At 61.8% G+C, this 380,540-nt stretch carries 322 protein-coding genes, 1 tRNA gene and 9 pseudogenes (1 of these 332 cut by a window edge); 123 read left to right on the top strand and 209 right to left on the bottom strand.

Annotation, left to right across the window (positions count from 1 at the left end):
• A pseudogene (locus YY7_RS60055) lies at positions 1 to 159 on the top strand (IS5/IS1182 family transposase); the annotation flags it as partial.
• Positions 160 to 282: 123 nt separating this feature from the next.
• Here YY7_RS60055 and YY7_RS0104020 read toward each other — a convergent pair.
• From YY7_RS0104020 to YY7_RS0104005, 4 genes are all read right to left on the bottom strand, one after another.
• The gene (locus YY7_RS0104020; RefSeq protein ID WP_028162098.1) at positions 283 to 3,396 is read right to left on the bottom strand and encodes an autotransporter outer membrane beta-barrel domain-containing protein; all 3,114 of its coding nucleotides are present in this window, start codon (positions 3,394 to 3,396) and stop codon (positions 283 to 285) included.
• A gap of 178 nt (positions 3,397 to 3,574) precedes the next feature.
• Complete coding sequence (locus YY7_RS0104015) at positions 3,575 to 4,531, bottom strand: DMT family transporter (protein WP_433994487.1); 957 nt, start codon at positions 4,529 to 4,531, stop codon at positions 3,575 to 3,577.
• Between the two features lie 234 nt (positions 4,532 to 4,765).
• Positions 4,766 to 5,605 (bottom strand): aldo/keto reductase, encoded by an 840-nt coding sequence (locus YY7_RS0104010; RefSeq protein WP_028162096.1) that lies wholly within the window; start codon positions 5,603 to 5,605, stop codon positions 4,766 to 4,768.
• Between the two features lie 227 nt (positions 5,606 to 5,832).
• Complete coding sequence (locus tag YY7_RS0104005; protein ID WP_028162095.1) at positions 5,833 to 7,317, bottom strand: aldehyde dehydrogenase family protein; 1,485 nt, start codon at positions 7,315 to 7,317, stop codon at positions 5,833 to 5,835.
• 119 nt (positions 7,318 to 7,436) lie between these two features.
• Between YY7_RS0104005 and YY7_RS0104000 the strand changes: the two genes are divergently transcribed.
• The 6 genes from YY7_RS0104000 to YY7_RS60050 all read left to right on the top strand — a co-directional run bounded on the left by YY7_RS0104000 (position 7,437) and on the right by YY7_RS60050 (position 11,318).
• Positions 7,437 to 8,522, top strand: a complete 1,086-nt coding sequence (locus YY7_RS0104000) for a substrate-binding domain-containing protein (protein ID WP_028162094.1) — start codon at positions 7,437 to 7,439, stop codon at positions 8,520 to 8,522.
• A 59-nt stretch (positions 8,523 to 8,581) separates the two neighbouring features.
• Positions 8,582 to 8,815 carry a hypothetical protein gene (locus YY7_RS0103995; protein ID WP_028162093.1) on the top strand — a complete coding sequence of 78 codons (234 nt, stop codon included), beginning with the start codon at positions 8,582 to 8,584 and terminating at the stop codon, positions 8,813 to 8,815.
• Positions 8,816 to 8,923: 108 nt separating this feature from the next.
• Positions 8,924 to 9,361, top strand: coding sequence for a VOC family protein (locus YY7_RS0103990; protein ID WP_028162092.1), 438 nt, complete (start codon positions 8,924 to 8,926; stop codon positions 9,359 to 9,361).
• Between the two features lie 256 nt (positions 9,362 to 9,617).
• Positions 9,618 to 10,049, top strand: a complete 432-nt coding sequence (locus YY7_RS0103985) for a CBS domain-containing protein (protein WP_028162091.1) — start codon at positions 9,618 to 9,620, stop codon at positions 10,047 to 10,049.
• A gap of 259 nt (positions 10,050 to 10,308) precedes the next feature.
• Positions 10,309 to 10,515 carry a hypothetical protein gene (locus tag YY7_RS0103980; RefSeq protein ID WP_028162090.1) on the top strand — a complete coding sequence of 69 codons (207 nt, stop codon included), beginning with the start codon at positions 10,309 to 10,311 and terminating at the stop codon, positions 10,513 to 10,515.
• A 32-nt stretch (positions 10,516 to 10,547) separates the two neighbouring features.
• Positions 10,548 to 11,318, top strand: a complete 771-nt coding sequence (locus YY7_RS60050) for a hypothetical protein (protein WP_155255023.1) — start codon at positions 10,548 to 10,550, stop codon at positions 11,316 to 11,318.
• Between the two features lie 64 nt (positions 11,319 to 11,382).
• Here YY7_RS60050 and YY7_RS0103970 read toward each other — a convergent pair whose 3' ends face one another.
• Genes YY7_RS0103970 through YY7_RS0103960 form a run of 3 tightly spaced genes read right to left on the bottom strand, consistent with a single transcriptional unit; the run spans position 11,383 to position 16,013 of the window.
• Positions 11,383 to 11,574, bottom strand: coding sequence for a hypothetical protein (locus YY7_RS0103970; RefSeq protein WP_028162088.1), 192 nt, complete (start codon positions 11,572 to 11,574; stop codon positions 11,383 to 11,385).
• A 60-nt stretch (positions 11,575 to 11,634) separates the two neighbouring features.
• Complete coding sequence (locus tag YY7_RS0103965) at positions 11,635 to 14,784, bottom strand: efflux RND transporter permease subunit (protein ID WP_028162087.1); 3,150 nt, start codon at positions 14,782 to 14,784, stop codon at positions 11,635 to 11,637.
• Complete coding sequence (locus YY7_RS0103960; RefSeq protein ID WP_080663565.1) at positions 14,781 to 16,013, bottom strand: efflux RND transporter periplasmic adaptor subunit; 1,233 nt, start codon at positions 16,011 to 16,013, stop codon at positions 14,781 to 14,783. The genes YY7_RS0103965 and YY7_RS0103960 overlap by 4 nt, the downstream gene beginning before the upstream one ends.
• A gap of 334 nt (positions 16,014 to 16,347) precedes the next feature.
• Here YY7_RS0103960 and YY7_RS50675 point away from each other — a divergent pair, with 334 nt between their 5' ends.
• Positions 16,348 to 17,844: a porin gene (locus YY7_RS50675; protein ID WP_051396501.1), complete on the top strand. Its 1,497-nt coding sequence runs from the start codon at positions 16,348 to 16,350 to the stop codon at positions 17,842 to 17,844.
• A gap of 10 nt (positions 17,845 to 17,854) precedes the next feature.
• Here YY7_RS50675 and YY7_RS0103950 read toward each other — a convergent pair whose 3' ends face one another.
• The 5 genes from YY7_RS0103950 to YY7_RS0103930 form a co-directional block, all read right to left on the bottom strand.
• Entirely contained in the window at positions 17,855 to 18,610 is a 756-nt protein-coding gene (locus YY7_RS0103950) for a FadR/GntR family transcriptional regulator (RefSeq protein WP_028162085.1), read from the bottom strand.
• On the bottom strand, positions 18,610 to 20,250 hold the full coding sequence (locus YY7_RS0103945) for an acyl-CoA synthetase (RefSeq protein ID WP_080663575.1): 1,641 nt from the start codon (positions 20,248 to 20,250) through the stop codon (positions 18,610 to 18,612). Before YY7_RS0103945 ends, YY7_RS0103950 begins: the two co-directional genes overlap by 1 nt.
• A gap of 65 nt (positions 20,251 to 20,315) precedes the next feature.
• Positions 20,316 to 21,509: an acyl-CoA dehydrogenase family protein gene (locus YY7_RS0103940; protein ID WP_245287185.1), complete on the bottom strand. Its 1,194-nt coding sequence runs from the start codon at positions 21,507 to 21,509 to the stop codon at positions 20,316 to 20,318.
• Between the two features lie 2 nt (positions 21,510 to 21,511).
• Entirely contained in the window at positions 21,512 to 22,606 is a 1,095-nt protein-coding gene (locus tag YY7_RS50670; protein ID WP_051396500.1) for a phosphotransferase family protein, read from the bottom strand.
• Between the two features lie 243 nt (positions 22,607 to 22,849).
• Complete coding sequence (locus tag YY7_RS0103930) at positions 22,850 to 23,830, bottom strand: GlxA family transcriptional regulator (protein WP_245287184.1); 981 nt, start codon at positions 23,828 to 23,830, stop codon at positions 22,850 to 22,852.
• A 111-nt stretch (positions 23,831 to 23,941) separates the two neighbouring features.
• Between YY7_RS0103930 and YY7_RS0103925 the strand changes: the two genes are divergently transcribed.
• Complete coding sequence (locus YY7_RS0103925) at positions 23,942 to 24,271, top strand: DUF3817 domain-containing protein (protein WP_245287183.1); 330 nt, start codon at positions 23,942 to 23,944, stop codon at positions 24,269 to 24,271.
• Positions 24,272 to 24,303: 32 nt separating this feature from the next.
• Entirely contained in the window at positions 24,304 to 24,681 is a 378-nt protein-coding gene (locus tag YY7_RS0103920; RefSeq protein ID WP_196237218.1) for a CopD family protein, read from the top strand.
• Here YY7_RS0103920 and YY7_RS0103915 read toward each other — a convergent pair.
• A complete protein-coding gene (locus tag YY7_RS0103915; RefSeq protein ID WP_028162079.1) occupies positions 24,671 to 26,005 on the bottom strand; it encodes a nucleotide disphospho-sugar-binding domain-containing protein in 1,335 nt (444 codons plus the stop codon). The genes YY7_RS0103920 and YY7_RS0103915 overlap by 11 nt on opposite strands.
• A 288-nt stretch (positions 26,006 to 26,293) precedes the next feature.
• Between YY7_RS0103915 and YY7_RS0103910 the strand changes: the two genes are divergently transcribed.
• On the top strand, positions 26,294 to 27,532 hold the full coding sequence (locus tag YY7_RS0103910) for a multidrug effflux MFS transporter (RefSeq protein WP_028162078.1): 1,239 nt from the start codon (positions 26,294 to 26,296) through the stop codon (positions 27,530 to 27,532).
• A 193-nt stretch (positions 27,533 to 27,725) separates the two neighbouring features.
• Here YY7_RS0103910 and YY7_RS0103905 read toward each other — a convergent pair whose 3' ends face one another.
• Positions 27,726 to 28,841: a branched-chain amino acid ABC transporter substrate-binding protein gene (locus YY7_RS0103905; protein WP_028162077.1), complete on the bottom strand. Its 1,116-nt coding sequence runs from the start codon at positions 28,839 to 28,841 to the stop codon at positions 27,726 to 27,728.
• Positions 28,842 to 29,113: 272 nt separating this feature from the next.
• On the opposite strand from YY7_RS0103905, the gene YY7_RS61760 reads away from it, so the two are divergent.
• Together YY7_RS61760 and YY7_RS0103895 are read left to right on the top strand one after the other, a co-directional pair.
• A complete protein-coding gene (locus tag YY7_RS61760) occupies positions 29,114 to 29,356 on the top strand; it encodes a DUF1127 domain-containing protein (protein WP_028162076.1) in 243 nt (80 codons plus the stop codon).
• A gap of 108 nt (positions 29,357 to 29,464) precedes the next feature.
• A complete protein-coding gene (locus tag YY7_RS0103895) occupies positions 29,465 to 29,701 on the top strand; it encodes a hypothetical protein (protein WP_028162075.1) in 237 nt (78 codons plus the stop codon).
• 5 nt (positions 29,702 to 29,706) lie between these two features.
• On the opposite strand, the gene YY7_RS56365 is transcribed toward YY7_RS0103895, so the two are convergent.
• Complete coding sequence (locus tag YY7_RS56365) at positions 29,707 to 30,684, bottom strand: helix-turn-helix transcriptional regulator (protein ID WP_051396499.1); 978 nt, start codon at positions 30,682 to 30,684, stop codon at positions 29,707 to 29,709.
• 349 nt (positions 30,685 to 31,033) lie between these two features.
• Here YY7_RS56365 and YY7_RS0103885 point away from each other — a divergent pair, with 349 nt between their 5' ends.
• The 3 genes from YY7_RS0103885 to YY7_RS57765 all read left to right on the top strand — a co-directional run bounded on the left by YY7_RS0103885 (position 31,034) and on the right by YY7_RS57765 (position 34,258).
• Complete coding sequence (locus tag YY7_RS0103885; protein WP_028162074.1) at positions 31,034 to 31,843, top strand: outer membrane protein; 810 nt, start codon at positions 31,034 to 31,036, stop codon at positions 31,841 to 31,843.
• A 142-nt stretch (positions 31,844 to 31,985) separates the two neighbouring features.
• A complete protein-coding gene (locus YY7_RS0103880; RefSeq protein WP_155255022.1) occupies positions 31,986 to 33,203 on the top strand; it encodes a GGDEF domain-containing protein in 1,218 nt (405 codons plus the stop codon).
• Positions 33,204 to 33,309: 106 nt separating this feature from the next.
• A protein-coding gene (locus YY7_RS57765; protein WP_155255021.1) for an IS630 family transposase occupies positions 33,310 to 34,258 on the top strand; the annotation gives its coding sequence in 2 pieces (ribosomal slippage) (positions 33,310 to 33,645 and positions 33,647 to 34,258; 948 coding nt in all).
• Positions 34,259 to 34,264: 6 nt separating this feature from the next.
• Here the strand turns inward: YY7_RS57765 and YY7_RS0103865 are convergent.
• Positions 34,265 to 35,062 (bottom strand): MetQ/NlpA family ABC transporter substrate-binding protein, encoded by a 798-nt coding sequence (locus YY7_RS0103865; RefSeq protein ID WP_028162070.1) that lies wholly within the window; start codon positions 35,060 to 35,062, stop codon positions 34,265 to 34,267.
• Positions 35,063 to 35,124: 62 nt separating this feature from the next.
• Between YY7_RS0103865 and YY7_RS64335 the strand changes: the two genes are divergently transcribed.
• Together YY7_RS64335 and YY7_RS0103855 are read left to right on the top strand one after the other, a co-directional pair.
• Complete coding sequence (locus tag YY7_RS64335) at positions 35,125 to 35,259, top strand: hypothetical protein (RefSeq protein WP_283806987.1); 135 nt, start codon at positions 35,125 to 35,127, stop codon at positions 35,257 to 35,259.
• Between the two features lie 40 nt (positions 35,260 to 35,299).
• Entirely contained in the window at positions 35,300 to 36,703 is a 1,404-nt protein-coding gene (locus YY7_RS0103855) for an LLM class flavin-dependent oxidoreductase (protein WP_028162069.1), read from the top strand.
• Between the two features lie 138 nt (positions 36,704 to 36,841).
• Here YY7_RS0103855 and YY7_RS0103850 read toward each other — a convergent pair whose 3' ends face one another.
• Positions 36,842 to 37,618 carry a MetQ/NlpA family ABC transporter substrate-binding protein gene (locus tag YY7_RS0103850; protein WP_028162068.1) on the bottom strand — a complete coding sequence of 259 codons (777 nt, stop codon included), beginning with the start codon at positions 37,616 to 37,618 and terminating at the stop codon, positions 36,842 to 36,844.
• A 432-nt stretch (positions 37,619 to 38,050) separates the two neighbouring features.
• Between YY7_RS0103850 and YY7_RS0103845 the strand changes: the two genes are divergently transcribed.
• On the top strand, positions 38,051 to 38,983 hold the full coding sequence (locus YY7_RS0103845; RefSeq protein WP_196237217.1) for an aliphatic sulfonate ABC transporter substrate-binding protein: 933 nt from the start codon (positions 38,051 to 38,053) through the stop codon (positions 38,981 to 38,983).
• 16 nt (positions 38,984 to 38,999) lie between these two features.
• On the opposite strand, the gene YY7_RS0103840 is transcribed toward YY7_RS0103845, so the two are convergent.
• The 3 genes from YY7_RS0103840 to YY7_RS0103830 form a co-directional block, all read right to left on the bottom strand.
• A complete protein-coding gene (locus YY7_RS0103840; protein WP_028162066.1) occupies positions 39,000 to 39,665 on the bottom strand; it encodes a methionine ABC transporter permease in 666 nt (221 codons plus the stop codon).
• Positions 39,655 to 40,776 (bottom strand): methionine ABC transporter ATP-binding protein, encoded by a 1,122-nt coding sequence (locus YY7_RS0103835; protein WP_028162065.1) that lies wholly within the window; start codon positions 40,774 to 40,776, stop codon positions 39,655 to 39,657. Before YY7_RS0103835 ends, YY7_RS0103840 begins: the two co-directional genes overlap by 11 nt.
• A gap of 171 nt (positions 40,777 to 40,947) precedes the next feature.
• Complete coding sequence (locus YY7_RS0103830; protein WP_028162064.1) at positions 40,948 to 42,042, bottom strand: LLM class flavin-dependent oxidoreductase; 1,095 nt, start codon at positions 42,040 to 42,042, stop codon at positions 40,948 to 40,950.
• A 451-nt stretch (positions 42,043 to 42,493) separates the two neighbouring features.
• On the opposite strand from YY7_RS0103830, the gene YY7_RS0103825 reads away from it, so the two are divergent.
• The 5 genes from YY7_RS0103825 (at position 42,494) to YY7_RS50660 (ending at position 46,617) form a co-directional block, all read left to right on the top strand.
• Positions 42,494 to 43,249 carry an ABC transporter permease subunit gene (locus tag YY7_RS0103825; RefSeq protein WP_245287192.1) on the top strand — a complete coding sequence of 252 codons (756 nt, stop codon included), beginning with the start codon at positions 42,494 to 42,496 and terminating at the stop codon, positions 43,247 to 43,249.
• Positions 43,246 to 43,965: an ABC transporter ATP-binding protein gene (locus YY7_RS0103820; protein WP_028162062.1), complete on the top strand. Its 720-nt coding sequence runs from the start codon at positions 43,246 to 43,248 to the stop codon at positions 43,963 to 43,965. Before YY7_RS0103825 ends, YY7_RS0103820 begins: the two co-directional genes overlap by 4 nt.
• 24 nt (positions 43,966 to 43,989) lie before the next feature.
• Positions 43,990 to 44,994: an NrtA/SsuA/CpmA family ABC transporter substrate-binding protein gene (locus YY7_RS0103815; RefSeq protein ID WP_028162061.1), complete on the top strand. Its 1,005-nt coding sequence runs from the start codon at positions 43,990 to 43,992 to the stop codon at positions 44,992 to 44,994.
• 31 nt (positions 44,995 to 45,025) lie between these two features.
• The gene (locus YY7_RS0103810; protein ID WP_028162060.1) at positions 45,026 to 46,258 is read left to right on the top strand and encodes an acyl-CoA dehydrogenase family protein; all 1,233 of its coding nucleotides are present in this window, start codon (positions 45,026 to 45,028) and stop codon (positions 46,256 to 46,258) included.
• 155 nt (positions 46,259 to 46,413) lie between these two features.
• Positions 46,414 to 46,617 carry a hypothetical protein gene (locus tag YY7_RS50660; protein ID WP_035689043.1) on the top strand — a complete coding sequence of 68 codons (204 nt, stop codon included), beginning with the start codon at positions 46,414 to 46,416 and terminating at the stop codon, positions 46,615 to 46,617.
• Here the strand turns inward: YY7_RS50660 and YY7_RS0103800 are convergent.
• From YY7_RS0103800 to YY7_RS0103750, 11 genes are all read right to left on the bottom strand, one after another.
• Positions 46,614 to 47,303, bottom strand: coding sequence for a DUF2848 domain-containing protein (locus YY7_RS0103800; protein ID WP_028162059.1), 690 nt, complete (start codon positions 47,301 to 47,303; stop codon positions 46,614 to 46,616). The two genes, YY7_RS50660 and YY7_RS0103800, sit on opposite strands and share 4 nt — an antisense overlap.
• 41 nt (positions 47,304 to 47,344) lie before the next feature.
• Positions 47,345 to 49,015, bottom strand: coding sequence for a thiamine pyrophosphate-binding protein (locus tag YY7_RS0103795; RefSeq protein ID WP_051396498.1), 1,671 nt, complete (start codon positions 49,013 to 49,015; stop codon positions 47,345 to 47,347).
• A 40-nt stretch (positions 49,016 to 49,055) separates the two neighbouring features.
• Positions 49,056 to 50,558, bottom strand: a complete 1,503-nt coding sequence (locus YY7_RS0103790; protein ID WP_028162057.1) for a tripartite tricarboxylate transporter permease — start codon at positions 50,556 to 50,558, stop codon at positions 49,056 to 49,058.
• Complete coding sequence (locus YY7_RS0103785) at positions 50,555 to 51,007, bottom strand: tripartite tricarboxylate transporter TctB family protein (protein ID WP_028162056.1); 453 nt, start codon at positions 51,005 to 51,007, stop codon at positions 50,555 to 50,557. The genes YY7_RS0103790 and YY7_RS0103785 overlap by 4 nt, the downstream gene beginning before the upstream one ends.
• 37 nt (positions 51,008 to 51,044) lie before the next feature.
• On the bottom strand, positions 51,045 to 52,010 hold the full coding sequence (locus YY7_RS0103780; RefSeq protein ID WP_051396497.1) for a Bug family tripartite tricarboxylate transporter substrate binding protein: 966 nt from the start codon (positions 52,008 to 52,010) through the stop codon (positions 51,045 to 51,047).
• Positions 52,011 to 52,050: 40 nt separating this feature from the next.
• Positions 52,051 to 53,472: a UbiD family decarboxylase gene (locus YY7_RS50655; protein ID WP_196237216.1), complete on the bottom strand. Its 1,422-nt coding sequence runs from the start codon at positions 53,470 to 53,472 to the stop codon at positions 52,051 to 52,053.
• Between the two features lie 107 nt (positions 53,473 to 53,579).
• On the bottom strand, positions 53,580 to 54,146 hold the full coding sequence (locus YY7_RS50650; protein ID WP_051396495.1) for a TIGR02444 family protein: 567 nt from the start codon (positions 54,144 to 54,146) through the stop codon (positions 53,580 to 53,582).
• A complete protein-coding gene (locus YY7_RS50645) occupies positions 54,143 to 54,748 on the bottom strand; it encodes a UbiX family flavin prenyltransferase (protein WP_063623347.1) in 606 nt (201 codons plus the stop codon). The genes YY7_RS50650 and YY7_RS50645 overlap by 4 nt, the downstream gene beginning before the upstream one ends.
• Positions 54,738 to 55,118, bottom strand: a complete 381-nt coding sequence (locus YY7_RS0103760; RefSeq protein ID WP_028162054.1) for a cupin domain-containing protein — start codon at positions 55,116 to 55,118, stop codon at positions 54,738 to 54,740. Before YY7_RS0103760 ends, YY7_RS50645 begins: the two co-directional genes overlap by 11 nt.
• A 19-nt stretch (positions 55,119 to 55,137) precedes the next feature.
• Positions 55,138 to 56,637, bottom strand: coding sequence for a 4-hydroxyphenylacetate 3-hydroxylase family protein (locus tag YY7_RS0103755; protein ID WP_028162053.1), 1,500 nt, complete (start codon positions 56,635 to 56,637; stop codon positions 55,138 to 55,140).
• A gap of 30 nt (positions 56,638 to 56,667) precedes the next feature.
• On the bottom strand, positions 56,668 to 57,198 hold the full coding sequence (locus YY7_RS0103750) for a flavin reductase family protein (protein ID WP_028162052.1): 531 nt from the start codon (positions 57,196 to 57,198) through the stop codon (positions 56,668 to 56,670).
• 77 nt (positions 57,199 to 57,275) lie between these two features.
• Between YY7_RS0103750 and YY7_RS0103745 the strand changes: the two genes are divergently transcribed.
• The 3 genes from YY7_RS0103745 (at position 57,276) to YY7_RS0103735 (ending at position 59,897) form a co-directional block, all read left to right on the top strand.
• A complete protein-coding gene (locus YY7_RS0103745) occupies positions 57,276 to 57,932 on the top strand; it encodes a MarR family winged helix-turn-helix transcriptional regulator (protein ID WP_051396493.1) in 657 nt (218 codons plus the stop codon).
• A gap of 166 nt (positions 57,933 to 58,098) precedes the next feature.
• Entirely contained in the window at positions 58,099 to 58,680 is a 582-nt protein-coding gene (locus YY7_RS0103740; protein WP_035689036.1) for an amino acid synthesis family protein, read from the top strand.
• Between the two features lie 20 nt (positions 58,681 to 58,700).
• The gene (locus tag YY7_RS0103735) at positions 58,701 to 59,897 is read left to right on the top strand and encodes an amidohydrolase family protein (RefSeq protein WP_028162049.1); all 1,197 of its coding nucleotides are present in this window, start codon (positions 58,701 to 58,703) and stop codon (positions 59,895 to 59,897) included.
• A gap of 116 nt (positions 59,898 to 60,013) precedes the next feature.
• Here YY7_RS0103735 and YY7_RS0103730 read toward each other — a convergent pair whose 3' ends face one another.
• Positions 60,014 to 61,516: a 4-hydroxyphenylacetate 3-hydroxylase family protein gene (locus YY7_RS0103730; RefSeq protein ID WP_210164679.1), complete on the bottom strand. Its 1,503-nt coding sequence runs from the start codon at positions 61,514 to 61,516 to the stop codon at positions 60,014 to 60,016.
• A 209-nt stretch (positions 61,517 to 61,725) separates the two neighbouring features.
• On the opposite strand from YY7_RS0103730, the gene YY7_RS0103725 reads away from it, so the two are divergent.
• The 8 genes from YY7_RS0103725 (at position 61,726) to YY7_RS0103690 (ending at position 69,073) form a co-directional block, all read left to right on the top strand.
• Positions 61,726 to 62,364: a MarR family winged helix-turn-helix transcriptional regulator gene (locus YY7_RS0103725; RefSeq protein ID WP_051396492.1), complete on the top strand. Its 639-nt coding sequence runs from the start codon at positions 61,726 to 61,728 to the stop codon at positions 62,362 to 62,364.
• 206 nt (positions 62,365 to 62,570) lie between these two features.
• A complete protein-coding gene (locus tag YY7_RS0103720; RefSeq protein WP_196237215.1) occupies positions 62,571 to 63,794 on the top strand; it encodes an ABC transporter substrate-binding protein in 1,224 nt (407 codons plus the stop codon).
• A gap of 76 nt (positions 63,795 to 63,870) precedes the next feature.
• Positions 63,871 to 64,749: a branched-chain amino acid ABC transporter permease gene (locus tag YY7_RS0103715; RefSeq protein WP_028162045.1), complete on the top strand. Its 879-nt coding sequence runs from the start codon at positions 63,871 to 63,873 to the stop codon at positions 64,747 to 64,749.
• Positions 64,749 to 65,585 carry a branched-chain amino acid ABC transporter permease gene (locus YY7_RS0103710; RefSeq protein WP_035689033.1) on the top strand — a complete coding sequence of 279 codons (837 nt, stop codon included), beginning with the start codon at positions 64,749 to 64,751 and terminating at the stop codon, positions 65,583 to 65,585. Before YY7_RS0103715 ends, YY7_RS0103710 begins: the two co-directional genes overlap by 1 nt.
• Complete coding sequence (locus tag YY7_RS0103705) at positions 65,582 to 66,334, top strand: ABC transporter ATP-binding protein (protein ID WP_028162043.1); 753 nt, start codon at positions 65,582 to 65,584, stop codon at positions 66,332 to 66,334. Before YY7_RS0103710 ends, YY7_RS0103705 begins: the two co-directional genes overlap by 4 nt.
• Positions 66,331 to 67,041 carry an ABC transporter ATP-binding protein gene (locus tag YY7_RS0103700; RefSeq protein WP_028162042.1) on the top strand — a complete coding sequence of 237 codons (711 nt, stop codon included), beginning with the start codon at positions 66,331 to 66,333 and terminating at the stop codon, positions 67,039 to 67,041. The genes YY7_RS0103705 and YY7_RS0103700 overlap by 4 nt, the downstream gene beginning before the upstream one ends.
• Positions 67,038 to 68,753 (top strand): FAD-binding protein, encoded by a 1,716-nt coding sequence (locus YY7_RS0103695; RefSeq protein WP_080663560.1) that lies wholly within the window; start codon positions 67,038 to 67,040, stop codon positions 68,751 to 68,753. The genes YY7_RS0103700 and YY7_RS0103695 overlap by 4 nt, the downstream gene beginning before the upstream one ends.
• The gene (locus YY7_RS0103690; protein ID WP_028162040.1) at positions 68,750 to 69,073 is read left to right on the top strand and encodes a 2Fe-2S iron-sulfur cluster-binding protein; all 324 of its coding nucleotides are present in this window, start codon (positions 68,750 to 68,752) and stop codon (positions 69,071 to 69,073) included. Before YY7_RS0103695 ends, YY7_RS0103690 begins: the two co-directional genes overlap by 4 nt.
• A 45-nt stretch (positions 69,074 to 69,118) precedes the next feature.
• Here YY7_RS0103690 and YY7_RS0103685 read toward each other — a convergent pair whose 3' ends face one another.
• The 10 genes from YY7_RS0103685 to YY7_RS0103640 all read right to left on the bottom strand — a co-directional run bounded on the left by YY7_RS0103685 (position 69,119) and on the right by YY7_RS0103640 (position 82,995).
• Entirely contained in the window at positions 69,119 to 71,449 is a 2,331-nt protein-coding gene (locus YY7_RS0103685; RefSeq protein WP_028162039.1) for a molybdopterin guanine dinucleotide-containing S/N-oxide reductase, read from the bottom strand.
• 34 nt (positions 71,450 to 71,483) lie between these two features.
• Complete coding sequence (locus YY7_RS0103680; protein WP_028162038.1) at positions 71,484 to 73,043, bottom strand: acetolactate synthase large subunit; 1,560 nt, start codon at positions 73,041 to 73,043, stop codon at positions 71,484 to 71,486.
• 34 nt (positions 73,044 to 73,077) lie between these two features.
• Positions 73,078 to 74,733 carry an ABC transporter ATP-binding protein gene (locus tag YY7_RS0103675; protein ID WP_028162037.1) on the bottom strand — a complete coding sequence of 552 codons (1,656 nt, stop codon included), beginning with the start codon at positions 74,731 to 74,733 and terminating at the stop codon, positions 73,078 to 73,080.
• A complete protein-coding gene (locus YY7_RS0103670) occupies positions 74,730 to 75,569 on the bottom strand; it encodes an ABC transporter permease (RefSeq protein WP_028162036.1) in 840 nt (279 codons plus the stop codon). Before YY7_RS0103670 ends, YY7_RS0103675 begins: the two co-directional genes overlap by 4 nt.
• A 7-nt stretch (positions 75,570 to 75,576) precedes the next feature.
• Positions 75,577 to 76,599, bottom strand: coding sequence for an ABC transporter permease (locus tag YY7_RS0103665; protein ID WP_028162035.1), 1,023 nt, complete (start codon positions 76,597 to 76,599; stop codon positions 75,577 to 75,579).
• Positions 76,596 to 78,185 carry an ABC transporter substrate-binding protein gene (locus YY7_RS0103660; RefSeq protein WP_028162034.1) on the bottom strand — a complete coding sequence of 530 codons (1,590 nt, stop codon included), beginning with the start codon at positions 78,183 to 78,185 and terminating at the stop codon, positions 76,596 to 76,598. Before YY7_RS0103660 ends, YY7_RS0103665 begins: the two co-directional genes overlap by 4 nt.
• A 75-nt stretch (positions 78,186 to 78,260) precedes the next feature.
• Entirely contained in the window at positions 78,261 to 79,556 is a 1,296-nt protein-coding gene (locus YY7_RS0103655) for an ArgE/DapE family deacylase (RefSeq protein WP_028162033.1), read from the bottom strand.
• A 76-nt stretch (positions 79,557 to 79,632) separates the two neighbouring features.
• Positions 79,633 to 80,910: a 4-aminobutyrate--2-oxoglutarate transaminase gene (gene gabT, locus YY7_RS0103650; protein WP_028162032.1), complete on the bottom strand. Its 1,278-nt coding sequence runs from the start codon at positions 80,908 to 80,910 to the stop codon at positions 79,633 to 79,635.
• A 69-nt stretch (positions 80,911 to 80,979) separates the two neighbouring features.
• Positions 80,980 to 81,903 (bottom strand): LysR substrate-binding domain-containing protein, encoded by a 924-nt coding sequence (locus YY7_RS50640; protein ID WP_051396491.1) that lies wholly within the window; start codon positions 81,901 to 81,903, stop codon positions 80,980 to 80,982.
• 150 nt (positions 81,904 to 82,053) lie between these two features.
• Entirely contained in the window at positions 82,054 to 82,995 is a 942-nt protein-coding gene (locus tag YY7_RS0103640) for an alpha/beta fold hydrolase (RefSeq protein ID WP_035689029.1), read from the bottom strand.
• Between the two features lie 358 nt (positions 82,996 to 83,353).
• Between YY7_RS0103640 and sdhA the strand changes: the two genes are divergently transcribed.
• Together sdhA and YY7_RS56360 are read left to right on the top strand one after the other, a co-directional pair.
• Complete coding sequence (gene sdhA / locus YY7_RS0103630; protein WP_028162029.1) at positions 83,354 to 85,150, top strand: succinate dehydrogenase flavoprotein subunit; 1,797 nt, start codon at positions 83,354 to 83,356, stop codon at positions 85,148 to 85,150.
• Between the two features lie 49 nt (positions 85,151 to 85,199).
• Positions 85,200 to 86,039, top strand: coding sequence for a 4'-phosphopantetheinyl transferase family protein (locus YY7_RS56360; protein ID WP_155255020.1), 840 nt, complete (start codon positions 85,200 to 85,202; stop codon positions 86,037 to 86,039).
• Positions 86,040 to 86,144: 105 nt separating this feature from the next.
• Here YY7_RS56360 and YY7_RS0103620 read toward each other — a convergent pair whose 3' ends face one another.
• The 6 genes from YY7_RS0103620 to YY7_RS0103595 all read right to left on the bottom strand — a co-directional run bounded on the left by YY7_RS0103620 (position 86,145) and on the right by YY7_RS0103595 (position 93,638).
• A complete protein-coding gene (locus YY7_RS0103620) occupies positions 86,145 to 87,554 on the bottom strand; it encodes an FAD-binding oxidoreductase (RefSeq protein WP_028162028.1) in 1,410 nt (469 codons plus the stop codon).
• Positions 87,555 to 87,657: 103 nt separating this feature from the next.
• Positions 87,658 to 89,154, bottom strand: coding sequence for an ATP-binding cassette domain-containing protein (locus YY7_RS0103615; protein ID WP_028162027.1), 1,497 nt, complete (start codon positions 89,152 to 89,154; stop codon positions 87,658 to 87,660).
• Positions 89,138 to 90,136 carry a branched-chain amino acid ABC transporter permease gene (locus YY7_RS0103610; protein ID WP_028162026.1) on the bottom strand — a complete coding sequence of 333 codons (999 nt, stop codon included), beginning with the start codon at positions 90,134 to 90,136 and terminating at the stop codon, positions 89,138 to 89,140. Before YY7_RS0103610 ends, YY7_RS0103615 begins: the two co-directional genes overlap by 17 nt.
• Positions 90,137 to 91,018 (bottom strand): branched-chain amino acid ABC transporter permease, encoded by an 882-nt coding sequence (locus tag YY7_RS0103605; RefSeq protein WP_028162025.1) that lies wholly within the window; start codon positions 91,016 to 91,018, stop codon positions 90,137 to 90,139.
• Between the two features lie 55 nt (positions 91,019 to 91,073).
• On the bottom strand, positions 91,074 to 92,231 hold the full coding sequence (locus YY7_RS0103600; RefSeq protein ID WP_028162024.1) for an ABC transporter substrate-binding protein: 1,158 nt from the start codon (positions 92,229 to 92,231) through the stop codon (positions 91,074 to 91,076).
• Between the two features lie 69 nt (positions 92,232 to 92,300).
• Positions 92,301 to 93,638, bottom strand: a complete 1,338-nt coding sequence (locus YY7_RS0103595) for an MFS transporter (RefSeq protein ID WP_245287182.1) — start codon at positions 93,636 to 93,638, stop codon at positions 92,301 to 92,303.
• Between the two features lie 230 nt (positions 93,639 to 93,868).
• On the opposite strand from YY7_RS0103595, the gene YY7_RS0103590 reads away from it, so the two are divergent.
• Together YY7_RS0103590 and YY7_RS50625 are read left to right on the top strand one after the other, a co-directional pair.
• On the top strand, positions 93,869 to 94,783 hold the full coding sequence (locus YY7_RS0103590; RefSeq protein WP_028162022.1) for a dihydrodipicolinate synthase family protein: 915 nt from the start codon (positions 93,869 to 93,871) through the stop codon (positions 94,781 to 94,783).
• A gap of 105 nt (positions 94,784 to 94,888) precedes the next feature.
• On the top strand, positions 94,889 to 95,767 hold the full coding sequence (locus tag YY7_RS50625; protein ID WP_063623346.1) for an IclR family transcriptional regulator: 879 nt from the start codon (positions 94,889 to 94,891) through the stop codon (positions 95,765 to 95,767).
• Positions 95,768 to 95,859: 92 nt separating this feature from the next.
• On the opposite strand, the gene YY7_RS50620 is transcribed toward YY7_RS50625, so the two are convergent.
• On the bottom strand, positions 95,860 to 96,597 hold the full coding sequence (locus YY7_RS50620; RefSeq protein ID WP_155255019.1) for a GntR family transcriptional regulator: 738 nt from the start codon (positions 96,595 to 96,597) through the stop codon (positions 95,860 to 95,862).
• Between the two features lie 78 nt (positions 96,598 to 96,675).
• On the opposite strand from YY7_RS50620, the gene YY7_RS0103575 reads away from it, so the two are divergent.
• The 6 genes from YY7_RS0103575 to YY7_RS50610 are packed head-to-tail and all read left to right on the top strand — an operon-like array spanning position 96,676 to position 102,887.
• Positions 96,676 to 97,644 carry a Bug family tripartite tricarboxylate transporter substrate binding protein gene (locus YY7_RS0103575; RefSeq protein WP_028162021.1) on the top strand — a complete coding sequence of 323 codons (969 nt, stop codon included), beginning with the start codon at positions 96,676 to 96,678 and terminating at the stop codon, positions 97,642 to 97,644.
• A gap of 60 nt (positions 97,645 to 97,704) precedes the next feature.
• Positions 97,705 to 98,844: a mandelate racemase/muconate lactonizing enzyme family protein gene (locus YY7_RS0103570; protein ID WP_028162020.1), complete on the top strand. Its 1,140-nt coding sequence runs from the start codon at positions 97,705 to 97,707 to the stop codon at positions 98,842 to 98,844.
• 15 nt (positions 98,845 to 98,859) lie between these two features.
• Positions 98,860 to 99,756, top strand: a complete 897-nt coding sequence (locus tag YY7_RS50615) for a fumarylacetoacetate hydrolase family protein (RefSeq protein ID WP_035689022.1) — start codon at positions 98,860 to 98,862, stop codon at positions 99,754 to 99,756.
• Entirely contained in the window at positions 99,749 to 100,711 is a 963-nt protein-coding gene (locus tag YY7_RS60045; RefSeq protein ID WP_028162019.1) for a hydroxyacid dehydrogenase, read from the top strand. The genes YY7_RS50615 and YY7_RS60045 overlap by 8 nt, the downstream gene beginning before the upstream one ends.
• A 9-nt stretch (positions 100,712 to 100,720) precedes the next feature.
• Positions 100,721 to 101,860, top strand: coding sequence for a mandelate racemase/muconate lactonizing enzyme family protein (locus tag YY7_RS60040; protein ID WP_028162018.1), 1,140 nt, complete (start codon positions 100,721 to 100,723; stop codon positions 101,858 to 101,860).
• The gene (locus YY7_RS50610; protein WP_051396489.1) at positions 101,853 to 102,887 is read left to right on the top strand and encodes a Bug family tripartite tricarboxylate transporter substrate binding protein; all 1,035 of its coding nucleotides are present in this window, start codon (positions 101,853 to 101,855) and stop codon (positions 102,885 to 102,887) included. Before YY7_RS60040 ends, YY7_RS50610 begins: the two co-directional genes overlap by 8 nt.
• A 14-nt stretch (positions 102,888 to 102,901) precedes the next feature.
• Here YY7_RS50610 and YY7_RS0103545 read toward each other — a convergent pair whose 3' ends face one another.
• The 15 genes from YY7_RS0103545 to dinB form a co-directional block, all read right to left on the bottom strand.
• Positions 102,902 to 103,084, bottom strand: a complete 183-nt coding sequence (locus YY7_RS0103545) for a hypothetical protein (protein ID WP_028162017.1) — start codon at positions 103,082 to 103,084, stop codon at positions 102,902 to 102,904.
• A gap of 71 nt (positions 103,085 to 103,155) precedes the next feature.
• Entirely contained in the window at positions 103,156 to 104,271 is a 1,116-nt protein-coding gene (locus YY7_RS0103540) for a WD40 repeat domain-containing protein (protein WP_028162016.1), read from the bottom strand.
• Positions 104,272 to 104,279: 8 nt separating this feature from the next.
• Positions 104,280 to 104,573: a hypothetical protein gene (locus YY7_RS0103535; RefSeq protein ID WP_155255018.1), complete on the bottom strand. Its 294-nt coding sequence runs from the start codon at positions 104,571 to 104,573 to the stop codon at positions 104,280 to 104,282.
• A gap of 26 nt (positions 104,574 to 104,599) precedes the next feature.
• Positions 104,600 to 105,049, bottom strand: coding sequence for a hypothetical protein (locus tag YY7_RS0103530; RefSeq protein ID WP_028162014.1), 450 nt, complete (start codon positions 105,047 to 105,049; stop codon positions 104,600 to 104,602).
• A gap of 13 nt (positions 105,050 to 105,062) precedes the next feature.
• On the bottom strand, positions 105,063 to 107,105 hold the full coding sequence (locus YY7_RS0103525; protein ID WP_245287181.1) for a sigma-54-dependent Fis family transcriptional regulator: 2,043 nt from the start codon (positions 107,103 to 107,105) through the stop codon (positions 105,063 to 105,065).
• 121 nt (positions 107,106 to 107,226) lie between these two features.
• Positions 107,227 to 107,721, bottom strand: coding sequence for a hypothetical protein (locus tag YY7_RS0103515; RefSeq protein ID WP_028162012.1), 495 nt, complete (start codon positions 107,719 to 107,721; stop codon positions 107,227 to 107,229).
• A 179-nt stretch (positions 107,722 to 107,900) separates the two neighbouring features.
• Positions 107,901 to 109,532, bottom strand: a complete 1,632-nt coding sequence (locus YY7_RS0103510; RefSeq protein WP_028162011.1) for a molecular chaperone GroEL — start codon at positions 109,530 to 109,532, stop codon at positions 107,901 to 107,903.
• Positions 109,533 to 109,629: 97 nt separating this feature from the next.
• Positions 109,630 to 110,466, bottom strand: coding sequence for a metal-sulfur cluster assembly factor (locus YY7_RS0103505; protein ID WP_028162010.1), 837 nt, complete (start codon positions 110,464 to 110,466; stop codon positions 109,630 to 109,632).
• Positions 110,467 to 110,471: 5 nt separating this feature from the next.
• Complete coding sequence (locus tag YY7_RS0103500) at positions 110,472 to 111,494, bottom strand: amidohydrolase family protein (RefSeq protein ID WP_028162009.1); 1,023 nt, start codon at positions 111,492 to 111,494, stop codon at positions 110,472 to 110,474.
• 137 nt (positions 111,495 to 111,631) lie between these two features.
• Positions 111,632 to 112,003 (bottom strand): MmoB/DmpM family protein, encoded by a 372-nt coding sequence (locus YY7_RS0103495; RefSeq protein ID WP_028162008.1) that lies wholly within the window; start codon positions 112,001 to 112,003, stop codon positions 111,632 to 111,634.
• Between the two features lie 6 nt (positions 112,004 to 112,009).
• A complete protein-coding gene (locus YY7_RS0103490; protein ID WP_028162007.1) occupies positions 112,010 to 113,080 on the bottom strand; it encodes an aromatic/alkene monooxygenase hydroxylase subunit beta in 1,071 nt (356 codons plus the stop codon).
• 55 nt (positions 113,081 to 113,135) lie between these two features.
• On the bottom strand, positions 113,136 to 114,176 hold the full coding sequence (locus tag YY7_RS0103485; RefSeq protein ID WP_028162006.1) for a 2Fe-2S iron-sulfur cluster-binding protein: 1,041 nt from the start codon (positions 114,174 to 114,176) through the stop codon (positions 113,136 to 113,138).
• An 81-nt stretch (positions 114,177 to 114,257) separates the two neighbouring features.
• Positions 114,258 to 115,928 carry an aromatic/alkene/methane monooxygenase hydroxylase/oxygenase subunit alpha gene (locus tag YY7_RS0103480; RefSeq protein ID WP_028162005.1) on the bottom strand — a complete coding sequence of 557 codons (1,671 nt, stop codon included), beginning with the start codon at positions 115,926 to 115,928 and terminating at the stop codon, positions 114,258 to 114,260.
• A 614-nt stretch (positions 115,929 to 116,542) separates the two neighbouring features.
• Positions 116,543 to 117,595 carry an NAD(P)-dependent alcohol dehydrogenase gene (locus YY7_RS0103475; RefSeq protein ID WP_028162004.1) on the bottom strand — a complete coding sequence of 351 codons (1,053 nt, stop codon included), beginning with the start codon at positions 117,593 to 117,595 and terminating at the stop codon, positions 116,543 to 116,545.
• 198 nt (positions 117,596 to 117,793) lie between these two features.
• The gene (dinB, locus tag YY7_RS0103470) at positions 117,794 to 119,041 is read right to left on the bottom strand and encodes a DNA polymerase IV (protein ID WP_028162003.1); all 1,248 of its coding nucleotides are present in this window, start codon (positions 119,039 to 119,041) and stop codon (positions 117,794 to 117,796) included.
• A gap of 406 nt (positions 119,042 to 119,447) precedes the next feature.
• On the opposite strand from dinB, the gene YY7_RS0103460 reads away from it, so the two are divergent.
• Genes YY7_RS0103460 through YY7_RS0103450 form a run of 3 tightly spaced genes read left to right on the top strand, consistent with a single transcriptional unit; the run spans position 119,448 to position 123,785 of the window.
• A complete protein-coding gene (locus tag YY7_RS0103460) occupies positions 119,448 to 120,500 on the top strand; it encodes an HlyD family secretion protein (protein WP_051396488.1) in 1,053 nt (350 codons plus the stop codon).
• The gene (locus YY7_RS0103455) at positions 120,497 to 122,827 is read left to right on the top strand and encodes an ABC transporter permease (protein WP_035689018.1); all 2,331 of its coding nucleotides are present in this window, start codon (positions 120,497 to 120,499) and stop codon (positions 122,825 to 122,827) included. The genes YY7_RS0103460 and YY7_RS0103455 overlap by 4 nt, the downstream gene beginning before the upstream one ends.
• Positions 122,814 to 123,785, top strand: a complete 972-nt coding sequence (locus YY7_RS0103450; RefSeq protein WP_028162000.1) for an HlyD family secretion protein — start codon at positions 122,814 to 122,816, stop codon at positions 123,783 to 123,785. Before YY7_RS0103455 ends, YY7_RS0103450 begins: the two co-directional genes overlap by 14 nt.
• Before the next feature lie 78 nt (positions 123,786 to 123,863).
• On the opposite strand, the gene YY7_RS50605 is transcribed toward YY7_RS0103450, so the two are convergent.
• The 18 genes from YY7_RS50605 to YY7_RS56355 all read right to left on the bottom strand — a co-directional run bounded on the left by YY7_RS50605 (position 123,864) and on the right by YY7_RS56355 (position 152,209).
• Positions 123,864 to 135,944 carry a filamentous haemagglutinin family protein gene (locus YY7_RS50605; RefSeq protein WP_155255017.1) on the bottom strand — a complete coding sequence of 4,027 codons (12,081 nt, stop codon included), beginning with the start codon at positions 135,942 to 135,944 and terminating at the stop codon, positions 123,864 to 123,866.
• Between the two features lie 164 nt (positions 135,945 to 136,108).
• On the bottom strand, positions 136,109 to 137,107 hold the full coding sequence (locus YY7_RS0103440; RefSeq protein WP_028161999.1) for a FecR family protein: 999 nt from the start codon (positions 137,105 to 137,107) through the stop codon (positions 136,109 to 136,111).
• A 100-nt stretch (positions 137,108 to 137,207) separates the two neighbouring features.
• On the bottom strand, positions 137,208 to 137,708 hold the full coding sequence (locus YY7_RS0103435) for an RNA polymerase sigma factor (protein ID WP_245287178.1): 501 nt from the start codon (positions 137,706 to 137,708) through the stop codon (positions 137,208 to 137,210).
• A gap of 11 nt (positions 137,709 to 137,719) precedes the next feature.
• On the bottom strand, positions 137,720 to 138,370 hold the full coding sequence (locus YY7_RS50600; RefSeq protein WP_051396486.1) for an STN domain-containing protein: 651 nt from the start codon (positions 138,368 to 138,370) through the stop codon (positions 137,720 to 137,722).
• Positions 138,371 to 138,693: 323 nt separating this feature from the next.
• A complete protein-coding gene (locus YY7_RS0103425; RefSeq protein WP_028161997.1) occupies positions 138,694 to 139,158 on the bottom strand; it encodes an Lrp/AsnC family transcriptional regulator in 465 nt (154 codons plus the stop codon).
• Between the two features lie 252 nt (positions 139,159 to 139,410).
• Positions 139,411 to 140,172, bottom strand: coding sequence for an SDR family NAD(P)-dependent oxidoreductase (locus tag YY7_RS0103420; protein WP_155255016.1), 762 nt, complete (start codon positions 140,170 to 140,172; stop codon positions 139,411 to 139,413).
• Positions 140,169 to 141,680 carry a class I adenylate-forming enzyme family protein gene (locus tag YY7_RS0103415; RefSeq protein WP_028161995.1) on the bottom strand — a complete coding sequence of 504 codons (1,512 nt, stop codon included), beginning with the start codon at positions 141,678 to 141,680 and terminating at the stop codon, positions 140,169 to 140,171. Before YY7_RS0103415 ends, YY7_RS0103420 begins: the two co-directional genes overlap by 4 nt.
• Before the next feature lie 26 nt (positions 141,681 to 141,706).
• Positions 141,707 to 142,696 (bottom strand): ABC transporter ATP-binding protein, encoded by a 990-nt coding sequence (locus YY7_RS0103410; protein ID WP_028161994.1) that lies wholly within the window; start codon positions 142,694 to 142,696, stop codon positions 141,707 to 141,709.
• Positions 142,674 to 143,690 carry an ABC transporter ATP-binding protein gene (locus tag YY7_RS0103405; protein WP_028161993.1) on the bottom strand — a complete coding sequence of 339 codons (1,017 nt, stop codon included), beginning with the start codon at positions 143,688 to 143,690 and terminating at the stop codon, positions 142,674 to 142,676. The genes YY7_RS0103410 and YY7_RS0103405 overlap by 23 nt, the downstream gene beginning before the upstream one ends.
• Position 143,691: 1 nt before the next feature.
• Complete coding sequence (locus YY7_RS0103400; RefSeq protein ID WP_080663558.1) at positions 143,692 to 144,537, bottom strand: ABC transporter permease; 846 nt, start codon at positions 144,535 to 144,537, stop codon at positions 143,692 to 143,694.
• 4 nt (positions 144,538 to 144,541) lie between these two features.
• A complete protein-coding gene (locus YY7_RS0103395) occupies positions 144,542 to 145,510 on the bottom strand; it encodes an ABC transporter permease (protein WP_028161991.1) in 969 nt (322 codons plus the stop codon).
• 16 nt (positions 145,511 to 145,526) lie between these two features.
• Positions 145,527 to 147,131: an ABC transporter substrate-binding protein gene (locus YY7_RS0103390; protein WP_028161990.1), complete on the bottom strand. Its 1,605-nt coding sequence runs from the start codon at positions 147,129 to 147,131 to the stop codon at positions 145,527 to 145,529.
• 68 nt (positions 147,132 to 147,199) lie between these two features.
• Positions 147,200 to 147,634 (bottom strand): PaaI family thioesterase, encoded by a 435-nt coding sequence (locus tag YY7_RS0103385; protein WP_028161989.1) that lies wholly within the window; start codon positions 147,632 to 147,634, stop codon positions 147,200 to 147,202.
• A complete protein-coding gene (locus tag YY7_RS0103380; protein WP_028161988.1) occupies positions 147,631 to 148,644 on the bottom strand; it encodes a quinone oxidoreductase family protein in 1,014 nt (337 codons plus the stop codon). Before YY7_RS0103380 ends, YY7_RS0103385 begins: the two co-directional genes overlap by 4 nt.
• Before the next feature lie 19 nt (positions 148,645 to 148,663).
• Entirely contained in the window at positions 148,664 to 149,776 is a 1,113-nt protein-coding gene (locus YY7_RS0103375; protein WP_028161987.1) for a M14 family metallopeptidase, read from the bottom strand.
• Positions 149,773 to 150,627: a VOC family protein gene (locus tag YY7_RS0103370; RefSeq protein WP_035689015.1), complete on the bottom strand. Its 855-nt coding sequence runs from the start codon at positions 150,625 to 150,627 to the stop codon at positions 149,773 to 149,775. Before YY7_RS0103370 ends, YY7_RS0103375 begins: the two co-directional genes overlap by 4 nt.
• Positions 150,628 to 150,690: 63 nt before the next feature.
• On the bottom strand, positions 150,691 to 151,425 hold the full coding sequence (locus YY7_RS0103365; protein WP_028161985.1) for an aspartate/glutamate racemase family protein: 735 nt from the start codon (positions 151,423 to 151,425) through the stop codon (positions 150,691 to 150,693).
• Between the two features lie 310 nt (positions 151,426 to 151,735).
• Positions 151,736 to 152,209 (bottom strand): FMN-binding negative transcriptional regulator, encoded by a 474-nt coding sequence (locus tag YY7_RS56355; protein WP_433994486.1) that lies wholly within the window; start codon positions 152,207 to 152,209, stop codon positions 151,736 to 151,738.
• On the opposite strand from YY7_RS56355, the pseudogene YY7_RS64975 reads away from it, so the two are divergent.
• From YY7_RS64975 to YY7_RS0103330, 8 genes and pseudogenes are all read left to right on the top strand, one after another.
• A pseudogene (locus tag YY7_RS64975) lies at positions 152,165 to 152,266 on the top strand (hypothetical protein); the annotation flags it as partial. The gene YY7_RS56355 and the pseudogene YY7_RS64975 overlap by 45 nt on opposite strands.
• A 42-nt stretch (positions 152,267 to 152,308) precedes the next feature.
• A complete protein-coding gene (locus YY7_RS50590; protein ID WP_051396484.1) occupies positions 152,309 to 153,043 on the top strand; it encodes a LysR substrate-binding domain-containing protein in 735 nt (244 codons plus the stop codon).
• 187 nt (positions 153,044 to 153,230) lie between these two features.
• The gene (locus YY7_RS60035; protein WP_130222768.1) at positions 153,231 to 153,413 is read left to right on the top strand and encodes a hypothetical protein; all 183 of its coding nucleotides are present in this window, start codon (positions 153,231 to 153,233) and stop codon (positions 153,411 to 153,413) included.
• Positions 153,410 to 154,690, top strand: a complete 1,281-nt coding sequence (locus YY7_RS0103350; protein ID WP_028161983.1) for an alkaline phosphatase family protein — start codon at positions 153,410 to 153,412, stop codon at positions 154,688 to 154,690. The genes YY7_RS60035 and YY7_RS0103350 overlap by 4 nt, the downstream gene beginning before the upstream one ends.
• The gene (locus YY7_RS0103345; protein WP_028161982.1) at positions 154,683 to 155,798 is read left to right on the top strand and encodes an ABC transporter ATP-binding protein; all 1,116 of its coding nucleotides are present in this window, start codon (positions 154,683 to 154,685) and stop codon (positions 155,796 to 155,798) included. The genes YY7_RS0103350 and YY7_RS0103345 overlap by 8 nt, the downstream gene beginning before the upstream one ends.
• Positions 155,795 to 156,727 (top strand): carbohydrate ABC transporter permease, encoded by a 933-nt coding sequence (locus YY7_RS0103340; protein WP_028161981.1) that lies wholly within the window; start codon positions 155,795 to 155,797, stop codon positions 156,725 to 156,727. Before YY7_RS0103345 ends, YY7_RS0103340 begins: the two co-directional genes overlap by 4 nt.
• The gene (locus YY7_RS0103335) at positions 156,724 to 157,566 is read left to right on the top strand and encodes a carbohydrate ABC transporter permease (RefSeq protein ID WP_028161980.1); all 843 of its coding nucleotides are present in this window, start codon (positions 156,724 to 156,726) and stop codon (positions 157,564 to 157,566) included. Before YY7_RS0103340 ends, YY7_RS0103335 begins: the two co-directional genes overlap by 4 nt.
• 15 nt (positions 157,567 to 157,581) lie before the next feature.
• Positions 157,582 to 158,871, top strand: coding sequence for an ABC transporter substrate-binding protein (locus YY7_RS0103330; RefSeq protein WP_051396483.1), 1,290 nt, complete (start codon positions 157,582 to 157,584; stop codon positions 158,869 to 158,871).
• A gap of 493 nt (positions 158,872 to 159,364) precedes the next feature.
• Here the strand turns inward: YY7_RS0103330 and YY7_RS0103320 are convergent, their stop codons facing one another.
• From YY7_RS0103320 to YY7_RS0103300, 5 genes are all read right to left on the bottom strand, one after another.
• Positions 159,365 to 160,435, bottom strand: coding sequence for a dipeptidase (locus tag YY7_RS0103320; RefSeq protein ID WP_245287177.1), 1,071 nt, complete (start codon positions 160,433 to 160,435; stop codon positions 159,365 to 159,367).
• On the bottom strand, positions 160,425 to 161,468 hold the full coding sequence (locus tag YY7_RS50585) for an ABC transporter ATP-binding protein (RefSeq protein ID WP_245287191.1): 1,044 nt from the start codon (positions 161,466 to 161,468) through the stop codon (positions 160,425 to 160,427). The genes YY7_RS0103320 and YY7_RS50585 overlap by 11 nt, the downstream gene beginning before the upstream one ends.
• A gap of 72 nt (positions 161,469 to 161,540) precedes the next feature.
• Entirely contained in the window at positions 161,541 to 162,359 is an 819-nt protein-coding gene (locus YY7_RS0103310; protein WP_028161976.1) for an ABC transporter permease, read from the bottom strand.
• Positions 162,356 to 163,234 (bottom strand): ABC transporter permease, encoded by an 879-nt coding sequence (locus YY7_RS0103305; RefSeq protein WP_028161975.1) that lies wholly within the window; start codon positions 163,232 to 163,234, stop codon positions 162,356 to 162,358. Before YY7_RS0103305 ends, YY7_RS0103310 begins: the two co-directional genes overlap by 4 nt.
• A 46-nt stretch (positions 163,235 to 163,280) precedes the next feature.
• Positions 163,281 to 164,330, bottom strand: coding sequence for an ABC transporter substrate-binding protein (locus tag YY7_RS0103300; RefSeq protein WP_028161974.1), 1,050 nt, complete (start codon positions 164,328 to 164,330; stop codon positions 163,281 to 163,283).
• A 483-nt stretch (positions 164,331 to 164,813) separates the two neighbouring features.
• Here YY7_RS0103300 and YY7_RS0103295 point away from each other — a divergent pair, with 483 nt between their 5' ends.
• Positions 164,814 to 165,302 carry a GNAT family N-acetyltransferase gene (locus tag YY7_RS0103295; protein WP_028161973.1) on the top strand — a complete coding sequence of 163 codons (489 nt, stop codon included), beginning with the start codon at positions 164,814 to 164,816 and terminating at the stop codon, positions 165,300 to 165,302.
• A 57-nt stretch (positions 165,303 to 165,359) separates the two neighbouring features.
• Here the strand turns inward: YY7_RS0103295 and YY7_RS0103290 are convergent, their stop codons facing one another.
• Complete coding sequence (locus tag YY7_RS0103290) at positions 165,360 to 166,082, bottom strand: isochorismatase family protein (protein ID WP_028161972.1); 723 nt, start codon at positions 166,080 to 166,082, stop codon at positions 165,360 to 165,362.
• Positions 166,083 to 166,243: 161 nt separating this feature from the next.
• Between YY7_RS0103290 and YY7_RS62945 the strand changes: the two are divergent.
• Both YY7_RS62945 and YY7_RS0103285 read left to right on the top strand, forming a co-directional pair.
• Positions 166,244 to 166,381: pseudogene (locus tag YY7_RS62945) on the top strand (helix-turn-helix domain-containing protein); the annotation flags it as partial.
• A gap of 165 nt (positions 166,382 to 166,546) precedes the next feature.
• A complete protein-coding gene (locus YY7_RS0103285) occupies positions 166,547 to 167,146 on the top strand; it encodes a LysR family substrate-binding domain-containing protein (RefSeq protein ID WP_245287190.1) in 600 nt (199 codons plus the stop codon).
• 19 nt (positions 167,147 to 167,165) lie between these two features.
• On the opposite strand, the gene YY7_RS0103280 is transcribed toward YY7_RS0103285, so the two are convergent.
• The 9 genes from YY7_RS0103280 to YY7_RS0103240 all read right to left on the bottom strand — a co-directional run bounded on the left by YY7_RS0103280 (position 167,166) and on the right by YY7_RS0103240 (position 179,800).
• A complete protein-coding gene (locus tag YY7_RS0103280; RefSeq protein WP_035689013.1) occupies positions 167,166 to 169,037 on the bottom strand; it encodes a gamma-glutamyltransferase family protein in 1,872 nt (623 codons plus the stop codon).
• Between the two features lie 12 nt (positions 169,038 to 169,049).
• A complete protein-coding gene (gene glyA, locus YY7_RS0103275) occupies positions 169,050 to 170,342 on the bottom strand; it encodes a serine hydroxymethyltransferase (protein ID WP_028161969.1) in 1,293 nt (430 codons plus the stop codon).
• A gap of 10 nt (positions 170,343 to 170,352) precedes the next feature.
• On the bottom strand, positions 170,353 to 171,726 hold the full coding sequence (locus tag YY7_RS0103270) for an L-serine ammonia-lyase (RefSeq protein ID WP_028161968.1): 1,374 nt from the start codon (positions 171,724 to 171,726) through the stop codon (positions 170,353 to 170,355).
• Positions 171,727 to 171,730: 4 nt separating this feature from the next.
• Complete coding sequence (locus YY7_RS50580) at positions 171,731 to 172,303, bottom strand: sarcosine oxidase subunit gamma (protein WP_245287176.1); 573 nt, start codon at positions 172,301 to 172,303, stop codon at positions 171,731 to 171,733.
• 16 nt (positions 172,304 to 172,319) lie between these two features.
• Complete coding sequence (locus tag YY7_RS0103260; protein WP_028161967.1) at positions 172,320 to 175,316, bottom strand: sarcosine oxidase subunit alpha; 2,997 nt, start codon at positions 175,314 to 175,316, stop codon at positions 172,320 to 172,322.
• The gene (locus YY7_RS0103255) at positions 175,313 to 175,636 is read right to left on the bottom strand and encodes a sarcosine oxidase subunit delta (RefSeq protein ID WP_028161966.1); all 324 of its coding nucleotides are present in this window, start codon (positions 175,634 to 175,636) and stop codon (positions 175,313 to 175,315) included. The genes YY7_RS0103260 and YY7_RS0103255 overlap by 4 nt, the downstream gene beginning before the upstream one ends.
• An 18-nt stretch (positions 175,637 to 175,654) precedes the next feature.
• A complete protein-coding gene (locus tag YY7_RS0103250) occupies positions 175,655 to 176,908 on the bottom strand; it encodes a sarcosine oxidase subunit beta family protein (protein ID WP_028161965.1) in 1,254 nt (417 codons plus the stop codon).
• Positions 176,909 to 177,104: 196 nt separating this feature from the next.
• Positions 177,105 to 178,145 carry a CobW family GTP-binding protein gene (locus tag YY7_RS56350; RefSeq protein ID WP_051396479.1) on the bottom strand — a complete coding sequence of 347 codons (1,041 nt, stop codon included), beginning with the start codon at positions 178,143 to 178,145 and terminating at the stop codon, positions 177,105 to 177,107.
• Positions 178,142 to 179,800 (bottom strand): amidohydrolase, encoded by a 1,659-nt coding sequence (locus YY7_RS0103240; protein ID WP_035689010.1) that lies wholly within the window; start codon positions 179,798 to 179,800, stop codon positions 178,142 to 178,144. The genes YY7_RS56350 and YY7_RS0103240 overlap by 4 nt, the downstream gene beginning before the upstream one ends.
• A 240-nt stretch (positions 179,801 to 180,040) precedes the next feature.
• On the opposite strand from YY7_RS0103240, the gene YY7_RS0103235 reads away from it, so the two are divergent.
• The 3 genes from YY7_RS0103235 (at position 180,041) to YY7_RS50570 (ending at position 183,628) form a co-directional block, all read left to right on the top strand.
• Entirely contained in the window at positions 180,041 to 181,867 is a 1,827-nt protein-coding gene (locus YY7_RS0103235; protein ID WP_028161963.1) for a CocE/NonD family hydrolase, read from the top strand.
• Between the two features lie 36 nt (positions 181,868 to 181,903).
• On the top strand, positions 181,904 to 182,410 hold the full coding sequence (locus YY7_RS0103230) for a prolyl-tRNA synthetase associated domain-containing protein (RefSeq protein WP_028161962.1): 507 nt from the start codon (positions 181,904 to 181,906) through the stop codon (positions 182,408 to 182,410).
• Between the two features lie 192 nt (positions 182,411 to 182,602).
• Positions 182,603 to 183,628, top strand: coding sequence for a GlxA family transcriptional regulator (locus YY7_RS50570; RefSeq protein WP_063623350.1), 1,026 nt, complete (start codon positions 182,603 to 182,605; stop codon positions 183,626 to 183,628).
• A 127-nt stretch (positions 183,629 to 183,755) separates the two neighbouring features.
• Here the strand turns inward: YY7_RS50570 and YY7_RS0103220 are convergent, their stop codons facing one another.
• From YY7_RS0103220 to YY7_RS0103115, 20 genes are all read right to left on the bottom strand, one after another.
• Positions 183,756 to 194,801 carry a filamentous haemagglutinin family protein gene (locus tag YY7_RS0103220; RefSeq protein WP_028161961.1) on the bottom strand — a complete coding sequence of 3,682 codons (11,046 nt, stop codon included), beginning with the start codon at positions 194,799 to 194,801 and terminating at the stop codon, positions 183,756 to 183,758.
• 162 nt (positions 194,802 to 194,963) lie between these two features.
• Positions 194,964 to 195,935 (bottom strand): FecR family protein, encoded by a 972-nt coding sequence (locus YY7_RS0103215; protein ID WP_028161960.1) that lies wholly within the window; start codon positions 195,933 to 195,935, stop codon positions 194,964 to 194,966.
• Positions 195,925 to 196,515 (bottom strand): RNA polymerase sigma factor, encoded by a 591-nt coding sequence (locus tag YY7_RS50565; RefSeq protein ID WP_035689007.1) that lies wholly within the window; start codon positions 196,513 to 196,515, stop codon positions 195,925 to 195,927. The genes YY7_RS0103215 and YY7_RS50565 overlap by 11 nt, the downstream gene beginning before the upstream one ends.
• A 69-nt stretch (positions 196,516 to 196,584) precedes the next feature.
• On the bottom strand, positions 196,585 to 197,322 hold the full coding sequence (locus YY7_RS50560; RefSeq protein ID WP_051396478.1) for an STN domain-containing protein: 738 nt from the start codon (positions 197,320 to 197,322) through the stop codon (positions 196,585 to 196,587).
• A gap of 844 nt (positions 197,323 to 198,166) precedes the next feature.
• On the bottom strand, positions 198,167 to 198,634 hold the full coding sequence (locus tag YY7_RS0103200; protein ID WP_028161959.1) for a RidA family protein: 468 nt from the start codon (positions 198,632 to 198,634) through the stop codon (positions 198,167 to 198,169).
• 68 nt (positions 198,635 to 198,702) lie between these two features.
• Positions 198,703 to 199,797, bottom strand: coding sequence for an NAD(P)/FAD-dependent oxidoreductase (locus YY7_RS0103195; RefSeq protein WP_028161958.1), 1,095 nt, complete (start codon positions 199,795 to 199,797; stop codon positions 198,703 to 198,705).
• Entirely contained in the window at positions 199,797 to 201,761 is a 1,965-nt protein-coding gene (gene goxA, locus YY7_RS0103190) for a CTQ-dependent glycine oxidase GoxA (RefSeq protein ID WP_028161957.1), read from the bottom strand. Before goxA ends, YY7_RS0103195 begins: the two co-directional genes overlap by 1 nt.
• Positions 201,762 to 202,370: 609 nt before the next feature.
• Positions 202,371 to 202,814: a class I SAM-dependent methyltransferase gene (locus tag YY7_RS64970; protein ID WP_433994485.1), complete on the bottom strand. Its 444-nt coding sequence runs from the start codon at positions 202,812 to 202,814 to the stop codon at positions 202,371 to 202,373.
• Between the two features lie 423 nt (positions 202,815 to 203,237).
• Positions 203,238 to 203,885: an energy transducer TonB family protein gene (locus YY7_RS0103175; RefSeq protein WP_245287175.1), complete on the bottom strand. Its 648-nt coding sequence runs from the start codon at positions 203,883 to 203,885 to the stop codon at positions 203,238 to 203,240.
• Between the two features lie 161 nt (positions 203,886 to 204,046).
• On the bottom strand, positions 204,047 to 204,538 hold the full coding sequence (exbD, locus tag YY7_RS0103170) for a TonB system transport protein ExbD (RefSeq protein WP_028161954.1): 492 nt from the start codon (positions 204,536 to 204,538) through the stop codon (positions 204,047 to 204,049).
• A 6-nt stretch (positions 204,539 to 204,544) separates the two neighbouring features.
• Complete coding sequence (gene exbB, locus YY7_RS50555; RefSeq protein ID WP_080663572.1) at positions 204,545 to 205,528, bottom strand: tonB-system energizer ExbB; 984 nt, start codon at positions 205,526 to 205,528, stop codon at positions 204,545 to 204,547.
• Positions 205,528 to 206,106, bottom strand: a complete 579-nt coding sequence (locus tag YY7_RS50550; RefSeq protein WP_051396477.1) for an invasion associated locus B family protein — start codon at positions 206,104 to 206,106, stop codon at positions 205,528 to 205,530. Before YY7_RS50550 ends, exbB begins: the two co-directional genes overlap by 1 nt.
• 120 nt (positions 206,107 to 206,226) lie before the next feature.
• Entirely contained in the window at positions 206,227 to 207,537 is a 1,311-nt protein-coding gene (locus tag YY7_RS0103155) for an HlyD family type I secretion periplasmic adaptor subunit (RefSeq protein ID WP_028161953.1), read from the bottom strand.
• A 56-nt stretch (positions 207,538 to 207,593) separates the two neighbouring features.
• Complete coding sequence (locus tag YY7_RS0103150) at positions 207,594 to 210,782, bottom strand: autotransporter domain-containing protein (protein WP_196237213.1); 3,189 nt, start codon at positions 210,780 to 210,782, stop codon at positions 207,594 to 207,596.
• Between the two features lie 420 nt (positions 210,783 to 211,202).
• On the bottom strand, positions 211,203 to 213,011 hold the full coding sequence (locus YY7_RS0103145; protein WP_080663571.1) for a type I secretion system permease/ATPase: 1,809 nt from the start codon (positions 213,009 to 213,011) through the stop codon (positions 211,203 to 211,205).
• 48 nt (positions 213,012 to 213,059) lie between these two features.
• On the bottom strand, positions 213,060 to 213,938 hold the full coding sequence (locus tag YY7_RS64330) for a calcium-binding protein (protein WP_283806985.1): 879 nt from the start codon (positions 213,936 to 213,938) through the stop codon (positions 213,060 to 213,062).
• 105 nt (positions 213,939 to 214,043) lie between these two features.
• A complete protein-coding gene (locus YY7_RS0103135) occupies positions 214,044 to 216,545 on the bottom strand; it encodes a TonB-dependent receptor (RefSeq protein ID WP_028161950.1) in 2,502 nt (833 codons plus the stop codon).
• A gap of 177 nt (positions 216,546 to 216,722) precedes the next feature.
• The gene (locus YY7_RS0103130) at positions 216,723 to 217,700 is read right to left on the bottom strand and encodes a FecR family protein (protein WP_028161949.1); all 978 of its coding nucleotides are present in this window, start codon (positions 217,698 to 217,700) and stop codon (positions 216,723 to 216,725) included.
• 116 nt (positions 217,701 to 217,816) lie between these two features.
• The gene (locus tag YY7_RS57750; protein WP_155255013.1) at positions 217,817 to 218,365 is read right to left on the bottom strand and encodes a sigma-70 family RNA polymerase sigma factor; all 549 of its coding nucleotides are present in this window, start codon (positions 218,363 to 218,365) and stop codon (positions 217,817 to 217,819) included.
• Between the two features lie 632 nt (positions 218,366 to 218,997).
• Positions 218,998 to 219,216, bottom strand: a complete 219-nt coding sequence (locus tag YY7_RS0103115; protein WP_028161946.1) for a hypothetical protein — start codon at positions 219,214 to 219,216, stop codon at positions 218,998 to 219,000.
• A gap of 206 nt (positions 219,217 to 219,422) precedes the next feature.
• Here YY7_RS0103115 and YY7_RS50540 point away from each other — a divergent pair, with 206 nt between their 5' ends.
• Both YY7_RS50540 and YY7_RS50535 read left to right on the top strand, forming a co-directional pair.
• Entirely contained in the window at positions 219,423 to 220,088 is a 666-nt protein-coding gene (locus YY7_RS50540) for a sensor histidine kinase (RefSeq protein ID WP_051396475.1), read from the top strand.
• Positions 220,070 to 220,846 carry a Crp/Fnr family transcriptional regulator gene (locus YY7_RS50535; protein WP_063623345.1) on the top strand — a complete coding sequence of 259 codons (777 nt, stop codon included), beginning with the start codon at positions 220,070 to 220,072 and terminating at the stop codon, positions 220,844 to 220,846. The genes YY7_RS50540 and YY7_RS50535 overlap by 19 nt, the downstream gene beginning before the upstream one ends.
• Before the next feature lie 529 nt (positions 220,847 to 221,375).
• On the opposite strand, the gene YY7_RS0103100 is transcribed toward YY7_RS50535, so the two are convergent.
• Complete coding sequence (locus YY7_RS0103100) at positions 221,376 to 222,233, bottom strand: glucose 1-dehydrogenase (protein WP_028161945.1); 858 nt, start codon at positions 222,231 to 222,233, stop codon at positions 221,376 to 221,378.
• Between the two features lie 96 nt (positions 222,234 to 222,329).
• Positions 222,330 to 223,111, bottom strand: a pseudogene (locus tag YY7_RS50525) (SDR family NAD(P)-dependent oxidoreductase).
• A 166-nt stretch (positions 223,112 to 223,277) separates the two neighbouring features.
• Here YY7_RS50525 and YY7_RS0103090 point away from each other — a divergent pair.
• The 3 genes from YY7_RS0103090 to YY7_RS50520 are packed head-to-tail and all read left to right on the top strand — an operon-like array spanning position 223,278 to position 226,072.
• Positions 223,278 to 224,453 carry a zinc-dependent alcohol dehydrogenase gene (locus YY7_RS0103090; RefSeq protein ID WP_028161944.1) on the top strand — a complete coding sequence of 392 codons (1,176 nt, stop codon included), beginning with the start codon at positions 223,278 to 223,280 and terminating at the stop codon, positions 224,451 to 224,453.
• 18 nt (positions 224,454 to 224,471) lie between these two features.
• On the top strand, positions 224,472 to 225,014 hold the full coding sequence (locus YY7_RS0103085; protein ID WP_028161943.1) for a hypothetical protein: 543 nt from the start codon (positions 224,472 to 224,474) through the stop codon (positions 225,012 to 225,014).
• Positions 225,015 to 225,019: 5 nt separating this feature from the next.
• Positions 225,020 to 226,072: a DUF305 domain-containing protein gene (locus YY7_RS50520; RefSeq protein ID WP_245287173.1), complete on the top strand. Its 1,053-nt coding sequence runs from the start codon at positions 225,020 to 225,022 to the stop codon at positions 226,070 to 226,072.
• A gap of 67 nt (positions 226,073 to 226,139) precedes the next feature.
• Here YY7_RS50520 and YY7_RS0103075 read toward each other — a convergent pair whose 3' ends face one another.
• Both YY7_RS0103075 and YY7_RS0103070 read right to left on the bottom strand, forming a co-directional pair.
• The gene (locus YY7_RS0103075) at positions 226,140 to 226,397 is read right to left on the bottom strand and encodes a hypothetical protein (protein ID WP_155255012.1); all 258 of its coding nucleotides are present in this window, start codon (positions 226,395 to 226,397) and stop codon (positions 226,140 to 226,142) included.
• Between the two features lie 11 nt (positions 226,398 to 226,408).
• The gene (locus tag YY7_RS0103070) at positions 226,409 to 228,718 is read right to left on the bottom strand and encodes an FdhF/YdeP family oxidoreductase (protein ID WP_028161941.1); all 2,310 of its coding nucleotides are present in this window, start codon (positions 228,716 to 228,718) and stop codon (positions 226,409 to 226,411) included.
• A gap of 173 nt (positions 228,719 to 228,891) precedes the next feature.
• On the opposite strand from YY7_RS0103070, the gene YY7_RS0103065 reads away from it, so the two are divergent.
• The 7 genes from YY7_RS0103065 to YY7_RS0103035 are packed head-to-tail and all read left to right on the top strand — an operon-like array spanning position 228,892 to position 234,587.
• Positions 228,892 to 229,455 (top strand): c-type cytochrome, encoded by a 564-nt coding sequence (locus YY7_RS0103065; protein ID WP_028161940.1) that lies wholly within the window; start codon positions 228,892 to 228,894, stop codon positions 229,453 to 229,455.
• The gene (gene coxB, locus YY7_RS0103060) at positions 229,452 to 230,465 is read left to right on the top strand and encodes a cytochrome c oxidase subunit II (protein WP_028161939.1); all 1,014 of its coding nucleotides are present in this window, start codon (positions 229,452 to 229,454) and stop codon (positions 230,463 to 230,465) included. Before YY7_RS0103065 ends, coxB begins: the two co-directional genes overlap by 4 nt.
• A complete protein-coding gene (gene ctaD / locus YY7_RS0103055; protein WP_028161938.1) occupies positions 230,462 to 232,375 on the top strand; it encodes a cytochrome c oxidase subunit I in 1,914 nt (637 codons plus the stop codon). The genes coxB and ctaD overlap by 4 nt, the downstream gene beginning before the upstream one ends.
• Positions 232,372 to 232,974: a cytochrome c oxidase subunit 3 gene (locus tag YY7_RS0103050; RefSeq protein WP_028161937.1), complete on the top strand. Its 603-nt coding sequence runs from the start codon at positions 232,372 to 232,374 to the stop codon at positions 232,972 to 232,974. The genes ctaD and YY7_RS0103050 overlap by 4 nt, the downstream gene beginning before the upstream one ends.
• Positions 232,971 to 233,315 carry a hypothetical protein gene (locus tag YY7_RS0103045; RefSeq protein WP_028161936.1) on the top strand — a complete coding sequence of 115 codons (345 nt, stop codon included), beginning with the start codon at positions 232,971 to 232,973 and terminating at the stop codon, positions 233,313 to 233,315. Before YY7_RS0103050 ends, YY7_RS0103045 begins: the two co-directional genes overlap by 4 nt.
• Entirely contained in the window at positions 233,303 to 234,196 is an 894-nt protein-coding gene (locus tag YY7_RS0103040; RefSeq protein WP_028161935.1) for a cytochrome c oxidase assembly protein, read from the top strand. Before YY7_RS0103045 ends, YY7_RS0103040 begins: the two co-directional genes overlap by 13 nt.
• Positions 234,180 to 234,587 carry a c-type cytochrome gene (locus tag YY7_RS0103035; RefSeq protein WP_028161934.1) on the top strand — a complete coding sequence of 136 codons (408 nt, stop codon included), beginning with the start codon at positions 234,180 to 234,182 and terminating at the stop codon, positions 234,585 to 234,587. Before YY7_RS0103040 ends, YY7_RS0103035 begins: the two co-directional genes overlap by 17 nt.
• Before the next feature lie 14 nt (positions 234,588 to 234,601).
• On the opposite strand, the gene YY7_RS0103030 is transcribed toward YY7_RS0103035, so the two are convergent.
• On the bottom strand, positions 234,602 to 235,519 hold the full coding sequence (locus tag YY7_RS0103030; protein ID WP_051396474.1) for a c-type cytochrome: 918 nt from the start codon (positions 235,517 to 235,519) through the stop codon (positions 234,602 to 234,604).
• Between the two features lie 190 nt (positions 235,520 to 235,709).
• Between YY7_RS0103030 and YY7_RS0103025 the strand changes: the two genes are divergently transcribed.
• Positions 235,710 to 235,943, top strand: coding sequence for a DUF6894 family protein (locus tag YY7_RS0103025; protein ID WP_028161932.1), 234 nt, complete (start codon positions 235,710 to 235,712; stop codon positions 235,941 to 235,943).
• Here YY7_RS0103025 and YY7_RS0103020 read toward each other — a convergent pair.
• From YY7_RS0103020 to YY7_RS60030, 3 genes are all read right to left on the bottom strand, one after another.
• On the bottom strand, positions 235,940 to 236,668 hold the full coding sequence (locus YY7_RS0103020; RefSeq protein ID WP_028161931.1) for a Crp/Fnr family transcriptional regulator: 729 nt from the start codon (positions 236,666 to 236,668) through the stop codon (positions 235,940 to 235,942). The genes YY7_RS0103025 and YY7_RS0103020 overlap by 4 nt on opposite strands.
• A 281-nt stretch (positions 236,669 to 236,949) precedes the next feature.
• Entirely contained in the window at positions 236,950 to 237,336 is a 387-nt protein-coding gene (locus YY7_RS0103015) for an NUDIX hydrolase (RefSeq protein ID WP_028161930.1), read from the bottom strand.
• A gap of 181 nt (positions 237,337 to 237,517) precedes the next feature.
• Positions 237,518 to 238,033: a hypothetical protein gene (locus tag YY7_RS60030; RefSeq protein ID WP_155255011.1), complete on the bottom strand. Its 516-nt coding sequence runs from the start codon at positions 238,031 to 238,033 to the stop codon at positions 237,518 to 237,520.
• 443 nt (positions 238,034 to 238,476) lie between these two features.
• Between YY7_RS60030 and YY7_RS0103010 the strand changes: the two genes are divergently transcribed.
• Positions 238,477 to 239,373 carry a Crp/Fnr family transcriptional regulator gene (locus YY7_RS0103010; protein WP_245287172.1) on the top strand — a complete coding sequence of 299 codons (897 nt, stop codon included), beginning with the start codon at positions 238,477 to 238,479 and terminating at the stop codon, positions 239,371 to 239,373.
• On the opposite strand, the gene YY7_RS50515 is transcribed toward YY7_RS0103010, so the two are convergent.
• Both YY7_RS50515 and YY7_RS0103000 read right to left on the bottom strand, forming a co-directional pair.
• Positions 239,370 to 240,293 (bottom strand): hypothetical protein, encoded by a 924-nt coding sequence (locus tag YY7_RS50515; RefSeq protein ID WP_035689120.1) that lies wholly within the window; start codon positions 240,291 to 240,293, stop codon positions 239,370 to 239,372. The genes YY7_RS0103010 and YY7_RS50515 overlap by 4 nt on opposite strands.
• Positions 240,294 to 240,370: 77 nt before the next feature.
• Positions 240,371 to 240,679, bottom strand: a complete 309-nt coding sequence (locus tag YY7_RS0103000; RefSeq protein ID WP_028161928.1) for a hypothetical protein — start codon at positions 240,677 to 240,679, stop codon at positions 240,371 to 240,373.
• A 339-nt stretch (positions 240,680 to 241,018) separates the two neighbouring features.
• Between YY7_RS0103000 and YY7_RS0102995 the strand changes: the two genes are divergently transcribed.
• The 16 genes from YY7_RS0102995 (at position 241,019) to YY7_RS50510 (ending at position 258,069) form a co-directional block, all read left to right on the top strand.
• Positions 241,019 to 242,113 carry an inositol-3-phosphate synthase gene (locus YY7_RS0102995; RefSeq protein ID WP_028161927.1) on the top strand — a complete coding sequence of 365 codons (1,095 nt, stop codon included), beginning with the start codon at positions 241,019 to 241,021 and terminating at the stop codon, positions 242,111 to 242,113.
• A 4-nt stretch (positions 242,114 to 242,117) separates the two neighbouring features.
• Positions 242,118 to 242,714 (top strand): histidine phosphatase family protein, encoded by a 597-nt coding sequence (locus YY7_RS0102990; RefSeq protein WP_028161926.1) that lies wholly within the window; start codon positions 242,118 to 242,120, stop codon positions 242,712 to 242,714.
• Entirely contained in the window at positions 242,711 to 243,814 is a 1,104-nt protein-coding gene (locus YY7_RS0102985; protein ID WP_028161925.1) for a CgeB family protein, read from the top strand. Before YY7_RS0102990 ends, YY7_RS0102985 begins: the two co-directional genes overlap by 4 nt.
• Before the next feature lies 1 nt (position 243,815).
• Positions 243,816 to 244,625: a nucleotidyltransferase family protein gene (locus tag YY7_RS0102980; protein ID WP_028161924.1), complete on the top strand. Its 810-nt coding sequence runs from the start codon at positions 243,816 to 243,818 to the stop codon at positions 244,623 to 244,625.
• Complete coding sequence (locus tag YY7_RS0102975; protein WP_028161923.1) at positions 244,622 to 245,389, top strand: TIGR04290 family methyltransferase; 768 nt, start codon at positions 244,622 to 244,624, stop codon at positions 245,387 to 245,389. The genes YY7_RS0102980 and YY7_RS0102975 overlap by 4 nt, the downstream gene beginning before the upstream one ends.
• Entirely contained in the window at positions 245,386 to 246,345 is a 960-nt protein-coding gene (locus YY7_RS0102970) for a beta-xylosidase (RefSeq protein ID WP_028161922.1), read from the top strand. The genes YY7_RS0102975 and YY7_RS0102970 overlap by 4 nt, the downstream gene beginning before the upstream one ends.
• Positions 246,333 to 247,541: a phosphopentomutase gene (locus YY7_RS0102965; protein WP_028161921.1), complete on the top strand. Its 1,209-nt coding sequence runs from the start codon at positions 246,333 to 246,335 to the stop codon at positions 247,539 to 247,541. The genes YY7_RS0102970 and YY7_RS0102965 overlap by 13 nt, the downstream gene beginning before the upstream one ends.
• Before the next feature lie 209 nt (positions 247,542 to 247,750).
• Complete coding sequence (locus YY7_RS0102960) at positions 247,751 to 248,866, top strand: NAD-dependent epimerase/dehydratase family protein (RefSeq protein ID WP_028161920.1); 1,116 nt, start codon at positions 247,751 to 247,753, stop codon at positions 248,864 to 248,866.
• Positions 248,863 to 249,927 (top strand): NAD-dependent epimerase/dehydratase family protein, encoded by a 1,065-nt coding sequence (locus YY7_RS0102955; protein WP_028161919.1) that lies wholly within the window; start codon positions 248,863 to 248,865, stop codon positions 249,925 to 249,927. Before YY7_RS0102960 ends, YY7_RS0102955 begins: the two co-directional genes overlap by 4 nt.
• On the top strand, positions 249,924 to 251,210 hold the full coding sequence (locus tag YY7_RS0102950; protein ID WP_028161918.1) for a TIGR04295 family B12-binding domain-containing radical SAM protein: 1,287 nt from the start codon (positions 249,924 to 249,926) through the stop codon (positions 251,208 to 251,210). Before YY7_RS0102955 ends, YY7_RS0102950 begins: the two co-directional genes overlap by 4 nt.
• On the top strand, positions 251,207 to 252,319 hold the full coding sequence (locus tag YY7_RS0102945) for a glycosyltransferase family 4 protein (RefSeq protein WP_028161917.1): 1,113 nt from the start codon (positions 251,207 to 251,209) through the stop codon (positions 252,317 to 252,319). Before YY7_RS0102950 ends, YY7_RS0102945 begins: the two co-directional genes overlap by 4 nt.
• Positions 252,316 to 253,446 carry a CgeB family protein gene (locus YY7_RS0102940; protein ID WP_028161916.1) on the top strand — a complete coding sequence of 377 codons (1,131 nt, stop codon included), beginning with the start codon at positions 252,316 to 252,318 and terminating at the stop codon, positions 253,444 to 253,446. The genes YY7_RS0102945 and YY7_RS0102940 overlap by 4 nt, the downstream gene beginning before the upstream one ends.
• Positions 253,443 to 254,531 (top strand): CgeB family protein, encoded by a 1,089-nt coding sequence (locus YY7_RS0102935; RefSeq protein WP_028161915.1) that lies wholly within the window; start codon positions 253,443 to 253,445, stop codon positions 254,529 to 254,531. The genes YY7_RS0102940 and YY7_RS0102935 overlap by 4 nt, the downstream gene beginning before the upstream one ends.
• On the top strand, positions 254,528 to 255,652 hold the full coding sequence (locus tag YY7_RS0102930; protein ID WP_028161914.1) for a CgeB family protein: 1,125 nt from the start codon (positions 254,528 to 254,530) through the stop codon (positions 255,650 to 255,652). The genes YY7_RS0102935 and YY7_RS0102930 overlap by 4 nt, the downstream gene beginning before the upstream one ends.
• 13 nt (positions 255,653 to 255,665) lie before the next feature.
• The gene (locus YY7_RS0102925) at positions 255,666 to 256,730 is read left to right on the top strand and encodes a UDP-glucuronic acid decarboxylase family protein (RefSeq protein ID WP_028161913.1); all 1,065 of its coding nucleotides are present in this window, start codon (positions 255,666 to 255,668) and stop codon (positions 256,728 to 256,730) included.
• 298 nt (positions 256,731 to 257,028) lie between these two features.
• Entirely contained in the window at positions 257,029 to 258,069 is a 1,041-nt protein-coding gene (locus tag YY7_RS50510; protein ID WP_051396472.1) for a YihY/virulence factor BrkB family protein, read from the top strand.
• 66 nt (positions 258,070 to 258,135) lie between these two features.
• Here YY7_RS50510 and YY7_RS50505 read toward each other — a convergent pair whose 3' ends face one another.
• The 23 genes from YY7_RS50505 to hutI form a co-directional block, all read right to left on the bottom strand.
• Entirely contained in the window at positions 258,136 to 258,927 is a 792-nt protein-coding gene (locus YY7_RS50505) for a hypothetical protein (RefSeq protein WP_051396471.1), read from the bottom strand.
• Positions 258,924 to 259,316, bottom strand: a complete 393-nt coding sequence (locus YY7_RS0102910; protein ID WP_028161912.1) for a phage holin family protein — start codon at positions 259,314 to 259,316, stop codon at positions 258,924 to 258,926. The genes YY7_RS50505 and YY7_RS0102910 overlap by 4 nt, the downstream gene beginning before the upstream one ends.
• Positions 259,300 to 259,923, bottom strand: coding sequence for a YtxH domain-containing protein (locus tag YY7_RS50500; protein WP_051396470.1), 624 nt, complete (start codon positions 259,921 to 259,923; stop codon positions 259,300 to 259,302). The genes YY7_RS0102910 and YY7_RS50500 overlap by 17 nt, the downstream gene beginning before the upstream one ends.
• Complete coding sequence (locus YY7_RS50495; RefSeq protein ID WP_196237212.1) at positions 259,916 to 260,860, bottom strand: hypothetical protein; 945 nt, start codon at positions 260,858 to 260,860, stop codon at positions 259,916 to 259,918. Before YY7_RS50495 ends, YY7_RS50500 begins: the two co-directional genes overlap by 8 nt.
• Positions 260,861 to 261,584: 724 nt before the next feature.
• The gene (locus YY7_RS0102895) at positions 261,585 to 262,052 is read right to left on the bottom strand and encodes a metallophosphoesterase family protein (protein ID WP_028161911.1); all 468 of its coding nucleotides are present in this window, start codon (positions 262,050 to 262,052) and stop codon (positions 261,585 to 261,587) included.
• A gap of 171 nt (positions 262,053 to 262,223) precedes the next feature.
• Entirely contained in the window at positions 262,224 to 264,230 is a 2,007-nt protein-coding gene (locus YY7_RS50490) for an APC family permease (protein WP_245287171.1), read from the bottom strand.
• A gap of 254 nt (positions 264,231 to 264,484) precedes the next feature.
• A complete protein-coding gene (locus YY7_RS50485) occupies positions 264,485 to 264,763 on the bottom strand; it encodes a hypothetical protein (RefSeq protein WP_155255009.1) in 279 nt (92 codons plus the stop codon).
• A gap of 847 nt (positions 264,764 to 265,610) precedes the next feature.
• On the bottom strand, positions 265,611 to 266,318 hold the full coding sequence (locus YY7_RS0102875; RefSeq protein ID WP_028161909.1) for a filamentous haemagglutinin family protein: 708 nt from the start codon (positions 266,316 to 266,318) through the stop codon (positions 265,611 to 265,613).
• On the bottom strand, positions 266,261 to 267,139 hold the full coding sequence (locus YY7_RS0102870; RefSeq protein ID WP_028161908.1) for a hypothetical protein: 879 nt from the start codon (positions 267,137 to 267,139) through the stop codon (positions 266,261 to 266,263). Before YY7_RS0102870 ends, YY7_RS0102875 begins: the two co-directional genes overlap by 58 nt.
• Before the next feature lie 233 nt (positions 267,140 to 267,372).
• The gene (eutC, locus tag YY7_RS0102865) at positions 267,373 to 268,131 is read right to left on the bottom strand and encodes an ethanolamine ammonia-lyase subunit EutC (RefSeq protein ID WP_051396506.1); all 759 of its coding nucleotides are present in this window, start codon (positions 268,129 to 268,131) and stop codon (positions 267,373 to 267,375) included.
• Between the two features lies 1 nt (position 268,132).
• On the bottom strand, positions 268,133 to 269,524 hold the full coding sequence (locus YY7_RS0102860) for an ethanolamine ammonia-lyase subunit EutB (protein ID WP_028161906.1): 1,392 nt from the start codon (positions 269,522 to 269,524) through the stop codon (positions 268,133 to 268,135).
• Complete coding sequence (gene hisN / locus YY7_RS50480; RefSeq protein WP_080663550.1) at positions 269,478 to 270,320, bottom strand: histidinol-phosphatase; 843 nt, start codon at positions 270,318 to 270,320, stop codon at positions 269,478 to 269,480. The genes YY7_RS0102860 and hisN overlap by 47 nt, the downstream gene beginning before the upstream one ends.
• Entirely contained in the window at positions 270,320 to 271,255 is a 936-nt protein-coding gene (locus YY7_RS0102850; protein ID WP_028161905.1) for a choline/ethanolamine kinase family protein, read from the bottom strand. Before YY7_RS0102850 ends, hisN begins: the two co-directional genes overlap by 1 nt.
• Positions 271,256 to 271,289: 34 nt before the next feature.
• Positions 271,290 to 272,255, bottom strand: coding sequence for a phosphotransferase family protein (locus YY7_RS0102845; protein ID WP_028161904.1), 966 nt, complete (start codon positions 272,253 to 272,255; stop codon positions 271,290 to 271,292).
• The gene (locus tag YY7_RS0102840; protein ID WP_028161903.1) at positions 272,252 to 273,541 is read right to left on the bottom strand and encodes a Zn-dependent hydrolase; all 1,290 of its coding nucleotides are present in this window, start codon (positions 273,539 to 273,541) and stop codon (positions 272,252 to 272,254) included. The genes YY7_RS0102845 and YY7_RS0102840 overlap by 4 nt, the downstream gene beginning before the upstream one ends.
• A complete protein-coding gene (locus YY7_RS0102835; protein WP_028161902.1) occupies positions 273,534 to 274,295 on the bottom strand; it encodes a DeoR/GlpR family DNA-binding transcription regulator in 762 nt (253 codons plus the stop codon). The genes YY7_RS0102840 and YY7_RS0102835 overlap by 8 nt, the downstream gene beginning before the upstream one ends.
• 69 nt (positions 274,296 to 274,364) lie before the next feature.
• Positions 274,365 to 276,206: an ABC transporter ATP-binding protein gene (locus tag YY7_RS0102830; RefSeq protein WP_028161901.1), complete on the bottom strand. Its 1,842-nt coding sequence runs from the start codon at positions 276,204 to 276,206 to the stop codon at positions 274,365 to 274,367.
• Positions 276,203 to 277,123 (bottom strand): ABC transporter permease, encoded by a 921-nt coding sequence (locus YY7_RS0102825; protein ID WP_028161900.1) that lies wholly within the window; start codon positions 277,121 to 277,123, stop codon positions 276,203 to 276,205. Before YY7_RS0102825 ends, YY7_RS0102830 begins: the two co-directional genes overlap by 4 nt.
• Positions 277,123 to 278,103 (bottom strand): ABC transporter permease, encoded by a 981-nt coding sequence (locus YY7_RS0102820; RefSeq protein ID WP_028161899.1) that lies wholly within the window; start codon positions 278,101 to 278,103, stop codon positions 277,123 to 277,125. The genes YY7_RS0102825 and YY7_RS0102820 overlap by 1 nt, the downstream gene beginning before the upstream one ends.
• A 72-nt stretch (positions 278,104 to 278,175) precedes the next feature.
• The gene (locus tag YY7_RS0102815; protein WP_028161898.1) at positions 278,176 to 279,759 is read right to left on the bottom strand and encodes an ABC transporter substrate-binding protein; all 1,584 of its coding nucleotides are present in this window, start codon (positions 279,757 to 279,759) and stop codon (positions 278,176 to 278,178) included.
• A 269-nt stretch (positions 279,760 to 280,028) separates the two neighbouring features.
• On the bottom strand, positions 280,029 to 281,699 hold the full coding sequence (gene hutU / locus YY7_RS0102810) for a urocanate hydratase (RefSeq protein ID WP_028161897.1): 1,671 nt from the start codon (positions 281,697 to 281,699) through the stop codon (positions 280,029 to 280,031).
• Positions 281,696 to 283,285 carry a histidine ammonia-lyase gene (hutH, locus tag YY7_RS50475; protein ID WP_051396504.1) on the bottom strand — a complete coding sequence of 530 codons (1,590 nt, stop codon included), beginning with the start codon at positions 283,283 to 283,285 and terminating at the stop codon, positions 281,696 to 281,698. Before hutH ends, hutU begins: the two co-directional genes overlap by 4 nt.
• Complete coding sequence (gene hutI / locus YY7_RS0102800; protein ID WP_028161896.1) at positions 283,282 to 284,496, bottom strand: imidazolonepropionase; 1,215 nt, start codon at positions 284,494 to 284,496, stop codon at positions 283,282 to 283,284. The genes hutH and hutI overlap by 4 nt, the downstream gene beginning before the upstream one ends.
• Positions 284,497 to 284,579: 83 nt before the next feature.
• Between hutI and YY7_RS0102795 the strand changes: the two genes are divergently transcribed.
• From YY7_RS0102795 to YY7_RS0102775, 5 genes are all read left to right on the top strand, one after another.
• Entirely contained in the window at positions 284,580 to 285,938 is a 1,359-nt protein-coding gene (locus YY7_RS0102795; RefSeq protein ID WP_028161895.1) for a formimidoylglutamate deiminase, read from the top strand.
• Positions 285,935 to 286,678 carry a histidine utilization repressor gene (hutC, locus tag YY7_RS0102790; protein ID WP_028161894.1) on the top strand — a complete coding sequence of 248 codons (744 nt, stop codon included), beginning with the start codon at positions 285,935 to 285,937 and terminating at the stop codon, positions 286,676 to 286,678. The genes YY7_RS0102795 and hutC overlap by 4 nt, the downstream gene beginning before the upstream one ends.
• Positions 286,679 to 286,804: 126 nt before the next feature.
• Complete coding sequence (locus tag YY7_RS0102785; RefSeq protein ID WP_028161893.1) at positions 286,805 to 287,749, top strand: ABC transporter substrate-binding protein; 945 nt, start codon at positions 286,805 to 286,807, stop codon at positions 287,747 to 287,749.
• An 89-nt stretch (positions 287,750 to 287,838) separates the two neighbouring features.
• Positions 287,839 to 288,612 (top strand): ABC transporter permease, encoded by a 774-nt coding sequence (locus YY7_RS0102780; protein ID WP_028161892.1) that lies wholly within the window; start codon positions 287,839 to 287,841, stop codon positions 288,610 to 288,612.
• Positions 288,609 to 289,394, top strand: a complete 786-nt coding sequence (locus tag YY7_RS0102775) for an ABC transporter ATP-binding protein (protein WP_028161891.1) — start codon at positions 288,609 to 288,611, stop codon at positions 289,392 to 289,394. Before YY7_RS0102780 ends, YY7_RS0102775 begins: the two co-directional genes overlap by 4 nt.
• Positions 289,395 to 289,499: 105 nt before the next feature.
• Here the strand turns inward: YY7_RS0102775 and YY7_RS0102770 are convergent, their stop codons facing one another.
• From YY7_RS0102770 to YY7_RS0102750, 5 genes are read right to left on the bottom strand one after another with little or no spacing between them, the layout of a single operon-like run.
• A complete protein-coding gene (locus YY7_RS0102770) occupies positions 289,500 to 290,525 on the bottom strand; it encodes an aromatic ring-hydroxylating oxygenase subunit alpha (protein ID WP_028161890.1) in 1,026 nt (341 codons plus the stop codon).
• 14 nt (positions 290,526 to 290,539) lie between these two features.
• Positions 290,540 to 291,901 (bottom strand): amidohydrolase family protein, encoded by a 1,362-nt coding sequence (locus tag YY7_RS0102765; protein WP_028161889.1) that lies wholly within the window; start codon positions 291,899 to 291,901, stop codon positions 290,540 to 290,542.
• Complete coding sequence (locus YY7_RS0102760) at positions 291,898 to 292,698, bottom strand: ABC transporter permease (protein WP_035688993.1); 801 nt, start codon at positions 292,696 to 292,698, stop codon at positions 291,898 to 291,900. Before YY7_RS0102760 ends, YY7_RS0102765 begins: the two co-directional genes overlap by 4 nt.
• Positions 292,695 to 293,501, bottom strand: coding sequence for an ABC transporter ATP-binding protein (locus YY7_RS0102755; protein WP_245287189.1), 807 nt, complete (start codon positions 293,499 to 293,501; stop codon positions 292,695 to 292,697). Before YY7_RS0102755 ends, YY7_RS0102760 begins: the two co-directional genes overlap by 4 nt.
• A gap of 55 nt (positions 293,502 to 293,556) precedes the next feature.
• Positions 293,557 to 294,552: an ABC transporter substrate-binding protein gene (locus tag YY7_RS0102750; protein ID WP_028161886.1), complete on the bottom strand. Its 996-nt coding sequence runs from the start codon at positions 294,550 to 294,552 to the stop codon at positions 293,557 to 293,559.
• Between the two features lie 249 nt (positions 294,553 to 294,801).
• On the opposite strand from YY7_RS0102750, the gene YY7_RS0102745 reads away from it, so the two are divergent.
• On the top strand, positions 294,802 to 295,194 hold the full coding sequence (locus tag YY7_RS0102745) for a RidA family protein (RefSeq protein ID WP_028161885.1): 393 nt from the start codon (positions 294,802 to 294,804) through the stop codon (positions 295,192 to 295,194).
• On the opposite strand, the gene YY7_RS0102740 is transcribed toward YY7_RS0102745, so the two are convergent.
• The 5 genes from YY7_RS0102740 to YY7_RS0102720 are packed head-to-tail and all read right to left on the bottom strand — an operon-like array spanning position 295,191 to position 299,229.
• On the bottom strand, positions 295,191 to 295,775 hold the full coding sequence (locus YY7_RS0102740) for an NAD(P)H-dependent oxidoreductase (protein ID WP_028161884.1): 585 nt from the start codon (positions 295,773 to 295,775) through the stop codon (positions 295,191 to 295,193). The two genes, YY7_RS0102745 and YY7_RS0102740, sit on opposite strands and share 4 nt — an antisense overlap.
• A 1-nt stretch (position 295,776) precedes the next feature.
• Positions 295,777 to 297,132 (bottom strand): FAD-binding oxidoreductase, encoded by a 1,356-nt coding sequence (locus YY7_RS0102735; RefSeq protein WP_028161883.1) that lies wholly within the window; start codon positions 297,130 to 297,132, stop codon positions 295,777 to 295,779.
• A complete protein-coding gene (locus tag YY7_RS0102730; protein WP_028161882.1) occupies positions 297,129 to 297,959 on the bottom strand; it encodes a cysteine hydrolase family protein in 831 nt (276 codons plus the stop codon). Before YY7_RS0102730 ends, YY7_RS0102735 begins: the two co-directional genes overlap by 4 nt.
• Positions 297,960 to 297,962: 3 nt before the next feature.
• On the bottom strand, positions 297,963 to 298,382 hold the full coding sequence (locus YY7_RS0102725; RefSeq protein WP_028161881.1) for a cupin domain-containing protein: 420 nt from the start codon (positions 298,380 to 298,382) through the stop codon (positions 297,963 to 297,965).
• 19 nt (positions 298,383 to 298,401) lie between these two features.
• Entirely contained in the window at positions 298,402 to 299,229 is an 828-nt protein-coding gene (locus tag YY7_RS0102720) for a creatininase family protein (protein ID WP_028161880.1), read from the bottom strand.
• A gap of 189 nt (positions 299,230 to 299,418) precedes the next feature.
• On the opposite strand from YY7_RS0102720, the gene YY7_RS0102715 reads away from it, so the two are divergent.
• Positions 299,419 to 300,321 (top strand): LysR family transcriptional regulator, encoded by a 903-nt coding sequence (locus YY7_RS0102715; protein WP_028161879.1) that lies wholly within the window; start codon positions 299,419 to 299,421, stop codon positions 300,319 to 300,321.
• A gap of 133 nt (positions 300,322 to 300,454) precedes the next feature.
• Here the strand turns inward: YY7_RS0102715 and YY7_RS0102710 are convergent, their stop codons facing one another.
• The 4 genes from YY7_RS0102710 to YY7_RS50465 all read right to left on the bottom strand — a co-directional run bounded on the left by YY7_RS0102710 (position 300,455) and on the right by YY7_RS50465 (position 305,193).
• A complete protein-coding gene (locus YY7_RS0102710; protein WP_433994484.1) occupies positions 300,455 to 301,528 on the bottom strand; it encodes a BMP family ABC transporter substrate-binding protein in 1,074 nt (357 codons plus the stop codon).
• Positions 301,529 to 301,602: 74 nt separating this feature from the next.
• Positions 301,603 to 302,523, bottom strand: a complete 921-nt coding sequence (locus YY7_RS0102705) for an ABC transporter permease (protein WP_028161877.1) — start codon at positions 302,521 to 302,523, stop codon at positions 301,603 to 301,605.
• Positions 302,520 to 303,626 (bottom strand): ABC transporter permease, encoded by a 1,107-nt coding sequence (locus tag YY7_RS50470; protein ID WP_051396468.1) that lies wholly within the window; start codon positions 303,624 to 303,626, stop codon positions 302,520 to 302,522. Before YY7_RS50470 ends, YY7_RS0102705 begins: the two co-directional genes overlap by 4 nt.
• On the bottom strand, positions 303,613 to 305,193 hold the full coding sequence (locus YY7_RS50465) for an ABC transporter ATP-binding protein (protein WP_035688990.1): 1,581 nt from the start codon (positions 305,191 to 305,193) through the stop codon (positions 303,613 to 303,615). Before YY7_RS50465 ends, YY7_RS50470 begins: the two co-directional genes overlap by 14 nt.
• Positions 305,194 to 305,558: 365 nt before the next feature.
• Here YY7_RS50465 and YY7_RS0102690 point away from each other — a divergent pair, with 365 nt between their 5' ends.
• The 8 genes from YY7_RS0102690 to YY7_RS0102655 all read left to right on the top strand — a co-directional run bounded on the left by YY7_RS0102690 (position 305,559) and on the right by YY7_RS0102655 (position 315,777).
• Positions 305,559 to 306,899 (top strand): 8-oxoguanine deaminase, encoded by a 1,341-nt coding sequence (locus YY7_RS0102690; RefSeq protein WP_028161876.1) that lies wholly within the window; start codon positions 305,559 to 305,561, stop codon positions 306,897 to 306,899.
• Positions 306,900 to 307,144: 245 nt separating this feature from the next.
• Complete coding sequence (locus tag YY7_RS0102685) at positions 307,145 to 308,629, top strand: 4-hydroxyphenylacetate 3-hydroxylase family protein (protein ID WP_028161875.1); 1,485 nt, start codon at positions 307,145 to 307,147, stop codon at positions 308,627 to 308,629.
• A gap of 25 nt (positions 308,630 to 308,654) precedes the next feature.
• Positions 308,655 to 309,839, top strand: a complete 1,185-nt coding sequence (locus YY7_RS0102680; RefSeq protein ID WP_196237211.1) for an amidase — start codon at positions 308,655 to 308,657, stop codon at positions 309,837 to 309,839.
• Positions 309,836 to 310,753, top strand: coding sequence for a polysaccharide deacetylase family protein (locus tag YY7_RS0102675; protein ID WP_028161873.1), 918 nt, complete (start codon positions 309,836 to 309,838; stop codon positions 310,751 to 310,753). Before YY7_RS0102680 ends, YY7_RS0102675 begins: the two co-directional genes overlap by 4 nt.
• Positions 310,750 to 312,255, top strand: a complete 1,506-nt coding sequence (locus YY7_RS0102670) for an amidohydrolase family protein (RefSeq protein ID WP_028161872.1) — start codon at positions 310,750 to 310,752, stop codon at positions 312,253 to 312,255. Before YY7_RS0102675 ends, YY7_RS0102670 begins: the two co-directional genes overlap by 4 nt.
• A gap of 4 nt (positions 312,256 to 312,259) precedes the next feature.
• Positions 312,260 to 313,717 carry an FAD/NAD(P)-binding protein gene (locus YY7_RS50460; protein ID WP_051396467.1) on the top strand — a complete coding sequence of 486 codons (1,458 nt, stop codon included), beginning with the start codon at positions 312,260 to 312,262 and terminating at the stop codon, positions 313,715 to 313,717.
• Positions 313,718 to 313,757: 40 nt separating this feature from the next.
• The gene (locus YY7_RS0102660) at positions 313,758 to 314,819 is read left to right on the top strand and encodes a hypothetical protein (protein ID WP_028161871.1); all 1,062 of its coding nucleotides are present in this window, start codon (positions 313,758 to 313,760) and stop codon (positions 314,817 to 314,819) included.
• Complete coding sequence (locus YY7_RS0102655) at positions 314,800 to 315,777, top strand: hypothetical protein (protein WP_028161870.1); 978 nt, start codon at positions 314,800 to 314,802, stop codon at positions 315,775 to 315,777. The genes YY7_RS0102660 and YY7_RS0102655 overlap by 20 nt, the downstream gene beginning before the upstream one ends.
• A 502-nt stretch (positions 315,778 to 316,279) precedes the next feature.
• Here YY7_RS0102655 and YY7_RS0102650 read toward each other — a convergent pair.
• Positions 316,280 to 316,663 carry a winged helix-turn-helix transcriptional regulator gene (locus tag YY7_RS0102650; RefSeq protein WP_028161869.1) on the bottom strand — a complete coding sequence of 128 codons (384 nt, stop codon included), beginning with the start codon at positions 316,661 to 316,663 and terminating at the stop codon, positions 316,280 to 316,282.
• A gap of 103 nt (positions 316,664 to 316,766) precedes the next feature.
• Here YY7_RS0102650 and YY7_RS0102645 point away from each other — a divergent pair, with 103 nt between their 5' ends.
• Positions 316,767 to 317,789: a zinc-binding alcohol dehydrogenase family protein gene (locus YY7_RS0102645; RefSeq protein WP_028161868.1), complete on the top strand. Its 1,023-nt coding sequence runs from the start codon at positions 316,767 to 316,769 to the stop codon at positions 317,787 to 317,789.
• 565 nt (positions 317,790 to 318,354) lie between these two features.
• Here YY7_RS0102645 and YY7_RS57740 read toward each other — a convergent pair.
• The 10 genes and pseudogenes from YY7_RS57740 to YY7_RS0102600 all read right to left on the bottom strand — a co-directional run bounded on the left by YY7_RS57740 (position 318,355) and on the right by YY7_RS0102600 (position 325,405).
• Positions 318,355 to 318,768, bottom strand: a complete 414-nt coding sequence (locus YY7_RS57740) for a GFA family protein (protein ID WP_080663549.1) — start codon at positions 318,766 to 318,768, stop codon at positions 318,355 to 318,357.
• Positions 318,769 to 318,872: 104 nt separating this feature from the next.
• A complete protein-coding gene (locus tag YY7_RS0102635) occupies positions 318,873 to 319,337 on the bottom strand; it encodes an SRPBCC family protein (RefSeq protein WP_028161867.1) in 465 nt (154 codons plus the stop codon).
• A complete protein-coding gene (locus YY7_RS50455; RefSeq protein WP_035689091.1) occupies positions 319,334 to 319,663 on the bottom strand; it encodes an ArsR/SmtB family transcription factor in 330 nt (109 codons plus the stop codon). Before YY7_RS50455 ends, YY7_RS0102635 begins: the two co-directional genes overlap by 4 nt.
• Positions 319,664 to 319,747: 84 nt before the next feature.
• Positions 319,748 to 319,974 (bottom strand): annotated as a pseudogene (locus tag YY7_RS64965) (aldehyde dehydrogenase family protein); the annotation flags it as partial.
• A gap of 171 nt (positions 319,975 to 320,145) precedes the next feature.
• A complete protein-coding gene (locus tag YY7_RS50450; protein WP_245287169.1) occupies positions 320,146 to 321,246 on the bottom strand; it encodes a sigma-70 family RNA polymerase sigma factor in 1,101 nt (366 codons plus the stop codon).
• A gap of 81 nt (positions 321,247 to 321,327) precedes the next feature.
• Entirely contained in the window at positions 321,328 to 322,077 is a 750-nt protein-coding gene (locus YY7_RS0102615) for an SDR family NAD(P)-dependent oxidoreductase (RefSeq protein ID WP_028161864.1), read from the bottom strand.
• Between the two features lie 217 nt (positions 322,078 to 322,294).
• Entirely contained in the window at positions 322,295 to 322,927 is a 633-nt protein-coding gene (locus YY7_RS50445) for an SDR family NAD(P)-dependent oxidoreductase (protein WP_283806984.1), read from the bottom strand.
• Positions 322,860 to 323,099 (bottom strand): SDR family NAD(P)-dependent oxidoreductase, encoded by a 240-nt coding sequence (locus YY7_RS64325; RefSeq protein WP_283806983.1) that lies wholly within the window; start codon positions 323,097 to 323,099, stop codon positions 322,860 to 322,862. The genes YY7_RS50445 and YY7_RS64325 overlap by 68 nt, the downstream gene beginning before the upstream one ends.
• A 143-nt stretch (positions 323,100 to 323,242) precedes the next feature.
• Positions 323,243 to 324,034, bottom strand: a complete 792-nt coding sequence (locus tag YY7_RS0102605; protein ID WP_028161863.1) for an SDR family NAD(P)-dependent oxidoreductase — start codon at positions 324,032 to 324,034, stop codon at positions 323,243 to 323,245.
• Positions 324,035 to 324,397: 363 nt separating this feature from the next.
• The gene (locus YY7_RS0102600) at positions 324,398 to 325,405 is read right to left on the bottom strand and encodes a zinc-dependent alcohol dehydrogenase family protein (RefSeq protein ID WP_028161862.1); all 1,008 of its coding nucleotides are present in this window, start codon (positions 325,403 to 325,405) and stop codon (positions 324,398 to 324,400) included.
• Positions 325,406 to 325,515: 110 nt separating this feature from the next.
• Here YY7_RS0102600 and YY7_RS50440 point away from each other — a divergent pair, with 110 nt between their 5' ends.
• Both YY7_RS50440 and YY7_RS50435 read left to right on the top strand, forming a co-directional pair.
• The gene (locus YY7_RS50440; protein WP_051396465.1) at positions 325,516 to 326,403 is read left to right on the top strand and encodes a LysR family transcriptional regulator; all 888 of its coding nucleotides are present in this window, start codon (positions 325,516 to 325,518) and stop codon (positions 326,401 to 326,403) included.
• Positions 326,404 to 326,442: 39 nt separating this feature from the next.
• Positions 326,443 to 327,375: a LysR family transcriptional regulator gene (locus tag YY7_RS50435; protein WP_051396464.1), complete on the top strand. Its 933-nt coding sequence runs from the start codon at positions 326,443 to 326,445 to the stop codon at positions 327,373 to 327,375.
• 319 nt (positions 327,376 to 327,694) lie between these two features.
• Here the strand turns inward: YY7_RS50435 and YY7_RS0102585 are convergent, their stop codons facing one another.
• Both YY7_RS0102585 and YY7_RS0102580 read right to left on the bottom strand, forming a co-directional pair.
• Positions 327,695 to 328,573: an MBL fold metallo-hydrolase gene (locus YY7_RS0102585; RefSeq protein ID WP_035688987.1), complete on the bottom strand. Its 879-nt coding sequence runs from the start codon at positions 328,571 to 328,573 to the stop codon at positions 327,695 to 327,697.
• Between the two features lie 236 nt (positions 328,574 to 328,809).
• Positions 328,810 to 329,622, bottom strand: a complete 813-nt coding sequence (locus YY7_RS0102580; RefSeq protein ID WP_028161860.1) for a helix-turn-helix transcriptional regulator — start codon at positions 329,620 to 329,622, stop codon at positions 328,810 to 328,812.
• A 114-nt stretch (positions 329,623 to 329,736) separates the two neighbouring features.
• Between YY7_RS0102580 and YY7_RS0102575 the strand changes: the two genes are divergently transcribed.
• Entirely contained in the window at positions 329,737 to 330,627 is an 891-nt protein-coding gene (locus YY7_RS0102575) for an NAD(P)H-binding protein (RefSeq protein ID WP_028161859.1), read from the top strand.
• Positions 330,628 to 330,676: 49 nt separating this feature from the next.
• Here the strand turns inward: YY7_RS0102575 and YY7_RS0102570 are convergent, their stop codons facing one another.
• Positions 330,677 to 331,477, bottom strand: coding sequence for an NAD(P)H-dependent oxidoreductase (locus YY7_RS0102570; protein ID WP_028161858.1), 801 nt, complete (start codon positions 331,475 to 331,477; stop codon positions 330,677 to 330,679).
• Between the two features lie 101 nt (positions 331,478 to 331,578).
• Between YY7_RS0102570 and YY7_RS0102565 the strand changes: the two genes are divergently transcribed.
• Positions 331,579 to 332,547, top strand: coding sequence for a LysR family transcriptional regulator (locus tag YY7_RS0102565; RefSeq protein ID WP_028161857.1), 969 nt, complete (start codon positions 331,579 to 331,581; stop codon positions 332,545 to 332,547).
• A gap of 103 nt (positions 332,548 to 332,650) precedes the next feature.
• Here the strand turns inward: YY7_RS0102565 and YY7_RS0102560 are convergent, their stop codons facing one another.
• On the bottom strand, positions 332,651 to 333,640 hold the full coding sequence (locus YY7_RS0102560; RefSeq protein WP_028161856.1) for a zinc-dependent alcohol dehydrogenase family protein: 990 nt from the start codon (positions 333,638 to 333,640) through the stop codon (positions 332,651 to 332,653).
• Positions 333,641 to 333,742: 102 nt separating this feature from the next.
• On the opposite strand from YY7_RS0102560, the gene YY7_RS0102555 reads away from it, so the two are divergent.
• Complete coding sequence (locus tag YY7_RS0102555; protein WP_028161855.1) at positions 333,743 to 334,642, top strand: LysR family transcriptional regulator; 900 nt, start codon at positions 333,743 to 333,745, stop codon at positions 334,640 to 334,642.
• A gap of 1,364 nt (positions 334,643 to 336,006) precedes the next feature.
• Here YY7_RS0102555 and YY7_RS50430 read toward each other — a convergent pair.
• Together YY7_RS50430 and YY7_RS0102540 are read right to left on the bottom strand one after the other, a co-directional pair.
• A complete protein-coding gene (locus YY7_RS50430; RefSeq protein ID WP_080663547.1) occupies positions 336,007 to 336,693 on the bottom strand; it encodes a PepSY domain-containing protein in 687 nt (228 codons plus the stop codon).
• Between the two features lie 16 nt (positions 336,694 to 336,709).
• A complete protein-coding gene (locus YY7_RS0102540) occupies positions 336,710 to 336,964 on the bottom strand; it encodes a hypothetical protein (RefSeq protein ID WP_051396462.1) in 255 nt (84 codons plus the stop codon).
• Positions 336,965 to 337,210: 246 nt separating this feature from the next.
• Between YY7_RS0102540 and YY7_RS0102535 the strand changes: the two genes are divergently transcribed.
• Positions 337,211 to 337,648: a hypothetical protein gene (locus YY7_RS0102535; RefSeq protein ID WP_028161852.1), complete on the top strand. Its 438-nt coding sequence runs from the start codon at positions 337,211 to 337,213 to the stop codon at positions 337,646 to 337,648.
• 115 nt (positions 337,649 to 337,763) lie between these two features.
• Entirely contained in the window at positions 337,764 to 340,643 is a 2,880-nt protein-coding gene (locus YY7_RS0102530) for an ATP-binding protein (protein ID WP_196237210.1), read from the top strand.
• Between the two features lie 3 nt (positions 340,644 to 340,646).
• Here YY7_RS0102530 and YY7_RS0102525 read toward each other — a convergent pair whose 3' ends face one another.
• The 4 genes from YY7_RS0102525 to YY7_RS0102510 all read right to left on the bottom strand — a co-directional run bounded on the left by YY7_RS0102525 (position 340,647) and on the right by YY7_RS0102510 (position 345,760).
• On the bottom strand, positions 340,647 to 341,801 hold the full coding sequence (locus tag YY7_RS0102525) for an OpgC domain-containing protein (RefSeq protein ID WP_028161850.1): 1,155 nt from the start codon (positions 341,799 to 341,801) through the stop codon (positions 340,647 to 340,649).
• Positions 341,801 to 342,415, bottom strand: coding sequence for an HdeD family acid-resistance protein (locus YY7_RS50425; protein ID WP_051396461.1), 615 nt, complete (start codon positions 342,413 to 342,415; stop codon positions 341,801 to 341,803). Before YY7_RS50425 ends, YY7_RS0102525 begins: the two co-directional genes overlap by 1 nt.
• Positions 342,416 to 342,434: 19 nt before the next feature.
• Entirely contained in the window at positions 342,435 to 344,033 is a 1,599-nt protein-coding gene (locus tag YY7_RS0102515) for a carbohydrate porin (protein ID WP_028161849.1), read from the bottom strand.
• Positions 344,034 to 344,173: 140 nt separating this feature from the next.
• A complete protein-coding gene (locus YY7_RS0102510; protein ID WP_028161848.1) occupies positions 344,174 to 345,760 on the bottom strand; it encodes a CoA transferase in 1,587 nt (528 codons plus the stop codon).
• A gap of 315 nt (positions 345,761 to 346,075) precedes the next feature.
• Between YY7_RS0102510 and YY7_RS0102505 the strand changes: the two genes are divergently transcribed.
• From YY7_RS0102505 to YY7_RS0102485, 4 genes and pseudogenes are all read left to right on the top strand, one after another.
• Positions 346,076 to 347,467 (top strand): patatin-like phospholipase family protein, encoded by a 1,392-nt coding sequence (locus YY7_RS0102505; RefSeq protein ID WP_080663546.1) that lies wholly within the window; start codon positions 346,076 to 346,078, stop codon positions 347,465 to 347,467.
• A gap of 209 nt (positions 347,468 to 347,676) precedes the next feature.
• Positions 347,677 to 348,102 carry a hypothetical protein gene (locus YY7_RS0102500; RefSeq protein ID WP_155255006.1) on the top strand — a complete coding sequence of 142 codons (426 nt, stop codon included), beginning with the start codon at positions 347,677 to 347,679 and terminating at the stop codon, positions 348,100 to 348,102.
• Positions 348,103 to 348,318: 216 nt separating this feature from the next.
• A pseudogene (locus tag YY7_RS64960) lies at positions 348,319 to 348,555 on the top strand (PRC-barrel domain-containing protein); the annotation flags it as partial.
• A gap of 71 nt (positions 348,556 to 348,626) precedes the next feature.
• On the top strand, positions 348,627 to 349,427 hold the full coding sequence (locus YY7_RS0102485; RefSeq protein WP_210164678.1) for a hypothetical protein: 801 nt from the start codon (positions 348,627 to 348,629) through the stop codon (positions 349,425 to 349,427).
• A gap of 740 nt (positions 349,428 to 350,167) precedes the next feature.
• Here YY7_RS0102485 and YY7_RS0102480 read toward each other — a convergent pair.
• From YY7_RS0102480 to YY7_RS0102415, 13 genes and pseudogenes are all read right to left on the bottom strand, one after another.
• Positions 350,168 to 351,910 carry a nitrilase-related carbon-nitrogen hydrolase gene (locus YY7_RS0102480; RefSeq protein WP_028161844.1) on the bottom strand — a complete coding sequence of 581 codons (1,743 nt, stop codon included), beginning with the start codon at positions 351,908 to 351,910 and terminating at the stop codon, positions 350,168 to 350,170.
• Positions 351,911 to 351,932: 22 nt separating this feature from the next.
• Positions 351,933 to 352,631, bottom strand: coding sequence for an urea ABC transporter ATP-binding subunit UrtE (gene urtE, locus YY7_RS0102475; protein ID WP_028161843.1), 699 nt, complete (start codon positions 352,629 to 352,631; stop codon positions 351,933 to 351,935).
• Positions 352,628 to 353,376: pseudogene (urtD, locus tag YY7_RS50415) on the bottom strand (urea ABC transporter ATP-binding protein UrtD). The gene urtE and the pseudogene urtD overlap by 4 nt, the downstream one beginning before the upstream one ends.
• Before the next feature lie 2 nt (positions 353,377 to 353,378).
• A complete protein-coding gene (gene urtC / locus YY7_RS0102460) occupies positions 353,379 to 354,536 on the bottom strand; it encodes an urea ABC transporter permease subunit UrtC (RefSeq protein ID WP_028161841.1) in 1,158 nt (385 codons plus the stop codon).
• 5 nt (positions 354,537 to 354,541) lie between these two features.
• The gene (gene urtB / locus YY7_RS0102455; RefSeq protein ID WP_028161840.1) at positions 354,542 to 355,435 is read right to left on the bottom strand and encodes an urea ABC transporter permease subunit UrtB; all 894 of its coding nucleotides are present in this window, start codon (positions 355,433 to 355,435) and stop codon (positions 354,542 to 354,544) included.
• Between the two features lie 78 nt (positions 355,436 to 355,513).
• Positions 355,514 to 356,764 carry a transporter substrate-binding domain-containing protein gene (locus tag YY7_RS0102450; protein ID WP_028161839.1) on the bottom strand — a complete coding sequence of 417 codons (1,251 nt, stop codon included), beginning with the start codon at positions 356,762 to 356,764 and terminating at the stop codon, positions 355,514 to 355,516.
• Between the two features lie 342 nt (positions 356,765 to 357,106).
• Complete coding sequence (locus tag YY7_RS0102445; RefSeq protein WP_028161838.1) at positions 357,107 to 357,697, bottom strand: ANTAR domain-containing response regulator; 591 nt, start codon at positions 357,695 to 357,697, stop codon at positions 357,107 to 357,109.
• A gap of 14 nt (positions 357,698 to 357,711) precedes the next feature.
• A complete protein-coding gene (locus YY7_RS50410) occupies positions 357,712 to 358,863 on the bottom strand; it encodes a transporter substrate-binding domain-containing protein (RefSeq protein ID WP_080663543.1) in 1,152 nt (383 codons plus the stop codon).
• Positions 358,864 to 359,059: 196 nt separating this feature from the next.
• Positions 359,060 to 359,653 (bottom strand): annotated as a pseudogene (locus tag YY7_RS50405) (LysR substrate-binding domain-containing protein); the annotation flags it as partial.
• 148 nt (positions 359,654 to 359,801) lie between these two features.
• Positions 359,802 to 360,260, bottom strand: a complete 459-nt coding sequence (locus tag YY7_RS50400; protein ID WP_051396457.1) for a winged helix DNA-binding protein — start codon at positions 360,258 to 360,260, stop codon at positions 359,802 to 359,804.
• A gap of 203 nt (positions 360,261 to 360,463) precedes the next feature.
• Positions 360,464 to 360,966, bottom strand: a pseudogene (locus YY7_RS62920) (M24 family metallopeptidase).
• The gene (locus YY7_RS50395; protein WP_035688982.1) at positions 360,914 to 361,699 is read right to left on the bottom strand and encodes an SDR family NAD(P)-dependent oxidoreductase; all 786 of its coding nucleotides are present in this window, start codon (positions 361,697 to 361,699) and stop codon (positions 360,914 to 360,916) included. Before YY7_RS50395 ends, YY7_RS62920 begins: the two are co-directional and overlap by 53 nt.
• Positions 361,700 to 361,853: 154 nt before the next feature.
• The gene (locus tag YY7_RS0102415) at positions 361,854 to 363,404 is read right to left on the bottom strand and encodes a 3,4-dehydroadipyl-CoA semialdehyde dehydrogenase (RefSeq protein ID WP_028161836.1); all 1,551 of its coding nucleotides are present in this window, start codon (positions 363,402 to 363,404) and stop codon (positions 361,854 to 361,856) included.
• Positions 363,405 to 363,687: 283 nt separating this feature from the next.
• Here YY7_RS0102415 and YY7_RS50390 point away from each other — a divergent pair, with 283 nt between their 5' ends.
• Complete coding sequence (locus tag YY7_RS50390; protein WP_210164677.1) at positions 363,688 to 363,942, top strand: nuclear transport factor 2 family protein; 255 nt, start codon at positions 363,688 to 363,690, stop codon at positions 363,940 to 363,942.
• Complete coding sequence (locus YY7_RS64320; RefSeq protein ID WP_283806981.1) at positions 363,939 to 364,067, top strand: hypothetical protein; 129 nt, start codon at positions 363,939 to 363,941, stop codon at positions 364,065 to 364,067. The genes YY7_RS50390 and YY7_RS64320 overlap by 4 nt, the downstream gene beginning before the upstream one ends.
• Positions 364,068 to 364,294: 227 nt before the next feature.
• Here YY7_RS64320 and YY7_RS56345 read toward each other — a convergent pair whose 3' ends face one another.
• Complete coding sequence (locus YY7_RS56345; protein WP_196237208.1) at positions 364,295 to 365,119, bottom strand: helix-turn-helix domain-containing protein; 825 nt, start codon at positions 365,117 to 365,119, stop codon at positions 364,295 to 364,297.
• A 246-nt stretch (positions 365,120 to 365,365) separates the two neighbouring features.
• A complete protein-coding gene (locus YY7_RS0102400; protein WP_349642648.1) occupies positions 365,366 to 367,915 on the bottom strand; it encodes a 2Fe-2S iron-sulfur cluster-binding protein in 2,550 nt (849 codons plus the stop codon).
• A gap of 524 nt (positions 367,916 to 368,439) precedes the next feature.
• Between YY7_RS0102400 and YY7_RS0102390 the strand changes: the two genes are divergently transcribed.
• Positions 368,440 to 369,063 carry a hypothetical protein gene (locus YY7_RS0102390; RefSeq protein ID WP_028161833.1) on the top strand — a complete coding sequence of 208 codons (624 nt, stop codon included), beginning with the start codon at positions 368,440 to 368,442 and terminating at the stop codon, positions 369,061 to 369,063.
• A gap of 565 nt (positions 369,064 to 369,628) precedes the next feature.
• Positions 369,629 to 370,380, top strand: a protein-coding gene (locus YY7_RS57715; RefSeq protein ID WP_155255002.1) for an IS5 family transposase whose coding sequence is annotated in 2 segments (ribosomal slippage) — positions 369,629 to 369,959 and positions 369,959 to 370,380 — 753 coding nt in all. Because the reading frame shifts where the segments join, the coding sequence is not laid out codon by codon here.
• Between the two features lie 307 nt (positions 370,381 to 370,687).
• Here the strand turns inward: YY7_RS57715 and YY7_RS0102360 are convergent.
• The 9 genes from YY7_RS0102360 to YY7_RS0102310 all read right to left on the bottom strand — a co-directional run.
• A tRNA-Lys gene (locus tag YY7_RS0102360) sits at positions 370,688 to 370,763 on the bottom strand.
• A gap of 169 nt (positions 370,764 to 370,932) precedes the next feature.
• Complete coding sequence (locus YY7_RS0102355; protein ID WP_035688979.1) at positions 370,933 to 371,469, bottom strand: Spy/CpxP family protein refolding chaperone; 537 nt, start codon at positions 371,467 to 371,469, stop codon at positions 370,933 to 370,935.
• A 113-nt stretch (positions 371,470 to 371,582) separates the two neighbouring features.
• Complete coding sequence (locus YY7_RS0102350) at positions 371,583 to 372,908, bottom strand: TRAP transporter large permease (protein ID WP_028161828.1); 1,326 nt, start codon at positions 372,906 to 372,908, stop codon at positions 371,583 to 371,585.
• The gene (locus YY7_RS50380) at positions 372,905 to 373,480 is read right to left on the bottom strand and encodes a TRAP transporter small permease (protein WP_035689066.1); all 576 of its coding nucleotides are present in this window, start codon (positions 373,478 to 373,480) and stop codon (positions 372,905 to 372,907) included. The genes YY7_RS0102350 and YY7_RS50380 overlap by 4 nt, the downstream gene beginning before the upstream one ends.
• A gap of 146 nt (positions 373,481 to 373,626) precedes the next feature.
• Complete coding sequence (locus tag YY7_RS0102335) at positions 373,627 to 374,628, bottom strand: TRAP transporter substrate-binding protein (protein WP_028161827.1); 1,002 nt, start codon at positions 374,626 to 374,628, stop codon at positions 373,627 to 373,629.
• Positions 374,629 to 375,936: 1,308 nt separating this feature from the next.
• Entirely contained in the window at positions 375,937 to 376,710 is a 774-nt protein-coding gene (locus tag YY7_RS0102325; RefSeq protein ID WP_245287168.1) for a lytic transglycosylase domain-containing protein, read from the bottom strand.
• Positions 376,711 to 376,736: 26 nt separating this feature from the next.
• Positions 376,737 to 377,213: a hypothetical protein gene (locus YY7_RS0102320; protein WP_245287167.1), complete on the bottom strand. Its 477-nt coding sequence runs from the start codon at positions 377,211 to 377,213 to the stop codon at positions 376,737 to 376,739.
• A gap of 305 nt (positions 377,214 to 377,518) precedes the next feature.
• Complete coding sequence (locus YY7_RS0102315) at positions 377,519 to 379,456, bottom strand: adenylate/guanylate cyclase domain-containing protein (RefSeq protein WP_028161823.1); 1,938 nt, start codon at positions 379,454 to 379,456, stop codon at positions 377,519 to 377,521.
• 350 nt (positions 379,457 to 379,806) lie between these two features.
• Positions 379,807 to 380,540, bottom strand: partial view of a 2-isopropylmalate synthase gene (locus YY7_RS0102310; protein WP_028161822.1) — the 3' end only. The gene runs 826 nt beyond the window's last position; 734 of the gene's 1,560 nt are visible here — the last part of the coding sequence; its start codon lies beyond the right edge, outside the window; the stop codon is at positions 379,807 to 379,809.

The following is a 380,540-nucleotide window of genomic DNA, read 5'->3' as shown; positions in this document are numbered from 1 at the left end:
TACCAGGCCCGCTCGATCTGCGAATGCATCCATGCCCGCTGGCGCAACTGGGACCTCAGGCAATTGACGGTGCGCGGCATCGAAAAGGTCCGAGCCGTCGTGCTCTGGTACGCCCTCACCAACAACATCCTGCAGGGACATCGCCTCGCCAACCCATAGCTGCGCCAAACCATAGCGGCGCGCAAATCCCGCCCCGCTCCACCGTCGAGGTCTTCAACATCCGCTACTTCGGATGCCGTCTACCCGAAAACCGAATTGGTTCTCAGGCTCTACGCTTTCTGGCTACCAGGAAAAGCGCACCACGCCCTTGCCGGCGTAGGATTGGCTGATGCCGGAGAATTCGCCTTCGAAGGTGCCGGCCGCGGACCAGCCGTTCAGCCACTTCATCTCCAGCGACGCCGTGGTGAGCGCGGAATCGGGCGCCTGCGCCGCGCCGTTGACGACGAAGGCTGCGCCCGGCAGCGTTTGGAACACGGCGCTCGCGGCGCGGTCCGGATTGAAGTCATGCGCCCAGGCGGCGCGGCCGCGCAGCGTCACTATTCCGTCCTCGACGGCGAACGACTTGTCCGCGCGCAGGCCGAGCTCGGTGCGCGTGTCGGTGACGCTCTTGACGGTGTAGTTCAGTGCGAAGGTGTTGGCTCCGGACACCACGGCCTCGGCATAGTTCGGCAGCTCGAAGGTCGTCACCTGCGCCGCAGCGTAAGGCGTGAGGCCCAGCCACGGCGTGGCGTAGCGATAGCCACCCTCGAGTCGGCCGGAATAGGTGTTGGCGTTGAACTCCGCGCGGAGATGGTCGACACCTGCGATGGTGACGAAGCGGTCCGTGGTGACATCCTGCCAGCCATAGGCGAATGCGGCGGAGAGATAGGCCGGGCCTGTGGTAGTGCGCGCGAATGCGCCGGCCTGGAACAGGTCGGAGCGGCCCCAGCCGAAGCCGTTGACGCTGAAATTGGTGCCGCCACCAGCAAGCGCAAACCCTGCGAGCAGCGACGGCGAGACGCGATAGTCGAAACCGACGGCGGTGCCATAGATGTTGCTGCTGGCGTTATTCGAGCCGAGCACGGCGTTGCCGTCCGTGGTCTGCGAACCGCCAAAGCCTGCGGCCCACACGCTCCAGCGCGGATCGAAGCCCGGCGGCGCGGCAGGCACCTTCCGATAGACCGCCGCATAGGCATCGCGTTCGCGCTTGCTCCGGGCCGTGCGGGTCGAAGCGTAGGCGTTGGCGCCGTCAACATCGGCAAAGGGCGTTGCGCCCGCGCCGTCACTGAGGCCGCCGTCGCGGCCGGCGATGAACGGATCGGTCAGCAATCCCAGGAACAGGTTCATCGCGTTGAAGGTCGCCTGCTGCGATCCCGTCGCCACCTCGCCGGAGGCTTGCGTCAAGCCGGCCGGCGTCAGCGACGCGAACGGCAAGGGAATGCTGCCATTGGCATTGAAGAAGTTGGTCAGCGCGCCAGCGACGTTCTGCTGATTGACGTTGAGATTGGATTTGGCGCCGAAGTCGAGGCCGAACGTCAGGTACGCATTGGTCGCGTCATAGCTTAGCGCGGCCGTGAGTGCGCCGGGCAGACCGGACACGTTGAGGCCACTGAATGTCGTCCCGCCAAGGCCGCCATCCGCGGTCAGGATCGTATACGGCCGCTTCGAGATCGAGCTGCCGGGCGAGAGGCTGGCGGCAACGGAGCCGCCGAGCGTTGCGGTGCCGGTCACGTGGGCGAAGGAGGATGCGGTAGAGCTGAGCTGCACCAGATAGAGCGCGCCGGACTGCAGCGCGAGATTGCCGGCGACGGTGGTGGACGCGCCCGGCACCGCATTGCCCGGCATGAACGCGCCGCCGCTTGCGATCGCGGTGTTGCCGACCGTGCCGATGCCCGAGAGCACACCGCCGGCGCTGACCGCCACGCTGCCGTTGATGACGCCATCGACCGCGAGCGTGCCGCCGAGCACGTTCCAGTCCTGGGCACCGGTGCCGGTCACGGTCCATTTCGAGCTGTCGACCTTGTTGAAGGTCAAGAAGCCATCATACTGATTGCCGGGTCCGATCAGGCTGAGGTCGAACGTGCCTGTGCCGGTGCCGCCGAGCTGGAAGGTGTCGCTGCCGTTGGCAAGCACCAGGCCGTGGATGACGCTACCCGGGCCGAGCGTCAGCACACTGGCGGAGCCGGGGGCGCAGCCGCAGAATTCGATTGCAGCGAAACCGGCGGCGGCGTTGATGGTGCCCGAGTTGAAGACAGAGCCGCCACCGTTGACCACGATGCCGACGGCGTCGCTGCCGACATTGATGGTCCCGGTGTTGATGACCTGGTTGGCGCCGGCAGGTCCGGCAGTCGAGACGTTGATGCCGGCGGCCGGCGCGCCGTTTCCGACGGTGATCGTGCCTGCGTTTGTGACGGTGAGGGAATCGCCGACCGCGAAGACGCCTGTGGTGCTGTCGCCGCCGACAATGCTGCCTGTGTTGGTGATCGTGCCGGACCCGCTGAGCGAGAGGGGGAACGAGATGATGCCGTAGCCCAACATGCCGACGTTGATCGTACCGCTGTTGGTGATCTTCGTGTTGTCGCCGGCTGCGATGATAGCCATGCCGAAATCGTCCGATGTGATCGAGCCGGCGTTGCTGATCACCGCGTTGTTGCCCTGCACGGAAATGCCTGCGGCTCCTTGACCAGCGATGATGCTGGCGCCTGCGGTGTTGGTGATCGTGTTGTTGTCGTTGATCGCGAAGATGCCGGCCGCGGGCGAAGAGGTGAAGCCTGTCGTGATCGTGCCGGCGTTGGTCACCGTGCTGTTGCCGGCGACGAAGATGCCGTTGCCGGAGTTGCCGACCGTGATGGAGCCCGCAGCGGTGTTGGCGATCGTGTTGTTCTGGCCCCCCAAGATGCCGGTGCCTCGGTTTCCGGCAGACAGCGCGCCGCTGTTGGTGACGACGTTGCCGTCCCCGACCGAGATCGCGAAACCGTCCGAGCCGGCGGAGATGGTCCCGTTGTTGGCGATGCTGTTGTTGTTGAGAGCGCCGATGCCGATCGCGCTTTCGCCGACCGAGATGATGTCGTTGTTGGTGACAGTGTTCGAATTGCCGACGTTCAGGCCGGTCAGGAAAGCATCCGCGTTCAAGGTGCCGTTATTGATGACGGTGTTGGAATCGTTGAGGCCGATCGCCGCCGTGCCGTTGTCGCCAACGGTCGCTCCCGACTGCACATTGACGGTGAGGTTGTTGACGCCGGCGCCGGCCACAAAACCGCCGGGGACGAGGCCGCTGCAGGTGACGCTCGCCCCGCTCGTTGCCGGATCGGGCACGCATTGCGCATTCGCCGCCACTGTGGACAGACACAGGCCAGCCAGGATCGCCGCCACGGCGGCCGTGTGCGCGCCGAGACCAGCAGGCAACCGAAACCACACGCCAACGCCCCCTCATTCCCCCGCGCCTCACGGCGCTTCCCTGGAACTCAGGTAGCATGCGGTTTCCCGACCGATGGCAAGAATCCGGCCGAATGCGGCTGATCGCTCAGTTTTCGCGGCGACACTGTGGCGCGGTCGCAACGATTGCGCGGCGATACGTCTCACTCCGCGCACGAAGTCAGGCGTTCGGCGAGGGCTCGCCGGGCACGGTCAGGAGCTGCGAGCGACGGATTCGCTCGCGGTGGGCGGTGTAGAGGCCGGACGCGACGATGAAGGCGGCGCCGATCACGGTCCAGATGCTCGGCACCTCGCCGAAGATGAAGAAGCCGAGCAGGCTGACCCACAGCAATTGCGTGTAGGAGAACGGCGCCAGCACCGAGGCATCGGCATAGCGGAAAGCCAGCACCACGATCCACTGGCCCGCGGTCGAGGCCACGCCGACCAGGATGCCGAGAAGAATGTCGTGCCAGCTCGGCGTCACCCAAGCGAACGGCACCATGACGCTCATGATCGCGAAGCCCACGATGGCGGAATAGGTCATGGTGGTGATGGCGGCATCGCGGCCGCTGATCATGCGCGTCATGATCAAGGTCGAAGCCCAGCAGAAAGCCGACAGCAGCGGGAAGAAGGCGGCGACGTGGAACGCGCTGGTGCCGGGCCGCAGGATGATGAGGACGCCGATGAGGCCGAGCGCGGTCGCGATCCAGCGCCGCAGGCCGACCTTCTCGCCTAGGAAAACGATCGACAGCGCCGTGACGTACAGTGGCGCCACGAAGCCGGTGGCGGAGGCTTCCGCGATCGGGAGGAAGGCTAAGCCGGAGATGAAGAACAGCGACGAGCCGAGCAGCGTCGCGCCGCGAAGGAACTGTAAGCCGACCCGGCCGGTGCGCAGCGCAAAGAGCGGCGAGCCCGGCAGCATCGCAGGCGACATGATCAGCGCGAACACCAAGAAGCGGATCCAGGTGATCTCGATCGATGGCAGCGTCGCCGACAGATATTTCGAGGTGACGTCGGACGTGCCGAGAAAAATCGTCGACAGCAGGATCAGCGCGATGCCCTTGAACGGCCGATCGGCGCGCGCGGGGGCTTTGCGGGAGACGGATTTCTTCGCAGGCGAAGATTTCTTTGCAGGCAATGGCAAAGGTGCGCTGTCCAGCCTGGCGGCTGCGGCGGGGGGCGGTGTCACGGCAATCTCGGAGGCACAAATAAGCGAATCTGCGAGCCTGTAAAAAACGCCAAATGGCGGCGCACGACAAGGTCCGAAAACAGGACGCCGATATGCGCGAATGTGCGCGGCAGCACGCTACGCCCAGCGCGGCAACTCGCCGTCGCCGTTGCAACACTTTGTTAAGAATCGTGTTCGCTATCGCTAGAGCATCGGCAAACTTCGCGGCTTGGGACCGCGCGGAAAAGCCTTGTCCAAAGCTTCGATCTCGCTGGCGCTGAGCACGAGATCGCCGGCCGCCGCATTCTCAGCGGCGTGCTCCGCGCTCGACGCTTTCGGGATCGCGAACACGGACGCCGCGCGCGTGAGAAAAGCCAGCGCGATCTGGCGTGGCGCGGCGTTGTGCGCCTTCGCGACCTCCTGCAGCACCTCCCCGCCCTTGCTCCGTGGCGAAGGAAAATCATTGTGGCCGAACGGCGAGTAGGCGACCACGGCGACGCCATGCTTCTCGCACCACGGGATCACAGCATGCTCGATCGCGCGCTCCTGCAGATGATAGAGCACCTGGTTGCAGGCGATCCTGCCCTTGCCTGAGACTTCCAGGATTTCGCCGAGATCATCGGCATCGAAATTGCTGACGCCCCAGGACCGTATTTTTCCGGAGGCAACCAGTTCCTCGAACGCCGCGACGGTGTCCTCCAGCGGATAGGATCCGCGCCAGTGCAACAGATAGCAGTCGAGGTGGTCGGTCTTCAGCCGCTTCAGCGAGCGCTCGCAGGCGGTGATGGTGCCGCGGCGCGAGGCGTTGCTGGGCAGGACTTTCGAGACCAGGAACAATTCGTCGCGCCGGCCTTGAATCGCATCCGCGATCACGAGCTCGGCATCGCCATACATCTCCGCAGTGTCGATATGGGTCATGCCAAGCTCGATGCCACGGCGCAGCGCCGCCACCGCCGCCTTGCGGTCGCCGCGGTCGAGATACCAGGTGCCCTGCCCGATCACGGAGACATTGGGGCCATGGTGGCCGAATTTTTTGGTGCGCATGATCGCCTCGCTCATCGGGGAGAGACCAACCCTAGACGATTGGTGAGGCGATGTCGCGGCAATACGCCCCTGTCGTTCCTGCGAAAGCAGGGACCCACAACCACAGGAAGATGTTGTGGCGCGAGCAAGCAGTTACAGCCACGCATCTCATCAAGTCCTGTGGTTATGGGTCCCGGGTCAAGCCCGGGACGACAGCGGAGTTTGTGGCGCGCGCATGCATGTCGCCGTCAGACGTTGAGGTTCGTCCAGACCGCCTTTGGCTCGGTGAAATTGTCGATCGCGGCGGTGCCGTGCTCGCGGCCGAGGCCTGAATCGCGCTCGCCGCCCCAGGGCAACCGCACATCGGTGTAGCCATAGGTGTTGATCCACACCGTGCCGGCCCGCGCGCGCTTGGCAAAGCGCTGCACGCGGCCGATGTCGCTGCTCCAGACGCCGGCGGCGAGGCTGTAGGCGGTGCCGTTGGCGATCCGAAGCGCATCGGCCTCGTCCTTGAACTTGATCACGCTGACGACGGGCCCAAAGATCTCCTCCTGCGAGATCCGCATCTCGTGCTTCACATTGGCGAACACAGCCGGGCTGATGAAATAGCCGCGATCGCCGACGCGCTCGCCACCGGTCACAAGCAACGCGCCCTCGTTCTTGCCGATGTCGACGTAATCGAGAATGGTCTTCATCTGCTTGTCGGAAATCACCGGTCCGAGCGCCGTGGCGCGATCCTGGGGATCGCCGATACGCAATGCGCTGGCGCGTGCGGCCAAGCGTTCGACCACCTCGTCATAGACGCTCTCCTGTACAAGGACACGCGAGCCGGCCGAGCAGACCTGCCCGGCGTTGAAGAAGATGCCGGCGGCCGCAGCCTTCGCCGCGGCATCGAGGTTCGCGTCCTCGAAGATGACGTTGGCCGACTTGCCACCGAGCTCCAGCGACACGCGTTTGAAATTGCCGGCTGCGCCGCGCATGATTCCGCGACCCACACCGGGCGAGCCGGTGAACGTGACCTTGTCGACGTCGGGGTGATTGACCAGCGCCTCGCCGGCGATGCGGCCGGGGCCGGTGACGATGTTGAGCACGCCGCGCGGCAGGCCGGCTTCAAGGGCGAGCTCGCCGATCCGGAGCGCTGACAGCGAGGTCAGTTCGGCCGGCTTCATCACGATCGTGCAGCCGCACGCCAGTGCCGGCGCGAGCTTCCACATGCCGATCATCAGCGGAAAATTCCAGGGCACGATCGCGGCGACCACGCCGACCGGCTCGCGGACCGTGTAGGTGAGCGCATCGTCGCGGGTGCTCACGACATCGCCGCCGATCTTGTCGGCCCAGCCGGCGTAATAGGTCAGCGTGTCGATTGCCGCCGGAAAGTCCTGCCGCAGCACCGCCGCGATCGGCTTGCCGGCATCGAGGCTTTCGAGCTCGACGATCTCGTCGGCATGCTGCTTCAAGAGCTCTGCCCATTTCAGAAGGATGTGCCCACGTTCGGCGGCGCGCATGGTGCGCCATGGTCCCTCAAAAGCGCGGCGCGCGGCAGCGACAGCGCGATCGACGTCCGCGGCTCCGCCTTCCGCGATCGTCGCGATCACGTCCTCGGTCGCGGGGTTGAGGGACTTGAATGTGCGTCCGGAGATGGCCGGGACGCGGGCGCCGTCGATCAGCAGCAACTCTTCCGGGGCGGCGGAACGGCCGAGGGCCTCCTGCGCATAGTCATATGCAATTGACATCATATTTCCTCCTGGTTGGTATACCAAACCTAGGAGCATATACCCCGCCGTAAATATGATATGTTCTGCCTATGGCTCGCGAAAATATGAAGTCTATTTCATAATGAGAAGCTACGACGATGCTGCACATCGAGATTGAAACCATCTGGCGATTTCACCGCGAAGGCAGCCCGCAGACGGCTGTGGTGATCCTCGGCATCCTCAACGAGATCCGCAAAACCGGGAAAATCTCCAGCGCGGCCACTGACGCGCACTTGTCCTATCGCCACGTCTGGAACCTGATCGACCAATGGTCGGAGTTCTTCGGCGTGCCGCTGGTGGAGACCCAGCGCGGCAAGGGCTCGAAGCTGACGTCGTTCGGCGAGAAACTGGTCTGGGCCGGCGAGCGCATGCAGGCTCGCCTTGGCCCGCAACTCGAAAACCTCGCGCAGGAGCTGGTCACGGAGATCAAGCCGTTCCTGCACCAGCGTCCCTCGGTGATCCGCGTTCATGCGAGCCACGGTTTTGCGGTGTCAAAGCTGCGTGAATTCCTCGACCGCGAGCCCGGCATGGGCGTCGACCTCCGCTATGTCAGCAACCAGAACTCGCTGGTGTCGCTGGCGCAGGGCGCCTGCGACCTCTCCGGCGTGCACCTGCCACGCGGCGAATTGCGCGCGCAGGGCATCAAGGCGTGCCGCGACTGGCTCGATCCGCGCGAGGACCGCGTGATCAGTTTCGTCACGCGCGAAATGGGCCTGATGGTCAAGCGCGGCAATCCGCTCAAGATCAGCTCACTGAAGGATCTGGTCGATCGCAAGGCGCGCTTCGTCAACCGCGATCACGATTCGGGCACAAGGCAGCTTTTCGACCAGCTGCTGGCACTGCACCGGATTGCCGAGAGCAGGATCAATGGTGCACAGCAGATGGAATTCACCCATGCCGCCGTTGCCGCCTATGTAGCCAGCGGCATGGCGGATGCGAGCTTCGGCGTCGAGGCGGCCGCCCGTCAATTCGGGCTCGACTTCATCCGGCTGCTCACGGAAGACTATTTCTTCGTCTGCAAGAAGACGTTCCTCGAGACCGAACCGATGCGGCGCGTGCTCGAGATCATGAAGAGCGGCGCTTTCCACAAGGCCATCGACGCCCTTCCCGGCTACGTTGCCTCCGAAACCGGCAAGGTCAGCGGCGTGAAGGATTTCCTGGAACGCATGCACTCTGATCGCTGAGGCTGCGCCGGCCGTTCGCTGGCCGAAATTGCGCAGCTCGAGAACCGGCTGGGCCGACCGTGCTGCACTGGCACGGCGACACTTTCGATCTTCCGCAGCAAGCTGTGCGGCTCGCTTCAAATGCCAATTACGAGAACCAGGCCTTCGCCTATCGGCGGCACGCGCTTGCGCTCCAGTTCCATCTCGAGGCCGACCCGCGTCAGCTGGAAGAGTGGTATGTCGGCCACGCGGCCGAATTGTCGGCGTTGAAAACGGGGTGGGGGTTTGAGGCGGTCCATGATTCAAGCTTCTGATGTGGACAGCATGAATCGGACCCGGACGGCCGCCGGTGTTGGGGGCACCTCAAGCGTCCGTTGTTGGACTCGGCGACACCTTGGAACGACACCTTGGAGATTGGACACATGGCGCTCAAGCGGATGGACAACGTAGGAATCGTCGTCGAAGACCTCGGAGGGACGATTGATTTCTTTCGCGAACTCGGCCTCGAGCTCGAAGGGCGTGCCACGATCGAAGGAGAATGGGCCGGACGTGTCACCGGACTGGGCGATCAGCGTGTCGAGATTGCCATGATGCGCACACCAGACGGCCACAGCCGGCTCGAGCTCTCCCGCTTCCTCACGCCGCCTGTCGTCGCAGATCACCGGAACGCCCCGGTCAATGCCCTAGGCTACCTCCGCGTGATGTTCGCCGTGGACGACATCGACGAGACGCTTGAAAGGCTCCGCACGCGCGGCGCGCAGCCCGTAGGCGACGTAGTCCAGTATAAAGACGCGTATCGGCTCTGCTACATCCGTGGGCCTGAAGGGCTTCTGATCGGACTCGCCCAAGAACTCGGCTGAGCGCAATACGAAGACAAACGGCGAAGAGTGACCAATTTCGGCGAGCGCGCGCGAGGCCGCCCCGCCTGTTCGAGGTCCATCCCTCCAACCGACGGCCTCTGCCGTCGTTACACCGCGGCCCCGATACTCGCTGACTGCTTGCTGCCAATATGATAGGCTGATGCTCCTAATCGAGGAGAATGGATGCCATGGTACGTGGCCCCTGTTGCGGGGGCGGGATGAAATAGGCGGCGAGGCCGCACGATGGGAGGAAACTATGACCATCGAAAGCATTCTGAGGCGGAAGGGCACCGAGGTTACGACAATAGCTCCGGACGCCAGCATCAAGAGGGCGGCAGACTGGCTCCGCGCAAAGAATATTGGCGCTCTCGTGGTGACAAGTGAGGACTCTGTTCTCGGCCTGATTTCCGAACGTGAAATCGTTCATGCATTTTCTCGCTATGGCGCGACAGCCGGGTCGATGCTTGTGAAGGAAATCATGCAATGCGGTGTGACTACGGTGTCTCCGGACGAGAGTGTCAATCGCGCGATGAAATTGATGACGCACCATCGCGTGCGCCACATGCCGGTACTGCGCGGCGGCAAGCTAGTCGGTATCGTCAGCATCGGCGACGTCGTCAAGGATCGACTTGAGAATCTGGAGCTTGAGGCGAACATCCTTCGTGACGTCTACAAGGCCGCGCGTTGACGGCCCGGGCGCTGGCTCCTAGGCGCGCTGTCAATCCTCGTGCTCGCGTTCACATGGACTCGGTTGCACCCTAGAAAGGCTGCGTGGGGACGCCCGCGCCGACAAAGCTGCGGAAAGCGTCGCATCCAATAAAAACGTTGTGGCTGTGAACGAGCTCACAACGCAACCAGCGCGATCATGTTTTGATCGGGCTGCATCAAACATTGATAGAATGGGATGCGACGGTCGCCGGAGGGCTTCCCCAGGAAAGGGGTAAGACATGAACAGCAAACCTCCCACTCCGAAGCGGGGTGCTTTCCCTACGCCGAAAGAGGTGCGCGACAAAGCACCAAAGTACAACCCTGACGCATCCGACACAGCCGACGATCAGGAAGGCAAGGAGACAGACTCTTCGCCGGACCAGCAGCGGCACGAGGATGCTCAGCGTGAACCGAAAGACGAAGCGATGGACCCTAAGCGGAAATAATCGAAGTTCATTTCAGCAAACGGAGACATACCATGGCAATCCAGCTTGGAGGAAGCGGACAAGGTAGATATCCCAAACGCGGAGCGACTCCCACGCCGAGGAGCGTTTTGGCAGCCGCCACTCCACATAGTGTCGTTGGCCTTGCGGCGACACCTCCCCATTTCATCACGATCCCTCATAGGCTGTCCTCTTGGGGCAATTTCGATCACGGTGATTGCGTCACTGCCGAAGAAGCGTTCGCGAAGGCGTGTCACAATCCGGAAATCTTCATTTCGGACAACGAAGTGATACGATGGGCGACGAAACATGGGGTGCTGGAGGGGGCCTATCTGCATCAGGTGATGCTTTGGATGCAGGAAAACGGCTTCCATCAGAACCGGCACATCTATGATGACGGCCAGATCTATTCGGTCGACTGGACGAATCCCTCCACGTTAAACAGCGCAATTGCGACAGGTCCGGTCAAGATTGGCGTTGCCGCAACCCAAATCCAGACCGCATGGAACTCAACGAACGGCAAGACCGGATGGTTTGCCCTTGGATTCAACAAGGACACCAACGAGGACCATTGCGTCAGCCTTTGCGGATACGGCTCGCTCAACTGGCTCGCACAGCAGCTTCAGGTCACCGTGCCGGCCGGTGTCGACGGTACAAAGCTTGGCTATGCGATGTTCACATGGGACTCGATCGGTATCATCGATCAGCCTTCTATGATCGCCGTTACCGAAGAGGCATGGCTCAGAACCCCGACGACGATCGTCAAGCCCGCAAAGACGCCCGCGCGGGAAAGCGTCACGGCGTAGCACGCTTCAGTGGAATGACTGCACCGGCGCGGAGCCCGCTTCACCGGCAGAGCTTCGCGCCGCCCTACAAATCCGCGGGGCGTCTCTTGCAGGCGAAGAACGCGGTGACGGCGAGCGGGATTGCGAGCGCGATCCATGAGGTCGTGTCCCAGATGCCATCGCCGAGCAAGGCGGACACAAGGCCGAAAGCGACGATCACCGCGATGATCGCCGGCAACAGAAAGATCTGGGTGAGCGAACGACGGGCGTTGATCATCAGAGGTGCTCCGGAACTTGCACGGCGGGATATCGGGATTCGGCCAATTCACCCACCACTCTACTCCGCGGGCGGCGCATGCGGTGTTTCGGCTGGTTTGCCGAAACGGCGTTTCGCCTCTTCGCGCCAGCGCTGGAAGGTGACGTAGAGCATCGGCACCAGGAAAATGCCGATCGAGCTTGCGGCGAGCATGCCGCCGAACACCGCCGTGCCGACCGCCCTGCGGCTGATCTCGGCGGCACCGGTCGCGACCACCAGCGGCACCAGGCCGAGGATGAAAGCGATCGAGGTCATCATGACCGCGCGGAACCGCATCTGGGCGCCGAGCTCGGCGGCCTGCGCGATCGGCAATCCGCCCTCGCGCTGCTCCTTGGCAAACTCGACGATCAGGATGCCGTTCTTGGCAGCGAGCGCGATCAGCACCACGAGGCCGATCTGGCCGTAGAGATCGAGGTTCAAGCCGGCGACCTTGATCGCCGTGTACGAGCCGAGCACGCCGACCGTGACCGACAACAGGACCGGGATCGGAATGGTCCAGCTCTCGTACAGCGCAACCAGGAACAGATAGGCGAACAGCACCGCGAGCGCGAGAATGATGCCGGTCTGCCCCGAGGCCGCCTGCTCCTGATAGGCGGTGCCGGTCCATTCGTAGGAATAGCCGGCCGGCAGCGTCGCCCGCGAAATCTCCTCCATCGCGGCGATCGCGGTGCCTGACGAGACGCCCGGCGCCGGACTGCCGTTGATGGTGACCGAGCGGTAGTTGTTGTAGCGGGTGATGACCTGCGGTCCGGTGACGATCCTCACGCTCGCGATGGAGCGCATCGGCACCATCTCGCCGCCGCTGTTGCGGACATAGATCTGCCAGATGTCGGAGACGTCGCCGCGATTGGCGGCCTCGCCCTCCACATTGACCTGCCAGGTGCGGCCGAACAGGTTGAAGTTGTTGACGTAGATGCCGCCCAGCGTCGCCTGGAGCGCGGTGAACACGTCGGCCATGTTTAGCCCGAGCGCCTGCGCCTTGGCGCGGTCGATGTCGAGATAGATCGACGGATTGGTCGCGGTGAAGGTCGAGAACACGCGCGCCAGTCGCGGATCGCGGTTCGCCGCATTGATCAGGCCGGTCATCGTGCTGCCGAGCGCGGCCGGATCCTGCCCCTCAAGCGCATCGAGCTGATATTCGAAGCCGCCGGAGGTCGAAAGCCCGATGATCGGCGGCAGGTTGAACGGCAGGATATTGGCCTGCCGGATCTGCGCGCCCTCACCAAACATCCGCCGGATCGTCGCCTGCACCGAATCCGCGGCGGCCTGCCGATCGGCGAACGGTTTCATGCGCGCCACCATGAAGGCCGAGTTCGGCTCGCTCGCGCCGTCGAGCAGCGAGAAGCCGATGATCGAGAGCACGTGCTCGACCTGCGGCATCTTCTTCAAGAGCGCCTCGACCTGCTTGGTCACCTCGCTGGTGCGCGACACCGACGCACCGTCAGGCAATTGCACCGAGATGAAGAAGGCGCCCTGATCCTCCTCGGGCAGGAAGCCCGTCGGAGTTATGCGCGACACGCCGAAAACGCCGCCGGCAAACACCAGCACCGCGACCAGCGACAATATCGCCACCCGCAGCAGCCGGCGCACCATGCCGGCATAACGGTCGCGCACCCAATCGATGCCGCCGAGCACGCGCCCCATGATGCCGCGGCGCGGCCCGGTATGCCGCAGGAACACGGCGCAAAGTGCCGGCGACAGCGTCAGCGCGTTCAGCGCCGAGATCACCATAGCCGCGCTGATCGTCACCGCGAACTGGCGAAACAGGGTTCCGGAGATGCCGGGGATGAACGCGATCGGCACGAACACCGACAACAGCACCAGCGAAATCGCGATGATCGGCGCGGTGATCTGCGCCATCGCCTTTTTGGTGGCCTCCGCCGGCGACAGCTCGGGCTCGCTCTCCATCACGCGTTCGACGTTCTCGACCACGACGATGGCGTCGTCGACCACGATGCCGATGGCAAGCACCATCGCAAGCAGCGACACGGTGTTGGCGGAATAGCCGAGGATCAGGAGAACCGCAAAGGTGCCGATCAGGCTGACCGGCACCGCGACCGCCGGGATCACCGTGGCGCGCAAATTGCCGAGGAACAGGAACACGACGATCACGACCAGCACGAAGGCTTCGCCGAGCGTCTTCAGCACTTCCTTGATGGTATCGGAGACGAAGGTCGTGGAGTCGTACTGCACCAGATAGGTCAGGCCCGGGGGAAACCGTTCCGACAATCTGGTGAGCGTCGACTGCACCGCGGCGGCGGTGGTCACCGCATTGGCGCCCGGCGCAAGATAGATGCCGATCGGTACGCCGGGCTGACCGTCGATCCGGGACTCGCTGTCCATGTTCTGGGCGCCGATCTCGACCCGGGCGACGTCGCTGACCCGGAGCACCGAGCCGTCCGGATTGGCGCGCAGCACGATATTGCCGAACTGGGCCGCCGTCGTGAGCCGCCCTTGCGTCTGCACGTTGAACTGGAACTGCTGGTCCTCGGCGATCGGACGGGCGCCGATGCGGCCGACCGGCGCCTGCACGCTCTGCGCCCGGATCGCCGCGATCACATCCGAGGGCGCCAGATTGAGGCTGGTGAGCCGCTGCGTATCGAACCAGATCCGCATCGAGTAGTTCAGCTTCGCGAACAGCGAGGCCTGGCCGACGCCCGGCGTGCGCGAGATCGCATCGAGCACGTTGATGATCGCGTAGTTGGTGATGAACAGCGGATCCTGCTGGCCGCTCTTGCTGTACAGCACGATGAACTGCAGCACGGCCGAGGATTTCTTCTGCACGACCAGGCCTTGCGCCTGCACCTCGGTCGGCAGTTGCGCGAGCGCGCTCTGGACGCGGTTGTTGACGTTGACGGTGTTGATATCAGGATTGGTGCCGAGCGCGAACGAGACGGTCAGCGTGTAGCTGCCGTCATTACCGCTGGTCGACTTCATGTAGAGCATCTTGTCGACGCCGACGACCTGGGCTTCGAGCGGCTGCGCGACGCTCGATTCCACCACTTCGGCGGAGGCGCCCGGGAAATTGGCGGTTACGGTGACCTGTGGCGGCACGATGTCCGGAAACTGCGCCACCGGAATTTGCAATAGCGCCAGCGCGCCCGCGATGGTGATGACCAGCGCGATGACGATGGCAAGCCGCGGACGATCGACGAAGACGGCGGAAATCATGGGCTGGTGCCCGCAGGCTTCGGACCGATCGCGCCGCCGCTCCGGGGCGAGCCCGTGTTTTCCGCCGTTTCCTTCAGGCTCGACTGGATCAGCGCGCTCGCCGGTGCCGGCGCCACCGGCTGGCCGGGCCGCACCCGCTGCATTCCTTCAGCGATCACCTTCTCTCCGACCGAAAGCCCAGAGGTCACCGAAGCGATGGTCGCCGTCGACTGTCCAAGGACGATCCGCCGCTGCTCCGCCTTGTTGTCGGCCCCGAGCACGAAGACATAGTCGCCCTGCTGGTCCGACAGCACGGCCGAGCGCGGGATCGCCACCACGTCGACCGGCTGCGCGCCCTCGAGCAGGACGGTGACGAACTCGTTGTCGGTGAGCTGGCGCACCGTGACGTTGTCCGCCGACGACAGACGAGGCAGTATGGGATTGGGGATAATGCCGCGCAGCGTGATGGTATCGGTGTTCTGCGCGATCGTGTTGTTGACGAAGTTGAGCTCGCCGACCTGGTCATAGAGCTTGCCGTCGGGCAGACGGATCCTGATCACCACCGCCTTGAACCCGCCCAGCGTCGCGTAACGGTCGCGCAGCACGAGGCCTTCGCGCACCGACACCGGGAAGGTCACGTACATCGGGTCCTGGCTCACGATGGTCGTGAGCACGCCCGAGCTTGGGCTGACAACGTTGCCTTCGGTCACCGCGGTGCGGCCGATCTTGCCGTCGATCGGCGAGCGGATCTGGGTGTAGTCCAGATTGATCTTTGAGAGGTCGACTTGTGCCTGGGCAGCCTGCACCTGCGCTTCCAGGCTCTGCTCGTTGGCGAGCGCAGCATCATAGGTGGACTGCTGGCCGGCCGGCCCGCCGAGCAAGGCCTTGGCGCGGCCGGTCGTCAGCTTGGCGTTGACGAGGGTGGCCTGCAATTGCGCGACCTGCGCCTTCTTGGACTCAAGGTCCGCCTCGAACGGGCCGCGCTCGAGCTCGTAGAGCATATCGCCGGTCTTGACCTCGGCGCCTTCGACGAAGTTCCGCTTTTCCAGGAAGGCGGTGACGCGGGCGACCACGTTGACCCGGTTGGTGGCCTCGATCCGCCCCAGAAACTCGTTGGATTGCGTCACGGGCCGCTTGACCGCCTCGATGATACCGACCGCGGGAGGTCCCGCGGCCTGCTGGGCCTCGGCGGCGGCCAGCGCGCCGAACATGGCGCTGCCCAACGCGACGACCCCGGCGAGCCGGGCCATTGTTATCCCTGCAAGATTCACTGTTCGCGCCTTTGTCCCGTTTGACCCGGATCAATAGCATCCGCATCGGGAAAGCCAACGGTATGAACGTATGGCAGCGGTCAATCGATGCTCTCTCGATGGCCAGATCGCCGTGTCGCACCAAAATGTGATGGCGGAGGAAGGGATCAGGTCCGCAGGCCTCCGCTGGTAGCGCTGTGTGGCCCCGCCGCTACTGGAACGAACTTTTTTGGCCAGGCGCTGCACAACCTGTTGAATGTTGCTTGCTGCATGATCGGCCAGCAAGCCAAGCTTGGCTAGGCGCCGTGGGGCCGGTCGCCGGGGGAGCTTTTCGGTGCCAAAGCTCGGGATTTGCGCGGCAGTCCTTCTTGCGATTGTCGGCGGATCGGAGACAAGGGCAGCCGACGTCGCGCCGACCAAGGCGCCGCCGGCAGCGTCCACGACGCCGCGCCCCTGCACCGACCCGTCGGACTTCGTCACGACCAACTGCCAGCTCACCTGGGAAGGCATCACGGTCTTCGGCATCATCGACACCGGCTTCGGCTGGCAAAGCCACGGTGCCTCGTTTGATCCGCGATCTGCAGTCGCAGCGTCCTACCTGGTCCAGAAACAGAACCGCTTGGCGACATGGACGCTCGCACCCAATGCCTTGAGCAATTCGACCATTGGCATCAAGGGAACCAGGCCAATCGGCGAGGACTTTTCTTTCGTCTTTGACCTCGATGCCGGCTTCGACCCCTATTCGCTGCGATTCTCGAATGGACCCGGAGCTATCGCCGCGAATGCCGGCCTGCCGCAAAACCTGCAAACCGCCTATTCGGATTCAAGCCGAGCGGGTCAGTGGTACAACGGTCAGGGTTACGTCGGCGTCAGCTCCCCCACCTATGGCACGCTGACGGTTTTCCGACAGAACTCGCTGACGCTGGACGCCGTGTTCGATTACGATCCGTTCGGCGCCTCCTACGGTTTCTCGGCGATCGGCTTTCAGGGAATCACCTGCGGCGGCGGCAACACCGAAAATTGCAGACACTCGACGTCGGTGAAGTACCGGTACAACTTCAACCATTTCCGGGCGGCGGCGCTGTGGCAGTTCGGCGGCTATGACGAGAACAATGCGTCCAGTGGCGCCTATCAATTCCAGCTCGGCGGCGACATTCCGATCCGCGGCAACGACGTGCTCTCGGTCGATGCGATCTACAGCCACGTCAAGGATTCCGTGTCGCTCGCGCTTGCACCGGGAGCCAACAACGCGTTCGGGACGCCGATCGCCCCGTTCCTGCCGCAGACGCTGACGGCGACGATCTCCGACAACACCGCCGCGATGTTCGTGGCGAGATACACGACCAAGTCGCTGAAGCTGTACGCCGGTTACGAATACATCCGATACGAGCCGCCGAGCAATCCGCAGGCCGCCTTCACCGACATCGCCGGAAACTTCCTTTGCCAGGGCTGCGACGCCTTCAACGGCACGAACATCAATAATGCGGCGTTCGGCGTGAACGGGCTCGGCAACAAGACCTTTCAGGTCATGTGGGCCGGCATGAAATACTCCGTGAACGACGATCTGGATGTGATCGCCGCCTATTATCACTACATCCAGAATTCCTTCTTCGGCACCGCCGCCGGAGGCGCCTCCTTCTGCTCCTCCAGCGCGCACGCGCAATGCGCCGGCACGTTCGACGCAATCTCTGCCGCGGTCGATTGGAGATTTGCGCCGAAGTGGGATACCTATTTCGGCGTGATGTTCACGCAGGTCAATGGCGGATTGGCGTCCGGCTTTTTCCAGCACAGCAACGTCGCGCCCACCGCCGGATTGCGCTTCCGCTTTTGAGACGGCGGATCTACGCTGACCGTTGCGACCAGCCTACCGGCGCCTCGATATCGAAATTGGCAAGCTCATAGCCGCGCCGGAAATCGACGATGTGCTTGTCCATCCAGGACCGCGCCTCGGCGGGATTACGCATCGAGAGCGCCTGCAGGATCTTCTCATGGGCGAAGACCAGGCGTTCGCCGGCATTCAGGCGGGAGAACACCCGCAAGAAAGCCGGATAGAATAGCTGGCTCATCGGCTCGCGGCTGAGCTGCAGGGCACGATTGCGCGAGGCTCGCGCGATGATCTGATGAAACTCGATGTCGAGCGCAACGAGGCTCTGCTTGTCCTCGAGCGCGGCCTTGGTGTTCTCGACATTGGCGCGCAGCGCGGCCAGCAGGTCCTCGTCGATCCGCATCGCGGCGCATTCCGCCAGCACCGGCTCGAAACAGCGCATGCTTTCCCAGAGTTCGAAGAAGCTGATCTCCTGCAGTACGATCGCGGCCGTTACCTTCTGCGAAATGTCGGCCTCGCGCGGCGCGGTGACATAGAGCAATTTGCCGCCGTCGTGACGGCGGACGATGCCGTTCTGCTCCAGCACCCGGATCGCTTCCCGGACCGTCGAGCGGTGGACACCAAAGCTTGCCGCCAGCGCGATCTCCGCCGGCACCCGGTCGCCGACCGCCCACTCGCCCGACATGATCTTGGCCTCGATGCTGCGCACCACCAGCCGGTAGACCGGCTCGTTGCGCTCCTGGGCGTTGTTGCTGAGATCCGCTACAGACATCAGGCGACGCCTCGCACGAACTCGCGGTCGCGCAATTCGCGGCGACGGATCTTGCCGGTGATCGTCATCGGAAGCTCGGCGATGTACGCGATCGCGCGCGGATATTTGTAAGGCGCGGTGACCGACTTGACGTGGTCCTGCAGTTCGCGCGTCAGCTCCGGCGACGGCGCATGGCCTTGCCGCAGCACGACGAACGCCTTCACGATCTCCCCACGCTCGGCATCGGGGCTGCCGACCACCGCACACATCTGCACCGCCGGATGCTCGGCCAGCGCGTTCTCGACCTCGATCGGACCGATGCGGTATCCGGCTGAATTGATGACATCGTCCGAGCGCCCGCGATACCAGAGATAGCCATCGGCATCCTTCTCCGCGCGATCGCTGGTCAGAAACCAGCGTCCGTCCGGACCATCGACAAAGCAGGCCGCGGTGCGCTCCGCATCCTTCCAGTAGCCGAGCATCAATTGCGGGTGTGGCACTTTCAGCGCGAGGTCGCCCTCCTGCCCCGGCGGCAAGCGGTTGCCCTTGGCGTCGATCACATCAAGGTCGGAGCCCGGCGATGGGCGCCCCATCGAGCCGTAACGGACCGGCTCGGTTGGATAGTTCAGCGCGACCATCAGGGCTTCGGTCTGCCCATAGGCTTCATCGATGCGGATGCCGGTCGCCGCCTCCCAGCGCTCGGCGACGACGGGGTTCATGGCTTCGCCCGCAGTGACGACGCGGCGCAGCCGGCCGAGATCATCGCGCGCGCGGACTTCGCCGACGACGCGCGACAACTCCGTGCCGGGCGCGCAGTAGACGGTGACCTGGTGCTTGCGCAGGAGTTCGAGCCGGTCCTTCGGCACGAACGGGCCGTCGAAGAAGAACGAGCAGGCGCCGCAGCTCAGCGGCCCGAAGATGATGCTCGTACCCGCCTTGCTCCAGCCGGTATCTGCCGTGCACCAGATCACCTCGCCGGGACGCAGATCGAGCCAGTAGATCGCGGAGACCCGCCACGCATAGATCGCGCGCGCCGCATGGACGACGGCCTTCGGATGGCCGGTCGAGCCTGACGTATAATACATGATCGCGGGATCTTCGGCCCGGACGATCGCCGGCTCGATCGTCTCGGAAGCGCGCGCCACTTCGCTGTTCCAATCGAGCCAGCCTGAGGTCTGGCCGAGCGCGATCCGCACCGGGATCAGCTCCTCCACGGATGCGAATTTGCCGGTCTGCTCGGGACGGCAGATCGCCGCCTTGGCCTCGGCATTGGCGACGCGATATTCGATATCGCGCGCCGTCAGCATCTCGATGCACGGGATCGGCACCGCGCCGATCTTCATCGCCGCAATCAGCGCGACGAACCATTCGGATAGCCGCGGCAGCATGATGATGACGCGGTCGCCCTTTGCGACGCCGTTCGCCCGCAACACATTCGCGAGCCGGTTCGATAGCAATGACAGATCGGAATAGCTGTAGCGTCGCGTCTCGCCTGCGGCATTCTCCCAGATCAGCGCCGGCCCATCCTGCTCGCGGGCGCGCCGGTCGATGATGTCAGTGCCGAAATTGAAGGTCTCCGGCACCTGCCAGCGGAAATTGGCGCACAGGCTTTCATAGCCTTCGACCGCAGGCTCTTTGGGCGGTGACCAGACATCTCGCATCATTTCCTCCTGCTCGCGCGTTTTGGGCTTGTTGTTCTGCTTCTGCGGCGGGCTCTTACCGCCGCCTATCTCGCGCCGTGAGTCACGATCCGCCGTCCGATCGCCCAGCGGTGCACTTCGGACGGGCCGTCATAGATGCGGAAGGCGCGGACGTCGCGATAGAACCGCTCCACCACCGTGTCGCGGGTGGTGCCGAGCCCGCCGAGGATCTGCAGCGAACGGTCGGCGACGCGCGCGATCGCTTCCGAGCAGATCACCTTGGCCATCGAGCTCTCGGTCGAGGCCCGCTCGCCTTTGTCGAGCAGCCAGGCCGTATGCCAGATCGTCAGTTGCGCCTGGTGGATATCCATCGCGTTGTCCGCCAGCATGAAGGAGACGCCCTCGTGCTCGCCGAGCGGCTTGCCGAACGCCGTGCGACGCCGCGCGTACTCGGTCGCGATTTCCTGGGCGCGGATCGCTGCGCCGAGCCAGCGCATGCAGTGCGTGAGCCGCGCCGGCGCGAGGCGAACCTGGGCGTGACGAAAGCCCTGTCCGATCTCGCCGAGCACGGCGTCGGACGGCACGCGAAGTCCATTGAAGCGGACCACCGCATGCCCGCCGACAAAGCTGGAATCGATAGTGTCGAGCGTGCGCTCGATCGTGATAGCGGGATCGGACATGTCGGCGAGGAACATGGTCGCAGCCCCCTCCATTCCCGCGCCGCTCGTCTTCGCCATGATGATCGCAAAGGCCGCGCCTTCGGCGCCGGTGATCAGCCATTTCTCGCCGTCGATGACCCAGTCATTGCCATCGCGCCGCGCCGTGGTCTGCAACTGGCCGGGATCGGAGCCTGCGCCGGGAGCGGGCTCCGTCATGCAGAAGCAGGAGCGGATATCTCCGGTCGCGAGCGGCTTCAAATAGCGCTCGCGCTGATCCGGCCGCGCCACGACATCGAGGAGATGGATGTTGCCCTCATCAGGCGCGGCGCAATGCAGCGCCACGGGACCGAGCATGGAATAGCCGGCGGCGGTGAACACGGCGGAGCGGCCGATATGCGACAGATGCTGGCCGCCATATTCCGCCGGCGCATGCGGTGCGAATACGCCGGTCTTGCGCGCGAGCGCGTTGAGCTCGCGCCGTAGCTCATCGGTCGGCCCATGGGAGGTCCAGCGCTTGTCCTTCTCGAACGGGACGACCGTGTCCTTGACGAAGGCTTTCACGCGATCGGCCAGTTCGGACACGCGCGGCGGCAGCGAAAAGTTCATGTCGAGTTGATGCATCGTCAGTTTCCTCGCTCAGTTCCGGTCGCGGCGTCGCGCGCGACCAGAAGAATGTCTTCGCCAAGACGGGCGAAGTCGGCATAGCGACTGTCGTTCACCGCGCCGTTGACCCATTGCCGGTGCAGTTGCAGGAATACGATCCCGAGCTTGAACAGCGCGAGCACGCGCATCGCCGGCAGGTCATCGATATCCAGTCCGGTCAGATCGGCATAGCGCCGCGCGACCTCGGCACGCCGCCAGAATCCAGCATGGGTCGTCGGCATCTGCTGCAGGCGCTGCAACGCCGGCGGATCATCCGGCTGCGCCCAGTAGCTCAAGAGCGTCGCCAGATCGAACAGCGGATCGCCTCGCGTGCCCATGTCCCAATCGACCAGCGCGACCGGCGAAAGCGTCTGCGGATTCAGGATCAGATTGTCGAGCTTGAAATCGCAGTGCAGCAGCGTCGGCGTCCGCTCACGGAATGTCTGCCGGGACAGCCACTGCGAAATGTCCTGCAGCAGACCTCGCAACGCGCCGTCCTCGGCAACCAGCGCCCCGCGTTTCGACCAGCCGGCAATCGCGCGGGCGATGAACCCCTCGGGGCGGCCAAGATCCTCGAGTCCGACCGCGCGCGCATCGACCCCGTGCAACGCGGCCAATGTTGCAACCATCATCTCCGAGAGAACCCCGGGTGCATCGTCGCGCCCTTGCAGCGGCGGCGACAGATCCGCGCCGCGGATGACGAGCCCTGCGCGATACTCAATGAGTTGGAAGGGAACGCCGATGACGCCGCGGTCGCCGCAATAATGCAGCCCCCTCGCGATGAACGGCAGCGCGTCGGCAAGGCGCGACAGGATGCGATGCTCGCGCGCCATGTCGTGGGCGCCCGGCGGCAGATCGCCGTCGGGCGGACGGCGCAGGACCGCCGGCGCGCCGTTGACGTTCAGGAGATAGTTGCGATTGGCGAGGCCACCGGCGAACTGCCGGATCGGCCGCGCCAGATCGACATTCATGCCGTGGGCTTCCAGATAGCGCGCAAGGCGATCCCAATCCGCCGGCGCGGTTTCCGCGGCCGACAGCAGTCCCGGATTTCCTGATAGCGACGGATCAGCAATCACGCGCGCCTCGACCTCCCTGTTCCGAATATCAAGGTTGGAGCCCTCGCCTCCCGCCGCTTCGACGGGCCGGGAGCCATTATTGTCGGACCAAAAATTAGCGCCAGGACAGCCGAACTTGCAACTGGCATTAGCAAAATCGACACTCCGCGTCAGGCCATCTCATAAACTTTTGTGATTTATCGATATTTTTCGATACGGCTTCTGAGAGCCAGATCCACCGGAACGCATATGTCGGACAATAAATTAGTGCTCCCGGGCACCGAAGCGATGACGGTAGGCGGTCGGGCTGATGCCGGCGACTTTCCGGAAGCGCGATCGGAAGGTAACCGCGGATTCGAATCCGACCGAGCTTGCAATCTGATCGACCGAAGCCACGCTGGTTTCGAGCAGTTCCTGCGCCCGGCGAATGCGCATCTTGAGCAGCCATTGCAGCGGCGTCGTTCCGGTCTGCTCCTGGAAGCGTCGCGCCAGTGTCCTCGGACTCATGCGCGCCCGGTCGGCCAGCGACCGAACCGTGAGCGTGCGGTCGAGATTGGCGCTCATCCAGTCGAGCAGCGAGGCCAGGCTGGCGGCGGATTTCGGCGGTTCGTGCCTGATGAACTGGGACTGGCCGCCGTCCCTGACCAGGGGAGCAACGGCGAGCCGCGCCGCGTCGGCCGCAACCGCCTGACCGTAATCGCGTCGTAGCAGATGCAGGCACATGTCCACTCCCGCTGAGGCTCCGGCGGAGGTGATCAGGCGCCCCTCGTCGACGAACAGCACGTTTGGATCGACCTGGATGCGCGGATAGCGCCGTGCGAACTCGTCTGCGCAGATCCAGTGCGTCGTGGCCCGGCGTCCATCCAGGAGGCCAGTTGCCGCCAGAACGAAGGCTCCCGAACAGATCGACGCCAGTCTGGCGCCGCGCTCCCAGGCAGATTGAAGCGCCCCAAGCACGGCCGGGGAGACCGGAGCGGTCGGATCTTCCACTCCCGGCACCAGGACCGTATCGGCCGACGCGAGCTCCTCAAGGCCCCACTCTGTTTGTAACGTGAAATTCCTCGACCGAACTTCGGTCGCTTCGCTGCACACGCGGACACTATAGCTGGCGACGCCCGCCGCTCCACTCGCGCGCCCGAACACCTCGCACGGGACCGACAGGTCGAACGGCACGAACCCGTCCATCGCGAGAACTGAAACTTTATGCATGACCACCTCGGAGCGAGCATTTTCCAGGGCGAACATAGCCGAAACGCGGTTTGGCAGGAAATGATCGCAGGTTGTCATTTCGGTCACTCACCGAATGCGCGAGGCATTGTCTATGCATGCCGCCGGTCTTGAAGCGGGAAGGTGCGCGTGTCCGACGATTACGAATCGACACAGTTGCGGTGGCTTGGAATGCTGTCGGTCCTCGAGGCGACAACGCTGGTCCTGCTTGTCGCAGTCGCCGTGCCACTGAAGCATATCGCCGGCTGGAACGTCGCCGTCCATGTCATGGGGCCGGTCCACGGCCTTGCGTTTCTCGGCTATTGCTGGGCTGCGATCCAGGCGATCGCGGAAGGCGGCTGGAGCCGATCGGAGGCGGTGCGGCTGTTCGCGGTCGCGTTCATCCCGTTCGCGGGCTTTGCCAATGCGCGGCTCATTGCACGAAAGTCCGCGGCCTTGCGCACCGGTGTGGTCCAGTGAGCCTTGCTACGCTTTACCCATGGCTGAAGGCGTTGCATGTCGTCAGCGCCTTCTTTTTTGTAGCCGGTACCGTCACCACGTCGATGGTGCTGGCAGCGGAGCGCGCGAATCCGGGATCGGTCGAGCCCGTTGCGGGTTTTCTGGCCAAATCGGAACGCTGGCTGACCACGCCGGCCATGCTGCTGGTCTGGGCTTTCGGCTTGACGTTGGCGGTCACGGCCGGGTGGTTCTCAAGCACCTGGCTGCAAATCAAGTTTGCCTTTGTCGTTGTGCTCTCGGCCGTACATGGAATCCAGTCAGGCCAGCTCCGGCGCCTTGTCAGGAATAAGGCGCTAAAACCCCGGACAACGCTGCCCTTGATCCTCGTCTGCGTGATGGCGGTGCTCGTGCTGGTCGTGGTCAAGCCTTAGCCGCGCCCGCCTTGGGGCGCAGGCCATCCTGAGAGTGGAGCGAGATCTGCTGCCGAAGCAGCCAGCGGATCTCCGAAGGGGTATCGATCTCGCGAATGTCCTCCGCCAGCGACGCTGCGCGCTGGCGATATCTCGGATCATCCAGCACCGAGCGTACAGCGGGACGCAATTGCTCTGCGGTGGGTGCGTTGGTCGCCAGATTGACGCCGACCCCGGACCAGGCGACGCGGACGCCGACATCGCCGCGGTCGGCTGCCGTTCCCGCTGCGACGATGGGAACGCCGTAACTCAAGGCTTGATTGACACTGCCGTAACCGCCGTTCGTCACGAATGCATCGGCTTTCGACAACGCCCACTCAAACGGAAGATACTGGGCGACCCGCACATTTTGAGGCAAGCGGCCACCGAGCGCGTCGATCGGACGCCCGCCGGTCGTCACCATGACGAGAACATCCCGCTCGTTCGCCAGCGCCTCCAGCGTCGGCAGGGTCAGCTCGCTGAAATCGTTGTTGGTCAACGTGCCCTGGGTCACAAGGACGACCTTGCGTGAACCGTCCAACTCGTAGGCCCACGACGGCACTGGCGCCTGGTTCGGCGTAATCGGCAGCGGGCCGACGAAGTGCACCGAACTTGGCAGCCGGCGGCGCGGCAGTTCGAACCGCGGCACCGTGAGCTGCAGATAGATATCGGGCAGCTCCACCATCGCGTCATAAAGATTCAAACGCAGCGGCCTGCTCCCGATCTGGGCCAGGTACTCGTTCACGCATCGTCCGGCCGGGCCAAAGACGGATTGTTCGTAGGTTTGAAAGAGCGAGGCATACTCCCTTAGTTGCTGGTCGTTGCGCGCGGGCCGAATGCCTGCATCGTTCGGGGCGCCGTCGTCTCGACGTGACAGGAGGTAGGTGGTTCCAAGCAGGGCCACGGACGGCCGCTGCGCACGAGGACCAAGCAGCATCGGCAACACACCCAGCATGAGATGATCGCCGATGATGATGTCGGGAGGAAACTCCTGCATGACGATTTTGATGCTCTCGTACTGAGCCAGCATGAAATTGGCGAAACCCTGCTCCAGGATCAGCCGCAACTGCTGTGCGCCCGGCGCCGCTGTCATGATTTCCGGAAACAGTTTGGCGGCGTCTCGCGTATCGATGTCGGCCGCCGGCACGAAACTGCGGAATTGAGCGCCGATCTTTTCGACACGGTCTCGCAGATAGCTCGATGTCAGGCCCATGACCTTCCAGCCGTCGGCGATCAATATCCGCCCGACTCCTAATACTGGATGGAGATGTCCCATCATCGGGGACGAGACGAGAAGCGCCTTCATGCACGGTCTCCGTTGAGCTGAGCAGTTGAGCCGCGGTCATTGACGGCTCGTCGGCTGCGACGGGCCAAGCACGGCGTCTCATTATTGTTCGGTCGCTGTTACGGCAAAGTCACCGGAATGGACGAACGCGCTACAGCCGCAACAATCGGTCGAATCAGCTTCGCGTTACGGAAGTAACAGAGCGCGTGCGGACTGAAATCAACGCGCAATATTGCGCTGACAGTGTTGGGCGAGGTCCTTCGATCCGGCGCTCAGTTGACTGACAGAACTTCGACAAGCTCAATCCAAATGACGGCGCTTCCAGGCAAGACGGACTCGCTCGCGTTCACGTGCCTGCTCGGTTTGATGGCCACCCTTCCGGGCTTCGGCACCGACATGGCACTGCCGGCCCTCGCGGACACAGCCACGTCTCTTGCAGTTCCGGTACATAGTGCCGGCCTGACGATCAGCAGTTACATGATCAGCTTCGGCCTTGCGCCGCTGCTGTTCGGGCCGCTGTCGGATCGATACGGTCGCAAACCGATGGTCACGCTTGGCACCATCATCTTCATCATGGCATCGGTCGGATGCGCGCTGGCACCATCGCTGCCGGTGTTGATTGCATGCCGCGTCATCCAGGGCATCGGCGCGGCGGCCATGACCCTTGCCATCGCGATCGCCCGTGACGCGTTCGACGATACTGTCGTGCGCCAAAAACTGTCGAATATCGTGATGGCGATCTACGTCTCCCCGATCGCCGCGCCGATGGCCGGAGCGGCTTTGCTCGACCTTGCGGGCTGGCGCGCGATCTATGCAAGTCTTGCAGCGCTCGGAATTGTCTTGCTGGTAGGCCAGCGCTTTGGCCCCGACTATGACCTGAAGCCGCGATCGGCGACCCGCTTGAGCCTTCTGGCGCTTATCGGAGATTATCGCTGCGTCCTGTCGCATCCGACCTGCCGCGCATATCTCTTTGCCGCCGCGGCATCCTTCGGAGTTCTCGCCGCCTATGCGACCGGATCGGCCCTTTTCCTTGTCCAGGTCGCCGGGATGAGCTCAAGTCAATATGGAATCATATTCGGCCTGACTGCATTCGCCGGAATGGCTGGAGCGTTCGTCGACGGCCGGCTCAACGCGCGCGGAGTTCCATCGCATTATTCGTTGTCGATCGGATTTGCCATCCAGGTTCTTACATCGTCGATCCTGCTGGCCATGACGCTGCTGAGCTGGACGCCGACCACCGTCGTCATCCTGCTATTCGTCACGCTCACATTCAGCGGAGGGATCGCGGCGCCGGGCCTCATGCAGGGAGCGCTGCAAGCGCTGCCGGACATGGCGGGCACCGTCAGCGCCGCAACCAACAGTCTTGTGATGATATCAGGCTCATTGACCAGCGCGCTCACGGCCGTTCTCTTCGACGGCCGGACTGCACTGTCGATGGCCGGCGTGATGGAATTCTGCGCTCTCGTTGCGCTGCTATTCTTGGGAATGGCAGTCGGGCGAGCCAGGCAACAGGCCGTGATACACATACCGCCGTCGTCCCGGGCTTGACGCGGGACGCATAACCACAGGCCTTTGTTGTTGTGCTCCGCGGCAACCCACTTGCTTGCGCCACAACCACTCCCTGTGGTTATGGGTCCCTGCTTTCGCAGGGACGACGGCGCGGCTGAGGTCTGCGCCTTATACCACCAACATAGGCCAACGAGCGAACCTCGCTCGTTGGCCCTGGACATCACGCTATCTCTCACAGCGCCTTGTCGACCTGGGCGTAGCCGCCCTTGCCGTCCCACTTATAGACGACATAATCGATGGCCTTGATGTCACCCTTTGCATCGAACGCCAACTTGCCGATCACAGTGTCCCATTCGCCGGCCTTTATGGTATCGACCACCTTCTTCGGGTCGGTCGTACCGGCCTTCGCCACCGCCTGCGACCACACCTGGAACGCCGCATAGGTGTAGAGCGTGTAACCCTCGGGATCGATGTTCTTGGCCTTGAACTTCTCGACGATGGCCTTTGCGGTCGGCTTTTCGCGAGGATCGGGACCGAAGGTGAACAATGTGCCCTCCGCAATAGGCCCGGTGATCGAGGCGAACTCGCGGTCGTTGATCGCATCGCCCGCCATCAGCACCGTCTTGAGCCCTTGATCGCGCATCTGGCGCAGGATCAGGCCCGCTTCCTGATGATAGCCGCCGACATAGACCAGATCGATGTTCTCGCGCTTGAGCCGAGACACGATGGAATTGAAATCCTTGTCGCCCTTGTTGAAGGATTCGAACATCTTCTCGGTGACGCCGGCCTTGTTGAGCGCCTTCTTGGTTTCGTCGGCAAGTCCCTTGCCGTAGGTGGTCTTGTCGTTGAGGATCGCGATGTTCTTGCCGGCGAAGTTCTTGGCGATATAGCCGGCGGCAACCAGACCCTGCTGGTCGTCGCGGCCGCAGACCCTCAGCACGTTCCACAGCTTGCGCTCGGTAAGCAGCGGATTGGTCGAGCCCGGCGAAATCTGCAGCACGTTGCCGTCCGCATAGGCTTCCGAGGCCGGGATCGACGACGAAGAACAATAGTGGCCGGCGACGAACGGAATTCTCGCGCTGGCGATCTTCTCGGCGATCGAGCGCGCCTGCTTCGGATCGCAGGCATCGTCGTTGACATCAAGCACCAGCTTCCTGTTGAGGAGACCGCCGGCGGCATTGATATCGGCCACCGCCTGCTCGGCGCCGTTCTGGAACTGGCGGCCGAACGCGGCTTCGCCGCCAGTGATCGAAGAGGCAACCGCCACCCTGATGTCCTGGGCCAGCGCTGCAGAGGACAGCACAAGTGACACACCTAGTGTTAGACCGAAGAGCTTGACCACTTTCATACGAAAGTCCTTGGGGTTGTTTTAGAGAGACGGCGACTGCGCCGGTCCCTTCATAGCATGGCCGGCTGACATCGGCGCGATGTCAGCGTATTTTTTTACCAATGGTGCTGGCTCCATCGAGGGCGAGGTGGCGTGAGCTCTGTTATGCGTTATCGCCAGGAAGGCGGCCGCGGCCCCGCGTTACGGCCGTAGCCGTATTTTCCCGCGCCGGAATGTTCCGGAAACATGGCCGCGCCAGAGTCTCGGCGACTGATATTTGCCGGGAGATATCGATGTCGCACATCGACCAACTGTTCTACACCCGCCCATATCCGAAACAGACCCGACAGGCGCCGAACGCTCCGCGATGGTATGTCTCGATTAGCGCGATGGTGATGTTCCTGCTGTCGAAGATGAGGGAAGAACTGGCGATACGCCAGGCCATGGCAGAGCTGCGGGATCTCGACGACCGAATGCTGCGCGACGTCGGATTATCCCGCTACGATATCGCATCCATCCGCAGGCGCGAAACCTAGCCCGTTACACAGCGCGCAAGGACCTCGATCGCTGATGATCAACGGCGCGCGCCGCGCGCCCGTCGAATTCGCGCGCCGACACGGTTTGCAGTTCGATAGGACAGCATCATGAAGCACGAAACTGTGTTGCAGACATCGGCTGCGACCTCGGGCCTGGTCAGAAGGTTGGTTCGAGCCCAGGGTGATCCGGCGAAGCAACGTATACGCGCATGGCTTGGCAATATCTGTGACGAGAAACTCTTGAACTTCGGACTCTCGGTGGCCGACATCGCGCTCTTGCGGGCGCGTTGCCCTGAGAACTCTGATGCATCGGGTCGCAAATTGGAGGCCCGACGAATCGCGTGAGAGCTTCAGCGAGACGAATCGCGCCGGCACTCTGTCGGCGTGACTCCGAAACGGCGGCGGAACCGCTGGTTGAAGTAGGAGACCTCGCCGAAGCCGCATGCGAGCGCGATCTCGCTGATCTTGAGACGATCTCCCTGCTCGCTCGTAAGCATCTGCCGCGCCTGCTGCAGGCGACGCTCCAGCAGACGCTCCGTGAAGCTCCGGCCCGTCTCGTGCAAGAGATCCTGCACATATCTGGTCGAGAGACCGAGATGGCGGGCAACGTTCGCTGCCGAGAAACCGGCACTCATGAAGCTTCGATCGATCTCGGCAATAATGTCGTGAATGCGCGATGCCCGCAGGCCACGCGTCGTGGCAATCTGCGCGGCATCACCGCGCGCGCCGAGCACCAGCGCGATCAGGTCGAGAAGAGTGGTGCGAATATGCGCGTCGAGCTGCGGATCGTGGGGCGCACGCGACAGCTTCACGACGCTTTCGATATAGCGCCGCAAGTGCGCAACAGCCGGCTGCTGCGGATCGAGCGGCCGCGCCAACAGGTCGTCCGCCTGGCTGACCAGCGCAGTCAGTTGGTCCCGGCTGACCGTCAACGTCGTCCAGGCAAAGGGCGTATCGGACGCCATGTCCGTCGGCACGCCATTTGTCCCGAGAAATACGCCGCCGGAAGGGAGAGTCGCTTCGCGATTTGACTGATCCACCCGCAGCGTGCCGGTTCCGCGGTGGAAGACAAGGCAGAAATCGTCATCGGGGCCGCGAGAAATGGCGCTTCTCGATCGCTTCACCCTGCCGAAGGCGCCCCCGAATCGGGTGACGTGAATGTCCTGAAAGCCGGACCAGCGAAGGAACCCGGAAAACGGTCGATCCTCGAACCTCGTGATGTCGACACAACAGGTGAGCGCCTCCACCTTCTCATACCAGAGAGAAAACCTTCGATCGTCTTCAAGCGTGGGATCGAGATTGTCGGAGTGGAAGCTTGTTTGATGCATTGTTCTTGAAATTGCACTTACACAACCATGTTACCGGCGCCGCTCCGTGCGAGCCATGAGTGACTCTGCCGCAGCGCGCCGCGAATCGCTGATGCCGCTTCGGGTTGTTGCACAACAGCCACATGGACGAACGGTTTAGCGGGAGCGCGCTCGGGCTAAAATCCGGTGCGGGCGAGAACAAGACCATCGGTGCAACCCCTGCCATGTTGCGACACGGCTGCTGCGAGGAACTGCGTCGAGCTCACCCCCTGCGAGGTCGCGACGCGCTCGCCCAGCCTTCACATGTCGCCGTTCCATGACGGCGATGCATTGGAAAACCCGTTCTCCAGGGAAATTTAGGGGCGTGGTAATGAAGACGTTTCTACTCGGCACTGTCTTTGGTCTTGGCCTGGCGGCGGGCCCGACCTTTGCCGCCGATCTGTCCTATCCGGTCAAGGCGCCGCCCATCGCGGCCGTCCCAGTGTTCTCCTGGACCGGCTTCTATATCGGCGCCAATGTCGGCTTTGGCGGCGACAAGTTCAACTATCCGTTCCAGGCATTCCAGCGGCAGCTTCAGGCGGAAGCGCCTGCGCTCGAATCGAGCATCGCCGGCAATCTCAACCTGAACTCGAGCGGTTTCTTCGGCGGTGGCCAGATCGGCTACAATTATCAGTTCGCCAACAATGTGGTCGCCGGCATCGAAGCCGATTTCGAATGGTCGGGTATCGAGGGCAAGCTCGCGGGCGCCGCGCTCTTCACCGCTCCGGGCGTTGTCGGCAACGCAAGCTTCGACATCGGATCCGAGATCGAATGGTTCGGCACCGTTCGCGGTCGCCTCGGCTACACCTGGGACAGGGTCCTTCTCTACGCGACCGGCGGCGCGGCTTACGGCAAGGTCAAATCGCACGCCAGCTTCAACGCCAATGGACTTGTCGGTCCGCTGCCGGCCGTGATCTCGGCGGGCGACACGCAATGGGGCTGGACCGCGGGCGCCGGTCTCGAATACGCCCTCGCGCCGAACTGGTCCTTCAAGACCGAATATCTCTACGTCGACCTTGGCAGCCACACCGTGTTCAACAGCGCCGTCGATGACGTCGCCAACGGCTTCTTCTCGAGCGCCAGCATGGACGTCAGCACCAAGCTTCACACGGTCAAGGCCGGCGTCAATTACAGGTTCTGAGCGAATCCACGATCTTCAATGACCTTAGGGCTGCGGCATCGCCGCAGCCCTCGCCGTTTCCGGCTCTGCTCAACCGCCACCGAATCGATCGAATTGTAGTGAATTCGCTCCCGTTCCTTTAAGGTCGGGCGGATAGCTGGTCGTGCTGGGGAAAGGTCCGGAGTTGTGGTCCTTGTTCGATATGTTCACCGTCGGGCTGTTGGCCGAGGCCGCATGCGCGATTGGCTGCTTGATCGTTGTGATCACATGGGTGCGGGATCGCTCCACTAAGTCCTATTCCTGGTGGATCCTCGGGTTCCTGCTGTCCTTTCTTGGCGTCATTCTTGCGGCACAGCGCCAGACGCTGCCCCAGCTCTCGGCGTTCGGCGTTCCCGGCTTTTTCGCCCTGTTTGGCGCGGGCGCGCTCTGGTGCGGTGTGCGTGTTTTCGACCAACGACCGCTACCTGTATTGGCCTTGCTGCCGCCGCTGATATGGGCAGTGGGCCTGCCGTTCGCGTATCCGAGCTACGCGCTTCGCCAGATCGATTACAATCTCGCGATCGGCACGATGACGCTGCTGATCGGCCTCGATCTCTGGCGTTCATCGTCCCGGGAACTTTCGCCGCGGCTCTGCATCGCGCTGATCTGCCTGTTTGAGACGGTGGTCAGTTACAGCCAGGCCATTGCCATCTTCGTCATGCGCGACGAAATCGGCGCGGGCCCGCTCCGGGGGTGGCTCACCTTTGCGCCGTTCCAATCCGCCGTCGCGATGGTGGCGATCGTCGTCCTCGGCATTCTGATGATCGGCGAGCGTTCCGAACGCCGGCTCCGCGATCTCGCAATGAACGATCAGTTGACCGGCGTCCTCAATCGACGCGGCTTCTTCGAGACCTGCGCAGCCCGGCTTGCCAAACTATCCGGCAAGTCGTGCGAGATCGCGATTGCCCTCTTTGACATCGACTACTTCAAGGCCATCAACGACAAGCATGGCCATCCTGCCGGAGACGAGGTCATCGCCGAGTTCGCCAGGCGCGCCGCGCGCGCGATCCGCCAGGGCGACGTCTTCGGCAGGATCGGCGGGGAAGAGTTCGCGCTGCTGCTGCCGAACACCACGATCAACGATGCAAGGCTCGTCGTCGATCGAGTTCGCGCCACGTTCAGCGATGCGCCGATCCTTCATGACAACATTCAAATCATGGCCACCGCGAGCGCGGGGATATCGATCACCGACGCTCGAGACATCGTCCTGGATCGGCTGATGTCGGCAGCCGATTCCGCCCTGTACGCGGCGAAGAAGGCGGGACGCAATCGGACCAGCATCCTGCACCCGGTGACGCCGACCGATCGCGACGCTGCGCCGATCGTCCGCAGCTCGTCCTGACTTGCCTGGAGCCTAGAGCGGTTCACGGATTTATTGAATCGGAAGGGATTCCGGATCTGGGGCGAATATGATTCAAGATGCTGGCTGGGCTGGAGGCCAGCATCCGATGGTGCGACCAATTTCCAATGATCTGCGCAAGCGTGCGGTAGCGGCTGTTGCGAAGGGTGAGAGCTGCCGCTCGGTGGCAGTGCGGTTTGGGGTTGCGGTGTCGTCAGTGGTGAAGTGGTCGCAACGTTATCGAGCGACCGGCTCGGTGGCGCCCGGCAAGATGGGCGGTCATCGCAAGCCCGTCCTCGAGCCGCATCGCGCCTTCATCAAGGAACGGATCAGCCAGACGCCGCATTTGACGCTTCACGCCCTCAAGGACGAACTCGCCGCGCGCGGGGTCAAGGTCTCCCACAATGCCGTTTGGCTGTTTCTACGCCGCGAAGGGCTGAGGTTCAAAAAAAACGCTGCTCGCTCTCGAGCGAGCCCGCTCCGACATCGCGCGTAGACGCCAGCGCTGGCGTTCATGGCAGGCCAAGCTCGATCCCCGACGCCTGGTCTTTATCGACGAGACCTGGATCAAGACCAACATGGCCCCACTGCGCGGATGGGGGCCAAAAGGCCAGCGGGTGCGGAGTTTCACGCCACACGGTCATTGGAAGACGTTGACATTCCTTGGCGCCTTGCGCTGCGACCGCCTCACTGCACCTTGCCTGTTCGACGGCCCAATCAACGGAGAATGCTTCCGCGCCTATGTTCAGCAGGTTCTCGTCCCGCAGCTTCAGCCCGGCGATATCGTCATCATGGACAATCTCGGCAGCCACAAGTCTGCTGCCCTGCGCAGCTTGATTAAAGCCGCCGGCGCAAGGCTCTGGTACCTGCCGCCATATTCCCCCGACCTCAATCCGATCGAACAGACCTTCGCCAAGATCAAGCACTGGATGCGCTCCGCCCAGAAGCGCACCATCGACGACATTTGCCGCCATATCGGCGACCTCGTTACAACCATCCACCCCAACGAATGCAGCAACTACTTCGGAAACGCCGGATACGCTTCTATCAAAACGTGAAACGCTCTAGCCGTCGAACCCCGCCGGGATGAAGGCCGGCAGCTTCTCCTCGATGAACTGCTTCACCTGCGGCGAATTGAAGACCTGGATGAACGCCTTCAGGCGCGGATCGTCCTTCTTGTCGGCACGTGCGGTGAAGCGCAGGACCAGGCCGTCATCGAGGGTGCGGTCGATGATCAGCGCCGATTTCGGATCGCCGCCGGCCGAGATCAGATAGGTGACGTTGACGAGCGCCAGCGTGACGTCATCGAGCGAACGGTAGGTCTGCGCGGGATCGAGCTCGACGACCTTCAAATTCTTGGGATTTTCGATGATGTCGAACTTGCTCACCGAAAAACCCTTGCCCGGCGTCAGCTTGATCAGGCCGGCGCGTTCGAGCAGGATCAATCCGCGCGCCCCGTTCAAGGGCTCGTTGGGAATCGCGACGCTGTCGCCGGACTTGATCTCGTCGAGGCTCTTGATCTTCTTTGAGAACAATCCGACCGGCGCAATCACGCCCACCTTGTCGACCTGAACGAGATTGAAGCCGCGCTGCTTGTTCTGCAGCGCCAGGTAAGTCCCGTGCTGGAACAGGTTCGCATCGACATCGCCGCTGTTGACCACTTCGTTCAGCGCCACCCAGTCGCTGAGCTCGACAATCCTGACGTCCTGCCCCTTCTCCTTGGCGAGCTTGGCCGCATAGCCAGCCAACTGCCCGACCGGGCCGGCACTGGTCGCGATCTTCAGCGGCTCGTCGGCAACCGCGGCTGTGGTGAGGGCAAGCAACAGGCCGGCGGCCTGCGCCATACGCATGAACGTCTTCATCTTGTCAGGTCCATCTCTTCTCGAAGGATCGTATGAGGCGGCCTCGCGAGCGCCGTTGACGAATGATGCTTGCCGGTCTCTGCGCTGTCGAGGCGTCGGAGAAAATAGCGATGCGCGTGCTGCGGCTTTGGCCTGACGCGGCGGTAATCTTTCATCCGCCGCGGCAAATTGAAAACAACGTCGTCCGGCTGGCGTGATAGTTTCCGCGAAACACGAACCCGTTGCGGAGAACGGCTGATGACGAGACCGCGAGAACTTCGCTTCAACGCGTTCAACATGACCGCGCCGAGCCACAACTGGGCCGGCCTGTGGTCGCATCCGCGCGATGCGTCGATCGACTACAACACGCTTGATTACTGGGTCGACTATGCCAGGACCGCGGAGCGGGGCCTGCTCGACGGCATCTTCCTTGCCGACGTATTCGGCGTCTACGACGTCTATGGCGGCAATCCGGATGCGGCGATCAGCCATGCCGTCCAACTGCCCAACGCCGAGCCGACGCTGCTGGTCTCCGCGATGGCGCTGGTCACCAAGCATCTCGGCTTCGGCATCACGTCGAACCTGACATTCGAGCATCCCTATCAGTTCGCGCGCCGCTTCTCGACGCTCGATCATCTCACCAAAGGACGGATCGGCTGGAACATCGTGACCGGCTATCTCGAAAGTGGCGCGCGCGGGATGGGCCTGCCCACCGCCCGCGCCCATGACGAACGCTACGACGCGGCGGAGGATTTTCTCGCCGCCGTCTACAAGCTCTGGGAAGGCAGTTGGGAGGATGACGCCGTCCGCCGCGACCGCGGCACGCGCCTGTTCGCCGATCCGGCGAAGGTCCATCGTGTCAGGCACGAAGGCTCGCATTATCGCGTCGACGGCATCCATCTCGCCGAACCGTCGCCGCAGCGCACGCCATTGTTGTATCAGGCGGGAACGTCACGGCGCGGCCGCGCCTTCGCCGCGAGGCATGCGGAAGCGATCTTCCTCAACGGCCAGACCAGGCCGATCCTCGCGCGAGCCGTCCGCGAGATCAGGGAAGCCGCAAAGGAATTCGGGCGCGATCCCTATGACATCAGGCTGTTTGCCGGCGCCACCGTTATCGTCGCGCCGACTCGCGCCGAAGCCAACGATCTGCTCGCGGACTATGCCCGCCATGTCGACCAAGCCGGGCAGCTCGCGCTGCTCTCGGGATGGACCGGCATCGACTTCTCGACCTACCGTCCCGAAGAGGCCGTGCAATACGTCGAGAGCAATGCGATCCAGTCGATGGTCGAGAATTTTACGCTGCGCAGCGAGCGGCCGGTGAAGATCGGCGACCTTGCCAGCTTGAGCCACCTCGGCGCACGCTCACCCTTCGTGGTGGGCTCGCCGCAGGACGTGGCCGACGAACTGATCGCCTGGGCGGAAGAGACCGACGTGGACGGATTCAACCTGTTCCGTCTTGTCGTGCCGGAATCGCTGAACGCGTTCGTCGATCTGGTGGTGCCCGAACTGCAATCCCGCGGCGTCTACAAGACCGCCTATCGCGACGGCACCTTACGGGAGAAGCTGTTTCCGGGACGCGGACCGCGCCTGCATGCGACCCATCCGGGCGCGGGATTTCGCCGCCTGCCGACCGATGCCGTTCGATCCAACGCCGCCGAATAGTGTATTAGCCGTTCGGCAGCGCGAAGCGAACAAACGCCGCGTAGGTGGGCAAAGGCGCTCTTTGCGCCGTGCCCACCATCAAGCACTCCGCTCGCAATGGTGGGCACGCTTCGCTTTGCCCGCCCTACGTCAGGTCTATCACCACGTCGCGATATAGGTCCCCTTGAAGCGCTTATCGAGGAACTCCTTCACCTGTTGCGAGTGATAGGCGTCGACGAGTTGCTTGACCCAGGGCTTGTCCTTATCTTCCTCGCGTACAGCGATGATGTTGACCCACGGGCCATCTTTCGACTCATGCGCGATCGCGTCGGTCGCGGGATTGAGGCCGGCCTGCACCGCGTAATTGTTGTTGATCGAGACGAGGTCGACATCCTGCAGCGAGCGCGGGAGCTGTGCCGCGTCGAGCTCGACGAAGCGCAATTTCTTCGGATTTTCGGTGATGTCGGCAATCGTCGAGGCGACGTTGTTCGAGTCCTTCAGCTTGATCACGCCGTGGAGGGCGAGGATCATCAGTCCACGCGCGCCGTTCGAGGGATCGTTGGCGATCGCCACCCGCGCGCCCTCCGGCAGATCCGACAGCTTCTTGTATTTCAGCGAGTAGACGCCCTGCGGCGAAGCGATGCTGGTGGCGACCTTCACGATCTTCCAGCCGGTCTTGGAGATCTGGTTCTTCAGATAGGGCTCATGCTGGAACGAGTTCGCTTCCAGATCCTTCAGCGCCAGCGCCTGGTTGGGAATGACGTAATCAGTGAATTCGACAACCTTGATGTCAAGGCCACGCTCGGCGGCCACCTTCTTCACCACCTCGAGGATCTCGGCGTGCGGCCCGGCGGTCACGCCAACCCGGATGGTTTCGGCCCGTGCGGCGCCGGCAAACAATGCGGCTGCCGCAACGATCGCGGTAAAGATTCGCATAAAGCTCTCCAAAGATCACACAAACGTAACTCGGCTGGCACTAGCGCCGATCATTGGTGGCTTCAACCGCCTGCGCGACAAAACGACGAAACGGCTGCGATCATTCAACGTGGGGCACAAAACATTTGCTCTACATGGTGCAGCGCGATGCTTCTGTTCTCCGCAGCCGATCGGTCCTCCGTACGAACGGATGATGCAGCACGGTGACAGCATGTCACGCGAAACGTAATTCTCTTAATTGTCTGCCGCGGAGAATTTTGCACCACATCGGACGACTTCTCCGGAATTGCCACCGGCACGCGATTGATCGCAAATGAGGTTCCGGAATTCATCCGCATTATTTTGGAAGCCACAGATATGTTGTTCTCGCCTCGCCCGCGTTCGCAAGTTCCAGCCGCCTCCCGGATCAAACCCATCACGCGCCGGCTCGCCATGAGCGCGCTTGGCGTGCTGGCGATGATCTCGCTGGCGCGGCCTGCGATCTCGGAGGAAATCCGGATCGGTTACCAGAAATCCTCGACGCTCACCGCGATCCTCAAGACCAATGGTGAATTGGAGAAGGCGCTCGCGCCGCTCGGCATCACTGTGTCCTGGCACGAATTCACCAGCGGATTGCCGCTGCTCGAGGCCATCAATGTCGGCATCGTCGATTTCGGCGCCGATGTCGCAGACACCGTGCCGATCTTTGCGCAGGCCGCCGGCGCCAAGCTCGCCTATGTCGCCGAGGAAGCCGCATCGCCGTCGGCGCAGGCGATTTTGGTGCCGAAGGACTCGCCCGTGAAATCTGTGGCCGATCTCAAGGGCAAGAAGGTCGCGGTGACAAAAGGCGCCGGCAGCCATTTCCTGTTGCTTGCAGCGCTCGCCAAGTCCGGCCTCACCTTCAAGGACATCACGCCCGCCTATCTGACACCGGCCGACGGCCGCGCAGCATTCGTCAGCAATAATGTCGACGCCTGGGTGGCCTGGGATCCCTTCCTCACCAGTGCCAGCCGCCAGTCCGGCGCGCGGATCCTTTCCGACGGCAGCAACGGACTCGCAAGCTACAAGCGTTACTATGTCGCCTCGGCTGCCTTTGCCGATCGCCGCGGCGACGCGCTCAACGTGATCTTCAACAAGCTTGCCGAGACCGGGAAGTGGGTGAAGGCCAACCCCAAGGATGCCGCAACCATTCTCGCCGGCCTCTGGGGCATCGACGCCGCGGCAGTGGAAGAAGCCAACAGCCATCGCTCCTACAAGGTCGGCGCAGTCACCGTTCCCGGACTATCAGAGCAGCAGCGCATCGCCGATGCGTTCGTCGCCGAAGGGTTGATCCCGAGAAAGGTCGATACGTCAGACGTCAAGATCTGGGCGCCGAAAGGATCCTGACGGCGCCCGTGAGGGCTCAACGATGGCGCAGCCGGCGGTTGACCCGGCGCGCCAGATAATCGCCGGCGGTCTGCACGGTCTGCACCAGCGCGATCAGGACCACCACCACGGCCAGCATCATGCCCGGCATGAAGCGCTGATAGCCGTAGCGGATGCCGAGATCGCCCAATCCGCCACCGCCGACTGCGCCGACCATGGCCGAATAGCCGAGCAGGCTGACCACCGCGAGCGTCAGCGACAGCACGAGCCCTGGCAGCGCCTCGGGGATCAGGACCTTGAGCACGACCTGCAGCGGGGTGGCGCCGAACGACGAGGCGGTTTCGATCAGGCCGGCATCGACCTCGCGGATCGCGCCCTCGACAAGGCGCGCGATGAACGGCGTCGAGGCGATGGTGAGCGGCACGATCGCCGCTCCCGAGCCGATCGAGGTTCCTGCGACAAGGCGCGTGAACGGGATGATCGCGACGACCAGGATGATGAAGGGCGTGGAACGCGTCGCGTTGACGATGACGCCAAGGATCGCATTCGCAGCCGGCGCGGCAAACAATTCGCCCTTGCGGCTGGTCGCGAGGAACACGCCGATCGGCAGGCCGAACAACGTGCCGAGCGAGGCGGAGACCGCGACCATGAACAGGCTTTCGCCGGTCGCCTGGATGATGAGATTGATGAGTTCAGGCGACATAGCCGAGGCGCTCCGCGGAAAACCGATGTTGGACAAGGAAAGACAGCACGCGCGCAACCACGGCCTCATCGCCGGGTACGCCAAGCGTCAATGACCCGACCTGCTGGCCACCGATCTCGTCGATCCGCGCCGACAACAGCGCCGCGTCGATCGCAAGCTCGCGCGACAGCCGCGCCACCAGCCGGTCGCCGCCATCGCCGCGGACGAGCACGCGGATCACGGCCTGGCCGCCCGCCGTCGGCTGCTGCTGCAGCCGGCTGGACAAGGAGACCGGAACCGCGTCGCCGAGGACCTCGGAGAGAAAGCTCTGGGTAATCGCATGTTGCGGATGGGTGAAGATGTCGGCGACATGACCGCGCTCGACGATGTGCCCGGCATCGAGCACGATCACCTCCTTGGCAAGCTGCCGTACGACCGACATCTCATGGGTGATCAGGATGATGGTCACGCCGAGCTCGCGGTTGATATTGGCGAGCAGGTCGAGAATCGAGCGCGTCGTCTGCGGATCGAGCGCCGAGGTCGCCTCATCAGACAGCAGTACGCTCGGCCGCGTCGCCAGCGCACGCGCAATGCCGATCCGTTGCTTCTGGCCGCCGGAGAGCTCCGACGGATAACGATTGCGCTTGTCGGCGATATCGACGAGGTCGAGCAGCTCGGAGACGCGCGCGGCGATCTCGGCTTTCGACCAGCCGGCGATTTCAAGCGGCAAGGCGATATTGTCCGCCGCCGTCCGCGACGACAGCAGGTTGAAGTGCTGGAAGATCATGCCGATCGAGCGTTGGGCCAGCCGCAGCTCGCGACCGGAAAGCGCCGAGATGTCGCTGCCATCGACGATGACGCGGCCAGTCGTCGGTTTCTCCAGCCCGTTGATCAGCCGGACCAGGCTCGACTTGCCGGCGCCGGAGCGGCCGATCACGCCGGTGATGGCGCCGCGGGGAATTGCGAAGTCGATGTCCTGCAGCGCCGTGACGCTCGGCTTACCGCGATAGGCGGGGTAGGTTTTCGAGACGGCCTCGAACCGCACCATCGCCTCCTTGGAGACGACATCGGGGGCGACGGGCGGAAATGCCTCCGGCGGTCGTGAGGCCGCGAGAGATTGATGCACATTCATTGCTGAAATCCGGTCTTTCGGCTGCGCGCTGCACTGCAAAATTACGCGCGCGGATGCCGCTGGCAATTCCAGATATCAGCAGAGACGTAGGCTAAGCTTTCGTCGTTCGCCTCGGTAAGAGAAATTCCTTCCGCCAGACTGTGTGCTGGTTTTTTGGGCACCGGCCGATCGCTAGCGTGAACCTGCCAACAATGCAGTTCCGTCGGCCGCCGCCGCGGACTGCGCCTGCCGCACGCGCGGGATGACCTCCCTGGCAAAACGCTCCATCTCCGCCTCGAACGGCTGGAACTGCAGCATGAACAGCTCGATGCCTGCTGTGTGGAATGCAAGGATGCGCGAGGCCACCTCGTCATAGCTGCCGACAAGGCCGGCCGCCGTGCCGCCATTGCTGCCGACCCGCGCGGACTTCTGCATCGTCTGCATCATCACGACCTTCGGATCGGTGTTCTGCTTCTGGATCGCCCGCATCGGCGCATCCTTGGCGGCGAGGTCCAGGAGCCGCCGGTACGCCGTCTGCGCCTCTTCGTTGGTCTGCCGCGCGACCACAAACGCCGAAAGGCCGAAGCGCAACGGCGCCGAGACCCGCGGCCGCGCCGCGACATCGGCAATCAGCGCCGCGACATCCGCCAGCGGCTGGCCGTTGATGAACCAGACGTCGCCGTGATCGGCGACCAGCGCCCGCGCCGGCTCGGATTCGCCGCCGACATAGATCAGCGGCCGTTGCCGGTAGAGGTCGGCGGGCCGGAGCGCATAGTCGCGCACGTCGAAATGCTCGCCCTTGTAGGTCAGGCGTTCGCCCTGCATCAGGCGCGACACCACACTGATCCATTCGCGGCCATAGGCATAGCGCGCGTCATGCTCGGCAAAGCCGATGCCCGCCTTCTCGAGTTCGGGCTTATTCCAGGCATTGACGAGATTGATCGCGAAGCGACCGCGACTGATGTTCTCGATACCGAGCGCCATCTTCGCCAGCACCACCGGATGATAGAGATACGGCTTGATGGCGGCGATGATCTCGATCCGGCTCGTCAGCGCCGCAAGCGCCGCCGCCGCGCTCCACGCCTCCAGCTGATCGAGATCCTCCTGATGCGGATTGATGGTGTGTTGCGCGACCAGCGTGGAATCATAACCGAGCCGTTCCGCCGCAAGCACCAGATCGCGGTTGCGCTCCCACGACGCATCATAGGGTTCTTCCGGATCCTGATGCGCGGCACGCGGTCCATGAACCAATGCCCAGATGCCGAAACGAAGCGGTCGTGCCGTCATTTGTGATTTCTCTCGAATTGCGCGCATCATGCCGTGGTGGAAGCGCGGCTGTTTTCGCCAAAGCGCGAAGCGAGATCAAGCGCAGCCGCGGTGAAAGATATTCTTTGCCGTCTTGCGCGCGCAAAGAAACCAGAAAACTCTCCGGCACCAGACAATTGGAAAACCGCTCTATTTCTGTCCGGCTAAATTCGTGGGAGATTTCGCGACATATGGAAGGGCGAGCACTCACGCGGCGGAGCGCCGCAGTTGGGTGAATGCTCCGATGTGCCTCGCGCGTGGCATCCTGATGTCGCTTCATCGGCGCGCGCATCATGCAACACGATGAAGCGAGGACGACGTTGTCTTGAGCAACCTGGAACAAGCCGTTTCCCCGGCCGAATTTGATGGGACCGAGAGCAAGGACGGCGCGGCTGCATCCCCGCGGAAACCATTCGAGCTAAGCCGCCGCGGACTGCAACTGCTCTCCTGGCTCGCGCCGGTGACGCTGCTCGTCGTTTGGGAAGTGCTGGCGCAGGCCGGATGGCTGTCGCCGCACGTGTTGCCGGCACCAAGCAAGGTCGTCAGGACGGCGTTCAAGCTTGTGACCACCGGAAGCCTGCTGAATGATCTCGGCATCAGCCTGCTGCGTGCTGTGGCCGGCTTTGCGATCGGCGGCGCCATCGGCTTTGCGCTTGGCACGCTGGTCGGCTTCTCGCGCATCGCGGAGGCCGCAATCGACCGCAGCGTGCAGATGATCCGCGCGATCCCGTTCCTGGCGGCGCTGCCGCTCGTGATCGTCTGGCTCGGCGTTGGAGAGGCCGAGAAGATCTTCCTGGTCGCGCTTGGCGTCACCTTCCCGATCTACATCAACACGACATTAGGAATCCGCCAGGTCGATCCGAAGCTGATCGAGCTCGGACGCATCCAGGGACTTGGCACGCTTGAATTGATCCGGCGGATCATCCTGCCGGGCGCCCTGCCTTCGATCCTGACCGGCGTGCGCTATGCACTCGCGACCGCATGGCTCGCCTTGGTGGTGGCCGAGACCATCGGCGCGCAGTCCGGCATCGGCTTCCTCGCGATGGATGCCCGCGAATTCCTGCGCACGGACGTGATCGTACTGACGATCGTGATCTATGCGCTGATCGGCGTCACTGCGGACGCGATCGCGCGCCTGCTCGAGCGGCGCTTGCTCGCCTGGCACCCGAACTATGGAGGCGCGCGATGACCCTTCATGTCGTGCCCTCCTCCGTTGCCTCGCCCGCGGTGGTGGTGACCAACCTGCGCCGCGCCTATGGCAAGCGCGTGGTGATCGATAACCTCAATCTGCGCATCGAGCGCGGCGAGTTCGTCGCGCTGCTCGGCGAAAGCGGTTGCGGCAAGACCACGCTGCTGCGCGCGCTGGCCGGGCTCGACCCAATCGACGGCGGCCGCATCGTGGCGCCGCGACGGCCGGCTGTCGTGTTCCAGGAGCACCGCCTGCTGCCGTGGGACAGTCTTTGGCGCAACGTGTCGCTCGGGCTTCAGGTGAAGGATCCGCGCGAGCGCGCCGCAGCAGCGCTGGCCGAGGTCGGCCTCGGCGACCGGCTCGATGACTGGCCGCGCAATCTTTCCGGCGGGCAGGCCCAGCGCGTCGCGCTGGCGCGCGCCCTGGTGCAGCAGCCGGAGCTATTGCTGCTCGATGAACCCTTTGCCGCGCTCGACGCGCTGACCCGTATCCGCATGCACGATCTCGTCCGCGAACTGGTGGCAAACCATCGGCCGGGCGTCCTGCTCGTGACACATGACGTGGACGAAGCGATTGCGCTCGCCGACCGCATCCTCGTGATGCGCGAGGGCCGGATCGCGTTTGAGCATCGAACCAAAAGGGATGGCGCTGGCCGCATTGCGCGATCCGAGCTGCTCGCAGAGCTTGGCGTCGTTGCGTCTCACCATACAGCTTGAGCTCTTCGGAAGGACCGTTCATCCATGTCTGACTTCTCGTCTGCAAAGCCCTCCCGCCGACGTTTTCTCGGCTCCGCCGCCGCGGGCCTTGGCGTGCTTGGCGGCTTCGGCTTGCCCAGGACCGCGCGGTCGGCGACCGGCCGCACCACCGATACGGTCCGCCTGACCTGGGGACTCAGCGGCCTCAACCTGATCGCAAAGGAGCGCGGCGAGTTCGACAAGCTCTTGGCAAAGGACGGCATCAAGGTCGAATGGCTGGGACCGTTCCCGAACCATGCCCCGACGCTGCAGGCGGTGACGGGCGGCAGCGCGGACTTCAGCTTCGGCGGCAGCACCACGCCGGCGCTGGCGGCGATCATCGCCGGCTCGCCGCTGGTATTCGCGCAATTCGTCGTTTACGAGCCACGCACCACCGCGATCATCGCCAAGGACGATTCCGGCATCAACAAGATCGAAGATCTCGTCGGCAAATCGGTTGCGGTGAACCGTTCAGGGCTCGGCGAATTCCTTCTGGTCGCAGCTTTGGAGAAGCACAAGGTCGACCGCTCCGCGGTGAAATTCGTCTATCTCAATCCGCCCGACGCGGCGCCGGCGCTGGCCTCCGGCAAGGTCGATGCGTGGTCGATGTGGAGCCCCGGCGTCGACATTGCGCGGCTCGAATACAAGGCGCACGATATCTTCCTGGAGGGGCGCGACCTTGATTTCCAGATCGACTACACCTCCTATCTGACCACCCGCAAATTCGCGACCGACAATCCGGCGCTGGTCCGCGCTGTCAACGACGCCTTCCGCGCCGAGGGCAAATGGATTTCCGAGAACAGCAAGGACGCCGAGTACATCGCGCAGAAGGCGGGCAAGTACAGCGACCAGGTGCGTGACCAGTTCATCGCGCTGCAGCGGAAGTACCGCTACTTTCCGGTCAATGACGAGAAATTTCTCGCCGACTTGCAGAAGGCCGCCGACTGGCTGGTGGCGCGCAAGGTCTTGCCTGAGCCGGTCAAGATCACCGACCACCTCGCGCAACTCTGAACGATCATTCCAACTCCATTCAGGTCAAACGATGAACAAGCCTGTATCTGCACTTTCCTTGGGATCGTCGCACGGTCTCGATCCCCGCTCACCAGATGTTGAAGCGCTCCTGAAACATATTGCCGAAGGCGCCAGCCAGCGCGAGCGCGACCGTGTCCTTCCGTTCCAGGAGATCGACCTGATCCGCAAGGCGCGGCTCGGCGCGCTGCGGCTGCCAACGGCGGCCGGCGGCGCCGGCAGCACGATCCGCGAATTGTTCGAGGTCGTGATCCGCCTTGGCGAGGCCGACGCCAACGTCGCGCATATTCTGCGCAACCACTTCAGCGTGGTCGAGCGTCTGGTGCGCACGCCCAAGGACGAGCAGAGCCGGGAATGGCAGAAGGCGGTCGCGGGAGGCGCCATCATCGGACTTGCGACCACCGAATTGGAAAGCCCGAAGGTCGGCGACATCACGCCCAACACCACGTTGACGCCGGATGAGAACGGCGACTTCCTGCTGAACGGCACGAAATATTACAGCACCGGCACGCTGTATTCGGACTACGTCCTGGTGCGCGCCGCCGATCCGTCCGGAGCGACTGGCGCCACGATCATCCCGGTGAAGCGAGAAGGCGTCGAGCTGATCGACGATTGGGACGGGCTCGGTCAGCGGCTGACGGCAACCGGTACGACCCATTTCCGCAACGTGAAGGTCAAACGGCAGGAGGTCGTGTTCGATGCGCCTGACATCGGCTACGGCGTGCCCTATTCGAACACGTTCGCGCAACTGTTCCTGACTGCGATCGTCGCCGGCATCGCGCGCTCCAGCCTGCGCGAGGCCGCTGCCCTCGTCCGCTCCCGGAAGCGGACCTTCTACTATGCGCCAAGCCAGATCCCGACCGACGATCCGCTGCTGCAGCAGACCGTCGGCCAGATCGCAAGCGGCGCGTTCGCCGCGGAGACCGTCGTGCTCGCGGCGGCCGACGCGCTTGACATCGCGACCGATGCGTTCGACGCGGGTGCCGCCAACGCGGTCGAGGCCGCGCACGAGGCCGCGCTGCTGTCGGCAAAGGCCAAGATCGTGGCGGACGAATTCGCGATCCGCGCCGGCAGCCTGTTGTTCGACGTCGGCGGCGCCTCCGCCACCAAGAAGGTCACCAACTTCGACCGCCACTGGCGCAACGCGCGGACCCTATCCTCACACAACCCAACGACCTTCAAGGCGCGCTCGATCGGACAATACGAGATCAGCGGCACACCGCTGCCGGCGAAGGGCTTCTTCTAGAGCATGCGTCGGAAAAGCCCGCCCCGGGTTGCCGTGCTGACGCCGGAGGAACTCGCTTCGACTTCGACCTGGAGGTGTGATCTCGATCACAAATAAATCGGGCCAACCGCGCTAACGTCCGCCCCGCTTGCTGAATGTCTGCGGGGACAAAATCGATGGACGACGAGTTTTGCAGAGAAAGAGCGCGCGCGGTTCGGGCCATCGCGGAGCAAGCAGATCCATTCATCAAGCGGCGCCTGCTGCAGTTGGCTCACCACTATGAGCGACGCATTCGCCTGTCTGAAGGCAACAAGGATGACAGGGACCCGGATCGGAAGGTGCCGACCGAGTCCCAGATGAAGTCCGCCCCTGGCACCTAGCCCAGCACCGGCAGCGTGATGATCTCGTAGCCGTGGCTGATGCTGCGTTTCAAGACGGGATCTTCAATGACATAATCGAAGCGGCTGGCCGGGCGGATGCCACCCTTGGCAGCGAAAGTGCCGCAGAACATGGCGCAGCCATCGGGCAGTCGGGCAGTGCCAAATCCGCGCTCGATCAGATCGGGCACCGGCAGCATTCCGCTCAGCGCGCCTTCCTGATAAAGCACGCGTTCGCCGTCGATCGTCGCCCAGGATCGCAGCATGATCTGATCCCAGTGGCTTTCGATTTCAGCGAGATCCCACAGCATTGGCGCCACGGGCTTGTCGCACATCTGCTTTGATACCGTGATGTTGTAGGTCTCGACCTTGCGGTCGGTATGATCGGAGCCGACGCCGACGAACGTACGCCCTTCGAATCCAAACAGTACGAACTCAACCTCCCCGCTCGACTCGGTGCCGGTGCATTCAATGCTGCCGGCGGTCGTCAGCCTGCGCGCGGCACATCGGTAATAGATCGGGGTCGAAGCCGGAGGCGCGATGCCGATCGCCGCGAGCTCGGCAATGTGCTTGTCGCGCGCGACCGGATCGCGCCCGGTCCAGCCGGCGATCACCGCCTGCGTGATCGACAGTTTGAGCGGCGTGGTAGCGTTGTTGGCAACCAAAGTGAATTCGATATCGTTCTTCATGTCTGTTCCATGTGGCGTGCTCGATTTTCTTAAGCCGAGCTTTACAGGCTACGATCCGGGGTGAGTTGATTGCGATTGACGCGCAGTTCGATGACGGTCGGCAGATCCGCCCTTGCCGCCCGGGCAAAGGCATCGGGGAATTGATCGTGGTGATCGACGATCTCGCCGTGCGCCCCATACGACTTCGCCAGGGCCCCGAAATCTGGATTCAGCAAGTCCGTGCCGCTCGGCCTGGCCGGAAAATGGTTTTCCTGATGCATCCGGATCGAGCCGTACATGCCGTTGTTGACGATGATGACAATGATCGGAAGCTTGTGCTGAACCGCGGTCGCGAACTCCTGCGACGCCATCATGAAGCAGCCGTCGCCGGCGAGACAGACCACCGTACGCTTCGGGTGACGCAGCTTCGCTGCGATCGCGGCCGGCAGCCCATAGCCCATCGAGCCGGACTTCGGCGCAATCTGGGTACCGAGTTGCCGGTAGCAGTAGTAGCGATGCAGCCAGATCGTGTAGTTCCCGGCGCCATTGGTGACAACGGCATCATCAGGCAGCTCGCGATTGAGATGGGCGATCACCTTGGAGAGATCGAAGCTCGCTGTCGCCGGCCGTGGCGACTGATAATCGACCAGAGCCTGGCGCGACTCCTCGCGCCAGCCAGCCCACGGCTTTGCATCCAGTGGCCGCAGCTTCGCAAGCGCGGCGACGAAATTGGACGATTTCGATTGGATCGCAAGTGTCGGATTATAGGTCCGGCCGAGCTCCTCGGCTCCAGGAAACACGTGGATCAGGACTTGCTTTGGCGTCGGCACGTCGAGCAACAAAAAATGGTTGGTGGTGACATCACCAAGCCTGTCCCCGATCACCAGGAGCAGGTCTGCCGCTTTCACGCGCTCCATCAACGCCTTGCTGCAGCCGAGACTGAGATCGCCGACATAGTGCGGGCTTCGATTGTCGAGCACATCCTGCGACCGGAAGCCTGCAACGACTGGCAGATCGTTGCGCACAACGAACGCGTCGAATTGCTTAGCCGACTCTGGCGTCCAGCCGAGATTGCCGACGATGACGAGCGGCTTTTGCGCTCGACTGAGCAGTTCGCCGACCTGCGCTATTTGCTGATCTGACGGCGCGGTCTCGACAATCTGCGCAGGGAGCGCATCGACGGCCTCGCTCATAGCGCTAAGGACGTCTTCGGGGAGCGACAGCACCACCGGGCCGGGGCGTCCCTGCATCGCGATGTGGACGGCACGATTGACGAACTCGGGAATCTGGTCCGGTGACTCGACCTCGCCGACCCACTTCGTCATGTCGTCGAACGTTCTGACGTAGTTGATCTCCTGGAACGCCTCGCGACCGCGGTGGCTGCGCGGCACCTGTCCGATGATCAGGATCATCGGCGTCGAATCCTGCCAGGCGGTGTGCAACCCGATCGCGGCGTGCATCGCGCCGGGGCCGCGGCTGACGACGCAAACGCCGGGACGTCCGGAAATCTTGCCGTCCGCTTCCGCCATGTGCGAAGCCGTGGCCTCATGACGACAGGTGACGAAGTGGATGCCTGCATCCAGCAGCGAATCGAAAATCGGCAGCGCGCTCTCGCCGGGCACGCCGAACATTCGGTCGATGCCATTGACGCGCAATGCGGAGACCAATAGCTGGCCGCCGCTGCGCAAAGCCGTTACCGGACCGGCCGGTTGCTCCGGATCATGCTTGTTCACGCGCTCGTTCCTGATTGCGTTACGGCGCCTTGCTGGCCGCTCACTCCTGGAAGACTTCGACGCGACGCTGCCGCACCGTCGGCATCATGATCGAGATCAGCAAGGCTGCCGAGATCAGAATCAGCGCGAGACTTATCGGCCGCTGCAGGAAGACCATGGGATCGCCATGCGAGGTGATCAGGCTGCGCCGAAAGTTCTCCTCGACCATGGGTCCGAGCACAAAGCCCATCAACAATGGCGCCGGCTCGGCGTCGAGCTTGCGCAGGACGTAACCCAGCAGGGAAAAGCCGACCGTCATGTAAACGTCAAAACTCGAATTATTCACCGAGTAGACACCGATGGCGCAGACGACGACGATGACCAGATAAAGCAGCCGGTAGGGAACCGCGAGCAAACGAACCCAGATCCCGATCATCGGCAGATTGATGATCACCAGCATTGCGTTGCCGAGGAACATGCTGGCGATCAGGCCCCAGAACAGGTCCGGCTGCCGGGAGATGATCATCGGTCCGGGCGCGATGCCGTGCAGCGTCAACGCACCAACCATCAGCGCCATGGTGGCGCTGGTCGGGATACCCATCGTCAGCAGCGGCACGAACGAAGTCTGCGCCGCAGCGTTGTTGGCGCTTTCCGGCCCCGCCACGCCTTCAATGGCGCCATTGCCGAACCGAGACCGATCTTTGGCGACGCGCTTCTCGAGGGCGTAGGCGGAGAACGACGCGATGGTCGCGCCACCGCCCGGCAGGATGCCGAACAGCGTGCCGAGCGCGGTGCCGCGCAGAACCGCGCCCCATGCCCCTCGCAATGCGCTGAACGACGGCCAGATGGTGCCGATCCGCATCTTGTTGACGATGCGGACCGATGTCCCTTCGAGATTGGAGATCACTTCGGCGACGCCGAAAAGCCCCATGACCAGCGCGACGAAATTGATGCCGTCGGACAGTTCAACAAGGCCGAAGGTCATGCGGGCTTCGCCGGTGTTGAGGTCCATGCCGACCATGCCGAGCAGCAGGCCGAGAAAGATCATCGCGATGGCGCGAAACGCGGAGCCGTTGGCGAGCACCACGGCCGAGACGAGCCCGAGCACCATCAGCGAGAAATAGTCCGGCGAGGCGAACTGCTGCGTCATCAAGGCGAGCGGCGGTCCAAGCAGCGCGATGACGACGGTGCCGATGCATCCCGCGATGAAGGAGCCGATGGCCGCAATCGCGAGCGCCTCGCTCGCCCTGCCCTGCTGGGCCATCTTGTAGCCGTCGATGGCGGTGACCACGGAGGTGGATTCGCCGGGAATGTTGACCAGGATCGCCGTCGTCGACCCGCCATACTGCGCGCCGTAGTAGATGCCAGCCAGCATGATGATCGCGGAGACCGGACTGAGCGCATAGGTCGCCGGCAGCAACAGCGAGATCGTGGCGACCGGACCAAGGCCCGGCAACACACCGATCAACGTGCCGCAGATGGCACCGACCAGGCAGAAGAAGAGATTTATCGGCGTCGCGGCGACGGCGAAGCCATGACCAAGCTGGGCGAAGACATCGGTCATGGCAAGAGGTCCACCGGAATCTTGAGAAGCCACACAAAGATCACGGCCGAGGCCGCCGCGAGCAGCACGCCGCTCACGAGGCTCTGCCGCCAACGCGTCTCGACGGAGGCAAAATGCGCAATGGCCACCTGCGCGAGGATCGCGATGATCAACCCGGCACGCTCGACCAGCACGCCGAAAGCCGTGAACGACAGCAGGATGCAGATCAACGGCCGCAGATGGAACGATCCAAGCGGACTGCCTTCGGCGAGCAGTCCCTTGACGGCGAGGCAAAGCCCCATGCCGAGCAGAACGAGCGCAAGCCCGAGCGGGAAGTAGCCCGGCCCCATCGCCAGGACGGTGCCAACTGAAAGCGTTCGAATATAAAGCAGTGCCACGATCGCAACCGCGATCAGCAGCAAGCCGGAATAGAAGTCGGTATTGTTGCCGCGTCCGGCAGATGACCTCATGCTGATATTGCCTCCCGCTGACCTATCCCGAGGCCAGTCAGTTCTTCTTCTCGGCGATTTCCTTGAGGAGTTCCCGCCACTGCTCGACTTCAGCTGCGATCTGCGCCTTGTATTCGTCAGGCGTGGTGAACACGGTCGAGGCGCCGACCACCGCCATGCTCTTCTTGACCTCGGGGTCCGCCGCCATCTTCTTCAGCACGTCCGACAGTTTGGCGATGATCGGGTCCGGCGTGCTGGCCGGTGCCATCAGGCCGTTCCATGACTCGACGCTGTAGCCCGGCGTCACCGTTTCAGACACCGTCGGCAATTGCGGCGCGAACTCGTTGCGCTTGGCCGACGTCACCGCCAGCGCGCGCACCTTGTTGGCTTCCATCTGCGGCAACGCATCGGTCATGTTGGTGAATGACAAATTGACCTCGCCCGACACTACAGCAGCCGTGGCCGGCGAACCGCCCTTGAACGGAACGTGGGTCATCTTGGTGCCGTTCCGCGCATCGAATAGCTGCACCGAGTAATGCATCAGGCCGCCGGCGCCGCTGGACCCATAGCTCAGCTTGCCGGGGTTGGCTTTGGCATAGGCAACGAGATCCTGCATCGTGTTGATCGGGAGCGACGGGTTGACGATCACGGTCTGCGGAATCGTGCTGACGACACTGACCGGCTTGAAACTCTTCACCGGATCGTACGATGTCGTTTGCGCGACCGGAGCAACCGAAATGGCACCAACGCTGCAGATGCAGAGCGTGTAACCATCGCCCGGCGACTTCGCCACGAGGTCGGAGCCGACAATGCCGCCGCCGCCGGCGCGATTGTCGACGATCACCGTCTGTCCCAATTCCTTCTCGAGATATCGCGCGGTGATGCGCGCGACTGAGTCGGTGTAGCCGCCGGGCGCATAGGGCACGACCAGCTTGATGGTCTTGCTCGGCCACTCCTGCGCCGATGCCGCCGTGGCGCTCAATGCCATGCCTGCCGACAGAATGGCCGCCGCAATTCGCATCATCTTTCGTTTCCCCGCCTGTGATCTATTGAGTGAAGATGGTTCAGGTGATGTTCGATCCCGCAAGGCCGAGAGCGTTCCTGGCGACCGCCTCGCCCGCGGTGAATTCACTGAGCTCTACCGGCGTCGGCGCGAATTCGACCCGCCGGAACTTGTCCTGATCCTCGAACGGCACCGTGGCATCGATGCCGAGCTTGGTACGCACGCCCTCTTTGCTGACGCGCACATATTCGTGGCCGCGCGCACCAGGGATCATGAACAGGTCGGCGGACGCTTCCATCCGCGTCGCCACCGCATATTCCACGTCGATGGGATCGCGGATGTCGATATCGTGGTCGACCACGGTGATGAGATCGAGATCCTTCAACGCACCGAATGCGGCCAAGATCGCGTTGCGCTGAAGCCCGTTGTGCTGACGGCTCTGCTTGTGGACCTGGATCACCGCGTGGAAACGATGCAGGCCACCTGACGTCATCTCGACGTCAGTAACGATTGGAATCGCCGACTGCAGCACTTTCAAAAGGCTGGCTTCGAGTACATATTTCCGCAGGATGATGGTCTCGCGTCCGAAGCCGTTGATGACGTGGTAGATTGGCCGCAGCCGATGCGTGACCGCGGTGATCTTCAGGACCGGCGCGTCGGCCGCCGGCGCGGCGAAGCCGACGAACTCGCCGAATGGCCCCTCGGGAGCGACCTCGTCGGCGAGGATCTCACCTTCGAGGACAAACTCGCTCTCCGCCGGCACCAGGATGTCTTGCGACACTGCCTTACCGACCGTGAGCGGACGGCCCGCGAGCCCGCCCGCGACGGCAAGCTCGTCGGCGCTTTCCGGCATCTGCGAACCCATAGTCGCCGCGGTAAAGTGCAGCGCGAGGTCGGTGCCGATGCAGACCGCGACCGGCAGCGACCTGCCCTGCTCCTTGGCGCGCTCGAACGCCAGCCGCAAGTGACGACCGAAGTCGAGCTTGATCGCGACGCGGTCCGGCCCCAAGAGCTGCAGGCGATGGTAGGAGGCGTTGTAGATGCCAGTGACCGGATCCTTCACCACCACGATGCCGGCGGTGATGTAGCGGCCCGCATCGCCCGGTGCGTGAAACAGCGCGGGTATGATCTTCGTAATGTCGAAGCCGGTGCGCAGCACCACTTCCTGAACAGGAACTTCTTTCACGAGCTCCGGCTTCAGCGGACCACCGAGGGCGCGCTGCACGAGACCGCGGATGCCCCTGAAATCCAGCCCGAAACCCGCTTCGCAGTTTTCTCTCGAACTCAGGAGATTGCCGACGACCGGAACGTCCGCGCCCTTGACCGACGGAAACAGCAGGACCTGCTTGCCGTCGTGCTTCTTCAACATCGAGGCGAGCTCGAGGTGCGGATCGACCGGCTTTTCATAGGTGAGGATGCGGCCACGTTGCGCCAGACGGGCCAGCGCCGAACGGAAACGCGTATCGAGAACTTCAGGCTGCAAGATCGATCCCATCTAAATTACTAAACAAGAATAGCTAAGCAATAAAGCTAGTCAAGCCTGCTTGCTAGGCACGCCGTGCTGAAGATGTGCGCGCCGTGCGCGCAGACTTAGTTGGAAGGTCCAAGCGCTCGATCGACAATCGCGTCGATCAGCGAGAGCTGCGCCGCACTCGGCTCGCCTTGGCGCTCTTGCAGCGCAAAATCAATCACGGCTCGCAATGCGCTGATGATGTCCTTACGCTGCAGTGCACGCGACCGCGCCGGCAGCTTCGCAAGCCATTGCGCGAGCGCTTCATTCTGCAACCGTTCGGCGTACAGTTCGGCCGCCTTGATGCTCGACCGCAATTTCTCGGTCTGCTCGTTAGGCGCCGGCGCTGGTCCCGACTTCAACATCGTGCGGAGCGCGCGCAGCGGAAGCACGACCTGCTCACGCCAGTCGCGGCATGCCGCGTCCATAGCCGTGACATCGGATGGCGTCAGCGCAATCCCACGGCGGACGGCGGCGAATGTCGCCATCAACATCATCATGACGTCGACGCCGCATTCGTTCTGTAATGCAAGGCAGGCATCGGCGATGCCCGGCTCGGCATAAAGCTTCAGCGCAAACGCCCAGCTTTCCGTATCGATTGCGCCCGCCGTGGCGCCCCGCTCCGGCCCAGGCGCCTCGCCGCTCAACGCGACTCCTTGGTGTCGGCAGGTGCAAGCCCCTGCCAACGACTGACCACATCGGTCGAGATATCAAAGAGGTCGAGGACGCGGCCGAGCGTATGGTCGACCATCTGCTCGAGGTTCTCGGGGCGTGCGTAGAACGCGGGCACCGGCGGGTAGACGATGGCGCCGATTTCGGTCGCGGCCACCATCGACTTGAGATGGCCGAGATGCAGCGGCGCCTCGCGCACCATCAGCACAAGCCGGCGACGCTCTTTGAGGACCACGTCGGCGGCGCGGGTCACCAGCGACGACGTCACGCCGCTGGCGATCTCGGCAAGGCTCCGCATCGAGCACGGCGCGATCACCATCCCGAGCGTCTTGAACGAGCCGCTGGAGATCGAGGCGCCGATGTTGTCGACCTGGTGGACAACATCCGCCAAAGCCGTTACGTCCGAAACCTTGACGTCCAGTTCCTGGGTCAGCGTGATCTTTGCCGACCGGCTCATCACCAGATGAGTCTCGATCGGCGTCGACTTCAATAGTTGCAGCAGCCGGACACCATAGATGGCGCCGGATGCTCCGGTGATGCCGACGATCAGACGCCTCGGCTCGCCCTCAGGCGGGATCGAAATAGTGAATCTCCATCAGAAGGCAGCCGGTCACCGACTTGAACGGTCCATGATAGACGCCCGGCGGGCGGCATGCATAGGTATTCGGCTTGAACGACTCGCCGCCATTGCCCTGCTCGTCATTGCCGACGATCAGGTCGCCCGAAAACAGGAACACCTCTTCCCAATATTCGTGCACGAACGGCTTGGTCGTGTAAACGCCCGGCTCGAACCGAAGCAGCCGGGTGCGGCTGCCGCGCTTGTTCACTTCATCCAGGGCGCCCGAGAGGATTTTCTGCTGGATACCGGCCGGATAGCCCGGGGGCGTCTCCCACCCGCTGGACATATCGATGGCGCGAAACTCGTCGTGAAGCTTGTTGATTGCCATTTTTCGACTTTCCTGAAGTTTAGGCGACCGCTCGGGACGATGAAGCCGGTTTTTGGCCATTGGTCAATTCGTCCGTCAGATCGTAGCTCGACAGCATCTTGTCTAGCAACGCCGCCGACTTCTGCCAGTCATAGGTGCGGAAGGCATGCCCCTTGGTGACGAAGGTCGCACCGGCATAGAACATCTCATATTGCGCATGCCGCGAGGCGAATTCCGATCCGACCGCATCCCAGGCAAGCTTGTAGAACTTCACCTTGTCCACCGCGCCGGCGGCCGGCGACTGCTGGGTCTTGCCGATCAGCTTGGCCAGATCCGGATTGTCGAAATCCTTCACGGAGGACGGCAGCATGATCATGCCGCCGCCGGCAAGCTCGCGCAGCGCGTTGATGATCTTGGCATAGAGCTGCTGCGTCATGGTCTGCGCCCCGTAGAGCATCTGCCGATCCGGCACAAAGTAAACGCCGCGCTGCTGGCCCTTGGTCTCCATCGCGACCATGAACGCTTCCACCATGCTGACCTCGGCGGCGAGCTGGCCGAGCGTCTCCTTGACTTGCGGGAAACCGATGATGCCATTGGTTTCCGCGATACGGTGCGCGATTCCCGCAAGGAAGCGCAACTTGATCGAGAGCCGGATCATGGCCTGGTAGTTCTGGTAGACGTGCGCCGGCGTGACGTGGAACTGCTTCTGGCACATCGCGATGTCATCGACGATGAACACCCTGTTCCAGGGCACCTTAACGTCATCGAAATACAGAACCGCATCGTTCTCGTCGAAGCGGCTCGCCAGCGGACTGTCGAACACCGCGCCCGCCCCGGCCTCGTAGGATTTGCGCGAGAGGATCTTGAGCCCCTTGGTGTTCATCGGGATCGCAAAGGAGATCGCGTATTTTTCATCGCCCGGCTGCAACGGCTGGATGCAGGTGACGAACACCTCATTGGCCATGATCCCGCCGGTCGCCAGCATCTTGGCGCCGCGCACAACGATGCCGTCAGCATCGCGCGACACGATGCCCGCGGTCAGGTAGGGATCGGACTGCCCAGCGGCGCTCTTCGAGCGATCGGCCTGCGGATTGATGATGACGTAGGTCAGATAGAGATCGTTGTCGCGCGCGTAGCGGTAATAATCCGCAAGCGCCTTGGCGCGCTCCTTGTCATAGGCCTCGAAGACCTCGAGCCCCATATACATGCCCGCAATGCACGAGGCGACATGATCCGGCGCTCGCCCCATGAAGCCGGCATGCAGCGCTGTCCACGCTTCCAGCCCGCGCCGGCGCCTGACCAGCGCCTCATAGCTGCCCGGCAACTCCCAAATGCGATTGGCGCGGGTGCCGGTGTCGGTCTCAAACGTCATGAGTTCGCGATTTTCCGGCGCGCTTTGGAAGTCGAACATCCGACCGACCGAAGCCACGGCGCCGCGAAACGCCGGATGCGTGGTGACATCGGTCACCAGCTCGCCATCAAGATAAACTTCGCGTCCGTCGCGTAGGCTCGCAATGTGCTGTGCGCCAGTCTTGATCATGAAGGCCTCGAGATCTCCTGGATGGATTTACTAGTAGTGCATTGGAAGCGGCCATTCCGGGCTGCTTTCGGTTCCGGCAAGGCTGCGATAGGCCCCGCGAAAGAATATAAGCGGTTCTTTGGGAGGATGGGCGGAAAACCGCACGACCCTCCCGACGAAGATCACATGGTCACCTCCGTCATACTGCGCGTAAGGCACGCATTCGAAATGCGCCAGCGCGCCGGCGATCAGCGGCGCCGACATATGGCCGATCGTGTGCTCCACCGCAGTCCATTTATCGCCGAGCGCCCGGGCGAATTGGTTCGACAGATGCTCCTGATCGTGCCCCAGGATGTTCACGGCATAACCCTTGGCCTCCGTCATCGCGGCCAGGCTGAAGGCCTTGCGGTCGATCGAGAACAGGATCAGTGGCGGATCGACCGAGACGGAATTGAACGAGCTCATGGTCAGCCCGATCGCACTTCCGTCGGCAGCCTGCGCGGTGATCACGGCAACCCCCGTGGCAAACTGCCCCAACGCCCGGCGGAAGGCACGCGCATCGAGATCTGTGGTTGCGGTCATCAGGAGTCACAAGCCCATAATTAGCTTTATAACAAAGCTATATTATCGAGGTAAAGAGACCGCTGTCAAGCCAGCCGATGCCGATCTTTGCGGCAGCGCAACGCAAGCTGTTCGTGCTTGTGCCAGACGACATATCGCGGCGCAACAGCGAGGAATTCATGCCGAGCAAGACAAGATCCCGGACAGCCAAGACCAATCGGAAGGCACAAAAGCCTGGAATTGAGCCAACGGTCTCGATCCCGCATTTGATGATGGATGGGTCCGACTGGGCCTTTCGGCACTTCATTCACGATGCGCTCGCCTTTTTTACAAGATTGCAGGCGGTACGGAGCCAACTCGGCGCGGTGATCGGTCTGTCCGGAACGCAGTATACGGTGCTGATTGCGGTCGCACATCTGAGCGGCGAGAACAGGAAGATTGGAGTGAACCAGGTCGCCGAACATCTGCACTTCAGCGGCGCCTTCGCCACAATCGAGATCAACAAGCTCGCTGCCGGGGGCCTTGTCCGCAAGCACGTCGATTCGGTGGATCGGCGGAGGGTCATCCTGGCAGTGAGCCCGAAGGGCCGAGCCTTGCTCAGCGAGTTGGCGGCGGTGCAGCGTCCGGTCAATGACATGCTGTTTCGCGGGTTGTCGGCAACCGACTTCCGGAAAATGCGCAAGCTGATGTCCGGCATGGTCTATGCCGCGGACGAGGCGGCACACCTGATCGAGAATAGGTTACGCGGTCGCTAGCGGGCGTTGTGGGATCGTGAGGCTTCATGATTGCCCCCCAGCTCTTGTGGCCCGTTATCCACGTCAGATTGGCGCCTGCCACGTTCTTGCTTCGCAACTAAGCTATTGCCCAAACGTATTTGATGCGGCAGGATTTGCGGCAGCTGGTTTGGGAGAGACTAATCAAATGAAACTCGATGTCAGGCGCCTGCTCTGTTTCACCGATCACAAGGAGGTCGAGGCTGGCCAGCGCCACGCCAGGCCGCTGCGCCGTGTCGCCGCGGTCGCGATCATCCAGAACCCCTATGCCGGCCGCTACGTCGAAGACCTGTCCGAAGGGACCGCTGCCAGCGCGGAGATTGGAGCAGTGCTGGCCAAGCTGGCGCTCGAAGCGCTCGGGCCGCACAAGGCCGAAAGCTATGGCAAGGGCGGGGTCGTCGGCCTCGGCGGCGAACTCGAGCACGCCAACGCCTTGCTGACCACCACCTTTGCGACGCCGCTGCGGGAGGCCGTCGGCGGCGCCAAGGCCTGGATCCCCTCCTTCACGAAACTCGCGGCGCCAGGGTGCCTGATCGACGTTCCGTTGGCCCATAAGGACGCCCTTTACGTCCGCTCACACTACGACGGCGTCTCGGTGACGCTGCCGACCGACGCGCCGGGCGCCGACGAAATCGCGCTGATCATCTGCCTCGCCAATCGCGGCCGCCTCAACGCGCGTGTTGGAGGCCTGTCTGCTGACGCCATCGTCGGCGAGGACGGACTACACTAACCCCAGCGACAGGACTCTCCATGCGCACCGCGATCGTCAACATCGGCACCATCGTGACGGGCGACCTTGCCGCTCCCTTTGCCAAGGGCGACGGCATCTTGATCAATGATGGCAGGATCGTCGAGATCGGAACGCTTTCCGCTGACGCGGTCGCAGCTTGCGATGTGGTGATTGATGCCGCGGGAACGACGGCGGTGCCCGGGTTGATCGACAGCCACGTGCACATCACCTTCGGCGATTACACGCCGCGCCAGCGCGTCGTCGGCTATCTCGAAAGCTATCTGCACGGCGGCACGACGACGGCGATCACCGCATCGGAAGTGCATGTGCCTGGCCGACCGAAGGATGCGGCCGGCGTCAAGGCGTTGGCGCTGGCGGCGCGGGCGTGCTTCCTGGATTATCGTCCCGGCGGCGTGCGGGTTCACGCCGGCTCGGTCATTCTCGAGCCCGGCCTCACCGAGGGTGATCTTGAGGAACTCGCAGGGGCCGGCATCTGGCTCGCCAAGGCAGGGTTCGGCGCCTTCGCCACGCCTTTCGACTATGCACCGCTGATGCAGGCGGCGCGACGATTGGGCATGGTGACGACCATGCACACCGGCGGCTCCTCGATCCCCGGCTCGTCAGGGATCTGGGCCGAGCATGTGCTGGCGTCCAATCCGACCGTGTCCTTTCACGTCAATGGCGGTCCGGTGGCGATGCCGGAAGCGGGCTTTGCCCGGCTGGTCAACGAGAGCACCATTGCCTTGCAGCTTTGCACCGCGGGCAACCTGCGCACCGCGCTCCTGACCGCCAAACTGCTCGGCGAAGCAGGGCAGCCGGAGCGGCTGTTGATCGCCACCGACACGCCGACCGGAAGCGGCATCATGCCGCTCGGCATGTTCTACACGATCAGCCACCTGGCAAGTCTCGGCGGCATGCCGCCGGAACAGGCGATCGCCGCGGCCACCGGCAACAATGCGCGCGTCTATCGGCTCAACACCGGCCTGCTGCAGCCGGGCAAGGAAGCCGACGTGCTCCTGATCGATGCCTGTGCCGGCGGCTCGCAGGATGACGCGTTGTCGGCATTGCGCAACGGCGACGTTCCCGCGGTATCCGCCGTGTTGACGGCAGGCGTTCCGCGCTTTGTCGGTCGCAGCCGCAATACGCCGGCCGGCATCCGCAACGTACGCGTCGCGGAAAACCGCCTGCCCCGCGACTTCTCAGGCGCCGCGCATTAGACCCGACGCGTTTTCTGCGCAGATAAGTCTACGCAATCTGCGTAAACTTGATTGCTATGCGAACCGGTGTCCACCCTCGGATCAAGTCCGAGGGCATGCTTCGCTCGAAAACGCTTCTAGTTCTCGAAATCCGGCAACCGGTACTTGCTCGCCAACCGGTCGGCAAGGCCTGAGGCGCGATCCCAGTCATAGGTGCGATAGCTGTGGCCGCGGGTGACGAACTGCGCACCGGCGTAGAACATCTCGTATTGCAGATGACGCGAGGCGAATTCCGAGCCGACCGCATCCCAGGTCATTTTCAGCATCTTGACCCGCTGCTCGCCGCTCATCGCCGGCGAGATCTGAGTGAGCGAGATGATGTCGGCCAGTTCCGGATTGGCGAAATCCCGCACCGATGACGGCAGCATCAACAGCGCCCCGCCGGCCAGTTCGCGGATGGTGCTGATGATCTGCGGGTACATTTCCTGCGACTGGACCTGCGCCGCATAAAGCAGATGCTTGTTGGGCAGGAAATATTCGCCGCGCATGGCGCCGCCGGCTTCCATGCCGAAAACCATGCCCTCGATCAGCGCCGCCTGCGAGGCGAGCTTGCCGAGCGTATCGACCACTGGCGGAAAATTGATGGTACCGATGGTCTGCGCGATGCCGAGCGCCAGGCCGACCAGAAACCGCAGCTTGACCGAAAGCCGGATCTGCGCCTGGTAGTTCTGATAGATGTGCGCCGGGGTATCATGGAGTTGTGCCCGGCACATGTCGGTGTTGCGCAGCAGGAAGACGCGTTCCCACGGCACCTTGACGTCGTCGAAGAACACCAGGGCATCATTCTCGTCGTAGCGATAGGCCAGCGGATTGTCGTACTCGCTCACCGCGTGCGCCTCGAACGACTTCCGCGACAGCATTTTCAATCCCTTGGTGCCCATCGGCAGCGCACAGGAAAATGCCAGATGCTCCTCACCCGGCCGGAGCGGCTGGCCGGAGCCCACAAACAGCTCATTGGCCATGATCGCACTGGTGGCAAACAGCTTGGCGCCGCGAATGGTGATGCCGGAAGCGTCCTCGTCGACGATGCGGGCCACCATGTCCTCGGCGCCCTTGCCCTGGCTGCCGAATGCCTTGGAGCGGTCGCCCTGCACGTTGTTGATGACGTAGGTCATGAACAGGTCGCTCTTGCGGGCGTAGTCGAACCAGTCGCGAAACGCCTGGGCGCGCTTCGGGTCATAATTTTCGAAAACCTCGATGCCCATCATCATGCCGGACATCGAAGACGCGACGTGGTCCGGCGATCGGCCGAGGTAGCCGCAGGACAATTCGGCCCACTCCACCAGCGCCTTTCGACGCTCGACCAGATCCTCATAGCTCCTGGGGAGCTGCCAGGCGCGGCTGATGCGCCGGCCGCCGCCGACGTCGAAAGTCATCCGCTCCAGATTGTCGGGATGCGCCTGATAATCGTACAGCACGCCGGCCGATTCGACGGCATGACGATAGGCAGGATGCGTCGATACATCGGCGACGCGCTCGCCGTCGAGAAAGACCGCCCTGCCGTCCCGCACGCTTGCGACGTGCTCGGCGCCGTTCTTGACCAAACCGCCCGCAGCCGCCCCGGATGATGCCTCGTCCATCGCGATTCCCCAAAAAACATCGAACAAATGGCACCTCGTGCCAGCCCGATGCAGGATTAGATAGCTAATATCCGAAGCTATTATGGACTGAATGTCAAGACTGCAATAAATGCTGTGCCCCTCCGGGCACAAGCATTGCAATTACAAGCATTGCAAATGCCATTAGGAGCGTTCAATCTTGCGACGAACCCAATCAATGAGATGATCCCTTGGCCAAGACAGCAGCGCGCGCCATCACCACCAAACCCGGCGCCGGACGCATCGCCCATCGCACTGCGCTCACAACCTCCCGCCCTGAACTGCTCGTAGACGGCTCCGACCAGCAGTTTCGCAAACTGGTGCACAGCCTGTTCGGATTCCTGGCCCGGCACCAGACCCTGCGCGACGGCCATGCCGCCGTCATCGGTCTTCCCGGGATCGAATACACCACGCTGATCGCGATCCGGCATCTGGCGGCGCAAGGCGACGTCCACGTCAAGACCGTCGCCGACCACCTCCATCTCAGCGGCGCCTTCGTCACCACCGTGACCAACAAGCTGGAAAGCAAGGGCTTGATCGAAAAGGCGGCGCATCAGGGTGACCGCCGACGGCTCTCGCTCAGCGTCACGTCGCGGGGCGTCGAATTGCTCGAGCGGCTGGCGCCGACGCAAATGCAGATCAACGACGTGGAATTTGGCTGCCTGAGCGCGCGGGAGTTCGAGATGTTGCTCGACCTGGTGCAGCGCCTAGTGGAGTCGAGCGACCGCGCTATCGCGCTGCAGCGATACCTGGCCGAAACCAACGTCCAGCCGATCGCCTCGCCATCGCGTAAGTCCTCGTCCAAGCCGCGGAAGACCGGCAAGGCGTGACAGGTTGCCGCAAACTTCACCGCAGTGCCGAAAAAATAGCTTCCAAAGAGAACTAATCTACAAAGCTGCGAACTTTTCGTTTGTCAAAAAGCCAAATCTGTTGGAGCATTGGCTACGCGCGGGGCCGCTGGCACGCCGCGTGCATTGCACCCTTCCGAGATCGGCTGCTGCAGGCAGCCATGGTTAACAGCAACGGAAAGAAGTCGATGTTGAAGGTCATATTGAACCCGTCGCGGCTGCTAGGCACCCTCGCCGTGATCTCGCTCAGCGCGGGCAGCGCATTGGCGCAAGCCCCGGAGATCGCGCTTGGCGCAGTCGTGCCGAGCAGCGGCCCTTTCGCCGAATGGGGCCGCAGCAACAGCGTCACGCTGAAGATGCTGGAGAAGCAAACCAACGATGCCGGCGGCATCAACGGCGCCAAGTTGAAGATCACCATTCTCGACGACGGCGCCAAGCCGGCCCAGGCGGCGAGCTCGCTGCGCAAACTGGCGGGCGACGAAAAGGTTCTCGCAGTCGCAGGCCCGCTGACCAGCAGCGCCGCCGAAGTGACGTTTCCGGTCGCCAACGAGATGAAGGTGGTCGCAACCTCGCAGGCCTCCTCGAAACCGGGAGTGGCCAAGCTGAACCGCCCGTGGGCGTTCCGCAACACCATCGACGAAGGCATGCTCGCCAAGACGACGGTGCCCTATTTCAAGAAGGCGTTCAACATCAAGAGCGTCGGCATCATCTTCGATGCCAAGGACGCCACCGCAGCGACCGTCGGCAAGGCGATCATGCCCGCCGCGCTGAAGGCGAACGAGATCGCCATCGTCAACGAATCCGACCCGCTGTCCTTCAACACCGGCGATCTCGACGTCAGTGCCCAGGTCACCAAGCTGAAGTCGCTGAACCCGGACGGTGTGGTCGTCAGCGCGGACTATAGCCAGGCCATCACCGTGCTGCGCGAGATGAAGCGCCAGGGCCTGATCAAGCCGGTCGTCGGCGCCACCCAGTTGATTTCGTCGGCGATCCTCAAGGCCGCGCCGGAAATTCCGATTATTGCGCCAGCGACCTTCTTCGCCACCATGAAGGGCGAAGCGGCCGAGAAGTTCGTCACCAATCTGCAGCCGCTGCTGCGCAAGGAGAGCGGCTTGCCGGCCGAGATTGAACCGAGCATGTATGACGCCAACATCTATGAGATCGTCAGCATGTATATCGATGCGATCAAGAAATCCGGTGTGACCGGCAAGCCTGCAGACGTCGAGGCCGATCGCGCCAAGATCCGCGACCATCTTGCCAAGCTGGAAGGCTTCCAGGGCCTCGGCGGACCGATTGGCTTCAACGACGACGGCGATGCGATCAAGGCGTTTTACGTGCTGCAGGGTCAGAACGGCGCCTGGGACACCAAGGTCCGCGGCTGCAGCTCCGCGCCCAACCACGCCGGCTGCTGATCGACGCAGCAGCCATTGCGCGGCCGGGTTCGCCCGGCCGCTCTCATCAACGCTCATCGAACCGACTGAACATTTCATGCTGTGGCAGCAACTCGTGAACGGCCTCACGCTAGGAGCGATCTACACGCTGCTGGCGCTGTCGTTCTCCATCGTGATGGGAATTCTCGGCATCCTCAATCTGGCGATCGCCGAACTCTTCATGATCGGCGGCTATTTCGGATTCACGCTGATCGCCGCAAACTTTCCCCTTCCCGTCGCCGTGCTCGGCGGCATGGCGGGCGCGGCCATTGCCGCCATGGTGATCGAGAGGATTGGCTATCAGCCGTTGCGGGGTACTCCTGTCGTCACGCCGATGCTGAGCACGCTCGGCTTCTCGATCATCCTGCAGAACGTCGCGACAAATTTCTGGGGCTCCGACCCGCTGCAACTGCCTGATGAGTATCTGGGGCGGCAGTATACGCTCGGCCCGGTCAATATCGGCCAGATGCAGCTCATCGTTGTCGGCGCCACCATCGTGCTGGTGACGCTGATCGCCTACACCGTGCAGCGAACCACCGTTGGCCGTGCGCTGCGGGCGGTCGCCGAAAACCGCGAAGTGTCGCGCCTGCTCGGCGTCTCGGCGGACCGGCTGACCTTGTTTGCCTTCGCCCTGTCAGGCGCGCTCGCGGGCGTTGCCGGCGTCCTGATCGCGCTGCATTACGGCGCTATCACGCCATATCTTGGCGTCGAAATCGGGCTGAAGGCGGTCGCTGTGATGGTGATCGGCGGCACCACCAACATCTGGGGCGCGCTGCTCGCAGGTCCCCTGATCGGCGTGGTCGAGGTGCTCACGGTGGCTTATGGCGGCTCGCAGGTCCGCGACTTCGTGGTGTACGGCTTCATGATTTTGATTCTTTTGCTGCGCCCACAAGGTCTGCTCGGCGGCGCGCGTTCCGACCAGGGCCAGCGCGTGTGATGTCGACCTATTATGCCAGCCTGTTCGCTGAAGCCGGCATCCTGCTGCTCGGCGCGCTCAGCGTTTACATCATCCTCGCCACCGGCCAATTGTCGCTCGGCAACGCGGCCTTCATGGCGATCGGCGCCTATCTGAGCTCCTACCTCACGGTCGAACTCGGCATGCCGCTCACGCCGGCGCTGACCGTCTCCGCGATCGCGGCCGGCATCATCGGCGTGATCGTGGGCTTCCCTGCCCTTCGGCTGAAAGGCATCTATCTTGCGATGGCCACGCTCGGCTTCGGCGAGATGATGCGCAGCTTCTTCATCAACTTCCCAGCGATGGGTGGATCCGGCGGCTTTCACGGCATGGCGCACATTTCGGTCGGGTATATCTGGGCATGGGCCGGCGGCATCCTTGTCGTATTGATCCTCGTCGAGCGTTCGCGCGTATGGCTCGAGATGCAGGCCGTGCATGACGACGAGACCGCGGCGGGGCTGGTCGGCCTAAACACCGTGGCGATCAAGGTTGGCGCATTCGGGATCGGCGCGGCTGTTGCTGCGATCTCCGGTGGGCTGTTCGCGCACCATCACGTCTATATCGAACCCGCCAATTTCGGCTTCGAGCGCTCGATCGACTTCGTGCTCGCGACCATCCTCGGCGGCTCCACGCTCGGGCTGGGCTCGCTGATCGGCGCGATATTGCTGGTCTTCCTGCCCGAATTCCTGCGACCGATCGCAGACTGGCGCCTCGCCGCCTTCGGCACGCTGCTGATCCTGGTGCTCCTGGTGCGTCGCCAGGGCATCGTCGACCGCACGCTGCTGCGTGGGCTCACGTTCAGGAAGGCGGCATCATGAGCGCGCCGCTTCTTCAACTCAGCGAGGTCACAAAGAGCTTCGGCGGCATCCATGCGCTTTCCGCCGTGACCAGCGGCGTGCCTGAGGGCAAGATCGTCGGCATCATCGGTCCCAACGGCGCCGGAAAGACGACGCTGTTCAACGTTATCACCGGGGCCTATCGCGCCGATTCCGGCACGGTTCGCCTGAATGGCACGGCGCTGAATGGGCTGCCTCCCCACCAAATCGCGCGCGAAGGCATTGCGCGAACCTTCCAGAATATCCGCCTGTTTCCCAGCATGACGGTCTGGGAGCATCTGCTCGTTGCGCAGCCGCACCGCGAATCCTGGTGGCGCCGATTGCTGCCGGTCGGCTGGGGCGACCCTGCCGCGCAGGTCCGCGCGGTAGAGGTGATGGAGTTCTTCGGCCTGACGGACTTGCGCGACCGCCCCGCCAAATCGCTGCCTTATGGAATGCAGCGCCGGGTGGAGATGGCGCGTGCCCTCACCGCGCGGCCGAAGCTGTTGCTGCTCGACGAACCCGTGGCCGGCATGAACCATGACGAGGCGGAAGAGATCCGGCAACTGATGCTGAAGCTTCGCGCAACCGGATTGACGATCCTCCTCATCGAACACGACATGAACTTCGTGATGCGGCTGTGCGATTATCTCTATGTGCTCGATTTCGGCGTGCTGATCGCGGAAGGCGCGCCAAGCGAAGTCCGCACGAATCCTCGCGTCCTCGACGCCTATCTCGGTAAGGACGAATGATACTCTCGGCTCGTGGGCTGCAGGTCCGGTATGGCGCCATCACCGCGGTGCGCGGCGTGGACATCGACGTCGCTGAAGGCGAAATCGTCGCGTTGCTCGGCGCCAATGGCGCGGGCAAGAGCACGATCGCCCGGGCGATCGCCGGCCTCCTGCCGTTCCAGGGCGAGATCGTCTACAAAGACCAAAAGCTCAGGCCGAATGACGCCGAACGCAACGTTCGCCGCGGCATCGTGCTGGTGCCCGAAGGGCGCGGCATCCTCGGACGCATGACGGTCGAGGAAAACCTCGCGATGGGGATCTATACCCGCGCTGACAAGAGCCAGGCGATCGCGGACCTCAAGCGCATGCAGGAGCGCTTTCCGATCCTCGGCCAGCGGCGTCACAACGCGGCGAGCCTGCTCAGCGGCGGCGAGCAGCAATTGCTGGCGACCGCGCGCGCGCTGCTGTCGAAACCGCGCCTGTTGCTGCTGGACGAACCGTCGCTCGGCCTTGCGCCCCAAGCCACGGCTTACCTCTTTGGCGTCATTGCCGAGACCCGCGCCGAAGGACTATCTGTGCTATTGGTTGAGCAAAAGGCGCGTCAGACGTTGAAGGTGGCGGACCGGGCGTACGTGCTCGAGACCGGTCGCGTGGTGGCATCGGGGCCGGCGCAGAAGATGATCGAAGATCCCGCGGTCTCGGATGCCTTCTTGGGAGGACCGGGTTGAATTCAGCCCAGAACGTGAACCCGGCGCATCTTGAGACCGACGTGCTCGTGATCGGTGCCGGCGGCGCCGGCATGTACGCGGCGCTGGAAGCTGCGCGTGCCGGTGCGTCCGTGATTCTCGCCGATCGCAGCCTGATTGGTCGCGGCGGCGCAACGGTGATGGCGCAAATGACGGTGGCGGCTGCGCTTGGCGAGCAGTCGCCCGATCACTGGGAGTACCATCTGGCGGATACGCTCGCGGCGGGCCGCGGACTGTGTGACGAGCGCCTCGCCGCGCTGCTTTGCGAGGACGGGCCGCGGCGGCTGCGCGAGATGGACGACTGGAAGGTGGGCTGGGCGCGGGAGGACGGCCACATCAAGCAGGCTCAGGCGCCAGGCCATGACCGTCCCCGCTGCGCCTATGTCGATTTTCTCTCGACGGGTCCCGCGGTCTCCAGGACACTGCGGACCCGACTGAAAAGTGCGAGCGATGTGCGCCTGATCGGCGATCTCGTGATCGTCGATATCGCCATACAGGACGGCGAGGCCTGCGGGGCAGTCGCGTTGCACCTGCCGACCGGTCGCGCGGTGACACTCGCCGCGAAAGCCGTGATCATCGCAACTGGCGGCCTTACCGGCCTCTATCGCCGCAACAGCGCCTCCGCCAACATGGCCGGCGATGGCTATGCGCTGGCCTTGCGCGCCGGGGCGGAGTTGATCGACATGGAGTTCGTTCAATTCTTCCCGATTGGCCATCTGGCACCGCGTCTGATCGGCATGGATCCGATCATGTGGGATCCGTTCCGCTACAAGCTGGGCGGCAGGCTGCTCAACTCTGAACGCCGGGAATTCGAAACGGCCTATGCGAGCCAGGATTCCCGCAGTGACGGCCGTTACGTTCTGACTCGCGATCTCGCGACCTATGCGATCACCAAGGAGGTCGAGGCCGGTCGCGGCAGCCCGGCGGGCGGCGCCTATCTCAGCTTCCGGCACGTACCCGAGGCGGAGATACGCCGCGCATTCGGACCCGTCGTGGATCGTCTTCTTGCCAACGGTATCGACCTTGCTCGACAGGACGTCGAGGTCGCGCCGATCGCCCACTACACGATGGGCGGGGTTCGGGTCGACGAGACGCTGCAGACGCGCACACCGGGACTTTATGCCGGCGGTGAGGTCGTGGGCGGCGCCAATGGCGCCAACCGGCTGTCCGGCAATGCGATTACCGAAGCGCTGGTCTTTGGCGCGCGCGCCGGTCGCAACGCCGCGGAACGAGCCAAGGCACAAAGCCTGTCCTGGTCAGCAGAGGCGGTTCGCCCCGTGCTTGATCTGCTGCGCAGCGCGACAAGACGAGATGCGCCCAATCCTGCGGCCGCGATTGCCGGGTTGCAGACGGTGATGGCCGACAAGGTTGGTCCTTTCCGAACAGAAGCCAAGCTTCGCTCGGCACTCTCCTCGATCCTGCAGCTCAGCCAGGAGATCGGCAATGTTCCGCTTTCGACCGGGGCGCCGTTCGACACGATGATGACTGACTGGCTGGACCTTCGGAACATGCTGCTGGTGGCGCGGTCGGTCACCGAAGCTGCGCTGGCGCGCGGCGAAAGCCGCGGCGCGCATCAACGGGAAGACCAACCGAGACTGTCGGAGGACTGGTGCGTCAACCAGACCATCAGCCTGTCACAAGGCGATATCAGCCTGCGCAGGATCGCGCCGGCCAATGGAAGGCCCGTGGCATGAACACAACTCTGCGCATTCGGCGCGGCAACGCCGGGGAAACGCCGCGCTTCGAAGAGTTCGACGTCACGTTCGAGCCAGGCCAATCCGTGCTCGATGGCCTTCGCATGGTACGTCGACTGATCGACCCCACCCTCGCCTATCGGTACTCCTGCATCAACGCCAACGCGTGCAAGGAGTGCATGATGCTCATTGACGGCACAGTCGACTACGCCTGCACGGTGCGCCTCAAACAGGGCGTCATGACGCTGGCGCCGCTGCCGAAGAAAGCGCTGATAAGAGACCTCGTCACCGAAATCGCGCCACCCGACGAGCGTCTATAGCCGCGTTTGAAGCAACAATTTGCGATCATTCCACGATCATCGCCACTATCGCGAGCGAGATTTCACGGGAATCGGCGGCTCATAGGCTCGGACGGCCGGAGCCGTTCCGACGAACTTCTCGCAATCGACGACAGTGATTTGCCCGCAGCAGCCTTGAGCCAGCCGTGACGTGCCGACGTCGCGCGTCAGCACGTTGGGATTGCCATGGAGGCAAAGCGGATTCTCCGCGCCATCAGGGGCGGGATCGTACCAGGCGCCAGTCGGCAAATTGACGACGCCCCGCATGACGTCGTCGGTCACTTGCACCGCCGCGAGGCAGGCGCCGCGCGCATTGAAGATCCTGATGATATCGCCGTCGACGATCCCGCGCGGCGCGGCGTCGTCCGGATGCATCCGCGCGACTTCCCTGCCCTCGATCTTCCGGGACTGGCTATAGTCACCGAAATCGAGCTGGCCATGAAGTCGCGTCGCCGGCTGATTGGCAACCAGCCACAATGGAGCCGTCGCGTCCGGCTGCTCGGTCGAGGCGAGCCAGGTCGGGTGGCCCGAGCAATCGTCATAGCCGTAGCCGGCGATCGTCTTGGAGAATATCTCGATCTTGCCGCTGGGCGTCGGCAGCGGATTTACCTCTGGCTCCGTTCGAAAACGACGCAGGATGCCTCCGTCGTCCGGTTCCGACGGAAGCGCCAGTTCGCCGCGATCCCAAAACTCCTCGAAATCAGGCGCCTCCCAGCCGCGTTCGGCCAGCGCCCGCCGCGTCGGCTCATACAGATGGCGCATCCACTGCGCGGCATCGCGTCCTTCGGCAAAGGCTTCTGCTGCGCCAAGCCGCTCGGCGAGATCGCGGAGAATTGCGAAGTCGTCTCGCGCTTCACCGACGGAGGGCGCAACCTTGCGCATTGCGATCAATCGCGGATCGGTCGCCGCCGCGCCGATATCATCGCGCTCCAGCGTCATCGTCGCAGGCAGCACAATGTCGGCGGACCGTGCCATCGCGGTCCAGGCGAGTTCATGGACCACGATCGTATCGGGGCGCGCGAATGCCTGACGCAAGCGATGAATGTCCTGATGATGATGGAACGGATTGCCGCCCGCCCAATAGACGAGCTTGATGTCGGGATAGCGCAGCTCGCTGCCGTTATACGCGAATGGCGCCCCCGGATTCAGCAGCATGTTGGAAATCCGCGCCACCGGAATGAACTCGCGAACCGGGTTGGTGCCTTGTGGCATCGTCGGAATCGGCACGGCGTTGACACGGCGGCCGGTGTGCCCCATCGCGCCGAGCGCATAATTGTAGCCGCCGCCGGGCAGGCCGATCTGACCGACCATTGCGGCAAGTGCCGCAGCCGCCCACACCGGCTGCTCGCCATACTGCGCACGCTGCAACGCGTGCGCCACCGCAATAAGGCTGCGATTCCGGACGAGCGAGCGGGCGATGTCCCTGATCGTGTCGGCCGCAATTCCGCTAATTGCGGCAGCCCAATCGGCATGCTTGGGCTGTCCGTCGCGGTCACCGCGAAGATAGCGCTCGAACACGTCGAAGCCGGTCGTGTAGCGGTCGACAAACGCACGGTCGCAAAGATTTTCCGCGAGCAAGGTGTGCGCCATCGCGAGCATCACGGCAACGTCGGTGCCCGGACGAATCGGAATCCACTCGGCCCTGGCCTCGGGCGGGAAATCGTCGCGCAACGGGCTGATCGAGATGAACCGCGTGCCTCGCTTGACCGCCTCGCGCATGGCGTCGGGCTCGACGTGCCGGCTCAGCCCGCCGCTGGCGATCATCGAGTTCTTGATCGGCATGCCGCCAAACGCGAGCACGACATCGGTGTGGGTGCGCACCTGATCCCAGGTGACATTACGGCGCGACAGCGCCTCGAACGGCCCCATCACATGCGGCAAAATGACTGCCGATGCGCCCGCGCTGTAGCTGTTGACCGAACGCACATAGCCCCCGCAAACCAGGTTGAGAAAGCGGTGGATCTGGCTTTGCGCATGATGAAAACGGCCCGCGCTCGCCCAGCCGTACGAGCCTCCATAGATTGCCCGCGGGCCGAAATTGTCGCGAACGCGCGCGAGTTCGCCGGCGAGCAAATCGAGCGCGGTATCCCACCCGCATTCGACGAAATCGTCGCCGATTTCGCGCCGCTGCGGGCCTGGCCCATGCTCGAGCCAGTTGCGGCGGACCATCGGCTTGAGGATACGCGCTTTGTGGCGCAAGGCACCTTTGAAATTGCCGAGGATCGGCGATGGCGCAGGATCGCCGTCGTAAGGCAGGATCGCGACATCCTGACCATCCCAGCGCGCCGAAAACGCTCCCCAATGCGCACTGTGCGTCGCGAAGGCCTCGTTATGATCGGTCGCGTCGGAATGCGTCATGCGAGGTTGCCCCGTCTATCAATCGCCTCAAGAGTTACAGCAACGATGCCTCGATAACGAACGGCCCGCGCTGTCGAAGCGCAGCATCGAACACTTCAGCGAAACGTTGAACGGTCGTCACGCGTTCCGCTGCCACACCCATGCCGCCGGCAAGCTTGACCCAATCGATCTCGGGATCCTCGATGTCGAGCATGCGGCGGGCGTTCTGGCCGGGGTTAGCGACGCCAACCTTGCGCATCTCGCCGTGGAGGATTGCATAGCCGCGGTTGGCAAAGACGATGGTGACGATATCGAGCTTCTCGCGCGCTTGCGTCCAGAGCCCCTGAAGCGTGTAGAGGCCGCTGCCATCAGCCTGAAGCGACACGACCTTGCGCCCCGGACAGGCGATCGCGGCCCCCGCCGCCATCGGCACTCCAATGCCGATGGCGCCGCCCGTAATCTGGAGATAGTCGTGCGCGGGCGCGTTGTAGGACAGCTCGTAGAAGCCGGAGGACGTGATCGCCTCGTCGCACACGATCGCGTTCTTCGGCAGCTTCGCGGCAACCACGCGATTGATCATTTCGGCGGTCAGAGGACCATCGGCCTGGAACGACATGTCGGCTGGCAGCAGCTGGCTCGTCTGCACACCTGCCGTCGACTTGGCGCCGACAGCTTCCGCAAGATGGGCGAGAATTCCCTTCAGATCGTGACCGAGCCCACCGAGCTCGACCACGCTGCACCCCTCAGGTGCGAGGCGACCCGACTGGGTTGGGTAGCCAAAGAACGTGACCGGCTCCTTGGCGCCGATCAGCACGATCATATCGAGCCCTGCCAATGCGGCACGACCCGGCTCCCAGGCGAAGGATATCTTCTCGATCGGCGCCCGACCGCGCCCGCGCTCGATGCGCCCGTTGACGCCCTGTGCAAACAGCCGCGCGCCGGTCTTGGCGCAAATCCTTTCGGCATCGGCAAGCGCATCGGCGCGCAAAGCCTGCCCAGACAACATCAGCGCCGCCTTGCAACCGCGGCGCAAACGATCGACGACCGCCTTGAACTTGTCCGGATCGACTTCGCGCCGCGGCGGCGGCGAACGCCTGGCGAGCGGAGCCCCGGCTGATCGCTCCGACCAGGCCATATCCGCCGGCAAGATCAGCGTCGCGATGCCGTTCGCCAAGCTTGCGTCCCAGGCATCCGCGACATCCTGCTCGATCGACGCGGCGCTGCCGATCCGGCGCACGAACGCCGACATCGGCCGGGCGAGCGTTTCGATGTCGCTCGTCAGCGGCGCGTCGAGCGGAAGATGCGCGGTCGAATGCTCGCCGACGATATTGATGATCGGCGTGCCGGCGCGCCTGGCGTTGTGCAGGTTGGCGAGCCCGTTCGCCAGACCGGGGCCGAGATGCAGCAGGGTCGCCGCGGGCCGGTCCGTCATCCGGCCATAGCCATCGGCGGCTCCGGTGACGACGCCCTCGAACAGCCCAAGCACGCATCGCATGTCCTGCCGACGATCGAGCGCGGCGACAAAGTGCATCTCCGACGTGCCCGGATTGGCGAAGCAGGTATCGACGCCAAGCGCGAGCAGCGCGTCGCAGAGATGATCCGCACCAGTTTTCATGTCATTGCGCCCCGTGTTTCCCGTTCGCGAGCGCCTAGGCGAAACATACGTTGGCCGACGGCTCGTGAGGCCTGCCGAACAACGAACGCCCAGGAATGGCCTCGAGCAGCTCGCGGGTGTAAGCGTGCTGCGGCGCGCCGAATACCGATTGCGTCTCACCCTGCTCGACGATTTCGCCGCGCCGCATCACGACGATCCTGTCGGCGATCTCCGATGCGACACGCAGGTCATGCGTGATGAACAGCATTGCGAGGTTCATTTCTTCGCGCAGCTCGGCCAATAGCTCCAGAATGTGCTGTTGCACGGAAACGTCGAGCGCCGAAACCGCCTCGTCCGCGACCAGCACCAGCGGCTTCAACGCGATGGCGCGCGCGATACAGATGCGTTGGCGTTGACCACCGGAGAATTCATGAGGATAGCGTTCGTATGCGCTCTCCTTCAGCCCTACCCGCGCCAACAATCGCTTTGCGTCCGCAATCGCCTCGACGGCGGGCGTTCCATAGGTCATCGGACCGCGCGCGATGGCTTCGCCGACCTTTTGCCTTGGATCGAGCGCCGCAAAGGGATCCTGAAAGACGATCTGCACCTTGCGGCGCATCGCGCGCAACTGCGCGCCTTTCAATTTAAGAAAATCCACCCCATCGAAATCAATCGAGCCGGTGTCGGGCTCGATGAGCCGCATGACCATGCGCGCGAGTGTCGATTTGCCCGATCCGGACTCCCCGACGATGGCGACCGTCTCGCGTGGTCGCAGCGTGAGCGCGACGTCCTGCACGGTAGGCACTCGCCGCACCGGCCTGAACGCGCCCTGACGCGACGCGAATACCTTGTTGAGACCGCGGGCTTCCAACAATGGATCGCTGCCCAGCGCCTGGCTGTGCGTCGTTGGGGGGCGCCCGCCCGGCACTGCCGCAATGAGCGCCTTGGTGTAGTCATTCTTGGGGGCGCGAAGCACCTCATCGACCGTGCCCTGCTCGACCACGCAGCCGTTGCGCATGACAACGACACGGTCGGCTATGTCGGCGACGACACCAAAGTCGTGCGTGATGAACAGGACGCCCATTCCCCGCTCGGCCTGCAACTTCCGGATCAAGCCGAGGATTTGCTTTTGCGTGGTGACGTCGAGTGCGGTGGTCGGCTCGTCAGCGAGCAGCAGTGCCGGCTCGTTTGCCATCGCGATCGCGATCATGATGCGCTGGCGCTGACCGCCGGAGAGCTGGAATGGATAGCTGCGGGCGAGCGCCGGAGGATCGGGCAGGCCGACCGCCGCGATCAGTTCGACGACCCGCGCGTCCAGCTCGGAACGGTACAGCTTCGCGCCGGCGTGCGTGACGATGGCTTCCGCGATCTGCTGACCGACACGCGTCAGCGGATTGAGCGCGCTGAGCGGCTCCTGGAAGATCATGGATATCTGGCCGCCCCGCAGCGCCCGCATTGCCCCTTCATCCGCTGTCGCGAGGTCCGTATCCTTGAAACGGATGGCACCGCCGGCGACGTGAAGAGCCGGCGGCAACAGCCTGAGCACGGCGTGCGCGGTGATCGACTTACCCGAGCCGGACTCGCCGACCAGGCAAACGATCTCGTTCCGACGCACGGCAAGCGAGACGTTTTCCACCGCGAACTGCCGGTCGCCGCCTCTGGGCAAAGAAACGGACAGATTTTCGATTGCAAGCAGCGGTTCGTCCGTCATGCACCTCGCGCCTTCCGCGACAGTCTCGGGTTCAGGGTATCGTTCAGTCCTTCGCCAACGAGGTTGATCGCCAGCACGGTGAGGAAGATGGCTACACCGGGGAACACGCTCATCCACCACGCTTGACGCATCACCGAACGGGACGCGCCGATCATGAATCCCCACGACATCAGATTGGGGTCACCGAGCCCCATGAAGCTCAGCGCACTTTCGATCAGGATCGAACTGGCGATCATCAACGAGCCGGTCACTATGATCGGCGACACCGCGTTCGGCAGGATATGGCGCAACACCACCGACATCGGCGGCTGCCCCTGACAGACCGCGGCCTGCACGAACTCCCGGCTCCGCAGCCGCAGAAACTCGGCGCGCGTCAGCCGGGCGAGCTGCGGCCAGCTCACAGCGCCGATCGCGAGGATCACGTTGGTCAGTGAAGGTCCGAGCGTCGCCACCAGCAGGATGGCAAGAATGAAGCCAGGAATCGTCTGAAACAACTCGACGAAGCGCATCAGAAAGTCGTCGACGCGGCCGCCGAAATAGCCGGCAACGGCTCCCACGGTGACGCCGATCGCGAGCGCGGCAAGTGTCGACGAGACGCCTATGAGAAGCGAGACCCGCGCGCCATAGGCGATGCAGGCGGCGACGTCGCGGCCGAGCATGTCGGAACCGAGCCACGTCTCGCCGTCGAACGGCGGCTGGAACGGCGCGGCCACCATATCCCAGGGATCGACGGGAAACAGGGTGGGCGCCACGATGGCCAGCACAACGACTCCGGTCAGGATGACCAGTCCGATGACGCCGGCCGGATGCCGAAGAAAGGATGCCAGGTTCTTCACGGCCGCCTCACCTCACACTTCGTACGGAGATGCGCGGATCCACCATGCGATAGACCGCCTCGGTGAGCAGGTTCAGCCCGATCACGACAATCGACATGACCAGGAAGATGCCTTGCATGACCGGATAGTCGCGCTGCAGCACGGCGTCATAGATCAGCCGCCCCAGGCCGGGCCACGCGAACACGGTCTCGACGACAACCGCGCCGCCAACCACCGCGCCGGCCTGCATTCCGGCGACCGTGATAACGGGCAGGATCGCGTTGCGAAGCAGATGGTGCATCACGATCCGGGACTCGGTCACGCCCTTGGCCCGCGCCGTCTTGATGAAATCCTGCTGCTTGACCTCGATGATCGAGGAACGCATCAGCCTGGCGTAGATCGCGAGATAGACAGCGGCCAGTGACAAGGTCGGCAGGACCATGTGCGAGGCAATGTCCGCGATGCGCTGCCACGCCGTCATCTCGACGCCGACGGTCACGTAGCCGAATGGCGGAAGCCAATTGAGCTGCACGGAAAACAACAGCACGAGCATCAGGCCAAGCCAGAACACCGGCAAGGCATAGAGCAGCAGCGAGACGATCGTAAAGAACGTGTCGGACCATTTTCCCGCACGTGTACCGGCTATCGTTCCCAACGCCGTACCGAAGACCAGGGACAGGATGAACGCCGTACCCGTGAGCAGCAAGGTCGCGGGCAGCCGCTCCAGCAGCAGCGACAACACGGTCCGCTGTTGCCGATAGGAATAACCGAGATCAAGCGTCAGCGTCTTCTTCAGGGAGCTCGCCAGTTGCACCAGGTACGGCTGATCGAGGCCATAGGCCGATCGTATCTGGCGGAGCAATGTTTCGTCGGCAGCACCGCTTTGTCCTGCGATCACCTGCGCCGGGTCGCCGGGCGCCGCGTGAACGAGAATAAAGTTGAAGGTCGCGATGACCAGGATCACGCCGATGATCTTCACCGCTCCGTAGGCGATGCCCAGCACGTAGGCCGACAAGCGGCCTCCGTACCGGGTGATGGCGACGACGCTCATTCGAACCGGACCGCGCCGAAGGTTTCGTGAACGCCGATGGCGGTCGTGGTCACATTCTTGAGCTTCTTGTCGGTGAACGTCGGAAAGTCCTGTTCGAGCAGCCACACGATCGGCACATCCTCGACCAGAGCCTTCTGCACCGCGCTGTACAGTTCCTGCCGCTTCTCGTCCGGCGAGGCGGTCGCAGCTTCCTCGAAAAGACGATCCACTTCCGGATTTGAATATCCGGCCGTGTTGGAGAACATGATGCCCTTGCGGATGTTCGACGAAATGTAGGTGCGCGATACGCCAATAGCGGGATCTCCGAGCTGATAGACGAGATTCGTCGTCATCGAATACTCCCCGTTGCTGACCTTCTGGATCCAGCCCGCGACATCGGTGCCTTCAAACTGCAGGTCGATTCCGACCCGCAGCAGCGACTGGCGCAAGAACTCTGCGACGCGACGATAGAGCTCGCCCGATGGCGTGACCAGGAACGGAACGGTGATCCGCTTGCCATCGGCGCCCGGCTTCAATCCCATCTCGTCGAGAAGAGCTTTTGCCTTGTCCGGTGAGTATTCGTACTGCTTTACGTTCTTGTCGTAGAACCGGGTCTTCGACGAGATCGGACCGGTCGCAACCTTGCCGAGACCGAAGTAGACACGCTGGAGCAGAGCCTTGCGGTCTATGGCGTACATCACCGCCTGACGGAAGCGCTTGTCATTCATCGGCGCGATGCGATTGTTCAGCTCGAGCCACAGATGTGGCGCGAAGTACTCATATCCCTTCGTCGTCATGTCGAGATGGGGCAGCTTGGTGAGGCGAGCCACGTCGTACTGCTCGATGTCGCTCCACTGCGTCAGCTTGACGGTCCCCTGCTCGAGCGCGACCGAACGCGCTGCCGCATCCGGAATGACGCGGTAGATGATCTCGTCGATGTGAGGCTCCCCGGCGCGGTAGTAGCCGTCATGCTTGACCAGGTGGATGTGCGATCCCCGCACCCATTCCTTCAGCTTGAAGGGACCGCAGCCGATCGCCTTGTCATTCGCAGGATTGGTCTTGAAGTCGGTGCCTTCGTAGATGTGCTTCGGCAGGATCGGCGCCGTGGTGCAATCGAATGCTCCGAGGAACGGAGAAAACGGCGACTTGAGCTTGAACACGACCGTCAGCGGATCGGGAGCTTCGGCGCTATCGATGCGGGTGAATATCGGCCGGGCCCGCGCGTGGGTCTCGGGCAGGATCTTGGTCATCGAGAAGATGACGTCGTCGGCCGTCAGCGGCTTGCCGTCGTGGAAGGTGATGTTCGGAAACAGCTTGAACGTATAGGTCAACCCGTCGGGAGAGACGCTCCAGGATTGCGCCAGGCCGGGGATCGGTTTCAGGTCAAAGTCGTAGCGAAGCAGGCTCTCGTAGATCTTGCCGCAGATCGTCAGCGTCGGCTGGAGCTGGCTGATCGCGGAGACCAGCATGGCCGGCTCCGGATGGATAATGGTGCTGAGCGTGCCGCCGCGCGTCTGCCCCGCGGCACGGTGCAAGCCGAGCGGGATCCCCGCGACGCTGGCCATTCCCGCGGCCAGTCCCAACTTGCCGAATTCACGCCTGTTCATTCCCATGATATCCCCCCTTCCTGTTGACATGGCTCTCTGGACGAGACGCGCCGGCCGCAGATGCGGCGGCGACCATCACAGCTTCTTCAATCCGCACCAGTTGGCGACGAAGAGCGCGATGCTCAGTGTGATCTTGCGGACGCTTTCGAGATCGACGCGCTCATTGAACGCATGCGGCCCGATGCCGTAATGGCCGTAACACAGCGCCGGAATTCCATAGTCGACGTTGTAGTAGCGCGTATCGGTAACGGCGGTGCCGATCTGCAACTGCATCGGCTCGTTGAACACCACCTGATGCACCGAGGAGAGCACCTGCTCGGCTTCGCTTCCGGGCTCCAAGACCGACGGATCTGCCTGGAAACCGCTCCAGATCAGTTCAGCAGGATTGCTCGACAGGAAACTGTCGGTAGCCTGTGCGTCGGCCAGGCACTTCTCGATGCCACGCATCGCCTCCTGCGGGCTAGTGCCGGGAAGCAGGCCGAGCCGGCAGTCGAACTCGCACCAGGCCGCTGTCGAGCTTGCCCAATCGCCGCCCTTGATGATGCCGACGTTGAACTTGATCGGCGATTTGACAGTCTTGAACCACGGATGATCCGCGGCCTGTTCGTTGAGCCGCTTGGTGTAGTCCTGGAACGCACGGATCACGTGCATGGCCGACAAAATGGCGCTGGTGCCTGTCTCGGAGTAGGCAACATGGGCCGGCGTGCCTCGCACCCGCACGCGGAACCAGATCGCGCCGACCTGCGCGCGCAAGAGCTTTTGGCCAATCGGCTCGGGGATCAGGCACGCGTCGGCGCGATAGCCGCGCATCAACGTCGACAGCGCGCCGTTGCCGGTGCTTTCTTCCTCGGTGACGGTCTGCACGTGGATGCGGCCCTGCGGCGCGTAGCCCGCGGCCCGGATCGCATCGAGCGCAAAAATCATCGCCGACACGCCGGCCTTCATGTCCTGAGCGCCGCGGCCGTGCATCCAGCCGTCGCGCACCACGCCGTCAAATGGCGGAAAATCCCAGAAATCCGCCGGGCCTTCCGGCACCACGTCGATATGACCCTGGAGGATCAGGCTGCGCCCCTTCCCGCCGCCCTCATAAGTCGCCACAACTTGCCTCGAGCCGGCAAGATCGATCCCGTCCATCGGAGCCGCCTTCGGATGGCTCATCAGATCGACGTCGGCGAGACTGAAGGCATCGACCTTGTAGCCGCGCTCGGCGAGGCGTTCAGCCATCCAGGCCTGGAGCGGGGCCTCCTGACCGCGGAGACTGCGGAATTGCACCAGTCGGGAGAGGAAGGCGACCTGGTCGTCAAAGTTGCGATCGACGGCAGCCCGCAATTCTTCCGCAAGACTGTTGGTCTTGGTCAGCTCAGTTTCCAAGGTCGTCTCCTGTTCGCAGGGGGCATTTCAACGAATGCCCATTGTTGGTCTGGTCGATGTTCGCCGGTCGTGGAGCTCAGGCGACGAGGCTAGATTCGAGGATCGAAAGCCCCTCGTCCACGATCTCGTCCGATGCCGTGAGCGGGACCAAGATCCGAATCGTGTTCGCAGTCGTGCCGCAGGAGAGCAGGATCAGGCCGTTCTGGTGCGCGAGCCTCGTGACCTGACTGGTGGCTTCAGCGTCGGGCTCGTTGCTCCCCCGCTGCTTGAGGACATCGAAGGCGATCATCGCGCCCAATCCGCGAGCCCGGGAAATCGGCAGCAGATGGTTGGCCTGCGCGAAGCGATCGATCGCATCGCGCAAGCGAGCACCGATCTCATTGGCGCGCGCGAGAAGGTTCTCCTGTTCGAACACGTCGAGGACCGCAAGCGCCGCCGCGCATGCCAGCGGATGGCCGGCATATGTGCCCCCGAGGCCACCCGGCTCCGCCGCGTCCATGATCGCGGCACGTCCGATCACGCCCGATAGCGGCAAGCCACCGGCAAGGCTCTTCGCGACACAGATGAGGTCTGGCTTGACGTCGTAGTGCTCCATCGCGAACATTTTTCCAGTCCGACCGAATCCGGTCTGAACCTCGTCCGCGATCAGCACGATCCCATTCTCGTCGCAGATGCGGCGCAGCCCACGCATCAGTTCGGGAGGAGCCTGGTGGAAGCCGCCCTCGCCTTGCACCGGCTCGATGATGATCGCCGCCACCTGCGATGCATCGATATCGGCCTTGAAAATGAAGCCGATATAGCGCAGCGCGTCGTCGACAGTAACTTCACTGCCACTGATCGGGAATGGCACATGCCACACGCCGGGCAGCGGGGAAACAACGCCCTTCTTGTAAGGGACGACTTTTCCCGTCATCACCGACGCAAAAGCGGTGCGGCCGTGGAAGCCTCCCGTGAACGCGATGACGCCAGTGCGGCCGGTTGCCGCACGAGCGATCTTGACCGCATTCTCGGTAGCCTCGGCGCCGGTTGTCAGCAGTATCGACTTTAGCGGCCCGCTGATCGGCGCCAGCGCATTGAGACGCTCCGCCAGCTCAACATAGGAGTCATAGGGGGCGACCTGAAAACAGGTGTGCGTAAAGCGATCCAACTGATCGCGAACCGCCTTGATCACCAGCGGATGGCGGTGACCGGTGTTGAGAACCGCGATACCACCGGCAAAATCGACGTAACGTCGTCCCTCGACGTCCCAGAGCTCGCTGTTGAGTGCCCGCTCAGCGAAAACCGGTGTGGCATGACCAACACCACGGACCACCGCAGCCTGCCTGCGCGACATCAGTTCGGAGTTTAGCGTCATTACTTACTTCCCCAAGTTGAGGGGACCGTAGTTGGCGCTATCGAACGAACAACCAGTTTTATTATCGCGCTATGGTGACTCACATGCACCAGTCGGACCGATCAGTGCGCTGGCCAGCACATTTTGTAGCCAATTCCGCAGTGCAACAATCGCCGGGTCGCGCCATCGCTCCTTTAAAGCGACCAATTGGTACGTTCCCATGTAGACGGAGGTGGAGAGCAGCTCGACCAATGCACCAGTGCGAAGGTCGTCCTCGACAAGGACGTCATTTGCGATCGCCACGCCCTGCCCAAGCCGCGCCGCCTCGATGGCGAGGTGGGCATGCCAAAGACGCTGGCCGCCGAGCTGCGGCAAATCGACCAATCCGGCCAGCCGAAACCAGCGCTCCCATTGCTCCGTCGATTCCTCGTGGATCAAGGCGATCGATGCCAAGTCCGTCAGGCTCGTGATGGCGGGATGACGCGCCAGATAGCTTGGGCTGGCCACCGGGAAGACCCTCGGCCGGATCAAGGGCTCGGACGCAAGATCGAGATGCGTGGTGATCACATCGGCATAGACGATCTCGGCATCGGCCTCACCGCGCGAGAGATCTGGGTGCGACAAGGTTGGTTGCAGGTTGACTTCCCATCGGTTCGGCGGGCCCGTCAGTTCCGGAAGCCTCTGCAGCAGGCGGCGGTTGGCGATGCCGGGAATACACCAGATGTTAAGCGTGGTTCGCGACGGAGGACGTACCGCAACCGTGGCGCGCGCGATGATGTCGAACGCTTGCGACAACTGCTCATAGAGGAACGAGCCTCGTTCGGTCAGCATGACGCCGCGACCCTGAGCCCGGACAAGCGTGACGCCGAGGTTTTCCTGCAGGTTCTGGATATGACGCGACACGACCGTATGGCTCACCGCCAACTCGTCGCCAGCGGCACGCATGCTGCCGGTGCGGCCAACAGCTTCAAAAGCTCTCAATGCGACGAGGGATGGAACCCGGGGCCTGGTCATAACAGTGTGGGCAATCAGCGCTTCAATCGCCGAGGGTTATGCCCCACCTAAATGTTTTCTTCAATTCGAACAGACACATCGTTGGGTGGCCCGTTCGGTAATGGGTATGAACGGTCGACTCGCTCACTCCTTGTATAGCTGGCGTTAAGCCTATTCGGGCTGCTTCGGCAGGAAGTCGATCATCAGACGTGCTATATCGTCGACCTTCTCGTCTAGCGCGAAGTGACCGGCATCCAACAGATGAATCTCCGCGTCCGGCAGGTCGCGCCTGAACGCCTCCGCGCCCGGTGCAATGAAGGATGGATCATAGCGCCCCCACACGATGAGCGTCGGTGGCTTATGCTCGCGCAGAAATGCCTGCCATGCGGGGTAAGAGGCCACGTTCGTGCGATAGTCGTAAAGCAGGTCCGCCTGGATTTCTCGCTGCCCAGGTCGGGACAGGAACGCATATTCGTCGGTCCATGTATCGGGATTGTAGCGCTCGGGATTGGGGCTGCTGCCGATGTGACGGGCCTTGGCGCCTTCGAGCGAAGTGAAAGCGTCGACCTGCTCCGGGTGCGCATCACGATCGGCCCAATATTGCGCAATGCCGCTCCATTTGGCGCCGAGCCCTTCCCTGTAGGCGTTCGCATTCTGGATCACAAGCGCGCGCACCCGCTCGGGATGAGCCACCATGATGCGGTAGCCAACCGGACCGCCATAATCCTGCAGGTACAGGACATAGCGGCTGATCTTGAGCTGCTCGAGCAAGGCGTTCGTGGTCTGAGCAAGATGATCGAACGTGTAAGCGTAGCGCGAGGGCGGCGGAGCCTCGCTCTGGCCGAACCCCGGATAGTCAGGTGCGATCAGGCGATAGCGCGTGGCAAGAAGCGGAAGCAAAGTATCGAACATCCGCGAGGAGGACGGAAAGCCGTGCAACAGCACAATCGTCGGCGCGTCGCTCGGCCCCGCTTCACGATAGAAGATGCCGACGCCATCCACCTGCGTGCGATGATAGGTGATCGTGGCCGAGGTCGACGGCAAGGCTGCGGCCTGGGCGCCATGACCCATGGCCAGCGCGGCGACGGCCGATAGAACGGTTGGAAGCTTCATATCCTTACCTCCGGCAATGCGACTGGCCGACTTGCGACCGAAACGCGAAGAGACAAGTCCTTCGAACAGCGACACGCGACGACGTCGGTATCCGCTGAATATCTGTCGCAGGAAGATATAGGCTCGATCTCCATCCTGAAAATTCAAATAATGAGATACGTATCATCTCATTTGACGATATCGGAATCTCTCCGCGAAGCGATGGGCATGGTCAGAGCGAAGCCGATGGAATTTGGCCTGCTCGACGCCATATTGAGTTGTGTCGCCAGAACGGTCGGAGATCGATAAGCTTTCGCCGATCCGATGGATACCGCTGAACTCAGAAAAGACCAGTTCGCACATTTGGGAGAACTGCAGGATGGCTAAAGCGTACGAGATCATCGACCACAATTATGATGTGGTGATCGTCGGTGCAGGAGGCGCCGGATTGCGCGCGGCACTGGGCATGGCATCGTCAGGCCTCAAGACCGCCTGTGTTACAAAAGTCTTTCCGACACGCAGCCACACCGTCGCCGCACAGGGCGGCATGGCGGCATCGCTCGGAAACATGGGTGACGGCGACGATTGGCGCTTTCACATGTACGACACGGTCAAGGGCTCCGACTGGCTCGGTGATCAGGACGCAATCGAATACATGTGCCGCGAAGCCGTGCCCGCGGTGCTGGAACTGGAGCACTATGGGGTGCCCTTCTCACGCACCGGAGATGGTCGGATCTATCAACGTCCCTTTGGTGGCCAGACCATCGAGTACGGAAAGAAGATGGCCCAGCGCACCTGTGCGGCCGCCGATCGGACAGGCCATGCCATCCTGCACACGCTCTATCAGCAGTGTCTGACGCACGGCACGGAGTTTTTCATCGAATATTTCGCGCTGGACCTGCTGATGGATGATGACGGCGCCTGTCGTGGCCTGCTGGCGTGGAACATGGAAGATGGGACCATCCACCGCTTCAATGCTCACCGCACTGTGCTGGCCACCGGAGGTTACGGCCGCGTCTACTTCTCCTGCACCGCCGCCCACACCTCTACCGGCGACGGCAACGCGATGGCCCTGAGGGCCGGGTTGCCGCTCGAGGACATGGAATTCACACAGTTTCACCCGAGCGGCATCTACGGCTCCGGTTGCCTGATCACGGAAGGGGCGCGCGGCGAAGGCGGCTATCTCACCAATTCCGAAGGCGAGCGCTTCATGGAACGTTATGCGCCAAGCGCGAAGGATCTTGCCGGGCGCGACGTCGTATGCCGCGCCATGACGATTGAGATCAACGAAGGGCGTGGCTGCGGTCCGCGCAAGGACTACATCGAACTACACCTGGAGCACCTCGATCCGGAACTCCTGCACACGCGCCTGCCGGGCATCAGCGAGACCGCCAAAATCTTCGCGGGCGTCGACGTCACACGCCAGCCGATTCCGGTGCTGCCCACCGTCCATTACAACATGGGCGGAGTTCCGACCAATCTGCATGGCGAAGCCGTCACGTCTCGCCATGGCGATCCGGAAACGGTCGTCCCAGGACTGATGGCGATCGGGGAAGCGGCTTGCGTTTCCGTGCATGGAGCGAACCGCCTCGGCTCCAATTCGCTTCTCGACATCATCGTGTTTGGACGGGCTGCCGCTCATCGCGTGATCGAGACCCTGCGTCCGCAAGAGGGCCACGCACCGGCGTCCGACGAGGCGACCGATCGTGCCATCGCGCATCTCGATCGCATCAGGTGGGCCAAAGGCAAGGCTGTCGCCGGCGACATTAGGCTGGCCATGCAACAGACCATGCAGCGCCATTGCGCCGTATTCCGCACCGGCGCGCTGCTGGACGACGGTTTAACAAAACTTAACGAGGTGATCGCCACGATGCGGGATGACATTGGCGTGACCGATCACACGATGATCTTCAACACCGATCTGGCCGAAACACTCGAACTGGACAACATGCTTGCGCAGGCCAGCGTCAGCCTTCATTCGGCGATCGGTCGCAAGGAAAGCCGCGGCGCCCATGCGCGGGAAGATTTCCCCAAACGGGATGACGAAAATTGGCTGAAGCACACCCTGTGCTGGCTCGATGATGATGGCCGCGCGCGGCTCGATTACAGACCAGTGCATTTACAGCCGCTCTCAAACGAGGTGCAGTCAGTCCCGCCAAGAGAGCGCGTGTATTGATTGAGGGGGACCGCTCAATGCTGGATGTCGCTCAGTTTCAAGAAAACCGGTGGCCGATGTCAGCCAACCTTGCATGAATAACGCTGTCTGCACCGGACAGGACGGCTTCGCCTCATCGCTTACCGCATTGCAGGCAACAACGGTGGTCGCCTGGGCAATCGCCGTCAAGCGCATCACGCCTGAAGACGATGAGTTGCGCCTGCGATGGTTGCCCCATCCGAACCTCCCGACGCCGGTCAAAGGACCGACACGCGGAGAGATCGCGTTCTGGCTGGCCGCAGTTTCCCCGCCGGAGAAAGGCGCCACGCCCGGCCCTACCGCGCTTCCTCTTGAGCAAAGCGCCGCGCTGCTTGACGTGCAGGAGACGGACCACTTGGCGCGACTCCGGCATCATGAGGACCGGCGCAGCTATCTGGCCGCCCATGCGGGAGCGCGCCTGATCCTTGGACATGCAGTAGGTCGACCGCCGAATGCGCTGCGGTTTGCACCATCGGCGAACGGCAAGCCGGTCCTTCTCGTCGATCCGCAGGAAATCGACTTCAGCCTCAGTCATGCCAGGGGCGCCGTTGCCGTCGCCGCAGCACGCATGCCCATCGGGGTCGACGTCGAACTCCTACGCGAAGTAGATCATCTGGATTCCATCAGCGAGCTGGTGCTGGCCGCCGAAGAACAAGCTGCTCTGCGGAAAGCGCCGGAGATATCCCGGTCCCGATTGTTTCTCCGCTATTGGACCCTCAAGGAGGCATTGCTGAAAGCGGCCGGACTAGGTTTCGCAGTTCCGCCAAATGAGGTCATCGTCGATGCAGGACCAGGCCCAACGGTCCTCGCAGTACCTCCTGCGCTTGGATCTGTCGCGCAATGGCACCTCCTCGCCTCTGCTGATTTCTGACGGAAGCGCCGACAAAAATACTGCCGTGGACGAAAATCCACAGCGGTAGTTGCTGGAGGCCAGCGCGGAAAGAGCGTCTCGTCTTCAAACAGCGCATGCTGGAAATCAGTTGCTCGACGGGTAGATCTTTCCCGGATTCATGATTCCTCTCGGGTCCAGCGCCGTCTTTACCGCCTTCATGAGCGCCATCCCCTCACCGTGCTCCGTTTCCATGTGCACGATCTTGTGCAGCCCTACGCCGTGTTCGCCTGAGCATGTGCCTCCCATCGCAATGGCTCGGCGCGCGGTGCGAAAGGCCAGCGCCTCGGCGCGCTCAGTCTCTTGTGCGTCCTTCGGATCGAACAGGATTCCGAGATGGAAATTGCCATCACCGACATGGCCGACGATCGGCGCCGTCAGGCCAGATGCGACAATGTCCGCCTTGGTCTCCAGCAGGCAGGCCGGCAGCGCCGAAATCGGCACGCAGGCATCGGTACCCATATTGGCCTTGCCGGGCTCAAGCGCCATCACGGCTTGATAGGAATTGTGGCGCGCCTTCCACAACCGCGTCCGGTCTTCCGTCCGCTCGGCGAATTGAAACGCGCCGCCCCCGTGATCCGCTGTTATCGCCTGCATCATCTCCACTTCCTCGCGCACTCCGTTCGGCGTGCCGTGAAACTCGAGAAAGAGCGTCGCCGTCTCCACATAATCCAGCTTCGAATAGCGGATTGCGGCGCGCATCTGCACCTCGTCGAGCAGTTCAATGCGCGCCATCTTCAGATTGGACTGCAGCGCCGTCACGACAGCGGCGACAGCACCTTCAAGCGAGGCAAACTGGCAGACGGCCGCAACAATGGTCTCCGGCTGCCCGTAAAGCTTGAGCTGGATTTCGGTGATGACGCCGAGCGTTCCTTCGCTGCCGACATAGAGATGGGTGAGATCAAGGCCGGCAGATGACTTCCGCGCGCGGCTGCCGGTGCGGACGATGCGGCCATCGGGCGTGACGACGGTGAGGCCGAGAATGTTCTCACGCATCGTGCCATAGCGCACCGCATTGGTGCCGGAGGCTCGTGTGGCGGCCATGCCGCCGATCGACGCGTTGGCGCCTGGATCGACCGGAAAGAACAGGCCGGTGCCGCGAACATGCGCGTTCAACGCTTCGCGCGTCACGCCCGCCTGGACCCGGCAGTCGAGCGAGTCCGGTGTGACCTCAAGGATTTTGTCAAAGCGCGTCATGTCGAGCGACACGCCGCCGGCAAGGGCTGCGAGCTGGCCCTCAAGCGAGGACCCCGCGCCGAATGGCGTGACGGGTACGCGGTGTTCGTTGCACAGCGCGAGAACGAAGGCGACCTCCTCGTTGGTCTCGGGAAAGACCACGAGGTCTGGCACACCGACTGCCGGCAGGCCCTCGCCGTGGCTATGCTGGTCGAGCACGGCCTGCGAGACGGTGACACGCGCGCCCAGGCGTTCGGCGAGCCTCGCGCGCACAGCGGCGATGACTTCGGTTGTTGGGCGCGGCAGGGTGTGGGCGTTCATGTCGGCCTCCATTGGTGACCCTGCTTCCACCTGCACCACGGCGATCCGCCTTTCAAGCCGCGACGGCGCCGGCTCTCGTGAGCACCAGATCCAGCCCGATGGCTTATTCGGCGGCCTCGCCGTGGCCGAGATAGGCGCCCATCAGGCGGGGATCGCGCGCGACCTCGGCGGCGCTGCCATCGGCGACGATGCGTCCCGAGCTCAGCACATAACCGCGATGCGCGACCGCGAGCGCCATGCGGGCATTCTGCTCAACCAGCAGGATCGCGGTCCCCTGCCGATTGATTTCCACGAGCTTGCCGAACACCTGCTCGACCAACAGCGGAGCCAGTCCGAGCGACGGCTCGTCGAGCAGCAAGAGGCGCGGACGGCTCATCAATGCGCGGGCAATAGCGAGCATCTGCTGCTCCCCACCTGAGAGCGAGAAGGCCAGCGACGCCGACAGGCGCTTGAGGTTGGGGAACAGTTCGAGCATTTCGTCGATCAATCCCGCCAGTTCGCCGTGCGGCCGTCCGTAGGCGCCGATCTTGAGGTTCTCGATCACGGTCAATCCGCCGAACAGCCGCCGGCGCTCGGGAACGAGCGCCAGTCCCATTCCGACCAGACGCTCGGTCGGCTCCCTGATCAGCTCCTGACCTGTGAAGCGCACCGAGCCCGAGGCCTGCGCCAGACGCGCGATCGCCTTCAGCGTGGAGGATTTGCCCGCCCCGTTGTTGCCGAGCAGCGCCACGAACTCGCCGACACCGACCTTCAGCGACACCTGCCGCACCGCCTCGATGTCACCATAGCGGACCACGAGATCGGAGACCTCGAGCAGCGGCGCGCCAGTGCCTTCGCTTGCGCGGCCGACCTGTCCATGGAGCTCCGCCTCGCGGTCAGCACGGCCGAGATAGGCCTCGATGACGGCGTCGTTGCGCTGGATCTCGGCGGGCGCGCCCTCCGCCAGCACCTTGCCGAAATTGAGCACGGTGATCCGGTCGGCGAGCGTCATCACCACTTCCATCTCGTGCTCGATCAGGAGGATCGTCATACCCCGCGCATGCATCTGGCGGATCACCTCGATCAGGCGTGCGGTCTCGGCGTGGTTGAGACCGCCATGCGGCTCGTCAAGCAGCACGAGGCGCGGCTCCAGCGCTAGCGCCTTGGCGATTTCGAGCAGACGCCGCTGCCCCTGCGGCAACGAGGCGGCATTAGCGTCGGCAACATCAGCAAGCCCGACGAACGCAATGATCTCGGCGACCCGGCGCGCGTTCTCCTGGTCGAAGCGCCACGGATGAGCCCTGCCGTGTCGCGCGGCAAGGACGTTCTGGCGCACAGTCATCGAGCCGAACAGGCGAGTATTCTGGAACGTGCGTGCCAGCCCCATTGCCGCGAGCTGGTGCAACGGCTTTGACGTGACGATGGCGCTTTCGAAGCGCACCTCGCCTCCGGTCGGCGTATAGATGCCGCTGATGATGTTGAACAGCGTGGTCTTGCCCGAGCCGTTGGGGCCAATCACAGCATGGATCGTGCCCTGCGCGACGGTGAGCGATACGTCTTCGAGCGCCGTCAGGCCGCCGAAACGTTTGGTGACGCCGGAGAGTTCAAGCAGCGCGTTCATGATGCGTCACGTCCGATCGTGCATAGGATTTTTCGCGCCGGCGAAGACTGTGGAAGGCGGAGAGAACCAGTCCGGAGAGACCGGCAGGGAAGAAGGTGATCACGAGGATGACCATGACGCCGAACACGGCAAAGTAGTATTCCTGCATGAAGCGCAACAGCTCCGGTACGAAGGTGTAGAGGATGGCCCCGAGCACGGCGCCAAGGGGGCTGCCGAGGCCGCCGACCACCGCCATGGCGAGGTAGGAGAAGGTCGACTGCCACGAGAAGACGTCGGGGCTGATATAGCCGCGCAGCAGCACGTAGCAGATGCCGGCAAGACCGCCATAGGCGGCCGAGATCACGAACAGCATGATCTTGAGCCGCGAGATGTCGACGCCGATGGCCTGCGCGGCCAGCGCATCGTCGCGTAGCGCGCGGATGCGCAGACCCAGCGGACCGTTGGCGATCCAGACCTGAAGCAGATAGGCACAAGCGACGATCGTGAGCAACACCCACAGCATCTTGTCGTTCTCGCCGGCGAGCCCGATGCCCGGGATCGCGGTGATGCCGTTGGCGCCGTTGGTGAGGCCCTCCCAGTTCACCAGCAGCCGCTCGACGATCAGCGCGAAAGCCAGCGTGCACAGGGCGAGGTAATGCCCCTTCAGCCGCAATGTCGGCCAGCCCAGCGCCATCCCCACCGCGGCGGAGATTGCGATCGCGCCGATCGCGGCGACCGGCACCGGCATGCCTGCGGCCTGAAGCAGCGTGAATCCATACGCCCCGATGCCGAAGAATGCGCATTGTGCGAGCGACATCTGGCCACCGAAGCCGAGAATGAAATTGAGCCCGAGGACCAGGAGGATGTTGATCAATGTCACGTCTGCGACCTGCAGATAGTACACCGACAGGAATTGCGGCAGGAGGAGGCCGGACAGGATCGCCGCGCCGATCACCAGAAGGGCGAGCGTACGCATCGTCAGCGTGTTTCCGTCGGCGGTCATTTATGGACGCTCCAGTTCGAGTTCACCGAAAATGCCCTGCGGGCGGAACATCAGAACTGCGATCAAGACGCCGAACGCGATCACGTCGATATATTCCGACGAAATGTAGAAGGAGCCCGCCGACTCGATGACGCCGAAGATCAGGCCACCGACGAGCGCGCCGGGGATCGAGCCGAAGCCGCCGAGGATGGTCGCCGCGAAGGCACGGAGCGACAGATTAACGCCCATGTCGGAAGATACGTAAGACAGCGGCGCGACCAGCCAGCCCGCCAAGGCTGCGAGCATGGTGGCGTAGGCAAAGATGAAAGCGATGATGCGGGCTGTGGGGATGCCCATCAGCCGCGCCGCTTCGGCGTCCTGCGCGGTGGCGCGCATCGCGCGACCGAGCGCCGTATGCTGAAACAGCGCGTGCTGGATCGCCATCATCACCGCGAGCGCCGCCAGGATGACGAGATACTGCGCGTAGATCGTGGAGCCGAAGAGCTGCACCGAGGTCGTGCCCAGGGGGCCAGCGAAGTTGAGAGGCTGCGGTCCCCAGATGATCACGGCGATATTCTGCAACGCCATGGACAGGCCGAGCGTTGCCACGATCGCCGACAATTGCGGCGCGTTGCGCAGGGGATGGTAGACTCCCCAGGCCAGCGCGGCGCCGAAGAAGCCAAGGATCACCAGCATCGCGCCGAGGTTCAGCCACAGCGGCATCCCGAGACGATTGGCGAGCCAGCCGACCGAGACGAAGGCGCCGAGCATCACGAGGTCTCCCTGAGCAAAATTGACCAGGGAGACCGCATTCCAGATCAGCGTGTAGCCGAGCGCCACCAGCGCATAGGCGGCGCCGACCGCCAATCCCACCAATACGATCTGAATAAAAGTCTGCAACATCGTAAGATCCCATCCCGGTGCCGGCCACCGGAGGTCCGGCGGCGTCGCGCGCGCGTTAGCTGCTGATGGCCTTGACGATCTCCGGCTTGCCGCCGGCGACCTTGGTGATGATGCCGGAATGGGTCATATCGCCGTTGCCGGTCCAGCCATAGTGTGTGACGATGCCCGGGAAGTCACGGATCGCGGTCAGCGCCTGCTGGATTCCCTCGCCCGTAATGGCATCGGCGCGCTCCATCGCCGCAATGATCAGCTTTGCCGCGTCGTGATAGACCGTGGCGTAGAGTTCCGGCTCGTCCCCGGGACGGGTCGCCGAATAGAGCTTCTTCCAGTTCTGCACCCGCTCGTCGGGATTGTCCTTGACGAACTCGCCGATCGCCATGCATCCGTCGGCGCCCTCTCCGGCGAGGCCGAGGAAAATCGGCTGCGAGAATGCCGTGTTGCCGGCGATGCCGAATTTGACGCCGAGGGTCTTGCTCTGCTTGGCAATGAGCCCGGCCGGTTGATCGTCAGTCCAGACGATGATGCCGTCGACACCGGCCTGCTGGAAGGCCAGGATCTGCGAGGTGTAATCTTTGGTCGCGTCGGTGTGGGCCTGCACCAGCGCAGGCTCGACGCCGCGCTTGGTCAAGGAGGCCTTGACCACGCCAATGCCGGATTGCCCAAAGGCCGTGTTGACGTAGCCAAGTCCGATCTTCTTCCATTGCAGATCTTCGGTGACGTATTTGACCAGAAGGTCCGCGCCGATCGCATCATTCAGGCGGACGCGAAACACCCAGGGGCTGCCTTGCTGGGTGACGACCGGACCGGTTGCGCCCGTCAGGCACGGGATCTTGTATTTCGCGAGCAACGGCAGGTTCGGCAGGATACCCGGCGTGTAGTGCGGACCCACCAGTGCCACGACTTCGTCCTGGGTCGCGAGCTTGGTGACGGCATTGGCCGCCGCAGTGGGGTTCGGCCCGAGATCGTCGGCGATGCGCACTTCGATCATGCGCCCCTTGATGCCGCCCTTGTCATTGACCTGCTTCACCGCAATCGCGACGCCGTTCTTCATCCACTGGCCGTTCTGGGCGAACTGACCCGTCATCGGTCCGGAAATGCCGATGCGGATGGGATCGGCGGCATGTGCACGGCCGAAGATCGCCGGCATTGCGAGCGGCGCGGCGGCGATGCCCTTGATCAGACTGCGTCGAGAGAAGTGCAAGGTAGAGACCATGGCAGTTTCCTCACTTGGTTTTGCGATGCCGCCTCGTCTCGAGCGGCTGGTTTTGCGAGCAGGATCGGCTCAGTTGTCCGAGCGGAGCGGACGGAGGCCGAAGACACAGGCGGCCGAGAGCAGCGCCATCGCGACCATGTAGCCGGCCACCCAATAGGCCGAGCCGTACTCGGCAAGCAGTGCGGTTGCGATCAGCGGCGAGAGGCCGCCGCCGAGGATCGGGCCGAGCTGCTGCACGAGCGAGAGGCCGCTGTAGCGAATGCGCGCCGGAAACAGCTCCGAGAAGTAGGCGCCCTGCGCGCCGTAGACCGAGCCATGACCAAGCGCGAGACCGAGTGCGATCGCGAGCCAGATCATGCCGGTGTGCCCGGTGTTCAGCATCTGGAAGAAGACGAGCGCGAGCACGGCCTGGAAGATCATGCCGCCTAAATAGACCGCGCGACGACCAATCCGGTCCGACAGCGCCCCGAACATCGGCAGCGTCAGGCATTCGAGCGCACAGCCGACGAGCACGCCGTTCAGGATCGTCTGGCTCGGCAGTCCGAGCTTGGTCTTGCAGTAGGTGATCGCGAACACGGCGTAGATGTTGAACAGCCCGCTTTCGGCGACCTTGGCACCGATACCGAACAGGATGTTGCCCTTGTGATTGCGGACCGCCTCGACCACCGGCACGCAGGCAGCCCCCTCCTCGCTCAGCACGCGCTTGAACGCCGGCGTCTCCGAGATCTTGAAGCGGATGAAGAGCCCGATCCCGACGAGGACGATCGAAAACAGGAACGGGATCCGCCAGCCCCAGGCGAGGAAGTCAGGCTCGCTCATGGAGGTCGACAGGATTCCCAAAAGCGCGATCGGGATCAGGAATCCGGCGGGCACGCCGATGTGGACGAGTGAGCTGAAGAAACCGCGCCGGTCGGCCGGCGCGTGCTCGACCGTCATCACCATGCCGCCGCCATATTCGCCGCCGATGCCAATTCCCTGCAACAGCCGCAGCCCGATGAGACAGATCGGCGCCAACACACCGACCTGCTCATAGGTCGGCATCAGTCCGATGAGGAAAGTCCCAAGTCCCATGATTAGGATAGTGATGAGCAGCGCCGTTTTTCGGCCGACGCGGTCCCCGAAATGGCCGAACAGCACGCCGCCGAGCGGCCTTGCACAATAGCCCACGAAGAACGTCGCGAAAGCGAGCAGCGATCCGACCAAGGGATCGGAACTCGGGAAGAAGATCTTGTTGAAGACGAGCGCGGTCGCCGTCGCGTAGAGCGTGAAGTCGTAATACTCGATCATGTTGCCGATGGCGCTCGCCACAGCAACCTTCCGGATGTCGCCGGACTCCCGACCCTTGATCGAAGCGGTCGCTTGGTCTGCCACCCGGCTGGACCCGCTCGACCTAACCATTCCGCTCATGACGTCGTCCTCCGGCTTCGGCAGGAAGACATCCCCTGCCCGGACTTTTGTCCGTATTGCGGACAACATGAGCAGCGACTTATTCCACATGTCAAGTGGATTTTTCGGCCGCGTCGCCGCTCTCCTCTTAAATTTGGCGCGAAAACTCGATATGTTGCCGACCGCGCTTGACGTCAGGCGTGCATTCGTCATAAAAAATGTCCACATTTCGGACAATAAAGGAGGATAACGTGCCAGCGAAGATTACGGGGATCATCCCGCCCCTCACCACGCCGTTCGATCAGAACGGCGACATCGACGAAAAGGCCTTCCGTCGCCAAGTGAAGTTTTTGCTCGATAAGGGCGTGCATGGCGTCTGTGTTGGCGGCAGCACGGGTGAGGGTCACACGCTTACCGCCGACGAATTCCGGCGTTTGATCGAGGCCTGCGCAGAGGAGCTGAACGGCAAGGTGCCGCTCGTCGCCGGCATCATCGCCAACTCGACGCGTGAAGCGATTGCCCGCGCCCGCGCCATCGAATCGGTCGACGTCGCCGCGCTCCAAATCACGCCGGTGCACTATCTCTTCAAGCCAGACGAGGATGCGACGGTCGGCCACTTCAAGACGCTGTCCGAGTCGGTCAAGCAGCCCGTCATCATTTACAACGTCGTGCCCTGGAACTACCTGAGCCCCGCGCTGCTGCTGCGGATCATGAACGAGCTGCCCGGCGTGATCGGCGTCAAGCAGAGCGCCGGCGACCTGAAGCTGATGGCCGATCTTTTGCTCGACGTGCCCGCGGGCAAGGTCGTGCTGACGGCGGTCGATGCGCTGCTCTATCCGTCCTTCGCGCTCGGCGCGCATGGCACGATCGCCGCGAACCCGGCCGCAGTGCCCGGCGCCTGCGTGGCACTGTGGAACGCGGTCGAGCGCGGTGACCACGCGACCGCGATCGAGATCCACAAGCGCCTGTTGAGGTTCTGGAACACGATCGTCGGCGACAATCTCCCGGCCTGCGTGAAGCATGCCCTCACCCTCCAGGGATCGCCGAGCGGTCTTCCGCGGCAGCCGATGCCGGCTCCGACCAGCCGGCAGAAGGACGCGATCGCGGCTGCCCTCAAGCCCCTGCTCGAGGTGGAAGGCAGCACGAGGCTGGTCGCAGCCGAGTGAGTGCACGACAAAGGGCGCGGCATTGCCGCCGCGCCCGATTCCGTCTAAGTCGGACTTGGTTCGCGTCCTGGATATTGCGTGGTGACGCCACCCGAAAGGTCCGACATGACTAGCGTCGACAGCGGTCGACAGAGCGTGAAGTCGCTCTTCAAGATGCTCGAGGTCCTGGAGGCCTTCTCCTCGACCGACCCCGAGCTGAGCGTTGTCGAGATCGCGCGACGCACCGGCCTACCGCGCACCACCGTCCATCGCATCGTCGATAGCCTGCGCAGCGTCGGGTTCCTGGAACAGGATGCGAGCCGCGATCGCTACCGGCTTGGCATAAAACTGTTCGAGCTCGGCGGCAGCGCACTCATGAACCTGCCGCTGTATCGCGAGGCGCCGCCTTTCGTCGATACGCTTGCCAAGCTCAGTGGCGAGGATGTGCATCTTTGCGTCTTCGACGGCGCGCAGATGGTCTTCGTCAATCGCCGCAGCCAAATTGCTGCACGCCCGCACAACACCGTCATCACGATGGAAGCCTCGCCTTGTCACTCGACAGGCGTGGGTAAGGCGGCGCTCGCCTTCCAGAGCGACGCCGTGATCGACCGGGTCATCCGCGCCGGCCTGCCTCGCTTCACGCCGAGCACAATCGTTGAGCCCAAGCGGCTAAAGGCCGAACTGGCCGCGATCAGGTCCCGCGGCTATTCGGTGGACGATTGCGAGCATGAGCCGGAGCTGCGCTGCGTCGGCGCACCGATCCGCAACAGTGCGGGCCGCGTCTTCGCGGCAATTAGCGTGAGTGGTCCGAGCCGGCGCGTTACGGCTGAATGGGTGCCAGAGCTCGCCCGGACCGTGATGACGCACGCCGAGCTCCTGTCGATCCGCCTGGGCTACCAGCCTGACTCGCACAGCCGAGCCGCCGACGCTACGCCGGAGCGCAACGCCCCCAAACGTCGTCAACGGACCACGGCAGGAACCGCACAAGGCGAACGTGGCGCCTGATCGAAGGGCTTCACCTTCCATCTTCGCCGGTCCGCGGAAAACGCCGACTGGAGCGCGTCTCTCGTGGTGTTACCGCGGGGCGCCGCGCGCAGCTAAGAGGTGATTAGCCCAGACGGTCGCCTCAACTGCCCCGTCGTATCTGCAAGACTCGCGAGGTAATGCGCGGCATCAGTAATATCGGCGACGATCTCGCGTTCGGCGCCATCGGCGTCACCCGCCACGATAGCCTTCAGCGCCGCGGTGTGATGATCCCAGCCCTTCAGCAGGACGACATATTCGGGGATCACGTAGGACAGCACCGGCCCGCAGCGCAGCCACATGTTCTCGATGGTCTCGACGAGCAGCGGGACCCCCGACATCGCGTAAATGCCGAAGTGAAACTTGCGGTGATGCTCGAGGTAGCTCTCGAGCTTGCGCGCAGCGATCAGCGACTGCATCGTCGAGAGCCGGTCTTGCAGCTTTCGCAGGGCGGCCTCGTCATGCCGCCGCAGGGCCGCCTCCCGCGCTGCGCGGCCTTCCAGCGCGCAACGCACCACCGTCAGGTCCGAAAGCTCGCGGCGGGACAGGTGCGGCACGATCGCGGAGTTGCGCGGCCCCTGCTGCAGCACGCCTTGCGCTACCAGACGGGTGACGGCGTCGCGCACCGGCGTGATTGACGTCCCGAAACTTTCGGCCAGCGAGCGCAAGGTCAAGACCGTGCCAGGCTCGAACCGCCCGGCCAGCAGCGCATCCCGCAACTGCGCGTGCGCGAGATCCCACAGCGGTTCACGCTCGATTCGTTTCAATGCCGTCATACAACGCTCGGTATCGCGGCGCGCGACATCGCGCAAATCCCTCCTCCGGTCGGCCGTCTTGACCAACCGACGATGTTTGTTATAACAAACAACAAAACGGGAGGAAATACCACGATGAGAAAAGTTGCCGCGATCACCCTGGCGTGCCTGATTTCGATGCTCCAGGCGCCCGCCAGCTACGGTCAGTCGGACTATCCCCAGCGGGACATCACTTTCATCGTGCCGTGGAACGCGGGCGGCTCGAACGACGTCGCGGCCCGGGCGCTCGATCCGATCCTGCGCGAACATGGGATCAAGATCGTCATCGAGAACGTCGTCGGCGCGACCGGCGTGATCGGGATGCGCCGGATCGCGAGCGCCGCGCCGGACGGCTACACGCTAGGCATGGGGACCAGCTCGACGTTGGCGCTGATGGCCCAGGGCAAGGTGCAGCTGACGAATGCGCAGTTCACTCACATCGCACGCGTCTCGACCGATCCGTTGATGCTCCTGGTCTCGACCAAGGCCGAGCAGAAATCGCTCGACGACTTCATCAAGTACATGAAGGGCAATCCCGACAAGGTCACGATCGGCACCCCCGGTAACTACAATCTGAACCACATCTTCGCCTTGATGACCGCGCGCGCGGCGGGCGTGAACTTCGTCAACGTGCCCTACACCGGCGGATCGAAAGTGGTGGCCGACCTGCTCGGTCAGCACGTCGATTCCGGCGTGTTGAAGCCGTCGGAAACACTTGGCCAGATCCAGGAAGGCCTGCTGAAGCCGATCGGCATCTTCGCCAATGAGCGGCTGGAGATGTTTCCGGACGTACCGACCTTCAAGGAAAAGGGCTACGACGTCTTTCCCTACGGCCCCGTCGTCCAGATGGCTTACGTCGTTGGTCCGGCAAACCTCCCCGACGATGTCCGCACCAAGCTGGTCACCGCGTTTCGCGCCGCCATTCAGGACCCGCGCTTCAAGGAATTCGCCAAGAAGAACGTGTTCCTCGTCGACGACCTGACCGGCGATGCGCTGACCAAGGAAGTCGACAACGTCGCAGCCACGCTCGGCACTGTGGCGTCACAGGTCTTTCCGAAGGAATAGGCTGATACGGCGGAATCGCTGCTCTTAATCCCAACCACTCTCCAACCAAGGTTCACGCGCTTGTCCATCAAGAAGATCACCTGTCACGTCGTCGCAGCTCCGGTGCAACGTCCCTTCACCTCCTCGCGCGGCTGGCTCTACAAGACACGCGGCACCTGCCTGGTCGAGATCGAAACCGCTGACGGCATCGTCGGTTGGGGCGAGTGCTACGGCCCGTCGGCGGTCGCAAAAGCCTTCATCGAGACCCAGCTTGCCCCGCGTGTGATCGGCCACGATCCCTTCGACGTCGAGGTGATCTGGGAAGACCTCTACAACCGGATCAAGGATTACGGGCCGAAGGGCATGTCGATCGCAGCCATCAGCGGCATCGACATCGCGCTCTGGGACATTATCGGCAAAGCCTGCAACAAGCCTGTGCACAAGCTCATCGGCGGCGCCTTCCGCACCGAGGTCGATGCCTACGCCACCGGCCTCTATTTCACCGACATGGACCGGCTGGTCGAGGAAGCGGTCGAGGAAGCGACGGGCTACGTTGAGGCCGGTTTCAAGGCGATCAAAATGAAGATCGGGCTTGGTTCGATCAAGCGTGACTTCGAGCGCGTGAAAGCCGTACGCGAAGCGATCGGCCCCGGCATCAAGCTGATGGTCGACGCCAATCATTGCTTCACTGTGCCCGCTGCGATCCGTCTCGGCCGCAAGCTGGAAGACCTCGACATCGAGTGGTTCGAGGAGCCGATCTCGCCGGAAGACATCGACGGCTATGTGGAGGTCTCGCGCGCGCTCGACATGGCGGTCGCCGGCGGCGAGAACGAGTTCACCCGATGGGGCTTCCGCGACGCCATCGTGCGCAAGGCGATGGACATCGTGCAGCCCGATGTCTGCGCGGCGGGCGGCATTACCGAATGCAAGAAGATCGCGACGCTTGCCACGACGCATGGCGTGGAATGCGTCCCCCACGCCTGGGGGTCCGCGGTCGGCCTTGCCGCCACCATCCACTTCCTGGCGTCGATCCCGAACCAGCCGCCGAGCCTGTTTCCGATGCCGCCGATGCTGGAATTCGAGCAGGAGGAAAACCCGTTTCGCGATCACCTGGCGGTCGAACCGATCGTCCAGGTCAAGGGCAAGGTCGCGGTGCCGACCGGCGCCGGACTTGGCATCGAGATCGATCGCGGCGTGATCGATCGCTACCGGGTGGCGTGAACCGATGGTCCGCTCATGAAATTCGTCACCTTCAGCGAGCAAGGCTTTTCGCGCGCTGGCGTGCTGCTGGACAACGGCAGCGAAACCATCGTCGACCTTGCGCATCCGACAATGGGCGAAGCCCTCGGCGGCGCGGCACCGCAGGTGCAAGCCCTGATCGAAGCCGGCCTGCCCAAAGTCGTGGAACGCATTCGCGTGCACGGCTTCGCTGCGGCAGCGCGGCTTTCGCGCGAGGCGGTCACGCTGATGGCGCCCCTGCCGGCGCCGCGGCGCATCTTCGGAATCGCGCATAACTACCGCGACGCGCTGGCTGAACGCGGTATGGCGCCGCCCGAGAAACCGGTGCTGTTCATGAAGGCACCGCAAACGATCATTGGGCCGGAACAGCCCATCGTACTGCCGGCGACGATTGGCGGGGTCACCTACGAGGCGGAACTCGCGGCCATGATCGGCACGCGCGCCGAGAACGTCAGCAAGGAGCGTGCGCTCGATCACGTCGTCGCCTATGGCTGCTTCAACGATGTCAGCGCAAGCGAGATCATCAAGGCCGACGGCCATTTCGACCGCGGCAAGAACTACCCGACCTTCGGTCCGTTCGGACCTTACCTCGCCTCCCGCGATGAGGTACCAGATCCGCACGCGCTCACCGTGACGCTGAAAGTCGACGGCCGCATGCTGCAGTCCGGTTCGACGGCGAACATACTATTCGACGTCGCCGACCTCGTCTCCTATCTGTCGCGGCAACAGGCGCTCGAACCAGGCGACATCATCGCCACCGGCACGCCGGCCGGCGTGGCCGGGCTGCACAAGCCGCCGGCGTGGCTCAGGCCTGGTTCGACCGTCGAGGTCGAGGTTCAAGGCCTCGGCCGCCTGCAAAATCCAATCATCGAGGGGCCTGCGCCAGATGCCTGAGAAACCCGTCGTCCTCCTGACCAACGCCATGCACCCTGATGGCGAGGCGATTCTCACCCCGCACGTTCGGTTGATCGTCGCGCCGGACACCAGGCCGGAGACACTGCGCCAATGGGCAGCGGATGCCGACGGCATCATCGTGCGCGCGAAACTGCCCGACGACATCGTCGATCATGCACCACGCCTGAAGGGTATCGTCCGTCACGGCGTCGGTCTCGACTTCATCCCGGTCGCCGCCGCCACGGCACGCGGTATCGCGGTTGCGAACCTGCCCGGAAGCAACACTAACGCCGTCGCCGAATATGTCATGTCGGCCTTGATGCATCTGCGCCGGCCGTTGCAGCGCGTGGACACGCTGATGCGCGCCGAAGGCTGGGCGACCAGCCGCGCGATGGCAGACGGCCTCACCGAGTTGAGCGGAACGACGCTCGGCATCCTCGGCGTCGGAACGATCGGGCGCCGCGTCGCCTCCATCGCGAGCAACGGTTTTGGAATGACTGTGCTCGGCACGTCGCGCCGGAAGGGATCGCTGCCGCCTGATGTCGAGGAAGTCACGCTCGTGGAGCTGTTCGCGCGGAGCAACGCCGTGGTGGTCTGTTGCGCACTGACAGACGAGACGCGCAGGCTCGTCAGCCATGATCTGCTGGCGCACATGCGGCCCCAATCCGTCCTGGTGAACGTCTCGCGCGGCGCAGTGATCGACACGGCCGCCATCATCTACGCGTTGCGGTCAGGCAAGCTCGCCGGTGCCGCGCTCGATGTATTCGATGTCCAGCCGCTGCCGCCCGACGACGCATTGTTCGATTGTCCCAACCTGCTGCTGACGCCGCATATCGCGGGGATCACCGCCACCAGCGGCCGTGCGATGGCGGTTGGCTCGGCCGAAGAAATGCTCCGAATCCTGCGCGGCGAGCAGCCGCTCAATCTCGTCAATCCCGAACACAAAGCGGTCTGAGGTCTTAAAATGCGTATCACATCGATCAAGGCGGTCCCGATCTCCTATCCCGTACCGCAGGGCCAGAACGTCAGGTTGGGCATCGGCCGCGCGGTGAAGCGCGACGCGGTGCTGGTCAAAGTCACGACGGATGAAGGCCTCGTTGGTTGGGGCGAAGCCCATCACGGCCGCTGCCCCGGCGCCATCGCCAAGCTGATCGACACCACGATTTCCGAACTTGTCGTCGGCATGGATGCGATGAACGTGGTCGGCGTCTGGCAGCGCGTCTACCAGATGCAGTTGGCGAGCCATGGCATGGGCTACGCCGCCGCGATGGCGCTCAGCGGCCTCGATCTGGCGCTGTGGGATATCCGCGCCAAGGCGGCGGGCTGGCCATTGTACCGGCTGCTCGGCGGCGCCTCAAAGCCGATCAAGGCCTATGCCGGCGGCATCTCGCTCGGATGGCAGGCGCCGGAGTCGCTGGCGCAGGAGGCGCTGGGCTACGTCGCGCAGGGCTATCGGGCGATCAAGCTTCGGGTCGGCGACAATCCGCGCGACGACGTCGCCCGCGCCACGGCGGTGCGCAAGGCGGTCGGAGACACCATTGAAATTCTGGTCGACGCCAACACCGGCTACACGGTCGACGACGTACGTCGCGTGATGCCGGCCTATGACGAGCTGGAGATCGGATGGCTCGAGGAGCCGTTCCCGGCGCAGGATTATCGTTCGTACCGGACCGCCGCCTCGCTCGGCTCGACGCCGCTGGCGGCCGGCGAAAACCACTTTACGCGCTTCGAATTCACTCGCCTGATCGAGGATGGCGCCGTCAGCTTTGTGCAGCCGGACCTGTCCAAGACAGGCGGCGTCACCGAGGCGATGCGGATCGCCGGGATGGCCTATGCGTGGAAGCTGTCCTTCAACCCGCACACCTCCGCGACCGGCATCAACATGGCGGCAACCATCAACGTGCTCGCGGCGGTCGATGCCCCCGGCTATTTCGAGGGCGACGTCGCCAAGCACAATCCGTTCCGCGACGAGGTCGGCGGCGTCCCGTACAAGCTCGACGCCGAGGGTTGCGTCAAACCATCTGAAACGCCTGGCCTCGGGGTCGACATCAACGAGGCGTTCATCAACGCACATCCACTGATCGAGGGCCCCTGCTATGTCTGAACCGCTGCAGGCTGAAGTCAAATCGCGCGCAACGCGTCTTGCTTACTTCGCCTGCGGCGCATTCCTTCTTCTGTTGACGGGCGCGGCCTCCGCGCAGACCCCGGCCGCGCCCGCAGCGGCCGATCCGGACACCTACCCCAGCCACACGATCCGCTACATCGTTCCCTATCCACCGGGCGGGTTCAATGACACGCTCGGACGGATCGTGTCGCAAAAACTCCAGGAGGCCTGGGGCGTTCCCGTGGTCGTCGAGAACCGGCCGGGCGGCGGCACGCTGATCGGGACCGACGCGGTCGCCAAATCCCCGCCCGACGGATACACCCTGCTCGGCGTGGCGTTTCCGTTCGGCTCTAACCCGAGCATTTACAAGAGCCTTCCATACGACACCGTCAAGGATTTCACGCCGCTGATCTTTGCGGGTCAGACGCAGAATCTTCTCGTCGTAAGACCTGCCATGCCGATCCATTCGGTCAAGGATTTCCTCGACTATGCCCGAAACAATCCCGGCAAGGTCTCTTACGGGTCCACGGGCATCGGCTCGTCGAACCATCTCTCGATGGAGTTGTTCAAGAGCATGACCGGAATCGATATCGTGCACGTCCCTTACAAGGGAAGCGCACCGATGGTGAACGATCTGCTCGGCGACCATATCGACGCGGCCTTCGACAATACGCCGAACGTGCTGCCCCAGGTCAATGCCGGCAAGTTGCGCGCGCTCGGCGTCAGCAGCACGGCACGCTCGACGCTCACGGAAGGCGTTCCGACGGTTACGGAAGCAGGCCTTCCCGGCTACGAGGTCACGGTCTGGTTCGGCATCGTCGGCCCCGCCGGAATGAAGCCGGAGATCGTCCGCAAGCTGAATTCAGAACTGAATGCGATCCTCAGGATGGATGACGTCAAGCGCCGCTTCCAGGATCAGAGCGTCGATCCCGTCGGCGGCTCCCCTTCGCAATTCGCTGATCACATTCGCAGCGAGATCCAGAAATGGGCCAAGGTCGTCAAGGACGCCAATATTCAGCCGGAGTGAGCTTTCGTTGGACGTCACTGTGTCACTGCGCTTCGCCCGAATGGTTTGTTCTCGGCGATGAATCTTGCCGCCAGCACCAGGGCGCCCATCGAAAACTCCTTTCCATGGGCGGCGATCATTCGCTCAGAAAGTTCCGCCAGCTCCTTGAAGAATTGATCTTTGCTGTCGGCTTCATTTGGCGATCGGGTAGCTGTCATGATTTCCCTCCTGATGATCGCGGCATGACTCTGCACCTGCAGCCGGATCAAGCTGTTTGAACCGGGTCCGGCTATTTGAAAATGTGCGGCGGAAACGTCACGATCGCCGCCTCCCCGCCGCTTGTTCCAAATGCAAGATGCTGACCATCGCGGGACCATTGCAAGGTGTGTACGGGGCCTCGACCGGGCGGTTTGACGATGAGTTCGTCGGCGTCTCCGATCCTGGCGACAACGACCATGCCGTCGCCGTAACCCGCTGCCACCAGGTGACGCTCCGGGTGCATATCCACCGCCTCGACGAGGACGAATCTGGCGCGGGCGGTCGCGAGGTTGGTCGGCTGTTCGCTGGCATCGCTGAGGCTGGAAACGTCCCACGCAATCACCCGATAGCCCCCGCTCGTAACCAGGACGCGGGAGTCTGCACTCCACGAAAGAGACGCAACGCTGGCAGGATAGCCGGGAATCCGGACGATCCGCGCATCGGAAAGGCGCACCAACACGATGCCCGTTTTTGCGACCGATATGGCCAGCCAGCTTCCGTCGGGACTCCATGACAAGGTTGAGATGGAGCCAAAATCGAATGAAGCCGCCGGCTCGGGTCGTGGCCCGAAGGCACGAACAAGCAGACAGCCGTCGACCCCCATCGCAAAGCGCCGACTATCCGATGATACGGCGATTGCCGATGCATTTCCTCCCGCACGCTCTTGCAGCCAGCCGACGTCGCCATTGGAATCATAGGATATGACCGACCCGCCAGAAGCAGCCAGAATGCCGCCAGCCTGCACTGGGGTGACGAGATCGATAGGGGAACCATGGTTTGCGGCTAACTGCGTGATGCCGGATGTCGACACGCCGACCAATCGGCTGCGATCACTCGCGATAAAGCCGGAAGCTCCGATCGGGGCAAGATGAAACGGAGCGTCGCTGATTGCGACTTTCGTCAACGGCGGCACCGGTTTTCGTCGCGGTGAAATCGTTGTTCGGCCCCCGTCGAGCGCGATACGACAGCGATCCTGCGGCGGCTCGATATCAGTCAGGGGAGCTATCGCCAGCGCCCCATCGGCGAGGGCGAACGCAACTACCTGTCCCGCCAGGTCGAACGCCACACTGGTAACGGGCGCACCTAAAGTCCAGTGCCGGCCAAGCAATTCATAGAGCGTTACGGTCTCTGCTTCCATCGTATCCATCGATCGCCTCACATTCGGAGGGGCTGACCCGCGGCGGCAATCCACCTGTCCAGTTCTTCGAGGCGTTGCTCCAGCGCGGCGCAATGCGCGTCGCATGCCGCCATTTTGGCATTTGCGTTTTGCAGGCGTCCGCGCGCGTCCTCTAGCTCCTTGGCGAGCGCATGCGAGGCGCCTGTTGCCGCAATCTCCTGCTCGATCCGCTGAATCTCGAACTCCGCCCCGCCGCCAAGCTGACGGTTCAGAAGGCTGCGCGATTGAGCGGACGATATCTCCTGAACGACCAGCAACCGCTGCTTCAGCATTTCGGCAAGCGTCGGAGAATCATCACTCATGAATCCGTCTCGACTTGAACCAGGATTCGCTGCAAGCCACCGACATCAGATACAAAGTGTTTCTGCGCATCATTGATGTGAGATTGCAGCGAGTCCCACAGATCGACTCTCAGCAACCGCGCCGGATCTCCGGCCATCGTCTCGAGCGTCTGCAGGCCGAACTGATGTCGCAAGCCGATACCCTGCAAGACGAAATCGGTCAGCTCGCGTGCATGCGTTTCGATGAAGGGACGCAATAGTGGGTGTGCGCCGTAGCTGATGCCGCGCTTTGCGAGTTCGGTCTCGATGAACACGATGAAATGCCGCACCAGGAGATTCTGGCTTTCGCCGATCAGGTGCACCATGAAAGTGACGTCGCTGTCGGCGCGCGCAAGAATCTGCGACGCCAGCGTCGCCGCGGCGACCGGCTCTCCTCCGCTCTTCTGTTCATCCCAGACAGTTGCCATGCCTGCCCTGTCCTCAGCTCCGCGAGCGGTATTGATGCAATTTGCGATACAGCGTGGCACGCGAAAGTCCCAGCTTTTCGGCGGCGGCAGCAATATTGCCGCCCGCGTTTGCGACAGCCCTCTCGATGGCCCGACGCTCCATTTCGTCGAAGCGCGCGATCTCGTCGCCTCCCGATCTAGGGCCATCCTCCGCCGGCGAGCGCGCCTGAAGTGGCTGAGCCGCAGCTTCCCGGAAATCCTCCGGCAAGTCCCTGGGGGTGACGATGCCGGTGAGCGTCATCAGCACAAGGTTCTCGATCAGATTGCGCAGCTCGCGAACGTTGCCTGGCCAGCTATAGCTCCGCAGCAATTCCATCGTGGCGGCCTCGAAACGCAGCGGTTCGGTGCTATAGGTCGCGGCGAACTGTCTGTTGAAGTGATCGATCAGGATCTCGACATCGCCCAAGCGCTCGCGGAGCGGCGGGATGATGAACTTGACGACACCGATCCGGAAATACAGATCCTTTCGGAAACGTCCCTCCGCCACCTCCTGCTTCAAGTTCCGATTGGTCGACGCTACGAGCCGGACGTCCACCGGGCGCGGCTTGCTGTCACCGAGCCGGTATACCGCGCGCTCTTCCAGCACACGGAGCAGATAAGGTTGCAGATCCAGTGGCATCTCACCGATCTCGTCGAGGCTGAGCACGCCGCCATTGGCAAATTCAAACCGTCCAGGCCTGCCCTCGCGCGTGGCGCCGGTGAAGGCGCCTGGCGCATGGCCGAACAATTCGCCGCCGAGAAGCTCTTTCGATACCGCACCGCAATTGAGGGCAACGAAGGGCTCCTTGCCCGTCTTCTGGCTGGCCGCGTGAACCAGGCGGGCAAATAGTTCCTTACCGACGCCCGTCTCGCCCTCAAGCAGGATTGCTGTCCGGCCGAGCGCCGCCCGCTCAACCTTCTCGACCGTTTGCAGCAATGCTTCACTGCATCCGACAATTGCGTCCTTGGCCGACATGAGTGCGGCGTGGGCTGTCGGCGACATCTGGGATACGGCAAGATTCACGCGCGGCCTCGATGCGAGCACCAGCATCGCGCCCTTCACCACGCCGTCGACCACTAATGGCTCGATCCGCTGCTCCCGCAGTTCCTCAGGCAGCCCATTCGCAAGCTCTCTGGCCAAGACGCCGTCGGTGCTCGGGAGAAGCTGCGTTCCGATGCTCAAGTCCTGCGATTGCGCAATCCGCCGCCAGCGAACCGAGGCCATGTCGTTGTGATGAACGACCCTGCCGAACCGATCAAGAATGACGACGCCGTCCGCGCTGTTCATCCCGGGCATTCGAGAAATGCTGGCCTCGAGTAGCTGCATTCTCTCGATGCGAATCTTCTCCGAGAGAGCGAGCTCGATATGATTGGCCGCGACCACCGCGAGCGCGACATTATGCCGGTGAAAGATCGCCTGGGGTCCGGAAAAATCGACAATGCCGATGATGCTGCCGTCGATCGGACTACGAATCGGGCTGCCGACACAGGTCCATGCCTTGATGCCCTCCGAAAAGTGCTCGGCCGCATGGACATGAACCGGTTTTCCCGTGATGAGTGCTGTGCCAATGCCGTTGGTGCCGGTAACCGTCTCGCCCCACGCTGCACCGACTTCCAGGCGAATATCATGGCCTGCATCAATCGTCCGCTGATCGCCCCCCACGTCCAGCACGACGCCGTTCCTGTCTGTGATGACGACCATCGTGGCGGCGTCACCGAGCACCTCCGCGACGCGGCGGAAGGTCTCCGCACTCGAACCAAGCAAGTCATCATTCTTCAGACGCAGCTCGTAGAGATCGTCCGGCGAGGCGACGAGATTGCTGCCCTTGCAATGAGCATTGACCCCGGACTGGACACTGCGCTGCCATGATTCCTCGATGACGCCTCGCACTGGCGCGTTCTCGCGCCTGAGGTCCCCGAACGTCAAAAAGTTTTCCCATGCCCTGTTGGTTTCTCGCTCATCGTATGGCCGCCCCTGCTCCGTATCCGTGGCGCCCGGAACTTTGTAGCCTTCCAGGGAAAACGGCGGCTTGGCCATGAGCGTTTCCGTCAGCATTGGAGCACCATACGTACGTTGGCAAACAGCAACCCGATCGGCAGAAACGACCTGAACCGGACCTGATCGGAATCGTCATCCCCACAGGCCGAGTTTACGGAGATCATTCGACGTTTTTGGCGATCGCATCCAACCCGAGACGGCCGGCGATGATCTGTTCCAGGCGTTCCTCGGACACCTCATCGGGCACGCTCACTCCTTCAAGGTCGGCGAGGACCTTGCAGAGCTCTTCATCCAGCGGATCGAAGATTCCGTTCTCGCGCGTCGCGAGAGCGAAGTATCGCGATTGGCCCGTTCCGCGCAGCTCGCCGACAAAATGGAGTTGCCGCCCCGACGCGAGATCAGCGATGACGACACGGCCGTTAAGGCTGATCCGCACATATGGTTCCAACTCTCTGGGACGGCCTGGCGGCATCAACCAGAGCTTGCCTGATGGCTGGGGCTGCGGCGGGGGTGCGGAATTGCGCAATTCCTGCCAGCGCCCAGCCGTCAGATGATTGGCGATCGCGTCGATCTTCGTGCGGTTCTTCCGAATGAAGTCCTTCGCCGCGACCTCTTCGCGGCGCGGACCATCGCGCTTGGAAATGATGTGGACCATGTTTTCCTCCCGCCCGGTCGGTCGGATGACCGTGGAGGCTTGTGCACTGCCTCCTTCGGCTCACGCCGGAGCTTTTTAAGATTGTAGCCCGTTCTCGCTCATTGTCACCGTCCAATCATTCGACCACAAAGGTATGGATCGTCAGACGACGATGCGGAACACTGACCGCGTACAGTGCCTCATGCACGCCCTAGCTTCTCTGCCCCGCCCCCCAGTGCCGGTCCCTGGGTCGGGTCGATGTACTGCGGCACGTCGGCCACAAGCGTGTTGGTGGTCAGCACCAGCGTGGCAACGGAAGCCGCGTTTCGAAGCGCGGTATACGTCACCCGCACCGGATCGACGATGCCGGCTGAAACCATGTCGATGAAGACACCGTTGGCGGCATCGAACCCCACGCCCGCCGGGGCGCTCAGCAGGTCGGCCACGACTTTCTCCGCATCATAGCCCGCATTCCGGGCAATGAATGCGGCGGGACGGGATAGTGTTTCTCGCACCAACTTGATGCCCTCGCCGAGGTCGCCATTGACGTTGCCGAGCGTGCGCACGACCATCGGCGCGCACTGCGCCAATGCGGTGCCGCCACCCGGCACGATGCCCTCCTCGGCTGCGGCACGCGCCGCACTGAGCGCATCGTCGATCAACTGGATCGTCCGTTTTTGCTCGACGGGCGTCACGCCACCCGCAAGGATCACCGCCGTTCCTCCTGAGAGCTTCGCCAGGCGCTCCTTGAGCTTGTCCTGCTCGATATTGGGTGGTGCCAGATCGTACTGTTTCGCCACCTGCTGGCGCCGCGCCGCGATCGCCGCTTCGTCGCCACCGCCGCGAATGATCACCGTTTCGCGTCCACTTGCCCGAACTTGTCGCGCGGTTCCCAGATCGGCAAGGCTGGCTTCTTCCAGCTTGCCGCCAAGCTCGCGAGCGATGACCCGTCCCCCTGTTATGATAGCGAGATCGTCCATCATCGCCTTGCGCCAGTGGCCGTAGTCGGGTGGATTTACCACCAGAACCTTGCCGCGGTTACCATCGCCAAGCAGCGTGACGACGACGTCAGGCGCGATCTCTTCAGCGACGATGACAAGCGGTCGCCCGGTCGAGGCGACCGTCGCGCGCACCGCCGACAGTTCGCCCGGCGTTTTGATTTTCAAGTCAGTCAGGAGAATGTAGGGCTGATCCAGCACCACCTCCATCTTTTCGACATCGGTCACCATGTGATGGGAGATGTAACCACGGTCGAACGACATGCCTTCGACCACTTCGAGCGTCGTGCTGGTCGTCAGCCCGTAATCGGAACTAATGATGCCATCCTTGCCGACACGCTCCACCGCCTCCGCGATTAGACCGCCAAGATGGGGGTCGGTCGAGGCGATCGTCGCCACCGCCTGCAGTGTCTTGCGATCGGATACAGCAATTGCCCCACTCTTGAGAGTCTCGACAACGACCTCGACGGCCCGGTCAATCCCCTTGCAGAGATCGACCGCCTTGGCACCGCGCTCCAGGGCTGCAACGCCTCCTTGGATCAGGCCGTTTGCGAGCACCATCGCCGTCGTTGTACCATCGCCGGCAACTTCGTTGGTCTGCATCGAGACCTCACGCACCACCTGCGCGCCCATGTTCTCGAAACGGTCAGGCAACTCGATTTCCGAGGCAATTGTGACGCCATCGCGTGACACCATGGGCGTGCCGATTGGCCTGTCGACCATTGCGTTCATGCCCTTGGGACCGAGGGTCGATTCGACCGCGGCGGCAAGCTTCTGGACTCCGCGCGCAAGAGCGCGACGGGCTTCTATGTCATGCAGCAGAACTTTCGCCATTATGTTTCACTCCCACGTGGCTATATATTTTTGTCTGGTCGGGCGGACTTGCTGACCGCTCCGGTTGTTGGCACCCGCAAGCACGAGGCGCGTCACCTCATGCAACCGCGGTGGAATGCTTCTCGGCTGGCCCGGCCGCCCGCACGGCACAGCCACTGCCGCAGCCTCCGCACGGCGCCACGTCGACGGCAGTCTGCCCCGCATCGCCGTCACGCTCGCGATAGCGCGCCGCAAGAAGGCCCCTGCACAACAAGCTGTTAAACTCCATGTTGATCCGCACCCCCCGCAACCGCTGCAGATAAGGGGCAAGCTCGCGGCGCTTGATCGGATGTCCCTCGTAACTGACGAAGACCTGATCACCAGGCCGCCTGGCAAGGCGTTGTTCAACCAAAAGTTCGCGATAGCGCGGCTTCTGGCGCGCGGCTTGCTCCGAACCGAACGCGATTTCGTCATAGGTGCCTAGATTCATCTGACAAATCGCCTGGTCGTCATGACCAGCCTCTCGCAACGCCAGAATCATGACCTCCTGGCGTCGCTCGAACGCCTTGCGGCGGAACTTCTCACGCACCTCATCAAGCGAGCCTCCGGAAGCAAAGTCCCGGAGTGCGTCGCCGAACGATTTGCCCTCGCTGACGCCACGATTGATCTCTTCGGCGACCATGTGATCCCGAAGCTGCAGTCGTGTCTCGCTAACCCATGACAGCGAAGACACCGCCCGCTGCATGTCGTCGGCCATGAGGAAAGCGAAGTTCGCTGAGCACCAGTAGGTCGGCAAGCGGAAGACGATATCGACCCCGCCATCATCATCGACATTGACAAGCTCAACAAATCCAAGCTCGGTGACCGACTCGTCGAGCTCGGGATCGGTGACCAGCGCGAGGCGTTCCCATACCTCGCGGGTCCTTCGGTCATGATGCAGAAGGATAGCGTCCATCGTTGTCACTCCGCCGCGGTTGCGTGCGCGCTTCCCGCGAGCTTGCCCCTCTGAGCCTCGACATCCACCCCGTAGAGGCGCGCGGCGTTGAGACCGAGGATCTTCTTCTTTGCCTGCAGCGTCAGATCGACGCCGTGCTCCTGCTTCAGATCGTCGGGCAGCTCGAAGTTCCAGAATTTTTCGACCAGCCAGCGGGGCGTCCAGATGGCGTAATCGCTGCCGAAAAGAAGCTTGTCTTCGCCGACCCAGAACAGCAGTTCGCTGATCACTTCGGCGAAATAGCGTGGACGGCCATGGATGAACGGCAGCGCCACCGCGAGGCCGCCATAGACGTTGGTCTCCTGCACAGCGATCCAGCAGAAATCGTCCAGTCGCGGCAAGCCGCAATGCTCGATGATGAAATTAAGACCCTGGAAGTCGGTGGCTGCATGATCGACGTCGTGAACATCGAATGCATCCTTGTCCAATGGAATGATGGTCGGCCCCTTGTGGACGTGGATGTTCTTGACGCCAAGCTTTTCGCAGAGCTCGAGGCAACGATAGGCGTTTGGATCGGTCAACTTCCAGCCCCGTGACTCGCCCTTCCACTCCGCCGTATAGAGCTTCACGCCCTTTATGCCGAACGTCTCCTTCATATAATGAATGTATTCGAGCGCCCGCTCTCCATCCCGTGGATCAAAGGCGCCGTTGACAATGAAGCGATCCTTGTACCGCTTCGCCATTTCGGCGTTGCGGTCGATCGTGTTGAACCCGTTCTTGTAGAATTCGGTAAGGTACGTCGACTGCACGATCGCCATATCGTCCGGGCCGTCGACGAACAGATCGTGGTACATCTGCTCGGCGCTGTACTTCTCGAACTGGTCCTTGGGCCAGAGCTTATCCGGCGGGCTGAGCGAGGTATGATAGGTGTAGAAGCAGTCAATGAACTGCTTGCCGTGAATGTTCCGCTGGTTCGCCGGACTGCCGTCCCAGAAATGGGTGTGCCCGTCGATGACGAAGACTTCCTCGCCGGTGGGGGTTATGAACATGATAATCTCCAAGGTTTTGCTAAGCGCTTTTCCATCAACGTCGGGACCGCCGACCGTGCGAGAAATTGGTGGGGCCGCAGTCACCAGGATACGACCCCACCCAGGCTCGGGAGTTGCAAGAGGTCACTTGCAAGAGGTCACTCGATGTATTCGAAGACCTCTTCCATGTTGCCGAACAGCGTCACCGTATTGTCGTCGATACGCACCATTCGGCCATAATGAGTCGAGGTGTTCACTTCGAAGATCTCGGCCGTCATGTCTTTGCCGAGAATTTCGCTGATCTCATCCATCTTGAAGACCAGCCTGCCCTCACCGTCGATGCGGATCAGGGCTGGCTGGTAGGTCACGGTCACGTTCGGCTTCTTCGCCATGAACTCGGCGATGGCACGCGCTTCCACGCTGTCATTCATCGTGACGCCGCACTGATGAGAAATCGTCTGGTCGAAGACGATGTCTCCCATCTTCTGGAAGATGTTCTGGTTGGTCGCAGTTCTGGAAGCAACGGACATTGCAATTTACTCCTTGGGAAGGACGAGACCGAGCTCGCCGAGAATCTTCTTGATGCGTTCGACCGACTGTGCGCGGGCGTCGGCGTACTGCACCGGCTTCGAATGCGGCTGCGACCAGATCGGCTGCAGGCCGGCGGCCGCCTTGTTGGCGAGCGCCACGTGCTTGTCCACCCAGCCCTGGAACAGGTTCTTGTTGTGGGCGGCATGCTGATTGTCGGTCACCAGAAGATGCAGAAGGTCGATCGTGTTCGCGAGATTGCGCTCATAGTCGGCCTCGGCCGCGGAAATGACGGACGGCGTGATGAAGTCGCCGTTCGACGAGGCCACCTGCATCAGGAAGCCGCTACGAAACAGCTCGCCGACGAGCGGCTCGAACACGATGTTGATGGCGAAGTATTGCTCGAGATAGTCGGACGAACCCATGATCGATTCGACCGCTTCCCTTGCGCCTTGCCAGCCCTTGTCTTCCAACCAGGTGCGCTTGCCCGCCGCGTCGTCGAAGCCCGGAATGTCCATTCCGATCTCGGCGAGATAGAGCGTGATGTCCTGCGCAAGGCGAAGCTTGTAGGACGAGTTGGTCAATGTCGCATTGTTGATCATCTGCGTATAGCCGTAGCGCTGAGCCTGCATCAGCGACGTGCCGAGGCCGAACTCGACATGTTTCCACGCCCCGAGGTGGTTTTGCAGAATCTTGACCCACGCTTTGTTGAAAGCCTTCGGCGCGCCAGACTTGCGGCCGTTGGCGATCACCGATTGAACCATCCCTTCGATCTTGGACTGACGCTGGTAGTGGGTGCGCTCCCACTCCTGGTCGGGCGCACGGAATGCATGCCAGTTCGAGCTCAGCGCCGCAGTATTGTCCTTGGTGTAGGCGCCCTTCCCGTTGGGGAAGGAGATGATCCAGTCCTGCAGCAAGTAGCGTTCCGGATCGGGCTGCACATCAACGGTCACGTCCTCGTAGTGCGTCGCCCGCTTGCTGCGCGGCTCGAAATACCTGTACCTGCGGCTGTCCGAATCCGGAAACACCGCAGCGCCTGCTGCACCGGATCCCACTGAAACGCTTGGAACTGCAGTCATAGTCTCCTCCTCCCATTGGTGGCTTTGCACTTGACGGACCGGCACTCGGAAAGTCTCAGTTGGCGGCCGGCGTGAACTTGTCGAAGAAGATGCGGTCCGCTTCGACGTCATTCATCTGCAGCACCGGCGTCAGCGCCTCGATCATCGGCGATGGTCCGCAGGCGTAGACATCGACGTCTTCCCCGTATCCCGAGTTGCGCAGGTGCGCCCCGACCGCTTCATGCACGAAGCCCTTTTCCCCGCGCCAGGCTGTGTCGTCGGCTGCGTGAGAGAGGACAGGCACGAACGTAAAATCCGGATGCTTTGCCGAGAGTTCTGCAAAGCGATCGAGATAGAAAAGGTCGTTCTGCGTCCGGGCTCCGTAGAAGAAGCGCACTGGACGCGCTTCCCCGGAGCTGATGTGATCGTGGAGGATTGACCAGAGCGGCGACATTCCCGATCCGCCCCCGACCAGGATCATGGCTCCGTTTCGGTTTTCTCGCCGGAAGCAGGTGCCGTAAGGTCCCCTGATCCCGACCCTGGTTCCGAGGGCAAGGTCCCCGTCGAGCCGGGAGGAGAAACGTCCGTTCGGGTACTTCTTGATGATGAATGCGAGTTTTTGGCCTTCGAGCGGCGAATTTGCCATGGAAAACGAGCGCGTAATCGTCTCTGCCCCCGCGAGCGTGATGTCGACATATTGACCCGCCCAGAACTTCAGAGGTTGCTCCAGCGAGATCTCAAGGTGCCTGATGTCGTGGGTCAGCGCGGAGACGCTCGTCACTGTGCCCGTGAAGTCCCTGACCGGTATCGATTTCGACAGCACCTCTTCGTCATAGTTGAGGAGCTCTACTTCGAGATCCGAGTAGGCCAACGTGCGGCACAACAAAATGTAATCCTGACCGCGCTCCATCTCGTTGAGCGCGAACGTCGAGTATTTCTTCAGCTCCACATCGCCCTCGGTAAGGACGCATTTGCACGCTGAACATTGTCCCTCCTTGCAACCATGCGGCAACGCGATGCCTTGGCGGAAGGCGGCATCAAGGACGGTCTCGTTCTCCTCGACCTCGAATTCTATGCCTACCGGATGCAGGCGAACGACATTAGCGGGCGCGCCCATGGGGCCTCCTCAAACCAAGGCTTGCAGAACTTTCAGGGATTGAGAGAAGGAGCCGACCGGAGCCGGCTCCTTCCGTTTGGGTCAGTTGCAGGGATTGACGGTGAATCCCTTGCGATACTCGGCGAGATGCGCCTCCCGGTCGGCCGGGCTCATTTCTCGCAGCGTCAGCAGCGGGCTCTTCAAGGTGTGGCCGCGGACATCGTCAAGCGTCCACATCTCCTTCTCGTCGAAGCGCAGGTGTGGCTGCGGCACCAGCGTCTTGCCGTCAGTGCGGACGAAGCCGAGGTCCTTGATCGCATCGGCGAGGTCCCAGCCATCGTAGCAGCTTTCCCATTCCCGCCGTCCGCTGAACCGGCCCATCGCGGGCGTCGGTCGTCCCTCGTATTCGCCGGCGAATGCCTGCACGGCAGTCCAGCGATCCAGCTCATGCGCGAAGGTATAGAGCTTGCCGTCAATCTCGTCCGTAACGATGTCCTCACGGATCAGGCAAGGCACCAGGCACGACCAGCAACGATGCGGATAGACGTAGCCGACATCGCTGTTGAAGAGGATGTTGGTCTGGCCGGGATGCGACAGCTTCTCGTACCATTTCCAGAATTCGCCGAACTGGGCGTACCAGCCCGGATATTTATGCTCGAACCACTCGAAGTCCTTGTCGGTCTGAGCTTCGATCCGCCAGAAGTTCACCGACCAGCCGACCGCGAAGAATTGCGCGACCCTGTGCACGTAGTGCTTCTCGGTCAGGCGCTTCCAGGCTGTCTGGACGTCGTCATGATGGATCTTGATGCCGTATTTCTCGAGCGGCAGCATATAGGTGCGATAATAGTCCTCGAAGATCCAGCGATGCCACATCTCCGCATAGGACTCCTTGTTCTTGTCGCGGTTCGTGGTTCCATACTCGATGAAGGTTCCGATCGCGGCATCGACGATCGCGTGGTTCTGCCAGAAGGCATAGCGCAGGTCCCGTTCGATCAGCAGATGGTTGTCGGGCTCCTTGAGCATGGACATCAGCATCGAATGGCCGTTGCCGATGTGCCGGCTTTCGTCCGACTGCACGGAAAGGAACACGGTCGGAAGCGCGTAGTCGCCGTTGCGAGCGGCTTCGGACGGCATCGCCACGAACAGCGTGTTCGTGAAGGCAGTCTCAGCCACGACGGTCAGATAGATGTTCGCCGAAGTGATTGCGTCACCGGTGATGAAGCCCTCACCAAACTGACGGCCGATCGTGGTGGCGTAGCACTTGCCGAACGCCTCTTCCGTGATATCGAACCCGGCCGGATCGATGTAGTTCTCCATGTACCACCTCTTGAGGTTCATCTGGATCGTCGAGTGACGAAACTCGTCGACCATCTGCATCGTGAAGCCGGTGCGGAGATCCTCACCCGGAGCGAGACGGCCGACCATGGCCATCGAGCGCGCCGCCGAGATCTCGGGGAACGGGATGATTGCCAGAAACAGCTTCATCCACTCGACCCATCGCGGCTCGACGTTGCGGAACATGTCGCCGCGCAGGGCCGCATCAAGCGCGCCATAGACGCGGTTGTCCTTTTCCTCCTGCATCGGGAAATAGGAGCGAAGGACCTGTTTCATCGGGTCCTTCGGCGCCTTCGTGATCTTGTAGTCCGTGGGGAAGGTCATCGCTTCCTGGACGTAGGAAGGATTCCAGCCGAGATCTGCAATCTTCTTTGCAGCGTCACCGACGGAAATGCCGCGCTGGGCGGTGATCTTGTTGAGCGTTAGCGTTCCAGACATCTAGTCTATCCTCCTGATCGAGTCAGAAACCACATCGATATTCCGCCTGCCCTGCGCCTCGACGGGCCGGGCAGTGCTTACCCGTGCGTTACGGGCCACCTCGCGGCCGTTCTCACGACCGGACGTTTGATATCGGCAAGGGTCTCAGGATGACTGTGGAGCGCTCTGCGGACGATCAGCAGCGATCATGGAACCAGCGGCTCGATCGCAATTGCGTTGTCCCGAAGATACGCCCTCAGCTCGACATCCCCTTCCCTCGTTCTTTTCGCGGCTCGCCCCAGACGATGGACCAGTCAGCGTTGTTGTGCTCAGGAGCTTTGCAATGGGCGTGCCAGCTCGTCCGAGCGCCTCGCCAGATGATTTCTGATGACGTGAGCGTGACATGAGTGACGGTCGCGCACGCACGGCTCTCGGCTTGACGACTGATCGAGACGCAAATTGCGACAGGAATTGCAAAATGAGAATCGCTGCAACGCAGAGGCGTCAGTTTGCATCGCAATGTTTGCGCCGCAATAGCGATCACTCGCTTGGACCAAGTCCGCCATGGCATATGACGGGCGGACGCCAAATCCATCGCGAGCAAACGGATGCCCGCGATGGATTAGAACTCTTTGTCAAGGAATCAAAACTGCGCGTCCATGGATCTTGCCGGCATTGAGATCGTGCAGTGCCTTGTTGGCGTCCGCGAGGCGATATTCGGCGGTTGCGAGTTCGACCAAACCCCGATCCGCAAGCGCCATCAACTCCGTTAGCTCGGCCCATGTACCGACCAGGTTGCCGATAATGTTTTTCTCGGTGATCACCATATCCACGGTCGGAACGCGGATGTCTTCACCGTAGCCAACAACGTAGTAGCTGCCCATCGGGCGGGTCATCGCCAGCCCCTTGGACGTCGTGCCTTTCTCGCCAACAAAATCGATCACGGCTTCCGCGCCGTTTCCGGCAGTCAATGCCAGAACGGCTGCCACTTCGTTGCCGTCAGCTTTCACCAGATGGTCGGCGCCCGATTTTTCGGCCAGCTTCAGCGACGCTTCGGACTTGTCGACAACGATGATATCGGCCGCACACATCGCCTTGAGACACTGGATTCCGATGTGGCCCAACCCACCTGCACCGATTACGACGCAGGATTCGCCCGGCAAAAGGTGACGAGAGGCCTTCTTGACCGCGCGATAGGCCGTGAGGCCCGCATCCGCATAAGGCGCCACATCCTTTGGCGCAAGAGTCCGTGGCAGCGGCACAATATTGCGTTCGGAGGTGCAAAGGAATTCTGCATAGCCGCCGTTGCAATCAAGCCCCGGAAACGTGCCGGGACCATGCATATCGAAGCCTCGGCGACAGGCGAGACAGGTGCCACCGGTGATCTTCGGGTGAACGATGACCGGGTCACCCTTCTTTACTCCCTCGACTTCCTTGCCAACCTCTTCGATCCAACCTGCATTTTCGTGTCCCATGATGATGGGTAGCAGTTTGTCGCCGGTCGGATCCATATGCGGCTTCCATACACCTTCGATGATATGAAGGTCGGTCCTGCATACGCCAGCTCCACCGATGCGGACGATGACATCAGTCGATTTAGTCAACTTGGGATCAGGCGCTTTTTCTTCGCTGACCCACTGGTCGTTGGAAAGCTTCTTGTCGTACGCTCTCAATACTTGGGCTCTCATGTTGTCCTCCGTCTGCCCGGCGAGCTTTGCGCTCGCCATCGCGGAGGCGCCTCAGCATTTTTCGTGCCAGCGGAGCTGTACAGCACAAGCGCGCGCATCTAAGCACGTCAGGAACGGCGAGGTCTTTGCCGCTGGCGGCTAGCTGGTAAATAGGAGCTCGTACCCACCGGTCGCTTGTCGGGCCAAGGCTTTCGAGGGTTAGAGGTCTTTTTCGGCGAGTTTGCGAAACTCGTCGGGCACGGAACGAGAAATGCCAAGCGCTGCCGGGCCGTATCCGATCGCATCCCATCCGAAGCGATCGCGGATCTTGTCGACGGCGCAATCAGCCGCCCAACGGGCCATGCCTATCCTGGTGCCGGGGCGGCGCGCTTCATCTTGAAGTTCAAGCGGGAGTTCGAGCTCGAGATCCCAGTGCTCCTCAAGATGCGACACGGAGATCGCCAATAGCGAGATGGTCTTCTGGTCCGGATGATCTGCAAGGATCGCTCGCACCAGTTCCTCGGCGATCTCAGCAAGGATCATGGTCGCGGAGATCGGCGCATCGAGCGTTACCGAGCGTGTCACCGAGCTCAGGTCGGCGAAGCGAACGCGGACCGTCACGGTTCGACCGGGCCTGGACTTCGCCCGGAGTCGCGTAGCGATGCGGTCCGCGAGGTGAAGCAGCGTGGGTCGAATAACCCGCTCTTCGGCCGGCTTCCTGCCAATCGCTGACTGCGCCCCTGCCGATCCGGCCCGGCGGTGAGACTTGATCTCCCGCGGATCGCGATTCCATGCCAGCGCCGCGAGTTTCTCGCCTGCAGCGGGACCGAGCAAGCGCTCGAGCGACCATCCCGGTGTCTTTGCCAGATGCCCGATGGTCAGCACGCCGATTTCGGCGAGCTGCGCCTTCGTGACGGGACCCACTCCCCACATCAGCTCGACGGGCAGGCGGTGAAGGAACTCCAGTTCGGTGTCGGGATCCACGACCACGAGCCCATCTGGCTTCGCCACTTGCGAGGCAATTTTCGCCAGATGCTTGGTGCGCGCCACACCGACCGAGATCCCAAGACCGATCTCCATCCGCACGCGTTGGCGGATTGTCTTTGCAATTTCGGCGGGCGTACCGAAGAGATGGGTGCAGCCCGCAACGTCGGCAAACGCCTCGTCGATGGAAATACGCTCCACCAGTGGCGTGAAATCGCCGATCACCTTGATGGCAGCATCACCCAGCCGTTGGTAGTCCTTGAAATGGCCGCCGACAAAAGTGAGTTGCGGACATAGCTGGCGTGCGTGCCGTCCCGGCATACCACCTCGAACCCCGAACGCCTTGGCTTCGTATGAGGCAGCAAGCACGACCCCGCCACCGACAGCGATAGGTCTGCCGCGCAGCGAAGGATCGAGCAGTTGCTCGACCGAGGCGTAAAAGGCATCAAGGTCTGCATGAAGGATGGTGGCCGCCGTTGCCATCCAGAGCGTTCACCGGTGAAATTTGACCGAAATTCACTGAGAACATAATGCGAACATGTTGGAACGCGTGTCAAGCCGGTTTCACAAAGGCTGAGAAGCTATTGGCTGCTCAAGCCTGGGCCTGGTTGAGCGACCGTTCTCTCTTCAGCTCACGGGAACGCGATTGAGCGAAAGGCTCCTGTTGCACGGCCGTCATCAGATCTCCGTACAGCATACCGATATCGAGACGAGACGATCATCCCCAGCGACGAGCGGACGGTACCCGATAAGGGCAGAGGTTGACATGCACCCTGCCGATAGTTGATCTTTTTGCTCGCGGAATTCAGCGGATCGAGATTGGACAGACCTAACAACCAAGGCTAGCAAACGACTACCCCGGTCACGCAAAGGGGAATCAGGCGCGGACATGCCGATCTCTGACAAGGAAATTCAAAGTACGTCCGATGCACCGAGGGACGGAGAGAAAGACACCCGCACCGCGACGCGCGCTCCTTCCATCATTGTCGGCATCGTTGCAGCCAGCGTCGTCGCGCTCTCTGTCTTCTATCTCTTGCGACCGGAACCACTGCTCGTCCAGGGCGAGGTCGATGCAACGCGGCTGGATATAGCCGCGCGTGTCGACGGGCGGGTCAAGGAAATTCCCGTCGAACGTGGCCAGAACGTTCCGGCTGGCGCTGTGCTCGTGCGGATCGACAATCCCGAAACTCTGGCCAAACACGAGCAGATGAAGGCAGCAAAGACTGTGGCCGAGGCTCAACTTGCCAACGTCCTCGTCGGAACACGGGTGGAAACCATTGCCGCACGGAAAGCGGCAATGGAGCGGGCGCAGGCTGCCCAGGTGCTTGCCCAGAAGACCTTTGACCGTACCTACACATTGACCCAGCAAGGCAATGCGCCGCAAGCCCGTCTCGACCAAGTGACCGACACGCTGCACGAAAGCGAGCGCGCAGTCGATCAGGCCAAATCGTCCTACGACCAGGCTGTCAACGGCTACACAAAGGAGGAGCGGGCGATCTCCAGGGCCAACGTCGAAAAAGCCAATGCCGATATCCAGAGCGTTCAATCGATCATCGATCAACTCGTGGTCTATGCCCCCGTCGCCTCGCAGATCTATCAGCGCAATATTGAGCCTGGCGAATACGTATCGCCGGGCGTGCCGCTGGTTACCTTGATCGATCTGGGCGATGTCTGGATTCACTTCGATCTTCGCGAGGATCTCGTCAAGGGCTTGAAGGTCGGCGATCGATTTGATGTCCGCATTCCGGCTCTCGATGACCGCCGCGTCACCGTCGAGGTCAAGCTTATTGCAACCAAGGGCGAATATGCGAGCTGGCGGGCCACGCGTGCTTCGGGCGATTTCGATTTGCGGACGTTTTCGATTCGTGCCTACCCGGTCCAGCCGGTGTCCGAGCTGCGACCGGGTATGAGCGCCTATCTCGACTGGCGGTCGCGGCAATGAGGCTGGCGTCAAGACCGGGATTTCTGCTGGTCGCACAGCGCGAGTGCCAATGGCTGTTTCACGATCGTGTGGCGCTGCTTTTGATCTTTGGCGTGCCTCTCTTCGCGTTCGTGGTTCTCACAACGGTCTTCAGCCATCCGGTCATCCGGGGGCTCGGGGTGACGGTCGTCGACGAGGACAAGTCGGACGCTTCGCGTGCCCTGGTGGAATACGTCGCGGCATCTCCGAGCCTGAAAATCGTCGACCGCTCCGGTACGCTGTCCACGGCCGTGAAGGATATACGGTCCGGAAAGGCGATCTCGGCAATCTATATCCCACCGGATTTCGAGCGCGACCTGCAGGCTCAACGCCGTCCGCAGGTGGTTGGATTCTACAACCAGCAGTTCCTGACGGCGGCCGGCATTGCCTCCTCGGGGCTGAGCGATGCGCTTTCCGCCGCAGCCGCCGTGGCAGCCCCCGCGAAGCACGCAGCGCCCACACCAGCCTCGATCGGAACGATGGCCGGGGAAACCATCGCGCTTGTCAATCCGCAAAAGAACTATGCCCAGTTCCTGCTCCGTGCGCTGCTGCCGACGATCATCCATGTAGTGATCACGCTCGCGGCAGGCTATTCCGTCGGCTCCGAATTCCGCCGGCGCGACGCGCGGGCCTGGCTCGAAAGTGCCGGAGGCGATCCGGTCGTTGCGCTGGCCGGCAAGCTCGCGCCCCTCTTCGGCATCTTCCTCCTCATCATGCTTGCCGAGCCGCTCTTCCTGGAGGGCGTGCTGCAAGTCCCCTTCAGGGGAGACCTTCCGTTGATGGTGGCCGCCGGCTCGCTCCTGATTGTCGCCTACCTCTCGCTCGGTGCCCTGCTGCAGCTCCTGGTCGGCGATCTGGCGACGGGGCTGGGACTTGCGGGCCTCGTTGCCTCTCCTGCATTCGGCTACGCCGGCGTCGGCTTCCCCGCGATCGGCATGAATGCGTTTGCGCAAGTCTGGAGCGCGATACTGCCGCTGCGCTGGTACATGGCCGTGTTGTTGGGCCAAGCGGCACGCGGATTGCCGGTGTCGGACTCCGCCATTCCGTTCGCGGCGCTCGCCGGCCTGACGATGCTCTATGCTGGCCTCGCCTTGCTGCGTATGGCGAGCCTCAAGCGCAGGGGCTGGTTTGAGACGGCGCGACCAGCCGAGCAATCAGAGATCGGCCGCGCGCCCCGCGGCGTCGGCGGCGCCTTCATGGCGGAGTGGCGGCGCGTGCTCGGCGCGCGGAGCGCCTTCACCCTCCTGTTCCTGGCTCCCTTGGTCTACGGCATTTATTATCCGCAACCCTATCTGAACCAGATCCTGCGCAAGCTTCCCATCGCGGTCGTCGACAACGATCTGAGCGATCTCAGCCGCCAGATCGTCGAGACGCTGGATGCGAGCGGAGCATTGAGCGTTGCGGTCCGCACCCGTACACTCGCCGAGGCGCGCACCGCAATCGATCGTGGGAAGGCCTTTGCCGCCGTCGAAATCCCGCCAGACACTGAGCGCGACGTGCTCAAGGGCATCACCGCTCACATTCCGATCTACGCGGATGCCACCTATTTGTTCATATTCAGATCGACCGCCAGCGGGGTCGCCACCGCAATCGGGACATTGACGTCCGAGCTTGTTTCGCGAGGCGCACGCTCGGATGGAAGCCTTGTCAAGGCGAAGCTGGCGAGTTCGAGCCCGGCGGACATTCTGCTGCAGCCGATCTTCAACCCCGTGGGCGGCTATGCAAGCTACATCGTCCCGGCGGCGTTTGTGCTGATCCTGCAGCAAACCCTTCTGATCGGTGCGGCGATGTTGACCCGTACTGCGCTGGCAACCGGCGGCGGAGCGTTCGCCGGCGTGCTCGGCCGCGGCATCGCCCATCTGACGATTTACCTTCCGGCGCTCGCACTTTATCTCATCGTGCTGCCGCGCATCTATGGCTTTTCAACGCTCGGGCATCTTCCACAACTGCTCGCGCTTGCTGCCGTCTTCCTGCTTGCGACGAGCTTCATGGGGCAGGCCGTCGGCGCCTGGTTCACGCGGCCCGAAAATGCAACCATCCTGCTCCTTGCAACCAGCCTGCCCCAATTCTTCACCGCCGGCTTCGCATGGCCGCGCGAGGCGATCCCCGATGTGGCCATCGCCCTGGGCCGACTGTTCCCGGCCGACTTCGCGATTGACGGCCTCGTGCGCATCAACCAGCTCGGCGCCAGCATTTGGGAGGTCGCACACGATTGGCTTGGACTGTGGTGCTTGGCGCTCGCCTATTTCGTGCTCGCCGTGATCTCAGCGCTTGCCGTCAAGAGAGGGCAGACACGTGCGCAAGGCTAGGCGTGTCGCCATCGCCGCGATCGCACTCGCGCTCGTCGCGGGCGTTGTGATCTATTCCGTCCGTGGTTCCGGATCGCCGTCCGCAATCGTTGGCGTCGTGCGGGCGACCGAGGTCAGGGTGGACCCGGAAGTAAACGGCCAACTCGTTTCGATTGCGGTCAAGAAGGGCGCGCAGGTACATGCCGGCGATGTCCTCGCGACGCTCTCGGCGGTGGAGTTGACCGCACAGGTGGACCAGGCGCGCGCCGCGCTCGCCTCAGCAACCGCGAACCGCAACAACGTCTATGCCGGCGTCAGGCGTGAGCAGGTCGACTCTCTGAAAGCTGCAATCGCCAAGGCAAAGTCCCGCCTCGACTATGTGCAGACCCAGCTCACAAGAACCACCACGCTGGCGCGTCAGAGCTTTGAGTCCCAGCAGGCGCTTGACCAGGCCGAAAACGACGCCGCGAGCGCACGTGCCGATGTGGCGGAGGCCCAGGCGAACTACGATGCGGCCGTGGCGGGTCCGACCCAGGAGGAACGCGCGATCGCCGACGCAGAGGTGCAGGCCGCAGCGGCTGCGGTCGCGGTGCTCGAGCGTCGCCTCGACAAGATGGTCTTGCGTGCTCCCGCCGACGGTGTGGTCAGCGTCATCGCCGCAGAAGTCGGCGAGAACGTTCGCGCGGGTCAACCGATCCTGATGGTCGAAGCGGCGGGCAAGCAGTGGCTTTCATTCAATGTGCGCGAAGACCATCTGAGCGGTCTCGCGGTCGGAGAAACAGTCGGCGTGGTGCGGAACGGCGACGACGGCGCGATCAAGAGCGCCATCACCGAACTGCGGCCGCTCGGCGTCTTTGCGACCTGGCAGGCCGAGCGCGTGATTGGCGATCACGACCGCAATACGCTACGCTTGCGCCTCGACCCACAGGGAGAGGCGGCCATCCTCGAGCCAGGTATGACTGTTTGGATCAAGCAGTGACCACAACGCACTGCCTGCCCGCCCCGTAGCGGTCACCACCAACGACACGACATTCCCACGCAGATCGCTCCATGCCAATTATGGAGAGCTTGGCGCGACGACCTGGCGGGTGAGCGTATCGCGCTCCAACGCCGTCAACTGCTTGGTGTCCTCCGCGGAAAATGTGCCGTTGCCAAGAACGCGGACCATGTTGTTCGGGTCATAATTGTTGCTTTGTCTGCCACGGTTCCGCTGTCGTTCGCTATTGGGGCGATCTTCCTCACTTCCTCCACCGAAGCCGAGGAACTCGACGATGATGATGGAGGGTTGCTCGCCGGCGCGCGCCTGCGGCACGGTGGCTTGCTGGGCTGCGGCGCCCGCCGTGTTCGATGCTTCGGTCAGGCCGCCGATGTTGGGTGCCTGGACCTGCGGCACGCCAACGACGCCGCCTTGCGCCTGGATGTTGGCGGCGTTGACGATATGCAAGGCTGCGATGTTGACGAAGCTCGATGCGCGGATCCCCGCCTCGCCTGCATCGACGGTGCCGAGCGGCGCGACCAGATCGACCGTCCCGGGCGGCACCTCCGCGATCTGTCTCAGCGTCGCGATGCCGGCGCCGCTGGACGGCACGACCGGTGACACGGTGACATTGCCGTATCTGTCGTAGGCGCGTTTGGGCGGCGTGTAGATCACCGTGGTTTTGGCGCCGCGGCCGGCGTTGATGTCGCCTTCCGCCGACCAGACGATGATATTGCCGCCGAACGTGGTCATGATGCGCGACAGGCCGAGCAGCACGCTGCCCTTCGAATAGATCTGGATGTCGCCTGCCCCTTGCGTGATAAGGCCGGCATCGGCACCCGGCGACAGCCCCTCGGTCCCGAGCGTGACCTCCCCGTTCGGCACCACGAACTGGATGTCGCCGCCGAAATCGGTGTGCACATAACCGCTTTGAACGGTCGTCTTACCCGCGCCGGCCGCGACCGCCGCCGAGAACATCGTGATATCCCCACCATAGGCGGCATCGTTCGGCAACAACGTTGCAATCGCCTGGCGCCCGCGCAAATAAGAGCCGGCACGTGGGCCGCCATCTTCGTTGTATTCGCGCCCGCCTGCGGTCAGTTCGGCGTAATAGACCTGCCGCAGGAAGATGCGCTGCTGCGCTGCCGACAAGGTGAAGAAGTAACCGAGCGCATCGGCCTTGGCCCCGCTATAGCCGAAGCGTGCCTTCAGCCAATCGTAGAGCTCGGCCTCATAGGTCTTGGCGACTTTGCCGGGCTGGTCGGCGAGTTTCCCCTCGCCCACGAGATTTTTTGGATCGAGATAGAGCTTCGCAAAGCCGGTCCAGTCGACTTGCCCAACACCAATCTCACCCGCACCCACGCCGGCCTGCATGACGACACCGGCGCCGGGCCGGTTGTCGCCCGCGAGCAACGGTCCGATGCTTTCGACCGTCGCGATTGACCCTTGATAGATGTCCTTGGCGGCTGTGATTTCGAGCGTGCCGGGGCCGGCAATCGCCAAGCCTCCGCGCCACCCGTTGGTGGACGAGGGAGCGCCCGCATAGATGATGTTGCCGCCGACCGCGATGGTGGACACGTCGTTCTGATCGGTGTGCAGGATCAGACCCATCGTATTGACGATATCTCCGCCTGCGAGCATCCGCAGCGGCCTTGCAGCCTGATAATAGGTGTTTGCAACGATGCTCTGATCGGGGGCGGTCCAGCTCTGGTCGACGATCCGGCCATATCTGATGCCCGTGATGTCGCCATTCACCGCATAGATGTGTGACGGCTTGCGTTGAGACGGATAGCCTTGGTCCAGCGGGGCTTTATCCTTCGCTGTGCTTGAATCGAAGGCGAAGGGGTGCCCACCACTCGTGTAGGAATAGACGACAATTCCTCCACCGACTTGGTCAGCCGCATTCGCGTAATCGCCGAAATAGTTGGAGGCCGTGATGTTAAGCCCATCATTCAGGATCACCCAGGCCGGCTTGAACGGCGTCGCCAACGCCGTTGTCGGAGTCATCAAGGGACCCATCTCCTTACCGTCGCCGAAGATCGATCCTTGCGCCAGCACCTCGAGTTCGCCACTCGGTGACGGCAACATCAGCCCTCCGCCCGGGTTATAGATATTGCCGTTCGCGGCGATCGCCCGCACGATCGGGGGCAGGTATCGGGAATAGGTTGCGCCGCTGCCCGGCTGGAGCGAGCCCCCCGCGGCAAACATGTTCACGGCGGTTTGCCCCGTCCAGAGCGTGAACCAGCTCGCGCCGTCACCGTTCGTTTGACCGTTATTCGCGTCCGTCCAGGCCGTGAGGCCGACGCGGCCCGGATCGAGGATGGTTCCCACGGCCAGATCGCCGCGCGCGCGAAGATTGATCACGCTGTCGCCCGGCGCGAAATCTCCGCCATAGAGCGTGGTCATCGAATAAGGCGTCAGCGGATTGATCGGCCGCGGGTCCGTCCCGCTATCGTTACGAATGTTTGTCGCGGTGAGACTACCGAAATCTCCCGTCGCGACATCCATGGTCCCGCGCAGGTTGACGAATTGATTGCCACCGGTGCTGATATCACCCGCTTTCACCGACAGCGTGCCGCCGCCCGTCTGGACCATGCTGCCATCGCCCATCACGCGGCCGCTGCCACCGACGGCGATGACCACGCCGCGACCTACGTCGCCGCCGAGCGTGCCGCCCGCTTGCAGCGTGACATTGCCGCCACCGAGCGTACCGAGGCCGGAGAAAGCGGACAGATTCAAAGCAGCGGCGTTATTGGTGTTGATCTGATCAAACGTATAGCTGCCGAAATTGATGCCCCATGCCGTGCGCTGGCCGATCTCCGAACCACCCTGGCGCCACAGCCAGCTTCCAACCTCGTCCGCGCGCGGCGTCAGCGTGCCCTTCACGTCACCTTGCGCGGCTAGCAGGAAATCCCCGCCATGCTCGGTGTAATACATCCGCTGCGAGCCAAGCGTCGCTTCATACGCGGCGTTTGTTGAGCCCAGCACCGTGCCATCGGACAATGTGCCCCGGCTGGCGTTGTAAGGATCGTTGGCCGCGGTCCCGGTCTCCTTGATCGCAGTGCCGGCGGTATAGACCCCGAACGGTGATTTTTGCTCGTAATTGCCGCCGGCGAGAAGCTCGAGATCCCCGGTGCCGGTGCGCACCACGCTGACGCCAGAGGTCGACGTGCTCCCAACGAGCGTGACCTGGAAGGGATCGTTCAACACCACATTGCCTGAACCAGCGAGACTGTCTGCCGTCTTCAGCCCCCGACTGTCGGCGCTTGCAAGATCAGCACCGCCCACAAGCCGCATCGACCAGGATTGCGTCCCCGGTGCGAGCATGGGTGCGATCGCCCACACCTTGCGATCGCCCGGCCCGGTCAGCTTCACGTTCGTCATGCCGGCCGGCAGCACCGCGCCCTTGGGAAGCGGCGTATCGGCATCGAACGTGTAACCCCCGAACAGGGTAAGGCTGGACCCCGCCGGCAACGTCACAGGCTGAAGCACCAGATTGATGGCTGAGTTGATGAAGACCTGCCCGGTAAAATAGAGGCCTTTTTCGAACACGGTGCCGATCGGAAATACTGTGTTGACCAGAAGCGTATCACCCGGGTTGTAGGTCTTTTCCGGCGTGATGATGCGCCCGCCATTCAGCTTCCTGGTCTGAACATTGGGCCCTTTTATAGTGAAGGGCTCCGACAAGGTCATCGCGACGGGAAGTGGATTTGCGGCGTTCGGGCTCTGCACGATCCTTCCGTCGACGAGATTCAGTTCCAGGTTGATTGTGCCGTTGCTCGGAATGGTCGATCCGTTGCCGATTATGACGTCATCCATTGTGACCGTGTAATTTGATCCAAGCATGGTACCTGCCGGGATCAGCACCGTCAGCGCGTCGGGCGATTTCGGCGGCGGTGCGAAGCCGTCGTTGATGCTTCCGTTGATCTTGAAATCGCCGGCGGCACGGACGACGAGCACGCCCGGTTCGCCGGAGCCTGGCGCGGCCGGATCGACCTTTGGTCCATAGCGATAACCGGAGAAATCGAGATCGCCGTTGGTCGAGAGGTCTCCATCTGACGTGATGGCAACGCCCGGCCGCAGATGGAAGGCGGAGCCATAGGCCGCAAGCCCGGCAAGGCGATTATGCAAGTCGCCATTCTGGAGTGCCGCGTTGATGAATGCCTCACTGTCGGCATGCAGACCATCGAGGTAGGCCTGATCGATGACGCTACCGCCCGGAAGTTGATAGGTGCGGAAGCCGTTCATCGCGATGCTGCTGGTTCCGCGGATATCGAGCGGGCCGCGCGCGTCGACGGCGATGTCATTGGCGCCGATACCGTCGTCATTGGTGTCACCGCGCCGCGGCGCATTGAGCTCCAGCTTACCGCGCGCTACGCTGTCCGGCGAGGACATATCGATGGTTGCGCCTGGCCTTAGCGTCATGCTGCCTTGCTTGCTCGTGACCTCGACATGCGCGGTGTTGTTGGCCTCGATCGGCGCACCATAGCTGTCGGTCTGCAGCACGGAGTGATGCACATCGAGCACGGCGTTCCGCGTCAAGGTCAGATCGTCACGCGCCGACAGGCGGATGGTGCCGGGCTTCGTCCCGCTCGCATCGATCCTGCCGTCGACCGTGAGGCTGCCTTGATCGACGGAGACCGTCACATAGCGCGCCTTGACGCCGTTGCCGATGACAAGACTGCCCTGACGCAAATCGAAGCTACGCGCGCTGAAGAAGCCGGCGTCATTGAGCTTCGCGTTCAATGCGGCGAAATCGCCAAAATCCTGCGCCGCCACCGTGAACTGGCCGCTCTCGAAATCACCCGTCGACGCCCCCCTGATCGTGCCGCCGAACGAGACGTGCCCATGTGCAGCGTCGATGGCCTTGGCCGTGATCGAGCCCGCGGCGTTGTTCACCGCCGAGACATCGATCACCGAGCCGGCGCCCTGGATGATATCGCCGCTCGTGCTATTCAGAACGAGATCACCGCCCCAGCTATATTTCGTGACATCGAAGAAGGAGATAGCACGGCCTGACAGGTCGATCACCGCGTTGCCGCCGAGCACGACGTCATGCGCGGCGTTGAAGGTCAGCTTGCCGGAAGGCAAGGCGAATGCGGTATCGACAAAGACGCTGTCGCCGCCAAAGGAGACCGTCCCGCCGAGATCCGTCACGCCACGCGTATCCGCGGGCGCGATCCCAGCTGGCGCGACCAGACGCAAAGCGCCACCTGCGGTAACATCGAGCTTTGCCCCATTGCTCGCCGTGATCAGCGGGGTCGCGACGGTGAGATTCCCGCCCTGCAGTGCGCCCTGGCTGTCCTGGCTTAAGCCCACTTTGAACGTGCCATCGCTGTTCGCCGTGACGCGCCTCAACGCCGTCAGCGCCACATCCGAGAAGCCGAGCGCGAGACGGTTCAGCGTTGCGCCATCGGTCGGCTTGCTCTGTGCAGCGTCGTAGCCGAACAGAACCTCGTTCGCCGTGATGGCGAGATGCCCCAATCCCGTGCCAGGACCGCCGGGCATGACGCTCGCCGGCGCCTGGCTGCCATACGGAGCAGCAGTGCCGGTGCGGATTCCGTTCCAGATCAGCACATCGGCCTTGATGCTCGCCGTGTCGCTTGCGGAGCCAAGACCATAAATGGCAGGCGTATTGAGAACGAGCTTGAGCGGATCCCCGGCCCCCTCCTGCCGCGTGGTGTCGAGCGCGGCGCTGCCGACCAGATTGAACGCGCGGTTTGCCGTGAGAATGAGTTGCTCAAGCGCGGGGACACCGGCGGTCGTTGACGGCCGCAGGAGTTTGTCGAGCACGCTCTGGGTGAGGTTCCAACCCGAGGGAAGCTGGCCCGCGGCCTGCGCCGCGGCGAGCGCAGCCTCCGTGCCGACATTGACCTGCTCCTGTGTGACGTTGAGATAACGTGCGCCGAAATTGACGTCGCCCATGGTGAGCCCGCCCGGCCCGGCCAGCACCACACTGCCGTCAGTGAGCAGCGACGCACCGCTCGCGATGTCGATCTTGCCGGGGCCAACGGCATTCAGGAATTGGAACCAGCCATTGGCGACCGCGAGCACGGCCGGACTGAAATTGGGATCCGCGTACAGATACGGGCTTATGTTGGCATAGACATAACCGAGCGTGGAATCGACGGCGTTGCTGCGCAATCCGCGCGTATCGATGGTCGCGCCGCCCGCCATGTTGACGGCCTTGCCGACCAGGAAGACCTGGCCCGCGCGGATGATGGCGCCATCGAGCAGGTTGACGGCCGCGGTCGTGCCTCCGTCGAAATAAACGTTGGCGCCGGCCCCGGGGTTGTCTTCCTCGAAGTACAGGCTCGTGCCGCCCAGCAAGAGCGTCGATGCTTTGAAGGCATTGACGTCGTCGCTCGAGATGGACGTATGCCCGGCTATGGACACGGCCCCTGGCGCCGTGATGTCGAGCACGGCAGGCCCCAATGAGGTGGCCGACGGCATGACGATCAGCGTCCCGTCGATACCGCCCTTGGCGCCATCGAACAGCGCGGTGCCGGCGAAGGACAGCGACCTCGTATTATCCGACTGCGGCAGGAGACTGATCTCAAGCACCTTGCCGTCCTCTGGCAGACGATGCCGGAGACCGCCGAACTGGGCCGCCCGCGCGCGCTCGAAATCGGCATAGCTCGTCTCGTTATATTGCGAGTAGCGGCGCGTGCTCTGGCCGGAGCTGAAGATCACCCTGGTCGGCAACGCGTCCTTAATTCCAGTGTTGGCGACGCCGAGATAGCCCGATGTGACGACGGAGGCATTGCCGATGGTCACGGGCGCAAACGTGGTGGTTCCCGTCGAGCCAAGCTCGACGCGATAACCGCCGGGCAGCAGCGCATAGCTCGAGGGCAGCAGCGTATAGGTGCCCGCAGCTAGTCCCGACACACCCGAGGGAAGAGTGATCTGCTGACCGATCGCCGGATCGCCGGCGCCGTTGGTCGCGATCGCCGGCGCATATTCAGCGGCGTAACCGGGCACGATCGCATAGACCTTGTTGCCGGCGGCGCTGTAGCTGTTGACCGGATTGGCATTGACGAGCGCTGTCTTCAACACATCGACCGAGCCGCCTCGGCCGGAGATGAAGCCCGCGCCGGTGAGCGTGCCGCCGCCGCTGAGATCGAGCACGGCTCCAACCTCACCCACGACCGACGCGGCATCGATCGAAATACCGCTCGCGATCTTGTAGCCGTGATGGTCATCGTAAGACGCGCCCGCCAGATTGCGCAGTGTGCCGTCCGCGCCTTGATAGGTGATCCCGTCCGAGGTGCCGCCAAAAGGCATGATCAAGCCGGCTGCGCTTGCGGAGGTGATGCTGCCGCTGCGGAACGTGATACGTGCGTCAGGCGGCACGTCATTGGCCGCGGTATCATCATAATTATTGAACCAGATATGGCCCAACGGTGCGCGAAGAACGCCGCCCTGGTCGATATTGGCGGCGAAAAAGGCGACACCGCCGAACACCGAAGGCGGGACCGCCGGTGTCTGATCGTCATTGCGGCGGATGGTAAGACGGGTATCTGGGGCATAGCCGCCATTGTCCAATCCGGCCCGCTGGCCAGCCCTGATAATGGCGACCGCGCCGCTCAGAGGATAAATCTGGTCTGCGATCAGCGTGAGATTATAGGCATTGAGGCCGCCAACCTGTTCGTTTTGGTCAGCACGGATTGTGGCATCGCCGACCCGAAGATCACCGCGGCTTTGCAACGTCACCTGGTCAAAACCATAGGCGACGGCATCTCGGATCAGTCCTGAGCCATAACCTTGCTTGGCCGCCGCGCCGAAATGAATATCCCCGTAGAGATCGATGAGATCGGCGGAGATGGTAAAATGACTGTCCTTCGCGATCAATTGAGGAGCAGCAAGAAGGAAGCCGCTCGGCACATTGATGCCGGGATAATAGCCTCTGGCATTGTCACCCGCTGCGGGCTTTGTCCCACTGTAGTTGAACCCATCCAGGCGGACGTAAGGCGCCGCAAGGCGAATGCTGGCACTGGATTGATCGGGGGGCGCCGTTATCACACCGCCTGACAAGCGGATGCTGCGCGAAAGCTGAAGCTCGATATTGCCGCCAAAAACAAAGAGATCGCGAGTCGAGAGCGAAAGCGATCCAAACCCACCCTGCTCTATCTGGTCGACACCGATCACGGTGCGCCCGAATTGCAATGTCGGATCGTCCTCACCCGGCTTGAGATCGGCGCTGAGGCCACTGCGACCCGCATACTGCACGAGGGTGATATCGCGCGATCTCTGGAAGTCTTCCGTCAGTTCGCCGATGGCATAGGGCGAATTCGCGTTGGGTTGCCCCAACGTATAACCTCGTTCAGCCATCGTCAGATTCAGCGTTCCGCCGGAGGCGCCGCTGCCGCCGCTAGCTGCTCGCAAGGTACCGTCGAGCGTGATGCCGAAGGCGGAATAGAGCGAGATCGTCCCGCCATTGCTGGCGGCAGGCGTCGAGACATAGCCGTTGCCGGTGGAGACATCGACCAGCGCGGAGGTGCCCGATGCATCGATCAAGGCGCCGGGACGAAGGATCACAAACGCATCGCTGACGACGGGCACGCCCGCGTTGTCGACCGCGCCCGTGCCACCGATGCGGATCGTGCCACCGTCCGGCACGGCTGCGTAGGAGACGCCGCGCTCATCGCGTCCCACCGCGCCACGTGCGGAGACATCCAGCACCGCGGCGTTGCCGATCCAGATCGACCGCGTCAGGGCGAATTCGCCATAGCCGGAATTGTACCTGGTGTCGCCGGGCGCGTCCTGCAGGCTCGTGATCAGGATATTGCCGGCGGGAGCCGTGATCGCGCCGTCGATGACGGTCTGGCGATTGGCGAAGATCGAGACGCAGTGCCCCGCATCGACATTGATCGAGGCGCCTTTCGCCAGCGTGAAATCATGCAGGCTCCAGAGCGTCACATCGGCGCCGGCGCGCTGCGTGACGCTATGCGCGACGGGGTTGATGATGAAGCTCGGCGGCGTCCACAGCTCCGCGGCATCCGCGACAGGGCTTCCCGTCGCCGCGTCATAGCTCTTGTCCGTGAAGCGATAGACCGGCACCTCGACGTCAAGGCGCGTTCCCTCGCCGATCTCCATGCCAGTGTTGCTGGAGATCTTGTACGCGGAGAAGCCGGACCGGAACAGCTCGGGGTCGAGCACCAGCGCATCGGCCACGGCCTTGCCGATCGCGATCGCCTGGCCCGCATCCAATGTCAGCGTGCCGCTGCCGCCAAAACCATACGCGCGGATAGCGCCCTCAAGGATGAGCGGATTGGTGAAGAACTGCGTCGAGGCCAGATGCGCATAATCATTGGCGACGAGGCTGACATTGCCGCCCTTGCCGCCTTTGGTTTTGCCATCCACCAGGATCGCGCCGCCTGACGACACGTCAATGAGCGAACCCTTCGAAAGCGTGATGCCGCCTGTGGTCGAGACGGTGAAATTTCCGCCATCAAGATGCGCGAGACGTGATGAATCCGCTGGCGTGTCGCGCTGTTCATTGGTCCACAATCCGCTGAGATCAATGGCAACCCTTTCGCCGATCGTGACCTGCGAATTGCCGTTCGCGTCGTTGAGCGCCCACCATTTCGCGTTCTGCCCCTGGCCGAGCACGGCATGCATGAGATTGGTCAGCGTAATACTGCCGCCATGAGCCGTGACGTCTGCGCCGATATCGACATGCGGCGCCGCGAAGGTCACCTCCGCGCCGGGCGCAAGTTCAAGCGGCGCCTCGACAACGATTTCCTTGCTGCTCGCAAAGTTGAGACCGCCCAGCTTGGCGGCATTGATCGCGTCCGCGTCAAACAACGCGGTGCCGATGCGGCTGTCGGGCAACGCCGATTTGTCGTTCAGCGCCTCAGTGATATCAGACACACGGCCAAAGACGACCCGCGCAGCGGATGCATCGGTGAGACCGATACCCGAGTAGCTGCCCAGCGCAAGCCTGCCCTCGAGCGGCGCGACGTCCTGGGGCAGCTTGTAGCCGTCGGCGGTGCCGGAAGGCCGGTTCCCGGTCTGGCGCTCACCCTTCACGATGTCGGCGAGGATGGTGGCTTCGAAAATCGACGTCGGCGTCGACAGGATAAGGGAGCCGGCGTCGCGGCCGACGGTGTAACCATCTTCCCAGCGGGTGGAGACGCTGCCCTTGCCGAACGGGGACGTCCAGATCTCGGTCAGCGGATCGTAAACCTTGCCCTCGACATAGTGCTTGCGCACATAGCCGCCGCCGAGCGCCATGAACTGCATATCGGCGCGCGCATTATTGATATTGTAGGTTCGGCCGTCCGCCCCGAGGAAGTTGGTGGTCCTGATATAGCCGCCCTCGTAGCTGACCGAGCCGCCGGAGACGTCGAACACTGCCCCCTTCCGCGCGACCACCTCCGGCGCCGCCAGCGTGATGGTGCCGCCGAGCGCGGTCCATTCCCCGATGCGATGGGCGGTATTGGCGAGATAGCCCGAGACCTCGAGCAGACCGCCCGGCGTATAATAGCGGTCGGTCGCATAGCCGCCTGTGCCAGCCGGCACCAGCACCAGATTGCGCGCGTCGATCCAGACATCTGCGTTCTTCAGATAATCCTGATCGCGATTGACCGGTGAATCGCGCAGCTCATTGCCTTGCACGTTGACCATGATGTTGTTGGCCGACATCGGCAGCAGCACGCCGCGCACGCCCGAGACATCGATCACCGCGCCATTCTCGGCGAAAACGCGGCGAGCGGCGGAGACGGCAACCTGGCCACCTTGCGCCTGCGTGATAGAGCCACCCTTGAAGACCACGTTGCTGCCACTGACGATTTCGACGCGGCCTTGGTCGAGCCGATCGGCGAGCAGCGAGAGATTGTTGAACTGGGCGTTGGCGGTCGGAACGTGGGTGAAGGCGTTGGAATCGGCGATCAACTGGTTGCGCTGGCTGTCGAGCGCGGTCTCGGCGCTGCCGAGCTCGGGCAGGATGGCGGTCAGGCTGCCGCTGCCGAGCGTGACGCTGCCGGCGGCGTCGGAGGCGGCGTTCAGGAGGTGGATGGTGCCGCGGGTGTTGACCGAGGTAGTGGCAACCAGCACGCCGTCCTGGCCGATGCTGCGACCCGCGAATGTGATATCGCCTTGCTGCGCGAAGATCAGGCCGGAATTGCCAACGACCGCAAGCGCATCGCGGACGATCGGCGAAATCTCGTTGCCGCGCGTGGTCGAGGCCTGGTTGGCGTCGGTGCCGTAGCCTGGCCGCAGCAGGAAATCGTTGCCGGCCGCAAGCTGCACCTGACCGCGCGGCGCGCTGATCGCGCCGGCGTTGCTGACCTCGGTGCCCATCAAGAGGACGAAGCCGCCGCCCTGCTTCGCCGACGACGGCGCGCGGGTCGAGATCAGCGCGCCGGCCTCGACCTTCACGGCCCCACCAGCATCGGTGAAGCTGGGCACGTATTGGCCACTTTCCTGCCGCGAGTAGATGCCGCTATTGAGGAACTGGGTGTCGGTGATATTGGCGGTCGAGGCGATCAGCGACCCGACATTGATCTGGCTCGCACCGCCGAAGATGATGCCGTTCTGGTTGATCACATAGACCGACCCGTCGGCCTTGATGTTGCCGAGGATCTGGCTCGGCGATGTGCTGCCGACCACGCGGTTGAGCGCCACCCAACTGGCGTTGCCCTGCTGGTCGAAGATGAGCGTGGTGCGCGCGCCGACGTTGAACGAATTCCAATTCAGGATTGCCTGCGCCCGGGTCTGCTGGATGCCGACCTGGGTCTGGCCGCTGGCATCGACGGCCTGCGTCGGCGCATTGGCGCCCTGCCATCCAGCCGCCGCCTGCAGGCCGCCCGGCGCCAGCCCATTCGGCACAGCGACCTGCGGCAGCGTCGCGGAGCGCTGCGCGGCCTGCGCTGCGCTGCGCGCCGCGTCCTGCACCGCCTGCATCGCCTGGATGGCGCGCGTGGCCCGCGCCATCCCATCCTGGCTTTGCTTGGCGACCGTCGCCGCGTCCTGCGCCGCCGACTGCGATGCAGCCATCGCCGCCGCCGATGGTGTCGGTGCCTGTCCGCCTAATGGACGTGCCACCACTGCAGTATTGGCCAGGAACAGCGCCACCACGCTGACGCCGGTTCGCAGCGCCGCGTGACGGGCATGGCGGCGCATGGGACCGTTAGCGGTCGAGGGTGAACGGGCGGACATCGGGCGGCTCCTTCAGACGACGGTACGCCCCTGACGCTGCAGCCGGAAGTCGCCGCCGCCTCGGGGGTCAAGAGAGGTCTCACCGCTAAGACCGAATCCCGAGTGGCCGTTGACTACGCTTTCGGAAGATTTTTTTGAGAAATTTTTTACCCGTCCCGTCCGAATCAGCTCAGCAGCACGATTCCACCCGGCAACCGCTGCAGTTTTGCGCCGAACGCGCGCCCCAATCCCAGCAGCGCCTCATTCATCTGATCGATACGAAAGCGACCGCTGAGCTGTTTCTGGCCCAAGGCCGCGTTCATCAAGATGATGCGGCCGGGTCGATATCGATTGATTTCTTCCACGGCTTCGACGAGCGGCGTGCCGCGGAATTCGACGATGCCGCGCTGCCACTCCGAGGCTAGCTGCGGATCGACTGCGGCAATCTCGCTCAGTCCCGCAAGATCATAGCGCACGCGCTGGCCGGGTCGCAGGGCCACAACGTCGGCTCCACGTTCGATCCGCACCGCGCCGTCGAAACAGGTCACGCTGACCGGGGACCGCTCGCCGCTTGCGGTGTAGCGGACATCGAACCGGCCGGATTCGGCGATCGTCCTGCCGTGCGCCGCCAGGACCACGAGCGATCGCGCCGGGCGCATCGATGTTGCAAACGATGCTTCGCCGGAGATCAACTCGATGCGATCTTCGATTCCTTCCGCAGGACGGACGGCCAGGCTCGTCTGCGTGTTCAGGCCGATCGTCACGTCGCCGGCGAATGTGACATGGCGTTGCTCGCCGGTGCCCGTGCGGTAATCCGAATTGAGTTCGGACAATGACGGCCAAAATCCGAACGGCGGGTTGAGCACGCCGTAGACCGACGCCGCGGCAAGTGCCGCGACGCCGGCGCTCAATACCGCGCGGCGGTTCATCCTGCGGCGCCGTCCCAGCGCATCGAGCCTGGCTAGGAAGCTTTCATCCGGACCCGACAGAGCATGGCCGGCGACACCAGCCGTATGCCACAGGCGCTTCGCGTCCAAAAAGGCGGCTTCATGCAGAGGACTGCGCGCGCGCCAGAGTTCCAGCGCCGCCATGTCCTTCGGCGTCATCTCTCTGGATGTGAGCTTCTGCAGCCAGTCGACCGCTTCCCGCTCCACCGGGTCCAAACCAGGGTGTGCCTTGTTCATCTCAATGTTGTGCCTTTCGCCGCTGCCTCCGTGAGACAGCAAGCGACGATCGCAGGAATTCTTACCTCTAAGACGATTCTCGGCGACCGAAAGTGCACGCTCAACCCTTCAATTCCTTATAGCGCGCCAGGCAATGTTCGAGTGCCAACCGGAGTTCTTTCGCAACGAGCTGCCGGGAGATGCTGAGCCGATCGGCGATTTCCTGGCGGGGAACATTGCCGAGCCGGGCCGCCAGAAAGATCACCCGGCGCCGCTCGGGGAGCTCGTTGACGATCGCCTCGAACGCCTCCAGGTCAGACCGCGCCAACATGGTTTGCTCAGGCGTCGGCGCATGATCGGGCAGCTCAAGCAGGCTTTCGATCTCGATCGCCGATATGCGTTGACGCCGCTCCATCCGGCGGCGATCCTCTGCCACGTTCAGCGCGATCCGGAAGAGATAGCTGCGCGGGCTTTGTACGGCGCCAATCGATTCCGCGCGCGACAGGCGCAACCATGTATCCTGCATCGCATCGCCGGCGAGATCGGCCGAGCCGAGGCGTTGAGTCAAGCGCGCCTTGAGGTCGTCATAGCGATCGACAAACAGCCGGCGGATGATCGTCAAGGCGGTCTCGGTCATGGCCGGGTCCCAGCCGATCGGAGGTTGGAATCGGCCTTGCCGCACCCCTGCGCCACACCGGGTCCTTGCGGCACAATCAAGATCAAGACCGGCTGCAGAAAGCCCGCCGGCGGTGGCTCGTCGAAGCGCACGCTGCGCAAGGTCGCATCAATCCGGTCATCAGCGTCAGGCTTGCCGGTGGACCCGATACGTTGGGATCTCTGGACGGTGCCGTCTGGCGCGATCCAGAACACAGTGGCGAAGCGATAGCTGCCCGGACGCGCGCCGCCCGATCGGCAAAGAGCATCCGCAATGCTCGCCTGAATCTGTCCATAGTAACGCCGATGTTCTGGCGATCGTGTTTGCTGCGCCGCCTGCTGAGTGGCGAGTGGCTCCGGCAACAGCACGAAAGTCGTCTCGGCCACGAACTCGGCAGCCAAACCTGTGCCAGACAAGAGCTTTCGGAGCGCCTCGTCCGGTGCAAACACGCCCTGGACATCGCCGGAGAGGCGCCCGGCCGCAAGGCTCGTGTCGTAGAGGGCGTCGCGTCCGGTCGCATCGACATAGCGATTGAGCGCGGCGGCGAGTGGTTGCGAGGGGATATTGAATTCGATCGGCGCATTCGCTGGCCTGGTCTGAGCCGCGGCCACGTCGATACCCGCAGCCATGCCCGCGACGGCCAATGCGCATGCCCAAGCTGCCAGTCGCCTATTGGCCCCCGTAACGACAACACGCTTGGCGCGATCCGGTCTGAGTTCGGCTAGGGCCGATCGAAGCATCACCACTGTCCCCGCCCACGCAGATCAGGACAGCCGTTCCAGCTTCCCAGCGCTACGACCTGCCCGCCGACGGTCCAAATTGCGCGTCAGCGCACATCCCAAGCCAACGCGCGGCGGACGCTAGTGACGTAATATTACGGTTTGACGACAGCCATAGCCCCTAGGCTGTGTCGACGATCCAGCCCAGACACGCGGGTGCCCGCCTCAGTCGCTCACGCGAGACTCGCGAGTGGCAATTCGGTGGTCGACTTGATCTGCTCCATCGTGAACATCGATGAGACGTCGTGCAGGTCAATCTTTGCGATCAATCGCTGGTAGAGATCGTCATAGGCGCGAATGTCGGACACGACGGCTCGGATCAAATAGTCGACGTCGCCGCTCAAGCGATAGAAATCCACGACCTCCGGAAAGCTCGTGACGATTTTCCGGAATTTCTGCGCCCATTCCGCATTGTGCTGGTTGGTCTTGACGGCGATGAAGACGCTGACGCCAAGGTTCAGCTTTTCCGCGTCCAACAGCGCCACCCGGCGTTTGATGTAGCCGGAGCTCTCAAGCTTCTGGATCCGCCGCCAGCAGGGCGTCGAACTCAACCCGACCCGCTCGGCAATCTCCTGCATCGAGAGGCTGCTATTCACCTGCAGCGTCGCCAAGATCTTGCGGTCGAAGTCGTCGAGCATGCAAACCTCCGAATCCAGGAGGAAAAAGAATGTTTTGGTTGCGATGAACCTTGTTTGAAGAATATTATTGTCACGCACGCGCTGCGGCTAGCATGAACTTTCATCAGACGCTGTACAATCTCGCGGCAGCGTGTAGCGTCCCCGCCGCAAGCGCGGCCCCCCTCTTGGGAAATCTGCTGATGAAAAGCCCGCCAGGCGAGGCATCGGACGGCTAAAGCGGCCAATCCTTGCCTGTTCCGGCGGCACTGCGGCTTACAGCCGCTGGCCGCCGCTGGCGTCGATCTGTTGGCCAGTGACCCAGCCAGAATCGTCGGACGCCAGGAACGCGACGACTTTGGCGATATCGGCCGGCTGGCCGACGCGCCCAAGCGCAATCGAATTGGCAACTTCGCGGCTGGCGACGGGGTCGCGCGCATTCGCGTTCATGTCGGTCGCAGTGGCGCCCGGCATCACGGAGTTCACCGTGATTTGCCGCCCGCCGAGATGAACAGCGAGCAGGCGGCTCAACGCCTCCAGGCCCGCTTTTGTCGGCGCATAGCCCGCCATGGCGGGATAAGCGGCGCGCGTTCCCATCGACGAAATGTTGATGATGCGGCCACCATCGCGCAAGTGGGGCAGCAGAGCCTTGATGAGAAAGAACGGCGATTTGAGGTTGGTCTGCAACAGAAGCTCAAAATCTTCTTCCGTGATCTCCTCGATCGTCGCACGCTTGCCGACACCGGCATTGTTGACGAGGATATCGAACGCTGTCTTGCCGTATCGCTCGGTTAGTTCCGCAGTGAACCTTGCGGTGAGCGCCGCAGCACCGCTTCGCGCCGATAGGTCCGCCTGCAATGCAAACGCAGCCCCACCGGCAGCGATGATCTCGTCGACGGTAGCGCGCGCGGCACCCTCGGCAGAGTGATAATGAACCGCAACGATCGCACCGTCCCCGGCGAGCCTGAGTGCGATCGCCTGCCCGATGCCGCGGCTCGCGCCGGTGACCAATGCAATCTTGCCTGCCAGCGCGCTCACACCGACCAGCCTTTCGCCGCCTCGAGCTGGCGGGCGCGATCAATCAGCGATTTGCGGTCGATCTTGTTGGTGCCGGCCCAGGGCAATTCATTGACGAATTCGATGCGGCGCGGATGTTGATAGGCCGGTCCATTGGCAATCGTGAATTTCCGGATATCGTCCACGGTCGGCTTGGCGTCGGCGCGGGTGACGATGAAGGCGACCGGGACCTGGCTGCGCTCCTCGTCCGGCAGCGGCACCACCACAGCCTGCTGCACCTGCGGATGACGCTCCAGCAACTTCTCGACCTCGCCGGGATAGACGTTCTCGCCCGAGCAGACGAACATGTCGTCGGCACGGCCGACGAAATAGTAGAAGCCGTTCTCGTCGCGACGCATCACGTCGCCGCTGTAATACCAGCCGTCGGTGATCGCCTTCGCCGTCTGCTGCGGCAGGTTGTGATAGTGATCCATCAGCGCAGGATTGCGCATCAACAGCACACCCTCATTCTCGGTACCATTGATGAGCTTGACTGCCTCGGGATCGATGGGATAGCCGAGCGCGAGCGGCGGCGTTGGAATGCCCTTCGGATGCGGTCCAAACACTGCCGGCCCGGCTTCGGTGGTGCCGTAGCCGATGGAAAGCGTGACGTTCGGCAGGACCTGCTTGATCTTGTCCCACAGACCCATCGTCATCGGCGCCGAGCCAAGCATCAATCGCCTGATCGATGTGATGTCGTTCTGAGCCAGCAACTCGCGCTCCTTGATCACCCGCGCCCACATGGTGGGGACGGCCGTCGCCGCCGTTGCCTTGTATTTGGCGATCGCCTCGATATAGCTCCTGGTCTCGAACGATGGCAGCAGCACCACGGATGCATTGGTCGCAAAGATCGTCTTGGTCGCGAACAACCCATTCATGTGGAACAGCGGCTGCGCGATGATGTAGCGTTCATTTTCGTTGAGCGCTCCGCTGGTTCGGGTGGAAAGCGCCCAGAGCTGACCGAGATGCGACAACGGCACGCCTTTCGGCCGGCCGGTCGAGCCGGAGGTGTAGAGCATCTGGCCCACTTCGTCCGGTCCGGCCACGACACTGTCGAAGGACTCGAAGGGCTTAATGCTTGCGGCAAAACCGTTCGGGCCGGCGTCGTCGAAGTCAATCACCGGAATGCCCTCGCGAACCTGAGGGCGGTTCGCAGCGTCGACAAAGGCGAGCGCGATCTTGGCATCATCAATCACATAGTCGATGGTGTCGCGCGCGACCTTGATATTGACGGGCACCGCGATACAGCCCGCGCGCATGATGCCAAAATAGGCCGCGACATATTCGGCGCGATTGAATGACAGGATGGCGATATGAGTGCCGCGGGAAAATCCGCGGTTTGTCAGGTACTTTGCGACCCCGTTGGCGAGCTGATCGACGCGCCGGTGGGTATAGATTCTCGGGCCACCGGGCAAAGCGAGATCGATGATCGCTTCCTTGTCCAGATTGCCCCTGCGATCGATCAGGTCGCCCAAATTGTGCCAACGCATCGGCAGAACTCCGTCCTTCGTATCAGCTAACTGGCCGCATTCACTGCCCGCGGCAGTTCGGCGGGCTGCTCAAGCAAGTCGTAATGGCAGGCCACCATTCGGCCGCCGGACACCTTCCGCAGCAGCGGCCGCTCTTTGCCGCAGCGCTCGCGCGCCATCGGGCAGCGCTCATGGAAGCTGCAGCCTTGGGGTGGATTGAGCGGGCTTGGCAATTCGCCCTGCAAGACCTGCTTGGCGCGGCCGCGCGCCAATCGTGGATCGGCGATCGGCGCCGCAGCCAGCAGGGCAAGAGTGTAAGGATGCGCCGGCTGCCGCCAGATCTCTTCACCGCTGCCGCTTTCGACGATACGACCGAGATACATCACGATCAGGCGATCGGAGATATGCTCGACCACCGAGAGGTCGTGGGAGATAAAGAGAAAGGACACGCCGGTCTGCTGCTGCAGGTCCTGCAGCAGATTGATCACCTGCGCGCGGACGGAGACGTCCAGCGCCGATACTGGCTCGTCGCAGATGATGACTTTCGGCCGCAGCGCAAGCGCACGCGCGATGCCCACACGCTGCCGCTGGCCGCCGGAGAACTCGTGCGGATAGCGGCGCTCGGCGTCCGCCGGCAGGCCGACCTGCTTGATCAGCTCGGCAACACGATCGCGGATGTCACGGCGCGACCAGCCGGCGACGCTGAGCGGCTGGCCGATGATGGTGCCGACGTCGTGGCGCGGGTTGAGCGAGCCATACGGATCCTGAAAGATCATCTGCATGTTCTTGCGCACGGATTTGAGCTGCGCGTTCGGCATGCTCGTGATGTCCTGCCCGTCAAGCACGACGCGGCCGTCGGAGCTCGGCACCAGCCGCATGATTGCCTTGCCAAGCGTCGACTTGCCGCAACCGGATTCGCCGACCAAGCCGACGGTTTCTCCGTCTTCGAGCTCAAAGCTGACGTCGTCGACTGCGCGCACAGTGCCCTGCGCGGTCTGGTACTGAACGCAAAGGCTAAGTACGGACAACAGCGGCATGTCGCGACAGCTCCTCTTCGGCGGCGAAACACGCGGCGGTGCGCCCCGGCAATAGCGGCATCAGGCCGGGCCTCTCCGCACCGCAACGATCGAATGCGTCGGGACAGCGGTTCTGGAAGGCGCAGCCGGCCGGCAGATCCGACAGCGGCGGCACGCTGCCCCCGATCTCCGCAAGCCGCGTGCCGCCCCGGCGCGTCGCCGAAGGCGTGGCACCAAGCAAGCCGCGGGTGTAGCGATGCAGCGGCCGTTCGAATAGCGCCTCTACCGGCGCCTCCTCGACCTTCCGGCCGGCATACATCACCACAACACGGTCGGCGGTCTCGGCCACGACGCCGAGGTCGTGCGTGATGATGATCAGGCCCATGCCCGAACTCGCTTGCAGTTCCTTGAGCAAGGCAAGTATTTGCGCCTGGATCGTCACGTCGAGCGCTGTGGTCGGCTCATCGGCGATCAAAAGCTTCGGCCCGCAGGCGATCGCCATTGCGATCATGACGCGCTGGCTCATTCCGCCGGACATCTGATGCGGAAAATCGTTCAGCCGTCGCTCCGCATCGGGGATGCGCACCTGCCGCAGCAATTCGACGGCGCGGGCATGCGCCTCTGCGCGCGAGACGTCATTGTGCCACCGGATCGCCTCGATCAACTGGTCGCCGACGGTGGTGACCGGATTGAGCGAGGTCATCGGATCCTGAAAGATCATCGAGATGTCCTTGCCGCGAACCCGTCGCATCTCGCGATCGGACAAGGACGTCAGCTCGCGGCCCATGAAACGCACGCTGCCGCCGACGATCTTCGCCGGCGGATGTGGCAACAGCTGCATGACTGCGAGCGCCGTCAGCGATTTGCCGCAGCCGGATTCCCCGACAATCGCCACCGTCTCACTCGCAGCCACCGTCAGCGACAGCCCGTCCACCGCCGGCAGCACGCCGCGGCGCGTGAACAGCGACACCTGCAGCCGATCGATCTCGAGAATCGGACCGTTGCCAGCCGCCATGTCAACGATCCCTGAGTTTCGGATTAAGCGCATCGTTGAGACCATCGCCAACCAGGTTGAGCGCCAGCACCGTGATCATGATCGCAAGGCCCGGCACGGCGCAGATGTACCAGGAGGTGCGGATCAGGGTCCGGCCATCGCCGATCAGCCGCCCCCAGCTTGAGACGTTGGGATCGCCGAGCCCGAGGAACGACACTGCGGATTCGAACAGCACGGCGCCGGCTATCACGAGCGAAGACAGCACGATCACCGGCGGCAGCGCATTCGGCAGGATCTCGCCAAGCATGATGCGCAAGTTTCCCATGCCCATGGCGCGGCAGGCCTGCACGAACTCGCGATCGCGTAGCGCCATGAATTCCGCCCGCGTCAGTCGCGCAATTGGAGTCCATGTGACGATGCCGACAGCGACCGTGACATACTCAATCTTCTGGCCGAGGATCGAGACGATGGTCAGCACGAAAATCAAATTCGGAATGGTCTGAAACAGCTCGGTGAAACGCATCAGCATTTCGTCGATCCAGCCACCGAAATAAGCGGCGGTGGCGCCAATCGTGATGCCGATCAGAGTCGCCGTCAGGCTCGCGCATAGCCCGATCAACAACGTCGTGCGCGCGCCGTAGGCGATCATCGCCGCGATGTCCCGGCCAAGCGAGTCCGTGCCCAACGGGTAGCGCGAATTGACAAAGGGCCAGATCTCGGGACGGCCGACGATGCGCAAGGGATTGCGCGGAAACAACCAGGGCGCCGCCAGGGCGACGCCGACCACGACAATGACCAGCAGAAGACCGATCAGCGCGGCGCGGTTGCGCGCGAAACGGCGGGCGAAATCGATCGCGAGATTAAGCATCCGCCTACCTCGCCCGGATGCGCGGGTCGAGCCGCAGATAGAGCAAGTCAACGGTTGCGTTGGCGACGGCCACGAGCAGCGAGCCAAGCACGAGTACGCCAAGCACCATCGGAAAATTCCGGCTCATCACGCTGTCGAACAGCAGGCTGCCGATGCCAGGCCAACTGAACACAGCCTCGATCACGACCGAGCCGCCCAGAATGGTGCCGAGTTGCAGGCCGAGCAGCGTCACGATCGGAAGCAACGCGTTGCGCATGACATGCGCGAGCACAACGCGTGCCGGCGAGAGCCCCTTGGCGCGCGCGGTGCGGACGAAGTCGAGCCGGAACACCTCCAGCATCGAGGCCCGCATCACCCGCGCATAGGTTGCGGCATAGAACAACCCGAGCGCCGTCGCTGGGAGCACTAGGTGGTGCATGACATCGAGCGCATCGGCGAACGGGCCGTTGCCGGCTCCGATCGTCCGGATCCCTCCGACCGGAAACCAGCCGAGTTTGACCGCGAACAGCACCGTCATCATGATGCCGAGCCAGAAGCTGGGCGCGGCGAAGAAGAACACGGCAGCAAGCGAGATCAAATTGTCCCAGATCGTGTTGACTCTGACGGACGCCAGCACGCCCGCCGTGACCCCCACCAGCAGTGCAACGGAAGTCGCCGCCAGCATCAGGATCACGGTCGCCGGCAACTGGTCCATGATCACGTTGAGTACCGGCGCGTTCTGCCGGTAGGAGAAGCCGAGATCGAGCCGCATCACCGACCAGATATACTTGGCGAGCTGTACCCAGGTCGGTTGGTCGACGCCGTAGGTGTGACGGAGCTGATCCAGCATCGCCGGATCGGAGATCTGCTGCTCGGCAGTCATGACGTCGAACAGGCTGCCCGGCGCGAGATGGATCAGCACAAAGTTGAGCACGATCACCGCCAGGACTAGCGGGATTACCTGAGCCAATCGGCGAAGCACGATGCGGTTCAAGTCGATGCTCCCTTATCTAGCGATCGAGCCAGAGTTCGGCCCAGCTTTCCCCCATGAAGTCGGCGGTAGCGGAATGATTGCGGACGTCCGATCGGACGATCGTCACCGGCTCCAGATCGACCATCGGAAGCAGCGGAGCTTCTATCGTAGCCAGGCGATCGAAGTCCTTGGCCAGCGCGACGCGCTTCGGCTCATCGGTTTCGACCGTCATCTTGGCGACGATCTCATCGAGCTTCGGATTGGAATAGCCGGTCGCGTTGCGGAACGCGGCGCCCTTCACGATGCCGTCGGTGGTGTAATATTGCGTCGTGCTCGGGATCAGTTCGACGCTCCCGGAATTGTTGGAGATCGCGACGTCATAGTCGTAGTCGCTGTAGATTCGTTTGAGCGAGGTGGCGCGATCCGGCACCGCGAGATCCACGGTGATATCGAGGTCCTCGAACGCCTGCTTCACATATTGGCCGATCTTGATGTTCTCCTCGAACCAGCCGGCCGAAACCAGGCTGAGCTTGAAGCGCGAGCCGCCCTTCACCGGGAAACCTGCAGCATCCAGAATCTTCTCTGCTTTCTTGACGTCGAACGGATAGTCCTGGACGTCCTTGGTGAAGAAGATGGAATTCGAACTCGCCACCGCGCCGATCGAGGGACGGGCGCGGCCGAAGAACACCGTGTCGGCGATGAACTGCCGGTCGATGGCCTGCATCAGGGCCTGCCGCACCTCCCGCTTCTTGAATATCTCGCGGCGCTGGTTGAACTCGATCGTCGTCACCCAGGCCGAGTTCGAATAACCCTTGGTCTCGGCAATGAACTTGCCGCCGGAGGTGAGCCGCGCGATATCCGGCATCGGGATCGGATTGAAGGTGCCGATGTCGAGTTGCCCCGCCTCGAAAGCAGCAGCCCGTGACGCCGGATCGCGCCACCAGCGGATGACCAGGCGGTCGAGGTACGGCAGTCCCGGGTTCCAGTATTTCTCGTTGCGCAGATACTCGACATGGCTGCCACGCACCCATTCCTTGACTTTGAACGGGCCGGTACCGATAGGCGCGTTGTTGATCGGATTGGTGATGATGTTGCTGCCGGCATAGATGTGCTTCGGGATCACCAAACCGGATTTGCCTGCTAGAACGGACTTGAGGAAGAACTCCGGGACAGGCGCCTTGAACTTCAGCACCACGGTGAGCGGGTCGGCGGCCTCCGCGCCCTCGAGCGCGTCGAGCGAGACCCCTGCCGAGATCGGCTTCCAGTACTGCATCGCGTTGAAAACGACGTCGTCGGCAGTGAAGGCATTGCCATCATGCCAGGTGACGCCCTCGCGCAGCTTGATCGTATAGCTCTTGAAGTCGGCCGATGGCTTGATGTCGACGGCCAGCACCGGCTCGAACTTCAAATCGACCGTCAGGCGGATCAGGCGCTCCAGTACCTTGGTCGAGGTGAAGTATGGACTTGAGCCGCCGCCCGGCGGCACGAACAGGGATTGCGGCTCAAAGCCGCCCCAGGTACCGATCAGTGTGCCGCCACGCTTTGGCGTTTCGAGCCCAGCCAGCGCAGGTCCGGCCATGCCTGATGCGAGCGCCGCACCCGCCGTGGTTATCAGAAAGTCGCGTCTTGAAAACCTGCTCATCGTGTAGCCCCTCTATGATTGCGTCGAACGGGCTCTTATTGCAGCGCCCGTTTGCCCCGTTCCCGCTGTTACTTTGCATCCAGCGTCGAATAGGTGCCCCTTCCGATCGCGAGCAGTGAGCCTTTCTCGTCGAACACGTCGACGTCAGCGACGCCGACGCTCTTGCCGGCGCGGCGCACGCGTGACACCGCAACCAGCGCCGTATCGACCGCAGGCTTGAGATAGTCGACGCGGAAATTGACGGTCGGCAGGCCCCGTCCGACCATCATGCCAACGGCAAAATCGCCGACAGTGTCGATGACAGAAGCGATGACGCCGCCGTGCCACTGCTTCGAGCCGGGGCGACGCTCGAATTCCGGACGCATCGCCGAGCGCATGGTGACTTCCTGCTTGACCGGATCGGCGTCAATGACGGTCAGGCCGAGGAACAGATTGAACGGCGAGACATCCAGCATCTTCTGGATGTCGGCGGCCGTAAGGGTCGTGACTTCTGTCTTGCTCACGGCGTCACCACGACTTTGCCGAACACCGCCCGATCTTCGATCACGCGCACGGCTTCCTTGGCCTGTTCGAGCGGATAGGACTTGTCGATCAGGACCTGCAGCTTGCCCGCCTGCACCAGATCGAATAGCTTTTCGATGTCCTCGCGCTCCCAGCCGTTGGAGCCGAGAACCTGCAGTTCGAAAGTCCAGATGAAACGGATGTCCTCGGTCGGCGCATACCCGGCCGTGGCGCCGCAGGTCAGCAGACGCCCTCCCAGCTTCAGGCAGCGAAGCGACTTCACCCAGGTGTCGCCCCCGGTAAAATTGACGACGACGTCGACGCCGCCGCCTTCGACGAAACGGCGGCGATGCGGCTTGCCGTGGCGCTCGAAGACTGCCTTCATGAAATCGGTCTGGGTGTAGAGAATGATTTCGTCGGCGCCGAGCTCCTTGAGCCGCCGCCCCTTCTCCTCGCTGCCGGCACAGGCAATCACATAGGCGCCAGCCAGTTTGGCGAGTTGCACGCAGCAGACGCCGACGCCACCGCTTGCGCCAAGGATCAGCACTTTTTCACCCGGCTTGATCTTGCCGATCGTGTTCATCATGCGGATCGCAGTGCCGTAAGCCACCGGCAGCGCCGCCGCCTGCTCGAAGCCGACATTGTCGGGAATCTTGACCAATTGGTGCGCCTTGGCCCGGCAATATTCTGCGAGGCCCCCGTCCTGGGTCTCGCCCATCAGGCCACCCTCGACGCGATTGACCGGGTCAATCAGCACGCGATCGCCGACCTTCCATCCGCTAACGCCCGCGCCGATCTCCGCGATCTCGCCGACCACATCGAGGCCGATGATGACCGGCAGCGGCACCTTGATGCCGGGCATGCCGCGGCGGGTGAACACATCGTGGTAGTTGATCGAGGAGGCCTTGACCCGTACGACGACATCACCCTCCGCCGCCCTCGGCGTTGGATAATCAGGCACGAATTGAAGCTTGTCGTTGTCGCCATGTTCGCGAAGGATTACGGCACGCATCTTGTCATTCAGCTCCGTGTTAGGCCGCCGCGGCAAGCGACCAGGTCGCCAGTCCGTCGATCGCCTGTTGGGTTATTGAGATTGCTTGTTCGGTGGTCTGCTCGCGCCAATTGGCCGATACCGGCACGAAGCAGTCGTGAAGATCGGCTCTCAAAAGCCGCACCCGTTCGCTGTCGCGTTCGGCCTTGAACTTGAGCCATAGATCGAGTTGCAGCGCGCGCCGGACATGGACGCCGCGGGTGCCGAACTCGACGACCGCGCCGACCATCGGCCGGCGGCCGAGGAATGTCGTCAGGCCGTGGAACACCAGCCCTTGATAGTTCGGCCGCGCCATGTTGTGTGGCCGCTGGCCGATGATCCGCTCCTTGCCCCACCAGCGCACGGCCTCGGCGTGCAGCGGCCCGTTTTCGTCGTTGAAGCAAAGGAAGAAGGACTGAGCCCAGTCCCCGATCCCGGTATGCCAATCGATGAAACCGACACGTTCAGCCTTGCCGAGATGATCGACGACGATCTTCTCCAGCGTAACGTTCGACCACTCGCGAGCGACGCCGCCGAAATTATTGCCATTGGGAAAGTCATACTGCCCGCTCGCCAGCACATTGAACAATGCATCATCGCCGTGCGCGGCACGAAAACGATCGAGCGCTGCGGCATAGGCTTGAAGGGCGGGCGGCGTCCAATCGTCCGGGACCAGATCCGGGTACAGCGTTGCGTAGCCGGGATTGGCAGGATGCGGCGCCTCGTGATCGACAAAATTGCGGTTGAGATCGACGTTATTCTCGGTCGTGCGAGTGCCCCACGCGAAACCATACGGATTGATCGCATGCACCAGCAACACGGAGACACGAGGCGGCAGCGCGCGCGCTTGAGCGCTTTTCATCCAGGCGATCTGTGCCGCAGAGCCGCTGAGACCTTCAAGGCCGTGCGTACCGCTGATCACGATCAACTGCGACGGGGCGGCCGCATCGCCGAGCCGCGCGACGTCGACCACGAGATCCTGGCCGTCAGGCGTCTTTAGGGTCGGATGACGATAGTCGGAAAGCGCGCCACCCAGTTCGGCCGCAGTCGCGCGGAACTTGGCGCGGGCGCCCGCATAGTCCAAGGCGAAGCTCTCGGTGAAATCGATCATCATGGCGCCGTGAACCCGAGCGCCACATTGGCTGCGTCGGCATGGCTGACGATGATCCCGTCGACATAGGGCCGGTAACCGATCCCCGACCTCTCGAACACCGTCCGCGGAGCCTCGAGCGAAGGCACCTTGAACACCAGGGCGACCATACGATCCGAACCGTTCTCGTCGACCAGCGCTGCACCGGCATAGCGTTCGGCAACTGCCGACGGCTCCAGTAGACGGATGATGGCGGTGCCGGCACGGAACGATACGCCGCCAGGTACCTCAGTGAGCAAAGGTGCGCCGAACACCCGCTCGTACAGGGCAGCGGTGCGCAACGGCGCTTTCGACGCGATGACGAATTCGACGATGTCGGTGACACCGTTCGGGTGCGCACGCCATTCCGATCGGTAGACCAGTTCCGGAGTATCGTGGTGGCAGAAGAAGGTGCGGCCGTTTTGCACCTCTTCGCCGCTGACGCGAACCACCCTGAAGCGCGCGTCCTGCGCACCACCCGGAAGCGACACCGGGCGCGAAAAGCCCATCGGCTCCTCCGCTGGAATGCCGCGCTGTTTCAAGGCGGCAAAGACAAGGTCGGGGTCGACCGATTTGAACACCAGCCCGGTCAACCCGGGCGGATGTGCCCACAGGTCGGCGCGCCTGATCTCGTTCCCCGGCAGATATCCGAGCAGTTCCAGGTAGTTCTCGCCGAAGATCGCGAGGTTATTGCTCGAGCCGAGCGAATGATGACCACGTTCCGTCAGTTTGAAGCCGAGCCGGTCATATTGCGCGGCCGCCTCGTCGAGCTTCCCCATCACGTTAATGACGGCGTGATCGAGAACGGGCTTCACCGCATCGATAGTCAGAGCCATTTCACTCACTTCCTTACAGACCTACTCGCGGCTCGCTGATTTTCAGGCAAGATCGGTGCCACTTCAGGATTTCATTCCCTGCGCTGCACGCGGATGAGACGCTTGTTTCGTCATGGAGAAATCCACGGCAGCGTCGGCGTGCAGCATCGTCGAGTCGAACACTGGAAGATCAATGTGTTGCGGTCCGACCAACAGACAGATTTCGGTACAACCGAGGATCACGCTGTCGGCACCGTTTAACTTTCCGCGCGCGATAACATCGAGGTAGCGGCGGCGCGACCGCTCGCTGACGACGCCTTGGCATAGCTCATCGAAGATGATGTCATGGACAGCGATGCGATCTGTTTCGTCGGGAATGATCGGATCGAGCGCAAACTGCTCGCGCAGCCGCTGCACATAAAAGTCCTGTTCCATGGTGTAGCGTGTCGCCAGCAGCAACGGGCGCTTGCATCCGCCGGCCTTGATCGCGCTGGCGGTAACGTCGGCGATATGCAACAGCGGGATCGATACCGCCCGCTGCACCTCGTCCGCGAGCTTGTGCATGGTGTTGGTGCAGATCAGGAGGCAGCCGGCGCCGCCCTCCTCCAGCTCGCGGGCGATATTTGCAAGAATCCTGCAGGCTTCGTCCCAGCGTCCCTGCTTCTGCAGGTTGACGATGGCATCGAAATCGACCGACCTCATCAGGATTTCGGCGGAGTGAAGCCCGCCCAACCGGGTTCGGACCTGTTCATTGAGCCGTCGATAATAGACGGCGGTACTCTCCCAACTCATTCCGCCGATCAAGCCAATCGTTCGCATTTCCTGTTGCTCGCTCCACGCGACATTTCTGCCTTGTGGAAAGACTAGCAACGCCGTTGCGCAATTCGGTTGCGTATCGAGGACTTATAGGAGCTTCGAGCTGAAAATAGACTTCATAGTTCGAGCGAATTCTGGAATAGGATTTCACAATCTTGGGGCGTCCCGAATCAGACATGCTGCGGGACTCATTATTCGTTGTCCTCAGCGCGACAACCTGTCTTCCGTACGGATTGATCGACGGTTCTTCCGTCTGCTCGTCGAGGCTTAGTCGTTGGCGACGGACCCGTGGTCGTTCAGGGCGAGCTCGGCGCTAGCCCTTTGAATAATTGTCAAGAATGTCGTTAGCCGGGCGATCACCCTGCACCGAGAGCGTCTCAGCCATCGGTCGCGCGATCTGTCGGGCATCATCCTTGCCGGTCTCGATGAGCCCCACGATGGCGCCGCGCTTGTCGGCGTCACTGTAGTGCCGCTTGATGTTGAATTTGGGTTCGAGCCGCGTCACTGCCATCGAGAACCCAACGATGTGCGGCATCAAGGCGGCGCGGCGCTGCGGGCTGTAGTCCGCGATCGACCACTGGGTGGGAAAGCGGCTTTCATTGACACGCACCAGGTCATCGACAACCTGATCGAGCCCAGCGCGGTCGAGCAGGCGCACGTCACCATGGGCATGGACCACCGCATACGACCAGCTCGGCGCCGCCGGACATTCCTTCGTGTACCACTGAGCCGACACGTACGCATTCGGGCCGTTGAAGACGAACACCGCCTTCGGCTGGCGCTCCAGCGATGCGGGCTGTCGCAGTCGGCGTTCAGCACCCGCATTTCGTCGCTCGAACACGCGTTAGGAGCCAAGCTGTTCGACCGGACCACGCGGAGGGTCGAAATGACTCCCGATGGTGAGGTCTTCGAGCCTTTCGCTCATCAGTTGCACGCGGATTTGTCCGACGTTATTCAGATTTTCCGCGACCGGGCGGCGCGCCGCCGGGGCCGGGTGTCGATCGCGGCACTGCCATCGGTCTCTGCCGGTTGGATGCCGAAAATACTATCACGGTTTGCAACCCGGCATCCAAACGTTCAGTTGTCGCTGACCGATGCAATAGCGGAGACGTGCGTATCATTGGTACGCAACGGCGACGTTGACTTTGCCCTGTCGACACTTGACGGTGCAGAGGACTTGGACGGGCAGGTCGTGGCAACCGATCACTTCTACCTCGTGTGCCGCACAGACCATGAGTTGCTGGCGAAAAAGAAGATCGCTGCCGCTGACATCGCGTCCTATCCGTTTATTCACCTGACGCACAACAGTAGTGTTCGCCGCGCTCTCGAGGCCGCCTTTGAGCGCGCGAAACTAAAAGCCCATCTCGAAGCGAATTACATGGCGACGCTTGCCGGCATGGTGGAAGCAGGTCTGGGCATCACAATAGTTCCGTCGCTTAGCGTCCACCAGTTCGAGCGTCCGACACTTGGTGTCAGAGTTCTGCAAGCACCACGGATCTCTCGTCCGATCTATCTGATCCGCCGGCGCAGTCGCACATTATCGGCAGCCGCTGAAGCACTCTTCAATGAGATCCGCCGGACAGACTTCGAAGAGCCTTCGATCACGCGCAAGCGCACCTAGGGCGAACGCAGTCTTAAACAATTGGCCCGGGCGCCACGTCGAGTTGCCTAGTCCAGCACATCCGTCTCCCTGCCACACGCTCCACATCGCAATTCGGCGTTCGGAACAAATGTACCTCATAAGTCACAAAAGTGTCGTCGGCTTCCGTTAGGAGTCGCCTCCTCTCAGGCGCAAACGATGGAACGACATGCAAAGTGGTGAACCGACGCCGATCCGGCTTGCTCAGGACGTAAACGGAAAACTCCGCGCGTGGCCCGAGCGGCCAAAGATGGCCAAACATCGGTTGAAAGCCGGTCGCACCAGCGACCCAGCACGGCTGCTGCGCGAATGTCGCGCCTCTTTCGTGCCGCTCAACGACGTGGATGCATGAACGTGCGCCGCGCCATCCTCGTCATCCTCGACGGCTTGCGCCGGGACCTCATCAGTCCCGAGACTACGCCGCACGTAGCCGCCTTCGCCGCGCACGCCGAGCAATTCTCAGACTACAGCACGGTCTTTCCTTCATGCACGCGCGTGGTCTCCGCCAGCCTCGCCACCGGCTGCCTGCCGGCGCACCACGGGCTCCAGGGCAACACCATGGTCCTCGTTGAAGACGGCCGCCTTGTGCGTCACGATGCGGGGCGGCCGGATTTTCTCCAGCACAAAAGACGTGTCACCGGACGGTCCCTTGGCGTTCCTACTCTGGCCGAGCGGCTGCGTGAGCACGGTGGTGCGGTGATCTTCAGCAACGTGTCGCCTGGTGCGGCCTATGCTCACGATCCCGACGGCCATGGACGCATCTATCATCGCGCTGGCTCGTTCGGGCGAGGCCGCATTCCTCTGCCCGAAGCTGAGCAGCTTCGCGTGAGCCTGGACGTGGCTGGCGATCGAGCCATGACCGAGCGTTTCATTGCGGAAACTGTGCTGGCCGCGGGTCCTCCGGCCCTCACTCTGATGTGGCTGGGCGAACCCGACTCGTCCCAGCACGCACTGCCGCTGGGCTCGCCCGAACACCTGGCTGTCCTGACGGAAGCCGATCGGAACGCGAAGCGCGTCATGGACGCTGTGGCGCAATTGCCCGACCGTGAGGATGTGCTCTTTCTCCTTGGATCCGATCACGGTCATCAAACCGTGAGCGGCGTCATCCACATCGAGGCCGAGCTGGTCGCCGCCGGCCTCAAGGAAAGTCTCGATTCCGACGAGGTGGTGGTCGCCTCCAACGGCACTTCGGCACTGATCTATCTTCACCCGGACGCCGCTAGGCGCGAGGCGGCGATCGCAAGCTTCCTGGCCGGCCAAGATTGGGCCGGCACCGTACTGACCAGGGCCGAGTTGCACCGTATTGGCCAGTCCACCGACAACGGACTCGCCTGTGCCGTCTCCATGCGCGACACCGAGGCTCCCAACGCTTTCGGCATCGTCGGGACAAGCTTTGCCGCCAAGCGTTCCGAAGGCAAGGAAGATGTCATCGGCGCAGGTCAGCACGGTGGGCTTGGGGCTGCCGAGCAGTCCCCTTTCCTGATGATCTCAGGTCCGGGCTTCTTGGCCGGAGCGGTGCGCTCCAAAGCAGCCTCGGTTATCGACATCGCACCGACCATTCTTGCTCATCTCGGTCTGCCCGGCTCCGGCACAGACGGCAACGCGCTACAGCGAGGCGGCTGTGGCTGAGATCGAGCTGCGCGGCATCGAGAAGCGCTATGGCGAGGTGCCGGTCCTGAAGGGCGTCTCCCTGAAGATTCAGGACGGAGAATTCCTGACCCTGGTGGGACCGTCCGGCTGCGGCAAGTCCACCTTGCTGCGGATCATCGCCGGGCTCGAAGATCAAGACGCCGGCGAGGTGAGCGTGGGCGGCCGGACCGTGGATGGTGCCCGTCCAAAGGACCGCGACGTCGCCATGGTGTTTCAGTCCTACGCCCTCTATCCCCATCTCACCGTATTCGACAATATCGCGCTGCCATTGCGCACGCGGAGACTCTCCTTCGCACAGCGCCTGCCGCTGATCGGAGGGCTGCTGCCGGGTCGCACCGGCATCGAAAAAACCATTCGCGTGGAGGTGGAGCAGGCCGCCGCCATGCTCGACGTGGCCCATTTGCTCCACCGCAAGCCCGGCCAGCTTTCCGGCGGGCAACGCCAGCGCGTCGCCCTTGGGCGCGCAATGGTGCGGCATCCCACCGTCTTTTTGATGGACGAGCCGCTATCCAATCTCGACGCCAAGCTCAGAGTGCAGATGCGCGCGGAAATCACCGCGCTGCACCGCCGCCTCGGCGTCACCTTCGTTTATGTCACGCACGACCAGTCGGAGGCCATGACGATGGCGGACCGCGTGGCCGTGGTGATCGGCGGCGAGTTGCTCCAGGTGGGCCCTCCAGACGAGCTCTATCGCGACCCCCGGGATCTGAAGGTGGCAGAGATGATCGGCAGCCCCAAGATCAACGTGGTCGCTCGCGGCCATTGGGCGGACGATCGACCGATTCTGTCGGCAGCCCTTGCACCGCAGACCAAGCACCTCGCATTTCGTCCTGAAGCAGCCGTCCTGACCACGCCAACCGCTGGCCTGCCCGGTGGCACCGTGACGGATCTTGAAAATCTCGGCTCGGATATCTTCGTGCATGTGGCGCTCCGCGACGGCTCGGAAACCGTCGTGATCCGCACCGCACCCGACGAACCGCGCCTTTCGCTCGGCCGCGCGGTTGGGCTCAAGGTCGATGCCGCGCGACTGCTGCAGTTCGATGAGGCTGGCAGACGCTGCGGCGATATCGAGCAGGTGGCAGCATGAGCGTGATGGCCTTGGCCCACCGCCGTGCTCGCCCCGCTGCCCGTCGTCGGCAGCATCAGGCTGCAGAGGCCACCGTCGGCTGGCTCGCCGTCTCGCCGGCCTTGATCCTGCTCATCTGCCTGCTCTTTGGCCCGGCCGCGGCGGTGATCCTGTTCTCTTTCACCGACTGGCAATTGGGCGCCAGCACCTTCCGTTTCGTCGGTACCGAGAATTTTGCAGCGTTGTGGGCGGACCCGCCCTTTTGGAAGGCCCTGATAAACACCTGCATCTATGTGGCTATCGTGGTGCCGGGGACGGTGGGGCTTGGCCTTGCCACAGCTTTGCTCATCGAAGCGAGCCCTAGCCTGCGCGGCTTCTATCGCGCGGTGCACTTTCTGCCAGTCATGTCCACCATGTCGGCCATGGCCGTGGTGTGGGGCACAATGCTTCATCCCAGCATCGGCCTGGTCAACCGGACGCTCGCCGTATTCGGCATGACCGGCATCAATTGGCTGCGGGACGAGCATACCGCGCTCCTCGCCGTCGCCCTTATTGGCATTTGGCAAGGTTTTGGCTTCGCCATGGTGCTCTTTGTCTCCGGCCTGAAGGCGGTGCCCCAGCAGCTCTACGATGCCGCTGCAGTCGATGGCGCGGACGGCCTCTTTGACCGGCTGCGCATCGTGACTCTCCCCATGTTGGGGCCGGTCACCATGTTCGTCATCGTCCTCACCGCAAGCCGCGCCTTTGAGGTGTTCGATAGCGTGCGCGTGCTCACCCAGGGCGGTCCGAATTACGCCTCCGAGGTTTTGCTGAATCGGCTCTATTCTGAAAGCTTCGACTATCTGCGCACCGGATACGGCGCGGCCCTGACGGTGGTCTACCTTGCTATCGTGATCGCCCTCACGATTGCCCAGGCGCGGTTCATCGAACGCCGGGTGCACTATTCATGAGTGCACACCGCCCCCGACGCCGGCTCGCAGGTCGCATCGCGCGCCACGTCTTGCTCGTCGCTTCCGCAGCATTCGCGTTGCTGCCTTTCGTATGGATGGTCAGCTTATCCCTGAAGCCACCGGACGAAATCTTTCAACCCGACTTCCATCTTTGGCCCCAATCCTTCCACGGCGTCGAGAACTATCGCGTTGCGCTGACCGCGGCGCCGATGCTCCGTTTCCTGCTCAATGGTGCCTTCGTCTGCGCGGTCATCTTCGCGCTGCAGCTCGTGATCTGCGTGCCATGCGCCTACGCCCTCGCCAAACTGCGCTTCCGCGGGCGCGACACCTTGTTTTCCGCGGTGCTGGTGGGGCTTCTCGTACCCCCGCAGGCGCTGGCCATTCCCCATTTTGTCCTGCTCTACGTCTTCGGGCTGCTCGACACCTACGCGGCTCTCATTCTTCCCTGGATCATCTCGGCCTTCGGCATCTTCCTGCTGCGCCAGTTCTTCCGATCCATCCCCGACGAGATCATCCACGCCGCCCGGCTCGATGGGCTCGGTGAGTTCGAGATCATCTGGCGCATCATGATGCCCATGAGTGCGCCCGCGCTCGCCGCCTTCGGCATCTTCTCGGTAGTGGCCCACTGGAATGACTTGTTCTGGCCACTCATCGCCGTGCGGAGCGAAGAAATCTCGACACCGGCGCTAGGCATTCTCCTGTTCCGCGATGACGAGGCCGGCCAATTCCTCGGCGCACTGATGGCCGGCGCCACGATCATCGTCGCCCCGCTGCTGCTCGCTTTCCTCTTCGCCCAGCGCCGCTTCATCGACGGGCTGGCGACCACCGCCATGAAGTAACCAAAGGACACCATCATGTTCGACAGACTGCTGCCGCGCCGTGTGTTGAGGGTCGTGGGTGCCACATTGCTGGCCGCCTTCGCGCTCGCGCCCGCCCATGCCGAGGTAACGCTCGACGTGCTTTACACCACGCCGGGGACTTTCAACGCTCTTCACCAGGAGCTGGCCAAGCGCTTCACCGAGACACATCCCGAGATCAAGGTAAAATTCCGCAACCCGGCGGCCGGCTACGAGGAGGGGGCACAGCAGATCCTGCGCGACCAGATCACCGGACGTCTTCCGGATATCGCCTTCAACGGCATCAACCAGATCGGCTTGTTCGTGGACCGCGGCCTCGGCGCGCCCCTCGATGCCTTTGTGGCGGCGGATGGTGGTCTCGACAAACTCGGCTACTACTCAACGCTCGCAGCGCTTGGCCAATGGAAAGGCAAGCTCTACGGTCTGCCTTTCGCGGTCTCGACACCGGTGCTCTATGTGAACGCCGACCTCGTGAAGAAGGCCAGTCTCGATCCGACTGCGCTGCCCAAGTCCTGGCCCGAGCTCGTCGCCGCAGGTCAGAAAATTCAGGCAAGTGCCGGAGCCGGCGTGACGGGATTCTACTACCAATGGGACCAGACCGGAAACTGGCTGCTGCAGTCGCTCGTCACCAGCCGCGCTGGACGCATGCTGAAGGCCGACGGCTGCACAATCGCCTTCGATGACGATGCCGGCATGTGGGCGCTCAAGACCTTGGAGTCTTTTGGCAAGTCAGGAATGCCCAACTTCGGTATCAGCCAAGTGCGTCAGTCATTCGTCGCCGGCAGCGTCGCCATCCTCGTCGATTCCACGTCCTATGTCGCCGCAGCGGATCGCCAGATCGGCAACCGCTTTGATTTCAAGACCGTCGCGTTTCCGTTGTCGGCACCTGGCGGCAAGCTGCCTGCCGGCGGAAATGTCGCTATGGTCTTCGCGAAGGATGCAGAGCGGCAGAAGGCGGCATGGGAGTATGTGAAGTTTGTCACCGGCCCGATCGGTCAGACGCTGATGGTGAACTATACCGGTTACATGCCCGGCAATGAGATTGCAGTGAAGTCACCCGAGCTCCTCGGGTCATTCTATGCCAAGAACCCCAACCACATGACCAGCATTCAGCAACTGCCGGTGCTGACGGACTGGGCGTCCTTTCCGGGTGGAAATTCGCTGAAGATCATCGAAGTGATCAAGAACCACACCGAAAGCCTGGTGACGGGCAAGCGTTCCGCCGCGGAAGTGATGCCCAGCCTGGTGCAGGATGTGAACGGCCTCATGCCCAAATGCGGCGGCTAGAGCAACTTCGGTTCTGATTGAATCAGAACCGAAGTTCTAGATTCTTGTCTTGACGCGTTTTCTGCGCAGATAAGTCTACGCAATCTGCGTAAACTTGATTGCTACGCGAACCGATGTCCACCCTCGGATCAAGTCCGAGGGCACGCTTGGCTCGAAAACGCTCTAAAGCCAAGAATGTGTCAGGCAAGAATGAGAAGCTATCGCCCTCTTCCAACTCGGCCGTCCTTTTCGCTTTGAACCGGACCATGTTCGTTAATTTCAGCGTCGAGGCCGGCACGATCAAGGCAGTCAAGAACCCCGTCGCTTTGTTTCACTCCCGTGGGTAGCGACACCTGCGCACCGTCGGGACAGATGTGGAAATCGCTGACGTCTCCTTGGAACCTAAGCGATGCCCTCAACTGCGTGAACCAGCTCCTCATGGAAGGCGCCCTCAACAAACCGGCGTGCACAAGTGGTGGCAATCAATTACTATGCGAATTCGTATGCAGGCGATCTAGGCACCCCAGACTTCGCGCAAGACCGACAGCCAGTTTTCTCCGATCACGCCCTCGATTTTGCTTGAATTCCAGCCGCGTTTCTCCATCGCGGCCGTGAGATTTGGCCAATCACCGATGGTACGCATGCCCTGCGGATTGATCACGCTCCCGAAGTCCGTGAGCTTGCGTCCGTATCCTTTGTCGTGCGTGATCCAATCGAAGAAGGGCTGCCCGTAGCCTTGAGTGAAGTCGGTCCCAATGCCGACGTTTCGCTCGCCGCAGATGTCGATCACGTATTCGATCGCCTCGACGTAATCGTCTACTGATGCTTCAGCCCCGCGTTTAAGGAAGGGAGGAAACATCGTAACGCCGACGAACCCGCCGCGATCGGCGATGAACTTCAGTTGCTCATCGCTCTTGTTGCGCGGATGGGACTTGAGCCCGGCGGGCAGACAGTGCGAGTAAGTCACGGGCTTCTTGGAAGCAAGGATCACGTCTGTGCTCGTCTGAGGACCGACATGCGAGAGGTCGCACAGGATGCCAAGTCGGTTCATCTCGGCAACCACCTCGTGTCCAAAGTCGGACAGCCCACCGTCCTTGCTTTCATAACAGCCGGTGCCCACGAGGTTCTGGGTGTTGTAGGCCATCTGAATGATGCCAACGCCGAGCTCCTTGAAGAGGCTGAGATAGCCGATCTGATCCTCTATACCGGTGATATTCTGCCACCCCAGTACGATCCCGGTTCTGCCTTCCTTTTTCGCAGCCATGATGTCCTGGGTTGTATAGACCTGCTTGATCAGATCGCCATGTTCGCGGAACCAGTGTTTCCACTGCATCACGTTCCGCATCGTCTCGGTGAACCCCTCCCAAATGCAGCACGTGCAATTGGCGGCCGTAAGCCCCCCCTTTCGCATATCCTCGAATATATCGCGGCCAAAATTGGAGATGATCAGACCGTCAATGACGATCGAGCGCTCGTGCAGTTGCGACGACATATTCTTGTTCTCCTGACGCAAATCGATGTTCGAACGCCGGGCAGCGATGGCGACGCCGCCGGTACCAAGTGGTGATGGTCCGTTACGGCTCACCCTCCAGGGCCTTCGTGCCCGGGTCGGCATTGAAGAGAAAGCACCACTCCGGAGCAATCGTGAGCCTGACCGCCTGCCCTGGCTGTACCGCTTCCGGCACGTCCCGATTGGCCTGCTGAACCAGAAGCCGTTGCTCGCCGGGGACCCTAATCTGATACTCGGTGAAAGGTCCGAGATAACTGATGAGCTCGACCACCCCGTCGATCTCGTTCGCATCGGCGAGCACCGTTGCCGCCGATGCCGGGCCGACCGCAATCTTGATTTTCTCGGGCCTTACCCCAAGCAGCGTCGCCCGCGCGATTTTCGGCGCAACCCTGAGGGAAATTCCCGTATCGGTCGTGAACCTGTCGCCCGCCAGCGTTCCCTTGAAGAAGTTTGTCTTACCAATGAAGTCGGCGACGAAAGGCGTAGCCGGTCTTTCGTAGAGATCGGCGGGGCTCCCGATCTGCTCGATCGCGCCACCGTTCATCACCACGAGCCGATCGGCGAGGCTAAGCGCTTCCTCCTGGTCGTGGGTGACAAACACGGTCGTCAGCCCCAGCGATTGCTGCAATTGTCGGATCTGCAGCCGAACGTCGTGTCGCAGCTTCGCGTCGAGAGCCGACAGCGGCTCGTCCAGCAACAACACATGCGGATTGATGACCAGTGCGCGGGCCAACGCGACCCGCTGTTGCTGCCCTCCCGACAATTGTCGTGGCATGCGTTCCGCGAAACGGCCGAGCTGCACCAGGTCCAGAACCTTGGCCACGCGCTGTTGGATATCGCCTTTGGGAACGCGGCGCATCTCCAGTCCGTAGGCGATGTTCTGATGGACGTTCATATGGGGAAACAGGGCAAAGCCCTGAAACACCATTCCCGTATTGCGCTTGTTGGGCGGAAGATCGGTCACATCCTGATCGCCGAACAAGATCCGGCCCGCGCTAGCCTCGATAAAGCCCGCGATCATCCGAAGCGTCGTGGTCTTTCCACATCCGCTGGGCCCAAGCAGCGCCAGGAATTCTCCGTTCGCGATATCGAGCGACATTTCCCTCACAGCGACGACGGAGTCGTATTGCTTCACCACGTTCTGGAGAGTGACGTTGGACACTGTTAGCCCTTTTGTTCTTCAGAATGTTCGGCCGAGACGCACGTATCGGTCGGAAACGATGAGCGCGATCGCGATGATGAGAACCTGGATCGTCGCAACCGCCATGATCGTCGGATCGGTTCGGTATTCCAGATAGTTGAGCATAGCGATCGGCAGCGTGATACGACCAGGACCGACCAGCAGGAGCGACTTCTCAAGATCGCCGAACGAAGCGATGAATCCGAACAGAACGCCAGCCGTGATACCCGGGCGTATCAGCGGAAGGGTTATACGGAAGAAAGTCGTAAGCCGCGTCGCGCCGAGACTAAGTGATGCTTCCTCGATCGCAGGATCGAGCCCGGCCAAGGATGCGACGAGCAGCCGCAACACCCAAGGTATCGCGATCAAGGCATGGGCCAAAGTCAGGCCGTAAACCGTAGAGGCGAACTGAACGTCGCTCCAGATCTGGAGCTCAATGTAGAACAGATAGATCGCGCTGCCGGCGACGATGGCCGGGATCATCAGCGGCGACATCAGCACAGTGTTGATGAACTCCCGGCCGCGGAACTGGTATCTGCCGATCGCGAGCGCTGCGGGAACGCCCAGGCATAGCGCGAGCACCGATGCACAAATCGCCACCTGAAAGCTCAGGAAGAAGCCGCTCCTGAAGGCCTCGAGGCTCCAGGCCTGAACGAACCAGGTTCCCGTGTATCCCTCGGGAGGAAATGAAAGGATTTTGTTGCTGAAGAACGCGACCCATATCGTTGTCGCCAGCGGGACGAGCACGAACAGGATGGTGGCCCATACGAAGATCAGATAGGTCCACCTGAGCGGGCTCGCCTTGCCGATACTCGTCATCGGACGGCACCTATCCGTGCCGTCCGATTGAACATTACGGCGGACACGACCGTGAGCACCATCGTCAGGGAGATCAGCATGAACGCCAGCGCCGAGGCGAACGGCCAGTTCATGGCCGCCGATATCTGCTTGTAGATGGTCGGCGCCATCATGTAGAACTTTGGCCCACCGATGAGGATGGGCGTCGCATAGGCATTCATCGACAGGATGAAGCACAGCACGCAGCCTGCGAAGATACCCGGCATCAGAAGAGGAAGGACGATCCGGCGAAACGTTGTCAGCGCGGAAGCCCCCAGGTTGAGTGACGCTTCCTCCAGCGATACGTCGATATTGTGCATGACGCTGTTGAGCGTCACGATCATGAATGGCAATAGTACCGACGTCAGACCCGTGATGACCGCGCCGGACGTGTAGAGTAGTTGCAGCGTTTCGCCTCCCGTGTCGAGTTGTTGCAGCAGGAAATTCAATAAGCCCTTGTTATCGAGGATGATGATCCATCCGGCGGTCCTCGCCACGTTCCCCATGAACAGCGGCAAGACGATAGCGATGATCAGGTAGCGCTTCAGTATGGCTGAAGTCGTCCTCGCCATGAAATACGCAACAGCCAATCCACCGATGAGGCACAGCAACGTCGTGACTGCCGAGACCCAGAGGGTCGTCCACAACACCTGACGGTAGAATTCGTCCTTGAAGAACCTGACGTAATTATCCAGCGTGAACGCCTGGATGTACATCTGTGCCGCGTCGTACTGGTAGAAGCTCAACCGCAGCATCATGAGGAGCGGAAGCATCAACAGTAGCGAGACAAAGACGAAGGCCGGTCCCGACAACGCGTACGGAGCGGCCCATCTGCCACGTTTCGCGACAGCACGCATGCCGCTGGTATCTGGCGCAACTACTAGCGTGGTCATCTAGACGCGTTCAGCTCTTGAATTCTTTGTTCCACCAATCGAGCAGATCATTGCGGTTCTTCAGCCAGAATGCATGGGGCCGGTTATGGATCGCCTTCTTCTCTTGCTCAGTGAATTCGATCTGCTTGGCGGCAGCTTCGGGCAACAGCGACTTGGTGTTTGATGGCGAATAGAATGACTTCTGGACCAGAGCCGTGAGCCCGTCCGGGTCTAGCAACGCATTGCAGTAGAATTTCGCCGCCTGAGGATTCGGTCCCTTCTTCGGCATCACCAGACCGAAGATGATGCCGATGCCGCCCTCCGCCGGATAAGCGGAAACCACATCGACACCCTCCGAGGCGAATTGCAGGATGCGCGCCTTGTACTCGGGAGCGACGAGGATCTCTTCGTTCTTGAGCGCCTGCTCGATCTGCAGATGGTTCGGATAGATACGCGGGCTGGCCGCTTTCTTCCATTCCATCATGCTGGCTTTCACGGCCTCGATATTGATGTTGTCGAGGGACTTTCCGAGCTTGAGTGCCGTGGACTCGATGTGGTGAAACCAGTGGGCGTCGCTTAGGCCGACGATGCCCTTGTACTTGGGGTCCCAGAGATCGGCAAAGCTCTTGGGAGCTTCCTTCAATTTCTTGGGGTTGTAGCCGATGATCCAGGCGCTGTATTGCCAAGGGACGAATGTGGGCGTTCGCAGGATGGACAGGGTATCCTTCAGTCGCGGGACGGCCTGTTCATCGATCGCATCAAGCGCTTCCAACGAAGCCAGTTCGAACGCGGTCGCGTCGTCCATGTGCGCGACATCCATAGGCGCACGCGGCAGCCTACGGCTTGCAATGATCTTTGTTCTGCGTTGGTCAAACCCGTCGAGGTCGCGGACAACAGTGTAACCGGCTTTCTCGACAATGGGCGCTTCGAAGAACTGGACCGTGCGGTCGTTCCAGTCCCCGCCCCAATTGGCGACGATGATTTGGCCACCTTCGGCGCGAACCCCGCCCGCGCTGGACATGAGCGCCATCGCGCTCGTCGCACCCGCAAGAAACCCGCGCCGGTTCATCAGATAGCTCATGCGTCCCCTCCGTGGTGCCACTCGCTCTTTGGCGCCATTGCCAAAGGCTGCGAATGCCCTCCCGCTTCCCCTCTTGCTCTCGTCTTCGAAAGTCACAAAAATGTATACGTGCACTGCCAGCCGGGGCTTGTATGAATGCGACATGAAAATTGTAGCTGTTGGAAGACGCGAGGGACGTCGCGTCGTACGACCCTGGCAATGTGCAGTAAGTATGCAAACGGCCGCTTATCTACTAAGCAAATGGCGTGCGATCGCATCGCAGTCGACTTTGCGTAGTTGTGCGATTCCGAAATAGCGCCCAGGTTGAGTTGCGTTCGCGAGCACCTCAAGTCACGGCGGGAAGTTGCTTCGCGGCGCCGCATGACGTCGAGGGCTAGGACGACTCGGATCGCCATTCCCTGTATTAGAATGGCCTTTGCTCGAGCTTCATCGGCGAAGCTCGCTTTCCCCCCACTCGACATACCCACGGAACAATCGCTCATGCTGCAGATAAGGCCGGCCACAGTTGAGGATAGCGCATCGATCTGGTCGATCATCGGCCCTGTCATTCGCGCCGGCGAGACCTACACACTCCCCAGGGACATGTCGGAAGCAGACGCTCTCCGCTATTGGATGGGGACGGATCGGCAAACCTTTATTGCGGTGCAAGACGGAAACGCGGTGGGGACCTACGACCTACGCGCCAATCAGGCCGGCGGCGGATCGCATGTCGCCAATTGCGGCTACATGACGCACGTGAGCGCTCAGGGAAAAGGTATCGCACGGCAGATGTGCGAACATTCCCTGCTGCATGCGAAGAGCCAGGGATTTTCCGCGATGCAATTCAATTTCGTTGTCAGCAGCAATGAGCGCGCCGTCAGCCTCTGGCATTCTCTTGGCTTCCGGGACGTCGGTCGCCTGCCACTCGCCTTCCGTCGGCCCTCAGGCGACTATGTTGATGCGCTTGTGATGTTCAAGTTGCTGTGCGACTGAACCGTTCCGTATGAGCAACGGCGGGACGCTGTCCATCTCGCCGTTGCTGCGGGAGCGTTACTCGGCCGCCATGCGCGTCGATCCCACACTGTCCAGGTAATCGACGCATTCATCGACGCTGTGGACGTCAGCGAACTTGGCGTCGATGTCATAGAGATTCCAGGCGACAGCGCCGGGCACGCGGTCACCGATGCACTCACGGACCGCGATGGTGCGAAAGCCGTCTGCGAGGCCATCGCAGATCGTCGTGCGGACGCAGGCCGTCGCGGTCACGCCGGTTACCAGGATCGTATCGACGCCGGCAGCGCGCAGAATTCCCCCAAGGCCCGTACCGTGAAATGCGCTCGCCCGCTTCTTCAGCAAGGTATATTCACCTTCGACCGGAGCGATTCGCGCGTCGATAGCCCAGAGTGCCCGATCGTTGAGATTGACGACCTCGATCGGTATTTTGCAGTGCCACAAGCCCATGTCGGTGAACGGTGCGTTGCGATCGGTGATCTCGTAGGCCGTAGTCACGTGGATCACCGGATGGCCGTTCGTGCGGCACGCCTTGAGCAGCCGCTGCATGCCCGGCATGATCTCGTTGTCCATCGCTTCCTGATCGCAGGTGAAGGGATTGCCGGGTCGCGTCCAGGCGTTGGCGAGATCGACGCTCACCAGCGCGGGACGTCTTCCAAATCCGATACGACGCTGGAAACCGCGCTCCTGATAGATCTTCGTGGAAGCATCGAAGGCCTGCTGCAACATGCGGTTAAGTTCGCGATTGTCGATGTCCTGCACGGTCAATCTCCTCGTTGTCCGGCCGTCCTGACCGACGGCTCCATATCCCGACCCCGCCATCATGACGAAACACAGCGCGCGCGGAAGTGATCGTTCGCCAATTGTTGTTGCACGGCCTGCATCAATCGATATCCTTCACTCGCCCGTAGGGAAGGCGCCGAATGTGCGGAGACGGAGGCCTCGAACTCACGCAGTCGTTTGTGGTAGTCGCCGAGGAACTCAGTTTCCGACGCGGCGCCCAGCGCCTCAATATTGATCAGTCGGCGCTGACCCGTCGTATTCAGCGATTGGAACAGCAGCTCGGATTCAAGCTGTTCGAGCGTACCACCCGAGAAGTTTCGCTCACGCCGGCGGGCCGCTGCTTCTACGAAACAAATGTCGAGCTGTTGCGGGGTTACGAACGGGCAGTCGGCGCGGCGCGTCTTGTCGCGCAAGGCAAGACCGGAGAGCTACGGCTGGCTTATATGTCCTTCGCGGCAACGACGCTGATGCCGTCGGCAGTCTCTCGATACAGACGGCTCCATCCGCATGTCGCGCTGAACCTGCGTTACATGCGTACGCAAGGTCAGAAGCTGGCGCTCGCGCATGACGAGATCGACATCGGCTACATGATCGGGCCGTTCGACCATCCCGATTTCGAGGTCCTGGTGGTTTCGGTAGAGCCGCTTTATCTCGTCGCCCCGCGGGATCACGAGTTGACCCGTGCGCCAAAGATACGTCCAGCCGACCTTGCCGGGCAGGATCTTATCCTCGGAGATATGGGCGAGTGGGAAGCGTATCGCTGGCGCCTCAGCGACATCTTCGCGGCGGAAGGCTTGAGCATGAAGGTCTGCCTGGAGGCGTCGAATCCGATGGCCCTGCTCGGACTCGTCGCGGCCGGTCTCGGCGTCACGATCTATCCAAAGAGCTTGATCGGATTCGCCGGTCACAATGTCGATCTGCGTCCCATCGACGATCAAAGATTTTGTCTTGAAACGGTTCTAGCCTGGAAAAGAACGAACAGGTCCAAGACCGTCCGCGCCTTCATTGAGCTGGCCGGGCAACGGCACTCATCTATCGACTGATGAGCGCGCACTGTGTCACTCAACGGCCAAAGGCGTAACCCTGCATGTAGCGAGGGTTCGCCGCCGCGCGCAGCACCCTCCCTCTTTTGGAAACCGCCGAAAGCCTTCCGAGCGACCAATCGTCGACGATTTCGATGCGATGTCCCCTGTCCGCAAGCTCCTTCTGCACCTCCATCGAAAAACGACCTTCCATCGTCAGCGAGCCGGGTTTAGCACGTCGTGGAAAGAACGAGCTCGGCATGTGGTCGTTGTGAAACATCGGTGCGTCGATCGCGCGTTGCAGATTGAGATTGTGATGCACGTGGCGCAGAAAGAAGACCGAGCTCCACTGGTCCTGTTGATCGCCGCCCGGAGTACCGAAACTCGCATATGGCTCCGCGTCCCTGTACACCAGGGAAACGGAAAGGGTCGTCCTGGGCCGCTTGCCGGGCGCAAGCGACGATGGAAGCCCCGGCTTGAGCCAGAACATCTGCGCTCGCGTCCCGAGCGCGAACCCTAGTCCGGGAATTACCGGCGAACTTTGCAGCCAGCCTCCGCTCGGCGTTGCCGAAACGATGTTGCCGTGCCGATCGATCACGTCGAGATGGACCGTATCGCCGCGCACCGCGCCGCGGCGGCTGATCGCGGGCTCGCCGCTGTCGGCCGTGGAGCGAGCAACCGTAGGCTCGCCGGCGCCCAGCGCCGCGCTCCCGTCCTCGGCGTCGCCGATGGCATAGGGCACGGCATGATCGAACCCGTCGATCGAGCCCGGCCGGAAGTCGAGCGAGGCAGCACTCCCCACCAACTCTCGTCGCGCGTTCGCGTATTCCTCGCTCAGAAGCCTTGTCATCGGCACATCGACAAAATTCGGATCGCCGTAATACTTCTCCCGATCGGCGAACGCGAGCTTGGAGCACTCGGTGACGACGTGAATGAAGTCGGCGCCGAGGGGATCCATCGAGGACAGATCAAATCCCTTGAGCAGGGCGAGTTGCTGGAGGAACACCGGTCCCTGCGTCCACGGTCCCGGCTTGAGCACCTGAAAGTCGCCATAGCTCAAGGAAAGCGGATCCTCGTACGTCTCTTGCCAGAGCGAGAGATCCTGTCCGGAGATGATTCCGGCATGCCGCGATCCCGAGGTATCCATCACCGGCGTCCGGACGAACTGGTCGATCGCCTCGGCGACGAACCCCTGGTAGAACGCCTTGCGCGCTGCTTCTATTTTCTGTTCTCTCGTCCCTCGCGTTTCATCGGCGACCCGCACGATCCTCTCATACGTCGACGCAAGGTCCGGATTCGCAAACAGTGCGCCTGCCGGCGGAATGCCGTCCTTCAGATAGACGTCTGCTGATGTCGGCCACTCCTCCTGGAAAAGGGGAGCGACCGTTTGGATCGCAGCGGCGATCCTCGGAAGCATCACGTAACCGTCGCGAGCGTGGGTGATCGCGGATTCCAGGACGTCACCGACGTCCATTGTCCCGTAGTCGCGGAGCAGTCTCATCCAGGCGCCGAACGAGCCGGGAACGCATGCCGGAAGAAACCCGCTTCCCGGAATGATATCGAGGCCGAGTTTGGCGAACGTCTCAATCGTGGCGCCTGCCGGCGCAACCCCTTGCCCGCACAGCACGCGCGCGCGTCCCGATTTCGCGTCGTGGAAGATGATCGGGACCTCGCCGCCGAACCCGTTGAGATGCGGCTCGACGACTTGCAGCGCAAAGCCGATGGCCACCGCGGCGTCGAAGGCATTGCCTCCCTTCTCGAGGATCCGCATGCCAGCGGCAGTTCCCAGCCAATGAGTCGAGGCGACCACCCCGAACGCGCCGACGATTTCCGGCCTCGTCGTAAATGCGCCCTCGCCGGCATCAGGACCGTAGCTGAGCCGGAAGTTCCCCAGTGCCAAATTGCTCGACATTCTCGCCTCTCTTCAGCCCAACGGATAGATCGGGAACGCCTTCGTCAGCTCTGCGACCTGTCCTTTCACGCGCTGCTCGACAGCCGGAGCCGCGTCGGTATTCGCGGCGGAAACGGCGTCCAATACATCCGCGATCAGATTGCCTACCGCCTGAAATTCTCCTTCGCCGAAACCGCGCGACGTCGTCGCCGCGGTTCCGAGCCTGATTCCCGAGGTGACGGTCGGCTTCTCCGGGTCGAAAGGTATCCCGTTTTTGTTGCAGGTGATGTTAGCCCGTCCGAGTGCGGTTTCTGCCGTCTTGCCGTTGAGGTTCTTGGAACGCAGATCGACCAGAAACAGATGATTGTCGGTCCCACCGGAGACGACGGAGTATCCCCGTTCCATGAGGGTATTCGCGAGCGTCCTGGCGTTCCTGACGACGTCGCTGGCGTATCGGCGAAATTCCGGCGTCAGCGCTTCGCCGAATGCGACCGCCTTTGCAGCGATCACATGCATCAGCGGACCGCCTTGAAGGCCCGGGAAGATCGACGAGTCGATCTTCTTTGCCAACACTGCGTCGTTGCACAGGATCAGACCGCCGCGCGGACCGCGCAGCGTCTTGTGGGTGGTCGAGGTGACGACATGCGCGTGAGGAATCGGCGATGGATGGACGCCGCCGGCGACCAGACCGGCGAAATGTGCCATGTCGACCATGAGATAGGCGCCAACCAGGTCCGCGATACGACGGAATTCGGCGAAGTCCCAGAAGCGCGAGTAAGCCGACCCGCCGGCGACAATGACCTTCGGCCTGTGCTCCAGTGCGAGACGCTCCAGCGCCTCCATGTCGATCCTCTGATCTTCCGGACGCACGCCGTAGCTCACGGCGTTGAACCACTTGCCGGACATGTTGGGCTTGGCGCCGTGGGTGAGGTGGCCTCCCGCGGCCAAGTCCAGTCCCATGAAAGTATCGCCTGGCTTCATGAGAGCCATGAAGGCGCCCTGGTTGGCCTGACTGCCCGAATTCGGCTGCACGTTGGCGAAGGCACAGCCGAAAAGCTTCTTCGCGCGGTCTCTCGCGACCTCCTCCGCCACGTCGACATGCGCGCATCCGCCATAGTAGCGTCGTCCCGGATAACCTTCCGCATACTTGTTCGTCAGAACCGAGCCTTGCGCCTGCAGGACCGCGTGCGACACGATATTCTCGGAGGCGATCAGCTCTATCTCTTGCTGCTGTCGCCGTAGCTCGTCTCCGATGGCGGACGCCACTTCGGGATCCAGGATCGAGATGTCGGTGGTGAAGAACTTGTTCGCCGCAACTTGTCCCATGTGTGTTCCTTCAGCATTCCGCCAGATTCACCGCGAGTCCTCCGAGCGAGGTCTCCTTGTATTTGGATTGCATGTCCCGGCCGGTCTCGCGCATCGTCGCGATGACTTTGTCGAGTGACACCACGTGTGTCCCGTCGCCCTGGAGCGCCAGCGAGGCAGCGCTGATGGCCTTGATGGCACCGAAGGCGTTTCGCTCGATGCAGGGGATCTGCACCAGGCCGCCGATGGGATCGCACGTCATGCCAAGATGGTGCTCCATGCCGATCTCGGCGGCGTTCTCGATCTGCTCGTTCGTACCGCCGAGAACCGCCGCCAATCCCGCGGCCGCCATCGAGCAGGCGACACCCACTTCTCCCTGACATCCGACCTCCGCGCCGGAGATGGACGCATTCATCTTGAACAGGGCTCCGATCGCTGCGGCGGTCAGCAGAAAGCAGCGAAGCCCTTCCGCGTCGGCATCGTCGCAATGGTCGCGGAAGTAACGCAGCGTGGCCGGAATGATGCCGGCCGCGCCGTTGGTCGGCGCGGTGACGACGCGGCTTCCCGCGGCGTTCTCTTCGTTGACGGCTATCGCATACAGGCTGACCCAATCCATCACGGCGTGTTGCGCGCGATTGTTCGCTGCGGATGCCACCAGGAGCCTCCGATGGAGCGCAGGCGCCCGCCTCCGCACTTCGAGACCACCGGGAAGTTCCCCTTCCGTCACCATGCCGCGGTCTATGCAAGACATCATGACCGCGACGATGCGATCGAGATGCGCCTCGACTTCTTCGCTCGGCAGCCGCGAGGTCTCGTTGGCGAGGACCATCTCGGCAATGGACAGGCCGGACGAAGCGCCCATCGTGAGGAGGTCGCGGCCGGAGCGAAACGGATAGGGCACCGGCGCCGACGAGGCGGGCGACGGCTTTCCTACCTCTTCTTCCGGCACAACGAAGCCGCCGCCGATCGAACACCATCGCTGTTCGAGGAGCCGCTCTCCGGCAAAATCGAAGACCATAAGCGCCAGCGTATTTGGATGATGGACCGGAGGAGTGATGCCGTCGAATACGATGTCCGCCTCGGGATCGAAGGCGATCCGGTACTTGCCTGCGAAACGGAGCGCCTTTTCTTGCCGGGCCGACGCCACGATCTTGTCCGCATCATCAGGATCGACCGCATCAGGACGTTCGCCGGCAAGGCCGAGAATGACGGCTTTGTCCGTGCCGTGCCCTTTACCGGTCCAGGCGAGCGATCCGAACAGATCGACTCGCACCCGCGCCACACGTTGCAGCAGGCGCGAACGCTCTACGCTCTCGGCAAAGACGGCCGCCGCCTTCATGGGGCCGACCGTATGGGACGACGATGGGCCTATGCCGATCTTGAAGAGCTCGAACGTTCCGATCATGAAATCACGTGGGTGACCTTGCCGACTGATCGTGGAGGAATTCCTGGCGGGCTTCGTCCAGGAACGACCAGACGTAAGGCGAGAAAGAGCGCCAGACGTCCAGATGAAACACCTCCTGCTCCGTTCGGGAGAGCACTATCGGCGACTTGCCGAGAATGGTGCGCGTGCACATCCCGACCGGAAATGCTCGTTCGGAGAGATCGAGCGGGCAGCCGTGGTTGAGCACGTATTCGCTCATCGGTCCCCTTATCGCCATGGAGTCGGATCGATGACTGACATCGACGAGGGAACAGGAATGGGAGGCGAGCTTTTCCGACATCGTTGAGAACAGCTCAGAAGAATCCACTCCGATCGCTTCCAGCAACCACTCGTCCGGACCCAACCAATAGGCTTTGCGTCCCGCCGCCTCGCGGAAGCGGTTGGCGGTCTGGGGCAACTCGACGCCGAATGCCTCTCCGGCGGCGCCGATCGACGAGGGTCGTCCGCGAAACACCAATTTCGCCGCATCGGGCAGCACCGCTAGCGAAACCTGCGGAGAACTGGCGCTGTCGCGGCTGACGGCCGCCAGCGAGTTCACCCTGACGATCGTTGCCTCAACCATCAAGACGCTTCCCTTCCGGATCGTAGAATATCGGCTGGACGACTTCGACCGTCACGGGCCCGCTTGGTATCGGAACGCTCAGGCGTGAGCCGATGCGCGCCCGGCCGCCTTGCACCAAGGCCAGGGCGATCGAGCGGTCGAGCGCAACGCTCCAGTACGACGACGTAACGTGGCCGATCATCGTCATGGGGACAGGCTCGGACGGATCGGCGACGACCTGCGCCCCCTCCTCCAGCACGATGTTCGGATCGACAGTGAGCAGCCCGACCAGTTGTTTTCGATCGCTTCGGCTCATGGCGGGCCGCGCCAGCGAACGTTTGCCGACGAAGTCCTTCTTGGCCTTCCCGATCGCCCAGGCCAGCCCCACGTCATCGGGGGTCACGGTGCCATCAGTCTCCTGACCAACAATGATGTATCCCTTCTCAGCCCGGAGAACGTGCATCGTTTCGGTGCCGTAAGGCGTGATGCCGAACTCGCGTCCCGCGGCGTAAATCGCCTCCCACACCCCACGGCCATATCCCATGGGGACGTTGACCTCGAAGCCCAGTTCGCCGGTGAAGGAGACCCTGAAAAGTCGCGTCGGCACCCCGCAGATATGCCCCTCCTGCACGCTCATGTGCGGCATGGCCTGCTGGGAGATGTCGATGCCGTGCACGAGCGGCTCCAGCACCTTGCGTGCATTCGGTCCCTGGACGGCAATGACGGCCCATTGCTCGGTGGTCGACGTCAACCAGACGTCGAGGTCCGACCACTCCGTTTGCAGGTAGTCCTCCATGAGGGCGAGCACGCGGGCGGCGCCACCCGTCGTCGTCGTGACGTGGAAGCGATCTGGCGACATTCGCCCGACGACGCCGTCGTCCATGACAAAGCCGTCCTCGCGCAGCATAACCCCGTAGCGCAGACGCCCCGGCTCAAGCTTGGTCCATGCATTGGTGTACATCCGGTTCATGAATTCGGCAGCGTCCTTGCCGACAACCTCGATCTTGCCGAGCGTGGTAGCGTCGAAAATCCCGACCGATTCCCGTGTCGCCTTGCATTCGCGCCTGACCGCCGCGTGCATGTCCTCGCCCGGTCGCGGGAAATAATGAGCTCGTTTCCAAAGGCTCACATCCTCGAAGACGGCGCCGTTCTCGCGCGCCCATTCGTGGATTGACGTTTTCCGAACCGGATCGAACAGCTCTCCTCTGGACTGGCCGGCGAATGCGCCGAAGGTCGTCGGCGTATATGGAGGGCGGAATGTGGTCAGGCCGACTTGGGAGGCGGGCAACGCCAGCGTTTGCGAGACGATGCCCAACGCGTTCATGTTGGACGTCTTGCCCTGGTCGGTCGCCATACCCGTGGTCGTGTAGCGCTTGACATGCTCGATGGATCGAAAGCCTTCGCGCGTTGCGAGTTCGATGTCTTTTGCGGTGACGTCGTTCTGAAAATCGACCCAGGCCCGTGTTCGTCGCGATTTGCCGCCGCTCGGCGGTGCACCGATGAAACCGTCCCTGCCCAACGATTGAGCGAAAACCGAAAACTTGTGCTCGGCCGCCGCAGTTCCTCCCAACGCCTTTGCCGCACTGAGTCCTCCCGCGAACCCGTCGGCGAGAGATGCGCCGAGGTCGAATACGCCTCGACAAGCTCCGACGGAACGCTCGCGCTCGACCGAGGTGCCCGGCAGATATGCCTTCAGATCCTCGTCATAGACGAGCTTGCCGCGCGACTGCGAGAACAGGTGCACACTCGGCGTGAAGCCAGCCGACATCAGCAGAAGGTCACACGCGAAGGTTTCGGGATGCCCCATGGTTCCTCCGGAAATCCGCGCCAGATCGGCATGCGAGATGCGCAGACGGCCGTAAGTGCCGGCGATCACCGTGGATGGACGCACGTCGATGCCGGCGGCTCGCGCCCGCTCCATCCATCGGCCATTCGGAGCTGATCTCACATCCGCTATCGCAGCGATCTCAACGCCCGCGCTCTTCAACTCAAGCGCCGCGCGATAAGCGCTGTCGCAGGCGGTGAAGACAACCGCCCGGCTGCCGGGCAACACTCCGTAGCGATTGAGATATGTCCGCGCTGCCTCGGCCATCATGATCCCGGGGCGATCATTGTCCGGAAACACCAGCGGCCTTTCGATGGCGCCGGTCGCAAGGACCACTTCCCTGGCCCGCACCTGCCACATTCGCTCCCGCGGCTGCTTTGTGATTGCCAGTCCCAAATGGTCCGTGACGCGCTCACATAGCCCAAGGAAATTGTGCGGATACCAACCGAACGCGGTGGTCCGCCGCAACAGGACCACGTTCGTTCGCGACTTCAATTCCCGGATGGTCTGCGCCAGCCAATCGGCGGCCCCCTGCCCGTCGATGGTTGCTTCGCGCTCCGACAGCAGCGAGCCTCCCATCTGGTCCTGCTCGTCGCAGACAAAGACCTTCACGCCTGATCGCGCCGCCGCCAGCGCGGCTGCGAGGCCGGCCGGCCCCGCACCGACGACCAGGACATCGCAATGCCCGTACACTTGCGTGTAACGGTCGGCGTCAGCGGCTTCCGGGGCGCGCCCCAGCCCGGCGGCCCGCCGGATCATCGGCTCGTACAGCTTCTTCCACGCAGACGCCGGCCACATGAAGGTCTTGTAGTAGAAGCCCGCCGGGAGAAATCGGGAGAACAGGTCGTTTGCGCCGCTGAAGTCCAGCGACAGGGACGGCCACCGGTTCTGGCTCTCGGCCACGAGGCCGTTGTACAGCTCGATCTGGGTTGCGCGAAGGTTCGGCGTATAACGCGCTTCCTCGCTGCCCACGCCTACCAGCGCATTCGGTTCATCCGCCCCCGCGGACATGATGCCGCGAGGACGATGGTACTTGAACGACCTGCCGACGAGATGCGCGCCGTTGGCGATCAGGGCCGAAGCGAGCGTGTCGCCCGCGAACCCGGAATATTTCTTGCCGTCGAAGTGGAACGACAGCGGCTTGCTGCGATCGATGCGGCCGCCCGCGGGAAGCCGGTATCTCATAGCGCCGCCCCGCTCCTGCTGGACCACTCTTCCAACCCCGGGTCGACCGGTTTGGGAGGCTCCTCGCCGATCTTGTAGGTCGCCACGATCGCATCGGAGGCCGTATTCCGCTGTACGTTGAAGAAGCGCGCACAGCCGTGAATGTGCCTCCAGCGTTCCGCGTGCAGCCCTTTCGGATTGCTTCTTATGTACAGGTACTCCGCCCAGGACTCGTCATCGAGAGACGCCGGATCCTTCGGACGAGCAATGTGAGCCTGTCCTCCGTAGGAGAACTCGAGTTCTGGCCTCGGACCGCAGAAGGGGCACTTGATGAGAAGCATGTGACTGGATTTCCAAAACTAGTGGGCCACCGCCGCAGCAGCGGCTTCGTCGATCATCACGCCATCGCGAAATCGCTCGATCGTGAAAGGCGCGTTGATCGGATGAGGATCATCCTTCGCGATCGTCCACGCGAAAACGTCGCCTGAACCTGGCGTCGCCTTGAATCCTCCAGTGCCCCAGCCACAATTGACGTAGAGCCCAGGCACCGGCGTCTTCGCCACGATGGGGGACCGATCGGGGGTTACGTCGACGATGCCCCCCCAGTTGCGCAACATCCGTAGTCTTCTGAACATCGGCACAAGCTCGCAGATGGCGTCGAGCGTATGGGTTGCGATATGCAGCGCGCCCCGCTGTGAATAGGATGTGTAGGCGTCGGTGCCGGCGCCGATGACCATCTCTCCCTTGTCGGATTGCGAGATGTAGGCGTGAATGGTGTTTGACATCACCACGCAGGGAAAGGCCGGCTTGACGGGCTCTGAGACCAGAGCCTGGAGCGGAAAGCTCTCCAGCGGCAACCTTACCCCGGCCATGTTCATGACGACGCTGGTGTTGCCGGCCGCAACGACTCCGATCTTGCCGGCCCGAATGAAGCCCCTTGACGTCTCGATCCCTTCCACTCGGCCCGATGCGGCGCGGCGGATGCCGAGGACCTCGCAGTTTTCCAGGATGTCGACGCCACGCGCGTCCGCGGCTCTCGCGTATCCCCATGCGACAGCATCGTGCCGGGCCGTGCCGCCTCGCCGCTGCAAGGCGCCGCCAAGGATCGGATAGCGCATGGCGCCGCCAACGTTCAGCGGAGGACAGAACTCCTTGCACTCTTGTGGCGACAGCCATTCATTGTCGATACCGTTGAGCCTGTTGGCATGGACATGCCGCTTGAAGCTTTGGACGTCGTGAATGTTGTGCGCCAACATCAGGACGCCCCGCGGGGAGTACATCACATTGTAGTTCAGCTGCTGCGAGAGCCCTTCCCACAGTTTCAGGGCATGCTCGTAGAGCCTGGCGCTCTCGTCAAAGAGATAGTTCGATCGGATGATCGTCGTGTTACGGCCCGTATTCCCGCCTCCGATCCATCCCTTCTCTACGACCGCGACGTTTGTTAGTCCGTACCGTTCGGCCAAGTAGAATGCCGTCGCCAAACCGTGCCCACCGCCTCCGACGATCACAACATCGTAGGCAGGCTTCGGCTCGGGCGAACGCCACTGCCGCGGCCACGTCTCATGCCCCCCGAGAGCTTCGCGAAACAAGGAAATTGCAGAGAATCGTCTCATGGGTGCCCGTGCCAAATGACTGCAATTTATTATCGCCTGCCGATACGATCTCGCCAGCATCCGCTCGCCGTGCTTGTTGGATGAAAGCGACATCCCGGCGATCGACGCCGTCGCCGGGGCGCGTCGGGCTTTCGGATTGGACGCTCTCGAACCGGGCGCGCCACACTGGGCGGAAGTGCGGCATCACCACCCCTGGTCATGGTACGAGCCGGGATACCTCGGCCTCATCCCACTGCTCGGAGAAGCCGATCAGGACGAGCCTCGAGGCATGCTGGGCAATCGATGAGGGAGCCGATACGGCTTCAAGGCTCTCGCGCTTGCCGACCCGCTGATAGACGAATCTTCGTTGTTCGTCGTCCTTGAAGCAAAAGATACCCTTTGCTCGTATGACATTCGGCGGAAGCTCGCGCAACGCGCGCATGATCGCGTCCCTGTCTGCCGGCGTCGACCAGCTACGCGTTGTCGAGGCGAATGAGGTGTGATGGCCGGTGTCTGAGCATCCGAATGTCGACGAGGGACTAGCGTTCACACCCAGCACGATATCGGCAGGAATGTCGCCGTGCGTCGCCTCGAGGACGGTGCGGCCCGGAGCCGCTGATTCGATCAGCCCCTTGATCATATCCCGCCGATCCTCGATGAGGTCGGATTTGCTCATCACGACGATATCGGCCGCAGACAACTGCGCCAGCATCGTCGGCCGGGTTCTCTCATCCCTGATGCGCTCGGGAAATGTTTCGCAGTCCACCAGTGCGAGGATAGCATCGAGCCGTATTGCAGGATTGGCCAATGCGACCTGCGCGATGCCGCGCGGATCCGCGAGCCCACTCGCTTCAAGGACGATGGCGTCGGGAGGTTCTTTTCGCTCGACCAGCCGCTGGATCGCGTTGACCAGATCGCCGTTGATGGAACAGCACGCGCAACCGTTCGTCAGGCCGATCGTATCCTCGCTTTGAAAGCGGATCAGCTCCTCGTCGATGTTCACGGCCGCAAAATCATTGACGAGTACGGCTATCCTCCTGCCCCCGGGCTCGGAGAGCAGACGGTTCACCAGCGTCGTCTTTCCCGCCCCCAGGAATCCGCTGACGATCGTCAAAGGCAGCGATATCGGGGCGACCGCGCGAGGAACGACCCTCGCGGCCTCAAAGATGCCCATCAACATGGCCAGCGTTTCTTTGCCGGCTGTCGGATTAACCGGCACAGCGACGTCGTCGGCTTGATCGCGGGATTCGGCTGTCATGCGGGTTGCGGCTTGCCGCCGAGAACCGTGCCCCAGATATTGATGTCCTTGAGATCGACGGGATCGACCTCGAACGGATCAGCTTCGAGCACGGCAAAGTCGGCGAACTTCCCCGGCTCCAGACTGCCCAATCGCTGTTCGGCGCCCAGCACGTAAGCGGCATCGATCGTGATCGCACGCAGCGCTCGTTCGACGCCGATCCGTTCGCCCGGCGCCAGCACCGTCTTTCCATCCAGGGCGATGCGATTGACCGCGACCCAGGCGGCGGTCAACGGATGGAGCGGAACGAGGACCAGCGAGTAGTCGGAGTGAAGCGCGAAGATCACTCCTTCGCGCTCGAGGGACCCCAATCGCGCCACCGCCTCGGAACGATCCGGCCCGAACCCCTCTTCGGCGTGAAGCTGACTGCGATAGTGCACGAAATAATTGTTCACGCTGGCGGCGCCGCCGAGCGCCTTTAGCCGGCGGGCCTGGTCGGGCGTGCTGATGCAGTAGTGCTCCAAGGTGAAACGATGGTCGAATTGCGGCTGCGCCTTCTGAAGCTTGGCTAGGGCGTTGAGCGACGCATCCACCGCTTCGTCACCGTTTGCGTGGCAGTGGATCTGGATACCCGCCTTCCAATACGGAAGCATCCGCTCGTGGAGCTCATCCCACGGGACATCATTGCGCAGGCCGTTGCTTCCGTCGAGATAACCAGGAAAATTCAGCCGCAGGGACATCGCCGGGAATGACCCGTCAGATAGAAACTTCACGCCATGAAAGAAGAGCTTGTCGCCACTCCTCTTCATCGCATCGAGAAGAAAATCTGCGCCTTTGCTGCCGTGATCGGCGTAGAGTGCGAGCTCGAGCGAAACAAGGCCCATGCGTAGCGGAAAGCTCTCGTCCGGAACCACCTTCGCATGGAGCGCCCATTCGTTCTCGAAGTTTCCCTTGCCGAAGATCATTTCGGCGGTCGTGGTGACGCCGGCCTTGCGCGCGATGTCTCCCATTCGCTTCAGGCCATCGACGCCGCCACGCTCCGCGATCGCTTCGCGCATCGCGCCGAGCGCGAGACGTCCCGCCTCCAGCTCAACGAACTGTCCGTTCAACCTGCCGTCCGGATACCGCATCACGCCGTGCACATTGGTGTTGTCGGGAACCTTGGCCCGTTCCAGCGCCGCGCTGTTCAGGTAGATAAAATGCGGAGCGTAAGAGATGACCCACATCGGCCGATCAAGGGAGATGGCATCGAGCTCGTCGCGATGGAGATGTCCGCCTTGAGATGCGGGATCCAATCCCCAGGCGATGAGCGGTGCACTCGGATCAGCGTCAGTCTTGGCAGCTTCGCGAAGCTTGGCGAGAACCTCCGCGCGGGTGGGCAGTCCCTTGTTGATGCCGTGCGGTCCTGGCGAGTCGATCGGGCCGATGTAGTGCATCGCGAGATAACCGGCCGAGAACGCGAAGTGCGTGTGGGGATCGATGAATCCCGGCAGGATGACTTTGTCCGCAAAGGTATCGTCGATCTTGTAGGGGTACCGCTTCAGCCAGGGCTGCATGGTCTCGATCGTGCCGGTCGACAGAACACGACCATCTCTCACCGCCACGCATTGGGCGAAAGGACGACCCGGATCCATCGTAACAACCTTCCGCGCCAGATAGACCGTGATATCTCCCATTTGATCTCCCCTGAGTGTCTGGTCAGCTCGCCAATGAGCCGAGCGGCCCGGTTACTCGAACCGTGGAGCAATGTGCACTTTCGCTTCCCTTCGCGGTTGGAAGCTTGCGACATCGCTCGCGTAACGACGCGACACGTACGGCCCCGCATCTTGCCTATGGACGTGTAGCCGTGATGATCGGCCCTCCTGCTCGTGCAGCTTGTCGCGGGCGTCAAAACGACAGGACTTCGGGATTTTCAGATGGCCGATAGCGACATGCGCGGAGATGCCTGGATGCTACCGCCGAGCCGGTACATCCGCGGCAGGCCTGGGACCCACAAGGTAACTCTGCCGAAGTCGATCTACTTGAAAATGAGGGATGGCTGCCGGCTCGCCGTCGATGTGTATCTTCCCGGCGGGCCGGAACAGGGCGGAGCCTGGCCGACCATCCTGATTCAAACTCCGTACTACCGGCGTTTCGCAGTCGATCCCGCGACCAAGAATGTCGAACCGTCGCCGAACGTTGCCAAATATCGCGACACCTTCGTCCCGCGAGGATACGCGCTTGTCGTCGCCGACGTCAGAGGCACGGGAGCGAGCTTCGGTACGCGCGACATTTTCAGGTCTCCCCGCGAGCGAGACGACGCCTACGAGGTGGCCCAATGGATCGTCCAACAACCCTGGGCGAACGGCGCGATCGGCGCGACCGGGATATCCTATCTCGGGGCGGCCAGCGATTTCCTTGCTTCGACATCGCATCCTGCCGTCAAGGCGATCGCCCCACTATTCTCTGTCTGGGACACCTATCTGGATAACTATTACCCCGGCGGGATACTTCTGACCAATCTCGCCGATATCTACGATCGCCTGATGGCCGGCCTCGACCAGGATAAGCGCGATCTGCTCAAGGAGTTCGTCTACTACTCCAATCCCGCCTTCAGGGGACCGCATCCCGTCGATGACGATCCGGACGGCTCCGACTGCAGAGCGGCAATCGACGAACACTCCGGCAATTTCCGCATGCCGGAGCTGATGCGCGCCATGGAATTCAGGAGCGCCCCCCTTTCCCAATTCGCCGGGCACTCGTCCGATGCCATCAGCCCGGCGAACTATTGCAAGGGCATCAGGGGAGATGTGGCGGTCTATTCCGTCTCCGGCTGGATGGACGGCGCTGGCTACGCGAACGGAGCGATCAGCCGGTTTCTCACCTTGCCGAACCAGAACAAGTACCTTCTCCTCGGCCCGTGGGATCATGGCGCACGCATCAATTGCTCACGGTGGCGTGCGGACGAACTCCCGGAATTCGACATTCTCGCTGAGGTCTTGAGGTTCTTCGACGAGCACCTCGCCGGACATGACACCAGCCTCCGCTCGGAGAAGCCGGTGCACTATTTCTCTGTACATGACGAGAGGTGGCGCTGTGCTGATACCTGGCCGCCGTTCGACGCATCGAAAACGCTATTTCTGGCGCTCGACGGAAAGCTCGCCGATGCGGCAGGCAAAGCGGCGACCGACTCTCACGAGATCGACTTTGGCGCGGGAACAGGCAGACAGACGCGATACGAGCGGATCGCGGCGATCGACAGCCGGCAGTATTATACGGACTGGGATGGCCGTGACCGCTCCATGCTGAACTACACTGGCCCCGAATTGCCTCACAACACCGAACTGAGCGGCCATTGCCTGGTCAATCTCTGGATATCAGTTCCGGCACCCGATTTTGCAATCCACGCCTATCTCTCCGAGATACTTCCTGACGGAGAATCTCTCTACGTCACCGAAGGGTGCCTTCGCGCGCTCCATCGGGCGGAAAGTCCCATGCCAAGCAACTATCAGACGCCTGGCATATTCCACGCTTGCACGCGAGATCAGGCGCGAGAGCTGGTGCCTGGCCAACCTCATTTGTTTCGTTTCTCATTGCTCCCTGTCGCCTGGACCTTTCTGGCGGGGAGCAGGATCAGATTGTCTCTCGCGGGCGCCGATGCGGACCATTTCCAGCGCATCCCCGCGACAGGTCCACTGCGGATCGAGGTGCTTCGTGGTGGCGGCAATGCCTCACACATCAAGCTGCCATTGCGGCCAGCATGAGCAGCGGCTAGAGGAAAGCGGTCTATGAGCAGCAGCATGAACCAAAGCGACGAACTTCTGGCCTATCTCGAGAGCAACGGCATCGAGGCACGCACTTTCCGACACCCGCCGGTACACACCGTCGAGGAGTCGAAGAGCCTTCGCGGCGATATTCCCGGCTTGCACACCAAGAACATGTTCCTGCGCGACGGCAAGAAGAACTACTTTCTTTTCGTGACCGACGAGGACGCAGTCATCAATCTCAAGCAGTTGGCTCGAAAGATCGGCGCGAAAGGAGGCCTGTCGTTCGGATCGGCCGCTGCCCTGCTGGAGTTGCTCGGCATCCAACCCGGCGCCGTCTCGGTGCTGGCGGTTGTCAACGACAAGGAACGAAAAGTCAAGGTTGTGCTGGACCAACGATTGGCCGGCGTGGCGACGATCAATTGCCATCCCCTCAGCAACCAGAGGACGACGTCGCTGTCACGGGAGGCGCTCGAGAAGTTCCTGGCCGTTACAGGCCGCGATCCTTCCTACATCGATCTGGACGACGACAGCCCGACCTGAGCGATCGAGCTGCTGCGGCCCCCCGCTTGGGCAGGTCGCTGGCGCAGAGCCCGGGTTCGCGGCCTCCCGAATGGTCTTGTTTTTGCTTTCGTAATAACCGCAATATGGCGCCCCGATCGCGAGATTGGGGAGATGCGGTTCCACGACAAGGCCGAAGCCCCGGCCCTCGCGCGGATACGCTCGGAGGCAAGGATGGAGAGAGCGATACGACCGCTTCGCGTCGGCTTTATATTGTCGAACAACTTCACGCTGACGGCGTTCTCGAACTTCCTGGATGTCGTGCGATTGGCGGCCGACGACGGGGACAACAGCCGTCCAATCCGATGCCAATGGCACATCATGTCCGCGGGCGGCGATCCAATCAGGTCCAGCAGCGGCGTGCTGGTCACGCCCACCTCCAAATTCATCGACCCGTCCGAGCTCGACTACATCGTTGTGGTCGGAGGCCTGCTTCACGACGGTCCGCAGATCGACGAGCGCACCGGCAAATATCTTTTGACGGCGGCCGAGTCCAGCGCGGCGATCGTCGGTGTCTGCACCGGCAGCTTCATTCTTTGGCGCCTGGGCCTCCTGCGCCAGAAGAAGTGCTGCATCAGTTGGTACCACTATCGCGACTTCCTGGAGGAGTTCGGCGACACGTTGCCGATTGCGGACCAATTGTTCGTTGTCGACGGGCGGCGCATCACGTGCTCGGGCGGGATCGGCGCAGCCTATCTTGCGGCGCATATCGTCGAGTTGCGCCTTGGCCTGTCCAACGCGCAGAAAGCGCTTCACATCATGCAGATCGACCGGATGCGACCGGGCTCATCGGCTCAATCGGCTCCGCCTACGGAGTTCGTGGGCAACGATAGTCGGATCTCGCGCGCCTTGTTGATCATGGAGCAGAACCTGTCGTCCCCCCTTTCCATTGCCCGGCTGGCCGCTAAGGTCCGCCTCAGCACGCGTCAACTCGAGCGGCTGTTCAAGGACGAGACGGGTCAGTCTCCCCAGAACGCCTATCTGCGCTTGCGGTTGAAGCATGCACGCTGGATGATGAAGACCGAGATGACGCTTGCGGCCATCGCTGCGGAAACCGGATTTGTCGACGGATCCCATCTCAGCAAGGCCTACAAATCCACGTTTGGGAGCAATCCGTCCGAGGATCGCAAGAGATCTGTCGGTAGCGTCCCGGATCTCGAACCAAGCGCGGAAGGTCGCCGGGTCTATGACCCTGCCTGAGTTCAGTCTCTCAAGAGATTGATTGCTGCGCTCAGTCAGCGGCGTGTTGATCAGACCGGCGGCCGAAGCCCCAGCCGCCGGTCGACGATACCGGGAGAGTCGCCGGTCATATCAGCCACATTTGGGGTCAGCGCACCTGCTTTTTCTTCTCGTAGATCAGAGCCTCGGTCTGCACATCCGACAGCGCACCGGCCCCCAATACTTGAACCGGACTTGTCTGATCGTAGTTGTAACTGCGCCGATCGTTCCTACGACGTTCTTCCTCCTGAGGCGGCTTTTGATCGCGTCGCGGCGTTTCCTGATCGCTCTCGCCGCCAAAGCCGAGCAGCTCGACGATGATGATCGACGGCCGGTCATTCGCGGGCTGCTGCGTCGCGTCCTTGACCGCGTCGGCCGCTGCCTTGTCCTTGGTTTCGACAGTCAGATTGACGGCCGGGGCCTGCACCTTCGGCACGCCCTTGGTCTCACCGCCGACCTTGATGTTGTCGGTGTTGAGCACATACATCGCCGCCACGGTGAAATTGCCGCTGACCCGGATTCCGGCGTCGCCCGCATCCACCGTGCCGACCGGAGCGATCAACGAGACGTCGCCGGCCTCGACACCGGTGAAGCCGATGATGGTGCCGATGCCGCTGCCGGAAATGTCAGCCTTTTCCATGACCTTCGTAACGGCGTCGGCATCGGTGGCGATTTCCGGCGCCGACGGCACGCGCGTGGTCTTGGCGCCGCGGCCGGCGTCGATATCGCCGAGCGTCGACCAGATCACCTCGTCGCCGCCGGCGAAGGTGAGGATGCGCGAGCGGTTCACCGTCACACTGTCGCGCGCAAAGATGTTGATGTCACCATAACCAAGCGTGACCAGGCCGGCGCCCGGCGGCACCACCGTGCCGAGCGCCGCCACCTGTAGTCCGCCGCCCGGTGTCAGCGTCTCGATACCGCCGCCAGCCATAGTGAGGAACGCGGTGTTGCCGATCTTGATATCGCCGCTCCAGTCCTTGCCGGGGAACAGGGTCTCGATCGCGGTGTAGCCACGCTTGTAGCCGCCGTGGATCGGCCGACCATCCGCATCGAGCGTGTTCTGATCGTCGCCGGCAGCCTTCAACTCCTGAATATACACCTGGCGCAGGAAGCGCTGCTGCGTCAGCGCAGGCAATGACTGGAAGCGCGTCCAGGCGCCGAGCGGCGACAAGGTCTCGCCGGTGATCTCCTGGATGAACGAGACCAGGCCGGACCTGACCTTGTGCGAAGATCCGCCGCGCGTTTCGAAGGCGTCGGTCAGGTAGATTGGCAGCATGACGCCATCGATCGTCGCCTTCAGGTAATCCGGCATCGCCGTGACATCGGCAGGATCGAGATAAGCTGCCGCCAGCGCATCGTAGGAGGGCTGCTTGCCTTTGAGGCCGGCCATCACGGAGATCGCGGCGCCGTCGCGCGGCAGTCCCCGAATCTCCGAGGTCTCGACCGGGCGGTTGTCGGCGTAGGCGTAGTAGTTACCACGACTGTTGATCACGAAGTTCGTGCCATAGACGTCTCGCCCCGCTGCCAGTGCAATCATGCCCGGGCCTTGGATATCGATGTTATAACCGATGATATCGTTTCCGGCCTCGAGCAGCGAAACATCAGAACGATGAACGTTACGCAGGTCGTAGCTGATATTGCGAATATCGGCCCCGGCACGGAACCAAGTCTGCTCGTTGGTGGTGACCTTTCCGAGGCGCATCACGTTGCCGGCAACGATCGGCGAGCCCGATATTGTGCCACTTCTTGCAAAGATACGGCTGGGCTCCTCGTCGCCCTCGTTAGCCAAATGATCCGGATTGCGAACGCCTTCGATATAGCTGCGATGCGGACTGTCGCTGTGACTGATCGGATTCTCGAACGTCATGGTATTGAACAGGAGAGCATGAAATCCACTGTTCGCAGGTGACTGGAAATCGAGCTCGAATGGATACTTCACGAGCTGGATAGCCGCACCTGCGCCTCCGCCCACAGGCCTGAAAGGCGAAGGCATCATCTCGAGGGTCGCCCGTGACATGGTTATTTCACCGAGCATCACATCAGTTTCGGCGAGGATACGGAGTTCGGGATGGCTTCCGGGAGCCGTGTAGAGACGATTGAGGTTGGTCACCGATCCGTTGAGAGCAGCGATGCGCGTCATCGAGGGATAGAGATTGGTCGCCATCAGTCCGATGATCGAATAGTCGATATCGGCCGTGTAGACGCCGCCGCTGGCCAGATCGAGCTCCTTGGAGAGAAATCTCCCCTGGTTGGCCAACGTGACGTTGCCGCCTACCGCCAGCAGGTCGAGCGCCGTCCGATCGGTGTAGCCGCTCATATGGGCGTTGTAGAAATCCTGACCGCCGAGCATCAGGGAGTCGGAGCTGAGCAACAGGGGATCCATGACCGTCTGCAGAAGCAGGTCACCTGCGGTTCTGACCTTCATCGTCGCGTCGCCAAGCGCAATCACGGGCGCAATGGCATAGACATCGATCTGCGTCGCCGACTGCTGTGCAAACACCGTGCGTCCGACGGTGAATTCGCCCGCGCTGATGCTGCCGGCGCCACGTCCCACATAATAATAGCCTGCGCGGATCGCGCCGCCGGCTTCGACCTCCATCAGGCCGCCGTTGCGGACTTCGAGAAGCTTGCGTTCGCCGCTCGACAGTCCACCGCGGACGCGGCCGTTGGTGGGCAGCGCCACCAGCAGGTTGAGCAGATCACCGCCGGCATTGACCGACACGTTGCCGCCGCCGAGCGCACCGACGCCTTGCTGGAAATTGCCGTAATCGACCCACCATGAGCTCTGCTGGCCCGGCAGATAGACATAGCTTCTGTCGGTCGTGCCGACCTTCTTCAGCCACTCCACGAACAGCTGGTTGTCGTCCGGATTGGACGGCAGCACCGACTGCACGCCGCCCTGCGCCGAAATTCTGAGATTACCGCCGTTGATGCCATAGGTCGCGCTCACCGGCGCGATGAAGTCGGCAAACGAGGTCGAGTCAGCTCGTCCCGCCGTGTAGACGACGGATTCGTTGTGCGCCAGAACCAGATCGCGGCCGGCCACGACATCGATATCACCGGTGCCGGTGCGGACGACCTTGCCGGCGGCGGCATCGCCGACAATGAGCGAACCGCTGCCTGATGGCAGAGCGGCCAGCGGAGCGACCGCAAGCGCGCTCGCCGATGTCAGATCGGCACCAGAGACGAGCCGCAGATCCCACGACGCGGTATCCTGCAGTACACCGCTCCGGTCCGCCGCCGAGAAGCCGTCGCTGAGATGGCCAAGGATGGTGAGATTGCCGGCCGCACGCAGCGTCAGTCCGCCGGCGCGGGCGTTGGCGCCGAAGTCGGCGAACAGATTCCAGTCGGTTTCGGCGACGAGGTCGCCCGAGCTTCGGATCTCGATGCCGGGCATCACGGCAAGGCTGCCCGAGGCATTGAGGCGTGCAGCAATCGCCGCGGCACGGCCAGCGAAATTGTTGGCATCGGCAATCGCCGCCGCGCGGACCGCGTCAACCGAGCTGCTGTCATAGACGCTGACGCCTTCGAGCACGGCGGAACGTGCGCCGACAATATTGGCCTGGAGATTGCCGACCGCGATCTCGTCGTGACCGGCCGACTGCCGCGCGCGGAAGCGTACACGGCCCCCCTCGGCGCCGGAAACGTCGATGCTTCCACCGCGCAGATCCAACTGGCCGCCGCTGGCTTCCAGCGTCACGCGCCCGCCACCGAATTCGCCGTTGGCGCCGGCCTGCAGCCGGGCGGAGCTCAGCATCGTCAGCCCGTTGCCGGCGCTGACTGCGATCGTGCCGCCATATTCCGAGCGAGCATCGATCACGCCCGCCAGGGTGACTGAGCCCCGGTCAGCGACCAGCGCGAAGTCCGCGACGTTGGTGATGCCGTCGATCACCACATTGCCCGAGCGTATCCGGAACTGCCGCGACGCGGAGAAGCCCGACACGTTCAGCGTCTGGCTCATGGTGGCAAAGTCCGGCAGCGTCGCGATGTCCAGCGCAAACGAACCGCCCTTCTCGCCGACTTTCGCCTGGGCCTGGATGCGCCCGTCGAGCACCACGGTGCCGCCATTCGATGCGGCCATCGAGAGCTTTCCTGCCGCGCCGCCATCGGCATGCGCGGCAAGATTGAGCGTTCCGCCCGAAGTCAATAGCACCGAGCCGACCGCCGTCAATGCGATGCTGCCTGCATCGGCGAACTGCGCGACGTCAAAGAACTCCTTCCTGGAGCCACCGACATCGACCAGGCCGCCTTGGCCGATCACGACATTGCCACCGGTCGCAGTCAGATTGACGGCACCTCCAAGCGCCACGATGCGCCCACTGAGATCGACGCTCGATCCTGTCAGCGAAAAGCGGGTGCCGAGGCTGAGTTCGGGACGATCGATGGCGCTATCGCCGCCGCCGATCACCCGAAGCGCGCCCTGGGTGACGATCGATTGCGATGCGCCGCCGCGCCCGGTCACCACCGGACCGGCTAACGTCACGGTCGCCATATCGGCTTCGATGCTGCCGTTGCCCTGCCCGACGATCTGGCGGCCCGCATTCAGCGTGACCGCATCGAAGCCCCGCAATACCTTGTTGCCGCCGCCAAGAACGATTTCGTCGGCGCTCAGTGTCAGCTGGAGATGACCGGCCCCGACGGGGCTGCTGAAGCTGCCGCCGCTGTTGTCGAGCGCGATGCTGCGACCGCTGATCGCGATGGCATCATTGCCGTAACCAACCAGCCCGGCAGAATCCAGCGTCACCGCATTCAGACCGGCACCGCCAAGATTGACCGAGGTGTAGACGTCAATCGTGCTGTAGCTGCGCAAGGTGAGAGCCTGCGTATTGGCCAGTTGCGCCAGTGACACCGCGTCGAGAATGAGGCCGGAGGTGCCGCCGCCGACGCCGATCCGGCCGCTCGACAGTGACAGCGCCACGCCCGAAAGCTTCGCATTGCCGGCGACCACCGTGTTCTGCGTCGCATCGATCAGCAGCGCATTGCCACCCGCAAGTGTCGCATTGGCGCCGATCGTCACGATCCCGCCGGTCGTGATATCGACATTCTCGCGCAGCACCTTGACGGCATTGCCGGTGGAGACACGAAGCAGCGCACCGTAATCCCTCGACGGGCTCAACAGCACATCGTTGTCGGGATTGCCATCGCTCACGCCGCCGATGTCGCCGTAGACCGCCTTGACCTGCGGCGCCATCACGAGATCAACGCTGCTGCCCGGGGCTGTTCCGCTTGCGAGGATGACGCTGCCGTCGCCGACGCGAATCGTACCGCTCGCCGCAAAGAGGATTTCCGATCCCGTCAACGCGCTCGTCGCATCGTTGCGAATGACAACGTCGCTCGCTGTCACATCGATACGCAGGCCTCTCGCGTCACCACTGCGAACGCCACCGATCAACAGGCTGCCGGCGCCGAATTTGCTGAGCGAGTTCGCGTCGACCACCAGATAGCCGGTCAGATCGCTGCGATCCTGACCGCTGCCGACGATCGCGATCCTGCTCCCGGCGATATCCACCAGACCGCCGCGACCGCCCGCAGCCGGTTGCGATTGCAGCAGACCTTCCAGCACGAGCTCGGTCGTCGCCTTGAACACCACCGATCCGCCGTCGGTTGGAAGCCGCGGCGTGACGATATTGACGCCGGTGAGACGGTATTGCCCAAGCTTGAACGCGTCGGATGCGAAGTAGGTGTTGGCGAGGGCTTCGTTGTACTCACTGTAGCTGCGCAAGGTCGTGCCCGAAATTACCCGCCACGTCGAGCGGAGCTGCTCGAAGCCTCCGCCATAGGCATCTGCCCGGTAACCGCTCATCAGCGACGAACCATCCGGCATCGGCACGGAATTGAGGACCTCCTTGCCCGCGGATCCCTTCACGACGGACACCGCGTACGCCCCGGGCAGCAAGGCATAGCGCGCCGGCAGCAAGGCGTACCAGCCAGCGGCGAGGCCATTGCCCCCGGCAAGCCAGACTTGATCCTGTGAAGCCGTCGATACATTCAGCCCCGGCATGATCGCGTAAAGTCCTGGCTGGGTCAGCACGTCATGCGAGCCGCCCGGACCGGGGACATGCTCCCAAGCATAAAGATCGCCGCCACCGCGAATGTCGACAACCGAACCGGCCGCGAGCGTGACGCCAGGCGCATTGAGGACGATATTCTTTTCCGGCAGCTTGCTCAGCGTTGGCGTCGGATTGCCCGTGGTCGGCTTCGTGATCGGATCGTTCCAAAACTCGTCGTTGCTCAAGGTCCCGTAAGGGAGCACGAGACCTTCGCCGGATACCGACGTGATACTTCCTGCGCCCAGTGCGATGCTGTCCGTGGCGGTGAAGGTGATGCTGCCAAATGGCGCGCGCACCACGCCGTTCTGCGCGATCACCGGCGCCTCGAGGTTCAAAGTGCCGGCGGCTGACAGTGGCAGCCCTGTATCGCCGTTGCGCTCGATGACCAATTGCGTGCCGGCCTTGATCGAAGCAAGGATGCCGGTGGCCGGATAGACCTGCCCGACCTTCAGCTCGAGACGGCCGTCTGCATCGAGCGACGAGGTGCGGTTTGACCGCAGATCGGTCAGCAGGCCGCCCATCCGGAGATCGCGCGCCACCAGCTGCGTTTCAGCGAATCCGCTAAAGGTCGCTCTGGTGATGTCGATCAGATCGGCGGTCAGCACGACCTTGCCGACGCCGGCCTGGCCGGCTGAACCGGATCCGCCCAGGAGCGCGATATAGGGCGCGGTCAGCTTGGCCGTTCCTGCGCCGCCGCTGTTGATCGCGCCCTCGATCGAGATCGATTTTCCGAGCGACAGATTGATTGCCGGCGCAACTATGAATCCGCTGGTATTTGCCTTGAGATTGGCGAAGCCGCCGTTGTTCACGGTGTCGGCCGAAATCTTCGTGACCTTGACGTTGGCGGTCGGCAACTCCAGGCGTTGAGTGGCGTCAGGATCCGTGAAGAAGTATTTCGACAGCAGCGCGATCTGGTTGGTGAGTTGTGGCGTAACCGATGCCAGCGGCTGAAGGAGGCTGCTGGGCGTCGAGTCCGCGTTGAGATCGACGATGGCCAATCCCCCGCCGCGCGTGAGAGCGGTCGTCGCGTTCTGAAGGTCGTTTCGTACGGTAGCGAACTGAAAGGCCAGGTCCGAACCGGAGCTGTATTCCGCGTAGATGTCCAGGTTCCTCCGCGGGTTGACCGCGACGATCGCCCCGGTGTCCCTGTCAACGTAGTACAGCGCCGGGAGCGTGAAGCCCGGCGTTGGCTCCGAAGAGCTTCCCACCGAGATATCGATCGTGCCTCCGACCGATCCAGCGCCGCCGGCATATCCCTGGAATGATCCTGCGACGACATCATTGGCGGCGCCGCTCAGCTTTAGTGCAATCGTACCGCCGTTACTGGCGAGGCTGTAGGTCGAGACCGCGCCCCGTCCCATCGCCAGATCGAAACTGCCGCTCGCCCCCGAGACATCGATCAGCGAACCGGCTTCGATCTTCATCACCGCCGCATCAGCGAGGCTGACACCGCCTCCGGCCAGCACCGTCCCGGAGCGCAGACCTCGCGCATCGATCTCCGTCACCGATGTGCCGCGTGCCAGCAGTTGCGCTCCTGCCGTGAGCGCGAGCTCGCCATTGGCGGACACGGAGATCGAGCCCGCCGGCGCGTCGATCACGCCACGCACGATCACGTCGCCGGGGATGGTGGTATCGGTCAGATCCTTATGACCGATGGCAGTCAGCGTGACGGAGCCGCGGATATCGGTCCGCACCACGGAGCCGGCGCCAACGGCGACGTTGTCGCCGATCAGGGACAGAGAAGTTGGCTTGCGATCCAGCCGATCCGCCGTCGGGAGCAACGCGAGCTTGCCAATTGCAGTGATCGGTGTGCCCGATGCAAAGGCGGAAACATCGACGCCGGCGAGATCGACATTCAACGGAAGCTGCGAAATCGTGGCGTCATCCGCGACGGTGATGTTGCCCGTACTCGTCAACGACAAGGCGCGGAAACCACGTTCGCTATAGAGCGTCTCCGACAGCCGCAACACGGCGGGATCCGCCGGAGCGGTGCCGCCTACCTGGACCGATCCTGACGTAATAATCGTGAGTGAGCCACCCGAACCTGCCGCGTAGCCGCGCAGATCGAGTTCCGACAACTGATTGGCATCCGTGACCGACAGCGTGATGGCGCCGGCATCGCCGAGTTTCAACTTCGGCTTCGCGCCGCTCGTGTCGTACCAGCCGCCGCCGGACACGTCCAGCGTGATGCCCGGCGCGAAGTCGCCGGTGAGCTGGATCGTGCCGCCCTTGATCACGGGAAGCCGCGCGCCACCTGGGCCGTTGATCCATTCACCACTGACATCGATCGCGGCGCCGCGACCGAAGGTCGCCGTCTCCGCGCCGGCAAACCAGACATTGCCGCCAGCAATGCGAATGCTGCCGTCAACTTGAAAGCTGGCCGGATTTACAGTGCCAACATTGGCAATCACGTTGAACGTCGTGCCCGGCGCGAGCTCGAGTTTCTCGTCCTCGTCCAGCGTGAAACTGTTGGCCACATAGAAGGCAAGCTTCGACATGCCGGCGTCGGCCAGCACATCGGAATCGAGGTAGGTTGTCTTATCGCGAACCGATGTATCTCTATCCTGGGTGCCGTGGTACCATTTCGCATCCAACGGGCTGCTCGCGGTAAAGTTGGCAGGCAGCGTTTCCGGCTCGGCAGCGATAATGAGATTGCCCAGCAGCCACTGGCGATGCTCGTCGGCGTTGCCGCCAATCGTGAACGTGCCGGCGGTGGCGAGTTGGCCGGACGCCGCCTGCCGTTCCCCCGTGATGACCCCGCCCCAGTAGCTACCCTCGAGCACCATGGCTTCTGCAGCGAAGAACTGGATCGAACCGGCATCGCGGCCTTCGGTATAGCCCCGTTCGAACCGCGTGCCGTTGCTGCGATCCAACGGGTTGCGCCAGGTCTCGGTGATGCCGGCACGCTCATGCCTGCGAGTGAAGCCACCCGCGAGACCGACATAGAGACGATCGGGCGTCGCCGCACCGATATCGTAGACTCGACCGTCCGCCCCCAGAATCTTGGTCGTGGTGATCCAGCCGTCCGCATACCGCACCGAGCCGCCAGAGACGTCGAGCAATGAACCTTCGCGGGTTATGATCGAGCCACTCGACTTGATGAAGATCGAACCTGCCTTGGTGGACAGCTCACCCAGCGTTGTCTTGCCAACCCCGATCCAGCCGGAGAAATCGCCTAGCGGCGTGCCAACCCATTTGCCGGGCGAACCTGCGATCCAGTTGACGTCGGCCATGGGCCCGTCCCCGAACAAGCCGCTGACGCGCTTGTCGACGCTGACTGTCAGTCCGCGCAGCCACGAGTCACGATACAAAGGCGAATCGCGCAGTTCGTTGATACGAAATTCACCGGTGACGACGTTGCTCTCCATGGTGAGCAAGACGTCCTGCAGACCCGCGACGCTGAGATAGGCATCTTCGCCGATATACACGCGGCTGCCGTCGCGCTTCGCCGGCTCCCCTGTGATGGGAACATTGCCTGACAGGGCCGATGTGCTGGCAACGATGCTGATGGTGCCGGCCGGCACGATGACGCTGGCTTGGGCCTCGATATCGATGAATTTCCCGCGCATCTCGATGCGACCGGGACTGTAACGCGTCGCCAGCGACGTCTGTTCGATGTCACTGGTATCAGTGAGGTCCGGCATCGCCGTGGTGACGCTGCCGGGGCCCAGAACCAACGTACCAGTCGACCAGTAGCGCAGCGGCGGCCCCTCCGGCATCGAGCTGCCATAGGACATCATGCCCTCGCCCCAGGCGCGCAGCCGGATGGAGCCTTCGCGGTTGTTCAACGCGGTCGAGGCCTCGAGCGCGCCGTTCTGCACGATCTCGCGGGACATCAGGGTGATGTTGCCGTGGTCGGCCTGCACTATGCCATGATTGACGACGTTGTAACCGACCGAAGCGCCACGCGCGGCCATCTCCGGGAACACGACGTTCTTCAGGCCCCGCGTATAGTCATTGTCGCTGCTCCAGGGTCCCCGATCGGTCACTGTCGCCATATGGTAATAGTCGAACATCCAGCGCATCGGCGCCGAGACGGCGACGTCGAGACCACGAACGCCAGATTGATCGGTCATGAGGTAGATCTGTTCGCCCGCCGCCATGATAACCTGGCCGTCGGGCGCCGAGATACGGCCGGAGTTAAGGACATGCGGCGCAAAGATCAGGGCCTTGCCGCCGCTCGCCATTGTGATCTGCGCCCCGGCCTCAATCCGCACATCGCCTGGAGCGTCACCGATGATCGCGCCTGCGACCTGGCTGGGATCGTTGAGCCCGACAAATTGGTTCGGGTTTTGTTGTCCGAGATAGCCGAATTGCGGCTTGGCAATACTGCTGCCCGATGGATCGTCGAAGACCATCAGCTGTTTGTTGATGCCGGCGCGGAACTGTTCATCCGACAGGCCCAACGACGAGGCGACGAAAGTGTTGACGTTGATCTGGCTCGATCCGCCGAAGATGATGCCGTTTTTGTTGATGACGTAGACTTGTCCTTCGGCCTTGATCGTGCCGAGGATCCGGCTTGGAGCAAGCGTCGGATCGGTGACACGATTGAGCGCAATCCAGTTGGCGGCGTCGGCACGACCGGCGGTCTGGTTAAAATACAGATCGGTCTCGCGGCCGACATTGAAGCTGGACCAATTCAGGATTGCTTTTTGCTCGGTCTGCCTGACGGTCACCGTGGTGCGGCCTCCGCCCTGCGCCTGCGTCGGCAGATCGGCGCCGGTCCAGACGCCCGGGACGGCTCCGGCCCCCGGCGCCGTCACCAGTCCTCCGGGCGACAGTCCGTTCGGGACCATGCTTTGTGCCGCCAGCGCCGCCGCACGCGCGGCGGCTTGACCGTCGCGCAGTGCCTGCAATGAAGCCGCCGCGCGCGCCATCGACTCCAGCGCCTGCTTGGCCGCGAGCGACGACTGCTGAGTGGCCAACTGCGCGGCTGCGGCAGTAGCTGCCGCAGGCGAACCCGAACCCGTGCTTGTGCTCCCCAGGCTGCGCGCCTGCGCCCCCGCAATGCTGCCGAGCAGCAGCGCAGCGGCACTAACCCCAACGAGCAAGTTGTTCTTGAGGGTGGCGCGGCGGGATCGGTCGGCGGCAGGCTGGACGGACATGGGTTGATCTCTCGGCAAAGACTTTGACGTGAAGCTGATTTCACGTAGATGACGTCACTCGAAGCGACGCTTTTCCTCTGCGTAGAGACATGCCGAAGCGCGGCACCGAAAAAAAATTAAGAAATAGTTCGAGCTCAGGAATTCCCAAGCAATCGACGGCGTTTAGCTCAGCAGGACGATGCCGCCCGGCAAGGATGTGACGGTCGCGCCAAACAGTTTCTCGACTTGCTCAAGGACCGCATCGACGTTGCGAACCCGGAAATTGGCGCTGAACAGCCGCGCGCCGAGCGCAGAATTCACGACGATGATTTTTCCGGAACGATAACGATTGATTTCGGTGATGACTTCACGTAGCGGCTTGGAGTGGAAGATCAACAGATCGTCTTGCCAGGCGGTCACGATCGCTGCATCGACGAACGCGGGCTTCCCCAAGCCTGATCGACCATAGGTGATCTGCTCGCGGGCGCGCAACGACGCTGTCGCCGCGCCGTACGAGACGTGAACGTTCCCCTCGATGCAGGTCACGCAAACCGCGTGCCCATCATTCCGTATGTTGAATTTCGCTCCAATTCCGCTGGTTTGGCCTTGACGGGACGTCACGACAAAGGCCGGCCCCGCACCAGATGGCGTCGCGACCAGCGCCTCGCCCGAGATCAGCTCGATCCCGGCGGCCTCCTTCGCGACCTGGCGCAGCGCAATGCTGGTCTGGGTATTCATCTCGACGAAAGTCGAGTCGGCCACCACAATACGCCGCCGCTCGCCGGTGTGCGTCCGATAGTCGGCCGCCATTTCCGACCAGGATGGCCAGAGGCCGAGCGGCGGCTGCACGACGAGATATGCCGCGCTCGCGGCGATGGCGGCGGCGGCCCCGCCGCCGAGCACGGCACGACGTGACATCGAGATAGAGGCGAACGTCCGCGCGGCCGGGCGATTCCCCTCAAATGCCTCGGGCCCCAAGGCCTCCCACATCCGGGTGGCCTTCATAAACGCGGTGCGATGCGCCGGATCGCGCTCGCACCACATCTTGCCTTCCCGCACGTCAGCAGGTCCTGCTTGCCCCGAGGTGAAACGGACCAGCCAATCGTGCGCTTCGCGCTCGATCCGCTCCAACTTTTCGCGTGGGCTATCGGTCATCCCTGTCATCAATACGTTTGCCGGCCCCCTGTCCATGCGATTGCTGAACGGGCTGAGGACCGAATCTTTGCACGAGTTGCCGATCCAGACGAAGCGCGCAATGGGCTAACGCATGCTTCAACTCGATCTCAACCAGTCTTTGTGATATCTCCAACTGCACTGCAATTGCGTGCAGGGTTTTTCCTTCAACGCGCGCTGCATGCAGGATAGCGCGCCGTCGCGGGGTTAATTCCCGGATCGCCTGTTGAAAGGCTTCGAGCTCGATCTTCGCTTCCAGGCTTCGTTGGGGACCGGGCGCTTCATCGGCAATGTCGAAGGCGATCTTCGCGTCATCGAGCGAAACCGTGTATTTTTCCGAGTGCAGTTTCCTCAGGGCGATATTTTTGGCCATGCGCAACAAGTAAGAGCGCGGCCGCTGCACCGGGGGCAGATCCGCGCCCCGGCAAAGCTCCATATACGTGTCCTGCAAGGCGTCACCTGCCAGCTCCACCGAATTCAATCGACGGGCCAACCTGGCTCGCAAATCATCATAGCAGAGTGTCAAAAAACGGCGCAATTCGGCGCGGCTGCTGTGGGTCATGCGGGATCGCGACGCTGGACCCTTGTCCCGCAAGCGTCGTACGCGCCCCCTGCCTCGCGCACCGACATACTAGCGCGCGGCCTTCTGGTCGACGGGTGATGCGCAGAGCCTCGCATCGGCCGCTGCTCCCGGCAGCGCAACCATGGTGATCGGCTGCGGCATCTGCGCCGGTGGCGGTTCGGTCATGCGTGACTTGCCAAGCGTCGCCAACAGCATCCGGTGACTTGCCTGTTCGCCGGCCGATCCGTCCAGTTCTGCGTGCTGCACCAATCCCGACGAACTGATCCACAGCTTGATCACCAGCCGATAACTCACGGGACGCATGTCGGGATACCGGCACAGAATACGCAGGATATCGGCTTGCACCACGGCGAAATAGCGCTGATATTGGCCATCCTGGGCGATCCGTGCCGTAGCGAACGCATGCGCCGCATCATCGCCGGGATGAATCAGCAAGTAGCTGTTTTCGCGCGCGCGCAGTGGGACGAGTTCTGTCCCTGCAAGCAGGCCTCTGAGAGCATCGTCACGCGTAAGGGCGCCGGTGACCGCAGAGGATCGCTGTCCAATCGCCGCTGCGCCGTCGTAATATACCTCGGTCCCGGTCGCCGCGCAGAACGCGTCTATGGCAGACGCCAGAGGTTGCGCGGGGATGTCGAAGGAAGTCGCTCCCGCCGGCGATGCATGCGACAGAGCCAAAACCATCATCAAATGCGCGACAACAACGGCAAGATCCCGTGTGATCACGCACTTCCACCAGCTGACGATGTTCATGAAATGCTGGTTCACCTTGGCAAACACGAGATTCACGGATGGCTGCGGATCGGTCCGTTACGAATTGAACCAGAGGCCGGTCAATCAGAAACTCTCCCCAACTTACGACGCTGCGCAAGACGGTATTGTGACACGCTTAGACTACGGACCTAGTGTCACCCAATGCTAAACGCCGTCGTTAACTCGAAAGGCGTCGTCTCATCCCGAACTAATCATCGATCTGGATGCTCGATGCGCGACGCAGTATCAGGCCTTGCAGCGGTAGATTTGCACCTCTTGTGCGAGATGTGCTGACATGATGCCGCCCGCAACGGGCCTCACTGATCCCTACATGGGGCGATTGTTTGGAGCACCTGAACGACATAGCGCTGTCGTCGAGGTCTTGAAGATAGAGAGCTTCCGGCGATACGGAGAAGGCGATCGGCGAGACTCACGAAGTCGAGTGTGATCCGGCCGCGCGGATCATCAGCCGCGCGAGGCTGTCGAAAGTTGAAAGAGGAAAGCCGAACTATTCCGATTGCGGGCAAGATTGCTCGCGGGCTCGGGCTAAGCCCTTCTTTGATCGTTGGAGGCGCTGAAGCATCCGGTGACGCGATCCGGGTAGTGCCATCCAGCGCTCGATTGACGTTCGTAGACAAAGCAAAGGCTTTGAGCGCGAGTTGCCTTCACCGCCTTCAGATATTCCAGGTATCGAAGTGCTGCGCCACGAGATCGCGCGTGAAAAGGCTGGTGCAGGTCGTACACCTCGACCTCGGTCCGAGACCCAACTGTGAAGTCTCAAGCAGAGGGCCGGACACAAAATCCCACACCGCGAACTGTATGAATGATTAAGAGTCTGCGGCTTGGTCATTTGACCAAGCCGCTCCATGACAATCCGATACTATTTCTTCAATGGCGCATAGAACGTTCCATCGACCTCGGCGATGTCATCCTGATCGAGCTTTCGAACCTCGAGAACAGTACGTGGCGGATAGGGCCCTTTATCCCAAAGATCTTCCTGCACCTTATTCACCACAGGGCGTAAACGCACGACATCAGATACATAGATGGTCAAGCGTACCGCATCTCTTAGTGACGCACCCTCGGCAGCGGCGACCTGCTGCATATTGACGAACATCTGGCGGATACGTGCCTCCTCGCCTTCAACGAGCTTGTTGGTGGCAGGATCGATACCGCGCATGCCGCCGACAAACACAAAATCGCCAGCGCGAGCACCTGCGCTCCACGATCCGGTCGGCTTCACACCTCCGTCGACGGACGGGATGATCTTCACTCCGTCAGCACAAGCCGGGCTTCCTATGAAAACACAAGCCAGAACGGTGGCGAGCAAGCGTGAATCAACAGTCATACATATCCTCCAGGTGAACAAAGAAAACTTGGCTTTCGCGCCTCAGCAACTGAGAACGACTGCATCGATCAATTTTCCAACCACGGACCTCGTCGTCGCTGCCAGAATGGCGCGTCAATAAAGCGCTGCTCGGAGGCATACATCGCCGTTTGTGCAGCAAGGTGCGATGCGATGCCTTGCAGGAACTGCTGCTGATACCGAACCGCTTTCGTCCCGTCGTTTTCCGTAAGAAGTCCGACAACGCTTTCGGCGGCCTGAATTCCGCTCCACAGGGCGGTAGCAAGTCCGTTCGCGCCGAGCGGATCCAACGCACTGGCAGCATCGCCAGCTCGAATGATGAATGGCTCAACAAGGTCCGATGTTGTTACGGTGCTGGCTGCGGCGAAATGCAGTTCGGGCGCCGCGGCCAGATCCATACCAAGACTCGACAAGCGCGGAGAGATCGCTGTTGTTTGCGACGCCAGGTCGGCCCACAGGCCGGCATTCTTGCGCAATCCTGCCGGCAGCAGATCGGAATCAGTAAAGAGTCCCACCAGCATACGGCCCCTGGGCAGCAACGACATATACCACCATCCTATCGCCACAGCCTCAACAAGCGTAACCGGGATGGCCTCAACGTCCTCATCAAGCGTGAAGACGCCGTAGCAGGCCACGAGCTTGTTGAGGCGACGGAGCGTCACCGCCGAACCTGCGGTCACAGCGGAGCGGCCTGAACAATCGACCAACAGCCGCGTATTCACCGATGATCCGTCAGCAAGCTCAACGGCGATTCCGGTTTCAGATCTCGAGAACTGGCGGGCTTCACAGAAGTCGCGACTTACGCCATCGGCTTCGAGTGTTTCCGCCATCCGAGCCTCAAGCCGATAACGATCGATGTGCCAGCCCGACATTTCTTCCTGGTGGAACAGACCACGACGCAGCGCTCTATTACCCCACACGGAATAGCTGCCTTGACTGACCAACGCCGTCTCTGCATCAAGCAGGCTATGCCACCCAAGTGTTTCCAGATGGGGCCCGGCCCGAAACGACAGCGTTTCGCCCCGACTGGCAACATCCGACAATGGGGCGACAAGAAGGGCATCAATCCCGCGACGCGACAGGATGCGGGCACATGCCATTCCGGCCATGCCCGCCCCCAAAATGACGGCCTGACGTTCTGTCACTACTTCAGTTCTTTGTTCGCGGCCAAATCCGTCGAACCGCGCTGCACCTCGACGAAGACTTCTGCAGGAACGCCAGGAATATCCTTGGGGCCACTGCGACGCACGACAACGCCCATCTGCGTCCAGAGCTCGATCATCCGGCGCAGGCCGTCTGTATAGCTTGCATCGACGTGCAAGCCGACGCCGGCCGCGCCGCGCGACCAGGCGACACGCGCGTGATAGAAGCGCAGGCGCTCCTCCATCGGAAGGTCGGTACGCATCATCTGCTTGTAGAACCCTTCCGGCAGAACATCGACGGGCAAAAGCGCCGGCCACCACACTGGCGTCGGGAACCCCTCGCCCGTCAGCACAGATTGGCAGCTGAACGCATCGCCCTGCCACGGAACACCCATCCAGCGCGTGAGGTCGCCAGGCGCCTGCGGTCCAACGGGAGCCCCATCCTGCGGTCGCTGCGGATCGCCTGAGAACACATTCTGCGGATTGAGTTGTAGTCCGATGTTTTGAACCAGCTTCTTCCGGTTCGAAATCGCAATACGGAACGGTAGCGACGTCTCCTTCGTCGAGCGGTAGAGCGCCGCATGACGGATAGGCCAGGTGATCTCTACGCCGGGATGGAAGGCTCCGCCGGAACATGCATCGAGCGCAGCGCGCGTCAATGCTTCCGGACGCAACGACAATGGCAGGTCATCGAGCTGCTTGACGGCATCTGCTGCAGGATCATCGAGATCATTGATAAAGTCGCCCTTCGCCCAGTCGCTCAGAATTCCGTATTGGGTGGATGTAAGCGTGAGCCAACCGGTCGGGCTGCCCGGGAAATTGACGCCGTCACCGAGCATCGGAGGCAGGGCGTCCGAACGGGTATCGTCCCCACCGGGCTTACGGAACGCCGCGAGCACCTTCTCTCGGGCAGGGCGTGCCTTTGCTCCCGTATCCGCCAACGACTTGATCACCGCCGGATCCGAAAGATCGTCGAGGTCCATCCAGGCCTTGCCGAGATAGGAGGCCTGCGCGACCCACTGCATCATCCCGGAGCGCCGCAGAATAGGCAGCACGTCGCGACGGAAGGAAACCTGACCGGCGACCGCCTTCATATGTCCCGTAGCGATCATCGCTTCGCGCGCGGCATCATAAAGGCTGACGATCGGTTCGATCTGGGGAGCGAACTTCGGTCCGCAGCACACGACCCACGCCGGTTCGCAATCGATATCTGTATCGCCGACGCGTACTGTGGCTTTCACCCAGCCATCGCACCAATCGTCGTGCCATCCATCGTTGTTGGTGAAGTCGCGCACCGGATTCTGAGCCAAAGCACTGTTGGATATTCCGTCTCCCGGGAACACCAGCAGGCGGCCTGCATCGTCAGTGCGGAGATGACCGAGTTTCACCGGCAGCTTTTTCCAGAACTGACCTGCCATTTGATAGGCGGTATCCCGACCATCCGTATTCTTCGATGCGCCATCGATGCGGACTGCCCCCGCGTCAATCGCCAGCATTTGTTCGCGACGGGCCGGTTCGATGAAGGCATTGCGTTGTGCACCCGGAATACCGGGAGCCTGCGCTCCTCCATCCATAGCATTCGAATAGCCATACCAGGCAGCCTTGGTGTTCGCGACGTGCACCGTCCAGCGCGCGCCGTCGGACGCTCCCAGCTCGCGCACCACGCGTCCCTGATCGTCATAGCCGTACACGCGGAAGCGCTGGACCTGTTTCTTGATGCTGCTTGGTCCCTGCTTGAATCCTCCCGGAGGCTCGTTCATCAGACCGGGAACCTCGGGCGCCAGAAACCACTCATCACCGTTGCCGACGCGTGAGAAGCCAATCGCGGGAAAGATTGCGGCGCGAACAATGCGTGCTCCCGCGGGTGCGGCCTGCTGCGCGTCCACTGGCGATACGGCGGCCCTAAAAAGCGCAGGCGCAGCCAAACCGAAAGCGGATGCACCAATCAGAAAATCGCGACGCTTCATATATGACAGTCCTTCTATTCCATGTAGCTCGTGCAACTGCCTGCGACGGCGCGGGGACGAAATTTCGTTGCATCGCAATCGACAACGATGCCGCAACACTCCAATCAAATGCCGCAGCGATCGATGGCCTACATGAACGCCGAATTCTTTAAAATGTGATTGCCGCGAGCAGCCGAGTGGGTTTCACGACTGCTCAGCGAGAACAAACACAAAGAACTTCGCAAAGTAATTCCCAGTAATGACCCCACATTGATGCGCCAGAGTCACATCTTTCGTTACATTTCGTTACGTTACGTCACATTCGTTACATTTAGCTGCGCGCGTTTGCCAAACAGCATGCGACAATTTTTCCGAAACAATTTGAGAGATGTCGCTAACGCTGCCTGATTTTCGAGGCCGCAACTCAAAGCCGATAGCGCCATGACAAACCCTCTCACGCAGCGCGTATCGGCACATTGCCGAATGGGCGCGGCAGAAACAGTTCGACGAGCTCCCTTATCCGGGCAAAGGCTGCGCGACCCCCGGCAATCACGCGCTGCGCCTCAGCAGCGTTGAGGCTGAGACCGTCCAGCGCGTCCTCGACCACACCGCCCGAGGGGTGGCCGCCCCTTAGCGCGGTCGCTCGCTATCCAAATGGGGGAAGGCAAGCGCGGCTTCACGGTCTTCGAGGACCAGGCCACGCCACGGCTCCTTGGCGTATCGAGCGTGGAAGCCGCCGGGCGCACGCATCCAGTTGCCGAGATTAATGCCTATGAAGCGATCGGGTTCGACGTATTCATGTGTATGTCGATCGCCGTCGAAGAGGTGACGAAGATAGCCAACGCGCCGGACGCCATACCGTGGGTAAAGCAGACCCGCTGTGTCGATCACGAAGGCAGTCGAAGGCACCCAGATTTGCTGGAGGTTATCGAGCGGCCGGTCGAACCAGTGAGCCGCGGTGGCTGCCGTGACGAGCGCGAGACTGCCATCCGGGAATGGCAGGTCTTCAGCGGCTCCAGCCACAAAGGACAGATTGGGCACCTCACGCGAGGCCGCTTCCGCTGCGCGCCGCATACCCGCACCCGGCTCGACGAAGTCGTGGCGCGGCTGATCCATAGCGGTGACCTGCAACGTCAGGTCCAGTTGAAGCGAGCCGAAGCGGCGCGGCGCAATGCAATCGCCGACGAAGTTCTCGCCGATTGGCTTCCGGTCGTCTCGAGCGCACCAGGCTTCCATCGATGGCTGCCCATTCCAGCCGCCCGCACGCTGATCGCGCTGGTCGCACAGGCCGCTCAGGCGAGCATTACGCTCGCTCCCCCCGGCGCATTGCAGCAAGTCGACCGCGGAACGCTCGGCGTGCGGATCTGCCTGGGTCATCCGGCAACGGGCGATGACCTCAAGAGAGCCTTGCTGCAATTGAGGCGCATCCTGCAATCCGCCGAGGAGCTTTCCTTCGTTTGAACGATGGTCGATGCGCATCGATGCTCATGATTGCGCTTACTGGCTGTTGAAGCGCACTGGCGCTGTGATGGCCCGATTGGCGTCAGCCGGTGGCGTTGGCACCGGCGACGCGCGGCGAACCAACGCGAGCACCTCCTGATCGAGTTCGGCAAAGCCGGACGAGCGGGCGAGGCTCGCGGACAGCACATTGCCTCTGTCGTCAATGGTGAAACGTACATAAGCGACACCACGCTCCCCACGCGATTGCGCACCCGGCGGATAGCGCTTGCGTCGTTCCAGATGCGCCATCAGGAGCGATTGCCAATTGGCCGGTGACACGGAGGAAACGCCGGATGCCGTTTGTGCGGCAGCGGAGCGGTCTGATCTGTGAACTTGCGCCTGTGCTTGAACCGCGGCGTGCGATTGGGTCGACGCCTGTTGCTTGCGGGGCTTTGGCTTCTCTTTCGGCTTTTCCTGTTTTGGTTGAGCCGCCGGAAGCGGGACCTCGACCTTCTCCCGGGATAACGGTTTCTCTTTGACCGGCTCAGGTTCGGGTTCGGTGACCGGGTCGGGAGGTTTCTCCTCGGACGCCTCCTCTTGCTTCTGCTCAAGCTGAGCGACACTTTCCTCGGCAGATCTCAGGTCCGGGGTGATCTCGTTCATTTCCGTCATTGTCGCCTGCGGCGTGTCGGCCAATTCGATCATGATGGCGGCAGGCGGCGAACTATCAGCGGCGACGACCGACTCCGGCCGGAGCAGCCAGGTCGCGATCCCGGCATGGAGGCCGAGTATGAACAGGAAGGCGCCGGTCCAGACTACGGTCTCTGCAACCTTGACGTCGCGCGTGACGAATCCGCTTGCATAGCTCACGGCGCACCTGCCGCCGACGGCGTCGGCTGACCATTCACGGAAGCCGCGTTATCGTGTTGGGCTGATGTGGGTCTCGTTTCGAGGCCGACCAGCGCAATTTTCAGATAGCCCGCTCCCCGCAGGAGGTTCATCACCTCCATCAGATGGTGGTAGTCGACGGTCTTGTCCGCCCGCACGAAGATTCGTGCGTCCTTGTCGCCATGCGTGATGGCGTCGATCGCCGCCTGTAGCCCCTCCCGTGTCACCGGATCGTTCTCGAGATTGAGTGTGAGGTCGTCCTTCAGCGACAGATAGACGGGCTTGTCGGGACGCGGCGCCGGTTTGGCGGTTGACGCCGGCAAATCAACATGGACATCGACGGTCGCGAGCGGCGCCGCCACCATGAAGATAATGAGGAGCACCAGCATCACGTCGATGAACGGCGTGACATTGATATCGTGGTTGTCCTCGAGTTCATCACCGAAGCGCTCACGAATGCCGCCCGCCATGACGCCTCACTTCGCCGCCAGCGCACGCGCCGCCGGCTTTGGATTGGCAGGAACCTTGCGGAAGTCGAGATCGCGGCTGATGAGGCGCTCGACGCCGGCCGCGGCATCGGCGAGCAGTTGCCGATAGCCGGTGATGACACGGGCGAACACGTTATAGATAACGACCGCCGGGATCGCCGCGACAAGGCCGAGCGCCGTGGCGAGCAGCGCTTCGGCAATGCCGGGGGCAACCACCGCAAGATTAGTGGTCTGCGTATGCGAGATGCCGATGAACGAGTTCATGATGCCCCAGACGGTCCCGAACAGGCCGACGAAAGGCGCGGTCGCACCAATGGTGGCCAGCAGCCCCGTGCCCCTTGTCAGCCGCCGGCCGGCCTGGGCTTCGATACGGGCAAGCCGGGAAACGACGCGTTCCTTGACACCGCCGTCACCGACATAATCCAGAGCGGCCGCCGATTGGACCATCTCCTCGCCGGCCGACCGAACCATGAATGCGACAGGCCCGCCGCGGTTGGCAAGTGCATGATCTGCCGCAGCGAGGTTTTGAGACACCGTAATGACGTCGAACGCCCGCCTGGCCCGGGCACGGGCGCAGGCGACCTCGATGGCCTTCGCGAGCAGCACCGTCCAGGTCATAAGCGAGGCAAAGGCAAGCCCAGTGATCACGACCTTCACCACCCAGTCCGCCGCCATGAACATGCCCCAAGGTGACAGGTCATGTGGCAGGTCGGCACGCCGATCGACAGCAGCGGCAGCATTCATCTGAGCTCCGGCCGCCTTGTCAGGTGACCGTTCGACAGCTGCGGATGTTGCGTTCTCCTGGGGCGCGCCGCCGGTCGCCGGCGGGATGTTATTACGCTCCGAGGCCGTGGGCGCGGATGTGACCGCATCCTGCGCCGAAGTGATGGAGGCACCGGTCATTTGTGCAACGACAAGCGTTATGATGAGAGGCGAGGCTCTCAGTATGGCAATCCGCCTCGTTGGATTCATCACTTCTTTTTCTCCGCTGGCGGTGCCCCCGGGTGTGCGAGCGCAGCCAGGCGATCGAGGGCCAATGGCAACCCCTTGAGCGAAACTGAAAGCGCGATCTTCTTGCCCTCCTCGTTCGTGGTCGCACCGACTTTGAGAACGGTGCCGGCACGCAGAACGCCGATCATTGTCTTGTCAAAACTGAGTGGAATCAGACAGCCGACCGGCAGGCAGGTCGAGAACGCGATGGCCGACGACGGCGGCTGATCGTCGATCTGCAGAACCGCGCCGTCGGCGAGACGTAGCCCGAACGGCAGCACGACAAGCCCGTTCAGCACGCCATTCGCATTCGTCGTCAGTTCGACCGCGAGCACGAGTTGATTGGTTTCGCGGTGTCGCTGCTGTTGCTGGGCATTGCAGACGCGTCCCTTGTCGGTCGCGGCGCAGCGCACCGTCCAGTTCTCGAAGCTCTCCTGCAGGGACGACGAGCCGCCAGGGAGCGTCGCTTTCTTCCCGCTGTCGGTCGTCTGCGCGTTGCTGCCCGCTGCCATCGCGAAGATGGTGACGGCTGCCACGATGATGGTGGTGAGCTGCCTCATGGTCAGAACTGGGAGTGGCCTTCGTTCTTGAGCTCGGCGATGTCCGGATAGGTCTGATTCATTTGATGATGCCTCGTTGTTTTTTGGTGGCCCTTCAGCCGCCAAGATTGAAGACGCGCGTCATTCCTCGCGGAACGCGCGGCTGACTTGGTCCGAGAGCGGCTTGACGATGTATGACAGCGGCGTTCGATCGCCGGTCCCGATGAGCGCCTCGGCCGGCATTCCCGGCATCAAGGTTAGCCCACGCAGCCGCGCCAATTCCTCCGGCGAGATCGTAATGCGCACGAGATACCAGGACAGGCCGGTGCGTTCGTCGCGAGTGAGATCGGCCGCGACACGGCTGACATGGCCATTGAGTTCCGGCGTCGTGCGCACGTTGAAGGCGGACATGCGCAGCACGGCTTGCTGGCCGAGCAGGATCTGATCGATATCCTGCGGGGAGATTTGCACTTCGAGGGCGAGCCTGTCCCTTTCCGGCACGATCATCATGATGGTATCGGCCGGCGAGATCACGCCGCCGATCGTATGCACGGCAAGCTGATGCACCATGCCGGCCTGCGGCGCAATGATGTCAACGCGCCGTAACTGGTCTTCCGCGGCGACCTTGCGTTCGACAAATTCTCCGGCTTGCGCCTGTATCTCGCGCAACTCGCGACCGACCTCGGCCTTGAGATCCTGGTCGATCTGGAGAATCTGCAGGCGGGCTTCGGCGATCCGTCCTGCTGCCTGTGCCTGCATGGCGATCTTCTCGCCGCGTTCTCCGCCGAACGTCGCCGCTTGCGTTTCCAGCGTGTTGAGGCGCACGGTATTGACGACGCCTTTCTCCAGCAACGGGCGCAGTGCCGCGATTTCTTTCTCCAGCACGCCGATGCCGCGATCGTAAGCCAGTTCCTGCGCCTTCAGTCCCTCGATCTCGTGTTCGCACTGGACGATGCGCTCGCGAAGCTGAGCCTTCCTGCTTTCACGAGACTCGCGGCGAAACTCGAACAGCCGACGTTCGCTGTGCATGGCCGCATCGACTGTTTCGTCACCGGCGCGAGCAAGGAGCGCTGCGGGAAAGGTGATTTCGGACCTGTCGTCGCGCTCGGCATCGAGCCGGGCCAGGCGCGCCATGAGTTCATCGAGACGCTTGCTTACGATGGCGAGTTGGGCGCGGGTCTGGGTTGCATCCAGCCGCACGAGCACGTCGCCTGCCGCAACGCGCTGGCCGTCGCGCACCAGGATCTCACCGACGATGCCGCCGGTCGGATGCTGGATTTTCTTGACATAGGAATCGACGACAAAGGTGCCGTTGGCGACAACGGCGCCCGCGAGATGCGCGCTGGCCGCCCACCCACCGACTCCGCCGACGAGTACGACGCTCGCCAACAAGCCGACCGCGAGATGACGACGGATCGAGTGTGTCAGGAAGGCTGCGGCGTTGTTCGACATTGCGTTCCTTTCTGGCTTGCTCGGCCCCCAAGCGCGATCAATGAGATGCCTCATGGTCAGAACAGGATGCGCAGACGCGCATTGACGGCATTTTCGGTCGCACGCGCGCCATATTGGCCGACATAGGAGAGTCCCACCGTGCCGGTCGGCGATACGCGGAAGTCCAGTCCACCCTCGAGAACCGCCACGTTCTTGTCGATTGGCACCCCCGAAACAGTGAACGCCTCACCGGTCGCAAAGGCGTTGGTCGACGATGGGATGATGTCTCCGAAGGCGTGCCGCCATCCGAGCGTACCGCGCGCCCGCGTCTGGACCGCGCCGACGGTGAAGCCCGAGGATGCGTGCAATCCCAGCGTCGTGAAGGTCGTGCTGGTGGCGTCCCCGCGCACCGACAACGCAGCGGTGGCGCCCGACTCGGTGAACGCCTCGGTCTTTAGCCGGACATAGGCAAGATTGGCGAAAGGCTCGAATGCTGCGAAAGTGGTATCAACGCGGTAGCCGAGCTCACCGAAGGCCTGGACGCTGTCCGCCTTGTAGGCGCCGGTCAATTGGTCGGTAAAGGTCGCATTGGTGATAAGCGCGATCCCGACGCTCCGATCCGTCTTGAAGTCGTGCCACGCATAGGCGACGCCCGAGCGGAAAGCGAACGAGTCCCATGTCGCGCCGGCATAGGCACCGACGTGATAGCTGTCGCTATCGCCGCTTGCATTGCGCGTGCTGAAATTCGACCGGCTGTAACCAGCGAGTGCGCCGACACGCCAGTTATCGGACACGAGGCGATCGATACCGAACAGGAAACCGGCAGCTTCGCGATCGACCTTGCTGGCATTGCCGTCCGATTCCATCCTGCCCCATGCACCGAACGCGGTGCCCCACATGGCGAAGAGCTCTGCCTCCCGCGGCGCGGGCCTGGGCTCAGCCTTGTTGAATGGACCAAAGCCTTTCGTCGCGGGCGTTTCGGAGGCGTAGGACATGACGGCCATCTGCGGGGCTGCGACGCTGTCGAAAGCGCCGCGAATGCGATCGTTGATCGCATCGCGCACGAAATGACTGTCCTGGATCACTGCTGACTTCGCCGATCCATATACTTCTCCGGAGAGCTGATCGAGCGCGGCAGCCGTACCGCCAGCCTGCACAAGATACGTAGCATTAAAGAGCTTGCTCGACGGATCGACCGTGTTCAACGCGCCCGCCGTGGCGAACTGGTTCGGTGTGACGGCCTTGGTCCGAAAATCCACATTCACGGTCGGGGTCGAGTTTGGAATGCTGTCGATGTGCAGCGTGACCGTCGTCGGGTTATAGCCGACAGAGAAGTTGGCGAAGTCGCCGACCACGGTCGGGGTGTCAAAACGGCCGGTCACCGCTGCTGCCTGGAGGATGGTGTAGTTCCAGCCCGCGGCGAAGCTCACGCCCGCGATCGGAGCGATGGATAGCTTGGCACCGCTCTGGATCGTGGCAATGCCGTCTGTGATCACCCTGTCGCTTCGGCCATTAGTGCCAACATCGACAACGTAGGTTGAACCGGGCGTGAGCCTGATGTCGCCCGAGAGGTTCTGCGTCGAAATGGTGCCTTGGCCTCTCGGCGACAGCGAGCCGGTGATCGGCGTTCCCGGTGGGGTGACGCCGGCGACAGTCAACGTCACGTCGGTGCCGGTGTAGCCGACCGTGAAGGTGGCGAAGTCGCCCGTCACCGTCGGAGCGTCGAACCTGCCGGTCAGCCCCGCCGACTGCAGGATGGTATAGTTCCAACCGTTGGCGAAGGTGACGCCGGACATCGGGGAGATCGAGAGCTTGGCGCCGCTCTCGATCGAGGCGTTGCCGGTCGCGACGACCTTGTCGCTCACGCCGTTGGTGCCGACGTTTACCGCGTAGGTCGAGCCGGACTTGAACACCACGTCGCCGGTGTAGTTCTGCGTGGCGACGGCGCCCGTTCCGCCTGGCGACAATATGCCGGTCACGTTGGTCGTCGGCGTGGGAATGCCGGCGATCGTCAACGTCACGTCGGTGCCGGTATAGCCGACCGCGAAGGTGGCGAAGTCGCCCGTCACCGTCGGCACATCGAAGGTGCCGGTCAGCCCCGCTGACTGCAGGATGGTGTAATTCCAACCATTGGCGAAGGTGACGCCGGACATCGGCGAGATCGACAGTTTGGCACCGCTCTCGATTGTCGCGGTGCCGGTCGCGACCACTTTATCGCTGTTGCCGTTGGTGCCGACGTCGACGGCGTAGGTCGAGCCGGACTTGAACACCAGGTTGCCCGTCACGTTTTGTGTGTCGATGACGCCAGTTCCACCCGGCGCCAGCCTGCCGGTGATCTCGGTCGAGGGGGACGGCGCGGTCACGCTGTCGATCGTCAAGGTGACATCGGTGCCGGTGTAGCCGACCGAGAACGTCGCGAAGTCGCCAGTCACCGTCGGCGCGTCGAATGTGCCGGTCAGCGCCGCTGACTGCAGGATGGAGTAGCTCCAGCCATTGGCGAAGGCGATCCCGGCGAGCGGCGAGATCGACAGCTTGGCGCCGTTCTCGATCGTCGCATTGCCGGTCGCGACGACCTTGTCGCTCACGCCGTTGAGACCGATATCGACCGCATAGGTCGAACCTGACCTGAGGACAAGATTGCCGTTCACGGTCAGCGTGCCGATCTCGCCGACGAGTCCTGGCGCCAGTGTGCCGCCAGACCCGATCGTGGTAGCAAGACCAGATCCACTGATGGTGCCGGTGCCGCCCAAGATGCCGGTGCCGGAGACGTTGAAGACGCCGCCGAGCGCGTCCGTCACCACGAGCGTGCCGCCGGTGACATTGGTGGTGCCGTGGAAGGCGGATCCGTCGCCGCCATAGGTCGTCACACCGGACAGGTGCTTGATGGTGGCGGTGCCGGTATCGCTCGTGAGGTCGGCAGCGAAGCCGTAGTTGCTGTTTGTGTGATTGAAAACAAGTGTGCCCGTTCCCTGCTTGAAAGCCACGATGTCGGCGCCGATCGAACCAGCAGCCCTTGCGGCGCTGCCCTCTGCCGCACCAATGTTCAGTGTGCCGCTGGCAAATGACGTCTGACCAATGGCAATGTTAGGAGCGGAAACCGTTGCGCCGTCAGCAACGGTCAGAACACCGGCACCAAGCGAACCAACAGTAAGCTGTCCCGCGGCATTCCAGGCCGAGTTCTGACCTGTCACCACCACGGTTCCGCTACCACCCAGGAAAGCCCCGATCGAGGCGGCCGCGGCAGTGGTGCCCGTGGTTACCAACACAGCGCCATCCTGAATGGTTAGCGCTCCAGGCCCGCTCCATCCGACAAGTGCAGCATTAATGCTGACACTCGTTCCGGATAAAACCGGTCCGGCGCCATTGATGATCGCGTCGTCGGCGGACGTCGGTGGGGCGCCTGTGTTCCAGTTGCCCCCGGTGAACCAGTTGGTCGTGCCTGCGCCGCCCGTCCAGGTCACGTCAGCTGCATGTGTCGGAGACATCGTTGCCAGAGAAGTCGCGACGAGCGCCACCGCAGTGCTGCGGAAGATTGTTGGAGTTCGAGGTGTCACGAGCGCGGAAACACTCGATAGAAGAGCGTGTCTGCTTCGAGTGTGATATACCGTCCCTGCCCCCCGGCATCTTGCTCGACGTTCAATGATGGATGGTGCCATGGCGATGCCCCCTGCCTTTCGCGAATACATTTACTTTTTCTCGGTCTCGGTCGTTGTTTCCGTGTTGACCGACAGTTCGCGATCTTGATCGCCGACGGGATCCGCAATCACACGAAGAGGCGCGAGAGATCTTCCGGTTGCCTGGTAGGCGTGACCACCAGGCCTGCTCCCGGAGCGTTGCTCCATCAAGACTTTGGAAAGGACGTCCTCGCGCGACCCGAAGGCCTTCTGGCGCCCGCCTTCCATCATCAGCACAAGATCGACGGCGTTTATGGCGCTGGGCCGGTGAGCGATGACGACGGCGACTCCCTTGCGTTCGCGCACGGCAGCGATTGCTTTGACGACCGCCACCTCTCCTTCAGCGTCAACATTTGCATTGGGCTCATCGAGAACGACCAGGAAGGGATCGCCGTAAAGCGCCCGGGCGAGCCCGATACGCTGCCGCTGGCCCGCGGAAAGCGCCAAACCTGCATCGCCGATATTGGTCTCGTAAGCGTGCTCAAAGCGCAGGATCAGTTCATGCGCGCCGGCTGTCTTGGCGGCCTTGACGACAGCTTCAGAAGTCGCCTCCGGATCGAAGCGCGCTATGTTCTCGGCAATGCTCCCGTCAAACAGTTCGACACCTTGCGGCAGATAGCCGATATGCCGGCCGCGCGCCTTCGGCTCCCACTGATCGAGGCTGGCTCCGTCGATGCGGACTTTGCCGCTGGCCGGCGTCCACGCACCGACGAGCACGCGCGCCAGCGTTGACTTGCCGGAACCGGAAGGGCCGATGATGCCGAGCGCGCTTCCGGCCGGTACGGAGAAGGCGACATTCGAGACAGTGGGGAGCTTCCGGCCCGGCGGTGAGATTGTCAGATTTTCAACGCGAACATTGTGTTTCGGCTGCGGCAGCGCTGTAAAGTGCGCCTGCTCCGGGATCCGGACCAGAAGCTCTTTCAAGCGCGCCCAGCTTTGCCGCGCCATCAGGAAGGGCTTCCAATTTGCGATGGCGAGGTCGACCGGCGCGAGGGCGCGGCCCATCATGATCGAAGCGGCGATCATCACGCCGGCGGAAGCCTCCTGATGAATGACCAGCCAGGACCCGACTCCGAGAATCGCCGACTGCAACATGATGCGCAACGACCTGGAAACACCACCCAGGCCACCTGCGATGTCCCCGGCTCGCCGGTTGGCGGCGAGGTAGTTCGAATTTGCCTTCTGCCATCGGGACACGATACGCTCGTCAAGACCCATGGCGGCGACGACTTCGGCATTGCGCCGCCCTGCCTCCGCGAGCGCGTTTCGCATCATCCCGTGCTCGACGGTCTGCCTGGCGGGCTTGCGCGAAAGGGCGTCTGTGAGGATGGTGAGTGAAATGAGAACGAGTGCGCCCGCGAGCGCCGTCAGTCCGATGTAGACGTGGAATAGAAAGCAGATGCCGAGGTAAAGCGGCATCCACGGCAGATCGAAGAAGGCCGTCGGACCCGTGCCGGCCAGGAAGGACCGAACGTTGTCGAGGTCGCGGATCGGCTGCAAGCCATCGCCAGGCATTCTCGCCAGCAGAGGAAGCCGAACAATCGTAGCATGAACTCGGCTCGAAAGCTGATGATCGAATCGTTCGCCCACCCGAAGCAAAATCCGCATGCGCACGATGTCGAGGAAGGATTGGAACGCAAACAGCATGCCGGCGAGCACGGACACGCCGACCAGCGTTGGCACGCTGCGGCTTGCAAGAACGCGATCGTAGATCTGCAGCATGTACAGCGGCGAAGTCAGCGCCAACAGATTGACGACGCCGCTGATGACAGCGATTCCGACCAGCGCGGATCTGAGGGATGCGGCGACCGCCGCAGCCATCGGCTGCGGCGGCACTTGCCGTAACGTATTCGACGTCACAGCGATCCCTCAGATCAGAATATTGTCGCTGTTGATCAGGTTCAGGAACTGGTTGCCCGCCACACCGTCGACCGTGATGTGGTTCGTTCCGTCAGAGATCACGAGATCGCCCGAGCTCATCAGGTTGGTGTTGAGAAACACCAGGGCTTTGTCCATGCTCGAAAGACCCCTGAGGTCGATAACGTCGTTGTTGCCGCTGACGCTGCCGAAGTCAGTGATCGTGTCGTTTCCCCAGCCGCCGGCGTAGAGAAACGTGTCGTTTCCGATGCCACCGGTCAGGCTGTCGTTTCCGATACCGCCGGTGATCGTGTCATTGCCGGCCGCGCCGTTGATGACATCGTTGCCCGCACCACCATTGATGACATCAGCACCGGCCCATGCGGTGATTGTGTCGCCACCGCCCGTGCCGTTGACGGTCGTGCCATAGGTGTCGAAGTAGGTGTTGAAGCCGGTAAAGGTGAACGGCGGGAACGGCACCGACCCATTGTCGAGGGTACCCTGATTGGACAGCAGGTAAATCGCCTCCGTGAGGGCCAGGTCGGATGAGGTGACATTGTTGTCGAAAACGATATCCAGGCCGCCTGTTTGGCCGAAGCCTGCCGAGGACGAACCCGTCAGGCTATTTCCCAGCGTCAACGTATCGACATAACCATTGAAGCCGCCACCGGTGGCGTAGGTGAAATCGCCGGTGAGGATAGCGGACGACGAAGAATTGCCCGTATTGCCGGCCGCCCACTGATCGTACTCCTTGGCCGGGTCGGTCGGGTCAAACGCCGGGCTGAAGTACCCGCTATTGAAGGCTGAATATCCGCTTTCCCAGTCGCTGATATATTGCTGCAAGTTGCTGCTTGCGGTGCTGAGATTGATCGTTGCAGATTGAAGTGCCATCGTCATCTCCTTTGCTTAGCGCTCATTTGTTCGCTTTCGTGCGAACCTCGGTTCCGGTTTTGAACCGGATTTCTCTCGAGGCCGGGACGTCTTGCCGTCCTGTCCTCAGAACTGGAAGCCCAACGCGGCGCGCGCCGTCCTCCCCGGCGCGGGTATCCCCGCCGAGGCGAGCGCGCCGAAGTAGTATTCGTCGGTGATATTTTCGATGGAGACGTTCAGGATCGCGTCGTCGGTAAACTTGTAGCTGGCGAAGACGTCGAAGACCCTATAGCTCGGCCAAGTGATGCCCCCGTTGCCAACCTGACCTACGAAGCGGTTAGTGTATTCCCAGGAATAGCCGAATCTGACCCCCGCGAAATGCATCCGGCCGCCGAGCGTCAGTTTTTGCTCGAACAGACGGACGCCAGCGGTCACGCTGCCGGAATATTCCGGAGGGATGTAGTTGGTGGCATAGTCGTGCGTTAAGGGGTTCGTTCCCCCGCTTCCGGGCGTGTAGCACCGGCCGCCCGCCGGGCAATATTCAATCGTCAGGTACTTCGTGAACGCAGCCTCGGTGAACCACACTCCGGCGTCATAGGAGCCCGATAGTTCGAACCCTTTGTAGTTGGCGTGATCGATATTGACGAAGTGATAGGGTTGGCTGCCGTCTCCATTGACTGAATCGCGAAAGATGTAATCGTCGTAGTGGTTATCGAAATACGATGCCTTGAACCGCAGCTTGTCACCGCTCACGAACACATCGTCACGCAGAAGATTGACGCCGAACTCCTTGTTCTTCGAGATTTCCGGTTTGAGCCCTGGATTGGCGACCAAAAGATTCTGCCAATTCCAGTAGGATTCGCGCAGCGTCGGCGCTCGGAAGCCTTCCTTGTACAGCCCGAAGAACTGGACGCCTTTGACCGGTGTCAGCGTGATGCCGGCGTTGGGACTCAGCCGCGACCCCGATGCCTCGGGATACTGCGCCATGTAGCCTTCGCCGTTCGACGTATACTGATCGTAACGGAGACCAGCCGAGAGGGCGATCCAATCGGTGACGTCCAGCTTTGCACTCGAATAGCCGCTTGCCGTCGTGCGAACGCCCGAAGGGCCGTAACTTGTCCCGAAAACAAAGTCTCCAAAATCGTAGTTGATATCGGCAGATTGTGGTGCCGTCGCATGCTCGCGCGCAACAGCGAGGCCGTAGTCGAGTGTGAATTTGCCAAAGGCTGAGTCGAAGATCGACGTGTTGCCGAGATCGCCGCCGGTTGTGCGCATCTGGTTGTTGCCGTAGACGACGGACTCGGTATTGATGTTGCTGAGCCAGAGGTTGGCGCGAAAGTTGAGGAGATCGTTGTCAGACGGATTCCAGCGATACTTCGCGGTGTAGGTGTCGACGTCAGTCTTCGACAAAGGGCGCTGCACATGAGCCCAGTTCGGGCCAAACAGGAGCTCGTTGATTTCACCGTATTCGCTGTCGTACCGGAGATAGCCGAGCTCCAACGATTGTCCGTCTCCCCACTTCAGCTTGCCCTTCAGCAACGCCGACTCGGTATTTTCGGACGTGTTGAACGCTTCGGTGCCCGGAAAGACGATGGCGTTGGCGTTTGGCTGGCCGGGAAAGCGCAGCCCGTCGGGCACTTTCGTACCGACGAAATAGTTTCCCTGGTTGCGCTTGGAGAAGGCGGCGACGCCCTCGAAGTTCTCAGTATTGGTGGCGACAGCAACGTTGCCCGACCACGTATCACCAGTGAAAAACGAGGGTCGATCAATACGGTCGCCTATTCCGCCCAGTTGGTCCGAAGGCGTTGGCGGACTCGCGGTGTTGTTGCCAAGACCGCCCTTCAGGCGCGCGCCCCAGGTCTTGCCGTCCTTCACAAGGTCGTCCGCCGATAGTGTGCGGAATGCAACGGTGCCGCCGATGCCGCTGCTCGGACCATTGCTCGGCCCTTTGGTGATATCGATGCCGCCGATCATGTCGGGGTCGACATAGGTTTCGTCGCGGTTACCGATGTAGCCGCGATAGGAGCTGGTGGTCTGCTCGGCGCCATCGACTGTGACCTTGACGCGCTCCATGCCCTGCAAACCGCGGATGTTCGGATTGATCGACGTGCCGATGCGGTTGCCGGCGGCGATGACGCCCGGCGTGTTGATAAAGACGTCGCCGGCGGACGCCGGCGGCACGCGGTCTATCTGCTCGCGCGAGATGTGCGAGACCGAACCCGGCGTTTCATAAGGTGTGTCCGATGTGAAGCCGTCGCCGCGCTTTGCGGTAACATCGATGGGGTCAAGAACAATCGAGCCGTCCGACGGCGGCAGTTGGGTGCTTGCGCTGCTGGTCGGATCGAAGATCGTCACGGCATTGCCGCTCGTGACGCGGTAGGACAAGCCGGACCCGGCCAGAAGCTGCGCCAATGCCTGCTGCGGTGTGAACGCACCGTTGATGCCGCTGCTGCGGCGGCCGCGCGTGACGGTGCCGCTATAGATCAGTTGAAGCTGCGAAACATCGGCAAGGCGATTGAGTGCGTCTGCCAGCGGGCCGGCTGGAATCGCATAGCTACGAACGGCACGCGTCAGGTTTTGCGCCGTCTGCGCAGCTCCTGCTGCCGGCAACAGCGTCGCTGCCAGCACTGCAGTTGTTGCCAGCAGCGCAATCTTGAATCGTTTCCTCGCCCTCGTTTCCAAGCCCACGCCCCGCCATTTGTCCGTCGGCGAACTGCGCCGGCTGAGTGCCGGTGCAGTCGCCTTCCGTCCTTGAGACGCGGAAGCTTCGGAAATGAGGAGGTCGGCCGAGCAAAAATTTTTCTATCAGCGGTGCAGTAGTATCAGGAGGTTGGTCAGCCGGGTCGAGTGCAGTCCGAGGGTCCGCTCGATGACGTCCAATGCACGCAGGGGGTTCTTGGTATCGAACACGCCGCTGACCGGGTGGCCGCTGATGGAATCGTCAGTGATTTGAATCCGTCCAGATTGGTAGCGATTCAACTCCGCGATCACGTCGCCGAGCGGGCGGTCGACGAAGATCAGCTTGCCGCGCCGCCAAGCCGTCACCGCATCAGCGTCAACGGACCTGACTGCACCCAGGCCGCGGTCCGAATAGCCAACGGCCTCGCCCGGTGAAAGCTCGATCGCCGATGGCGCGCCGGCCGGATAGGATACGCCGACCCGGCTTTCCAGCACGGTGACGGTGGCAGCCTCGTCCTGCTTTCGGACTGCGAAAACCGTACCACGCGCAACCGCCTCGCCGGAGGCAGCATCCACGACGAACGGGCGCGCGGCATCCTTGGCGACGCTGAAGACGGCTTCGCCACGCAGAAGGTGAATTCGCCGTCGGTCGTGCGAGTAGTCGATGGCGATGGCGCTCGCGGTATTCAGGATGACATTGCTGCCGTCGTCGAGCGCCACCGACCGGGTTTCGCCGGTCGCCGTCATGGCGTCCGCCTGAAACCGCAGGGGGAGATCGAGGACATAACCGGTGGCGACGACCACCATCACGAGCGCCGCGGCAGCACGCAGCCAACGACGGGTCGAAGGCGAACGACGCCCCGGGGCCGGATGCCGACCGGCACGGGTGTCGTTACGTCGCGTCGCCGGACTCAACGGCGGCCTGGCAATTCGGCCAAGATCGTCCCAGGTGCCGGCGATTTCCTCATAGGCGGCCCGGTTGGCCGGGTGCATCAGCCATTCCCGGAATCGCGCTTCCTCCCCGGCATCGAGCGACCCGGCGTCGCGCCGCACATACCAGTCCGCTGCCTCGTCGAGCGCGGTTGGGTGCTCCCCGTCGTTCATGAATTGATTCGTGTTTCCAGCATGAAAGCAGCGCCGTGAGAGTGGCGGTCGCCCCGCCGTCTCACCCTCTATGACGGACAAGTTCTAAACAAGAGGAGGTCGGCTGGAAGAAAAAATCAATCGCCTTCGCGCAGGCGTTTGGTGCAGTGGACAAGCGCCTGCCGGAGGTGCTTTTCAACCATGTTTCGGCTGATTCCCATGCGTTTGGCGATCTCGTCCGGGTCGAGATCGTCGAAGCGACGCAGGACGAAGCAATCGCGGCACCGAGGCGGCAGGTCGGAAACGGCCTTGGCCAAAAGCGCCAACCGTTGTCGCGCCATGAGCTGTCGCTCCATGTCGGCCGTTTCGTCAACGACATCGAAATGACTGGCAGGCTGGACAGCGGCGCGCGCCCGGATCTGCTCGCGGCGCCGCTGGTCGATTATGAGGTTTCCGACGAGCCGGTAGAGATAAGCGCGCGGATTAACGATGGCCTCGCTGCCGGAACTGGCGAAGCGCAGACAGGCTTCTTGCACGACATCTTCGGCCGCTGCGGCATTGCCAAGCTTCCGCGATGCATACGACCGCAATTCGCCGTAATACGCATCGATGAGCGCTGAGATCGAAGCAACCGCTACGCTGGACATCACGAACCCGAAGCACACGACGTCCGCAACAACTGGCACGGACCCTTGTGTGTTTTACAAGGCTGGCGATTAATTACGCAAGATCAACATGTTAGAGAACTTCCAAGTTGCAGGCTGGGAGGTCATAAGTTTTCGAGCGCGAGCCAATAAAATCAGCGGGCTTGGCGCGTTCTAAATTCTTGGACACCGACCTCATCAATCGACATCTCGTCGCGGTCGCCCGTGATCTGCTTCGGGTGGCTGCAGCGCCCAGAGAACGTCATCGCCGGGCACATGAAATGGAGCGGCTATCGCACTGGTCCAAAGCCGACGATCCGCATCGAGCACTGCAGGACCAGCGAGATCGTCGATCATCCACTCGAAGATGGCGATGGTCCAATTCGCGGCCTTCTTGCTGGATGTTCGATCGCAGAGCGTTCCTTTAAGTTGCGCCGTGCCTGGAAGTGAAGTGACACGGTATTCTGCCCGGCGAAGGTGTATGATTGCGGTATTGGTGCTGCGGGAGTAAGGACAGAACTGCCCGTCATCGACGTATTGACGTGGGCCCACAACACTTCACTCGAGAACGTCAGGTTCTTCATTGGGGTCCAGCGCGCGAACCAAATGGGGGGACAACTGCAACCGGGCTTTGGGCCCTTAAGCGCCGCATGAATATTGGGCTAAGGCCAGAGCTACTCGGCAGCTTTATTTGGCATAACGGAAAAATCCTTCGACCTCTGGCCGTCTACGGCTTCCGCAAATCCTTCGGCGGCCAAGCCCCGTTTGAGCAGCTCTCGGATTGCGGCGGCCCTGCTCGGCATCCGCTTTGCGAATCGCCACGTATCGATGATCCGCAGTTCCGCTGGCGTCAGCATAATTTGGAGCCGCTCGGCCCTGTTGAGCTCACCCATGTGACTTTCCCCGTCAGCCGCGTACTCCTTCAACCCATGAAGCCTAAAATAAGTTCCTAGCTCATTCTACTCACTTAATGCCGAGCGGGGATTAGACAGTCATAGCTACAAAGACTTTCTTTGAGGAAATAACCTATTGAACTTACTACAGTTTTGTTGATTTCCAACGTCCTCAGGCGCACGCTATCGTTTGGAGGACGAGAGAGATGTCAATTCTGATTCAACATGAGTTTGTCGGGCTGGCTGAGGCCGATCACCGGATAGGCAACAACTTAGCTAGCTTGAGCGGGGTTATTCGCCTTCAGCGCAACACTATCTCAAAGGGCGGCAAGACCTTTACGACTCCGCAAGTCTGCATGTTGCTCGATGACATCAGTGCGCGCATTGAGGTCATGGCGAAACTCCACAAATGCTTGGCTCTGACCATAAACAGCAACGGAGTAAGACTCGGCGATTTCTTGCGAGAAATTTCCGAAACGATCAGCACGCTTGGCTCGGAAGGAAGAATGGACCTAACGGTCGAAAACGCTTGCGACGGCGACATCGACCCGCGTCATGCGCTCCATGTCGGACTTATCACCGCAGAGCTCCTGACAAATGCCAGCAAGTATGCGCATCCGTCGGGTCTAGTGGTTAAGGTCAATGTACGCTGCGAAACGAGAAACGATGGCTCATTGATCGTAGAAGTGACGGACGACGGGGTCGGTTTCCCGGAGAATTTCGATCCGTCCACCGATGGAGGACTTGGATTTAAGCTAATGCGATCTTTAGCAAATGGGCTCAATGCAGAACTTCAATTTGAACACGACAGCCTTGGTGTTCGTGCGCGGCTGGTAAAGCCGAAGCAAATGCAATGCCAGCCCAAAAACTGATCGAGCGACTGCAAGCTTCGATCGGTTTGTCCGAGGACGACCGAAGCAAGCTAGTGAACATGCCGGAGACGGTGAAGACGTTCGCTGATGGCGAGTATGTCTTGCGCGAAGGCGAAAGAGCATTCCACTGCGCACTCGTGATGAACGGATTTCTTGTTGGTCAAAAGATCGTGGGGACTCGAAACCAGATACTGTCAGTTTACGTGCCGGGCGATATGCCGGACTTACACACTTTGCATCTATTGCGCATGGACCATGACCTATGTAGTGCCGGCCCATCTACGATTGCCTTTGTACAGCACGATTTTCTCAGCCACCTACTGATGAATTCTCCGACGCTGACGCATGCTTTCTGGCGTGAGACATTGGTCGATGCCGCAGTCCGCCGCGAATGGGTCGCCAACTTGGGATCGCGCGACGCGTTATCCAGAGTGGCGCATGTGTTCTGCGAGCTTGCGACCCGACTCGAAGTCGTAGGGCTTTTGCAGGACGATCAGTTTCGTCTTCCGTTCACTCAGCAGAATCTCGCTGATATTTGCGGCCTTTCGACTGTGCACATCAACCGCACCATACAGGAGCTTAGGCGTGGCGGCTTGATCGAATGGAAAGGCCGCGTCGTGACCCTGTGCCGGCGCAAGGAGCTTGAGCTCGTGGCCGAGTTCCTGCCGGACTACCTTCACCTGTCGGAGGCCAAACAACCTGAGAGTCGCATGCGACATGCGCATTCTAAGACTGGGCCAAAGCGGGCAATGCTCTGACCGAGCAGAACGTTCTGCATATCGCGGATAGCGAGGATCGGAAGTATAAGCGCGCCCTTTTCCGCATGCATAAAGGAAGCCCCGTAAATGAACGGGGCTTCCTCGGTTCTCATTGCTTGTCGGTGGCTCCAGGCTTCGAGCCGCCGCTCTGGGAAGAGCCAGTGCCACTCAATGACGTAGGCCCGCCGGAAGTACCGTTTGCTCCGCCGGGCCCGGTGGACGAGCCTGCGGTGCCCGTTCCTTGTGAGCTGCCCGTGGTGCGGCCAGCGGAGCCAGCTGTACCGCCCGTTCCAGAAGACGAGCCGGCAGATGCACCAGCGGAGCCGCCACCCGCACCCCCACCACCGCCTCCTCCTCCGCCTCCCTGAGCGAACGCGATCGACGTTGAAAGCGCGAAAGCGGCAGCCAAACCAATTGTGGCCAACTTCATGTTGATGTCCTTTCCAGTTAGAGGCGCGTCAACTGCTTGCGCATGACAGCGTTCCTAAGCGCAGCGGTCGCTAATGGTACCGCCGGCCGTTCCCCAAGATCAGATGAACGGTTTGCCGCCTGTGACTGCGATGGTGGTGCCGGAGGTGTAGCTCGACAGGGGATCGGCCAGCATTACATAGGCGGTAGCGAGTTCAGCCGGCTGCCCTGCCCGCTGCATCGGCACCTGCTTGCCGAAGTTCTTCACCGCCTCTTCCGGCATGGTGGACGGGATCAGGGGAGTCCAAATCGGACCGGGAGCAACCGCGTTCACGCGGATGCCCTTTTCAGCGAGCATCTGCGCCAGTCCGCCAGTGAAATTCTGAATTGCTCCCTTGGTCGTCGCATAGGCCAACAGCATGGGATTCGGCATGTCAGAATTCACCGACGCCGTGTTGATGATTGCACTGCCGGCCTTCATGAGCGGCACCGCCGCCTTCGCGAGATAGAACATCGCGTGAATATTCACTTCAAAGGTGAGCCGCCACTCCTCGTCACTGATATCGCCAATATCGTCGAACGTCGCCTGGTGCGCGGCGTTGTTGACGAGGATATCGACGCCGCCGAGTTCGCTTGCAGCGCGGCTGACTACTTGCCTGCAGTGCTCCGCATTTCGGAGATCGCCTTCGACAAGGATTGCCTTGCGCCCCTCCTTCTCGATGAGTTGTTTTACTTCTTGAGCGTCTTCCTTCTCGTTGAGATAAGCGATCAGGATATCTGCCCCCTCGCGCGCGAACGCGATGGCTACCGCGCGGCCAATACCGCTGTCGCCGCCGGTTATGATGGCCTTCTTTCCCTGCAGCCGGCCTGACCCTTTGTAGGTGGCCTCGCCGTGGTCCGGAGGAGGCTTCATAGCCTGCGTGGACCCCGGCATGGATTGCTTCTGGATGGGATATGGTGGCTTTGGATAGTCGATCATGTGTATCTCCGGTCGAGGCGTGCTTGGTCCTTGAATCCAACCAGGACGATCTGTGGCGCGCTGAACTGTGGCCGCGAAATTCCGCCTTACGCGTCGCTACGATTTCGCCGTGCCCGGCTCCGCCATTTTGCGATGTTGCCGCGCCAGCACGCCAGCGGGCAGCACGTTGGCAACGGCCGATTGGATCCTGTTCTTGATGCCTGTGACGATGTCGCCCTTGCCGCTCATCATCGCCTCGAAGCCGGCCTTCGCGACCCCAGCCGCATCGTCCTTCTTGGCGGTGCCGACGCTGGTACCATCATATCGGCGCGGCGGAAGAACTCGGTTTCGGTCGCACCCGGCATCAGGCAGGTCACGGTGACGCCGGTGCCGCGCAGCTCCTCGCGCAGCGCAAATGAGAATGAATCCAGAAATGCCTTACTGCCATTGTACACCGCCTGGAAACTGCCCGGCATGAAACCCGCGATCGAGCCGGTGATCAGGATGCATCCAGCGTTGCTGCGGCGCATATCATTGCCAACGCGGTGGATGAGATAGACGGTCCCGGTGATGTTGGTATCGATCACCCGTCTGACCCGGTTGAAATCCTGATCGAGGAACGCATGGCCGAGCCCGACGCCGGCATTCGCAAGCAAGGCATCGACCCGACGCCCCTTGGTCGCCGCATAGAGCCGGTCGACGCCCTCTGTGGTCGACAGATCGGCGTCGACCGCATCCACCTTTCCACCATGGCCGCGAAGCTCTTCGGCCGCGGTCTCGATCGCGGGCTCGTCAGCCGCGATCAGGAGATCGAAGCCTGCGCGGGCGCAGCACCTGGCAAGTTCCAGACCGATGCCGGTGGAAGCGCCGGTGACGACGGCAAATTGTCCCTGAGACATGTGAACTTCCTCAACTTGTGCGTTTGCCAATCAACCACCATCGCGAACCGCCGTTCCTATTACCTCCGCAGTGCGCCCAGCCGGCTCAGCAAAAAACTGAAAGGCAGCTAGCAACCATCGTCGGTGATCCGACTTTGGAATTTCGTTCGGATACCGGAGGCAAGGCATGAGAGCGCTGGTCTGGCACGGCAAGGAAGATATTCGTTGCGACACCGTCACCGATCCCGAGATCGAGGATCCGCGCGACGCCATCGTCAAGGTCACGAGCTGCGCGATCTGCGGCTCCGATCTTCACCTGTTTCACAACTTCATCCCGGGCATGCTGCCGGGCGACATCATGGGACACGAAATGATGGGCGAAGTCGTGGAGGTCGGCCACGGCATGGATGGAAAGCTGAAGAAGGGCGACCGGATCGTGGTGCCCTTCACTATCGTTTGCGGACAGTGCGAGCAGTGCAGACGCGGCAATTTTTCGGTATGCGAGACCACCAACCGCAAGCGGCATCTGGCCAACAAGGTATTCGGTCACACGACTGCCGGCCTGTTCGGCTACACTCATCTGACCGGCGGCTATCCCGGCGGCCAAGCCGAGTATCTGCGCGTTCCCTTCGCCGACACCACGCACATCAAGATCCCCGACGCCGTTTCCGACGAGCAGGCACTTTTTCTGGGCGATATCTTCCCCACCGGCTGGCAGGCCGCCGCTCAATGCGACATCGAACCTACCGATACGGTGGCGATCTGGGGATGCGGCCCGGTCGGTCAGATGGCGATCCGCAGCGCGCTTCTACTCGGCGCGAACCAGGTGATCGCAATCGATTGCGTCCCCGAGCGGCTGAGCATGGCGGAAGCAGGCGGCGCGACCACCATCAATTTCGAATCCGAAAGCGTGGCCGAGCGCCTCAACGAATTCACCGACGGCAAAGGTCCGGAGAAATGCATCGACGCGACCGGCATGGAAGCGCATGTGATGGCCTCGCAGCCGGATACGCTGCTCGACCGCGCCAAGCAGATGCTGATGCTGGAGAGCGACCGCCCGCACGTGCTGCGCGAGATGATCTATGTCTGCCGGCCCTGCGGGGTGATTTCGATTCCGGGCGTCTACAGCGGTCTTTCCGACCACGTGCCGATGGGCGCCCTGATGAACAAGGGACTGACGGTCCGGTCCGGCCAGACTCACGTCAACCGCTGGACCGACGACCTGCTGCGGCGGATCGAGGAAGGTCAGGTCGATCCGTCCTTCGTGATCACCCACACCGTCGATTTGGCGCAAGGGCCCGAGATGTACAAGGTATTCCGCGACAAGCGCGACAGCTGCGTCAAGGTCGTGCTGAAGCCCTGAATATAGCGAGGCGAGAACATGTATTACGTTGCCAACATCATGCGATCCAAGGGTGACCCGAAGATCGTGCGCAGCGGCCCGAGCTCGATCGAGCCGGCCGACCGCCTCGCGCGAAGGCTTGGCTGGTTCAGCATCGGTCTTGGTGCGATGGAAGTGCTCGCGTCGCGGCGGATCACGCGCGCATTGGGGATGCGGGGAAGCGAAGGCCTCGTCCGCGCCTACGGCTTCCGCGAGCTGTTCAGCGGCGTCATGTCGCTTTCCGTGGACAAGCGTGCCGGCATGTGGAGCCGCGTTGCCGGCGACGGGTTGGACGCCGCTACACTGCTGTCCGGGTTCAGATATGACAACCCGAAGAAGCACAATGTCGCGCTCGCGCTCCTGATGGTCGGAGGGATCGCCTTCCTCGATTACAAGGCTGTTCAGCAGACGGTGGCGCGCTCGCCGAGGCGTGGCGGGGGACGGCGCCTCTATGCCGACCGGAGTGGCTTCCCGAAGGGGTTAGAGGCCGCACGAAGTTCCGCGAAGAACCTCCTTGGCCGGGCAGCCGTCGGAGCGTCGTAGATGAAATGGGCGTGACGCCTTGCGGCAACACCCGGACGCGAACGGCACGCAGAACGAAATCGCACTGGCTCGCGGCGGCCGAACTTGGCCTGATCAGCAGCACGTTCTCGACCATCGTCAGCCAGCTGTTCGCCGCTCGCATCGGCCGCGATGCCTCGGTCGACTGGATGACGGTGGCTGCGATCCCCGCGCGAGACTGGGCGATCGGCGCCGAGCCGTCCTGGAGCGCGATCCTGGCTGGGATCGCGTTCCATCAATGGGCGGACTTCTCGTGGGCGATGGTGTTCTTCGGCCTGCTCGGGCGCTGGACGGCCGAGCTTCGGCCGCTGACCATCCTCTTGCTCGCGCTACCTTGGGCACTGTTCTCGTCAGCGACGGAATGGTTCGTGCTGGTCCCACTGCTTCCGTTCTGGCAGCCGCTGTTCACGTTGCAGCAACCCTACTGGATTGGCCTGCTCGTTCATGGCGCTTCCGCCTTCATGTATCCACTGTTTGCTTGGCTGCGCTGGCCGCCGGGCGAAGCCCCCGAGAGCGATGCTCGGTTCGGCAAAGTATGGCTGAGCGGATCACTGGCGATCGTCATCGTGCTGGCCGGCATAACACTATTGTCCAGCCTCGGCCGCGAGCTGCCTTGGATCGGCCGCGACAAGGTGTCGGATCAAACCTACATCCGGCACATGACCGCCCATCACGCACAGGGCATCGAGCTGGCCCGCTTGGGCATCAAGCGCGCCCAGGACCCACATCTGCGGTCGCTGAGCCAAACCGGCGAGAACAGGATTTTCGACAATTGGTGGCAAAGCTGGTTCGACACGGCCATGCCGGGCTGCTCGGCCGAGGAGCGCTCCGACATGCCGGGCTACCTCACCTCCGTGCAGATGCAGCAGGTCAGCGCCGCTTCACCGGACCAGTTCGATGCACTGTTCGTTGAAATGATGACCCTGCATCACAAGGGCGCGGTGAAGATGGCGATCAGCAATGGCGCAGCGACGGCGACCCGCGCCTGCGCATCATGGCGCATGCGATCCGCCACGAGCAGCAAGGCGAGATCGCGCTGATGCAGGGCGCAGCCGGCATCGCGGCCGTCACTGCGGCGTTTCGAAACATGTTCGCCGACAACGTGAACTAGAGCATTTTCTGTTCTGATTGAATCAGAACCGAAGCTCTAGATTCTTGTTTTGACGCGTTTTCTTCACGCGAACCGATGTCCACTTCGCTCGAAAACGCTCTAGCGTAAGGCTCCGGCTTGCGGCGCGACGGTTTGATGACCTTGTCAGTATTGCGGTCGGTATCGTCGAGCGGCGGGCCATCATCGGGCCTTGGCGGCATATGGTGGCCGCCCTGCTTCTCCTGGATGCGCTTCTGCTCCTCTTTGTCGGACATGATCACCCTCCTCACGCCGCACGCACATCGGCCCTGACCCGCACCGGAATCGACTTCGCCGCCGGCGTCTTGGCCTTCTTCTCGTGATGCCAAAGCGGCAATAGCGGATTGCATTCGGGATAGTAGCCCGCAATACACCCTTCCGGGATGTTGTAGGCGACAACCCGAAGCCCGCCGACCTCCCGCTTGACGCCGTCATTCGCGGCCGTGGCGAGCGTGACAACGCTTCCTTCCTTCAACGCAAAGCGATCGATGTCGTTGGGATGCATCAGCACGACATATCGCGATCCGTGGATACCGCGGAAGCGATCGTCGTAGTTATAGATGGTGGTGTTGAACTGGCCGTTGCTACGCAGCGTGATGAGCTGAACGATGTCGCGATCCACGGGCCGAGTATCGATATCGGTTGCAAGCGAATCCGGCGTGATGAAGTTCGCCTTGCCGGTCTTCGTGTTCCATCGGCGCTCGCGGGCGCCGAGTGGGCGATGAAAACCGCCAGGCTTCCAAAGCCGCGCGTTGAAATCGTGGAAGATGTCGGGATAGGTCGCAGCGATTGCCTCGCGAACCCGGCTATAGTCCGCCACCCATGCATCCCATGGAATGGTCGAGCGGGTGGGCGCCGCGGCCTTCGCCAATTCGGCGATGATCCTCGGCTCGGAGAACAAGTCGGGGCTTGCCGGTTTCACCTGCCCCCAGGAACCGTGCATGCAGCCGGTGGAATCCTCCATTGAGACCGCCTGCCGCCCACTCTCCTGCTCGTCGATCTCGATGCGGCCAAGGCATGGCAGGATGTAGGATATCTCGCCATGCACGAGCGCCGTGCGGTTGAGCTTGGTCAGGATGTTCACCGTCAGGCGCAGCCTGCGCCAGGCAGGCTCGACCCGTCGGTGGTCGGGAACGGAACGAACCAGGTTGCCGCCGAGCAGCACCACAGCGCGCACAGAACCGTCGATGATCTTCTCGCAAGCTTCGACTGTCGTGGTACCTTTCTGCGCAGGCACATTGATGCCGAACAATTCCCTGATCTTGTCCTTCGGCACCATGTCCGGCTTCTCGGTGATCCCGACGGTGCGCTGCCCCTGGACGTTGGAATGCCCGCGTACTGGGCAGATGCCGGCGCCAGGACGTCCGATATTGCCGCGCATCAGCGCGAGGTTGACCATGGTCTGGACGGTTTCGACGCCCCGTTCGTGCTGGGTCAGGCCCATGCCATAGATGAACATCACTGATTTGGCATGCGCATAGACTGTGGCGGCAGCTTCCAGTGCATTGCGTGTCAAGCCAGAGCGGCGCTCGATCTCTACCCACTCGCAATCCTTCACGGCGGCGGCGAATTCATCCCAGCCATGCGTATGCTCGCGGATGAAATTCCAATCAATCACCGGATCGGAAGGGCCGGCCTTCTCGTCAAGCGCCAGCAGCACCTTGGCAATGCCGATGATTGCCGCGGTGTCGCCGCCGGTCTTGACTTGATGATATTGCGAGGTGATGCGGGTTGACGATCCCATCAGCATTTCGCCGGGCGCCTGAGGATTGACGAACTCCTCCAGACCCCGTTCTCGCAGCGGATTGAACGTCACGATCGGCACGCCACGACGCGAAGCCTCCTGCAGCTCGTGCAGCATCCGCGGGCTGGAGGTGCCGACATTCTGTCCGAAGAAGAAAATGCAGTCGGTCTTGCTGAAGTCGTCAAGCGTACAGGTGCCGACCGGTACACCAATGCTCTCCGGCAATGCCACCGACGTCGTCTCGTGACACATGTTGGAACTATCGGGCAGGTTGTTGGTGCCGTAGGCACGTGCGAACAGCCCGTACATGAAGGACGCCTCCAGTGAGGCTCGGCCGGAGGTGTAGAACACCACGCTATCGGGCTGCAGCGCCTTCAGTTCGCGGCCAATCTCGCGGAACGCCTCCTCCCAGCCGACCGGCACATATTTGTCCCGCGCAGCATCCCAGCGCATCGGGTGGGTCAAGCGGCCGGCAGCCTCGAGGTGGTGATCGTCCCAGGCCTCAAGCTCGGCCAGCGGCTTGTCGGCGAAGAATTCCGGTGTCACGCGTTTGTGCGTGATCTCCCACGTGGTCGCCTTGGCGCCGTTCTCGCAGAACTCGAACACGCGCGGATCGGCCGGCTTCGCCCAGGCACAACTGACACACATGAAGCCGTCGGGTTTGTTCTGGCGGAGCAGAACGCGCGGGCCCGTGAACGGCACGTGATCGCGCGCGAGACTCCGAGCAAGGGGTCGTACCGACCCCCATCCGCCAGATGGGTGCTCATACGGCTCGACTTCGAGGTCTGCGCTTAGTTTGCGTTTGGTGGACATGGCTGTTCCTTGGCAGAAGCTTGTCTCGCGAATTTTCCAATTCAAGCTCCATCGGCGAGGTTCGTTCCTAACCTCTTCACTCCCTTGGCATTTCCCGGCGTCGTTTACAGGAACTTTGCTCCACGACATCGATTACGAGTCCGAGGTTTCCTGTATTCTCAGCAGATTGAACCATGCGGATGGCCACGCTCCTGATCGGCATCGCGATAGCTGTGGCCGGATGTCAACGGGAGGAACGACAACTCCGGCTCGATCCACCGGTCGCGGAGGCGCTCGACAAAGTAGCGCTGATGCCGAACGGCATCAGCGGTGCGCCACCTAATGTGTATTTTGCGCTGGAGAAACCTTACGAGGCCAATGCCTACAATCTCAGCCAGGGCAAGCGGCTTTATTCATGGTTCGGCTGCAAGGCCTGCCACCGCAATGGCGAAGGCGGCATCGGCCCCGGCTTCCTCGACGGCTGGTGGTACTACGGCCCCGAGATGGTCTCGATCTTTGCCTCGATCCGCGATGGCCGGCCACACGGCATGCCGGCCTATCGCGACAAGATGACCACCGATCAGATCTGGCAGCTCGCGGGCTACGTGCAGACGATCGGCTCTTATGCCGGCAAGACTGCCGCCCCGAGCCGCAACGACGAGAAGCATACGCGGCCTGCGGAAAACCGCGCGCCGGCGAAAATCCTGTTCGACCCGGGACCGACGCCGCTCCATCCGGATCAAGGGCCGACGCCGTGATACGACACGCGACCAGGCTTGTATGCGTCGTTACACCTGCGCTCCTGCTGGCCGGCTGCAGCGGCTGGCAGTCGGCGCTGGATGCGCATGGCGCACCAGCGATGAGCCTGAAGCAATTGATCATCTTGATCGTAGCGGTGTGCTCCGTGGTCTGGATGCTGGTGATGATCGCGCTGATCATCGCCTTGTCGCGCAATCGCCGGGAACGTCCGTTGCCGATCGCACCGCAGCCTTCGACGCAACGGCGCATGACAATCACCATCGTCGCCGCGGTCGCGGCCACGACCGTCGTCATCAGCGGATTCACCGTCATGAGTTTCTTTGCGACGCGCGCGCTGGGCGTTACCGCCAACGACGAGTTGACGATCAAGGTGCGCGGCCTGCAGTGGTGGTGGAGCGTCGAATATTTTGGCACGAGCCCGGAGGAACGGTTCGAAACCGCCAATGAGATTCACATTCCCGTCGGTCGCAACGTACGTCTCCGGCTCGAGGGGCTCGACGTCATCCACTCCTTCTGGGTGCCTAGCCTAGCCGGCAAGCAGGACCTTGTCCCGGGCCGCGCCAACGAGCTGCTCATTCGTGCCGAAAACCCTGGCACCTATCGCGGGCAATGCGCGGAATTCTGCGGAATGCAGCATGCGCACATGGCGTTCCTGGTCATTGCGGAAAGCGAGGCTGAATTCGACAGGTGGACAAGCGCACAGCGGCAGCCGGCCATCCAGCCATCCGAAGAAGAGCTCGCCGCAGGCCAGCACGCGTTTCTCGCGAAGCCATGTGCGGCTTGCCACACGGTTCGCGGCACGACGGCATCGGGCACGACCGGTCCCGACCTGACCCATATCGGCGGCCGCAAATACATCGCTGCCGGCCTGTTCGAGACAACACGCGGATCGCTCGCGGCGTGGATCGCCGACCCGCAAACAATCAAGCCAGGCAATAATATGCCCACGGTTCCGCTCACGCCCGAGGAGCTGCGCGCGGTGTCGGCCTATCTGGCGAGCCTGAAATGAAGGCGAACATAACCGGACCGGATACGCGCGACACCGATCTCGAGCGAAGCCAGCTGAGGGCCGAGCTCGCGGAAACCTGGAAGACGCCTCGCGGATTGTGGGGTGCGCTTGCAACGGTCGACCACAAGATCATCGGCCGACGCTACATCCTGACGGCCTTCGTGTTTCTCGCACTTGGCGGCATTCTCGCCGCGCTGATGCGCATCCAGCTCGCACAGCCGGAAGAGCGCTTGATCGGGCCGGACCGCTATAATCAGATCTTCACGATGCACGGTGCGAACATGATGTTCCTGTTTGCTGTGCCCGTGATGGAAGCGATGGCGGTGTATCTGGTGCCGCTGATGGTCGGCACGCGCAACATCGCCTTTCCTCGGCTAAATGCGTTCTCCTACTGGATCTATCTCGCCGGAGGTGCGCTGCTCTGGCTCTCCTTTGCGCTCGACATGGCTCCCGACGTCGGCTGGTTCGCCTATGTGCCACTCTCCGGCCCGCAATACGGCGCCGGCAAGCGTGCCGACATCTGGGCACAGATGATCACGTTCACCGAGCTCTCGGCGCTAGCCGTGGCCGTCGAGCTCGTCGTGACGATCTTCAAGCAGCGCGCGCCGGGCATGACGCTCGACCGCATTCCCGTGTTCGTCTGGGCAATGCTGGTAACCGCGTTCCTTGTCATCATGGCGATGCCGGCGATCATGGTCGCGAGCACCAGCCTGATTCTCGACCGGCTCGTCGGCACGCACTTCTACAATCCCGCGGAAGGCGGTGACGTGCTGTTGTGGCAGCATCTGTTCTGGTTCTTCGGCCACCCCGAGGTTTACATCATCTTCCTGCCGGCGGCCGGCATGGTCTCCACGATGATCGAGCCGTTCGCCCGTCGTCCGGCATTCGGTTATCTCGCGTTGGTGATGGCCCTGATCGCAACCGGCATCCTGTCGTTCGGGCTATGGGTACACCACATGTTCGTCGCTGGATTGCCGAGGCTGGGCAACAGCTTCTTCACAGCTTCCAGCATGGCCATCGCGATCCCGGCCGGCATCCAGATCTTTTGCTGGCTCGGGACATTGTGGGATGGCAAGCCCCTGTTCGCGACGCCGTTGCTGTTCATCATCGGATTCATCGTGACCTTCGTCATCGGCGGACTGACCGGCGTGATGGTGGCCTCCGTGCCCTTCGACACCCAGGTCCACGACACTTATTTCGTCGTGGCGCATTTCCATTATGTGCTGATCGGCGGCGCCGTCTTCCCGCTGCTCGGCGCCGTCCACTATTGGTTTCCCAAGATCACGGGACGGATGATGAGCGAGACACTCGGGAAATGGTCGTTCTGGCTGATCTTCATCGGATTCAACCTCACGTTCTTTCCCATGCATATCCTTGGCCTGCAGGGCATGCCGCGCCGGATCTATACCTACCAGCCGGACATGCCATGGCATGGCATGAACCTGTTCGTCAGCCTGAGCGCAATCATCCTGGTCGCCGGTTTCCTGCTTTTCTTTCTCAATGCCATTCGCAGCGCCCGCTCCGGGGCGGCAGCTCGCGACAATCCGTGGGACGCGCCGACGCTGGAATGGGCGACGGCTTCGCCGCCGCCGAGCTACAATTTTGCGCGCATACCAGCCGTGAGCAGCTCCCATCCGCTCTGGAATCGCAGCGACATCCTTGCCGTCGCGAGCGGCTTGCGCACCGATCGGCGCGAACTGGTCGTCACCTCGCTGGTCACCGCCGAGCCGCAGGCGCGTGAGGCTTCGCCGCGGAATTCGATCTGGCCATTGTGGGCGGCGATCGCAACGACGGTGATGCTGATCTGGTCGATCTTCTCACCTTGGGCGGTGGTCTGGGGTTCGATCCCGATCGCGATCACCCTCATCGGCTGGTTCTGGCCGAAGGGCACGCCGGAGGACGAGTCATGAAGGAGAGAGTTACACTCGATCTCTCAAAGCTCCCCCTGCACGGCATGGGCACCGCCAGTGTCACTTGGTGGGGCACGCTCGCCTTCATGCTGATCGAGGGCACCGGCTTTGTGCTCGTCCTCGCGGTCTATCTCTATCTCATGAGCCTGGCTGCGATCTGGCCGATCGATGCGCCGAAGCCCGACCTGCTGCCGGGCACGCTAGTGACGCTGATCCTGCTGGCAAGCCTCGTCCCGAACGTCTTGATGTCACGCTGGGCGGAGCAACAGGACCTCCGCAAGATCAGGATCGGAATGGTTGTGATGTCGCTCTTCGGCGTTGCGCCGCTGATCGTGCGTATCTTCGAATTTCCCGCACTCGGGATTAGCTGGGACGCCAACGCTTATGGCTCGATCGTCTGGACGCTGCTGGGCCTGCATACGACCCACATCATGACCGATCTCGTCGATACGCTAGTGCTCGCCGCGTTGATGTTGACCCGCCACGGCAACAATGCAAGGCGGTTCGGCGACGTCCAGGACAACGCGATGTATTGGAACTTTGTCGTCGCCACCTGGCTTCCGATCTACGGCTGCATCTACTGGATCCCGCGGCTATGAGCACGTCAAGGATTGCATCCCATCTTCTGCTCTGGGCCGGCCTCTGGCTCGCGCCGCTCGTCTGGGCCGTGAACATGCAACTCGGACAAATCCTGCCCTATGCTGACTGCCGCTCGCAACTGCATGCATCCGCCATTGCCTCGTTCATAGGTTCCATGATCGCTGCCCTTGCGGGGCTTGCCTCATGGCGATCAGCGAGGCCGGCATCTGCGGAGACTGCGGCATCCGGCGAGACGGCTTCCTTCGTCGGCGTGCTCAGCAGCCTTGCCGCGCTTGTCTTCACTTTTGCCCTGCTTATGCAGGGCATCGCTTCGACGGTGCTGACCGGATGCGAAAGATAGTCTCTTCCCTGCTCATATTGCTGTTGGCAACCCCGGCGGATGCCCATGGCGTCGGGCAGTCTCTCGACGGCGCGAGCTGGACCTTCGACTGTTGGATCATTGTCCCTCTTCTCACATTCGGCGGAATGTACGCCATTGGTGCGCTTACGCTCTCGCAGCGGCGAGGATGGAACGGCGGCGCCCGGAACTGGCGCGATATCGCCTGCCTCGTCGGCTGGCTTTCCCTTGCTGCCGCCCTGGTTTCTCCGCTGCACTGGCTCGGCGAACGTCTTTTCACGTTTCACATGGTGGAGCACGAGATCATCATGGCCGTGGCGGCACCGCTGATTGCCATCGCCCGGCCGGTCGGAACATTGTTGTGGTCGCTGCCGCGACGGACACGTCTGAATATGGGTCGCCTGATGCGGCATCCAGTCACCCGTACGACATGGAACTGGCTGAGCGCTGGACGCAACGCCACCTTGCTGCATGGCGTTGCGATCTGGGCATGGCATGCGCCGGTGCTGTTCGACGCCGCGGTCGACAACCTGCTGCTGCATCGACTACAGCATCTCAGCTTCTTTGTGACGGCGGTGTTGTTCTGGTGGTCAGTATTTCGCCGCAGCGAGACAGGCGCGGCGGCCTGGCACGTGTTCGTCACCATGCTGCACACTAGCTTGCTCGGCGCGCTGATGGCGCTGGCACCGCGGGTGCTCTATCAGCAGCAGACGGCCGCGTCCGCGGCTTGGGGCCTGACGCCGCTGGAGGATCAGCAACTCGCCGGGACTATCATGTGGGTGCCGGCAGGTACGATCTATGCTGGCGCCGCGCTGGCGCTGATCGCGATCTGGATCAAGGGAGCGGGAAAGACTGCAGGACAAGCCGATGTCGTCGCTCCCTAGACCTCGCGTGTGGGTACTCGTACTGATAGCAATCTGCGTCGCTGCAGCTATCGCGGCTCAGCTTGCGTGGAACTCCCAACATCGGACGGAGAGGGTTGCCCGTGCAATGACCGGTGGCGATCCTTCGCACGCGCCGGAAATCATGCGCCGTTACGGCTGCACGGGATGCCACACGATCCCGGGTGTTGCCGGCGCCGACGGCCAGGTCGGCACGCCGCTCGCAGGTCTGCGCGGCCGTGTTTACATTGCCGGCGTCGCGGCGAACTCGCCCGACAACCTGGTTCGCTGGATCGTGGCGCCGCAGGCCTTTTCGCCGCGCACGGCGATGCCGGCCACCGGAATCACCGAGGCTGAGGCGCGCGATGTCGCCGCCTATCTCTACGCTCGGTAACATGAGGAATAGAGTCATGGGGTCGGCGTCGGCCGTGCCGGCAGCGATTTGATGTAGAACGCGATCGCCTCGCGATCGTTCTCGGGCAACATCGCTGTGTTGGTGACGACATCGGCCATCGACGACCCAACGCGGCCATGGTCAGGCGTTTTCCCGGTTCGGAGCATCTCGATCAGATCCTGTTCCGGCCAATGGTCGAGGCCCTCTGGCGTGATGTTCGGGTAATAACCCGCTCCCTCCGGATCCTGACCGCCGGCATAGCGTGTCTTTGCCTTGATGCCGCCGAACATGTCGCGCGAAGAGTGGCACTCGGCACAATGTGCGAGTGCTTCCACGAGATATCGGCCCCGATTCCATTTCTCGTCGCGAGCAGGATCAGGCGCGAGCGGACCAGGCCTGAAATAAAGAATTTTCCAGAATCCGATGAAGCGGCGAACGCTAAACAGCGAGACCAGCTCGTGCGGAGGCGGCCGCCCTTTGACCGCCGGCAACGTCCGCAGATACGCCATCAGGTCCGCGACATCTTGCGGGTGCATATGCGTAAAGCTGGCATAGGGAAATACTGGATAATAGTGCGTTCCGCTCGGGGAAACGCCGTTGAGCAGCGCGTCAGCCAAGTCCTTCGTTTGCCAATTGCCGATGCCGTCCACCGGATCCATTGAGATGTTGGGCACACGAAACGTCCCATAGGGCGAGGCGAGAGCAAGTCCTCCGCCCAGGTGCAGTCGATCAGCCTGACCCGGGGATGCGTGGCACGAGGCGCAATCGCCCGCAGCAAAAATCACCTTACCGCGGAGGGCATCCCCAGTTTTCTCCTGAAAACGGGCAAGGTCCGCGGAAGCGAAAGGCTGTGGCGCGGTGATCAACCAGGCGCCAACCGCGAGAACCACTGCGGTCGCAATTCCTGCGCTAAACCATATGCGCGCGCGCATCTAACCCTTACATGATTGTCTTCCCGGCTGCACTAACGCGCCCGATTTCCTCGCCGTTCCCTGGCGTCTCGATCTGCCACTATGGCGGCACCGAAGTGGTAGCCCGTTGTAGGGGTAAATTGGCCTGGACCTGTACGCCTCACCGGTAGAAAGGGAACGGCAGGTCCATATGCGCGTTCACGCTCTCGTCATGCCGCACTACTTCTTTCATATTTCGAATGGTCATCCATTCAAAGACACATCAGGCGAAGAGCTGCCGGACGACAATGCCGCTTGGCAAGAAGCGCTGAGGACCGTGCGGGATATCGAGGTGAACTTGGATCTCGATGGCGCGAACGTCTGGTCCGTTGAAGTCAAGCGCGAAGACAGGTCGATCTTTCAAATCCATGTATCCGCGCGCAGGACTGATCTTGATCCAAGTTAAAGATCGGGGTGTTGATGCAGATAGGTTGGGTCGAACCCAGCGAGCTGCTCCAATTTCTTCCGTTCTAGGAGATGGAAATTGGCCCGGTTGACAGTGAGAAGCCCCTCTTTCCGCAGATCCTGAAGCACCCGGTTGACATGCACGGTCGAGATGCCGAGGCAATCGGCCAGCTCTACCTGCGTAATCGGAAGCTCAAATCCTCCGTCTCGGGTCCGGCCTACAGCCTCGAGGCGCCGGAAAAGCTCAATAAAGAAGTGCGCCATTCTGGCAGTCGCCGATCTGCGCCCGACGTTGACGATCCATTCCCGGAAGATTGCCGCGTCGATCAATGTTTCCCGCCAAAGCGCCGACGCCACGTTCGGGCGCTCTCGGTTCAATTGCCTCAAAGCATCATGCGGAATGAAGCCGAGCTCACAAGGCGTGAGCGTTACGAGATCATGGTCCATGACCTTGAGGTGGAGGCTCTGGAGATCGGGAATCTCACCGGGAACATGCAATGACAGGATCTGCCGTAGCCCGTCGAAAGTCGTTTTCGAGCGAAATGTAAAACCTTCAGCGAGCAGGCAGCATTCTGCCGGACGCTCGCCATCGGCGACGATGATCTGACGAGCATCAAGCTCCCGGAAGCGAATCGGCAATCTCTGAATCGCCTGGATGTCCTCCCCATCCAACACGTTGGAGGTTGTCAACTTCGTGAGGAGCGCGGTCGCTACTGGTGCCATCATCAATCTGTCCAGCGAAAAGGATGTCAAACCGGGTGCACGCCAAACCTGTCTCTGGGCGGTGCCTGAGCGCAGCTGCCGCGGCGGCGGTCCCGGCCGAGTCCCGACTAACGCTGGTTATGAAAGCGAGTCTTTAACTTATCATCGTTCTTTCAATCGCGAGCTCCGGGGAACTGCATCAATCTTAACATGAGTTGGAATCCGAAGGTTCCGAATGGGGGCCGGGAAGGATTTGGCCGCAGGTATCGGTCCAAAGATGCCATGGGATTGACCAACTCGCCCGTCTATTCAATCCACTTCGGAAAAAGTATGTCGCGAACATAGCGCGAGGTCGGCGTCAAGCGGGCGGCTCCCGGCTTGAGCCACGCCACTCGATCGATTTCCTTCTTGTCGCCGATCGTCAGCTTGCCTTTCGCGTTCTTGGCAATAAAGATTGCGTCGCTCATCCTCCGGCCAGAGCGCTTGTTCTTGGCCTTCAGTTCTTTCCAGAGCCGCAATCTGCCGACTTTGAGACCCGGAAGCTCCTCCTTGATCTCCCGGCGCAGGCATCCTCTTTCGGTTTCGCGCGGCCGCTTACGCCCACCGGGAAACATCCACAAACCATCGGACCGACGCCTGACCAGGAGAACGCGGCCGCGCCTGGTCGCAACAAGTTTGGATGACTTCGCCATTCCCAGCTATCCCGCTCCTGCTGCGAACCGTCAATCAATTCTAGCGGGAACGCTACCCTGGAGGGAACAAGCAAAGACGAGAGCGCGAGACTTTGCGAGCGACGGCATCGACAGCCTCGACAATCGGGCGCGAAAGGCCCCAGCTCAGGAGCTGGGGCCCCAACACGGCGCTCTCGTGTGCCTAGCCTTGGATAAGACCAGACCGAGCAACCTGGCCTGCTCCGCTAAGCCACGCATTATCATTTGTTGGGTGATGAAACATTGATCCCGCGATCGAGCCGCATTCCACAGCTTTTGCTGAAGAAAAAAGCCCCGGCCGCGCGGCGGAGGCCACCACCACATAAGTTAGGCTCGATAGTTCCTTTAGGCCCACGCTCAACGTCGCGGAACCACTCGATCCGGACGAGTTTGAATCAATCGCAGCCGGAAGTTTGTTGCGTCCCCTTTGCGCCATTGCTTCTTCAAAAGGCTGCGAGAGGATCTCCGACATGAGATGGTGCGCTCGTTGCTGCAATTGCCACTGGATTTGCGAGAACCATCCGATGAAGCCGTGGCTCGGTCGACTGGCGTGCAACTGCGGCGGCCCTGGTGCGCCCTGCCCGGCCTGCAATTCGAGCGATGACGCTAGCAGGCCTGAGATGCCGGAGGGCTTCGAGCCAGCATGATCAAAGACGACGATCACGACTGAGATCAACAAGCGTCGTTCTGCGGAGCAAAATCCGGTCAAGTGACAACGGCACAGATCCGGAGACTATCCGGAGCCGGTGGCGGGTGCCCTCCCCAGCGGCAACGGGCTGACCAGGCTGATTTGAGCTTACTCCTGAGGTGAACGAGAGCGCGACGCCTCACGTACGTTAGCGCTCCGAGCGTCGTCTTGCCGCCGCGCGCAGCCTGGATAAGCTGCTCGGCGATATATTTCCGGCTGGTGTGGTCGCCGCCATTCGGCAGTTCGGCGCAAATAGTCTGTTTTGCGCGATTGCGCCTGCGCTTGACCCCGCCTATAGCGAAACCATTCGCCAAGGCGGCAAGGTACATTCAACTATGTAAATACCCCTTAGGCGCGAAAATGTGCCACCTGGGCTGATCAGCGAAGGGGCGCGGCGCGTCCGATGTCGTTGGTCCCGATGGAAAATAGGAACTTTGATCTTCATCACGAGTCGCTTTGCAACGGACTCGTTGTTCACCTTCGGGCATCACAGGTTATCCAGTCAGCCACGAGCCGGTGCGGAACGCGGTAGTCATATGCAAACCGGATTTTCATTTTCGAAATTAGTCGACCGCCTTGCGAGCATTGTCGAACTGTCACCCGATGATCTCGACTTGCTGGCGAGAATGCCGAGCAGCATTAGCCATCTTGGCCCCCGCCATCATCTGGTCCACAGGGACTATCAGCCCGGCCACTGCCATCTGCTTCTGCAAGGCTATCTTTGCTGGCGGGATCTCGAGAGCCCCGATGGCCAGATCACGTCGATCTACGTGCCCGGTGACGTACCCGACCTTCACACCATCTATGACGGCCGGGTCGATCGCGAGCTGCTCACGCTTGGCCCGGCCGTTGTCGCATCCGTGTCTCACAGGTATTTTCGAGAGATATCTGCGCTATCATCGTCGCTGTCGCGGGCGCTGCTGCGTCTGCTGCTCACTGATGCCTCTTGTTTGCGGAACTGGATCGTCAATCTGGGCAGCCGTGACGCACTGACGCGGGTCGCGCACCTGCTTTGCGAGATCACAATCCGCCTCCGCGCGGTCGGTCTGGCAAAAGACTTCCGAATACCTTCGCCCTTCACGCAATCGGATCTGGCCACAGCCTGCGGCATTTCCGCCGTCCATGCCAACCGGATCGTTCAAGAATTGCGCCGAAGCAATCTCCTGCAATGGCATTCCAAGACGATCACGGTCACTGACTGGAACGGCCTTGTTCGTCTTGCCAGCTTCGATCCGGATTATCTACGGCTACGCGACTACGACAGCATCGAGCAGCAGTCGGCACCGACCGTTGCCATGAACCGCATGGGGGCCGACACGTTAATGACCTAAGCTCGGGGATTGGCCAAGAACGGCCGGTTTCGTTCCTTCGCGCTTGCCAGATCGGCGAGCGCCAGCCCGACCTCTTCGATGACGCCGGACCATTCTCCGGGAGCCGACTGGTGAAACAACCGCAGGCTCGGATACCAGAACGTCTTTTTGCCGAAGGCAGGCCATCGCCAGTCGCAATCGCGGTGCAGCAGCACCCAGGCGTCGCAGCCAAGCGACCCCGCGAGGTGAGCAATCATGGTGTCGACGCAGACGACCAGGTCCAATTGCTCGATCGTTCGGCCAAGCATGCCGATATCCGGTGTACTGATGTCCACTGCACCGATGCCCGCGGCCTGCGCGGCCGCCGGACCTTGCTGCAGCGAATAGAGGTTCACGCCGTTCCTATTGAGACGCTGTAGCAAGGTGGCTGGGATCGCACGCCGCTTGTCCCACTCGCCAACTTCCCAGACCAAGCCAACCGCCAGTCGGTCGCCGGTCCGGGATATCGCTCGGCTATCACGGCCATCCGACGTCAGATAGGGCCTCCGCATCGCGATCGAGTCATATTCAGCCCTGATGGCATGGGGCACTTCCATGATCTCGATGTCGACGTCGAACTCGGCATCGGGTGTTCCATCATTGAGCGGCATGGCGCGGTCGACGCCGTCCATGCGCTCCAACAGTGTCAGCAGCTCGGGCTGGCACCAGAGCGTCACTTCACGCGCAACGGCGCGAAGCGCCGGCATGAAGCGAACGAACTGGATGGTATCGCCGAGACCGTGGTAGCAGCGAACCAGCACCCGCTTGCCGCACAGCTGCTCGCCGCGCCAGATCCGTTGCAGATGGCGCGGCCCGGTATGCTTGTCGGGCCAGATCTGGCAGAAGCGCGCCAGGTCGCGATCGTTGATCGCCCAGGCACGTTTGAAATCGGCCGCTCGCATCGCCTCGATCCAGCTGCCTTGCCCCACGTCCGCGGGCAATGAACCGGCCGGATCAATTGACGCTGCGGATGCAGAACTCATCCGGCGGCGGAGCGCCGCACGAATTTATGAAACCGGCTCGGCTTGCCGTCGCTGGTCTCGTCCTGGTACAGGAACGCCAGTTCGGACTCGTCGAACTTGCGGAAGAACTCGTCCCAGCTGATCTCGTCGAGCCCCTCATCCTTAGGGGCGAAATCGATACGCAAGATGCCGGCGTGCCCGTCCTCTTCGGTCGCCTTGACCGTCGCCGGATGGCCACCTCGCTCTTCCGCCCAGTCCCGGATCACCTCGTGATCTGTGGTCGTATGCGCTTTTCCTTCCGCCGTCCTGGTATGGCTTGCAGTCATTGGCAGCTCCTCATTTGTCGAACCTGGCAGACAGGGCCAGCTTCCGCATCAGGCTGTTCGCCATGAACTCTCCGATCGCGGATTGGTTCTTCCGAGTACGCGACTGCGGCTCATCGCGGACGATGTCTCAGGATCATCATCTTCTTCATCTTCATCCAGGATACGCTTCGTTCCTGCGCGATCCTAATCTGGGTTAAGCTTTCTCGATTTTGTTTGACCCAAACCGTGCTCGTGTCGCACCGACAGCTTTGCGGCAGGAACGAACATACCTTTCACACGTTCGCCGACCTGCTTACGTCCGCGCCACGTAGCGGCTTGCTCCCCGGAGGATCGCGATCCATGCATTCACGTCTTCAAGACAGGCGGCGCGTTCGCGTCGGTCTCGTGGGAGTTGGAAATTGCGCAAGTTCCTTCGTCCAGGGTCTGAACTACTACCGGCATGCCAAGTCGAACGAGCCGGTCCCCGGACTGATGAACGCAGATGTCGGCGGCTATCACGTCAGCGATATCGAGATTTCTTCAGCCTTCGATGTCAACGCTAACAAAGTCGGACGCGATGTGTCAGACGCCATCCTGGCAATGCCAAACAACACCCACCGCTTTTCGGATGTTGCAAGAACCGGCGTTATCGTGCAGCGCGGTCCCGTGCTCGACGGCGTCGGCCGCTACCTGGAAGATGATATTCCGATCGCCGACACGCCTGTGGCCGATGTCGCCGACGTTCTCGCGAGATCGCGCACGGATGTTCTGGTCTCCTATCTGCCGGTCGGCTCGCAAGCGGCGAGCGAGTGGTACGCGGAGCGCGCTATCAATGCCGGCTGCGGTTTCGTCAACTGCATTCCCGTCTTCATCGCGTCCGACAGCATCTGGCAGCGCCGCTTCGAGGAAGCGGGTCTGCCGATCATTGGTGACGACATCAAAAGCCAGGTGGGCGCCACAATCCTGCATCGCGTGTTGGCCAACCTATTCCGGGACCGCGGCGTGCGGCTGGATCGCACCTATCAGCTCAACGTCGGCGGCAATACTGATTTCAAGAACATGCTCGAGCGAGAACGCCTGACCTCGAAGAAGATCTCGAAGACACAGGCGGTCACCAGCCAGTTCGAGGTGCCAATGGATGCCGACAATGTGCATGTGGGGCCAAGCGATCATGTTCCGTGGCTCACGGATCGCAAGCTCGCCTTTATCCGTCTGGAAGGCACGACTTTTGGCGGTGTTCCGTTGACCGCCGAGGTCAAGCTTGAAGTCTGGGATTCGCCCAACTCCGCTGGAGTGGTGATCGACGCCGTCCGCTGCGTCAAGCTCGCAATGGACCGCGGCCTCTCGGGGGCACTGACCGGACCGTCGAGCTATTTCATGAAATCTCCCCCCTGCCAGTTCACCGACGAGGAAGCACGCCGCCAGACGCGTACTTTCATCGATGACAAGGCGTGAGCCAATGGTGCAGACCATTCACCTTGTTCGCCACGGTCATCATGCGCTGCTCGGGCAAGTGCTTTGTGGCCGGATGGTCGGCGTTGAGCTCGATGACTTCGGCTGTCTGCAGATGGCGTGCTGCGCCGAGCTGATCCGGCACGCCCCTTCCGCGGTTCAGGCGAGCCCGCAGCCGCGCGCGCGACAATCAGCGGCTATTCTAGCCTGGCGTTTCTGCCTGCCGGTCGAGATCGTACCGGCGGTCGACGAGATCGACTGTGGCGACTGGACCGGTCAACCATTCGCGTCACTCAAAAACGATCCGGGCTGGGCGCGGTGGAATGAGAAACGAGGTGCAAGCTGTCCGCCAAACGGCGAAAGCATGCATATCATGCAGGAGCGGGTCGTCGAGCATGTGGAACAGCTCGGTCGCGACCGGACCGACGGCACGGTTGTCATCGTCAGCCACGCCGAACCGATCCGCGCCGCACTCCTGCATTATTCGGGAACCCCGCTCGATAACTTTCTCTCGATCGAGGTCGATCCTGCCAGCGTCAGCACCCTGGTCGTCGACAAGGCGGGAATCCGCATCGCGCAAATCAATCAACGGGTGCCGACGTGAAGATCGTGATTTTCGGCCTGACGATCTCATCGTCCTGGGGCAATGGCCATGCCACGCTGTGGCGTGGCCTTTGCAAGCATCTTGTGCGATCCGGCCACACGATCGTGTTCTTCGAGCGCGACGTCCCTTATTATGCCGGCGCAAGAGACATGTTCGAGTTGCCGGGCGGGCACCTGGAGCTGTTCTCGGCGTGGGACGATATCCGTGCCAAGGCGCGTGACCATATCCTTTGCGCCGATGCGGCGATCGTCACCTCCTATTGTCCCGATGCCATCTCGGCGACCGAGCTGATCCTGGATCAGAGCCACGCCATTCCAGTGTTCTATGATCTCGATACGCCCGTCACGCTCTCCAAGCTGCAGGCGGGAGAGGCGGTACCTTATATCGGTCCGGGTGATCTCGGTAGATTTGAGCTTGTCCTGAGCTTCACAGGCGGACCCCGTGTATTGGAGGAGTTCCGCCACAAGCTAGGCGCGCGCAATGTACAGCCGCTCTATGGGCACGTCGACGCCGACGTGCATCGGCCAGTGCCGCCGCAACCGCATTATCGCGCTGCCCTCTCCTATCTCGGGACCTATTCGGAAGATCGGCAGCTCGCGCTAGAAACCCTGTTCGTCGAACCGGCACGCGCAAGGCAGGACCTTCGATTCCTGATTGGCGGCGCGCAATATCCGGACAGTTTTCCGTGGTCACCCAACATCTACTTCGTTCGGCACCTGCCGCCGTCCGAGCACGCGCCGTTCTTTGCCTCGTCTCGGCTGACGCTCAACGTCACACGCCGCGCAATGGCTAAAATGGGCTGGTGTCCGTCAGGCCGCTTGTTCGAAGCGGCGGCGTGTGGCGTACCTCTGCTCAGCGATAGCTGGGACGGTTTCGAGGCATTCTTCGCTCCGGGCGAGGAAATCCTGATAGCGCATGATGAACGCGACACCGCTGCCGCGCTCGAGGCGGACGACGCGGAGCTCCTGCGCATCGCCAAGCGCGCACGCGAGCGGGCGTTGGACCAGCATAGCTCCGGGAAACGCGCCAGCGAACTCATTGCGCTACTGGAGCAAACGGGGCGCCGAGGCGCACGCCAAACGGAAGCCGAGGAGACCTGAGATGTGGGGCATCGTTCCGGCCGCCGGCCGCGGCAGTCGCATTCAGCCACTGGCGTTTTCGAAGGAGTTGCTGCCGGTCGGGAGCCGGCGCGACAACGGCGCCGACCGCCCCTGCGCCGTCTCCGAATATCTGATCGAGCGCCTGATCCTCGGCGGGGCCGACAAGATCTGCTTCGTCATCTCCCCCGGCAAATCCGACATCCTTGAATATTTCGGCGACCATTACGACACCGCTCAGCTCGCCTACGTCGTGCAGCCGGAGGCTTCGGGACTTTGCGACGCGGTGTTCAGGGCGAGCACCGTCATCGGACATCATGACAGTGTCATGGTCGGGCTGCCCGACACCGTGTGGTTTCCGAAAGGGGCGCTGAAGACGCTGCCGGATGTCGATCTGTCCTTCCTGTTGTTCCCGGTCGAATGTCCCGAATTCTTCGACGCGGTGGTGCTCGACGGCGACAACGTACGGCAGATTCAGGTCAAGCAAGCCGACGCGACTTCGAACTGGATCTGGGGTGCATTCAAGATGTCAGCTACCGGATTTCGCGATCTTCGGCTGCTCTGGAAGCAGCGGAGCTGCCGCGACGAATATTTTGGGACACTGGTGAACGCCTATCTCGATGCCGGCGGGCACGGCATCGGCGTTAGATCGGGAGAGTCCTACGTCGATGTCGGCACTGTGAACGGCTACCGCGCCGCGATGGCATTGCTGGCAAACGGCGACGGGGGCGACGACCGATCGAAACTATCGGCCGGTTCACCGAACGATGCCGTTCGATCATACGTAAACGCGAACAGTGAAGGGGTCTTATGACCAGCGACACGCTCTCTCAAGAGGAAATCCGGCGCCGCGTCGACGCGCTTGGCCCGTGGTTTCACAACCTTGACCTAAGGGGCATCAGCACGGCGCCGGCGCATTTCCTCGGCGATTACCCCGCTGTGAAATGGCGACGGTTCTCCCGCGTCATACCGGAAAACCTCGAAGGAAAGACCGTACTCGATATCGGCTGTAACGCCGGCTTCTATGCCATGGAGATGAAGCGACGCGGCGCCGATCGCGTGCTCGGGCTCGATACCGACGAGGAATATCTGGCGCAAGCTCGGTTTGCCGCGGAAGTGAATGGGCTCAAGATCGAGTTTCGCCAACTATCCGCCTATGACGTCGGCCTGCTCCGGGAGAGATTCGACCTCGTGATTTTCATGGGCGTGCTCTATCACCTTCGCCATCCGCTGCTCGCGCTGGACCTGATCCATGAGCACGTCGCCAAGGATCTTATGCTGTTCCAATCGATGCTACGCGGCGACAATCGGATCGATCCCGTGGACAAGAACTACGATTTCTGGACAGCGGACCAGTTCGATCGTTCGGGGTATCCGAAATTGCACTTCATCGAGAACAATTACGCTGATGATCCAACCAACTGGTGGGTGCCGAACCGCGCTTGCGTCGAGGCGATGCTGCGCAGCGCCGGGTTCGTCATTGTAGACCATCCCGAAGATGAGGTCTATTTCTGCCGGAGGGCGACACGGCCCCAGGACGAGGGTCCAGTCTATCCATCGCAGGGCGCAATCCGATGATTGAAGCGGCGAAGATCTGGAACGAGCCGAATAACAAGTCGCATTGGGATATCCTGATCGATCCAGACTGGGTGAAGTTCGCCGAGCTCGCTGTCGCTGCGGGTAAGGCGATCCGCGCCGTTCATCCGGTACTGCCGCGGGTGCTCGGCGGCATTTCGCCGATCGACCCCTCCTTTATGCGCAACATGCAGACGCGCGGCGTACTTGAGCATTTCGAGGCGGTCGCCGTACACGGCTTTCCGCTTGACTGGAACCTGTGGCAGATCGACGAATGGCCGAATAAGCTTGCGGAAATCAAGGCAATCGTCTCGCTGCCAGTGTGGGTGACGGAAGTCGGCGTCTCCTCGTTTGGAGCCGAGGAGGTGCAAGCCTGGGGGCTCAAGCGCACCGCGGAACTACTGATCGGCCGCGCGCCGCGGATCCACTGGTACAGCCTCTACGATCTGCCCTCCACCTGGGAGGCGACGACGCGGCACAGGGAAGCCGAAGGCTCTTCTTATTACCGGCATTTCCACATGGGGTTGCTGCGCGAGGACGGCACGCCGAAGGCAGGACTGGAGCTGTTCGCCGACTATTCGCATGCGATGGGACTATGCCAATGGTTTCACTTCGACGATCATCGCCTCCATGACGCGGTGCGCTGGATGCGCCGGCTCGGCGTCAGGCATCTGCGGACCGGCCTGTCCTGGGCCGACAGCTTTCGGCCCAACGCGACTGACTGGTTCGATCGCCAGATGGACGCGCTGGCAGAGTTTGACGTCACCCTTACCTTCTGCTTCACGCCGGAACACCGCGGCATCGCCCCGCACCATACCAGCCCGCCACTTGACCCAAACGAATTTGCCGACTTCTGCGCTGGAATGGTCGAGCGCTATGCGGCCAAGACGGGGCTCAAGACAGGGCTCATGGCTTCTCCGGCACTCATCGAAGCAAGAGAGCAGACATGCGTGCCCTGATCCTCGTGATGGACTCCGCCGGGATCGGTGCCGCTCCGGATGCGAGCCTCTACGGAGACGAAGGAGCCGATACGGTCGGCCATATCGCACACGCCTGTGCACTCGGTCACGCCGATAACGACCGACGCGAAGGCCCCCTTCGCATACCCAACCTCGTCGATCTCGGGCTCGGGGAGGCATGCCGTCTTGCGACCGGCCGTGTGCCGCCTGGTCTCGATGGCATCGACGCTTCGCCTCGGCAGTTTGGCTGCGCCAGCGAACTGTCCAAGGGCAAGGACACGCCCTCCGGCCACTGGGAGATCGCCGGCGTTCCGGTGCCGTTCGACTGGGGATATTTCCCAAGGACCATCCCCTGCTTTCCTTCAGATCTCGTCGAACGTCTGTGCGAGGAAGCGGCCCTGCCCGGCATCATTGGAAACCGACACGCCTCCGGGACCGAGATCATCGATTCGCTCGGCGTGCAGCACATGCAGACCGGCGAAGCGATCTGCTACACTTCCGGCGACAGCGTCTTCCAGATCGCAGCCCATGAAGGATCCTTTGGACTCCAGCGGCTCTACGAGGTGTGCGCGATTGCGCGTCGGCTGCTCGATCCCCTGAACATCGGCCGCGTGATCGCGCGCCCCTTTGTCGGCACGTCGAAAGGCGACTTCAGGCGAACGCCGCATCGGCGGGATTTCTCGGTTCCCCCTCCCGAACCGACCCTTCTCGACGCCTGTGTAGCAGATGGCCGTGATATCATCTCGATCGGCAAGATCGACGACATCTTTGCCCACCGCGGCACCGGCCGGAACAAACGCGGCGACAACAACGACGCGCTGTTCTCTTGCACGTTGGACAGCTTGAACAGCCTTGCGGACGGCGGGCTTCTGTTTGCCAATTTTGTCGATTTCGACACCGTCTACGGGCACCGACGCGATGTCGCCGGCTACGCGGCGGCGCTCGAGGCATTCGATGCCCGGCTGCCCGAACTGACGGCGCGGCTGAAGAGCGACGACCTGCTCGTGATCACCGCGGACCATGGCTGCGATCCAACCTGGAGCGGCACCGATCACACGCGCGAGCAGGTGCCTATCCTGCTCCGCAGCAGCACCCAAAGATCACCGATCGGCAAGCGCGTCGGCTTTTCCGATATCGGCGCAACGGTCGCGGCGCATCTCGGGCTAGCTCCGCTTCGGCATGGCCTTCCGTTTTGAGCAATCCGCCCACGATTTTCACTCATGTTATTGATCGAAGTTAGAGAAAACATTGTTTGTACATTTTTGAGGAACGAACATTCGTTGCACCGCTTCTGACTCCAAATGTGACTGGCGCGTCGGTCGATCGGCCATCGGAGCGCGCACCCACTTTCATCCCTGGCTGGTCGCAAGACCCGGTCTGACATTTGGCAAGGAAGCGAAGGCGAATGACACGAGTATTGATTACCGGTGGCGCTGGCTTCATCGGCTCCCACGCGGCGGACGCGCTGCTTGGCGCTGGTTACGAAGTCAGGCTGTTCGACAACCTCTCGCCCCAGATTCACGGTGCGCAACGCGAGCGTCCCTCCTATCTCCATCGGGAGGCTGAACTTGTCGTCGGAGACATCACCGACGTGCTTGCCGTCGAACGTGCCTTGCGCGGCGCCGATATAGTCCTGCACCTGGCCTCGGCAGTCGGTGTTGGCCAGAGCATGTATGACATCGACTCCTATGTGCGGACCAACGAACTCGGCACCGCGACCTTGCTGCAAGCCTTGACGAGACGTCCGGTCGAACGTCTCGTCGTCGCCTCCTCCATGAGCATCTATGGCGAAGGCCTTTACCGCGCCGTAGATCATCATGCCGAGCTGGCGCCGGATGAACGGCCGATTGACCAGCTCCGAAACGGTGAATGGGAATTGCGCGACGCCGCAGGCCACATCCTCGATCCCGTGCCGACGCCCGAAACCAAGCCGCCCTCCTTGAGCTCAATCTATGCGCTGAACAAATATGCGCAGGAACGCATGTGCCTTATTACAGGCAATGCCTATGGCATTCCGACCATCGCTCTGCGCTTCTTCAATGTGTTCGGCCCGCGCCAGGCGTTGTCGAATCCCTATACAGGCGTGCTGGCGATCTTTGCCGCGCGCCTGCTCAATGGCCGCCGTCCGCTGGTGTTCGAGGATGGTTTGCAACGGCGCGATTTTGTTCATGTGAAGGATGTCGCCCGCGCCTGCCGGATCGCGATCGAGACCGATCGGAGGAATGACGTGTTCAACCTCGGCTCGGGCCAAAGCCGCACGATCGTCTCGGTCGCGCGGGATCTCGCCCGGGTCATGGAACGCTCGGACATTGCGCCAGAGATCACCGGCAAATATCGCGCCGGCGATATCCGGCACTGCTTTGCAGATATAGCCAAGAGCCGCGCTCTGCTCGGCTTTGAGCCAAGCGTCAGATTTGAAGACGGCCTTGCGGAGTTGGCTGATTATCTGGCGGACCAGATTGCCGATGACCAAGCCGAGCAAGCCGCGGCGGAACTGTCGCGACGAGGATTGGTCGCATGACGAACAGAGACAACAGGCCTGTGCTGATTACCGGCGGGTGCGGCTTTATCGGCTGCAATCTCGTCGACCGGCTCGCTGACCGCGGTAATAGTGTCCTCATCCTGGACAATCTCGCCCGCGCCGGCGTCCGCGAGAATGCGCAGTGGCTCAAGTCCAGACACGGCGACCGGGTCAACATCGTCGTCGCCGATGTCCGCGATCCGATTCCTGTCATCGATGCCGTGAGGGAAGCTCGTGCCGTGCTTCACCTTGCGGCCCAGGTCGCCGTCACCGACAGCGTGGCGGATCCGGTCGGAGATTTCGAGATCAACGCCCGCGGCACCATCAATGTGCTCGAGGCCGTGCGCCTTCACAACAAATCCGCGCCGATGCTCTTTGCGTCGACGAACAAGGTGTATGGCCGGCTGATCGACGACACACAGATCATGCGAACCGGCGCCCGCTATGCGCCCGTCAGCAAAACGCTCTCGGACGGAATATCCGAAAACGCTCCGCTCGACTTTTATAGCCCCTATGGTTGCTCCAAGGGAACGGCCGATCAATATGTCCGCGACTATGCCCGCGTGTTCGGCCTGCAGGCTGTCGTCATACGCATGAGCTGCATCTACGGACCGCGACAGTTCGGGACCGAGGACCAGGGCTGGATCGCCCATTTCCTCCTGAGCGCCATCCGCGGCACCCCGCTGACAATCTATGGCGATGGCCTTCAGGTCCGCGACGCGCTGCACGTCTCGGATGCCGCCGATGCTTGGCTGACGGCGCTGGACCGGATCTCACTGGTGCGCGGCCGCGTGTTTAATCTGGGGGGAGGCCCGTGCAACTCGGTGAGCCTGCTTGAGCTGATCGATCACATCACGCAACTGACCGGTCGCAAGACGAAATACACATTTGCGGATTGGCGGCCTGGCGACCAGCCCTGGTACGTCACCGATACGCGAGCGCTCTCCACCGCGCTTGGCTGGATGCCGAAGATCTCCCTACAGCAAGGGCTGTACACCCTGCACGCATGGCTTGACAGCCGTTTTGGACAATCGATGCCGAACAGGGAGGCCTCAGCATGAGGCGTGTCGCCCTGATCAATCCAAACTGGAATTTCGACGGCAGCATCTATTTCGGTTGCCGCTCTCCGCACCTGCCCCTGGAACTCGGGATCTCCGAGCACTATCTGCGCGAAGCCGGGCATCCGACGCTATTGCTCGATGCGCACATGTTCGGCCTTTCGCTCACGGGAATCGAGGCCGAACTCCACGCGTTCAAGCCGGATATAGTCGTGGTCACCACGGCGCCAACGTATCTGTTCTGGCGCTGCGCGCCGCCCGAACTGCGCGTTCCGCAGGAGCTTACACTTTCACTGCGGGGACTTGCACCGAAGTTGGTCGCCGTCGGGCCGCACGGCTCGACCACGCCGAGGGTGGCGCTGAAGAAGCTTGGCGTCGACGTCGTCGTGATGGGCGAGTGCGAGCACTCGCTCCTGCGGCTCGCCAATGGTGAACGCGATTTCGCTGGGCTGTGCTTCACTGACGGCACTTCAATTCGCATCAACGGCGGACCTCAGGCGGTCAACTTCAAGGACCAGCCGTCGCTGCGCTGGCCGACCGAAATGATCCGACGGCATCATCATCACCATCATCGCTTCGAGGCGCAGCCGACCGGCCCCGGCGCCGAGGTAGAGGCATCGCGCGGCTGTCCGTATAACTGCACGTTCTGCGCCAAGGAAAATTTCCGCAACGCCTATCGCAAGCGCCCTGCCGCCGTCGTTCTGGAAGAGATCGACCGCTTGCGAAGCCAGGGCATCGAGTATCTCTATTTCATCGACGAGATCTTCCTGCCGAATGCCGAATTACTGCAGGGCCTGACTAGCCGCGGGCTCAAATTCGGCGTGCAGACACGGATCGATCTGTGGCGTCCCGAGATGCTGGAGCTGCTCGGCCGTGCCGGCTGCGTGTCGATCGAGGCGGGCGTCGAGAGCCTGACGCCGGAAGGACGGGCAGCGCTGGCAAAGAACTGCAAGATGACCACCGACCAGCTTGCCGATCAGCTGGTCGAAGCGCGCCGGCATGTGCCGTTCGTGCAAGCCAACCTGATCGAGATGCCGGAGGATGAGGATCCCGTCGTCCAGCGCTGGCGCCGCCGGATGCAGGATGCCGGCGTGTGGGCCAACGATCCGGTGCCGCTCTATCCATATCCCGGTTCGCCGGATTACCGGAAGCTTTGGGGCGAGCCTGATGATTTCGCCTGGGAGCGTGCCCACCAGCACTACCTTGCGATGTTCGACCAATTCAGCGACGTCCAGGAGGAACGTCCCGTTCCACTCGCCGCGCTCGAGCTGCAGGTTGCATCATGAGCCGATCCGCGAATCTCAGGATTCTGATGACGTCGGATACCGTCGGCGGCGTGTGGACCTATGCTTCCGCGCTTGCGACAGCGCTCGCCGCTTCCGGCGCCGAGGTTCATCTTGTGACGATGGGGCCGCGCGCGAGAGTGGATCAGCGCGCAATGCTGAAGGATGATCGCGTGCACCTGATCGAGACCGACCTTGCACTCGAATGGCAGGATCCGGAAGACAGCGATCGACCGGTCGCCCAGCGCGCCTTTGCCGAGCTGGAGGAAGAGGTCCGGCCTGACGTCGTTCATCTCAACAGCTTCCGTGAGGCGGTGTTTGAGTGGCATGCGCCGGTGCTCGTGGTGGCGCACTCCTGCGTGAAGTCATGGGGTCTCGCCTGCCACGATACCGCATGGCTCGATGGGCCGGCCTGGCGACGTTACACGGCCGCTATCGCCGCGGGCCTGAGCCGGGCGCAAGCGTGGGTCAGCCCGAGCTGTGCGTTCTACGACGTCATTTCCGATCTGTACCACCCCAGCGCGCCCGGCTTGGTGATTCGGAACGGCATCGCACCTGCTTCTCCACCAGACAAGAAGGAAGACTACATCCTTGCGGCGGGCCGGCTATGGGATCGCGCCAAGAACATCGCGACGCTGACCGACGCCGCGAAAGGCGTCCGTTGGCCGCTATACATCGCGGGCCCCGCCGATGATGCCGCCTCAGCCAGCGTTTCTTGGCTAGGCCATCTTTCCCACGACGAGTTGCGCGCCCGCATGCAACGTGCGGCGATCTTCGCAAGTCCGGCGCTCTACGAGCCGTTCGGCCTTTCGGTCCTGGAAGCTGCCTCCGCAGGATGCGCACTGATCCTATCCGACATTGCAACCTTCCGCGAGCTATGGAGCGGCGCTGCCGTATTCGTTGATCCGACGAGCAGAAAAGGCCTACGTCGCGCCCTCGATGCGTTATGCGCGGACGACGACAAGAGAGCACAATTGCAACGCGACGCCTGGGCGCGCTCGCAGCGCTACCCCCTGGCGAGGACGGCGAGCGCCTATCTGCAACTCTACACGAATCTGGTGGCCAACGCGCGGCGGCCCGTTTCAAGGCATGAGCTGGAGATGCACGCATGAAATGCATCCTCTTCTGTCATGCGTTCACATCCTGCTGGAACAATGGCAATGCCCATTTCCTCCGCGGCATCGCCCGCGAGCTCGGCGCGCTCGGTCACGGGGTCGTGGTCTACGAACCTGCTGACGGCTGGAGCCGGACGAATGCGATCCGTGACAGTGGTTCGAATACCTTTCACGAGGTAGCGGATCTTTTTCCCAGCATCGATATCCGCCAATATGACGCCTCACTCGACCTCGACGAGGCGCTGGATGGCGCTGGGCTTGTGATCGTCCATGAATGGAATCCGCCGGAGCTGATCGAAGCGATCGGCCGCCGCCGCGCGCTCGGCGCACCCTACGCCCTTCTGTTCCATGACACCCATCATCGCGCCGTCACCGCCCCCGACGAGCTTGCGCGGTTCGACCTCAATGGATTCGACGGCGTACTCGCCTTCGGCGAAGCGCTTCGTCAGATCTATCTGCGGCTCGGATGGGCCGAGCGTGCATTCACCTGGCATGAAGCGGCTGATACAAAGCTCTATCGCCCGCTGCCGCATATCACGCGAACCCATGACGTGGTCTGGATCGGCAATTGGGGCGATGGCGAGCGCGCTGCCGAACTCAGCGAGTTTCTGGTTCGGCCAGTATTGGAGTTGAGCGCCCAGACACGGATCTACGGCGTCCGCTATTCGGAAGCCGCGCACCGCGCGATTGAGCAAGCCGGCATCGAATACCGCGGCTGGCTTCCGGCGCATCGCGCGGCTGCGGCCTTTGCTACCGCGCGTTCCACCGTGCATGTGCCGCGTGGCCCCTATGCACGATCGCTGCCAGGCATTCCAACGATCCGGATGTTCGAAGCCATGGCCTGCGGCATTCCCATCGTCTCGGCCCCTTGGGACGACATTGAGAATATGTTCCCGCAGAAAGCCTATCTGCGAGCCGAGAACGGAGCGCAGATGACCCGCGTGCTGGCGACGCTTCTGAACGACCAGGCGTTCGCGGCTGAAACCGCCGAAATCGGTCTCCGAGTGATCCAAAGCCGTCACACCTGCGGCCATCGCGCTATGCAGCTTCTCAACATCGTCGATGAGATTCAAGGCGCGCGTCCGTCATCGCAGCCCGCCGAACACGAGGGAGCCATCGCATGAAGATCTGCTTCTTCGGTTCGAGCCTCGTCTCGTCCTACTGGAACGGCGCCGCGACCTACTACCGCGGCATGCTGAAGGAAATCGCAGCGCTCGGGCATGACATCACCTTCTTCGAGCCCGATGCATTCGAGCGACAGGCTCATCGCGATATCGACGATCCATCGTGGGCCAAGGTAGTCGTCTATCCGGCGACGCCGGAGGGATGGCAGCGCTCCCTGGAGGTCGCCGCTCGTTCCGCGGACCTGCTGATCAAGGCGAGTGGCGTCGGCGTGTTTGACGTCGAATTGGAAAAGGCGATTGTTGAGATTCCATCAAGCGCGATCCGCATCTACTGGGATGTCGACGCGCCAGCGACGCTGGATGCGATGTCGAGCCATCCACGCCATCATCTGCGCAAAGCGATCCCGCGTTATGACATCGTACTCACCTACGGCGGCGGGGATTGCGTCGCGGCAGCTTATCGCGCGATGGGCGCCCGGAACTGCGTTCCTATCTACAATGCGCTGGATCCGGCGACGCATTTTCCGGCGCCGGCCGACACCAAATTCGAATGCGATCTCGGTCTGCTTGCCAACCGCCTGCCCGACCGCGAGCAGCGCATCGATCAATTTTTCCTCGATGTCGCGACCCGGACGCCCGGCAAGACCTTTACTCTGGGGGGATCCGGCTGGGAGAGCAAGGAGGCACCGTCCAACGTTCGCAAGGTCGGGCACGTCGGCACCAGCGATCACAACGCGTTCTTCGGCTCTGCTCTTGCGACGCTGAACGTCAACCGCAACAGCATGGCCCGTTACGGGTTCTCGCCGCCCACCCGTGTGTTCGAAGCGATCGGCGCTGGCGCGTGCCTGATCACCGACGACTGGGAAGGCATCGACCATTTTCTCGAACCGAATCGTGAAGTGCTGGTGGCAGCCAACGGCGCCGAGGTGGCAGAGCACCTGAATTCACTGAGCCCGGAACGCGCACATGCGATCGCGGAGCGCGCAAGGGCACGTATTCTCAGCCTTCATACCTACCGCCACCGGGCGCGCCAATTCGATGACCTTTTCGCGGGAATGGACAAGAGAATCGAGGCAGCAGAATGAATCTCAACATTGTGGTCATCGGGCTCTCGGTCACGTCTTCCTGGGGCAACGGTCATGCCACCACCTACCGTGCCTTAATCGACGCCATCGCGAAGCGCGGCCACCGCGTCACATTCCTCGAGCGGGATACACCATGGTACCGCGATCATCGCGACCTTGCAAAGCCGTCGACATGGACCGTCAAGCTCTACCAGTCGCTGCCGGAGCTTCCCCGACGGTTCGGCAAGCTGATCCGCGATGCCAATCTGGTGATCATCGGCTCCTACGTGCCGGACGGAATCGCGATCTCCGAATGGGTGACGACGCACGCGCGGGGAATAACGGCCTTTTACGACATCGATACGCCGGTCACCCTCGCTGGACTCGATCGAGGACTAGGCTACATCTCCGGCGCCATGATCCCGCGCTTTGATCTCTATTTGTCCTTTAGCGGTGGACCGGTGCCGAAAATGATCGAGGATGACTTTGGCAGTCCGCTCGCCCGCGTCCTCTATTGCAGCGCCGATACGAGCCTCTACCGCCCGCGGGAGGCGCAAATAAAGTGGTCGCTGGGTTACCTCGGCACCTATAGCGAAGACCGGCAGCCGCTGCTGGAGCGACTGCTGCTTGCGCCTGCCGGAATACTGCCGGATCAACGATTCGCAGTCGCGGGACCGCAATATCCAGAGCATCTCGCCTGGCGTGAAAATGTCGAACGGATCGAGCATCTCGCGCCGACCCTGCACGCACAATTTTATTCGGAGCAGCGCTTCGCCTTGAACGCCACCCGCGCTGACATGCGCACGCTCGGTTTTTCACCGAGCGTGCGGCTATTCGAAGCCGCCACCTGCGGAACGCCGGTTATCTCCGATCGATGGCCCGGCATCGAAACGATTTTCATGCCATCGACGGAAATCCTCCTGGTCTCCGAAACGCGCGAGGTGGTCCAGATCCTTCGCGAGATGCCTGAAGAACGCCGGCGGACGATCGCCGAAAACGCGCGCAGGCGCATCCTGGCCGATCACACGCCCGAACATCGCGCCCGTCAGTTGGAAGCCCATTATCTCGAGGCAACTGCGCGGCGCTGCCGCAAATCGACCCGGCCGTCCATCAGCCCGCAGATGCAGGTCACCGAGATATGAGAGAGGAGATGCCATGACGTTTCAGGTCCGCCTTCGGCCTTCCCGCCACACCAAAACCGTGCTGATCGCCGGGGGCGCCGGCTTCATCGGTTCGCATCTCTGTGATTCGCTGTTGCAGCGGGGCGCGACTGTGATCTGCGTCGACAATCTGCTCACCGGCACGGTCGACAATATCCGCCCATTGCTCAATCATCCGAACTTTCGGTTCGTCGAATGTGACGTGCGCGATCCGCTTAGTATCAATGACGACATCGATCAGATCTATAGCCTTGCCTGTCCGGCTTCACCGCGTCACTATCAGGCGGATCCGATCGGTACGATGAAGACCTGCGTCGTCGGCACCATGAACGTGCTGGAACTCGCGCGGAAGAAATCGGCCCGCGTCCTCCAGGCCTCGACCAGCGAGGTCTATGGCGATCCCGAGGTGCACCCGCAACCCGAATCCTATGTCGGCCACGTCAACACGATCGGTCCGCGTGCCTGCTATGATGAGGGAAAGCGTGCTGCGGAGACGTTGATGTTCGATTATCAACGGACCCATGGCCTCGAGGTGAAAGTCGCCCGCATCTTCAACACCTATGGGCCGCGCATGCTGGAGAACGACGGGCGCGTGGTGTCGAATTTCATCGTGCAGGCCCTGCGCGGCGAACCGATCACGATCTATGGAAAGGGAACGCAGACACGAAGCTTCTGCTTTGTCGACGATCTCATTCGCGGGCTCGAATTGCTGATGGAGAGCCCGCCCTCCATCAGCGGGCCTTGCAACCTCGGCAACCCGCAAGAAATCACCATCGAGTCCGTGGCGCGTGAAGTTCTCGCCTATACCAATTCGGCCTCGCCGCTGCGTTTTGAGCCGCTGCCGAAGGATGATCCCAAACGGCGCAGGCCGGTGATCGACACTGCCGAGCGGTCGCTAGGCTGGCGTCCGCGTATCGCGCTGAAAGAAGGCCTGCAGGCAACCATCGCCTATTTTGCGTTGCGTGTTGCGACGGCGATGCCAGTGCTGGTGCCGGCGAATGCCTCGCGGAACATATCGCGTGCAGCGCGCGCTCGATTGACCATCGCTGCCCAGCAGTAACGCCGACGGCAGCTTGAACAGGTGGACGGCAACGGCCGGGGAGCAATACCGAAGACCGGACCTCGGCTGACGTGCACGTTGGGACAGGAATCATCACAGCAGCGGCCGACTGCGACTGCTCCGCCATCGGCACCTACGCCGAGCGCCGGAGCGCAAGTTGCGCTACGCCTTTCTGGACGGCGCCAATCACCTTTCCGATGATGTTTGCGGTCGTCTACCTCTCGGCCCTTCCACCAGAATAGGCGTTCAGGAACGATGTCGGTCCGCCACGATTGAATCGGAAACGTTCTGATGCGCCATGTCCAGTATTCGCTTTCCAGATCGGCCGAGAAACAAGGCAGGTCAAGCACGTGAAGCCCGCGATCGGCTCGGAGGGCCTTCGGCGGAACAGGATCATCGCGGCCGCGGCGCGACATCTCCCTGGCAAATTCCGTGGGCGGGATGGAAGGACATCCTGCTCAGGACCTACGAACAGATCAACAAGGACAGGGTTCTCGCCGTCGCGGCGGGCGTCGTGTTCTACGGACTGCTTGCGCTCTTCCCCGCGATCACGGCAATCGTATCCTCCTATGCGCTGTTTTCTTCGCCAACGACCATCAATGACCATCTGGCCGCGTTGGCCGGCCTCCTACCTCAGGGCGCCTTGGACATCGTGCGAGATCAGGTCGATCGCGTAGTTGCGAAGGGGGATACCAAGCTTGGGTTTGCCTTTGCGTTCAGCTTCCTTCTCGCGGTGTGGAGTGCAAACGGGGGCATGAAGGCGGTCATCGATGCGCTCAACGTCGTGTATGAGGAGGACGAGAAGCGCGGCTTCTTCAAGCTGAACGCCGTCTCGTTGGCGTTCACCTTCGGCGGCATCATCGCCGCACTTGTTGCCATCAGCGGCGTGGTAGCTCTGCCTATCATCCTCGGGACATTCGGGGCGAGCTCGGTTGTCGATAACCTACTACGCATTGGCCGCTGGCCTGTCCTCGTCCTGGCCATGCTATTCGGACTGGCTATACTATATCGGTATGGGCCAAGCCGGCGTTCCCCACAATGGCGGTGGCTGACGGTCGGAAGCGTCTTCGCGACGTTGAGCTGGCTGGCCGGATCTGCGGCCTTTTCCTTCTATCTTGCAAATTATGCCAACTACGGCGCGACCTACGGCTCGCTGGGGGCAGCGATTGGCTTGATGATGTGGATGTGGATGTCGGCCATCGTCATACTGGTGAGCGCAGAGCTCAACGCTGAAGTCGAACATCAGACGGCACGAGACAGCACCGATGGTTCAGGCAAGCCGCTCGGCGCGCGAGGCGCACGCATGGCGGACACGGTAGGAGAACAAAAGACGAGCTGACATCTGCGTAACAGCGGACGCCTCGTTGCTAGGAACCTACGACCATCGCTGGCAATCTCCTAGTCGTTACGGTCTCGGCGCCCGTGCACGGGCGAGTTCAGCGACCACCCGCTCTCGGCCGCCCGCGTCTCCTAGATCCTCGCGCGTCGCGTCAGCCTTCGCGGATGCCCCCTGCTCCGCTGCGTCGACCACGCGCTCGAACTTCGCGGCCATCTCGTTTGCCGCCGACCTGGCTCCCTCGATCGTAAGACCCTGCTTGCGCGCCTCGTCAGCCGCAGCGTGAACTGCCTTTCCGGCTGCTTCACCCGCTCGAGCTACCTGCTCGGCCGTGAACTCGTGAGCTTTTTCCTTCACCGCCTCGCTCGCTTCGCCGAGGTACTCCGCTTCGGCCTTCGTTGTCGGGAACGCTGAAGCGATGCACGCGCCCGCGGCAATACCGACAGCCCCAAGCGCAAGTGGTTGTCTTCGAAACAGATCAGCCAGGGCGGACCCCACGCTTTCGATTGTCCCAGCCGCCCCATCAGGAACCGTCTTCGCATATCCGGAAAGCGTGTCGGCCTGCCGGCGGCCCAGGTGCGCGGTGCGATCGATCACTCCGGCAGCACTGTCCTGAAGCGTTTCAGCGGCCGAGCCGACGCTGGACCTAACGGTCGACCCGGCGCCTTCCAGCACACCTTGTGCAGTATCCGTGGCACGATCAAAACCCGAACGCACTGCGTTCGTCGCACGACCCACTTCACTGCGGCTGAATAGCCATACCACACCCATGCCGATCAGCGCAGCCGAGAGCGGGTTCCGGCTCGCCGCGTCGCCGAGGTCGCGCAAAAAATCCGATCGTGTCTCTGAAACGTCCCTCATCGCATCATCTCCTTCGCTGCCGCCTTGTCCCGTTGAACCTGCTCTATCGTGACCGTTGGCTTGAGGGCATCACCCGAGAGCCTGCTCAGCCCAATCCAGACTAGCCCCGCCGAGACTAAAGCTGAGACGCCCCCGACGAGGAGATAGGCGATCGGGTCGGAAAGCCCGGCATGCATCAGGCCAGCAGCTGCTGACATCAGCAGCAACACCAGGGCTGGAATGAAAATGACCGCTCCGGCGCCGATCATCGCTCCTGCCCGACCCGCCTGGCTAATTTTTTCCGAGAATTCAGCCCGGGCAAGCTCGAACTCATTGCCGATCAACTTTGCAAGCTGGCTGACGGCATCACCGACAAGATCTGGAATCGAACGGCTAGCTTGATATGCCATCGTGGTACCCTCGAGCTTCGGACTGGCGGCTTATTCCATCCCGCTGACCAACCCCGGACATTACGCGGGGGCCAGTGTCCTCTGAATGTTCGGCTGAGCTTTTCAGAAACCGCACCACGCCGAACCCCGCAAGCGCGGCTATGCCGAGGAACGCCGTCGGCTGCCGGCGTGCAAACGTCCTCGCGTTGCGCAGAAGATCATCGAAATCGCCGTTCCTCAGCGAGGCCGACACGGTTTCGACCTGCGACGCCGCCTTGCGCATGTAAGTGCCGGCAACTGGCAGGTCGCCGTCAAATTCGCTGGCGGCCCTTCGCATCGCTTCGGCAATGCTGCTGATGTATTGAGCGCCGGCATCTTTCCGATCGTCGACCTTTTCCTTGACCCGATCGGCAGCCTGCGATCCCAGATCCTTGGCGGCGTCGACAAACTCCGAGGCCTGATCCTTGATGGCATCCGCCGAGGAACTTGCCATCTCCGCCGCCCGATCCTTGAGGTCGCGCCCGGCAGAGGCAGTTTGCTCGCCCGCGCTTTTTGCGGCGCGGCCTGCTTCCTGGAAATCCTGTTCCGCGGGATCGGAACTCTTTTCGATGAAAACCTGGTCAGCCATGACTATCTTCTCCGTGGAAATCTGATGATTGATTGTCCTCTGGCGGCTCGAAGGCTGTGGTCACGGCAGCCTCTGCCACTCGGCGGACACGTTGCCCCAAGTCATTCGCGCCCTCACGCACGCCTTCCGCGCTGAGCCCCTCCGCTTCGGCCTGCTCCGCCGCGCGCCGGGCGGCTTCTCCGGCAGCATCTTTTGCGGCTTCGAAACCGCGGGAAGCAGCGGTTTGTGCGCGACGCTTGACCGAGCTGCTGGTCTCACCGAGCATGTCGTCCTCCAGCTCCGTTCGCGGAAGCGCGCTGGCGATCACGCCGCCGATGAGCAGCCCGATGCCAGCGACCAGAAGCGGATTCTGCTCAATCGTCTCGCGGAACGTTTTGGTTACGCGATCTCCCAAATCGGAGGCGGTCTCCCGTCCCGATCTCAACGTCTCGCTTGCCGAATCCTTGGCCGCCCCTGCAAGGCTCTGGCCTGTCGAGGTTACGCCGTCTGCAATGTCCCTCACGGAACCAGCAGCAGCACCAACCTTTCCGGCGATCTGATCTCTCAGCTCGGCTCCGCCGCTCCTGACCGAGGCGGTGGTCGATTCTGCTGCCCCGCGTAGCTGCTCAGAGTCCGACATCAGCGAGGCCTGAGCGGTGCTGCCCGCCTCGCGTGCGTGGTCGGCTTCGGCGGAGGTTACCCGATCAAGATCGCCTATGACGGCTTCTTTAGCGCTATTAGTGGCGTCGCCGATTTGGTCGCCGAAGCGGCGTGCGCGACGGACAACGTCGTCAGACAAATCAGCGGCGATGGCGGAAGCCTTCTGCGTCGCTGCCTTGCCGCTGTTGGAACTCGCCAGGTAGAGGCCGGCGCCGATCATCCACACCGGCAACGGCACGGTTCGAGCGAGGCGAAACAACGGATAAGCAAGACTGGCGCCTACGGCGACTGCCTGCATCGGGTTCTCCCGTGCCGCGGTGGTGATATCGCCGAGCAATTGCTCACCGCGGGAACGGACGAAGCCGGAAACGTCGGCTTTGATAGCAGCCGGACTAATGCGCTCCCGTATGTCCTGAGCCGTGTCCGTGACACTATGGCGAAGCTGTTCGACCGTCTGCGTAAGACCGGCCCGGGTCTGCTCGGTCTCCCGCCTGATCTGCTGAAGCGAACGCGTGTCAGTTTGAGTCATGTTTGTACACCTAAATTCATCTGGAAGCCGAACCTGTATTCACCGCGTTGGTTCCTCAATTAGCCGCTTTATCTCGTCGCGAGCGAAGCGCCGATCGATTGGCAAATGCCGCGGTACGAGCAAAAAACATTGACCAGTTCGCTCTCTCCAAGCAGTCCCGGCAGGGTAGCCGAGACTGTCTGGTCGGAGGGACTCTCGACAGGAAGCCGAGAGAACGAACGACCTTACTCGTCGCCGGCCCTTTCGTTCCTATGAGTGCGATCGCGGGGGAGGATCACGTTGAGGATGGTTGAGCACACGATCGGCCTGATGCTCCGTTGAGCCGCCGTAAGTGACAACAGCATTGTCCCAAGACCACTCGGGTGCCCATCTATCCTTTGAGCTCGTCCAGAGCTGAGCAAGATCAGCAGTCCGACTGACGTTCAGGAACACTCCGCGGTTGTCCGGATTTTCATCCCATGTTCATGCCCGAAAGGACGCCGCGCGCCCGCGATCAGTCCGCGCGATCGAGACAGTGAATCACCGGCCGAAGGCCGCTTGCGGTCAGCTCAAGAATGGCCAGAGTAACAGGCAACTTAAAGCGCCGCGGCCCAGCGCTTCCGGGATTGAGATAAAGCACTCCGTCAATGGTCTCGATCTGCGGTCGATGCGAGTGGCCGCAAACGACCACGTCAATTCCGCACAAACCGGGATCGAACCGTAGTTCCTGGAGGTTGTGCAGGATGTAGATGGACCGCCCGCCGAGCCTTACCGTCTGGGTGTCAGGATAGTGCTCCGCCCAGTCGCCGGTGTCGACGTTCCCCCTAATCGCAGTCACAGGCGCAATCCGGCGGAGCCGGGCGATCACGTCCGGGCGACCGATATCTCCGGCATGAATGATATGCGCCACCCCCGCGAGCCGTGGCTCAACCTCGGGACGCAGCAGGCCGTGGGTATCCGAGATGACTCCGATCCTGAGCAATGCGTCAGTGTCCCTCTACCCGGTCCTTGAAGAGTTAGTTGCTGCGTCCAGCGATGCACTTTGGTTCGTCCTAGCGGACACCTCTCGTTTGTAGAAAAATCAGTCCATTCGATGTCGCGTTGTTACGAGCCGATACTTTTCCCCACACCAGCTGAGCACACTGAAGCTTCCTCAACCCTCGGTCCGCGCTGGTTGGTTGAACCTGGTTCCTGACTCGATGCTTGCTTTTCCATACGAATCGGGAACGCCGCCTCGCTCCTTGCCGGACTCGTTGTCCAGGTCCAACCGCCACGGAAGGTTGATCACGGTCACATCAGGTTGTCCGAGTCCGATTAATCGAGAGCGCAGCCGGAGGGCGCGATGCGTATGCAGCAGGTGTTGGTACCAACGCCGTTTAACCACTTCTGGGATCAGCACCGCGAGTCGCCTACCGGGAAATTTGTCTCTGATCTCATCGATCACCCTCAACATCGGCTGTTGAATCGCGCGGTATTGCGCCTGGAGAACGACAAGGCGTGGAGGCAGGAGTCCCGCTTGCTCTGCCGGCACCTCGACATCTCTTCGCCATTGGTCGCGAAGAATTCGCTGTTCATCCGCAGCATCTGGACCTGACAGCTGTAGGAGATGAACGGCGACGACTTCCGGCGAGATGCTCAACGCAAATTTCAAAGCGTTGTCGCTCAGCCTGTTCCAACTCTCGAACGCGACAACGACAATAGGCGGAGCCAATCCGCTGAGATCCAAAGGGGCGGGATCGCGGAGCTGGGTGGCAAGCTCGTCATAGTAGGCGCGTATCGTTTTGAGCAGAACGATGACGAGCGGAAGCACCAAAATGGTGATCCAAGCTCCCTCTATGAACTTGGCGGCGATGATCACGATGAGAGCAGTACCTGTCGTGATCGCGCCGATCGCATTGATCACGAGATGGGCTTTCAGTTCCTTCTTGGGTGCTTCCTCCTCGGCAATGGCTCGGCGCCAATGCCATACCATGCCAGTTTGCGAGATGGTGAAGGTGAGAAATGCACCGATCGCAAACAGTGGGATGAGCCTGTCGGTTATGCCGCCAAAGACCGTCAGGAGAAATCCCGATGTGAACGCCAGATATAGGATGCCGACGTCAAAGACCAATCGTCGGCCCGCAACTGCGAAGGATTTTGGCAGGAAGCCGTCCTGGGCGACTACGCGGCAAAGGCGAGGGAAATCCACGAAGCTCGTATTGGCCGAAAGAGCCAGCACGCACAGCAGTGAACCGATCGCGACATAATAGAGAGCGCCGTTTCCCACAATGGCGGCCGCAAGCTGGGACAGAATACTGCGGTAGCCCTCCTGCTCCTGATCCATAGCGCCGATGCCATAGGCGCGAGTGAGAAAGGCGATGCCGATCAGCAGCGTGCCGAGGATGACGACGATCGCCGTCAACGTACGGTGACCGTACTTAATCGTCGGCTCACGAAAGGCGGTCATGCCGTTGGACACAGCCTCCACTCCCGTCATCGCCGTGCAGCCGCTTGCGAAGGCGCGCAGCAGTAGCCAGAGACTCGCGGTTTCGATTGCGTGTCCCATTGGGGGCGGCGGGACAGCCGGCTGGGGCGATCCGTTGGAGATCATGACTTTATACGCTCCGACAGCGAGAATGATGCCGAAGGTGGCCACGAACAGATAAGTAGGCAAAGCAAACATCCGGCCAGCATCGAGCGTGCCGCGGAGGTTCACAATCGTCACGAGCGCGAGAATACCGAGACACAGCGGGAGAATGTAGGCGTGCAAGGTCGGCACCGCCGAAACCAGCGCGCCAACTCCCGCCGCGATGCCGACGGCAACGTTCAAGACGTAGTCGACCATCAGAGCCGCCGCGGCGAGCAGACTAGGATTGGTACCGAGGTTGTCCTTGGCAACGACATACGCACCACCGTTGTTCGGGTAGGCTCGGATGGTTTGCCAGTACGAGGCAAACAAGATCGCAAGGAGGACCACGATCGGCGCCATGACCCAGCCGATAAAGGACGTCGCGGCTGCTCCGAGCGGAATGAGGATGGTGAGGGCCGCTTCAGGACCGTAGGCGGATGAGCCAAGTCCATCGAGTCCCATTGCCGGAAGGCCCTCAAAGGCCCCGATCTTGCGCTCCTTGAACTCCCGGTTGGCCAAGCGTCGTCCGAGAAGAAGATCAAGCGCGCCCACACTCACTATCCCGACCAACAAGAGACATCATACCATTCTTCAGCTTACCCACCGAGGGACACAGCCGAAGTCGAGGGCGCCCCACGGCCTGCCGTATTCGCAAGGTCAGGCGCTCCGAACACCAAGACTTGTAAATTTCGTAGGTTCCTAATGGGTGGAGTGTTGCTGACTCTGAGAAGAGCAGCGCACGAATCTCGAGATGGCGCTTTGCGGCCGTCGCAGGCGAAGACAGCGCTGCTTTTTCGAGGACTTGGTTAGCGAGATTTTTCGCCCGTTCCGGAGGGCGAAGTGCGGCTCGTGCTACTGGTGGATCCCGTCGTCGGCTGGTCGGCGGGTCGTCCAGGGGCGTGGGCGGAAGCACCCGGCTTCTCCTGCTCACCGACATAGCCTGATTCGCCGGACTGACGGGTCTTGGCGCCCTTGTCCGCCTCCTCCTGCATCTGCGGGTTCGGCACGGTCTGCTGCTGCGCCATGGTCGGCAGCGCGACCACGGCTCCCAAACCGACGACTAGCGCGAAAATCGAGGTTCTCATGAGATATCCTCCCATACTGGGCTCCACGCTCAAACCCGCAAAGCGGCGATCGTTCCCGGGAGCTGGAGCTATTTGCGACGGCACGGCAGGCCATTTCGACGACGAATGATCCGGCGTAAACTAGGACCGATCCGCGCCGTAGTTTCTGGGCAAAAACCGCATCGCGGCGGGGATCCCGGATCACCTGTCGTTGTCATGTTCTTCAAGCCCAGCGCCATTGGCCAGCCGCGCGGATGCTCTCAGGAACGGGCGCAACGCGGGTGTGTTGAGCTCCCATTCTGGGAGTGACGCCCTCAATGGCGCTGACGATCCCGGAGAGCCCTTCAACTGGCTTTGCCCCCGGGCACCCACAACATCTTTGGAAGAAAAATTAGCGCTGCTCGCCCTGCGCGCGATGCCAGCTAGGAGAGCCGGCGATATCGGCGCAGCATCAGGTCAGACGCTATTTCAGCTTGCCGAGCTTTGCGAATAAGCTGCTCTCTCTCGCTCCCAGCTGGCCTGCTTTCGGCCATTTTCCGCGGATGCTGCACCTCGCCCGCGAGCAACTCTTCCAAGGTGGTGTTCTTAAAACGACGCCGCTTTAACATGGCGCAACTCCCTCGTATGCAGGCGGGAGCGCGATCGGTCTTTCGACCACCGGCGCCCACCATGCGTAGTGTCATGCCAGTGATGGAAGATAACTCGCAAGCCGCCAGTTTGTTCGCATGGCGGTACGCCAAAAGACCGCGCTGCACATCAGCGCGTCGAGCTGGCAACCTGAGAGACCCGGGCCCGATCGCGTCTCAACGGTCAAGATCTCGTTCAACTGTCCCGTTCTTTCATTTACTGCGCCTCGAGCGCGCGCCGCTCATTCGGCGTCAGCTTTTGCTGCCTGATCTGCAGTGAGTTTCCCGATGCCGACGAATTGAACCGGATTTCCAGGATCGTAAGCCGGCGACTGACCGCTGCGTTCGGGCGCCCGACGCGACCTGTTGTCCTCGTCCTGCCGCGGCTCGCCGTCACCGCCGCCGTAGCCGAGAAACTCAACAATGATCACCGAAGGCCGATCCGAGGGCGTTTGCTGGGTCGCATCCTTGACCGCGTCCGCTGCCGCCCTGTCCTTAGTATCGAGGGTCAGTGGCGCGATCTTGACGTCGTCCTTTGGGATCCCCTTCACCTCTCCCTTCACGGCGAGATTGTCGATGTTGACGACGAACCGCGCGGCGACGTTGAAGTTGCCCGACACGCGAACACCGGCGTCCCCGAAGTTCACGGTGCCGACCGGCGCGATCAGGTCGACTTCGCCGGGCTGGACACCGGTAAAGGCTTCGACGGTGCCGATGCCCGATCCGCTCATGTCCGCCCTCTCGATCACGCGGGTCACCGCGTTGGCGTTGGTGTTGACGTCGGACGCGGCCACCACACGGGTGGTCTTGGCGCCGCGGCCGGCATCGATGTCGCCGAACGTCGACCAGATCATCTCGTCGCCCCCGGCGAAGATGAGAATGCGCGAGCGGTTCACGGTGACGCTGTCGCGCGCGAAGATGTTGATGTTGCCATAGCCGAGCGTGACCACGCGCCGTCGCCGTCCGGAACCGGCGTCTGCAGCGAAGCGAGTTGGAAGCCGCCGCCGGGTGTCATCACGGTGATGTCGCCGCCCGACATGGTGCGGAAGTAGACCGACGGACTGACGACGCTACCCTTCCAGCCGCTGCCTGGAAACAGGGTGCCGATGGCGGCATAGCCGCGGTTGTAGCCGCCGGTCAGCAATCGATCGTTCTGGTCACGACCGGCCTCGCGCAGCTCCTGCATGTAGACCTGCCGGATGAAACGCTGCTGGATGAAGGGCGACAAGGTTTGAAACGCCGTCCAAGCCTGCGTCGGCGACAAGGTCTGACCCGTGACGTCAGCGACGAACGAGACGAGCCCGAGCTGGATCTGCTTGCCGTCGCGTGTGTCGTCATAGGCATCCGTCAGGTACAGCGGCACGATCTGGCCGTCGACGGTCGTGGTGAGATAGGCGGGCATTGCGGCGACCTTCGCCGGATCGAGATAGGCGGCGACGAACGCCGTGTAGTCCGGGGACTTGCCGTTCAGGCCGGCGATCACGTCGATCGAGGCGCCGTCGGCGGGAAGGCCGCGGATGTCCGTTCCCGTGATCGGGCGGTTGCTGCTGTCGAACCGGCGATTGCCGATGCTCACCGTTCGCGGATTGTAAACGTCGCGTCCGGCGGTCAGCAGCACCGAGCCGGGCCGCTCCACCGAGAGGTCGGCATTGATGATGTCGTTGCCGGCCTCCAGCCATGTCGTGTCGGTTCGGTGAAGGTTGCGCGGGTTCAGCGTGACATTGCGGATGTCCTTGCCGGCACGTAGCCAGGTCTGCTCGTTGGCCCACATCGTCGCGCTTCGAGACGTCGTCGTGGTGGCAACCGGGCCGATGATCGAACCCGAGCGGGCATAGATCCGGCTCGGCTCGTAGTCGTTGTCGTTGTCGTTGGAAAGATGCGCCGGATTGCGGAAGCTGGCGAGGTAGAGGTCGTGGGCGCCTAGGCGATTCGATCAAGTCATCAACTCGGATAAGGTTTTCGGTACACACACCCAACCAAATCCGCACGGCAAGCCCGTCGGCGTTAGCTGGTCGGCAAGCGCGCCACGGCATCCTTCAAGGCGACTCCGCTGGTACCTGCCTTCAGCATATCCAAAACCAGCGACACGACGGCATCCGCGGCGTTGTCGGCGCTCAGTCCGCCGTTACGAATATTCGAGATGCAGTTCCTCCTTGAATCGGGCGTACCCGCCTTCGGCAAGCATGTCATGTAGGCGCCTAGACTATCCGCTGAGGAAAGCCCGGGTCGCTCTCCGATGAGCACAATCGAAACCCGAGCACGGATGATTTCCGCCACGGGATCACCGAGCGCGACGCGCGCGAGCGATGCCAAAATCAGCGGTGCGATGGAAAGCTGCCGAGATGAAAGACGTTCGACGATCGCTTGCACCAGCGGCACGGCATTGATGTTGATGGCGCTGGCCGACAATCCATCCGCCACCACGATCACGACATCACAACCCGGATGGATACCTGCGAGGCGCTCCGCGGACTCCGGAGAAAGTTTTCGGCCCAGATCAGGGCGTCGGATATAGGTGCCGCGATCGCCGGCCTGGCTTTCGACATCGACCGTTTCCGGACTTAGATCAGCAAGCTTGGCTCGAAGTGAAGCCCAATCGACTGCAGACCAGACGGCCTGACGCGCGCGTGCATGATCGAGTAGAAACAACTGCGCGGCGCGCGTTGGCAGCCCGGCACCAAATCGACCCAGAAGCACGCGCGCTTCCGTCACCTGCCGCAAGTCGACCGACCCTGCCGTTTCCTTTGCCAGATCATCCTTCACGTCACGCTCCGAGCAGCCTGGCATCCGCAATGCGATCAGCGAGCCTCGGCGGGGCGTCCAAGAGGCGGCCGGCCATGTCGGTCAACCCGATATCCACCAGCCATCGCTCGAACTCCGGTGCCGGCGGACGCTTCAGGATTTCTCGGCAATAGACCGCGTCATGATGCGCGAGTGACTGGTAGTTCAGCATCACATCGTCCGCGCCGGGAACGGTGATGACGAAGTTGACGTTGGCCGCGCAAAGCAGGGTCAGCAGCGCGTCCATGTCTTCCTGATCGGCATCGGCGTGGTTGGTGTAGCAGACGTCCACTCCCATCGGTAAGCCGAGCAGCTTACCGCAAAAATGATCTTCCAGGCCGGCACGAATGATCTGCTTTCCATTGAAGAGATACTCCGGGCCAATGAATCCAACCACGGTGTTCACGAGCAAGGGTCTGAATTCGCGCGCAACCGCATAGGCGCGGGCTTCCATGGTCTGCTGATCGACGCCGAAGTTCGCCTCGGCCGAAAGTGCCGCCCCCTGTCCGGTCTCGAAGTACATCAAATTCGCATCGATCGCACCGCGCCCGAGGTCACGTACAGCCTCATGCGCCTCCTTGAGCAGCGCCAAACTGACGCCGAAACCGTCATTTGCCTTCTGCGATCCGGCGATCGACTGGAACACGAGATCCACCGGAGCCTTCGCAGCGATTGCCTTGATGGCAGTCGTCACGTGACCCAGGCAGCATGTTTGCGTCGGAATCGAAAGGCGCATGCGCAGTTCGTCGAGGAGCGAGACAATGCGCACGTAGTCGTCCACGGTGTCGGTTGCCGGATTTACCCCGATCACCGCATCCCCCGACCCCATCAGGAGCCCATCGATTGCGGAGGCGGCAATGCCGTAGGAGTCATCGGTCGGATGGTTTGGCTGATTGCGCGTCGAAAGCCGCCCCTTCAGTCCAATTGTCGACCGGAAGCGGGTGACGACCTCCCGCTTGGACGCCACTGAGATCAGATCCTGCAAGCGCATGATCTTCGAGACCGCGGCCACCATCTCAGGCGTCAGGCCGAACGTCACCGCCTCAAGCTGCCGCTGGCCCGTTTCCGGCTTGAGAAGCCATTCGCGGAATTCACCAACGGTCAGCGACGAGATGATCTCGAAAGCCGCCGGGTCATGGCGATCGACAATCAGGCGCGAGACTTCGTCCCAGTCGGCGGGGATCAATTCCTCGGCGAGGAATGTCTTGAGGGGAACGTCCGCCAGCGTCATCTGCGCGGCAAGCCGCTCGACCGGTCCGTCCGCAGCGATGCCGGCAAGCTGGTCGCCCGATCGCTCGGGCGTCGCCTTGGCCAAGAGATCCTTGAGGTCAGCGAAACTGAAGACCGTCTGCTCGATCGTCGTCTTGTAGGGCATGATCGCTTGCTATCGGTTGATGAGGGCCAGCTTCCGCGTGAAGTTTCGGCGTGGCAGACGCCAACACGCGCCCCTCGGAATGAATTGAAAGCGGGCTTCCCTTCCAGTCAGTGATGCATCCCCCCGCCCCCTGCACGATCGGAACCAGGGCCATATAGTCATATGGCTGCAGTCCCGTTTCCAGAACGATGTCACAATGTCCCGACGCGAGCAGACCATAGATGTAGCAATCGCCCCCAAAACGCCGCAGCTTGGCGGATCTCGAAAGCCGCTCGAACACTTCTGCGTCCTCGTTCGCGAACATATCGGGTGACGTCGTATAGAAACGGGCATCTGCGATGGCTTCGCAGGCGCTCGTCCAGACCAATCTGCCGCCGAACAACGTCAGACCGGGCTTCGCCATCCACCGCTCGCCGGTGGCCGGGGCGTCGATCAAACCACAGAAGGGCTGCCCCTCATAAGTCAGCGAGATCAGCGTACCGAACAAGGGAAAGCCAGTGATGAAGCTCTTGGTGCCGTCGATCGGATCGATGACCCATGTGAAGGCGTTGCCGCGCTTGACCCCAATCTCCTCACCGATGATGCCGTGGTCGGGATAACGCGCCTCGATCCGTTCCCTGAGGTGCAGTTCGACGGTTCGATCGGCAATCGTCACCGGACTCGCATCAGGCTTGGAAATGACATCCAGTGGGGTGCGGAAATAGGACAGCACGATGGGCCTGACCGCGTCAGCGAGCTCGGCGGCGAAGGAAAGGTAGACATCCGCATCGTCTACCGCCACGGCAAGTTTGACCATCACAGCGCCTTCAGGAATGACGGCCAGCGCGGGTCATAGATGATGGAACGCGCGCGCATGTGCTTCCATATGCCATATTTGTAGAAATCAAAATCCAACGTCGAGATCCGGTTCTGCACCAGCGCCCAGGTGCTCCACTTGATGTCGGCAAGCGCCTTGTGGACGATGAAGCGCGCGTGCCATCGCTTGTCATAGCGGCCGAAATATTCCTCGATGATTTCCTGCTCGACATCCTCCGAGAAGAAGTGCTCGCTGCTCCAGATGGCCAGGTCATAAAGCCGTTCGTTGTTGGATGCATATTCGAAGTCGATTAGCTTGATCGACTTGTCGTCCCCGACCAGGAAATTCCCTGGCATTGGATCGTTGAAGCAAGGCACGAGATCGAGCCCGGACGCCTCGAGAGCCGCCCGGGCCTGCTTATACTGACGGTAGAGCCAGGCATGATCCTCGGGCCAGTAGCCGCCGAGCTGCTTCACCTGCTCATAGTGCTCCTCGATCATGTCGAGTACGGTCTTGGTCAGCGGAAGTGGCGGCGCCTCGTGCAAGCGGCGATACATGCTCACCACGGTGGCGCGAAAGGCGGGATCGACAAAGTCGCGATGGGTGGAGGCTCGCCGGTCATCAAGGAATTCGGAAACCTCGATGTCCAGGTGGTCGAGAAAGTCAAACGTCCGCGGCCCGACATCCATTGCCTCGGCCTGTTTGCTGGCTGCCCGCGCCGCGCTGCGATCGATAAACATCTCGGTGCCGCGCCCCGGTATCTTCACAAAGTATCCGACAGGGTCGCCATCGACCCTCACGAGGAAATTGGTGTTGCTGATGCCGCCGGAGACCGGCCGATAGGACAAGCGGCAGGGCTTCCAGGCCTCCACCTGAACAATGGCCGCCTCGAGCGTTCGCTCGGCATCTGACCTGGCCGCACCGATTTCAAGCATAACCCTGTCTCACTTTCTCTGGCTCGAAAACGCTCTAGAGAGATCGGACCCGTTCCTCGAAGCCGGGGTGCCCGAGCAGCATCCGGCAGCGCAGGAAACGCCATCCCGCATATTTCAGGAATTCGAGGCCCTGGCGGGGTGATCGCGCATCCTGCAGCAGGCTGCGGAGCGCCCAATAAAGGTCGTCGGCGGCGGCATAAAGCCTGCACCGGTTGAACGCCTTCTCACTGAAGCTGCCGTCATGCATCTCCAAAAGTGGCTTCATCTGGCTTTCGAACTGGTAGAGCTCATTCATCTGCACGCCGAGCTGGTAGTAGGGATCGATGTCACCGGCCATGTCGAAGTCGACCAACATCATCGCTTCGTTCGGACCGAGCATGACATTGGACGAATGGGGGTCTCCGTGCGCTGGTTTTAGTTCGACGCCCGCCGCAGCGATCGCGTCACGCATCGGAGCCATCCATGCCAGCATCCATTCCACATCGCCCGGGAGCATGTTGCCGGCCTCCGAAACCAGTGGCCAAAGCCGATCGATGCCATCGAAGACAGACCAACGTCGCCCGAATGGCTCGCCTGTGGCGATCGTCTTCTGCATCTCGATGAGACGGGCAGCCGCACTCTCGTGCATCAGGTCGTCGATCTTGGCAGTTCGCCAGCCTTCGCCAAGCCGCGCGAACAGCACGGCCCTTTCGTCCGGTACTCGTGCGATAGGCTCCGGCGACAGACCGAGTCTGTGAAGACGACGCGCCGCTGCAAACGCCGCGTCGTCGTCGACCAGCTCTGCGACCTCGTCACCGCCCAGCCGAAGAAAGAAGCTTGCCTCCTGGCCATCAGGCGCTACGTCGAACGAGGTCGATTCAACCGCGTGATAGGACGGCGATGCAACCGGCGCCGCAGATGCTGCATAGGTCGCGCTCGCGGCATCGATTATCGGAAAGCTCTGGATGGCTCGCTCGGCGCGCGCCTCCAGGGCCGTCTGCGGCTTCCCGAGCGCTTTCATGTTGCAGCTCCCTTTGGATTAGCCGCCTGCAGCCCTTCGCTGGCAATCGCGTAGAGCATGTCCGCCAGCACCTGCGTCCCAAAAGCCTGATCCTCGGCGCTGGTGAACTCGGTCGGATGATGGATCACGCCGTCGCGCGAACGCACTGCCAAGACAATTGAGGGGCAGACACTGGACATTGCCACTGCATCATGGCCACCGATCGTATCCAGATGGCGCGCCGTTTCGCCGTAATTCGCGACCATTCGTTCGGCCAGCGAAATCAGTCCCGGGAAGAAGCGGCCCGCCTTGCGCCGATCAATCGCCCTGATTTCATAGGTCACACCGGCTTTCCTGGCCGCCGCCTCCATCCTGATCTTCATCATCCGCTCAGCTTCGGCGAGGACGTCCGGCGAGCCCGAACGCAACTCGATGAAGAGAACGGCTTCCGATGGAACGGTGTTTGGGGAGTTGGGAAAGACCTCCAGCCGACCGACCGATGTGTGCAAATCCGACCCGTGCTCGCCGGCGATCTCCTTCAAATCGGCGATCAGATAGGCGGCGCCGAGCAGCGCGTCCCTGCGCTCAGCCATCGGTGTAGGCCCAGTATGCGCCTGGCGGCCGAGGAAAGCGAGACGGTACTTCGTTGCGCCCCAGAAGCGGGTGAAGATGCCGAATTTTTCACTCGCCTCAAACAGCACCTTGTCGCCTTCGATATGAAGTTCGATAAGAGCGTCGGGCAGCGCAATCTTATCTCCGCCCGCATAACCGATCTGCTCAAGCGACTGGCGAACGGTGACGCCATCTCCATCCGCCCGGTCGAGCGCCCATTCAAGCTCGGCCGCTCCGGCGAACACGCTGCTGCCCAACAGGCTTGGCTGGAAACGCGCGCCCTCCTCGTTGGTCCAGTTCACCACCCGAAAATTGCAGGCCGATAGCTTGTTCTCTGCCTTCAGACGCTCTGAGACGGCAAGCACGGCCTCACAGGCCGAGACGACACCGAGAGCGCCGTCGAAGCGACCACCATTGGGCTGGCTGTCGACATGTGAGCCGACCATGATGACCGGCGCATTCGCGCCGGCAAGCGACAAGCTGCCGAACTGATTGCCTATGGCGTCGACGGCCTGGACAAACCCGTTGCTCGCGAACCAGCGGCCAAGCCAATTACGCGCTGCGCCGTCCTCTTTCGAGAGGGTCAAGCGGTTCATGGATCCATCCGGCCCACCGCCGAACGCCGACAATTCCTCCATCATTGCCTGAAGACGCGATGGATTGATGGGAGCGTGCTTGGAGACAACGTCAGGCATAGATGATTTCCAAGTTGGATTTGAGGAATTGGTCGGAAAAGTCCTTGGTCAGGACGGCCCCGGTGATGACAGCATGTACGTCGCCCAACCCGAATGTATGGATCGAGCCGAGGCGGCCGAATTTGGAGCTGTCGGCGACGATTACCGATCGCTTAGCTTGTGCGCGCGCAACGCGCCGCGCGATCGCTTCGTCCTCGCCATAATCCATAAAACCGCGTTCGACATGGACGGCGCTGATTGCGATGATCGCGAGATCGAAAAAGTGCTCCTTCATCGCAGTCACGGTTTCTGGCCCAAACGTCGCCTGATAATCAGGTCGCAGCCGTCCTCCGAGCACGCGCACGCTGGGGGTCGACAGATAGTAGAAGTGCGCCGCTACCGCGAGCGAATTGCTCACAATCGTAAGATCCTTGCGAGCCTCAAGGTGCTTCACGCAGGCAAGGGCCGTCGTGCCCTCGTCAACAAAGATCTTCATGCCATCCTTGACCAGAGCCGCGGCGGCTTCACCGATCCGCGCCTTCTCCCTCGCGCCAACGCGCAAACGCTCGGCAAAAGGCTGATCGCTCTCCTGCCGGTCGATCACCGCACCGCCATAAACACGGCGGGCGAAACCTTGCGTCTCGAGTTCCCGGAGATCCCGCCGTATCGACTCCTGACTGACCTTGAGGTGGTCGACCAATTCCCTGACGTGGACCCGCTGCTTCTGCCGCAGCATGTCGCGGATCAATTCAAGACGATGCTCCGTGAAGCTCATGAACGTTCCCCGATTCCCACGGCACTGCTGGCCGCTTCCAAAGCCGACTTGTTGTTCACGACCCCCTCATCACACGCTGGCGTGCATCCCTTCGGCAGCGCCGCAGACACCGAGCGACGGCATCACCAGATGACACGCAGCGAAGTCCTGCCGCTCCCGCACCGTCAGGCTCGGATGAAGGCGACTGCATTTGTCGATGGCCTGCGGACAGCGCGACCTGAAGCTGCAGCCCGCGGGAACGTCGAGCGGGCTTGGCGGCTCCCCCTCCAGCAGGCACTCGTCCGGCTGATAGCGACGCCGCTCAAGCGTCGGCATGGCGCTCAGAAGTGCCCTCGTGTACGGGTGTCCCGGGTCGAAGAATAGTCGCTCATTGTCAGCGAGCTCGAAGACCTCGCCGAGATACATCACCGCCACGCGATTGCAGGCTTTCCTCACCATCGCCAGATCGTGCGAGATGAAGATGTAGGTCAGATCGTATTCCTTCTGGAGCTTCTGGAACAAGTCGAGCAGCTTGAACTGCTCGGTTTGATCAAGCGCGGACAGCGTTTCGTCCATGATGAGAATTTCCGGCTCCAGCACCAGCGCCCGAGCGACATTAACGCGCTGTCGCTGTCCGGCGCTCAATCCGAGCGGAAGTTCCTCGTAAAGTTCGGCCGGCACCCCCACTTCGCCCATCACCTTCAGGACGCGTTCGCGAATCCTGCCTTTGTCGCGCCAGCCATGCGTACGCAGCGGATCCTCCAGCATCCTCCCGATCGAGGTCCGGGGCGGCAGCGAGCCGAACGGATCCTGTAGCACCATCTGCAGCTTGCTCCGGAGCTCGAGCAGCGCCCGGCCCTTGAGCGTTGCGATGTCCTTGTCCGCGCAGAGGATTTGTCCTGAGCTCGGCAATTCGAGCCTCGACAGAAGCCGCATCAGGGTCGACTTTCCGCAGCCGGACTCGCCGACAATGGCAAAGCTGTCGCCGCGGCGCACGTCGAAGGTGACGTTGCGAACGGCGCGAACCAGGTTGAAGCCACCAAAACCGCTTTTCTTTCTAACCTTGTAGGTCTGCGAGGCGTCGCGCAAGCTGAGAACCACCTCCCGCTGGTCGTCAAGGCGGGGCGTTGCGGCCGCCTCGACCCATATTTTCGGGGTCTGGCGCACCAGTTCGCGTGTATAGGGATATACGGGCCTGCTGATCAGATCTTCTGTCGACTGCTCCTCGACGATGCGCCCTTCATCCATCACCAGGATCCGCGAGCAGGCTTCACGCGCCACTGGCAGGGACGATGAGACGAACAGCACCGCGGTGTTGAAGGTGACCGTCAGCTCCTTCATCAGCCGGATCACCTGAGCAGCGACCGTCACATCGAGCGGCTGCGTGACGTTGTCGGCGACCAGAAGTGCGGGATTGGTCACCAATGCATCCACGATCAGCGCTCGCTGCATCATGCCGCCCGAGAACTGGGAGGGATAGTCGTGAAAGCGATTTCGCGCCGATGGGATGCGAACCGCATCGAGGAGTTCGATGACACGACGTTCGGCATCCCGACGTAATGTTCTGGGCACGACGGCCCGCATCTTCTCGACAATCTGGGCGCCGACCGGCAGGGTTGGATCGAGCGCACCCATGGGATTGGCGCCGACATAGGATATCCGCTGGCGCAACAGGCGCATCTCCGCGCCGCGCATGGCATAGATGTCGCGTCCCTCGAACAGCACCTGACCCGATCGCTTCGTGAGCGGCGGCTCGAGCCAGTTGACCACGGCCTTGGAAAGTACGGTCTTTCCGGAACCGCTGGCGCCCACCACGCCGACGATCTCGCGAGGAGCGAGGCTGAGGGACACATTGTCGAGAATGACTTTGGCCGTGCCGCCGTTACCCGCGGCGACCGTCAGGTTCTTGAGGTCAAGAAGCGGCTGCGTCATGCTTCGGAGCCTCCGTGAATCGCATTCCGTGCACGTTCGAGGGAAGCGCCGATCAGGTTGACGCTGGTGAGTGTCAGGCCGAGGAAGAGACCCGGCATGGTGGCGATCCACCACGCGTTCAGCAGATATTTCCGTCCGTCCGCTATGATATTGCCGAACGTCGGCGTCGGTGGCTGCACGCCGAGCCCTAGGAAACCGAGCGTGGATTCGAAGATCATCATGCGCGCAACGTCGAGCACCGACGTGAACAGGACCGGCGGCAGCAGCAACGGCAGCAGCAGCGCGAGGATGATCCGAAGATCGGTCGAACCGCCGATCTTTGCGGCGCGGACATATTCGCGCTGCCGCTCAGTCATCACGATGCTGCGCATGATGCGGGCATAGACCGGCCAGTTCGAAACTCCGAGCACCAAAACGATCGCGGGGATGGTCGGCCGCGAAACGCCGAGCACGGAAATGGCGAGGATAATCATCGGGATCGATAGCTGGGCATCCGTCAGCCTCATGACGATGGCATCGGTTCGTCCGCCGAAGTAGCCCGAAATCGTGCCAAGCGCGCATCCAATCGCCAACATGACGATGACGGAGGCGACGCCGATCAAGAAGGAGTAACGCAGACCGACCAGTGAGCGGACGAGCATGTCGCGGCCGATCTGATCCGTGCCGAGCGGGTGCGCCCAGCTCCAGTTTCCGCCCAGGAACAGCGGTGGCAGAAGGCGCGCCTTGACGTCCATCTTCGTCGGGTCGATGCCGCTCAGTTCAGGATAGAAGGCGGTCGCCAGGGCAAGGACAACGAACAGTCCGAGGCCGACGCGAAATCCCGGCGTCGATGCAGCCTTGTCGAAGATGCGTCGGATGACGGAGCGTTGGGCCGGCGTGTGCGCCATTGGTGCGCCGGTGGCGGTAGCGATAGACATCAATATTCGAGCCTTGGATCCATCGTGGTGGCAATAAGATCGACAATGATGTTGATCAGCACAAAGATGGCGCTGGTTACGATGGCGATCCCTTGAATCAACGGGAAGTCGCGCTGCAACACCGCGTTGATGGTCAACAGACCAAGCCCGGGATAGTCGAAGATGTATTCGACGATGATCACCCCGCCGAGCAGGCTCGAAAACTGCACCCCGAGCAGATTGAGCAGCGGCACCGAGGCATTGCGAAGGGCATGGTTTGCAATGATGCGGCTGCGGCCGAGGCCACGGACATGCCCCACCGCCACGTAAGGCTCCATCATCTGCGCCGAGACGGAACTGACGAGCGTCCGGATCAGGACCGGCGACAACTCGACCGCAAGCACGATGGCTGGGAGAATCGTGTAGGCAAACCCCTGATATCCGATCGCCGGCAGCCAACCGAGCTTGACTGAAAACAGCAGCGCGAGAACGATTCCCAGCCAGAAATTCGGCAACGATATGAACACCGACGAGGTGTAGAATGCCAACTTGTCCGGCCAACGCCCGACCGCGAGGCCGCCAGCAATCCCTATGATCCCGGAGAAAACGAGGGCAATCGCCAACGTCACTGCGGCAAGCTGCAGCGTCATAGGCAAGGCTTCGAGGATCAGGCTTAGCACCTTGGCCCGTTCACCGCGCGTCGTATCGTTGAAGTTCGCGCCGCCTGTCGCAGCGCCGTTCGCGGGACGAACGAAGGACTGCCCGAGATTACCCCGAACGACGCTGCTCATATAGCGACCGAACTGAACGATGATCGGGTCTCGCAACCCCATGTCGGTCGCGATCTTCTCGATCAGGGCCTCGGGAGCCATGCCGCCGGCCATCAGTCGCACCGGATCTCCCGGTACGACCCTCAGCAAGGTGAAGATCAGCAGCGAGACAAGGAATATGATGATGACGCCTTGAATCAGGCGCCGCATCAGGAAGTTCAGGACGAACATTCTTCAGCTCCGCGTCGGAGGACATGTCGGACCGCGCACCGCCTGCTCGCGGCGCGCGGTGACCGTCCATGGTCAGGCAACGGGCCTCGAAGCATCCATCGAACCATCCGGATAGATATAGAGACCTTCGAAATTCTTCTGCATCGCGTGAATCATGACGGACGTGAAGAGCGAGAGCGCCGGCATCTTGGAGGCGATCAGGGGCATCGTCTCGGTCTGGAGGATCTTCTTCCGTTCCTCAAGCGTCGGTGCGCTACGCTCCTTGTCGAGACTTGCGTCGATCGCGGTATCCTCGATGCCGCAAATGCGATGCGACGAGGAGTGGAAATGCGTGCGGAGAATCAAATCGGGCTCGGGCGAGCCGGTCGACCATCCGCAGTCCACCATATGACCGGGTCCGCCGCCGGGACGATGGTACAGGCGTTCATTCCAGGCGGCCGGTTCGAGCACGGTCAGGCTGACATTGAAGCCCTGCTCGTTGAGCATCGCGGTGATGATCTCGCCGTATTCCTTGGTCTTGGGATAGAAGCCCACGGACGTGATGTATTCGAGCGGCGGCAACCCCTTGCCGTTCGGGAAGCCGGCCTCGGCGAGCAACGCCTGGCACTTCTTTGGGTCGAACTTCGGATAATTCTCGAGATCGATGTAACCGAACTTGACCGGCGACACGAAGTTGGACGACGCGTGCCCCGCGGATCCCAGCACTTCGAGGATAACGTCACGGTTGATGGCGTGACAGGCGGCGAGGCGGATACGGGGATCATTGAACGGCGGCTTCGAACAGCGAAACCAAAGATACTTGTTCTCGACCGAAACGACCTGGTTGATGCGGATGTTGGGATTGCCCTTGACCGTATCCACCTGCTCTGGCTCAAGGCGTTCGACGATCGAAGCCTGGCCATTCATGAGGGAGAGCATGCGCGTCGTGGAGTCGCCGGTGAAGGTGAAATTGATCCCCGCAATGGCCGGCTTGCCCTTGAAGTAGCCATCGAACGCCTTCATCACGGTGTCGTTGCCGCGCTGCTCGACGAATTTGAAGGGACCAGTGCCATTCAGCCGCTGCGAGAGCACGCCCCCAGGTCCGCCCGCGATATCCTTTGCCGACATGATCGGCAGGAACGCCGCAAGGAACATGAAGAGGTGCGCCGGGTAACCGCCTTTCGACGTATCGACGATTACCGTGTAGTCGTCAGGCGTCTCGATCTTCAGCGTTTCGGTGGGGCCAGGATACCATTGTGCGGGGCGATCCGGCTTGGATCCATATTCGAAAGTGGCCTTGACGTCCTCCGCCTTGAACGGTTTGCCATCATGGAAGACGACGCCTTGACGCAGCTTGATTTGCAGGCGGTTCGGATCGAGCAGCTTGATGTCGGTTGCCAGTTCATAGACGACCTCGCTCGGGCTATCGAGCTTCATCGGTGTGCGGGTCAGAAAACCCATCACGAAGCCTTCGATGTTTTTCTGCGAAAGCGTGGTGTGAGCGGTCGGATCCCAATTGCCCGTGATGTTCTCGGCCGACAGGAAGGTCATGGTCTTCCCGGCCTGCGCGTGGGCCGGCGAGATGAAAAAGTCTGGATTGATCTGCATGTAGCCTGCGGCGACCGCGGCTCCCGCCGCCCCCTTTAGAAAGTGGCGACGGTCAAATTTCGGATGCATCGACATTCCCCTTTTCCACATGAACCGACAAACCGGTCACAACGGTCATGCAGAAGGCGTGCCATGCGCTTTTCGAGCTATTTTTGACTATCCATGTGTGGATTTTGACCGATTTGACAGCAGATACGTCTCGGCTGCGATGAGCCTGGACGAGATACTGCCTCTTGGTGAGCGGTTCGCCTACGGCGCAGGCAAGCGGATTGCCACCTAGCGTGAGGTGCACGACGGCTGCGGTCGCGCTGACTGTTCAGTCAGCACCGATGATGCCCTTATGGCGTCACGCTCGGCAGATCGAGCCCATTCGAGCGGGCACATGCAATCGCGCTCTCATAGCCCGCGTCCGCGTGCCGCATGACGCCGCTCGCCGGATCGTTCCAGAGCACGCGTTCAATGCGGCGGGCGGCCTGCGGGGTTCCGTCTGCAACAATCACCATTCCGGCGTGTTGCGAATAACTGATGCCGACGCCCCCGCCGTGATGCAGTGAGACCCATGTCGCGCCGCTGGCACAATTCAGAAGCGCATTGAGCAGCGGCCAGTCTGATACCGCATCGGAACCGTCGCGCATCGCTTCCGTTTCGCGGTTCGGACTCGCAACCGAGCCGCTGTCGAGATGGTCGCGGCCGATCACGATCGGCGCCTTCAGTTCGCCGCGCGCCACCATCTCGTTGAAGGCGAGACCCAGCCGGTGGCGGTCGCCGAGACCTACCCAGCAAATCCGCGCCGGCAGCCCCTGAAACTTGATCCGGGCTCTCGCCATATCGAGCCAGTTGTGCAGGTGTTTATCGTCGGGCATCAGCTCCTTGACTTTGGCATCCGTCCTGAAGATGTCATCCGGATCGCCTGACAGCGCGGCCCACCGAAACGGCCCAACGCCTCTGCAAAACAGTGGACGGATATAGGCAGGGACGAAGCCCGGAAAATCGAATGCGTTATGCAGTCCCATATCTTTCGCCATCTGGCGAATGTTGTTGCCATAGTCCAGCGTGGGAATACCCTGGGCGTGGAAATCCAGCATGGCCTGAACGTGATCGACCATCGACGTCTTGGCCGCGGCTTCAACCGCCTTCGGATCGCTGGCGCGTCTTGTCTCCCACTCGGCAAGCGACCACCCCTTGGGCAGGTAGCCATTGATGGGATCGTGCGCGCTGGTCTGGTCGGTGACGATGTCCGGCCTCACGCCACGCCGCACCAGTTCCGGAAAAATCTCAGCCGCGTTGCCGAGCAAGCCGACCGAGACCGGCTTATTACCCTGCGCGCTCGCCGCCACGATCGAAAGTGCCTCATCAAGCGTGTTCGCTTGTCGATCAAGATAACCCGTGCGCAGCCGCATCTCGATGCGGCTCGGCTGGCATTCGATCGCCAGCAGCGAGGCGCCCGCCATGGTCGCGGCGAGCGGCTGCGCGCCGCCCATGCCGCCGAGCCCCGCCGTAAGGATCCACTTGCCTGCAAGACTGCCGCCGTAGTGTCGTCGTCCGACCTCGACAAACGTCTCATAGGTTCCCTGCACGATGCCCTGGCTGCCGATATAGATCCAGGACCCGGCGGTCATTTGCCCGAACATCATCAGGCCTTGCCGGTCGAGCGCGTTGAAGTGATCGAGCGTCGCCCAATGCGGCACCAGGTTCGAGTTCGCGATCAGAACGCGCGGCGCGTCCGGATGCGTGCGGAAGATCCCGACCGGCTTGCCCGACTGAACCAGCAAGGTCTGGTCGACTTCCAGCTTGCGCAAGGAGGTGACGATCCGGTCGAAGCTATCCCAGTCGCGCGCGGCACGACCGATTCCGCCATAGACGACGAGTTCGCTTGGACGTTCCGCGACTTCCGGATCGAGATTGTTCATGAGCATGCGGAGCGGTGCCTCCGTCAACCAGCTCTTGGCACTGATCTCGCCGCCCCGGGGCGCGCGGATCGTACGGTCGTTGTCTACTCGACGGCTCATGACAGATCGCCCTTATCGGCAAGATTCGAAACAAGGATCGGGAACGGGATGTCCGGCAGCGCGGAGAGCGCCGCAGCCGGCAACGCACCGGATTCGACCAGCGCGGTCGCCTTCGCAAGATCATCGGCCATGTAACGATCAGCGCTCAAAGCCGGCACATGCGCGCGCAATTCAGCAATGACCGCTGCGAGCGGGGCGCTGGTCGAATGCGGCGTGCGAAGCGTGATGCCTTGCGCTGCGACCGAGAGCTCGATACCTAAGATCGTCGCCAAATTGTCCGCCATATCGGACAGCCGGCGCGCGGCGTGCGCAGCCATCGAGACGTGATCTTCCTGGTTGGCGCTGGTGGGGGTTGAGTCGATCGAGCAGGCCGACGCACGCTGCTTGTTCTCGGCATAGAGCGCGGCCGCCGTCACTTCGGCGATCATGAAGCCGGAGTTGATACCCGGCTCCGGCGTGAGGAACGGCGGCAAGCCGAAATTCAGCGCGGGATCGACCAGCGTCGCGATCCGCCTTTCGCTGATCGCACCGATCTCCGAAAGCGCAAGCGCAATCTGGTCCGCGGCGAAAGCCACTGGTTCGGCGTGGAAGTTGCCGCCCGAGACGATCTCGCCAGTCTCGACCAATACCAACGGATTGTCGGTGACGGCATTGGCCTCGATCTCCAACGTTCGCGCCGCTTGCGTAAGCAAGTCGAGCGCGGCGCCGGCAACCTGCGGCTGACAGCGCAGACAATAGGGATCCTGCACCCGCTCATCGCCCTCGAGATGCGACTGGCGAATGTCGCTGCCGGCAAGCAGCGCCGTCAGGGCGGCGCCGGCAGCAGTTTGGCCGGCATGTCCGCGCAACTGCTGCACCTCCGGCCGGAACGGCGCGGTCGAGGCCATGGCGGCATCGACCGAAAGAGCGCCTGTCACCAAAGCCGCGCAGGCCAGGCGATGGGCGCGCAGCACGCCGGAGATGGCGTAAGCCGTCGAGAACTGGGTGCCGTTGATGAGGGCGAGCCCCTCCTTCGGTCCGAGCGTCAACGGCGCAAGACCGGCGGCGGCGAGCGCGTCGCGGCCCGGAACAAGCCGTCCATCGAGGATCGCCTGCCCCTCCCCGATCATGACGGCCGTCATATGCGCAAGTGGCGCCAGATCGCCCGATGCGCCGACCGAACCCTGCTGCGGCACCAGCGGACAAACGCCGCGCGCCAGCATCATCTGCAGTTGCTCGATGACCTCGCGGCGCACGCCCGAAGCGCCTCGCCCGAGTGAGACGATCTTCAAGGCCATCATCAGCCGCACGATCGGCTCGGGCGAGGGACGCCCTACCCCGCAACAATGAGAGACAATGAGATTGCGCTGAAGCAGCGCGGTCTGCTCGGGCGCAATGCGTGTCGATGCCAGTTTTCCAAATCCGGTGTTGATGCCGTACGCCGGCACGTCCGCGTGAGCAGCTTGCGCAACGATACGAGAAGCCAGTTCGACCCGAGCCCAGAAGGATGGTTCGAGCAAGACTGCAGCACCTGCGAGCACCCGGGCGAAATCGTCGAGCGTGACCCTTCCCGGCTTGACGACGATCGGCGCCGCCGGATCACTCATTGCGCCCTCCATACGCGGCTATGCAGGGGGTTGAAGCCGATCCGATAGACGAGTTCAGCGGGCCGCTCGATGTCCCAGATCGCGAGATCACACCATTTGCCGACTTCGAGCGTACCGGTGTCGCCCAGAAGGCCTAGCGCGCGCGCTCCCTCCCGCGTCACGCCGGCAAGACATTCGGCAACGGTCAATCGAAACAGCGTCGCCCCCATGTTCATCGTGAGCAGAAGCGACGTCAGCGGCGAGCTGCCGGGATTGCAGTCGGTCGCCAACGCCATTTTGACTCCGTGGGCACGGAAAAGCTCGACCGGCGGTTTCGTCGTCTCGCGAATAAAATAGAACGCGCCTGGCAATAGGACCGCGACCGTGCCTGCCGCCGCCATCTCCTGAGCCCCGGCCTCGTCGGTGTGCTCCAGATGATCGGCGGACAGAGCTGAATATTCCGCTGCAAGCGATGCGCCGCCGAGGTTCGATAATTGATCGGCGTGAAGCTTGATCGGCAAACCCAGGGCTTTGGCCGCCTCGAAGACGCGCGCCGTTTGATCGCGCGAGAACGCGATGCCTTCCATGAAAGCATCCACGGCGTCTGCAAGTCCCGCCTCCGCAACCGCAGGCAGCATTTCCTGGCACACGAGATCGATGTAACGATCCTTGTCGCCGGAAGCTTCCGGCGGAAGTGCATGTGCACCAAGAAAAGACGTCCGGACCGCGATCGCTCGGACACGGCCAAGCGCACGCGCGGCCAAAAGCTGCCGCATCTCGGTCTCGGTGTTGAGGCCGTAGCCGGACTTGATTTCGACCGTCGTGACACCCTCGCGGATCAGCGCGTCGAGCCTCGGCAATGCGTCGGCGACAAGCTCGGCCTCGTTCGCGGTCCGCGTGGCCGCAACGGTGGAGACGATGCCGCCACCGGCACGGGCGATCTCTTCATAGCTTGCGCCTTCAAGCCGCAATTCGAATTCGTGGGCGCGGTTGCCGCCGAAAACAAGATGGGTGTGGCAATCGACCAATCCGGGCGTGACCCATCGGCCGGCGCAGTCGATCCGCTCGGTCGCGTCGGCATCACGCTGGAAATCGGATTGCGCGCCGGCATAGGCGATCCGGCCATCGCGGGCAGCGATCACGCCGTGCTCGATGACGCCGAGACCCGGCAGATCCTCGCGCATCGTGGCGAGCCGCGCATTGTGCCAGATACGATCGTAGCGCTCTGCCATGTGCCTTCCCCCGGGTGCCGGAAGCTTGACATATATGTCTAGACATATAATCGTGTTGACGCTCTGTCCAGTCGGCACGAAACATGACAAATCTGCACTTCGCATCCGCGCTGCTGCCGTCGGGCTGGGCCGATGACGTGCAGGTGGTCATCACGGATGGGCTCGTCGCCAAGATTGCGGTCGGCGTGGCGCCGGGAGCGCGGGATGAGCAGCATCGGCTGGCAGTTCCTGGGATAGCGAGCCTGCACAGTCACGCGGTCCAGCGCGCCATGGCGGGCCTTGCCGAGACGCGTGGCAACACGGCGGATACCTTCTGGACATGGCGCGAGACGATGTATCGCTTTGCGCTCGAAATGACTCCGGAAGACGTCGAGAGCGTCGCGACCCTGCTTTATGTCGAGATGCTCGAGCAGGGCTATACGCGGGTCGGTGAGTTCCACTATCTTCATCATGATCGTGACGGCACGCCCTATGCCGACCTCTCCGAGATGGCGACACGAATTGCTCAGGCTGCCGAGGGCGCAGGCATCGGCCTCACGCTCTTGCCGAGTTTCTATGCGCACAGCACCTTTGGCGGCGCCGCGCCGCATGCAGGCCAGCGCCGATTCATCTGTTCAATCGACCAGTTTGCTACGCTGATTGACGCCACGCGCAAGGCGGTCAGTACGTTACCCGGAGCCAATGTCGGCATTGCCCCGCACAGCCTGCGCGCCGTGACCGCAACCGAACTATCTGCGATCGTGCCGATGGCCCAAGGCGCGCCGATCCATATCCACGCCGCCGAGCAAGTCAGGGAGGTCGAGGATTGTGTTGCCTGGTCGGGCCAGCGGCCGGTCGAATGGCTGTTTGACCACGCGCCCGTCGATCAACGCTGGTGCCTGATCCATGCGACCCACACATCGCCGGCGGAAGTCGGTTCGCTCGCTCGCACCGGCGCAGTCGCCGGCCTCTGCCCGGTGACCGAAGCGAGCCTCGGCGACGGCATTTTCCCCGCGCGCGAATTTGTCGGTTCCGGGGGCCGGTTCGGCGTCGGCACCGATTCCAATGTCCTGGTTGGCGTTACCGATGAATTGCGCCAGCTCGAATATGGTCAGCGCCTGAAGCACCGCGAACGCAATGTGCTCTCCGGCGGACTCGGCAACTCGACTGGCCGTGCGTTATTCGAGAGCGCGCTCGCGGGCGGTGCGCAGGCGCTGGCGCAGACCGGCGCGGGAATAGAACGAGGCGCGCGCGCCGATATCGTGACCCTCGACATCACGCATCCATCTCTGGCCGGACGTCGTGGCGATGCCATTCTCGACGGTTGGATTTTTGCGACAGGCGGCGGAGCCATCGATTGTGTCTGGGCGGGGGGAAACAAGGTCGTCGAGGGCGGGCGTCATCGGCTCCGCGAGCGAGCGCGCGCGCAGTTCAACGCGACCGTCCGGAGGCTTCTGGCATGAGTCTCCACGCTCACAACAACGAGCTTCCGGCCGCGGACAAGCTAACACTCTACAGGCAGATCCGACACGATATAGAACGTCGGATCCTGACTGGCGAATGGCCTCCGGGTCATCGCATTCCCTTCGAGCACGAGCTGATGGCGCGTTATCGCTGTTCGCGAATGACCGTGAACAAGGCGCTGTCGGAATTGGCGCAAGCCGATCTGATCGAGCGAAGACGGCGGGCCGGCACATTTGTACGTCGCCCGCAGCATCTGTCGGCGGTGCTCAAGATCGCCGACATTCGCGCGGAGATTACCGCGCTTGGCCGCAGCTATGCTTATCAGCTCATCCATTGCTCCCGCCGCGCCGCGAACGCCGCCGATCGCGCGCGTCTTGGCGTCCGTAGGACCGGCAAGGTAATCGCGATCGCTTGTCGTCATAGCGCCGACGACGTGCCGTTTGCCATTGAAGACAGGCTGATCGATCTCGACACGGTGCCGGAAGCCGCCGCGGCGGACTTTACGACCGAGCCACCCGGCTCATGGCTGTTGCACCATGTTCCTTGGACCGAAGCCGAGCACACCATCAGCGCCACGGTGGCCGATAAGGGCACTGCAGCCGAACTGGACATTGCCGTCGGCGCGCCCTGCTTAGTGATCGATCGATACACATGGCGCAGCGCACGAACGGTCACCGCCGTGCGCCTGCTCTATCCGGGGGATACCCATCGGCTGGTAGCCCGTTTCAAGGGCGGCTGAAGGAATGTCCGGCACGGCACAATTCATGCAACGCGATGCACACGTGACTGGTGCGGGAGCTCGTCGCAGCGGACCTGAAGCAACCAATGGGACGCAATCCATAGTACGGCAGGAGGGAAGAGCATCATGCGTAGTTTAAGAGCATTCACAGCAGTTTTTGCCCTGCTGGTGTCCGCACCGGCGGTTGCCGACGATGTGAAGGTCGGCATCGGCATCTCGGGATGGACCGGCTTTGCACCGCTCACGCTTGCAAGCCAGGCCGGCATCTTCAAGAAAAACGGGCTCGACGTCACGCTGAGGAAAATTCCGCAGAAGGATCGGCATCTCGCCATCGCGTCCGGTGACATTCAATGTGCGGCGACCACAGTCGAGACCTGGATCTCCTGGAATGCGAACGGCGTCGCGACCAAGCAGATCTTTCAGCTTGACAAGAGCTTTGGCGCCGACGGCATGGCCGTGCGCAACGAGATTGCCTCGATTAAGGATCTGAAAGGCAAGACAGTCGCGGCGTCCGCGCCGGGCACCTCACCCTACTTCGCACTGGCCTGGATGCTTCGAAAGAACGGCCTCTCGGTTAAGGACGTCACGATCGTGAATCTGGAGCCAGCCGCGGCGGCACAGGCGTTCGTTTCCGGCCAGAACGATGCGGCAATGACCTATGAACCTTACCTCTCGACCGTGCGTGGCGCACCGGACAAGGGCAAGATCATCGCCACCACTCTCGACTACCCGATGGTGATGGACACCTTCGGCTGCACACCGAAATTCCTGACCGACAATCCGAAAGCCGCGCAGGCCCTGGCCGACAGCTATTTCGAAGCCCTCGACATGATCGCAAGGGATCAAGCGAAGGCGTACGAGATCATGGGGGCCGACGTGAAACAATCGGGTGAGCAGTTCGGCAACTCGGCAAAATATCTGCGCTGGCAGGACAAAGCAGCGAACCAGAAATTCTTCACGGGCGAGTTCCTGACCTTCAACAAAGAGGCGGCAGACCTGCTGCTCGAGATCGGCATCATCAAGTCTGCCCCGAAGATCGAAGATCTTTTTGACGCGAGCTTCATCAAATAGAACCGCTGCGCGCCCGCGCCAGTTCCGCTTCGCCGCTTGTGGAGCAAAACTGGCGCAGGATCGACACGTCGCCTGGAAATACCGCCGTGATGCGTCCCCTAAGTCCTGTAACGTCGAAGCAACGCGTGGCCTATGGCCTGGCATTCTTCGTGCTGTTCGTTGCCCTGTGGGCCTGGGCGACCTTCGGCGGCTATGTTTCGAAGACATTTCTCGCCAACCCACTGATCATGGTGCAGGAAGGCTTCGAGCTGCTCACCAGGCATGGATTTCTGTTTGATATCGGCATGACGATCTGGCGTGTTGTCGGCGGCTTCGTGCTGGCGGCTCTCGTTGCCGTGCCGCTAGGCGTTCTCATGGGCGCTTACAAGCCGATTGAAGCCTTTCTCGAACCATTCGTTTCGTTCGCGCGTTATCTCCCAGCCTCTGCCTTCATTCCCCTTTTGATCCTGTGGGCCGGTATCGGCGAGTTGCAGAAGCTCATGGTGATCTTCATCGGCTCGGTGTTCCAGATCATTCTGATGGTCGCTGTGACCGTAGGGAGCACGAGGCGCGATCTCGTCGAAGCGGCGTATACGCTGGGAGCCGGCGACGGCGGCATCATCCGCCGCGTGCTGCTGCCCTCTTCCGCTCCCGAGATCGCCGAAATTCTTCGATTGGTTCTAGGGTGGGCATGGACCTATGTCATCGTCGCCGAACTCATCGGGTCCTCGTCAGGGATCGGCCACATGATTACGGACAGCCAGGCCTTGCTCAACACGGGCCAGATCATCTTCGGCATCATCGTTATCGGGCTCATCGGCCTGATCTCCGATTTCCTCTTCAAGGCCTTCAACGCATGGCTGTTTCCCTGGAAATTGGCATGACCGCGCTGAAGATCGATCAGGTTTCACGTATCTTTCTTGCGCGCCCGGGCCATGCGCCGACGCAGGCTCTCGAACCGACCGATCTCAGTGTCGGCGACAATGATTTTGTCACCATCCTTGGTCCCTCGGGCTGCGGAAAGTCCACCCTGCTCCGCATCATCGCCGGGCTCGATCGGCCGACCAGCGGGCGCGTCATGCTCGACGGGTGCGAGGTCACCGGACCTGGCGCGGATCGCGGCATGGTGTTCCAGTCCTATACGCTCTTTCCCTGGCTGACGGTGCGGGAGAACATCGCATTCGGCCTGCGCGAGCGCGGAATTTCTCAAGCGGATCGGTACAAGATCGCGGACGGTTTCATCCACCGAGTCGGATTATCGGGCTTCGAAAATCATTGGCCGAAACAGCTCTCCGGCGGCATGCAACAGCGCACGGCGATCGCGCGCGCCCTTGCCAACGATCCGAAGATCCTGTTGCTGGATGAGCCGTTCGGCGCCCTGGACAACCAGACCCGGGCGCTGATGCAGGAGATGCTGCTTGCGATTTGGGAACGCGACCAGAAGACCGTGCTGTTTGTCACGCACGATATCGAGGAGGCGATCTTTCTCGGCAGTCGAGTCATCGTCATGAGCGCGCGTCCCGGCCGCATCAAGGCCGCGATTGCGATCGACCTGCCCCACCCGCGTTCCTACAAGATCAAAACCACGCCCGAATTCATCAGACTGAAGGAACGGCTCGTGGAAGAGATACGCACCGAGGCCCTGAAGGTCGCTGCTGACGCCTGACAAACACGGGCTGGCCGCTAGTCTAAGCCCGTCGTAGCGATGGGGAGCCCGGCACTTATGTCATGCACGGACAGCGGTAAATACCCGTGTCTTCTGGGTATTGCTCTAAGACAGTTGGGTCTTAGGCTGCTCCTCCTCATCATGCGCGCGGAGGAGTTCAAGTAGTCGCTTGCGCATGATCATGCCCGGCCGGTCTGACGGCATGTGCATCTCGATCTTCCGGCTCATGTCCACGATAGCGTCGGGGTCGGTCGATTCGAGCATGTCGCGGTCCTCGGCGATGATCGCGGCGTCCCAGTCGATCAATTCCTGGGTTGAGCAGTCGGTCTCGGTATCGTTACGGAAGAGGATCTGAATGACCTGTATTTGGCCGTCGGAGATCGGCGTCGCGCAATTAAAGATGATATGCCGGATGCCTGATGGATACTCCATGTCGAGCCGCCGACAGAACGGCATGAACCATTTGTTGCGCTGGTGCCGCTTCGTGCTCGGATCGGTCGTGCCGCTGATCCGATAGGCATTCGGCGGATTGCGGACGGTGATGATGGTCTCGGCGTCGAAACCGTCGTCGGTCTCGACGATCTCGTATTTCTCCGGCTTCGGCTGATTGATGTCGCCGAAAGTACCCTTATGCACGAAGGCGAAATGGGCGTTATCGAACGAGTTTTCCATTAACCTGAGCGCGGCTGTGTTCCATTTTTCGTAGAATTGATGGATACGGCGATAGCCCGGCCGGGTCTCCTCGGGGATTTCCGGGATGTCGCGCAATGGTTCGTCGAGCGCGACCCAGACATAGCCGTATTTGGCCTGGGCCCGGAATGACCGCGCCTTGGCGTCGGGCACGGGCTGCTCGAACGGAAATTGCGGGATCATCACGAGCTTGCCGTCACGATCATACTCCCAACCATGATAGCCGCAGACGATGTTGCCGTTGTTGCACCAGCCCCTCGACAGCTTCGCGGTGCGATGACAGCAGCGGTCTTCGAGCGCCGCCGGCTGCCCCTCTGCATCGAGGAACAGCACGATCGGTTCACCGAGCAGGGTGAATGGTCTTGGACCATCCTTGAGATGCTCGAGCGGTACGGTCGCATACCAGAAGCGGCGAAGTACCGGTTGTTTGGTGCTGAGCATGATCTTCTCCGCTATCAGGCCGCCATCCGCTCGACCACGCGGAGGGCATCGGATCTGAGTTTTGCGATATCGAGGCCCGGAATAGCGCCGTCCTCGACCACGATGCGACCGCCGACCAAAAGGTAGCGCAAATGCACGCTGCCGGCGCATGTGACCGGCGCGATCAGCGGATCGTGCATGCCGAAGTGCCGCGGCTGGTTCAGGTCGAAGATCGCGATGTCGGCCTGCTGTCCAGGCGCAAGCGTGCCGATCTCGGGGAAACCGAGAACGCGGGCACCGCCGGCCGTTGCCCAGTGCACGACGTCTTCGGCCGTCACCGCATGCGCGCCCTTTACGGCGCGATGGGTGTGCCAGCAGCTATGCATCTCGCTGATCATGTCAGCCGCCTCGTTGGAGGCCGCGCCGTCGACACCGAGCGACACCGCGCCGCCGAGTCGCGCCATGTGATCGGCCGGCGCGACACCGGAGCCGAGGCGGCAGTTGGATTGCGGGCAATGCGCCATGCCGGTACCCGTGCTTGCGAGTATCTCGACCTCCCCCGGATCGAGATGGACGAGATGCGCAAACCAGATGTCGGGCCCGAGCCAGTCGTGGTCGGCGAGCCATTCCACCGGTCGCTTGCCGTGGACCGAGAGGCAGAAATCGACATAGTCAGCGGTCTCGGAGAGATGACTGTGCAGCCTGAGCTTCATCCGCCGCGCTGCCGCGATCACTTCCCTCAACTCGCCGGGGTCGAGCGACCAGGTTGGCGTGGTCGGCGCCAGCGCAACACGTGTCAGGCTTCTTGGCGACGGATCATGGAAGCGCTGCGCGCAGGCCTCGACCGACTTCAGCATGGAGTCGAGCGTTTCCACCGGCATCGGCGGAAAGTCGTCAGCGTTCATGTGACGGTCCTTGGTGGCGCCGCCGCGGCAGAACACCAGGCGGATGCCCAGGCTGCGCGCAACCTCGAAGATCACATGGGCGGGATCGAACCTGAAGGTGTTGCTGAAGAGATAGTGGTGATCGGCGGCCGTCGTCGTTCCCGACAGCAGCAGTTCGGACAGCGCAATTCTTGCGGCAACCGCCAGCGCCTCCTCGTCAAGCTTCGACCAGAGCCTGTAAGGCGCCGCGCGCAGCCAGCCCGCGAGCGGAAGGTTGATGCCGGCGGTGACGCCCTTCATCACGCTCTGGAACATGTGATGATGGGTGGAGATCAGGCCCGGATAGATGACGCAACCGCGCGCGTCGATCCGCTGCTCATCCGGCTGCGGCTCGAGCGCGCCGATCTCGGCAATGACGCCGTCGCGGATGCGGATGGCGCCCGTCGCGCGCATGGCGGCACCCGGCAGGCCGGTGAAGATCCCGACGGCGTTCTCGATCAGCGTCGCAGTCATGTCTCGGTCCTTATTTCGCTTTCGTGCCAGTTCGACAAAGCGAGCCTGGAGAGCACCACCATCGCGGCGAACAGCACGACGCCGGTCAGCGTGATCAGGAACAGCGCCGCGAACATGCGGGGAATATCGAGCGTGAAGCCGGCGTCGAGGATCTCATAGGCGAGACCCGACGAGCGGCCGCCGGTGCCGGCGACGAACTCGGCGACCACAGCACCGATCAAGGCGAGCCCGCTGGAAATCCGCAGCCCGCCAAAGAAATAGGGCAAGGCCCCGGGGATTCGCAGCTTGACCAAGGTCTTGAGCCGGCTCGCGCGGTTCATCCGAAAATAATTGGCGAGCCCTGGATCGACGCTGCGCAGGCCGAGCGTGGTATTGGAGATGATCGGGAACAGCGCCACCAGCGTGGCGCAGATCGTCAGCGAGAGCTGCGTGTTCTTGACGAGAATGATAACGAGCGGCGCGATCGCGACGACCGGTGTCACCTGCAGCAGCACCGCATAGGGAAACAGGCTGATCTCGATCGCGCGGCTTTGCACGAACATGAACGCAACCAGCGTTCCGATGATGACCGCCGCGGCAAACGCCTGCAATGTCACGCGCAACGTGACCAGCAATGCGCGGAACAGCGACGGTCCATTGTTGACGAAGCTTGTGAAGATGTCGCTCGGCTTCGGAAACAGATAGACCGGCACCGCGGCCAGCCGAAAACCGACCTCCCACAATACGAACAACGCGATCCCCACACCAAGCGGAGCGGCGATCCGGACAAAGGCCTCCGAGTGCAGCAAGGGCTTCATGAGACACCTGCCGATGCGGAAGGCAGCGACGCCTCCGCGAGCCAGGTCGAAAGCTCCCGACAATACGCCGCAAATTTCGGGCTGTCGCGAAAGCCCTCGCCGCGCGGCTGCGGCTCGTCGATGGTCATGGTGCGAAAGATGCGGCCTGGGTTTGCCGCCATCACGATGATACGCGTCGACAGGAACACGGCTTCATAGATCGAGTGGGTGACGAACACCGTCGTCAACTTGCCTTCCCACCACAGGCGGATCAGGTCGGCGTCGAGCTTGTTGCGCGTGAACTCGTCCAGTGCGCCGAACGGTTCATCCATCAGCAGCAGATTTGGCTTCGTCACCAGCGCACGCGCGATCGAGACCCGCATCTTCATGCCGCCGGAGAGCTGGCGCGGGAAATGCTTGCTGAAAGCGGATAGGCCCACCTGTTCGAGTGCCTCGGCCACCCGCGGCGCAGCCTTGGTCTTGGCAATGTTGGACAGCTCCAGCGGAAGCCGAACATTGGCCTCGACCCGCGCCCAGGGCATCAAGGTCGGCTCCTGAAAGACAAAGGCGAACCGCCTGCCCTCCTGCCCGACCTGCGAGAAATCTCCACGCCACCACAACAGCCGGCCATCGGAGGGTTCGATCAGGTTGGCGATCAGTTTCAGCAGCGTGCTCTTGCCGCAGCCGGACGGACCGATCAGTGTCAGGAACTCGCCGTCGGCGATCGACAGATTGATCGGCGCCAATCCGCGCGTGCCGTTCGAGAACACTTTCTCGGCCGACAGCACTTCGACCGCCGGCGGACGTTCGCCGCCCGTCACCATCCGCTGTCCGCCTTCATCAAGCGGGGTGCCCGGCAAGAGAGCGTTCATCGGCCCGCTATTGCACTCCGATCTTCAGGTCCTTGACGAAGCGATCATCGTAGGCCTTGTGCCAGTTCACCTTCGGATCGAGCAGACCACCCGCGACCAGGAAGTCGTAGATCTGCTTGTAGCGATCCTCCGTGATCACGCCGATGCCGCGCTTTGCGGCGTCACCGCCGTCGATCGCCTTGCTCTCCTTCAGCTTCTCGATCGCGAACGCGATCTGCCCGCCAGTCATCTTCGGGTTGTCGGCCTTGATCAGCGCATTGGCCGGCGCCGGATTCTTCAGATAGTCGCGCCAGCCCTCGAGCGAGGCCTTGACGAAGCGCGCCACGACGTCGGGCTTCTCGGCAATCATCTTCTCGGTGGTGACGATTGTCGAACCATAGGGCGGATAGCCGCCGTCGGCGAGCAGGAAGAACTTCACCTTCTCGTGCTGCTGCTCGGCCTGGTAGGGCTCGGAGGACGGATAGGCCTGCTGGGCCATGCTCTTGTCGGCGAAGAAAGGCTGCAGGTTGAACGTGTAAGGTCGGATCTGGTCGTCGGTGAATCCGTATTTGGCCTTGAGCCAGGGCCAGAACGTAACGCGGGAGGAACCTGCGATAAGGATCGGCCTGCCCTTGAGCGCCGCGATGTTGGCGACATCGTCATGCGTCATCAGTCCCTGGAGGTCGAATTGAAAGGACGAGGCGACTGTGACCAACGGCAGGTTCTGCTCCCGCCCCTTCAGCACCTGGATGTCGTAGCCCATCAGGAAATCGGTCTCGCCGGCGAGCAGGAGCTGCGAGCCGTTGACCTGCGGACCCCCCATCTTGATGGTCACGTCGAGGCCGGCCTTCTCGTACAGCCCAGTCGCCTTTGCCTCATAGAAGCCGCCATGTTCGGCCTGCGCGAACCAGCTCGTCAGGAACGTCACCTTATCGGCAGCGAACGTCGACGCGATCGAACAGAGCAGCGCACCGACGCTGACCAGGGTCACCGCGATCGTTCGCGGCAGGAATTTCGTGGCCATTGCGGCTTCCCCGTTATGGCCGGCGTTGCGCCCGGCCCCACAATCCGGGAACGGAATTGCAACGTGACAATTCGTCCCCAGTAGCACCAAGGATGCACAGCCGCCTTGTCGCCTGAAAGCATTTTTATTCGAGCAATCCGTTGCCTTTGACGCAACAGCAGCGATCCGAATTTTTCCAGTGTGTGTAGTGGAAGTGGCGGGCGATCGGCGTTACGTTTTGCGTTTTCATATCAGTCGTCGGGGGCGACGTTGCGTGCGCTTTCTCCAGCTTCGATCAGGGCGCCCTTTGCGCGCTACAGCCACGGCATCGCGGTTCCGGCGAATCACCGGCTCGTCGTGACCTCGGGACAGCTCGGCATCGCTGCCGATGAAACGATCCCCGAGCAATGCGAGCAGCAGGCTGATCTATGCTTTGCCAATATCGCGGCCATCCTCGCCGAGGACGGCATGACGCTCGCAAATGTCGTCCGGCTCAACGCTTACGTGACTGCCCGCGAGCATATGCAGGGCTATATGCGCTCACGCGACCGGCACTTTCAGGGAACCCCGCCGGCTTCAATGCTGGTGATCGTGTCCGGCTTCACGCGTCCGGAATTCTTCGTCGAGATCGAGGCGATGGCCGCGGCGCCCGAGCGCGGTTAAAACCGCGCCATCTCACGCCGTATCTTGGCGAGGAACCGGCCGCGCTGCGCATCCGTCGCAACATTCATGTGATAGAGCGCGTAGTAGCTTACCGACGCTTTCGAGCCGGTGAACCAGCGCAGGTAGCGCTTGATGATCCGGCGCGGCGGGTCGGCCATGCCGATCGCCTGCCAGCGTGGGCGGCCATAGGTCGAGATGCCCGTGATACGGCGGAGATGCATGAGCGTCGGCTTGGCATGCGACGGATCTGACAGATCGAGCGCGATGCCGGGACCGAACATCCGGTCGAACCAGCCCTTCAGCATCGCCGGCGGCCCGAAGGACCAGGTGGGGAATTGCACGACCAGCGCGTCCGCGGTCATCAGGCGGACGGCATAGGCCTCGTTGTTGGCGCGGTTGCGCGCGGGGTCGTGATAGTCGCGCCGACGCTCGGCCGTCAGTACCGGATCAAAGCCCTCAGCATAGAGGTCGAGCAGGTCGACGGCGTGGCCCGCCTCAGCCAGCCCGGCCAGCGCCTCTTTCCGGATCGCGGCGTGAAAGCTTTCGCTCAGCGGATGGCAATAGACATAGAGCACCCGCATCTCACGGCCGCTCCGGCACGAAGCTGCGCATCTTGCCGGGGTTGAGCAGGCCGTAAGGATCGACGTCGTGCTTGAAGCCGAGCTGATCGGCATCCGCGCGCTTATAGCGGCTGCCGTCCTCCACCGTGAAGACATGCGGATTGGCGATATGGACGCCGTGCGCCTCGTGCAGGCTGATGATCTCGTTCAGCCTGTCTGCATTGGTATAGCGCACGACGGGCAGCCCGCTGCAGGTGACGCGGCCGCCGAATCGAATGAACTCCAGGTGCTGCAACACCTCGTCCGGAAACAACTTGCGCATCTCGACCACCTTCTCCATCAGCCGGTCATGCGGATAGAGACACTGTAGATAGGTGACCGAACGGTCGGTCTTCAGGACCTGCAGCGTGGTGTGGTTCCAGGTGTATTCGTAGAGCGGCACCTGGCCCGGGCTCTCGTCGGTCGGCGTCTCCAGCGTGATGGTGCCGCGGCCGGCCAGCAGCGACTTGAAACTCTCGAGCGACGGCTCTGCGATCATCGCGATCAGGATGCTCTTGCCGTCGGGACAGTACGGCTTCAGCGCACCGAAATAGGACGGCAGCGGTGCGGTGATCGGCGACAGCAGCTTCTTGACGATCCCGTCCGCCAATGCAGCCTCGTAGCCGAATGCGGCGGCGTCGACGAAATCGTCGAACGCCACGACGACATCGATCCATCGCCAGGCGGGCGCGAGCGGCATTTCGAGTTCGGTGATGATGCCGGTGGTGCCGTAGGCACGATTGATCTTCTGCGCCGCATCGCCACGCAACTCGATGATGCGCGGCTCTTCCTCGACCGTGACCACGCGCGCGGCGAGGATATTGCCGGGCTCGCGCAGGCCGCCATGAACGACCGAGCCGATGCCGCCCGATCCGCCCGCCACGAAACCGCCGATCGTCGCCGTGCGCTTGGTGGAGGGGTGCATGCGCAGCTCCCAGCCGCGGGGCTGCAGCTCGGCATCTATCGTGTTCAGCTTCGCGCCGACACCGACCCGGATCAGGCCGGGCTTGACCCATTTGGTACTGTCGAGCGCCAGAACGTCCAGCAGCACGCCGCCGCGCAGCGGCACGGCCTGGCCGTAATTGCCGGTACCACCCGCGCGCACTGTGATCGGCACGCGATGACGCGCGCAGGCGGCGGCAACGCGGATGACGTCGGCTTCGTCCCGCGGCGAGGCGACGAGATCGGCCGACATGCCGTTCAACTGCTCGTTCAGCACCGGGCTGTACCAGAAGAAATCGCGCGAGCGCCGGCGCACGACCTTGGGATCGGTAACGACAGGAACGTCGCCCAAATCGTCGATGAGCCGTGCGAGGATATCGGACGCAAGCTCGTTCATGGCATGATCTTCGCTGCTTGCTGCCCGCCTTCGTCGAGCCGAGCGACGATCGTCTGCGAACTCATGACAAAGCCGAAGCATTGGCGCACATTGTAGAGGGTCGCCGCGAGGCAATAGTCCGGCGATGTGGTGGCCACGCAATCTTCCAGCAGCAGGCAGTCATAGCCGCGGAAGTTGGCGTCCTGTAGGGTACACAACACGCACTGGTCGGCATTGACGCCAGCGAACATCAGCGTAGTGACGCCGAGATTGCGCAGGATGCTGTCGAGTTCGGTGTCCTGGAAGCCAGACATCCGATACTTCGCAACCTGGATATCGGACGGATCGACCTTGAGCTCGTCGACGATCGCGGCCGACCAGCTCCCACGCTCGAGCACCTTTGCGGCCGAACCGGGCAAGGGATCGCCGAGACCGATGCTGCGACCATCGGGGTTATAGACGTGGAGGAGCGCGGGGCTGAGATTGAGTCTATCTGGTCGGTTACCCCAGTTCACCCAGATGACCGGTACACTATGAGCCCGCAGCACGGGAAGCAGCCGACGTAGCGGCGCGATCGGCCGCCGTGCCGGCGCGACATCCACGCCAACATGTGCGAGCCAGCCGTTCGGATGGCAGAAGTCGTTCTGCATATCGATCACGATCATCGCCGTGCGAGCGAGATCGATAGTGATCAGCTTGCCGTCTGCCTGCAGGGTGACCGGCTCTGGCGGTATCGGATCGCGCACCAGGTCGGCGCGGGCCGCTGACACGCGCCAGCGATTGCGCGCGCTCGATCCGAGCGGCCAAAGCGCGTCGTCCTCGCCGGTGTGGCGTGGCACCGAACTCATCGGCTATTGCCCCTGCAGGATGCAGATATCGTCGGACTCGAGCGCAACGCGCTCGCCGCCACGGATCAGTTCGGCGAAGCCCTCGTTCGGGGTCATCACCGTGAGCGTGTACAGCTTGCCGGCGCCGGTGTTCTCGATCACGTGCTCGGAGCCCGGATGCAGCAGCAGCGAGTCGCCCTTCTTGATCGGCAGCCTCTTGCCGTCGCAATACGCGACGCCCTCCCCGTGCAGGACGTGGAAGAATTCGTGCGCCCGGCTGTGCTCGTTCGGCGGCGTCGCTCCACCGACCTTGAATATCTCGATGACGAAAATGTTGTCGATCCGGTCGGTCTCCTGATCGAACAGCATCACGAAATAATTGGTGTCCTTCGGCGAAATCCGGAAAGCTTTCGCCTGCGCAAGGTCTACGGCACTGAATGCCATATGTTAGAGCTCCTTATCGTCATCCGCGCCGCGATCCATCGAACGCCGTGTGGGTCGCGATGCGCGACAATGGATAGCGGCTGATCTCCTCGATCAGCTTGATAAGCCGCGCGGCAGAGCGCTCGACGACGAGCCGGCCAAGCTCGGCAGTCGCCTTGGTGGCGTCGCCGCAGGCGCCCTTTGGATGCAGATCCTGCGCCTGCCAGCCGAACCTGGCGCCGGCTTCCGGACCGAGCATTTGTGACTCGCGTTCGATCTCGACCGACAGCGGGACGAAGTTCTCAGCGTGATGCATCTCCACGAGCTCGGGATGGAGATGCAGCATCACACTGGTCTCGCTCTGACCGCCATGAATGCCATGCCGATTTTCCTCGGGCGGAAACAACGCATCCAGATCGATCAGCCGCGGCCACATCACGCTGACGGCGAACATGCCGAGCTTGACGCGCAGATCGCGGCAGACGATCTCGAGTAGCTGCGGCTGCCCGCCGTGCGAATTCACGAACAGAATCTTGCGGGCGCCAGCGCGATGGACGCACTCGCCCAGTTCGTACCAGACGCGCCCGAGTGTTTCGTGCGACAATGTCAGCGTGCCCGGAAATGCCAGATGCTCGTCGGATTTGCCGACCGGCATCATCGGCAACACCAGTGCCATCAAATCCGGCGGCATCAGTTCAACGGTTCGGGCCACGATGCCCGCATTGATGGCGGCATCGACCCTGACGGGCAGATGGGGCCCATGCTGCTCGACGGCGCCGACGGGCAGGATCGCAACCACCCTCTCCGCGTCCAGCTCGGCGAAATCCTTCGTGCTCAGATCCCACCACCAATGCGACTTCAGCGCCATTCTTTCATTCGGCTCCAACGGCTGATTGCGCCGGCGGCCTGCAAAAGAGCCCGGCGCCGTTTGCCTGCTATTCAGGCTTGCGATTGTGCACGCGCCACGATCACTTGGAAGCGCTTTAATTCGGCAAGTCCGTTGCCTTTTGGGCAACGCGAGTCATCTGCTCCGAAGGCGCAACAAGGCAGAAGGGAAATGCTTCACGGTCGGCTGTTGAACTATATCGACGAGGTTGCGCGGACGGGCTCGATCCGGAAGGCCGCCAATCATCTGAACGTTGCCGCTTCCGCCATCAGCCGCCAGATCCTGGCGCTGGAAAGCCAATTGGGAACGCCAATTTTTCAACGGCTCCCAAAGAAGCTGGTCCTGACCGCTGCCGGAGAGATTCTGATCGGCCACGTCAGGCAGACCCTGAAAGAACTGACGCGCGCGCAAACCAAGATCGAGGAGCTCAAGGGGCTGCGGCGCGGCGAGATCACCATGGCGATGATGAGCGGGCTCGCGTCGAACCTGGTCCCTGGAACGGTAAAGGCGTTCCGGATCGCCAATCCAAGGGTCAAGCTCAACCTGACGCTGTTCAACACGGGCGAGGAGATTCAGTTCGCTGTCGCCAACGGCGAAGCCGATCTCGGCATCGGATTCGACTTTATCAAGGACGGCAATCTGAAGGTCCTGGCGCGCGCCGGCGCCAAACTCGGTGCCGTCATGGCGCCGAACCATCCGCTTGCGAAGCGAACCGGCATCCGGCTGAGCGACTGCATTGACTATCCACTTGTCGTTGCCGACGACACGAGCGCGATCAGGCCTTACTTGAACACCGCGTTTACGCGCGTCTCACTGGATCTGCAGCCGATCATCGAGACCAATGCCATCGAGATCATGAGGCACTCCGCGATGGTCGACAACGGGATTACCTTTCTCACGCCGTTCGATATCGAGTTTGAGCGGCGGGCGGGACGGCTCGTCTACCTGCCGGTCCGCGAACTGTCGCATGAGTCCCAGACCTTGATGCTGATCGGTCACGAACGGGGAAGCAGCGCGATCGCAAGCGTGCTGGCGGAATTGCTCAAGACGATGATGCGCGAGGCGAGCGGATGAAGGCTGGTCTACGCCGGCCCATCGAGGACGAGTTGGCCCTATCGGCCACCCTACAGCGCGAAGTGCAGGTGGTCTCGCCGCGAGACACCTGCACTTCGTTCGCTGACCTCTCGCCCGACCGATGGTTAAGGCCTTATTTTGGAACGGTACCCTCGACCCCTTCAACGTACCAATTGAGCGAGCTGAAAGTGGCCTCGGACATCTTGCCGCCGGCTGGAACCATCTCCTTGCCGGTGTTGTCCTTGATCGGTCCGGCAAATGGATTAAGTGTGCCCGCGATGATCGCCGCCTTCTTCTCCTCAAACACCTTGACGACTTCTGGCGGGATATCGGGATTGAGCGGAGCCATCACCACCAATCCTTCCTTGAGTCCCCAACGGATGCGCCGATTACCGGTCCAGGTGCCATCGAGCACCTTCTTGGTCTCGTCGATGTAATAACCGCTCCAGTCCTCCGTCGAACCAGAGAGCTGGGCTTTCTTGCCGAAGCTCGACATATCGGCATCGATGCTGAACGCATAGGTGCCCTTCTCCTGCGCCGCCTGGATCGAGGCCGGCGAGTCCGTGTTCTGGGCAACGTTGTCCGCACCCTGCGCAATCAACGTGTCTGCCGCCTGGCGCTCCTTGCCAGGATCATACCAGGTGTTGACCCAGATCGGCTTCACCTTGATCTTCGGATTCACGGCTTGAGCACCAAGGGCCATCGCGTTGATATTGCGCATGACGCTCGGGATCGGGAACGAACCGATGAAGCCAAGCGTGTTCGTCTTCGTCATCAGCCCGGCGATCGTGCCGATCAGGTAGAAGCCTTCCTCGAAGCGCGGCTCGTAGACCGTGATATTGGCCGCTGTCTTGAAGCCGTTGACATGCTCGAACTTGACGTCCGGAAACAGCTTGGCGACCTTCTGAAGCGGCTCCATGTAGCCGAACGAAGTCGCAAAGATCAGCTTGTTGCCGTCGGCTGCGAGTTGACGGAAGACGCGTTCGGAATCCGCGGTTTCCGGGACGTTTTCCACGAAGGTGGTCTTGATCGCAGAACCCATCGCCTTCTCAAGCGCCAGCCGGGCCAGATCGTGCTGCTGCGTCCAGCCTCCGTCGCTACGCGGTCCCAAATAGACGAAAGCGACCTTCAGCGGTTCGGCAGCAGGAGCCGCGGCCGGTGCGGCCACTCCCAAGCCCACCGCGATCGACATGGACCACACTTTCAGAAACGTTCTTCGTTGCATAACGCCTACCTATGTCTGGAGCTTGAATTGCTGAAACCGCACCGCGAGGCCCCTGATCACGCGGCCGAATGGAAACTCCGGCCAAGGGAAGCCGGTTGGTTCAACAAGATGGTCTTGGGATCGCGGCAGATGATCACCAGCACGATGATCGTCGCCGCGTAAGGCAGCATCGACAGGAACTCGGTCGGGATCGGCAGACCGAAGCCCTGCGCGAACAGTTGGAATTGCGTGACACCACCAAAGAGATACGCACCGACAACGATGCGTGTCGGCTTCCACGTGCCGAAAACCACGAGCGCAAGCGCGATCCAGCCCTTGCCGGCGGACATGCCCTCGACCCACATCGGGGTCTGGACCAGCGACAGATACGCACCCGCGATGCCAGCCATCGCCCCGCCGAACATCACAGCTAGGTAGCGAGTCTTCAGGACGGACTTGCCGATCGAATGCGCGACACTCGGCGACTCGCCGATCGCCCGCAGCGTCAGGCCGGTGCGCGATTTCGTCAGAAACCACTGCACGCCCACGAACAGTGCAATGGAGAGATAGACCATGATGTCGTAGTGAAACAGGAGATCGCCCACCACGGGGATGGCGGTCAGCCCGGGAATGGTGATCGGCGTCAGCCGGTTCACCGGCAAGCCGGCGTAGTTGTAACCAACGAAGGCCGACAGGCCGATGCCGAACAAGGTGAGCGCGAGGCCGGTAGCGACCTGATTGGTCTGCAGGTTGAGCGTGAGAAAGCCGAAAAGCAGGGACAACGCGACAGCGGCGCAGGCCGCAGCGAGGAAACCAAGCGCAGCGCTGCCGGTCGCATATGTCGTGGCGAAGCCGGTCACCGCACCGATCAGCATCATGCCCTCGATGCCGAGATTGAGGACGCCGGACCGTTCGACGACGGTTTCGCCAAGAGCCGCGTAGATCAGCGGCGTGGCCGCAACCACGGTGCTGGCGATCATCGGGACAATGGGATTCATGCGGCGGTCTCCGCCCGTACCGGTGGTTTCAAGGTATTGACCTCGACCGGCGCTACGCGTTTCAGCCGGAACGTGATGAACAGATCGGCGGCCAGGAGGTAGAACAGCAACAAGCCTTGGAAGAGCCCGGTGATCGCGGACGGCAGGCCCATGCCCATCTGCGCCGCCTCGCCGCCGAGATAAAGCAGCGACATGAGCAGCGCGCCGAACACAACGCCGATCGGATGCAGCCGGCCGATCCAGGCCACGATGATGGCGGCGAAGCCGTAGCCGGGCGATATCTGCTGTTGCAGCCGGCCGATGGGACCGGCGACCTCGCACACGCCGGCGAGCCCGGCGGTGGCGCCACAGATCATCAGCGCAATCCAGATGTTGCGCTTTTCCGAGAAGCCGGCATAGGCCGCCGCGGCAGGAGCCAGCCCCGCGACCTGCATGCGGAAACCGGCAAAGGTCTTCTGCGAGAATATCCAGGCCACCAGTGCCAGCCCGAGCGCATAGACAATGCCCCAGGTCACCCGCGTTCCGCTGATGAGGATCGACATCGTCTCGGCATCGCCGAAGCCTTGCGATTGCGGATAGTTCAGCCCCTGCGGATCGCGCCATGGCCCGTGTACGAGCCACGACAGCACCAACTGGGAAATGTAGACCAGCATCAACGTGACGAGAATTTCGTTGGTGTTGAACCGGGTTCGAAGAAAGGCGGGAATCGCGGCCCAGGCCATCCCGCCGAGCACTCCGGCCAGTAGCATCAATGGCAACGCAAACGCAGATTCGCTGTCGCCGAACCAGAGCGCGACGCCGCCGCCGGCGATCGCCCCCATGGTGAGCTGTCCTTCGGCGCCGATGTTCCAGACATTGGCCCTGAAGCCCAAGGCGAGGCCCAATCCGCAGAGCAGCAAGGGCGTCGTTTTCAGGAGCAATTCCCCGATGCCGTAGGTGGTCGACACCGGCTTGACGAAGAACAGATAGAATGCCTCCACCGGATCCTTGCCTAACACCTTGAACAGCACGAATCCCGTTATGAGCATACCGACCGCCGCCAGCAGCGGCGAAGCGACGCTCATGATGGACGACGGCGTCGCGCGCCGCTCAAGCTTGAGCATTGGCCGTCTCCAGATGTGCGTTTGCGGAAGCCGCGCGGTCGTCCGCCCGATCGCCGAACTTGCCGCTCATCCATGTCCCGATCTGCTCGATCGATGTCTCCGCAGGCTTGACCGACGGCGAAAGACGTCCGTCGGCGATCACCGCGAGGCGATCGCTGATGGCGAAGAGCTCGTCGAGTTCTTCTGAAATCACCAGAATCGCCACGCCCTGATCGCGCAGATCGATCAGGGCCTGCCTGATCAATTGCGCCGCGCCGACATCCACGCCCCAGGTCGGTTGCGCCACGATCATCATCCTGGGCTGCAGCATCGTCTCCCTGCCGACGATGAATTTCTGCAGATTGCCGCCGGACAGGCTGGAGGCGACCGATTGGTCGCCGCCGCATTTGACCTTGAAACGCTCGATCACGTTCTTTGAAAAAGTCTTCATGACCGACGGATGGATGATGCCCCTCTGCACCATGCCCTTTCGCGCTCCGGTCAAGAGCGCGTTCTGAGCCAAGCTCATCGGAGGCACAGCGCCACGTCCAAGCCGCTCTTCCGGAACAAAGGTCAGACCAACCGCGCGCCGCTGCGCCGGATTGAGGTTGCCGGCCGGCTGCCCCAACAGCTTGATCATCGAAGCCGGGCTCAAGCGCTCGCCCGAGAGCGCCGTCATCAATTCCTTCTGGCCGTTGCCCGAGACACCCGCGATCCCGAGGATCTCACCGCTGCGCACCGTCAGGCTGACATCCTTGAGCGACGTCCCGAAAGGATCCGGCGAAGTCAGCGACAGACGTTCGACCTTCAGCCTTTCTTCTTTGGCTTCGCGCGGCGCAAGGCGACATTCCGCCAGTTCGCCGCCGATCATCATTCGCGCCAAGCTTTCATTGGTCTCGTTGCGCGGAATGGCCGTGCCGCTGACCCGTCCACCGCGCAGCACAGTTGCGGTATCACAGAGCGCGCGGATTTCATCGAGCTTGTGGCTGATATAGAGGATGCTGCATCCTTCCGCCGCCAGACGGCGAAGCGTCTTGAACAGGATGAGGACGGCCTGCGGCGTCAACACTGAAGTCGGCTCGTCCATGATCAGGAGCTTCGGCTCCTGAAGCAGGCAGCGAACGATCTCAACTCGCTGTCTTTCGCCCACCGACATGCTGTGAACCAGCCGGTAGGGGTCGATGGGCAGTCCGTATTTCTCCGATACTTCTGTTATCTGCGACGCCAGCTTCGCGGTCGGAACGGGCTCATCCAGCGCAAGCGCGATGTTTTCCCAGACCGTCAGCGTCTCGAACAGCGAGAAATGCTGGAACACCATGCCGATGCCCATCCGCCGCGCCTGTGCCGGCGCGGCGATGGTTTCATACTGCCCGTTCCACATGATGGTGCCGGCGTCCGGCTTGGTGACGCCGTAGATCATCTTCATGAGCGTGCTTTTACCGGCACCGTTCTCGCCGAGCACGGCGTGGATCTCGCCGGGACGGATGCTTAGCGAGACATCGTCGTTGGCGACGACACTGGGATAGCGCTTGGTGATACCAGTCAGCACCAGACGCGGCTTCAGATCGGCAAATCCAGACTGGTCCATGTCTCCAATGAGCCTCGATCCGGTAAAAGCACGGGGGTGGCCGCGCTCCTAGTGAGCACAAGCAAGCCGCGCGCCAAGTCGCCGCAAGGCGCAGTCCGGAGAACGGCGGATCGACAACCGACAGGCGCCTCGCTTACCTGCCACCGCCGCGAGGTTGACGGCCGGGCACCGCACTTCGCTGAGCGATGTCGCGGCGGTGCCTTACCGCGGAATGAGCTCGATAGTGTCTGGCATCCGTCTTGCTCTCCGACCAATCGGATTTTGCGGAGTTCAAGAATGCCCTGTGTCGAACGCCGAGCTGTTTCTTGCAACGGAATCAAACCGCTCGCTCGCGCACAAGAAGCCGGTCTAGCGGTGCTCATCCGATGAAGACCTGGATTCGCGATCCGATTGCCATGCTGGCGGATGGCGGCAAGCGTGGGCTTGTCATTGAGGACGGAAAGATCATCGAGCTGGTCGGACCGGACGGCCCGACAACGCCATGCGATGAGATATTCGATGCACGCCGGCACGTGATCATTCCTGGCCTCGTCAATGCGCACCACCACTTCTTCCAGACACTGACGCGCGCCCATCCTCAGGCGATCAACAAGCCGCTGTTTCCCTGGCTGAAGCAGCTCTACCCGATCTGGGGGTCCTATCTCGACCGCGACCGCTTCCGGCTCGCGGTTCGTGTGGCGCTGATCGAACTGTTGATGTCCGGCTGCACCACCGCGTCCGACCATCTGTTCGTTTTCCCGCAAGACATGGCCGACGCCGTCGACATCGAAGCGGAAGAAGCCTCCCGGCTTGGAATGCGGATGACGCTGACGCGCGGCGCCATCAATCTCGGCTTTGCGAAAGGGGGCATTGCCGACGAACGATTGATGCAGGATCACGATACGGCGATCGCCGATTGTGAACGGGTGCTGGCCAAGTATCACGATTCTCGCGAAGGCTCGCTGCTGCGCGTTGCACTGGCGCCGTGCGCGCCGTTCAACGTTACGCGCCAGATGATGATCGACACGGCAGCACTTGCTTCGAAGCATCACTGCCTGCTCCATACTCATCTCGGCGAAACGCATGATGAGGATGATTACTGCCTCCACCATTATGGCTGCCGTCCGCTCGATTATCTCGAACAGGTCGGCTGGATGAACGAACGCGTCTGGCTCGCACACGGCATCCACTTCAATGACGCCGAAATCTCGCGGCTGGGCGCACACGCCATGGGCATCTGTCACTGCCCGACCTCCAACATGGTGCTGTCGTCGGGCATCTGCCGGACCAGGGATCTGGAAGCTGCGGGCGCGACCGTCGGCCTCGGCGTCGACGGCTCTGCCTCGAACGACAGCTCAAACCTGATGGAGTCGGTGCGCCACGCATTCCTGCTCGGACGGCTCGCCTACGACGCATTCGCGGTCACCCACCTCGATGCGTTCAGGTGGGCGACAGAAGGCTCCGCTCGATGCCTCGGACGCAGTGATATCGGCAAGATCGAAGTTGGCCGTCAGGCCGACCTTGCCTGCTTCACGCTCGAAGAACTGAGATTTTCAGGAGCCGGCGACCCGATCGCGGCTCTGGTTCTCTGCGGCGCGCATCGGGCGGATCGCGTCATGATCAAGGGCAAATGGCGCGTCACGGACGGAGCACCGGTCGGGATCGATATCGCTCAGCTGAGATACGAGCATGGCAGGGCTGCGGCGGCATTTCTGACCAAAATCTAGCTGTGGAATAGCGACGCATGAGGGAGCTGGCCGCACGCAACTGCACACAATTTCGCGTCTTCATGCTCAATTCCTGACCACACCATTCGATAGCGCGCGAAAAACTCTGGAAGAGTCGGCTATCGCACTGCCCAACCGTTCAGCTTGACCACCGATCTTCGCGAACACTAGTGTCAACGACGCTTCCGGCTGCAATGGGTAAATGCCTGGCGTCGGATTCCAGCACAATTTTGCGGAGTCCTTGCATGGCCAAAGACGGAAACGCCTATCTTTCTAGTTTGCGCGATGATCGCTCGATCTACATCGACGGACGAAAGGTCGCGGATATCACGACCGACCCCAGCTTTCGCAACGTCATCGAGACGGTCGCCGGACTGTACGATTTCCAGGCCGCGCCGGAGAACCTTGATCTGATGACGTTCCAGTCACCGACCAGCGGCGAGCGGGTGAATCTGGCCTGGCAGCTTCCGAAGACCTATGGCGACCTCGTGAGGCGGCGACACGCCATCGAGACTTGGTCGACACTGTCGTGCGGCATGATCGGCCGATCGCCCGACCACGTGGCGTCCACGCTCGCAGGCTTCCGGATGGGACTTGCCGCCTTCCGCGATCATCATCCCGCCCGCGCAGCCGCAATGGAAGCGTATTTCCAGCACGCCCGGGACAACGATCTTTTCCTGTCCTACGTCATCATCAATCCACAATCGGACAAAGGAAAATCAGCAGGCGAGCAGCCGGATCCACATCTCGTGGCTTCCGTCGTCGACGAGGACAGCGGCGGCATCACCATCCGTGGCGCCAAGATGCTGGCGACCAGCGGCGTGATGGCGAACGAGCTTCTGATCTCGGGCTTTCAGGCACTGCAGGCCGGCGACGAAGCCTACGCTTTCACGGCTGTCGTGCCATTGGGCGTCAAGGGATTGACGCTGATGTCCCGCCGCAGCTACGAGCAGAATGCCACTTCGACGTTCGACTATCCACTCTCTTCCAGGTTCGACGAGAATGACGCCGTCGTCCATTTCGACGACGTCAAGATACCCTGGGACCGCGTCTTCGTGTTCAAGGACCTGAAGATGGCCCAAGCCCAGTGGCACGACACCCGCGCGCATGTCTTCCAGAACTATCAATGCATGGTCCGCCTGATGGTTAAGCTGCGGTTCCTGCTGGGAGTGGCGCGCAAGATCGCCGAGACCAACAACATCATCAACTTTCCGCAGGTGCGCGACACGTTGGGTTTGATGGCGGCCAAGGTGAGTAACATCGAAGCGCTCGTGATCGCGATGGAGATGAAGGGTGAGACCTTCGGGGAGTTCTACGTGCCGGACCGATCCCTGCTCTGCGCGGCGCAGGTCATCGCGCAGAACACTTATCCGGAGATCGTGGAAGCGATCCGCTCGCTCTCGGGCGGCGGCATGATCATGGTGCCTTCTTCCTACGCCGATTTCGTAACCCCTGAAACCAATGCCATCATTCACAAGACGCAGCGTTCGCCCATCACGACGTCGGAGCAGCGCGTCAAGCTGATGAAGCTTGCCTGGGATGCGGTCGGGTCCGAATTCGGCTCGCGCCATCTGCAATATGAAATGTTCTATTCCGGCGCGCCGTTTGTGACGCGCGGAAACAGCTTCCGGTTTTTCGACTGGGATAGTGTCAAGGGCCCCGTCGACCGGTTCATGAGTTCCTATGATCTGCCGAAAGGCGATTTGAAGCTTTCGGATGCCGCAGAGTAGCCGGGCAGTGCGATCGATGGTCAGCATGGAAGAGATCAGGCGTCTGGCATTCGTGGAGCATGGCCCCTCTTCGCTCAGGCTGGTCCAGCATGGACCGCTCTCGGACCTGTCTTTTGCGGCCAAGGATCTGATGGATGTCGCCGGATACAAGACGGCGTGGGGAAATCCGGATCGGCTGCGGGACGCCGATCCGGCCGTCGCGACCGCGCCGGCCGTGCTGGCCCCGTTGATGGCTGGCGCGCACTTCGTTGGAAAGACGCACACCGACGAACTCGCCTGCGGCATGTTCGGAATGAATCCGCATTTCGGGATACCGATCAATCCAAAGGCACCGGCGCGCGTACCCGGCGGATCTTCCAGTGGTTCGGCGTCTGCCGTCGCAGCCGGCTTTTGCGACTTCGCGCTTGGCACCGACACGGGCGGTTCGATCCGTGTGCCCGCAAGCTTCTGCGGTCTCTATGGCCTGCGCACGACTTACGGCCGCTTGTCGGTCGCCGGCATCATGGCGATGGCGCCAAGTTTTGATTCCGTCGGCTGGCTCGCGCGCGATGCGGCGACGATGAAGCGCGTCGGCGAGATCTACTTCGGAGCGAGCGGCCCATTCAAGCCGGCCCGCCTGCTGCTCGCGCGCGACGCGTTCGACGTCCCCGTGCGCGAGATCGGCGAGGCGCTTCTACCCGTGGCAAAGTCGCTTGGCGGCGCGACTGACGTTACCTTGTTCGAGGAAGGGATCGCGTTCTGGCTCGACACTTTCAGGCCGCTGCAACTCCACGATCTCTGGTCCACGCTCGGGGCCTGGGCCACCATGCCGGGCCGAACGTTGAGTCCCGCAGTGGCCGAGCGGATCGAACTTTCATCGCATGTCGATCCCGCAAAATTCGCGGCCGCGGTGGTGCGTCGCGAACAACTGACGGACCGGCTGGTATCGCTGCTCGGAAACGACGGTGTGCTGATGATTCCGACTGCGCACGACCTTCCGCCACTTCGCGAGGCTCCGGTTTCAGCGCAGATCGAATTCCGGGAAAGGACGCTGGCCCTCACCTGTATCGCCAGCCTGTGCCGGCTGCCACAGGTCAACATCCCGGCGATCACCGTCGATGGCTGTCCGGTCGGACTATCGTTCATCGCAGGTCCGCGCGGTGATCAGTTCTTGCTCGATCTTGCCGCCAAGATCGGCGATGCCTTGCCGGCAGCTTCGGGCGGACAATGAAAGCCCACGACGACCGGGATTTCGTCGGTTACGGCAGAAGGCCGCCAAGACCGCGCTGGCCCAACGACGCACGGCTGGCAATCGTGATCGTCCTCAACATCGAAGAAGGCGCCGAACCATCGATTCCCGATGGCGACGGCGCAACGGAACTGGCGCTGACCGACGGCATCGCGCAGGAGGTCCCGACGGGAATACGGGATTTCGTCGCCGAATCGCTGTTCGAATATGGCGCGAGGGTCGGCTTCTGGCGGATCGTCGACACCATGGCCGAACGCAGCATCCCGCTCACCGTCAACGCATGCGCGCAGGCCTTGTTGCGCAACCCCGAGGCCGCGGAGACGATCAAGGCAAACGGCTTCGACCTGTGCTGCCATGGCAACCGTTTCGTCCGGCATTTTCTGATGATCGAAGCCGAAGAACGAAGCGCCATTGGCCGGGCCGTGGCCGGCTTCGAACAGGCAGTCGGACGCCGTCCGCTCGGCTGGCAGAGCCGTTATTCGCCGAGCCGGCATACCCGCGCGCTTCTGGTCGAGCATGGCGGCTTTCTCTACGATTCCGACAGCTATGCTGACGACTGGCCTTACTGGGTAAGAGTCGGTAAACGTCCCCATCTCGTCATTCCACACAGCTTCACCAACAACGACAATCGGCTTGCGACTGCAAAACTCGGTACGGCGAACGATTTCTTCGACCATCTTTCGTCGGCCATGCGTGTCCTCCATGAGGAAGGCCGCAGTCATCCGCGCATGATGACGATCAGCCTGCACAGCAGAATTTCCGGCCAGCCGGCCCGGTTCGAGGCCATCACCCGGTTTCTCGATTTTGCGGCGAAGCATGAATCCGTCTGGTTCGCCGGCCGTAGCGACATCGCCCGGCACTGGATTGCGACCCATCCCCCAGGACAAGGTCAATGACGGCGCAGGAACGTCTCTTGCTATCGGGAGGCCTCGTCGTCGATCCGGCATCCGGAACGGTCGATCGAAAGGATCTGCTGATCGAAGACGGCAGGCTTGCCTGGATCGGAACAACCGGCGCGACACCTGCGCGTTCAGCAACGCGGCGCGATGTCAGCGATCGGCTGATCGTCCCCGGTCTCGTCAACTCCCACACGCATGGCCACTCCAATCTGATGAAGGGCATCGCCGAAAGGTGGACACTCGAGGCGTCGCTGACGAACGGACCATGGCTCGCCGGCCCGCGCGATCCGAAGACGATCTATCTGTCGACGCTGGTCGGCGCCATCGACATGCTGACAAAGGGCTGCACCGCCTGTTTCGATCTCGTCTACGAGTTTCCGCGGCCGACCGTGGAAGGCTTCACGGCGGTGGCGCGCGCCTACGCCGATGCCGGGATGCGCGCCGCGCTCGCGCCGATGATCGCCGACCAGACCTTGTTCCAGTCGATCCCGGGGCTAGCGGACGCGCTGCCGCCGGATTTACGCGCGTCGGTCGGCAACTTCTCGCTTGCAAGCGGCGATAGGACGCTTGCGGCCATGGAAGAAATCGTGGCCGCGCAAGCGCAACTTCCCAAGGGCATCTCGATCGCCATCGCACCGACGATCCCGCATCACTGCTCGGAGCCTTTCCTGCAACGCTGCATGGAGATCGCCGAACGCCACGGGCTGCCAATCCATATGCATATCGCAGAGTCGCGGCTGCAGGCGGTCGCCGCCCGCAAGATCTATGGCCGCTCCCAAGTCCGCTATCTCGCCGACCTCGGCATGCTCAGGCCCAAATTCACGGCCGCGCACGGCGTCTGGCTCGACGATGACGACCTCGACCTGCTCGCGGAGCACGGCTGCTCGGTTGCGCACATTCCCGCAAGCAATTTCCGGCTCGGCTCTGGCATCGCCCATGTCAGGCCGATGCTGGCGCGCGGCATCAATGTCGGGCTGGCGACGGATGGCGCAAACTCCTCCGACTCCCTGAGCATGCTACAGGCGATGCGGCTCGCCTCCTTCTCAGCCCAGGTTTTCGCCGGCCCGCGCGACGAGTGGCTGCAAGCCAGCGAAGTCGTCCGGCTCGCGACCCGAGGTGGCGCGCAGATCCTCGGCCTCGCGGCATGTGGCCGGATGGAACAAGGAGCATGCGCCGACCTCGCCCTGCTTGATCTGAACCACATCGATTTCATTCCCGCCACCGATCTCGTCAACCAGTTGGTGACGAGCGCGGACTCCGCCGCTGTGACGGACGTCATGGTCGACGGCGAATTCAAGGTCGTCGATCGGAAGATCGTTTCGGTCGACGCGGGGGAACTGCGTAGCCGGGTCGCTGAAAGCCTCGCGAAGCTCTCGGCCGCAACACGCGACGCCCGCACCCTTGCCGGCCGGCTCGAACCCCATGTCGTGGCCTTCGCCCATTCGATGGCGCAGGAGCCGCTTCCGATCGAACGGCGCATTCCACTGGAGGCGAGATAGCCTGATGCTTGCGACGAACCAAGCAAGTGACGCCCTGCTCGAACTTGAAAGGCGCGTTCGCTTTGAGCTGGATTGCCTCGGCTACCCGGCCCGGCAATGGACGATTCCCCATAGCCACGAGGGCGAGCCCGTGCACGACGCGGTCATCGTCGGTGGCGGCCAAAGCGGAACTTCGATCGCCTTCCGCCTTCTGCGCGAGCGGGTGACCAACGTTCGCGTGCTCGACAAAAATCCTGCAGGTCTCGAAGGCCCGTGGCTGACATTTGCCCGCATGCACACATTGCGAACACCAAAAACCGTGACCGGCCCGGATCTCGGTCTTCCCAGCCTCTCGGTCCGCGCCTGGTGGGAAGCGCTCTACGGCAAAACCTCCTGGGAGGAATTGAACAAGATCCCGCGCGAACTCTGGCAGGCCTATCTGAGCTGGGTACGCAACACCATCGGTATGGAAGTGAGCAACGGGGCCGAGGTAACCGATATCGAACCGCTTGCCAATGGCCTGCTCGCGGTGCACGCGCGCGTCAACGGGGCGGCCGAGAGGCTGCTTGCCCGCAACGTGGTGCTCGCCACCGGAATCGAAGGATCTGGCCGATGGGCCGTGCCCGACGTGATCGCGAAGGCTTTGCCGCGAGAGCGCTACGCCCATACAGCGGAGCCGATCGATTTTACCGCACTGGCCGGAAAGAAAGTCGCCGTCATCGGCGCCGGCGCCTCGGCGTTCGACAACGCCGCCATGGCGCTCGAGAACGGCGCGGCCTCGGTCCATCTGCTCGCTCGGAGAAAAAAGCTTCCGACCGTCAATCCCAATCGGTGGATGGAGTTCGCTGGCTTCCTGCGCCATTTCGGCGACCTCGATGACGCTCGCAAATGGCGCTTCATGAAGATCATCTTCGACATGAACCAGCCGCCTCCGCAGGACACGTTCGACCGCTGCGTTCGTCACGGCAATTTCTTCGTGCAGCTCGGCTATCAGCTTGAGCGCGTCGGCTTCGATGCCGGGAAGATTTCGCTGAACAGTTCGGGGCGAACGGAGAGCTTCGATTTCCTGATCGTTGGCACCGGATTCACCGTCGATCTCGCCACGCGGCCGGAATTGGCCCGCTTCCATGACAAGATCGCGCGCTGGTCCGATCGCTATCAGCCGCCGGCCGGCGACGAGCATCCGCAACTCGGCGCCTACCCTTATCTGTCACCCAGTTTCCAATTCACCGAGAAGGTCGCGGGATCGGCGCCCTATCTCGCCAACATCTTCAGCTACACGTTTGCGGCGATGCCGAGCCTTGCCTGCTCCGCCGGCATCTCCGCGCTCAAGTTCGGCCTCGATCGTATCGCCGCGGGCATCAGCCGCAACCTGTTCGTTGAGGACGCCGACGCCTATCTCCAGTCGCTTCTCGACTACGACGAACAAGAGCTTGACCCCGCTGCTCTGCTTGAGCGCGAAACTCGGGGAAACGTCGCATGAGTGATACCCGCCCCTGCAAGGCTACAAGGAATACATTGCCATGGTGAGCGTCGAGGACCGATCCAAGCGCATTCTGGAGTCAACGCTGAAGATACAGAGCCCCTTCGAGCTCGACCGAACGCTTTGTCTTTACAGTCCGCAGGACAATGTCGACTCGCTGAAGCATCCGCGCATCGCGGAATGGCTGCAGTTCATCCAGAACGAATATCAGCCTGAGCTGCCGTCGGCGCGCCGTCACGTGCTGCTGTTCATGCCCTGCACCAAGACCAAGCCGTATCCGTTTTCGACCGAACATATGGCGATCAACCAGCGGCTGCTGGATGAAGGCTTCCGTCCGACGAAGCGCACATATCTTCCGCAGGAATTGCAGGCTCGCCTCGAATCTCCATTTTCGCTGGAAGTCTTGAATCTCTCGCCGCTCGCCAATGACAGCGGCACGGTGCTGCACCGAATGGTGATCTCGGAGCCTATGGCCGTCGTCCCCTACGAGCATATCGTCGAATATCGCGGAAAACCTTCGCCGGCGGTAGCCTATGACGATCCCGGCCTGTTCGAGAACAGGGGCAATGCCGTGTCGCCCTGGAGGGCGGACTCGACCGCAGTGCAAGTCACGGCGACCCGCTGGAAATGGGGCGACGAAGAGCGCCGGCACTATGTCATGATGCACAACGAAATGGCACGCATCCTGGCTGACGTCGTCGCGCGGATCGGCCATCACTATAGCGACATTATTTCATGGGTCGCGCCGGGCCTCACCCATCGCAGCTTCGTTCTGTCGCGCGGCGAGCGCGCCGCTCACCACGTCACGACCTCGCGCAAGGTCGGAAGCAGGCGCCTCGAACTGATCGGTGCCAACGATCTTCTTGCCGCAGGGCAGAAGATCGCCTGCCTGCCGATGCCGGACGACTGCAAGCTGGCCGTTCAGCGCCTGTCGCAGCGGCTGGGGATCGACATCTCGAAGGCAACCGCCATCTACGCACGCGGCGGCGCCAATGCGACGCCGCTCGCATTGCCGGAGCTGCTCGACGTTCTCGTCAAACGGCTGGCCTCCAACCACCTCGACGTCGAAGAAAGCAGAAAATATGGCAGCCTTGTCTCTTAAAATAGGGCTCAGCGATTCCGATCGCACCCGACCGATCGCGAACGGTGAAGTATCGATCGCCGGCGTCGAAGCCGACGTGACGTTGATGGGCGTGCAAGCGCTGTTCAACAAGCAGTTGACGGAACATACCTTCGACTGCTGCGAATTTCCGATCACTTCCTATCTGAGGTCGCTCGAACGCCCGGAGCGGCCTTATGTGGCGGTGCCGGTGTTTCCCTCGCGACACTTCCGCTTCTCGAACGTCTTCGTCAACACGTCAAAGCGGATCAGGACACCAGCCGATCTCGCCGGCAAGCGCATCGGCGTGCCCGTGTTCGACATGGCCGCCGCCGTCTGGCTGCGCGGCATCTTTCAGGATTATTTCGGACTGCCGCGCACCTCGCCGATCTACGTGTCGGGTGGCCTGGAAAGCACCCGCAGTGGCGACGAGCATCCGCAATTCTATCCCGACCGCTTCAAGCACGAGCAAAGGAACGACAAGAGCCTCGCCGTCTTGCTGGCGGAGGGCGAAATCGACGCTTTATACACCGCGCGGGCACCGAGCACCTGGCGCACTCCTATGGTGACCCGCCTGTTCGAAAATCCCATGAAGGCAGAGCTCGCGTATTTCTCCAAGACCGGGATTTTTCCACCCATGCACCTCATCGCCATCAAGCGAACCATCGCCGAGTCCAACCCGGGCCTGGCGATGGCCGTGTTCGATGGTTTCGCCAAGGCTCAAGCGATCGCCAGAGAGCGACTGTTCGATTCGGCGGCGCTGAGTACGATGCTGCCGTGGCAGCTCGAGAACCTGATGTTCACTGAGCAGCAGCTCGGCAGCGACTACTGGCCGGTTGGCCTCGCAAAGAATCGCTCAACGCTCGACGTTGTCAGCCGCTACATGTTCGAGGATGGCCTGATCTCCAGACAGCTTTTGCCCGAGGAGTTCTTTCCGCAACCAGATCTCCTTACCACTTAGTAATTCGTAGAGGGACGCATCGGGATATTGCCCGCGCCACTCGCCTCGGAGCGCGCCTTGCACTGAGCACGCCGGATGGCAGAACATCGTCGTTTGGCAGAGCATGTACCGGAGGTCCGTCCGCCACGTCGCTAAACCCACTATTTCGGAAGCCTGTTTTCCTACCGGAGGGTCGCTTTACTCGCGAGGCGCGCGTTGAAAGACCGCCAAGAGCCTCCGTTCCTGCGCGATTCATCGCCGCTCAAGATAGTTCGCGGGTCCGAATCCCGGACAGGCAACCACCGCCACCGACATTCGATCATGACGCGATTTGAGGCGTGATTTCGCCCGGAGCGTATCGTCGCGGCTGGAAGAAGCCGGGCGGATGACCTGCTGATCTCGCGCGCGCCAGTTCTGCGATGAGCTCGAAGCAAATCCCGCTAGCGCTGATTCGTGTGGTAAGTGACTGATTGACGCAATCCATGCTCAAAGATGACCCTCGCTCGGGACTTATGCCCTGCATTTACGAGCGAGCTTTGTTCGAGCAAAGTAGCGGCGCGCGGGCTTGTTTCGCGCGTTGCCGGTTCAGTCTTTCTTGTCCCCATTTCGAGAGCATTTCGACGAGGGGCCTCAGGCTTTCGCCTTCCTCAGTCAAGCGATACTCCACTCGTGGAGGGACCTCGGCATAGACGGTCCGTAGAACCAGCCCGACCTCCTCGAGCTCACGAAGCTGCTTGGTCAGGAGCCGCTGCGTAATGCCGGGCAGGCGACGATGAAGCGCGTTGAACCGCAGGCATCCCGCATCAAGCAGATGGAAGAGCATGACGCCTTTCCAGCGCCCGTCGATGAGATCGAGGGTCACCTCCACCGGGCACCCCGGCACGTCTGAATAGTGCTTGATCTTCATACCGATAGTTCCCTTTCGGAAACCTAGTACGCCAAATGACCGTGCTAGCAAAGACGAGCTACGTAACGATTTCTCCGACAGATCAGCGTCGAGGGAAAACTACATGCAAGCTATCACTTACCGTCCAGGCGCCGCCCTGTCCGATCCTCAGTGCTTCACGATCGCCGACAAGAAGGATCCTGTCCCGGGTCCTCGTGACCTCCTGGTCTCAGTATGCGGCGTCTCCGTCAACCCTGTCGACACCAAGATCCGTCTCGGTCAGGTCTTGATGGGCGACGCCGTCGATATCCTTGGTTGGGACGTTGCTGGTATCGTCGTCGATGTCGGAAGCGAGGTCACAATTTTTCGCCCTGGCGACGAGGTCTTCTATTCCGGCAGTCTGAGCCGGCCCGGCGGTAATGCCGAGTTCCACGCCGTCGACGAACGCCTCGTCGGCCGCAAGCCGGCGCGGCTCAGCTTTGCGCAGGCGGCGGCTCTGCCCCTCACGTCGCTCACGGCGTGGGAATTGCTGTTTCACCGCCTTGGCGTTGGCTTGGGAAAGCAACACGATGCGGGCGGATTGCTGATCATTGGTGGCGCCGGTGGCGTCGGCTCGATGCTGATCCAGCTCGCACGGCGCCTCTCCGGACTAACCGTGATCGCCACCGCTTCACGTCCCGAGAGCCGTGACTGGTGCCTCTCGCTTGGCGCCCACCACGTGATCGATCATTCGCAGTCGATGACAGACGAGCTCGCTAGAATTGACGCGCCGGACATCACCTACATCGCCGCCCTCAATCAGACGGACCTGCACTGGACCGCGATCACCAAGATCATTGCACCAGGAGGCAAGATCGGCGTGATCACCAATCACGCATCCCTCGACGCCGCGCCTCTGCGGCCCAAGAGCGCATCGTTGCATTGGGAGGATGTGGTGACGCGGCAGCATTTCGGTGGCGCCGACATGATTGCCCACCATAAGATCCTTGATGAAATCTCCTCGCTCACCGAAGCCGGCGTCCTGCGCTCGACGGCAACGACGGAGCTCGGCCCGCTCACGCCCACCTCACTTCGGGAGGCACACGCGCTGGTTGAGAGCGGCCGCATGCTGGGAAAGGTTGTTCTCGACCGACTTTGCGCCCCATGACCCGAGGTCATTTCGCTGCAGCCCGATCGCGGCGAAATCCCCGGCGGTCACGCTGACTGTTCTTACGTGTAATGATCATGGCCCGCAAGGCGGGCCATGAGTCGGCAATCCAACAAACCAACTGTCCGGCACGCGACCTCCAATAACATGGATACTTCGCCTCGCGTTTGCAATCGTCGACGAGCTGCGCCCTTCGTCCAGCCGTCGGCAGCGCAAGTACGCGGTCAAATTCGATGACGTCCGCTTCCTCCTCCAGGCGGGTGGACCCGCATAGCCATGCACCAAGCCTGCTGATCCTGGGGCGGGATGGCCGTTAGTGCAGTGAAAGCCGAGATAAGCAAGATAGTCGCCAACGTCCCACAGGGCTATGCGGAGGTCAGAAATTTCTCCATCAGCAATGAGAGCACCGAAGGCACAGTACAGGCCGGTCTGGTGGTCGATCTCGTCTAACTTCACAGTTTCTGCCTTGCTTCGTCATTCGAGGAGCGTTTTTCCTCATCAGTCAATGGACCGACACCCAGTATTCGGACCGCTCCCCTGGGATCATAGGCAGGCACCCCATGTGTCACGCTGGGGGCATTTTTTCGAATTTCGGAAGAGCTGAATCGAGGTGGTCCCAAGCATAGCCAGCTGCCGTCCATGTGACCTGTTGTGGCCTATACCGACTAGGATCATCAAGACTCCCGGCGCGCACAACTACGTAATCTGGTATGTCGCGAAACGTCGCGTAGACCGGTGATCCGCAGGTGGGGCAGAAGGCGCGTATTTTGACGGTGCCACTATCACCGACCAACTCCCAATGCGTCGCTTCTCCTTGGATGCTCGTAGCCGAGCGCGGAAAGATCAGGTGCGATAAGTGCCCCGTGCCGCTTTCACGCTGGCATTGACGACACTGGCAATCGGTCATCATTACGGGTTCGGCGGACATTTTGTAGCGGATCGCGCCGCAGGCGCACCCACCGGTATAGGGCTCGTTCATGTCTTCCCACCTTCATAGGATGGCCGTTGGCGCAAACAAAATTTAAGGAGCATCAAACCTCCTCATCCGTTCTGGGTGCGCGAGGACGATTGCCTTCTGCGCACTCAAGCCTGCTCGTCGGCAGTGCTGCCGATGTTCTTGAGAACCTTTTTCCAGCCTTCGCCCATGTTCTTGTAAGCCGTATCATTCCTTGGCAGGACGAAGCCGGAATGGACAAGTCGAAGGCGCGTTCCGTTCTCGGCCCTCGAAAGCGTCCATGTGACCACTGTATTCAGCAGTGAGCCGTATCCGACATTCCCCTCGTGCCCGCCCTTCCAAGCATAGGTGAGGCGTTCGTTGCGCTTCACCTCCAGCACTTGACAATGAATGGTACCATCCCAGGCACCGGCCGGTTTTGTCTGGAATGTAAAATGCTTGCCCTCTACCGGCTCGAATCCCGTCGGCGCCATTATCCAGCGGCTCATCAGCTCGCCATTTGTCAGCGTCTTCCAGATTGTCTCAGGCCCATGCGGGAAAACCTGGTCAACCACAATCTCCTGCGTGTCGGGCTTCAATTCGGCGCCAGTCATGGATCAATCTCCTTCAGGAGGGTACGAAGATTGGCGAACCGATTGCGCCAGAAGACGCCGTAATGGCTCATCCAATCGAAAAGTGGAGCGAGGCCCTCCGGTTGGGCGCGATAGTAGACCTTTCGACCCTCGGGTCGTTCGGCGACCAGACCAGCCTGCTTCAAGGCTTTCAAATGTTGGGAGACGGCGCCTTGCGTTACCCCACTCTCCCGCGTCAGTTCGACTACGCTAATCTCACCGGTGCTGATCACCCGCTCGAACACGGCTCGCCGGGTTGGATCAGCAAGGGCGCGCATCACGGCATCGATGGGGGTGGCAACTTGCATAAAGAAATCATTAGCGAAGACTAATTCATTAGTCAATGCTAATTAATGGCACCGATGCCTTCGGCCAGCGATCGCTTGCACGCGTTCTTCGAAGACGATATTTGGGACTTCTCGCCCAGTTCGAGCGACACGCGCTTCAGACTGCGCGCCGCCCTCTCGTAGACTTTCGCACCTGTCGCATCCGAGCCGGTAAACGTGATACTGGCGACGCCTGGATGCGCGATCAATTCGCTGCCGATCTCAGGCCCAAAACCTGTAACCACGCTGAAGATGCCGTCGGGTATACCGGCCTCCTTCGTCAGCGCAGCGAACAGGTTTGTCTCGCGAGCGACGCCGGCGAAGTGCCTCAGCGCATCGCTGCGCCAGTGCGGGCGCGAGCCGTTGGAACGGTTCATCCAATATAACACGTAGCGTGCCGAGGATCAGCGCTCGTCCAAGCGCCACCTTCTTGCTCTGACCGCCCGGCTGATCTCGTCCGCCGCCTAATACGGGTTCTGGTCTCGATTCGGAAAATCATCGGTTACGATGGGGATGATGTGAGGAAGATCGAAGACCGAAAACAAACTTTGCGCTAGGGGCTTTGCGAAGAGCGTCAATGTGGAAATGGCGCCGTTCTCGACCGTAAGAACATGGATCGAATGTGCGGTCCAAGGCGCTTCGCTGCTGGCACGAGAGTATGCCGCGAACGCGGGCTGATTGTTAGCGGCCGTTGGAACTAGGCGAAAGCTCTCGTAAGCTCTCCATGCCCATTCGAAGAAATTACCGACAGCCGTGCGACCGGCGTACCATTGTGCTTTCGGCGGCATCGTGTAAGTCGCGTCCTCTTTAAGCAGAGCCACAAGACCGTCGACGTCGAGCCGCTCCCAGGCGTTCAAGTAACGACTTAGAAGTTCCTGCTCAAACGGATTTGGCGAGCGCGACGCTGCTGGGCGACCATCGGGGTAGCGCTTAGAAAGCGTCTCGCGCGCCCGCTGCAAGATACTGTTGATCGAAGCTGTTGAGCCTCCAAGGAGAGTAGCAGCCTCATTCGCAGACCAACCCAGCACGTCACACAACAGAAGCGCAGCTCGCTGACGGGGAGGCAAGCCCTGTATTACGGCAACGAAGGCGAGTTGGACAGCTTCCCGCGATAGATATCGCGCCTCGGGATTTGCCGTCTCATCAATGCCCTCAAGGAACGAGTCCGGATACGGTTCTAGCCACGGCACGTCCGTAACCGACGTACCGTCCGGCATGCGCATGCCCGCCGCAGGCAGCAATTCGTTAGGGAGGAGGCGCGGAGCATTCTTTCGAGCTGCGAGAGTATTCAGGCATACGTTCGTTGCAATTTGATACAGCCACGCCCGGAAAGATCCTCGCCCCTCAAATCGATCAAAGCCGCGCCAAGCCCGCAAGAGTGTATCCTGGACTGCGTCCTCGGCTTCGTGGACGGACCCAAGCATCCGATAGCAATGCAATTTAAGCTCTCGGCGAAAGGGCTCAATGCGCCGTCCAAACGCATCGTCGGGGCGATTCAACTCTCCCTTTGAGTTTGGTGCTTCAGTTGCTGGCATTGCAGCTGGATATTTGCATTCGGACAACATCCTTCAAGTCCTGACAGCCAGAATACACTCTTCGAAGACTGTGCCTGCGCAATGAACGCTGATATCGAGCGCCAGCCGGGGTCATTGAGGCACTTCTTCGAGCCCCCGGCCTGACACGATGAACGTATTTCCCTCGATAGGCCCAGGATTTGCGGCTAACTCGATAAATGCGGTCGCCACGTGCGATGACGTCGGCGGAGAGGCCATACTCCGCACGAAGTCCGCGGGCGATATGCCGAGATAGCGAGAATAACCAGCGATCGCATGCCTTCCTAAGTCCGTATCCGGCATGATGCGCGGCGCTAACGATATGAACCGCAACTCAAGCCCGAGACGGTCCGATTCCTTCTGTGCATAGTTTGCGATAAACATCTGCGTTCGCTTGGCGCCAGCGTATCCTCCCGAGTTTGGGGATCCTGCGAGAGCAGCGCCGCTCGACACCAGAATGATCTTGGTCCCTAAGGGCAACGGGCGCAATATTGCTGCTTTACAGAAGTTAAAAGCTATCCGGACATCAGCCTCCCAATTTCTCCCGAACTCCTGCCAGCTCTGCTCATGGAGTGGGGCGGCGGGCGGGAAAGCTCCGGCACAAATGGCAAGGACGCTCGGCTGGCGGACGTCGAATATTTTGCGGGGCGCATCCTCGCCCGTTGCGTCGAGCGACATGATCTGGACGTCAGACAGTTCTTGTTGCAACTGCTTGAGGGGCTCCTCCTGCCGAGCAACAGCAAGCACGCGCGCGCCGTTGCCGTGAGCTGCCTCCACGATACGGCGCCCCACGCCTCGGCTACCTCCGATCACCACGACGTCCTTGCCCGTCAATGCATGCATGCTACTCTCCTAGCGTTGGGCGTTTATGTCTGCCTGACGATAAGTAAGACCGGCTCGACGACCGAAATTCATCGGTGGTGTCATCTTTTTTCGCAGGTGGGCCTACTGAGTGATACGCATCTCCAAGCCACCACGCCTTTGGGAGCCTTCCAAACAGCTCGCAGAAGAACTTCGGCTCAGGCGCGCTTTAGATTACCCGCCGGCGGCCACGCATGCGTCAAGTGTAAGATAGACGCGTTGGCTTGGAGTCATTAACTCCCGCAGGCACCAGTTTTCTGGAAGCCTTCCAGAGCTGTCCGTTGATAAAATTCGGCGCGAGCCGCCGCATGAATGCGAGCTGCTTCGACTGCCCCGGCCGGATCTCGGGAACGCCTGCTTTGAACCCGTCAAATGATTGTTTCACGAGCTGTTCGGTTGTGATCATGGTGATGCCATCGTCTTCCCGAAGGTCAGCCGTCATCTCGGTCTTGACCGCCGGAGGCATGAGTTCGATGACCTCCACACCAGTCTCCTCCAACTGGAAGCGAAGCGATTGGGTGTACGAGTGGATCGCCGCCTTGGTCGCGCAATATATCGGCAAGCATGGCAAGGGCACGAATGCCAAGGCAGAAGACACGTTGATGAGCGTACCTTTGTTAGCCTTTAGCATGTCGATGAAGGCGGAAGTCATCCTGATCACGCCACCCGCGTTGACGTTTAGCTCCACCGTCAAACCAGCAATGTCGGCCGCTGTGCCCTTGAGGTTCTTATAAAGGCTAATACCGGCGTTGTTCATTAGCACGTCAAGCTGCGGGAAATCCTCCTTCACGCGTGCAGCAAGTGCAGGCAATCTGAGCTGGATCGGCGACATCGCTCTGGATCGTTTGTATTTTCGGATACTGTAGCTTCACTTGGTCGAGCACGGCCTTGCGCCGACCCGTCACGATAACCTGGTTACCGAGCTCGACGAACTTAAGCGCGAACGCAAGACCAATGCCGGCAGAACCTCCGGTGATGAGGATTGTGCGACCAGTGAGTTTCATGGATACCCCTCAGTAAACTGTGCCCCGCTCGGAGGGGCGCGATACGACAAATCGCAGTCGAGAACAGATCAACCATCGTCCGCCGACCGCCCGGATTGAGCGGTCGAACGGCACGACCACGCTGGCAGATTCGAAGCAGGACGCTAGTCGTCGAGGGCTCCCAGACTCATGTTAACGATAGTACCAGTCATCGCGCTCGCCTGATCGGAGGCGATGAAAGCAGCCGCGTTTGCCATCTCAGCAAGGGTCGTCAGCCGACGCGTGTGGGTTCTGCTCGCGATCAAATCGTGGAACTGGTCCCAGGAAATTCCCCATGCTTTGGCATGAAGGCCGTAGACTTCTCTAATCGTACCAGAGTCCGGCATGCCGAGCGGTCGAAGACCAACCACTCGAACGCCATCGCGCGCAAGTTCGGCAGAAAAGTTCCGGGTGAGCGCTTCTACGGCGGCCATGGCCGGACCGACCCCGCCCATCATCGGAATGCCGGTTCGCGAGGGGGTTGAGGTGACCGTCATGATCACACCTGATTTTCTTTTAACCATCCAGCGGGCAGCCTGCCGCGCGGTCAAAAGGTACGTTTCCGTGTAAGTCACGATTGGCCGCGAGAACTGGTCCAGCGCGAGATCGACCAGAGGCACCCCCTGCAAATTGGTATTCGGGATCCCGACGGCATTGAAAGAGATGTCAATACGACCGGCCTCGTCAATGACCGACTGGAGATGACGGCTGATCGCCCCCTCCTCGAGAGCATCAACTTCTGCCGTTTGGACCGCGACGCCATCAAAAGCGATTTCCTTTGCGACGGCTTCAACCGAAGCGCGATTGCGGGCGGTGAGAAATAGCTTGGCTCCTTCGCGTGCAAAAGCGCGCGCGACAGCGCCCCCAACCGCGCCTCCAGCCCCGTAGATCACTGCAACCTTGTCCTTCAGCATCATCTCTGTGTTCCTGCTCGTTCTCTTGTTCGCCCGTGATCCCGAGCGACCTCGTGCGTAAGACCGGAGTGGCAGGCAAAACTCATCGGTGCCGCACGATTATTTTGTGATCCGCTTCATGGGCGAAGGGGCGATGGCGACCAAACAATCGCGAGCGCAGTCTCTCAAGCGGCAGCATCCCCGGTCTGCTTGCCGCCGCTAAGGAACATTCGAAACCTTGATGTTCTCGGTTCTGGTGAAATTTGCTCCGCTCGGAGGAGCGGGGTGGCGAGCAAAATTCATCGGTGATCGAAAGTATTTTTGACGCCATATGACCATTGGCAGCGGTACATATGGCTCCGCCCTGCCAGATTTGGTGGGCGGCGCTCAAAAGGTAAGGACGATTTTTCCGAAATGATCACCTGAATGCAGACGTTCGAGCGCAGGGACAACATCGTTCCAGTCGAACGTGCTGTCGAGGACGGGCCGCCTCGAACTCGCGGCCATGGCGTTCAGCAGGCTTTCAAGCGACGAACGAGAACCGACCGGAATGCCCTGGACCGCAGCTTGCTTACGAAAGATATCCAGCGGATTGATACTGCCCTGCGCCCCTCCCAGATATCCAATCACGCTAATTCGTCCCCCGGAACGGACTGCCTTGAGCGATTGGGCAAAGCTGCTAGGTCCGCCAGTTTCGAGAATATGGTCGGCCCCCTGCCCCGCCGTCAACTCAAGGACCTCGTCCGACCAGGCTGGCGTTCCGCGGTAGTCAACTCCCGCAAAAGCACCTAGAGCCTTTGCTCGCTCCAACTTTTTGTCGCTGCTCGACAAAACGATCACCTTCGCACCGACCATCAATCCTACTTGAAGGCCGAATAGTGCGACCCCTCCCGTCCCTTGAACGACAACTACATCTCCCGGCCGGATCTGGCCGAACGAAACGAGCGCCTGCCAAGCGGTGGAGCCGGCACATGGAAAGGCGGCAGCCTCGCCGTCCGATAACGCGTCGGGAACCTTCACCAAACGCTGCTCGTCCAGTGTGACTTGTTCTTGCAGCAAGCCATCTCCGGGACCGCCCAAAGACTTCCCCGCCTTCGCGATATTGAAGCCGCCGTCGTTCCATTCACCCCAGAAAGCCGAGCAGACACGATCTCCGGGCTTGAAGCGCGCGACGTCCTGACCGACCTCGACGACCTCTCCGACGCCGTCCGAGATCGGTATCAATGGCAAATTGTAAGCTGTTGCAAACGTCCCGGAGACGATTTCCAGATCACGATAGTTCAAACTGACGGCGCGCATCCGCAACCGGACCTCGCGTCGGAGAGGCGCGCGATATTCGCGCTCGACTGGAGCCAACCCCTGCAAGCCGTGACGTTGGATGGTAATTGCCTTCATTGATCGCTCCCGGTTCTGCCTGCGCACAAAGCGCAACAGGCGACTACATTGACCGTGCCCCTTCTGTATGCAAATGCATAATCTGTACGATGATAATGCCGAGAATTTATATGCTCGACGAAATGAGAGCTTTTGTTCTTCTGGCGGACACGGGATCGGTTAAGCGATCCGCCGAACGCCTTCGGCTCACCCAACCGGCCGTAACGCGGCAGATACAGCGGCTCGAGCATTTGCTCCGGACGGATCTCCTGGATCGACGCGTAAAGCCTCCAGCGCTAACTGCCTCAGGGCTAGTGGTTCTAAATCGCGCTCGCGCCGTGCTCGCTTCGATTGACGACCTCAAGCAAACCGTGGCCGCGGACGCCGATCCTTCCGGTCCTTTTCGAATCGGGGTGTCACATTCACTTGCCGATGCGGGTATGGCCGAAATCATGCACCAACTGCGCCTTCGTTATCCGAGGCTCGAGCTGTCATTGGCCAGCGGGTGGACCCCCGAGCTTGTTGATCAAGTCGAAGGCGGCCGTCTCGACGCGGCTATTTTGGTGTTCGCCGGCAACGACCCAGATCTTCCGACTCCCGTTGGACAAGTCGTCGGTAAGGAGGAGATCGTGATCGTCGCTCCAAAAGATCTCCCCTTGCCGAGACATTCGAATCTGAAGCAACTTTCTCAATTTCCGTGGGTTCTGCTCCCGGACAGATCATGCGGCGCGCGACGCGCTCTGCAGACTTTGATCGAGCGCGATGGAGGTCAGTTTCGCCTGGCGGCCGAGGTCTACGACGTCGAACTTCAGGTATCGCTGATCCACAAGGGAGCAGGTATAGGCATTCTGCCGCGAGGCAAAATCACCGCAGAATTCAAAGATAAGGTGAAGATTGTTCGCGCCCAACGTGTAAACCTTGGAATGATCGTATCGATCGCGCACTCGCCGTTCGTTTCGAACAAGGGCGCCTGCGTTGAGTTTCTTGGATCTCAGTGCGCTCGGCAATACGGCTCCTAGATTGCCCCTACCAAGCAAGTCTTGACCGCGGAAATATCTATGCAGGAAACCACAATCAATCATGCCCGGCTTGCTGAGATCGACTTGAATCTTTTGGTCGCGCTGGATGCTATCAGCTCTTCCGGTAGCGTTACGAAAGCAGCAGGCAAGCTCCGCATAAACCAGTCATCACTCAGCCATCAACTCGGCCGGTTGCGCGAACTTTTCGGTGACGAGCTTTTTGTCCGAAACGGCGCAGGCATGTCTCCGACACCCCGCGGGGCCGCAATCGCCAAGACTGCATCGGAGATACTGCGCCATATCGATCGAGATCTGCTCAATGCGATCGCCTTCTCTCCTGCCGAGACCAGCCGGGTATTCAAGCTTGGCATTCCGGACTATCTGGAAAGTGTACTTGTCCCACCCTTGGCAAGATTTTGCCTGGGGGCGGCACCTCATGCGCGGCTGGAACTTCATTCGCTCGAGCATCAGAAGGCAACGGACATGTTGGATAGGGGTGAAATTGATGTCGCCGTCGGAAATGTTCCGGATGGGGGTCTTTTGCACAAACGCAAGGTCTTGTTCGACGATAACTATGTTTGCCTGCACAGCTTCGCTCTCCTCGAAAAAATTCCGTCAATTACCTTTGAAACCTACTTCGAGCTTCCACACGTAGCGGTCGATTTGAAGGAACGAGCTTGCAGACTGGTCGACGATACGCTCGAACAGAAGAAACTGAGCCGGAAGATCGTAGTATCCACTCCGCACGCTCACGCTCTTCCAGTGCTACTCGAATCTGTTGCGGCAATAGCGACGGTTCCACGGCTATTCGGGAGGAGTGCAGCCAAAGCGCACGGTCTCGCAGTGAGCCCGCTGCCGTTTCAGGTAGCGCCTTTTCAGATTTCTGTGGTGTGGCATGCCTCCAGTCATATGGACCCAGGCATTATCTGGTTTCGGGGAGCAATTGCTGACGTTGCGCGATCTCTGCCGTAAATCCCCCGAGCAAACGTCGCCTGATCTGCGCGGACTGATTTCTCATCCCGGTGTACCAGAAAAGGTAGCTGCTTTGCCGCACACTCCATTCTCAGAATGCGAGTGGAATCACGTTCTATCGTTCACTTTGAAGACCCCGCAGCAGCGTCGTCAACAAGCTGGCGTACAAAGCGGCCCCGCAACGACCTGCTCGATCCCGACAACTGCTAGTCCGTCGAGACGTGTCCGGGACCGCCAACTCTGGACTCCAACGCTAAGCACCGACTACAGGTCGCGCGAAGAAGGCAGAGGATATACCCGGCACCGAAGCGCGGCTCAGTTAGATCAAGCTCGGGCTCCACGGTTCATCGAAGATGGCGTAGGACTCGCCCAATGCTCGCACACGGGCAAAGCCGGGGAAATTCAGGTGCATGCCAGCAATAAGAGGATTCTCGGCGGCCGCCATAGCCAATACCGCACGGCGCGTCGTCGAGGCGGCGGCGGAGTCCACATCGAAGGCTATCGTTACTGCCGGCTTTTGAACCTGTATATTGGGGTAATGAACGATGTCACCCCAAATGAGAAGGGTCTCCGCCCCTGAACTTATTCTGTAACCGCTGTGTCCCGGCGTGTGGCCAGGTAGATGCACGAGATCGACACCGGGTATCACATCACCCGCAGTGACGGTCCGCCGCCGATTTCCGTAAGCGGCAAAGACACTTCTGGCGAGATGGAAAAATGGCTGCGCAGCCTCCGGCGCACGGCTCAAATTGCCATCATCACTCCAGAATTTGTATTCCTCCTCGTGGAGGACGAGCTCTGCATTGGAAAATTGGACGGCCGACGGCGCCGCCCCAACCAGGCCTCCGACGTGATCCGGATGCGCGTGCGTAAGAAACACGTGATCAATTTGACGCGGATCAATGTTGGCAGCAGCGAGCGCAACCTGGAGCCGCCCACCCCAACCGTTGATACCGCCGGCCCCTCCGTCTATGAGAATCGTCCTGCCGCCGCCTTCGATGATGTAAGCCGAAACCGTCATTGCAGATGAGCGCGGACGCCCTGCCGCCAGTATCATTTCTTCAGCTTCGGTCGGCTTGATCCCGGTCAGCAGTTCGAACGGCACATCAATGATACCATCCACAACCGCGGTTACGGTGTAATCGCCAATTTGCCTTCTGTTCAGGCCGGGCGCCTGGACTTGCGCGACTTTTGTCAAGGAACTTCCTCACGAGAGCTTGGGAGCTGGTGTCGAGGAGTTAGTGACAGTTGAGCCGCGCAAACTCAAATCGGCAAAATCAATTCAGAAAATTGAATTGCTGCATATAGGCTCCGATCCCGCAAACACATCGATCTGTCTACAAAGCCTGGGAAAGGCTTGCTTATCGATCACGGCCGATCAAATTGAATTGGAGGCTCGCGGGCTCGACAATCGGGCGCGGAGCAAAGTCGAAACTATCGATTGATAGCCGTTCGACGTAGGTCCCCTGGACTACAACCAAGCTCTCGACGCATCCATCGCGCCATATGTGACTGGTGGGCAAAGCCGACCTCCAACGCGACCTCGCTTGGGCCCAACTTTCCCTGCAGCAGAAGGAAACGCGCTCGTTCCACCCTCCTCCGCAATACGTAGCGATGAACCGTCAATCCCATGGCGACCTTGAACCATGTTCGCAGATGCGAATTACTGACGCCCGCCTCCCGGCTCAATATTTCGAGCGTAAGGGGCTGATCCAGTTTCTCATCGATATAGGTCAACACTCGCTTGAGCTGAATTGGCGAGAGACGAGCCTGCGGGTCGAGCGGCTCGTCACGCAGCCCGAGCAATTGAATTGCTAGCGCGATCCCGATGCTCTCGGCATATAGGAGATCGCTTACTGATTTCACTGAAAGATCGTGCTCGATAGATCGAGCCAGATTAAAGATCCGATCGTGACGAAGCATATGGCGTTTTTCAAATCCGTTTGCGGTTGTGGTTCGCCCGATCTCGGCCCTTACACGGTCCAGCACCACCGGAGCGAGACGGATTTCAAGGGACTGATAAGCCGTTTCTGCGTCGAAGCCTCCGGTGTCTCCAGAGGGAATGAGATCGATGTCGCCGATTTCCCGCAAAGCGGCAAATCCAGTCTCTCGACAAAAAGTGCGGGTGACACGGCTTAGGTGTACGACAATTCTGTGGGCATCAATAGGGGGGAGTACGCAGGCGCCTGGTTCAACAAGCCTTAACGTGGCCTCGAGGGGCAGCGCCGAACCGATCTGAAAATGCATTTGGCAATCTCGAACTTTGGCGGAACGTACTCAAGATTTGGCCAATTGTGCTCGACTTTCAACTGCTCGAAATCCAAAAAGCTAATACTCCGAACAGCAAATGAAGATCGGCACATGAGTTACTATGTCGTGGTGGGACCAGGCCCAGTCGGACGCGAAACGGCTCGCCTTCTGGCAGAAGAGGGACATAGCGTAGTCCTGACGAGCAGAAATCCTGGCATGATCGAAGCGCGAGCGGTACGCACCATTTCGGCAGATGCGACCAACGCCGTTCAGCTGGCTGAGATCAGCAAGGGCGCTGAAGCGATCTTCATGTGCGCCATGGCGGCCTATGACAGATGGCCGACTGACTTCTTTCCAATCATGGACGGCACGGTCAAGGCCGCTGAGGAGACTGGCGCCAAGATCGTCGTGCTCGGCAACCTATATGGATACGGCGAAAGTGCCACAAGCCCACTTTCGCCATTGGCGCCGCTCAATCCGACCAGCAGAAAAGGCACAGTGAGGGGCATTATGTGGGAGCGTGCGGCCAGATCGAAGGTTCCCGCGATCGAAGTCCGTGCAAGCGATTACCTGGGCAACGGAGCTATTACCTATTTTTCGCTACTTGCCCTTCCCTCCCTTCTGAAGCAGGAGACGGTTTCATTTCCAGGTAATCTGGATGCTATCCACGCTTGGTCATTCACCAAAGACACGGCAAAGACACTTGTGTCCGCGGCGCACTATACAGGAGAGTGGAATCGTGCGTTTCACGTTCCAAGCCAGCATGTGTCAGTCCGCGAACTCACCGAAAAATTCGCAGCAGCTCTCGAGTTTGAGACGCCTAAATTACGCGAGCTCACAACGGAGGAATTGCAGGCCATCGGTTTCCACGAAGCCGTGGAGATGCGCTACTTGTTCGATAACCCACTTGTCGTCGACGCAAGCGACACCGAGCAACTTCTCGGCGTCACAGCAAGCAGCCTCGAAATAATGATCCAAGAAACACTGCTGGATCACAAGTGATGGAATTGTCGGCTGGCTTGATCTTCTTGCGCGCCGCAGACCCCGGTCGTCAAAACGGGGCTGCTTTAGATTTGCTTACGTGCAGCGAGAAGCCGGACGCGCCAGCACCTTCTAGCCCAGGCTTCAGCTTCATGCTGGGGATGAAATAGTCGCCACCATTCTGCTTTCTATAGGCTATCGGCGCAGTTGTTTCGATAGCACGCATCCTGTGCCGGAGCTGCGTCGCGACTGCTTCGAAATCGGCCTCGCTGAAGCGATCAACCCGGTAGGCAACGAAGGGCGGCAGGACTTCATATCCTGGATAAAACAGAACCCCGTGATTGATCGGGAACAGCAGATCATCAATTGGACCGTTCACTCCTCGATCCGAATAGTGCTCCTCCCAACCGCCGGCTGTTACGATCAACATCGCTCGCCTACCCGCGAGATTTCCCTCTCCGAAGCGGTCGCCCCATCGTTTGTCGCTATGTTCCCCGACGCCATAGGCAAAGCCATTCGCGTAGACGCGATCGACCCAACCCTTAAGGATCGCGGGCATGCCGTACCACCAGAGTGGAAATTGCAGGATCAGCATGTCTGCCCAGACAAGGTTATCGATCTCGCGCTTGACATCCGATGTGAGCGCGTCGCCGTGGAAGGCATCGCTTGATGCCGCGCCCGCAACGAGACGCTTTTCGACCGGCCAGTTCGGAAAGTCTGCACGATCGACTTCAGACTTCCACTCCTGGGCGTAAAGATCAGACACCCGAACTTCGTGACCTTGCCCAATCAGCTCCTGTACTGCAACGTCCCGGAGGGACGCGCTGAGAGACTTCGGTTCAGGATGAGCAAAAACCAGCACCACTTTCATAGATCGAACTCCGAGGCATTAACGGCGAATCTTCGTCCGACAGAGAACACCGGTTTTAGCTATATTTGAAATCGAGTAATTGCTCGGCTACTATTCATGTCATGGATAGCAAGCGGCTTGATCTCAACCTTCTGGTTACCCTCGAAGCGCTTCTAATCGAACAGAACGTGACGAGGGCTGCCGCCAGGCTGCACCTGAGTCAGCCTGCCGTCAGCGCTCAACTTAACCGCCTCAGGAAGGTATTTGACGACCCCTTGCTGATCCCGGCACAGCGCGGGATGACACCGACCGTCAAGGCGCTCGAATTGCTTGAACCGGTACTCCAAGCGCTCGACCAGGTTCGATCCACCGTTTCACGCCACAGAAACTTCGATCCCGCCAGAGCTGAGATGACCATCACGGTCACTTGTACGGACTACTTGCAATATGCTTTGGTCGAGCCGCTCGTCCTCGAATTGAGGAGAACGGCGCCCCGGGTGCGGATCGCTATCCGCAACCTCGATCTTCCGCAACTGGAAGCGCAGATGGCGCGGAGCGATGTCGATCTCGCTCTGATGACTCCGACAGACGCGCCCGCCAACCTCCGCACCAGACACCTATTCCATGACCGATACGTACTTATTGGACGGAAAGATCACCCTCGCCTTTCGAACCGACTATCGATCAAGCAGTTCACGGAACTCGAGCACGTAATTGTATCCCTTCGCGGGGGAGACTTTGTTACTCCCGTGGATATCTCGTTAGCAGCCTTGGGACTTCGACGTAACGTCGTACTGTCCGCGGCATCCTTTCTGTTTGTCCCGGACATTGTGGCACGTTCCGATTTCGTTGCTTTGGTTCCGGAACGCTTGATGTACCAACGGACGGAGAGATTGCGGTTGGTTGAAAGTCCGTTTCCTATCGAGGGATTCTCGGTCGGCATGGTCTGGCATGAACGCACCCATGGGCATAGCGGTCACCGCTGGATCCGCGAGGCGATCGTCTCGTTAGCCAACGCGCGGCTTGCCGAGCATGCTACCGCTTCAAATCTCACCCGCAGGCATGATCGACGCACAAAGCCTTCAAAGTAAACTCGCTCGCCTGCTTCGATCCACCACGGCTCGCAAATTTGCGATTGCCAGTCGAGGTGGCACGAAATGCCGGATGGCGACCCGCAGTCCAATCAGTGCTTGCTCAAACCGTCACGACGACCTTGCCCAATTGATCATTTGACTCCAGAAAGCGATGCGCTTCGACGATCTGATCAAACGGAAAGGTCTTGGCGATCACCGGCTTTAGCGAGCCTGAGACGAGGCCGTCTAGGATGAACTTCTTTGCCGCCTCCAATCGCGCCTTATTGCCGGTGATCTCATGGACGAGGTAGCCGCGGAGCGTGAGCATCTTGCCCAGCACGGCAGGCAATGGAAACGGGGTCGGCTCGGCACTGAGTCCGCCGTACTCGAGGAGGATACCTCCCCGCGACATTGCTGCGGTCAGAGGATTAAATATCGGCCCTCCGACGGCATCGAGAACAACGCGTACCCCTCCGGGGCCAGCGATATCCTTCAGCCTCTGCTCCAGATCCTCTTCTTCTGAAGCAATCACCTCCGATGCGCCCAACTCGAGCAGAGCTGGCTTCTTTCGAGAAGTCCTCGTGATAGCTATTGCATTCGCCCCAACGGTCTTCGCGACCTGGATCGCGGCAATTCCAACGCTACTCGAAGCGGCCGTAATGACGAGATGATCGCTCTTGGTCAGCTTGGCCACTTCGATAAGGGCACCATAGGCAGTTAGGTACTGCATCCACACGGCGGCCGCCGAGGCGAAGCCGAGCGAGGCCGGGTGCTTGACTACGATATCCGCGGGAAACGTCGCGACCTCGCTGTAAGTGGGCCAGCGAACCATTGAAATTGGAGGGATGATACTAACCGCGTCACCGACCACGAAGCCGTCTACGCCTTCTCCGAGCCGTTCGACGATACCAGCCGCTTCTAGCCCAAGGCTGGACGGTAATGTTGCCGCTTCAATGTATGCTCCCTTGCGCAGGTTCGCTTCAGCCCGGTTAAGGCCCAGTGCTTTAACGCGAATTTGGACCTCACCCCGACCTGGCGGCTGAACATCGACGTTCTCGATGCGAAGAACCTCAGGACCCCCATGCTCGTGGAATCGAATAACGCGCGCCATTCTAGCGTACCCCAAGATTGTTGAGTCAACTGAGGCTTGCCAGCAGACCCAGCGCAAATAAATAGGATGCTGGGCAAAACAGTAGAAACTGAGAGTTTCGAAATGGACCGTCTTGCTAGCATGGCCGCGTTTGTAAAAGCCGTTGAGTTAGGAACGTTCGCGGCTGCAGCAGCTGCGCTTGACCTATCTGGGCCGATGGTCGGCAAACACGTCCGATTTCTCGAAGAACGTCTGGGTGTACGCCTCATCAACCGGACTACACGCCGCCAGAGCCTGACCGAATTCGGGCGCGCCTACTATGAACGCTGCCGGACGATTCTGGCCGAAGCAGAGGCTGCGGACGCACTGGCGGCGGATCAGCTATCCCAACCCTGTGGAAAGCTACGTGTCACTATGCCCGTGCTATTTGGCCGACGGTGCGTGACTCCAATTCTACTGACGCTTGCGCAGAAGTATCCCGCTCTGGAGCTTGACATATCCTTCAGCGACCGCCTCGTCGACCTCGCCGAAGATGGTTATGATCTTGCCATCCGGACCGGCGACTTAGACAACAAAGCCGGGATGATTGCCCGGCGTATCGCGCGCCAGCGCATGATCGTCTGCGCATCGCCGTCCTATCTTGAGATGAACGGTCCGCCGCAGCAGATCGAGGATCTCGGCAAGCACAATGCCATCATCTATCGTCGGTCAGGCCGCATTCGCCCGTGGATCTTGCCGAGGAAGCACGGAGCCCCGGTGGAGATTACTCCCGTTAATCGGTTGAGACTGGATGACCTCGACGCGATAGCCGATGCAGCGGTCAGCGGTATGGGCTTGGCCTGGCTTCCCTACTGGCTGATCCGCGAACGCATGCGGGCAGGCACGCTAGTCCCACTATTGGTGGATCAGCCTTCATTTCCTTACGACTGCCATGCTCTGTGGCTACAAACGCCACACCTACCCCTCAAGGTACGTCTCGCAGTGGATGCATTGGCGGCCGCTTTGCCCAAGCGTATGATGTGACACGAACACGCGCCTTGAGACACTGACAGAGGCCTCAAACTGATTCAATGTCGAGGGTGGTCAGGTACTACGCTTGCTGTATGTTAACGTTCACGTGCCGCGGCTGTGTCACTACATAGAGGACGGCATTGGCGACATCTGCGGCTTCGAGTTGCTCCATGTCGCCGAGCCGGCGCTGAGCGCTGTCGCGCACATCCTCGCAATGAGTCCGGCATTCACAGCGCCCAGCTCGATGCTGGTGACGCGGATGAGATCCTCTTCGTATCCATGGATGCCCCAATCGAAGCCTCTATCACGCGCTCCGCCGCTAGTTTGGGAGGGAGCTCGCCAGTGTCGGTCGGACTTCGTGATCTTGGGTGGGCTATAGCAACATCATAACCCCGAAGCCTTCGACGGGTTGCTGGCTGAAACAAGCGGAAGCGGCCGCCATTGCCAGACCAAGCAACCATCGTTTACGCAACCATCGCTGGACGTCCCGCCAGACCGAGCCGGAAATTGGACGCGCCGGAGGGGGAAGGGCGAAAGAGACCCCATTTTCCTTGGTCGCGGGGGAGCGTTACCGCCTTTCCCCACACTCGACCAACTTGCGCTACCTTCTTCAAGCATCCGTTTGAGCGGCGCGCAAACGATTGGTCTTGCTAAGGTTCTAAGCGCGCAGCGCAGATCTTGGAAGGCCGCGACCTTCGGTATCGGCGGCGAGCAACCAATATCGCAGAAGCTCGAATGGGAACGCGCTTGCGGCGGCCTAGTCGTAAGGCGGCGTTGTGTTCTCGGGCACCCCCGCGCCACCTCCTATGTGAAGACACTGCCAAGCATCGTCCTGCCGTTCCGAGCCGCACATGAGCAAGCGATGCGATCTAGAGTGAGCTGATGAGCCTTCGCCTCTGAAAAGCATCCAAATTTCTATATGGGATGCCTCGCGTCCGGATCTTGCGAGGGGCGCGTGCCTCCCGTATTCGCGGCGTCTCTCGTCACAAGGGCTCCAGTTTTTGCAGAATGCTGCTGCCAGTATTGGCCGTTCCGACTACGTCGTTGCCGCACGTGTTGCGGAAAATCGTTGTTTGCGTAGAAAAATGGTAGCTCGTGGCAGCGGGGGTCCGGCACGTCGCTAAACCCACTATTTCGGAAGCCCTGTTTTGCTACCGGAGGGTAGCTTAACTCGCGAGGCGGCGCGTCGAAAGACCGACAAGAGCCGCCGTTCCTGCGCTATTCATCGCCGCTCAAGATAGTTCGCTCATGGGTCCGAATCCCGGACGCGCAGCCACAGATACCAACATTCGCTGGTGGCAGCCATTTGAGCGGCGGACGCTTGGCGCCGCCAAGTAGCCCGCGCGCGAGTGCCGACACCCAGCTGGGATATTAGGTCATCGCTGTTTTCGCCAGCGAGGCCGTGCATCTCTTGCTGACAGCGGCTCAAGAAGGACCTGCTTGAGATCATCTCCGGAAATCACGACGATCGAGAAGCTTAGCCTACCACTATCGTTCAGCAGTCCTCCGCTGATCGCCTTTCCCGATGCGCTTTTCTCGGCGACAAGCACCGCATCAATGATCTCTTGGTTCACGCGCTTGAATGCAGCAAGGTTGCGTCTGCTCTCCTTGTCAAGCTCACTGAGCGGTGTTCCGATTGTCTGACCTAAACGGTCGCCCGCGTTTGCGTCTATGGCATCTTCCCAGAGGCGATCACTTTGGAGCGTTTTCACAAGATAGGCGGGAACGCCTTTATCCTGATCAAATGAGATGTCCACCACTCTCCCACCGGGATGAAGCCTTTGCGCTGCAATTAGCGCTTCGCCGAGAGATACTCTCGAACCGCGAAATGCCGCGAGTTCATCCTTCAGATCTGGCACTCTGATGCTGCTGCCGAGCTGCGGATGAGCTTGAGCGGGCACAGAGATCTGCTGATTGGGGGCGGCGGCGCAGGCCTGCTGTGCAGGTGCACTGTGGACCAACAATGCTACTGCAAGCCCGCACGCTCTGAGAATCGCCTTCCAATGAGCGACGGCACTCAAGCTGTTTGACGTTCGAGCACGAAATTCGCCAAGGCTGAACACTTACGCACTCATCGACCTACTTCTTGCCTTCGAAGACGGCACGGCACGCTGGACTGAGCTTTGATACTTTGCGCTGGAGACAAGCTGTAATTGTGTCGCGATTTGGGATGAACTCGGCGCACAAACGAAACACGTCCGGCTTGCAGGCGTTGCGCTGCGCCGACGTGCCGTCCTGGGCGTACCCAACGCCAGCCCCTAGCATGATCGAAATGGCCAGTACCCCACCGCACACGTGGAACGATTGTCGAATCTGACCCTTGCCCTGCCGCATCGTGAACTTCCGTGTCGCCAAATGATTGCTTCGATGCGGTAGCGTGCACGACGGCGAACGGGCCGGCGAATGAATCCCGGCAAAGCCAGCCAAATCCTTCGCAAGCCAACACAGTCCGAACGGTGCTTACCCGCGCCTAAGTGACGGCGCAGGATTTTTGCAAGGATTTGCCGGAATTTATTCGGCGCGGATCGCGGTATCCCCGAGGATATCGGGCGACATCGCTGATCGCGGGGCATGCATCCAATGAATGGCAATATGGGAGAGCTCAGGGACGAGCTGCGACAGCATTTTTCGAGCATCGCCGAGACATTTGATCGCGCCAACACGCTCGTCTTCGACGACGAGCACCCGGCAGAGCAGGATCTTCGCGAGCAACTGCGCAAGATCAACGAGACCGCCGAGCAGGTTCGCGCACGGACGGTTGCCTCCTATGCAAGCTTCGAGCAGTTGATCAACGACGAGCGGGCCGAGACGGCTGCTCAGATCGCGGCCTGGAAGCAGGCACGGCAGACGAGCCAACTACACGCCCGCGCCGACCGTTGCGAGCGCTGCGCTGTCATCGCCACCGAGATCGCGCTCCTTGCCATGGACCAGGCCGAGCGCGCCATCATCCAGGCCTTGCTGGCGCGGGCGGAAGCCATCTCGGTCCAGATCCAGCACGTCGGGCCTCATCGGCCATGAGGCTGGACCGTTAAGAGCAGCGGTCCGGCTCGATCCCGTGGAAACAGGCTCGGGGCAGCCATCCAAGATAGACTTGAGTTCGCCTCACAGGTATCGTCCAACGATGCAGGATCACTTGAAACGACAGGTCGCAGCGGAGCAGCCTGCCTCCGTAGCCTACGAGTTCTCATTTGGGCCGTTTCGGCTGCTCAGCGCCGAGCGAATTCTGAGCGAGGGCGATCGCCCGGTGCGGCTCGGCAGCCGCGCGCTCGACATCTTGATCGCGCTCGTCGTGCGAGCCGGCGAACTGGTCAGCAAGCGCGATCTCGTCGCCATCGTCTGGCCGGAGACCGTCGTCGTCGAAGCCAATCTGACGGTGCATGTCGCAGCGCTTCGCCGTGCGCTCGGCGACGGCCAGGGCGGCCAACGCTACATCGTCAACATTCCCGGCCGCGGTTATCGCTTCGTTGCTCCCGTCTCCATCGTCACCCAGTCCGTGCCGGCGGCGCCGCCAGCCGCGGCGCCGCAGGCCCCCCACAATCTTCCCGCCCAGCTCACCCGCCTGATTGGCCGCGACGACGTCGTGCGCAATCTTTGCCAAAGGATCGCGGCGCACCGCCTCCTGACGGTCGTCGGCGCGGGCGGCGTGGGCAAGACTGCCGTTGCGCTCGACGTTGCCGAGCAGATGATCGGAACGCTGAAGGACGGCGTCTGGCTTGTCGACCTTGCCCCCGTAACCGATCCGGAACTGGTGCCGACGGCGCTCGCCGCCTCACTCAAGCTCGAGATCCGTTCGGACAATCCCTTGCCGAGCCTGATCGGCGCGCTCAGCGACAAGCAGATGCTGCTGGTGCTCGACAATTGCGAGCACGTGATCGATCAGGCCGCTGCCCTCGCTGCCGGCATCACCAAGGCGGCGCGCAACGTTCACGTGCTGGCCACGAGCCGCGAGCCGCTTCACGTCGACGGCGAGCAGCTCTATCGGCTGCCGCCGCTCGAAACCCCGCCGGACATGGCAACTTTGACCGCGACCGAGGCGCTCGGCTTTCCCGCCGTCCAGCTCTTCGTCGAACGCGCGGCCGCCGCCTCCAACGAATTCGATCTGACCGATGCCGATGCCAGGAGTGTCGCCAGCATCTGCCGCAAACTGGACGGCCTGCCGCTCGCGATCGAATTCGCGGCGGCGCGGGTGGATACGTTCGGCGTGCGCGGACTGGCGTCGCGGCTGGACGATCGGCTGAGCGTCCTCGGCGGCGGTCCGCGGGGCCAAATTCGCCATCAGACGATCGGCGCCACGCTCGACTGGAGCTATCATCTGCTGAGCGCGGCGGAACAGGCCACCTTCCGGCGATTGGCGATTTTTATCGGCGGCTTCACGATCAATTCGGCCAGCGCCGTCCTCGGCGGCATCGCAGGAGATGGCGAGGACATCACCGAGAGCATTGCCGGCCTCGTGATGAAGTCGCTGATCGTCGCCGGAATCAGCGACGGTGACGCGCGTTTCCGTTTCCTGGCCACGACCCGGGCCTACGCCATCGAGAAGCTGCGAGAATCTGGCGAGGCGGAGCCGCTGGCGCGGCGCCACGCCGAGCATTTCAGGGACTTCCTCGAAGCGGCCCAATCCGATCCGACCGGCCGGCGCTCCATCGCCGCCGAAGTGGCAAAGCCCGAGATCGACAATATCCGCGCGGCGCTGGTCTGGGGTTTCGGCCCCCATGGCGATCGCGAGACGGCCGTCGCGCTCGCCGCGGCCTCGGCGCCGATCTGGCTCAACATATCGCTGCTCACGGAATGCCATGCCTGGACCGGGAAGGCGCTCGCACTGCTCGACGACGCGGACCGCGGCAGCCGCCGCGAGATGGTCTTGCAGACCGAGTTCGGCATGTCGTTGATGCATGCGCTCGGCGTCAGCGAACCAGCCCGCGCGGCACTGACCCGTGGCAGCGAGCTGGCGGAGCGCCTCGGCGACATCGGCTGGCACCTTCGCGCGATTTCCGGACTCACCAATCTCTGCCTTCGGCTCGAGGATTTTCACGGCGCGCTGGCGCTCGCAAGAGAGGCAGAGGCGGTCGTCGCGGGGAGTTCCAACCCCGTCGAATTGGCAACGGCCGAATTCCTGTTCAGTGGCTCCCTCGTCTATGTCGGCGAATATGCGCAGGCGATGGCTTATGCACAACGGGCCTTTGCCCGCATCCGCGCACTGCCGCAACAGGCGGCCGTCGTTCGCTCCGGCCTGGATCACGGCATCCAGGCCCGCTGTGTGGTCGCCAACATCCTGTGGATCCAGGGCTTGGTCGACCAGGCCGCGCGCATGACGAAACAGATCATCGTCGACGCCGAGGCCGGCGGACACGCACTCTCACTGTGCTTCGCGCTGGCCTGGTGCGGCTGCGCCTTTCCGCTGCGACTGGGCGACATGCCTGGGGCCGAGCACGCGGTCCGGCTTCTCGGCGATTGGGCGGATAGACACGATCTGCCGAGTTACAAGGCCTGCACGCTCACCTATCACGGGGCCCTGCTCGCCAAGCGCGGCGACTTTGCCGACGCAGAGGCAAAACTTCGCGCCGGGCTTGCCGGATTGAGCGAGGCGCAGTTCGAGGTGCAATTCACGCCCTTCCTCAGCAGCCATGCCGACGTGCTGGCCAGGACAGGCCGGCGCGAGGAAGCCCTCCTGCTGGCGGAGGAGGCGCTGGCCCGCTGCCGGCACAATGACGTGCAATGGTGGATGCCCGAGGCGCTGCGCATCAAGGGAGAGATCTTCCTGCTTGGCGAGCAGCCGGACATGGGCGCTGCCGAGGCGCTGTTCGTGCAATCGCTCGAATTGTCGCAGCTTCACGGCGCGCTGTTCTGGGAGCTGCGCGGGGCGCTCAGCCTCGCCGAGCTCCGCAAAGGCCAGGGAAAAACCGACGACGCGCGCAAACTGCTGGATGCGTCATACGGCAAGTTCACCGAGGGGTTTTCGACCGCGGATTTGATGCGGGCGCGGACCTTGCTCGATCAATGGGCGACCGCTTGAAGGTCAATCCGCTGCCGTGGCGACCGGCTTGAGTTTCGCCGGCGCCTTGTCCGCCGCCTTTGACCAGGAGCGATAGTAGGCCAGCGCCGTCATCGCGCCGACGCCGGCGGCGCTGACGAGAAGCTGCATCCAAACGGCACCGGAGATCTCGACCAGCACGAAATGCGCGGCGAAGGACAGGAAGATGCCGGCACAGAACACTTCGAGCGACTGCTGGCCGCATTTGATGGCGGGGCGAAAGATGCGCCATTCCAGCCCTGGCCAATCCTTCGGCAGCAGGCGCACGACGAAGAAGGCGAACACGATGAAGTGCAGCAGGCGGTACGGCGCGAGGTTGGTCTTGTCGTTGGGATTAAAGGCGCCATAGATCTCCGCGGGGATCAGCGCCCGTAGTTCGTCGAACCGCGCCGCCATGGTGAGGACGAGCGCGAACAGGAGATAGGCGATCCCGAGCACCAGCGCAGTCCGCGAGTGGATGAACGGCATCGCCTGTGCGGACCCGCCCAGCGCAAACCAGGCTCCGAACACGAACAGCAACTGCCAGGCAAACGGATTGAAATACCAGGCGCCGACCGGATAGGCCGGCAGATTCCAGCCGAACTGCCGGGCAGCGAGATAGAGCAGTGCCGAGCCTGCAAGCGTGAGGTTCGGCCTGCGCAGCATCAGCCACAGCACCGGAGGAAAGACACCCATCAGGACGATGTAGAGCGGCAACACGTCCATGTTCACCGGCTTGAAGCGGAGAATCAGGCCCTCGAACAGGACTTGCGCCGGATGTTCGAGGAAGCCGCGGATGTTGAAATCATCCGCAAAACCCGTCTTCCCGTATTTTTGGGCGAGGTAGCCGATCTCGGCGAGATAGATCACGAACAGGAACACGTGGGCGACATAGATCTGCCAGACCCGCTTTAGAAGTCGCGACGCGCCGATCACGAAGCCCCGCTCCAGCATCATCCGCGCATAGACAAAGGCGACGGTGTAGCCGGAGATGAAAATGAAGAGGTCCGCGGCGTCGCTGAAGCCGTAGTTCCGGGTGGTGACCCAGTTCACGACGTTGTTGGGGATATGGTCGAAGAAGATGCCCCAGTTCGCCACGCCTCGGAACAGATCGAGCCGCAGGTCGCGGCCGCGTGCCGGAAGCGTGGCGGATATCTTCATCACCGATGCGCCGGAGTTGCGGTGCGCGCGGTGTCTTTCGCGATCTCCCTGCCGGCGAGCGCCGCCATGATCGCGGCCCAACCCGACGAGATCAGGTTGACGCCCGCGAGAAGGCCAAGAGCCCAGATCGCGCTGATCGGCCAAAGGAACCAGATGCCTGCGGCGAGGACCAGATCCAACAGGCCGCTCAGCAGCATCCACATCCAGGAATTCGGAATAACGGTACGGTAGTTGATCGACGCTGCAATCTGGAAAACGCCTTCCGCCAGGAAGAAGGCGGCAAGTACCAAGGTCAGCGACAACGTTCCGGCAATCGGCCGGTCGACCAGGAGGATGCCGACCACGATCGACAGTGCCGCCGTCAACAGCCCCCGGAGGAACGCAGGCACGTCACGCGCGGCAGAGATCGCGACAAGGCCGACAATGCCGCTGACCAGGAACAGGCCGCCGATATACAGCTCGATCGCAATCGAGGCCGCCATCGGCGCGCCGATCGCAAGCGCACCGAGGATCACCATCGCGATGCCCTGGACCAGGAGCAATCGCCAATGCGCAGCCAGCGCATCCTTCACCGCCCGCTCCATCAGACCGGTCAAGACGCCCTTGAATACCATGATGCTTCCCCCGCCCTGCTCACCACGCGATCGTCAGGCGAGTCTGAAAGATATCCGTGCTGGTGTGGCCATCCGCCACCTGCGCGCTCAGCGGATGCCAGATGTGCTGATAGCTCGGAATGAGCCGCACCGCCGGGGTGATGGCGAAGTTGTAAAATACCTCCATCCCGGTCTCGTCGCTTGCCGAGGCGGCGCCGCGAGTCAGAAGGCCGATATCGGTCTTGAACTTGCCGCTGATCTGGTTGTGGTAGACGCCGATGCCGAAACTGTCATAGTCGCGGCCGTCGATCATGCCGTGGGCGAACAGAGCGATGCTGGCATCGCGGGCGACAATGTTGGTTTCCTCCGGGGCGTAGCCGACGCGCGCGAACACGCCGACGCCGCGGATCAGCTCACCGCTCTTCAGCTTGCGATGGACGGTCTCGGGATCGTCCTTGACGAAGAAATATTGCGAGGCGTTGGCAATGGCGAACCAGCTTTCATCCTTCGAGTTGGTCGGCAAGCCGTCGAGAGAATTGGCGCCGAGCATGCCCCCTACCGCCTGCCTCACCGCCGCAACCGACGTCAACGTGCCGAACGGCGTCTCCAGGTCGAGCTTTGGCTTGTTCGACCAATTGAAGGCCGGCGAGAACTGGCCGGGCAGGCCGGCGATGTCGTAGGACATAACGGCCATGAGGTAGAGATTGACGTGCTCGAATGCGTGCGAGGCGAGATTGTCCGCCTTGCTGTAGGGATCGAGCACACCGCCGGCGATCGCGAATTTCGGGCTGAGCGCCCAGATGCCGAGCGCGGCCAGCGACGTCGGATTGTAGAAATTCGGCGTCATCGGGTTCTTGTTGAAGTTGAAATTGGCGAAGTGGTACTTGTAACTGCTGCCGAACGCGGTCTGATCGGGGATGAAAATGTTGCTGATCTTGCCGAGCACCACGCTGAACTGCTGGCTCAGGGCCTGCACCAGGTAATATTCAGTCGGCAGGATATCGTGCGACAGTTGCGGATCGGGATAGACGAGCCCGGTATATTGCGGCACAGCCGATCCCGCCGTGAACGTGTTAGCAGGCGAATCCCCGGTGCGCCATTGCGCGGTGGCGTGGATGATGCCGCCCGACCACCAGCCGGCGCGCGCGGTGTCGATGTTGACCGAGAACTGCGTGTTCTGAACGAAGGCGCCGCCGGTCTTCAGTCCACCCGAGGTGATGTTCTGGTAGTAGCTCGTCGAATAGATGTCGAAGAAGAAGCCTTTTTGCGCGAGCTCGGTGCGCGTGCCGCCCCAATCGCCCAGCAACTGCGTACGGCGCCAGATGTCGCCGGTGACTGTGCCAGGCAGGCCGAATACGGGCGCGCTGTTGAAATAGGCGAGCAATCCTGGCGCAACATTGACCAGCGAAATCAACTTGCCGGTCGGGACGGGTCCGAACGGATCGGAGACCTGCGGCGATTTCTCCGCTGCGGCCTTGCGCTGCTTTGACTTCTTCAACGGCCTATCCGGCGCGGCCGGGCCGGGCGCAGTTGCGCTGCTGACGTTGCCGAAATTGGCAAGGTTTTCGTCAGCGCGCGCGGCGCTTCCCGCGATCAAGAGCGCCGCAGAGGCCCAGAGGCCAAGACTTCGTATTTTCATAACACTCCTCTCGTGGAATTCCGGGACCCGGCTCTTCCACCTTCGTCACGCTACGACGCCGGCCTAAGTCGGCCTGAGTGAAGCGCTCCAAATTCCCGCAAATGGTTGCAAAAGGAACTTTTGCCGCCGCGCCGGCTCGCTCAGAGCTTGCGGCCGGCGAGCACGATCGCGAGCAAACTCTTCGATGCGAGGCTGAGGCCGCCGCCACCGTCACCGCGGTCTTCGATGCCGTGGCCTGGCACGAGATTGCGGATACCGCCATGGCGCGCGATGTGCGACAGGATGTGCGGGAGACGAAGATCGGCAGTGGCGGCCGGCTCGGTCGACCAGGTCGTGGTATCCGGATAATTGCCGGGGAGCCCCGTCGGCAGCGTCAGCATCGATGGCGTGTGGCTGAATTCGACGGCAGACGACAGGCGCGTGAAGGTGCCGAGCGGCGTATCCTGGTCAATGCCGTGCTCGACCATGTCCTGCACGCTCACGGGCTCATAAGGTTCGGCGTCGCGAGGCGCAGTAAGGCTTGCGGCCATCGTGGCGCAGCGGCTAAGCGAGGCGCCGGTTTTCCAGAAACCGCCCTTCTCCTCGCGCTCGGCCAGCGCCGCGACTGCGCCGATCGCTGCGAGATAGCCGGTGATGTAGTCATTGAGCAGCACCGAGATCAGCGTCGGCTCGTCCATGCCGACCGAATTGGCATGCATCATGCCGCTGACGGCCTGGCCGATCTGCTCGAAGCCCTTGCGATCCGCCCATGGCGTGCCCGGCGACGCATAGGTCGCTCCGGCATAGACCAGGCTCGGATTGATCTCGCGCAGCGCGGCCTCATCGAGCCCCAAGCGCTCGAGCGCGCCGGGTGAATTGCTGTTGACCAGCACGTCGGCTTCCGCCAGCAGGGCGGCCAGGCGCGCCCTGCCCGAGCGGCTCTTCAGGTCGGTCAGGATGCACTTCTTGCCCCAATTGACGTCGAGCCACAGCGGCAGCACCCAGTCGCCGACCGGCGGCTGAATCTTGATCACTTCGGCGCCCTGCTCGGCGAGCAGCCGCCCAATAGTCGGACCGGCAACCAGATGCGCCATCTCGACGACGCGCACGCCTTCGAGCGGGCGCGCTGCTGCCTTGCCGAGCCTGCGCTTGCCGCCGTTGCCGTGCTGCTCGATCTCCACCATCGGCAGTTTCGCTGTGGCCGCGCCTTGCGGATGAGCGAGCCATTCCTCAGGGCTGCGCACGATGCCCGCGGGAATGCGCCGCGCCGCCATCTCATCCTCGATCTGCTGCGCCGGCTTCTTCTCCACCGCCGCCTGAATGGCATGCGCGGCGTTGGAGCACTGGAAATAATCGAGCAGCGCATCGCGCAGATGCGGATGCAGGCCGATCATGGTGACGTAGCGGCCGTCCTTGGCACGATAGGTGCCGTTGTCCGGACCGATCGGCCAAGTGTCCATCAGGCAGCCATAGCCGTTGAGGAACTGCAACTGAGCGGAATTGAGCAGGAGGCCGCAACGGCGACGGTTGAGTTTCATCGTTTGCGACGGCAGGCCGCGCAGCCGACCAATATGCTCGACGACGCAGCCGAAGGCGGCCATGACGCCGGCGGCATAATCATGCGCCTTGATGGGGCTGATCGTATATGAAGCACCGGGCTCGATCGTAACTTTGCTCGGATCAAGGGCGAAAGGGAGCGCGGCAACAATCGCATCGAAGGTCTTCTTCTGAAATTCCTGTGTAATCATTTGAAGGCTCGCCCCTGCAGATCTTGCGTGAGAGCAGCGGCCGTAAGCAGGTTTTAAGCCTACAGCGGCACCGCTGCGCGGACCGACAGAAACAGCCGCCGTTAGAGCGATCGAGTTAAGCTGAAGAAAGGCCGGCAAATCCTTCCAAAGACGAAGCCGCGATGTCGATCGCGATCGGACGAAGTCTTGGCGCCGCGATGAGGACCGCGAGGCGGCATCGTTTGGAAGGATTTGCAGGAATTAGGAGAGCTTGACTGAGCTTCCTCACCGAGCAGGCATAGAGGTGGCCCTGCAGATTTGGGGATCAGCAGCATCATGCCATCCAGGACCATGGACTGGCGCTCGGCCTTCACTTGTCGGCTTGGGCTCGCAATCGCAGGGCTGTCGCTGTGCCTGGTGCTCACGCACTGTGCAGAGCTCAACCAGGTTGCAAATCTGCCCGCACAGCATAGTGCCAAATCGGCCCGCATGACCGTCCCGGAGTTCGACGGCGACACCGCGATCGGTCTTGCGTTTTCCGGTGGCGGAACGCGAGCGGCCGCGTTTGCCTTCGGTGCGCTCCGCGGACTGGACCAGGTTCGCTCACCAGGCGGTGGAAGCTACCTGGATCGCGTCATGTTCGTGACGGGAGTCTCCGGAGGCTCCGTGACTGCGGCGTATTTCGGCCTCAAAGGGCGCGAGGCACTGGTTGATTTCCGGGAACGCTTCCTGCTGAGAAATGCCGAGGAAGCACTGCGAACCGAGATCGACCTCGCGAATTTCTCGCGTGGCTTGCAGGGAGGCGCGAACAGTGCGAGCCGCCTAACGGGCTGGCTCGATCGAAATCTCTTTGATGGCGCCACAATGGGAGAGCTCCTGAGGCCCGGCAAGCCGATCATCTGGATCAATGCGTCCGACCTGCTTCACAGAACGCCATTCGTGTTCTCGCCGGTGACATTCTCCGCGTTGTGCAGCGACCTCAAGGAGTTTCCATTGTCGACGGCGGTCGCGGCCTCGGCTGCGGTCCCGGTCGTCTTTACGCCGATCGTGCTGGAAAGCTTTGCATCGTCATGTCCGGCGCCTCTGCCGCGTTGGCTGGATGCGATCCTTGCCGATCGAAATACGGGATCGCAGGCGCGCGCGTTTGCCACGGCATTGGCCGACTATCGCGATCCCGACAAGGTCAGATACCTGAAGCTCGCGGACGGCGGCATTACCGACAACTTTGGACTTTCCGGCCTCGTCATCGCGCGCGCGGCAGCGGCCGCGCCCTACCTGCCTCTGACACGCGATAAAGCCGTGCGCTTGCGAAGAATCGTCTTCATCGTCGTGAATTCAGGGCAAGCGCCGTCCGGTGGCTGGTCTCGCACGCTGGAAGGCCCCGCAGGCGTTGAACTTCTCGACGCAGTGACTGATACCGCTATCAGTTCGGCCGTTCGCAGCGGCTTCGACGCGTTTCGCCTCACACTTCAGGAATGGGAACGCTCAGTCAGACATTGGCGATGCAGCCTGCCGCAAGGAGAGGCAAGGCGATTTGGCGCGGCGGCCGACTGGCGATGTAACGACATTAGCTTCGAGGTCGCTGAAGTCTCGTTCAGCCAATTCGGACCACAACTGGCAGCAAGACTCTCGGCGATTCCAACGCGTTTCAAACTGCCTGCCGACGATGTCGATCTGCTCATCAAGTCGGGCTCGGACGCTGTTCTCGCTCAACCTAAGATACGCTGATGCTACCGCTGGATGTACGGCGCCTTTGCAAGGATTTGCGCGCCTTTGTCCCGTTTGGCTCGGTCACCGCGACACTAGCCGCTAAGAAAGAACGGCCGGGTGCGTATCGTTTCAGAAGCTTGTCGACGAGGCGGACGCCCATTCTCGTTCAGATTCACGCCGTGGCATCACACGTCAACGGTCCGCGGGTACAGCGTCGGGGAGACCTCATGAACGACAAGATCGACCAATTTTGCGACAAGTTGCGTTTGCAACTCACCAGGATCGACGATGCCCTATCGTCCATCAGTGCCAGGATGCAGGCCGAGGTGACCGCCACCGAGGCCGAAATCCGGGCGCATCTTGCCGAACTGGAGCTCCACATCGACGCTCGCCGGTCCTCAATCGAGAACGCAGCCCGACGCATTGACGCCTGGGAAAAGGCCAAGTTGGACTGTCTCGAAGAGAGGGCCGCGGAATGGAAGCAACGACGTGACGTCACGAGGCTGCAGCGTCAAGCAACTGAGAGCGAAGATCTGGCCGCGCAAGCTTTCGAAGTCGCGCTGTTCGCAATTGAGCGCGCCGAACACGTAGCGATCGAGGCGCGGCTGGCGAGAACCGCGGCGGAGGAAGCCGCTGTGCAAGCTCCTGCGTAGCACGACGCAAACGACATTCGTCAATATCCCGACAGACTCCTTTGAGGCGCACCCGTGAAACATATCAGGCAAATGTACTTTCTAGCCGCAATCGCCCTCCCCTTGATGAACGGCGCCGCTGGTGCGCAGGTCGCCGGAAGCACGCTCATTGGCGTGGCAGCCGCCGAGCTCCGCGAACTGGCGGTGGGCTGAAGCGTCAAACGGCAAGTCCTCGGGCAGGCCGTCTGGAACGACAAGGACGAGAAGATCGGGACAATAGACGACATCATTATTTCCACCGAGAAGTCCGTCTCATACGCGATCGTCGGCGTCGGCGGATTCCTGAAAGTCGGAAAGCACGATATCGCGCTTCCGGTGGGCCGCTTCGCGCTGAAGGACGGAAGGCTGGTCTTGGCGGGCGCCACGAAGGAGGCCTTGAAGGCGATACCGGCCTTCGAGTATGGCCCGCGATGACACCGGCGTCGGTGCTATCGAGGCGTGCTCGGTCGCCGCGGCCTCGCGCCATCGCGCATGGATGCGTGGCCGTGCTGCTCTTCACCGGCGCCGCTTCCGCCGCAGAGGGCCCGCGAGAACCGACAGAATCGGGCGAACATAGTTCAGGACTCGGACAGCAGCTCGCAAACCCGATTGCCAATCTCATTCAAGTGCCGTTGAAGAGCAATTTCGACTACGGCGCCAAGGATGGACGCAGCGACGCGTTCCGGTACACGTTGAACATCGAACCGGTCGTTCCCTTTTCGTTGAGCGAGAACTGGAATCTCATCACTCGCACGATCATACCCGTCACCCACGTCGAAAGGCTCTTTCCGACCTACGAGTCGGGCTTGGGCGACGTGGTGCAGAGCTTTTTTCTCTCACCGGCGAAACCCGTGAACGGTGTCACTTGGGGCGTCGGCCCGGTTTTTCTGTATCCGACAGCGACCGACGAGGTGCTGGGTCACCACCAATGGGGGAGCGGTGTCACCGGGATCGTCCTTCAGCAGAACGGTCACTGGCTATACGGCGTGCTGGCCAATCACATCTGGTCCCTCAGCAACGAGACCTTCGGGCGAGAGCGCGTGAACGCGAGCTTTCTCCAGCCGTTCCTGACATACACGTTCCCAAAGACGCAGACGACAGTCTTTTTGAGCTCCGAAAGCACGTATGACTGGGCCTCGAGGCAGTGGATGGTGCCGATCAATCTCGGTCTCAATCAGCTCGCCAAGATTGGCCCGCAGGTGATTCAGGTCGGCGGCCTCGTTCGATATTACGCCGAGACGCCGCAGGGCGGTCCGGGATGGGGCTTCCAGTTGCGTCTGACTTATGTGTTTCCCCGCGCCCATTGAGCCCGATGGCGCTTGCATTTATTCCGTGAGCCGGATCCCAGCCTCAGGGAACACGGGGCGCAGAACTGCGCCCCGGACTTCTGGTGGGCGCACCAGGGCTCGAACCTGGGACCCGCTGATTAAGAGACACGCTGCGACCATTGATTTCTCGAGAGAATTTTTCCAACTGGACCAAGATACACCCCATAAAGGTCAATGGCTTACAGCGTGAAATCCAACTGCGAGAACGCGTAAAGCTGGATGGACCGACGCGTGCGACACGTCGGGGATTCGGGGCACCATACGAAGGAATATTGAAAGACCTCGGGCTGCCGATCGGGTGAAACCGATCTCCGTCCCGAAAAATCGACGGTGCGCATTTTCGGTTCCGCCAGAACGCGGTGTCTCTGGACAGAATTTCGCCTGGCTCGGATTGCAGTTTCAAATCCGGGAGACGGAACCACCGATACCGACATCGAACCCTGCTGAGCGAAAGCCGCGGCGAATATGTACGGAGGGCGACCACTGCGCCCCGAACGCAATGAACATCTTCTAAGCCGTTGATTTTTTTGGGCGTCGCGCGTTTCCGCCCCGCTTTGACAACGGTCGTTTCACCTAATTCGTTGCCTGCTCCTTATGCTGCTACTCGGACAATAGCACTGTGTCGGCAGCGCGGGAGATGGCGATGGCCGTTTGCATCTGTAGGGAATCGATGCTTTGCGGTGTCTATGGCCACGCGACGCCAGGTCATTTCCGCTCTGCTACTGATGCCATGTCACCAGGGGCAAGTAGTGGTGCGGCAAACGCATCACGACGAGATCCTTGCGCCGCACGATGTTGGTTGGATATGGCGTATCGAGATTGCTCGTATCGATGGTGGTGACGGCGCCCTCCTCCTGATCGAGGATGGCGGTTTCCTGCCGCGGGAAGACGAAATTGTCCGGACCAAAGACGGCACTCGTCCCCAGGAAGCCGCGCGGGGGATCGAACACGTTTGCGAACGCCAGATAAACGTTGTTCTCGCCACCGCGCGTACGGAAGGCGTGCCAATGATACGGATCGGCGCCTTTCGGGATCGGATAGTTGTGCGGGATGGCAGTCCCTGTATGCGATCCCGTGAAGACGCCCGCGATCGCCGACGGGCAAGCGACGATATCGCATCCGCGCAGCGCCAAGGAGCGGATGGCCTCGGGATAGAGCGCGTCGTGCCCGATGGCGATGCCGACCCGGCCCATGGCAAGATCGAAGACCTTCCATCTGTCGCCCGCTGTCGCCCAGCCTGCATCCGCATTGCCGAGGTGAATCTTGCGATAGCTCCCGACGAGGCCCTCGGGGCCCGCGAGGACGGCCGTATTGTAAATGCAATTGCCATCGCGCTCGGCAAGACCGGCAACGATATACGTCCTCAGCTTCATGGCGAGGCGGGTCAACGCCTTGACGGCGGGCCCCTCCAGTTCCTCGGCGTGCGCTGCCGGATCGGTCAAGCCGGTCAATGACAGTTCGGGAAAGACGACCATGTCGGGCTTGGCAGTCCCGACGAGCTCGCGGGCGCGATGCTCGATGGTCGCCAGATTTGCAGTGACATCGTCGGCTGGCGAAAATTGCACGACCGCCAGCTGCGACAGCTTCCCCTTCGGAATCGGCTGGTAGCCGTAGAGCTTGAAAAAATCCCCCGGATTCCAGGTGAAACTGTTGGTCATCAGTTCGGGGTAGAGCTCCGGGCGCCGTTTCTCAAACACTTTCTCGCCGAGCACCTCGCGTTTGCGTGACCTGCTCAGATCGATTTCTGCATAAGCGATGCCGTCCCCGGCATCGATCGACGCCGCCACGCGGCCGTCCGGCTCGATGATGCAGCTGCCGCCCGAGAACTGCACGGTGCGCTCCAATCCCCAACGGTTCGCCTCGATCACGTAGCAGGAATTCTCGAATGCCCGGTTGATCCAGTAAGGCGCAGGCGTGCGCTCCTGCAGCCAGTTCGAGATGTGGCAGATCACGTCGGCGCCCGCGACCGCCTCGATGCGTGCAGTCTCGAAAAAGTGCAGGTCCATGCAGACCAGCATTCCGATCCGGCCGAGTTCGGTATCGAAGACCTGATGCGCGACGTTACCGTTCGCCGCCCATTTGGGCTCGGCGATATAGGGGTGCGATTTACGATGCCGACCGACGATCCCGTTCGGTCCGATAAGAACGGCCGTATTGTAGTAGAGCTCGGTCGCGGGATCGACCTCAGGCATCCCGAGAACGATGTAGCAGTTGTACTGCTCGCAAATCCGCTGAAAACGATCCGTCGACGGGCCAGGTATGGTCTCGACGAATGGCTTGACCTCATCGCGATCATACCAGCAGTACCCCGTCGTCCCCATCTCGGGGGTGACGATCAGGCGCGCGCCCTCGGCTGCGGCCTCGGTGCAGAGCTTGATCAGACGCGCGAGATTGCGCTCCTTCTCGTACATGGTCGGCTCGAATTGAACCGTTGCGGCGCGGTAGCTCGTGGATGTTGTCATTGATGTACTCCGGAAGGCGCCGTCAGACGGCCATGTGCTCGTGAACGAGCGTGTCGGTGAGAGTTGAGATCGGGCCCGACGCAACGATCTGCCCCTTCTCGAGCATCGCGAAACTGTGAGACGCGAAGCGAACGAAGTCGATATTCTGATCGACGAGGACGACGGTCAGCCCCATCTCGCGATTGAGCCGAACGATGATGCGCTCGATCTCCTCGACGATCGACGGCTGGATGCCCTCATTCGGCTCGTCGAGCAGCAACACCTTCGGGTCGGCGGCGAGCGCGCGCGCGATCGCGAGCTGCTGCTGCTGTCCGCCGGACAGCAAGCCGCCTGGCCGATCGAGATTCTCGGTGAGGTAAGGAAACAGCTTTCCGATGAAATCCGGCAAAACGCGCTTGCCATCGCGGCGGGCAAAGCAGCCCATCAGGATGTTTTCCCGGATCGTGAAGTCGGCGATGATCTCGCGCCCCTGCGGCACGTATGCGATCCCGGCGGCAGCCCTCAAATGCGTCGGCTTGGCCGACAGATCCTCGCCATTGAGGACGATGCGCCCGTCGGCGTGATCCGTGAGCGCCATGATCGTTTTCAGGAGCGTCGTCTTGCCGGTCCCGTTCCGGCCCATGACGCTCGTCACCTGCCCTGCCGGAACTGTAAGCGACAAACCGTGAAGGACGTGGCTGCGGCCGTAAAAGCTGTCGATATTGGAGAGCTGGAGCGTCACGACACCCCCTTTGACCCGAGATAGGCTGCGCGGACCTTCGGGTTCGCCTCGATCTCCGAGATCCCGCCCTCGGCCAGGACGCGGCCGAGATGGAGAACCGTGATCCGCTGCGCAATCTCGCGCACGAAGCCCCATCGTGCTCGACCACGAGCATCGTGTGCTGCCCTTTCATGCCGTTGATGATCTCTGCGGTTCTCATGGTTTCCGCTTGCGTCATGCCGGCCGTCGGCTCGTCCAGCAGGATCACTTTGGGGTTCTGAACCATCAGGATTCCGAGCTCGAGCCATTGGGTCTGCCCATGGCTGAGATCGGCCGCGGCCGTATTGATCTGGTCACGGAGCCCGATCAGCTCGATCGCACGATCGACCTTCTCGCGCGCGGTCGCCGGATGGCCGAAGCCGAGATTTGCGATCACTGCGGTCCGCCGGCAGCTCGCGACCTGCAGGTTCTGCTTCACGGTCAGGTCGCGAAACACGCTCGGGATCTGAAACTTGCGGCCCACGCCTGCACGGGCGATCAGATGTTCGGGCCAGTTTGTGATCTCGGTGTCATAGATCCAGACGCGTCCATCCGTGCTTGGTGTCTTTCCGCTCACCAGATCCATCAAGGTGGTCTTCCCGGCACCGTTCGCACCGAGCAGAACGCGAAGCTCTCCGTCATCGACGGTGAGCGAGACGTTGTCGACCGCCTTGAAGCCGCCGAAGTTCACGCCGAGCCCGTCGATCGTGATCGCGACCGCCGACATTCTCAAGCCTCCTTGGTTTCCGTGACGGCCGCGCCGGACATCGGAACATGAGCAACACGCCGCTTGTCACGCCCGACCGAAGCAAATCGCCCGATCAGGTCATGCAAGAGCCCACCGAGGCCCCGAGGAAGGAACAGGACGGTCAGCACGAAAACCAGTCCTATGATCGCTTTCCAGGCTCCGACCAGCGCCTCCGTTTCGCTGATGCCGGCCTCCATCATGTTGATCAGAATCGCTCCAACGCACGCGCCCAGGATGGAAGCGCGGCCGCCGACGGCCGCCCAGACCACCATCGTCACGGAGAAGGCAAGATCCATGAAGGTCGGCGAGGCAAACTGCGCGACGATCACATAGAGCATGCCCGCCACGCCCGAGATCGCCGCCGCCACGCAAAAGAAGAACGTCTGGTAAAGCGAGACGTCGAAACCGAGATAGCGAACGCGCCGCTGGTCGTCCCGCGCCGCCTGCAACACCAGACCGGCTCGGGTCTCGACGATCAGGCGCGTCCACACAAGGGTCAATGTAAGGATACTTGCGACCAGCCAGTACGTGCCCTTGCTGTAGGGATCGAACTCGAAGCCGAATATCTCAAGCGAGGCGAGGTCCGTCAGCCCGTTGAATCCACCCGTGACCGGCTGCGCATCGACCAGCACGAGGCGAACGAGCAGCACCAGGGCCAGCGTGATGATCGAGACAAAAGGCCCTTCGATCCGCTTGCGAAATACAATGATGCCCAGCAAAGCCGCCACGATCACCGGCAGCGCAATTCCCATGACGAGACCGAAGCTCTGGTGCTGGAACGGCAGCCAGAGAAATGATGCCTTGTTGATGCAACACAGGTCGGTCGGCGCACCCGGCTCGGCATTCCAGAGCATGAAGTCCGGCACCGGCTTGTCCGCACCCTGTTGCAGGCTAGTTGGGCTCGCCAGTTTCAGCGACATGGCGAGCATGTAGGCGCCGAGCCCGAAGAAAAGCCCCTGCCCGAGATTGAGGATACCCGCGTAGCCCCAGGACAGCGCGATCGCGATGCCGAGCATGCCATAGACGAGAAACTTGGCGATCCGGTTCAGCCCAAATTCGTCGACGAACAGCGGCACCGCAAAGATTGCGACAATGAACAGCGCGTAAGCGCAAAGTGTCAGCCTGCGATCGAGAGTCATGGAGCTCAGCGACGTTTGAACGAGAACAGCCCTTCGGGCTTCAAGACGATGACGAGAATCACGGCCGCGAAGATCACGGCGCGCGCCAGGATGTCGTTGGTCGCGACTGCGACGAGCGCATTGGTTTCTCCCAGAAGTCCGGATGCCATGATGGTACCGATCAGGCTACCGAGGCCGCCGGTGACTACAACCATGAAGCCGTCGACCACCATGCTCGAACCGAGATCAGGCGAGACCCCCTTGAAGCCTGACATCATGACGCCGGCAACACCGGCTAGTCCCGAGCCATAAGCGAAGGTGAGCGCATTGACCTTCCTGACGTCGATACCGCAAGCGGCCGCCATTTTCGGGTTGCGAATGATCGCGCGGACCTTCATTCCGAGCGACGTCCGGTACATGATGAACCAGGTCAGCGCGGTGAGCACCACGGTCACGAGCACGATGAAGCCACGGTAGGCATTGAGTTCGAGGCCGGCGATGTTGACCACCCCCTGAAGTTCTGGAGGCACGGCGACATTCTGCAGGCCACTTCCCAAGCCAGCGATGTGGATCCCCAGGAACGTCAAGCCGAACTCGAGCCGGATCGCCTGCTGAATCAGCATGGAGACTCCCCACGTCGCGAGCAGGGTGTCGAGAAGCCGCCCGTAGAGACGGCTCACCACCAGACGTTCGATGATCCAGCCAAGGGCTGCAGCGGCGAGAAAGGCCAGTGGTAAGGCCACATAGAAGCTGGTCTTCAGCCATATCCCCGAGAGCACCGCCACGTAGGCCCCTGCCATCACGATCTCGCCATGCGCCATGTTGATGACGCCCATGGCACCGTAGGTGATCGCAAGGCCGAGCGCGACCAGCAGCAGAATCGAGCTCAAGCTAAGGCCGATGAAAAAAACGTCGATCATGAAGCGTACCGCAAATCCTGCGCTTGTCGGTGTCATAGCCCGTGAGGCGAAGATCGTCTCACGGGCTGAGTGATGAGCTCAGATCTTCAACTTCGCCGTATCGAGGCCTTTCGAGGTGCAGAAGAGATTGGATTCGGTTTCGCCATAGGCGAAATACGGAAGCGGCTTGATCGGGTGCGGATATGCATCGACAACCTTGCTCTGGCCGTCCGCCTGCCACTGACCGATGCGCGGCGTCAGCCAGCAATGCAGATTATCGGCGTCGATCGTCACCTTACCGCCGGGCGCCTCGTAGCTCTGACCTGCGATGCCGGTCCGGATCCCCTCTGCGCCGAGATCCTTGCTCTTCTCCACCGCCTGCTTCCACAGGAAGACCTGGAAGTAGGCGGCCTCCAGCGAATGATAAGTGACCTGCTTAGGATCGTTGACGAATTTACGGAAGCGCTCGATGAAGCTCTTGTTGCCGGGCATGTCGAGCGACATGAAATATGGGAACGAGGTATAGCTACCAGCCGCGTAATCCGCGCCCATGGCGGCGATCTCGATTTCCGACGTCACAGTTGCGCAAATCGGGATGTCGGCCTGCGAGATGCCCTGGTTCTTGAACTCTCGATAGAATGCGATGATGGAGTCACCGACGACATTGGACAAGACGACATCAGCGGCCGACTCCTTGATCTTCTTCACCATGACCGCCCACTCGGAATGGCCGAGCTCGAGATACTCGTCGGCCACCCATTGGGCGCCAGCGGCCTCGATCAGCTTCTTGGAAACTTTCGCCATCTCGCGTGGGTAAATGTAGTTCGAACCAACGATGAAGAACTTCTTCTTTCCGAGAGTCTTCACGATCCAGGGAATATAGTTCCCGAGCTGATGGTTCGGCACGGCGCCGGAGTAAATCACGTTGCGCGAGCACTCGAACCCTTCGTAGTGGGTTTGATAGAACAGCATCGCACCGCGCTTCTCGAAAATCGGCAGTACAGCCTTGCGGCTCGCGGAGGTGTGGCAGCCAAAGACGGTCATGATCTTGTCCTTGACGATCAGCTTGGAGGCCTTCTCCGAGAATGTCTTCGGATCGGACGCCCCATCCTCAACGACGACCTCGACGGGACGGCCCAGGACGCCGCCCGTGGCATTGATTTCGGCGACGGCCATCGACACGCCATTGGCGAGCAGCTTCTCCGCCACTGCCAGATTTCCCGTCTGCGAGTAGAGCGCGCCGACCTTGATCGGCTCGGCCGCAAAAGCACGGCCCACAATGTGTGGTGCGGCGAGGCTGGCGGAACCCAGCGCGGCTGCTTTCAGAAGGTGACGACGACTTACGTTCATAGAACTTCCCCTGTTTCCAAAAGTCGATGAAAGCGGAAAAACATCCATCTCCCTTCGTCCGGCGCCGGCAAATTCAAGCCAACACCTGCCGAGCTCAAGGCGAGCGCCATCGGTCGAACAACATGTCGACTTGACGATCATCCCGAAATGAATGGGCTGACGGCCTTGTCAGCAGGCAACAAAAAACCCGCACTCTCCTCTGTTCAGAGGATTGAGCGGGCTCCATCGCCGCAGTGTCGCGTGTGCTACACGCCACACACCTAGAACATGGCCTCAACGGTTGAGGGGATGCGCCAGGAACATCTGTTTCAGATGTCGGAAAATACAAGCATCGTTTTTTATCTAACGCAAGAGGATTTCGGAATTGATGACTGAATTTGCAATCTCGTCGATCGGAAGACGCTGCGCCATCGCCTCTTGGCGCAGCTTTGCATAGGCGTCCTGCTCGTTCAAATTGTTCGCCGCCATCAGGATCGCCTTTGCGCGCGCAATTTTCTGATCGCCCAGAACCTTCCTCTTGTACTTGCGCGCCTCTTTCAAGAGACGTTGCCGTTGCAGCCAGAGATTGCGGGCGATCGCGAGATTCGTGAGCACGCCAAACGGCTTGATCGGACGCTCGATCACCGACAATGCGCCGCTCTCGAGCACCATCTGCAGCATCGACGGATTCTCATAGCTCACAATGGCAAGTATGGTCGGCGGCGGATTCGGCATCGACTTCAGCAGTTGCCCGATCTCCTCGCGAGCCTCGTCTTCCATCGAGAGAAAGACCACGTCGCATTCCTTGGGCACGGACGAAGGTACCGGCCACAGCAGGTTCGCCATGCAACCGATACGGCGCAGATGCTCGACAAGCCGTTCGCCGTCGGCATCGAATGGGTGGATCACGGCAACGTCGAGGTCGCGAAGATCCTTGAGAAGAGCGACGGACATGGATTTGGCCTCGCTCAGTAGGACAATGCCCATGCACTTCCCGGTTCATGCTTGAAGCGGACCTCCAGCATGAAGGGGTCGGGTGGCACCCTCACTCCGGCATCATGCACGACGCGGTAATTTCCAGTGGCATCAACGCGCGCTACGCGCGGCCACAGATGCGTGTGGTTGGTGTTGGCATCGACCTGGACCGGTCCCTGCGGCGCGTCATACTCCACTTCCCAGAGCGACCGCAGCAGCTCTTCGAGATGGTCGCTGCGGCTCCGCTCCAGTGCTGCCGCGAAGAGGTGAACCGAGAAGTAAGCCGCTTCGGCGGGCGCCGTCATCGGCCAGTCCTTCCCTACCCGCTTATGGTAGGCATCAACGAACGCGCGGGCGGCCGGCGTATCGATGGTCTGAAAGAATGGCGCGGCTGTGACATGGCCTTCAGCAACATCGGGCCGCATCAGAACGACATCAGCTTCGCTGGTCGATTGACTGGCGATCGGAAGCTGGCGGCCGTCAAACCCGGCGTCTTTGAAGGCAGTATAGAATGGCACGATGCCTGCGCCGACAATCGTAGAGTAAATAACATCGGGCTTCATCGTGCGGACCCTGTCGAGGATCTTTGCAATGTGGCTATCGGTCAAGCTGAGCGGCACATACATTTCGTCGACAGCATGACCACCGGCCCCCGCGAAGAGATCCGCAATGATCCTGTTCGACTCATAGGGATAGACATAGTTAGATCCCACCAGAAACACGCGGCCTCCGTAGTTCTTCGTGAGATAGTCGACCAGCTGAACTGAGTTCTGATTTGGAGCTGCACCGGTAAAGATGCAGTGGCGCGAATACTCGAAGCCCTCGTAGAGCGTCGGATAGAACATCAACGCGCCTCGCGCCTCGACGACCGGCAACATCGCCTTGCGGGTACTCGACATATGCCCGCCGAAGATCACGCGCACACGGTCCTCATCTAGGAGCTTCACCGTCAGCTCGCGATATCGAGATGGCGTGGAGGCCGGATCGTAGGCTACGGGCTCAATGGGACGTCCGCATACGCCGCCAGCCGCGTTGATTTCTTCGATCGCGAGAAGCGTAGCCGCCCGCTGCGTGCGCTCGATCGCTCCGGTCACTCCGGTCTCGGAAAACAAGATACCGACGCGCCAAGTCTCTGAATCCATCAGCGTTCACCCAAAAAAAAATGGTCCCCGCCCCTTCTACAGAGGCCGAGAACCACACTGTTCGCGTTCAGGGCGACCTCGACCATGCGAGCCGCATACCAAGTATGTCAGAGGCCGGGACTCGTTGCAATGCAGCAATCGTAAAACTTCGGCCATAAACGAACGCGAGTTTCCGCGCGAAATGCGGGGGCCGTCCAATTCAACGCAAGAAGGACCTGCGATCTGCGCGGACCGCTGCCGCAACCGCCTCGAGCACCACGCGGACACGGCGAAGTTGACGGGTATCGTCGTGGACAGACATCCAGTAGCTGCGCGTAGCCTGGAGCTTGTCTCCGAGCAGAAGCTTCAACCCCGGTCGCTCGCGTGCAATATAACGCGGCAGAACGCCGATCGCCGCGCCGCTGACCACCGCGTCGACCTGCGCGATCACGCTGCTGGTGCGGATCGTCGGAACGACTTCCACACCGTCACCCAAGTCAAGGAAGTTCAACTGCTGGGTGAAGAGAAGCTCGGGGATGTACCCGACGAAGACGTGTTTCCTGAGATCCTGCAGCGACCTCGGACGACCCATCCGCTGGAAGTAGATATCCGAACCATAGAGATCGAGCGTGTAGTCAGTCAGCTTCTGCGCCGTGACCCGCCCCGTCACCGGCCGGTCGACCGTGATCGAAATACCGACCTCGCGCGCCGCCAACGAATAGGTCCGCGGCAAGGCGACCAGTTCGATTTCGAGCTCGGGATGCGCGGCGGACAGCAGGAAGAGCTTCCTGCCGAGATATCCGGCCTCAAGGCCTTCCGGGGCACCTCGTCAATAATATTCGACCATTTTACAAGTAAATTACTCATAAAATGTTATGTCACATGCGTCCGTGCCGTTTGGCGGCTACGACAGGGCCAGCGCGGCATTGCGGCGCCGCCAAAAGCCGACCGCGGAAGCGGGCTCACTTTTCGAGGTTGATCTCTTCGCCGACGTTCAGCGACGAGGCGTTGCGCGCTGCCTGCTCATAGATACCTGAAATCGTGCGAAGGACGCTGGCAAGGCGATCGAGATCGTTCGCGGAGATCATCGCGACCGCATCGAGCAGGAAATTGGAGCGGACGATCGAATATCTCTTGTAGAGATTTCGTCCGGCAGAAGTCAGCTGGAACAGAGTTTCCTTGCCGGAACGCTGGCTTTCGACCAGGTGTGCGGCCGCCAGCTTCTTGAGCGCATACTGTACGGTGTAGGTGTCCTCGATCTTCAGCGCGAAGGAAATATCTGCCGCCCTAACCTTCTGATCTTTCGAGTTCAAGAACCCGATGACGAGAAGATCGAGCGACGAAAAAGCGGCCTGCTCCGACCGCCGTGCCGCACCGAACAGTCCATTGCGAGAATGCGTTGTGCACGACGACCAGAGCAAGCTCGAACTGAGTCATGGATCTTGCTCTCGGGTCGATCGGCGCCTCACCGGCGAGCTTGCCTGAAGTTGCATTCCTGTCGGATCCCTGCTTCGCCCGAGCCACCACGGCACCTCCCGTCGCATCCATGCGTTGTCTGTATAGCGGCTCTTCCGGAGTCGGCAAACAGCGCGAAGAAGGGAGGCCGGGTTTTGCCCTCTCCACCCTATGCGGAGATGGGCTCTCCGATGACCGGGATGCTCCTCGGGGCAAAGCCTTGGGTCAGCAGACGAGGACCGCTGCCGGTCACCACGAACAGATCCTCGAGGTGGTAGGTCTCACCGGCGGAGTCGGTGATCAACGGCTCGATATTGATCACCATCCCTTCCTCGAGCTTCCGCTTTTCACCGGGCCTGATCATCGGGGTCTCGTGCAGCTCGACACCCAGGCTGTGCCCGATGTGAGGCATGGTGAAATTCAGCTTGCCTTCTCGAAGCTCTGCTTGCAGAAGTAGAAGGGCTCTTCGGCCGGCATGCTTGGCCGCACCATGTTGATGGTGGCTGTCTCGATCTCCCACAGCGCTGCGTAGGCCTCCCGTTGCTGGGCCGTCGGCTCGCCCGTGGAGTATGTCCGCGCCAGATCGCTGCACCAAGCGCCATAAGTGCCGGCAACGTAGTCAGCTCCGGCGGCCGGCCACGTAGTTCGACACCGTCGCAGGAAACAGTGCATTGAGGAGAAAGAGTAGCTTGAAGAAGCCCGGTTGCAGGATCGCTCTTTGCCGACGCTCGATGCCACGAACAATGGCGTCGGCGACCTGCTCCTGTGTGAGCGCCTTCATCGCGCCGGCACTGCTGGGGACGTGCTCCCGGCTGCCGGGATTGTTCTTCCAATAGGCTGTCTCGACGGTTCCGAATGTTGCCAGCATGACGGAAATCCCCGAGCCTTGAATATCGGCTCGTAACGCGTTTGTGAATCCTTCCATTGCTGCCCGTGCTGCCGTGTAGGCCACTGCACCGGGCCAGGAGAGCCGCGACGCCACTGATGTAATGTTCACGATCTGACCGGAGCGCCGCTTCAGCATCCACGGCAGCAATTCCCTCGTCAGGTTGAACGCCGCGAGATATGGCAAGGCCATCATGGCGGCGGCCTCATCTGCCGACGTCTCGAGCAGCGGCAGCCAGCGACCGGCTCCGGCGTTATTGATCAGGATGTCGGGGCTACCATGCTCTGCGACGATGCGGGCGGCCGCTGCCGCAAGGGCCTTGGCGTCGCCAAGGTCCACGGGATAGGCGTTCGCTATGCCACCTTGGCGTTTGATGTCGGCAGCGACCTCACCTAGCCGGTTTGCGTCGCGAGCTAGGAGGATCACATGGCTGCCCTTTGACGCAAGGAGTCTCGCTGTCGCTTCGCCTATCCCGCTCGACGAGCCCGAGACAACGGATACAGATCCCGAGATCTTCATAGTTGGCACGACGTATCCCTTCTTCGCGACGCTTCGTGTATTGGAGAGGCGCTACGGCGTCCCAAAAGGGCGAGATCATAAGGCCAGATGCTCAAGGTGGGGCGGAACCGATGGTCCAGGCCGACGACAGTAAGCTTGGCGGGCGGCAAGACGCTCACCGTGGAAGCTTCGCAAGCACGGCGGTGCTGGCCTGCACGGCCGCGCGCCGGTGGTAGAAAGCTAACGCGCGCGGGCCGCCGAGTTCCTCACCGCCACCGGCGCGGCCTGGGCCGCCGTGCAGCGATTGCGGCATGGCGTTGCCGTGGCCGGTGTGAAGCTGCGCAACATCAGGGGATACCACATGCAAGCGGCCGTGACTGCCAGCCAAGCCAAGGGCGGCTGTCGCCAGCATATCTGTATTGTTGCCATACAGCGAGGCGGCGAGCGAACCCTGGCCGCGGCGCGCCAGCGCCAGTGCGTGCTCAAGCGTGCGGTAAGGCAGCAACGTGGCCACTGGGCCAAAGACTTCGGTGTCATGCACGGTAGTAGTGCCGTCGGCATCCCTCGTACCGAGTAGCACGGGGCCGATGCAGGCCGCGACCGCAGGATCGACATCGATGAGCGAGGCCTTGCGACCGTCGTGCAGCACGGTGGTCGCAGCGGACAGCTTCGCCAGTCCCTCGTTGACGTTGACCAACTGCGCGCGGCCCACAAGCGAGCCCATACGAACGCTGTCGTTGCGCGGGTTGCCGACCGTGATCGTTGCGAGCTTGGCGGCAATGCCTTCCGCCGCCGCGCTGTACAGCGATTCGGGCACGAAGATGCGCCGGATCGCCGTGCACTTCTGGCCCGATTTCGCCGTCATCTCGTTCACGACCTCGCGCACGAGAAGGCCGAAAGCCTCGCTGTCCGACGTCTCCCCAGGTAGCAGCAAAGCAGAGTTCACGCTGTCGGCTTCAATATTCGTGCGCACCGAATGCGCGGCAACCGCGGGGTGCGAGCGGATCGTCGCCGCAGTGTCGGCCGAGCCGGTGAACGAAAGCACGTCGAAGGGTCGCAGCGCATCCTGTAACCCCGCCGAACTGCCGCAGATGATCGACAAGGCCCCTGCGGGCAACACACCGGCATCGATTACGTCCTTGACCATGCGCTGCGTGAGCCAAGCGGTGACGGTGGCCGGCTTCACGACGACCGGCACACCGGAGAGCAAAGCCGGCCCGGCCTTTTCCCAGAGGCCCCAGGACGGAAAATTGAAGGCATTGATGAACAGCGCGAGCCCTTCGGCCGGCACTTGGACATGCTGCGACTGGAAGAGGGGGTTCATGCCGAGATGCGCGGGCTCGCCGTCCCGCAGGAAATGTGCGTCGCCAAGGGTCTTGCCAAGTTCGGCATACATGCCAAGGGTGATGATCGCCCCTTCGATGTCGATGCCTGAATCGTTCATCACTGTGCCGCTATTGGCCGTGGCAATGGCGTAGTAAGCTTCTTTGTTGGCCTGAAGTACCTGGACGATAGCACCGAGCAATGCACCGCGTTCGCGATAGCTCAGTGCGCGTAGTGCGTCGCCACCCCGTTCGCGAGCGAAGGCGAATCCGGCCGCCAGATCCAGCCCGCCGGCATCGGCACGCACGAGTTCATCGCCTAGTACCGGGTCAAAGAGCGCGATCCCGTTGCCGCTTCCGGTCTGCCAGCGGCCTTGGAGATAGTTCGGAAGCAGTTCGCTCATGCTTTTCGCTCACGTTTTGATTAAGGAATACGCCCGCCGGAGGGGGCGTCCGTCGCGCAGTCGGAATTAGATCGACGACTAGCAGGATGGGTCGTTCCGGGTATTTCAAGAACTTGCGAATCTCAGTCCCGCTGCTGCACTTCGGGCGCTGAATTCTCGTGAGAAAACAGGAACAATCGACCGCATGAGTTTCGGCCTGCGATCGGCATACTCAAAGAGCTTTCGGAGCTCTGCGCGGGTTGCCGACCGATAGAGAGGCGCGTGAAACACAGGGATCGATGCTATGAAGAACGCTCTTGAACTACTCCAATCCTATCTGGACAACATTAGAAATCCGGCTGCAGCGGCGGCGCTCTATGCCGAAGACGGCATACTTGAACTGCCATGGGTGAAAGCGCACGCCCAGGGACCCGAGGCGATCGAGCGTCTCATCGCTGGCGTTCTTGCCAAGATCCCTGACTTTGGCTTCGGGACTCTCGAAATCTGGATCGATACGCCCGACAAAGTCTTCGCCGAGACCAGGTGGAAGCGCTCGTGACCGACACCGGCAAGACCTACCGGCAGACCTATGCGGGCCTGCTCATAGCCGAGCCCGGGAGGATCAAACTCCTGCGCGAAGCTCTCGACACCGCCGAGGCCGCTCGCGCTTTCAGCAAGGGTTGAGCGCAGTGGCCGGTCTGGCGACGCGCGCGCACAAGAAAAGGACGGCGAGGCCAAGGATCGGCGTCGGGAGCCGACGCTTCGAAGGAATTCAGCGGTTCGGACGTAAGAGGATCGGAGCACTGGAGCGCGCGCACCATGAGTACCGCTACCGACACATAGCCATCTAGCGCTCGGAATATAGGGCGCTGGGTGAGGTAGTTGATCGCGCTTCAGAATCCTGCTCGTGTTCACGCCAGACTGCGGCGGTATTCGCCCGGCGTCGCGCCAAGATCGCGCTGAAAGACCGTCGTGAAATGCGCCTGGCTGGAGAAGCCGCAGGCTGCGGCTATGTTCGCGAGGCTGTTTCCGCCACGATTGAGCATCTCCTGCGCGCGGCGAATACGCCGTGAAAGCACATAAGCGTGGGGACTCATGCCGACCGTCTCTTTGAAGCGGCGGGCGAAATGATAGACGCTCATGGCCGCCACGCTCGCTAGCGACGCCAGATTGAGATCCTGATCGATATTGGCCTCGATATAGTCGATCACATGCGCGACGCCACGGGCGGGAATCTTTCCTATTGATGAGCGCGCGTGCCTCTTGGCATAGCTTGAGAAGCGCCGCACCAAGATGTCGGAAAGGATGAGCGCCCAGCTGTCGAGGATGAGATTTGTCGGCTCGATCGAAGAAAGGCCGGCTTGAACCGCGCTGATCGCGCCGCACAGGCGTTTATCCCTGGTCCCCATCGGGATCCACAAATGCTCGGGCGCAAATCCGCGATCAAAAAGGCTCTCGCTGACGTCTTTGAGGAGTGTGAATGGCACGAAAATGTGCGCAAAGCTCACCACTCCTTCGAGCCGCCAACGAGTGTTCTCGAACGGCTGCATTGACACCGATCCTTTTTCGCCAGGGCTCGACTCGGCGTTGCGCCAGACTCGGGCACCGCCGAGATGCACCATGACGCTGCCGTAGTCAGGATCGCCGCTGACTTGGGAGTCTTCGAGATCGGTTCTCCAAAATGATGCCTTCAAGGAAGACTTTGCCCCGATGCCGATACTTCGGATCGGCGTCATCCGAAATCTTTCGACGTTCTCCCGATGGTTGCTCGGCGTGGCGTCTGTCGCCGCCGCGTCGCAGAATGCGAGACCCCGCATCGCCGCGGCATCATTGTCGTCACGATCGGGCGATGCGTGGTTCGACATGTGCTGGCCATCTCCATCGTGCAGGCTAGCGCACTGCTAGAAAATGCGAATCCAAAAGTTGGTCTTTGTTTTGAACACTATTGCGAAGATTAGCCGTAATTGGGAGGAAAATGCCAGCTAAGCGTCATGGCGAGCGATCTCCAGATCGTTCTTTGGAAGCGTCTGGCAGGCCAATACCCAACCGGCGGTGATCTCCTCGGCGGAGAACAAAGCCTGGTCGTCCGTCATGAACGTGCCCGAGAGCACACGTACGCGGCATGTGCCGCATGCGCCTTCGCCGCATGACTGCTTGAACGGAACATGAGCGGCGTTGGCGGCGGCGAGGATTGTCTGTCCGGGCGGGCAAGTGAATACAGCGCCCCCGCGCACACCAATCTTGAATTCGTGGATACCCGCCTCTCTTGCGGCGAGGGCGATCGTCCGCGCGTTTTCCCCCCGCGTCTTCTTGTTCTGGCTCGAAACGAAGACCTCGGTATGGATAGCGTCGCGCGGGACGTTAAGACTCGTTAGTGTAGCGATCATCACGTGCATCATTGGCGCCGGCCCACACAGATGCACGCGGGCGACGCTTCCGACATACGGCCGCAGCGTGTCGAGATCGATCTGGCCGCGCGGACTTTGCGAAGCGGAGTCCAGCGCTGTGACGAAGATCGACACTTCGAGACCGGGCAAACGCTTGCGGAAGGCCTCAATCTCGTCCCGAAACAAGATCTCGGCCTCGGAGCGAAACGAAGCCAATAGCGTGATCGGGCCGGAATACGCCGCTTCCGCCGCGGCGGCGAGGACGCTCATGATCGGCGTCATGCCGACACCGCCAGCGATGAGCAGAAGGCGTCCCGCGCCGATATCGCGCGCCATGTCGATGGTGAATTCACCGAACGGCGCGCTGAGCCGCAATGCCTCTCCTTCCTTCATCTCGTCGTGTAGGAATGTCGAGCCGAGCCCATGCTCTTCCCGCTTGACCGAAATCTCGATGAAGCGTCGTTCGTCAGGCCCGCTCGATATCGAATAGGCACGCTCGATCGTCTCACCCGGGACGGGCAAATCCAGCTTGACGTACTGGCCGGCCTTGAAGTCGAAGGGTAAGTCGCCGCCGCCCAACGGATCAAAACGTATTCGCTTGACCGATGGCGTCAGGGCTTCGAGTTTCGAAACTCGCATAAAACCCCGCCAGGGCGCGGCTGCATTGAGTCCTGCTTTGCGCTGGCGTATGGCCGCCCACATCCTCGCCGTCTGCGACCGGCTCAAGGCTGCATTGGCCGACACGACGCCACCCCACAGTGCCGCCTCGATGCCGGGGCCAAAGGCATCTTGCCCGGACAGATAGAGCCCCTTGATGTCCGTCCGGCACCTGGCAATAGGCGAGCGCAAGCGCTCGGCGCTGGTTGCAAGACCATAAAAGGCGCCGTGGACGCTGTTTTGATAGGTCATGAACGAAAGGGGTGTCGCAAGTTCCGAGAATGCAACGCACGCTTTGAAACCGGGCCATCGCGCATCCAGGCGATCGAGCAACCGCTCGGTCACGTCCGCCTTGAGCTTGGCGTAACTTTCCGGCCGGGCGCCTTCCTCTGTCCCGAACCACTCACGGAATACGTCTGCATCGACGAACTGCATCACCTCGGCGGTGTGCGCGCGGGCAGCTGGATTATTGAGCGAACAGAACGACGTATATAGAATGCCGTCACCGAGTGGCCGGACGGCTCCCACATCATCGTCGAGGTCAGGCATGAACCAATGGTTTTCGCCGCGCAGACCGAGCGCGGCGGGCGATCGGTCGAGGCCAATAAACAGGAGGACCGTTGCAATCTCCTTGGGTAGCTTCTCCAGCTCCCTTTCCCAGGGTTTGGCGGATACGGCGTCGAGAAGTGCGCGCGTGTTTCGTGCGCCGGCCGCCGAAACAATGCAAGGAGCGGTCACCGCGTATTGTCTACTGGTTGCGCGGTCTTCGACCTCGACACCGACGGCGCGGCCGTTTTCGACGATGATCCTGTGGACGCGCTGGCGCGCGCGCAAGACAACGCCGCGGCGCTCAAGGGCTTCAATGATCGCCCGGCTGAGCTCTTTCGGGCCGCCGACGGGATGTGTGGCGCCATCCTTGTAGGACTGAATGGCAACGAGCGCGTGGCAACCGAAAGCGCTTGTCGCCGGCGGCGGTCCAAACAATCCCCAACGCGCGGTCACGATGGCCCTGAGTGCCGGATCGCGGAAATGGTTCGCGACGACATCCCTGATCGAGCGATAAGTGTCCGGATAGAGCCGCTCTATGACGGGAAGCGAAAGCGCCCGGATAATCGGGGAAAATGACGACACGATGTTGCGCGCCGTAAGCCCGCGCGAGGCCTTGCGTACTCTGGCGAAGAAGCGGTCAACGGCGCCGGCTTCGTCCGGAAATTGGGCTTTGAGGCGCTCACGAAACTTGGCCTCCGACGCGGGGATTGCGAAATCGAAGCCCGGGAAATGAAGAATGTCGTAGTCGTCGGGCAGGGGATGATATTGCGCGCGCCCGTCCGTCAGATAGTTCAACACCGGGCCGGGGTCAGCGGTCAGATAGTGTACGCCGGTTCCGAAATGATACCGGCCCTCTCTGGTGAACTCATGCGTCATGCCGCCGAGCGTGTAGTGCTGCTCGAGGACGAGGACTCTTTTCTGGCCGAACTCGGCGAACATACGGGCGGCCGACATCCCCCCGATGCCGGAGCCGATTACGACAACGTCGAAATGTTCATCTGATTTCAATGGTCATCTCGAGCCTCGTTGCGCCTGAGAACCCCGTAGCATGTTCGCCCTTCAATTGGACGACCTGAAGGTGCGCAGATCGAACAAAAAGCAAGAATCTGTAAAACGGCGACGCTGCGAGCGACGCCGGTGCATGCTACAGGGGCGCGCGACAATTCCAGTCGAGTGTAAACCCGAGATGATCAAGCTGACAGTTCTGCGTCCGGCTCAACGCCACCTATTTCACGACCTACGCGACCTCCAAGCTGCTGCTGGTCACCGCGGCCGCGAGCCAAGAGAGATTCGCAAGTCCTTGAAAGACTCTGGATGGTGCTGCGCGCTAATGGGAGCTTGAACGTATCCGGAGAAGGCTTCGTGAACGTGATAGACGCAGAGAAATGTATGGACGGCCATCTCGCCTGCCTTCACGAGGATCATTATCTTGCGAAATGTCACGCGCTTAACCGCGAGATATTTTGACGATCTTGGCATTCAATGTCCGAGCACCTAAAGCGAAGGAGCCGCCGCTCTGGTGGCCGATGTTCAGCCTGCCGAACGACCAGGTCAAATTCCCGATCAAAGTCGAGGGATTTGCGCTGGTGCCCACCGATGACTTCCGCTTCGAGGCCATCAAGAAGAAGCAGCCCCGCCTGGGTAACTTCCTAGAGCGGTTCAAGACCGAATTCGGCGACGCCGGCGAGCCGAGCACCATCGTCTGGCGCAAGGACAAGCCCGACCCCAACCGCTCCGGAGCGGACAGACTGACTTGTGACTGTTGCCCGCCAGTTTTCTCTCGTCGATTGTATCTCACGTGGCCTCGTTTCGCACAAAGCTCGACCGGGCAAGAGTTGATTGTGCGGCCAGCAACGTCAATGCGAACATCCGAGGGCGCTTGCGCACGACAGCGCACGTCAGCGGCGATTGAATATTTCCGGACACCAAGGGCGACGCGGAAATTTTTCGCGGATGCGCCAGCCACAGTGAGGCATCGCGCCGAGGCTAGTCTGCTAATGGCGGCAGCAAATTCCGCAAGCGTTCGCCCCCGTTCACCAGCGTCTTATTCAACCATTATTCAACGAACGCGGCTGACGGCTAGCTAAGTGCCTGAGTTTGCTGGCGCTCCCTAGGGGAATCGAACCCCTGTTTCAGCCTTGAGAGGGTAAAGTCGATCCGCTTGAGGTCCTGCGATGAAGACCGTGCGGAGGTCAGCCCGGCTCGTCTGCATGAGCAGGCGTCACTGCACCAGACATCAAAGAGGCGCCACAACTCAGCGCACGACTAAATGCCTCGCGTGCACGCATAAAGGAACTCAAGCTTCGGCTTCAACTGGATAAGGTCCCACCCGAACTGGTGGTCAACGAGGACAATGGTGAGCCTTACGACGAGAGTACCTATCGCCATTGGGTGTCGACCGCCCGAGCCGTCGCAATCTTCGGCTTTCTTGCGTGCGACAACGCGCGCCAGGCAATTGTCCGCGCAGAGCGACTGAACGCCGAACTGATTAGGAACGTCGACAAGCTGTTTGCCCCCTTTCCTCTCGTGAGGAGAATAAGGCGCAGCGCGCTCGAGCGGTCGATCAGCGCAAGCGCGCATTAGGGCCTGTTTACAGTCAGGGATTCTCAAACCGGTAGAAAATTGATTCAAGGTTGAAAACGGAGATCAGCCTTGATTCGATTGAAGTTGAGCGACGCTCAGTGGGAGCGGATCGCGCCGGAACTGTCGGGCAAAGCCGGAGACCCTGGCAGCAGCGGGCGCGACAACCGGCTCTTTATCGAAGCGGTTCTTTGGATTGCGCGCACGGGCTCGCCGTGGCGCGATCTGCCGGAAGCGTTCGGCAAGTGGTTCACCGTCTATACGCACTTCTGGCGCTGGGCGCAGAAGGGAGTCTGGGAACGGGTTTTCAAAGCGCTCTGCGAGGATCCTGATTTCGAATATGTCCTCATCGATGGCACGCTCGTCCGGGTCCACCAGCATGGCACCGGCGCAAAAGGGGGACTCAAAATCAGGCCATAGGCCGCTCGCGTGGCGGCCTGACCACCAAAATCGTGGCCTTGGTCGACGCCCTCGGCAATCTCATTCGCTTCGTGCTGTTGCCAGGCCAGCGTCACGATAGCATCGGCGTCGAACCTTTGATCACTGGTCTCGATTTTGCGGCCCTGTTCGGCGACAAGGCTTTCGACAACAACTGGCTGCGCGCCAGCCTCAATGAACGCGGCGCCGCAGCGGTCATCCCGTCCAAAGCCGACCGCGCCGGGCGCATCCCCTATGATGCCGAAATGTACAAATGGCGCCATTTGGTCGAGAACTTCTTCTGTTCCCTCAAGGCATTCCGGCGCATCGCAACTCGCTACGAAAAGACCGATGCCAGCTTTGCCGGCCTTCTCAATCTCGTCGCCACCTTCCTCGCAAGCCGCTAATTGTAAACAGGCCCTAGCGGAATGGCTGGATGCGCAGACCGCCCGCGACACCCGCGCCCGCAATGCGGCTCGCGCCGATTCCGGTATCGACAGGCTTGAATTGCAGGCGCGGAAGGAAGGCATGAAGAGCTGAACGCAGACCGGTAGTTCTCATTTGGCTGCGCGTTTCAGCGGTGGATGGGCTTCGGCCCTAATTATCCGACTCGTCGCACGGCGTGCGACGTACGACCACAAAAAGCGTCGCACGAGACCCGGTTTGTTCTGTCGGGGAATTTAAAAAAGCCCTTGCGGGCCAATCTCTTAATGGTGGTGGGCGCACCAGGGCTCGAACCTGGGACCCGCTGATTAAGAGTCAGCTGCTCTACCAACTGAGCTATGCGCCCGGAACGGGTCCGGAAGACCTCGTTGCGAGGGCCGTCGTTTAGCAAAGCGCCCCCGCGATGTCCAGCAAGCTGGATGAGGTTTTCCCGTGCTTTGGCAAGGCGCCCGGGAACATGAAAAACCGCCGGATTCCGGCGGTTTTTCCGATGGTTAGGTCACCAACCGGCGGGGTCAGAGCCGGCCGGAGCCGTCGCGGTCACCCCGATCGTCGCGGTCAAAGCCGCGGTCGAAGCGGTGGCGGCGCCAGCCTTCACCCCCAAAGCGGCGGTCCATGTGGGTCAGGAGGGTGAGCCGGCGCTTCTGATTGTCGTCCAGCGTCTTGTAGAGCGGATCGGCGGCGTCGGCGATCTTCTTCAGCGCGGCGGCGCTGGCTGCCATGTTGTCGGCGCGCTCGCGGAGCCGGGCAACCAGATCCGGCTTCTGCTGCGCATCCGCGTTCTTCTCCGCCTCCATCCGCGCATTGGCCCGGTCGACCCGAAGCTTGGCGAAATCGCGCACCGCGGCCTCGACCGGCGGCCACAGCTTCTCCTGGTCGGCGGTGAGCTTCAGCCCGGCATGAACCGCGGCGATCCGTGCATCGAGGAAGGCCGCGCGGTCCTCCGGGTTCATCCGCATTTGGCCATGCATCCACGGACGATGCTGGGCGTAGGCGACGGTGGAGCCGGCGATGGCGAGCGCCGCGGCGCCGGCGAGCAGAACTTTCTTCATGCGAACCTCCTTTGAAGGTTGCCTGAAGATGAGACCGCCCTGCCCGCCCCGCAACTTACAGTTTGGACAGGGAGCGTTCCCTTACCAAGATGTAATCCGCCATCGTTAAGCGTTCACAACATGCCGAGCGCACGCGGCAGCCACAGCGAGATCTCGGGGACGTAGGTGACGATGCCGAGGAAGATCAGCATGGTCAAAAGCCATGGCCACACCGCGATCGTCAGTTCCGTGATGCCCATCTTGGCGATGCCGGACGCGACATAGAGGTTGAGGCCGACAGGCGGATGGCACATGCCGACCTCCATGTTGACTACCATCAGGATGCCCAAATGCACCGGATGGATGCCGAGCTTGACCGCCACCGGAAACAGGATCGGCGCCATGATCAGCACGATCGAGGACGCCTCCATTACATTGCCGGCGAGCAGCAGCAGCAGGTTGACCACCAGCAGGAACATGATCCAGTCGACGCCTGCCCCGGTGATCCACGCCGCGATCTGCTGCGGGATGTTCTCGTTCGCCATCAGGAAGGAGAACAGAACGGCATTGGTGATGATGTAGAGGATCATCGCGCTCATGTTAGCCGAGCCGAGCAGCACCCTGGGCACGTCCTTCAGCGACATATCGCGATAGACGAAGACCGCGATGACGAAGGCGTACACCGCGCTGACGGCGGCGGCCTCCGTCGGCGTGAACATGCCGGCGTAGATGCCGCCGAGCACGATCACGATCAGCAGCAATCCCCAGACGCAGCGACGGAACGCGGTGAACCGCTCCGCCCAGCTTGCGCGCGGCAGCCGCGGATAGTCGTTGCGCCAGGCGCGATAGAATGTCGTCATCCCCAATAGCGCGGCGAGCATCAAGCCGGGGATCACACCGGCGATGAACATCTGCCCGACGGACGCAGAGGAGACGCGATGGCCGGCCGGATCGAGCGCGATGCTGCCGCCGGTCGCCACGCAATAGATCACCATCACGATCGACGGCGGAATCAGGATGCCGAGCGCGCCGGAAGTCGTGATCACGCCCGCGCCGAAGCGCTTCGGAAATCCATGGCTCACCATCGCCGGCATCATGATCGAGCCGATCGCGATCACGGTCGCCGGTGACGAGCCCGACACCGCCGCAAACAGCGCGCAGGCCATGACGCCGGCGAGCCCCAGCCCGCCATACCAATGTCCGACCATCGCGGTCGCAAAAGCGATCATGCGGCGAGCGACGCCGCCATGGGTCAGGAAATTGCCAGCCAGAATGAAGAACGGGATCGCCATGATCTCGAAATTGTCGATGCCGGTGAACAGTTTCAGCGCCACCGATTCCGTCGGCACGTTGGTCATGGTGAAGATGAAGGTGAGCACGGTCAGACCGAGCGCGATCGAGATCGGCATGCCTGTCAGCATCAGGACAATCAGCAGGCCGAAGATGAAGAGGCTCGTCATCGCGTCACCTCGCCGGCACCGATCGCGGGCGCATCGACCTCGACGCCCTCGACGCGGGCATGATCGTGATGCGGAAGTTCACCGGTGCGGAAGTAAGCCCAGGCAACCTGCAGGAAGCGGAAGCACATCAAATAGGAACCGAGCGGAATGCAGAGATAGACGAACCAACTCGGTATCTCGAGATCAGGCGAGACCTGGTCGGTCTGCATCAGGCCGTAGACGAACTTTGCGCCCATGGTGCCGATCACGGCGGTGAAGAAGGCGCCGCAGAGCAGACCGAACAGCACCACGATGTTGCGCCACGGCGATCTGAGCTGGTTGACGACGACGTCGACGCCGACATGGATGCCGGTGCGCACGCCATAGGCCGCGCCGAACTTCGCCATCCACACGAACATGTAGATGCATAATTCCTGCGCCCAGGACAGGTTGATCGGGAACAGGATCGGGTAAAGCAAGGGAATGCCGATCAGATAGCGATGGCACACCGCCACGAAGATGATGAGAGTCGCGGCCGCCATCAGCGTCGCGATCAATATCTCCTCCAGCCGGTCGAGGATGCGAAGCAGTATCAATATTCCCCCGTCTACAGTGAATTCGTCATGGTGGGCCAAGGCGCGAAAGGCGTCTTCGCGCAGGCCGCCCGGGCATCCACAAAGACGTGGATGGCCGGGTCAAGCCCGGCCATGACGGAAGAGTACGCCCCAATCAACACGTCTCAGTTCGTCGCCCCCTTGGTCTCCTTGACGAATTCGTCGATCAGGCCCTGGCCGACGCGTTTGGCGACGTCCTTGTAGACCGGCTCCATCGTCTTGCGCATCGCCGCATCCTGCTCCGGCGTCAGCGCGATGATCTCGCTCTTGCCGGTCTTCTTGATCTCGGCGAGCGCGTCGTCGTTCTCCTTCTGCGACTGGCCGTTGCCGTAGGCGGTGGCCTCCTTCATCGCCTTCTCGCAACTAGCGCGGATATCGGGCGGCAAGCCTTCCCAGAACTTCTTGTTCACGACCACGATGTAGCCGATATAGCCGTGATTGGTGGTGGTGATGTACTTCTGCACCTCGTGCATTTTCTGGGTGTAGATGTTCGACCAGGTATTCTCCTGGCCGTCGACCACGCCGGTCTGCAGTGCCTGGTAGACCTCGGAGAACGCCATCACCTGGGGGATCGCGCCGAGGCTTCGGAACTGCGCCTCCAGCACCTTGGACGACTGGATTCGGAACTTCAGGCCCTTGTAGTCCGCCGGCTCGATCAGCTTCTTGTTGGCGCTCATCTGCTTGAAGCCGTTGTCCCAGTAAGCGAGACCGATCATGCCCTTCGGCTCGAGCAATTTCAGAAGTTTCGCGCCAAGCGGACCGTCGGTGACTTTGCGCAGCGTGGCGAGGTCGGGAAGGATGTAGGGCAGATCGAACACCTCGAACTCCTTGACCCCGATCGGGCCGAACTTGGAGTTCGACGGCGCCAGCATCTGGACCGCGCCGAGTTGCAGGGCCTCGAGTTCTTCCTTGTCTTTGTAAAGCTGCGAGTTCGGGTAGACCTCAACCTTCACCTTGCCAGTGGTGTATTTCTCGGCGAGTTCCTTGAACTTCTCGGCCGCCTGCCCCTTCGGCGTGTTGGTTGCAACGACGTGACTGAACTTGATGACGATCGGATCGTCCGCCGCCGCCGGCCCGGCAAAAGCAATCGCCACGACCGATGCCGCAGCCAACATCCACTTACGCATGTTTCCTCCCGCCTTATTGCGGGGCGCGCCAATCACCCGCCCCAAGTTCTTGTATGCCACCAATACAGAGAAGCCGGCCAAATTGCCATTGCCCGTTAGCAGGGGCCCGATGATGGGCGCATGCTGCGCCGCAAAAATGCGACGTTCTGTCCGGCATGCCCTCATTGGCCATCGTGCTGTCGCGTCTTGCCCACCGTCGTCCGTCGAAAGACGGCCGTAGGATGGGTAGAGCGCAGCGAAACCCATCGCGATGAAGCAAGCCTCACGAATGATGGGTTTCGCTTCGCTCTACCCATCATACTGTCGTCCCCGCGAAGGCGGGGACCCATAACCACAGGGAGTTGTTGTGGCGGGAGCAAGTGGTTGTAGCGGAGCACACCACAAAGGCCTGTGGTTATGGGTCCCGGCTCAAGGCCGGGACGACGTGGGGAGAGGTTCGGATTCAAATGTCAAATAGCGTGAGGATGCGAGTTCGCATTCTCGCGGCATGTATTGCCCGAGCTTTGCGTCTCGTTTCACCCTCTCGAAGAACAGAGGGGCGCAGGGAAAGCCGGGTGCTGGTTGCACCCGTGGGTCCCGTGCAACAAAAAGCACGGGGGTAGGACCACAGGTTCAACCGAAGCATTCCGGCTTTCCCTGCGCGATGGTGTTACGGTTTCCTTCGTGCTCTCCCCGGTGACCGGGCTTTTTTGCCACCGTCATCTCTCGCGCGAACGTGTTCACGCGAAAAACTTAGCGCCAGCGTCGGGGCGCCAGGACCACACGACTTCGCCGTCCGCGTTACCTGCGCTCGTCAGTCGCACGCATCGCGTCCACCGCATCTCACCGCAACGTTCGTGACGATCGCGAGCCGCCCCTCATCCGCGCTGAGACGCGCGGAGTTAAATCACTGATTTGCCCGACGGCGAAAGCGGAATGTTTTTCGCGGGAGGGCTGGACGAGGCAAATCACGTTGATTGGCTTAAGGAAAATCGCGCGAACGATACGACGCCGTCATGCCCGGGCAAAAGCGCAAAGCGCGTCTTCGCGCAGATGTCCCGGGCATCCACGTCCTTTGCCTCCGTGCGCGGGAGAGAACGTGGATGGCCGGGTCAAGCCCGGCCATGACGGAGGAGAGGATTGCGCAATGCGTCCCTCAGTCATTCCGGGGCGATGCGATAGCATCGAGCTATGATGTGCAATTGCACATCAGAGAATCCATTTTGCCGCTTGCGTAAGTGGGCAAATGGATTCCGGGTTCGCGACTTCGTCGTGCCCCGGAATGACAGCGGTAGGTGTTTGGAGGCCGAGCGCCGTTTTATTCAAGTCTCACGAGCGCCCGGGTGAACCACTCACTGCCATCTTGCGATCGGCCCAAAGCTTGAGATCGCCCACCGTCAACATCTTCAGGAACGGATTGGCGGTGACCAGCTTCTCGCGGGTGGTGCGGCCTGTCACGTCGGCCGCGGCCATAAGCGAAGCCGCGTCGGCGTTTTCTGCTGCGGTCAGCAACGCCACCGCACCTGCCGGTCCAGCGAAATGCACGAGGTAGAGAGAACCCGGCGTGATCGGCAGGCCCCGCTTGCTCAGCATTGCGACATTTCGCTCGATCGTGCGTGCGGTGATTTCCCGGGCAAGCCCGGTATCCCGACGCAGCTCCAGCACTTCCTTGTCACTGCGTCCCTGGACCAGATCGCGTCGGTGTCTTCGAACGGCTTCAAGCCATGTGTCGTCGAGAAACTGAGCGGCTCCGGTCGCGCTCGAGCGTTTGTTCTTCGCATTCGCGTCGCCGTTTGATTCAGCCGTGATGATGCGCTCGACCAGCGCCCTGATCGCGGCCTGGTCGATCGGTTCGTCCTTCAACGGAACGTCGCGAAACAACAACAGGCTTGCCGTGACGGCGAATGCGATCGCGACCGCCAGCAGGATGGCAATGGCTTCCACTGACCACCACTGCCGCGCCGGCACGATGGTCCGACGTTCATCCGGATCAGGCGGCCTGATTTCATCAGCACGGCCTACCGGCTTCGACGTGGGCATGGACTTGGGCATCGACTCGGGCATGGATCTGGGCATGGGGTGCCGCGGCCCGGTATCAGCCACCCCTTCGAAGGCAAAGGATTGTTGCGCTAGGTTTGACATCCCAGTGGCAGGCTCAATGCTTTGAACAGGCCGTCGAAGGCGCCGGGCTGACAGGACTTGGCCTCGACAGTTGGTTTCGAACGCGTGGTCTTTGCGGTCGACTTGGCAATCTCGTGTTTGGGCAGATCCTTAGGCAGATGCTTAGGCGGATCCTTAGGCAGATGCTTGGACAGATCCTTGGGCCGAGGCTTGGGCAGCACGACAGCGGGCTTTGCGGCGGGGACTGCGCGCTCAGGCTGTTCAACGATCGGCGCGGCTTCCCGTGCAACGGCGGCGGATTGGACCGGCGGCGCGATTGGTTCGGACGAAAATATCTGCTGAAGCGATGCTTGCTGTTGCGCGTGCGGGATTTCGACTCGGTCCGCTGCGGTCAGCGTATCGCCAGGGGCGGCGAAGCTCAGGGTTGCCTGAGCAAGCTCCGTCGCGACAGACTTTGTCGCCCGCGGCGGAGTCTGGATCTCCATCACCGCAAGCGTACCGAGGCCAACAAGGATGAGAGCCGCCCTCATCTGATCTCGCGCTTTCCGAACGAAAGTCCTCGATCACGCCGGGTAGGAATGGGTCCCGAGAATGCAAATGCAATTGCTAGGGTCCAATGAGGCGGCTTGGCGGCGGACGTGAACCCTGCCGGGACCTAGATCGGAAAAGATCTGGAGTAGGGTTAACGCGGGTCTGGGAGGTAGCCTGTTGGAACAATGGCCTGCCACAAAGAATAAAGATCCCTTAACTTGCGGTGAGGGTCGTCACGCAAGGATCGCAGCCATACCGCTCACTCCGGCAGGCCCGCTTTGCGCAAACCCTCGGCAATGCGCTGAAACTCGGCAAGGAAGGTGACATTGTCGGACCACCCGTTCCCATCCTGCAACCAAAGGGCAACAGTGTAATTCGGCCTGAGCCGACGGAGCTCGGTGACGGCAGCTCGAGCTTCGCGCTCGTGTCCAGTCAGCGCACTGGCGGCAGCGAGGTCTGCATAGGCAATCCAGAGGGCGCTCACCGCGATGGAGCGGCGGCACCAATCAATCGCCTCTTCATATTGCCCGAGATGGCTGTGCGCATGACAGATGTAGAAGTACCACGTGCTCAGCAGCGGATCACGGGGGCTGAGCTGAATTGCCATTTGAAGCGGAGCAAAGGCCTCCGCGGAACGCCCGACGCGGATCTTGGCGGCACCGAGCGCACCATGGGCCGGGGCGAGGCTGGGATTGATTGCGATTGCCTCTTCGTACTCACCGACGGCGGACTCGACGTTCCGACCTCTGGCCCGCAGGATTTCTCCCTTTACAAAATGTGCCATTGCGTCACTGGGAAACTTTGACAGGACCTGGCCCACAGCGTTCTCGGCACGTTGCAGTTGGTCCGCCGGCGCGTTGCTCCAGCGATAGTTGACCTCCATGGCCAGAGCATCTGCCAGGCCCACCAGCGCCTTGGGGAAGCCGAAATCGATCTGAAGCGCGCGCTCAAAAAGGGTGCGAGACTGCGCCAACTGCTCGCGCGAATAGGGTTGATTCAGCGCAGCCCACCCGCGCATCGTGAGATCGACTGCGTCCGGCCTGTTCGGTCGCGCAAGCTCCGCGTCGCGGCTTTCCTGGTTAATCAGTTCAAGATCAAACCGCCGGGCCAGCCGTCCGGTAATGATGTCCTGAAGTTGCATCGACTTTGACCAGTCGCCGTCGACGCGCTCCGACCAGACCTCGGCGCCGGTCCGGGCATCGATCAGCCGGGCATGGATTCGAACCATCGTCTCGGTCCTGCGCAGGCTGCCGTCGAGAACATAACGAACGCCAAGTTCGCGGCCAGCGCGCTTTGGGTCGACGTTCTTGTAGGCGCGGGCTGTGTTGGGTGCGATCACGAAACTGTCCTGGATCCGTGAGAGATCGGCGCTCAGATCGTCAGTGAGGGCTTCCGCAAAGTAATCCTGCTCGGGCTCGTTGCTTAAATTGGTGAATGGCAGCACGACAATGGACAATCGATGCTCCTGCGGCTGCGGCTCGCCTCGCCGAAGATACCAATAAGCCGCACCGCCGCTGGTCATGAGAAGGACCAGTGCTATCAGCAGAGCCGTTCGAACGTGCCGTGCACCAAGCATCCGCCGCAGGCGTAACGGAAAGACAGCAATCGGAGACGAAACCATCGGCATGTCGGAGAGCGGCGACGAACACGGTGAGCTCGTCGCTGGATCGCTCGGCCGTATTCGATAGACGCGCACGGGCCGAGCGATATTCTTGAGCTGCTGCTCGCCGGTGTCCTCCAATGGAATGTCAAACTTGCCCCGCGCATCCTCCTGCACGCGGGCGGACACACAGATGCCTCCAGGCTCGGCGAGCGTTTGCAAGCGTGCAGCCACGTTGACCCCATCACCGAAGATGTCGCCTCTCTCGATGACGATATCTCCCTGATGAATACCGATCCGGAACTCGATGCGCTTGTCTTGGGGTAGCCCGGCATTTCGCTCAGCCATGCACCGTTGGACCTCAACAGCGCAGCGGAGTGCGTCGATTACGCTTGCGAACTCGGCCAGCAGGCCGTCCCCGGTGGTCTTCACGACCCGGCCACGATGCTTAGCAAGCTTGGGGGCCACAAGCTCACGGTGGAGGAGCTTGAAGTGGGCAAGGGTGCCCTCCTCGTCGGCGCCGACCAGACGGCTATAACCCGCGACGTCTGTAGCCAGGATCGCCGCGAGTCTTCGTCGGACTCGCTCCCGCTCCACGCCTAGTCCTCCTCAGGAGGTACCTGGTGGAGATTACCACAAGTTCCCGGCCGCGGGATATCGGCTTATGCGCCGCGCATTTTCGGTTCTGAATTCTGTCATTCCGGGGCGATGCCACCGGGTCCGCGCGAAGCGCGGCCCGATGACAGGCTCCGCATCGAGCCCGGAATCCATTCCTCCACCCGCGCTTGAGGCCCGATGGATTCTCTGATGTGCAATTGCACATCATAGCTCGCGCTGACGCGCGCCCCGGAATGATGGCGGTGGGCGTGGCGGAAGGGATGGCGGATTACGCCTTGCGCATTCGCTCTTCGAGCGAAGACGCAAAGCTAATCCGCCCTACGATTCTCTTAGCCCGCAACCGCCGCCGGGATGTCGCGCTGGCGCTTCATGACGATCTTGTTGAGGGCGCCGAGATAGGCCTTTGCCGAGGCGACCAGCGTGTCCGGGTCGGCGGCGCGGGCGGTCATGGAGCGGCCGTCGTGGGCAAGGCGCACCGAGACTTCGGCTTGCGCGTCGGTGCCTTCGGTCACCGCGTGCACCTGGTAGAGCTCCAGCTTGGCGTCGTGCGGCACCAGGCGCTTGATGCAGTTGAAGACGGCATCGACCGGGCCGTTGCCCTCAGCTTCCTCGATCCGGGTCTGGCCGTCGACATCCAGCTTCATGGTCGCGCGCTGCGGGCCATGGGTGCCGGCGATCACGGTCAGCGAGGTCAGCTTGATGCGGTCGTGGGCGGCCGCGATCTCCTCGTCGAGCAGCGCCTCGATGTCCTCGTCGTAGATGTCCTTCTTGCGGTCGGCCAGCGCCTTCATCCGCGCGAACGCATCCTCGAGCTGGTTCGGGCCGAGCTTGTAGCCCATCTCCTCCAGCTTATGGACGAAGGCATGGCGGCCGGAGTGCTTGCCGAGCACCAGCGAGGACTGCTTCAGGCCGACCATCTCGGGCCGCATGATCTCGTAAGTGGAGGCGTCCTTCAGCACGCCGTCCTGGTGGATGCCGCTCTCATGCGCGAACGCGTTACGGCCGACGATGGCCTTGTTGTACTGGACCGGGAACGAGGTCGCCGCCGACACCAGCTTGGAGG

The sequence above is a fragment of the Bradyrhizobium elkanii WSM2783 genome (assembly GCF_000472865.1).
Lineage (GTDB): Bacteria > Pseudomonadota > Alphaproteobacteria > Rhizobiales > Xanthobacteraceae > Bradyrhizobium > Bradyrhizobium elkanii_A.
This window is presented reverse-complemented; position numbering and strand designations above follow the sequence as displayed.

Bases quoted from the DNA above. Each gene is read 5' to 3' on its own strand.
- YY7_RS50600 (WP_051396486.1), bottom strand. From the start codon at position 138,370: ATGGCTGCGGGTATCGACGTGGCCGCGGCTCAGACCAGGCCAGCGAAT.
- YY7_RS50505 (WP_051396471.1), bottom strand. From the start codon at position 258,927: ATGAGGGACGTTTCAGAGACACGATCGGATTTTTTGCGCGACCTCGGC.
- YY7_RS0102540 (WP_051396462.1), bottom strand. From the start codon at position 336,964: ATGCGGCAGGGCAAGGGTCAGATTCGACAATCGTTCCACGTGTGCGGT.
- YY7_RS0103335 (WP_028161980.1), top strand. From the start codon at position 156,724: ATGAGTGCACACCGCCCCCGACGCCGGCTCGCAGGTCGCATCGCGCGC.
- YY7_RS0103850 (WP_028162068.1), bottom strand. From the start codon at position 37,618: ATGCGAATCTTTACCGCGATCGTTGCGGCAGCCGCATTGTTTGCCGGC.
- YY7_RS0102960 (WP_028161920.1), top strand. From the start codon at position 247,751: ATGACACGAGTATTGATTACCGGTGGCGCTGGCTTCATCGGCTCCCAC.
- YY7_RS0102575 (WP_028161859.1), top strand. From the start codon at position 329,737: ATGAGTTACTATGTCGTGGTGGGACCAGGCCCAGTCGGACGCGAAACG.
- YY7_RS0102720 (WP_028161880.1), bottom strand. From the start codon at position 299,229: ATGGCGCTGAAGTCGCATTGGTGGTGGGATCTGAGCACGAAGGATTTC.
- YY7_RS0103200 (WP_028161959.1), bottom strand. From the start codon at position 198,634: ATGACTGTTGATTCACGCTTGCTCGCCACCGTTCTGGCTTGTGTTTTC.
- YY7_RS0103535 (WP_155255018.1), bottom strand. From the start codon at position 104,573: ATGCTGAAGCAGCGGTTGCTGGTCGTTCAGGAGATATCGTCCGCTCAA.
- YY7_RS0103710 (WP_035689033.1), top strand. From the start codon at position 64,749: ATGTCGACCTATTATGCCAGCCTGTTCGCTGAAGCCGGCATCCTGCTG.
- YY7_RS0103675 (WP_028162037.1), bottom strand. From the start codon at position 74,733: ATGACGGACGAACCGCTGCTTGCAATCGAAAATCTGTCCGTTTCTTTG.
- YY7_RS0103375 (WP_028161987.1), bottom strand. From the start codon at position 149,776: ATGATGATCGATTTCACCGAGAGCTTCGCCTTGGACTATGCGGGCGCC.
- YY7_RS0102970 (WP_028161922.1), top strand. From the start codon at position 245,386: ATGATTGAAGCGGCGAAGATCTGGAACGAGCCGAATAACAAGTCGCAT.
- YY7_RS0102680 (WP_196237211.1), top strand. From the start codon at position 308,655: ATGGAAGAGATCAGGCGTCTGGCATTCGTGGAGCATGGCCCCTCTTCG.
- YY7_RS50460 (WP_051396467.1), top strand. From the start codon at position 312,260: ATGCTTGCGACGAACCAAGCAAGTGACGCCCTGCTCGAACTTGAAAGG.
- YY7_RS0103410 (WP_028161994.1), bottom strand. From the start codon at position 142,696: ATGCCGCTGTTGTCCGTACTTAGCCTTTGCGTTCAGTACCAGACCGCG.
- YY7_RS0103820 (WP_028162062.1), top strand. From the start codon at position 43,246: ATGACCCTTCATGTCGTGCCCTCCTCCGTTGCCTCGCCCGCGGTGGTG.
- YY7_RS0102690 (WP_028161876.1), top strand. From the start codon at position 305,559: ATGAAGACCTGGATTCGCGATCCGATTGCCATGCTGGCGGATGGCGGC.
- YY7_RS0103840 (WP_028162066.1), bottom strand. From the start codon at position 39,665: ATGTCGCCTGAACTCATCAATCTCATCATCCAGGCGACCGGCGAAAGC.
- YY7_RS0103855 (WP_028162069.1), top strand. From the start codon at position 35,300: ATGACGAGACCGCGAGAACTTCGCTTCAACGCGTTCAACATGACCGCG.
- YY7_RS0103390 (WP_028161990.1), bottom strand. From the start codon at position 147,131: ATGAGCAGGTTTTCAAGACGCGACTTTCTGATAACCACGGCGGGTGCG.
- YY7_RS0103610 (WP_028162026.1), bottom strand. From the start codon at position 90,136: ATGACCGCCGACGGAAACACGCTGACGATGCGTACGCTCGCCCTTCTG.
- YY7_RS0103065 (WP_028161940.1), top strand. From the start codon at position 228,892: ATGCGGATGGCCACGCTCCTGATCGGCATCGCGATAGCTGTGGCCGGA.
- YY7_RS0103960 (WP_080663565.1), bottom strand. From the start codon at position 16,013: ATGGCCCGGCTCGCCGGGGTCGTCGCGTTGGGCAGCGCCATGTTCGGC.
- YY7_RS0103475 (WP_028162004.1), bottom strand. From the start codon at position 117,595: ATGAGAGCCCAAGTATTGAGAGCGTACGACAAGAAGCTTTCCAACGAC.
- YY7_RS0102950 (WP_028161918.1), top strand. From the start codon at position 249,924: ATGAGGCGTGTCGCCCTGATCAATCCAAACTGGAATTTCGACGGCAGC.
- YY7_RS0102560 (WP_028161856.1), bottom strand. From the start codon at position 333,640: ATGGCGCGCGTTATTCGATTCCACGAGCATGGGGGTCCTGAGGTTCTT.
- dinB (WP_028162003.1), bottom strand. From the start codon at position 119,041: ATGGCAACGGCGGCCACCATCCTTCATGCAGACCTTGATGCCTTTTAC.
- YY7_RS50470 (WP_051396468.1), bottom strand. From the start codon at position 303,626: ATGCTCAAGCTTGAGCGGCGCGCGACGCCGTCGTCCATCATGAGCGTC.
- YY7_RS0103370 (WP_035689015.1), bottom strand. From the start codon at position 150,627: ATGGCTCTGACTATCGATGCGGTGAAGCCCGTTCTCGATCACGCCGTC.
- hisN (WP_080663550.1), bottom strand. From the start codon at position 270,320: ATGGTCAAACTTGCCGTGGCGGTAGACGATGCGGATGTCTACCTTTCC.
- YY7_RS0103030 (WP_051396474.1), bottom strand. From the start codon at position 235,519: ATGCGCGCGCGCATATGGTTTAGCGCAGGAATTGCGACCGCAGTGGTT.
- YY7_RS0103100 (WP_028161945.1), bottom strand. From the start codon at position 222,233: ATGATCGACTATCCAAAGCCACCATATCCCATCCAGAAGCAATCCATG.
- YY7_RS0102840 (WP_028161903.1), bottom strand. From the start codon at position 273,541: ATGCCTGACGTTGTCTCCAAGCACGCTCCCATCAATCCATCGCGTCTT.
- YY7_RS0103665 (WP_028162035.1), bottom strand. From the start codon at position 76,599: ATGAGCGTCGTCGCCATCACCCGGTACGGAGGCCGCTTGTCGGCCTAC.
- YY7_RS0103915 (WP_028162079.1), bottom strand. From the start codon at position 26,005: ATGAAGGCGCTTCTCGTCTCGTCCCCGATGATGGGACATCTCCATCCA.
- YY7_RS0103950 (WP_028162085.1), bottom strand. From the start codon at position 18,610: ATGTCTGTAGCGGATCTCAGCAACAACGCCCAGGAGCGCAACGAGCCG.
- YY7_RS0102615 (WP_028161864.1), bottom strand. From the start codon at position 322,077: ATGCATGCATTGACGGGCAAGGACGTCGTGGTGATCGGAGGTAGCCGA.
- YY7_RS0102935 (WP_028161915.1), top strand. From the start codon at position 253,443: ATGAAGATCTGCTTCTTCGGTTCGAGCCTCGTCTCGTCCTACTGGAAC.
- YY7_RS0102965 (WP_028161921.1), top strand. From the start codon at position 246,333: ATGCGTGCCCTGATCCTCGTGATGGACTCCGCCGGGATCGGTGCCGCT.
- YY7_RS0103090 (WP_028161944.1), top strand. From the start codon at position 223,278: ATGAGAGCGCTGGTCTGGCACGGCAAGGAAGATATTCGTTGCGACACC.
- YY7_RS50510 (WP_051396472.1), top strand. From the start codon at position 257,029: ATGTCCAGTATTCGCTTTCCAGATCGGCCGAGAAACAAGGCAGGTCAA.
- YY7_RS0103380 (WP_028161988.1), bottom strand. From the start codon at position 148,644: ATGCGTGCCGTAATCCTTCGCGAACATGGCGACAACGACAAGCTTCAA.
- YY7_RS0102685 (WP_028161875.1), top strand. From the start codon at position 307,145: ATGGCCAAAGACGGAAACGCCTATCTTTCTAGTTTGCGCGATGATCGC.
- YY7_RS0103340 (WP_028161981.1), top strand. From the start codon at position 155,795: ATGAGCGTGATGGCCTTGGCCCACCGCCGTGCTCGCCCCGCTGCCCGT.
- hutC (WP_028161894.1), top strand. From the start codon at position 285,935: ATGAGTCTCCACGCTCACAACAACGAGCTTCCGGCCGCGGACAAGCTA.
- YY7_RS0103485 (WP_028162006.1), bottom strand. From the start codon at position 114,176: ATGGGCGCGCCCGCTAATGTCGTTCGCCTGCATCCGGTAGGCATAGAA.
- YY7_RS0104005 (WP_028162095.1), bottom strand. From the start codon at position 7,317: ATGTCAATTGCATATGACTATGCGCAGGAGGCCCTCGGCCGTTCCGCC.
- YY7_RS50590 (WP_051396484.1), top strand. From the start codon at position 152,309: ATGACTCCCGATGGTGAGGTCTTCGAGCCTTTCGCTCATCAGTTGCAC.
- YY7_RS64970 (WP_433994485.1), bottom strand. From the start codon at position 202,814: ATGCGGCGCGCAGCGGAAGCGGCCTCGCGTGAGGTGCCCAATCTGTCC.
- YY7_RS64335 (WP_283806987.1), top strand. From the start codon at position 35,125: ATGATGCTTGCCGGTCTCTGCGCTGTCGAGGCGTCGGAGAAAATAGCG.
- YY7_RS60050 (WP_155255023.1), top strand. From the start codon at position 10,548: ATGGCAATCCAGCTTGGAGGAAGCGGACAAGGTAGATATCCCAAACGC.
- YY7_RS0103415 (WP_028161995.1), bottom strand. From the start codon at position 141,680: ATGCGTTGGCACAATTTGGGCGACCTGATCGATCGCAGGGGCAATCTG.
- YY7_RS0102850 (WP_028161905.1), bottom strand. From the start codon at position 271,255: ATGCTTGAAATCGGTGCGGCCAGGTCAGATGCCGAGCGAACGCTCGAG.
- YY7_RS0102445 (WP_028161838.1), bottom strand. From the start codon at position 357,697: ATGTCCGTCGCTCTTCTCAAGGATCTTCGCGACCTCGACGTTGCCGTG.
- YY7_RS64325 (WP_283806983.1), bottom strand. From the start codon at position 323,099: ATGAAACTCACTGGTCGCACAATCCTCATCACCGGAGGTTCTGCCGGC.
- YY7_RS0103980 (WP_028162090.1), top strand. From the start codon at position 10,309: ATGAACAGCAAACCTCCCACTCCGAAGCGGGGTGCTTTCCCTACGCCG.
- YY7_RS0102320 (WP_245287167.1), bottom strand. From the start codon at position 377,213: ATGGAGATCCAGACTCCGCCGCGGGCGACAAAGTCTGTCGCGACGGAG.
- YY7_RS0102990 (WP_028161926.1), top strand. From the start codon at position 242,118: ATGGTGCAGACCATTCACCTTGTTCGCCACGGTCATCATGCGCTGCTC.
- YY7_RS0103330 (WP_051396483.1), top strand. From the start codon at position 157,582: ATGTTCGACAGACTGCTGCCGCGCCGTGTGTTGAGGGTCGTGGGTGCC.
- YY7_RS0104010 (WP_028162096.1), bottom strand. From the start codon at position 5,605: ATGCGCACCAAAAAATTCGGCCACCATGGCCCCAATGTCTCCGTGATC.
- YY7_RS0102535 (WP_028161852.1), top strand. From the start codon at position 337,211: ATGAATGGCAATATGGGAGAGCTCAGGGACGAGCTGCGACAGCATTTT.
- YY7_RS0102505 (WP_080663546.1), top strand. From the start codon at position 346,076: ATGCCATCCAGGACCATGGACTGGCGCTCGGCCTTCACTTGTCGGCTT.
- YY7_RS50455 (WP_035689091.1), bottom strand. From the start codon at position 319,663: ATGCAAGTTGCCACCCCCATCGATGCCGTGATGCGCGCCCTTGCTGAT.
- YY7_RS0102755 (WP_245287189.1), bottom strand. From the start codon at position 293,501: ATGGTGACGGGCGGCGAACGTCCGCCGGCGGTCGAAGTGCTGTCGGCC.
- YY7_RS50450 (WP_245287169.1), bottom strand. From the start codon at position 321,246: ATGTTGTCCGAATGCAAATATCCAGCTGCAATGCCAGCAACTGAAGCA.
- YY7_RS0102355 (WP_035688979.1), bottom strand. From the start codon at position 371,469: ATGAAGAAAGTTCTGCTCGCCGGCGCCGCGGCGCTCGCCATCGCCGGC.
- YY7_RS0103255 (WP_028161966.1), bottom strand. From the start codon at position 175,636: ATGCTTCTCATCAAGTGCCCCTTCTGCGGTCCGAGGCCAGAACTCGAG.
- YY7_RS0103505 (WP_028162010.1), bottom strand. From the start codon at position 110,466: ATGGACGCTATCCTTCTGCATCATGACCGAAGGACCCGCGAGGTATGG.
- YY7_RS50540 (WP_051396475.1), top strand. From the start codon at position 219,423: ATGTCAATTCTGATTCAACATGAGTTTGTCGGGCTGGCTGAGGCCGAT.
- YY7_RS0103045 (WP_028161936.1), top strand. From the start codon at position 232,971: ATGAGCACGTCAAGGATTGCATCCCATCTTCTGCTCTGGGCCGGCCTC.
- YY7_RS0103830 (WP_028162064.1), bottom strand. From the start codon at position 42,042: ATGACGGCACGACCGCTTCGTTTCGGCATCTGGGCATTGGTTCATGGA.
- YY7_RS0102670 (WP_028161872.1), top strand. From the start codon at position 310,750: ATGACGGCGCAGGAACGTCTCTTGCTATCGGGAGGCCTCGTCGTCGAT.
- YY7_RS0103115 (WP_028161946.1), bottom strand. From the start codon at position 219,216: ATGGGTGAGCTCAACAGGGCCGAGCGGCTCCAAATTATGCTGACGCCA.
- YY7_RS0102715 (WP_028161879.1), top strand. From the start codon at position 299,419: ATGCTTCACGGTCGGCTGTTGAACTATATCGACGAGGTTGCGCGGACG.
- YY7_RS0103990 (WP_028162092.1), top strand. From the start codon at position 8,924: ATGGCGCTCAAGCGGATGGACAACGTAGGAATCGTCGTCGAAGACCTC.
- hutI (WP_028161896.1), bottom strand. From the start codon at position 284,496: ATGGCAGAGCGCTACGATCGTATCTGGCACAATGCGCGGCTCGCCACG.
- YY7_RS0103230 (WP_028161962.1), top strand. From the start codon at position 181,904: ATGAACCAAAGCGACGAACTTCTGGCCTATCTCGAGAGCAACGGCATC.
- YY7_RS0102335 (WP_028161827.1), bottom strand. From the start codon at position 374,628: ATGCGTAAGTGGATGTTGGCTGCGGCATCGGTCGTGGCGATTGCTTTT.
- YY7_RS0102995 (WP_028161927.1), top strand. From the start codon at position 241,019: ATGCATTCACGTCTTCAAGACAGGCGGCGCGTTCGCGTCGGTCTCGTG.
- YY7_RS0102605 (WP_028161863.1), bottom strand. From the start codon at position 324,034: ATGATGCTGAAGGACAAGGTTGCAGTGATCTACGGGGCTGGAGGCGCG.
- YY7_RS0103885 (WP_028162074.1), top strand. From the start codon at position 31,034: ATGAAGACGTTTCTACTCGGCACTGTCTTTGGTCTTGGCCTGGCGGCG.
- YY7_RS0102820 (WP_028161899.1), bottom strand. From the start codon at position 278,103: ATGTTCGTCCTGAACTTCCTGATGCGGCGCCTGATTCAAGGCGTCATC.
- YY7_RS57740 (WP_080663549.1), bottom strand. From the start codon at position 318,768: ATGAACGAGCCCTATACCGGTGGGTGCGCCTGCGGCGCGATCCGCTAC.
- YY7_RS0104000 (WP_028162094.1), top strand. From the start codon at position 7,437: ATGCTGCACATCGAGATTGAAACCATCTGGCGATTTCACCGCGAAGGC.
- YY7_RS0103785 (WP_028162056.1), bottom strand. From the start codon at position 51,007: ATGAGGTCATCTGCCGGACGCGGCAACAATACCGACTTCTATTCCGGC.
- YY7_RS0103480 (WP_028162005.1), bottom strand. From the start codon at position 115,928: ATGTCTGGAACGCTAACGCTCAACAAGATCACCGCCCAGCGCGGCATT.
- YY7_RS0102415 (WP_028161836.1), bottom strand. From the start codon at position 363,404: ATGAGCGAACTGCTTCCGAACTATCTCCAAGGCCGCTGGCAGACCGGA.
- YY7_RS0103910 (WP_028162078.1), top strand. From the start codon at position 26,294: ATGACGGCGCTTCCAGGCAAGACGGACTCGCTCGCGTTCACGTGCCTG.
- YY7_RS0103835 (WP_028162065.1), bottom strand. From the start codon at position 40,776: ATGAATGTGCATCAATCTCTCGCGGCCTCACGACCGCCGGAGGCATTT.
- sdhA (WP_028162029.1), top strand. From the start codon at position 83,354: ATGGCTAAAGCGTACGAGATCATCGACCACAATTATGATGTGGTGATC.
- YY7_RS0102740 (WP_028161884.1), bottom strand. From the start codon at position 295,775: ATGCGGGTGCTCTATGTCTATTGCCATCCGCTGAGCGAAAGCTTTCAC.
- YY7_RS0102635 (WP_028161867.1), bottom strand. From the start codon at position 319,337: ATGACTGGCGCCGAATTGAAGCCCGACACGCAGGAGATTGTGGTTGAC.
- YY7_RS0103035 (WP_028161934.1), top strand. From the start codon at position 234,180: ATGTCGTCGCTCCCTAGACCTCGCGTGTGGGTACTCGTACTGATAGCA.
- YY7_RS0103680 (WP_028162038.1), bottom strand. From the start codon at position 73,043: ATGAAAACTGGTGCGGATCATCTCTGCGACGCGCTGCTCGCGCTTGGC.
- YY7_RS0102845 (WP_028161904.1), bottom strand. From the start codon at position 272,255: ATGAAAGCGCTCGGGAAGCCGCAGACGGCCCTGGAGGCGCGCGCCGAG.
- urtC (WP_028161841.1), bottom strand. From the start codon at position 354,536: ATGACTCTCGATCGCAGGCTGACACTTTGCGCTTACGCGCTGTTCATT.
- YY7_RS0102500 (WP_155255006.1), top strand. From the start codon at position 347,677: ATGAACGACAAGATCGACCAATTTTGCGACAAGTTGCGTTTGCAACTC.
- YY7_RS0103235 (WP_028161963.1), top strand. From the start codon at position 180,041: ATGGCCGATAGCGACATGCGCGGAGATGCCTGGATGCTACCGCCGAGC.
- YY7_RS0102980 (WP_028161924.1), top strand. From the start codon at position 243,816: ATGTGGGGCATCGTTCCGGCCGCCGGCCGCGGCAGTCGCATTCAGCCA.
- YY7_RS0102975 (WP_028161923.1), top strand. From the start codon at position 244,622: ATGACCAGCGACACGCTCTCTCAAGAGGAAATCCGGCGCCGCGTCGAC.
- YY7_RS0103250 (WP_028161965.1), bottom strand. From the start codon at position 176,908: ATGAGACGATTCTCTGCAATTTCCTTGTTTCGCGAAGCTCTCGGGGGG.
- YY7_RS50440 (WP_051396465.1), top strand. From the start codon at position 325,516: ATGCTCGACGAAATGAGAGCTTTTGTTCTTCTGGCGGACACGGGATCG.
- YY7_RS50515 (WP_035689120.1), bottom strand. From the start codon at position 240,293: ATGCGAGCGGCCGATTTCAAACGTGCCTGGGCGATCAACGATCGCGAC.
- YY7_RS0103460 (WP_051396488.1), top strand. From the start codon at position 119,448: ATGCCGATCTCTGACAAGGAAATTCAAAGTACGTCCGATGCACCGAGG.
- YY7_RS0103075 (WP_155255012.1), bottom strand. From the start codon at position 226,397: ATGTCCGACAAAGAGGAGCAGAAGCGCATCCAGGAGAAGCAGGGCGGC.
- YY7_RS0103510 (WP_028162011.1), bottom strand. From the start codon at position 109,532: ATGGCGAAAGTTCTGCTGCATGACATAGAAGCCCGTCGCGCTCTTGCG.
- YY7_RS0103070 (WP_028161941.1), bottom strand. From the start codon at position 228,718: ATGTCCACCAAACGCAAACTAAGCGCAGACCTCGAAGTCGAGCCGTAT.
- YY7_RS0103260 (WP_028161967.1), bottom strand. From the start codon at position 175,316: ATGAGATACCGGCTTCCCGCGGGCGGCCGCATCGATCGCAGCAAGCCG.
- YY7_RS50485 (WP_155255009.1), bottom strand. From the start codon at position 264,763: ATGAGAACCTCGATTTTCGCGCTAGTCGTCGGTTTGGGAGCCGTGGTC.
- YY7_RS0103605 (WP_028162025.1), bottom strand. From the start codon at position 91,018: ATGTTGCAGACTTTTATTCAGATCGTATTGGTGGGATTGGCGGTCGGC.
- YY7_RS0102730 (WP_028161882.1), bottom strand. From the start codon at position 297,959: ATGAGTTCGGTGCCACGCCACACCGGCGAGGACGACGCGCTTTGGCCG.
- YY7_RS0103685 (WP_028162039.1), bottom strand. From the start codon at position 71,449: ATGACGCATTCCGACGCGACCGATCATAACGAGGCCTTCGCGACGCAC.
- YY7_RS0103215 (WP_028161960.1), bottom strand. From the start codon at position 195,935: ATGACCGATAGCCCACGCGAAAAGTTGGAGCGGATCGAGCGCGAAGCG.
- YY7_RS0103660 (WP_028162034.1), bottom strand. From the start codon at position 78,185: ATGAACAGGCGTGAATTCGGCAAGTTGGGACTGGCCGCGGGAATGGCC.
- YY7_RS0102600 (WP_028161862.1), bottom strand. From the start codon at position 325,405: ATGAAGGCAATTACCATCCAACGTCACGGCTTGCAGGGGTTGGCTCCA.
- YY7_RS0103495 (WP_028162008.1), bottom strand. From the start codon at position 112,003: ATGTCCGTTGCTTCCAGAACTGCGACCAACCAGAACATCTTCCAGAAG.
- YY7_RS0102725 (WP_028161881.1), bottom strand. From the start codon at position 298,382: ATGGCATTCAGTGCCGTAGACCTTGCGCAGGCGAAAGCTTTCCGGATT.
- YY7_RS0103940 (WP_245287185.1), bottom strand. From the start codon at position 21,509: ATGCATCAACTCGACATGAACTTTTCGCTGCCGCCGCGCGTGTCCGAA.
- YY7_RS50390 (WP_210164677.1), top strand. From the start codon at position 363,688: ATGAAGAACGCTCTTGAACTACTCCAATCCTATCTGGACAACATTAGA.
- YY7_RS0103425 (WP_028161997.1), bottom strand. From the start codon at position 139,158: ATGCTCGACGACTTCGACCGCAAGATCTTGGCGACGCTGCAGGTGAAT.
- YY7_RS0103280 (WP_035689013.1), bottom strand. From the start codon at position 169,037: ATGTCGAGCAATTTGGCACTGGGGAACTTCCGGCTCAGCTACGGTCCT.
- YY7_RS0103640 (WP_035689029.1), bottom strand. From the start codon at position 82,995: ATGAAGCTTCCAACCGTTCTATCGGCCGTCGCCGCGCTGGCCATGGGT.
- YY7_RS50565 (WP_035689007.1), bottom strand. From the start codon at position 196,515: ATGACCCACAGCAGCCGCGCCGAATTGCGCCGTTTTTTGACACTCTGC.
- YY7_RS0103845 (WP_196237217.1), top strand. From the start codon at position 38,051: ATGAGCGCGCTTGGCGTGCTGGCGATGATCTCGCTGGCGCGGCCTGCG.
- YY7_RS0103595 (WP_245287182.1), bottom strand. From the start codon at position 93,638: ATGAGCGGAATGGTTAGGTCGAGCGGGTCCAGCCGGGTGGCAGACCAA.
- YY7_RS0102660 (WP_028161871.1), top strand. From the start codon at position 313,758: ATGGTGAGCGTCGAGGACCGATCCAAGCGCATTCTGGAGTCAACGCTG.
- YY7_RS56350 (WP_051396479.1), bottom strand. From the start codon at position 178,145: ATGACAGCCGAATCCCGCGATCAAGCCGACGACGTCGCTGTGCCGGTT.
- YY7_RS0103015 (WP_028161930.1), bottom strand. From the start codon at position 237,336: ATGGCGAAGTCATCCAAACTTGTTGCGACCAGGCGCGGCCGCGTTCTC.
- gabT (WP_028162032.1), bottom strand. From the start codon at position 80,910: ATGACGCTAAACTCCGAACTGATGTCGCGCAGGCAGGCTGCGGTGGTC.
- YY7_RS0103620 (WP_028162028.1), bottom strand. From the start codon at position 87,554: ATGAACGCCCACACCCTGCCGCGCCCAACAACCGAAGTCATCGCCGCT.
- YY7_RS0103615 (WP_028162027.1), bottom strand. From the start codon at position 89,154: ATGAACGCGCTGCTTGAACTCTCCGGCGTCACCAAACGTTTCGGCGGC.
- YY7_RS50535 (WP_063623345.1), top strand. From the start codon at position 220,070: ATGCCAGCCCAAAAACTGATCGAGCGACTGCAAGCTTCGATCGGTTTG.
- YY7_RS0103970 (WP_028162088.1), bottom strand. From the start codon at position 11,574: ATGATCAACGCCCGTCGTTCGCTCACCCAGATCTTTCTGTTGCCGGCG.
- YY7_RS0102780 (WP_028161892.1), top strand. From the start codon at position 287,839: ATGCGTCCCCTAAGTCCTGTAACGTCGAAGCAACGCGTGGCCTATGGC.
- YY7_RS0103965 (WP_028162087.1), bottom strand. From the start codon at position 14,784: ATGATTTCCGCCGTCTTCGTCGATCGTCCGCGGCTTGCCATCGTCATC.
- goxA (WP_028161957.1), bottom strand. From the start codon at position 201,761: ATGAAGCGTCGCGATTTTCTGATTGGTGCATCCGCTTTCGGTTTGGCT.
- YY7_RS0102645 (WP_028161868.1), top strand. From the start codon at position 316,767: ATGCAAGCTATCACTTACCGTCCAGGCGCCGCCCTGTCCGATCCTCAG.
- YY7_RS0103600 (WP_028162024.1), bottom strand. From the start codon at position 92,231: ATGGTCTCTACCTTGCACTTCTCTCGACGCAGTCTGATCAAGGGCATC.
- YY7_RS50445 (WP_283806984.1), bottom strand. From the start codon at position 322,927: ATGTCGCCGATCCAGCTCAGATTGCCTGCACTTGCTGCACGCGTGAAG.
- YY7_RS50625 (WP_063623346.1), top strand. From the start codon at position 94,889: ATGACTAGCGTCGACAGCGGTCGACAGAGCGTGAAGTCGCTCTTCAAG.
- YY7_RS0103815 (WP_028162061.1), top strand. From the start codon at position 43,990: ATGTCTGACTTCTCGTCTGCAAAGCCCTCCCGCCGACGTTTTCTCGGC.
- YY7_RS0102525 (WP_028161850.1), bottom strand. From the start codon at position 341,801: ATGAAGATATCCGCCACGCTTCCGGCACGCGGCCGCGACCTGCGGCTC.
- hutH (WP_051396504.1), bottom strand. From the start codon at position 283,285: ATGAGTGATCCGGCGGCGCCGATCGTCGTCAAGCCGGGAAGGGTCACG.
- YY7_RS50395 (WP_035688982.1), bottom strand. From the start codon at position 361,699: ATGAAGATCTCGGGATCTGTATCCGTTGTCTCGGGCTCGTCGAGCGGG.
- YY7_RS0103000 (WP_028161928.1), bottom strand. From the start codon at position 240,679: ATGACTGCAAGCCATACCAGGACGGCGGAAGGAAAAGCGCATACGACC.
- YY7_RS0103575 (WP_028162021.1), top strand. From the start codon at position 96,676: ATGAGAAAAGTTGCCGCGATCACCCTGGCGTGCCTGATTTCGATGCTC.
- YY7_RS60045 (WP_028162019.1), top strand. From the start codon at position 99,749: ATGCCTGAGAAACCCGTCGTCCTCCTGACCAACGCCATGCACCCTGAT.
- YY7_RS0102795 (WP_028161895.1), top strand. From the start codon at position 284,580: ATGACAAATCTGCACTTCGCATCCGCGCTGCTGCCGTCGGGCTGGGCC.
- YY7_RS50495 (WP_196237212.1), bottom strand. From the start codon at position 260,860: ATGCAGGCAGTCGCCGTAGGCGCCAGTCTTGCTTATCCGTTGTTTCGC.
- exbB (WP_080663572.1), bottom strand. From the start codon at position 205,528: ATGAATCCAACGAGGCGGATTGCCATACTGAGAGCCTCGCCTCTCATC.
- YY7_RS0103895 (WP_028162075.1), top strand. From the start codon at position 29,465: ATGAAGCACGAAACTGTGTTGCAGACATCGGCTGCGACCTCGGGCCTG.
- YY7_RS0103930 (WP_245287184.1), bottom strand. From the start codon at position 23,830: ATGTTCGCCCTGGAAAATGCTCGCTCCGAGGTGGTCATGCATAAAGTT.
- YY7_RS0102555 (WP_028161855.1), top strand. From the start codon at position 333,743: ATGGACCGTCTTGCTAGCATGGCCGCGTTTGTAAAAGCCGTTGAGTTA.
- YY7_RS0103020 (WP_028161931.1), bottom strand. From the start codon at position 236,668: ATGATGGCACCAGTAGCGACCGCGCTCCTCACGAAGTTGACAACCTCC.
- YY7_RS0102565 (WP_028161857.1), top strand. From the start codon at position 331,579: ATGGATAGCAAGCGGCTTGATCTCAACCTTCTGGTTACCCTCGAAGCG.
- YY7_RS0103700 (WP_028162042.1), top strand. From the start codon at position 66,331: ATGATACTCTCGGCTCGTGGGCTGCAGGTCCGGTATGGCGCCATCACC.
- YY7_RS0103085 (WP_028161943.1), top strand. From the start codon at position 224,472: ATGTATTACGTTGCCAACATCATGCGATCCAAGGGTGACCCGAAGATC.
- YY7_RS0102515 (WP_028161849.1), bottom strand. From the start codon at position 344,033: ATGAAAATACGAAGTCTTGGCCTCTGGGCCTCTGCGGCGCTCTTGATC.
- YY7_RS0103365 (WP_028161985.1), bottom strand. From the start codon at position 151,425: ATGCGAACGATTGGCTTGATCGGCGGAATGAGTTGGGAGAGTACCGCC.
- YY7_RS0103490 (WP_028162007.1), bottom strand. From the start codon at position 113,080: ATGACTGCAGTTCCAAGCGTTTCAGTGGGATCCGGTGCAGCAGGCGCT.
- YY7_RS0102510 (WP_028161848.1), bottom strand. From the start codon at position 345,760: ATGATTACACAGGAATTTCAGAAGAAGACCTTCGATGCGATTGTTGCC.
- YY7_RS0103455 (WP_035689018.1), top strand. From the start codon at position 120,497: ATGAGGCTGGCGTCAAGACCGGGATTTCTGCTGGTCGCACAGCGCGAG.
- YY7_RS0102910 (WP_028161912.1), bottom strand. From the start codon at position 259,316: ATGGCATATCAAGCTAGCCGTTCGATTCCAGATCTTGTCGGTGATGCC.
- YY7_RS0103715 (WP_028162045.1), top strand. From the start codon at position 63,871: ATGCTGTGGCAGCAACTCGTGAACGGCCTCACGCTAGGAGCGATCTAC.
- YY7_RS0102825 (WP_028161900.1), bottom strand. From the start codon at position 277,123: ATGTCTATCGCTACCGCCACCGGCGCACCAATGGCGCACACGCCGGCC.
- YY7_RS0103750 (WP_028162052.1), bottom strand. From the start codon at position 57,198: ATGACCGCAACCACAGATCTCGATGCGCGTGCCTTCCGCCGGGCGTTG.
- YY7_RS56365 (WP_051396499.1), bottom strand. From the start codon at position 30,684: ATGCATCAAACAAGCTTCCACTCCGACAATCTCGATCCCACGCTTGAA.
- YY7_RS0103540 (WP_028162016.1), bottom strand. From the start codon at position 104,271: ATGGATACGATGGAAGCAGAGACCGTAACGCTCTATGAATTGCTTGGC.
- YY7_RS64330 (WP_283806985.1), bottom strand. From the start codon at position 213,938: ATGGCACTTCAATCTGCAACGATCAATCTCAGCACCGCAAGCAGCAAC.
- YY7_RS0103050 (WP_028161937.1), top strand. From the start codon at position 232,372: ATGAAGGAGAGAGTTACACTCGATCTCTCAAAGCTCCCCCTGCACGGC.
- YY7_RS0102750 (WP_028161886.1), bottom strand. From the start codon at position 294,552: ATGGCCACGAAATTCCTGCCGCGAACGATCGCGGTGACCCTGGTCAGC.
- YY7_RS0103400 (WP_080663558.1), bottom strand. From the start codon at position 144,537: ATGCTTAATCTCGCGATCGATTTCGCCCGCCGTTTCGCGCGCAACCGC.
- YY7_RS0102860 (WP_028161906.1), bottom strand. From the start codon at position 269,524: ATGCCCTACAAGACGACGATCGAGCAGACGGTCTTCAGTTTCGCTGAC.
- YY7_RS0102835 (WP_028161902.1), bottom strand. From the start codon at position 274,295: ATGAGCTTCACGGAGCATCGTCTTGAATTGATCCGCGACATGCTGCGG.
- YY7_RS0102815 (WP_028161898.1), bottom strand. From the start codon at position 279,759: ATGCATCCGAAATTTGACCGTCGCCACTTTCTAAAGGGGGCGGCGGGA.
- YY7_RS0103545 (WP_028162017.1), bottom strand. From the start codon at position 103,084: ATGACAGCTACCCGATCGCCAAATGAAGCCGACAGCAAAGATCAATTC.
- YY7_RS0103730 (WP_210164679.1), bottom strand. From the start codon at position 61,516: ATGGACGAGGCATCATCCGGGGCGGCTGCGGGCGGTTTGGTCAAGAAC.
- YY7_RS0103440 (WP_028161999.1), bottom strand. From the start codon at position 137,107: ATGAACAAGGCACACCCTGGTTTGGACCCGGTGGAGCGGGAAGCGGTC.
- YY7_RS0102705 (WP_028161877.1), bottom strand. From the start codon at position 302,523: ATGAATCCCATTGTCCCGATGATCGCCAGCACCGTGGTTGCGGCCACG.
- YY7_RS0103270 (WP_028161968.1), bottom strand. From the start codon at position 171,726: ATGATCGGAACGTTCGAGCTCTTCAAGATCGGCATAGGCCCATCGTCG.
- ctaD (WP_028161938.1), top strand. From the start codon at position 230,462: ATGAAGGCGAACATAACCGGACCGGATACGCGCGACACCGATCTCGAG.
- YY7_RS0103530 (WP_028162014.1), bottom strand. From the start codon at position 105,049: ATGGCAACTGTCTGGGATGAACAGAAGAGCGGAGGAGAGCCGGTCGCC.
- YY7_RS0103240 (WP_035689010.1), bottom strand. From the start codon at position 179,800: ATGGGAGATATCACGGTCTATCTGGCGCGGAAGGTTGTTACGATGGAT.
- YY7_RS50610 (WP_051396489.1), top strand. From the start codon at position 101,853: ATGTCTGAACCGCTGCAGGCTGAAGTCAAATCGCGCGCAACGCGTCTT.
- YY7_RS0102870 (WP_028161908.1), bottom strand. From the start codon at position 267,139: ATGTGGGCCAACGAGCAGACCTGGCTACGTGCCGGCAAGGACATCCGC.
- YY7_RS0102925 (WP_028161913.1), top strand. From the start codon at position 255,666: ATGACGTTTCAGGTCCGCCTTCGGCCTTCCCGCCACACCAAAACCGTG.
- YY7_RS0103800 (WP_028162059.1), bottom strand. From the start codon at position 47,303: ATGAAGAACGATATCGAATTCACTTTGGTTGCCAACAACGCTACCACG.
- glyA (WP_028161969.1), bottom strand. From the start codon at position 170,342: ATGGGACAAGTTGCGGCGAACAAGTTCTTCACCACCGACATCTCGATC.
- YY7_RS50520 (WP_245287173.1), top strand. From the start codon at position 225,020: ATGGGCGTGACGCCTTGCGGCAACACCCGGACGCGAACGGCACGCAGA.
- YY7_RS0103760 (WP_028162054.1), bottom strand. From the start codon at position 55,118: ATGGCAATCAACAAGCTTCACGACGAGTTTCGCGCCATCGATATGTCC.
- YY7_RS0103690 (WP_028162040.1), top strand. From the start codon at position 68,750: ATGAACACAACTCTGCGCATTCGGCGCGGCAACGCCGGGGAAACGCCG.
- YY7_RS56345 (WP_196237208.1), bottom strand. From the start codon at position 365,119: ATGACGCCGATCCGAAGTATCGGCATCGGGGCAAAGTCTTCCTTGAAG.
- YY7_RS0103515 (WP_028162012.1), bottom strand. From the start codon at position 107,721: ATGGTCCACATCATTTCCAAGCGCGATGGTCCGCGCCGCGAAGAGGTC.
- YY7_RS50435 (WP_051396464.1), top strand. From the start codon at position 326,443: ATGCAGGAAACCACAATCAATCATGCCCGGCTTGCTGAGATCGACTTG.
- YY7_RS0102955 (WP_028161919.1), top strand. From the start codon at position 248,863: ATGACGAACAGAGACAACAGGCCTGTGCTGATTACCGGCGGGTGCGGC.
- YY7_RS0103755 (WP_028162053.1), bottom strand. From the start codon at position 56,637: ATGATCAAGACTGGCGCACAGCACATTGCGAGCCTACGCGACGGACGC.
- YY7_RS0103040 (WP_028161935.1), top strand. From the start codon at position 233,303: ATGCGAAAGATAGTCTCTTCCCTGCTCATATTGCTGTTGGCAACCCCG.
- YY7_RS0102570 (WP_028161858.1), bottom strand. From the start codon at position 331,477: ATGAAAGTGGTGCTGGTTTTTGCTCATCCTGAACCGAAGTCTCTCAGC.
- YY7_RS0102830 (WP_028161901.1), bottom strand. From the start codon at position 276,206: ATGACGCAGCCGCTTCTTGACCTCAAGAACCTGACGGTCGCCGCGGGT.
- YY7_RS0103790 (WP_028162057.1), bottom strand. From the start codon at position 50,558: ATGACCGATGTCTTCGCCCAGCTTGGTCATGGCTTCGCCGTCGCCGCG.
- YY7_RS0102775 (WP_028161891.1), top strand. From the start codon at position 288,609: ATGACCGCGCTGAAGATCGATCAGGTTTCACGTATCTTTCTTGCGCGC.
- YY7_RS50570 (WP_063623350.1), top strand. From the start codon at position 182,603: ATGGAGAGAGCGATACGACCGCTTCGCGTCGGCTTTATATTGTCGAAC.
- YY7_RS0103305 (WP_028161975.1), bottom strand. From the start codon at position 163,234: ATGCGTGCTGTCGCGAAACGTGGCAGATGGGCCGCTCCGTACGCGTTG.
- YY7_RS0103130 (WP_028161949.1), bottom strand. From the start codon at position 217,700: ATGAACGACGGGGAGCACCCAACCGCGCTCGACGAGGCAGCGGACTGG.
- YY7_RS0103985 (WP_028162091.1), top strand. From the start codon at position 9,618: ATGACCATCGAAAGCATTCTGAGGCGGAAGGGCACCGAGGTTACGACA.
- exbD (WP_028161954.1), bottom strand. From the start codon at position 204,538: ATGGCGGGCGGCATTCGTGAGCGCTTCGGTGATGAACTCGAGGACAAC.
- YY7_RS50465 (WP_035688990.1), bottom strand. From the start codon at position 305,193: ATGGACCAGTCTGGATTTGCCGATCTGAAGCCGCGTCTGGTGCTGACT.
- YY7_RS0103300 (WP_028161974.1), bottom strand. From the start codon at position 164,330: ATGAGCTATCTGATGAACCGGCGCGGGTTTCTTGCGGGTGCGACGAGC.
- YY7_RS0103525 (WP_245287181.1), bottom strand. From the start codon at position 107,105: ATGGCCAAGCCGCCGTTTTCCCTGGAAGGCTACAAAGTTCCGGGCGCC.
- YY7_RS0103405 (WP_028161993.1), bottom strand. From the start codon at position 143,690: ATGGCGGCTGGCAACGGTCCGATTCTCGAGATCGATCGGCTGCAGGTG.
- YY7_RS0102580 (WP_028161860.1), bottom strand. From the start codon at position 329,622: ATGCATTTTCAGATCGGTTCGGCGCTGCCCCTCGAGGCCACGTTAAGG.
- YY7_RS0102945 (WP_028161917.1), top strand. From the start codon at position 251,207: ATGAGCCGATCCGCGAATCTCAGGATTCTGATGACGTCGGATACCGTC.
- YY7_RS0102785 (WP_028161893.1), top strand. From the start codon at position 286,805: ATGCGTAGTTTAAGAGCATTCACAGCAGTTTTTGCCCTGCTGGTGTCC.
- YY7_RS0102400 (WP_349642648.1), bottom strand. From the start codon at position 367,915: ATGTTCGCCGAGTTCGGCCAGAAAAGAGTCCTCGTCCTCGAGCAGCAC.
- YY7_RS0102675 (WP_028161873.1), top strand. From the start codon at position 309,836: ATGAAAGCCCACGACGACCGGGATTTCGTCGGTTACGGCAGAAGGCCG.
- YY7_RS0103025 (WP_028161932.1), top strand. From the start codon at position 235,710: ATGCCGCACTACTTCTTTCATATTTCGAATGGTCATCCATTCAAAGAC.
- YY7_RS60035 (WP_130222768.1), top strand. From the start codon at position 153,231: ATGCAAAGTGGTGAACCGACGCCGATCCGGCTTGCTCAGGACGTAAAC.
- YY7_RS50425 (WP_051396461.1), bottom strand. From the start codon at position 342,415: ATGGTATTCAAGGGCGTCTTGACCGGTCTGATGGAGCGGGCGGTGAAG.
- YY7_RS50605 (WP_155255017.1), bottom strand. From the start codon at position 135,944: ATGTCCGCCCGTTCACCCTCGACCGCTAACGGTCCCATGCGCCGCCAT.
- YY7_RS0103175 (WP_245287175.1), bottom strand. From the start codon at position 203,885: ATGATCGAATTGGCCGACACGCCGCAGGCGACAATGACGGAAATGAAC.
- YY7_RS50550 (WP_051396477.1), bottom strand. From the start codon at position 206,106: ATGAGGCAGCTCACCACCATCATCGTGGCAGCCGTCACCATCTTCGCG.
- YY7_RS0103500 (WP_028162009.1), bottom strand. From the start codon at position 111,494: ATGTTCATAACCCCCACCGGCGAGGAAGTCTTCGTCATCGACGGGCAC.
- YY7_RS0102765 (WP_028161889.1), bottom strand. From the start codon at position 291,901: ATGACTGCGACGCTGATCGAGAACGCCGTCGGGATCTTCACCGGCCTG.
- hutU (WP_028161897.1), bottom strand. From the start codon at position 281,699: ATGAGCCGTCGAGTAGACAACGACCGTACGATCCGCGCGCCCCGGGGC.
- YY7_RS60040 (WP_028162018.1), top strand. From the start codon at position 100,721: ATGCGTATCACATCGATCAAGGCGGTCCCGATCTCCTATCCCGTACCG.
- YY7_RS0103720 (WP_196237215.1), top strand. From the start codon at position 62,571: ATGTTGAAGGTCATATTGAACCCGTCGCGGCTGCTAGGCACCCTCGCC.
- YY7_RS50660 (WP_035689043.1), top strand. From the start codon at position 46,414: ATGGACGACGAGTTTTGCAGAGAAAGAGCGCGCGCGGTTCGGGCCATC.
- YY7_RS50500 (WP_051396470.1), bottom strand. From the start codon at position 259,923: ATGGCTGACCAGGTTTTCATCGAAAAGAGTTCCGATCCCGCGGAACAG.
- YY7_RS0102930 (WP_028161914.1), top strand. From the start codon at position 254,528: ATGAATCTCAACATTGTGGTCATCGGGCTCTCGGTCACGTCTTCCTGG.
- YY7_RS0103220 (WP_028161961.1), bottom strand. From the start codon at position 194,801: ATGTCCGTCCAGCCTGCCGCCGACCGATCCCGCCGCGCCACCCTCAAG.
- YY7_RS61760 (WP_028162076.1), top strand. From the start codon at position 29,114: ATGTCGCACATCGACCAACTGTTCTACACCCGCCCATATCCGAAACAG.
- YY7_RS0102940 (WP_028161916.1), top strand. From the start codon at position 252,316: ATGAAATGCATCCTCTTCTGTCATGCGTTCACATCCTGCTGGAACAAT.
- YY7_RS0103735 (WP_028162049.1), top strand. From the start codon at position 58,701: ATGCGCACCGCGATCGTCAACATCGGCACCATCGTGACGGGCGACCTT.
- YY7_RS0102480 (WP_028161844.1), bottom strand. From the start codon at position 351,910: ATGACAACATCCACGAGCTACCGCGCCGCAACGGTTCAATTCGAGCCG.
- YY7_RS50640 (WP_051396491.1), bottom strand. From the start codon at position 81,903: ATGACCAGGCCCCGGGTTCCATCCCTCGTCGCATTGAGAGCTTTTGAA.
- YY7_RS0102735 (WP_028161883.1), bottom strand. From the start codon at position 297,132: ATGAACGAGCTTGCGTCCGATATCCTCGCACGGCTCATCGACGATTTG.
- YY7_RS0102760 (WP_035688993.1), bottom strand. From the start codon at position 292,698: ATGAAGCCCTTGCTGCACTCGGAGGCCTTTGTCCGGATCGCCGCTCCG.
- YY7_RS0103285 (WP_245287190.1), top strand. From the start codon at position 166,547: ATGTCCTTCGCGGCAACGACGCTGATGCCGTCGGCAGTCTCTCGATAC.
- YY7_RS0103350 (WP_028161983.1), top strand. From the start codon at position 153,410: ATGAACGTGCGCCGCGCCATCCTCGTCATCCTCGACGGCTTGCGCCGG.
- YY7_RS0102770 (WP_028161890.1), bottom strand. From the start codon at position 290,525: ATGCTCAGCACCAAACAACCGGTACTTCGCCGCTTCTGGTATGCGACC.
- YY7_RS0103945 (WP_080663575.1), bottom strand. From the start codon at position 20,250: ATGCGAGATGTCTGGTCACCGCCCAAAGAGCCTGCGGTCGAAGGCTAT.
- YY7_RS0102655 (WP_028161870.1), top strand. From the start codon at position 314,800: ATGGCAGCCTTGTCTCTTAAAATAGGGCTCAGCGATTCCGATCGCACC.
- YY7_RS0103905 (WP_028162077.1), bottom strand. From the start codon at position 28,841: ATGAAAGTGGTCAAGCTCTTCGGTCTAACACTAGGTGTGTCACTTGTG.
- YY7_RS0103145 (WP_080663571.1), bottom strand. From the start codon at position 213,011: ATGGCTGCGGCGGTCGCCGCATCCCTCAGATCCGCGCTGGTCGGAATC.
- YY7_RS0102650 (WP_028161869.1), bottom strand. From the start codon at position 316,663: ATGAAGATCAAGCACTATTCAGACGTGCCGGGGTGCCCGGTGGAGGTG.
- YY7_RS0103740 (WP_035689036.1), top strand. From the start codon at position 58,099: ATGAAACTCGATGTCAGGCGCCTGCTCTGTTTCACCGATCACAAGGAG.
- YY7_RS0103155 (WP_028161953.1), bottom strand. From the start codon at position 207,537: ATGTCGAACAACGCCGCAGCCTTCCTGACACACTCGATCCGTCGTCAT.
- YY7_RS0103780 (WP_051396497.1), bottom strand. From the start codon at position 52,010: ATGATGCGAATTGCGGCGGCCATTCTGTCGGCAGGCATGGCATTGAGC.
- YY7_RS0102450 (WP_028161839.1), bottom strand. From the start codon at position 356,764: ATGAACGTAAGTCGTCGTCACCTTCTGAAAGCAGCCGCGCTGGGTTCC.
- YY7_RS0103810 (WP_028162060.1), top strand. From the start codon at position 45,026: ATGAACAAGCCTGTATCTGCACTTTCCTTGGGATCGTCGCACGGTCTC.
- urtB (WP_028161840.1), bottom strand. From the start codon at position 355,435: ATGATCGACGTTTTTTTCATCGGCCTTAGCTTGAGCTCGATTCTGCTG.
- YY7_RS0103310 (WP_028161976.1), bottom strand. From the start codon at position 162,359: ATGACGAGTATCGGCAAGGCGAGCCCGCTCAGGTGGACCTATCTGATC.
- YY7_RS0103865 (WP_028162070.1), bottom strand. From the start codon at position 35,062: ATGAAGACGTTCATGCGTATGGCGCAGGCCGCCGGCCTGTTGCTTGCC.
- YY7_RS50615 (WP_035689022.1), top strand. From the start codon at position 98,860: ATGAAATTCGTCACCTTCAGCGAGCAAGGCTTTTCGCGCGCTGGCGTG.
- YY7_RS0102350 (WP_028161828.1), bottom strand. From the start codon at position 372,908: ATGACGAGCCTCTTCATCTTCGGCCTGCTGATTGTCCTGATGCTGACA.
- YY7_RS0103745 (WP_051396493.1), top strand. From the start codon at position 57,276: ATGCCGATCTTTGCGGCAGCGCAACGCAAGCTGTTCGTGCTTGTGCCA.
- YY7_RS0103705 (WP_028162043.1), top strand. From the start codon at position 65,582: ATGAGCGCGCCGCTTCTTCAACTCAGCGAGGTCACAAAGAGCTTCGGC.